The following is a 461373-nucleotide window of genomic DNA, read 5'->3' as shown; positions in this document are numbered from 1 at the left end:
CCGGGTGCCGCGTTCATCTGTATCGAGCCGTGGCACGGCATCGCCGACCCGACGGGCTTCGCGGGCGACATCCGCGAGAAACCGGGCATCGTCGAGATCGCGCCCGGCGCTACGCTGACCTGTGGGTTGCAGGTGACGTTGGAGGGCTGAGGCGCTACAGCGCAGCGATGAATCACACGTCCGACCGCCGCACTTTTGCGATCATCTCCCACCCTGACGCCGGCAAGACCACGCTGACCGAAAAGCTGCTGCTGTTCGGCGGCGCGATCCATCTTGCCGGCGAGGTCAAGGCACGCGGGCAGAACCGCCGCGCGCGCTCGGACTGGATGAAGATCGAGCAGCAGCGCGGGATCTCGGTGACGTCGTCGGTGATGACGTTCGAACGCAACGGGCTCACCTTCAACCTGCTCGACACGCCGGGCCACGAGGACTTTTCCGAAGACACCTATCGCACGCTGACCGCAGTCGACTCGGCGGTCATGGTGATCGACGCTGCGCGCGGGATCGAGGCGCAGACGCGCAAGCTGTTCGAAGTCTGCCGGTTGCGCTCGGTGCCGATTATCACCTTCGTCAACAAGGTCGACCGCGAGGGGCGCCCCCCGTTCGAACTGCTCGACGAGATCGCCGAGATGCTCCAGCTCGACGTCACGCCGATGAGCTGGCCGGTCGGCATGGGGAGCGATTTCGAGGGGGTGTACGATCTCCACGCCAATAGCTTGAGCCAGCCCGAGGGGCCGAGCCGCGAGTTCCTCGGCAAGGCGCTGAGCTTCACCGGGCTCGACGACCCCGCGCTCGCCACCACGCTGAGCCCGGCGGGGCTGCAGTTGCTCCAGGACGAATCCGAGCTCGCACTCGGCGGTTACGGCGCGTTCGATGTCGAGGCGTATCGCGGCGGCGACCAGACTCCGGTCTATTTCGGCTCGGCGCTGAAGGAGTTCGGCGTCGCCGAGTTGATCGACGCACTCGGCCGCCATGCGCCGGGTCCGCGCCCGCAGCCCGCGGAGCCCGAGCAGGTGCTGCCCGAACGTGCCGACGTCACCGGCTTCGTGTTCAAGGTCCAGGCGAACATGGATCCCAACCACCGCGATCGCATCGCGTTCATGCGGCTGTGTTCGGGGACGTTCAAGCGCGGCATGAAGCTGACGCCGACCGGCCACGGCAAGCCGATCGCGATTCACTCGCCGATCCTGTTCTTCGCGCGCGAGCGCGAGCTGGCGGACGAGGCGTTTCCGGGTGACATCATCGGCATCCCCAACCACGGCACGCTGCGGGTGGGGGATACTTTGTCCGAGCGCGCGGACGTGCGCTTTACCGGGCTGCCCAATTTCGCGCCCGAAATCCTGCGCCGCGTCGCATTGAAGGACCCGACCAAAACCAAGCAGTTGCGCAAGGCGCTCGACGACATGGCCGAAGAGGGCGTGACGCAGGTGTTCTATCCCGAGATCGGGTCGAACTGGATCATCGGCGTGGTCGGGCAGCTTCAGCTCGAAGTGCTGCTATCGCGGCTCGAGGCGGAGTATAAGGTCGATGCGGGGCTCGAAATGGCGCCGTATGACACCGCGCGCTGGGTCTCGGCGGCGGATCCGGCGGATCTCAAGGCGTTCATGGACTTGAACCGCACGTCGATGGCGAAGGATCGCGACAACAACCCGGTCTATATGGCGAAGACCGCGTGGGACGTCGGTTATGTCGCGGATCGCTACCCCAAGGTGACGTTCGCGGCGACGCGCGAACGCTGAGCGAGAGCGAGGGCGAAGGATTTTAGCCTGAGTCCCGTCCCCCGTTCGGGCTGAGCGCAGTCGAAGCCCCACACACACCGCAGGGGCCTTCGACTTCGCTCAGGCCGAACGGATGGGTGGGTGCTCCGACGTACCCACTCAGGACAAAGCGTCCTGTTCCAGCGCCTGACTATGCTTGAGACGAACAGGGGGTATTTGAGCTTGCGTCCCGCCCCCCCGTTCGGGCTGAGCGAAGTCGAAGCCGCCAGCGCAACGCAAGGGCCGTCGACTTCGCTCAGCCGAACGGATGGGGTTTAGCCGCGCCAAGTCCTAGGCCGCAGCGTCCTGCTCCAACGCCTCTACCAGCGCCTCGCGCACGGCGAGGATCGTGCCGTAGCTTGCGGCTGGCAACGGCGCGCTGGCGACGGGGCGCTTGCGCTCCGCCATCAACGCCTGCTGCACCCCGCGGATGGTATAGCCATCCTCGTTGAGCATCTTGGCGATGCGCTGCACCAGCGCCACGTCGGCCGGTCGGTAATAACGCCGGTTACCGGCGCGTTGCAGCGGCCGCAGTTGCGGGAAACGCGTTTCCCAATAGCGCAGGATGTGCTGCGGCAATCCCGTATCGCGCGACAGTTCCCCGATCGTGCGATAGGCGCCTTCCGCCTTGACGGGCGGTGTCGGTAGTGTTGCCATGGTGCTGCTCAGTCGGCTTCGACGATGCGGTCACGCATCATCTGGCTTGCCCGGAACGTGAGCACACGGCGCGGCGCGATCGGAACCTCGATTCCGGTCTTGGGGTTGCGCCCGACACGCTCTCCCTTGTCGCGAAGAACGAATGTGCCGAACCCCGAAATCTTCACATTGTCGCCCTTCGCGAGCGAGCCGCACATGTGCGACAAAATCTGTTCGACCAGTCGCGACGAGTCCGCGCGGGACAGTCCGACCTGATGATGTAGTGCTTCGGCAAGATCTGCCCGTGTCAACGTTCCTGCAGGTGCCATTCCGGTATCCCTCCCCAAGCGGCAAGACGTTGGTCTAACACACAGAAGGCGATAACGGAAAGTGCTAGTTACAGAAGCGTAACAATGGTTGCCCTAAAAGCGGACAACTGCGGCGCCCCAAGTGAAACCACCACCCATTGCTTCGAGCACGATGAGGTCGCCGCGCTTGATCCGGCCGTCCTTTACTGCGGTGTCGAGCGCGAGTGGAACCGACGCCGCGGAAGTATTGGCGTGTTGATCGACGGTCACGACGACCTTGTCCGGGGACAGGCCCAACTTGCGCGCGGTCGCATCGAGGATACGGGCATTGGCCTGATGCGGGACGACCCAATCGACGTCTTCTGCCGACAGCCCGCTGGCCGCGAGTGTCTCGGTCATCACACCCGCCAAATTGACGACGGCGTGGCGGAACACCTCGCGGCCCTTCATGCGAACCTTGCCCACCGTGCCCGTGGTGGAGGGGCCGCCATCGACATACAGCAGCTCGTTGTGGCGACCGTCGGCGTGCAGGCGAGTCGACAGGATCCCCCGCCCCTCCGCGCCGGTGTCGTTGTTTTCCTGGCCTTCCAGAACGATGGCACCGGCACCGTCGCCGAACAGAACACAGGTGGTGCGGTCTTCCCAATCGAGAATGCGGCTGAACGTCTCCGACCCGATCACCAGCGCACGGCGCGCCGACCCTGCGCGGATCATGCTGTCGGCGACCTGCAAGGCATAGAGGAAGCCCGAGCATACCGCGGCCACATCGAACGCGACGCAGTCGTTGATCCCGAGGCTCGCCTGGACCTTGGTCGCGCTCGACGGGAAGGTCTGGTCAGGCGTCGCGGTCGCGAGCACGATCAGGTCGATGTCCTGCGCCGACAGGCCCGCCGATCCCAGCGCAGCGCGGCACGCGTCGGCCGCAAGCGTCGCGGTCGTCTCGTCGGGGGCTGCGATGTGGCGGAAGCGGATACCGGTGCGTTCGACGATCCATTCGTCCGTCGTATCGACGGTCTCGGCCAGTTCGGCATTCGATACGCGTCGCGCGGGGAGTGCCGACCCGGTGCCGACGATTACCGAACGAATCATGCTGCCTTCGCCTCGAATTCACGCAGATCCTCGGCGATTCGCCGAGTCAGGTCATCCCGCACCATCTTCGCAGCGGCAGCGATCGCAGTCGCCACGCCGATCGCATTGGCACTGCCGTGGCTTTTGACCACCAGCCCGTTGAGGCCGAGGAAGACCGCGCCGTTATGATTGTTGGGGTCGAGATGATGCCGCAACAGATCGGTCGCGGGCTTTGAAATGAGGAAGCCGATCTTCGAGCGCGTCGAGGATCGGAATGCGCGCTTGAGCAGATCCGCGACGAACCGTGCGGTGCCCTCGGCGGTCTTGAGCGCGATGTTGCCCGAGAAGCCGTCGCAGACGATCACGTCGACATCGCCGCGCGACAATTTGTCGCCTTCGATGAAGCCGGTAAACTGCAGCGGCAGATGCGACGCGTGACGCAACGCCGCGGCTGCGTCGCGAATCACATCGGTGCCCTTCTGGTCTTCGCTGCCGATGTTGAGCAGCGCGACTCGCGGGCGCGCAAGCTCGAGCGTGGTGCGCGCGTAGGCAGCGCCCATCACCGCGAACTGGATCAGGTTGCGCGCATCGCACTCGGTATTGGCACCGAGGTCGAGCACGACTGTATCGTTGTCCCCGAGCGTCGGCATCAAGCCGGCGAGCGCGGGACGATCGATTCCGGGGATCATCCGCAGCGACAGCTTTGCCATCGCCATCATCGCGCCGGTATTCCCGGCGGAGACGCACGCGGCAGCGCGACCCTGCTTCACCATATCGATCGCGATGCCCATCGACGTCTTCTTGGATCGGCGAATCGCCTGGGTAGGCTTTTCGCTCGATCCGACGACTTCGGGGGCATGAACGATCTCGGCGTGCGGGATCAGGTCCGGATGCCGCTTGAGTTCGGCAGCGATTGCATCCTCGTCGCCGACGAGGATGAACTGCATGTCCGTGAATCGTTGCCGCGCACGGGCGACTCCGGCCAGCACTACTGCCAGCCCTTCATCGCCACCCATCGCGTCGACCGCGATACGGGAGCTGTTCGTCACGCTGGCCGCTCCCTGTACACGCCCGATGGCACGATCCGCTGCCGATCCCTTGGGGATCAGCCTTCGACCGAGACGATCTCGCGGCCGTTATAGTGGCCGCACGACGTGCAGAGGTTGTGCGGACGCTTCAGTTCGCCACAGTTCGGGCATTCCTGGAACGACGCAACAGTCAGCGAGTCGTGCGCACGACGCATGCCGCGCTTGGAAGGCGTGGTTTTTCTTTTTGGGACGGCCATTTCGGCGAAACCTTATACTTGTCTAAACCGGTGCGATAAGCCCGAACCAGTTACGACGCAATCGACACAAGGTCGACCGCGCAAGCGGCACCGGCAGCCAGACATCTCGCGAAGATGGCGGGCTATAGCGATTCTGCGCGGCGTTGCAAGCATTGCGCGCCCGTGCGACGGGGTCGATCAACGAATAAAGGGACGATTTTCGATGATAACCGGTTCTGACATGGCAATCTCGCTTGCAACCGCGGGTGCGGCGGCGATCATCAATCTGTGGCTGGCAATTCGCATCGGCGCCGTTCGAACCAAGGCCAAGATTCTGGTCGGCGACGGCGGCAATGAAATGCTGATTCGCCGGATGCGCGCGCATGCCAATTTCGTCGAATATGCCCCCTTCATCCTGATCCTGATCGCGCTGATAGAATTCACGAGCGGAAGCTCGTGGTGGCTGTGGGGCGCGAGCGCCGCGTTTGTCGTCGCGCGCATCCTGCACGCCCTGGGGATGGACGGCTTCAAGATCGGGCGAATGGTCGGCACGATCCTGACCTTCGTGCTACTGCTCGGGCTTGGCGGTTACGCCATTGTGGTGCCGTTGCTCGGGCATTCCACGGCAGGCGTCGTCGCGCCGAGCGTTGCGCCAGCGGGCTGATGAGGTTCTGCCCGATCCAATTACCGCACTGTTCGGGCTGAGCGAAGTCGAAGCCCCGTCTCACCGTCGACGATGATCGGTGAGACGGGCTGGCCTCAGCGCCGCTTACGCAGCCAGCGCCGAGTCGCTGACGAACATGTTGGTCGCGCGCTCGTGCGCGAAGGTGCTTGCCGGACCGTGCCCGGGGAGGAAGGTCGTGTCGTCGCCCAACGGCCATAATTTGGTGACGATCGAGTCGATCAGTTGCGGGTGGTTACCCCGCGGAAAATCAGTCCGGCCAACCGACCCGGCGAACAGCACGTCGCCGACGATCGCCAGTTTCGACGGCGCATGGTGGAAGATGACATGCCCGGGCGTGTGCCCCGGGGTTTCATAGACGTCGAGCACGAGATCGCCGACGGTCACAGTGTCGCCCTCGACCAGCCAGCGGTCCGGTTCGAAATTGATCCCCGGAATGCCATATTGCGCGCCGCTCTCGGACAGGGTGGAGGTGAGGAAGCGGTCCTCCTCGTGCGGCCCCTCGATCTGCACGCCATAGTCGTCGGCAAGCGGCTTCGCCTCGCCGCAATGGTCGATATGGCCGTGCGTGAGGATGATCTTCTCGATCGTCACGCCGTGCTGCGCCGCCGCCGCGCGCAATTGGGGAAGGTCGCCACCGGGATCGACGAACGCACCGCGCATCGTCGCGGTACACCATAGCAAGGTGCAATTCTGTTGCAGCGGCGTCACCGGGATAATTGCGGCGCGAAGGGGCGGTATGCTCATACGCCTTGGATAGAATGCCACGGCGGGTCGGGCAAGGATCGGGTTTCGCGGTGCAAACGGACACTGCGGGGTTGCCCCGGGGGCCTCAAGCGGGGCATCTGACCGCCAGTGATGCTCAGCAACCAGACCAAGCCGTTCGTCCTGCTGGACGATGCCCGCGCGGACGGAGCGTCCGCACGCTTGTATCTCGATCCGGTCTGCATCCTGACCGCGCATACGATCGGCGAGATCGATGTGGTGCTGGCAGCGGTGCGCGCCGCGCGCGATGCCGGGCACGATGTGGTCGGCTATCTTGCGTACGATGCCGCCGCCGCGTTCGAGCCTGCACTTGGGCACGCCGCTCCAGACATCGACGAACACGCACAGCCGGATGCAGCTCCTTCGCTACCGCTGGCTTGGTTCGGCGTGTTTGCGGGCTATCGCACAATCGCGCCGGGCGATGTTCCCGCCCTGCTGCCCAGTCCCGCAGGTGCGTGGAACGCCGCGCCCGAACCCGATATCGCGCTCTCGACCTACGACACGCAATTCGCCGCCGTGCAGGCGGAGATCGTCGCAGGCGGACTGTATCAGGCAAACCTGACCTATCGCGCGCAGATGAAGGTGCACGGCGATCCGCTGTCGCTTTATGCCCGACTGCGCACCCAGGCGGACGCAGGATTTGGCGCGCTGATCGATACGGGCGACGCGACGATCCTGTCGCTGTCCCCCGAATTGTTCTTCGCGCTGGACGGCGATCGGCTGACCTGTCGCCCGATGAAGGGCACCGCGCGCCGAGACCCCGATCCGGTGGCGGATGCGGCCGCGGTTGCCACACTTGCGCAGGACCCAAAGCAGCGCGCCGAGAATCTGATGATCGTCGACCTGATGCGGAACGACCTTGCACGCGTCGCCCGCGCCGGGTCGGTCGCGGTGCCGAGGCTGTTCGCGGTCGAAAGCTATCCGACGGTGCATCAGATGGTATCCACCGTCACCGCCGACCTCGCCCCCGGACTGGACGCGATCGACGTGCTCACCGCGCTGTTTCCGTGCGGGTCGATCACAGGCGCACCCAAGATCGCCGCGATGCAGGCGATCGCACGGATCGAAGCCAGCCCGCGCGCACTCTATACCGGCACAATCGCGCGGTTCGATGCGAACGGCGACGCGATGGCGAATGTCGCGATCCGCACGCTGGTCTGGCCGAAGGACACCGAGACGGCGTGGCTCGGCGCAGGCGGCGGGATCGTTGCGGATTCGGACCCGGCGGCGGAATGGGACGAGGCGAAGGCCAAGCTTGCGTTCCTGACGCATGACGTGCGTCGCTTCGATCTGATCGAGACGATGGCGTTCGACCCCCACCACGGCCTCCTGCTGCTCGAGACACACATTGCGCGCTTGTCCGCCAGCGCACAGGCGTTCGACTTCGTGTTCGACCGCCACACCGTCCGCAACGAACTCCAGGCCGCGACCTTCCGCTTGCGGACTGCGGCGCGCGTGCGGCTGTTGCTTGCACCCAGCGGGGCGGTCGCGGTCGAAATTGGGGAAATGCCCGCGCCTGCCACTGAACCGGTAGAGGTGGGGATCGTGCCACTGCCGGTCACCGCTGCCGACATCCGGCTGCGCCACAAGACGAGCGACCGGACCTTTTACGATACCGCGCGACAGGGATCGGGATGTTTCGAGGTCGTGTTCGAACGCCCTGACGGCCGGTTGACCGAAGGCAGCTTCACGTCGCTGTTCGTACCGCGCGGCGATATGCTGATAACACCCCCGATAACCGACGGATTGTTGCCCGGCGTGTTGCGCGCAGACCTGCTGGCAAGCGGGCGCGCAGTCGAAGGACATCTCACCGAAGCGGACCTTGCGCACGAATTTTTCATCGGCAATGCGCTTCGCGGATTGATTCGTGCGCGACGGGCGGTTGCGGCGTCGCCCGTCGCACGATAAGCGCTCGCGCGTCCATTCGTCATCCGACCAAGGCTCTTCACTATGAACCCCTCCGCCGCGCTCAACCGTATCAAGCCGTCGCCGACGCTTGCCATCACGTCGCGGGTCCAGGAGCTGAAGCGCGCGGGCGTCGACGTGATCGGCCTAGGCGCGGGCGAACCCGATTTCGATACGCCCGATTTCGTCAAGGAAGCCGCGATCAAGGCGATCCGCGACGGCCAGACCAAATATACCAACGTCGACGGCACGCCCGAACTGAAGGCGGCGATCGCCGCGAAGTTCACGCGCGACAACGGCCTGACCTATACGCCCGACCAGATCAGCGTGAACGTCGGCGGGAAGCACACCCTGTTCAACGCAATCGTCGCGACGGTCGAGGCGGGCGATGAAGTCATCGTCCCTGCGCCTTATTGGGTGAGCTATCCGGACGTCGTGCTGTTCGCGGGCGGCACGCCCGTGTTCGTTGCGGCCGGCCCTGAGCAGGGCTACAAGCTGCTCCCCGAGCAGCTCGAGGCGGCGATCACGCCCCGGACCAAGTGGGTGATCCTCAATTCGCCGTCCAACCCGACTGGTGCTGCCTATACCGCCGCCGAGCTCAAGGCATTGGGCGACGTCCTCGAACGGCATCCGCACGTGTGGATCTTCTCGGACGATATGTACGAGCACATCCTGTACGACGGCTTCAAATTCGCGACGATCGCGCAGGTCTGCCCGTCGCTCTACGAGCGCACGCTGACCGTCAACGGCTGCTCCAAGGCCTATGCGATGACCGGCTGGCGAATCGGTTTCGCGGGCGGCGCATCGTGGCTGATCAAGGCGATGGCCAAGCTCCAGTCGCAATCGACCAGCAACCCCTGCTCGATCGCGCAGGCGGCGTCGGTCGCGGCGCTCAACGGTGACCAGTCGTTCCTCAAGGATCGCGCGGCGGCGTTCCAGGTGCGGCGCGACCTGGTGGTCGGGATGCTCAACGCGGCGGAGGGCATCACCTGCCCCAAGCCCGACGGCGCATTCTACGTCTATCCGGAGTTTTCCGCGCTGATCGGCACGTCGACCCCGTCGGGCAAGCTGATCGACTCGGACGAGGCGATGGTCGCCTATCTGCTCGACGACGCAAAGGTCGCGGCGGTCCAGGGCGCGGCGTTCGGCCTGTCGCCGGCGATGCGCATCTCCTATGCGACGTCGGATGCTTTGCTGACGTCGGCGTGCACGCGGATCCAAGAGGCGTGCGCCGCGCTTCGCTGAACCGGAGCCGAAACGATCGTTCAGCTTTTGGCAACGCAGAGTTTGCGAAATGTCTCTTGCCGCAGCGCACAATCAGGACGATTGGCGCTACGGCATTTGGCATTCCTGCCAGGGCAAAGAGGTATCGTGATGCGTCGCATCTTCAAATCGGATTTCGTCTGGCAGTTCGTTGGCGGCTTCGCGCTGGGCGCGATTGCACTGGTGACGCTGCATCCGGTCGAAGGCGCGCATGCGGCTACCCGCCCACAGATCGAGGCGACGCGCTGAGGCGGCACTCTGCCCGCTAACTGCTAACCGCTTCCCCGGCGAAGGCCGGGCCCAGTCGTGATGGCAGAGGTAACAGCGCGTAGCGGCTTGCCGCGATCCGGTGCGCCCCTGGGCCCCGGCCTTCGCCGGGGAAGCGCAGCAGCCCGCCTTCCCTACCCTTCCAAACTCCGCGACGCCTGTTCGAACATGTCCTTCGACAGCCCCGGCGTCGCCACGATCCGCTCCAGTTCAGCGCGCATCAACCCCGCCCGCACCGAATCGAATCGCCGCCAGCGCCCGAGCGGCGGGATCAGCTTCGCCGCGGTCTGCGGGTTGAGCTTGTCGAGTGCGATCAGCTGGTCCGCAAGGAAGCGATACCCCGCCCCCGACACCGCATTGAACGCGCGCTGGTTGACCCCGAACGCGCCGACCAGCGCGCGTGCGCGGTTGGGGTTGGACAAGGTGAAATCGCGGTGCCGCGACAGCGCCTCGACCGCGGCACCGGTATCGTCGCGCGGGGCCATCGCCTGGACCGAGAACCATTTGTCGAGCACCAGCGCATTGTCGCTGTAGCGCTTGTAGAACATGTCGAGCGCGGGCTCGCGCTGCGGCGCGTCCCCGCCGACCAGCGTCGCCAGCGCGCTTTGCCGGTCGGTCATATTGTCCGCCGCCTCGAATTGCGCAAACGCGAGGTCGCCCGCGTCCGACGCGCCCGATGCCGCGATATAGCCCAAAGCGACCGCCTTGAGCCGCCGCTGGCCCTTGGCGTCGGGCGAATAGACATAGCCGCCGTCGGTATTCGCGCGCGCGCGATCATAAGCCGAACGCCATTCGCTTTCGAGCGCCTGCCCGATGTCGCGGCGGAGCGACTCGCGTGCGCGAAAGATCGCCTCGGGGTCGACGATCGCGAGCTGGTCGCCGATGAAGCTCTCCGACGGGAGCAGCACGGCTTCCGCGATGAACGCCGCGTCGAGCGTGGCATCGGCAAGCGTGCCCTGTATCGCGGCGACCACCGCCGCATGATCGGCGCGGCCCTGCGACGCGCCCTGGACGAGCGTGTCGAGCATCAGCTGCTGGAGCGCTTCGTACCGCGCGAACGGATCGTCGTCCTGCGCGCCGAGGAAGGCGAGGTCCTCCGCGGTCCGGTCGGTCGCGATGATCGCGGGCGAGGAGAAGCCGCGGTTGATCGACAGGATGGGCCGCTCGGTGACGGTCTCGAATACGATCGTCTGCTCGGCATCGGTCAGCAGGATCGTCTGTTCGTCGGTCAGCGCATGGCCGGTTTCCGCGCCGAACAGCTTGATCTTGAGCGGGAGCACCACCGGAAGCTTGTCCGGCTGCCCCGGCGTCGGCGGCGTGCGCTGCGTCAGCACCAGTTCCGCACGCGCCGACCCCAGATGATGCGTCAGCGATGCCGTTACGCGCGGCGTCCCCGCCTGACCGTACCAGCGACGGAACTGCTTGAGATCGACGCCGCTCGCCTCCTCGAGGCTTGCGACGAAATCCTCGCATGTTGCCGCCGTCCCATCGAACCGGTCGAAATACAGATCGGTGCCCGAACGGAACCGCTCCGCGCCCAGCATCGTCGCGAGCATGCGGATGATCTCGGCGCCCTTGTTGTAGATGGTGGCGGTGTAGAAGTTCGAGATTTCCTGATAGGCGTCAGGCCGGATCGGGTGTGCGAGCGGCCCGGCATCCTCCGGAAACTGCGCCGCGCGAAGCCCACGCACGTCCTCGATCCGCTTGACCGCGGCTGAACCCTGGTCGGCGGAGAAGGTCTGGTCGCGATAGACCGTGAACCCTTCCTTCAGCGACAGCTGGAACCAGTCGCGGCAGGTGACCCGGTTGCCCGACCAGTTGTGGAAATATTCGTGCGCAACCACCGCTGCGATCGCGTCATAATCATAATCGGTCGCGGTGTCGGGGTCCGCCAGGATATAGCGGCTGTTGAAGATGTTGAGCCCCTTGTTCTCCATCGCGCCGAAGTTGAAATCGTCGACCGCGACGATGTTGAACACGTCGAGGTCATATTCGCGGCCATAGACCCGCTCGTCCCACGCCATCGACGTCTTGAGCGCGTCGAGCGCATGATGCGTGCGCTCCAGATCGCCCTCGCGAACCCAGATGCCGAGTTCGACCGTCCGGCCCGAGGCAGTGACGAACGTGCCGCGGTTGACCGACAGATCACCCGCGACCAGCGCAAACAGATAGCTCGGCTTGGGGAACGGATCGTTCCATTCCGCCCAATGCCGCCCGTCGCCCGCATCGCCCTGCGCAACCGGATCGCCGTTCGCGAGCAGCACCGGATAGCGCGCCTTGTCCGCAGTCATTCGCACGCTGTAGCGGCTCAGCACGTCGGGCCGGTCAGGGAAGAAGGTGATGCGACGAAACCCTTCCGCCTCGCACTGGGTGCAGAGGTTTCCGCCCGAAGCGTACAGCCCCATCAACTGCGTGTTGCGGTCGGGCGCGATCTCGACGACCGTCTCGACGACATGCGACGATCCGGTGAGCGGCAGCACCAGCGCGCCGTCCTCGATCACCCATTCGTTGATCGCCACGCCATCGACCTTGAGCGAAACCAGCGTCTGCCCTTCACCGTCCAGCCGCAGCGGGCGATGATGGGCATCCCCGCGCACGACCTGCAAGCGCGCGCTGACGCGGGTGCACGCCGGGTCCAGATCGAAATCGAGTGCGATCTCCGGCACCTGCCAGTCCGGAGCGGTGTAATCCGCACGACGGGTGACGTGCGGCTGGGCGAGGCTGGTCTGGATATCGAGCATGACGAAGATGTAGGCAGCGTGGTGCCGCCATGCCACCGAAATCGCCGCGGAGCGTGCAACCGACTTGCCTCGCGTAGCCTCGCTGCTACCCGGGGTGAATGATGCACAAAGCCCTTCTCGCGGTCCTCGCCACGCTGGCCCTCGCTCCCGCCACGCACGCACAAACCGCACCCGCCGCCTTGCCCGACGATCAGGCACAGATGAAGGCGCACGTCCTGTTTCTCGCGTCCGATGCGATGCGCGGGCGCGAGGCGGCGAGCCCCGAATATGCAATCGCTGCGGAATATGTCGCGGCGCAGTTCTTTGCGGCGGGCCTTGTCCCCGCCGGGCAGGACGGCGGCTATCTCCAGAAGGTCCCGCTCGTCGCCTATCGCGCCGCCGACCACGGCGACGTCGTGCTGACGCGCAAGGGCTCCGGCCCGCAACCGCTGCTGTTCGGCGAGGATTTTACCCCCGGTGCGGTCGCGGGCGCGGCGCGGACCACGCTGGACGCGCCGATCGTGTTCGTCGGGCACGGGATCGTCGCGCCGCGCTACAAACGCGACGATTATGCGGGCGTCGACGTACGCGGCAAGATCGTCGCCTTCTTCGCCGGAGCGCCCGCAAGCTTCCAGAGCGAGGAACGCGCGCATTTCCAGAGCGGCGCGACAAAGGCCGCGATTGCCGCTGCACACGGGGCGGTCGGCACGATCCTGCTGACGCGCGGCGTGCTGCCACCCGAGGGCGGCGCGTGGGATCGTGCGCGAACGACCTGGGCCAAGGCGGACGGCACCGGTGACATTGCGGGGGTTCCGCAACTGGCGACGCTCAGCGCGACCGGCGCGGCCAAGCTGTTCGCTGGCGCGAAGGTGCCGTGGAAGGCGATCCTCGCCAAAGGCACCGACGCCGAAGCACGCTTCGCCGCCGAACCGCTCGGGGCGCGCCTCGCGGTTGCGCTGCGGACCAGCTTCGAGCCCGGCACCAGCGCTAACGTCGCGGGCATGATTCAGGGCAGCGACCCTGTGCTCGGTAAGGAAGTCGTCGTCTTGTCGGCACATCTCGACCATCTCGGGGTCAAGGCCGAGGGCAAGGGCGACCTGATCTACAATGGCGCGGAGGACAATGCGGTCGGGATCGCCGCACTGATCGAGGAAGCCAAACGCTTCAAGGCCTCGCGCAAGCCGCCGCGCCGCTCGATCCTGTTCCTCGCGGTCACCGCGGAGGAAAAGGGCCTGGTCGGCTCGGACTATTTCGCGCGGCACCCGACCGTGCCGATCGAGAGCATCGTTGCGGACGTCAATCTCGACATGCCGATCCTGTCCTATCCGTTCGAGGACATGACCGTGTTCGGCGCGGATCGCTCGACGCTGGGGCCGATCGTCGCGAAGGCGGTGGGCACGCTCGGGGTGACGATGTCGCCCGACCCCGACCCGGCGCAGGGGATCTTCGTCCGGTCGGACCATTATCGCTTCGTACAGCAGGGGGTGCCCTCGGTGTTCCTGTGGCCGGGGCAAAAGGGACCGGGCAAGGCGGCGACGGCAGAGTTCTTCGCGCACCGCTACCACCAGCCATCCGACGACCTGTCGCAGCCGATCGACTGGGCGCAGGGCATCCGCTTCGTGAATGCCAATTACGCGATTGCGCGCGAGATCGCCGATGGCGAAGCGCGGCCACGGTGGAACAAGGGCGACTTCTTCGGGCTGCTGTACAACGGATACGGCGCGAAGTGACGCGCCGCACCAGGCCAGCCGCTAGCTGTTGATGCCCTGCCCCCTGCCCGCTCGAGCCGAACGGGACGGGACGACGGGAATTAGCTCCCCGACGCGGCGCTAGCCCGCGCGATCCTGCAACAACGCATCCGCGCTGCTTGTCGGCGCGAGCGCGCTGCGCGCGGAGACCGTGAGCGTCACCGCCAGGTCCATCACGACATTGCCCATCGTGCGGAAGATATCGGGGATCGTCTCAACTGCGACGAGCAAGCCGAGCGGCGCGACCGGCACCCCCAGCGTGACCGCGATCGGCGCGATCGCGCCGATGAAGCTGATCTGTCCGGGCAGGCTGACCGACCCGAGCGAGGTCAGCACCGCAATCGCGGTGGCCGCGCACAGCGTGGCGAAGCTGACGTGCACCCCGAACCAGTTCGCCACATAGATCGCAACCGCAAGGTTCATCGCCGGGCCGGTCGCGCGCAACATCGCCACCGCGATCGGCAGGACGACGCCAGACGTTGCCACCGGCACGCCCATGTCCTCGGAACTCCGCAACATCGCGGGCAGGCTGGCGAGGGAGGATTGCGTGCTCATCGCCACCGCCAGCACCGGCGCCGCACCGCGCACGAACCGGGTCAGCGCGATGCGTCCGCCCAATACCGCGAGCGGAAAAGCGAACAGCGACACCACCACGCCGACGCTCGACACCGTGACGATGTAGTGCAGCAGCGCGCCGACCGCAGCGGTCCCGGTCTTGGCGGCAACCGTGATCGCCAGCGCGAACACTCCGATCGGCGCGATCCAGATGATCCAGCCGATCACCACCAGCATCGTGTCGCGGATCGCGGAGAAGAAAGTGATTAGCAACGCGCGTGGTTCGGGTGCGATTTGCGCAAGCGCGAAGGCGAATACCAGCGCGAACAGGATTAGCGACAGGAACCCGCCGTTCGCCGCCGCCGCGACGACGTTGCTCGGCACCATGCCGACCAGGAATTCACCAAGCGGCTGGACCGGCCCCGCCGGGGCAGCCCCCGCCAACGCGGCCCGCAGCGCGATGCCCGAAGCCGCAGGCATCGGTGCGAGACTGAGGAACAGCGGCGTCAGGATTGCGGCCATCACCGCGCTGAACACCATCACCGACACGATCATCGCAATCGCGCGGGCCGCCACCGCACCGCTGCGCGCGGCCTCGGCGGTCGCTGCGATCCCGGTGACGAGCAGCGAGAAGACCAGCGGCAACACCGTCATCTGCAACGCGTTGAGCCACGCAGTCCCGATCGGTCCGGCAATCTCGACCGTCACCGGCACCGCCCCCGGCGCCCAGCCCGCCAAGGCGGCACCGACGGCAAGCCCGAGGACGAGCGACAACAGGATACGACTGGATTGCGACATGCAGGCCCTTTTGCAGATGCACGGCCCGTTTTGGCCGCTTATGAGTGCAACGCACATAACCGAACGGATGCGCGCGTAATGGCAAGAAAATATTTCGGTACCGACGGGATTCGCGGCCTGACCAATACCGCACCGATGACCGCGGCGATGGCAATGCAGGTCGGCATGGCGGCAGGCGCGCACTTCCATCGCGGCGAACACCGCCACCGCGTCGTGATCGGCAAGGACACGCGACTGTCGGGCTACATGCTTGAATCCGCGATGGTTGCCGGCTTCACCAGCGTCGGCATGGACGTGGTGCTGCTCGGCCCGATGCCGACGCCTGCGGTCGCGATGCTGACTCAGTCGATGCGCGCCGACCTCGGCGTGATGATTTCCGCGAGCCACAACCCCTACGCCGACAACGGCATCAAACTGTTCGGCCCCGACGGCTACAAGCTCTCGGACGCCGACGAGGCTGCAATCGAGGCGTTGATCGACGGCGACATCGCGCTCAGCCCCGCCCCCGAAATCGGGCGCGCGCGGCGAGTCGACGATGCGCAGGGGCGCTACATCCATTTCGCCAAGTCGACCTTCCCGGAGAACCTGCGGCTCGACGGGATGAAGATCGTGGTCGATTGCGCGAACGGGGCGGCCTACCGCGTTGCGCCCACCGCACTGTGGGAACTCGGCGCGAACGTGGTGACGATCGGCGTCAACCCCGACGGCAAGAACATCAACGACGGCGTCGGGTCGACCGCACCCAAGGCGCTGTGCGAGACAGTGGTCGAGACCGGCGCGCAGCTCGGCATCGCGCTCGATGGCGACGCGGACCGGCTGATCGTGGTCGATGAAAAGGGCCATGTCGTCGACGGCGACCAGTTGATGGCGACGATCGCGAGCAGCTGGGCGCGCGCCGGACGTCTGAAAGGCGGCGGGCTGGTCGCGACGGTCATGTCCAACCTCGGGCTGGAACGCCATCTCGCGACGCAGGGAATCGGGCTGATCCGCACCAAGGTCGGCGACCGGCATGTGCTCGAGGCGATGCGCGCGCAGGGCTATAATGTCGGCGGCGAGCAGTCCGGGCACATCATCCTGTCGGATTACGCCACGACCGGCGACGGATTGGTCGCGGCGCTCCAGATCCTCGCCGAGCTCGCGCGCTCGGGGGTGCCGGCGAGCGAATTGCTCCACCGTTTCGAGCCGCTCCCGCAATTGCTCAAGAACGTGCGGTTCGCGGGCGGCAAGCCGCTCGAGGCGGAGTCGGTCAAGGCGGTGATCGCCGAGGCCGAGGCCGAATTGAAGGGCAAGGGCCGCCTCGTCATCCGCCCCTCGGGCACCGAACCCGTCATCCGCGTGATGGCCGAGGGCGACGATGCTGCGCAAGTCGAGGCGGTGGTCGACCGCATCTGCGACGCGGTGCGGACGGCTGCGGGGTAATCTGCTATACCCTGCCCGCCGGGCTCGGCCCCGAGTCCGCCTGGGGGGGCAGGGATATGGACACGATCGATCCGCGGGCGGGCTCGCGCGGTGGAAATACGCGCGAGTTGGTCGGCGAAGCGCTGGACACGGCGATCGCGGCGCATCCCGCTCTGGCGGCGGTGCTGGCCGCTTCCGATGCGGTCGATCGGGCGATCGTGACCGGCGACAAGGCGACGTTCCTCGCGACACTGGCGGACGATTGCGTCGTCAACACCCCCGGCAACCGGGTCGCGGGCAAGGCGCAGATCGCCGACTTCTTCGAGCGCGGGCAGATCGATTACGCGTATTACCACAAGCGCATCGAGCATCTCGAACCCTATGGCCCGAATGTGCTCGTGATGGGCGAGGAGACCTATGTCCCCCGCGACGGAACGTCCTCGCCGCCGACCGTCTCACGGCGTTTCACCGATCTGTGGCGCACCGACGGCGACCGCTGGGTGATCGCGATCCGCCAGGCGACAATCTTCCACATCTCGCCCGGCGGAGCGGACTGACGGCGTGCCAATCCCCGTCTTCCTACAAAGGCATGGCCGCGAAACCACAACTGTTCTCCCGCGAAGGCGGGAGTCCAAGAGTCGCGAGAACCGTAAGTCGTTGTTCTGTTTGGCTCTGGACTCTGGCCTTCGCGGGAGAACGAGGGCTCCTGCCCCCCATTGATCATGCCACGACCCCACATCCTCGGGGTGACGTCCTACCAAACCCCCGCTAAACCGGCGTCATGCTTGAAATGCGCCCCGACTGCGAACGCTGCGGTACCGACCTCCCTGCCGACGAAGCAGGGGCGTTCATCTGTTCGTTCGAATGCACCTTTTGCGCACCCTGCGCCGAAGCGCTCGACGACCGCTGCCCCAATTGCAGCGGCGAGCTGATGGACCGCCCCGCGCGGGTGGACGACGCGCTTGCGCGGCATCCGGCGGGGACGGTGCGCTATCATCGCCCGGCGGCGGCACGCGGAAAGGGCTGAGCCACGGCGCGCCAGAGCGGATGCGGAGGACCTGTCCTACCGGCGTAGTTTCGTGCGATGATCGTCGAACCATGCCGTCGATCCGCTTCTCTCTCCCGCTCCCCGCGCAAAATCCGCGATCGGGCGGCGGGATGCAGGATTGCAAACCGATTCCGCCTAACTTTCCCCTAACCTTCCGATTGCACCACCAGCCATGACCCCGCGCATTCTCATCATCGCAGGCTCGGATTCGGGCGGCGGTGCGGGCATCCAGGCGGACATCAAGACCGTCACGATGCTCGGCGGCCACGCGATGACCGCGATCACCGCGATCACCGCGCAGAATACGCTCGGCGTCCAGGCGGTGCTGCCCGTGCCCGTGGAGATGGTGCTCGCGCAGATCGATTCCTGCCTGTCCGACATCGGCGCGGATGCGGTGAAGATCGGGATGATCGGGTCGGCCGAGACGGCTGACGCGGTCGCCGACCGGCTCGAAACGCTCGACGTGCCGGTGGTGTTCGATCCGGTGATGGTCGCGACCAGCGGCGCGACGCTCGCCGACCCGGCGACGATTTCGGCGTTCGCGCGGCTGATGCGGATCGCCACGGTGGTCACGCCCAACACGCCCGAACTCGCGGCGCTGGGTGGCGAAACCGCGATCCTCGCGCATGGCTGCCGATTGCTCGCCAAGGGCGGCCACGTCGAAGGGGCCGACGTTGTCGACCGCCTGATCGGACCGGACGGAGAGATCGCGCACTGGTCCGCCCCCCGGATCGAGACGACGAGCACGCATGGCACCGGCTGCACGCTCGCCTCGGCGATCGCCACCCTGCTCGGGCAAGGACGATCGCTACCACAAGCGGTCGGGGCGGCGCGCACCTTCGTGCGGCTGGCGTTGCGCGATGCGCCGGGGCTCGGGCGCGGGCACGGTCCGATGGGACATCAGGCGGTCCGGCTCGACCTCGGCGCGGATCTGCGGCTCAACCAGGTTACCGTGGGCAGCACCGATCACGCAGCATCGCGCGCTTTCTATGCGGCTCTCGGGCTTCGCCAGATCGTGGACAGCGCCAACCATTATGCTCGGTTCGAGACGGCGGGCGGCGCGACGGTGTCGATCGAGCGAGCAGCGAAAACAACGCTGTTCTTCGAATGCGACGACCTCGATGCCACCGTCGCGCGATTGGAGGCGACCGGAATCGTGTTCGATCAGCTCCCGACCTACCAACGCTGGCTCTGGCGCGAGGCGCGGCTGCGGGATCCTGCGGGCAATAGGGTCTGTCTCTACCATGCTGGCGAGAACCGCCGCTATCCGCCATGGCGGTTGCCTGATGCCTAGTCTCAAACATGAAAAGCTCTGCCTCGCCCCCGTCGCCGGTGTCGACGAAGCCGGCCGCGGTCCGCTTGCCGGGCCGGTCGTCGCGGTCGCGGTGATCCTGCCGCCCAAGGGCATCCCGCGCGGGATCAACGATTCGAAGAAGCTTTCCGCCGCCGAGCGGTTGCGGCTGCACGACCGGCTGCAAGACTGCGCGACAGTCGGGATCGGGATCGTCGAAGCGGACGAGATCGACGTGCTCAACATCTACTGGGCGACGATGAAGGCGATGACGCTCGCGGTCGAGGCTTTGGGCGTCGCGCCGGGGCATGTGCTGGTCGATGGCAACCGCTTGCCGCGCTGGACGCACGCCGCGACACCGCTCGTTTCGGGCGACGCGATCAGCACGTCGATCGCCGCCGCGTCGATCATCGCCAAGCACACCCGCGACACGATCATGCTCGCCCATGCCGAATCGTATCCGCAGTACGGATGGCACTCGAACAAGGGCTATGGATGCGCTGCGCATCTGGCGGCTTTGCGCGAACATGGGCCAACCCCGCTCCACCGGCGCACATTTCGTCCCGTCGCCGACGCGTATCTTCTGCTCTGAGTCTTTTGCGTCACACACTATCGCTTGAGTCCGCCGATCACGACGGACTCAACATCTAGCTCGCGTCCCGGGAATGTTCCGGACGGCTAACGAATCTGCGACGAATCCGGTTAACGCATCGCCCCTTGACGCGAGTCCCCAGATTCGCAGGGATGCGCGCGACAGTGAATCAGGGGCGGCGGTTATGGGCGTTTTGGAAAAGATAAAGGTCGGCAAGCGCCCGACCATCACGCCGATGGCGGAGCTTCCGCTCGACCAGATCCTGCGCTCGGACTGCATCGCGGCGATGCGCGCGCTTCCGGCCAAGTCGGTCGACATGATCTTCGCCGACCCGCCCTACAACCTACAGCTCGGCGGCGACCTTGCGCGCCCCGACGGCAGCCACGTCGACGCAGTAACCGACGCGTGGGACAAGTTCGACAGCCTCGACGCCTATGACGCGTTCACCCGCGCGTGGCTGGCGGAAGCCAAGCGGATCCTCAAGGACAATGGCGCGATCTGGGTGATCGGCAGCTATCACAACATCTTCAAGGTCGGCGCCGCAATCCAGGATCTCGGCTACTGGATCCTCAACGACATCGTGTGGCGCAAGTCGAACCCGATGCCCAATTTCAAGGGCACGCGCTTCACCAACGCGCATGAGACGCTGATCTGGGCGTCGATGGGCGAGAAGGCACGCTACACCTTCAATTACCGCAGCATGAAGACGCTCAACGACGAGCTTCAGATGCGCAGCGACTGGGAATTCCCGGTATGCGGCGGGCCCGAGCGACTCAAGAAGGACGGGATCAAGGTCCACCCGACGCAGAAGCCCGAGGCGTTGCTGTACCGCATCCTGCTGGCGTGCACCAAGCCCGGCGACGTGGTGCTCGACCCGTTCTTCGGGACCGGCACCACGGGTGCGGTCGCCAAGCGGCTCGGCCGACGCTGGATCGGGATCGAGCGCGAGCCCGATTACATCGCCGCCGCCGAGGAGCGCATTGCCGCCGCACTCCCGCTCGATGAAAGCCTGCTCAAGACGATGCAGAGCCCCAAGGCCGCGCCCAAGGTCGCGTTCGGCGTGCTGGTCGAGAACGGCTTCCTCACCCCTGGTCGGATGGTGGTCGACGCCAGGCGCAAGCACCGTGCGATGATCCGTGCGGATGGCAGCCTCGAGAGCCCGTGCGGCGCGACGGGGTCGATCCACAAGCTCGGCGCGACGCTGCAGAACGCGCCGTCGTGCAACGGCTGGACCTATTGGCATTTCGAGACCGGCGAAGGGTTGAAGCCGATCGATTCGCTGCGCCAGGAGTATCTGCTCGCGACGCAGCCGTAAGGGCAAACAGCCCGCAATCTGGACGTCACGCGACCTTGCCTGCCCGACAAAGGCCGCTACGGTCGCAACGATGCACAAGCCGTTCGTCACCTTAGCTCTCCTCCTGCTCACCCCCACCGCGCTCGACGCGCGGAGGACCGATCCGAAGCCTGCCGCCGCCCAGGTCGGCACCGGCATGGTCAGCGCCGCCGACCCGCGCGCCGCCGCGGCGGGCGTCGAGATCCTCAAAGCCGGCGGCAGCGCGACCGATGCCGCGATCGCGACGATGCTCGCGCTCAACGTGGTCGAGCCGCAGAATTCGGGGATCGGCGGCGGCAGCTTCATGATCCACCACGATGTCGCCGCCAACGCGACGACCAGCTTCGACGGTCGCGAAGCCGCCCCCGCCGCCGCCGATGCGCGCTGGTTCTATGGCAAGGACGGCCAGCCCCTCCCCTTCACGCAAGCCGTGCCGGGCGGGCGCAGCGTCGGCGTGCCGGGCAACTTGCGGATGATGGCGCTTGCGCACAAGCGTTACGGGGTGCTCCCCTGGGCACGATTGTTCGCGCCCGCGATCAAACTCGCGCAGCTCGGCTTCACGGTCACGCCGCGGCTCCACAACGGGCTCGCCAATTTCGGCGACCGGCTCGACCCCGCTGCGCACGCGCGCTTCTTCCCCGTCGGCAACCAGCCCGTCGCGGTCGGCACGATCTTCCGCAACCCCGCGCAAGCCGCGCTGTTCGCCAAGATCGCAAAGCAGGGTCCCGACGCCTTCTACAAAGGTCCGGTCGCGCAGCGGATCGTGAAGGCGGTCAACACTTCGCCGCGCAACCCCTCGAAAATGACGCTCGCCGACCTCGCCGGTTACCGCGCGAAGGAACGTGCGCCGATTTGCGGGACGTACCGTGTCTACAAGATTTGCGGCATGGGTCCGCCGGGATCAGGCGGGATCGGCGTGCTGATGATCCTCAAGCAGCTCGAACGCTTCGACATGGCGGGCCTCGGCAAGACCAGCCCGGTCGCGTGGCATCTGTTGGCCGAGTCCGAACGCCTCGCTTATGCCGATCGCGACATGTATCTCGGCGATCCCGAGAAGGTCGACGTTCCCGCGAAGGGCCTGCTCGATCCGGCCTATCTCGCAGAGCGCTCTGCGCTGATTGCGGCCGACCGCACGATGCAGAGCGTCAGCGCGGGCACGCCCCCCGGCGCCCCGCCGCGCCAGCTCGCGCCCAATGCCGACGTCCCCGGCACAAGCGATCTCGTCACGGTCGACCGGCGCGGCAACGTCGCCGAAGTCACCACCACGATCGAAAGCTATTTTGGCTCGGGACTCTCGGTCGATGGCGTGCAGCTCAATAACGAGCTGACCGACTTCGATTTCGTGCCGGAAAAGAACGGCAACCTCGTCGCCAACCGCGTCGCCGGGGGCAAGCGCCCGCGCAGCTCGATGTCGCCGACGATCGTCTACAACCCCGACGGTTCGGTCCGCATCGCGATCGGCGCGGCGGGCGGCTCGACGATCATCGCGCAGGTGTCCAAGGCACTGATCGCGGTGCTCGACTGGAAGATGTCGGCACAGGATGCGATCGGGCTCGGTTTGCTCTATGCTCCGGGCCAGACCGCGGCGGCGGAAAAGGGCACGCAGCTCGACGCGATGATCCCGGCGCTCCGCGCGCTCGGTGAACGCGTGGTGAGCACGCCGCTCGGGCTGAAGGCGAATGCGATCGAACGCGTGGATGGCCGCTGGGTCGGTGCGGCCGATCCGCGCAGCGAAGGCGTCGCGATCGGCGAGGACGGGCGGATGACCGAGATCGTCCGGGTCGGCGCGCTCGCCAACCGTCCGCCCGAATAAGCCGCCCGAAGACTCACGCGCAGTCGAACACGACGCGCTAAAGGGAGAGACCGATGCGTACTCTGGAAACCTTCCCCAACCTCGTTGCGATGTTCCTTGCGCGTGTGAGCGAGCAAGGCGACGCGCCGTTCCTGTGGCACAAAGCGGGCGGTGCCTGGCGCTCGCGCAGCTGGACCCAGACCGCGCGTGAAGTCGCCAGCCTGTCGGCGGCGCTGAAGGCGATCGGGCTGGTGCCGGGCGACCGCGTCATGCTGGTCAGCGAGAACCGCCCCGAATGGTGCATCGCCGATCTCGCGATCATGGCGGCGGGGTGCATCACCGTGCCGACCTACACGACCAATACCGAGCGCGACCACACCCACATCATCGAGAATTCGGGCGCGAAGGCGGTGATCGTCTCGACCGCGAAACTTGCCAAAACGCTTCTCCCGGCCGCGATCCGCGCATCCACCGCCAAGATCGTGATCAGCATCGAGGATCTGCGCAGCGGCCAGCAGGGCGCGCTCGAATTCCACCATTGGGACACGTTGCTCGCGGACCATGCCGCCGAACCGTCGACGATCCGCACCACCGCGACGCGCGACGATACCGCGTGCATCATCTACACCAGCGGCACCGGCGGTGCGCCGCGCGGGGTGATGCAGCATCACGGCGCGATCCTCCACAATGTGTTCGGCTGCTGCACGATCATCTCGGAGGATTTCGGCTGGGACGACGAGATCTTCCTGTCGTTCCTGCCGCTGAGCCACGCCTATGAGCATAGCGGCGGGCAGTTCTTCCCGATCGCGCTGGGGTCGCAGATCTATTATTCGGAAGGCCTCGACAAGCTCGCCTCGAATATCGAGGAAGTTCGCCCGACGATGATGGTGGTCGTGCCGCGGCTGTTCGAACTGCTCCGCGCGCGCATCTCCAAGGCGGTCGAGAAACAGGGCAAGCTCTCGACCTATCTGCTCGGGCGGGCCGAGGCACTCGGGAGCAAGCGGGCGGCGGGCAACGCCGGGCTGCTCGACAAGCCGATGGACTTGCTGCTGGCGGCGACGCTCCGGCCCAAGATCCAGAAGCGCTTCGGCGGGCGGATCAAGGCGATGGTCTCGGGCGGCGCGCCGCTGACGCCCGAGGTGGGCACCTTCTTCGACGCGATCGGGATCACGGTACTGCAGGGCTATGGCCAGACCGAGTCCGCGCCGGTCATTTCGTGCAACCGCCCCAAGGTCGGGATCAAGATGGACACGGTCGGCCCGCCGCTCCCCAACACCGAGGTGCGCATTGCCGAAGACGGCGAGATCCTCGTGCGCGGCGAGCTGGTGATGAAGGGCTATTGGCGCAACGACGCCGAGACCGCGCGGGTGCTGAAGGCCAACGGGCGCGAGCCCGACGACAAGGGACTCTGGTTGCACACCGGCGACATCGGGGTGATCGACGCCAAGGGGCGGATCCAGATCACCGATCGCAAGAAGGACATCATCGTCAACGATAAGGGCGAGAATGTCGCCCCGCAGAAGGTCGAGGGGATGCTGACGCTGCAACCCGAGATTTCGCAGGCGATGCTGTTCGGGGACCGGCGGCCGTATATGGTCGCGGTGATCGTCCCCGATCCCGAATGGACCCAGCAATGGTGCGCGCGGAACGGTGATGCGTGCAACTTCGCGCGGCTGGCCGAAAACAGCGAATATCGCACAGCGCTCGGTCACGCGGTCGAACGCGTCAATGCCGAACTGTCGCTGACCGAGCGGATCCGGCGCTTCGTGCTGGCGGACGAACCGTTCGGGATCGAGAACGAGCAGCTGACCCCGTCGCTCAAGATCCGGCGGCACGTGTTGAAACAGGTATATGGCGCGCGGCTCGAGGGACTGTACAAGTCCTAGAATACTGAGATGTAGGTGTTTTCGTCTGAGCACCGGTGACGGCTGGACGCAAGGCGAGGTGGATGCGAGGATGCCGCCACCATCCGCTATATCCGGACATCGCCCATCGTGTCGTATCAGCCTTCCCTGCCCGACCCTGCCGAACACGCGCCGACGCACCCCACCCGCCGCACGATGATCGGCGGCATGGCCGCGCTAGCCACGACCCCCGTCTGGTCGGGCACAGCGGCGGCCGCGAGCACCGAACCGACACTCGAACGGCTGTCCCCGCTGGCGGACCGCTTCCTTGCGCCGGGCACCAGGATCGAGACGATTGCGAGCGGGATCCGCTGGGCCGAAGGTCCGGTGTGGATTCCCGCGAGCAACGCGCTGTTGTTCTCCGATCCTCCCGCCAACCTGATCCGTTGCTGGACTCGCGCAGGCGGCGTTACGCCGTTCCTGACGCCATCGGGCCTCGCCAATCCCGACCCGAAGCTGTTCCGCGAGGCGGGATCGAACGGCCTCGCGCTCGGCCGCGACGGCGCGCTGGTCATCGCCGACAGCGGCAACCGCGCGGTGATGCGCTACGACTTCGTAGCCAAGAAACGCGCGGCGCTGGTCGATCGCTATCAGGGCAAACGGTTCAACAGCCCCAACGACCTCCACATCGCGCGGAACGGCGCGATCTTTTTCACCGATCCACCCTATGGCCTCGTCGACGGCGCGACCTCGCCGCTGCGCGAACTGCCGCACAACGGGGTGTATCGCTGGACGCCGGGGGGAGAGGTGGTGCTGATCGACGGCACGCTGAGCTATCCCAACGGAATCGCGCTCTCGCCCGATGAGCGCAAGCTTTATGTCTCGGTGTCGGATGACAAGGCACCGCGGATCATGGTGTATGATCTCGATACGCGCGGACTGCCGCTCAAGCGGCGGGTGTTCCTCGATGCGTCGACCCTCAAGGGACCCGGCCTGCCCGACGGAATGAAGGTCGCCGCGGACGGGACCCTGTTCTGCAGCGCACCCGGCGGCTTCTACCTGATGACCCCCGAGGCCGAGCCGATCGCCCGCTTCGCGCACGGCGGCCCGATCGCCAACGGGGCATTCGGCGAGGGCGGAAAGACGTTGTTCCTGACCGGGAACGACCGCGTAATGCGGGTGCCGCTGGTGAAATCGGCGACCGCACGGGGGTAGCGGCCCGCTCCGCGAAGGTTGAACTTGTTGCCAGCGTCACCCTGAACTCGTTTCAGGGTCCACCGCGTCACGAGTCTGGTCCGTGCCCGTCGCGCGGTGGATGCTGAAACCAGTTCAGCATGACGGAAGGGGGCGGGTGAACGCCCCAAGCTTACTTCCCCTTGGGCACCACCTGCATCGTCCAGTCACGCTCCGGCCGCAGATATTTCGCCGCGGTTTCCTGCAACTGCGCAGCGGTCATCGACGAAATGTCGCTGTACAAATGCGTCAACGCGATGATCCGCGCCGGATCGTAGGTCGCGCCGTCGAGCTGGTTCATCCAGAACTGGTTGCCCGTCGACTGACGCATGATCGATTGCTGCATCGGCCCGATCGTGCGCTTCAGCTCGTCCTCGTCGATCGGCTTGGACACCAGTTCGGCGGCGATTTCGCGCGACAGCTTGAAGAACAACGGGACGTTCGACGGTGCGACCTGCCCGATCGCGAGAATGCGCCCGCCGCCCGGCTGACCCACCGGCCAGCTGCTCGACACGTTCGGGCTGTAGCTTGCGCCTGCCTGTGAGCGCAGCCGGTCGAACAGACGGTCGCTGAAGATCGCGGCGAGCACGTCGAGCCGCCGCGCATCGGTCAACCCGGCGACCCCGCTGCCGGTCGGCCAAGCGATCACCGCCGCCGCCTGGTTTTCCGGGCCGTCATGGGTGCGGACCACCGGAGTCTGGTTGTGCGCGGGGAAGCGGACCGGCGGCGCGACGAAATTGGGCGTGGCGGGACGCGGCGGGAGCGATCCCAGCGTCTTCTGCACCGCTGCGACCGCGACGTCGGCCTTGATGTCGCCGAACACCATCACCTCGACCGGCCCGGTCTTGAGCAACGGCTCCCACAAGGCGCGGAAGTTGGCAGGAGTCGTTCCCTGAATCGCGGCGAGGCTCGGGGTTCCCCAGCGAGGGTCGCCATCGTGGAGCAGCCGTTCCAGATCGCGCTGCAAAACGCCGTCGGGGGACGAACTGTATCCGGGATAGGCGGAGACCGCGACGCTGCGCGCGCGCGCGACAGGTGCGGGGTCCCAGCCCGGTGCGGAGATCGCGGCCGCCATGATCCGCAACTGATCGGGCAAATCGGTCGGTGAGGTCAGCGCATTGTAGGTGAAGGCATCCTCGTCGACCCCGAAATCGAGGCCGATCCGCCGCCCCGTCGTCAACGCATCGAGATCACCCTGGTTGAGCTTGCCGATACCCCCCGCGGTCAGCGCGAGGTCGGCGGCCCAGGCGGGCGATTCCTTGTCCACCGGCAACGCATTGTAGCCATTGCCGAAGCGCACGCGGACATAGACGCGGCTATCCTCGGACGTGGTCGGATACACCAGCACGCGCACCCCGTTCGACAGCGTATATTCCTGCATGTCGAACGGCTTGATCGGCGTTGTCGAGGCGATCGTAGCGGGCGCGCCGAGCTTGGGCAGCTTGTCGAACGATACCGCGCCCTGGCGACGGCGCGTGCTGGGGAGCGCCTTGACGTTGGCCTTCAACGCATTGGCGAGCGAGGTCTCGATCCCCTGCTCCGCGGTCGGCGTCGAGATGAGCGCGCGCGGCGGTGTGCCTTCGAACAGACGGCGGGTCGATTCGAGAATCTTGGCGGGCGCGAAGAAGCCCTTTGCCACCGCATCCTCGAACACCTTCTGGATCACCGCCGGCGAGGTCGTCGTTTCGCGGATATCGACCGCCTGGACCATGTCGTCGGCTTCCTTGGCGCCAGCTTCGGCGCGATAGGTGTCGACTTGGGTGCGGAACTGGACGCGCTGCTCGGCGAGCTCGCGTTCGATCTCGGCCTTGGTCGGGGGCGACTTCTGCGCATCGGCGATCACCGCGCGGACGTCCTTCAACGCAGGCTCCCACGCATTGCCGACCGGCAGGATCGTGACGAAGGTGCCGTTCGCCGAACGCGACGGATCGTCGAGGCGCACCGCTGCAGCAATGAAGCTGCCGCCCGAGCGCGCGAGCGTTTCCAGACGGCGGTTGACGATCGCGAGCCCGAGGAAGTCCACGAGGCGCTTCTGGTTGAAGATCACCGTATCGTCATTGTACTGCCACGGCCGCAGGATCGCCATTTCGATCCGCGATGCGATGCCCGGTTCGACGACCGCCTTGGCGGTCGACTGCTTGGGGTCGGGCTTGCCGAAATCGGGGTCCTTGGGCGCTTCGCCACTTCCGCGCCAGTCGCCGAAATTCTTGGCGACCATCGCCTCGAGTTGCGCAGGATCGTAATCGCCCGCGACGACGACGACCGCGCGTTCGGGGCGATACCAGCGATCGTGGAAGGCCTTCACGCTTTCAGCCGTCGCGGCCTCGAGTTCCTTCACATGCCCGATCGGCGAGCGATCGGCGAGCGGCTGGCCCGCGAAGAAGGTCGCGTTGAGGGCGTTGATGAAACGCACCTGCGGCCCCGGCGCTTCGCGCTGTTCGGCAAGCACCGCGGGACGCTCCGCGCCGAGCGCGGCCTGCGTGATGTTGGGGCGCGACACCATGCCCGACAGGATCTTGAGGCTTTCGTCGATCCCGGCGGGCGTCGCGCTCGGCAAATCGAGCTTGTAGACGGTCTGCGTCGTGGTGGTCTGCGCATTGGTGTCGGACCCGAAGGTCGTCCCCATCCGCTGCCAGATGCGCTTCGCCTCACCGTCGGGGACATATTGCGATCCACGGAACGACAGATGTTCGATCATGTGCGCATAGCCGCGTTCGGAATCGGTTTCGTACAGCGAACCGACGTCCATCCGCACGCGCACTGCGATCTGGCCGGGGGGCACGCCGTTCTTGCGGACCGCATAGCGCAGGCCGTTCTTGAGCGTCCCGAACTTCCACTCCGCGTCGGGGGTGATGTCGCTGCCCTTGTACAGCCACGCGTCGCGGTTCGCGATCGCCGCGTCCCCTGCCTGCGCGATCGCCGCCGCGGATACGGGTTGGGTCGCCGAAGGAGTCGTGGCGGGCGGCGGGGCGGTCCCCGCAGGAGGATTCTGCTGGGGCGCGGCACCGATGATGAGGGACGACAATAGGGCGAGGCGCATCTTGCGCTGGAGCGAAGTCATGTCCTGACAATAGCGGGGAAATCCCGCGACCGCCAGCATTGGGGCTTGGTAGCCGCTACGCGGCATCCCGGCGATGATCCCTTGCGATCCCCGCCCCTGCGCGCCACATGACGGTTATGCTTATCGAAACCGAACTGACGCCCAACCCGGCGACCCTCAAATTCCTGCCCAACCGCACGGTCATGGCAGCCGGCACGCGGGACTTTGCAACGCCCGAGGACGCCGAAGCTTCGCCGCTGGCGGACGCGCTGTTTGGCCTGGGCGACGTGACCGGCGTGTTTTTCGGCAGCGATTTCGTGTCGGTGACGGCGGCGGCGGGCACCGACTGGGCCTCGCTCAAACCCGACGTGCTCGGCATCCTGCTCGACCATTTCAGCGCGGACATGCCGCTGTTCCGTCCCGGCAGCGCTGGCGAGATCAGCGTCGCGAGCGACACCGGTTTTGCTGATGATCCCGAGGACGCGGACATCGTTGCGCAGATCAAGGACTTGATCGAGACGCGGATCCGACCGGCGGTCGCGAATGACGGTGGCGACATCGTTTATCGCGGGTTCGAGAAGGGCAAGGTTTACCTCGCCATGCAGGGTGCCTGCGCAGGCTGCCCATCGTCGAGCGCGACGCTCAAGAACGGGATCGAGCAGTTGCTGCGCTATTACGTTCCAGAAGTCACCGAAGTACGGGCGATCTGATGGACAGGCTCGATGATGCCGCGCTCGACCGGATCTTCCGCACCGCGCGCACCTATAACGGCTATACCGACACACCGGTTGGCGAAGACGAACTGCGCGCGATCTGGGACCTGATGAAATGGGGTCCGACCTCGGCCAATCAGCTTCCTGCGCGGCTGCTGTGGTGCACGACAGATGAATCCAAGGCGAAGCTCGCGGAATGCGTTTCCGCGCAGAATGCGCCCAAGATCCTCAAGGCCCCAGTCAGCGTCATCATCGGGATGGATCGCGAATTTCACGAGCATCTCCCGATGCTGTTCCCGCATGTCGATGCGAAAGCCTGGTTCGATGGTAACGCCGAACTGCGCGCGGCTTCGGCGTTTCGCAATTCGTCATTGCAGGGGGCGTATTTCATCATCGCGGCGCGTGCGCTCGGGCTCGATACCGGGCCAATGTCGGGTTTCGACGGCGGCAAGATCGACAAGGCGTTCTTTACGGATACGCCATCGGTGAGCGTCAATTTCATTTCCACACTCGGCCACGGCGACCCCGCGACGATCCATGATCGTTCGCCCCGGCCGGACTTCGAGATGTTCAATACGATCGTCTGAGCAGATGCGCACGCTCGTCATCGAAACCGCGACCGCCGCGTGCTCGGTTGCGCTGATCGACCATGATCGCGTGATCGCGCGTCGGCACGAAGTCGTCGGGCGTGGCCATGCCGAACGCCTGATCGCGATGATCGCCGAACTGCCCGATGGCGGGCGGGCCGGGCGCATCCTTGTGGATTGCGGCCCGGGCAGTTTCACCGGCATCCGCGTCGGGATCGCCGCTGCGCGTGGCCTCGCGCTCGGCTGGGGCGCGGCGTTGTCGGGCTATTCCTCGCTTGCGTTGCTTGCGGCGGCCGCATTCGGCAGAAATCCGGCATGTTCCGATCTTGCGGTGGTGCTGGAAGGCGGGCATGGCGAAGTCTTCATGCAAGGTTTCGCCGCCCCGCTCCGCGCGACCGCTCCCTTTGCTTCGCTTCGACCGGAAGCGGCGCTCGACGCCTTGTTGCCGGAGCTTGCACTGGTCGGCAACGGAGTCCGCTTCATCACCGCGCTCGATCCCCTACGTACCGCTGACGACGTTCTGCCCGATGCCGCGGATGCGGTACTGCTTCCGCCCGAATTCGCTGCATTGCCCCCGGTGCCGATCTACGGTCGTGCGCCGGATGCCAAGCCCGCCGTGCCAAAGGCGGGCATCGCCGGATCCATCGCATGAGCACGATGGTGCGGGTCGACCTGCGCAACGGCGCAGCAAGCGACCTGAAAATCGTCGACCAGATGATGCAGGCCGCGTTCGAACCCCGCTTCGGAGAAGCGTGGACGCACAATCAGGTGCTGGGACTGCTCGCCATGCCGGGCGTCTGGCTGACGATCGCGACGATCGACGGGGACGCGGCGGGATTTGCGCTGTCGCGGCGTATTCTGGATGAAGCGGAACTGTTGTTGTTGGCGACCGTCCCGACGTTTCGTCGTCGCGGCGTAGCGGGAGCGTTGCTGCGCTCGGTCATTACGGACTCGGCAAGTCAGGGCGCACTAACGCTGCACCTGGAAGTGCGAAGTGGTAACGATGCGATCAGTTTGTACCGATCAGTAGGGTTCGAAAAGGTCGGCGAACGTCATCAATACTATCGAGGCCGGGACGGTCAGGCATTCGATGCCCTGACATATCGACGCAATCTATAATACCGATTACGTTAACTTCGTAATTGATCCTTGCATTCGATTGAGTGCAGGACGATAGCCCGCCACTGCCACGGACTGTAATCGTGTGCAATTGAGTTGAAAGGATTCCAATGGACATCAACAGCGAGCTTCAGGACACCCTGATCACGCTTACCGCTGACATCGTCGCGGCCCACGTCAGCAATAATAGCGTCGCGGTTTCTGACCTGCCTGTGCTCATCGCCAATGTGCATGGCGCCTTGACGACGCTTGGTGGCCCTGCCCCCGTCGCCGAAGTGCGCCAGGAGCCGGCGGTGTCGGTCCGTTCGTCGATCAAGCCCGATTTCATCGTGTGCCTCGAGGACGGCAAGAAGCTCAAGATGCTCAAGCGTCACCTGATGACCCATTATCAGATGACCCCCGAACAGTATCGCGCCAAGTGGAACCTTCCGGCTGACTATCCGATGGTTGCTCCCAACTATGCGGAACAGCGCCGGACTCTTGCCAAGAAGATCGGGCTCGGCACCAAGCGCCGCAAGCCGGTCGGTCGCTGACTTTCGGCGACAGGCCCTTCCCCGCTGCGGGGAAGGGCTTGTTGCGAGTCACTATCCTCTTTCGCAATAAATCGAAGACGCCTACATCGGCGTCATGCCGCGTCATATCGATCTAGAAGCCCTGTGTGCCGAAAAGGGCCTGCGCATCACCGACCAGCGTCGGGTCATTGCGCGCGTCCTGTCCGATGCCGAAGACCATCCGGATGTCGAGAAGGTGTACGAACGCGCATCTGCGATCGACCCGGGTATTTCGATCGCCACCGTGTACCGCACCGTCCGCCTGTTCGAAGAAGCGGGTATCCTCGATCGTCATGATTTCGGCGACGGCCGCGCACGCTACGAGCCTGCGCCCGAAGCGCATCACGATCACCTGATCGATGTCGAGAGCGGCAAGGTCATCGAGTTCGTCGATCCCGAATTGGAACAGTTGCAGAAGGCGATCGCCGAGCGGCTGGGGTTCCGGCTGGTCGACCACCGCATGGAACTGTACGGCGTCGCGCTTGACCGCAAGGGCTGAAGCCGCTGCCGCGCGCGTGGCTGCGCGCGCCGATGCGGCGGCCGGACGGCCACCCCCGATCAATCGGCTCGGCTGGATGCGGCTGTGGACGCGCGTGGCGTTGCTCGCGGTTTCTCTCCTGTTCGCGATCCCGCTGCATTATCTGTGGCGTTTCGTTCGCCTTTCGTCGCCGTGGCCGCGCCTGTTTCTTGGGACGGCGGCGCGCATCTGTGGCGCGCGGGTCCGTGTGGTCGGCGTTCCGCTCAAGCGCGACGTCTTCTATGTTTCCAACCATGTCAGCTGGGTCGACATCTGCGCGATTGCCGGCGCCAGCGGCACGGCATTCGTCGCCAAGGCGGAAATCCGCGAAGCCCCGGTGGTCGGCTGGCTGGCGACGCTCAACCGTACCGTGTTCGTCGCGCGCGAGGACCGGCTTGGGGTCGCGGAACAGATCAACGCATTGCGCGAGACGCTGGCGGAGAATTGGTCGGTGACCGTGTTTCCCGAAGGCACGACCACCGACGGGCGGTCGCTGCTGCCGTTCAAGACATCGATGCTCAAGGTGCTCGAGCCGCCGCCGCCGGGGGTGATGGTCCAGCCGGTGTTGCTCGATTATGGCCCGGTCGGCGCGGACATCGCTTGGATCGGGGAGGAGAGCGGCAAGGCCAATGCGATGCGCCTGCTCGCACGCAAGGACGGGTTCCGCGTCGCGGTGCACTTCCTTGAACCGTTTTACCCGCGCGACTTTCCGGGCCGCAAGGCGATTGCGGCGGAGAGCAAGCGTCGTATCGAGGCAGCCCTGTCGGTCGTGATGTGCGGCCCGGTGCCGCCGTTCATCGGGCATGACGTATGGGCCGGCAAAGGCCCGACCCTTCCCGCCGCGATCGACATCAAGGATCATGTGCGCGCGCCCAACGGCTAGGGGTTCAGTCGCAGCGCAATTACGCCTATAGCCGCGCCGATCATGACACCGGACCCAAAACTTCCCCACAAGGCGCCGCGGACCTTCGCGGTCAAATCGTTCGGCTGCCAGATGAACGTCTATGACGGCGATCGCATGGCTGAACTGATGGCGGCGCAAGGGCTGACCCAGGCCGATCCCGCCGAAGCCGACCTGGTCGTGCTCAACACCTGCCACATCCGCGAACGCGCGACCGAAAAAGTCTATTCGGACATCGGTCGCCTGCGCAAACACGGCAACGACCCGATGATCGCGGTCGCCGGGTGCGTCGCGCAGGCTGAGGGGGCGGAGATCGTCCGCCGGGCGAAGGTCGATGTCGTGGTCGGGCCGCAAGCCTATCACAATCTGCCGGAGTTGGTCGCGAAGGCGGCGCGGGGGGAATCCGCGCTCGACACCGACATGCCGGTCGACATGAAGTTCGGGCATTTGCCGGCGCGCCGTCGGGTCCCACCAAGTGCGTTTCTGACCGTGCAGGAAGGGTGCGACAAGTTCTGCACCTATTGCGTCGTGCCCTATACGCGCGGTGCAGAAGTCAGCCGCGGGTTCACGCAGATCGTCGACGAAGCCAAGTCGCTGGTTGATGCGGGCGCCCGCGAGATCACGTTGCTGGGGCAGAACGTCAACGCGTGGACCGACGATACGCGCGGGTTGCAGCATCTGGTAGCAACGCTTGCCGAAATCCCGGACCTCGCGCGGATCCGCTACACCACCAGCCATCCCAACGACATGACGCAGGGGCTGATCGACGCGCACCGCGACATCGACAAGTTGATGCCGTTCCTCCACCTGCCGGTGCAGGCGGGCAGCGACCGCATCCTCAAGGCGATGAACCGCAGTCACAGTCGCGATTCCTACCTGCGCATTCTCGATCGCGTTCGTGCTGCGCGTCCTGATATCGCGCTGTCGGGCGATTTCATCGTCGGGTTTCCGGGCGAGACCGAAGCAGACTTCGCGGAAACGCTGAGCCTGGTCGATGCGGTTGGCTATGCACAGGCGTTCAGCTTCAAGTATTCGCCGCGTCCCGGCACGCCTGCCGCGACGATGGGCGATCAGGTGCCCGCCGAGGTGATGGACGAACGGCTGCAGCGGCTGCAAGCGGCGCTTAATCGCGATCAGGCGGCGTTCAACGCGGCAAGCGTCGGGCGGCGGTGTGCGGTGCTGATCGAGCGCAAGGGCAAGTTGCCCGGCCAGATGCTCGGCAAGTCGCCGTGGTTGCAGTCGGTCCACTTGGTCACGGATGCCGCGATCGGCGATCTCGTGACGGTGGACATCACACAGGCCGGACCCAATTCGGTTTCGGGTGCCGAACCCGTGCTGACCGACGTCAGCTAAGCGCGGCAGCCGCGGCGACGACGCCGGTCACGACCACGCCCCACAAGGCGAGCGACGCGCCGACGATGACGAGCGCACGTGTGCGCAGCGGCAGGCGCTGGAATTCGGGAAGCGTTTCGGTCATGTCGGCGCCAGTGGGAAGCGGGTCGGCGGAGGTTGCGAAGGGTACAACGGTTTCGACCGCGCGTGCCGCAAGGATCGCGGCATCGCTCAGCCGCTCATCGAACGCACACCCGTAGCGCGAGCCGTTACGGCGCACGATCTGTGCGGAAACCCTGCCGATCCCGGCGATCCCGATGCTGATGTTCGACGGCACCGCGATCACGCCGTCTACGACGATCAGGCAGCCGGTGGCCGACATGTCGAGGACCTTGGCGTCGATCGGCCGGGCGCTTTCGTCGCGCACCGTGGCACCCGCCACGATCGGCTGACGCGGCGCCTGACGACCGCTGGGACCCTGCGCTTGCTGGGCATCATCTTCCTGCAGAAACAGTTGTGCAGTCATAACCATATGCCGTTCTCCGAGAGCGGCATCTTTGACAGCGGAGTCCTAAGATTTCGTAACGCGGGTTGGTCGGTAGTGGAGGTAACACCCCGCAGCCGGCAGCCTGCAGGCTGTATCCGCATCGGCCTGGGCCGGCGACGACGCGACGCCTGCGACGACAGCCGCGTACACATTTCCTCGACAAACATGCCGATTTCTAGCAGCATGCGAACAATGTTCCCCGACCCCGCCCCCCTGGAACTTGCACCCGGCCAGTGGAAGCCGAATCCACCGGCGCTGTGGGCCTACATCCTGCTGGGTGTCGGGCGAATCCTCCTGTCCGGAGCAGAAGTCGTGCTGATCCGCCTCGGCCTGCGGCGCTGAAACTGCAGCGGCGTCCCACCCGCGCGCCGATAGGTCCGCGCTCCGTTGTGCCGCGACTCGATCGGCGATGGCAAAGACATCTTCAGGATACCGCCATGCAGCGTGCCGCCGTCCTTGCCGGGATCGCCATCGCTCCCCATGTTCGCGTTCCGTTCAGCGCCCATTCTCGTGGCGTCCACCGTCTGCGCTGTCCCAGCAAAGGAATTGCATGAGCCGCAAGCCAGTCCCCGCGCAATCCGGCGATCGTAGCCGCACCGAAGTCCTGTTCGACCGTCCGCAACTGATGGCGCAGCTGTTCGGTGAATTCGACCAGAACCTGCTCGCGCTCGAGAACAAGCTCGGTGTCTATATTACCGCGCGGGGCAACAAGGTCGGGCTTGAGGGGACCGCGGAGGCGGTCGCGCAGGCGCGCGACGTCCTGCACGGTCTGTACAACCGCATCGCGCGCGGCGAAGTGGTCGACACAGGGCTGATCGACGCGGTGATTGCGATGTCGAGCGAGCCGACGCTCGCGGGGATCCTCCAGGCGGATTCGGGCGGCGGCGCGGTGCCACAGATCATGATCCGCACGCGCAAGAAGACGATCGTCCCGCGTACGATCGCCCAGGCGCATTACATGCGCCAACTTCTCAACAACGACATAATCTTCGCGCTCGGGCCAGCGGGCACCGGCAAGACCTATATCGCGGTCGCGCAAGCCGTCGCACAGCTCATCACCGGCAGCGTCCAGCGGCTGATCCTGTCGCGCCCCGCGGTTGAAGCGGGCGAGAAATTGGGCTTCCTCCCCGGCGACATGAAGGAGAAGGTCGATCCCTATCTCCGCCCGCTGTACGATGCGCTCAACGACTGCCTCCCCGCCGAGCAGGTCGAGCGGCGCATCGCGAGCGGCGAAATCGAGATCGCACCGATCGCGTTCATGCGCGGGCGGACGCTGGCGGACGCGTTCATCATCCTCGACGAGGCGCAGAACACCACGCCGGCGCAGATGAAGATGTTCCTGACCCGCTTCGGCGAGAACAGCCGGATGGTGATCTGCGGCGATCCAAAGCAGACCGATCTTCCCGGAGGCATGAACGCTTCGGGCTTGAACGATGCGGTCGGGCGGTTGGAGGGGGTCGAAGGGCTGTCGATCTGTCGCTTCGGGTCGGGCGACGTGGTGCGCCATCCGATCGTCGGGCGGATCGTCGAGGCGTATGAAGGCAAGTCGGATTGACGGTGGGGAAATCCCGAACGTATATTTGGGATATCCCGGAGGCTGCGATGGCATCGCTCTATATCAAGAACCAGGACACCGCAGACCTGGCGCGAGAGGTCGCCGCGTTGCTGGGGACCAGCAAGACGGCGGCCGTCCACGACGCGCTTGAACATCGCAAACGGGCCCTGCAGGCCGAACGGAGCGGCAGCATCCACGATCGGCTCGAAGCGTGGCGTGCAGCCCATCCGCTCGGCGAACCGACCGGTCTCGACGCCGACAAGGCGTTTTACGATTCGCTGAATGACGAGGACGAGGATTGATCCTCTTTCTCGATGCATCCGCGATGGTCGCGATGATGACCGGGGAGCCGGGGTCACCTGCACTGGAGGAACGATCGGCGCGGCTGACGAGATATTATGTTCGGCGATCGCGCTGTGGGCGACGGCGCGCGCCGTCGCCAAGGTTCGAACCGTTCCCATCCCGCTCGCGTCTTCCGAAATTGAGAGCTTCGTCGCCGACTTCGCGATCCGTCTGGTTCCGATCGCCGCCGCCGAGAGCCGCGTCGCGGTCGAAGCGTATCATCGTTACGACAAGGGCACCGGTCATCCCGCCAAACTCAACATGGGCGACTGTTTTGCGTACGCCTGCGCCAAGACCAACGCCGCGACCCTGCTCTACAAGGGCGACGACTTCCTCCATACGGATCTTGCCTGATGCTTGAAATTGCCCTCTCCCACGAAGACATCTGGCCCGAGCACGACTGGGAGGCACTTGCCACCCGCGCCGCCGCCGCTGCGATCGAGCGCACCCCGCACGGTCAGCTCGCTACCGGCGCGGCGACGGTCGAGATTTCGGTGCGTCTCACCGACGATGCCGAAGTCCAGACGCTCAACGCGCAATATCGCCACAAGGACAAGCCGACCAACGTCCTGTCCTTCCCGATGGTGCAGGCCGATCTGCTCGACACGATCACGCAGAATTCGGACGATGGCGAGGTGCTGCTCGGCGATATCGTCCTCGCCTATGAGACATGCGCGCGTGAGGCGGCGGAAAAAGGCGTGACCGTCGAAACCCACACGACGCATTTGATCGTGCATGGCACGCTGCATTTGCTAGGGTATGACCACATGGACGATGACGAGGCGGGGGCGATGGAAGCGATCGAGATCGCGGCCCTCTCCGCACTTGGCATCGCCGACCCGTATATGATCGCTGAGGACTGACGTAACCCCATGCCCGACGGCCAAAGTACCACCGGCACCGCCAACCATAACGGCGGTGTCACCCATGCTCCCGCGGGGCATGAAAACAGTATCTGGCGGTCGTTCCGCAGCTGGATCTCGGGCCATTCTGGCGACGAATCACTCCGCGCGACGCTTGAAGAAGCGATCGATGCGCATGAGGACGATCCCGGCCCCGACGCCAAGGGCGACCTTTCCCCGCTCGAACGGACGATGGTTCGCAACCTGCTCCACTTCGGTGAGCGTGATGCCGGCGACGTCGGCGTGCCGCGCGCGGACATCATCGCGGTCGAGGAAGCGACCAGCTTCGCCAACCTCGTCGCGCTGTTCGCGGAAGCGGGGCACAGCCGCCTGCCGGTGTACCGCGAGAAGCTCGATACGATCATCGGCATGGTCCACATCAAGGACGTGTTCCAGATCCTCGCGACCGGCGCGGAACATCCGACAAGCATCGCGCCGCTGATTCGCGAACCGCTATACGTGCCGATGTCGCGCGGCGCGCTCGATCTGCTTGCCGATATGCGGCAGAAACGCGTTCATCTCGCGATCGTGCTCGATGAATATTTCGGGACCGAGGGCCTCGTCACGATCGAGGATCTGATCGAGGAAATCGTCGGCGATATCGAGGACGAGCATGACGACGCACCCACCGCGCTGCTCGTCCCGCTCGATGGCGGTGCGTGGGATGTCGATGCGCGCGCCGAGCTCGAGGATGTCGGCGAGACGATCGACGAGCGGCTGGCCGAGGTCGATGGCGATATCGACACGATCGGCGGCTTGGCCGCGGTGCTGGCGGGGCATGTTCCCAAGGTTGGCGATTGCATCGTGCATGACAGCGGCTGGACACTAGAGGTGGTCGCAGCGGATACGCGCCGCGTGCTGAGCCTGCGGCTGCATCCGCCACGCCCGGAGCCTGAGGGGCGGGACGACTAAGCGGGCTCCCCTTCCCCAGTCGTCGCTTCCCCGGCGAAGGCCGGGGCCCAGGAGCGGAACGCTAAAGGTGAGGACAGCGCTTTGTTACTTCGGCCATTGCTACTGGGCCCCGGCCTTCGCCGGGGAAGCGTATGGTTTCAACGAGCTCCAACGGTTTCCGGATGCCGTCATCACACTTCGCGCACCACCGCACTCCAAATATCACCCAACCGATCACTATCTTCGGATTAATGCATTTCATCGATCGCCCGGATCATGGCAAACTCCCGACTGAGTTTAGAAGAGTCGAATGGAGAGACCCATGGACGCAATTACATCCGGCAGCCCGCTGAGCGATCCGAGCAAGGAACCCGCCGCAATGCGCACGCTGCTCGGCCGCACCAACCGCGATTGGTGGCCGAACCAGCTGAGCCTCGAAATCCTCCAGCAGAACGGCTTGTCGGCAAACCCGATGGGCGACGACTTCGATTATGCCGAAGCGTTCAACGCACTCGATTACGCCGCCGTAAAGCGCGACCTGACCGCGCTGATGACTGACAGCCAGCCGTGGTGGCCGGCCGATTACGGGCATTATGGCCCGTTCTTCATCCGCATGGCGTGGCATTCCGCCGGCACCTATCGCACCGGTGACGGGCGCGGTGGCTCATCGTCGGGCTCGCAGCGGTTTGCGCCGCTGAACTCCTGGCCGGACAACGGCAACCTCGACAAGGCGCGTCGCCTGTTGTGGCCGATCAAGTCCAAGTACGGCAAGCAGCTGAGCTGGGCCGATCTGTTCATCATGGCGGGCAACGTCGCGATCGAATCGATGGGCGGCCCTGTGTTCGGCTTCGGTGGCGGGCGCGAGGACGTGTTCGAGCCGATGAAGGACATTTACTGGGGCACCGAGGAAGAGTGGCTCGGCCAGACCCGCATCGACGAGGAATCGGGCAAGGCGCTCGAGAACCCGCTCGCCGCGATCCAGCTCGGCCTCATCTACGTCAACCCGGAAGGCCCCGGCGGCTGCCCGAACCCGATGGGCTCGGCGCGCGATATGCGCGAGACGTTCGCGCGCATGGGGATGAACGACGAGGAAACCGTTGCGCTGACCGCGGGTGGCCATACCTTCGGCAAGGCGCACGGCGCGGGTGACGCATCGCTCGTCGGCGTCGAGCCGGAAGGCGCAGACATCGCAACGCAGGGCATGGGCTGGGTGTCGACGCACGGTACCGGCATGGGCGACGACACGATCACCTCGGGGATCGAAGGCGCCTGGACGCCGACGCCGATCACCTGGGACCAGACCTATTGGGACATGCTGCTCGATCACGAGTATGAACTCGTGAAGAGCCCGGCGGGCGCACACCAGTGGCAGCCGATCGGCAACCCCGAGGAAACGCTCGCCCCGAAGGCGCATACGCCGGGCGTCAAGGTCCCGACGATGATGACGACCGCCGACATGGCGCTCAAGAAGGACCCGGCCTACCTCGAGATCAGCAAGCGCTTCCAGAAGGATCCGGCGGCGTTCGCCGATGCCTTCGCGCGCGCCTGGTTCAAGCTGACCCACCGCGACATGGGGCCGAAGGTCCGCTATCTCGGACCCGACGTTCCGGCCGAGGACCTGATCTGGCAGGACCCGATCCCCAAGGCGGACTATCCGCAGATCGACGCGGGGGATGTCGGTGGCCTCAAGCAGGCGATCGCCAATTCGGGGCTTACGGTAGCCGAGCTGGTGACGACCGCCTGGGCGTCGGCCTCGACCTATCGTCAGTCGGACCACCGTGGTGGTGCGAATGGCGGCCGTATCCGCTTGGCCCCGCAGAAGGACTGGGAGGTCAACCAGCCCGAGCAGCTCGCCAAGGTGCTTGGCGTCTATGAAGGCATCAAGGCCGAGTTCGACGGTCACGGTAGCAAGAAGGTCTCGATCGCGGATCTGATCGTGCTCGGCGGTTCGGTCGGGATCGAGGCGGCGGCGAAGGCGGCCGGCAAGACGATCGAAGTGCCGTTCCTGCCGGGTCGGACCGATGCGTCGGCCGAGCAGACCGATGCCGAGAGCTTCGACGTGCTCGAGCCCAAGGCGGACGGCTTCCGAAACTATCTGTCGGTCAAGTTCAGCGTTCCGACCGAGGAACTGCTGGTCGACAAGGCGCAGTTGCTGGGGCTTAGCGGCCCGCAGATGGCGGTGCTGCTCGGCGGGCTTCGTGTCCTCGGCGCGAACCACCCCAAGGCCGAGAACCACGGCGTGTTCACCGACCGCAAGGGTCAGCTGACCAACGACTATTTCGTCAACCTGCTCGACATGCAGACGGCGTGGAAGCAGATCAGCGACGAAAGCGACGAGGAATATCTCGGCACGTTGCGCGAGACTGGGGAGCAGAAGTGGACCGCCTCGCGCACCGATCTGGTGTTCGGCGCCAACTCGCAGCTTCGCACGATTGCGGAAGTTTATGCCTCGGCGGATGCGGGCGACAAGTTCGTCAAGGACTTCGTCGATGCGTGGGTCAAGGTGATGAACGCGGACCGGTTCGACGTCGCGTCGGGCCATGTCGAAGGCGAGCCTGCGGTCGCGTAACGTCGACCGTGCTCCTGCGCAGGCAGGAGCCCAGTGTTACGGGCAACGCCGGTAACCCTGGGCTCCCGCTTTCGCGGGAGAACCTGCTGTATACGAAATGGCGGTGGCGCTAGCGCCACCGCCATTTTTGTACATCGGAGGATTCCCCCTCCCCCGGCTGCGAGGATGACGCACCGCCAACTCTAGCCCTTCCACCAAGCGCCGCTGCGCCCTATCAAGCAGCTATGCGCAAACACATTCTCATCATCCTCGGCATCTTCGCGATCGTCGGGGTCGCGGTCCTCTGGTGGATGTTCCAGCCCGAGCCCGCCCGGCTCCCGATTGCTCAGGTCGAAGGCGAGCGCCCGACCATCTCGGCGCCGCGCGAACAGACGATCCCGACGACCAAGGTGGCCAAGGCGGTCGGCTGGCCCGCAGGCGCGACTCCGGTCGCCGCAGCGGGGCTCAAGGTTGCCGCGTTTGCGCAAGGACTCGAGCATCCACGCTGGCTCTATCGCCTCCCCAATGGCGACGTGCTGGTTGCCGAAACCAATTCGCCGCCACGCAAGGGCCGCAGCATCACCGACACGGTGATGCGCTACCTGCTCGGACGCGCTGGCGCTGGCGTTCCCTCGGCCAATCGCATCACGCTGCTGCGCGACGCCAACGGCGACGGGGTGGCGGAACAGAAGACCGTGCTGATCGGCGGACTCAACTCGCCGACCGGCATGGCGCTGCTCGGCGACTATCTTTACATCGCCAACACCGACGCGCTCGTCCGCGTGCCGTTCAAGCCCGGCCAGACCAAGATCGACGCCAAGCCCGAGCGGATCATACCGCTCAACGGCGGCGGCAACCATTGGGCGCGCACGCTGATCGCGGACCCGAACGGCAAGTATCTGTATGTTGGTGTCGGTTCGTCGTCGAATATCGCCGAGAACGGCATGGGTGCGGAACGCTACCGCGCGAACATCCTTCAGGTCGATCCGCAGGCCAAGAACTATCGCGTGTTCGGCGCGGGCCTGCGCAATCCGCAAGGCATGGCGTTCGAGCCGAAGTCGAACGCGCTGTGGGTCGCGGTCAACGAGCGCGACATGCTGGGGTCGGATATCGTCCCCGATTACATCACGCGCGTCGGGCTGGGGGATAACTTCGGCTGGCCTTGGTATTATTGGGGTGGCTATCCCGACACGCGCGTGAAGCCCGAGAACCCGGCCTTGCAGGAATATTCCAAGCGCCCCGACTTCGCGATGGGGCCACACGTGGCGGCACTGGGGCTGGCCTTCGCGTCCGACGCGAAGCTGGGGGCGACCTACAGCAATGGCGCGTTCGTCGGCGAGCATGGCTCGTGGAACCGCGTGCCGGTGTCGGGCTATAAGGTAGCGTTCGTGCCGTTCGGGGATCTCGGTTTCCCCAAGAAGGGTGCCAAGCCGGTCGACGTGCTGACCGGCTTCCTCAACGCCAAGGGCGAGGCGCAGGGACGACCGGTCGGGGTGACATTCGATCGCGCGGGTGCACTTCTGGTCGCGGATGACGTTGGTAACACGGTGTGGCGAGTGAGCGCGAAGTAGCGCGCGCCGCCCTGCCCCTGAACCGCCGTCATGCTGAACTCGTTTCAGCATCCACCGTGGTCCTGCCCAGCCAGTGCTGGATGCGCTCACCAGTGGATGCTGAAACGAGTTCAGCATGACGCCAGTAATAGGCGTTATTCCAGCATCTTGGGCGCTTCCTTCGCCAGCTTCGCACGGATCTTGTCGGCAAACAGCGCGAGGAACGGTGGCAGGTCGACCTCGGCACGGACCAAGCTTTCCGCAACCGTCAGCTTGCTCGCTACACGCTGCCCCATCGCCGCGACGGTGAAGAACATCGTGTCGCCTTCCCAGCGATGATCGACCGCAGCGCCGCCCGGAAACATCCCTGCAAGCTTGCCGATCCCGCCATCGACGCGCGCACGCGCCCCCGCGAGCCCGAGCTTGTGGGGAATTTCGACGACGATCGGTTCACTCATGTCAGGTCCTTCACGCCTCGGCGTATCATTGCGCGAAGATCATCGCGTCGTCGGCAAACGCCTTGAACTCGAGCGCGTTGCCGCTCGGGTCATAAAAGAACATCGTTGCCTGCTCGCCCGGCTGCCCGACGAAGCGCGTGTGCGGTTCGATCCCGAAGCGCGTTCCGGCCGCAGTCAGCCGTTCGGCGAGCGCCTGCCAGTCGGGCATCGTCAGCACGACGCCGAAATGCGGCACCGGCACCGCGTGGCCGTCAACCGCGTTCGACACCGCGACGGGCTTTGCGGCGGGGTCGAGATGCGCGACAATCTGATGGCCGTAGAGATCGAAATCGATCCACTGGTCCGAACTCCGCCCCTCGGTGCACCCGAGCGTCTCGCCGTAGAAGGCGCGCGCGGCGGCGAGGTCGTGGACGGGGAAGGCGAGATGGAAGGGGCGGGTCATGCCGGCATGATAACCGCGACGTGGGAGCGCGTCACCTTCAACCTGTTGGGCGCCACCTCCAAACCACTGGCGCTTCCCCGGCGCAGGCGGGGCCCCAGAGAGGAACAGAAGATTGCGGCTGCTGCGCTTCGTTACGTCGGCCATCGCTCCTGGGCCCCGGCCTTCGCCGGGGAAGCGCAAAGAGGGGAAGCAGCACAAAGAGGTAAGATCGCTCCGCCGTTGCGTCCCCTCCTCGATCACGCGATAGCCACCCGATGACCCAGCGCCCTGCCCTTTTCTCCTTCCTGCTCGGCGGGATCGCCGCGGTCGGTTTCGCGCCGCTCGCGCTGTGGCCCGTCACGCTCGGCTGTTTCGCCGCCTGGATATGGCTGGTACACCAGGCCCCGACACGACGCGCGACGCTGTGGCGCGGGTGGCTGTTCGGCTTTGCGCATTTCACGATCGGCAACAACTGGATCGCCAAGGCCTTCAGTTTCCAGGACGCAATGCCGCATGCGCTCGGTTGGTTCGCGCCTGCGTTGCTGTCGCTGTATCTCGCAATCTTCCCGATGCTCGCGGCAGGGGTCGCATGGAAGCTCCGGCGCCCGGTGCTGGACGCGAGCTATGTCCTGATCTTTGCCACAGCGTGGATCGCGACCGAATATCTGCGCGGGACGCTGCTGACCGGCTATCCATGGAATCCGCTGTCCGAACTGTGGCTGCCGACCCCGGTCGCGGCAAGCGGGCGCTTCCTCGGCACCTATGCGCTATCGGGGATCGCGGTGCTGTCGGCGGGTGCGATCCTGCTCGCGGCCCGGCGGGCGTGGCGGTTTCCCGTCGCGGTGGCCGGCGTGGTCGCGGTGCTCGCGTTGACCGCGATCGACACGACTCCCGCCGCACCCTTCGCAGCCGATGCCCCCCGCGTCCGCGTCGTCCAGCCCGATCTCGACCAGGAGCAACGCCCGCGCGACGATTATGCCGAGACGAACCTGCGCACGCTGGCGGGCCTCAGCGGCACGCCGCATAGCGCGCCCCGCCTGATCGTCTGGCCCGAGGGCGCGCTGCGCTTTCTGCCCGAGGATGGCTATCCGCCCGGATATTACGGCGACTCCGCCCCGTTCCTGACCCGCGCGCGGATCGCGGCGCTGCTCGGCTCGCGCGATGTCGTGCTGACCGGGGGCAACGCGCTGCTGTTCGACTCCGCGGGGGACGTCACCGCCGCGACCAACGCGATCTTCGCGATCGACGCGCAGAAGCGGATCGTCACCCGCTACGACAAGGCGCATTTGGTGCCGTTCGGCGAGTATCTCCCACTGCGACCGCTGCTGTCCGCGATCGGGCTGTCGCGACTCGTCCCCGGTGACTTCGACTTTGCCCCCGGCAAGGGGCCGGACGGCGTCGACCTGCCCGGCATCGGGCGTGTCGGGTTCGCGATCTGCTACGAGATGATCTTCTCGGGCTCGATCGTCGACCACCGCCACCGTCCTGCCCTAATCTTCAATCCATCCAACGACAGTTGGTACGGCAGTTGGGGCCCTGCGCAACATCTGGCGCAGGCGCGGATGCGCGCGATCGAGGAAGGCCTGCCGATCATCCGCGCGACCCCGACCGGCATCTCCGCGATCATCGATGCGCGCGGGCGAGTGCTTGCGGCGATCCCATGGGAGACCCGCGGGGCGATCGAACTTCCGATCCCGCGCGCGGCACCGCCAACCCTGTTCGCGCGTATGGGCAACCTGATGGCGCTCCTGTGCGGGGTCGTGCTGGCGTTAACGGCAATTGCCATCCGCCGGTTGGCACGATAGGAGCACATATAAGGAAAGCTTTATATGCGTGTTCCGGTCATCCCGGTTCGCGCCCAGACGAGGGTTTCATCAATGCGCGCTTCGTTTCTCTTCACCTCCGAGTCCGTCTCGGAAGGTCATCCCGACAAGGTTGCCGACCAGATTTCGGACACTGTCGTCGATCTGTTCCTGAGCAAGGATTCCCAGGCGCGCATCGCGTGCGAGACGCTGACCACGACCAACCTCGTCGTCCTCGCGGGCGAGATCCGCTGCAAGGGCGTGTACGAGAACGGCGCATGGGCCGATGGCGCGCTCGCCGAGATCGAGGCTGCGGTGCGCAACACCGTTCGCGAGATCGGCTATGAGCAGTCGGGCTTCCACTGGGAAAACTTCCGTTTCGAGAACAACCTCCACGGCCAGTCCGCCGAAATCGCAATGGGCGTCGACGAAGGCGCGAACAAGGACGAGGGTGCCGGCGACCAGGGCATCATGTTCGGCTACGCGACCGATGAGACCCCGGGCCTGATGCCCGCGACGCTCTACTACAGCCACAAGATCCTCGAGCGGATGGCCGCAGACCGTCATTCGGGCGCCGCCCCGTTCCTCGAGCCCGACGCCAAGAGCCAGGTCACGCTTGAATATCGCGACGAGAAGCCGGTCCGCGCGACCGCGCTGGTCGTCTCGACCCAGCACAAGGCGGGTTATTGCCTCCAGGGCGACAACGCCAACCCGGCGCTGTACGAAGAACTGCGCAGCTACGTCGCCGGCGTGATGAAGGACACGTTGCCTGAGGGCTTCGTGACCGACGCGACCAAAATCTACATCAACCCGACCGGCGCGTTCGAAATCGGCGGTCCGGACGGCGACGCTGGCGTCACCGGGCGCAAGATCATCGTCGACACCTACGGCGGTGCGGCCCCGCATGGCGGCGGCGCGTTCTCGGGCAAGGATCCGACGAAGGTCGATCGCTCGGCGGCGTATGTTTCGCGCTATCTCGCGAAGAACGTCGTCGCGGCGGGCCTCGCGCGCCGTTGCACGATCCAGCTGAGCTATGCGATCGGCATTGCCGAGCCGCTGTCGCTTTATGTCGACCTGCATGGCACCGGGACCGTTTCTGAGGCGAAGATCGAGGAAGTGCTCCCGCAGCTCGTCCGCCTGACGCCAAAGGGCATCCGCGAGCACCTCAAGCTCAACGCGCCGATCTACAAGCGCACTGCAGCCTACGGACACTTCGGGCGCGAGCCCGATGCGGATGGCTTCACTTGGGAAAAGACCGATCTGGTCGACGCGCTCAAGGCTGCCGTCGCCTGATCCTGCACCGGGCGCGGCTTATGCCGCGCCCGGGATACCCGCTACCTTGAAACGCTGAGCACCCTACCCAGTCAGCATCTCATGCGCGAGAATTGGCACCGCAAAAACGGCGCCGTCGTCAGCGCCGTCGTTCGAGCGCGCGCACGATGACTCGTTCCGTCACGCGGACGGCAGCGCTCGCCGCGCGTTGCGCGACGAAGCCGATCGCGGCTCCGGCGACGGTATCGAGCAGATAGTGTTTCCCGCGCGGCAACTGCATCGCCGCGACCCCGCCGGCCAAGGCATAGGCCGCAGCTCCCCTTACCGGGGCACCCTGCGCCAGAGCCCCCGCCACGGCGACTGCGCCCGCGGTATGCCCCGACGGGAAGGAGCTCTGGTCATGCTCCTTGCTGTCGCCTGCTTCGAACTTGTGCTTGCCTGTCTCGATCGCCTTCTTGGGGCGCGTGCGATCGACCGAACGCTTGATCACCGTCTTCATGCCGGTCGCGACGATCTCGCTTGCGAGCATCCGGGCGCCGGTGCGCAGGATCGTCGGCTGGCGCAACAACGCACCGACCACGAGCGTCCCCGCCCCCAGCAGCAGCAACGGCGGTTGATCCGCACCCTCACTGAGCTTTCCAAGCAGTTTGACGCTGGGCTTGTCGCGGTGCTTGGCAGCGTCGTGCGCCACCTTGCGGTCCATCCGCACCAATTCCTTCGCTGCCTTGGTCACTTTGCTCATCGTCCGCGTCTCCCAATGTGTAGCGCCGAACGGGCGAACCGGGGAAATCGGTCCATTGCGGACATGATCATTCCCCGTCCTCCTGTACCTGCCCGTGCGCGAGCACCGCAAACAGCCCTGCCCCGCCCAGCAGATTGCCGAGTACCGCGGGAACAAGGAAGCCGAGCACGCCGCCGATCCCGATCTTGCCCGTCCACAACAGCAGGAAGGCTTCGCTCGATCCAACGATCGAATGGCTGAACCCGCCGATCGCGACGACATAGACGATGCCGAAGATCACCAGCAAAGCATGTTCGCGCGCGTTGGGCAGCGACCAGGCTACAATTGCGATGAGGAACCCCGCCGGCACCGCGTTGAAGAAGGTTTCGATCGCGCCGTGGTGGGTAATCGCCATTGACACTTCGATCATCCCAGCGTCGAGCGTGGAATCGCCCAGTGCCATTCCCGCGAAGGCGCCCGCTGCCATGGCGGTCCCGATGCAATTCGCGCAGAGCACGACCGCCCACAACCGCAGCGTCCGCCCCAGCGCGTCCCACGACGGCGTGGTGACAAGCGGCAGCATCGCGGTCACCGTGCTTTCGGTGAACAGCTGCATCCGCCCTAGGATCACCATCACGAAACCGATCGGATAGCCGAGCGCGATGATCAGCGCGCGGGATGGCCCGGCGGGTACATGCGCCGCGATCGCCCCCTCCGCGACTAGGGACGCGGTCACTGCCAGGCCCGCCGCCAGACCCGACCAGAACAGCGCGGAAACCGGGCGTTCGAGTTCTTCCGCGCCGGACTCGCGCACCGCGCGGTGAAGTTCCTGCGCATTGGCGGCCTTGATCGCCTCCACGTCGCCGTTCCCTGCCATATCCCCCGGCCGGTCGCCAGCCTCGTCCGCGCGGCCTCGCTCGATCATTCCCATCATCCCGTCGTTGTAGCAGTGTAACGACCGCTGGGGCCCTTTGCTCCGCCACGATCCCGCGCTACACGCCCGCGGGATGACCGATCCGATGACGACACGCCGCCTCTATGGCCGGCGACAGGGGCACAAATTGCGGCTGGGCCAGGCCGATCTGGTAGAAACGCTGCTCCCGCAGATCAGCGTGCCGACCGATGGCCCGCTGGATGCGACGACGCTGTTCGGCGCGGACCGCCCGCTCGAGGTCGAGATCGGGTTCGGCGCAGGCGAGCATCTCGCAGGACAGGCAGCGATGCGCCCTGATACCGGCTTCATCGGGTGCGAGCCGTTCCTCAACGGCGTGGTCGGCGCGCTCGCGCACATCCGCGACGACGCGCTCGACAATGTCCGCATCCACATGGGCGACGCGCTCGACGTGGTCGAACGGCTCCCCGATGCGTCGCTGTCGCGGCTGTATCTTCTGCATCCCGATCCGTGGCGCAAGGCGCGCCACGCCAAGCGGCGGATGGTCAACCACGGCCCGCTCGATCTGATCGCGGCGAAGCTCAAGCCCGGCTGCGAATTCCGGCTCGGCACCGACGACCCGACCTATTGCCGCTGGGCGATGATGGTGATGGGGCAACGCCGCGATTTCGAATGGACCGCGCGTGGCCCTGCCGATTTCTTCACCCGGCCGGACGACTGGCCGGAGACGCGCTACGAACGCAAGGCACGGCGGCAGGGCCGCGAGGTGTGGTACTTCCGCTACCTGCGCGTGTAACGCTTATCGCTTGCGCGATCTGCCGCGCGTCATCGGGTTGGGCTTGCGCGGTGGGGTCCAGCCGGCGGGCGGGGTCATCCGTTGCTGGCTCGACCCAAGCCCCATCGCGCCGGGCTGTTGCCGCACCAGACCAGCCGTGTCGGCCGCCGCCGCGTCGTCGGCTTCGGCTCCACCACGCAACAGGCTGATGCGGTCGCGCAGCCGCCGCGCCTCCTCAAAATCCAGAGCGGAAGCAGCAGCTTCCATTTGTTCCTGAAGACGATCGAGTTCGGTCATCACGCGTCAACGCGGAACTGCGGCGTCGGCTCCGTGCGGCTTGCGTCGGCCCGGCGCATTGCGCACAACACCCGGGATGAATCCCTATCCCGCCGTTACGACGATCGCACAGACGATCCAGCTGTCCCTGTCGCCCGTCTTCATGCTGGCGGGAATCGGGGCACTGCTCAATGTGCTCGCTGGGCGGCTGTCGCGCGTCGTGGATCGCGCGCGTGCGCTTGAGGCGCTGCATCCTGCGTCGCAGGGGCCCGAACATGACCGCCACGTGTGGGAATTGCGCCTGCTCGACAAGCGGATGACCGTCATCAACGCATCGCTCGTCCTCGCCGTGTCGAGCGCGGTGATGACGTGCCTCGTTGTCGCGCTGCTGTTCGTTGCCGAACTGGTCAAGCTGCACATCGGCACCGTCGTCGCGCTGTCGTTCATTCTCGCGATGGGGCTGCTGATCGCCTCGCTCATCTCCTTCCTGATCGAAGTGCGCATGTCGCTGATCGCGATCCACATCCGACCGGAATTGCTCGAATAAGCGTCGGGACGCGCGTTACCGCGCGCCCCCGAGCCCCGGTCCGGCGTCGTTGGTCGGCAGATATTTCGGGACGACGCGCGCCTTGGCCGCCTGCTCGAACACATAACCCGCATTGAGCACCGCCTGGTCCGCCCAGCGAGTCGCGATGAACGACAGGCCGACCGGCACGCCGCGCACCAGCCCCATCGGCACGGTCAGATGCGGATAGCCTGAAATGGCGGGCAGTTCACTCGCGCTCGGCCCGTTGAAATTGTCCCCGTAGACCGTGTCCGACAACCACGGCATCCCGTAGGTCGGCGCGACAATCAGCGTCGCCTGTGCCTTGGTCAGCACCGCATCGATCCCTTCGGCACGCGCGAGCCGCAGCGACTTGGCGCGCGCGCCGAGATATTCCGGATCGGCAAGGCCGCGCGTCTTCGCGGCGGCGACGAAGGTCTCCTGCTCGAAGAACGGCATTTCGGTGGCGGCATTGGCGGCGTTGAACGCAATGACCTGATCGAGCGTCCGGGTGGTCACGGTCTTGGGCGTCGTCGCAAGATAGGTGTCGAGGTCCGCCTTGAGTTCGGTTTGCAGGACGAGCAGTTCCGCCTCGCCGATCCCGTCGAGCTTGGGCATGTCCGCATCGACCAGGATCGCGCCCTGCGCCTTGAGCACCTCAAGCGTCGTTTCATAGTGACGCTTGAGGGCATCGGGCATGTCGGGGCGCAACACCGCAACCCGCACGCCCTTCAGCGATGCCGCCGCCAGCGGGGCGGCGAAATCGTGGATATGCCCCTGGCTCTCGCGGGTCGCGGGGTCCGCGGGATCGACGCCGACCATTGCGTTGAACAGCAGGGCGGCGTCGCGCACGCTCCGCGCCATCGGGCCCGGCGTGTCCTGGCTGTGGCTGATCGGGACGACATGCGTGCGGCTGACCATGCCCAGTGTCGGCTTCAGTCCGACCAGTCCGTTCATCGACGACGGACAGACGACCGATCCGTCAGTCTCGGTCCCGATCGCGACCGCAGCATAGCTCGCCGCGACCGCCGCCCCCGACCCGCTCGACGATCCGCACGAGGTCCGGTCGAGCGCATAGGGATTGCGCACCAGCCCGCCGACCGCGCTCCACCCGCTGATCGAATGGGTCGAGCGGATGTTGGCCCATTCGCTGAGGTTGGTCTTGCCGAGGATCACCGCGCCCTGCTTGCGCAACGCCGCCACCACGGGTGCATCGCGCCGCGTGACATTGTCCTTGAGCGCGAGGCTGCCCGCGGTCGTGGCGATCGGATCCCTGGTCTCGATATTGTCCTTGATCAGAACCGGGATCCCGTCGAGCGCGCCGAGCGGCTTGCCCGCCTTGCGGCGCGCGTCGCTTGCCTTGGCCTGTGCGACCGCATCGGGATTGGTCGCGATGACCGCACGCAGCGTCGGCCCGGTGCGATCCATCGCCGCGATCCGCGCGAGATAGGCCTGGGTGATCGCGACGCTGCTCGTCCCCTGCGCCATCTGCGCGCGCAACGCGTCGATCGATTGTTCCTCGACCTGCACCGGAACGTTGGAAGCATCCTGCGCCGCCAGCGCGGTCGGCAACATCAGCAAGGCCGCCGCTGCAGTTCGGATCATCATCCCATATTCTCCCCGGTCATACCCTGCCCGGATCATGCGGCGATCGCGTCGGAACGACAAGCATTCCCAGTGCGATACCCCCAAATGAAAAGAGGCTGCCGGGGGTCTTCACGACACCCCGGCAACCTCCTGACATGGTCAGCGGCCGGAAGCTCCAGCTTGGGAGACCATGCGAACCGCCAGTGCCTCGATCCGGTTACGGCGTTGACTGAGGGACCATACCCTCCGCCCTGCGGATCGAACGGGTTTCCCCGAAGGCCTAGCGGTGCGTCCCCCGAACGAACTGAACCGACCCCATTGCTGAACCATGAGACATCGGATCACCTCCTTTCGCTAGTTGAAACGGCGTGACCTGCGGTGGTCACGACACCTGTGTGAATCAGATATTCACGCGAAACAAGTCTTGTAATGTTGGTCGGAATCCACGATTCTCTTTCGCCTGCGCAAAGCCGGTCGAAGTGGCGTTCAGCGCCGACAATCCTCGGTTACACGCGCGATCTCGGCCCAGGCGGGCACCACCAGCGTCGCCGCCCCGGCCTGTTCCACGATAAAGCGTCCGCGGCTGTACACGATCGCATCGAGCAACGGATCCCGCGCCGCGAGACGCGTCGCGACATAGGTCGGCGATCCGGCTGGCCCGGGACTGGTCGGCTGGACCGGAAGGCTCCGCGCTACCGTCGATGTACGGATCATGAGCGGTGTTGCCGCACTCCCCTGGCGAGACAGATACAGCGTCGCGCTGGCGGCGTCGCAGCGTAGTGTCAGCACCGCATTGCCACCGCCCGCACCGAACAACGCGGTCGATCCGCCCTGATCCTGCCGATATGCCCAGTCCCCTGCGGTAACGGGCCAATCCCGCCAGTCACTACCCTTCGGCGGAACAGGTCGCGGAACCACCGCGGGACGCGCAGCCGGTGCGGCTGCGGGCGCGCGGGCCGGTGCAACCGGCTTTCCCACGCACCCCGCCAGAACGGCCCCGGTGAGAACGACCATAGCAAACAAGGGGATAGTGTTACGCATCCAGCGTCTATGCGCGAAGCCGTCCGAGCGCTCAACCGCAGTGGCCACGTCGCCGCGCGTTTTTCCACCGATCCAGCCGGTAAGCGTGCGGAACCGGGAACCCCCCATCGCCGTTACGATCGCGAACCGAAGGAAGTGTGCCATGTCCCAGACCGAACCCACCCAGTTGCTGCTCCAGTCGAACAAGAGCGACGCGATGCAGGTCCGAAGCCGCGACGGCGACAAGATCGGCTCAGTGCTGTCGTTGATGGTCAACAAGCGGACCGGTCAGACGATCTACGCGGTGCTGACGATCGGCGGGTTCCTCGGCATGGGCAAGGCCTATTACCCGATCCCCTTCTCGCTGCTCCAGTTCGACCCCGTCAACGACACCTACATCGTGACGATCGACCGCCGTGTCCTTGAAGGCGGCCCGAGCTGGGCAAGCAACGCGCCGACCTTCGACCAGGCCTACGCGGACCGCGTATCGAAATATTACGATGTGGCGGTTGAGGATCTTTCGCTCGATTAAGCCGCGCGGGGGACGATCCGGTCAAGCGCGCCATTGAGGGCGCGCTTAGCCTCGACGATTTCATAATCGCTTTGCAGACCCAGGAAAAAGCCCGGGGTCATTCGGAAGTAGCGGGCGAGCCGCAAATCGAGATCTCCGGTCATTCGCGTCGCGCCGGCGATCGTATCTCGCAGCGTAGTCTCGCTTACCTCGATTTTCTTCGCGAGGTCGTGCGCAGACAACCCCAAAGGTTGCATGAACTCAAGCGCTAGCATCTCGCCGGCATGCGGGTTGGGCAACCACTCGCCATGGGTATCCCCATCTGGCTCAATGATAGTCGGTAATTTCGACATCTGTCATCATTCCGTCGATCGGGGTAAACGCGATGCGCCATTGCTGGTTGATCCATATAGCATATTGCCCGGCGCGATTTCCAGCGAGCGCGTGAAGCTTGTTTCCCGGCGGGTAGCGCAAGTCGTTCCAGTCATCGATGCGCGCCATGATGCGAAGCAATCGGTATGCTTTGGCCTGTATCTCTATTGGTCGCTTACGACTGCGCTCGCCGTTCGCGATTTTAGCAGTCTCTTCGTCCTTGAAGTTACGTATCACAACGACCTCCATCAGAAGTGGCGTCGGATACGCTCCCGTCTCAGTCGGAGGTCACTGGGTTCGACGTAGGATCGAGATACCAGATAGAGCCATCATTTCAATTTTGCGTTCCCCAATCATCGCGCCCGCCGCGAACTCCCCGCCATTCCAGCTCGCATCTTCTGACTCTTGCCATAGCGCGTCTTGCGCGTGCCTGGTTTGCCCTCGTTCGAGCGTCCCATGATCGGCGCCTTCTGCTGCTCGACCGGAAGCCCAAGCTCCTCCTGCTCGAGCTGCCGGATCTCGTCGCGCAAACGGCCCGCAGTCTCGAACTCGAGATCCGACGCCGCCGCGCGCATCTTTTTCTCGAGATCCTCGATGTAGGCGCGCAGGTTGTGGCCGACCATGTGCGGTCGATCCTCGTCGATCTCGACCGTAACCTGATCGCGGCTCGACACGTCCTGGATGATGTCGCCGATGTTGCGCTTGATCGTGGTCGGCGTGATGCCGTGTTCTTCGTTATACGCGCGCTGCTTTTCGCGACGGCGCTCGGTCTCGTTCATCGCGCGCTCCATCGAGCCCGTGATGCGGTCGGCATAGAGGATCACGCGCCCGTCGACGTTACGCGCCGCGCGACCGATCGTCTGGATCAGCGAGGTTTCGGAGCGCAGGAAGCCTTCCTTGTCCGCGTCCAGAATCGCGACCAGCCCGCACTCCGGAATATCGAGCCCCTCGCGCAACAGGTTGATCCCGATCAGCACGTCGTACACGCCAAGCCGCAAGTCGCGGATCAGCTCGATACGCTCCAGCGTCTCGACGTCGCTGTGCATGTAGCGAACGCGCAGGCCCGCCTCGTGCATGAACTCGGTCAGATCCTCCGCCATCCGCTTGGTCAGCGTCGTCACCAGCGTGCGATAGCCGAGCTCGGCGGTCTTGCGCGCCTCGACGATCAGGTCCTGCACCTGCTCCTCGACCGGCTTGATCTCAATGGGAGGATCGATCAGCCCGGTCGGGCGAATGACCTGCTCGGCGAACACGCCGCCGGTCTGCTCCATTTCCCATGCACCCGGCGTCGCCGAGACATAGGTCGTCTGCGGGCGCATCGCCTCCCATTCGTTGAAGCGCAGCGGTCGGTTGTCGATCGCCGACGGCAGGCGGAAGCCATATTCTGCGAGCGTCAGCTTACGGCGGTGATCGCCGCGCGACATGCCGTTGATCTGGCCGATCGTCTGGTGGCTCTCGTCGACGAACAGCAGCGAATTCTCGGGAAGATATTCGAACAAAGTGGGCGGCGGCTCGCCGGGCATCCGCCCGGTGAGGAAGCGCGAGTAATTCTCGATCCCCGCGCAACTGCCGGTCGCCGCGATCATCTCGAGATCGAAATTTGTCCGCTGCTCCAGCCGCTGCGCCTCGAGCAACTTGCCCTCGGGCACCAGCTCCTTGAGCCGCTCCTGCAACTCGAACTTGATCGCTTCCATCGCCTGCTTGAGCGTCGGCCCCGGCGTCACGTAGTGCGAATTGGCGTAGATGCGGATATAGCCGAGGCTCGCGACCTTCTTGCCGGTCAGCGGATCGAACTCGACGATATCCTCGATCTCGTCGCCGAAGAACGACACGCGCCACGCGGTGTCGTCATAATGCGACGGGAAGATCTCGAGCGCATCGCCGCGCACACGGAAATTGCCGCGCTGGAACGCCGCGTCGTTGCGCTTGTACTGGAGCGCTACGAGCTTGCGCACGATCTCGCGCTGATCGACGGTCTGGCCCTTCTTGAGGTCGAAGATCATCGCCGAATAGGTCTCGACCGAGCCGATGCCGTACAGGCACGACACCGACGCGACGATGATCACGTCGTCGCGTTCGAGCAGCGATCGGGTCGCGGCGTGGCGCATCCGGTCGATCGCCTCGTTGGTCGAGCTTTCCTTCTCGATGTACGTGTCCGACCGCGCGACATAGGCCTCGGGCTGGTAGTAATCATAGTAACTGACGAAATACTCGACCGCATTCTCGGGGAAGAACGACTTCATTTCCCCATAAAGCTGCGCCGCGAGGATTTTGTTGGGGGCGAGGATCAAAGCAGGCCGCTGCACCGCCTCGATCACCTTGGCCATGGTGAAGGTCTTGCCCGAACCCGTGACGCCCAGCAGCACCTGGTCGCGCTCGCCCGCCTCGGTCTGCGCGACGAGCTCGGCGATCGCGGTCGGCTGGTCGCCCGCCGCGGTATAGTCCGAGACGAGCTTGAACCTTTTGCCCCCTTCCGCCTTGGGCGGACGCGCCGGGCGGTGGGGGACGAAGCTGACCCCGGTTTCGGGTTCATCGAGCGTGGTGCGAATCTGGATTGCCATCACGCAGCAATATGGGAAGGGATGCGGCAACAGACAATCGTGCCCGACGCCTCGGTTGCGGGTCAATCGGGGTTAAAGATCATGGCGTTTCATCGCATCGCGCAGCTTGGCCTGGCCCTGCCGTTACTGACGATCGTCGCTTGCTCCCCCGAGCAAGTCATCAAACGCGAGCCGGGCAGCTGGACGCAGAAGGTCGAAATCCTGCAACTGGAGGGCAAGGGCGCGACGCCGCAGGTCAAGGCGCAGATGCAGGCGATGTTCGATGCGATGGCAGGCATGTCGATGTGCCTGACGCCAGACGCCGCCGCGAAAGAAAATCTGGCCGAAACGATGCAGCAGATCGGCACGCGCGGGCAGAATTGCACGGTCGACAAGCATGACGACACCGGTCCGACCATCGGCCTCAGTGCGGCTTGCCCGCAACCCGGTGGCGGCGTGGTCAAACTCAACGTGACCGGCACCAACGCGACCGGGGACCGCAACCTGACAATGAAGTCGGAAGGTTTCACCGCGAAGGGCGCCAAGGAAGGCGTCATGGAAATGCGCGTCCATGCGATCCGAAGCGGGCCATGCAAGCCCGGCGACATCACCCCGCCCGCAACCCCCGCGACAACGCCAGCGGCGAAGCGCTAGCGCCGGACGGGTTGGGGCACGGCTTCTCACGCCGGGACGACATCCCGTTAGGGCAATGTGCGCGCCGCAGCAGGCAACCGTCCGACGATCTCGATCCGGTCAATCGGTGCGGGACGCGTGCGTGCGACATAGAGCGGGATGACACTCGGTTTTCCCAACGCGACAGTCCCGAACCCACGGAGCCCTGCAACGCGATTGACTGCCGCCAGTAACCGCGGCGGCGTGTCGTACGCTTCCGCCGACAGATGGAACGTCCCCCAGTGGATGCCAATCCCGGCCGATGCGCCCAGCCGGCGATAGACCTCTGCGGCATCGATCGGTCCGATATGGCTTCCCGACACCATCTGGCCGGGCACAAAGCGGAACGCGCCGATCGGGATCAGCGCCAGCCGGACAGGACCATAACTCGCCGCCGAATCCGCCCAGGTCAGATCGCCCGGCCCGGTATCGCCCGCAAAGAAGACGTTGCCGCCCGGCAGCCGCACGACGAAGCTCGACCACAAGGCCCGGTTGCGGTCGGTGAACCAGCGGCTGCCCCAATGGTGGTTGCGCGTGACGACGACCTCGACGTTCGGCTTGACCGCGATCCGCCCACCCCAGTCGAGCGCATGCGACGGAACCCCGGCTTGCGCGATGACGCTGTCATTGCCCAAACTGGTGACGATCAACGGATGATCGCGCTTCCACAGCCGCTGCAACGTTTCCAGGTCGAGATGATCGTAATGGTTGTGGCTGATCAGCACGACATCGATCTTCGGAAGCTTCTCGAACGCGATACCTGGCTCCGCAACGCGGGCAGGCCCAACCCCAAGCGGCCCGGAAGTCCGGCTCCACACCGGATCGGTCAGGATATTGAGCCCCTGCGTCTGCACAAGCACCGTGGCGTGCCCGACCCAGGTCGCCGTCATCGATCGACCGTCCACCCGCGCGGGCGGAGCAATGGCGTGGACCGGGACGTGATCGGGCCATGCCGGACGCCCGTCGCTGCGGGTGAGATAGCGCAACAGGAAGCTGCCGCGATTGCCGGCCGTGCCCGCCAGATCATCCTGTTCGCCGTCAGGATTGAAGAACCGTTGCCCGTCGAAATGGCCGCCGGGTGGCCCACTGTAGTAGCGTGCGTCGAAAAAGCGCGGGACGATCGTGATCAGCAGGCACAGGACGATCACCACCCAAAGCAGCGCCGTGCCGATCCCCTTCGCGATACTTCGGACGCTCAATGGCCTGACTTTCTCTGCGACCCGCCGAAGCGACCGTTACGGGATCCCGCGACGGGGTTCCGCCTTCATGACGGACCCCGACACGTTCTCGCTATCGTAAGGCCCAACTCCTGCAAGACCGGGTCGATCCCCGGTGCAGAACAGTCCGCGCACAGGCGCCGTTCACGCACCTGCACGACGGCGTTTCAGGCGGCGCGACGCTGTGTCGCGCGCAGCCAGGCGCGGGCCGCACCCTGAGCCGTCGCGATCTCGCGCGCGGTCATGTCCTCGGCGATCTCGCCACGGCTGACCATACCAGCCTCGCTACCGGCCACCGCCGCCAGATTGAACCATTTGTGCGCCTCGATCAGATCGACGGCGATCCCCGCCGCGCCGCTCGAATACACCATGCCGAGTTCGTAGCAGGCATCGGCATCGCCGCACGCCGCTTCCGCCAAACGACTGTCGATCAGAAATTGCGCATTTTTCAGGCTCGTGCCCATGTCGATCCGTCCCGGTTAACCATTCTCTGCGGCCGACATTGCGTCGGACCGAGTCAAATAAAGGTTAACGGCGGCATTGAACTTTAGGCGTACGACCAATGGGTTAGACGGTAGCCGGTACGTCGAGATTGTCGATCAGACGCGTGGTCCCGAGCCGCGCCGCCGCAAGCAACCGGCGTGGGCGGGACGGATCCGTATCCGCGGCCAACGTCGCTGCATCGACCAGCTCGACATAATCAACCACAAAACCTGCGGTCGTCAGCGAGTCCCGTGCCGATGCCAGGACATCGTCCGGCGCGTCGCCGCGCAGAATGGCCCGCGCGGCCTCTCCCAAGGCGCGGGGTAGCGCCACTGCCGCTGCGCGCTGTTCGTCGTCGAGATAGACGTTGCGCGATGACAGCGCGAGGCCGTCATCATCGCGCTGGGTCGGCACACCTTCGATTTCGATCCCGAAATCCAAGTCCGCGACCATCCGACGAATCACCGCAAGTTGCTGGAAATCCTTCTCGCCGAACAGCGCGATGTCCGGACGCACCTGGTTGAACAACTTCGCCACCACCGTCGCGACGCCGTCGAAATGGCCTGGTCGAGCCGCCCCATCGAGTCCTTCGCTGACCCCTGCCACCGAAATGTTGGTTGCGAAGCCCGCGGGATACATCACGTCCACCGGGGGCAACCACAGCAGGTCGCACCCCGCCTCGGTCAGCATCCGCGCGTCCGCCGCCTCACGCCGGGGGTAGCGCGCGAGATCCTCAGTGGGGCCGAACTGCTTGGGATTGACGAAGATCGACGCGACGACTTTCCGCCCCTGCCGCCGCGCGGTCTCGATCAACGCGATGTGGCCGGAGTGCAGCGCCCCCATCGTGGGGACCAGCGCGATGTCTGACCCGGCACTGCGGAAGTCGGCGATCGCGGCGCGAAGCGCTTCGAGTGTACGGATGGTTTGCACGCGGGTTGGGCCTTCGGTAAGGACGGAACGGCCTTCTATGGGGGCGGGCCCGACCGAACAAGACGTAGGATACCATCCCGTTGGCAAGTGCTGCGCGAAAACCACACATTATCGTTTTCGCCAACGAAAAGGGCGGCACCGGCAAATCGACGACCGCGGTGCATGTCGCGATCGCATTGGCGGCGCGTGGGGCCAAGGTTGCCGCTTTCGATCTCGACCATCGCCAGCGGACCATGGGGCGCTATTTCGACAATCGCGCCGCCACGGTTCAGCGCACCGGGCGCGCCTTGCCGATCCCGCGCCACGCGACGCACGACGGGGAGACGGACGCACGGTTCGAGGAGCTGTTCGCCGATCTCGCACACGATACCGATTTTCTGGTGATCGACACGCCGGGCCGTGACGATCGGTTCGGGCGTCTGTCGGCCGCACGCGCGGACACGCTGGTGACGCCGATGAACGACAGTTTCGTCGACTTCGACCTTATCGGTCAAGTCCATCCCGAAACCTACAAGGTCACACGCCCGAGCTTTTATGCCGAGATGATCTGGGACGCCCGCAAGGCGCGCGCGCGCGCGGATGGATCGACGATCGACTGGGTCGTGCTGCGCAACCGCGTCCAGCATATCGAGGCACGCAACATGCGTCGCGTGTCCGACGCACTCGACCAGCTTGCCAAGCGCGTCGGTTTCCGCATCGTGCCGGGACTGGGCGAGCGCGTGATCTACCGTGAGCTGTTCCCCGCCGGACTCACGATGCTCGACGCAGGCGAATTCGGCGCGATGGGGCTGGCGCATGTCGCCGCGCGCCAGGAACTGCGCGAGATGATGGGCGCGCTCGCGCTGCCCGACACCGTGTTGCCGCAGGTCGCTTGATGACCAAGGTCCTCCTCTTCGTCGCGCTGATCGTAGGTGTGTGGTTGCTGCTGCGCCCCAAACCCAAGGCCACGCGGATCCAGCCCCCGGAGGAGACCGAGGCGCGCGCGGTGCTGGGGGTTGGCCCACGCGCGAATGCCGCGGATATCCGCGCGGCACATCGCCGTCTTGTCACTGCGCTGCATCCCGATAAGGGCGGATCTGCCGAACTTACCCGCCGTATCAACGCGGCGCGCGACACATTGCTCAAACCATAGTCTTTGAACTTTCGCACGTTTGGTCGATTGACCCGTGCACAGACCCCAGGAGGACAAACATGACCCATCGTTTCGACCCGACTTCGCTCCGCGAGTATGACATCCGCGGCATCGTCGGCAAAACGCTTGGCACCGCCGATGCGGACGCGATCGGTCGCGGCTTCGGCACGCGCGTTCGCCGCGCTGGCGGCACGCGGGTTGCGGTCGGCTATGACGGCCGCCTGTCCTCGCCCGAGCTGGAGGCGGCCCTGATCGGCGGTCTCATCGCATCGGGCGTCGACGTCGTGCGGATCGGCATGGGGCCGACCCCGATGCTCTATTACGCCGAAGCCACGCTAGAAGTGGATGGCGGCATCGAGATAACCGGCAGCCATAATCCCTCCGACTACAACGGCTTCAAGATGGTGCTCCAGCACAAGCCGTTCTTTGGCGCGGACATTCAGGAGCTCGGCCGGATGGCCGCCGAGGGCGATTGGGAAACCGGCGAGGGTACCGTCTCGACCGCCGATATCGAGGACGAATATGTCGGTCGTCTGGTCGCGGGTTTCGCGGGCGGCACCTACAAGATCGGTTGGGACGCCGGTAACGGCGTCTCGGGCCCGATCATCGAGAAGCTCGTCAAGTTCCTGCCAGGTGAGCATCACCTGCTGTTCACCGATGTCGACGGCAATTTTCCCAACCATCATCCCGATCCTACCGATGAAGCCAATCTGGTCGATCTCAAGCGGCTCGTCGCGGAGAAGAACCTCGATTTCGGTTTGGCCTTCGATGGCGACGGCGACCGGATCGGCGCGATCGACGGCGAAGGTCGCGTGATCTGGGGTGACCAGATCCTCTCCATTCTGGCCGAACCTGTCCTCAAGGAGCTTCCGGGCGCGACGATCATCGCCGACGTCAAGGCGTCGCAGATGCTTTACGACCGGGTCGAGGAACTGGGTGGCAAGCCGCTGATGTGGAAGACCGGGCACAGCCTGATCAAGATGAAGATGAAGGAAACCAACAGCCCGCTCGCGGGCGAGATGAGCGGCCACATCTTCTTCGCGCATGAATATTACGGGTTCGACGACGCGCAATACGCCGCCGTCCGTTTCATCCGTGCGGCGCACATGATCGGCAAGTCGGTCACCGAACTGCGCGGTGCGATGCCCGCGCTGGTCAACACGCCGGAAATGCGGTTCCAGGTCGACGAGAGCCGGAAGTTCGCGGTGGTCGAGGAAGTGCTCGCACGGCTCGAGGCCGACGGTGCCGAAGTCGACCGCACCGACGGCGCGCGCGTCAACACGCCCGACGGCTGGTGGCTGCTCCGTGCATCGAACACGCAGGACGTGCTCGTTGCCCGCGCCGAGGCCAAGGACCAGCCTGCGCTCGACCGCCTGCTCGCGATGATTGACGACCAGCTCGAGAAGAGCGGCCTGCAGCGCGGCCCGCAGGCAGCGCACTAAGCGTTGGACCGTCACCCCGGGTTCGTCCCGGGGTGACGGATACGCCCCTCGCAATCCTCGGCTAAACACGCCACTTAGGCGCAATGCCTCCCCCCGCTCCCCAGATCATCCGCGTCATCGACCTAGAGACCACCGGCGAAGGCCCGCCGATCCACGGCGTGTGCGAAATCGGCTGGCAGGACGTCGCGCTCCAGAAGGACGGCCGCTGGGAGATCGAAGGCGAAGGCGGCGCGCGCCTCGTCAACCCCGGTCGCCCGATCCCGCCGCTCACCCAGGCGATCCACCACATCCTCGACGAACAGGTCGCCGACGCACCGTTCTGGCATGACGTCGCACGCGGGGTACTCGACCCCTATCCGCGCCGGATCGCGCTCGCGGCGCACCGCGCGGATTACGAACAGAAGTTCTGCACGACCCCGCTGACGCGCGGCGCGCCGTGGATCTGCACTTGGAAATGCGCGCTGCGGTTGTGGCCCGACACGCCGAGCTTCTCTAACCAGATGCTACGCTACTGGCGCAAACCCGAAGGGATGATCCATGAACGCGGCCTGCCCGCGCATCGTGCCTTCCCCGACGCATATGTCACCGCGTTCCACCTTCGCGACATGCTCAACGAGGTCGGCCCAGAGCAACTGCTCGCCTGGTCGGCGGTCCCTGGCCTGCTACCGCGCGTGATTCGTCCCGGGCCGGATCGCGGCAAGAGCTGGCAGGAGATCAGCGACGATTCGCTTTCGATCATGCTGGGCGACCGCGACATGGACGTTCGCTTCACCGCCGAGACCGAGCTAGCCCGGCGGCGTGGCGGTGGTGTCGTGGGTCGACCTTCGCCGCAAGGGAAGTTGCTCTAAAGCCGCAAGTTGCTTGATCGGCGTTAGTGCGGCGGTACTGGTGTTTATCGTTGCCGATGCGTAAGGACGACCGCATGTACAGGCGGTTGCTTCCCGGTTTCAGCGTCAGTGAAGGGCGCATGGGCCGTTTCCTGGTGACCTGTATGGCACTGGGGTTCTTCGCATTGATTGTCGCCGGAGTCGCCGCGGCATGGTCAACCGCGCAGAATGAGCAGCACACCGCCGATGTCGGCCACACCTATCAGGTCGAGATCGCGATCAACCGTGCGCGCGTACTGATCGAGCAAAGCGAAACGGCCCGACGCGGGTTCCTGCTGACCGGCGACACGGCGTATCTGCAATCCTATCGCACCGTCATGGCCGCCCTCCCCGGCGCGATCGGGCGGATCGCTGCGCTTACCGCAGACAACCCGGGACAACAGTCCAAGGTCGCCACGCTGCGCCGGCAGATCGCCGATCTTGAGCAGCACCGCGAGCGCACGATCAGCCTGTCGGTGCGCGGCGACCAGTCGGCAGCGCTCGTCCAATTTCAGCAGGAGACGAGTATCCGCCGGATGCGCGCGGTACGGACGCTCGCAGACGGGATGATCGCGGAAGAACAGCGCTTGCTGGCGATCCGCGACGCCGCACAGCAGGCGAGCGTCCGGGTCTTCTACATCACGTTGATCTGTGCCGGCCTGCTGCTGGTCCTGGTCGCGATCATCACGCTCGTGACGCTGTTGCGCTACACACGAGAGCTGGCCACGTCGCGCGACGCGATCCGCGATTTTGCCGATACGCTTGAGGATCTGGTCGAGGAACGCACCGCCGACCTGAGCCGTGCGAACGAGGAGATCCAGCGTTTCGCCTATATCGTCAGCCACGACCTCCGGAGCCCGCTGGTCAACGTCATGGGGTTCACGGCTGAACTCGAGGCGGCGACGGGCACGATCGGCGAACTGATCGATCGCGCCGAGGAACGCGCCCCCGAGCTTGTGACCGAGGACGTCCGCTTTGCCGCCCGCGAGGATCTGCCCGAGGCGATTCGTTTCATCCGCACCTCAACGCAGAAGATGGACCGTCTCATCAACGCGATCCTCAAGCTGTCGCGCCAGGGCCGCCGCGTGATTGCCGCCGAACAGCTCGACATGACAACGCTGATCGACGGGATCGGCGCGAGCCTGACTCAGCAGATGGAACAACGCGACACCATCCTGACGATCGAGCAACCGCTGCCGGATCTGGTCAGCGACCGATTGGCGGTAGAGCAGATCTTCTCCAACCTGATCGAAAATGCGGTGAAATATCTCGATCCCAAGCGCCCGGGCCGGATCGTCGTGCGCGGGAAGCGTGACGGCAAGCGCATCCACTATGAGATCGAGGACAATGGCCGCGGCATTGCCCCGTCGGACCACAGCCGCGTCTTCGACCTGTTCCGCCGCTCCGGGACGCAGGACCAGCCCGGTGAAGGGATCGGACTCGCGCATGTCCGTGCGTTGGCGTATCGCCTCGGCGGGGTGATCGACGTCGCGTCCGAATTGGGACGTGGTGCAACCTTCCGCCTGATACTGCCGGCAACCTATGCCGAACCCAAGACCGACACCCGAGGACGTTGACATGACCGACCACCAGACCGTCAGCATCATCATGATCGAGGATGACGAAGGTCACGCCCGGTTGATCGAGAAGAACATCCGCCGTGCAGGCATCCTGAACGAAATCCAGCATTTCACCGACGGCACCAGCGCGCTCGAATATCTGTTCAACGCCGACAACGGCCCGGGGCGCGGTGGCCCGGCGCTGGTGCTGCTCGATCTCAACCTGCCCGACATGGGCGGGATCGACATTCTCGCGCGGATCAAGGGGTCGGACGGTCCGCTCAAGCGCACCCCCGTCGTGGTGCTCACCACCACCGACGACAAGGTCGAGATCCAGCGCTGCTATGATCTGGGCTGTAACGTCTACATCACCAAGCCGGTCAATTACGAAAGCTTCGCCCAGGCGATCCGCCAGCTCGGCCTGTTCCTGTCGGTGATCCAGGTTCCCGACGCCGAGGGCCACGGGTGATCGCAACCGCCGAACCTGGCACCGGACCGGCGGTCCTTTACATCGATGACGACGCGGGCCTGCGCCGGCTCGCGGCGCGTTCCTTGTCGCGACATGGCTTCATCGTCACCGTTGCCGAGGGCGGTGCCGAAGGGCTTGCCCTCGCGCAGCAACACGCCTTTGATCTGATCGCGGTTGACCATTACATGCCGGGCATGGACGGGATCGAGACGCTGGAGGCGATCCGCAAACTCCCGGTCTCGCCGCCGGTCGTCTACGTCACCGGGTCGGAGGAAGGTCGCATCGCGGTCGCCGCGCTCAAGGCAGGCGCGTCCGACTATGTCGTCAAGACGATCGGCAGCGACTTCTTCGACCTGCTGGCCAGCGCGTTCGAACAGGTGCTCGAACGCGCTGCGCTCGAGCGTGACAAGGCCGCGGCCGAGGACCAGTTGCGCGCGAGCAACGCGCGGCTCGAGGCGCTGCTGCGCGAGGTCAACCACCGCGTCGCCAACAGTCTGCAGATCGTGTCTGCGATGGTGCGGATGCAATCCGCTGCCTTGCAGGATGACGGTGCGCGTCTCGCGTTGGAGGATACGCAGCGCCGGATCGCCGCGATCGCGCAGGTCCACCGCCGTCTCTATACCAGCAACGATGTCGAACAGGTCGACATGCGCGAATATCTGAAGGCGCTGGTCGACGAACTCGGGGAAACCTGGTCAACGCCGACCGCACCGCGCGTGCTGTCGCTGTTTGCGGAACCGATCCGGCTTGCCACCGATCGTGCGGTGTCACTTGGGGTGATCGTCACCGAACTCGTCAGCAATGCGTGCAAATATGCCTATCCGACCGGCGGCGGCGAAGTCCGGGTATCTCTCCGGGGGGATGGCGAGGCGCATTTCTGGCTCGCCGTGGAAGACGACGGGGTTGGCATGGGGCCAGACGCCACGCCGCAAGGCACGGGCGTCGGGACAAAGCTGATCCGCGCGATGGCGCAGAGCCTGCAAACGATCGTCGAATATGACAGCATCGGCACAGGCGTCCGCGCGACCTTGCGCGCGACGCGCGACTGACAAATCGAAGATATCGGCGGCGCTCCAACTAAAGTCTCAGGCGATGTTGCCGCCTGACTTACCTGCTATTAACCGCGACACCGTAATTCGGTCGGATGCGCCATTCCTCGACCGCCATTGTCCTTTCGCTTCACGTGACGGCGATTAGCGCATCGCTGCTCGGCATGGCGTTGTGGCCGCCTCGATCGGGTGCGATGATGCTGGTGCCGCTTCATCAAAACGTCGCGTCGGTCGCAACGCTTGCGCGCGCGGGTGGCGCAATGCTGCTGGGCAAGGGGCCGTTTCCCGGCTCGCTCGTGGTGGTCGGCAATCGCGCGCAAATTGCCCGTCACATTCCGACCGGCGACGTGCTGATCCTCGCCAGCCTGCCGACAGGGTGTGGTGACGCGAGCGTTCTGGAGACCTTGGCATGAACCGCTTGTCCACGATGATGACCAGGCTCTCGACCTTCACCGGCGATGCCATCCCCGGCAATCCGCTCGATACCATGCGGCGCCGTGGCGTACGGATCTGGGCCTTGATCGGGTGGCTCTCGCTTGCCCTGCTGCTGATCGGCAATAGCGCGCTCGGCGCGGGAGCCGGGTTGCCGCTGATCGTCATCGGCGTGGCGATCAATATCGCCCCGACACTGGTCGCTCTGCGGGGGCGATATGATGCACCGGCGCGGACACTGATGGGGTCGACCGCGGCGATCCTTCCCGCGATGCTCGTCTTCCTGCTGAAGGGCCATGCCTGGCAGATGGACGCGCACATGTATTTCTTCGTCGGCATGGCGGCGTTGGTTATTCTGGCCGACTGGCGCCCGATTGCACTCGCGACGGTGCTGGCCGCGCTGCACCACGTGTCGCTGGAATGGCTTGCGCCGCAATATGTGTTTTCGGGGACGGGCAATATCGGGCGGATCCTGTTTCACGTCGTTGCGGTCGGCCTGCAATTCGGCGTTCTCGCCGCGCTGACGATCCAGCTTGAGCGACTGATCCTTGGGCAACAAGCCGCGCTCCAGCGCGCGCGCGAGCTGACCAGGACTGCCGAGGATGGCCAGCGCCAGACCGAACACGCGATGCAGCAAGCGCGCTTCGCCGCCGCCGATGCCGCCCGCGAACGCCAGCACCGCGAAGAAGAGGCGCGCCGCACCGCGCAGGAACGCCGCGCCGAACTCGTCACCATCGCGAACGAATTCGAACGGTCGGTAACGTCCGTCATCAAAATGATCGGCGATTCGACCCAGCGGCTCGAACAGTCGGCGGTAAAGCTCGAGGATCTGACCGACAGCACGACGCACGATGCGGACGAAGCCGCGGCGGGGGCCGGGCGCGCGGCGGTGGACATCGCACAGGTCGCGGCGTCGATCCGCACGCTGTCGCAATCCGTCCAGACCATTGCGATTGCCGCGGATCGTCAGTCGGTCCTGACCGAGACCGCCAGCGCGGAGGCCAAGCGAAGCGTCGAGACCGTCGCGATGCTGGAGGGGCACGCGGTCCAGATCGAAGGCTTCCTCGACGACATTCGCAAAATCGCCGCGAAGACCAATTTGCTCGCGCTCAACGCGACGATCGAGGCCGCACGCGCTGGTGACGCAGGCCGCGGCTTCGCGGTTGTCGCGGGCGAGGTGAAGGCGCTGTCCGCCGATACGACGCGTGCGAGCGACCGCATCGGCAACCTCATTTCCGGCATTCGCGAGGGCGTCGCGGATACCAGCACCAAGCTCAACAGCGTCAACGGCGCGATCCGGCAGGTCTCGCTGGCGGCATCCGGGATCGCGACGGCGGTCGCCGAACAGCGCTCCACGGCAGAAGACGTCGACGCCGGCGCGGACCGCGCGGCATCGACCGCGGACGAGGTGGAACGGCGGATCACCGACGTCGCCCGCGCCGGGGGCACCGCATCGTCGCTCTCTGCCGACGTCAGCAAAAGCGCGGGCGAACTCGCCGTCAGCGCGCGCGACCTGCTGCGGTCGACCGATCGGTTCGTATCGTTTCTGCAGGACGACCACGCCGTCGCCGCCTGACGGCCACGGCGGGATCGCGCAGTCCGGACCGACTTAGCGCGGTTTACGGAAACGATAAACGAACTGGTCGGTCTTTCCGCGGATCGCCGGATCGAACACCGCCGCATTATGGTCATCGGCCGGGTTGCGCAGCGCATCACTTTCGCCGTCGAACACGAAGCCCGCCTTGACGACCTCCGCCTTGACCGCGGCGGGATCGATCCGGTGTTTGGTCGACGTGCCCGCGAGCCCGCTGCCGGGCGCGTCGGCATGGTCGATCACGACATAGGTGCCGCCGGGCTTCAGCGCCGCGAACACCTGCTTGTTGAACGCGTCAATCGCCGCTTCGCCCGCAGGCGTGTTGGCGACGTCGTGGTAGTTCTGCACGGTCCAGAACAGGTCGACCGGCTCGGACGCGCGGATGCTCGGTCCCGACATGACCGTCAGCGAAGTGTTCGAGAGATGCCGTGCCTCCAGCGCGGGAAGCGTTTTCTCGGCATATTTGGCGCCCGCCGCGGGCCAGATCGCATAGACGTGCCCGGCCTTGCCCACCGTGCCCGACAGGATCCGCGTCCAATATCCGGCACCCGGGAAGAAATCGACCACCTCGTCCCCCGGCCCGACACCCGCGAACGCAAGCACGTCCGCCGCCTTGCGCCGCGCATCGTCGCCCTGCGCATCGGCGCGCGCCGGATCGGCCAGGGCCTTGGCGACTGCGCGTTGCGTCTCCTTGGGATTGTGCTTGGAGGCGACCGCCACCGACGCGGCATTGGCGTTAACCGATACCACGGCCCCCGCGATCAATCCGGTTGCAACAAGACCCGTCCACATCGTCCGCATCGTCTTCTCCCCCGGCCATGACGGCCTGTCTCGATTGTATCCCATTTCGGGCGCGGCTGCATCGCCCATCCTGCCGGAGTGTTGCACGGGGCGTACGGATCGATAAGCAGGCAGCGGTGTTCCCTTGAGACCGGACGTCTCGGCGCCCGTCTCGTCCAATCGAAAGCCTTCACATGCCCTCTGGTCTGGTCGCCCTGCTCGACGACGTCGCCGCGATCGCGCGCCTTGCCGCCGCGTCGGTCGACGATGTCGCGGCCGCTTCATTCAAGGCATCGTCCAAGGCAGTCGGCGTGGTGGTGGACGATGCCGCGGTCACGCCGAAATACGTCTCCGGGCTGACCCCGGCGCGCGAGCTTCCGATCATCTGGCGGATCGCCAAGGGGTCGCTGCGCAACAAATTGCTGTTCCTGTTGCCGGCTGCGCTGTTGTTCAGCGCGTTCCTGCCGTGGATCATCACGCCGATCCTGATGGTCGGCGGCCTGTATCTCGCCTTCGAAGGCGCGGAGAAGATCCTCGGTGCGCTGCTCGGCCACGATGCGCATGCCGAAGACGCCGCGCTGGAAGGGCAGGACGCCACCGCGATCGAGAACACCAAGGTCGCGGGCGCGGTCCGCACCGACCTGATCCTGTCCGCCGAGATCATGGCGATCGCCTTGTCCGAAGTGTCGGACCAGCCGATCCTGACGCAGGCGGCCGCGCTCATCGCGGTGTCGTTGCTGATCACCGCCGGTGTTTACGGCGTGGTTGGGCTGATCGTGAAGATGGACGATATCGGCCTTCATCTGGCGCAGCGCTCGAACGCCACTTCGCGCGCGATCGGCCGCGGGATGGTTGCGGCGATGCCGGTCGTGCTCGGCGCGCTGGCGAAGATCGGGACGGTGGCGATGCTGTGGGTCGGCGGGGGAATCCTGGTGCACGGACTGGAAGAGTTCCACCTCGTCACGATCCCGCACGTCGCCGAGGGTATTGCAGCGTTCTTTGCCCGCCTGCTGCCCTTTGCCCCCGGTGTCGGCCACTGGTTCGGCTTCGCGCTCGCATCAGCCTTGGTCGGGCTCGTCGCAGGCAGCGTTCTCGCGCTGATCGTGCCGCGCGTGATGGCAGTGTTCGGCAAGAAAGCGCCCGCCCACTGAGCAACCGACGCCGCTGCTAGACGCCCCGCCCGACCTGCATCAGGGCTGCGTCCGAGGGCAGCAACTGGTCGAGGAAGGGCAACAGGGCGGCGCCGATGACCGGCGCGTCACCGCCCAGCGCAGCCCGTACGATCGGGGCCATCGTCGGCAAGGGCATCTCGCCGAGCAGTATGTGGAGCCGCTCGATCAGCGCATCCACCAGCGGCTCGGACAGGCGCCCGCCGATGATGATGGTATGCGGGTCGATCAGGCAATTGATGCTGACGAGCGGCGCGATCAACGCACGCGATGCCGCATCGACCCAGCGATCCAGAACGTCGCGTACCGCCGGGTCGCTCGCATCGATGTCCGCCGGGCTGGCAACCCGGATGCCTGCCGTTTCCAGCGCCTGCATCAACGCTGACAGCGAGACGATATCCTGGACCACCGCGCCAGCGACCGCGCTGGTCGGATCGGGAAGCAGCCCTAGTTCCGCGCTGCGCCGGTTCGCGCCCTCGACATAATGGCGATCGATCATCAATCCGCCGCCGAGCCCGGAATTGATCAGGATGTAGAAGAAGCTCGGCTCCGAACGGCCCATGCCCGACTGCGCCTCCCCGATCGCCGCCGCCGCCGCGTCGTTGTCGACGAGCACCGGCCACGGCAGCACGGGGGACAACAGATCCGGGATCGATAGGTTGACCCAGTCGCTATACCGCTCCGGGCGGCCGGGGAGCGCGATGTTCCCCAGATCGTCCGGTACCGCGACCCCGACGCCAAGCACGCGGTCGCGTCCGACCTTCGCCTCGGCCAGCAACGGATCGAGCGACGCGGTTACGAAGGCGACCACATCCGCGGGAAGCGCGAACGGGATATCGTTGGCGATCCGCGCACGGACCTGCCCGGCCAGATCCAGCGCGACCAGTGTCAAATGATCGCGATCGATGTTGAGGCCGATCGCGACACACCCCAGCGGCTCGATCGTAAGGCGGATCGCGGGTTGCCCGCGCGGCCCCTGCAGACGACCGATCTCCTTGACCAGTCCCGCATCCATCAACCGGCGCGTGATGTTGGCGATCGTCGGCGCGGTCAGCCCGGTGGTGCGGCACAGGTCGACCCGCGTGGTTTCCTCGCTGTTGCGGATGACCTGAAGAACGACGCGCTGGTTATAATCGCTGGCACGCGCGAGATTGGTGCCCGACAAGGACACGGCCAACCGCGCACCGCGCGGCTCTCGAACGGGTTCAACGGTCATCATCCTGCCTTTCAACGATGGGCATAAGGATCATGGGTAACCCGTCATCCGCCCCGTTCGCAATCTCGTACCCGCGGGCATGGGGCGGTGTCACGCGCGACCGTACCGCTGGGAAGTAACAAAATTAAATTTATTAAATTGCTTGCTCGGGCCGCGCCCCTGCCTTAGCTTTCGGTTGCTTCAACGGCAGGCGACTGACCTGCCCGCCATAACAACAAGATACGCCGCATTGGTCGCAGGAATGCGCCAGGTGGATCGGGAGAAAGATCGTGGCGGTTCGCACGCCAATTCCATCAGGCCTGACAGCATCGGTATTGATGCCCTCGGCACGTCGGCATGACTGATCGTCCGTCCGCTTCGCTCGGTCGCCGCGATCTGCTGATCGCCGGGGCAAGCAGTGCTTCGCTCCTTGCCTTCCCCGGAACCGCTTTTGCCGCCACCCTCGCGCCGGGCGAAGCGACGGCCAGCCGACGTCCCCCGCGCAACCAGCGACGTTTCGTCAGCCCCGCGGTCGAACGCGAGATCAGCCGGGTCAAGGCGCGCATCGCGGACCCCGGCCTCGCGCAACTGTTCGAGAATTGCTACCCGAACACGCTCGACACCACCGTCTTCACCAGCACCATCGACGGCAAGCCCGACACGTTCGTCATCACCGGCGACATCGAGGCGATGTGGCTGCGCGACAGTTCGGCGCAACTCCAGACCTACGTCCATCTGTGCCGCCAGGACCCTGCCCTGCGCCGGTTGTTCCAGGGCGTGATCCAGCGGCAGGCGCGCTGCATCCTGATCGACTCCTACGCCAACGCGTTCATGGCGGACCCCACCGCCAAGTCGAACCTCGGCGCGATCACCGACATGACCGAGATGCGGCCGGGCGTCGCCGAGCGAAAGTGGGAACTCGACTCCCTCTGCTATCCGATGCGGCTGGCGCACGCCTATTGGAGCGAGACGAAGGACACCGTTCCGTTCGATGGCTTGTGGGCAAAGGCGATGGCGCGCGCCGTTGCGACGATGCGCGAACAGCAGCGCAAGACGAACGACGGACCGTATAAGTTCGAGCGCGTCAATCGCCATGCGACCGAGACGCTGATGCTGAAGGGCATCGGCGCGCCGACGAGCAAGGTCGGGTTGATCCATTCGATGTTCCGGCCGTCCGACGATGCCTGCACGCTGCCGTTCCTGATCCCGTCCAACCTGTTCGCGGTCGCCGCGCTGCGGATGCTGGCGAAGATCCACGCCGAGGCGCGCCACGATACCGCCGCCGCCGCAGATTGCATCGCGCTGGCGGACGAAGTCGATGCCGCGCTCAAGGCGCATGGCCAGATGGACGACGGCAAGGGCAGCAAGGTCTGGGCGTTCGAGGTCGACGGGTTCGGCAATGCGATCTTCATGGACGACGCGAATGTACCGAGCCTGTCCGCGCTGCCGTTGCTGGGCGCCGCCCCGCGGACCGATCCGCTGTATCGCCGCACCCGCGCGCTTGCCTGGAGCACGCGCAATCCGTATTTCTTCACCGGCACCGCCGCCGACGGGATCGGCGGCCCGCACAAGGGCCTCGGCATGATCTGGCCGATGTCGATCATCGTCCGCGCGATGACCAGTGATGACGATACCGAGATCCGCCAGTGCCTCAAGTGGCTGAAGACGACCGATGCGGGCACCGGCTTCATCCATGAATCGTTCGACAAGGACGATCCGGCGCGCTTCTCGCGCCCGTGGTTCGCCTGGGCGAACGGTCTGTTCGGCGACCTGATCCTCGATCTCGAGCGGCGTCGCCCCGCTTTGCTGGCCGAACGTTTCTGACCTGCTTCCCCGCACCGTCCCCGATTCAGGAGAGTATCGCTTGATCCGCGCCAACCGTCGCCAGTTGCTCGCAGGCTCTGCCCTTGCCGCACTCGGCACCGCCTTGCCGTCCATCGCTTCGGCGCAATCGTCCAGGGCGGCGGTCCAGAACACAGCCCCCAATCTGTTCGTCGGCACCGGCGGGCACGGCCACACCTTCCCCGGCGCGACCATGCCGTTCGGGATGGTGCAGCTGTCCCCCGACACCAACAATTTCGGCTGGGATGCCTGCTCGGGCTATCACCAGTCGGATCGCTCGATCATGGGCTTCTCGCATACCCATCTGTCGGGAACCGGGATCGGCGACATGCTCGATGTGCTGGTCGTGCCGACGCGCGCACCGTTGAAGCTCGTCCCCGGATCGCGCGAGAACCCGTCCTTGGGCTATCGCCAACGCTATAGCGAGGAACATGCCGAGCCCGGCTATTACCGCGTGAAGCTTGAATCGGGTGTCGTCGCGGAATTGACCGTGACCGAACGGACCGGATTGCACCGCTACACCTTCGCCAAGGGGCCGGGACACATCCTGATCGACTTCACGCATTGCAAGCAGGAGACCGAGGCAGAGCTGATCCGGATCGAGGATGCCTCGCTAGCCCTCAGCGACGATGGGACGCTGACCGGCAGCCGGCAGGTCTTCCGCTGGGCCGAAGGACGCCGGATCCACTTCGCAATGCAGCTTTCGCGCAAGCCGGACCGCGTGCAATTCTATGGCGACGACGATCGCCCCGTGGCGCCGGGTGCGAAGGGCGTGACCGGCCACCGGCTCAAGGTCGCGCTGTTCTACGACGATGCGGGCGCTGCACCGATCCTCGTCAAGACCGGGATCTCGGGGGTCGACGTCGCTGGCGCGCACGGTGCGCTGGCGGAAGCGCCGGGCTGGGCATTCGATCGCGCCAGCACCGCCGCACGCCGGACCTGGGCAAAGGAACTCGACATCCTGCGCGTGTCCGGCGGCACGCCTGCGCAGCGCACGATCCTGTCGAGCGCACTGTACCATACGCTGATGGGGCCGACGTTGTTCAGCGACCGTGACGGGCGCTACATGGGGCTCGATCAGCAAGTCCATACGCTCGCCGCCAGCGAGCGTGCGTACAGCGCCTATTCGCTGTGGGACACCTATCGCGCGCTGCATCCGCTGATGACGCTGGTGCGCCCCGACATGGCCGAACGCTTCGTCCACGACCTGATCCGCCAGACGCAGCAAAGCCCGTACGGCCCGCCGACCTGGCCGCTTCAGGGGTACGAGACGGGCTGCATGAACGGCTGGCATTCGGTCGTCGTGCTCGCCGAAGCGCACGCCAAGGGGATCAAGGCCGATTACGCGGCGGCATGGCCCAACATCCGCAAGCGCGCATTCGATGCAAGCTACAAGGACAGCCTCGCGACGCTCGGGCGCGACCATTACATGAAGCTCGGCTATATTCCGGCGGACAAGATCAAGGAGTCGGTCAGCCGTACGCAGGAATATGCGTATGACGATCACGCCATGGCGGCACTGGCGGACGCAATCGGCGAACGCAGCGATGCGGCCGCCCTGCGCAAGCGCAGCGGCAACTGGCGCAACGTGATCGACCCCAAGATCGGTTTCGCGCGCCCGCGCTTTGCCGACGGAAGCTGGTGGGCGACGTACGATCCGGTCACGCTCGGTCACATGCCGCAGCCGCGCTGGCGCGATTATACCGAGGCGAACGGCTGGCAGGCGACGTTCCTCAACCAGCATGACATCTACGGCATGATCGCGCACATGGGCGGCGACACGGCGTATGAGGCGAAGGTCGATTCCTTCTTCAACGCGCCGTCCACCCTTCCCGACAATGCGCCACCCGATATTGCCGGGCTGGTCGGGCAATATGCGCACGGGAACGAACCCGGGCACCACGTCGCCTATCTCTATGCCTATGTCGGCGCGCCGTGGAAGACGCAGGCGATGGTTCGGCGGCTGTGCGCCGAGATGTACAAGAACGATCCGGACGGCGTGATCGGCAACGACGATTGCGGGCAGATGAGCGCGTGGTTCATCCTGTCGTCGCTCGGCTTCTATCCGGTCGATCCCACGACGGGGATCTACGTGCTGGGATCACCGCTGTTCGACACCGCGGAACTGCGCGTCGGTGCGGGCAAGACCTTGCGCGTCCGCGCGATCAACAACGCGCCCGACCGGCCCTACGTCCAGTCGGTACGCTGGAATGGCAAGCCGTGGACGAAGAACTGGATCGCCCACGCCGACATCATCGGCGGCGGGGAGCTCGAGTTCACGATGGGCGCGAAGCCGTCGCGCTTTGGCGCAGGGGTCGCGGATCGTCCGCCGTCCGCACCACGCGCCTGACGAAACCGGGCGGGGGTCGCCCCCCGCCCGCGTTCAGAAGAATGTCTCCACGACGTCGATCACCGTGAAATCGTCATCGACCACAAGAATCTTGCGCCATTTGTCGAAGGTCAGGCACGGGTGCGATATGTCGAACGCGATCACGTCGCCGACCGCGATGTCGTCGCCCGGCGCGATCGTCAGATACGCATGCTGGTCCATCAGACCGGTGACTTCCCAATGGACCGGTGCTTCGGCGGGACGATCGTCGCGGTCGGGGCGGAACAGCGTCGCAGGGCGCGGCAGCCCCGCATCGAACGCGACGTCGCGCTTCCCCATCGCGATGATCGCACGCGTCAGGTCGGGGATCGACTGCACCACCGCCCAGATCCGCAGCGCGGGCAACAACGCCTCGCCGAACGTCGGGGCGACGGCATTGCGCTTAAGGATCGCTTCCTGCGCGACGCGGTACAGTCCGTCGTCATGGCTGATGTAGCAGCCCGGACGCAGCACGACCTCGACCTCGCCCGCCTTCGCCATCGATGCGGTTTCGTCGGCGACGATGTCATACCAGGCGGACCCCGCCCCCGACAGGATCGCAGGCGTCCGGTCGATCCGATCGTCCGCGATCAGCCGTTTCGTCACCTCGACCGCGCGGCGAACGAACCGCCGGACATGGGCTTCGTCGGGAAGCACGCCTTCGTAGAATTCCACACCGCCGAGCCTAAGATGATCGCGCCATGCATCGAGCGCGGCGAGAACGTCCGCAAGCCCCGCTTCGTCACGAACCCCGGCACGATACCCGGGCTGATCGGGCTCCGGCGCCAGTTCGATCAGCACATCGAGCACCACGCCCGCCGACCGGCATCCCTCGCCCAGCAACGCCACGCCCGCTGCGGAATCGACGATGCAGATCACGTGCTGGTCGGGGATCGCCAGCAGACCGACGACCGCCGCGACATTCGCCTTTCCGACGATCTGGTTCGCGATCAGGATCCGACGGACTCCGTGCGCGGCGGCGACCTGTGCCTGCTGGCTTGTGGCGACCGTGATGCCCCACGCGCCGTGCGCGATCTGCCGCTGGAACAGCTTGGGGGCCATCGTCGTCTTGCCGTGCGGCGCGAGCGAGACGCCATAGGCGTGGATGAACGACCGCATCCAGTCGAGATTATGCTGCATCCGCCGCTCGTTGAGCACGGCCGCCGGGAAGCTGACATCGCCCCTCAGCAGGTTCCACGGATCTGCGTCCACGACGCCTATCCCCTTGTGAAGCTCCAGCTTCTGATCGTCCACGCGCCTGCTCCTCGTTAAAGAAAATTGTTTACATTATTACCCGCCAAGGTGACAACGCCGTTGTGACCGGAAGCGTCGGGGATAGTGGAATGACACGGACGATCATCGCCGGGGTGAGCGTGTACGACGGTACCGGCACCCCAGCTTACGGCGCGGATGTCGAAATTCGCGACGATATCATCGCGAGCATCCGCCCGGCCGCCAGCCATCCCCCGACCGATTCCATCGATGGACGTGGGCTGGTGCTCGCGCCGGGCTTCATCGATGCGCACACCCATGACGATTTCGCAGTAATCGCCGCGCCCGCCATGACCGCCAAGGTGACGCAAGGCGTGACCACCGTCGTCGTCGGCAATTGCGGCATCAGCGGCGGCATGAACGTCACGGCGCACGGTGATCTCCCCGATCCGCTCGTGCTGTTGGGTGGTGCGGACGCATTCCGGTACGACGATTTTGCCGCTTATGCCCAGGCGGTGGATCGCGCAGGCCCGGCGACCAATGTGGTCGCGCTGGTGGGACATACCGCGCTGCGCGCGCGGCATATGGACGCGCTCGACCGCGATGCGACGGGAGCTGAGCGCACGGCGATGCGCGCCGATCTGACGACCGCGCTCGATGCCGGCGCGTTCGGGTTTTCCACGGGACTCGCTTATGCCAACGCCAACGCGGCATCGACCGAAGAGGTGATGACGCTCGCAGAGGCGCTGCGCGACACCAATGCACTCTATTGCACGCACTTGCGGAGCGAAGCGGGCGAGATCGTCGCCGCGCTCGACGAGGCGTTCGCGATCGGTCGACACGCCGCCGCGCCGGTGGTGGTCTCGCATCTCAAATGCGCGGGCGCGCCGCAATATGGCCGCAGCGGCGAAATCCTCGCGATGCTGGAAACGGCCGCGTTGGCGCAGCCGGTCGGGTGTGACTGCTACCCGTACACCGCCAGCTCCTCGATGCTCGACCTGAAGCAGGTCGTCCCCGAAACCCCGATCAAGATCACCTGGTCCGAAGCCGAGCCTGCGCAAGCCGGCCGGATGCTCGCCGACATCGCGGCGGACTGGGGCACCGATCTTCGGACGGCCGCCGAGCGGCTGCAACCGGCGGGCGCCGTCTACCACTGCATGACCGACAGCGACGTCGACCGGATCCTCGCACACGACCTGACGATGGTCGGGTCGGACGGCCTGCCGTGCGATCCGCGCCCGCATCCCCGCCTGTGGGGCAGCTTCCCGCGCGTAATCGGCCATTATGCACGCGACCGCGGGCTGTTTTCGATGGCAACCGCGATCCGCAAGATGACCGGCCTTCCCGCCGACCGCTTCGGCCTGAGCGACCGCGGCTATGTGCGCGAAGGGCTGGCAGCGGATCTCGTGCTGTTCGATCCCGGGCAAATCGGCGACCGCGCCACCTACGACGATCCGACCGTTCCCGCCGCCGGGATCGTCGGCGTGTGGGTCAACGGCATCGCGACCCTGACGCTTGCGGGCCCGACCGGCGCACGCGGCGGCCGGATGCTGCGGCGTCCAACCCATCCCACCACCAAAGGACTTTGAAGACATGACCGACGAACTCAAGCGCTACGGCGTCGAAGGCGGCAGCGGCACCGGTGGCCAGCATCTCCCGTTCGCGCGCGCGGTGCAGGCCGATGGCTGGCTCTACGTGTCGGGCCAGGTCCCGATGGTCGATGGCGAAGTGATCGACGGCGGGATCATCCCGCAGACCCACCAGGCGATCCGCAACGTTCTGAAGATCCTGGAAGAAGCCGGCTACGGCCCCGAACATGTCGTCCGTTGCGGCGTGTGGATCGACGACGCGCGCGACTTCATGTCGTTCAATCGCGTATTCAAGGAATATTTCGGGGCAAACCCGCCGGCGCGCGCCTGCGTCGTTTCGCAGATGGTCGTCGACTGCAAGGTCGAGGTCGACTGCATCGCCTGGAAGAAGCCCTAAGATGGCGCCGGGCGGCCTGCTCCTGATCGAGGCGGGGGTCGCGGTCGCCCTGCTCATCGTGCTGATTGTCCGGGTTCGACTGAGCCCGTTCATCGCGCTTACCCTCGTCTCGCTCGGGCTGGCGCTGGTCGTCGGGATCCCGCTCGGCGGGATCGTCAAGAGTTTCGAGGCAGGGGTCGGCGGCGCGCTCGGCCATATCGCGCTCGTCGTCGGGCTCGGCACCATCCTCGGCAAGATGATGGTCGAATCGGGCGGGGCCGAGCGGATCGCGGATACCGTCATCGGTTTCTTCGGGCCCGCGCGCGCTGACTGGGCGATGATGACGGTCGCGCTGATCGTAGGCTTGCCCGTCTTCTTCGAGGTCGGGTTCGTCCTGCTCGTGCCGATCGTCTTCACACTCGCGCGGCGGCTTGGGCAGCATCCGATGCGGATGGGGTTACCGATGGCGGCTGGCCTGTCGGTGGTTCATGCGATGGTCCCGCCGCATCCCGCCGCTTTGCTCGCGACACAGGCGTATAATGCCGACGTCGGCCTGACCGTGCTGTTCGCGCTGATCGTCGGAATCCCGACGGCGGCGATTGCCGGACCGCTCTACGGGCGGCTGATCGTCCCACGGCTGGCGCCCTTGCCGATCGCGCCTGTCCCGGTTGCGGACGAACATGACGACCGGGTGCTCCCCGGCTTCGGGATAACGCTCGCGACCTTGCTGCTTCCAGTCGTGCTGATGATGGCTGGCAGCCTGGCAACCGCAGTGGCAGTGCCGGGATCGACCCTTGATGGCATCTTGCGCTTCATCGGAACCCCCGTGGTCGCGCTGCTCGCCGCAGTGCTGGTGAGCTATTGGACGCTTGGCCTCGCGCGCGGGATGAACCTCGGGACGATCCAGAAATTCACCAACGACTGCCTCGCGCCCACCGCAATGATCACGCTGGTGGTCGGCGTCGGCGCGGGGTTCGGGCGGGTGCTGATCGACAGCGGCGTGTCCGACGCGATCGTCGCCGCCGCGACCAGCGTCCATCTGCCGATCGTCCTGCTTGCCTGGCTGATCGCGGCCCTGATGCGCGTGGCGACCGGATCGGCGACGGTATCGATGGCCACCGCCGCCGGAATCATCGCGCCGCTCGCCGCCGCCAATCCGGGGATTCGCCCCGAATTGCTTGTGCTAGCGACGGGTGCGGGATCGGTGATCCTGAGCCACGTCAACGACGGCGGCTTCTGGCTGGTGAAGGAATACTTTGGGCTCAGCGTCGCCGACACAATCCGCAGCTGGACGGTGTGCGAGACGCTGATCTCGGTCATCGGGCTGGTTCTGACGCTGGCCCTGTCGCTGGTGGTCTGACGAGCCCATACCGCCTGCGGTTATCGCGTGCCCCTCACGCTTGCTTCCACCACGTTCCACCCGCGCAGCCGCACCGTGGTGGCACCGCGATTGCCCGGATAGCGCACCGTCACCGTGCGCGATTCACCCGGCAGTAACGACACGTAATTGTCGCTGAAATAGGCGGGCAGAACCTGCACCCCCTTCGCATCGAATAGCGTGAGCTTGGCCTGGAGCGCAGGTGTCTTGCTCGGGTTGGACAGCGCAACCGTGACGGTCCGCTCCCCATTCGCAGCGCTCCCCGCCTGTGCATCGGCCTTGAGGGCCACCTTGGGCATCGCTTCCATCGCCCGCAGGTCCGCCGGCTTTGCCGCCTGCCAGTAGAAGTTCTCCGACAACCGCCCGCCGTCGGCACCCATCGCCTCGACCCGCACCAGCACCGGTCCCTTGGCCAGAGCCGGATCGAGCGCGAGCTGGAAGGTCGAAACGGGCTGGTTCGCAGGCACGTCGATGGTCTGCTCGCGCGTCGCAACGAGTGTCCCCGCCAGATCGGTCACCCGCGCGCGGACCGTCACGCCGCGCAGCATCGCCTGCGTCGTGTTCGCCATCACCACCGTCCGGTCGGGCTGGTTCATCTGGACGTGGACCGGTTCTGCCCCCTTCTTGGTCCCGTAGAAGGCCGCGTGGGTGTCATAGTCCGACGAGTAAATCTGGAAATCGCTCGACGGCCACGCCGGGTGCGTCATCCACAGCATCCGCGCGCTGTTGGTGGTCCACAGCCCCGCGGTGAACCCCTCGAAGATCGCCCGATACGATTCGTAGTTGAGCATCTGGGCCTTGCGCTCGAAATCGGCGAGATCGCGCGGTGCGCCGAATTCGGTCTCCAACGCCTTCATAAAGCTCGCCATCGATACGCCGCGCTCCTGATGCCAGTCGTGGTAGACCCAAGTGTCGCTGATCGGCCAGCGATCCGCCGCGGGCACCGTGCGCTGCCAGGATTCGAGCGTCGGAAAACTAGACGTGCCGACTTCGATCGCGAAGCCGTGCGGATAGCTGGTGAAATAATCCTCTGGCGGATGCCATTCATACGGACCCGATCCGCCGAGGTTGATCACGCGCGAATTGCCCTTGTAGATCCGCGTGCCGTCTTCCTGCCACACCATGTCCTGCAACGCGGTCTGGAGCACCGGCTGCGGCACGCCTTCGTTGCGCCCGAACCAAAGCACGATCGAGGGATGCGTACGATACCGCCGCACGACATCGCGCGCATTGGCGACGAACAACGGCACGTCCTGTGCCTCGGCGTCATTGTCCTGCGTCGATTCCCAGAAATCGTTGAGCACCATCAATCCGTTGCGATCGGCGAGCGCATAGAACGCCTCCTCCGTGCTCTGCCCCATCCAGTTGCGGATGATGTTCATCCCCGCCTCGCGGTGCAGCCGGAAATAGGGCGCGAGCCGGTCGGTGCCGACACGCTTCATCATGTCATCCATCCCCCAATTGCCGCCGCGCGCCGCGATCCGCACGCCGTTGACGCGAAGTACCATCTGCGGTGACAGCGGGTCCTCGGGCAGGCTTTGCACCGCAGGCGACGTCTCCGCCCCCGGCATCAGCGAATTCGCCCAGCCGCCGCGCACCTTGCGCAGCGCAGGATGGCGTTCATCGATGACGGGCTTGCCCAGATCATGCGCCAGCGCACTGTCGACCAGCACGCGTCGCAGCGCACCCGCGGTATCGAGCGACGACAGTTCGTAGGTCACGCTGCGCATCCCGAAATCGAGGCTGCGACGGTCCGATACCGCTTGATCACTCGCGACCGACAGGTTCAGCGTGTGGAGCGCAGGGTCGCCATAGCCGTTGGGCCACCACAATTTCGGCTTCTGCAACGCAAGTTGCGGGAAACTGGCTGGGGTAAAGCGGACGACCTGCGTCGCGCCCGCCGGGAGCGTGACGCTCTGTTCCACCGCGACGTCGTCGAACGCGGCGCGCACCGTCGCTGTGGTCGGGGTGCTGCCGTGGTTGGTGACGGGCACGTCGATCGAGACGTCAGCGACCGAATTGTCGGGGCGCGGCAGGCGCGTCGAGACCGCCGGATCACCGATCGTGACGATCCCCGTCGCCGCCAGGTCGACGCCTTGCCACAACCCCATGTTGCGGTCACGCACGCCCGGAATCCAGTCCCATCCCTCGCTTGCGCCGAAGGTCGGGCCATCGCTCATCAATGCGCCGCCATTGTCGCCGCGTCCGCCCGCAAGCGACTGTTCGTGCGCGATCCCGGGATGCGGCGGCGGCGAAATCAGCACCGCGACGCTGTTGCGCTGGCCGGGCCGCAGCCGATCGGTCACGTCGAACGTGCCGCGGATGAACGCACCCTTCACGTCGCCGACCGGACTGCCGTTGACCCACACCTGCGCGGCGTAGTTGATCCCGTCAAAGGTCAGCGTCAGCCGTTTCGCAGGCGTCTCCGGAAGCGTGAATTCGGTGCGATACCAATAGGCTTGCCGCGACAGGCTTTCCGGGATCGCCATGTTGTTGAGCCCGATCATCGGATCGGGATAGACCCCGCGATCGACCAGCGTCGTCAGCACGGTCCCCGGAACCGTCGCCGCATGCCAGCGCACCGCATCGAACCCGGGCTGCGAGATCGTCGCACCGCCCGCCTGAACCGCGGGCGCATCGATCAGCCGCCACGCGTTGACCGCATAATGGCCTTCGCGCGTCGGTTGCAGCGCGGGCAGGGTCGACACCGGCTTGGCGCGCGACTGCGGGAACGGCGCCTTGCTCGTCGGCAATTCCCACGTCGGTTGCGGCGTGGTCAGCCCATATTGCGTTTTGACCTGCAACGGCCAGGACGGGCTCGCGTCCTCGAACCGGGTCAACGCTTCGTCCGGCGCGGTCTTGCCGAGCGCCGCGATCTGCGACGCCGGCAGCATTTTCGGTTCGAGCGTCACGCCAGCGATCCGCCCCGCAAAACCGGGCAACCCCGCCAGCCGCGGCCCAAGCGCGACGATCGCGGCGGGGGGTGCGGCCTCCGCCTGCATCGTCCCCGCCGCACGTCCGTCGACATAGAACCGCACGGTTGCGCCATCACCGGTTGCGACGAGCAGGTGCCAGCGATCCGGGGTGATCGCGCCACCGGCCTTGACCGTCTTGCCCGCCAACGTGAACCGGGGCCGGCCATCCTCCAGCGCGAAAGTGCGCGCGGTTGCACTGCCGGGCTTGCCGATCGCGGCAACGGGCACGAGGCCGGTTGGTATTGCCGAAGGCTTGATCCAGGCACGAAGCGTCCATTGCGGCATCGCAGGCATCGTTTCGCCCGCGGCATAGCCCTGCGCCGGACGCTCGATCCCGTCCGATCCCGACAGGAACACGGCATTGTACGGCCCGATGACCGGCTGCTTCGGATGCGCGATGCGCGTCGATGGCCAATCGACCTGTTGCGCCGAAACCTGCGCCACCGCGGCACCGGTCAACAACAGCGCTGCGTAGCTCGTGACTTTGCGCATGTGCGGGGCCTTTCGTTCAAATCGGGTGATCGTCATTTCGGCAGGACGATGCGGTCGCCCGTGATCGTCACGTCGGTCCACACCCCTTGGTCTGCTGCCGCGGGATCCCCGGGTTGCCCGCCTGCCACGAACAGCCGGTAATGCCCTGGAACGATCGCGCGCGTACCGTCACGCTCGACCAGGCTGAGGCTGCGCGGTTCGATCGTGAGCGCCACCGTGCGGCGTTCGCCGGCGCGCAGCGTCGTCCGGCTGAACCCGACGAGTTGCCGCTGCAGCACGGGCGTAGTGCGGCCCTGTTCCTGCGGTGCGGTCGGCGCGAGATAGGCCTGTACGACCTCGTCGCCCGCGACCTTACCGACATTGCGAAGACCGACCGTGACGACCAGCGGCTGCCCCGCCACGATGCTGATCGTCGCGGGCGAGACCGCGTCATACGCAAAGCGCGTGTAGCTGAGCCCGTGGCCGAACGGATACAGCGGCGTGCCGGCAAAGAAGCGGTAGGTCCGGTTCTTCATGCTATAGTCGATGTACGCAGGCATATCGCGCGTCTGCGCATAGACCGTCACCGGCAGCCGCCCACCGGGATTGATATCCCCCGCCAGCATCCGCGCGATCGCCGTCCCGCCCGACTGGCCGGGATACCAGGCCGCGACCACCGCATCGGCGTTCTGCTTGCTCCATGCGTCGGCAATCGCCGAGCCGGTCATCTGCACCACGACCAGCGGTTTCCCCGCGGTCGCAAGCGTTTCCAGCAGCGCACGTTGCGGCTGCGGGAGTTCGATCGCGGTGCGATCGCCACCGATGAACCCGGGCACGTCGAGCCGCAATGCCTCGCCCTCCAGCGTCGGGGAGAGCCCCGCGAACACCACCACCACGTCCGCCGCGCGCGCGACGGCCAGCGCTTCCTCGCGTTGCGCGGCATCGGGCGCGACCCAGCGCAATCCGATCCCGCCGTCTTCGCTGACATGGCGATATTCGATGCGGATCGCGTGCGGCCTCGCGTCGTCGAGGTCGACGCTCGCCTCGACCGCGCTGTCATCGCCGACATCGGTGATGATCGCCTTGTCGTCGAGCCATAGCTGCACCGGATCATGGCCGTCGCAATCGAAGCAGCGCGCGACGTCCAGCCGTAGGCGATAGCGTCCCGGCGCGGGCGGCGTGAGCTGCCCGGTCCAGCGGACTCCGTAGCCCTTTTCCGCCAACCCCGGTGCAGGCGGCGCGCGGTCCCAGTCGAAGTCGATCTTGCGGTCCTGCCGGGTGACCGAGGCCGCCCCGGTCATCGCGCTGGTCCGGAAATACTCGCCTTTCAGCCCGGGCTTGCCGCCTGCCGACAAAGCGGTCTCGGGCACGGGCAACGGCACACCTTCGGCAAGGCCGCTACCCTGCGCATAGCGGACCTGCGCCGCGCCGAAACGCGTGCGGATCCCCTCCAGCGGGGTGACCGGGGCAGCAGCGGTGCCATGATAATTCGCCTCGAGCACGTCGAGCGAGTCCGCATTCGGCCCGATCACAGCGATCTTGAGACCGGGCTTGAGCGGAAGACGGTCCTCGTTGGTGAGCAGCACCAGCGACTTTTCCGCCGCGGTTTGTGCCAACGCGCGGTGCGCCTTCGTATCGACCTGCGACGGCTTGATCCGATCCCACGGACTGCGTTGTCCGAAAGCGATCCCGAGCGCCGCGCGCGACGACAGCACCCGGTGCAAGGCGGCATCGACGGTGGCTTCGGGAACGAGGCCCTGGCGGACCGCTGGGGGCAGCGCATCGTAGCTCGGCCCGCAATCGAGATCGGTGCCCGCCGACAGCGCCGCTGCGGCAGCGCCGGGCAGGTCGGGCTTGTAGTAATGGAAGGTGGTGATGTAGCCGACCGCGTCGCAGTCCGACACGACCATCCCGCGGAAATTCCAGTCACCGCGCGCGCGGTTGTTGAGCAGCGCGGCTGACGCGCACGCCGGCGTGCCGTGCAACGAATTGTACGCGCACATGATCGATCGTGCGCCGCCCTCGATCACCGTGCGGCGGAAGGCGGGGGTATAGGTTTCCGCCATGTCGCGCGGCGACACGTCCGCATCGAAGCTGTTGCGCCCGGCCTCCGGCCCTGAATGCGCGGCATAATGTTTGGGGGTGGCGATCGCCTTGGGGTGGTCGGGGTCCGGCCCCTGAACCCCTCGCACGAACGCGACGCCGAGCGTGCCGGTCAGATACGGATCCTCGCCATACGTCTCCTGCCCCCGCCCCCAGCGCGGATCGCGGAAAATGTTGACGTTGGGCGACCAGATATGGAGCCCCGAGAAGCGACGCCGGTCGCTGGTCTTTGGCCTGGCATTGTATTTCGCGCGTGCCTCGGTCGAGACGACGTCCCCGACCTGATGGAGCAGGTCGGTGTCCCAAGTGGCGGCAAGCCCGATCGCCTGGGGGAAGACGGTCGCGATCCCGTCGCGTGCGAAGCCGTGGAGCCCCTCGCTCCAGTAATCGTAACCCGGCAAACCCGCCTTGGGCAGCGCGGGCGCGCTGCTGCCAAGCTGCGCGGCTTTCTCCTCGAGTGTCATCGTGGCGATCGTACGATCGATGGTCTCGGAGGCGGGTGGCACATCGGCGGCCATCAACAGGAATGGCAGCATCAGCGTTCCCCGAAATAGTGCAGGATAAGGTGGAGCCGGTCACGCCATATGGCGCGCCGGCTCCATGCGCTTAGAAGTTCGCGCGCATACCGACCCGGAAGACGCGCCCGGAAACGTCGTAAAGGCTCGGCGTCGTGCTATCCGCGGGAACGTTCGCCGCGTCCTTGTTGAACGCATTGTCGATCTTGATGTAGCCCTGCACCGCCTTGGTGAACTTATACGCGGCACCGAAATCGACGTACAACGCACCGGCGATCCGGTTGTGATCGACCGTCGGATTGTTGACGGTCGAAACCGGGCAGTTGGTCTGACAGACGATGAACTCGTTCGAGATCACCCCCGCGCTGATCCACCGCTCCTGCGCGGTGACGGTCAGGTTACCGAGGCTGTAGTCCTGTCCGGCAAGCACCTTCCACTTCGGCGTCGCATTGCCGCCGATGTTCACGCCCGCACCCTGCACCGGGATGGTGTTGGGCAGGCCGCGATCCGAGATGTAGTTCTTGATATGCGTCGCGAACGACCGCAGCGCGAGCTTGCCGGGCAGACCGACGCCATCGAGGTTGGTCTGGTAGCTGGCTTCGATGTCGAACCCGTCGGTGAAGATCGACGCGAAGTTGAACGGCTGGACCGTAACAAACGCGCTGTTCACGTTGCTCAGGTCGAAGCTGCCGCAGGTGAACTGGACGCCCGAGAAGCACAGGTTGATCTGCTGCTGCGCATCCAGCGCCGAGATCGCGCTGTTGATCTTGATCCGGTAGTAATCGAACGAGATGTTGAGGCCCGGGGCCCAGCTCGGCCGCGACAGGACGATGCCCGCCTCGGTGTTGCGGGCGATTTCCGGACGCAGATTGGGGTTGCCGGTGGTCGTCTGCAACACGGTCAGCGACGTGTTGGTGAACGGATCGATCGTGCCGGTGCGGTTGCTGGTGACGGGGGCCGCGAACAGCTCGCTCAGGTTCGGCGCGCGAATGTCACGCGAGGTGACGGCACGCAGGCGGATACCGTCGAACGGCGTATCCCAGGTCCCGCCAACCTTCCAGGTGTAGACCGTACCCGACGTGCTGTAATGCGTGCCACGGCCAGCGACGTTCAGGTTCGCCTTGCCGATCGCGTCGGAGTTGAACAGCGGGGCGTTGAGTTCGAGGAACCCTTCGTACACGCTATAGGCGCCCGTACCGTTCCGGTAATTGCCCGCATACCAGTTGCCGCCGTTGGTGTTGAGCAGCGGGTCCGCGGGATAATCGGCGGTATTCGCGCTGGTAACGTTGCCATTACCGTACGGATCGGCGTTCACCTGGTAGAATTCGTGACGATATTCGCCGCCGAATGCGATCGCGAGCGGCCCTGCGGGCAGGCTGAACGGCTCGCCGCTGACCGAGAAGCTCGCCACGTCCTGCGTCTGGCGCGTGTGCTGATAGGGTCCGTTTTCCGGCAAGACATAAGCGAGCGCCGCGGCGCTCGGCGTCTGGCCACCGAAGATGTTGATCGGCTGACACCCACTCGCGACCGCCGCCGGGTTCGCGCAGGTTATCGTGCCGTCCGGCTGCCGCACCGCCTGGATCGCCGCATTATACCGCGGCATCAACGGGATGTTGCTGACGTTGATGTCGGTCAGTTCGAGGCCATGCTCGTAATAGCCGTCATAGCGCCATGCCGTGCCGAACACGTTGACCTTGCCCTTGGCGCCGGCGACGAAGCGATACTGCTTGCGCTCGGTATCGACGTCGATGAAATCCGGGAACAGCGCGTTGTCGACACCGTAGCGAAAGCTCGTGATCCCGTTGGCGGTGCAGGCCGCCTGGACCGATGCCGGCACATACGGGTTTGAGCACTGCATCGTCAGGTTGCCGAACTGCGCCGAACCTGGGTTTGGCGTGTTGCTCGAGCGGACCCGCGCGATGTTGGCGGTGGCATAGATCTCGTTGTCTGGATCGATATCGAAGCCGACCCGGCCATAGCCGTTGAGCCGCTGGAGCGACGACTTCAGGCTGTTGCCATTGGTGACGTTGCCCGACCGGTCGCCGCCTTCGCAAACGCCGTTGAAGCACCCAATGACCGCGCCCGACGCATCCCGCGCCGGAACACCGTTCGAGCCATATTGGAACGGGAACGGATTGCCGTTGTAATCGAACGCGGTGCCCTGCAGCGGGCCAGCGGTGATCAGGCCGTACAGGCTGCTCTGGTTGGACTGGGTGAAGCTGCGGTCGAGATATTGCGGCAGACCGTCGTTGGTGATGCCGCGGTTGATCAGATTGCGCGAGATCATCCACGTGCGCCCACCAGGGCCGCTGCCGTTCGGGTCGTTGCCAACACCGAACCCGGCCGATCCGATCCCGTCTTCCTGGCTGTATTCACCGCTGCCGATGACGTGCAGCCGATCGTTGAGGAACGCCTTACCGAACGCGGCTTGCGCCGTGTAATTGGCGTCGTCGCCGTAGGTGCTGATGCCCGACTGGATGTTCGCGCGGAAACCCTGGAACTTGGTGTTGGTGATGAAGTTGACGACACCGCCGACCGCATCCGAGCCGTAGGACGCGGACGCACCGCCGGTCACCACGTCGACTCGCTCGATCAGCAACTGCGGGAACAGGCTGACGTCCGCGACGCCGGTCACGTTCGCACCGACGACGCGCTGGCCGTCAAGCAGCGTCAGCGTGCGGATCGGCTGCAGGCCGCGCAAGCTGAGGGTGCTGAGCCCCTGGACGCCTGTCGATGTGCCGTTCGACCCGACCGACGAGCCGGTGCTGCCCTGCAGCGAAGGCAACTGCTGCACGGTCTGGAAGATGTTCGGCTGCGCGTTCTTGGTGATCGCGTCGTAGCTCAGGACCTGCGTCGGCGTCGGTGCCGAGAAGCCCGACGAGGTGATGCGCGATCCGGTAACGACGATGTCGCTCTGGACGGGGGCCGGTGCGGCATCCGGGGCGGGTGCTGCCGTTTCAACGGGGGGAGCTTCCGCAGCAGGGGAGGTTGTCGCAGGCGCAACCGGTGCCGGCGCAGGGACGGTTGGCGCAACCTGTGCGAACGCGGGCGTCGCCAGCATGGTCGATGCCGCGAGCGTCGTGCGCAGGATCCGAATGTTGAAAAGTCGCCGCATGAGTATCTCCCCTTTATGCGGTCGGGCGCTCAATCCGCCTTAACTACCGCTTTTGGCGAGCATAAATCGAAACGGTTCCGTGGTGCAACATAAGTTTCGTAAAATTTCTTAATAAATTACATGGGCTGTTTGGCGATGGGGTTTGCTTCAAAGGGGCAAGTGGGCGCGCTTCGGCGGCGCCTGCGATCGATCGGAAGCGCGAGAATCTCGCAGTGCTTTTGCAAAACGGGCTGGCACATTGTTCGCGGATGCGAGACAAACGCGGCATTGCCGCCACCACGAGGGATTGTGTGATGCCTGGACTCGCTACCTTCAAATCATTCTCCCTTGGGGCGTTTGTCCTTTCGGCAACCGTCCTGACGGGTTCGATCGCGGCGAATGCTGCCCCAACCGCTGATGCGGTCATCGCGACGCGGGTCGCGGGCTTCAAGAAGATGGGCGGCGCGATGAAAGCGCTCGGCGATCAGCTTAAGAGCGGCGCGCCGGCAAAGGCCACGATGGTGGCGGCGGCGCAAACGATCGCGACGACCGCTCGCGGACAGGGCAAGCTGTTCCCCGCGGGCAGCGGCCCCGCCCCCGGGGTCAAGACCGACGCCTTGCCCAACATCTGGACCGATCGCGCCACCTTCGATGCGCAGATGGCCAAGCTGGTGGTCGAAGCCGACAAGCTCGTCGCCGTCACCAATAGTGGCGACGCGGCGGCCATCGGCGCGCAAGCGAAGGCGACCGGAGCGGTCTGCGGCGGATGCCATCGCAAGTTCCGCGCGGAAGACTGATCGGCATGGCATCTTCCCCGACCAGCCGGGGCGCAAGCCTGTGGGATCTCCCAATACGGATGTTCCACTGGCTTCTCGTCGCGTTGCTTGGTTTCTCCTGGTGGAGCGGGGAAGAGCATCTGATCGACTGGCATCGGCTTTCGGGGCTGACGATCCTCGCGCTATTGCTGTTCCGGCTGTACTGGGGGCTGGTGGGTAGCCCCACTGCCCGTTTTGCGCGGTTCGTGCGCGGTCCGGGTGCGGTGCTGGCGTATGTGCGGGGCAAGGACAGCACGCCTGCGCCGGGCCACAATCCGCTCGGCGGGTGGAGCGTCGTCGCGATGCTCGTGGTGCTGTTCACGATGGTCACGGCGGGGTTGTTCGCAGTCGACGTGGATGGGCTCGAATCCGGGCCGCTGGCGGATTACGTCAGCTTCGAGCAGGGACGGGTTGCCGCCGAAATCCACGGGTTTGTCTTCAACGTGCTGCTCGGGCTGGTCGCTTTGCATCTGCTGGCGATCGTCTTCTACCTGGTCCGCGGCAAGAACCTGACCGCCCAGATGATCACCGGCCGCAGCCGTACGCCCGATGCCGCGGCACAGGCTTCGGACCAAGCCCGGCCGTGGCTGTGGAAAGCCGTGCTCGGCGCGGGCGGCGCCGCGCTGATCGCGGTCGCCTTCGCGCGCGGCTTCCGCTTCTAGGCGTCGTCGCTCACCCCTGCCCCTCGACCATTTCCGCCAGTTCGAGCCAGCGCAACTCGGCCGCGTCCTTGTCCGCTTGCGCCTGGCCGATCGCTTCCATCAGCTTCTCGAACCGGTCGGGATCGCGGATGTACAGCTCGGGATCGGACAGCAATTCCTGATCACGCATGATCGCCGCGTCGAGCGTCTCGATCCGCTTGGGCAGCATCTCGTAATCGCGCTGGTCCTTATAGGTCAGCTTGATCTTGCCGGGTGCCGCCCCGCCAGTAACCGGCGGAGCGGAGGTCGCATTCTTGGCGATCGCGCCGCGCTTGGTTGGGGCGGCGGCCTTGCGGCGGCGTTCCCAATCCTCGTAGCCGCCCGCGACGACATCGACCGTGCCCGACCCGTCGAGGCCGAGCGTGATCGTCACGGTGCGGTCCAGAAAGTCGCGATCGTGGCTTACGATGAGCACGGTGCCGTCATAGTCGCCGATCACATCCTGGAGCAGATCGAGCGTCTCCAGATCGAGGTCGTTGGTCGGCTCGTCCAGGACTAACAGATTGGAAGGCTTGGCGAATTCCCGCGCAAGCAACAGCCGCGAGCGTTCCCCGCCCGACAGCGTGCCGATCTTCGCGTCCAACACGCCGGGCTCGAACAGGAACTCCTTGAGATAGCCGACAACATGCTTGCGGATGCCCTGCACCTCAATCCAGTCGCCGCCGTCCGCGAGCACGTCGCGGATCGTCTTGTCGGGTTCCATCTTGCTGCGTTGCTGGTCGATTACGATCCGTTCTATGGTCTTTGCGAACCGGATTTGGCCAGAGTCGGGCTGTAATTCGCCCGTTAATAGCTTGAGCAGCGTCGATTTGCCCGCACCATTCGCGCCGACGATGCCGATCCGGTCCTTGCGCGTCACGCGCAGCGACAGGTCGCCGATGATCGTGCGATCCCCGAACGCCTTGGAAATGTGCTTGGCATCGATCACCACCTTCGAGCGCGCATCGTCGGTGCCGATCGTCAGATTGGCGGAGCCCTGCGGCCCGACCATCGACGCGCGTTCGGCACGCATCTCGACCAGCTTGGTCAGACGGCCCTGGTTGCGCTTGCGCCGCCCGGTGACCCCGCGCAGCAGCCAATGCTCCTCGAGCTTCAGTTTGGCGTCGAGCTTCTCCGCATTACGCTGCTCGTCGGCATAGACCTGCTCGGTCCACGCATCGAACCCGCCGAAACCGATCTCGGCACGCCGCAAATTGCCGCGGTCCATCCACAGCGTCTGCTTGGTCAGCTTGGTCAGGAAGGTGCGGTCATGGCTGATGACGACGAACGCGCCACGGAACCGCTGGAGCCACTCCTCGATCCATTCGATCGCGCCGATGTCGAGATGGTTGGTCGGCTCGTCGAGCAGCAATACGTCGGGGTTCTGCGCGAACGCACGCACGATCGCGGCACGACGGCGCTCGCCGCCCGACGCCTTGGCGGCTTCGCGCGTGAGGTCGATCCCGAGCTTGTCGGCGATCGCCTCGGCTTCATATTGCTGCGGCGCATCGTCGCCGCCGAGGACATAGTCCGCGAGCGTATGGCAGCCGGTCATCGCGGGTTCTTGCTCGAGCTGGATCACACGCGTGCCGGGGACGATCGTACGACGCCCTTCGTCAGAATCGATCTTGCCACCGAGCAATTTCAACAGCGTGGTCTTGCCGGCACCATTGCGCCCGATCAGCGCGAGCCGGTCGCGCGGGCCGACGTGGATGTCGAGCCCCCGAAAGAGCCAACCCGAGCCCTGGATGATGCCGAGATTTTCATATGCTAGGATAGGTGCAGCCATGACGGGCGCGTTAGGCTGCGGGGGCGTTGCAAGCAAGCGGTGTGGCGCGAAGGCAACCCGTTGCGGCGGAATCGCAATGGCTTCGATTCATCCCGTAAGCCGCACCATTCACAGGCTGTTCAACGCACCATAGCTATGCCAAGCCCATGACGATGCTCGCCGCCATTCTCATGGGACTTGCCGTGGCCCCTGCCCCCGCGCTGCCGCCGGTCGCGGGCCTGCTGCAGCATAGCGACCAGCGCGAGGCGCTGCGCGGTCGGCGTGAAGGGCGGTTGCTGTCGGCCAGGGATATCGAGGCGCGCGTCGTGCCGACCATGCGCGGCGCACAGTATCTCGGCTTCGACTTCGATCCGGAGGGCGGGATTTACATACTTAAGTTCCTGCGCAATGGATCGGTCATCTGGGTCGAGGTCGATGGCCGCTCAGGCCAGATCCTCGGTCGCACCGGCAACTGAGCCACCGACCGGCGCCTTCAAGGAGAATTTCGATGCGCGTTCTGATCGTCGAGGACGAACCCAATCTCGGCCAGCAGCTGAAGAGCACGCTCGAGGGCGCAGGCTATGCGATCGACCTCGCGACCGACGGCGAGGAAGGCCATTTCCTCGGCTCGACCGAGAATTACGACGCGATCATCCTCGATCTCGGCTTGCCCGAGATCGACGGACTGACCGTGCTCGACCGCTGGCGGAAGGAAGGCCGCACCGCCCCGGTGCTGGTGCTGACAGCGCGCGACAGCTGGTCGGACAAGGTCGCCGGGCTCGACGCGGGCGCGGACGATTATGTCGCCAAGCCGTTCCAGTCGGAGGAACTGATCGCGCGGCTGCGCGCGCTGATCCGCCGCGCCTCGGGTAATGCCTCGTCCGAACTGACCGCAGGGGGTGTCCGGCTCGACACGCGCAGCGGCAAGGTCACGCTCAACGGCGAATCGGTAAAGATGACCGCGCAGGAATATAAGCTGCTGAGCTACCTGCTCCACCACAAGGGCAAGGTGGTTAGCCGCACCGAGCTGATCGAACATATCTACGACCAGGATTTCGACCGCGATTCGAACACGATCGAAGTGTTCGTCACGCGCATCCGCAAGAAGCTGGGCCAGGACGTCATCACCACGATCCGCGGTCTCGGCTATAGCCTCGAGGATCCCGATGCCTGAGCCGCATCGGGCCGGAGCCCATGACTGAGACGACCTCGCCCGCAACGCTCCCGCCGATCGAGGCGGAGCCGCGCATCAATCCGCGCGTGAAGACGACGGGATCGCTCAGCCGTCGGATGATCCTGATCGCGGCGGGGTGGATCCTGCTGTTGCTGACCGGCGGCGGCTATGCGCTCGACAGCATCCTCGTCACCGCGGTCACGCGCAATTTCGACGACCAGCTGGAATATGTGCTGACCGCGCTGATCGTCTCGGCCGAGATCGGCCCCGAAGGCGAAGTGCTCAACAGCCGCGAGCCTGCCGACCAGCGTTTCCTCGAACCCAATTCGGGGCTGTATTATCAGGTCAGTGCGCCGGGGCAGGAAATCTATGCGTCGCGCTCGCTCTGGGATCGCAAGCTGGCCTATGGCGCGCGTCATAACGATCTGACCGTCCACGCGTATGACAGCGATCAGTTCGTCGATCCCAAGGCGGATCCTCCCGAGCGACTGCGCATCGTCGAGCGTGACGTAACGCTCCCCGGGTCGAAGCTGCAGTGGCGTTTCCAGGTCGCACAGGTGCGCGATGGGCTCGACGCGCAGATCCGGGTGTTGCGCAAGACACTGCTGCGCAGCTTTCTGCTGCTCGCCTTCGGGCTGATCGTGATGGCGGCGTTGCAGACCTTCTACGGACTGTGGCCGCTGCGCCGGGTCCGCGATGAGATCGCCCGAATGCGCGCGGGCAAGGCGCGGCAGGTCGAGCGGCCGATGCCGATCGAGGTGGCACCGCTGGTCGAGGAACTCAACGCGCTGATCGAACACAATGAACGTCAGGCGGAGGAAGCGCGGCGGCATGCCGGCAACCTCGCGCATGCGCTCAAGACGCCGCTGACCGTCATCATGAACGCCGCGACTGCCAAGGCGGACGATCTGGGCGATACGGTGGTGCGCGAGGCGCGGACAATGCGGCGACAGGTCGACCATCACCTCGCGCGGGCGCGCGCGGTCGGGCGGCGCGGGTCGGCGCACAGCCGCGCGGACGTCTGGCCAAGCCTGGAATCGGTCGAGCGTGCGGTCGGCGTGCTGTATCGCCACGTCCGCATCGACACGTCCGGCCCGCGCGACCTGCAGGTCCATGTCGAACGGCAGGACCTCGATGAAATGCTCGGAAACCTGATCGAGAATGCCGCCAAATATGGCGGGGGCAGCGTGTTCGTCACGGTGTCCAAGCATTCAGGCTTCGTCGAATTCCTAATCGAGGACGACGGCGTCGGCATTCCGGAGGAGGAACGCATCCGCATCTTCGATCGCGGCGTACGGCTCGACTCCGGCAAGCCGGGGACCGGGCTGGGCATGGCGATCGTCCGCGATGTCGCGGAGATCTACGAAGGCACCGTATCGCTCGAGGAGAGCGAGGACCTCGGCGGCCTGCTGGTGCGACTGCGGTTGCCCGCCGCGAACTGACCTCTCCCTGTGGTGGGACCCGAACGACCCGTCGGTCTGCCCCCGCCCTGCACAAAAGAAAAACCGCCGGTCCGGGTGGACCGACGGCTTTTCCCGTCAACGGTGAACGCGGTTGCGTTCAGGCGTAAGTCACGCTCGTGCGGACCTTGCCGCGCGAACGGAGGCCGGCACCGATCATGCCGAAGCCAGCAAGCATCATCAGCCACGTGGTGGGCTCAGGAACTGCGCCGGACACGGTGAACGAGAACAGACCGCTATAGTCGTTCAGGTCGCCGCCGGGACGAGCGAACTTCTGGCTGACGACGTTCGACGGAACCGCGCGCGCCCAGCTGAAGCCGCCCATCGCGTAGGTCGTGCCGCCGACGGTGTCGGACGTGCTGATCAGCGTGCCAAGCGGGTCAGCGGTGCTGAAGATCGCGCCGATGGTCGCGCCGTCTGCGAAGTTCAGGACGATCTGGTAAGCCGATGCGGCTTCGCCGGTCAAACCGAAGGGCTGGCCGTCGCCGAGCGTGGAGAAGCTGTTGAGGCCTTCGCTGGTCGCGATGTTGATCGCTTCGCTGCGCGGATTGACGATGCCGGCGAAGTCTTCGGTGAACTGCTGGACGAAGACCGTGTTGTTGGCGCCGTTCAGCGTGTCCCACGAAAAGCTGCTGCCGAGACCATTGATCGTCACGTTGGTCAGGTTGGCGGCCGCATAGGCGTTCGAGGAAACCAGAGCCATCGTCGTTGCGGCGGCTGCCGCCAGAAACTTCGTACGCATTCCATACTCCTAAAACTACTTGTTCGGAGTTATGCAACGCCCGTGCCAACTGCATTCGCGAGGGGGAACGGTCGGCGGTGACGCTTAACTGTAAGGTTCAGCGACAGCTGTGGGAAATCAGCAACTTATCGTTAATGCAGCGCGCTCGGGCGTGGCATCGGGACGATCGGCCGATCCTGCAAAACGGCGCAAATGCGTGCCATTCATGCTGCGTTCAGCCAATTCTGCAGTGTAAGCGGTAGCGACACTCCGGGTAATCCGGTTGTATCCGGCACGGTGTCTATCCCTTTGGGAAGACACGCTTAGCCGCCACCGCGCACCGTCGGGTCAGGCCGCGATCGCCAGTTCCTGCAGCGCTTGCGCCGTGATCGTCAGGCTCCGCTTGCGTGCTTCGTGATCATAGATCGAACTGGCGATCATCAGTTCATCGACCCCGGTCCGCGCGACGAACGCGGCGATCTCGCGCGCGACCTTGGCCGGGCCACCGACCGCCGAGCAGGACAGCACATGATCGAGGATCGCACCGCCCTGCGCGCCGAGGCTTTCGCGATAGCCCTCGACGGGCGGCGGCAGCTGGCGCGGGTTGCCGGTGCGCAAGGCGACGAATGCCTGTTCCTGCGAACTCGCGATCAGCGCACCCTCGGCATCGGTGTCGGCCGCGAACACGTTGAACCCCGCCATGACATGCGGCTTGGCCAGCACCGCCGACGGACGGAAGGTGCGGCGGTAGATCTCGATCGCACTCATCAGCGCGTCGGGCGCGAAGTGCGAGGCGAAGGCATAGGGCAGCCCGAGCATTGCCGCGAGTTGCGCGCCGTACGTGCTCGACCCGAGGATCCACAGCGACACGTCCGCTCCCGCCCCCGGGGTCGCGTGGACGCCGGTCTGGCCATCGCCCGCGAAATAGCTTTGCAGCTCGAGCACGTCGTTGGGGAAGGCGTTGGGATCGGTGTTGAGGCTGCGCCGCATCGCGCGCGCGACGATCTGGTCCGAGCCCGGCGCACGTCCGAGCCCGAGATCGATCCGCCCGGGGAACAAGGCGTCGAGCGTCCCGAACTGCTCGGCGATCGCGAGCGGCGCGTGGTTGGGGAGCATGATCCCGCCCGCCCCGATCCGGATCGTCGAGGTCGCCTGCCCGATATGCGCGAGCACGACCGAGGTCGCGGCACTCGCGATGCCGGTCATGCCGTGATGTTCGGCGGTCCAGTAGCGCGAGAAGCCGAGGCTTTCGGCGTGAGCGGCGAGATCGCCGGCGTTGCGGAGCGCCTGGGCGACGCTGCCGCCTTCGACGACGGGGACGAGATCGAGCAGGGAATAAGCAGTCATGGACCCGATATGGGAAGCCCGTTTCAGAATGCTACCGACCACCGCGTGGCTGCGCCAAGATCCTGCCCCAGCGCGACGAAATTCCCCGGCTGGCGGCGGAGGAACAGATTGGTCTGGAGCATTCCCGTCCCAAGCGGCACCGCATAGCGCGCCTCCAGATCGATCTCGCGCCCGGTTGGCGCGAGGTTCATCCGCTGTGCCGTCCACTGCGTGACGGCGAGCGTGTCGTAATCATAGGCCGTCGGCAGCGTCAGATCGATTCCGCCGCGCGCGACCCGCAATGGCTGTGCGACGCGCAAGCCGATACTGTCACGCGGGCCAAACAGCCGGTCCTTGCCCACATCCGCGGCGAAGGCATTGGTGCGGAGGGTTCCGCGCCCGTTCAACCCGCCGCGCACGTCCGCGTTGGTCCAGCCCTGGCGCAGCGATCCGCCGATGCTCCACCCGTCCTCATTCTCGAAACGGGCCGCGCCGTCGAGGAACCAGCTCGTCGCGCGCGTACCGCCAAGCGCATCACCGAACCGTGCGCCCAGCACGGTCGCGCGTTCCGCCAGCCGTGTGCCGGTCAGCGCGACGCTGAGGCCGCCGAACGCGCGGTCGAGCGTAATCGCGCTGCGGTCATAGCCATAGCGGCGATAGCGGTTGCGCAGCGCGACGAGTGCGTCGGGATCGCGCGCCAGGGCGTCGCCGCTTTCGACCGCCGCGGTCAGCCCGAACGCGCCGACTTGCTGGCGAACCGCGCTTGCCCCGCGCGCACGGCTGTCGAAGCCAGCGCCTTGCAGCGGATCGCGCGCGACGAGGAACGCCGGGTCGCTGCGCCCGACGAGGCGCGCGGTCAGCACCGCGCCGCCCTCCGCGAACCCCATCGCGAAGCTGGCGTGCGGGCCGATCCAGCTGGTCACCGTCCCCGCAATGGCGCGCGCCTGGTCGGCATTGCCGCGCGACAGCATCAGCCGCGACACGCTCGCCCCGCCGCCCGCGACCGGCGCGACCGTCAGCGCGACGCTCATCGTGCCGCCGACGCTGGTGGTGATGTTGCGCGTGGTCGATTGCAGCTGGCCGAGCAGCGTCGGTGCGGGGCCATCACGGTGGATCGTCCGCGCGAGGTCGACTGCGAACGCGCGGCTGAACCCGTCGAGGATCACCGCGCCGAGCGCGCCTTGCGCCGCATCTCCCATCGGCGCGGACAAGACGGCATTCGATCCGAGCGATGCCGCGGATGTCGTCCCCGCCACCGACGTCCCGCCGATCGGCTGGAACGCGCGAGTCAGGTCCAGCACGCCCTTGCCGTACACCGCATCTTCGCCCGCCGCGCCCGCGTCGCGCGCGGAGGCGTAGAGGATCGCGACGATCTGCGCGCCGGTCAGATTGGGAAACGCCTGCGCGAGCAACGCCGCCGCGCCCGCGATCTGCGGCGCGGAGAAGGACGTGCCCGACCACAGGAAGGGCGTGCCCGTGGCATCGGGGGCGCGGACGCCTTCGCCGACCGCCGCCAGATAATGCGCGGCGGAATTGCCCGCACGATTGCTGAAGCTGGAGATCGTGTCGCCGCCCGCGGTCCGGCTGGCGTTCGCCCCCACCGACCCTGCGATGATGACGAGCCCGCGCGCAGCGGCGGTGTTGGCGACTTGCGCGAAACCGTCGGGGTTGACCGCATTCGTCGGGTCGGTCGCGAAATCGTTGCCCGCAGCGATTACGATCACGATCCCCGCAGCGGTCGCGCGGTTGACCGCGGTGATCACGGAGTTTCCGGCAGTCCCGCCGCCGAGCGAGATGTTGATGACCCGCGCCCCGTTATTGACCGCAAGGTCGATCCCGCGCGCGATCGCGCTGTCGGCGAAGGTGCAATTGTCGGTCCCGCCTCCTGCCGTCGCGCACGATCCGGGCGCGTCCGCGCGCGCGGCGAGGATCGTCGCCTCGAACGCGATGCCGTGAGTCCCGGTATCGTTGCGCCGTCCGGCGAGCGTGAAGGCGACCGCGGTGCCATGCCCGTCCTCGTCCGCCGCACTCGTCCCGCCCGCGACATTGGCGGATGCCGAGGAGATGCGCCCGGTGAACTCTTCGCTGGCGAGCGCCACGCCGCTGTCGACGATCCCGACCGTGATGTTCCGGCCCGTCGCCCCCGCCTGATACAAAGCGAGCGCATTGGCCGACACCGCCCCCACCGTCGCGCGATATTCGGCGGTATCGTAATTCGTCGCGGTAGGGGTGGGCGTGGGGGTCGGCGCAGGCGTCGGGGCCGGTGCGGGGACCGGCGTAGGAGTCGGAGTGGTCGCGGGCGGGGGCGCAGGAATGCCCCCCACGCCGCCCCCGCCCCCGCCACACGCGCCGAGCAGGCTCACCCCCGCAAACGCCGTGGTCCGGGCCAGAAGTCTCTTCGTCTGCGGTCGCATCGTCGTTCGCCCCCACTCTCGTCCCGCGAGGCGCGCGTCGTGTCCCGACCGCGTCGCCCTCGCGTCATCCCTGCCTTGCCCCCCGCGTGACCTGCGCGTAGGACCCGCCCGCAATGCTCGCGCGCCTCGCCCTTATCCGCAATTGGGTTTTCGATTTGGATAACACGCTGTATCCGGCGTCGGCGCGGCTGTTCGACCAGATGGACGTCAAGATGACCGCCTATGTCGCGAACGCGCTGGGCGTCGACCTGGTCGAGGCGCGGCGGATCCAGAAGGCCTATTTCTTCGATCACGGCACCACGCTTGCCGGGCTGATGGCCGAGCACGGGATCGACCCGCATCATTTCCTCGCCGACGTTCACGATATCGAGATGGACGTACTCGAACAGAACGCCCCCCTCGCCGCCGCGATCGCGCGACTGCCGGGGCGCAAGATCATCTTTACCAACGCCGACACGCCGTATGCGACGCGCGTGCTCGACCGGCTCGGCCTCGGCGAGAGTTTCGAGGCGATCCACGACATCCACGCGATGGACCTCAAACCCAAGCCCAACGCCTCGGCCTATGCCGGGCTGTGCGCGGCGTTCGACATCGACCCGACCGAATCGCTGTTCGTCGAGGACATGGCGCGCAACCTCGCGCCCGCCAAGGCGATCGGCATGACGACGGTGTGGATTGACAATGGCTCCGAGCAGGCCGCCGCCGAGCAGGACCGCAGTTTCATCGACTTCACCACGCCCGATCTGACCGCGTGGCTTCACGACATCATGGGGGATTTATGAGCGACTTGCAGACGACGATCGACGCAGCCTGGGATGCGCGCGACACGGTAAGCTTCGAGACCAAGGGCGATATCCGCGACGCGGTCGAAAACGCGCTCAACCAGCTCGATTCAGGCGCGGTGCGCGTCGCCGAGCCCGATGGCGCGGGCGGCTGGCGCGTCAACCAGTGGCTCAAGAAGGCGGTGCTACTGTCTTTCCGCCTCAACGACATGGCCGAGATCGCCGGCGGCCCGGACGGCGCGAACTGGTGGGACAAGGTGCCCTCCAAGTTCCACGGCTGGGGTTCGGCCGAATTCCGCCAGGCGGGGTTCCGCAGCGTTCCCGGCGCGATCGTCCGGCGTGGTGCATTCATCGGCAAGGGCGCGGTGCTGATGCCGAGCTTCGTCAACCTCGGTGCCTATGTCGGCGAGAATTCGATGATCGACACCTGGGCGACGGTCGGCAGCTGCGCGCAGATCGGCAAGGGCGTTCACATCTCGGGCGGCGCCGGGATCGGCGGCGTGCTCGAGCCGCTGCAGGCGGATCCGGTCATCATCGGTGACGGCGCGTTCATCGGCGCGCGTAGCGAAGTCGCCGAGGGCGTTCGCGTTGGTGAAGGCGCTGTGCTCTCGATGGGGGTCTATCTCGGCGCGTCGACCAAGATCGTCGACCGCGCGACCGGCGAAGTGTTTCGCGGCGAAGTGCCGCCGTACGCGGTGGTCGTCCCCGGCAGCATGGGCGGCGGCGACGGCAAGCCAAGCTTGTACTGCGCGGTGATCGTGAAACGTGTCGACGCACAGACGCGGTCGAAGACGAGCATCAACGAATTGCTGCGCGACTGACCTATTAGCCCCTCCCCCTCGGGGGAGGGGTTGGGGTGGGGCAGTCCAGCAGAACCAACGCTGGGTCGTCTGCACAGCCCCACCCCCAACCCCTCCCCTGAAGGGGAGGGGAGAAAGAAGGTTACCCCTCCCCTAAAGGGGAGGGGAGCAACAAGCTCCCAAACTCGACATCCTTTGCCTCCCCGCTTAGTCCACTCGACAAACGACAAAGAGGATCCCAGATGACCACCACCCGCTCCCAGACGCTCGACCGCGTTCTCGTGCTCGAAATGGTCCGCGTGACCGAGGCAGCGGCGGTTGCCGCATCGACCCTTACCGGTCGCGGTGACGAGAAGGCGGCCGATGCCGCCGCGGTCGAGGCGATGCGCGCCGCGCTCAACGAACTCTACATGGACGGCACCGTCGTGATCGGCGAAGGCGAGCGCGACGAAGCGCCGATGCTGTTCATCGGCGAGAAGGTCGGCTCGGCGATCGGCAAGGGCCCGAAGATCGACATCGCGCTCGACCCATTGGAAGGCACGACGATCTGCGCGACCGCGGGTCCCAACAGCCTCGCCGTGCTCGCGATCGCCGAGGAAGGCGGGCTGCTCAACGCCCCCGACGTCTATATGGACAAGATCGCCTGCGGCCCGGGCTATCCCGAGGGGATCATCGATCTCGACAAGTCGCCGAGCGAGAACGTCCGCGCGCTGGCGGCGGCGAAGGGTGTCGACCCCAAGGACATCATCGCCTGCGTGCTCGATCGTCCGCGCCACCAGAAACTGATCGCGGAACTGCGCGATCTCGGCTGCGGGATCATGCTGATCGGTGACGGCGACGTCGCGGGCGTGATCGCCACGACCAACCCCGACACGACGATCGACATCTACATGGGGGCCGGTGGCGCTCCGGAAGGCGTGCTCGCCGCGGCGGCGCTGCGCTGCGTCGGTGGGCAGTTCAAGGGGCGGCTCTTGTTCCGCAACGACGACGAGCGCGCGCGCGCGGCCAAGTGGGGCGTGACCGATCTCGACAAGCAATATGACCTGACCGAACTCGCGCGCGGCGACTGCATCTTCGCGGCGACGGGCGTCACCGACGGCTCGCTGCTCGCGGGGGTGAAGCGGAAGGGCAAGATCATGACGACCGAAAGCGTCGTGATGCGCGCGAGCTCTGGCACGGTGCGCTGGGTCAAGGGCGAACACCGGATTTGATCTAAAAGCCTAAAGCCCCTCCCCCTCGGGGGAGGGGTTGGGGTGGGGCAGTCCAGCAGAACCAACGTCGGTAATCTGGACTGCCCCACCCCCAGCCCCTCCCCTGAAGGGGAGGGGAGCTACCAGCGCCCTACCTACCGCGTAGGCACAGGCTCCGCGCTGGAATAATCATAAAACCCGCGCTTGGTCTTACGCCCGAACCACCCCGCCTCGACATACTTCACCAACAATGGCGCAGGCCGGAACTTGGGATCCCCCGTCCCCTCGAACAACACGCGGGTAATCTCCAGGCACGTATCGAGCCCGATGAAATCGGCGAGCGTCAGCGGCCCCATCGGATGGTTGAGCCCGAGCTGGCACGCGACGTCGATATCGCGCACCGTCGCGACGCCCTCCCCCAACGCGAAACACGCTTCGTTGAGCATCGGCATCAGCACGCGGTTGACGATGAACCCCGGCGCATCATTGGCATGGACGATCTCCTTGCCAAGCTTGCGCCCGAACGCCTCGACCGCCGCCACCGTCGCGTCCGATGTCGCCAGCCCGCGGATCAGCTCGATCAGTCCCATTACGGGCACGGGGTTGAAGAAATGCACCCCCATGAACCGCGCCGCATCGGGCGATGCCTGCGCCAGCCGCGTGATCGGGATCGACGAGGTGTTCGACGCGAGGATCGCGTCCGAGGCGAGCACCTTGCCGACCTCAGCGAAGATCGCGCGCTTGATCTCCTCGCGTTCGGTCGCCGCCTCGATCACGAGGAACGCGGGCGCCATCGCGGACAGGCCCTCGACCGGCTCGATCAGCGCGAGCGCCGCATCGCGCGCCTCCGCAGTAATTTTCTCTTTGGTGACGAGCCGGTCGAGCGCCTTGGCGATCCCCGCCTTGCCTGCATCCGCACGGTCCTTCGACACGTCGCTGAGCAGGACGTGGAACCCCGCCTGTGCCGAAACCTGTGCGATCCCCGCGCCCATCTGACCTGCGCCGATGACACCTACCGTCTGCATATCCTGTCCTTCACTGCGTTTTGCCGCCGCTTTAGGGATCAGGCGATGCGGCGGCAATCACCGCGCGTCGGTTACGGCGCGAGGCGCGCGGGCTGTGCCTCCGCGAGGATCACCGCAAACCGTCCTTCCGGGTCGGTCCATTCGCCGACCGGCCTCCACCCGCCCGCGCGAAGCAGGATCCGCGCGTCGCGTGGCCCAAACTTGTGGCTGTTCTCGGTGTGGATCGTCTCGCCCGCCGCCATCTCGAACGGCCGCCCCTCGATCGTGAAGCGCACGTCGCGGGTCGCTTCGAGATGCATCTCGATCCGGGCGCGCGGATCGTTCCAAATCGCGCGGTGGCGGAACGCATCGACCGGGATCGTCGCGCCCAGTTCGCGGTTGATCCGCTCGAGCAGATTGAGATTGAACGCCGCCGTCACCCCCTGCGCATCGTCATACGCAGCTTCGAGCGTCGCCTGATCCTTGATCCGGTCCATCCCGATCAACAGCATCGCGCCTTCGCCAAGCGACATCTTCATCGCGCGGAGCAGATCGACGCTGGCGTGCGGGATCATGTTGCCGATCGTCGATCCGGGGAAGAACCCGAGCTTCGGCGTGTCGATCACTTGCCCCGGCAGATCGATCGGCTTGAGGAAGTCTGCCTCGACCGGCAGCACCGGCAATCCGGGGAACGCGGCGGAGAGATCCGCCGAGGATTCGCGGAGGAAGTCGCCCGAGATGTCGATCGGCACATAGGCCGCAGGGTTGACCGCGTTGAGCAGGATCGGCGTCTTGGTCGAGGACCCCGAGCCGAATTCGACCACCGCGCGTCCGGTGCCTGCGATCCGCGCGACGTCGGCGCAGCAATCGCGCAGGATCGCGGTCTCGGTCCGGGTCGGATAATATTCGGGCAAGTCGGTGATCGCCTCGAACAGCTCGGACCCGCGCCGGTCGTAGAACCACCGCGCCGGGATCGCGCGTGGGCGGATGGTGAAGCCCTGCAACACGTCATGACGGAACGCCGGATCGGCCAGGCTCGCCTGACCGTCCTCGATTTCTGGCTTAAGCATTAGAGATCCTTGGCAAGCCGAACGCCGGTGAACTGCCAGCGCTGATGCGGATAGAAGAAGTTGCGGTAGGAGGCGCGCGCATGGCCACGCGGGGTCGCGCAGGATCCGCCGCGCAGGACGCACTGTCCGCTCATGAACTTGCCGTTATATTCGCCGACCGCACCCTCGACCGCGCGGAAGCCCGGATAGGGGCGGTAGGCGCTCCCGGTCCATTCCCAAACATCACCGAAGAAGGCCGGACCGCCAGTCGACGGGCGCGGCTCGACCGGCCCTGCGGTGTCGAGCTGGTTGCCGCCGAGCGGATCGTACGTCGCCGCTGCGGCTTCCCATTCGGCCTCGGTCGGCAGCCGCACGCCCGCCCAGCTGGCATAGGCGTCCGCTTCAAAGAAGCTGACATGCGTCACCGGTGCCGCCGGGTCGATCGCACGACGTCCGTCGAGCCCGAAGCGAGTCCACGCGCCGTCGCGCTGCTCCCAATACAGGGGAGCTGTAATCTGCTCGCGCTTGACCCACGCCCAGCCATCGGACAGCCAGTGGCGTGGCTCGGCATAGCCGCCGTCGGCAATAAACGCGGCCCATTCGCCGTTGGTCACGGTGCGGTCAGCGATCGCGTGCGGGCTCAACAGCGTTTGATGACGCGGACCTTCGCAATCGAACGAGAAGCCGTCGCCGTCGTGGCCGATTTCGACAATTCCGGCGGCGTGTTCGATCCAGCCGACCGGGGGCGGCATTTCCACCGGCACCTTGCGCGCAGCCGGCCAGATCGCGGGTTCGACCGGATTCTGCGCCATCAGATGCAGGATGTCGGTGACGAGCAACTCCTGATGCTGCTCCTCATGATGGCAGCCGAGCGCGATCAGTTCCTGCGCAGCCTCGGGCAAGTCAGGCATCGCCGCGAGCACCTGCGCATCGACATGCGCGCGATACGCCAGGATCTCGTCGAGCGCCGGGCGCGTGATCATCCCACGCCGGTTGCGCGCATGGCGCTGTCCCTCGGCTTCGTAATAGCTGTTGAACAGGAACGGGAAGCGGTCGTCGTACAGCCGGTACCCGCTGACGAAATCGCGCAGGATGAAGGTCTCGAGAAACCAGCTCGTGTGCGCGAGATGCCATTTGGCGGGCGAGGCATCGTCCATCGATTGTGCGGTCGCATCCGCATCCGACAAGGGTGCGACCAACGCGACGGTCAGGTCGCGGACCGCCCGAAAGCGTTCGGCGAGCGCGGAGGCGTCAGTCCTTGGGGCAGTCCGTGTCGCCATCGCCTCGTCCGTTCTGGAAATCCTGCCCCCAGCCGGGGCGATTCAGCGGGCCATCCCCCCGCTGAGTCGCATCAGCGGGTTGCACCCGGTCGCCAAAGAACGTCGCCACCCGCATTTTGGTTCACCACCCGCGCGGCAACGAACAGATAATCAGACAATCTATTGAGATAGGCGAGCGCGAGCGGATTGAGCGCGACCTGCCGCGCCGCCCCGACCGCGGTCCGCTCCGCGCGCCGGATCGTGGCGCGGGCGACGTGGAGCGCTGCCGCACCGCGCGTACCGCCGGGCAGGATGAAACTGGTGAGCGGCGCGAGCTCGCTGTTCATGCGATCGATTTCGGTTTCGAGCCGCTCGACCTGCGCCGCGACGATCCGCAGCACCATCTCGGACGGCGCAAAGTCCTCCCCCGGGGTCGCCAGATCCGCACCCAGATCGAACAGGTCGTTCTGCACCCGCTCCAGCAGCGCAACCAGCCAGATATTGTCGATGCCGGTTTCGCGGAGAGCAACCGCCGCCACGCCGATCAGGCTGTTCGCCTCGTCGACATCGCCGATCGCGGCCATCCGGGCATCGTCTTTGGCCACACGCGACCCGTCGACGAGCCCGGTCGAGCCGTCATCCCCGGTGCGCGTGTAGATGCGATTGAGCTTTACCAAACCCTGTCCCCCGATCCGGTCCCGTCAAGGACCGGTGCTTTCTGCGCGGTCAGCTCTTGCCCGCGAGCCACATGATCAGCACGACCAGGAAGATCGCGACTGCCTGGAACATGATGCGATATTGCATCATCTTGTTCGACTTGACCGCCGACGGGCTGATCCCGTCCGCACTTCCCGTCCCGTCGCGCGCCTGCTGGCTTGCACCAAGCAGGAAGACGACCAGGCCTCGGACCAGAACGACGACCGTGGCGATCATCGCCGCGATCAGCAGGATTGTCAGGAAAGTGCTCATGCCATCAACTTAGGCGTTCGGGACGAGAAAGCCAGTGGTCACAATGTCCGAGGGCACCCGCCCGGCGCGCAGCGTCCGCGCGAGCGCAATGCCGTCTTCCCCCGCCAGCCGCAACCGTTCGAGCGTGGGCGCATGCGTCCGTTTCGCCAGCCGCACGCCGTCCACATCGTGGAGCAATGCATGATGATGATAGACCGGCGTCGGCAGGTCGAGCAGCGCCTGGAGCAACCGATGGACGTCGGTCGCGCCGAACAGGTCGAGCCCGCGCACGACATGCGTGACGCGCTGCGCCGCATCGTCGACTGTCACGGCGAGATGATAGCTCGCGGGCGCATCCTTGCGCGCAAGGACGACGTCGCCGTGCGTTTCCGGCCGCGCGACGACACGGCCCGCGCGCTCGTCGTGCCAGTCGAGCGGGCCCGTGCGAGCGACTGCGGCGGCCATGTCGATCCGCCACGCATGCTGCGCGCCCGCCGCGATCCGCGCGGCGCGCACCGCATCGTCGAGGTAACGACACGTCCCGGGATAGACCGCGCCCGGTCCGTGTGGCGCGGACAAGCTCGCGGCGATCTCGGCGCGCGTGCAGAAACAGGGGTAGAGCAGGCCTTCGCCCCGCAATTGATCGAGTGCGACGGCGTAAGCGGGGAGCCGCGTCGACTGGAACAGCACTGCGCCGTCCCACTCCAGCCCCAGCCAGCGCAAGTCTGCCTCGATACCCGCGACATGTTCGGGACGGCTGCGCGTCCCGTCGATATCCTCGATCCGCAACAGGAACCGCCCCCCGTCAGACCGGGCGCGATCGTGCGCCTGGATCGCGGAAAAAGCGTGGCCGAGGTGGAGCTTACCGGTCGGGCTCGGCGCGAACCGACTGACGATCTGCGCGGTCATCGTGCCGTCGCGATCGGGGCGCGGTGCGCCGCTCCGGGAGCGTACCCTACGATCGTTCCCCTTGACCCCGAGTCGCGCCCTGTGCTGTGTTCGTTCAAGATTGGCGCAGCTGTCATGACAGCGTCATCCTAACCGGCAAGAAGCCGCGCAGGAAGCGTCACGCGACCGAGGAAAAGGGGGGCTTGAATGTACCATCCCGATCTCATCCGCCACCCCGATGGCTGTCCTGCGCTTGTGCTCAACGCAGACTACACCCCGCTGAGCTATTATCCCTTGTCGGTCTGGCCGTGGCAGACCGCGATCAAGGCGGTGTTCCTCGACCGAGTCGACATCGTCGCGGAATATGAACGCGAAGTGCGCAGTCCGACGCAGCGGATCAAATTGCCATCGGTGATCGCGCTCAAGCAATATGTGCGACCAAGCGCGTTTCCCGCCTTCACGCGGTTCAACCTGTTCCTGCGCGACAAGTTCACCTGCCAATACTGCGGATCGGGCAACGACCTCACCTTCGACCATATCGTCCCGCGCGCGCAGGGTGGACGAACGACGTGGGAGAATGTCGCGACCGCCTGTTCGCCGTGCAACCTCAAGAAGGGCGGGCGTACGCCGAAACAGGCGGGGATGCCGCTTCATATCGACGCAATCCGGCCTACAAGTTGGCACTTACAGGAGCATGGCCGACGCTATCCGCCCAATTTCCTGCACGAAACGTGGCACGACTGGCTGTATTGGGACGTTGAGCTGGAAGCTTGACGCCGATACACGCGCGTCGACCTGTTCGGTCCGGGAGACGAAGATGCTGCGTATGGGGATTGTGGGTCTGGCGGCCCTGGTATTGGTAACGTCCGGCTGCGGCCGCTCCGCACCCAGCGACGACGCCCTGAACGACTTCGTACCGCCGACGCTCGCCAAGCGCGATGAGGTCCGGCAACTGCTTGAAAAGCGCTTCGACGAACGCGACGCCGACGGTGACGGTCGACTGAGCAGGCTGGAACTCGGCAACACCCGCGCGGACCGCATTGCGCGCGCGGATACCGATCAGGACGGCGCGATCAGCAAGAGCGAATTCGTCGCGCGCGGGCTTGAGCGGTTCGACCAGGCCGATGCCAACAAGGACGGCATGGTGACCAACAAGGAGCAAGCCGCTGCCCGCGCCGCGCAAGGCGCCAAGGCAACGCCCGCCACCCCGGCGGCGACTCCAGCAACACAGTGATGGTTGACCCCGGGGGTGTTGCGATGCAGCATCCCCGGATGGCTGACCTCCCCTCGATCACCAACAATCCCGACATCCGTTTCCTGGGCAAGCTGCTCGGCGACGTGATCCGCGCCTATGGCGGCGAAGCGCTCTATGAACGCACCGAATCGATCCGTGCGGCCTCGGTCGAGCGCCACCGCGGGGCGACCGACGACAAGAGCGTCGACCTTGCGCTCGACCAGCTCGACCTCGACGAGACGGTGGATTTTGTTCGGGGATTCATGCTCTTCTCGATGCTCGCCAATCTTGCCGAGGACCGGCAGGGCGTGACCGCCGAACAGGGCGCGGACCTTGCCTCCGCGCTCGACCGCTTGGCGGAAGAAGGGATCGACAAGGCCAAGGCGATCGCGCTGCTGCAGCACGCCTTGCTTGCCCCGGTGCTGACCGCGCACCCGACCGAAGTGCGCCGCAAGTCAATGATCGACCACCGCAATCGGATCGCCGCGCTGATGCTGCTGCGCGACACCGGCGCGACCGACACGCCCGAAGGCGACGACGTAGAGCAGGCGATCCTTCGCCAGATCGCGCTGCTGTGGCAGACGCGCGTGCTGCGGCGCGAGCGCCTGTACGTCACTGACGAGGTCGAGACCGCGCTCAGCTATCTGCGCGATGTGTTCCTCCCCGCGCTCCCCGCACTGTACCAGCGCTGGGATCGCGCACTTGGCGAACGCACGCCGGGGTTCCTCAAGCCCGGCAGCTGGATCGGCGGCGATCGTGACGGCAATCCGTTTGTCACGGCCGACAGCCTGCGCGCCGCCCTCGCCAAGGCGAGCGAAGCGGTGCTGGTCTATTATCTCGATGCGGTCCACGCGCTCGGGGCCGAGCTGTCGATCTCGACCAATCTCGCGCCCGCCGACACAGCGGTCACCGCGCTCGCCGACGCAAGCGGCGACAACGCCGAAAGCCGCAGCGACGAACCGTACCGGCGCGCGCTGTCGGGCGTTTACGCCAGACTCGCCGCGACGCATCTGGCGCTGACCGGCAAGGCCGCCCCGCGGCCAGGACCGCTCACGGGCGAGCGCTATGCCGATCCGCAGGCGTTCCGCGCCGATCTCGTCATCATCGCCCGCGCGCTCGCGGCGGGTGGCGGAGGGACCTTGTCATCGGGGGGCGCGCTCGGACGGCTGATCCGCGCGGTCGAAACGTTCGGCTTCCATCTCGCCACGCTCGACCTGCGGCAGAACAGCGCGGTGCTGGAGCGCGTCGTCGCCGAGCTGCTCAAGGTCGCCGGAGTCGAGGACGATTATCTGGCGATGAATGAATCGCAGCGCGTGTCGCTGCTGCGCCACGAACTGTCCAACGCGCGGCCATTGGGCAGCGCATTCGCGGAGTATTCGGACGAGACCAAGTCCGAACTCGCGATCCTGCGCGCCGCCGCGACCGCGCATGCCACCTATGGCACGGCGTGCATCGTCCAGCATATCGTGTCGATGGCGCAATCGGTGTCGGACCTGCTCGAACTCAACGTGTTGTTGAAGGAAGTCGGTCTGTACCGGCCGCAGGGGACCGACGGGCAAACCCCGATCGCCGCGATCATGGCGGTGCCGCTGTTCGAGACGATTGGCGATCTGGAAGCCGCACCCGAGATCATGACCGAATGGTTCGCGCTGCCCGAGGTTCGTGCAGTGACCGCCGCGCGCGGTTATCAGGAAGTAATGATCGGCTATTCCGATTCGAACAAGGACGGGGGGTATCTCACCTCGACCTGGAGCCTGTCCAAGGGGTCGACCGCGCTGCGCAGCGTGTTCGCCGACGCAGGCGTCGGGATGCAGCTGTTCCACGGACGCGGTGGCGCGGTCGGGCGTGGGGGTGGCTCGGCCTTCGCCGCGATTCGAGCGCAGCCGTTCGGCACGGTGCAGGGCCGGATCCGCATTACCGAACAGGGCGAGGTGATCGCGGGCAAATATGGCACGCGCGACAGTGCGATGACCAATCTGGAGGCGATGGCCTCGGCGACGTTGCTTGCCAGCCTCGAGCCCGAGCAATTGTCCGCCGCCGACACGCAGCGTTTCTCCGAGGCGATGGACCAGCTCTCTGCAAGTGCGTTCAAGGCGTATCGCGACCTCGTCTATGGCACCGAGGGTTTTCGCACCTTCTTCCGCGAAATGACACCGATCGCGGAAATTTCGGGGCTCAAGATCGGCTCGCGCCCCGCCAGCCGGACCAAGAGCGACCGGATCGAGGATCTGCGCGCGATACCCTGGGTATTCAGCTGGGCGCAGGCGCGCGTGATGCTGCCGGGTTGGTACGGCGTGGGCCAGGCGATCGACGCGTTCGAGGATAAGGCACTGTTGCGCGACATGGCGCAGGGCTGGCCGTTCTTCGCGGCGACGCTCGCCAATATGGAACAGGTGATCGCCAAGTCCGACATGGGGATCGCCGCCCGCTATGCCGCGCTGGTCGAGGATCGCAGCCTTGCCGACGCGATCTTCCCGCGGATCGAAGCGGGGTGGCGGCAGGCGCATGACGGGCTGCTGGACGTGACCGGCCAGTCGCGCCTGCTTGAAGCGCATCCGGCGCTCGAAACGTCGATCCGGTTGCGCCTGCCCTATATCGAACCGCTCAACTTGCTGCAGATCGAACTGATCAAGCGCCGCCGCGCGGGCGACGAGGACGAGCGGATCGGCGAGGGCATCCTGCTGTCGATCAACGCGATCGCGACTGCGTTGCGCAACAGCGGGTAAGGGTTGCGTCGGTGGCCTGAGTTCATAACTGCTTCCCCGGCGAAGGCCGGGGCCCAGTTGAGGAACAGAAGATTGCGAGCGGGTGCGCGCCGTTACTCGGCCATCGCGACTGGGCCCCGGCCTTCGCCGGGGAAGAAAGTTAGGGGAACGCGACCCGACGTCAGCGCCCGCGTGAGGCGTCAGGCAACCACAGGAGCGCCATCGTCCGGCACCACGCCAGCAGGTTCGCCGCGCGAATACAGCCCGACCAGCAACCCTGCGCCGATCACATGGCCCGCCATTGCATTGAGCACCGCACCGCGCCCCGGTGCTTCACCGATGTCCTCTGCCGCGCAATCCAGCGCAAAGACTTGAAACGCATAGCGATGGTCACCGTGGCCGGTCGGCGGATCCGGCGCGAGCCACCCCTCGGACAGATACGAGTTACGCCCGACATCGCCACCATCGGGCTGCGCGTTCGCCCTGATCGCACCTTCCGCGATCCGCCCGGCATCCGCTGGCAAGCCCCAGAGGATCGCGTGTACCAGCGGTGCCGGTGTCGGTGAATCGGCATCCTCGACGACCAGCGCAACGCTCAGCGTCCCCGGCGGGACCGCACCCCAGGTCAGTGGCGGCGAAACGCCCTCGCCGTCCGCGGTGAAGCGTGGCGGGATGCGGCCTTCCTGCGCGAAGGCAGGGCTCGTCACCTCGATCGTCGTATAATTATTGCCGAGCACCGGCTGGGTGATCGTCAACTTGTCGGCACCGGCACGCACACTGCGCAACGCGGCACCCAACCAATGGGGAAGATGTTCCAGCATCGCGGGCCTTTCCTTGGCGGGATTCCTCCATTCAAGCCCCCGAGGCGCCAAGCGGTTCCGTCAGCTGGACAAAAACGGCGCCGCAATCTCGTCCCGCACGCGCAGCAGCCGCCCGCTCGCGCGGTCGATCAGTGCCCAGGTCGTGACGGCCTGCACCTTTACCTTTCCGTCCGGCCCGAGAAACCGGACATGGCGGTCGAAGCGCGCGCCGGTGGGCGGTTCGGGGACCCAGGTCTCGCCAGTGACGGTCTCGCCAGCCGCGACATTGCCGCGATAGTCGATCTCGTGCCGCGTCACGACCCAGACATAGGCGACCTGTTGTTCGGGCGGCGCGAGTGCTTCCCAATGCGCGACCGCGATCTGCTGGATCCAGCGCACCCACACCGCATTGTTGACATGGCCGAGCTCGTCGATGTCGTCGGGCGTCGCGGTGATCGAAAGCGTGAAGCGCGTCATGCCGCCTGTGTGCGCCGCCCGCGCCACCAATGCCAGAGGCCCAGCAGCACCGCGACCACGACGATCACGCACCCGACGATCAGGATCGCGTGCTTGTCGGGGAGGAAGCGTTCGATCAGTTTCTCGAAACTGTGCCCGAACAGATAGCCGATCCCAGTGAATACGATCCCCCAGACGATCGCCGCGACCAGGTTGATCACGACGAACAGCTTGGTCGAGACCTTGGTCGTCCCGATCGCAATCGGGCTGATCGTGCGGAAGCCGTAGATGAACCGGAACGCGAAGATGAACCCGATCGGATAGCGTTCGAGCAGCCCCAGCGCGCGCTCGAAGATCGGCTTCGCGCGCGCACGGCGGACCCATGGCTTGTCGCGGAAATACCGCCCGAGCGAGAAGAAGATCTGGTCCGCGACGAACGACCCCGCCGCCGCCGCCGCCATCGCGCCGGGGAGCGGGAACAGCCCCTTGTGCGCGAGCAGCCCACCCGCGACGACGACGGTCTCGCCCTCGATCCCGGCACCCGCGAACAACGCGATGAGGCCGTAGTGCTGGATGATGGATTCGATCGTCATAGGCGGCTCAAATCCGCGCGCGCGCCGATGTTCCCCCGCGACGGCGGGGGCCGGAGCAAAGCGCCACGGTCGTTTCGCCTACCCCTCGATGCCGAGCTGCCACAACACGAACGCATGTTCCTCCGCGCCCTCGCGCAGCGATTCGAACCGCCCCGACTTGCCGCCATGCCCCGCGCCCATGTTGGTCTTGAGCAGCAGGATATTGTCGTCGGTCTTGGTCGCGCGCAGTTTGGCCGCCCATTTCGCGGGCTCCCAATAGGTTACGCGCGGATCGTTGAGCCCGCCGCTGATGAACATCGGCGGATAGGCCTGCGCCTTGACCTGATCGTACGGCGAATAGCCGCGGATCAGTTCGAACGCCGCCTTGTCCTCGATCGGATTGCCCCATTCGGGCCATTCGCCCGGGGTCAGTGGCAGCTCGGCGTCGAGCATCGTGTTGAGTACGTCGACGAACGGGACGTCGGCGATCACCGCGCCCCACAGTTCGGGGTCGGAATTGACGACCGCGCCCATCAGCTCGCCGCCCGCAGACCGCCCCGCGATCGCGATCTTGCCCGCGGAGGTCCAGCCACCCGCGACCAGCCCCTTGGCGACATCGACGAAGTCGTTGAATGTATTGGCGCGTTTCTCGAGCTTGCCGTCGAGATACCATTGCTGACCGAGATCGTCCCCGCCGCGGATATGCGCGATCGCATAGGCAAAGCCGCGATCGAGCAGCGACAACCGCCCGGTCGAGAAGCCCGGCGGGATCGCGTAACCATATGCGCCGTAAGCATAAAGGAATAACGGGCGCGACCCGTCCCTGGGGAAGTCGGCGGGATAAACGATCGAGACCGGCACCTCGGTCCCGTCGCGTGCGGTGATCTTGAGGCGCTCGGTGCGATACTTGGCGGCCTGATAGCCCGAGGGGATTTCCTGGACTTTCAGCGTCGTCAGCTCTCCGGTCGCGACGTCGTAATCATATTCGGTGCCCGGCGTGACCATCGATTCATAGCCGACGCGCAGCACGTCCATCGCATATTCAGGGTTGTTGCCGAGCCCCGCGTCATAGCTTGCCTCGGGAAACCGTATCCGTTGTGGCACGATTGTGTCGTCGTAGCGGTGGATTTCAATCTGATCGAGCCCGTCTTCACGCCCATCTACGATGAAAAAGTCCCGGAAACAGTCGATTCCAGTCATGTAAAAATGCGCCGACGGCGCGATCTTCTCGACCCATTCACCCGGCGAGGAGATATGCGCGGTGCACAGCCGGAAATTGGGGTCGGTGTCGTTGGTGTGGATGAACAGTGTGTCGCCATGCATGTCGACGTCATACTCGCGCCCCACTTGCCTTGCTGACACCAGCAACGGCGTCGCAAGCGGATCGGTCGCGGGGAGCAGGTAGATTTCGCTCGTCACATGGTCGCCGCTCGACAGCACGATCCACTTGCGGTCGCTCGTCTCGCTGACGCCCACGCGGAAGCCCTCGTCGGCTTCCTTCAACAGTTCAATATCGTCCGCGATCGGCGTGCCGAGCCAGTGGAGCCGGGCATTGTCGGTGCGCCACTGGTCGTTGGCGAGACCGTAAAGGAAACCCTTGTCGTCCGCGGTCCAGACGATTTCGGACAGCATCCCCGGAATGACATCGGGGAGATGCTCGCCGGTGGTCAAATCCTTGACGCGGATCTCGAACCGTTCCGAGCCATTGTCGTCGATCGCATAGGCGAGCAGCCGCCCGTCATTGCTGATCGAGAACGCGCCCAAGCGGAAATATTCCTTGCCCTCCGCCAGCACGGGCTCGTCGAGGATCAGTTCGTCCTTGCTCGTGTCAGTGCCCGCGGCGACCGGGCGACGCCACCATTTGCGATACTGGCCGCCGGTCTCGAACGCGGTCCAGTACAGCCAGTCGCCGTCCTTCTGCGGGACCGAGGAATCGTCTTCCTTGATACGCCCCTTCATCTCTTCGTACAGCCGGTCGATCAGCGGACGATGCGGCGCCATCACGCTTTCGAAATACGCGTTTTCCGCCGCCAGATAGGCGAGCACGTCGGGATCGGTCACCTCGGGATAGCCCGGATCCTTGATCCAGGCGTAGGGATCCTCGATCGTGACCCCGTGCGTCGTGAAGCTGTGCGGGCGGAGCGCGGCGACGGGCGCAACGGGGAGATTGGCAGCGGGGGGCGTGGAGTCGGTCATCCGCGACCCCTACCCCGCCACCGCCGCCCAAGTCGAGCCGCGCCTATGCGGGGAGCAATTCCCTCGCCCGCGCGGTGTTCGCTAGACCGCGCCGGTCGGCACGGCTGCCCGCGGACGCGCCGGTGCGGGGTTTACGCCGTTCGACCGTCACGGGAACGTCGCTTGCGCGCAAGTCATACTGGAACGCTGCCGCATGGCCGGCCAGCCTCTGCACGTCCCGCGCGAGGCCTCCCGCGGCGGCGGACGTCTGGTCTACCATTGCGGCATTCTGCTGGACGATCTGGTCGAGCTGCGACACCGCGCTGTTGATCTCGCCGATCGCGATGGACTGTGCGACATTGTCGTCGGCGATCCCCTGCGTCAGCGCGGCGGCTTCGGTGCAACGCGTCAGGATCGTCTGGAGCGCGCCGTCGACCAGACCGACCGCCTCGACCGCGACGGTGACGTCCTCCTGCGTCGCGCTGAGCTGGGTGCGGGCGCGCTTGGCCTCCTCCTCGGCGCGCATCGCCAGCGTCGAGACGAGATCCGCGACCACCGCAAACCCGCGGCCGGCATCCCCCGCCCGTCCCGCTTCGACCGCAGCGTTCATCGCCAGCACGCGGGTCTGGAACGCGATCTTGTCGAGCCCCTCGATCACATCGTCGATCCCGCTGGTGCTCTTGGACACGCGGTGCATTGCTTCCATCGCGCCATCGGTACGGGTGCGGACTTCGCTCGCTGCGTCCAGCGTCTGCTGCGATCCGTCGGACGTCTTGCGCGCCGCCTCGGCGGTGCTGCGCAGCCGCTCGTCCATGCGATTGACCGCGGCTGACGTCTGCTCGATCGCCGCGGCACTGCTCTCGGTGCGTCGCGCGAGTTCCTCGGTCGCACCTGCAATCGATCGGGACGCGCCGTCGATCTCGTTGGTCGTCTCGACCACCGCGCAGACCATCTTGCGCAGCGTCTCGACCGCGCCGTTCAAATCGCTGTTGACGCCGGTGTACCCTGCGGGGAATTCGATTGCAGTGCCATGCCGCAAGTCGCCCGCGGCCATCCGGCGCAGGACCTGCCCCACGCCGTCCGCGACTATTGCGGTATCCGCGGCGGCGCGTGCATCCTGCGCCGCGCGTTCCTTCGCGCTGCGCCGGAAGAAGTCGACCGCTTCCGCCATCGCACCGAGTTCGTCGGTGCGCCCGAGATGCGGCACCGTACAGTCCTGCCCACCCGCGAGCGTAGTGGTCGATTGGATCAGTTCATCGAGCGGCGCCATTACCTTGCGCGTCAGGTAAACGCCTGCACCGATCGCAAGCGCGAGGATCGTCAATGCCAGCACCAGCAACGCGCTCGACGCCGTGGTCAGGCTGCGGTGGGCGTCCTGCTTGAGATTGGCCTGATAGTCGGTCGCCAGCGTGACCGCGCGGTCGATCTGGGTCCGGTGCTCGGCATAGGCACTGGCGATCGCGGCGTAGCTGTCGCGCATCGCGGCGGTATCACCCTTGCGCGCCGCGGTTTCCAGCCGCGCGACCTGCTGCCAGAAACGCTGTGCGGGGACGTCCGCATCCTGGGTGAGCGCTGCGGCGAGTTCGGGACTGATGTTGCCGGTTTTCCAATAGGCCTGACGCTCGTCATACGCCTTGCGCAAGGCCGCGAGGTGCGCGGCACGCTGCTCCACCTGTTCGGGGTGATCGACCAGCAACGTGGCTTCCAGGAACGGTTCCAGCACATAGGCGGGCGGCGGGAGGATGTCCGCGACGTAATCCGATGCGGACTGGATCCGCTCGGCGACCGGACCACCGATCCTGACGAGGTTGATGCTGTACGCGGCGATCGCAATCGCCAACAGGACGATCATGGCGATCAGCCCCGAACCGAGCTGTAGACGCTTTGCAATTGACATGACGATCCGGCCTTCACCGCTGCTGTACCGTTGCCCATTGTAGAGCGGATCACCGCTGCCGGGCGGCAGGCTCGCCGGGATTTTCCACGGGAGCGTGCGGACCCACCGCGTTGCCAAAACCAATCGCCCGCGTAACAACTATTCTTGCAGCGTAAGGCGAGCGTGTGCGATAGGAACGCCTGCGCACTGTTGTTCGATTTGTGCTGGAAGGATTCGACCGATCGCTCTCCTTCCCCGCCAGCAACGTGCAAACGCGGTGATGTCGTAATGCCTAGCAGGCCCGTCACCTTTCTCGAGAAGTTGCCACTGCTGTCCAGTCGGCCAGTGTTGCGCCATGTGCTTGCTGCGGCCTTGTCGGTCGGTGCGTGCCTGTTGCGCAGCGGGCTCGACCCGTGGTTCCCACCCGGTTTTCCGTTCCTGACCTTCTTCCCCGCAGTCATCGTGTCGGTGTTCCTGCTGGGGCGCGGCCCGGGCACGCTTGCCGCCGTGCTGTGCGGGTTGATGGCGTGGTATTACTTCATCCCGCCGGCGCGCAGTTTCGCAATCGGACCCGGCACGGCACTGGCGCTGGGCTTCTATGTGGCGGTGGTGGTGGTCGACATCACGCTGGTCGAATGGATGCAGCAAGCCAACCACCGCCTGCGCCGCGAACGCGAACGCAGCCACGACCTAGCCGAACAGAGCGCGCGGCTGGCTGAACGCAACGAATTGCTGTTCCGCGAGCTCCAGCACCGCGTCTCCAACAATATCCAGATGGTAGGCGCGATGCTGACATTGCACCGGCGCGGGGTCGACCATGCGCTTGCCAAGAAGGCGCTCGACGATGCCGCCGCGCGTGTCGGGCTGATCGGGCGGATTCAGCGGCAGCTCTACGACATCGACGGCAAGAACACCGATCTGGCGGCGTTCCTGCAGGGACTCGTCAACGATCTGGCTGAATCGGACGGGCGCGTCGGCATTCGTTACGACATCGCGGTCGAACCCGGGATCACGCTGCACGGCGATTCGCTCATCCCGTTCGCGCTGATCCTCGCGGAAGCGGTCGCCAATGCCAACGAACACGGCTTTGCCGACCGTACGACGGGCGTGATCCATATTGCGCTTCACCGCGCGCAGGGCGGCGTCACGCTGCGGGTGACCGACGACGGCGTGGGGCTGCCCGAGGGCTTTGCCGTCGCCGGGGCGACCAGTCTCGGCCTCAAGATCGCACTCGCGCTGGCGCGCCAGTTGAACGCGCAGTTCGAAGTCCATCCCGGTCCCGGTGGGGGCACCGCGAGCGTCCTGACGATCCCCGATCGTCCGACGGTTCAACCCGCCTGATCGCTCGCAATGGCGCATGACGGATCGTCTCGCGTCGCTTGATGCTCGCAACGCGGGAGCGGCTGGCCTAATCCGGCGTTCAGATCCTTGCTGCAACCATCCGGAAAGACCCTTGCCGATGTCTACCCACGCCGACCGCCTTGCTGCCCTGCGCGACCAGCTCCAGCGCGACCGGCTCGACGGTTTCGTCGTTCCGCTGACCGATGAGCACATGTCCGAATATGTCGGCGGCTATGCGCAGCGCCTTGCCTGGCTGACCGGATTCCAGGGATCGGCGGGGAGCGCGGTCGTGCTTCCGCAAGCTGCCGCGATCTTCACCGACGGACGCTACACGTTGCAGGTGCGCGAGCAGGTCTCGGGCGACGACTGGCAGTTCGTCGCGGTACCGCAGACGAGCGTCGCTTCATGGCTGGGCGACAATGCCGCCAACGGGGCACGGATCGGCTATGACCCGTGGCTCCACACGCGCGCCTGGGTCGAGGAAGCGCGCGCGAAGCTGGCGGCGCGCGGTGCCGAGCTGGTCGCGGTCGACACCAACCCGGTCGATACGGTGTGGCCCGACCGCCCCGCCCCCTCTACCGCGCCGCTCGGCGTACAGGACGACGATCGCGCCGGCGCGACGTCCGCCGCGAAGCGGGCGTTGATCGCGGACTGGCTGGCGACCGAACAGGCCGACGCGGTCGTGCTCACCGCGCTCGATTCGATCGCGTGGGTGCTCAACGTCCGTGGCCGCGATGTCGCGCACACCCCGGTCGCGCTGGCCTATGCGATCGTCGACGCGGACGGCACCGCCGATCTGTACGTCGCGTCCGACAAACTGACCGACGCCGTGCGCCAGCATCTCGGCAACGCGATCCGCCTGCATCCGCGTGATGCGTTTGCCGACGGACTCGCGCGTTATGCCGGCAAGACGATCGCAGCCGATCCCGCAGGCGCCGTCGCGGCGATCTTCGATGCGCTCGAAGCCGGTGGCGCGACCGTCATCGCACGCCGCGATCCGGTGCTGCTCGCCAAGGCGACCAAGAACTCGGTCGAGATCGCAGGGCACCGTGCGGCGTCGGTTCGCGACGGGGCCGCGCTCGCGCGTTTCCTGCGCTGGGTCGAGGCCGAGGCGCCCAAGGGCGGGCTGACCGAGCTCGATTGCGTCGCGCGGCTGCAACAGTTTCGCGAAGCGACCGGCGTGTTGCTCGACACGTCGTTCGACACGATTTCGGCGACCGGGGCGCATGGCGCGAGCCCGCATTATCACGCGACCCCCGAATCGAACGCGCGGCTAGAGTTGGGGCAGCTCTATCTGGTCGATTCGGGTGGGCAATATGCCGACGGCACGACCGACGTGACGCGCGTGCTGCCGATCGGCACGCCGACCGCGGAGATGCGCGATCGCTTCACCCGCGTGTTGCAGGGCCATATCGCGCTCGCCACCGCGGTGTTCCCGGCGGGGACGACCGGCGGGCAACTCGATGGCTTCGCGCGGCGGCCATTGTGGCAGGTCGGGCTGGATTACGCGCACGGGACCGGCCACGGCGTCGGCGCCTATCTTTCGGTACACGAAGGACCGCAGCGAATCGCACAGCCTTTCTACCCCGGCGGCGGCCCGGCCGAGCCGCTCCGCGCCGGAATGATTCTCTCAAACGAGCCCGGCTATTACAAGGCGGGCGAATATGGCATCCGAATCGAGAATCTGCTGCTGGTCGAGGATCGCAATTTTTCGGACGGTGCGCCGTTCCTGGGGTTCGAGACGCTGACGTTCTGCCCGATCGAGCGGAGCATGATTCTTCCCGAACTTCTCAGCACCGCCGAACGTGCGTGGCTCGACGCCTATCACGCCGAGGTGTTCGCAGTGCTGAGCCCGGCGTACGACGCCGAGGAACGCGCATGGCTTGCGGAGAAATGCGCGCCTATCGCGTGACGTCGTCGGGGAGCGGCGCGGGGGCCGATCCGGGTTCCGCGGCGCGCGCCTGTGCCTTGCGCCGCTTCAGATTTTCGCGAAGCGCCGCTGCCAATCGGTCGGCCTTTTCGTTTTTTGTGTCGGCCATTGTGCATGTGCTCCTTGACATTCCCTGCTCATCCGTCTCTTACGCCGCTTCCGCTGCAAAGTGGAGTTGCTGCCGTAGCTCAGTGGTAGAGCGCATCCTTGGTAAGGCTGAGGTCGTGAGTTCAATCCTCACCGGCAGCACCAGTTTCCCCGATCGTCGTCGAGATCATTTCCCCGCCGGGGGAACCATCCTTTAATCCGATCCTGCTAGCCTCGGGCGCGCCGAGCCGGTATCGGTACATTTCAAGCGGTTGTATTCCGCGTGTTTGAAAGGTTGCGTATCAGTGGCATGGGCTCAGCCGAGGTCGATCGACCCGCTCTCCTCCACGTTCGACATGGTTCGGATCATCAATCTTCCGCATCGGTCTGATCGCCGCAAGGGTGCCATCGCCACGCTGCGGAACCTCGGCGCCGAAATCGACGGTCGCACGATCGCGTTCCACGACGCCACGCGACCCGACAGCCCGGGCGGATTTCCCACGATCGGTACGCGGGGATGTTTCCTGAGCCACCTCGGTGCCCTGCAGGCGGCAAAGCGCGCCGGGGTGAAATCGCTGCTGATCCTCGAAGACGATGTCGCCATCTCGCGCAGTGAGATGGCGCAGCTGCCCGTGACGCTGGCCGCGCTGGCGCGCGAGCCGTGGGATGTCTTCTATGGCGGCTCGCCTGCGACCCGGAATGCGAGTCCGTTGTCCGTCGTCGCGCCCGACGAGGAATTGCTGCTGGCGCACTTCATTGCGTTTTCACAGCGAGCGATCGACGCGCTTGTCCCGTATCTCGAAGCCATTCTGACGCGCGAACCCGGTAGCCCCGAAGGCGGACCGATGCACGTCGACGGCGCCTATTCCTGGTTCCGCGCGGCACGCCCGGACCTGCGCGCCTTCGCCGCGACCCCGCACATCGCGCATCAGCAATCGTCGCGCACTGACATCCATGCGCTGGGTGCGAGCGATACGACCACGGTGCTGCAACCGTTCCTGCAGGTCGCCCGCACGATCAAGAACGCGATCCGCAACCGTAACTAGGCCGGTTCGTCACGGCGCGATTGCCCGTTGATGTCGTACGATTGCTGAACGTTGGAATGCGCCCGCAGCCGGTCTGTTCCACGAATTAACCCGATCACCAACTGCGGAAATCCCGCCTTTGCGCGAATGCCTCGGTCGCATAACGCCGTCTTATCCGGGCGTGTGCGCATGCCCGCCCCTACCCCCATCGCCGCGACTTCGGGTCGCGCTGGAGAAACAACCGTGGCAACCAAACGTCCCGACGGAATCAAGGATTACACCGGCCCCGCAGGCGGATGGGGCGCACTGAAGGCGGTCGCCATTTCGCTGAAGGCGCAGCAGATCGTCACCAGCGGCGCGCAGACGCTGCTCAAGTCGAACCAGCCTGACGGCTTCGACTGCCCGAGCTGCGCGTGGCCCGACCCCAAGCACACCAGCTCGTTCGAATTCTGCGAGAATGGCGCGAAGGCCGTCGCGTGGGAATCGACCGCGAAGAAGATCGGGGCGAAGTTCTTCGCCGAGCACAGCGTTTCGGACATCTGGAAAGAGAGCGATCACTGGATCGAGGATCAGGGCCGCGTCACCGAGCCGCTGCGGTACAATGCCGCGACCGATCATTATGAAGTCGTCGGCTGGGACGAAGCGATCGCCGAGATCGGCGCAGGGCTCGCCGCCGTGCCCGATGCCGATCAGGCCGAATTCTACACCTCGGGCCGCTGCTCGAACGAAGCCGCGTTCCTGTTCCAGCTGTTCGTGCGGCTGTACGGCACCAACAACTTCCCCGATTGCTCGAATATGTGCCACGAGGCGACGTCGGTCGGCCTCCCCAAGTCGATCGGGATCGGCAAGGGCACGGTCAGCCTCGAGGATTTCGATCATACCGATCTGATCCTGTCGTTCGGCCACAACCCCGGCACCAACCATCCGCGAATGATGGCGACGCTGCGCGAAGTGTCGAAGCGCGGGGGCAAGATCATCGTCTTCAACCCGCTCAAGGAACGTTCGCTCGAGCGTTTCGAATCGCCGCAATCGGTGGTTGAGATGGCGACGGGCAACTCGACGCCGATCGCGTCGACCTACCTGCAGGTGAAGGTCGGCGGCGATGCCGCGGCGATCAAGGGAATCGCGAAGGCGCTCGTCGCGCTCGACGATGCCGCGCGCTCGTCGAACGCAGCAGGTGCTGCAGCGGCGGCGCCGACGCTCGACCATGACTTCATCGCCGAGCATACCGCCGGGATCGAGGCGTATATCGCGGACCTGCGCGAAACCACCTGGGAGGCGATCGAGCGCGGCAGCGGCCTGTCGCGCACGGATCTAGAGGGCGTCGCACAAATCTATGCCGTCTCGAAGGCGACGATCGTCTGCTACGGCATGGGGATCACGCAGCAGCGCACCGGCACGAGCAACGTCCAGCAGATCGCCAATTTGCTGCTGCTCCGCGGCAACATGGGGCGGCCGGGCGCGGGCATCTGTCCGCTTCGCGGGCACAGCAACGTCCAGGGCGACCGCACCGTCGGGATCACCGAGCGGCCCAAGCCCGCCTTCCTCGACCGGATGCGCGACGTGTTCGGGTTCGAACCGCCGCGCAAGGACGGCCATTCGGTCGTCGAGAGCATCGCCGCGATGCGTGACGGCAAGGCCAAGGCGATCGTCTGCCTCGGTGGCAATCTTGCGATCGCCTCATCGGATCCGCAGGCGTGCGCCGAGGGGTTCCGCAATATGGATCTGGCGGTCCACATCACCACCAAGCTCAACCGCACCCATCTGCTGATGGCGAAGGCGACCTATGTCCTGCCGTGCCTCGGCCGGACCGAGGCGGACGAGCAGGCGGGTGTTCCGCAGTCGGTGACGGTCGAGGATTCGATGTCGATGGTCCACGCCTCGCGCGGTTTCCTCAAGCCACCGGGCGCGAACGTGAAGTCCGAGATCTGGATCGTCGGGCAGATCGCCAAGGCGACGCTCAAGGGCAAGGGCGCGATCGACTGGGACGCGTTCATCGGCAATTACGACCTGATCCGCGACAAGATCGAGGCGGTGTTCCCCGATTTTGCGGACTACAACCGTCGCGTCCGGGAGCCGGGCGGGTTCCATCTGACCAACAGCGCTGCGCTGCGGGTGTGGAACACCGACACCAAGAAAGCGAACTTCCTTTGCACGCCAACGCTCGAGGACGATTCGACCAACGGTGACCCCGATGTCCTGCGGCTGACGACACTCCGCGCGCATGACCAGTACAACACCACGGTCTACAGCCTCGACGACCGCTATCGCGGCGTGTTCGGACGACGCGACATCCTGTTCATGAACGAACGCGATATCGCCCGGATGGGGTTCGTCGAAGGCGATCTGGTCGACATTGCGACCGCGCTCGACTTCGCTCGCGCAGATCGTGTGGTACAAAAACTTACAATCGTGCGTTACGCGCTGCCTGAGGGATGTTGTGCATCCTATTATCCGGAGACCCAGCCGTTGATCGCGCTTGAAGACCATGATCCCCAAAGCTTCACCCCGTCGTACAAATCGGTGCCGGTGACGATCCGCCCGACCGGGGCCGATCTAGGGTCCGAATTCGCCGTCGCCCGCGCGGGTGTCGTCGGTCGATCGAAACACGTACCGGCGTGAGCAGCTACGCGCCAACGATCGATATCTACGCCAAGCTCGCTGCCACCAAGGCAGCGGCGCTGCGGCGATCACCAGCAGGGTTCTTTGCCGGTGCGATGCTGGCGGGCACGTACATCGGGATCGCGATGATCCTCGCGCTCAGCACGGGATCGGGGTTGCCCGCGGGCGTCCGCCCGCTGGTGATGGGCGCGACCTTCGGGATCGGGCTGATCCTGACGGCCTTTGCGGGTGCCGAGCTGTTCACCGGATACGTCATGTATCTCGGGTTCGGCCTCGCCCGGCGGACCATCACCCTGTGGGACGCGTTCCTGCTGATCGTGGTGGTGTGGGTCGGCAATCTCGTCGGCGGGGTCATCCTGTCGCTGGTGTTCGCCGCGGGCGGCGGTGGGGCGATCTTCGCCAATGCCGACACGATGTTCCACGCCTATGCCGCGCACAAGGTGGAGGCGAGCGCGCTTGCCCTGCTGTGCCGCGCGATCCTGTGCAACTGGCTGGTCTGTCTTGCGATCTGGACTGCGGCACGAATGCAGGGCGACGCCGCCAAGTGCATCGCGATGGCGTGGATCCTGCTCGCTTTCGTTGCGGCCGGGTTCGAGCATTCGGTCGCCAACATGACCGGGCTGACGCTGGGGCTATTGGTCGATCACCCGTCGATCACCATTGCGGGCATGGTCCGCAATCTCGCGATCGTCTCGGTCGGCAATGCGATCGGCGCGCTGGTGTTCGTCTGTGGCGGCTACCTCGCCGCCTCGCGGACCGACGTCGTCGCGGTCGCCAAGTAAAGGAACGCATATGCCCGGTCCCCGCCTCTTCGAACCGTTGACGATCGACGGGCTGACGCTCGCCAACCGCATCGTCATCGCGCCGATGTGCCAATATTCCGCGGTCGATGGCTGCATGACCGATTGGCACCTTATTCATCTCGGTCAGCTTGCGCTGTCGGGCGCGGGGTTGCTGACAATCGAGGCGGCGGCGGTGGTGCCCGAGGGGCGGATCACTTACGCTGATGTCGGACTGTATGACGATGCGACGCAGGCGGCGATGGGCAAGACGCTCGACAGCATCCGGCGGCATTCGGACATGCCAATCGGCATCCAGCTCGCGCATGCCGGGCGCAAGGCGTCGACCGACCTGCCGTGGCGCGGTGGTGCGCACATTGCGCCGGGTTCGGACAAGAGCTGGCAGACGGTCGCGCCGTCGGCGCTCGCGTTCGGGATAGACGATACGCCGCCGCTGGCGCTGGACCGCGACGGGCTTGCGCGCGTGCGCGATGCTTTCGTAGCTTCTGCCAAGCGCGCGGCGGATCTCGAGCTTGACCTTGTTCAACTTCACGGCGCGCACGGGTATCTGCTGCACCAGTTCCTCTCGCCACTCTCCAACCGGCGCGACGACGATTATGGCGGCAGCCTCGAGAACCGGATGCGCTTCCCGCTCGAGGTGTTCGATGCGGTGCGGTCGGCGTTTCCCGCGGGCAAGCCGGTCACGATGCGGCTGTCGGGGACCGATTGGGTCGACGGCGGCTGGGGAGTCGAGGACAGCGTTGCTTTCTCGCAGGCGCTCGAAGCGCGCGGCTGTTCGGCGATCCATGTGTCGAGCGGCGGGCTCGACGCCGGGCAGCAGATCCCGGTCGGGCCGAGCTATCAGGTGCCGCTCGCGCGCGCGGTGAAGCGGGCGGTCGGGATCCCGGTCGTCGCGGTCGGGCTGATCACCGAGCCCGAACAGGCGGAAGCGATCGTTGGTACGGGCGACGCGGACATGATCGCGCTCGCGCGCACGATCCTCTACGAACCGCACTGGCCGTGGCGTGCCGCGGCGGCGCTCGGCGGGACGGTGGTTGCCCCCAACCAGTATCTCCGCTCGCAGCCGCGCCAGTATAAGGATCTGCTGCAGCCGCCTGCGAAGCGATAGCGATTAAAGCAGAAACCTTCTTCCCCGGCGAAGGCCGGGGCCCAGTCGCGCTGCCGGAGGTAACGAAGCGCATCCGCCAGCAATCTGCCGTTTCTCTCCTGGGCCCCGGCCTTCGCCGGGGAAGAAGACGTTGCGGGCGAGCGACCGTTACTTCCGTGGCAACAGCTGCCACACCTTGACCCGCCCGGTCGGATGCGGTGTCCCGTCCAGCCGGACCGCCCGCACGATCGACACCGGGCGGCGCAGCGTCTCCCCCTTCATCGGGCCCTCGCCGCCCTGGCTCGTCGGCATAGCGAGGATGCGTTTGACGACGTCCATCCCCGTCACGACCTTGCCGAACACCGCATAGCCGGGCGACCCGGGGCGTGCGTCCATGTTCGGAAAAGGCCCCGACATCAGCGAAAAGTTGGCGGTCCCTGAATCCAGCGCGTCATAGCGCGCCATCGAAATCACCCCGTCGACATGCCGCAACCCGGTCTTGCTGGTCGGTTCGAGCGGCAAGGTGCCAAGCCGGCGGCGCGCATCGGTGCCGATCCCGCCCTCGATGAACCCCAGTCCCGGCTTGCCCGGCCGCCGCGACGCGCGGAAGAAAGCGGTGCCGTCGAGCCGCTGATCATCGACATAGGCGAGAAAATTGGCTGCGGTTTTCGGCGCGTGGCGCGTGTCGAGTGCGATCACGATCGGTCCCGCCGACGTTTCGAGCCGCACGCGGACCATCGGTGGCTCGACCGGTGCCGCCGCCGTCAGCAGCGCAAGCGCCATCATCCCCACTACAAACCGCATGCATTCGTCTCCGCCAATCCGTGTCTCCCTAGGGACGAAGCCCACGGAACGGTATCCCAGACCGTTCAGCCGGGGACGCCGCAGGATGAACCGAAGGGTCGCGCCACGGTTCCGGCGACGCATACGGGTCTGCGGCCCCTCCGGGGTGCACGCTTTTTTGCAACGGTCCATGCCGGTCATTATGTTGGATCGTGCAGGTAAAGCGCGCCATGACGGCCCCATGCCGCCCGCCGCCAGAACGCCCCCTTCAATCGATCGCGTCCTGTCGTGGCTGGCCGGTTCCGCTGTCATCGCTGCGGTCGTGCTTGGCTGGCGATACTCTCGGCGCACATCGGTCTCACCCACGGCGGTGCCCCGCACGCGCGCAGAGATCGCGACCGCGGCGGCGCAGCGCGGGTTTGCCGTGCCCGAAGCATGTCTTCCCGGCGTCATCGAGACACTGGCGGTGCTGGACGACCACGCCGCGCGCTTGCTCGGCGATGCCCCACGGGTCGCCTGGTGAAACATGCGACCGAGATCGCCGCCGCGGTTCACGCGCGGCGGACCACCGCGACGGCGGTCGTCGATCGTTGCCTTGCGGCGCTTGCGGCGGACGGCAACCGGCTGGTCGCGGTGACGCGCGTGCTCGCTGAGCGCGCACGGCGGGAGGCGGCGCTGGTCGATGCCGCGATTGCCGCGGGGCGCGATCCGGGGCCGCTCGCGGGGGTACCGTATGGCGTCAAGGATCTGTTCGACGTGGCCGGTTTGCCGACGACGGCTGGGTCCGCGCTCTATGCCGGAGCCGTGCCCGCGACGACGGATGCCGTGGCGATTCAGCGGCTTGGCGCGGCGGGAGCGGTGCTGGTCGCGACGCTCAACATGGATGAGTTCGCTTACGGCTTTGCGACGATCAACGCGGTTCACGGCACCACGCGCAATCCACATGATCTCAAACGGATCGCAGGCGGATCGTCGGGCGGATCGGCGGCAGTCGTTGCGGCGGGGCTGCTCCCCTTCACGCTCGGATCGGACACCAACGGGTCGATCCGCGTGCCCGCCAGCCTGACGGGGATCTATGGCCTGAAGCCGACGCATGACGCGTTGCCGATGGCGGGGGTGTTCCCGTTCGCCAAAAGCTTCGACGATATCGGTCCGTTTGCGACATCGCCGCGCGATCTTGCGCTGCTTTGGGACGTGTTGCGCGCCGGTTCTGGTCGATCTGACACCGGAACCGACCCGGTTCGCGTCGCCCGATTGGGCGGCCGCTTCGCAGTGAACCTCGATCCTGCGCAACAGGCGGCGATCGACACGATCGCGCCCGATGCACCGATGGTCGACCTGGGCGATGTCGCGCGGGCGCGCTCGGCGGCGTTCCTGATCACCGCCTTTGAGGGGGGCGCCGTCCACCGCGCGGCGTTCGCGCGCGGGGATGCTATGCGGTTCGACCCGGCGACGCGCGACCGGTTGCTCGCGGGCGCGTTGCTGCCGGATGGCTTGTACGACCGGGCGCAAGCGTTCCGCACCGCGTTCAAGGACACGCTCGCTTCCGTGTTCGCCGAGCATGACATTTTGATCGCCCCCGCCACCCCGTGCGTTGCACCAACGATCGCAGATCCGTGGATCGTCATCGATGGCGAACGCACCCCGGCGCGGCGCGATCTGGGGGTGCATAGCCAGCCGATCAGCTTCGCCGGACTGCCCGCGCTCGCGGTCCCGCTCAGGCGGCCGGGGCAATTGCCGCTGGGGTTGCAGCTAATCGGACGACCGGGGGGCGAACGAATGCTGTTCCGTTTCGCCGAGATGCTGGAAGAACGGGGACTGACCGGCGTCTGCGCACCCGGCGAAGCATTTCAGGGGGACAGCCGATGACGCAAACGACCAGACCGATCGATCCCGGAACCGGCGTATCCGCCCCAAGCGGGCTCGACCGCTATTTCCGCCTGAGCGAGCGCGGCACGTCGACCCGGACCGAGGTGCTGGCGGGGTTCACCACCTTCCTGACGATGGCGTATATCGTGCTGGTCAACCCGGCGATCCTCGGCCAGGCGGGGATGCCCGTCGCCGCGGTTGCTGCGGCCACGTGCTTTGCGGCGGCGTTCGGGTCGATCCTGATGGGGATGGTCGCCAACACCCCGCTCGCGCTTGCGCCCGGCATGGGGCTCAACGCCTATTTCAGCTTCACCGTCGTCCAGCAGATGGGCGTGCCGTGGCCGGTCGCGCTGGGGTGCGTGCTGATTTCGGGCGTGGCGTTCCTGATCCTGACGCTGACGGGGGTCCGCCAGATGATCGTCGCGGTGATCCCGGCGCATCTGTTCGCGGCAGTCGCGGGCGGGATCGGGCTGTTCATCGGCTTCATCGGGCTGAAGAACGCGGGCATCATCGTCGCCAATCCCGCGACCTTCGTGGCGCTCGGCGACCTCAAGGCCCCCGGCGCGGCGGTCGCGCTGTTCGGGCTGCTCGCGATCGGCGCGCTCAGCGTATGGAACGTGCGCGGCGCGATGCTGATCGGGATCGTCGCGACGACGCTGGTCGGCTGGTTCGCCGGGCTGGTCGTCGTCAGCCCGGAGCCGTACAGCCTCACCGCGCTGACCGGGACCGCGTTCCAGCTCGATCTTGCCGGGGTCTTCGGGGTCGGCGGCAAGCACGGGCTCGGGCTGCTCGAAATCCTGTTCGTCTTCCTGTTCGTCGACCTGTTCGACAATATCGGCACGCTGGTCGCGGTGACCAAGCGCGCCGGGCTGATGGATGCCGCGGGGCGCATTCCCGGCCTCAACCGCATCCTGATGACCGATGCGGTCGCGACGATCGTCGGCGCGCTGGCGGGGACGAGCACCGTCACCTCCTATGTCGAGAGCGCTGCCGGCGTGCAGGCGGGCGGGCGCACCGGGCTGACCGCGGTGGTGACGGGGGTGTTGTTCCTGCTCACGATGTTCGTCGCCCCCTATGCGCAGATCGTCCCGCTCGCGGCGACCGCGCCCGCGCTGATCATCGTCGGCGGGCTGATGCTGCTGCCGATTACCGAAGTCGCGTGGGAGGATCCTTATTCCGCGATCCCCGCCTTCCTGACGGTCGCGATGATCCCGCTGACCTTCTCGATCGCGAACGGGCTTGCCTTCGGGATCACCGCGCACGCGGTGCTCAAGCTGGTGCGCGGACGGATCACGACCGCGGACTGGTTCCTGCTGCTGCTCGCCGCGCTCTTCGTCGTTCGCTTCTTCTGGATGAGTGCTGCCGCATGACTCGCATGATCCGCCGCCTCTTCCTCTTGCTGCTGTTCGCAGGGTCCGTGCCTGCGACGGCGCAAACCCGCGACACGACGCCGCGCACCGTCGTGATGACCGCCTTCCTGCCCGAATGGAATGCGTTGATCCGCTCGATCGACTCCCCGGCCGAGCAGAAGATCAACGGGCTCGTCTTCGTGACCGGCACGATGGCGGGCAAGCCCGTGCTGCTGATGCAAAGCGGCGTCAGCATGGTCAATGCGGCGATGAACACACAGCTCGTGCTCGATCGCTTCACCGTCAAGCGGATCGTGTTCTCGGGGATCGCGGGCGGGGTCGACCCGTCGCTCGCGATCGGCGACGTGATCGTGCCCGAGCAATGGGGCCAGTATCTCGAGGTCTCCTTCGCCCGCAAGGGACCGCAGGGCTGGATTCCGCCCGAGGCGATCGACCCCGAAGCCCCCGCGGCGTGGGACATGATGTTCCCGCGCGGCGTCCGCGTCGGCAATGCGAAGGAAGCGTGGCAGCGGCATTATCTGCTCGCCGCCGATCCCGCGCTGCTCGCGCTCGCGCGCAAGGTGGCGGGGTCGATCACGCTGCGCCGCTGCGTCGAGGATGGCGCGGCGACGGCGGCACGTCCTGCCGCATGCCTGGCACACCAGCCCAAGATCGTGATCGGTGGCACGGGGGTCAGTGCGGGCGTCTATGCCGACAATGCCGCCTTCCGCGATTATCTGTTCGGGGCGTGGAAGGCGCGCGTGCTCGACATGGAAAGCGGCGCGGTGACGCAGGTCGCCTTTGCCAATGGCGTGCCGGTGATCGTGTTCCGCAGCCTGTCCGATCTGGCGGGCGGCGATGCCGGGTCGAACCAGATGACGACCTTCATGACGCTCGCCTCGATCAATTCGGCGGATGTCGTGCGGCATTTCGTCGCGGCGTTGCCCGACTGATGCGCCATACCGTCCGCTCCTATCGCGGCATGGTGACCGCGCCGCATCACCTGGCCGCGCAAGCCGGCCTCGGGGTGCTGCAGGACGGCGGCACTGCGGTCGAGGCAAGCGTTGCGGTCGCGGCAACGCTCGCGGTGGCCTATCCGCACATGACCGGGATCGGCGGCGACGGTTTCTGGCTGGTCGCCGAGCCCGACGGGCGAGTCGATGCGGTGCATGGTTGCGGTTGTGCGGCGGCAAATGCCAATCTGGCGCTCTATGCGGGCCATGCGGGCGTGCCGACGCGCGGGCCGCTCGCGGCGAATACGGTGGCGGGGACGATCTCCGCCTGGGCCGCCGTGCTCGATCAGGGCGGCGGATCGTTGCCGCTCGATCGGTTGCTGCGCGACGCGATCTTCCATGCCGACAATGGCGTCGCGGTGACTCGCGGCGGGGCGGCTATTGCTGCGGCGAAGGGTGCCGAACTGCGCGGGCAGCCCGGTGCCTATGCCGCGATTTTCGAACCCGCGGGACGGCCGTTGCGCGAAGGCGAGCGGCTGTACCAGCCTGCGCTTGCCGCCACGTTGCGGATGCTGGCGCGGGATGGAGCGGAGGGTTTCTATCGCGGCGCGCTTGGGGCGTTGCTCGCCGAGGATCTGGCCACGCTCGGCAGCCCGGTTTCGGCGGCGGATCTCGCCGCGCACGAAGCGACCCGCCCCACGCCGCTCCACACCCGCATCACCGACGCTGATCTCTATAACAGCGCCCCCCCGACGCAGGGCTTCGCCTCGCTGCTGATCCTTGCGCTGTTCGACCGGCTGAAGGTCGCGCGCGGGGAGGATTTCGATCATGTCCACGGACTGGTCGAGGCGACCAAACAGGCGTTCCTGCTGCGCGACCGGCATATCGGCGATCCGGCGTTCCATGATTTCGACGTGCAGGGCCTGCTCGACGATCCCTCTGCGCTCGACCGGCTGGCGGCGCAGATCGACCCTGCCACCGCGCTGCCGTGGCCACGCCCTTCGACGTTGGGCGATACGTGCTGGTTCGGCGCGGCGGATGCGGACGGTCGTGTGGTCAGCGCGATCCAGTCGACCTATTTCGAGTTCGGATCGGGACTGGTGCTGCCGCAGACCGGCGTAACCTGGCAGAATCGCGGCAGTTCGTTCCTGCTCGCGAGCGACGGATGGAATGCGCTCAGTCCCGGCCGCAAGCCGTTCCACACGCTCAACCCTGCCCTCGCGCGCTTCGATGACGGGCGCGTGATGGCGTACGGGACGATGGGTGGCGAGGGCCAGCCGCAGACGCAGGCGGCGCTGTTCACGCGCTATGCGCGCTCCGGCACGGGGTTGCAGGACGCGATCAGCGCGCCGCGCTGGCTGCTCGGACGGACCTGGGGCGAGGCGAGCACGACGCTCAAGATCGAGGACGGCTTCGCGCCCGAACTTTACACAGCACTCGCCGCCGCGGGGCACGACGTCGAACGGATCGGCCCGCCCAGCGCGATGATGGGCCATGCCGGCGCGATCGTCCGCTCGGGCGACGGCCTGCTCGAAGGCGCGACCGATCCGCGCAGCGACGGCCAGGTGGCGGCATGGTGAGCGCCCCCCTCCCCGGCGGCGCGCGCGCGGTGGCGCGGTGCGATATGCTCGGCGTCGCGCCCTATAGCGACACGGCGGAGGGGCTGTATCGCGGCTATCTGACGCCGGCACATCGCGCCACCGTCGATCAGGTGGGCCGATGGATGGTCGAGGCCGGAATGACCGTTGCGCTCGATCACGCCGCCAATCTGGTCGGCCGCTATCCCGGCACTGACGCTGACGCACCCGCTTTGGTGATCGGCAGCCATCTCGACAGCGTCCGTAACGGCGGATGCTACGACGGCCCGCTCGGCGTGATGCTCGCGATCGAATGCGTCGCAGCGCTGAACGCACAAGGCCGCCGCTTGCCGTTTCCTATCGAAGTCTATGGTTTCGGCGACGAGGAAGGCTCGCGATTTCCGGCGGCGATGCTCACCAGCCGAGCGGTCGCCGGCACGCTGGAGGCGGACTTGCTGGCCATCGGCGATGCCGACGGCGTTCCGCTTGCCTCGGCGCTTCGCCTTTTCAATGCTGACTATGCTTCGCTGCGCGCGGGCCTGACGTTCGACGTCGATGACCGATCCGCGCTCGGTATTGCGGCGTTCGATCTGGCGAGACGCCCCGCGGGCACGACGCTCGCCTATCTCGAGGCGCATATCGAGCAGGGACCGGTGCTTGAGGCCGAGGGGCTTGCGGTCGGGACGGTGACCGGGATTGCCGCACAACTGCGCTACCGGGTCGAGGTGATCGGGAAGGGGGGGCATGCGGGGACGTGCGCGATGCCGCTCCGGCGCGATGCGCTGGCGGGCGCGGCGGAGATGGTGCTTGCGGTCGAGGCGATCGCGCGCGCCGCTGCGTCGGATCTGGTCGCCACGGTCGGCACGATCGAGGCGCTGCCGGGTGCTGCCAATGTCATCGCCGGGCACGTGCGCTTCACGCTCGACGTGCGCGCAGGCAACGCCGTCCGGCGCGATACGGCGGCGGAAGTGATGCTGGAGCGGATTCACGCCATTGCTGACGTTCGCGGTCTCGATTTTGCGATCGAGCGAATCCACGACCTCCCCGCCAGTCCATGCGATCCCGTGCTGATGGACCTGCTCGACTCGGCGACGGTCGCGGCGGGGCAGCCGGTGCGCAGGCTCGTATCGGGGGCGGGGCATGATGCGATGGTGATGGCCGCTTTGTGCCCGACCGCGATGCTGTTCGTCCGCTGCAAGGGCGGGATCAGCCATAATCCGGCCGAGCATGTCGACCCCGCCGATGCGGAGATCGCCTTGCGCGTCATGCTCGGCTTCATCGAACGACTGGGAGCGGCGCATGCCGAATGAGTACGGGATCGACCTGTTCGGCGAGATCGATCCGCCGCAGCGGTTGCTGATGGGGCCCGGCCCGGTCAACGCGCATCCGCGTGTGCTGCGCGCGATGTCGGCGGATCTGCTCGGGCAGTTCGACCCGGAAATGACCGGCTACATGAACCAGGTGATGGCGCTGTACCGCCCGGTGTTCGGCACAAACAACCCGTGGACGATGCTGATCGACGGCACCGCACGCGCCGCGATCGAGGCGTCGCTGGTGTCTTTGGTGGTGCCGGGCGACCGCGTGCTGGTGGTCAATTTCGGGCGGTTCGGGCTGTTGCTGACCGAAATCCTCGCGCGGATCGGCGCGGTGGTCGAGACGGTCGATGCACCATGGGGTGAGACCGTGCCGCTCGACGCGATCGCCGCCGCGATCGAAGCCTTCGCGCCCAAGGTCGTCGCGACCGTCCACGGAGACACCTCGACAACGATGGCGCAGCCGCTCGAAGGTTTCGGGGCGCTGTGCCGCGCTGCGGGGGCGCTGTCCTATGTCGATGCGACCGCGACGCTCGGCGGGATGGAGATCGCGACCGACCGCTGGGGGATCGACGTGGTGACGGGCGGCCTGCAGAAATGCTTGGGCGGCCCTTCCGGCTCTGCACCGATCACGCTGTCCGACGCCGCCGCTGCGCATATCGCTGCGCGCCGCCATGTCGAACAGGGTATCCGCCGCGCCGACATCGCCGATGGCGCGGGGCCGCGGATCGGGTCGAACTATTTCGATCTCGCGATGATCATGGATTATTGGTCGGAGAAGCGGCTCAACCACCATACCGAGGCGACCTCGATGCTCTATGCGGCGCGTGAATGCGCGCGCGTGGCGCTGGGCGAAGGGCTCGAGCCACGCTTTGCCCGCCATGCCGCCGCGGGTCGCGCGATGACCGCGGGGCTGCGCGCGATGGGCTTGCGCGTGTTCGGCGACGATGCGCACCGCATGACCAACGTCACCGGCGTGTACATCCCCGACGGCGTCGATGGCGAGCGTGTCCGCACCGCGATGCGCGACCAGTTCGAGATCGAGATCGGCACCGCGTTCGGCCCGTTGCAGGGGCGGATCTGGCGGCTCGGCGCGATGGGCTATAACGCGATGAAGCATAAGGTGCTGATCACGCTCGGCGCGCTCGAGGCGTGCCTGCGCCGCGAGGGGGTCGTGCTCCCCGCGGGGACCGCGGTCGAGGCGGCGATCGCCGCGTGGGACGCATGACGCCGCCGCGCGACCTGATCGGCTATGGCGCCACCCCGCCCGATCCGCGCTGGCCCGGCGGCGCGCGCGTCGCGGTGCAGTTCGTCGTCAATTACGAGGAAGGTGCCGAGAATTCGGTGCTCAACGGCGATGCCGGGTCCGAAGCCTTCCTGTCCGAGATGGTCGGCGCAGGCAGCCATCCGGATCGCGCGATGGCGATGGAAAGCCTCTATGAATATGGCGCGCGCGCAGGGTTCTGGCGGCTCCACCGGCTGTTCGTGGCGCGCGGCGTCCCCGTGACGGCGTTCGCGGTCGCGAAGGCGATGGAGGCCAACCCCGCGGTCGTCGCCGCGATGCAGGATGCCGGGTGGGAGATCGCCAGCCACGGGCTGCGCTGGATCGATTACCAGACCGTCCCCGAAGCGACCGAACGCGCGCATATCGCCGAGGCGATCGCGCTTCACAAGCGGCTCACCGGGAGCCGCCCGCTCGGCTGGTATCAGGGGCGGACCTCGCCCAACACCGTGCGGCTCGTCGCCGAGGAGGGCGGGTTCCTGTACGATGCCGACAGCTATGCCGACGACCTGCCTTATTGGGACCGTCGCTTCGGCCACGCGCAGCTGATCGTGCCCTATACGCTCGACGCCAACGACATGAAGATGGTTGCGCTTAACGGCTTTACCGAGGGCGATCAGTTCTTCCGCTACCTGCGCGACAACTTCGACCAGCTGCGCGAGGAAGGCGGGCGTATGCTGTCGATCGGCCTGCACGGGCGGATCGCGGGTCGCCCGGCGCGGGCGCGCGCGCTCGCGTGCTTCGTCGATCACGTGCTCGCTTCTGGCGACGCGTGGATCGCGCGGCGCATCGACATCGCGCGCCACTGGCGGGAGGTTCACCCGGCATGACCGATATCCCGATCGACGATCCGGTGCTGCTCGCGGAAATGACGCAAGCGTTCCACGCCTATGAGCGCGCATTGATGGCCGACGACGTCGCCGCGATGGACGCGCTGTTCCACGCCGCGCCGACGACCAACCGCTACGGCGTCGGCGAAGTCCTCTACGGCATCGACGCGATCCGCGCCTTCCGCAAAGGCCGCGGCGGATCGCCGCAGCGCAGCCTCGGGCGCGTTGCGATCACCGTCTATGCCGCGGGGTTCGCCACCGCCGACGCCGAATTCTTCCGCGCGGGGAGCGACCGGCGCGGACGCCAGAGCCAGGCCTGGGTCAAGTTCGCCGATGGCTGGAAGGTCGTTTCGGCGCATGTCAGCCTCGAAGGGGACAGTCATTGAGCGCGCTGTTCGAGCATAGCCCGTGGGTCGAGCAACGCGCCGATGCGAACCCCTCGTCGGGCGATCGCCATGCCGATCTGATCGCGGTGGTCGCCGCTGCGACGCGCGACGAACAGCTCGCGCTGATCCGCGCGCATCCCGAACTCGCGGGCAAGGCGGCGATCGACCGCACGCTGACCGATGCATCGGCAGCGGAACAGGCATCCGCCGGGCTCGATCGGCTGACGCCCGAAGACTATGCGCACTTCCACGCGCTCAACGCGGCGTACACGGCGCGGTTCGACTTCCCTTTCATCATCTGCGTGCGGCGGACCGACAAGGCCGGGATCCTCGCCGCGATGGAACGCCGCCTCGCGCACGACCGCGACAGCGAGATCGCGACCGCGCTTGGCGAAATCGGCGAGATCGTCAGACTGCGACTGGAGGACATGCGATGAGCGACGCAATCGGCCTGCCCGCGCTCGAGGCGGAACTGCGGCGGCATTTGATGCTGATCGGCCACGGCGGGGCGGACTGGACCCGGCCACGCAGCGTGGAGGGCACGCATGTCCATGACGTCGTGATCGTCGGCGGCGGGCAAAGCGGATTGGCGGCGGCGTTCGGGCTGTTGCGCGAGCGCGTCTCGAACATCCTGGTGATCGACGAAAACCCGGCGGGCTTCGAGGGCCCGTGGGAAACCTATGCGCGGATGATCACGCTGCGCACACCCAAGCATCTCAACCCGATCGACTTCGGCATCCCCGCGCTCAGCTACCGCGCCTTCTGGGAGGCGCAGCATGGCCGCGCGGGCTGGGAGGCGGTCGACAAGATCGCGCGCGGCGACTGGATGGCGTATCTGCGCTGGTATCGCCGCGTGCTCGCGCTGCCCGTGCGCAACGACACGCGGCTGACGCTGATCGAACCGTTCGCGGACGGTATCCACCGGCTGCATCTCGACGGACAGCCGGCGCTGCTCGCGCGCAAGGTCGTGCTCGCGACGGGGATCCAGGGCGGCGGCGAATGGCATGTGCCCGCGATGATCAAGGATGCGCTGCCGCCGACGCTGTACGCCCATACCAGCGCCGCGATCGACTATGCCGCGCTCGCGGGCAAGCGGATCAGCATCCTCGGCGGCGGCGCTTCGGCGTTCGACAACGCCAATTGCGCGTTGCAGGCGGGGGTCGCCGAAGCGCACGTCTTCATCCGGCGCAGCGTGCTCCCGCGGATCAACCCGATCCGCTTCATGGAACGCGTCGGCTTCACCGGGCGCTATCCGGCGCTGTCGGACGGCGAGAAATATGCGGTGATGGCGGCGTTCCTCGGCCACAACCAGCCGCCCACCAACGACACGTTCGCGCGCGCCGCGGCATGGCCGGGGTTCACGCTCCACCTCGGCGCACCGTGGCTCTCGGTCGCCGCGACGGCAGATGGCGCGCGCGTGACGACGCCGCAGGGCGGCCATGACTTCGACTTCCTCGTCCTGTCGACCGGGCTCGTCAGCGATCCCGCACTGCGCCCCGAATTGCGGCTGGTGGCGGACGCAGTGGCACGCTGGGGGGATCGCTTTACGCCGCCTGAGGGCAGCGCCAACGCGCTGATCGACGCGCACCCCTATCTCGGGCCGGGGTTCGAGCTTCTCCCGCGCACCGAGGGCGATGCGGCGCGGATGCACGGGCTGTTCGCGTTCCATTACGGCGCGCTGATCAGCCTCGGCCTGTCGGCATCGGCGCTGTCGGGGTTGCAGGCGGCGTTGCCACGGCTGGTGCGCGGGATTTCAGATCAGCTCTTTCTCGACGATCGCGCTGCGCTGATCGCCGACCTGCTTGCGTATGACGAGGCGGAGTTTGTCGGCGCATGGCCGCTCCCCGTCCCCACCCCACAGACAGCGGCAGCCGCATGACCAGCCTTTCGACGCATGTGCTCGACACGACGCACGGCCGCCCCGCAGGCGGGATCGCGGTGCGGCTGACCACGGGCGATGGTGCAACGCTATTCGAGGGCATCACCAACGCTGATGGCCGTTGCGCGACGTTGCCGACGCTTGCGACCGGCCGCTATCGCCTCGTCTTCGCGGTCGCCGCCTATTTCCGTGCGGCGGGTGTCGCCCTGCCCGATCCGCCGTTTCTCGACGTGGTGGCGATCGACTTCGGCATCGCCGACGACGGCCATTATCATGTTCCCCTGCTCGTCTCGCCGTTCGGCTATTCGACCTATCGGGGAAGCTGAGATGGACGTGCGCTTCCTTCTCGACGGCGAAACCGTCGCGCTGACGGGCGTCGACCCGACCGCGACGCTGCTCGATCACCTGCGCTACACCGCGCGCCGGACGGGCACCAAGCAAGGCTGTGCCGAGGGCGATTGCGGGGCGTGCACCGTGCTGGTCGGCGAACCCGATGCGGCGGGGACGGCGCTTTCCTGGCGCGCGGTGAACGCCTGCATCCAGTTCCTGCCGATGCTCGACGGCAAGGCGTTGCTGACGGTCGAAAGCCTCGCCGACGCAGACGGTGCGCTGACGCCGATCCAGACGTGCATGGCCGAAAACGGCAGCGCGCAATGCGGCTTCTGCACGCCGGGGTTCGTCATGTCGCTCTATGCGCGCTGCATCGGCGCGGCGGGATCGACACTGCCCGTCGCGGACGTTCTGTCGGGCAATCTGTGTCGCTGCACCGGCTACGGCCCGATCCTCGCTGCGGGCGACGCAGCCGAACCGGTGACACGCGACGATGCCGCGTTGCTGGCGCAGCTCTACGCGCTCGGCGACGCGCGCGCCGACGCCCCGCGCACGCCCGAAGCGCTGGCGGATCTGCTCGCCGAGCATCCCGACGCATGCCTCGTCGCAGGCGCGACGGATGTCGGCCTGTGGGTGACCAAGCAGTTGCGCGAGATCAGCAACCCGATCTTCATCGGCGACATCCCCGCCTTGCGCCAGATCGACGAGGACACGGACGGCATCCGGCTCGGCGCGGCGGTGCGCTATGCCGAGGCACATGCGGCGTTCGCGCGGCTCCACCCCGATCTGGGCGAACTGACACGGCGCTTTGCCGGATTGCAGGTGCGCAACGCCGCGACGATCGGCGGCAACATCGCCAATGGCTCGCCGATCGGCGACGGTCCCCCGGCGTTCATCGCGCTGGGCGCAGAACTGACGCTGCGCAGCAAGGCGGGCCGCCGCACGATCGCGCTCGAAGACTATTTCATCGCTTATCGCGAGCAGGATTTGCGGCCGGGCGAGTTCGTCGAAAGCCTGTGGCTTCCACGCCCCGGCCCCGATGATCTCGTGCATATCTCGAAGCTCACCCGCCGCTTCGACAGCGACATTTCGGCGGTGTGCGGCGCGTTCAGGCTGACGATCCGCGAGGGGCGCATCACGGCGGCGCGCGTCGCCTTCGGCGGCATGGCCGCGACGCCGAAGCGCGCGGCGGCATGCGCGGCCGTACTGACGGGCGCGGACTTCACGCGCGCGACGATCGAGCGCGCGGCGGATGCGCTGCGCAGCGACTTCACCCCGCTCGACGACGTCCGCGGGTCGAGCGCGTATCGCCTGGAGGCGGCGGGCAATCTGCTCCGCCGATTGTGGCACAAGGCGCAGGGGGAGACCGTCTCGGTGCTCGATCTGGAGACGATCGATGGCTGAGCGCGACCTTGCCCAGCCAGTCCGCGCGCCAACCCGCGACACGCGCGCCCCGCCGCACGACAGCGCGCGACTGCATGTCAGCGGGGCGGCGAGCTATGCCGACGACGGGACCGAGCCGCCGGGGATGCTCCACCTCGCCTTCGGGCAAAGCACCCAGGCGCATGCCGCGATCTCTGCCATCGACCTGTCGGCAGTGCGCGCCGCGCCCGGCGTCGTCGCGGTGTACACCGCCGCCGACATTCCCGGCGCGAACGATGTCAGCCCGGTCGCGCATGACGACCGGCTGCTCGCAGACGGCGAAGTGCTGTGCGTCGGGCAGGCTGTATTCCTCGTCGCCGCAACCAGCCGCACCGCGGCGCGCAAGGCTGCCCGGCTCGGACGGATCGATTACGAACCGCGCCCCGCCCTGCTGACGATCACGGATGCCCGCGCGGCGGAGTCGCTGATCGAGCCGACCCAGCGGATGGCGCGCGGCGATGCGGCGGCGGCGCTGGCGACCGCGCCGCATACGCTGTCGGGCGGGTTCGATCTCGGCGGGCAGGATCATTTCTACCTTGAGGGGCAAGTCGCGGTCGCGACGCCGGGCGAGGACGGCCAGATCCATCTGCTGAGCTCGACCCAGCATCCAAGCGAAGTCCAGCATCTCGTCGCACATATGCTCGGGCTCAGCTCGGCCGATGTCACGGTCGAGGTGCGCCGGATGGGCGGCGCGTTCGGCGGCAAGGAGACGCAGGCCGCGTTGTTCGCCGCCGCCGCCGCGCTGGTCGCGGCCAAGACCGGGCGTCCCGCCAAATTCTGCTGCGACCGCGACGACGACATGGCGATGACCGGCAAGCGGCACGATTTCCGGATCGATTACGACGTCGGATTCGACGCCGAGGGGCATATCCTCGCGCTGCAGTTGCGGCTCGCGTCGCGGTGTGGCGCGACGGTCGATCTCTCCCCCGCGATCAACGACCGCGCGATGTTCCATGCCGACAATTGCTACTGGCTGCCCGCGGTCGAGATCGTGTCCGAACGGCTCAAGACGCACACCGTCTCGGCGACGGCGTTCCGCGGTTTCGGCGGGCCGCAGGGGATGATCGCGATCGAGCGCGTGCTCGATGCGGTCGCGCGCGCGCTGGGTCGTGATCCGCTCGATGTGCGGATCGCCAACCTTTACGGTCCGGGGCGCGACGTCACGCCCTACGGCATGACCGTCGCGGACAATATCGCGCCCGACATCGTCGCCCGGCTGCGGCAGACGGCGCGCTACGATATGCGGCGCGCTGCGGTCGATGCGTTCAACGCGGCGAACACCGTGCTCAAGAAGGGGATCGCGCTGACGCCCGTCAAGTTCGGGATCAGCTTCACCAGCACGCATCTCAACCAGGCGGGCGCGCTGGTGCTCGTCTATGCCGATGGCAGCATCCAGATCAATCACGGCGGGACCGAGATGGGCCAGGGCCTCTACGTCAAGGTCGCGCAGATCGTCGCGGACGTGTTCGCGGTGCCGCTGTCGCAAGTGCGGATCACCGCGACGCGGACCGACAAGGTGCCCAATACCTCCGCGACCGCGGCGTCGTCGGGGGCCGATCTCAACGGCATGGCGGCGTACCATGCCGCGATGACGATCCGTGACCGGCTCACCGCCTTTCTTGCGCGGAGCTGCGGCTGCGCCGCGGCGGCGGTCGCGTTCACGCCTGACGGCGTCGTCGCGGGCGGCAAGCGGATCAGCTTCGGCCAGGCGTGCCGCAAGGCGCATATCGGGCGGATCTCGCTCGCAGCGACCGGTTATTACGCCACCCCCGACATCGCTTATGATCGCGCCGCGCATCACGGGCGGCCCTTCTATTACTTCGCTTATGGCGCGGCGGTGGCGGAGGTCGCGATCGACACGCTGACCGGCGAGCATAAGGTGCTGGCGGTCGACATCCTCCACGACGTCGGGCGCTCGCTCAATCCCGCGATCGATCTCGGGCAGATCGAGGGCGGTTTCCTGCAGGGCCAGGGCTGGCTGACGACCGAGGAGCTGGTGTTCGACGACGCCGGACGGCTGCTCACCCATTCGCCGGCGACCTACAAGATCCCGACCGCGTCGGACCGCCCGCGCCGTTTCGCGATCGACCTGTGGGACGGCGAGAATGTCGAACCGACGATCCATCGATCGAAAGCGGTCGGCGAGCCGCCGTTCATGCTCGCGATCTCGGTGTTTTCCGCGCTGACTGCGGCGGTCGCCGCGACCGCGCCCGATCGACGGACGCTGCCGCCGCTCGACGCCCCCGCCACGCCCGAGGCGATCCTGCGCGCGATCGCGGGCCATGTGGCGGCTGGGCCGGCATGACCGCGTGGCTCGGCTGGTTGCGCGACATTGACCGCTGCGACCCCGCCGCATTGGTGTCGGTGCTCGCCACCGAAGGCTCCGCGCCGCGCGGGGCGGGGACGCGGATGCTCGTGACCGCGGATGGCCTGAGCGGGACGATCGGCGGCGGGCAGCTCGAATTTCGCGCGATCGAGCAGGCGCGCGCGCTGCTGGCGCTGCCCCCCGGCGGCTGGCGGATCCAGGATTATCCGCTCGGACCGTTGCTCGGGCAATGTTGTGGCGGGCGGGTGCGGCTGCTGATCGAGCATGTCGATCCCGCGCGGCTGGCGTGGGTCGCGGACGCGGGGGAACGGTGCGTACTCGTCTCGACGCTGCTGCCCGACCGGATCGAACGCCACGTCAGCGCAGCCGCGCTGCCGGTGGCGCTGTCCGCGCGCGGCGACCGGCCCCGCGCGGGGACCGACCTGATCGAGACGATCGGTCACTATCGCCGGCCGCTCTATCTGTTCGGGGCCGGGCATGTCGGCCAGGCGATCGCGCGGCATGGTGCGCCGCTCCCGTTCCGGCTCGCGTGGTTCGACACACGCCCGGTGTTCGACTCGATCGACGGGGTTGCGGTCGTGCCCGAGGGCGCGATCGAGCAATGCGTCGCCGAGGCGCCCGACGATGCCGCGATGCTGATCCTTACGCACGACCATGCGCTCGATTACCGGCTCACCCGCGCGGCGCTTGCGCGCGAACGGGTCGCGTTCGTGGGGCTGATCGGATCGGCGACCAAGAAGGCACGCTTCCGCGCGCGGCTAGCCGACGACGGGATCGGGGCGGAAGCGCTCGCACGACTCATTTCGCCGATCGGGATCGCCGGGGTGACGGGCAAGGAACCCGACGTCATCGCGATCGCGGCGCTCGCGCAATTGCTCCAGTTGCGAGAAACGGCATGACGCTCCTCGGCTTTCGCGGCGCGCTGCTGTCGGTCCCGCACGATCCGCGTGAGCATCCGCAGGCGATCCGGCACGAAGCGGACGGACTGCTGGTGGTCGAGGACGGCATCGTCGTCGCGCACGGCGACCACGCCGATGTCGCACCGCGCTTCCCCGGGCTCACGATCGAGCCGTTGCCCGGCCTGATCGTCCCGGGCTTCGTCGACGCGCATATCCATTATCCGCAAATGGACCGGATCGCCTCGCACGGCGCGCAACTGCTCGACTGGCTCGACCGGCATATCTTCCCCGCCGAAATGGCGTTCGCCGACCGTGCCCATGCGGACGGCGTCGCGGCGGCGTTCCTTAGCGAGCTGCTCCGCAACGGCACGACCAGCGCGCTGGTGTTTGCGACGGTGCATCCGCAGTCGGTCGATGCGCTGTTCGAGGCGGCGGCGCTGCGCAACATGCGGATCATCGCCGGCAAGGTGCTGATGGACCAGGGGCCGGCGGGGCTTGCCGATACCGTGGACACGGGGCGCGCCGATAGCGCGGCGCTGATCCGCCGCTGGCACGGCCATGGACGGCTCGGTTATGCGGTGACACCGCGGTTCGCGCTCACGTCTTCCGATGCACAGTTGCACGACACCGGCGCGCTGCTTGCGGCGCATCCGGGGGTATTGCTCCACACGCATCTTGCCGAGAACCTAGGCGAATGCGCTGCCGTCGCCGCGCGCTTTCCCGACGCGGCGGACTATCTCGACGTCTATGACCGGTTCGGGCTGGTTGGCTCGCGCTCGGTCTTCGCGCACGGCGTGCATCTGTCCGATCGTGCGTGCGCGCGGTTGCACGACAGCGGCGCGGGGGTCGCGGTCTGCCCGAGCTCCAACCTGTTCCTCGGGTCGGGCTTCTTCGATTTCGGACAGGCCGATCGCCATGCGCTCCGGCTTGGTCTCGGCACCGATGTCGGCGCGGGGACGTCCTTCTCGATGCTGTCGACCGCGGGACTCGCCTATCAGGCGGCACTCGCGCGGGGCGATCCGCTCAATCCGTTCCGTGCGCTGTATCTCGCCACCGCGGGAAGCGCGGACCTGCTCCATATCGGCGACCGCGTCGGCAGCCTCGAACCCGGGCAGGAAGCCGATTTCGTCGTGCTCGATCCCGCCGCCACGCCGCTGCTTACGCGGCGGACGCAGGGCGCGACGCTGGCCGAGCACCTGTTCGCGTTGCAGATCCTCGGCGACGATCGCGCGATCCGGCGCACCTATGTGATGGGAGACTGCGTGTGGGACCGGGACGCTGCGGCATGACGCCCGCGCGTGCTCGTGCGAAAATTGCATGACCCCGTCGTGTTCATTGCGTTTGATGGTGCGACGCAGCATCCCTAGATTATGCGCATGACCGATCTCGACTCCTTCATCGCCGGCTTGCCCAAGGCCGAACTCCACCTGCACATCGAGGGCAGCCTCGAGCCCGAACAGATGTTCGCCTTCGCGCAGCGCAACGGGGTCGCCATCCCCTATGCCTCGGTCGACGAAGTCCGCGCGGCCTATGCCTTCGGAAATCTGCAGGATTTCCTCGACATCTATTATGCCGGCGCGGACGTGTTGCGGACGCAAGCCGACTTCCACGATCTCGCCACCGCCTATTTCGACCGCGCGGCTGCGGACGGGGTGGTCCATGCCGAAATTATGTTCGATCCGCAGACACATACCGATCGCGGCGTGCCGTTCGGCGTGGTGATCGAAGGGCTGTTGTCCGCGATGGCGGCGGCAGAGGAGCGTCATGGGCTGACCAGCGCGCTGATCCTCAGCTTCCTGCGCCACCTGAGCGAAGACGCCGCGTTCGAGACGCTCGCCGCAGCCGAGCCGTGGCTCGACCGGATCGCCGCGGTCGGGCTCGATTCGTCCGAACTCGGCCATCCCCCGGAAAAGTTCGCGCGCGTGTTCGCCGCCGCGGCGGCCAAGGGACTGAAGCTGGTCGCGCACGCCGGCGAAGAAGGCCCGCCCGACTATGTCTGGCAGGCGCTCGACACGCTAAAGGTCGACCGGATCGACCACGGTAATCGTGCGCTCGAGGATGAGACGCTGGTCGCCCGGCTCGCGCGCGACGCGATGACGTTGACGGTGTGCCCGCTGTCCAACCTCAAGCTGTGCGTGGTCGGCGATCTGGCGGAGCATCCGCTCGACCGGATGCTCGCTTTGGGGTTGCGCGCTACGATCAATTCGGACGATCCCGCTTATTTCGGCGGCTATATCGGCGACAATTACCGCGCGGTCACTGCCGGGCGCGGGCTCGATCGCGCCGCACTCGTCACGCTGGCGCGCAACAGCTTCACCGGCTCGTTTCTCCCCGACACTGCGGTTGCCGCCAATCTCGACCGACTCGACCGCTACGTCGCGGCGCACGCGTGAGCGGCGCGCGGCGGTTCCTCGCAATCCTGATGGGAATCGTCGCGCTGACCGCGTCGGCGGCGACAGCGGCACCGCCGGAGCGGCGCAAGATCATCATCGACGACGAAGGCTTCGCGTTGATGCACGTGATGCTGCTTCAGGCACCCGACGTCGAAGTGCTCGGGCTGACGACGGTGTCGGGCAACGTCTGGGTCAACCGCGCGACTGCACAGGCGCTGCGCGGTCTCGAGATTCTGGAGCGCGAGGACGTGCCCGTCGCGGCAGGGGCGACCTATCCGCTGGTCAATAGCGAGCGCCAGACCGAACGCTGGGAAGCGCTCTACGGCAAGCTGACGTGGAAGGGCGCGTGGATGAAGCAATGGGTCGAGCCGACCCAGCAAAGCACCCCGCCCTATCATGGCCCCGACGATCCGGTCGATTTGCCCGACGGCAACCCGCATACCAAAGCCTCACCCGAGATCGCCGCCAACTTCCTGATCCGGATGGTGCATCGCTATCCCGGGCAGATCACGATTATGGCGACCGGGCCGATGACCAACCTCGCGCTCGCGCAGCGGCTCGATCCGAGCTTCGCGGGACTGGCCAAGGAGCTGGTCTATATGGGCGGCAGCTTCAATCCGCGGCAGATGCTCGACACGGTTTCGTCTGCGCAATTCGCACGCGAGTTCGTCAACACCCCGCGCCGCGAATTCAACATCCGCTTCGACCCCGAGGCCGCGAGCATCATGTCGCGCAGCCCGTGGCGCAAGATCACGGTGGTTCCGGTCGACCCATCCGCCGCGACCGAACTCACGCAGGATCTGCTCGACCGGCTCAAGCGCGCCGCAACCCCCGCGCTCGCCGCATTCATCGCGACGATCGAACCGGGCTTTCCGTTATGGGACGAAATCGCCGCCGGGGTGTGGCTCGATCCGAGCCTCGTGACCGAGCGCGAGACGCTGTTCGTCGATTACGACACGCAGTTCGGGGCGGGCTATGGCGACCAGCTGTCGTGGCGCCCGGGCTATCAGCCTGGCCTCGGCGAGCAGTCCGCCGAGGTTGTCCGCCGGATCGACCCGGCACGGCTGGAGGCACTGATACTGCGGCTGATCGCCAACCGGCCGACCGGTGCGCGCCGCGCCGATCAGGCGAAGCGTTCGGGCACCGACAGGGATTCCTCGACGATCGTCTCGTCCATCCCGACCGCTTCCCACGGGAAGACGAACCAGCGCTTGTCGTCGGTACGGTCGATCCGCTCGGCGCGGTAATCGACCTGTACTTTCGAGCGGATGTTGTCGAGCAACACCGCGAAACGCACCTTGCCGGTGTCGCAGCCATTCTCGACCAACAGACGCCGGATATCCGCGATCGTCCCGCCGCTGTCGTTGATATCGTCGACGAACAGCAACCGCACCCCGTCAGCGCTTTTCGCCGCCACCTTGCCGAGCAATTCGTCAGCGAAGCCCGGCACCTTGGACGAATGGTCGATCGACAGCATGTGGACGTTGAGCGCGTGCGACAGATAGACCGCGGGGACAAGGCCGCCGCGACCGATGCCGATGACGAAATCGGGCATCCATCCGCCCTCCCGTACCGCCTGTGCGACCGCCTGTGTATCGGCGACGAACGTATCGTGCGGGATGTGATAGAGTTCGGGGTTGGCGGCGGTGCTCATAGCGCGGCGATCCATGTGGCGGCCCGGTGGGCGGCGGCGGGGAAAAGGCGGGGTATCCGGTCCGACCGCATTGGGCAACCGGAACGGCGGATCATGTCTCCGCCTCCGGGACGGCAAGCCCCGCGGTGGGCGTGATCGCGGCGGGATAGCTCAGTTGCGCAAAGCCGTGCTCGATCTCGGTCAGCACCAGCCCCGCGGCATGCGACGGCGTCCGCGCGGATGCGGTGCACAGCGCAAGCGTCATCGGGCGCAGGATCGGGTCCGAGATTCGCGTGAAGGACAACAGCCCGCGCTGGATCTCGGTGATGATGTCGAGCGACGTCAGGATTCCGATCCCGACGCCTTGCAGCACGAGCGAGGTGATCATCTGGATATTGTCGGACGTCACCTTCTTGTCGAGCGCCACGCCGAGCGTCCCTTCCAGCACCGCGATCTGCTGGCACACCGCAAGCGGTTCGGCGGGCACGATCAGCGCCGATCCGACGCACGCCGAGAACCGCGCCTCGCGCCGCGCGCCGAACGGATGGCCCGCAGGCGTGACGAACCCGAGCACGACATCGACGAACGCACGCACCGTGATGTCGCGGAAGGTCTGCGGTTCGAAGAAGATCCCGAAGTCGACCTTGCCGCTCGCGATCGTGAGCCGCACCGCATCGTTCTCCAACACCTTCACGCCGATCGAAATGCCGGGATAGCGGCTCTGGATCGACTGGATCATGCCGGGGATATAGCCCTTGGCCAGCGCGTCGATGATCGCGATGTCGACATGCCCGCGCTTCAATCCCTGCAGATCCTCGATCTGCGCGCGGACGTCGGCCATGTTCTTCTGCCACCGCCCCCCCGCCGCCATCATGATCTCGCCCGCGGCGGTCAGCCGCAGCCCGGTCGGCAGCCGCTCGAACAGCGGCATGCCGATGTCGGCCTCGACGTTGAGGATCTGCCGATCGATCGCCGAGGCGGAGACGTTGAGCTCGTCCGCGGCCTTGCGGATCGACCCGAGCCGTCCGACGGCGATGAAGTAGCGCAAGAAACGGGAAAAGGCGGGCATACCACTCTAACTTTTGCAACGGTCCGTCGAATTCATTGCATTTGCTCACTGCACGTCAAGCGATTACCCATCGTGTAGCAAATTATCGCGCAAGCAGTAGCGTCAGAAAACCAAACAAACAGGTTTCGGCGCTGCCAATAGTAAGCATCTCAGCGGGTATCTCGCTGGGATTTCCAGGCTCGCCTTGCGTAGTTCTTGCTGCTTTCGGACATACATACCTTTGCACAAGACGCTCCGTTGCGTCTCGTTATTGCCACACCAGCTACATCCATTTCTACGATGGGCAGGATTACCAGTTTACAGAACAAACATTGTCGTTTTAGTTTGTGCAGCGCAGCATTACCGCGGCAAAGACCAGCGGATCGCAATAAAGTTTCGTCAGCCGAGGGGGGATCGTTCGGCTGGAGCATCATCAAGGGGGTCAACGTTATGACGGATTTGAGCTTGGATAATATCGCCACACCCGTCGTTACGCGGAGCCGGCGGACGCGCCGCGCGCTGCTCGGGGCCACGATCCTGTGTTGCGCTGCGCTCGGCACGCCAGCGATCGCGCAGACCGCCGTTGCCGAGCCCGACGGCACCGACACCGGGCAGGACATCGTCGTCACCGGCAGCCTTAACGCGCTGCCCAACAAGGACGTCGGCTCGATCTTTGGGTTCAACAAGACGCTGGTCGAAACCCCGCGCTCGGCATCGACGATCAGCAGCGAACAGATCGAACGCTTCGGCGTCACCGACATCTACGATCTCGTCGCGCAGGCGCCGGGCACGTTCACCAACTCGTTCTTCGGGGTCGGTGGTGCGCTCGATATTCGCGGCACACCGGGCGAAGTCTATTTCCGCGGCGTCCGCCGGCTCGACAACCCCGGCAACTACCCCACGCCGATCGCCGCCTCTGCGCGGATCGACATCGTGCGCGGGCCGGCCTCGCCGATTTACGGGCCGTCCAAGACCGGCGGCTACATGAACTTCGTGCCCAAATCCGCGCGCGTGAAAGGCGGCGCGTTGCTCGATCATGCCGAGGGCCAGGTCAGCTACACCGGCGGCAGCTGGGACTATAATGTCATCAAGGCCGAGCTGCGCGGGCCACTCCGGGTGGGGGGGACCGAATTCGGTTACAGCCTATATGGCGAGATCGAGGATTCGGGCAGCTATTACCGCAACATGTCGACGCGCAACGTCGTGCTGCAGGCGGCCTTCGACGATCAGATCACCGACAGCCTTCGGGTCGAGTTCGGCGGCATGTACCAGAAATACGACGGCCAGCAGAACGGCGGCTGGAACCGCCTGACGCAGGATCTGGTCGACAACGGCACGTACATCACGGGCAGCGCGAAGCCGCTCGACACCAATGGCGACGGGCAGATCTCCCCGGGCGAATTCACCAGTGTCGGCACCTTTTCGCCGTTCGGCGGCTTTTCGTGCGGCGGCAACGTGCTCGCCGCGTCGATCACCAACGCGTGCTTCAACAACCTGAAGGCTGCGAACGGCAATCCCGCGCTCAACAACTATCTCGCGCTGACCAACACCGGCACCGCGACGCTCAGCCGCAAGAACGTGCTGACCGGCCCCAATGATTTCCTGCGCAACAAGCAGACGACCGGCTATTTCGACATCATCTGGGATGGCGGCAACAGCCTGGAGATCAAGAACCAGTTCTTCTACGACAGCACCGACAACCGCAACAACAACGCCTACGGCTTTTCACAATTCCACGATTCCTACGCGATCGAGGACAAGATCGTCGCCGCCAAGACGTTCAAGACCGATTACGCGACCCTCGCGGTGCAGCTGTCGCCGTCGATCCGCTATACCAAGTTCGATCACGGCGATGATTTCAACTTCGAATATTTCCACCGGGTCGATCTGACCAAGGGCTATGACGCGCTGTCGGACCGGTTGCTCTCGAACGAGTGCAACTGCGAATATGCGAACAACATGAAGGGCCATTATACCGATTACGGTTTTGCGGGCCTGATCGATGCCGATTTCGCGTTCGGGCTGGATGTGATCCTGGGGGGCCGGTACGACCAGGTCGACGTGTCGTCGACCAACCGGATCGAAACGCTGGTTTCGCCCGCGGGCGTGCTGCCCTCGGGGTCGGGCAGCAAGGGTGGCTGGTCGTACAATGCGAGCGTCTCGTACAAGCTGCCGTTCGGGCTGATCCCCTACGGCACGATCTCGCGCCAGACGACGATCATCGCGGGGCAAGGCTCCGAAGTTGCGGCGGCGGATGCGGCGGGCGGCACTTTCCTGACCGCATCCAAATTGTTCGAAGGCGGGATCAAGGGCCAGTGGCTCAACGGCAAGCTGTACGCCGCGCTGTCGGTCTACAAGCAGGAACGCGTCGACCGGAACATCCAGTCCTCGACCGTCAACCAGTCGGTCGAGACGCAGGGGGTCGAGGCCGAGGCACGCTGGTCGGTCGACAAGCATCTGTTGCTCACCGCGGCCTATACGCGGACCAAGGTGTACAACCTGACGTTCCTCGATGCCGGGTCGACGTTCAGCTTCTTCGGGATCGAGGACCTCGTCAACGTGACCGATCCGACGCTGTTCCTCGGCGGGCAGCCAGGCGGGCTGGTGCTGATCCCCGACAAGGAAGCGTCACGCCGCCAGGGCATCCCGACCAATCTCGTCTCGGGCACCGCGACCTATGCGTTCGACAATGGCTTCGCGCTCAGCGGCAGCATCGTCCATGTCGACTCGGTCTTCTCGGGCCAGTCGCGCGTGGTCAAGCTTCCAGCGTACACGCTGGTCGATCTCGGCGTGTCCTATACGCATGACGACTGGCTGTTCCGCCTGGTCGTCAAGAATGCGACCGACGCGACCTACTTCCGCGCGAACTTCACCGAGCTGTTCGGCAGCACGATCGTGCTCCCCGAAAAGCCCCGCAGCTTTCAGGCGGGCGTGACCTACAAGTTCTGATCCGCGCGCGGGCACCGGTTCGCCGGTGCCCGCGCAGCTGTTTCCCCCGGTATCTCTCTAAGCGTTGCCGACCGACGAAAGTCCGACCCCCATGCGTTTTCCGTTCCGTCTTCGGCTTGCAGCATTCCTCGCGCTGATCGGTGTGGTGAGCGTCCCGCTCCCCGCGCAACCGTCGAGGCCCGCCACCACCGCGACGCCCTGCAAGCCGGGCGGGCCGTGTGCGAAGCCCCTGCCGGTGCGGATCGTCATCGTCACGCTGTTCGAGATCGGCGAGGACAGCGGCGACGTCGCGGGCGAGTTCCAATTGTGGAAGCAACGCCGTCATCTCGACGTGCGCATCCCCTTCCCGCAAGGATCGCACGACCTCTACTACAACCCCGACAGCCAGATCCTCGGCGTGGTGACGGGGGTCGGCAATATCCGCTCGGCCAACACGACGATGGCGCTCGGGCTCGATCCGCGCTTCGATTTGCGCCACGCCTATTTCCTCGTCGCCGGGATCGCGGGGATCGATCCGCACCATGCCTCGATCGGGTCGGCAGCATGGGCGCGCTTCCTCGTCGATGGCGATCTCGCGCATGAAATCGACGCCCGCGAAATCCCCAAGGACTGGAAGACCGGCTATTTCGCGCGCGGCAAGCAGGGCCCGAACGACCGCAGCCCGCCCAAACCAACGGGCGAAGTGTTCGAGATCAACCCGCGCCTGCGCGACTGGGCGTATCGCCTGACGCGCGACGTGGTGCTGCCCGATGATCCGAACATCGCCGCCGAACGCGCGCGCTATGTCGGTTTCCCGATGGCGCAGCGTCCGCCGTTCGTGCTGACCGGCGACAATCTCGCCGCGCTGACCTTCTGGCACGGCGCGCGGATGACCGACTGGGCGGGCGACTGGGTCGATTACTGGACGCAAGGGAAAGGCACGTTCGTCACCTCGGCGATGGAGGAGACCGGCACCTATCAGGCGATCCTGGGGCTCGACCGGATCGGGCGAGTCGACAAGGACCGCTTCATGGTGCTCCGCGCAGGCAGCAATTACACGATGCCGCCCCCCGGCGTCGATGCGGCATCCTATCTGCTGCGCGAGAACGAAGGCTATGCCGGGCTCGAGGCATCGGTGGAATCGCTCTACCGGGTCGGCTCGAAGGTGGTCGACGAACTGTCCGCGCATTGGGACCGGTATGAAAAGACGGTCCCGCAATGATTGCGGTCCCGTGCGCCTGACCGTCGTCGTCCATGCCGACATGCTGGTCTGCATGGACAATCCGCGCCGCGAGATCGCCGATGGCGCGGTGGCGTTCCGGGGCGGCGAGATCGTCGCGGTCGGGACAACCACCGACCTCGCGCGGCTGATCGGAACCGCGGACGAGGTCGTCCAGGCGCGAGGGTGCGTGGTGACGCCGGGACTGGTCAACACGCATCATCACCTGTTCCAGTCGCTTACCCGCGCGGTGCCGGGCGCGATCGACGCGCCGTTGTTCGGCTGGCTCAAGCGGCTCTATCCGATCTGGGCACGCTATCGCCCCGAGGACGTGTTCGCCGCGACGCAATTGGGGCTGGCCGAACTGGCGATGTCCGGGTGTACGCTCAGTACCGATCACCTCTATCTGTTCCCCGACGGCGTGACGCTCGACGACACGATCGCCGCGGCGGATGGCATCGGCATCCGCTTCCACCCGACGCGCGGCGCGATGAGCGTCGGCACGAGCGCGGGCGGCCTGCCCCCCGACAGCCTGATCGAGAACGAGGCCGCGATCCTCGCCGACACGATCCGCGTGATCGATCGCTTCCACGATCCCGTCCCCGGCGCGATGGTGCGCGTCGGCGTCGCGCCCTGTTCGCCCTTCTCGGTCAGCCAGGGACTGATGCGCGATTCCGCACTGCTCGCGCGCGACAAGCGGGTGATGCTCCATACGCATCTGGCGGAAGACGCGGACGACGTCGCCTTTTCGCTCGAACGCTTCAGCTGCCGCCCGGGTGCCTATGCCGAAAGCCTAGGCTGGACCGGGCCGGACGTCTGGCTCGCACATTGCGTGCAACTGGACCAGGACGAGATCGAGCTGTTCGCGCGCACTGGCACTGGGGTCGCGCATTGCCCGTGCTCCAACTGCCGGCTCGGTTCGGGGATCGCCCCGTTGCGCGCGATGGTCGCGGCCGGCGTTCCGGTCGGCCTCGGGGTCGACGGATCGGCGTCGAGCGACAGCGGCAATCTGCTGCAGGAGGCGCGACAGGCGATGCTGCTCCAGCGCGCGGTCGGCGGCGCTGCTGCGTTCGACCCGCGCGCCGCGCTGTTCCTTGCCACGCGCGGCGGGGCCGAAATGCTCGGGCGCGACGATTGCGGATCGCTCGAAGTCGGCAAGCGCGCCGATATCGCGGTCTGGGACATGGCCGACCTTTCCTCCACCGGGGCATGGGATCTGGTCGCGGGGCTGATCCTCTGCCCGCCATCGGGCGCACGCGACGTGTTCGTCGAAGGCCGTGCGGTGGTGCGCGACGGCACGCTCGCACGGGCCGATCGTGGCGGGATCGTGCGCGCGGCGGAACGGTCGATCGCCCGCCTCAAGGAGCTTGCCTGATGCGCGGCGCGATGACCCCGGCGCAGGCGCGCGACCCCGACTATTTCCCCGGCTTCGCGGTCGCGATCCCGCTCGGCATCCAGCATGTGCTGGCGATGTTCGTCAGCAACATGACGCCCGCGATCATCGTCGCTGGCGCAGCGGGCTTCGGCTACGGATCGAAGGATCCGAGCGCGATGATTTATCTGATTCAGATGTCGATGCTGTTCGCAGGGGTCGCCACGCTGATCCAGACCGTCGGGGTCGGCCGCGCGGGCGCACGCCTGCCACTGGTGCAGGGGACGAGCTTCGCCTTCCTGCCAATCATGATCCCGATCGTCGCAGGTCAGGGCCCCGCCGCGATCGGGGCGCTGATGACCGCGGCGCTGTGCGGCGGGCTGGTCCATGCCGGGCTGAGCGCGTTCGTCGGGCGAATTCGCTTCGCGCTGCCGCCGATCGTCACCGGTCTGGTCGTGCTGATGATCGGCATCTCGCTGATGCGGATCGGGGTGCAATATGCCGCGGGCGGCGTCGCCGCGCAGGGCAGCGCAGCGTATGGCGCGGGCAGTAGCTGGCTGCTGGCGGGCGTGGTCGTTGCGGTGACGCTCGGCCTGAGCTTTTACGGGCGCGGGATTTGGTCATCGGCGGCGGTGCTGATCGGGCTGGGCGCGGGGTACGGTGTTGCCGCCGCGCTGGGCAAGGTGTCGCTCGCGCCGATCGGCGCGGCGGGATGGGTGATGCTCCCCTCGCCGTTCCACTTTGGCTATGCGGTGTCGGCATCGGCGATCGCGGGGTTCGTGCTGATGGGATTCATCTCCGCGATCGAATCGATCGGTGCGGTTTCGGCGATCTGCGAAGGCACCGCCAAGCGCCCCGCCACCGATCGCGAGCTGATCGGCGCGACCTGCGCGGACGGGGTCGGCACCGCGATCGGCGCGGTGTTCGGCGCGATGCCCAACACGTCGTTCAGCCAGAATGTCGGGTTGATCGCGATCACCGGGGTGATGAGCCGCCATATCGTCACGATCGGCGCGGTGTTCCTGCTGCTGTGCGGGCTCGCGCCCAAGGTCGGCGCGGCGATCATCACGATCCCGATCGAAGTGCTCGGCGGCGGCGTGATCGTGATGTTCGGGATGGTCGCTTCGGCGGCACTGGCGATCCTGTCCGACGTCGCCTGGACTCAGCGCAACATGCTGATCTTCGGCGTCGCGCTATCGGTCGCTGTCGGGCTTCAGCTTGAACCGGCGACGGTCGCGCATCTGCCCGATACGCTGCGCATTCTGGCGACGTCGGGCGTGCTGCCCGCGGCGGTGATCGCGATCGTGCTCAATCTCCTGGTGCCCGCCGACCCGGTCGCGCACCCCGCCACCGCCTAGCGCCGGACCGCCTCGAACGCCGCGAGATCGCGTTCAAGCTGCGCCTGCTTGGCGGCCTTGGGATTGGCGGCGAGGAACGTCGCGCATCCAGGCGCGGTCAGCACGCCGCATGCCGTGACACGCGCACCGCCCGCCCGGTCGGCCCACAGGCTCGCCCCCGGCAGGAAGCTGTAGTGCAGCCCGTCGCGCACGATCTGCTTGAGATCGGCGTAGCGCAGATGCTGTTCGGTGACAGCGCGGACATATTCGTTGGTCATGTCTGAGCGCGATACGCCCTCGTCATCGGTCGACAGCACCACCGGCACGCCAGCCTGACGGTACACCGACAGCGGATGATCGCGTCCCTTGACGCCAAGGATCACCGCATTGCTCGTGAGGTTGATCTCCACCGCGACCCGCTCGCGCGCCATCCGCGCCAGCAACGCGGTGGCTTCGGTCTCATAGGCCACGTCGATCCCGTGCCCGATCCGGCGCGCACCCGCGACCGCGACCGCATCGCGGATGTGGAACGCGAGATCGCGCGGCGGGACCAGCCCCATCGTCAGCTCGCCCGCGTGGAGCGACAGATTGACCCGCGGATGCCGTGCCTTGAGGAAGGCGATCATCCGCATGTGCAGCGCATAGTCGCGGATCGCCACCGGATCGTGTTCGGGCGCCGCGATGTTGATCCCGACGAAGCGCGGATCGGCCTCGGCGACCGCAAAGCCCAGCGCAAGCTGCGCGAACACCGCCGCCGGGGGCAAGGTGCGGATCGCGGTGTAGAGGTAGCGCGCCTCCACGCCGCAAGCGGGCGCGGGCGTCGCACTGCCGCAGCGGTCGATCTCCGCGGCCTTCGCCTCGATCGCATCATATTCGGCGCGCACCTTGGCCACCGCGTCGGGTAGCATCGGGGCCATCTGCGTCGCCATCGCCGCAAAGTCCGTGGCGTCGGCAACCTTCGCGAGCGCCGCCACGGCGGTGGCGGACACGGGCGATCCCGAGCCGAGTTCGAGATAGGCCACGTGATCGGCGGCGGCCTGTTCGCGAGTCAAGGCAAGCGATGCGCCGCCATTGCCGCGCGCAGCGCCCGAAAAGGCGTCGAACGTCGCGAAGAAGCGGTCGTAGCCCGAGACCTTGGGGTCGCCGACGCCGGTTTCGAACCCACGCGTCGAGAACGCGTCGATCGCGCGGCTGTAGCGCGCATAATCGCGCTCCAGCCCCGCGGCGGGCACGCGGTTGGGCGCATCGCACGGCGGATCGACGACGCGCCAGCTATCGGTCGCAATGCACAGCCCGCTCGCCGCCGCCCAGCGCAAGAAATCCTCGGCGTAGATCGACCCGCCATTGTGGTTGTGCAGGTCGCCCCCCTTGGGCAGCGTCGCGAGGAAGATCCGCAGCCGCGGTGGACTGTCCGCGATCTTGTCGAGATAGGCGGCGGTGCGTGCTGCATCCGATGACGGCGGTGCCCCCTTGGCAGAAGCCGACGGCGCGCCCGCGGCGATGCCGACCGCGCATGCGGCGACCGCGACCAGAACCGACCTGTGCATTCTTCTACCCCCCGCCCGCGCATCGACCCGGCGGTTCTGGCCAGCGCATCCCCCCAGTTCAATGAGCATATTGCGCACGAGACGTTGCGCAAATGAGGGCTGCACGGATCGCGGATGGGGCTCGCTCATTTTGCGGGCTGCGTGTCGCGTTAACGGCAATGGACGCGACCCCGGCACCCGGATAGCCCGCTTCGGGACAGGGGTGCGGTGATGAGCGTACGGCGGCGTCCAACTCTCGGCGGCAGTGTGTTTGCGGCAAGCGTCGTGCTCGCCGCGACCGCGGTGTTCGCACATTCGGCCCCGGCCCCGCAGACGATCACGCCTGCTGCCCCCGCGATGTCCGATGGTGCGCCCGCGCTGTTCGCCAAACATTGCGCCAGTTGTCACAACGACATCGACCAGATCGCGCAGCTTTCGCTCGACGACCTGCGCAGCGCCGATCTCGGCAATGGCGATCACGGCGATGCGTGGGAAAAGATCCTGCGCCGAGTCCGCATCGGCGAAATGCCGCCCTCGACCAAGCCGCAGCCCGATCCCGTCTCGCGCGCGGCGTTCGTCGCATGGCTCGAGCGGTCGCTCGATGCCTATGCCGCCGCGCATCCCGATCCCGGCCGCGCAACGATCCGGCGGCTCAACCGCGTCGAATATGCCAATGCGGTGCGCGACCTGCTCGCGCTCGACGTCGACGTCACGCGCGAACTGCCGCAGGACAATTCAGGCTACGGCTTCGACAATATCGCCGACGTGCTGAGCGTGTCGCCGACGCTGATGGATCGCTATGTCGCGGTCGCGGGCAAGGTCGGGCGGATGGCGACCGGGCTGACGTCGAAGCGCAGCTTCGTCACCACGGTCGAGCTGCCCAAGGACGGATCGATCGCGAACGGCGGTCGTCCGGCCTATAACGAACGCGCGAGCGACGCGCTGCCGCTCGGGTCGCGCGGCGGCGGGACGGTCGATTATTTCGCGCGCTATGACGCGACCTACGAGATCAGCGGCTGGCTCAACGCCAATACCAACAACGAAACCGACCATCTGAACGAGGACAAGGTCAGTGTCCGCGTATCGCTCCGCGCGGGCGCGCATGTCATCGGCCTGTCGTTCCGCCGCGCGATTGCGCCCGACGAGACCGTGCAGACGCTGCGCAACGATCTCGACAAGGTGCCGCTGCCGACCGATCCGCCGGTGATGCTGCCGCTCGACGTGTCGGTCGACGGCGTGCGCGTGTCGCAGATCCCGGTCCCGTCCTACCGGCTGTCGCCACGCTATGCGCAGCAGAATTACCCGCGCGACGTACTCCAGATCGACGTGGCGGGTCCGTTCGGCCCGACCGGCATCGCCAGCACGCCGAGCCGGAAGCGCATCTTCACCTGCACCCCTACCCGCGCCGCCGCCGAATTGCCGTGCGCGCGGCGGATCATCACCGCGCTCGCGCGCCGCGCATATCGGCGTCCGGTCGGCGACGCCGATCTCGCCCCGCTGCTCCGGCTCTACGCCGCCGAGCGTGCCGGGTCCGATTTCGACCATGGCGTCGAGGCGATGGTCGAGGCGTTGCTCGTGTCGCCCAACTTCCTGTTCCTGGTCGAACCCGACCCCCGGGACAGCACGCCCGGCAGCGTGCATCCGGTCAGCGACGTCGAGCTCGCGTCGCGCCTGTCGTTCTTCCTGTGGAGCAGCATTCCGGACGACACCCTGCTCTCGCTCGCCGAACGCGGTCGGCTGCACCAGCCCAAGGTGATCGAGGCACAGGTTGCGCGGATGCTCGACGATCCCCGCGCGGCGGCGCTGACCCGCAACTTTGCGGGGCAATGGCTGTATCTGCGCAATCTCGATCAGCAACGCCCCGACATCGCGGTCTACCCCAAGTTCGACACGCGGCTGCGCGCAGCGATGGCGCAGGAAACCGGCATGTTCTTCGACCATGTCGTGCGCACCAACCGCAGCGTGCTCGATTTCATCGCGGCGGATTACACCTTCCTCAACCAGCGGCTCGCCGAACATTACGGGATTGCAGGCGTGCGCGGCACCGCGATGCGGCGGGTGGCGCTGGACCCGGCGGACCACCGCGGCGGGCTGCTCGGTCAGGCCAGCGTGCTGACCGTGACCTCCTATGGCAACCATACGTCGGTGGTGAAGCGCGGCAAATGGATCCTCGAGAATCTGCTCGCCGCCGCCCCGCCGCCGCCGCCGCCAGACGTCCCCGCGCTGATCGCGGTGCACGGCGGTCGCGCGCTCAACGCACGGCAGCAGCTCGAACTCCACCGCACCAACCCCGCCTGCGCCGGGTGCCACGTCAAGATGGACCCGCTCGGTTTCGCGCTCGAGAATCTCGATGCGATCGGCGGCTACCGGATGACGGATGCGGGGCAACCGATCGATGTCGCCGCGAAGATGCCCGACGGCACCACCTTCTCGGGTCTCGCCGGGCTCCAGCGGATCCTGCTCGACCGCAAGGACGAATTCACCAGCGCGTTCACCGAGCGGCTGCTGACCTATGCGCTCGCCCGCGGCCTGACGCAGCGCGACATGCCCGCGGTGCGCAAGGTCGCCAAGCGCGCGGCGGCGGACGACTATCGTATCCGGACGATCGTCCAGAGCATCGTCGCGAGCGATCCGTTCCGACTGCGCAAGACACCGTTATGAGGAACCCGGCATGATCGTCCTGCGCGCCCCGCTCGCCCGTCGCACGATGTTGCGCGGGCTCGGCACGATCGTCGCCTTGCCGTTCCTTGAGGCGATGATGCCGTCCGCCCGCGCCGCCGACATCGCTTCGCGCCCCAAGCGGTTGCAGATCTTCTACTCCCCCAACGGGATGATGATGGACGGGTTCGCCCCGGTGGCACAGCCGCGCGCACCGCTCGCACCGGGCACGCGACCGCTGGTGTTGCCCGCCACGCTCGAACCGCTCGCGCCGCACCGCGACTATGTCACCGTCGTCAGCGGGCTCGGCCATCCCAGCGCTGCCGCGATGGGCGACCGCCCCGCGGGACATGGCCGCTCATGCCCCGCCTTCCTGACCGGGGTGCATGTCAAACAGACCGAGGGGACCGACATCCGCTGCGGCATTTCGGCGGACCAGGTCTATGCCAATCATCTCGGCGGCGCGACTCAGCTCAGTTCGCTCGAACTCGGAATCGACCAGCCGAGCCTGCTCGGCAGTTGCGACATCAACTATAGCTGCGCCTACACCAACGGCATTTCGTGGCGCAACGCGACGGTGCCGATGCCCGTTACCGCAAACCCGCGCGATGCGTTCGAACGGCTGTTCGGCGACGGCGAGGCACTCGATCCGCAAAGCCGTCTCGCGCAGCTCCGGCGGCAGACCAGCATGCTCGATTTCGTCCGCGACGATACCGCGCGCCTGTCGAACCGCCTTGGTGCGCAGGACCGGCACAAGCTCGCCGAATATCTCGACGCCACGCGCGACATCGAACGCCGGATCCAGCAGGCGGGCCAATCGCCCGCGCGCGCGTCCGCCGACACAATGGACCGTCCGGCCGGTATTCCGGAATCGTTCGACACGCATGTCCGGATGATGATCGACCTGCAGGTGCTCGCGATGCAGGCGGACATCACCCGCGTCGGCAGCTTCATGATCGGGCGCGAACTCAGCAATCGCACCTATCCCGAGATCGGCGTGCCGGATTCGCACCACATGCTCAGCCACCACGGGCACGACCCCGACAAGATTGCCAAGCTGTCGCGCATCAACCGCTATCATATGGACTATTTCGCTTATTATCTCAGCCGGATGCGCGCGGTGCAGGACGGCGACGGCACCTTGCTCGATCGCACGCTGGTATTGCGCGGGTCGGCGTTCGGCGATCCCAACGAGCATGACTTCATGGACTTGCCGATCATCGTCGCGGGCGGACTGGTGCCGGGCAACCGGCATCTGATCGCGGACAAGAACACCAGCGCCTCCAACCTGTTGCTCGCCGCGCTCCATGTCCTCGACGTGCCGGTCACGGCGTTCGGAGACAGCAGTGGGCCATTGACGGCACTCGCGCATGGCTGAGCGGGCGCGCCGTCTCGCGATCGTCGCGCTGAGCCTGCTCGCGTGCGGCAGTGCCGCCGCGCAGGACGACGCGAACGCTGCGCTCGCGCGTGCGATCCGCGCCAACGACGTCGCCGCCGCGCGCGCCGCGCTCGCACGCCATGCCGACCCCAACCGACGGCTGGCGTTCCAGGCGACCCCGCTCGGCTGGGCGGTCGACACGCAGAATCCGGAGATGGTCGCCGCGTTGATCGCAGGCGGCGCGCGCCCTAACACTGCGGACATCGATGGCGTCTCCCCGCTCGGGCTCGCGTGCGAACTCGGCGAGCCCGCGATCGTCACCGCCTTGCTCCGTGCAGGCGCCGACGCCCGCACCGCCCGCCCCGATGGCGTCACCCCGCTCGCGATCTGCGCCCGCTATGGCCCGGCGGATGCGGTGGCGTGGCTGCTCGCGCACGGAGCGGTCGCGGATGCGGTCGATTCGCGCGGGCAGACCCCGCTGATGTGGGCGGCGGCAGGCGCGCGCAGCGCGGCGATTGCGCTGTTGCTCAAGGCGGGGGCAGACGTGAACCGTGTCTCGAAGGGCGGGTTCCCGCCCTTGTTCTTCGCGATCAAGGGCGGCGGGGCGGCGGCGACCGAGCAGCTGCTGGCGGCAGGCGCACGCGCCGATGACCGCGGCCCCGAACGGAGCAGCGCGCTCCAGCTCGCAACCTACCAGAAGAATTATGCCGCCGCCGTGGTGCTGGTCGCGCATGGCGGCGACGTGACCGAGCGCGACCGCGAGGGCTATCAGCCGCTCCACCGCGCCGCCGCAGCAGGCGACACAGCGCTGATCGCCGCGCTGCTGGCCAGGCGCGCCGATCCCAATGCCACGACCGGCGCGTCGCGGATCACCTGGGTGACCGAGGCCAATTTCGGCGTGCCCCCGCCCCCCGTGCCGCCGACCCCGCCGCTGCTGATCGCCGCCGCCAATGGCCATGCGGAAGCAATGGCGGTGTTGCGCACGGGCGGTGCCAACCCGTCGTTCGTCGCGGCCGACGGCACCAACGTCGTGCTCGCCGCCGCGCGGGGTCGGAACGCGGCGACGCTTGCGCTCGCGCTTAGCCTCGCGCCCGACGCCAATGTCGCCGACGCGCAGGGCAACACTGCGTTGCACCTGCTGCTCGGCGGCGGGATGCAGCCCGATTTGCCGGCGATGATCGGGCTGCTCGCCGATCATGGCGCACGGATCGACATCGCCAACAAACGCGGTTCGACCGTGGCCGAGGTCGCCGACACCGGCCTGTCTGACGTAAAGGCCGTGTTCCGCGCGCGCTTTCCGGATCGGCCCAACCGCGTGGTGGCGCAAGCGAACCCACGCCCGGCTCCGCGGATCGCCGATCCGCGCTGACGCGACCGGGGGACCATTGGTCCCTCTATGATGAGGCAACGCCAGGCCGATGGGAGAAGCGCGTGCCGCCGGTTGCCGCCGTATCGATCCTGCCATCCGCCCTCACCGTCCAGAGCCCCGTGCCGACGGACGATGGCGCATCCGCCCCCGGATTCCAGCAGGCAGTCACCGCAAGTGCCGATGCATCGCCCGACCTTGCCGTACCCCCGACCAACGCGGTGCCCCGCGACAGCGGGCTGACCCTTGCGGCCACGCTGGCAACCGCCGCATTGCCTGCAAACGCCGGGATCACCGCCGCCCCGACCGTGAGCGCACCCGTGGATACGCCCGTACCGAACGCCAAGGTGCCCGATCCCGCACCCGCACCCGATGCCGAACCGACGGCGCCCCCGCTCGCACCCGCGCCCCGGCCATCGGCTTCCCCCAAGCCACCGGTCGCAAACGCCAGGACCGCCAACCGTCCGGTCGACGCGGCCATGCCGGAAACTGCTGTTTGCCCAGACAGCGGAACGGACGCGCCCCCCACTGCACCGGACGCGCCCACCACCACACGCAAACCGGCTGCCCGTGACGAAGCGGCGGCGAAAGCGGGCGATCCCGCTGCATGCGACACCGATGACCACGTATCGGCGGCACCCCCGCTCGATATGATCGGAACCACGACGCTTCCGGTCGCAGTTCCAGCGGCGCAGCAAATCGCCGGTCAGGAACCAGCGACAGCAGGCACGCAGATCCACGGCAGCGCACCCGCCCTCGTCGGCAATACGGCATCGGCACCCATGCCGGACCGCGTCGAAACCGCCGCCCCGCCCGAAGCCGCGACGGACACCGGTACGACGGCACCGGCATTCGCACCGCCGCCGCACAGGTCGCAGGACGCCCCAGCACAATCGTCCGCTCCGACCGAGCATCAAACCACCGCGACGGCCGCACCGCCCGGATCCACCACCGTACCTGCCGCGCAACCCCCAGCCGTGCAGCCGAGCGCCCCGGTCCCGCTCCCCGCGTCCCCGCTCCCGCCACGCCGTCCCGTCGACGCGGGCATCGCGCGTGCGGTATCGATCGGGCGGGACGTGGGCGTGGCGATCACGCGCCACGCCACCCGCGATGGCGCCAGCACGCTGACGATCCGGCTCGATCCGGTCGAACTTGGCCGGGTCGAGGTGCGGATGCAGATCGATCCGGCGGGCAAGATGCTCGCGACGATCTCGGCGGAACATGCGAGTGCGCTCGACCTGTTGCGCCGCGATGCGACGATGCTTGCGCAGACCCTGTCACAGGCAGGCCTACAAGCCGACGCCGCCAGCTTCCGCTTCGACACGCAAGCCGGCCCGGGGAATGGCGCGAACACCGCGCGCACCGGGAACACGGGCGGCGGCAACGCTGGCAGCAATGCTGGCGGGGGCACTGGCGAGCGCGGCTGGGCGTTCGCGGCCCCGTCGCGCCGCCCCGGCGACGACGCGACCGACCCGCGGAACGCCCCCGCACCAACCCGCGCCGCCCTGCTCGCCAGCGGCCGGATCAATCTCGTAGCTTGAGGACGACCGCATGACCACGACCACCGCCGCCGCCAGCGGCCTGTCCGCCACGACGAAAACCGCGGCACCCCCATCCGCTCCATCCTCGGCACTGACCAAGCTGACCAACGATTCGAACACGTTTCTCAAATTGCTGACCACGCAAATGCAGAACCAGGACCCGCTCAAGCCGATGGATACGTCCGAATACACGCAGCAACTCGTGCAATTCTCGCAAGTCGAGCAATCGATCCAGCAGAATCAGTCGCTGAAGGACATCCTGGCCAAGCTGTCATCGAACGACCTGTCGAACGCCGCCGCGCTGATCGGCCACGTCGCGAGCTTCGACAGCAGCATTGCCGGCCTGGCGTCAACGGGCGGGACGACGTGGCGCTTCACCGCCGACCGGATGCCGCAATCGCTCGTCGCGACGATCAGCGACGCCGATGGCAACACGATCGCCACGCAGCCGGTCGATCCGGCGAGCGGACAGGTCACGTGGGACGGCCTGGACAGCCACGGTACGCGTGCGCCGAGTGGAACATACACGCTCGCGCTGTCCGCCAGCGATGCCGCAGGATCGAATATCCCGGTAACGATCGCCGCAGAAGGCGTGGTCAGCGAGGTGTCGGTCGAAAAGGGCCAGATCACGCTACTAGCGAACGGGCAGCATTATGCCGCAACCAGCCTCGCGCGTCTTTCAGCTTCGCATTAATACTACGGGTCTGCCCGTATCTCTACACCGATCGTATTATAGCCAGGCAAGATGGTCTTACTTATATCGCGAATACAGTCATCGGCCACCATGCGCTCCATCATGTACTGGCCGGGCTCGATCGTCATGTGAGTAGTAGCGTATTACGGATGAACGCCCTGCCCATCAGTTCAACGTTGCTCTGCGGCAACTTTGTCCGCCCGTTCGATCGTCTCGCCGGATGGTCCCGGTCGAGGATGCGCCGTCGTGACCGTTTGCAGCAAGGCGCAGCATCGCCATTCCTGCGGCTTGAGAACCAGGTGTTAACGCCGTTCGTCTAACGGGATACGTGTTGGGGGTATCGTGTAATGCCGTTTTCCAAATCGCACCTGCCGCCCGGCGAGCAACCGTTGGTGGTTGCCACATTGCTGCACTTCCGGCGCCAGGTGCCGTGGATGTACGGGCTGCTGATCATCAACGCGGTCGCGCTCGCCTATACGCACACCGGTCTCGCCCCGCGGCTGCTGAGCCACGCGATCCCCGCGATGATGGTGCTGCTGATCGGTTGGCGCATGTTCCGCTGGCTGATGCCGCCGACCCCCGACATGCTGACCGAGGCAGGCGCGCAGCGCGCGATCCGCAAGGCGACGTGGCTGGGGTCGTTCTTCGCGGTCGCTTTCGTCGCCTGGGCGCTGAGCCTGGGCAGCTACGGTGGCCCGTACGAACAGGGCCATGTCGTCGTGTTCGTCGGGACGACCGTGCTCGGCTGCCTGTTCTGCCTGACGCACTTGCCCGGCGCTGCAACCGCGGTGGGCATTCTCGTCAGCCTGCCATTGGTGGCCTATTGCCTGACCAGCGGCAATTCGGTGTTCGTGGCGGTCGGCATCAACGTCGCGCTGGTGACGATCGTCTTTCTCGTCATCCTCAAGGATGCGCATAAGGTGTTCCAGGGGCTCGTCACCTCGCGCAATGCGCTGATCGCCGAGCGGCAGCAGGCACAGCGGTTAAGCGATGAGAACCGGCAGCTCGCGCATACCGATCCGCTGACCAGCCTGCCCAACCGCCGCTTCTTCTTCAAGGCACTGGAGACATTGCTGCTTGCCCGCCAGCACGACACATCCGGCGCGGTTGCACCGTTTTGCGTCGGCGTTCTTGACCTCGACCGGTTCAAGGCGATCAACGACACCTATGGCCATGTCTATGGCGACCGGCTGCTCGAAGCGATCGGCCGCCGATTGTCGTTGCGCGCCGGTGGCGCGGTGACGATCGCGCGGCTCGGCGGCGATGAATTCGGCGTGCTGTTCGACGGGCCACCCGAACAGGCCGAGCCTACGATCGCCGCCCTGTGCGCCGCGATCCACGCGCCCGTTGCGATCGATGGGATGGAAGTGACGCTCGGTTGCTCCGCCGGGATCGCGGTCTATCCGGACGCGGGGACGACCGCACACGCGCTGTTCGACCGGTCCGATTACGCGCTGTACCACGTCAAGGCGCACCACCGCGGCGGATGCGCGGTATTCTCCCCCGAACAGGAGGCGCTGATCCGGGTCGAGCAACGCGTCGAGGCCGCGCTGCAGGTGGCCTGTCTCGAGCGCGAACTCGAGGTGCATTACCAGCCGATCTTCGACACGCGCTCGATGGCGATCAGCAGCGTCGAGGCACTGGCACGGTGGAAGTCGCCGACGCTGGGCGAAATCGCGCCCGCTACCTTCATCGCCGCGGCGGAGCGGATGGGGATCATCAACCGCGTCACGCTGATCCTGTTCGAGCGCGCGCTGGAGGGTCTGGCGGCGCTGCCCGATCCGATCGCCCTGTCGTTCAACCTGTCTGCGCAGGACATCATGTCGCCGGCGACGATGCGCGAGATCGTCCGGATGATCGTCGCCACCAACATCGCGCCTCGGCGGATCGTGTTCGAAGTCACCGAAACGTCGCTCGTCACCGACATGGCCACCGCGCGCGAGGCGTTGCAACGGCTGCGCAGCTTCGGCGTGCGGACCGCGCTCGACGATTTCGGAACAGGCTATTCCAGCCTGTGCTCGCTGCACGAACTCCCGCTCGATATCCTCAAGGTCGACCGCACCTTCGTCAGCGGCATGGCGACGGGGCCGGGACGCAGCATGGTCTCCGCGATCCGCAACCTGGCGCAGTCGCTGTCGCTCGAATGCACGATGGAGGGGATCGAGACCGAGACCCAGCTGATCGAGATTTCGCTGGCGGGGTATCGCTACGCGCAGGGGTTCCTGCTCGGCCGCCCGATGCCGATCGACGCATTGTTGATGACGATGCGCGAGCATGCGTTGCAACTGCCCGAGGCAACGCTTCTGGGGATGCGGGGCGCCGCCTAGCCATCCCACGAGGCGCGCAATCGCGCGACGTGCCGCGCGATCTGCCGGTTTTCCTGTGCGGCGATCACGCGGACCGGGATCGCCCCCGCCCAGTCGAGATCGGCCCGGATCGACTGGCGCACCGCCGCATCATGCTCGCCAATGCCCCCGGTAAAGACGATCAGGTCCACGCCCCCCAACGCAACCGCCATCCCCGCGATCTGCTTGGCGACCGAGCGACAGAAGATCGCGATCGCAAGCCGCGTCGCGGCGGTATCGGTTGCATGCAGCACGCGCAGGTCCGCCGACACGCCGGACAGGCCGAGCAGCCCGGAGCGTCGGTCGAGCAGCTCCTCGAGCGAATCCGCGTCCAGCCCGTGTTCGCGCAGCAGGAACAGCAGCAAGCCCGGATCGATATCGCCCGCGCGCGTCCCCATCACCACGCCGCCCGACGGGGTAAGCCCCATGCTGGTGTCGACCGAACGCCCGCCGCGCACCGCGGTCACGCTCGCGCCATTGCCGAGATGCGCGATGATCAGCCGTTCGGGCACCGACTCGCCCAGCTCCGCCAGGATCGATTCGCACGACAGGCCGTGGAAGCCGTACCGCCGCACCCCCTGCGCGCGGAGGTCGGCGGGGATCGGCAACGTCGCCGCGATTGCGGGCATATGCGCGTGGAACCCCGTATCGAAACACGCGACCTGCGGCACGCCGGGGTAGCGCGCCTGCGCCAGCGCGATCATCGCGAGCGCGGCGGGGCCGTGGAGCGGCGCGAAGGCGGACGCGCGCTCGAGGCGTTCGACGATCCCCGCATCGATCACCACCGGCGCGAACAAATCGGTCCCGCCGTGGACGATGCGGTGCCCGATCGCGACCACGTCATAGTCACCGATCCGGTCGAACAGCGCAGTGTCCGCCCCGGCGTGCTCCACATCCCCTGCGGCAATCTCGCGCGCGGGGTCGTCGGCGGCATGGACCCCGAACTTGACCGAGGACGACCCCCCGTTGAGCGTCAGGATCACGCGCGTCACGGCACCCAGCGCCAGTCGCGAATCTCGGGCAAGTCCTCGCCATGTTCGGCGATGTACAATTTGTGCCGTTCCATCGTCGCCCAATAGCGCTGCGTCTCCGCCGCGACGCGGTCGTGCAGCCGTGGGATGCGCGTGATCGCATCGAGCGCGAGCCGGTAGCGGTCGAGATCGTTGAGCACGACCATGTCGAACGGCGTGGTCGTCGTCCCCTCCTCCTTGAACCCGCGGACATGGAAATTGGCGTGGTTGGGCTGCCGGTAAGCCAGCCGGTGGATCAGCGCGGGATAGCCGTGGAACGCGAAAATCACCGGCGCATCGGCGGTGAACAAGGCGGTGAACGCACGCGCGTCGAGCCCGTGCGGATGCTCCGATTGCGGTTGCAGCACCATCAGGTCGACCACGTTGACGACCCGGATGCGGATGTCGGGGACATACTCCCGCAGCAATTGTACCGCGGCGAGCGTCTCCAGCGTCGGCACGTCGCCCGCGCACGCCATTACCACGTCGGGCGTCTCGTCCGGGTCGCTCGCCCAGTCCCAGACCCCCGCGCCTGCGGTGCAATGCCGCACCGCATCGTCGATCCCGAGCCATTGCGCCTCGGGCTGTTTCCCCGCGACGATCACGTTCACATAATGCCGACTGCGCAGGCAGTGATCGGCCACCGACAGCAGGCAATTGGCATCGGGCGGAAGATAGATCCGCGCGACGCTCGCGGTCTTGGTCGCGACATGGTCGAGGAAGCCCGGATCCTGGTGCGACAGGCCATTATGGTCCTGCCGCCAGACATGCGACGTCAGCAGGTAATTGAGCGACGCGATCGGCCGCCGCCACGCGATCCCGGCCGACACCTTGAGCCACTTGGCATGCTGGTTGACCATCGAATCGACGATGTGGACGAACGCCTCGTAACAGCTGAACAACCCGTGCCGCCCGGTCAGCAGATACCCCTCGAGCCAGCCTTGGCAGAGATGCTCGCTCAGCACCTCCATCACCCGCCCGTCGCGGTCGAGATGCTCGTCGACCGCCTCGGTCTCCGCCATCCACGCCTTGCCCGTGACGTCATACACCGCCTGCAACCGGTTCGAGGCGGTTTCGTCGGGCCCGAACAGGCGGAAATTGGCGGCGTCGCGGTTGAGCGCCATCACGTCGCGCAGATAGCCGCCGAGCACCGCGGTCGCCGCCGCCGTCACCGCGCCGGGCGCGGGCACCGTCACCGCCGATGCGCGGAAATCGGGGAGCGCGAGCGGGACGAGCAGCTCGCCGCCATTGGCGTGCGGGTTCGACCCCATCCGGCGATGCCCGGTGGGGGCAAGCGACGCATAGTCCTCGCGGAACTTGCCCGTCTCGTCGAACAGTTCGTGCGCATCGTAGCTGTGCAGCCAAGCCTCGAGCTGGACGAGATGTTCGGGATTTTTGAAGTCCGCGATCGGCACCTGATGCGCGCGCCATGTCCCCTCGACCGGCTTGCCGTCGACCGTCTTGGGTCCGGTCCAGCCCTTGGGCGTCTGGAGCACGATCATCGGCCAGCGCGGGCGCGCGCCGCCATCCGACCCGTTTCGCGCGGCATGCTGGATCTCGGCGATCCGCGTGCAGACCGCGTCGAGCGTCGCGGCGAGCAACTGGTGGACCGCCTCGGGATCGTCGCCTTCGACGAACCACGGTTCGTGGCCATAGCCGTGCAACAGGTCGGTCAACTCTTCGCGCCCGATCCGCGCGAGCACGGTCGGGTTGGCGATCTTAAAGCCGTTGAGGTGGAGGATCGGCAGCACCGCGCCGTCGCGCACGGGGTTGAGAAACTTGTTGCTGTGCCAGCTCGCCGCGAGCGCGCCCGTCTCCGCCTCGCCGTCGCCGATCACGCACGCGACGACCAGATCGGGATTGTCGAACGCCGCACCATACGCATGGGCGAGCGAATAGCCGAGCTCGCCGCCTTCGTGGATCGACCCCGGCGTCTCGGGCGCGACATGGCTGGGGATGCCGCCCGGCCAGGAGAATTGGCGGAACAGCCGGTCCATCCCGCCGCGGCTCCGCTCGATCGCGGGATAGCGTTCGGTGTACGAGCCTTCGAGATAGGTGTTGGCGACGATCCCCGGCCCGCCATGCCCGGGGCCGACGATCAGGATCATGTCGAGATCGCGCTTCACGATCACGCGGTTGAGATGAACGTAGAGCAGGTTGAGCCCCGGCGTCGTCCCCCAATGGCCGAGCAGCCGGGTCTTGACGTCGGCGATCGTAAGCGGCGTCTCGAGCAGTGGATTGGCGCGCAGATAGATTTGCCCGACCGACAGGTAATTGGCGGCGCGCCAATAGCCGTGGATTCGGCGCAACAGTTCCGGTGACAGCGGTGCGTCCGCGGTTGTGGCCCCTCGCGGTGTTGCCAGGCGAGTCGGCAAGATCGGATCTGTCATGTGGCTTCCCCGAAAACACCGGCTTTGGAAGGTCTTGCCATGCTGGCTCCGCCCACCGCCGTCTCTTCAGGAAACTACGTAGTCCCCCGCAGACACGCGCCTTTTCTGTCGCTCCACGGTCACAACGCGCAGCAATCCTTCATTTCGCATATGTGATATCGTATAATATATTTGACATACGATGATGAAGGTGTTGGGTTGGTCATAGAACATTCACCAAGGGGAAACGGAAAATGACGAGCAGCATCGCAAGGGCAAGTCGGCGGGGTTGTGCGGGTGCCTTCGTGGCGATGCTGCTGTCCTCCGCCGCTTATGCGCAGACCGCCCCTTCGGATGCGCCCGTCGTCGGCGGGATCGACCCGACCACCCAGCCAAGCCAGGAATCGTCGGATTCGATCGTCGTCACCGGCACGCGCATCAAGCGCCCCGATCTCGAGAGCAACAGCCCGATCACCTCGGTCGGCAGCCAGGAACTCAAATATCAGGGCGCGGTCAACGTCGAAAACGTCCTCAACCGCCTGCCGCAATTCACCGCCGATACCAACGACAGCGTCTCGAACGGGTCGGACGGCACCTCCAACATCAACTTGCGCAATCTCGGCTCGAACCGCGTGCTCGTGCTGGTCAACGGCCAGCGGCTGATGCCGCAGCAAGCGGTCGATCTCAACGCGATCCCCTCGACGCTGGTCGACCGGGTCGACGTGCTGACCGGCGGTGCCTCCGCAGTCTACGGGTCGGACGCGGTCTCGGGCGTTGTCAATTTCGTCCTCAAGGACCATTTCGACGGGCTTCGGCTCGACGTGCAGAGCAGCATCGCGCAGCACAGCAACGGCAACAGCTACGTCCGCGGGCTCATCTCCAAACAGGGCTATAGCAACGCCGACCGCAACGTCGCGGACGGCGGCAAGCAGGATCTCAACGCCGCCTTCGGCAAGAACTTCGCCGACGGGCGCGGCAACATCACGGTCTATGGCGGCTATCGCCATGCCGATCCGGTCGTCCAGTCGAGCCGCGACGTTTCGGCCTGCGCGCTCAACCAGGCGGACGATGCGGGGACCGGCCTCACCTGCGGCGGATCGAGCAACACGACCTTCGGGACGTTCGCGCCGCTCGGCGGGCCGAACCAGGGCAAGACGCTGACCAACAACCGCAACGGATCACGCACCTGGGTGCCCTACGACAACAGCTACGCGTATAATTACACGCCGACCAACTACATCCAGCGCTCGGACGAACGCTATACCGCAGGCGCCTTCGCCAAGTTCAAAATCGCACCCGCCGCCGAAATCTACGGCAGCTTCATGTACATGAACGACCGGACGTTCTCGCAGGCGGCCCCCTCGGCGCTGTTCCTCGGCACCACCTTTACGATCCCGTGCAACAACCCGCTGATGAGCGCGGCGCAGCAGCAATCGCTGTGCGGCGCGGCGGCGGGGACGGCGGCGACGCAGGACACACTGATCGGCTACCGCCTCGGCGACGAGCAATCGCGCCGCGACAATCTGCGGCATGAGGATTTTCGCTACACCGCGGGCGTCCGCGGCGATATCGGCCACGGCTTCAATTATGACGTCAACTATCTGCGCTCGCTCGTGCGGTTCGACGAGACGTACATGAACAACATCGACAATGTGAAGGCGCAGCGCGGGCTCGACGTGGTCAGCGTCAATGGCGTCGCGACGTGCCGCTCGGTCGTCAACGGGACCGATCCCTCGTGCGTGCCGATCAACGTGTTCAGCCCCAACAGCATCAGCGCAACGCAAGCGGAGTCGCTCTTCTCCGAAAGCAACACCGCCTCGCGCAACCTGTTGTCGGTCTTCACTGCCAACCTTTCGGGCGACCTCGGCACCTTCGGGATCGCAAGCCCGTGGGCGACGCGCGGCGTCAGCATCGCGCTGGGCGCGGAACACCGGGTGGAGACGCTCAACTTCACCGCCGACGCAATTGCGCAGCAGGGCGGGACGATGAATGCGGACGGCAAGATCTCGGTCAACGAAGGGTTCGGCGAAATCGAGATCCCGATCCTCCAGAACATCCCCTTCGCGCACGCACTGACGATCAACGGCGCGCTGCGCTATTCGGCCTATACCAACGAGCAGGGGTCGACCGGGATCAAGTCCAACTTCAACGTCTGGACCTACAAGGGCGAGGCGAGCTGGGCGCCGGTGCGCGATGCACGGCTGCGGCTGAGCTACAACCGCGCGATCCGCGCGCCCAATGTCGCCGAGCTGTTCGGGGCGCAAAGCGTCGGCAACGTGGCGGCACAGGATCCCTGCTCGGGCGCGTCGCCCACCGCCTCGCTCACCGCGTGTCAGCTGACCGGCGTCACCGCCGCGCAATATGGCAGCATCATCCAATGCCCGTCGGATACCTGCTCGTCGCAATATGGCGGCAACAGCGCAGTCAAGCCCGAGACCGCCGACACCTATACCGCCGGGATCGTGCTGACCCCGCGGATGATCAACAACTTCACGCTGTCGCTCGATTATTTCAACATCAAGGTGAAGGATTACATCAGCTCGGTCAGCCCGAACCTGGTGATCAGCCAGTGCGTCGCGACCGGCGACCCTTATTATTGCGGGCTGTTCCGCCGCGATCCGCGCTCGGGCGCGCTGTTCGGCAGCAACGGCTATATCGTCGCGACGACCTACAACACCGGCTCGCTCAAGACCTCGGGACTCGATCTCACCGCGGATTACACGGTGCGCGCAGGCGGGCTCGGCAAGATCAACCTCAACTTCGTTGGCACGCGGCTGCTCGACCAGTCGCTGGAGCCGTTGCCGGGGCTGGGGTCGTACGATTGCAAGGGCCTGTACGGCTATACCTGCGGCCAGCCCAACCCGACCTGGCGGCACGTGATGCGCACGACCTTGCTGACGAAGCAGGGATCGTCGCTGTCGCTGTCGTGGCGTCACCTTGCGGGGACGCGCCTGTCGTCGCTGTCGGACAATGCGTTCCTCACCGGCACGCCGAGCGTCATCAACGCGCGCATCCCGGCGTACGACTATCTCGATCTCGCGGTGACGGTCGTGGTCGACAAGGCGTTCCAGCTCCGCGCGGGCGTCAACAACCTGCTCGACAAGGATCCCCCCGCGATCGCGGCGGGCGCGCTGGCGGCGTTCGGCAATGGCAACACCTATCCGGGCGTGTACGATACGCTTGGGCGCTATCTGTTCGTTGGCGCAACGGTGACGTTCTAAACAACTACTAGCCCTTCCCCGGCGAAGGCCGGGGCCCAGTAGAGAGACAGGAGATTGCAGGCGACTGTGCTCCGTTTCCTCCACCTTCACTACTGGGCCCCGGCCTTCGCCGGGGAAGGGCAGTGATACAAGGCTGACCCATCCGCCGATGGGTAGATAGAAGGATCATCCCATGCTCGGTCGCCGCGATCTGTTGAAGACGAGCGGAGCGACCGCGCTTGCCGCGGTGCTCCCCCACACCGCCGGAGTCGCGACCCCGGACACCTCGAAGCCCACCGGCCCGCGCCAGATCGTCCCGCTCAACGAAGGGTGGCGCTTCCACCTCGGCCACGCCTCCGACCCCGCAAAGGATTTCGGCTTCGGCCGCTCGCATGACACCTTCGCCAAGTCGGGCGATGCCGGAACGCCGGTCGCAGACGCAAAGTTCGACGCAACGGGCTGGGAAACGGTCTCCCTCCCGCACGACTGGGCGGTCGACCTGCCGTTCGAACGCTTCGGCCCCGCCGGGAGCGACGCCGACAAAACGGGATCGTTCCAGGGGTTCAAGCCGCTCGGCCGGATGTGGCCCGCAAGCAGCGTCGGCTGGTATCGCATCGTCCTCCCGCTCCCCAAGGGCGATGCCGGGCGGCGCTTGCTGCTCCAGTTCGACGGCGTCTCGCGCGATTGCCGCGTGATCCTCAACGGCTTCTTCGTCGGCGCGAACGACAGCGGCTACGCACCGTTTGAGCTCGACATCACCGATTTCGCAAAGCCCGGCAAGGACAATGTGCTCGTCGTCCGCTGCGACGTCAGCCTCGGCGAGGCGTGGTCGTATGAAGGCGCAGGGCTCTACCGCGCAGTCCGGCTGGTCAGAACCGCGCCCGTCCACGTCCGCCAATATGGCGCGACGGTGCGGACAACCGTGGGCGCAGACGGCGCGACCACGCAGATCCTGACCGAGATCGTCAACGACGGACCCGCCACCACCGCGCACATCCGCTCCATCGTGTCGGACGCCACCGGACGCGCGGTTGCGACGCTGCTGTCGGATCTCACGCTCCCCGAATGGGCGACGCTGACGACGACCCAGCAGACGCTGATCGAACGCCCCACCCTGTGGTCGCTCGACACCCCGCACCTCTACACGCTCACGACCGAGATCCTCGTCGGCGGCGTGGCAGTCGATAACGACCAGACGCATTTCGGCATCCGCACGCTCCGCTTCGACGCGGACAACGGCTTTTTCCTCAACGGCCAGCCGGTCAAGATCAAGGGCACGTGCAACCACCAGGACCACGCCGGAGTCGGCTTCGCGGTGCCCGACAGCCTCCACGTCTGGCGGCTCGAGCAATTGAAGGCGATGGGTGCCAACGCCTATCGCTCGACGCATCACCCCGCCGCCCCCGCGATCCTCGCGGCGTGCGACCGGATGGGGATCCTCGTGCTCGAGGAAACCCGCCAGATGTCGAGCAACGCGGAAGCGATGAGCCAGCTCGACCGGATGGTGCGGCGCGGCCGCAACCATCCGAGCATTTTCCTGTGGAGCATCGGCAACGAGGAAATCCACCGCGGCACCGAAACCGGCGCAAGGATCGCCGAGACGATGAAGCGGCGGATCTACCAGCTCGACGGCACGCGGCTGGTGACCGAGGCGTTCAACGGCAAGTTCGGCGAGGGTGCCTCGCGCGTGCTCGACGTGATGGGGTGCAATTACTATCTCGACGCGATCGACGGCTATCATGCCAGCCACCCGACCGTCCCGATGATCGGCACCGAGACCGGCAGCACGGTGATGACGCGCGGCGAATATGCCCGCAACGACGCCGAAGGGTTCGTCCCCGCCTATGACAAGGACTACCCGCGCTGGGCGACCACCGCCGAAAAATGGTGGAGCTTCTATGACGAGCGCGCCTTCCTGAGCGGCGGGTTCGTCTGGACCGGGTTCGACTATCGCGGCGAGCCGACGCCGTTCGAACGCTGGCCCGAAAACGTCTCCAACTTCGGCCAGATGGACCTGTGCGGCTTCCCCAAGGATAATTATCATTATTACCGCGCGTGGTGGGGCAGCGCGCCAGTGCTCCACCTGTTCCCGCACTGGAACTGGCCGGGGCGCGAGGGCAAGCCGGTGTCGGTGTGGGTCCACAGCAATTGCGCCGAGGTCGAGCTGTTGCTCAACGGGCGCAGCCTCGGGCGGAAACCCGTGGTCCGCAACCGCCATCTCGAATGGGACGTGCCCTATGCGCCGGGCAGGATCACCGCGCGGGGTTTCCGCGACGGTCGCCAGATCCTCACCGCCGAACGCACGACCACCGGCGCGGCGGCACGGATCGGCCTGAGCAGCGACCGCCGCCGCCTCGCGCCGGGCGAAGTCGCGGTGGTGCGTGCAGCGGTGCTCGATGCGCAGCGGCGCGAAGTGCCGACCGCGTCCAACATGGTCCACTTCGCGCTGTCGGGGGATGCGCGGCTGCTCGGCGTCGGCAATGGCGACCCGCGCAGTCTCGAGCCCGATCATGCGCCGCAGCGGTCCGCGTTCAACGGCCTGTGCATGGCGCTGATCCAGGCGGGGCCGCGCGGCGGACCGATCCGGCTGGAAGCGCGCGGCGACGGGCTCGCGCCTGCGATGCTGCCGCTGATCGGCGCGCGCGCGTGATCGCGTCGCGCGCGGTTCTCGCGCTGCTGCTGGTCGCGGTGCCGGGTGCGGCGCTGGCTGCCCCCGACGAAGCTGCGTTCCGGCGCTCGATCGGGCTTCGGCGCGCTTGGCAGGATCTGACGCGCGAGGTCGCGGGGCCGGCGCACTGGACGGCGGACAGCCGGGCGTTCTCGTATCGCAAGACCGTGGAAGGCGGGTTTGCGTTCGAGACGGTCGATGCGCGCACGTTGGCGAAAAGGCCGTCGTTCGATGCGGTGCGGCTTGCCGCAGCGCTGGGGGCCGCGCGGAAGGAGGCGCTCGATCCGCTGCACTTGCCGTTCGCGGAGTTCGACCATGGCGCGGATGCCGGGACGATCCGCTTCGCGCTCGACGACGGGGGATGGCAGTGCGACGTCGTCGCATACCGCTGCGCCGCCGATGCCCCCTCTTCGCTGCGCCCGCGCGGGTTCGGCGTGGTGCGCGATCTGTCAGTTCCGGCGGAGAACAGCCCGAAGACGTCGCCGGACGGGCGCTTCACGGCGTTCGTCGAGGGCGACAATCTGGTGCTGCGCAAACGTGCAACTCTTAGCCCCTCCCCTTCAGGGGAGGGGTTGGGGGTGGGGCGTGTCTCACCGAGAGCCAGTTCTGCTGAACTCCCCCACCCCAACCCCTCCCCTGAAGGGGAGGGGCTTCAGAAACTCAGCACCGACGGCTCCGCCGGAGACTTTTACGACCCGGAAACCCTCCGCTGGTCCCCCGACAGCCGCCACATCATGATCTACCGCGTCCGCCCCGGCTACCAGCGCCACGTCCTCCGCGTAGAATCCGCCCCCGCCAGCCAGCTCCAGCCAGCCGTCCGCACCCAGCTCTACCCAAAGCCCGGCGACGCGATCGACCAGGAGCAACCCGTGCTGTTCGACGTAACCACCGGCAAGCAAACCGTGATCGACCCCGCACTCTTCCCCAACCCCTATCAGCTCTCCCCCCCGCGCTGGCGCAGCGACGGCAAGAGCGTCGCCTTCGATTACATCCGCCGCGGCTTCGGCCAGGCGCGGATCATCGCAATAGATGCCGCGACCGGCACGCCGCACGCCGCCGTCACCGAGGATGCGAAAACCTTCGTCTACGCCGACCGCCGCTTCGCCTATGAGGTCGGCGGCAAGGGCGACGAGATCGTCTGGGCGTCCGAACGCGACGGCTGGAACCACCTCTATCTGATCGACGGACGTACCGGCCGGGTACGCAACCGCATCACCACCGGCGCATGGGTGGTGCGCGACGTGCTCAAGGTCGACGACGCCAAACGCCAGATCTGGTTCACCGCCAGCGGCATGACGCCAGGCGAAGACCCGTATTTCCGCCACGCCTACCGGATCGACTTCGACGGCAAACACCTCACCGCCCTCACCACCGCAAGAGCCGACCACGACGTCCGCTTCTCTCCCGACATGACGCATTATGTCGACACCTGGTCACGCGTCGATCTCCCCAACATCAGCACGCTCAACCGCGCGAGCGACGGCACGGTGGTCGCGACGATCACGCGCGGCGACGACAGCAAGCTACGCGCCGCCGGTTTCCGCCCTCCGCAAGTGTTCGGCGCCAAAGGCCGCGACGGCGTGACCGACATCTGGGGCGTCGTCGTCCGCCCGCGCGACTACGATCCGACCAAGAAATATCCCGTGATCGAGGACATCTACGCCGGCCCGCACGACAGTTTCGTCCCCAAGGGCTATTGGCCGTTCGGCTTCCATTCGGGCGGCGACAAGGTCATCGGGATGCAGGAGCAAGCCGATCTCGGCTTCATCGTCGTCCAGATCGACGGGATGGGCACCGCCAACCGCTCCAAGGCGTTCCAGGACGTCGCGTGGAAGAACCTCGCCGACAGCGGCTTCCCCGACAGAATCCTGTGGCACAAGGCGCTCGCGAAGCGCGATCCGTCTTATGACATCAGCCGGGTTGGCATCTACGGTGCCTCGGCGGGCGGGCAAAGCACGCTCAACGCACTCCTCTTCCACGGCGATTTCTACAAGGCCGGGGTCGCTTATGCGGGCTGTTACGACAACCGGATGGACAAGATCAGCTGGAACGAACAGTGGCTCGGCTGGCCGGTCGACGCGAGCTATGCCGCCGCCTCAGGGGTGGACCATGCCGCGCAGCTGACCGGCAAGCTGCTGATGATCGTCGGCGAGCAGGACAGCAACGTCGACCCCGCCTCGACGATGCAGGTCGCCAACGCGCTGATCAAGGCGGACAAGGATTTCGAACTGCTGGTGGTCCCCGGCGGCGAGCATAGCGTCGGCCGCTCGACCGGCCCGATCGATTATGTCGCGCGGCGGCAGTTCGATTTCTTCGTGCGCAATCTGGCGGGGGAAGCGGTGCCGGGGTGGAATGCCACGCCATCGTCATCGCGGTGACAATCCGTCGTAAAGAGACCGTTCGGAGGGCCCCTAACCCCCGTTCGGGCTGAGCGAAGTCGAAGCCCCCCGCGCGACGCGAGCCCTTCGACTTCGCTCAGGGCGAACGGGGGACGTGCTATGCCCGAGGAAAGCTCAGCGCGGCGCCAGCGTCACCTCCACCGGCGCTGCACCAAGCGGACGGAATGCCACGCTATCGTCATCGCGGTGCCAGCCCCCTACCCCCGTTCGGGCTGAGCGAAGTCGAAGCCCCCCGCGCAACGCAAGCCCTTCGACTGCGCTCAGGGCGAACGGAGGATGCGCTATGCCGAAACAGGTTCAGCGCGGCACCAGCCGCACCTCCAGCGGCGCAGCGCCAAGCGGAACCGTATAGTCGCCCCGTTCCACCACCCCGCCAACCGGCGCATACCCCCGCCCGCCCGCAACCGTCGTCTCGACGAACACCCGCGCCACCGGCGTCCCCGCCACCGCCGGATCGAGCGTCAGCATCACCACCCCGGTGGTAGACGCGTACGAAGCGCGCGCGATCTTCCCCGCCTCCAGCGTGATCCACACCCCGGCAGGCGCGATAAACACCCGGCTCCGCGCCCCGTCGCGCGGCACGATCGTCACCACCCCGCCGCGCTCGGTCACATTCCCGCCGAACCCGAGCCACCCGAACGTCGGGTCGCGCACCAGATAGCTCGCCGCCGTAATCGCATGGCCGTACAGCCCCATGCCGTAATCCCCGCTATACGGGTCCCACCGCATCATATCGGGCGCGGAGTGGAACGCGGCGGAGGAAAACCCGTCACGGTCGATATTGGTGATCCCGCCCATCATCCCGCCATACGCCACGCGCAGGAGCCGCAGATCATTAGGGTCCGCGCGATACGCATCGAACAACGGCACCGCGTTGAGTGCCGAGCCGTAATGATGGATCTGCCGCTCGATCCGCGGATATTTGCCGCCGTACAAAAAGTCCCAATAGCGCCGCGCGTTGCCATTATACCCCCACGACGGGATCGTCGGATCATAGCCGAGGATCACCCGCCGCGTCGCATCCGCCTGCGGCTGATATCCGAAATAGCGCATCCACGCATAGACTTCGGGCTGGCCGGTCGAATCCCACGCCATCTCGCTCCCGAACGGGAATGTGAGCGTGCGCCAATGATCCGCCCGCCCCTTCATCAGCCGCTCGAATTCGGTCGCCTCGGCGGTCAGCCCTTCGCGCTTCAGGTCCTTGAGGATGTCGACGAACACGTCGCCCTCCATCAGCCCGAACTGCGTGTAATAGGGCGCATCGCGCATCATCGCGACGGTCGTCAGATAGGCATGGTCGAGATACCAGCGCCACGGATGCCGCAGCACCACCCCCGGATGATTGCGCGCGACGCGGTACAGCACCCAATGCGCGATCGCGACATGCGGATAATTATACGCCCGCCCGAGATCGCCCGCGTCCTTCTTCGACCAGGACGTCCAGGTCGTCCAGTTGGTCGCCGGATCGTAATAGCCGGGGTGAAGCTTGGGATCGTAATAGAACAAGCTCTTGCGCACTGCGCCTGCGTGTTCGCCCGAGGGAACCTGCAATTGCCCCTCGATCGTCTCGTCGATCAGCCGTTCGAGCTTGGCGATCTCGCCCGCATCGGGAGAATCGAGCTGCTTGACCATCGCCGCGACCCAGCTTCCAGCGCCCCCCTCGTCGCTCATCCCCGAGATCCACACGCGCGGATCCTGCGTGACGACCTTCCGAGCCTCGCGGTCGAAGGTCAGGATCGCCGGGTTGCGACCAAACGGATCGGCCTTGTCTTCATACCATTGCCGCGTCGTCGCGAAATGGCCGAGGTCGGCCATCACCTTGTCCAGAGGCTTGGTGATGAAATAGCTGACCGTCTGCACGCTCCCGTCGGCATAATGCACCAGCAGGCTAGCCCGCCCCCAGCCGCTCGCGCGCACAGCATAGCGCGCCCAGCCCTTCGCCCCCGCGACCGGCGTCGCGGTCAGCGCGCCTGCGGGGAGGCTTTCGACGCGCACCACGCGCTGCGGGGATTTGAGGAACAGCGTCGCATCCTGATCGGTCGGGACGACATAGCCGGGAATCCCCACCGCGACCGGCCGCCGGTTCGCGACCAGCGTATTCTCGATCGCGCCGATCGCAGGCGCGGTGACGAAGCGCACGCCGATCTCGCGCCGCGCACCAGGCGCGAGCGTAAAGCTGGTAGGCGGGTTCCACTGCGCATCCGCCTTCGCCCATTCGCGCTCGGCGAACCCCTTGCTCGCGACCGTCCAGTCGTAAAAGCCTTCGGACGTCTGCCCACGCTTGCTGCGATCGGTGAAGATGTCACCCGCGGGGGCCTTGCCCGCCTCGAGGATCGGGCGATACGCCTCGAGCGGCGTGCCCCGCTCGGGCAGGACGAGCAGCGCGGGCCCCGCCCCGTTCAGCCGCGTCACCTGCAGATACCCCGCATCGCGCCCGATATAGGGGTCGACGAAGCTCGCCTGCGCATGCGCCTGCTCCAGCGAACGATCGGTGATGATGTTGTCGAACACCATCGGCAACCCGAGCCCGCCGACCTCGACCGGCGTCGCGCTGGTGTTGACCAGCGTGAAGCGCAGCGCGAGCACGCCGCGATCGTCCACCCACCGCCGCTCGACCCTGAGCGGGCTTCCCGCCCCTAGCGACGCGCTGATGTCGGCGGCGGCGAGCACCCCGCCCCCGCTCCGCAGGAGACGGATCGGCTGGCGATGCTGCGCAGACGCGAAGTCCCTCCACGCCCCGCCGGGCGTGCGGACGCGCAAGTGAATGTCGCCGACATGGACATAGCCGTCGCCCGCGCGCTCCGCCTCGCGCCCCCCGGGGACGAAATCGAACCCGGGCAGCGTGGCAGGCGACAGCCGGGCGAGCGTTTGCGTGTCGCTGCGCAGCGCCAGCTGAAACGCGCGCGTCGTCATGCCGGTCAGCGCGACGGGCGGATAAGAGGGTTTCGCCGCCGCGGGTTTGGCGTCCTCGGCCCGCCCAACTGCCGACAAGCACAAAGCACCGCCGATCACGGATGCAAGAAGAACGGTCCGCAACGGCAACATGGCAAGGCTCGCAATCGATCAGGGTCGGTGGCAACCTGAAACGACGCGCCGCGATCGTCAACGCATATTATACCGTATATTATTTGTTGGCAAAACGGAGCCGCGCATGGCAGACCCCGTCGCGCCGATATTCGGATGGGAGATCGATATGCGCGCGAACCGGCGGGAATGGATGTGGGGCATGGCTGCGGTCACACTGGCAAGCGCACCTGCGCGCGGAATGGCGGCGGTCGCGACCACCGCGCTTCCCCCGAAGGCCAAGCCGCTGCCGCTGTCGTCGGTCCGGCTGCTTCCCTCCGCCTACGCCACCGCGGTTGAGGCCAACCGCACCTATCTGTTGCGGCTGAGCGCGGACCGGTTGCTCCATAATTTCATGGCCTATGCCGGGCTTCCCCCCAAGGCGCCCATCTACGGCGGCTGGGAAAGCGACACGATCGCGGGCCACACGCTCGGCCATTATCTCACCGCGCTCGTGCTGATGCATCAGCAGACCGGCGACGAAGCGTGCCGCACCCGCGCGGATTATGTCGTCGCCGAACTCGCCCGCGCACAGGCCAAGCGCGGCACCGGCTATGTCGGGGCGCTCGGGCGCAAGCGGAAGGACGGCACGATCGTCGACGGGGAGGAGATCTTCCCCGAAGTGATGAAGGGCGACATCCGCTCGGGCGGGTTCGATCTCAACGGGTCATGGTCGCCGCTCTACACCGTCCACAAGGTGTTCGCGGGGCTGCTCGACGTCCACGCCGGCTGGGGCAATACCCAGGCATTGCAGGTCGCGACCGGGCTCGCGGAGTATTTCGCCAAGGTCTTCGCCGCACTCGACGATGCGCAGATGCAGACGTTGCTGGGGTGCGAATATGGCGGGCTCAACGAAAGCTATGCCGAACTCTCCGCGCGCACCGGCGAGTCGCGCTGGCTCGCGGTGGCAGAGCGGCTGTACGACCGCCGCGTGCTCGACCCGCTCGTCGCGGGCGAGGACAAGCTCGCCAATTTCCACGCCAACACGCAGGTCCCCAAGCTCGTCGGCCTCGCGAGAATCCACGAGCTCAACGGCAAGCCCGCCCCCGCCAATGCCGCGAAATTCTTCTGGCAGGCCGTCACGCAGCACCACAGCTACGTCATCGGCGGCAATGCCGACCGCGAATATTTCACCGGCCCCGACACGATCGCGACGCACATCACCGAACAGACGTGCGAGCATTGCAACAGCTACAACATGCTCAAGCTGACCCGGCATCTCTATGGCTGGCAGCCCGATGGCGCGCTGTTCGATTATTACGAGCGCGCGCACCTCAACCACGTGATGGCGGCGCAGAACCCGCGGAATGCTGGCTTCAGCTACATGACCCCGCTGATGTCGGGCGTCGCGCGCGACTATTCGACGCCTGCCGACGACGTTTTCTGGTGCTGCGTCGGCAGCGGGATGGAAAGCCACGCCAAGCACGGCGAATCGATCTTCTGGGAAGGCGGCAACACGCTGCTCGTCAACCTCTACATCCCGGCGGAGGCACAGTGGCGCACGCGCGGTGCGACGCTCCGGCTCGACACGCGCTACCCCTATGAACCCGAATCGCGCCTGACGCTGACGACGCTCAGCAAACCCGGCCGCTTCGCGATCGCGCTGCGCGTGCCTAGCTGGGCCGCGGGCAAGGCGACCGTTCAGGTCAATGGTGCGGCGGTCGAACCCGTCTTCGCGCAAGGCTATGCGCTGGTCGAGCGTCGCTGGAAGAAGGGCGACACCGTCTCGATCGCGATCCCGCTCGATCTGCGGATCGAAAGTGCGCCGGGCGATGCGGACACCGTCGCGGTGCTGCGCGGGCCGATGGTGCTCGCCGCCGATCTCGGCCCCGTGGCGGACAAGTGGGACAAGGCCGATCCGGCGCTGGTCGGCACCGACTTGCTTGCCGCCTTCACGCCGGTCGTGGGAAGCGCGGGCAGCTATGCCACGCGCGGCATCGTCCGCCCCGGCGACCTCAGCTTCGTGCCCTTCTACAGCCAGTATGAACGCCGCAGCGCAGTCTATTTCAAACGCTTCACCGATGCCGCCTGGAAACGCGAGGAAGCCGCCTTCCTCACCGAACAGGCGCGCGCGCGCGATCTCGCGGCACGTTCGGTCGACACGATGCATCTCGGCGAAATGCAGCCCGAACGCGATCACGGCCTGACCTCGGAAATCTCCTATCCGGTCAGCTATCGCGGGCGTAACGGGCGCGATGCGCGCTCGGGCGGCTATTTCGAATTCGCGATGAAGACGCGCCCCGGTCCGCTGATCCTCCAGGCAAGCTATTGGGGGGACGAGCGCGCACGCGACTTCGACATCCTCGTCGACAACGTCAAGATCGCGACCCAGCATCTCGAGGCCGACCAGCCGGGCAAGTTCTTCGACGTCGATTATCCGATCCCGCTCGCGCTCACCAAGGGCAAGGCGAGCGTCAAGATCCGCTTCCTCCCGCACGACAAATCCGCCGCCGGACCGGTGTTCGGCGCGCGCCTGATGACCGCCGCCACCGCCACCGCCCCCGCCACCAGATCGGCCCCGACTACATGACCGCATCCCGCACCGCTTCCCGCCCCGCCGCCGACCTCGACGCTCCCGAACTCCGCCCCGACGTCCACCTCTCGCTCGACGCGCTCCACGATCTGGCGAATGCCAAGCTGATCGGCGCGGGCCTGTCGCGCGCGCATGCCGCCGCCGTTGCCGAGACCATGGTCGCGGGCGAGCGCGACGGCTGCGCGAGCCACGGGATCTACCGATTGCTGGTCGCGGCCAACAGCATCGCGCGCGGCGCGGTGGTGGTCGACGCCGAACCGGTGGTGAGCGAACCCGCAGTCGGGCTCGTCCGCGTCGATGGCGCGGGCGGGTTCGCGCAACTCGCGTTCGAACGCGGCCGGCCATTGCTCGTCGAGAAAGCACGACGCTGCGGGATCGCGGCGCTCGCGCTCAACAATGTCGTCCATTTCGCGGCCTTGTGGCCCGAGGTCGAACTGCTCGCCGGTGCCGGTCTGGTCGCGCTCGCGTTCACCCCGAGCCACGCCTGGGTCGCGCCCGAGGGCGGCACGCGCCCGGTGTTCGGGACCAACCCGATCGCCTTCGCCTGGCCGCGCCCCGGGCAGGAGCCGTTCGTGTTCGATTTCGCGACCAGCGCGGTCGCGCGCGGTGAAATCGAGCTGCATCGCCGCGCGGGCAAACCCGTCCCCGACGATTGGGGCTATGATGCCGCCGGGCAACCGACGACCGATCCCGCGGCGGTGCTCGCGGGCGCGATGCGGACCTTCGGCGGGCACAAGGGGTCGGCACTCGCCGCCATGGTGGAACTGCTCGCGGGTCCGCTGATCGGGGACATGACCAGCCAGGAATCGCTCGCCGCCGATGCGCAGCGTGGCGGATCGCCGATCGGGGGCGAGCTGATCATCGCGATCGACCCGGCGGGGTTCGTCGGCACCGCGGTGACGCATCACCTGCTGCGCGCGGAATCGCTGTTCGCGGGGATCGAGGATCAGGGCGCGCGCCTGCCATCGCAGCGCCGCTATGCCGCGCGTCGGCGAAGTCTTGCCGACGGGGTGGCCATTCCCGCGACATTGTACGACGACATCATGAAACTGCCTTCGGGAGAATGACGATGCGAACGATCCTCCTGACGCTTGCCCTCGGTGGCACGATGCTTAGTGGTATGGCGGCGCAGGCCGCACCGCGCGCGACCAGGGCGGCGGCGCAATCCGCCGACGCGCGGTTCGAGGCGCTCTACACGGCCGAATATGCCTGGCGGCAACGCCAGATGGAGCAGGACGAGGACACCCCCAAGGGCAAGAGCGCGAAGCTCCCCGATGTCGGCCCGGCCGCGCAGGCCGAGCGCCTCGCGCGCTGGAGTGCGACCGAAACCGCGCTCAAAGGCATCGCCCCCGCCAGCCTGTCGCCCGCCAACCGCGTCAATTACGTGGTCTACAAGCAGCAGATCGACGCGCTGCTCGCCGAACAACGCTACCGCGAATATGAAAAGCCGCTCAACGCCGACACCAGTTTCTGGGGCAACATCGCAGGCTCCGCACGCGGCAGCTTCCGCACCGCGCAGGACTATCGCAACTACATCGCGATGCTGCGTGACATCCCGCGCTATTACGACCAACAGATCGCCAACATGCGTGCCGGGCTCGCGCGTGGCTTCACCCCGCCGCAGGTGACGCTCCAGGGCCGCGATTCCGGCGTGGCGCAAGTCGTCGAAGCGAAAAGCGTAACCGCCTCGCCCTTCTACGCGCCGTTCGAAACCTTCCCCAAGACGATCCCCGCCGCCGAACAAGCAGCCCTCCGCGCCGAGGGCAGCGCCGCGATCACCCAGGCGGTGGTGCCAGCGCACGCGAAACTGCTCGCCTTCCTGCGCACCGACTATATCCCGCACGCCCGCGTCGCGCTCGCCGCCTACGACCTGCCCGACGGAAAGGCGTATTACCAAAGCAAGATCCGCGAATATACGACGCAGGACCTCACCCCCGATCAAGTTCACGCGGTCGGCCTCGCCGAGATCGCCAAGATCCGTGCGCGGATGGACACGGTGATGCAGCAGGTCGCGTTCAAGGGCGATTTGCAGGCATTCTTCAACCATCTGCGCACCGATCCGCAATTCTACCCCAAGACCCCCAACGAACTGCTGTACCGCGCGGCGTGGATCGCCAAGACGTTCGACGGCAAGGCGTCGCAATATTTCGGGCACCTTCCGCGCAGCCGGTTCGCGATCAAGCCGGTCCCCGCTGACATCGCGCCCTTCTACACCGGCGGGCGCGGCGGACCGGGGATCTACCTCGTCAACACCTACGACCTGAAGTCGCGCCCCTTTTATTCGCAAGTTGCCCTGACGCTCCACGAAAGCGCGCCCGGCCACGCCTTCCAGATGCCGCTCGCTGCCGAGAACACCGCGCTGCCCGCGTTCCGGCGCGATACCTATCTATCGGTCTATGGCGAAGGCTGGGCGCTCTATTGCGAGGCGCTCGGCGAGGATATGGGGATGTACGAGACACCGTACGACACGTTCGGCTTCCTGAGCTATCAGGCGTGGCGCGCGGCGCGGCTGGTGGTCGATACCGGCATCCACGCCAAGGGCTGGACCCGCAAGCAGGCGCAGGCCTATCTCCACGACAATACCGCGCTGTCGGATCACGAGATCGAGACCGAAGTCGACCGCTACATCGCCTGGCCGGGGCAGGCGGTATCCTATTACATGGGCGAACTCGCCTTCCTCGCCGCGCGCGAGAAGGCGCAGAAGGCGCTCGGCCCGAAGTTCAACATCCGCGCGTTCCACGATGCGATGCTCGAGCTGGGGTCGGTCCCGGTCCCGGTGATCGAGCAACGCACCGACCAGCTGATCGCCGCGGGCGGCAAGGGGCCGTATCCCGACGAGGAGTGAGCCGAGCGGGGATGCCCTTCGTCATTCCCGCGCAGGCGATCCTTCTGCGTGAAGGCAATCGGAGGTTTGCCCGCCACCCCGCGTCCCAAAAAGCTGCCGTCATGCTGAACTCGTTTCAGCATCCACCGCGCAACAGGCATAGTCCGGACTCGCGGAGGGCTGGATCCTGAAACACGTTCAGGATGACAGACGGTTTAAAAACGCGCGTCTGCTCCGGGATCTATACTGGCTGGCCCCGCTCGTCCTACCGAACCGTCCTTTGCTGTTTTCCCGTGAAAGCGGGAATCCAGAGTCAGGCAGAACAACGGCTTACAGTTCTCGCGACTCCTGGACTCCCGCCTTCGCGGGATAACAGCGATGGTTGCGCAAAGGCCATGCCTTCGTGCTAATGACGGTAGGAAGAGAACCTCAGCGCGCGCCCTCGACCATTTCCGCCTCGATCAACGCGACCGGAATAATCCCCGGCGCCCACATCGCCTGCAACGCGCGCGCCGCATCGAACGGCTTGCCGTCGCGCTCCGCCCGGTCGGACAGGTCCGACAGCAGCCGGTCATATTGCAGCTTCCCTGTCACGTAGCTCGTTCCGTACCCAGGCTGGCGCAGGTACAGCAGCTGCTCGAACCCGACGAGATCGCTCGCGGCGTCGGAAAACCCGCGCGGGGTCCAGCGTGCGTGATATTGCCCCGCCTCCGCCAGCGTCATCTCGTTCGCCTGCACCTTGAGCGACGCGAGCCCGCGCGCCGCGCGGTTCGCCAGCATGATCCACACCAGCTCGCGCCCGCGCGGCAGATCATCGTACAGCCCGGTGTGGAGCGCGATCTCCTCCATCGCGGTCGCGAACCCCTCGGAGCGTTCCTCCCAGATGTTGTAGAGCAGCGGCCCCTGCCGGATCGGATCGGCCTGTGGCTCGTGCTTCAACCGTGCAAGGTCGATCCAGTGATAATCGTGGCTGTACAGCGGCAACGGATCCCGCGCGGTGACGTGCGAGAAGAAGTTACGCTCGGCGAGCGGCGTGAACGGCACTTGCTGCGCGGCGATCGCGGCGCGGTAATAGGGTTTGTCGGGCACCATCCCCGTGGTGATCAGGAAATCCGCAAACCGCCGCGCCTTCTCGGCGGCCAGTTTGGTGTAAGCGGCAGAATCCTCGATCGGATCGAGCGGCGGCAGCGCGCGGTTGCGCACTTCCTCCAGCCGCATCGATGCGCGCGATCGGTCGAGCTCGCGCTGGAGCAACGCGACCTGTTCGTCATAGCCGTACGGCAGCAAATGAACATTGCGCATCGCCCAATCATAGTCGGCCTTGCCGACCCCCGAAGGCCCGGTCTTTTTCGGTGCTTCCGCCGCGATCCACGCCGCGAACGCATCCGTCGCCGCGCGCGCCGCGCGAACCGCGGGCAGTGCCGAGCGCCCCGCACCCGACAGATCGGCGTGCTTCGCGCCTTCCAGCGTACGCATCGTCAGCGTCCCCGCCTCGAGCTTCGCCAGGACCGCGGATTGTTCGCGAAACGCGCGCGCGCCATACAGCCACAGGTCGCGCGCATTGCTTGCCGCCAGCGTGCCGCGCGCCTGTGTCAGCAACGCCGGCACGGTCTGGAGCATCGTGGTCAGCTGCCGCGCATCCTTCGCCGACAGCGGATAGTCGAACGCGAACAGGTCGATCGCGGGGGCATTGGGGCCTTCGTGTGCGGGAACGTCGCTCTCTTCACCCCACACCGTCTGGTAGAAACCGGGGTCACGCGCCCACGGCCGCAACACGCGCAGGTTGAAATCGAGCCCGTTCATCTCGGCCTCGATCAGTTGCGCGTCGATCCCGTCCGCCTTGCTCCACCCCGTCCGGTCGAGCGCGGCCAATCGTTGGCGGAAAGTCGCGAGCCCGGCGGCCTGTCGCGCCATCGCCGCGGGGGAATAATCGGGCACGCCGGCGACGCGCGGCGCGTCCGCGAACCGCCGCCACTCCGTAAACAGCGCGACGAGCGCAGGCCGCCCCGGCGTCGCGGTCGTCCGCGCGGGCGGTTCCTGTGCCTGAAGCGGCACGGCGGTCGTTGTCGTCAGCAGTGCCAGCAGCAGTGCAAATCGTGTCGAATGTCGCATCATCGTTCCCCCTGTGATTGAAGAGCTGCCCCCGCCCCTCATTACCCGAACGGCCGGTCGATCGACGGCTGCGGCGCGGTGAACCACGCCGCGCTCGTCTCGGTGACGTGGAAGTGATCTTCCAGCCGCACCCCGAAGCGATCGGGCACCACGATCATCGGTTCGTTCGAAAAACACATCCCCGGCGCAAGCGGCGTCCGGTCGCCGCGCACCAGATAGGCGGGCTCATGGATCGACAGCCCGATCCCGTGCCCGGTGCGATGCGGCAGCCCCGGCAGGCGATAGTCCGGCCCCAGCCCCGCGCGCTCCAGCACCGCACGCGCCGCGGCATCGACGCTTTCGCACGAAACCCCCGGCCGCACCGCCTCGAACGCCGCACGCTGCGCCGCCTGCTCGGTCTCGAAGATCGCGTGGACCTCGGCATCGACCGTCCCGAACGCATAGGTCCGCGTGATGTCCGAATGATAGCCCTCGACCTGACACCCGGTGTCGATCAGCACGAGCTGGTCCTCCTCGAGCAGCTGGTCCCCCGGCAAGCCATGCGGAAACGCGGTCGCGCGCCCGAACTGCACCGCGCAGAAATACGACCCCGCCGACCCCAAGGCCCGATGCGCGGAATCGATGAAGCGGATCACCGCACTCGCCGCTATGCCGGGTTCGAGGATCGCCGCCGCGCGCCGCTGCACTTCCAGCGTCATCGCCTTGGCCTGCGTGAGCAACGCGAGTTCCGCCGGGCTCTTGAGCATCCGGCCTGCATCGACGACCCTCGACGCATCGCGCAACACCAGCCCGCACGCCCCCAGCGCGGTCGCCATCCCGAACGGCAATTGCGGATCGACCAGCAGCGTCGCGCCACCCCGCAACCCGGCGGCCACCAGCGCGGACGGGCTCTCATCCTCTTCCCACAACCGCACGTCGGCGGGGATCTCAAGCGCCGCGAGCAGCGATCCCTCCTCGAACCGCGGGCAGACGATCACCGGATCGCCCTCCACCGGCAGCACCAGCGCAACCAGCCGCTCGCTCGCCCCCCACGGCACGCCCGCGAAATAGCGCAGGCTCGCCCCCGCGCCGATCAGCAGCGCATCCGCCCCCGCTTCCGCCGTCAGCGCCCGCGCGCGATCGAGCCGGGCTGCGCGTTCGGCGGCGGTGATGCGCGGTGCCGGGTCGCCCCACGGCGCGAGCGCTGCGAGTTCAGCGTCTGCGGTCGATCCACCGATGGTCATGTACGCGGTCCTTGCCGAGAGAAACGGTCGAGCGAAAAGCGCGCGATCGCGACCGACGGCTGGTCCGCCACCGCGAGCGCACCGACAAGCTGCGCGGTCACGGGCGCTAGCGTCAAGCCGAGATGCTGATGCCCGAAGGCATAGAGCAGATTGGGATGCCGCGCCGACCGCCCGATCGCAGGGAGATAGTCGGGCAGCGTCGGCCGCGCGCCCATCCAGCGCCGATACGGCCCGGTGATCGGCAGCCCGAGCTGCGCGACATGCCGCTCCAGCCGCTCCCATTTGCGCGGATCGGCGGGCGCATCGGGCTTGCCCAGTTCGACGAAGCTCGCCGCCTGGACGCAATCGGCATAGCGCGTAACGATCATCGAGCGGTCCTCGAACACGATCGGTGGCAAATCCGCCGGCCAGCCCGCCGCATCGGCACGGATATGATAGCCGCGCTCGGCGATCATCGGCACGCGGTACCCGAGCGGTTCGAGCAGCGCGCGCGACCGGACGCCTGCGCAGACCAATACGAGGTCGCTCGGATGGCCCTCGATCGCCACGCCATCGCCGGTCTCGACCAGTCGTGCCGCGTCACGCACGATCGTCCCGCCACGCGCGACGACCGCCGCCTCCAGCACCGCCGCGAGCCGCGCAAGATCGCTGATCTGCCCGCTGCCGGCGAACCGCACACCGTCCACCACGCTCTTGCTCAACCCGCGAACGCGACTGAACATGGTCGAATCGACTTCGCCGATCGTCGCGGTGCCGATCGCCGCGCGATGCCATTTCAACCGCCCGCGCCGCGCCGTCGCATCGGATTCCCACGTCACGATATGTCCGTCCTGCCGCAACAGTTCGGGCGTATCGAGCGCGTCGACCAATGCGCACCAGCCCGGCATCGCCGCCGCGAGCAACGGCGTCAGCGCCGCGGTCCCCGCCGAGAAGCGCGCCGGTGTCGACGCCGCCGCCAGCTTCAGACCGAACGGCAGCCAGCTCGCCGCCATCGACAGTGGCAAGGCGAGCGCCCCGCCGCGCGAGAACAACCGCCCCGGCACCGAGCGCATCGCCCCCGGCGACGCGAGCGGTTCGACCTGTTCGACTGCGATATGCCCGGCATTCCCCCAGGAGGCCGCACCCTTGGCGACATCCGGGTCGAACAGCGTCACCGCCAACCCGCGGTCGAGCAACGCAAGCGCTGCGGTCAGCCCGACGACCCCGCCGCCGATGATCCCGATAGAGCGCAAGCGATTCTCCTGTTGCACTGTCACTTCCCATTTCGTATACGGTATATACAACGAGATTGAGGAAGGTCGATACGCAATGTCTGTCGCATGGAAGGGTGTTTTCCCCGCAGTCACCACGCAGATCCGTGAAGACCTTACGGTCGATCTGGCGGACACGCAGCGCGTTGTCGATGATCTGATCAAGGATGGCGTCACCGGCGTCATCGCGCTCGGCACGGTCGGCGAGAACAACTCGTTCGAATATGACGAGAAGGTCGAGGTCCTGAGCGCGATCGTCGAGGCGGTTGCGGGGCGCGTGCCCGTCATCACCGGCGTTTCGGAATATGATACGCGCCGTGCGGTGCGCTATGCCAAGGCCGCCGAGACCGCGGGCGCGGACGGGCTGATGCTGCTCCCGCCGATGGTCTATGTCCCCAAGCCGCACGAACTCGTCGCGCATTTCAAGGGCGTTGCCGAGTCGGTCGGCCTGCCGATCATGCTCTACAACAACCCGCCCGCCTATCGCACGCTGATCGACAATGACGTGCTCGCCGCTTTGGTCGATGTCGCCAACATCGTCGCGGTCAAGGAATCCGCCCCCGACACGCGCCGCTTCACCGATGTGAAGACCGCGTTCGGCGATCGTTACGTGCTGTTCGCCGGGCTCGACGACGTCGCGCTCGAGGGGCTGTATCTCGGCGCACAGGGCTGGGTCTCGGGCCTCACCAACGCCTTCCCGCGCGAATCGGTCGAGCTGGTCAATGCCTTCGCGCGCGGCGATCATGCCAAGGCGATGGAAATCTACCGCTGGTTCATGCCGCTCCTCCACCTCGATGCCGAGCATGACCTCGTCCAGTCGATCAAGCTCGCCGAGCAAGTTATGGGCCGCGGGTCCGAGCGCGTCCTCCCGCCGCGCTACCCATTGGTCGGCGCACGCCGCGCCGAAGTGATCGCGATGGTCGAAAAGGCCGCCGCCACCCGTCCCACGCTTGCCCCCCCGGCACCCCTCGCCTCCGCTCAAGCTGCCTGATAGCCTCCGCCGATGCGCCATACCTTCTTCTGCATCGACGGCCACACCGCCGGAAACCCCGTCCGCCTCGTCGCGGGCGGGGCCCCGCTCCTGAAGGGCGCTTCCATGTCGGAGCGGCGGCAGGATTTCATGACTCGGTTCGACTGGATCCGCACCGGGCTGTGCTTCGAACCGCGCGGGCATGACATGATGTCGGGCGGGTTCCTCTATCCCCCGACGCGCGCAGATACCGATGTCGGCATCCTGTTCATCGAAACGAGCGGCTGCCTGCCGATGTGCGGCCACGGCACGATCGGGATGGTCACCTTCGGGCTCGAACACGGGCTGATCCAGCCCGCCGAGCCGGGCCGGTTGCGGATCGAAGTCCCCGCGGGCGTGATCGACGTCGCTTATGAGACTGAAGGCGACAAGGTGACGGCGGTGCGGATTACCAACGTCCCCGCTTATGTCGCGGCGAAGGGCATAAAGGTCGACGTCGACGGCATCGGCCCGCTGACGATCGACGTCGCTTACGGCGGAAATTATTACGCGATCATCGAGCCGCAGGGCGCCTACACCGGGCTCGACGATCTCGGCGCGGCGCGACTGATCGACCTCAGCGGCAGGATCCGCGACGCGGTGCGCGCGGTATACGAACCCGTCCACCCGCTCGACCCGACGATCCGCGGCGTCAGCCACATTCTCTGGGCGGACGTGCCGCGTGGAGACGGCGCGGACGGGCGCAACGCGGTGTTCTACGGCGACAAGGCGATCGACCGCTCGCCGTGCGGGACCGGCACCTCCGCCCGGCTCGCGCATCTTGCCGACAGCGGGCGGCTCGCCCCCGGCGACCGTTTCGTCCACGAAAGCTACATCGGCAGCCGCTTCATCGGTCGGGTCGAGGCCGCGACCACGCTCGGCGACCAGGCGGCGATCATTCCCTCAATCGAGGGGTCGGCGATCGCGACCGGGTTCAACACGATCTGGATTGATCGCAGCGACTCGTTCTGGGAAGGTTTCCAGGTTACGTGAGTTGCCGCCCGTCTTGCGGCCACGTCCCTCGCATCGGAGCCGCCCGTCCATGAGCATCGTCGTCCGCACCCTGTCCGAACAGGTGTTCGAGATCGTCCGCGAGCAGATCGTCACCGGCAAGCTCCCCGGCCACACCCCGATCCGCCAGGATGCGCTCGCGAGCGAACTCGGCGTGAGCAAGATCCCGCTGCGCGAGGCGCTCGCAAGGCTCGAGCAGGAAGGGTTGCTCACCAGCCACGCCAACCGCGGTTATGCGGTCCAGCCGATGTCCGCGGCGGAAGCCGACGACATCTTCGCGCTGCGGCTGAGCATCGAGCCCGCCGCCGCCGCTTATGCCGCGACCGTCGCCAATGACGCGGACCGCGCGATCGCGCAGCTCGCGTTCGAGGAACTCGATAGCGCGGCGGGGGATCGCCTGTCCGAAGTCGCGATCCGCAACCGCGTGTTTCACACAGCGCTCGTCCGCCCGGGACGTCGCTTGCTCACCACGCAACTGGTCGAGCGCCTCACGATCCTGGCGGAACGCTATGTCGTCGCACATCTCCAGCCCGCCGGACGCGAAGATCGCGCACATATCGAGCATCGCGGCCTGCTCGACGCATGGCTCACGCGCGACGAGGCGCTGATGACGACCTTGCTCGCAAGCCACATTCAATCGACGCTGACCGATCTCCGCGGCCAGCTCGGCACGAACACGAACTGACGGAGCCTTAGGGGATGGGGACTATGTTTGGACCGCGCAAATCGTTCGAGACCCCCGTTTCCGATCACCACAGCCTCGCCAAGACGCTGAGCTGGCCGCATTTGATCGCGCTGGGCGTGGGCGCGATCGTCGGCACCGGAATCTATACGCTGGTCGGTGTCGGCGCGGAACGCGCCGGGCCCGCGGTGATCCTCGCCTTCGTCATCTGCGGAATCGTCTGCGGCTGCGCGGCGCTCGCCTATACCGAACTCGCCACCCTGATCCCGGCGGCGGGGAGCGCCTATACGTTCAGCTATACAGCCCTCGGCGAGACCGTCGCCTGGGTCGTCGGGTGGAGCCTGATCCTCGAATATTCGCTCGCTTGCTCGACCGTCGCGGTCGGCTGGTCGGGCTATCTGGTCGGCTGGATCGAGGCGGCGGGGGTGCATTTGCCGCACGCCCTGCTGGTCGGTCCGCATGGCGGGGGACTGATCAACTTGCCCGCGGTCGGGGTCGCGCTTGCGGTGATGGGGATGCTGATCCTCGGCACGCGGCAGAGCGCGACGCTCAACATCATCCTCGTCGTCATCAAGCTCGTCGCGCTGACGCTGTTCGTGATCTACGCGCTGCCCGCGTTCAACAGCGCCAACCTCCACCCGTTCATGCCCTACGGCTTCGGCTCGGTCGAAAGCGGCGGGCACAAGCGCGGGGTGATGGCGGCAGCGGCGATCGTGTTCTTCGCTTTCTACGGCTTCGATGCGGTCGCGACCTCGGCGGAGGAAACCAAGAACCCCAAGCGCGACCTGACGATCGGCATCGTCGGGTCGATGCTGGTCTGCACGGTGATCTACATGGCGGTCGCGATCACCGCGATCGGCGCGCTTCCCTTCACCGCGCTCGCCAATTCGCCCGAGCCGCTTGCGCTGGTGTTGCGCCAGCTGGGCGAGCCGTTCGCCGCGCAATTGATCGCGCTGGCGGCGGTGATCGCGCTGCCGTCGGTGATCCTGGTGATGATGTACGGGCAGAGCCGGATCTTCTTCGTCATGGCGCGCGACGGGCTGCTCCCGCGCGGGCTGGCCACGGTGAGCAAGCGCACCGGGTCGCCGACGCTGATCACGCTGCTGACCGGCCTGTCGATCGCCGCGGTCGCCGGGTTCTTCCGGCTCGACGAGATCGCCGAACTGGCGAACGCGGGGACGCTGATCGCGTTTATCTCGGTGGGGGTGTGCCTGATCGTCCTCCGCCGCACCGCGCCGCTGATGCCGCGCGTGTTCCGCTGCCCGGCGGCCTATGTCGTCGGGACGCTGACGGTGCTGGGGTGCCTGTATCTGCTCACGAGCCTGCCGACGTCGACACTGGTGCGTTTCGTCGGGTGGAACGTGATCGGACTGGCGCTGTATTTCATCTACGGGCGGCGGCAGAGCACCATCGCGCAGGGGAAGCGAGTGGCGGCCTGACGGGTTTCCCCGCGCGCGTCTCCTACCCCGCCGTCATCCTGAACTCGTTTCAGGATCCAGCCCTCTACACATCCGGACCGAGCCCGTTGCGCGGTGGATGCTGAAACAAGTTCAGCATGACGGCAGGGGGGGCATGAGAACGATTCCGCTCGCCCCCAATACCCGCTAGGCCAGTCCCATGCCCGCGCAATTCCCCTGGCAATTCGGCTCCGTCCTGCCGTGGCTCGACCTGTTCGGGATCGCCGTTTTCGCGATCACCGGCGCGCTCGCCGCGATCCGGCACCGCCAGACGCTTGTCACCGCGACCTTCTTCGCGCTGATCACCGGCACCGGCGGCGGATCGGTGCGCGATCTGCTGATCGGCGCGCCGGTCTTCTGGGTGCACGACCGGCTCGTCGCGGGGACGTGCCTAGCGGTCGCGGTGCTGGTGTGGACCACCCCGCAACGCTGGTGGAAAGGCACCGCGCTCGACTGGCTCGATGCGGTGGGCCTGGCGGCGTACGCGGTATTCGGCGCAGCCAAGGCGCTCGCGTTCGGCATCCCCCCCGTCCCCGCCGCGCTGATGGGCGTGGTGACCGCGTGCATCGGCGGCGTCATCCGCGACGTGCTCGCAGGCGAACCGTCGATCTTGATGCGGCCAGAGCTGTACGTGACCGCGGCGGCGCTGGCGGCGGGGTTGTATGTGGTGCTGGTGACGGTGGGTGTTTCGCCCAACATCGCCGCACCCGTGGCGGCGGCCTGTGGCTTTGCGCTCCGAGCGGCGGCGATCCGGTTCAAGCTGGCGCTCCCCGCCTATGGCGACCGCTAGCGTGTTTCCTGCGGAACCCTCGTAACCGGCCGCGCGCTTTCCTATTTCCCTATCTGGCGCTCCCATCAGAACAGAAGTAGAACTCGCCCCATGCTGACTCATATTTCCGTGCGCGGCGCGCGCGAGCACAATCTCAAGGACGTGTCGGTCGATATCCCGCGCGATACGCTGACGGTCATCACCGGCCTGTCGGGGAGCGGCAAGTCGAGCCTCGCGTTCGACACGATCTACGCCGAGGGCCAGCGCCGCTACGTCGAATCGCTCAGCGCCTACGCGCGCCAGTTCCTCGAACTGATGCAGAAGCCCGACGTCGACCATATCGAGGGCCTGTCGCCTGCGATCAGCATCGAGCAGAAGACCACCAGCCGCAACCCGCGCTCGACCGTCGCGACCGTCACCGAGATCTACGATTACATGCGCCTGCTGTGGGCGCGCGTCGGCATCCCCTACTCCCCCGCGACCGGCGAGCCGATCGCCGCGCAGACCGTCAGCCAGATGGTCGACCGCGTGATGGCGCTCCCCGAGGGCACGCGGCTCTACCTGCTCGCGCCGGTCGTGCGCGGGCGCAAGGGCGAGTATAAGAAGGAGCTGCTCGAATGGCAGAAAGCGGGGTTCACCCGCGTCCGCATCGACGGCGAGATCCATGAGATCGACGAAGCCCCCGCGATCGACAAGAAGTTCAAGCACGACCTCGAGGTCGTCGTCGACCGCCTCGTCATCGGTCCCGACATCGCGACGCGCCTTGCGGAAAGCTTCGAGGCCGCGCTGAAACTCGCCGACGGGCTCGCCTATGTCGACCCCGCCGACCCGGTCGAGGTCCATACCCCCAAGCAGGAAGTGCTCGGCGACAACGCGCCCCCCGGCCGCATCGTGTTCAGCGAGAAGTTCGCCTGCCCGATCTCGGGCTTCACCATCGCCGAAATCGAACCACGGCTGTTCTCGTTCAACGCCCCCCAGGGCGCGTGCCCCGCGTGCGATGGCCTCGGCGAGAAACTGCTGTTCGACGAGGATCTCGTCGTCCCCAACCATGCGCTCAGCATCAAGAAGGGCGCGGTCGTGCCGTGGGCCAAGTCCAACCCGCCGTCGCCCTATTACATGCAGGTCCTCGGCAGCCTCGCGCGCGAATTCGACTTCAGCCTCGAAACCCCATGGGAAGACCTGCCGGACGAGGCGCAGCGCACGATCCTGCACGGCACCAAGGGCAAGCCCGTCACGCTGACCTTCATCGACGGCAAGAAGTCGTATGACGTCAAGAAGCCGTTCGAAGGCGTGATCGGCAACCTCAACCGCCGCATGCTCTCGACCGAGAGCGCGTGGATGCGCGAGGAACTCAACAAATATCAAAGCGCCGCCCCGTGCGAGGTGTGCCACGGCGGCCGCCTCAAGCCCGAGGCGCTCGCGGTCAAGATCGGGATGCGCGACATTTCGAGCGTCACGCGCCTGTCGGTCGTCGACGCGCTCAAATGGTTCGAACAAGTCCCCGCCGACCTCAGCGACCAGCAACGCGCGATCGCCGAGCGGATCCTCAAGGAAATCCTCGAACGCCTCGGCTTCCTCAACAACGTCGGGCTCGACTATCTCAACCTCGATCGCACCTCGGGCACGCTGTCGGGCGGGGAATCGCAACGCATCCGGCTCGCGTCGCAGATCGGCAGCGGGCTGTCGGGCGTGCTCTACGTGCTCGACGAGCCGTCGATCGGGCTGCACCAGCGCGACAACGACATGCTGCTCAAGACGCTGCGCCGCCTGCGCGACCTCGGCAACACCGTGCTGGTGGTCGAGCATGACGAGGATGCGATCCGGACCGCCGATTATGTTATCGACATGGGGCCGGGCGCGGGCGTGCGCGGCGGGCATATCGTCGCGCAAGGCACGTTCGAGGAAGTCCTCGCCAACGAGAACAGCATCACCGCGGATTATCTGTCGGGCCGGCGCGAGGTCGCGGTGCCCAAGACCCGGCGCAAGGGCAATGGCAAGAAGATCACCGTCCACAACGCCACCGCCAACAACCTCAAGGGCGTGACCGCGAGCCTCCCGCTCGGCACCTTCACCTGCATCACTGGGGTCAGCGGCAGCGGCAAGTCGAGCTTCACGATCGACACGTTGTTCGCCGCCGCGTCGCGCACCTTGAACGGCGCGCGGATAGTCCAGGGCAAGCACGACAAGATCACCGGCCTGCAATATCTCGACAAGGTCATCGACATCGACCAGTCGCCGATCGGCCGCACCCCGCGCTCCAACCCCGCGACCTACACCGGCAGCTTCACCCAGATCCGCGATTGGTTCGCCGGGCTCCCGGAATCGCAGGCGCGCGGCTACAAGCCCGGGCGGTTCAGCTTCAACGTCAAGGGCGGGCGCTGCGAGGCGTGCCAGGGCGACGGGCTGCTCAAGATCGAAATGCACTTCCTCCCCGACGTCTATGTGACGTGCGACGTGTGCCACGGCGAACGCTACAATCGCGAGACGCTCGAGGTGAAGTTCAAGGGCAAGAGCATCGCCGACGTGCTCGACATGACGGTCGAGGATGCGGTCGACTTCTTCAAGGCGGTCCCGCCGATCCGCGACAAGATGGCGATGCTGCAGGAAGTGGGCCTCGGCTACGTCAAGGTCGGCCAGCAGGCGACGACGCTCTCGGGCGGCGAGGCGCAGCGCGTCAAGCTCGCCAAGGAGCTTTCCCGCAGGGCGACGGGGCAGACGCTGTACATCCTCGACGAACCGACGACGGGGCTGCATTTCGAGGACGTGCGCAAGCTGCTCGAAGTGCTCCACCAGTTGGTCGAGCAGGGGAATACGGTGGTCGTGATCGAGCACAATCTCGACGTGATCAAGACTGCGGACTGGGTGCTGGATCTCGGGCCTGAGGGTGGTGTGAAGGGCGGCGAGATCGTCGCGCAGGGGACGCCTGAGGTTGTGGCTAAGGCCAAGGGGAGCTTTACGGGGAAGTATTTGGCGCCGTTGCTGAAGGGGACGACGGAGCAAAAGCGGCGTGGGGTCGAATAGACCACCGCCTGTGAGAGTTTAAGGCTACCTCTAGCCGACAACGCGTTCCAATGAAGCCTTTATGGTCATTTCGTTGAGAGTAAGAGAAAGCGACTTCGCGATCTCACGGAACAGATCAATGTCGTTCAAAAGCTCCGTTGGACCACTTGAGCTACCTAGTTGGATTGCATGGGCTACATCGTTTCGACGACGGAAAAAGTCGTCGATCCGTGCCTCTATCTCGGCATTAGCCTTTCCAGGCCCGTCGCAACCAAGAAATCCAACAATTGTTCCTCTCTGACAAAGTTCCGAGATGATACTATTGAGACCTAGTTGATTGAAAAGCCGATTTAGCTCACCTGCCTTCATATTGTTTTCATTGTGAGATAACGCGGCACCTACGTCGGCCGTAATGTCCTTCCGGAGGCAAAAGTCCAAGGTTGCCGAGACCGTAGCGTCTGCCTGACGAATGTCGGACTCGATCTCACCAAACGGCCTTCTAGCGAGCAGCTCTAAAGATCGCTTCCAAACAACGGACGCAATCTTTTTAGGGAACCCACTCATTTCGCCAGCAATGCATGCTTTTGCAGTGAATGCAGAACGAACTTGTTGGCGAATATGCTCCTCAAACGTTGCAGCCAAAAGAAGCACTGCGCCATTGCCGGCAGCGATGCGTGCCCGGGCGGATAATTCGCTGCCCCTACCCCCACCTGATCCGCCCGCCATTTCGGCTAACGCGGTCAACTCGGCATCAAAGTCTTCGAATGATAGATCAAACTCGGTGGCCATTTAAGCCAAACCCGAACCTTGCAACAGAATCTTTTCTAATAATTCTATTCTATCCTTGACGGCTTGTGCAGTATTCCCCTGTCCCGTTAGTATAGGACCACTGTCCGTATTCTTAAATTCTTTCGCAAGCCGCTCTTTGATAGAAGATGCTTTTGCAGAAAATATCGAAGAGTTCTTGGACTGTCGCTGAATTGCTACAAGCGTGGCGTCGTAAAGGGCCGCAGATATTCTAACCCGTCCCTTTTCATCCGGGGGCAGGTAAAATGGTTTAGGGCCGAATATATCTCGCGCCTTTGTCAAGTTATCGACAAACTCGCGCTTTAAATCCGCCACAGTGTCTATTGATAGCTGCATCCGATCCTCCATTGCTCGGTCCAACATAGATTTCATGGAACTTCGGATGTTTCTACTGTCGCGAAGAGCAAAATATCGAAGAACTAACTGACAATCACCCATCGAAGCGTAAAGAGCGTTCTTTTGCCGAGCTGGATTCTCATAGTAGTCATTGGGATTAGTTTCAACGTATGGAGGTATATTGAATATATCTGTGAAAACCTCGTTTCTTGCGAGTTCGACAATAGCCTTATTAAAAGGACTAGGATAAATTGCGTTCCTAATTTCCTGAGCGTTTAGCTTTGTCCCGCCCGTATTCAGGCGGTCAAATATAAACCTGCTGATATCGACTATCGTAAATTTGTTTTCAGGGTCTCTTTCGCTGTCGCTTTCAAGGAGCAATACGATTGCCGAAAGCGATGCTCTATCAAGAGCTCTTTTTATTCGGGGCGGCGCCTTAGAATACCTAAGCCCGTTCAAGGGTGATAATACGGTCAAACCACTAAGCGCAAAATCTCCCTCTAAATATTCTTTAATTGCGTTAAGTCGTTGCTGGCCGTCCATAACCTCATAGCGAGCCTCCGCCGTTTCATATAAAAATATTGGAGGAACAGGAATGTTGAGTAGAAGCGACTCAATGAGCCGTGATTTTTGCGGCGTAAGCCATCTCAGTCGTCGCTGATACTCTGGGCGTACATTCAAAATATCCCCATCAACAACTAGCGATCTTAGTTATGGGAGGAGAAAGTTGTTCGTCTGATACACAACGCGAAACGCATGCTTAGCGAAGAACTCCTCAGGTCCGATCTTGTTAGATGCTCGCGGCGTTGGAGCCTCTTCGGCCTCTTCGATGCCCGTAACCGCGACCTCGTTAAGATCGTCCAAGTCGGCCATTATCATTACCTCAGTTTTATAGATTGCAGGTGTTACGATGAAGGCCTTCTCACTGGAAGTCCAACCGCCCCACATATCAAGTCAGAATCCATTGTCTCCTCGGGGACCGTACCTCTGCACGTGCAAAACCACTAGGCCTAACTCAACTCCGTCGCTTTCCGCAAAGCCGCATTCATCCGCCCCTGCCACCCCGGCCCATCGGCACGGAAGCGTTCGCTCCCGTCGGGGTCGAGCCGCAGTGTCCCTTGCTGCTTGGCGACGGCGCGCTGCGGCAGGCGGCCGCGCACGACGCCGTTCGGGCCCAGATACCCCGTCGCCGGGCGGATCACCGCCCCACCGACCGACACTTCCGCCACGCCGAACAGATCGTCCGTCAGCTCGGGCGCGTCGTCCGCGGGGTCAAGACCGCGGACTGGGCGCTGGATCTTGGGCCTGAGGGTGGTGTGAAGGGCGGTGAAATCGTGGCGCAGGGTGTCCCGGAAAAGGTGGTCGAGGTGGAAGGGAGTTTCACCGGCCGCTATCTGAAACCGTTGTTAGGAAGGAGATCAGCGACAAACCTATCCTGAGCGAAGCCGGAGCGTAAGCGCAGGCGTAGTCGAAGGGCCCGAGGTTGTGGCTAAGGCCAAGGGGAGCTTTACGGGGAAGTTATTGGCGCCGTTGTTGGGGAAGTAGACCCGACGCAAGCCAACTCTGAACGACGCTGCAGCGTCAGCGCCGATAGGGTGCCGCATCCTGAACCGCGACCGGGCATTACGTGTCGCGGTTCCAAGACATGTGTCATGACCGGTTGCCCCATACGAGGCGTAGCAACGGACCGAGCCGAACCAGGGGCGCTTCGTCAGACGGTCACGGCAGTTTTTGGCGCTTTCCGCTCCAGTTCGGCCGCACAAATTCGCGTCCCTTCTGCCGGACAAAAGCGTACAGATACTGAGTCCTACGACCGAAACAGGACATTAAGGAATGTCTTGTGCAACGTCTTGCCGTCATGCTGCAACGACGTGATGAACAATATGAAAATCGCCCATCCCGACAAAACGGGGAAGCTATCTGGCTTTTCTTGGGTAATGCATGTAGCCCCTCATTCGTAAGACTATTGTCTCGGGGGGGACATATCCATGACATTAGACCACATAGTACCACTTGATGGATTCAGGGCGCTTGCGATTCTGATTGTGTTTGTCGCGCATTGTGGTCTTGAAAGACTGATTCCCGGTGGCTTTGGTGTAACGATTTTCTTTTTTCTGAGCGGTTACTTGATCACCACACTTCTGCGTTCGGAATATGCACAGACCGGACGCATTGATATCAAGGCCTTTTACATCAGACGCAGCGTACGCATTCTGCCATCGCTCTACATTACGCTCCTGCTCATCCTTGGGATCAGCCAATGGCTTCCCGCCGAGCATCCTGCCGAGTTCTGGGGCGTATTCTCGCAACTGGTCTTTTTGACAAACTACCCCTGGATTACGGGCTACGCACAGGGGGTCACCGGACCGCCGCTGTGGAGCCTCGCGGTCGAAGAGCATTTCTACCTGATATTTCCGGTGGTATTTTCTGCCATATTGGCGGCTCTTTCGCCGCGAAAAGCCGCTGGTCTGTGCCTGGGGGCGTGCATCGCGGTTCTCGGGATCCGCCTTGCAACGGTTGCGACCATATCCGACATCGGCCAGGTCTATTATTGGACGCACACGCGGATCGACAGCATTCTCTTCGGATGCTGCCTCGCCTTGTGGCAGAATCCGGTTCTCGACAAAGGCGCGTGGCGGCCACGTCTTGTCCATGTGCTGTTCGCCTTGGCCATTCTCCTGGGATGTTTTGCCATCCGGGACGAGCTTTTTCGCCAGACGGTTCGCTACACCCTGCAAGGCGGCGCGCTCTTTGTAATCTTCAGCTATGCCATCCAGGATCGCGGCTGGGTGTCGATCGCGCTCTCCACCCGACCGCTGCGCGTGATCGCGCTCTACTCCTACACGTTGTACTTGATCCATGTGCCCGTCATCGCCGGGGTACATGCCCTGTTTCCAACGTTGGGGCTGCTTGGCATCATCGGCATCAGCGGTGCGCTCTCGATGCTGTATGCGGCAGGCATGTATGCGCTGGTCGAGCAACCCGCGGCAAACTGGCGCAGACGCCTCCGTTCGTCCAGCAGGACGGCAGCCCTCGCGATCTGACGCGATACCACCCCCAAACACTGGCCGACACACTGCTTCGGCGCTCCTCGATTGGACAGGGCGACCCGGATAGCTCTACAAGGAAGCGTGCCGCCCCCTGGGACGACACCTTCCCGATGTCGGGCGCACCCGAGGACGCGCTCGACCGAGACAAGCCGTTCCCCGCTGTCCTACATGCCCCCGAAAGCCTAAGCTCCCGCCCGCTCTTTGACAGTACCGCACCCCAGGGTTTCGCCCGACCTACCGGGCGATCCGCAAACCGCTTCCGCCTGACTTTCCCTAACCTTCCAAAGCACCCGCCCCCGTCGCCAGCACCGACCGCCGCCGCGAATAGCCGAAGTACAGCGCCGCCGCCCCGCCCAGCCACACCGCGAACAGCAGGTACGTGTCCTTTGGCAACCCCGCGATCAGGTACAGGCAGAAGGCGGCGCTCGCGATCGGCAGAACAGGGTAGAAGGGCACGCGGTAGCCGCGCGGCAGGTCCGGGCGGCTGCGGCGGAGCAGGATCACGCCGACCGACACCGAGGCGAACGCGATCAGCGTCCCCATGCTCGTCAGGTTGACGAGCACGTCGAGCGGCACTAGCGCGGCGAGCAGCGCGACCCCGCCCGCGACCACCCAGGTGTTCTGCCTAGGCACCTGTCGCACCGGGTCGACCCGGCGGAAGAAGGCGGGGAGCAGCCCGTCGCGGCTCATCGCATACAGGATCCGCGTCTGGCCGTAGAGCACCACCAGCGTCACGCTGAAGATCGACGCGATCGCACCGAGCGACAGCGCGAGCGCAGGCCACGCCGCCCCGGTCAGATTGTGGAGGATCACCGCGAGCCCCGCCTCCTGCCCCTTGAACGCGGTCCACGGCTGCGCGCCGACCGCGGCGACCGCGACGAGGATATAGGCGGCGGTGACGATCAGCAGCGACAGGATGATCGCGAGCGGCAGGTTGCGGCGCGGATTGTCGACCTCCTCGCCCGCGGTCGAGACCGCGTCGATCCCGATGTAGGAGAAAAAGATCGACGACGCCGCCGATCCGATCCCGATCAGCCCGCGTGGCGCGAAGGGGTGGTAATTATCGACTGAAAAGTGTGCAAAAGCGACGCAAACGAACAGCAAAAGCACCGCAATCTTGAGCAAAACGAGCACGGAATTGACTGTTGTCGACTCTTTCGCGCCACGCAGCAGCAGCGTCAGGCACAGCCCGACCAGCACGACCGCGGGCAGATTGACCACCCCGCCCGCCCCCGGCGGCCGCGCGATCGCATCGGGAATTCTCCAGCCGGTGGTGAGGCTTAGCGCCTCGTTGAGGTATTGCCCCCACCCCACCGCGATCGCCGAGGCCGACACGCCATATTCGAGGAGCAGGCAAGCGCCGATCAGGAAGGCGGCCAATTCTCCCATGGTTGCATAGGCATAGGAGTAAGACGACCCCGCCACCGGCACCGCCGACGCGAGCTCGGCATAGCACAGCGCGGTCAGCGCGGCGGTGATCCCGGCGATGACGAACGACACGCTCACCGCCGGCCCCGCCTCAGGCACCGCGGTGTTGAGCGCGACGAAGATCCCCGTCCCGATCGTCGCGCCGACGCCCAGCATGGTCAGCTGGAACAGCCCGAACTTGCGCCCGAGGCCGTGGCTATGCCCTTCTCCGGCCACGATAAAATCGGCGACGGGCTTGCAGCGGAACAGCGTCGTCCACAGCGTCGGTCTGGTCGTCACGGCAGTCGCGTCCCCTGTCCTCGGCGCGGATCGTCCCGCCGCCGCTTCGCCTAGGTCGCCGTCCCCCGCGTGGCAATCGCGCACCCCCAATTCGAACATCCCGGTTGACGCGGCGACGATCAGCGCCGATGCCGCTGCCCCTCGCGCACCGGCCCCGCCTGCGCCGCCCTCCCCAGACGAAAATAGAAACCACGTAGAATCACCCGGTAACTGGCTGTGTAACCTTAGCGTTTGCGCAACACCGTTCAGCTAGGACCGACCCGAAGGGGCGAAACGCCGTCACTAGTTCTTCAGAGACTAGGGCGTTTCACAAACAGACTTCGGGCGCACCCCGCGAGTCTCCGTCTTGGGAATTTGCCAATGAACACGAATATCTTTCGCTCGTCCTACGCGCTGGCCGCAACCTTTGGCTTGGTCGCGCTCGTCGCACAGCCCGCAACCGCGCAGACCACCGGCACAATGGCTGCAACTGCCGACGTCACGCCGGACTGCCAGGTGAATTCCACCGGAATCACGTTCGGCGGTACAAACGTGATCGACGGCGCGGCCCATACCATGACGGGCGCAGTGAACGTTAAGTGCACCTTCGACACGGCATGGACCGCCAGCGCCAACGCCGGTCTTGGTACCGACGCGACCATCACGACCCGGAAAATGCAGTCGGGTACCGACAGCTTGAACTATTCGCTGTTTACCGACACCGCCGGAACAACCCTCTGGGGCGATGGCACGACCGGCAGTACGATTGGCGGAACCGGCACGGGTCAGTTCGTCGCCACCAACATCACGGGCGTGATTCCCGCCAATCAGACCACCCTGCGCGCCGGTTCCTATGCCGACACCGTCACCGTCACCGTCAACTACTGAGCGAGATGCACGCGATCCCCTGGATCGATGCCGTACGGACCGGTCGCCTTGGGGCGGCCGGTCTTTCGGTGATCGGCACCCTCTCGCTACTGCTACCCGGCGCAGCGCATGCATCCAATTTTCGCGTCAGCCCGGTCACGCTGACCGTGCCCGCCAACCGCCCGATCGGATCGGTGACGATCACCAACAGCGACAGCGCGCCGGTTTCGATCAAGGTCGCAACCTATCGCTGGACGCAGGTCGACGGGAAGGACGTCTATACCCCGACCGACGATCTGATCGCATCGCCGCCGATCTTCACCACCTCAGCCGGCGCGGTCCAGTTGATCCGGGTCGGGCTCCGCCGCAAGGTCTCTACCGCCGTCGCCTACCGTGTCGTGCTGGAGGAGATCTCTGCCCCCGTCACCACGGGCGTTGCCATCGCGGTCAACCTCAACATGCCGCTATACGTCGTCGCCGGCCCAGCCGCCAAAGCGTCGGTGCAATGGAGCGCGCGACGGACCGCCGACGCCACTGTCTTGCTCGAAGGGCGCAATAGCGGGGATGCCCCGCAACAGGTGCTTGCGATCGGCCGGGCCGATCCCGGCGCTGCCACGCCCACCGTCCTGTCCTCGACAATGGGCGTCGTTCTGCCTGCGAGCATGCGGCAGTGGAACATCGGCAAACACGCCGACTGGACCCCCGGCGTCCCGCTGCGCCTGACCATCCGCACCGCCACTGGCGTCGACGAAATCACTGCCAATCTATCGGCGGGTTAATCTCGTCGCCGCCGTTCTGGCGGTAGGCATTGCCAGTCCAGCAGCCGCCATGTCCGATCCGGTGCCCGCCGGTGCGCGACTGGTGCTGCTGGCCGTCCAGCTCAACGGTCGCGCGCAGCCCGACCCGGTCTGGGTGTTGCGCGATGGCGACGCCCTCGCGGTCACGGTCGCCACCGCCCACGCGTGGCGGATCGAAACCAGCGACATGCCGACCCGCGTGTTCGACGGTGACTCCTACGTAACGCTCTCGGCGCTTCCCGAAGTCGTGACGGTGCTGCAGGACGCGACGCAAACGCTGGATCTCACGGTGCCGGCCGCACGCTTCATGGCGTCTGCGCTCCTCCTGTCGCGCCAGCCCTATGGCCCGATGACGCGCAGCAGCCTCGGCGGCTTTTTCGGGTATGACGTCTCGGCCCAGATCGCCGACGGGGCGACTGCGGTGAACGGCCTGTTCAATCTGGGGCTCTTTCGGGGCACGGGAACGGCCGGCACCAGTTTCATCGCGGGCACCGGCGGCAACGGGCGGGACCGGCGCAGCCTGGTGCGGCTCGACAGCAATTACACAATCGACGATCCGGCCCGGATGCGGTCGCTGCGGATCGGCGACGGCGTGACCCGGGGCAGTACCGGCACGTCTGCACTCCGCTTCGCGGGGGTTCAGCTCGCCACCAATTTCGCGACCCAACCCGGCTATGTGACGATGGCGCTGCCAACCCTCAACGGCAGCGCGGCGGTCCCGTCCGTAATCGACATCCTGGTCAACAACGTGTTGCAACGGCAGCAGCAGGTCGGCTCCGGGCCGTTCACGCTGACCGACGTCCCGGTCATTACTGGTGGCGGCGACGTACAGCTCGTCGTTCGCGACGCCTTGGGACGCGAAACGCTGGTCACACAATCCTATTATTCCGCCCCCCGGATCATCCGGCGCGGGTTGCATGACGTCTCATACGAAGCGGGATTCCTGCGCCGCGATTACACGCAGCGCAGCAATGCCTATGGGGCGGCGATCCTGTCGGGAACGCATCGCTACGGGTTGACCGACCGCATGACGGTGGAAGGGCATGGCGAGCTATCGCGCACCACCCAGACCACCAGCATGGTCGTCAGCATGTTATGGCCAACGGTAGGTATCTTCTCTCTCTCGGCAGCAGGCAGCCAGTCCGGGCGCGGTCAAGGCGGACTGATCGGGTTTGGCTTCGAACGCCAGACGCGCAGTGTCTCGATCGGCGGCAGCACCGAATTCACGACGACGGGCTATGCCACGATCGGCGACACCAGAACGTATCGACGCCCCAAAAGCCTGGTCAGTGGCTTCATCGGCGTGCCGACCACGTTCGGTTCGATCAGTGGCTCGCTCCTTTGGCGTCGCGGGCGGTTCGAACCGGACGTTTTATATGCCAGCGCGAACAGTTCGGTGCGGATCCGCGGGATCGGGGCGTTCGGCCTCAGCGCGCGCCGCAGTTTCACGGCGAACCGCGAGAGCGCGGTCCGCGCCTTCCTCAGCGTCCCGATCGGCCACCGGAGCAGCGCTGCGGTCGGCACCGAGCTCCGCAACGGGCAGGTCGGGGCCAACGCAATGCTCCAGCGCAACCTGCCGTACGGGAATGGCCTTGGCTATCGCCTGCAGGCCGAAACCGGCGCGTTTGAACGGCTCGACGCCGAAGTCAACGTTCAGGCCGATATCGGGCGACTAGATGCGCAGGTGACGCGCCTGGACGGTAACACCGGTGCGCGGGTGGGAGTAAGCGGATCGATCGCGACCATTGACGGGCGGGTGTTCGCGGCACGGCGGCTCGACCAGAGTTTCGCCTCGGTTCAGGTGGGCGACTACGACAATGTCCGGGTGTATGTCGACAACCAGCTGGTTGGACGGACCAACCGCGGAGGCACGCTGATCGTCCCCCGGCTGCTGCCGTACCAGGACAATCATCTGCGGATCGAAGCCGAGGATCTGCCGCTCGACGCCTCGATCGACGAGACCACCCGGACCATACGCCCATTCGATCGCAGCGGTGTCGCCGTCCGCTTCGGCGCACGCGATGCGCGTGCGGGCCTCGTGACCGTCCATCTGGCGGACGGTACGCCCCTTCCCGCGGGAACGGTTCTGTACGTCAACGGCGGTGCCGAACCGTTCGTGGTCGCACCCGGCGGCACCGCCTATCTCGCCGGTCTCGCCGTGCGCAATCGCATATCCACGGCACGAGACGGCACCGGATGCCATTTCGCCTTGCCCTTCGCTTCCGGCCAGGGACCTCAACCAAACCTCGGGACATTCATATGCAATTGACCCCCGCCGCCGTCCTGCTGCTGGCTGCCGTGCTTGTGCCGGCGCAGGGCGCGCATGCCCAGGCCGATGGCTGCACCATGACCGCGCAGGATCTCACGCTCGGCCGCTATGATCCGCTCAGCAACCTGCCACAGGATGCCGTGAGCAGTATCTCCGTGCGTTGCGCCGTGGCGACCCCTTTTGTCATCACGCTCGGACCCGGTAATGGCACTTATGCCGGACGCACGATGATCGGGGGGAACCAAGCGCTCCTCTATAATCTGTTCCTGGATCCGACCCGCACGACGGTCTGGGGGGACGGCAGCAATGGCAGCAGCAGCTTCTCGCAGGATACTACCGGGGGGGTCTTTCCGGTCTATGCGCGTGCCCCCGGCGGGCAGATTCGGCTGAAACCAGGCACATATGTCGATATCGTCACGGTCACTATAACCTACTGATTATACTCCCGTTACGCTCTTATATTTCGTTTCGTCCAAAATCAGTGCCAAGCCTCCGATCAGGCGAATACTGCTCCGCATCGGGCACGACTGATATAAGTTTAAATAGTAGTTGCGCATTATTTCAAAGACTTCGACACAATGTCTTTGTATTGGCCCGTGATCGAATACGCATTATTGGCCGGAGCGGGCATGATCGTTTACATCATTGCGCAAGATCCGGCAGCACGTCGCGCGCTCCACGGCCAGCTCAGTCGCGCAGGAATTACGGCTTGGCCGTTTGCGCATTCCCAGGACTTTCTGGACCAGCTTGCGGACCTCCAGCCGGCACCGATCATGACCGATCTGGACATGCCGAAAATCGGTGGACTTGCCGTGCTGGCGGCGCTTTTGGAGCACGAGATCTATTGGCCTGTCATCATGATGGCGGTCACCGCAGACACGCCGGTCACTGTGGAGGCGATGCAGTGCGGTGCTATTGAAGTCCTGGAGCATCCCCTTCGTGCCGATCTGCTGACGGCCGCACTCGACCGTGCGTTTTCGAGCCTTCGAACTGCCACCCACAAGTCCGAGCAACGGCAGTCCGCCCGCGCGCACATGGCGTCGCTCACCGGGCGTGAACGCAGCGTCGTGCGCGCGCTGATCGAAGGCAAGACCAATAAGGCAATCGCCACCGCTCTCGCGATCAGCCCCCGTACGGTCGAAGGGCACCGCGCGCATGCCCTTCAGAAGCTCAACGTCCGAAGCATTGCCGAGATCGTCTATCTCGCCGTCGACGGCGACCTCGACTTACGCGCGCACCCGGTCGACCCCGCATAAAAGACGGCATCACACGCCTCTACCCGGCGCATTTGCAGCTACCCCCGCTTCGCCGCGATATAGCGGTTCACCTGCTCGTCGAGCACGTCGAGCGGCAATGCCCCCTGGCTCAGCACCGCTTCATGGAAGTCCCGGATATCGAAGCGCGACCCGAGCGCCTTCTCCGCGCGCTGGCGCAATTCGGTGATCTTGAGCTGCCCGACCATGTAGCTCGTCGCCTGCCCCGGCCAGTTGAAATAGCGATCGACCTCGCGCGCGATGTCCTTGTCCGACACCGAGCTGTTCGCCTTGAAGTACGCGATCGCCTGTTCGCGGGTCCAGCGCTTGGAATGGATCCCGGTATCGAGCACCAGCCGGATTGCACGCCACACCTGCAGCGACAGCATTCCGAAGCGTGCATACGGATCCTTATAGACCCCCATCTCATTCGCGAGCCGCTCCGAATACAGCCCCCAACCCTCGGTATAGGCGCCGTAACCGCCGAACTTGCGGAACTTGGGGATGCCGGTCAGCTCCTGCTGCCGCGCGATCTGGAAGTGATGCCCCGGCGCGCCCTCATGCGCGGCGATCCCGGCGACCTGCACCTTCTGCGTCTGGTTCATGTCGACCAGGTTGACGTAATAGATCCCCGGCCGCGATCCGTCCGCCGAGGGCGGGTTGTAGAAAGCGGTCGACGCGGTCCCCTCGCGCCACTTCTCGACCGCGCGCACTTCGAGCGGGGTCTTGGGTAACACGCTGAAAAAGCGCGGCGCTGCGGTCATGACCGAGGCGATCACCGCGCGCGCGTCGGCGAGATAGGTTTCGCGGCCAGCGACGGTGTTGGGATATTTGAACTGCGGGTCGGTGCGGATGTGGTCGAAGAACTGTTCGAGCGTCCCCTTGAAGCCGACCTCGCGCTGGACCGCCTCCATCTCCTGCCGGATCGCGGCGACCTGGCGCAGGCCGAGCGCGTGGATCTGGTCCGCAGTCAGGTTGGTCGTGGTCGAGCTCTTCAACCGGTCGGCATAATAGGCTGCGCCATTCGGCAGGCTCCACGCGCCGAAATTGCCCTTGGACAGCGGCTCGATCGCATCGAGCGTTGCAAACAGCGTGTCATAGCCCTTGCGGAACGGCCCGGTCAGCGCCGCACTTGCGTCGGCGATCAGCTTCGCCTTGGTTTCGGCCGGCGCATCGAGCGCGGTGACCTTCTTGCGGAAGTCCGCCAGCAGCGTCGAATCCGGCCCGCTGTCGAACGGCGCCCCGGTGATGACCGCACGCGCATCGGCACGGGCTGGCGCAAAATTGACCTTGTTGGGGATGATCCCGGCAGCCGCCTGCGCGCGCATCGTCGCGGACACTTCGCGCATCACACGCTCGGTCTCGCGCAGCCGCGCGATATAGGCCTGCGCATCGGCGACCGTGTTGACCTTATGGTTGTTGATCAGCAACACCGGGATCTCGCCGGCCGGGCTACCGTTAGTCGAGACGGGAAAGCGCAGCTTGCGGAACTGGAACGATTCCCGCCCGCGCGCGACTTCATATTCGAACAGACGATAGCTGACCCGCGCGCTCTCGCCGAGCTGTTCGGGGCGGAAGCGCGCGTGCAGATCCTTCAACTGCTGTTCGGACAGCGCCTGGGCACGGACGGCGGCGGCATCGGTATAATCGTCGAGCCGGTCGTACTGCGTCTTCAGCCCCAATTGCGTCTGCGATTCCGGGCTCAAAGCGAGTTGTGCGTCATAGGCCTGATCGAGGAACTGGAGCAGCGCGGCATCCTGCGCCTGGGTCGAGGATGCCGCCCCCTTGGCGGGCGTCTGGACCGCGACCGGGGCGGGTGCGTTCGCCTGGATCAGCGAAACGGTCGGCAACAGCATGACGGCAAGGGCAAGACGCATTGAATGTTCTCCTGGAGAACGCCCTTGTCGCGCGCCGCCCCGCCCGGCGCAATCGCCGATGTGCCCCTCCCTAAAGCATCGTGCGCTCGACCGCCTTGCGCCAGCCGGCGATCAGATCGGTCCGCAGACCGTCGTCCATCGTCGGCACGAAGCGGCGCTCGCACGACCAGGTCGCCGCGATCGCATCGAGATTTTCCCACACGCCGGTGGCAAGCCCGGCAAGGAACGCGGCCCCCAGCGCGGTGGTTTCGACGCCGACCGGTCGCTCGACCGGGGCGACGAGCACGTCCGAGAGGAACTGGCACAGCCAGTCGTTGACCGCCATGCCGCCATCGACGCGGAGCGCGGGGGAATCGGGGTGCGCGTCCGCGCGCATCGCCTCGATCAGGTCACGCGTCTGGTAGGCGACCGATTCAAGTGCGGCGCGCGCCAGATGCGCCTCGGTCGCGTCGAGCGTCAGCCCGCAGATCAGACCGCGCGCGTCAGGGTCCCAATGCGGTGCCCCCATGCCGACGAACGCCGGCACCATGTAGACGCCGTGGTTGTTCTGCACGCGCAGCGCCATATCGTGCGTGTCCGACGCGCGCGTGATGATCCTCAGCCCGTCGCGCAGCCATTTGACCGCGGCCCCGGCAACGAAGATCGCCCCCTCCAGCGCATAGGTTGGCACGCCGTCGAGCCGGTACGCCGTGGTCGTCAGCATCCGGCTCTTCGACCGGATCGGCTCGGTGCCAATGTTCATCAGCGCGAAGCAGCCGGTGCCATAGGTCGATTTGGTCATCCCCGGCTCGAAACACGCCTGGCCGAACAGCGCCGCCTGCTGGTCGCCTGCCATCCCGCCGATCGGGATCGCACGCCCGAGGATCGACGGGTCGATTTCGCCGAAGATGTGCGCATTGTCGAACACGTCGGGCAACAGCGGTGCGGGGATGCGGAACAGCCGGAGCAATTCCTCGTCCCAGCGTTGTGCGGCGATGTCGAACAGCAAGGTGCGCGACGCATTTGTCGGGTCGGTCGCATGAACCTTACCGCGCGTCAGCCGCGAGAGCAGGAAGGTGTCGATCGTCCCGAACGCCAGATCCCCACGCTCCGCCGCATCCCGAGCCCCCGAGACATTGTCGAGGATCCACGCGAGCTTGGTCGCGGAAAAATACGGATCGATCAGCAACCCGGTCTTTTCGGTCACCATTGCCTCGGCCCCGTCGGCCTTCAGCTTCGCGCACACGTCCGACGTGCGGCGATCCTGCCACACGATCGCGCGGTGGACCGGCTTGCCCGTCTTGCGATCCCACAGTGCGACCGTCTCGCGCTGGTTGGTGATGCCGAGCGCAGCGATGTCGGCGACATCGATCCCCGCCTTGGCGACCGCATCGCGCAGCATCGCGACCGCATCGCGCCAGATATCCTCGAGGTCATGCTCGACCCAGCCAAGCGCCGGATAATGCTGGGCGAACTCGCATTGCGAGACGGCAATGGGGGTCGCGGTCGAATCGAACACGATGCAGCGGGTCGATGTCGTGCCCTGGTCGAGCGCGACGATATAGGGGGCGGTCATGCGATGCTCTCCTGGGACGCAGTCGGTTTAGCGCGAGCGGTCCGCCGTATCCCAGCCCGGGTCGGGCAGCGGGGTAGCGGCGATCTGGCGCGACGGGAGGAACGGGCGGATCAGCGCCTGATAGACGGTGGCCCCTGCCACGCCGCCGCAGAACGGCCCGGCGATCGGCACCCACCAGTAATCGAGGGGTGCGGGAAAGGCCGCCGACCCCCACCCTGCAAAATAGCAGAACAAGCGCGGGCCGAAGTCGCGCGCAGGGTTGATCGGCCACGCTTCGAGATACCCTCCCGCCCCGCCGATCATCGCGACCAGCAGCCCGATGATAAGCGCGCTCGAATCCGCGCGGGGGGCCTGGGTGTTATATTCGTCGGTCACCGCGAAGATGCCGAGCACAAGGATTCCGGTCAGCACGATCTCGTTGAAAAAGGCACGGACCGGGGTGATGCCGTCGCCGGGATGCGTGAAGAACACCCCCGCGGCGCCCCCCGCCTCCCGCGTCAGGGCATGGCTTTGGTTGAAGCTGTCGATCACCGGCCCGTACATCATGTACACCAGAGCCGCGCCGATGATCGCGCCGATCACTTGCGCCACCCAATAGGGGACGATCTTGCGCTTGGGAAAATCGCGGTAGATCGCGAGCGCCAGCGTGACGGCTGGGTTGGCATGGGTGCCGGACACCGCGCCGGTCACATAGATCGCGATCGTAACCGCCAGACCCCAGGTAATGCACACGCCCCAATAGGCGGTCTTGTAGGGACTGGGGTCGTACAGCGTGTACATCGCGGCGGCCGAATTGCCGATCGTGATGATGATCGCAACCGCGATGCATTCGGATATGAGTTCGCCGATGAAGGCCTTATTAGCAGCCATTGTCCCCTCCAGGACCTGCTGTTTCGGCGTATAATTCCGCGCCGTCAATCGCATCCGATCGATCGAGCGGGCACCCCGGGACGCTTTTCGCCGCATGCCGGAAACGCGCTGTGCGAGGGTGCGCCGGGTAACGCGGCGTTACTTGCCGATGGCTGCCGGGTCCTTCCACCACGACAGAGTGTGTTGGTCGTGCGCGGTCGTCCACACCCCCGTCGGGGTGTAGCGCAAGGCACCGCTGCCCGATGCCCCGCCGACCCGCGCGCGGATCGCGAGCGTCAGCGGGTCGATCACGACGAACGTCTGCCTCGCCGTGGTGCGCAGCCAGATCTTGCCGCCGCCCGCGTCGATATCGCCATATTTGAGCGTTTCATCCACCTTGACGCGCCCCACGACGTCGCCGGTCGTCGGATCGACCTTGGCGACGGTCCCATCGCCTTGCTCCTGCACCCACACGGCCCCTTCGCCCGCGACGAGGAAGCCGGGCGTGCGCCCGAGCGCCGTGCGTTTGACGACCGTGTTGCTCGTCGGGTCGATCTTCTGAAGCGTCTGGCTGGTTCCGCTTGCGGCCCATAACGCCCCCATGCCGAACGACAAATAATGGCTGTCCCGATCGACCTGGACCGTCGCGATCATGCGGTTGCTGGCGGGGTCGACCCGCGTGATTATGCCCTTGGCGTCGCTGCTGACCCAGATCGATCCTGCCCCCGCGACGACGTTCAATTCCCCTTCGGGGTTGCCGATCCCGGTTGCGATCGTCGCGGTGATCTTCGCGGTTCGGATATCGATCCGGTTGAGCGTCTTGTCCTTGCAGTCCGCGACCCACAGCGATCCGTCGAGGATCGTCATCGCGCCGCAGGGATGCGCCAGCGCGACCGTCGCCAGCTTCTCGCGCGTTGACCAGCGTTCGACCCGTCCGGCGTTGGTGACCCAGATCGTCTTGCCGTCGATCGCGATGAAATCGGCAAATCCCGGAACGGGCACGACCTGCTCCTGCGGCGCCTTTGCCAAAGTCTGCGTGGACGCGATGCAGCCCCCCAGCAACGCAACGACTGCCCAACAGTTTTTCAGATACGCCTCCTGGAGATACGGAACTACTGAATTGCCCGGTGCTGTACCGCCGGGCTGGATCAGTTCACGACGGTCGTCGACTCAGGCCGTTTGGCCGTGAGCTTCGCGATCACGGGGCGCGCAGGAAAGATCCACTGCTCCCAGATCGTCAGCCGCTTGCGGTCATCCTGCCCCACCACAGCGGATTCCCCGTCGCGGTAGGTCCCGAACAGCCGGTCGAGCAGGATCAGCGAATTGCCGTAGTTGCAGCGCGTGTCCTCGTAACTGAGCGCGGTGTGGTGGAGGCTGTGGTTGCGGATCGTCGTGAAGAAGAAGGCGTACCAGCGCGGCGGATCGGCGCGGACGTTGGCGTGCGCGAATGTCGATACCGCGGTCAGCACGTTGAACCCGCAGAACACGGCGGCCTGCGGCAAGTCGAAGATCGCCACCACGCTGAGGCTGATCAGGAACAACTCGATCGGATTGCCGACCGCGCCCTTCATCGCGTTCAACTGCGTGATGTGGTGATGCGGTGCATGGGTCGACCAGAGGAACGCATTGTTGTGCATCAGCCGATGCATCCAATATTGGCCGATCTCGACCAGCACCACCACCAGTGCGACCTGCACCACGAACGGCAGGTGCATCGCCCAGTCAGTCTGGATTCCCAGCGCCTGTTTGGCCGCTATGAGCGGGGCTTCGGCGAACGTGTTGGTCGCCCAGGCGATCGCGGTCGAGCCGAGCACCATGTAGAACAGATCGGTGCAGAATTCGCGCAGGTCCATGCGCCACGCTTTATGCCGTTCGTGTACCTGTTCGAGCAGGAGGACGAACGCGGTCGTCACGGCGACCGCAGCGATGATCGACCAGGGGCGACTGATGAAGTCCGCCGGTCCATAAGCCCAGAACAGCACCACAGCGGCGACCGTCGCGGGCGGAAGCAGGTTGAACACGGTTTGCTTCATCACAATCGAGCCCCGTCCTATGCCGAAAAGCGGCCCCCCGCTCCGCGGGATGCGTCGTCGAGAAGCACGTTCATCCTAAGCGCTGGCTACCCGCGGGTCAGGTGGGCAAATGACGTATCGAGACGACGTCAGCGCGCCACATAAGCGCGCCAACCGCCAAGCGCGGTAATGTCCTCCGCTCCCACCGTCGCGCGCGGTTCGGCGACGAACCCCTTGACCGTGCTGCCGTCCGCCAGCGTCACCGACCCGATCGCGAGCGGCGGCGGCACGTCGACGACGAAGCTGCCGAAGGCGGCGACGTCCAGTTCATAGACTTCGACCGCAATCGCTGCCCCGTCCTCAGCCCCGACATTAACCAGCGCAGGCTTGGGCGGCACGCTGTCCGCCATCGCGTACAGGGTATAGGTCGGCGCGGTATGGGTCGCCTCGACGAACACCGCATCGCGCGAGGTGAGCTGCCAGTGCAGCGGCATGTCCTTCAGATGCGCGCCGACGACGGCGAGTTTCACGGTCTGCATTCGACCCTCCAGGTCCAGGGGTGGCGGCGGCGCGAGTGCCGCCGCATCGAGATAGGCTTCGCTCGCGGCCATCAGCGCTTGATCGGTTCCGGCGGGACCGATCAGCGTAATGCCGAACCCGGTGCCATTGTCGCGCGCGCCGGCGGGCACCGCGATCGCCGCCATGTCGAGCAGATTGACGAAGTTGGTATACGCCCCGAGGTTGCTGTTGAGCGCGATCGGTGCGGCGCGCATCTCAGCAACGCGGTAGGTCGTCCCCGTTGTCGGGAGGACGAGCACGTCGATGCTTTCCCACATAATCTCGGCGGCACGGCGGAGCGCCGCCAACCGGTAAATGCCGTTGAACAGATCGACCGCGCGGAGATCGAGTCCGCCCGCCACGACTTCGCGCACGACCGGATCCAGATCGGCCGGGTCCGCCGCCAGCACAGCCTTAAGCGCGGCGGTGCGTTCGGCGACCCACGGACCGCCGTAGAGCAGTTGCGCCGCCTCGTTGAGCGGGGTCATGTCGATCTCGACCAGTTCCGCGCCATTCGCGGCGAGGCACGCGATCGCTTTATCGTACAGGCGCTCGGCCTCGAGATCGCCGAACCATTTGCGCTGATCGGGCCGTGGCACGCCGATCCGTCGCGCTGCGCGATCCTGCTTGGGCACGCGGACCGAGAACGGGTCGGTCGCATCGAACCCGGCGACCACCGTATCGACCAGACGCGTATCCGCGACGGTGGACGCCAGCACCGTGATGCAATCGAGCGTGCGGCACGCCGGAACCAGCCCGGTCGAGCTCCAGCGTCCCCGCGACGGCTTCAATCCGATCAGATGCTGGAAGGCGGCAGGCACGCGGCCCGATCCCGCGGTATCCGTCCCGAGCGCGAAAGCGACCAGCCCTGCGGCCACGACCACCGCCGACCCCGAACTCGATCCGCCGCTGACATAGGCGCGGTTATAGGCGTTGACCGGCGCGCCATAGGGGCTGCGCGTGCCGTTCAATCCGGTCGCGAACTGGTCGAGATTGGTCTTGCCGATGCAGATCGCCCCCGCCGCGACGAGGCGATCGACGACGGTGGCGGAGGCGGCCGGACGGTAGCCGAAACTCGGGCACCCCGCGGTGGTGTCGATCCCCGCGACGTCGATATTGTCCTTGACCGCGAACGGCACTCCGGCGAGCAGGAGCTCCTCCCCCGCTGCGACCCGCGCGTCGATCGCCTCCGCCTGCGCGAGCAGCGTGTGTGCATCGAACCGCGCGATCCACGCCTGCGGCTGGATCAGATCATACACCGCGATCCGCGCGATCACGTCCTGCACGACCGCCACCGCCGAGACGCGTCCCGCCGAAACATCCGCCGCGATCCCGCAGGCGTCGAGCCGCGCCAAACTCATGCGGCGGGCCGGAAGGCGAACATCGGTGCGCCGGGCTGGATCGCCTGCCGCTCGGTGACGTACACCGCCTCGATCGTGCCAGCACCCGGGGCTTCCACCGGAAACTCCATCTTCATCGCCTCCATCACCGCAAGCTGCGTCGTCGGGCCGACCACGTCGCCGGGTGCGACGAGCATCTTCCACACGACCCCGCCAAACGGTGCCTCGATACATTCCGTCCCTTCGGGCAACGCGATCGCGGCATCTACGCCGCGATCCGCATCGCCGTCGGTGAGCGCAGCGACCCGGTCGAACTCGCCGCGGCGGGCCCAATCGGCGCGCTCTTCGTCGAACGCCGCCTGACGATGCTGCTGGAAGCTGTCGATCTCCGCGGCATTGTCCGCGAGGAACGCGCGATAATCGGCCAGGCGGAATTCGGTTTCCTCGACCTCGATCGCACGCCGCCCGAGCGGGAAGTCGCGCCGCCAGTCGACCAGCGCGTCATGGCTGACCGGGAAGAAGCGGATCTGATCGAAGAAGCGCAGCAGCCACGGCTTGCCATCGATGAACGCGTCGGTCTGGCGGTGCGTGTTCCACACCTGGATCGTGCGCCCGAACAGCTGATAGCCGCCCGGTCCCTCCATCCCGTAGATGCACATATACGCGCCCCCGATGCCGACGACATTGGGCGGGGTCCAGGTGCGCGCCGGGTTGTACTTGGTCGTCACCAGCCGGTGGCGCGGGTCGATCGGCGTGGCGACGGGCGCGCCGAGATAGACGTCGCCCAGACCCATCACCAGATAGGTCGCGTCGAACACGATCCGCTCGACCGCGTCGACGTCGGTGAGGCCGTTGATGCGGCGGATGAACTCGATATTGTCGGGGCACCACGGCGCATCGTCGCGCACCGCTTCCTCATATTTGGCGATCGTCTCGTAGATCGCCGGATCCTTCCAGCTGAGCGGAAGGTGGATGATCCGCGACGGGATGGTGAAATCGTCGAGGTCGCCGAGCCGCTCCTCCGCCGCCACCAACGCATCCAGCGCCGCCGCTTGGTCGAGCGCGATCCCGTCGAAATGGAGCTGGAGCGAGCGGATGCCGGGAACGATGTCGATCACGCCCGGCAGCGCGATCCGTTCGAGCTCGATCATCAACGCATGGATTCGGATCCGCAGCTCCAGGTCGAGCACGATCGGGCCATATTCGACCAGGATGTTGCGGTCGCCCTGCTGCCGATAGACGACACGCGGACGCCCGTTGGCCGTTGGCAGGTCGGCGAGGATCGGGGAAAGCGCGCCGACGTCTCCGTCTGCGGCGACCGCCGGTTCCTCGGCAAGCGGGCCAGTGCCCGACAGCCATGCGGTCTGCGTCACCGCCGCCGTGCTCGCGACATCAGGCGTCACCACCGCGAAGCGCACGCTGTCACCCGCGGCAAGCTGCCCGATCTTCCACAGGTCCGCCGCGATCACGACGAACGGGCAGACGAACCCGCCGAGCGACGGGCCGTCCGGGCCGAGGATGATCGGCATATCCCCGGTGAAATCGATCGCGCCGATCGCATAGGGATTGTCGTGGATGTTGGAGGGATGCAGCCCCGCCTCGCCGCCATCCTGCCGCGCCCAATGCGGCTTGGGGCCGATCAGGCGGACGCCGGTGCGGTTCGAATTGTAATGGACCTTCCACAGCGACGCGGTGAACGTCGCGATGTCGTCGGGCGTGAAGAAATCGGGCGCGCCGTGCGGGCCGTAGAGCACGCGGATCGTCCAGTCGGTGCCGATCGCGGGGATCTGTGCGACCGTCGGTGCCGCATCCGTGGACGCATCGCCGAGATGCAGCGTATCGCCTGCCACCACGCGCCGCGCGGCATTGCCGCCGAATTCGCCAAGGTCGAAGGTGCTGCGGCTGCCGAGATACGCCGGAATATCGAGCCCGCCTGCGACCAGCAGATACCCGCGCACGCCGCCGCCCCGGACTCGGCCCAGCGCGAGCGTCTGCCCGGCGGCGATCGGGATGGGCGCATTGCGCGCGACTGCCGTGCCGTCCAGCGTCGCCCCGAAATCCGCGCCGGTCAGGCACACCGTCGCAGCAGTGTTGAACAGGATCGTCGGGCCGGTCGCGGTGATCTCCAGCCCCGCCAGTCCCTCGGCATTGCCGAGCAGCCGGTTGCCGAGCCGGAAAGACAGCGCATCCATCGGCCCCGACGGCGGCACCCCGATCGCCCAATAGCCCTCGCGTCCCGGATAATCCTGAACGCTGGTGGCGGTCCCGCCCGACAGCACGCGCAGGCTGCGCGGCTGGTAGACCACGGTATCGAGCGCGCGCGTCGACACGTCGCCGGAAACGAACGCCGCGGTCCGCACGACATCGCGCAACCAGCGGACATTGGTCTCGATCCCCGCGATCCGTGTCTCGTCGAGCGCCGCCTGCATCGCCAACACCGCTTGCGCCCGGTCGGGGGCGGTCACGATCAGCTTGGCGAGCATCGGATCGTAGAAGCTGCTGACCTCGGTGCCGCTCGCGACCCACGTCTCGACGCGGACGTCGGGGAACGCCACGTCGGTCAGCTTGCCCGAGGTCGGGCGATAGTCGAGCGCGGGGTCCTCGGCGTACAGCCGGACCTGGATCGAAGCCCCTTCGGGCGCGCGCAGCGGTGCGTCGAGAAACGCAAGGTCGCCGGCCGCCGCGCGGATCATCCACTCGACCAGATCGATCCCGAACACTTGCTCGGTCACGCCATGCTCGACCTGGAGCCGCGTGTTGACCTCGAGAAAGAAGAAGTCGCCGCGCACCGCATCGTACAGGAACTCGACCGTCCCGGCCGACCGATAGGCTGCCGCTTCGCCGAGGCGCACCGCCGCCGCGATCAGCCCGGCGCGAACTTCGGGGGGCAGGTTGGGGGCGGGGGCTTCCTCGACGACCTTCTGGTTGCGCCGTTGCAGCGAGCAATCGCGCTCGCCGAGCGCCACGACCTTGCCCTTGCCGTCACCGAAGATCTGCACCTCGATATGGCGTGCGCGCTCGACATAGCGTTCCAGAAACACACCGGAATCGCCGAAATTGGCGGACCCCAGCCGCGCGACCGCGGCGAACCCGTCGCGGATCTCGGCATCATCGCGGCAAATCCGCATTCCGATCCCGCCGCCGCCAGCGGTCGCCTTGAGCATGACGGGAAAGCCGATCTCCGCCGCCGCGACCGAGGCCGCCTCGACATCGACCAGCAAATCGGACCCGGGCGCCAGCGGCACGCCATGCGCCACCGCCAGCGCACGCGCGCTGTGCTTGAGGCCGAACGCGCGGATATTGTCGGTCGTCGGCCCGATGAAGACGATCCCCGCCGCCGCGCAGGCTTCAGCAAATCCCGAATTTTCGGCCAGGAAACCATAGCCTGGATGGATCGCCCCCGCGCCTGCTTCCCGCGCCGCTGCAAGGATCTTTGCCACGTCGAGATAGCTTTCGCCCGGCGGTCCTGCGCCGATCCGGATCGCGAGATCCGCCTCGGCGACGTGGAGCGACCCCGCATCCGCATCCGAATAGACCGCGACCGAGCGCAACCCCATCTGCCGCAGGGTCCGGATGATACGGCAGGCGATCGCGCCGCGGTTGGCGATCAGAACCGTGTCGAAGCTCATGCCGTCACGATCATGCGGACGGGGGTCGGGTTGAAGCCGTTGCACGGGTTGTTGATCTGCGGGCAGTTGGACACGACCACCACCACGTCCATCTCCGCGCGCAGATCGACCGTCAGGCCGGGCGCCGAAATCCCGTCGACGATCCCGAGCGCGCCATCCGCTTCGACCGGCACGTTCATGAAGAAATTGATGTTCGACACCATGTCGCGCTTGCCGCGCCCGGCGCGGACGTTGGCGTCGAGGAAATTGTCGACACAGGCGTGTTGCGCCTTGGTGTGATGGCCGTAGCGCAGCGTGTTGGACTCGCACGAGCAGGCCCCGCCGATCGTGTCGTGATAATCGACCGACGTGGCCGTGATCGTCATCATCGTGCGGCCCTCGTTCGACAGCAGCGCGGCCCCCGTGCGCAGGAAGATATTGCGCTGCGCCGCGATCGTGTCCTGCGCGCTGTAGCGTTCGGCATCGTCGGCGGCGGCGTAGAGCAGGAAGTCGACCGCCTGATTGCCTTCCAGATCGACGATCCGAAGCGACTGGCCCGCGCGGACGGTGTGGAGCCAGGGTGCGCGCGCGGCGACGACTTCGTCGTGCACCACCGCGCCGTCCAGGCCTTTGAGCGAAAGATCGGCCACTCTATCGTCTCCTTAGCGGCGGTAATAATCGTCGACGTTGAGGAAGGCGCGGCGGCCCTCCGGCGTCGCATTGCGGATCGGATCGTCTTCCCCCGCGATGGCCCCGCGCCACGCGGTCGCGCGCAGCGGCGTGATGCTCCACGGGCGCGTGTCGAGCACGTGCGGGCAATTGGCGACGACGAGGATCAGGTCCATTTCGGCACGGAGCGTCACCGCCCGCCCCGGCGCGAACGGCCCGAGCTCGGGAACGGTCGCCCCGTCGGCGGCGACCGTCACGCCCTTGAACAGAGTGAGGCAGGGATGGACGTCGCGGCGGCCGAGACCGTGCTTCGCGACACCCAGCATCAGCCGGTCGCGCGCGTTGGGGAACGGCCCGGCGTTGCTCCCGTCGCCATAAGCGCGCGTATTGGATGCGGCATTGGACGCGCCACACAAAGCGTCATGCGTCTGCGCATCGTCCGCGACGATGCTCATCAGCACCCGGCCCATGTCGGACAGGAGGAATTTGCCCGCGCCAAGGTACGCATTCCACTGGATCTTGAGCGTATCCGCGACATTCAGCCGCTCGGTCGGCATTTCAGCGTTGAACAGTTGCAGCGATGCGCAGGCATCGCCTTCCAGATCGATCAGCCGGACGCGCGACCCGCGAGCGAGCCGCCGCGAGGCATAACCACCCGCCGCGATCCGCTCCTCCCACAGCAGATCACCCGCCGCGACGCCGTCCGGCAGATCGTCCGCGACCGGTGGCAGGATCGGCATCGCGTCGGCGACGGTGCCTTCCATCGCACGGGCATGCGCGCGCGCGGCGAGCGGATCGTTGAGCGCGACCATCAGGCGTTTTTCCTCGACTTGGCACCCTTGAAGCTGACCTGCTCGTGGAGCGGCGGCAGCAAGGCGGTGGTGGTGAACAGGCTGATCTGCTGGACGCCGCGCACCTTGCGCAACGCGTCGCACAGGTCGCGCAGCCGCGTCGCGGGGCCCTGCACCAGCAGCACTTCGAGCGACTGGTCGTCCTCCAGGAAGACGTGCTGCGCGGAAATGACTTCCTTCAGAAACGCATGCTGCGTCTGCGCGAGCAATTCGCGGACCCGCCCCATGTTGGAGCGATAGACCAGCGTGATCGTCCCCGCGAGCAGCGCATCGGGATGCGTCGCCTCGCCATGTTCGGCGAGCGCGTGGCGGATCAGTTCGGCGATCATCTGCGACCGGGAGGGCAGGCCACGCTCCTGCACCATCACGTCGAGTTGATGGTACAGTTCCGTCGGCAAGCTCATGCTCAGTCTGGAAAGCCCGGTTCCGGGGGTCTCTTCGCTCATGCCCAACACGTCTCAGTTATTATCATTATCGTCAATCGTAATACTGTCAGCTGCGAGTTTTTCTGCGGCGACCCGTCGATCGAGCGCGAGATCGTAGACCGCAGTCGCGCCGTAGCGGTGCGGCGCGTGCGGATCGTGGCGGCGCTTGTCGAGCGTCAGCACGCGGGTCGCGAGCGCGAATGCCTCGCTGATGTCATGCGTCACCATGGCGATCGTGAGCCCCTGTTCGCGCCACAGCCGCGTGATCAGCCGGTGCATGTCCGCGCGAATCCCCGGATCGAGCGCGCCCAATGGCTCGTCGAGCAGCAGGAGGCGCGGGCGCTTCACCAGCGCCTGCGCGATCGCGAGCCGTTGCTGCATCCCGCCCGACATTTGCGCCGGGAAGACATGCCCGCTGTCGCCGAGCCCAACCGCGCCGAGCATCGCATCGGCCTCGTCCATCGCCACGCGCCGCGCGCGCCCGAACAGCCGCCCGGTCAGCGGTGCCCCTGCGCATTCCAGCCCGAACAACACGTTGCGGCGCGCGTCGAGGTGCGGGAAGACCGAATAGCGCTGGAACACCACGCCGCGATCGGGGCCGCATTCGGGGCGGAGCGGCACGCCGTCGAGCAGGATCTGCCCGCGCGTCGGCGTTTCCTGCCCGAGCAACAGCCGCAGGAACGTGCTCTTCCCGGCCCCCGAAGGACCGACGATCGAGACGAACGAGTGCTCGGCGATGTCCAGATTGACGCGTTCGAGTACGACCTTGTCGCCATATTCGACCCATATGTTGCGCAGAGACAGCATGCTCATCGCGCCCCATGCGCCCAGGGAAACCCGCGCGTGCTGATCTGCCGCAGCACCCAGTCCATCGCTATCGCGAGCAAAGCGATCCACGCGACATAGGGGAGAATGATGTCCATCGACAGATAGCGCCGGACGAGGAAGATGCGGTAGCCGAGCCCGACATCCGACGCGATCGCCTCCGCCGAGATGAGGAACACCCACGCCGGCCCGAGCGACAGCCGGATCGCATGGATCAGCCGCGGCATCGCCTGCGGCAAGGCGACACGCAGCGCGAGTTGCCAGCTACTCGCCCCCAACGTCTGCGCCTTGATCATCTGCTCGACCGGCAGCGCTTCGACGTGCGACGCGATATCGCGCAGCATCAGCGGCAGGATGCCGATCACGATCAGCGCGACCTTGGCGGTCTCGCCGAGACCGAGTGCGATGAACAGGATCGGCAGCAGCGCGATCGGCGGAATCACCGCGATCGTCGTGACGAGCGGGCTGAGCGTCGCGCGCACCGCCGGGAGCAGCCCCAGCATCAACCCCGCCAGCAACGCCGACAGCGTCGAGATCGCGAGACCGATCCCCAGCCGCTGGAGGCTGGCGAAGGTATCCGACCAGAACAGCAGTTGCCCCGTCATCGCATCGGGCAGCAACACCAGCGACCGCATCGCCGCGATCATCGCGTCGGGGGTGGGCAGGATCTTGTCGGCTGGATTGAGCGCGTGGCGGCTGGCCGAGGCGAGCAGATAGGCCAGCACGAGCAACACCAGCGGGGCGGCGCCGAGCATCGCCGCGATTCGTCGGCTCGGGCGGATGTTGACCAGTCGCACCATCAGCGCGCCCTTACAGCTTGCCGTCGGCGGCGAGCTTCATGAACGTCGGATCGAACCGCAGCGTCACGCGGGCCGGATCACCGAGCGTTTTCCCTGCGGGAAACGCGATCCCGACCGCATCCTTGGATGTCGCGCCCGGGCCGAACAACCCCTTGGAAAAACTGAAGTCGCGCACCCGCGTCATCGTCGTGATCAGATCCGGCGCGGTTGCCGCCGCAACGCCCTCGCCCGGCGTTGCATACAGATGCGTGGTCGAAAGCTGCGCATCGAAGGAGGCGGGCGTCGATCCGGCGAGCTTCGCCATCGCCGCGCGCGCCGCCTTGCCCTGCGCGTCCTGCCGCTGCATCAGCGCGATCGTCTCGTACCAGATCCCGACGAGCGCCTTGCCGAGATTGGGGTTGGCGGCGAGCGTCGCCTTGTCGACGACGAGCAGATCGAGGATCTCGCCCGGGATCTTCGACGAATCGAACGCGAGCGTCGCACCGGGCGCGCCCTTCATCTCGTTGAGCTGCGGGTTCCACGCGACCGCGGCGGTGACGCCCTGCGACGCGAATGCGCCGACGATGTCGGCATCGGTCGTGTTGACGGTCTTCACGTCGGTCAGCGCGAGATTGGCGGTGCTCAGCGCACGCGCGAGCAGATAATGCGAGACCGACAGCTCGACCAGATTGACGCTGCGCCCCTTGATGTCCGCGATCGACTTCGCATTCTTCAGCACGATGCCGTCATTGCCGTTCGAATAATCGCCGATGATGACCGCGCTGGTGTCCTTGCCGCCCGCGGCGGGGATGGTGAGCGCGTCCATGTTGGTCACGGTCACGCCGTCGAGCTTGCCCGCGGTATATTGGTTCACCGATTCGACATAGTCGTTGACCTGCACGATGTTGATCTTGAGGCCGTATTTGTCGGCCCATTTCTTCACGATCCCGGCGCGCTGCGCATAGGGCCAGGGCATCCATCCGGCATAGATCGACCAGCCGATGGTGAACTCGGTGCGCGCCCTGGGCGCGGCGGCCTGCTGCCCGCACGACGTCACCAACACCGACAACCCGACCAGGGCAGCGATTCGTGCTTTGTGGAACCAGTGAGGCATTATCAAGTCTCCACAGTAGGTTAGCGCAAAACACCCGGCCTATCTTTGCTGCCGGCAATATTACGTTTGATCCGATCCGTAATAAACCATAGTTATGTCGCACACGGAGCGCCATCCCTTTCGTGCATCTCGTCGACACAGAGGGTCGACACGGGGGCGCGACACAGGGGCAGGAGATCGAAGCATGCCGGTTGGTTATCGCATCACTGCCCTGCTCGCCGCGCCGATGCTCGCTGCCACGATCGCGCTCGCCTCTGCTCCCGCGGCGTCGAACGCGCACCGGTTCGCGCACTGGATCGACGGCACGACGCAGTCCGAACCCAAGATGCAGGTCCAGCGGTACGATGCGGACACGTTCGTCATCCGCCAGTCGGTCCACACCAATTTCGAGGCACCGTTCCTGTATCTGCTGTTCGGTCGCGACCGCGCACTGCTGCTCGACACGGGCGCGGGCGGTCTGGCGATTCGGCCGACGGTGGATGCGGTGATCGCGCGCTGGCTTGCCGATCATAAGCGAACGTCGATCCCGTTGGTCGTCGCGCATTCGCACGGCCACGGCGACCATCATCAGGGGGACGGCGAGTTCGTTGGCCGGCCCTACACCGTCGTCGTCGGTCTAAAACCCGAAGCCGTCGCCAGCTTCTTCGGCGTGGCGCATTGGCCGGACGATATCGCGACCTTCGACCTCGGCGGACGCGCGCTGTCGATCCTTCCCACGCCGGGACACGAGCCCGCCCACATAATGGTGTACGACCCGCGCACCCGTCTGCTTTTCTCGGGCGACATGCTATATGCGGGCAGGCTGTATGTACCCGTCGACCAATTCCCGACTTTCGTGGCAAGCGCCGACCGCGTCGTCGCCTTCGCCCGCACCCATCCGGTCGCGATGCTGCTGGGGACGCACATCGAAATGACCAATGTCGCGGGCAAGGACTATCCGATGGAAGCCGCCACGCATCCCGACGAACATCCGCTGGAACTCCCGGCATCCGCCATCACGCGGTTGCAAGCGGCGGTCCACGGCATGGCGAAATCCCCGGCGATCGCCAGCCAAGGCGATTTCATCGTCTATCCGCGCCCCGCGAAACCCGCGCCATGATCCCATCGCCCGGATCTGCTATGTTCAGCGAGCGATGCGCTTGACCGTCTCGGGCATCTCCTGGTGGACGATCGCGCTTGTCGCGATCGTCGTGCTGACGGGGCTGACCGCCATGCTGTTCGTCCGCGTGCGGACGCAGCGGCGCGACGCGGACCATCGCGACGCGCAGATCCGGCACCTGACTGGCGAAGTCGCCCGTCTCCACGACACGGAGGCCGCGTTGCAAAAAGCTAGGGACGCCGCCGAAGCCGCGAACCTCGCCAAGACGCGCTATCTAGTCGGGGTCAGCCACGAAATCCGCGCACCGCTCAATGCCATCTACGGCTACGGCCAGTTGCTCGAACGAGCCGGTGCGATCGATCCCGCCGAGGCGGCCCGCGTCATCCGGCGCTCGGCCGAACATCTGACCAACATCGTCGACGGGCTGCTCGATATCTCGCGGATCGAAAGCGGGGTGATGACGCTTGCCCGCGATGTCGTGCCGCTTCCCGAATTCCTCGACGCGATCGTCGCGATGTTCCGCGTGCAGGCGGAAGCCAAGGCACTGCGGCTCGATTATGCGGCACCCCGCAATCTCCCCGCTTACGTCCGCGCCGACGAGAAGCGGCTGCGCCAGATCCTCGTCAACCTGCTGTCCAACGCGATCAAATATACGCCTGTGGGGACGATCACCTTGTCGGTCCGCTATAGCGGCATGATCGCGACGTTCGAGATCGCGGATACCGGGATCGGCATTCCGCCCGCCGACCTCGAGCGCATTTTCGAACCGTTCGACCGTGGCAGTTCGGACGTTGCGCACGGGCAGCCCGGAACCGGGCTCGGCCTCGCCATCACGCGCGTGCTCGCGCAGTTGATGGGGGGCGACGTATCGGTAACGAGCACCGCCGACGTCGGAAGCCGGTTCCGGTTGCGCGTGATGCTCAGCGAGGCGCGCGACGTCTCGGTGGCGACCGCGCGGCGGCGGTCGATCACGGGCTATAGCGGTGCCCCCCGCACGATCCTCGCGATCGACGACGACCCCGCCCAGTTGGCGGTGCTGCAAGGCTTGCTTCGGCCGCTCGGTTTCAGCGTCTATGCCGCGTCGGGCGGTGCCGAGGGGATCGATCTCGCGCTGCGCTGTCAGCCCGATCTGGTCTTGCTCGATATCCAGATGCGCGACCTGAGCGGGTGGGACGTCGCACGTCGGCTCCGCGCGATCGAGGATGGCGGGATACCGCTTGCGGCCGTGGGCCGGCTCAAGATTCTGCTGGTGTCGGCCAACGCACACGAATTCGCCGCCGGTGGCGACGGGGCGGCGGCGCATGACGGGTTTATCCTCAAGCCGGTCGAGCTGGAAGCGCTGCTCGACGCAATCGCCGCACAACTCGGGATCGACTGGCAATCGGGTGAGCCATCCGGCCTCGCGCCGCCCCCTGCCCCCATCGCAGTGCCCGACCTCAGCGCCGCCAGTGTGACCATCGCGCGGTTGCGCTATCTCGGGCAGATCGGGCATGTCCGCGACAGCGAGGTTGCGCTCGACTCGCTTGCATCCGACCATCCCGAAAGCGCCGTGGTGGTCGATCAACTGCGCGACCATCTCCGCCGGTTCGATCTCAAATCCTATCTCGGGCTGTTGAACTCCCTTGGCTGAGCCGGTCCCCTGCCAGACGGGTGCAACCGTCCTCGTGGTCGACGATACGCTCGAGTCGTTGAGCTTCGTCACAGCTACGCTTGAGGCGGGGGGGATGACCGTGCTCGTCGCGGGCGATGGGGCCGCCGCGCTGCAGACGCTCGCACTGGTCGTGCCGGATCTGATCCTGATGGATGCGATGATGCCCGGAATGGACGGATTCGCCACGACGCAGCGGATCAAGGCCGACCCACGGCTCGCAGGCGTGCCCGTGATCTTCATGACCGGGCTGACCGAAACCAAGGACGTGCTGCGCGGGCTGGCCGCGGGCGGGGTCGATTATGTCCAGAAACCGGTGGTGGTCGAGGAACTGCTCGCCCGCATCCAGGTCCATCTCGGCAATGCGCGGATCACCCAGCGCAGCCAGGCCGCGCTCGACCAAAGCGGGCGCTCGCTGCTCGCGCTGGACGGGGCGGGCCGAATCCTGTGGTCGACGCCGCGAACGATCACGATCCTGATGGCGCATCTCGAGGACGAGGCGCTGCCGCCGGTCGTGGTCGCGGCGCTGTTACGGCTGATGGAGAGCGAAGACCTCCGCCCGTTCCGTCACGCGATCCCGGGGGGCGAACTCGAATTCACCTTGCTCACGCGCAGCGGACCGGACGAATGGCTGTTCCGTCTCGCCGAAACGCTCGACGGTGCCGAGGAACGCTTGCTCGCCACGCGCCACGGCCTGACCGACCGCGAGGCCGAGGTGCTGTTGTGGATCAGCCGCGGCAAGGCGAACCGCGAGATCAGCGAAATTCTCGGAATAAGCCCACGCACGGTCAACAAGCATCTCGAACAGGTGTTCGAGAAGATGGGGATCGAGAACCGCGCCTCCGCCGCCGCCGCGGCGGTCAAGACGCTGGCGAGCTGACCGGTAGATCGGACGACGGTATGAAAGACCCCAGAAGCGCCGCTGCGCGCCAGGCGATCGGCACGGGAAATGCCGACCGCGCGCGGCAGATTGCCGCAGGAATCGCGGACCCGGCCGAAGTGGCGTTCCTGCTCGGGCTTGCGGATGCGGTTCAAGGGCGCGTGAGCGCGGGGATCGCGCGGCTGGAGGCGGCGATCGCCGCCGCGCCGCGTGCGGAATATCTGGCGCAGCAGGCGCGGTTGCTGATCCTCGTGCGGCGCGATGGCGATGCGCGCGCAGCGGCAGAAGCGGCGCTCGCCGCGGGGCCGGAAGATGCGCTGACCTATGACACGATCGGCTGCATCCATGCACGGTTGGGGGATCATCACGCGGCGCTGCGCTGCTTCGAACCCGCGGTCGCGCTGGACGGCGGCAGTTTCGACTATCGCTACAATCTGGCGCTGGCGCTGGGGTTTCTCGGGCGCGCAGTCGACGCGGCGGCGCAATATGAGCTCCTGTTGCGCCAGGCTCCGCGCGACGGGCGCGCGCATTATGCGCTGTCCGGCCTTGCCAAGGCGACCCCGGAGGCGAACCATATCGACCGATTGGAGGCGGTGCTCGCAGGTGGACCGCCCGCCGACGACACGCTGCGCATCCGCTATGCGCTGGCCAAGGAATATGACGATATCGGCGCGGCGGAACCCGCCTTCCGGCATCTGTCCGTCGCCAATGCCGCGCACAAGACGCGGATCGCGTATGATTTCGCGAACGATGCGGCGATCTTCGACGCGATCGAGACGAGTTTCCGCAAACCCGGCTTCTTCGCAGGCGCCAGCACGGTCAAGGACGCGCCGATCTTCATCACCGGCATGCCGCGGACCGGCACCACGCTGGTCGACCGGATCCTGTCGTCCCACCCGGACATCCACAGCGCGGGCGAACTCCAGGCGATGCCACTCGCCGTCAAGCAACTCGGCGGCACGCGGTCGCGGCTGATCACCGATCCCGCGACGATCGCCGCGTCGGGCACGCTCTCCCCCGATGCGGTCGGTCGCGCTTATATGGCGCATGCGGCGCAGCATCGCCGGCGCAGCGACGGGCGCTTCATCGACAAGCTGCCCGCGAACTTCCTCTACATCGGCCACATCGCACGTGCGCTGCCGAGCGCGCGGATCGTGTGCCTGCGCCGCAATCCGATGGACACAGTGTGGAGCAACTACAAGAACCTGTTCGCGACGACCTCGAGCTATTACGCCTACAGCCACGACCTGCTCGACACCGCGCGCTATTTCGCGCGGTTCGACCGGTTGATGGCGTTCTGGGAAACACTGGTGCCCGGGCGGATCCTGCAGCTCGGCTATGAGGATCTTGTCGCGGACCAGGAAGGCGAGAGCCGCCGCCTGTTTGCGCATTGCGGGATCGACTGGACCGATTCCGCGCTCGCCTTCCACACCAACACCGCCGCGGTCGCCACCCCCAGCGCCGCGCAGGTGCGCCGCCCGATCTACCGCGATTCGGTCGAACGCTGGCGCGCGCACGAAACCGCGCTAGCGCCGGTGCGGCGCTTCTTCGACGAAGGCGGAATTGCCGTCTGAGGCGTGTCGCCGACACGCCTCGCAACGTCGCTTGCGCGCTACAGGTGCAGCCTTGCCTCGACCCCGACCGTCCGCGGCGTGACGACCGAATAGCTGTAGAACCGCCGTGAAATCCCGTAATCCTGGTTGAGCGCGCCGATCTTGCTGAAATCGTTGCCGACCGAGCTCACTGCATACACGTCGAACATGTTGAGCGCGTAGAGGCTGAAATCATACCGCTTGGTGCGATAGGTGAGCGACGCCCGGTTGAGCACGTAATCGGGGATGACCTCGCCGAACCCGCGGTTGCCGGTCTTGGTGAACACGTCGCCATGATAGGTGAGCGCCCAGTTGAGCGCGATGTCCGCATCGTTCGCCAGCGGGATCGTATAGGTCGCCGCGACACTCCCCGCATGTTTCTGCGATCCGGGCAGGCGATCTCCCTTGAGCGCGTCGAACGTGTCGTTGTTGACGACGATCAGGCCGGGCGCGTCCTGCGTCAGATGCGCATCGGTATAGGCATAGGTCGCACTCAGCTTGAGCCGATCGCTCAGGCTCGCAGTACCATTGAACTCGACGCCTTTCGAGACTGCCGCCCCTGCGTTGGTGGTGATTCCGACCGCGCCGTTGATCGTCTGGCTACCGACCTGCAGCCCGCGCCATGCAATATGATAGGCGTCGAGGTTGAGCACCAGCCGCCCGTCGAAGAAGGTCCCGCGGACGCCGATTTCCTTATTGTACGTCTTGTCCGGTCCGTAGAACTGCTCGTTGGCGAGCGCGCAGACATTCTGGCCGGGTTGCAGCGGCAAGATGCACGGCGCGACCGTGTTCGGCCCCCCGATGCGGTAGCCGGTCGAGTAAGTGCCATAGACCATCAGCCCCGGGCGGAACTTGTACGAGGCGTTGGCCTTGTACACCACGCCGTCCGAACTCGATTTGCCCGAACCGATCCGCGACGGCGCGAACTGGATCAGCGGATAGGGCGTCCGCGTCAGCCCGCCGCCGAACAGCGGCAAGTCGGTTCCGCCCCGCGCGGTCGCGTCATATTTGTAATAGCGCACGCCGCCGGTGACCTGGAACGCCGGAGTCAGCTTGAGCGTCGCTTCACCGAAGACCGCCTTCTCCTTGTTCGAATTGTCGAAGAAGGAAATATATTCGAGATCGTCGACGCGCGGCGAATCGATGAAATTGGCGAAGCCCGGGGTATATTCCTGGCGATCCCCGGCGTTCTTCAAATGATTGTAGAACCCCCCCAGCGTCCAGCTGAACGGCCCGCCATGCGTCGACACCAGCCGCAGTTCCTGGGTGAACTGCTCATTGCGGGTCGAGTTGTTGGCGTAGGACGAGAACGCCGGGAACGACTCGTAGCTGTAGTTCAGATCGAGCAGCAGATCGGTGTTGTCCGACACACCGTTGGTCCGCTGCAACGTGTACGCGGTCGAGGAGACGAGCTGCGCGATATGGCCGAGATTGGCCTGAAGCTCGAACGCATAGAGATAGGCGCGCCGATCCGACGGCTCGAGATAGCGCCACGGCCCCTCATATTTGCCCGTGTTGAAGGTGAAGGCACCGTTCGACTGGCGGCCATTGGTCTTGGTCTGCTGGAAACCGAAGGTCAGATAGCCTTTGAGATTCTCGTTCGCCTCGAGCAGCAGCGTGTTGCGCGTCGTCCAGGTCCGCTCGAAATTGACGTCCTTCGCGCGTTTGAAATTGTCCTGATATTGTTGCTGCGTCACCGTCTCGTCGAACGCGCCGCTTGGCTGCGGCAGCGAGGTGCCGGGATTCTGCAACAGGAACGGGTAATCGATGAATCCGGGCTCGTAATAATAGCCCGCGGTACTGCGCAGCGCGACATGATCGCGAATGATCGGCAAGTTGACGGTGAAGTCGCCCTGGAACCCGAACTGGCTGCCCTGCGCGACGGTCGATCCGCGAACGTGCGCATCGACGCTGAAATTATTGGTATCGGGGCGTCGCGGAATATAGCGGATCGCCCCGGCGAGCGTCCCCGCGCCGTACAGCGTCCCCTGCGGCCCGAGCAGCACTTCGACCCGCTCGAGATCGAGCAGCTTGAAATCCTGATACAGCGGCACTTCGCCGAGATAGATCGCGACGGCATTGTCGCGGTTGTTGCCGAAATCGCTGGTGTCGTTGGCGGAAAGCCCGCGCAGCACGACCGTGCCCGTGGCGCGCGGCCCGGTCTGGTTGATCGTCACGCCGGGGGTGAAATCGGCAAGCCCGCGAATGTCGTAGATCCGCTGGGTATCAAGCTGCGCACTGCCGACCGCAATGATGTTGATCGGCACGTCCGACAGCGACGTCGCGCGCCGCGTTCCGGTGACGATGATCGAATCGGTGTCGTCGCCGACGGGTTCGGGGGCAGGCGCTGGCGTTTCGGTCTGGGCGAATGCAGGAACAACACCGAACACGCCACCAAGCGTGCTCGCGGTAAGCAATAGTGCCTTGATCTTGAACGTAGCGGACATCGTTCCCCCTTTTGGCCTCAGAAATGCTAGAAATTCTGATCCCCTCCCAAGCGCATGCCGGCTTCGGTTTTTATCACCCCAATCAGGACGACCTATGGGGGCGGGGCAAAACTGGCCAATGGGGTGTTTGACGTAGGTCTTTCGGGGGGAGGATCTGGGTCTGCGCGGCGCGCATCTGGTCACACGTTCGGGACGAATGGCGCTGATCGCGCGGCTCCCTGGTACCGACGACGGGAGCGATCACAATCCGATCGGTTCAGCACGCCCGCAGTGGGAATGCCGAAGCGTCAGGGTGTCGGTTTCGGAGCAATCGCGGACTGGCGGAGACGGAGAGATTCGAACTCTCGGTACGGTTTCCCGTACGACGCTTTAGCAAAGCGTTGGTTTCAGCCACTCACCCACGTCTCCAGGTCACGGCGAGGTGGCTCTATAGCCGCGCTGTTCGCAGGGATCAACAGGCGGTTTGCACGACATCCGACGTGAAATCGACTCAGCCCGTCGTGGCGTTCATTGTCGCGTCATGTCATGGCGCGCTACGGTCGGTGATGCTGTTGGGGAGAATGACGATGCGCGTGGGTTGGTTTGCGGTCCCGAAGGTCGGGACGATGCTGGCACTTGTGCTCGCGACAGTCCCGCTGGGTGCACAGGTGCGGACGATCGATCCCAACCAGCCGATCGATTCGGACCTTTCCCGGTCCAGCACCGCCACCGGCACCACCGCGCGTACGCGGGCACCGGCCACGACGACGGCGATCGATACGCCGCAAAATGCCTATCCGTCGGACAGCGGCGCACCCCCGCCCTACCCCCAGGCGGCCTATCCGCAGCAGCAGCCCGGCACACCGTCCTCCCCGCGCTACCCCGATCCGCCTACAAACGGCTCGGGCGCACCGCAGCCGAACCCGGCCGATGTCGCGGCACAGGATGGCGCTCGCGCGGGTGCCGATGCGTCCGCCGCGCAAAGCCAGACCTTCCAGCAAGGCGAACTGCTCGCCGCGGCCGAGGGCACGTTCGGCAAGGGCGCGTCAGGGCTTGCCGGGATCCTGGAGCGCACGCTCAAGGAACAGGGACAGCCCAACGCCTATATCTCCGGGCGCGAGGCCTCGGGCGCGTTTGTCGTAGGCCTGCGCTATGGCAAGGGCACGATGTTCCACAAGGTCGAGGGCGAGCAGCCGGTGTATTGGACGGGACCGTCGGTCGGTTTCGATCTGGGTGGCGATGCCAACAAGGTGTTCGTGCTGGTCTACAATCTGTATGATTCGGCCGAGCTGTTCCACCGCTTCCCGGCGGCGGAAGGGCGCGTCTATTTCGTCGGCGGGTTTGCCGCCACCTATCTGCGCCGGGGCAATACCGTGCTGATCCCGATCCGGCTCGGGGTCGGCTGGCGGCAGGGCGTCAACATCGGCTATATGAAGTTCAGCAAGACGTCGAAGTGGTTCCCGTTCTGATCACGCAGCGCGCCGCAGCAACGACGCGGACCGCATGATCCGGAACATCCTGCGCGCGCTGCTCGCACTTGCCTATCTGGCAGCGGGAATCCTCCACGTGTTCGTTCCAGCACCCTTCCTCGGCATCACCCCCGCCTGGGTACCCTTTGCCCCGTTCGTCATCATGGCGACGGGGCTGTGCGAGATCGCCGGCGCGATCGGCCTGTATGTGCCGCGGCTGCGCTGGTGGGCGGGCGCGATGCTCGCCGCCTATGCGGTGTGCGTCTATCCCGCCAACGTCAAACATGCGGTGGATTACATCGCCCACGGCACCGGCGGGCTCAGCCTGTGGTACCATATCCCGCGTCTGGCGTTTCAGCCGGTGATCGTCTGGTGGGCGCTGTTCGCCGGACGCGTCATCGACTGGCCCTTTGCCAACCGGGAGACCCGCGCATGACCGAACCGACCGACGAGATCCTGATCGATACCCCCGATGGCCCGATGACCTTCGCCGAGTGGAAAAAGAAGCATCCGGTGCAGGTTCCCTCGCGCCGTACCAAGGGAAAGGATCTCCCCGTCAAAGTGAAGCGATTTACCGATAAGTAGCAAAGCGGTCGTTTTTCGATGGCACCAGCACGCGTTTCAACCGTTGCGCTCCCGAACCATGCCTCGTCGGCATGGCCGTGTATGAAAGGAACCAACGATGAACGAGAACACCTTCAAGGGCGAAGCCCAGAACGTCACCGGCTCGCTCAAGGAAGCAGCAGGCAATCTGACCGGCAGCTCGAAGCTGCAGGGTGAAGGCGTTGCGGATCAGGTTACCGGCGGCGTCAACAAGGCGATCGGCGCAGCGCAGGACGCGATTGCGACGGGCCCGGGCCCGCTGATCAATCAGGCACGCGAGTTCGCGCGCGCGAAGCCGTGGGCGACTGCAGCACTGGTCGGCACGATCGGTCTCGCGCTCATCAACACGCTGCGCGGCAAGAAGTAAGACGGATACGGGGGGACCGGTTTTCCGGTCCCCCTATTCTTTGGTGGTCAGCTCTTTGGCGGTCAGCCGAAGTCGATCGCCTCGAACCGGATCGGCTCGCCGATCGCAGCGTTCGCAAGCGCGCCATCCCACATCACGCGGTTGCCGCGCACGATCGTCCCCACCGGGCGGCCCGTCACCGACATTCCCGTGAACGGCGACCATCCGCACCGCGACGCGAGCCAGTCCTGCTCGATCGTCCAGCGCGCCTTCAAATCGACGACCGAGAAATCCGCGTCGTATCCGACCGCGATCCGTCCCTTGCCGACGATCCCGAACACCCGCTGCGGCCCCGCGCTCGTCAGGTCGATCACGCGTTGCAGTGTCGTCCGCCCTTCCGCCACATGGTTGAGCATCAGCGGCAACAACGTCTGCACCCCGGGCATCCCGCTCGGGCTGTCGGGATAGGGCTTGGATTTCTCCTCGAGCGTATGCGGCGCGTGGTCCGACCCGAGGATATCGACGACCCCCTGCTGCAACCACTTCCACAACCCGTCGCGATGCTCGCCCGACCGGATCGGCGGGTTCATCTGCGCCAGCGTCCCCAACCGCGGATAGGCTTCCTCGCCCGCCAGCGTCAGATGCTGCGGCGTCACTTCGCAGCTCGCGATGTCCTTGTTCTGCCCGAGCAGTGCCAGCTCGGCCGGCGTGGTGACGTGCAGCACATGGATCCGCCGCCGGGCCGCCCGCGCCAGCCCCAGGATCCGCTTCGTCGCGAGCAGCGCGCTCTCGTCGTCGCGCCATACCGGATGCGACGCGGCATCGCCCGCGATCCGCTCACCCGCGCGCGCGTTCATCCGCGCTTCGTCCTCGGCGTGGATCGCGACACGGCGATGTCCCGACGCCAGCACTTCCGCCAGCCGCGCATCCTCGGACACGAGCAGATCGCCGGTCGACGCGCCCATGAAGATCTTGACGCCGGCGGTCCCCGGCAGACGTTCGAGTTCGGCCAGGTCCGCGGCATTGTGGTTGGTCGCGCCGACGTAGAACGCATGGTCGCACCACATCCGGTGATGCGCGCGCGCGAGCTTGTCGCCGATCGCGTCCGCCGAATCGGTATTGGGCTTGGTGTTGGGCATTTCGAACACCGCGGTCACCCCGCCCAGCACCGCCGCGCGTGCGCCGCTCTCCAGGTCTTCTTTGTGGACCAGCCCGGGCTCGCGGAAATGGACCTGCGTGTCGATCACGCCCGGCAGAACGTCGAGCCCGGTGCAATCGATCGTCTCGCCCGCATCGCCGCGCAGCGACCCGAGCGCGACAATCCGCCCCGCCACCACGCCCACGTCGATTTCCGCCGGGCCGCTCGGCAAATGCACCGTGCCATTCTTCAGGATCAGATCGTACGCTGCCATAACTGCCTCTTATGCAAAGCCTCACGGCGTCCTATCTCGTCAGCATGACCGAAACCACCCTTCCCGCACGATCCGACAGCATCTCGTCCGGCACCATGCTGGCCGATCGTGCGCTGCTGCGCGTCGCGGGCGATGATCCCCGCGGCTTCCTGCAGGGCCTGATCACGCAGGACGTCGCCACGCTCGACGCGGCGGCACCGCGCTGGGGCGGGTTGCTGACCCCGCAGGGCAAGGCGCTGTTCGATTTTCTGCTTTGGGCGGACGGCGACGCGATCCTGATCGATTGCGAAGCGACCGTTGCCGAAGCGCTGGCGAGACGGCTGTCGATGTACCGTCTGCGGCGCGCGATCACGATCGACCCCGCCCCCGGGGCCGTTCACTGGTCACCGGACGGGGATACGGGCGTCAGCGACCCGCGGCTTGCCGAGCTTGGACGGCGCTGGCTCGGTGCGCCTGCCGAGCCCGCCACGGGATGGCTCGAACATCGCCTGTCGTTCGGCGTTACCGAAGGCCAGGCCGAACTCGGCAGCGACCAGACACTGTGGCTGGAAACCAATGCGCGCGAACTCAGCGGGGTCAGTTTCACCAAGGGGTGTTACACTGGCCAGGAAAACACCGCCCGGATGCACCACCGTGCAAAGGTCAACCGCCGCCTCGTGGTCGCGCCGCTCACCGAACCGGGCGACCGGACGCGCGCAACCTATCCCGAGCTCGGGCTGATGGTCGAATTGCGCCGGGTCGAAGCCCTCGGTGATGCGCTGGTCCCGGCGTGGCTGGGCGCTGCCCTCGCCACGCCGGACCCCGCCTGAGCGTCAGCGCCCGACCGCGCTGTAGGCGAAGCCCGCGCGCTCGACGTCGGCCGAGGGATAGACGTTGCGCAGGTCGACCATGACCTTGGACGTCATGATCGTCGAAAGCCGCTTGAGATCGAGCGCGCGATAGATGTCCCACTCGGTGACGATCACGATCGCGTCGGCACCGGTCGCCGCTTCATAGGCATCGCCGCAATAGGTGATGCCAGGAAGGACCGTCTTGGCGATGTCCATGCCTTCGGGGTCGTGCGCCCGCACGGTCGCACCTGCGTCGAGCAGGCTCTGGATGATCGCGAGGCTGGGCGCGTCGCGCATATCGTCGGTGTTGGGCTTGAAGGTCAGCCCGAGGATCGCGACCGTCTTGCCCTTGGCCTCGTTGCCGAGCGCCTTGATGACCTTGCGGCCCATCGCGCGTTTGCGGTTGTCGTTCACCTGGACGACCGCCTCGACGATCCGGACCGGGGTTTCGTAATCCTCCGCGGTCTTGAGCAGTGCGAGCGTATCCTTGGGGAAGCACGACCCGCCATAGCCCGGGCCTGCGTGCAGGAACTTGGACCCGATCCGCTTGTCGAGGCCGATCCCGCGCGACACGTCCTGGACGTTCGCCCCCACCGCTTCGCACAGGTCGGCGATCTCGTTGATGAAGGTGATCTTTGTCGCGAGGAACGCATTCGCCGCATATTTGATCAGCTCGGACGTGCGACGCCCGACGAACAGGATCGGGCTCTCGTTGAGATACAGCGGGCGATAGACCTCGCGCATCACGTCCTTGGCCCGCTCGTCCTCGGTGCCGATCACGATCCGGTCGGGCCGCTTGAAGTCGCCGATCGCGGCGCCTTCGCGCAGGAATTCCGGGTTGGAAACGACCGCGATCGGGAAATCACCGGCCAGCTCAAGCAGGATCTCCTCGACCTTGTCACCCGTCCCGACCGGAACCGTCGATTTGGTCACGACCACGACAGGCCCGTCGATCGCCTCAGCGATCTCGCGGGTCGCGGCGAACACATAGGTAAGATCGGCATGGCCATCGCCGCGGCGTGACGGCGTTCCGACAGCGATGAACACGGCATCCGCGCCGCGGACCGCCGCGTGCAGGTCGGTGGTGAATTTGAGACGACCCGCGGCAACATTGGTCGCGACCAGCGTATCGAGGCCCGGCTCGAAGATCGGCATTCGCCCCGCTTCGAGCGCCTCGATCTTGGATGCATCCTTGTCGACGCAGATCACGTCATGGCCGAAGTCCGAGAAACAGGCTCCGGATACCAGGCCGACATAGCCCGAACCAATCATCGTAATCCGCATAGCGTGTCCCCTGAATGCCGCGAGCAATGGCGACGGGTGAGCGCATGGTACGCGTGCAATGGCATTCAATCGCCACATCGCAACCATTTGACGCATGCCCGCCCGACATGTGCCCCGTTAGCCGTCCGCACGGCAAATTGCCAGCGGCGGCGATATCGCGCTGCACCGAAATAGTCCCGCCCGCGCAACGTCCCGTCTTTCGAGGACAAAGAAAAAGGGGACCGGCCGTAGCCGATCCCCTCGATCTTTTCGCCGTAAGGCTTCGAGCTTAGTTGCCCGAACCCGGACCGTACGTGACTTCCACGCGACGGTTCTGCACTTCGCGAACACCGTCTGCGGTCTCGACGCGCGGGCGGCTCTCGCCGAACGCTTCCGAGGTGATCACGCCAGCAGGGATCGAATGCGCGGACAGGTAAGCCTGAACCGAGTCATTGCGACGCTGCGACAGGCCGACGTTGTACGATGCCGCGCCCGAACGGTCGGTGTGACCTGCGAGCATGACACGTGCGCTACCGCAGTTCTGGTACTGGGCGATCGCGTTGTCGAGAATGCCGGCTGCCTCAGGCGTAACGTCCGACTTGTCCCATTCGAAGAACACGATGAACGGACCAGGCGAGCAAACCGGTGCCGGCGGGGGCGGCGGAGCTGCGGGTTCCGGCGGCGGCGGCGGAGCTGCTGGCTCCGGCGGCGGCGGGGGAGCTGCAGGCTCGCCGAAGTTGTACGTCAGACCTGCGAGCAGGCTGTGCGTACGGAACTTGCTGTCGAACTGGCGACCCGAAACGTCGATCAGGCGGACCTTGTCGGCGGTGAAGAAGCGATACTTCAGCGACGCGTCGACGTGGTTGCTGATCGGCGCGCGAACACCGGCGATGCCCTGGTAGGCGAAGGTCGTGTCGCTGTCGTTCAGGAACTGCGTGTTGCCCGAGATGTCGTAGCGACCCTTGACGCGAGCTGCACCGACACCGCCGCCGACGAAGCCCTGGATGCCGTCATCGTCACCGAAGTCGAGCAGGCCATTGACCATGAAGCTGAGTGCCGAGGTACGGCCGTTTGCACCGTTGTAGGTGCCCGGAACGAACGTCGTGCCGCCAACCGTGGTTGCGGTCGTCGAACGGTAGCCATCGACTGCTGCCGACTTGTAGCCGACTTCGGCTTCAACGCGGAACATGCCGAGATCGTAACCGATCACACCATCGACGTCGTAGCCGTAGTGATGATCGACGTTGCCTGCGTTGTTAGCGCCTGCGATGTTGAACTTGATATCCTCGACGATCATGCCACCACCGTCGACACCGACGTACCACGACTTGTCGCGGGCGAGGGCTGGTGTGGCAAGAACGGTGGTCGCAAGCGCCATGGTAACGGCTAGCTTCCGCATAAAAAAACCCCTTCTTCTGGTTGTCACTCGGACAGCGCAAACTCCCTACCCAATGGAAGGTTTCCGCGCAAGCGAACAAATGCCAGGATCTGTTGCTGAAATGCCACAGCAATTGGCAGTTATGCGGGGCTTAATATCAGTCCATGATGCTGCAATACGGCGATAATCTCGCAGATCGTCTGGCGTGCAGAAAGGTCACTAACGGTGCCGCCGGACGGTGCCGCGATCGCTGCTTGAGGTACGCCCAGCGCCTGTACGCCGTCCATCAGAAGCCGTCGCGCCCGCACGGTTCCCACCTCCCATTGCCCTGCGACATGACGGGCGACGCATAGGTCGTTGATACTCCACGCGGACATGCCGTCGGCGGCGGCAAGAAAACGCCATCCGCCTGCGGTCCACCCCGCCAGTGCCCCACCCCGCCCCGTCCACGCGCCGCTCGGCGCGACTCCGACGATTCAGCATTGTCCGGGGAGCGGGGCGGACGGTGGAACGCTCAATCCAACCGCCTCGACGATCGGTTGCACTGCAATATCGAGCAGCGCGAGCGATTCGTTGTGGGTGAGTTCCTTCTGACCCTGCCCCGCTTGCAGAAACGGCAAGGCCAGCCGTGGCGTCGTGTCGTTGCTCATGATCGCGTTCCTTCATCCTGCCCATCCGGGAACCCACAGTCGCGCCGGTGGAGATTCGCCGTTGGTGCCTGCCTGCCGGACCGCGATCATCCGGCCGCTCCCCCGGTCTGCAGCGGTCAACGTCCATCGCGGGGACACCGTGACCGCGCTCAAAGCGCCGGCTTCATCGCCGAACGTGACCCGATATTCTTCGCGTTCCTCCGCCAATGGCGCATCGATCCCATCGCGCCACTGCCACCCGTTTCTGCTGCGGCGCACCCAAGCCAGAACGGCATTACCGTTACCGACTTCGCTGCACTGCAACAGAACCGGCGCAAGCGGCACGACCGAAACTCCGTTCACCGCCAGCACGGCGCTGGCTGGCCCCGTCAGATCGCCGACCCCGGTGGCAAGAATGCGCACCGTTCCGCCGATCGCGGTCATCGGAAGATCGAGCGTCATCGCGCTTTGCGGCGTCAGCAGCGCGAAACGATCCCCCACGGCCTGCGTACCGATGACGCGTTCGCTCCCGCGACGTCCGCGCAACAGCGTCGCAAGCTGCCACCGCGTCGCGCCGATCTGTTCCGCCGTGCCGAACTGCACGATCTCATCCCCCGCCAGCGCGAGGTTCGCCCCCGCTGCCAGGGCAGCGTCGGTTGCGCTCTCCAACGTCATGTCACCATGCGCGAGCTCGACCACGAACCGCCCGGCGCGATCGACCAACGCCGCTCCGCCGGTCCCCGGCACCGTCACGAGCCGCCCGATCACGCCCGCCGCAGCGGTCGTCCCGGCGCTGATCCAACGTACGCCGTCGTCCACGCTGTACAGCAGCGCCGCGCGCCGCCAGCCCGGCTGCGTTCCCGCCGCGACGATCGTCACGCGCGGCGCGGTCAGCAGGCTGTCGTCGAACGGCAATGTCTCGACCACGGCGAGCAGCGTAGTCCCCGCCGCCAGGTCCGGTGCGGACAGCACCCGCCCCGGGCTCGCGCGCGCCGCGGCGGTCCTTGCGGCCAGCCGGACGCACTCGAGCGTCACGACGTGCCGCTCGAACCCCCAGCGCGCGACGCGCCACACACCCGCTACCCCGCGGATCGTGACGCACGCGCCGGGGGATAATGCGAGCCCGTCCCACCCCAGCGTCACGCTGCGCCGTTCGCGCCCCGCTTCGCCGCGCGCGATCGTCCGTTCCGCGATCGTCTTGGCGGCCCCGGCATCGACCGCGGCGACCAGTTCGAGCCGATCCTCGCGTGTGCCCGGTCCGGGCCGCCACGCGCGCTGCAACCCGATCTGGAAATCGCGTGCCGGATCGTAATGCGACACGGTTACGGCACGCGCCACCGTCTCCAGCGCCGCAATGCTACGACCCCGCGCGGATTGCGATCCTGAGACGGTCACGTCGCCATCGTCGATCGCGCGCTCGGGAACGATCCCGCCCTTCAGCACCAGACGCGCATCGTTCAGGCCAGGCGCTGGCGCAAACCAAGCGCCACTCGCCTGCGTAAGTGGTTCGATCGCACTGCGCACGCTGTCGCCGTAAGCCGCGAACCCGGTGAGATCAGGCGCATCGACGGAACCGGTCACCGCCCCCCCGCCAGTTCCCGGATGATCGTCCCGATCGGCACGGCCGCGTCATCCGCCACGACCTCGAACGTCAGCGACGGAATACGATTGCCATAGTCCGCAAGCTGCAGATGCTCGAACACCGCATAGGCCAGCCCGCGGTGCGCAGGCGTCAGCGTGCCCCCCTCTGCCGCCGCCAGCAACGGGTCGGCCGCCTGATCCTCATCGCCCGGATACAGCCGGAACCCGGTCGCGCTCTTGAACACGCCGTCGGCCCCGCGCAACAGCTTGCCGTCCGCCCAGATCCGCCCCACCCGCTGGATCGGCCGCGCCGACAAGGCGACCGCGAACGACACCGAATAGCTGTACGCGGTCAGGCTCGCTTGCCCCTTTCCGCTGCTGCTGGTCGCCGCGCTTTCGATCAATTCGGTCGACCAGATCACGCATCCGCCGACCCGCATCGTCCCGAAGATTTGCTGGAGCGGCGTGCCATAGCTCGACGTCTGGACCTGCAAGGCGGACAAGCGCGGCCCGCTGCGCCCCTGGGGCGGGAACAGCACAGTGTGATCGATCACGCTCCCCACGGCAGCGCCGATCGCACCGCCGATCGGTCCCCCGATCACCGTCCCCACGACCGTCAAAACGAGCGTCGCCATCGGTCACTCTCCCCGATCGTCTTGAAGATGCCAGCAGCCGATCAGCGTCCACGGCGGCGGCCCCGGTCGCTCGACCACGCGGCGGAGCATCGCATCGGCATGAACGATCCCGCCCGGAACGATCACCGCCAAATGCCATTGCCGGCATCCGGCGTCGAAAAGCGCGATGCCGCCGGGCATCGCGGTCGTGCCCCGTTCAAGCCCCGCCGCATTGAACCGCGCGACGATCTCGGTGACGCATCCCCCGCGCAGCGCATAATCGCCGGGGATCGCCCCCGCATATCCCGCACCCCGCAACGAGACCGCGACGACGCCCACGCAGTCCAGCCCGAACGCCGGGTCGCGCCCCTGCACGCGGAACCGCGCGCCGATTACACCCCGCGCCGCCGCAACTACGGCGCGATCCCTGGGCGTCATGCGCCGGGATAGCGCGTCAGAAGATCGATCCCGGGCAGATACGGCTCGCCGCGAAAGTTCGCCGCATTGCCGAACCGCGCGGCGCAGGTCGCCAGGCTCTTGTCACACCCCTCGATCAGCTCGACCAGATCACCCGCCTCGACCGGCAACGCCGGATCGCTCCGCAACGTGACGTGCGCACCGTCGGACGCGGCGATCGCGGCGTGCAAGCCGCTGTTCGCCCCGCCGATCCAGCGCAGCAGGCCGCCGCCATACGCATCCCCGCTCGGTTCGACCGCGTCGAGCGTCACGGTCTGCCCGTCGACCCCGATCACGCGCTGCATCCGCCGTCGTCCGGCAAGCGGCACGCGGCAGCGCACATCGCCAAGCTCGGCACGACATTCGGGCGACGTCAGCTCCACGACCGGTCGCTCCAGCGCGGCACTCGCCCCCCGCAGTTCGGCGGTGAAACCCTGTTGCTGCGTTTCCACCGCACCGATCGTCCCGATCCCGAGCGGCACGCGAGTCGGATCCGCCCCGCTCCAGTCGACCGCGAACAGCGTCACCCGCGCGCCGTCCCACCGCCCCGCGAGCAGATCGGCCTCGGTGATCGCCGCGCTCGTCAGCGCGCCGGTAATGTCCATCGTATCCGCATCCAGCCCATCGCTGCGCCGGATCGCCGAGGGCGTCATCCCCGGCGCAGCGCAATGCATCAGACCGTCGATCAGCAAGTCGCGATCGTGATCGGTCAGCCCCAGCGCGATCCCGTCGCACCGCTCGATCCGCCAGCACAATGCGATCGTCGTGAGCGTGCCTTCGAGGAAACTCACGCTGCATCCTCGCGCACTTCGATCAGCGGGACGCTCGTCGCCGTGCCCGCCAGAAAGGTCGCGCGCGTCACGCTCAGCCGGTCTTCGGCGAAGCGTACGGCCACGTCGAACTGAAACCCCACGCTGACCGCGACCCCCGCTGCGGGCGCGGAGTCGAGGTCGATCCAGCCCCCCGCGACGACGCTGAACGCGGTCGTCTCGCCCGTCCCCACCGCGACCCGCACGCTTCCCGCGACCGGGCGCGTGATCCGCCGCAGCGCCGCCCCATACGCCTTGGTCAGCGCGAACCGCACCGTGATCCCGTCGCCCGTCCCGATCCGCTGGTCGAACGGCGTCGGCACGCCCCCATTCGAACTGGCATCGAACGGATCGCGCAACCGGAACCCGCGCGCCGGCCCCATCCGCGCGCGGAAGAAGCCAAGCAACGCCGCGATATCCGCTTCGGATCGCACCCCCGGCCCGACATCGTAACGCGTCCGCGCCTCCGCCCAGCTCGCGTTGCGCGCCTCGTGCCCGCCGCCGCTCGTCACGATCGCGGTCGAGAATTCGGGGCTGACCTCCGCCTCCTTGCCCAGCGCGATCGGAAACAGCACGTCGTCGAACGCGTCCATATCGTCCTCCCCCTGATCGAAATGCACGAACCCGTCGCGCACCACCTGCGGCAGCGCCCAGACGAACGTCGCCGCCACACCGCGCCCACGCGCAGCCTCGGCGGCGGCTTCGATGTCGCGCCAATCCGCGGTCTGGTCGGGCCGCAGCACAAAGCCCGAGAGATAGTGCGTCTGCGCGACGGCATAGCCCAGCCGCGCCTGCATCGCCGCCACCCCCCGCGCGGTCGCCGCGACATCACCCGCGACGACGAAATCATAATCCTCGAGTTGCAGCACATCGAACGCAGGGCTTGCCCAGCCGAGCGGCACGTTGGCGCGCTTCGCCTCGGGCGTCGTGCCGGCGAGCACGGTCGGCAGATACACCAGCAAATGCGTCTGCGTCCCCGGTGCAACCCCGCGCACCGCCCCCACCAGCGCCGCGGTCGACGCCGCCAGCACCACCCCCGCCGCATCGAGCAACGCGCGCTCCGCCGCACTCGTCACGCTCGCCAGATCCGCGATCTGCACTGGATTGCCGCCGAACGCCGCGCGCGCCGCCGCGTCGTACAGGCACGGGCGGCCATCGGGCAGCACCCACCACCACGGCTCGCCGACCTGGAACTTGGGCGCCAGTCCCGCCGCCAGCGCAATCCCGATAAACGCCCCCGCCACGCTCCGCAGATACGCCATCGCCCCGCCATGCGCAGGCGACAGCAGCGTCGAGGGCGGCGACCAGCCGGTCAGCGCGGGCGATCCGTCCCACGCGCGTTGCTTCCAGTCGCCCCAGCAATAGGCATCGAACAGTTCGTAACTGAGCGACCAGATCACGTCATAGCCAAGCGCCTTCGCCTTCACCGCGAAATCCCGGTGCCACGCCGCCGCGGCTATGTTGAGCACGCCCCCCGCCAGACTGACGTAATAGCCCCCCGAATTGGCCTCGAGCCGCATGTAATGGCTCATCCCGACATAATGCGTAATTTGCCCGCGATAGCCGAGCAGCAAAGCATTGCGGAGCAACCGCGCGGGCGTCAGATGATAGCTGTCATCATAACCGCTCGCGATCGACAGGCCGTGTTCGGGAACGACGACATCGCCGATCGCAAGCACCGCACCCGATCCCTCGCAGGCGATCGCGCTCAGTTCGACCCAAGCCTCGACCGGCACCGCCAGCGGTACGGCGGACCCCGCGCCATAGCCAGGCGGCACCAGCGATACGAACATCCGGTCGACATCCCCCGCCCACACCGGATCCGCCTCGCCCGGCAACACGAACCCGCCGTCGAGATCGCCGAAATCGAGCGTGATCGTCGCATCGGCGGGCGTGCCCACCGCATAATTCCACAACCGCACATACCAGGCGCGCGCCGCCCCACTCGCGTCGCGCCCCTCGATCGTCAGCACCGGGCCGTTGACCGCATCCAGCGCCACCACCCCCGCCGCCCGCCACCGGAAGACGAGCTGGCAGGTCCGGAAATCGCGCGCGGTCGCATAGCGCAACAGCGGATGATCGTGCGTGTCCTCCGCTTCCCAGATCAGCCCCGCGAGATCGCCACGCGAGTAGAACACCGTATCGACGCGCAGCCCATCGGGCGCGGTCGTCGTCACCGCCGCCATCATCGGGCGCGGGAAATTGACCGTCCAGAACCGCGGATCGAACCGCGAGATGACTCCTGCCTCCTGCACCGTCCGTTCGGTCGCGAGCCAATAAGCCATCGTGCTTTCTCCCCTTACGGCGTGTTGCCCAACCCGAGCGGCCCAGGCAGAAGCGGCACCCCCCTACTCCGCGCCCAACGCCGCCTTCACCGCACGCGCCACTTGTCGGCTCGACGCCGCGAGCGCCTGCGGCGCGTCACTGCCGCCCTGCACCGTGATCGACACCCGCACGTCGCGCGTCCCGCCGCCGCCGCCGCCGGCAGCGACGATGCTCCCGCTCGCGGTCGGCACGAACAGTTCCGGCCCGCGCTCGCCGACCCAATAGGGCCGCATCGGTGAGACCGGCCCGCCCGTCGCACGCCCCGGTGCGCCACCGAGCGCGCTCGTCAGCGCCCCGACCAACCCGCTCGTACCACTCGCCGTCGTCTTCCCGCCGAACAGCGCGTTCAACCCGCCCCGCAACGCCGCCGACGCGATGTCGTCGAGCGCCGCCAGCCCGCTCTTGCGCAGCTCCTCGAACCCGAATGATCCCGTCCGCACCGCCTTGGCCAGCGCGCCCTCGATCGTCCGCGCCGCACGGTCGACGCCCGTCGCGAGCGGCCCTTCCAGCGACGCGCGCATCGCATCGACATCGCGCGTGAACCCCGCGGTATCCGCGCGCACGCCGACCAGCAGCGTATCGATTTGCTCACTCATCCGGAAAAGCCTCCTGCATCCGAGCGATCGTCGCGGCATCGGGGGGCGCGACCGAATCGCCGCCGCCCCTCAGCACCGCGACCACCGCGCCCAGTTCGGCGGGAGTCGCGCGCCAGAACACCTCCGGCCCCCACCCCAGCACCGCTCCCGCCAGCCCGGCGAGCCGCACGCTGGCGTCCGCAAACCGCTCCATCACCGCCCCGCCAGGATCTGCCCGAGCAGCACGCGGAGTACCGGCGTCGCCGCTGCCAACCCCGCCCGCACCACGCTGTCCCCCAGCGCCTCACGCGTCATCGCCTCGGGCGGATCGACCCGGCAATGCCAGAACAAGGCGACCATCTCGCCCAGCGCGAGCGACCCCGCCGCCGCGCGCTCGACCAAAGCGAACAACGGCCCGAGCTCGCGCTCCGCCGCGCACAGCGCCGTAAAGCTCGGCCGCAGCACCAGCCGCTCCCCCGCGACGCGGAGTTCCGCCTCGCCGCGCTCCGGGTTGGCGCTCATGCCGCCACCACCACGCCCGAACTCTCCAGGCTCAGCGTGTAACTGCGCTCGCCATTGTAATCCCCGGCATAATCGAGCCGCGCGACGAGGAACCTGCCGGTCAGCGTATCCCCGCCCTCGAAGCTCAGCCGGTAATCGTCGAGCACCCCCGACAGCGCGCTCGCCTTGATCCGCAGCTCCGCCGCCGACCCGACGAACACCCCCGCCGCCGATACGCTGACGCTGCGCACGCCTGCGCCCGACAGCAAGTCACGCCACCCGCCCGAATCCTTCGACGTCACCGTGACCATCGCGCCGTTGACGCTCAACTGCGTCGTGCGCAGCCCCGCGACCGTCTGATAGACGACCGGCGTCGCCCCGTTCCCGACCTTCAGCAAGAAGGCACTGCCCCGTTCCACGCTCATAAAGCCTCCATCATGCGAATCCGGTAATCCACGCTCGCGCTCCACTGGCCTGGGCTCGTCGCCCAGCTCCGACCGCGCACGAGCAGCACGCTCGCGATTTGCCAACCGGTCAGGTCACGCGGCAAAGCCTCGATCGCCGCGCCGACGCTCGCGGTCAGCGCACCCAGCCGCACCGCCGTCTCGCTCGCGTCGCGCAGCGTCACCAGCACGCGCAACTCGCGCCCGGCGCGATCCTTCGCGCCCCAGTCGACCGCGATCGTCTCGCCCAGCTCGGCAAAGGGCGGCGTCGCGCGCACCGGGGGACCAAGGTAAACCCCGTTCAGCCCCGCGACCGCGCGCAGCCGCGCCAGCACCGCCGCCTGCAGCACACTTTCCGCGCTCATCGCAGCAGACTCCCGATCCAGCGCAGCCGCGGGTCATCGGGCGCGATCCGCCCGGTCAGCACGACGTCGTCGCCGACCACCTCCACCGCCACCCCGGGCAGCGTTTCGCGCAAGGCGGCAGCAACCTGCCCCCGTACCCGCTCCGCTGCCGCCTCGCCGATCAGGCGCGCTCGTTCCTCCAGCGCGTCCATCATCGATGCTCTCCCGCCAGCAACGCGATCCGCCGGAACGGTCGCCACAATGCGGTCACCGCGAGCGGCGGCGGGGTCGCGTGCTCGCGCGCGTCGAACAGATGCGCGGCAAGCAACACCACCCCCTGCCGGATCGGCCCCGGCACCCCGGTCCAGTCGCTCGCCATCCCGGCGTCGAACACGACGATGCGCGTGCCGCTCCCGCCATCGGTCCCGCGGACCCAGCCTTCGCCCTGCGGATCGATGTCGATCGCATAGGTCGTCGTCGCGAGTGCGACCCCCGCGACCGTCTCCACCCGCGTGATCGCGCGAACCGGTGCCGCGCCGATCCGCTGCCACCTGCCCGTAACCACAAGGCTCTCGCGCATCGTCCGCGCGATCGTCACTTGCCCGAGGAACCGTTCGGCCAGCCCCAATGCCGTCTCGACGAACGCGGCGATCAGATCGTCCTCGTCCGCACTCGCCACGCGGATCACCGCCTTGACCGCCGCCACCGCGAGCGCACGATCCCCCGTACCGAGCGTCACCACGCCCGGTCCATTACCCTCGATCATGTCGATCCCTCCGCCAGACAATCGCGGCGGCCGGCGCGCGATCTAATCCCACCCTACCCCGGCCGCCGCTTCCGCTCAGGACACCGCGAACTTCATCAGCTTGATCGCCTCGCTGTTCGACACGCACCCGCCGATCCGCTTGGTCGCGTAGAAATTGACGAACGGCTTGTTGGTGTAGGGATCGCGCAGGATCGCGGTCTCGCGCCGCTCCGCGATCAGATACCCCGCCTTGAAGTTGCCGAACGCGATCGACAGGCTGTTCGCGGCGATATCGGGCATGTCCTCGCTCTCGATCACCGGATAGCCGAGCAGCGTCCCCGGCGTCGCACCGGTGAGGCTCGGGCTCCACAGGAACTGCCCGTCGCTCGTCTTGAACTTGCGGATCCGCGCGAGCGTGGTCGCGTTCATCAGGAACACCGCGCCTTGCCGATACGGCGCGCGGAGTGCCTGGACGAGATCGATCAGCCGGTCCTGCGGCGTCGTCGGAAAGTCGCCCGCCGCCCCGCTCGCCAGATATTGCAGCGTCCCGAACGCGCGCGTCGCATCCGTGGTCGCCGCGATGGTCGCCTGCAGGAACCCCTTGGGGCGGCTCACCCCGCTCCCGGTGATGAACGCGCTCCCCTCCGCCTTGGCGAATTCGAGCGCGATCTCGTTGGCAAGCCACGCCTCGACATCGAACGCGGCATCGTCGAGCATCGCCTGGCTCGCGCTCGGGTTGGCGTAAAGCTCGCCCATCGGCGGTGCGATCTCGGTGAACACAGGGGTAGCGGTCCCCGGCCGCGCATCGGTCTCCGCCGCCCAGCCCGACGGCGTGCCCCCGGTCGTCACCAACTTGCGATAGCCCGCGCTCCCGACCCGCACGACGTTGCAGATCGCACGCATCGGCGAGATCGCCTTGAGCGTCGCGTCGATCACGCTGTCGATCTCCTGGGGGATCGCATAGCCGCCAGCGTCGCCGGTCACCCCGGTGAACGCCTTCATCTCGACGCTCGCCCCGCTGCGCAGGAACCCCTCGAACCCACCGCCCGCCGAAACGCCGCCACCGCCGCCCGCCAGCATCGGCCGGACCACCGGCCCGCCCAGAGCCTGCGTCTCGAAACTCACTTCCAGTGCATCCATCGTGTGATCGGTCATGTCATTCTCCCACGCCAAGACACCCGGACGACACCGCCGCCGGGCAAAGAAACCTGTGATTTTCGGAAATTCCCGTGTTCCTTCGAAGGCAGGAACCCAGAGCCAAGCGTCAGAACGCCCGAAGGCTTGTGCGCACCTGGACTCCCGCCTTCGCGAGCGTTCTGCCAAACAGGCCGTCATCCTGAACTCGTTTCAGGATCCAGCCCTCAGCGAGTCCGGACCGTCCTTGTCGCCCGGTGGATGCTGGAACGAGTTCAGCATGACGGCAGCTTGCAGTTCTTGCGCTTCCGGGCCCCTCGCCTTCGCGAGAGTTCTCCAAAACCGTCCGTCATCCTGAACTTGTTTCAGGATCCAGCCCTCGGCGAGTCCGGACTGTGCCTGTTGCACGGTGGATGCTGAAACAAGTTCAGCATGACGGCAGCTTTTGGGGCCAAGGGTGACGGCACGTGGGTGAATCCTTACCCCGAAATCGCGTGCACCCGCGCCAGCGGCTGCATCGGCTGCGCCACCAGGCTCACCTCGACCAGATCGAGCGCGGTCAGCTCCCGCACCGCGCCCCCCGTCCGCACCCCGGCCCGCACGCGATACCCGATCGAAAGCCCCGAAATGCCCCCGCCGCGCACCATCCCGGCGAGCGCCGGATCGTCGATCCGCCCGATCACGCGCAACCCGCGCGCATCGGGCTCGACCCGCTCGACCACCCCGACCGGCGCCCCCCGGTGATGGAACAACAACGGCACGGGAGCGGAAACATCGAACGCCCCCGCCCGGATCACGTCGCCCCCACGATCCACCCGGTCGAATACCGCGGCGTACCCCGCAAAGCGCAGGCTCACTTGACCCAGTCCCAGAACCCCGTCTTCACCGCGATCCCGGTCAGCAGCAGCGCGCCCGCGATCCGCACGACCCACCCCAAAGCCGCCTTCCACACGCGCTTCTTCGCGTCGCGCCATGCGCCCAGCAACTCGCGCAGCTCGGCCATGTCCTTGGGCGCCGCGCCATCGTCGAGCCCCAGCCGTGCGAGCGCGCGCGTCGCCGCGACTTCGCCCGCTTCCTCCGCGATCGCGCGCAGCGTCGTCAGGTCCGCGCCCTCGCTCGATCCTTGCGCGATCAATTGCGCCAGCAATGCACCACTCATTACGCATCTCCCACACCAACCGGCGCGATGCCGAGCATCGCGCGTTTTTCTTGCCCACTCAGGAAGTCCGCCGCGCCGACCTGCGCCCACAGCCGCTCGCGATCCTCCGCCAGCGCGGTGATCCGGTCGAGATCGACCGACAGCGCCGCCCCCTCGAACCACCCGGAAAGCGCCTGCGCCAATGCGGTCAGGATCGACCCCGCCAGCGGCAGGATCGCGAGCCGCCACAAGGCACGGTTCGCCTCGCGGTAATTGGCGTAGGTCGCGTCGCCGGGCAGCCCGAGCAGCATCGGCGGCACGCCGAAGGCGGTCGCGATCTCGCGCGCCGCGGTCGCCTTCATTGCCGCGAAATCCATGTCGGCAGGCGTCAGGCTGAGCGGTTGCCACTTCAGCCCGCCCTCGAGCAGCATCGGCCGCCCCGCATTGCGCGCGCCGGCAAAGCCTGCGTCCATCTCGGCGCGCAACCGCTCGAACTGTTCGCGCGACAGGCTCGACCCGTCGCCCGGATCGTATACCAGCGCGCCTGAGGGCCGCGCGGCATTGTCGAGCAACGCGGTGTTCCACGCCGACGCCGCATTGTGCAGCGCCATCGCGCCCGCCGCCGACGCGAGGCTCCCGAGCCCGTAATGATCGTCGAGCGGATGGAACGCCTTGATATGCACCACCTGCGGCCGCCCGCCGGGGTCTTCCGCCACCAGCCGCACAGTCCGCTCGCCAACACCATAGCGATAGGCGACCGGCCACCCCGCCGCATCGGGCTCGACCGTCACCCGCTCGGGCCGCAGCGCGAACAGCTCGACCACGTCGCCGCGCGCATCGGTCAGCAATTGCACATAGGCGTTGCCGTGGAGCAGCAACTGCGCCGCCACGCTCGCGCACAACGCCTGCCCGCCCGAGCGCGCCTGCACCAGCGCGACGATCTCGGGCGGCCCCAGCAGCGGTGCATCCCCGATCCCGTCCGCGATCAACCGCACCGCCCGCTGCGCGATCGCGTTGCCGAGATACAGCGACCGCACCTGCGCCTCATAGGACAGCGGTGCGGTCCCCACGAAACCGCTCGCGAACCGCGATCGCACGCCCCCGAGCGCCGGACGCGATTCCTCGCGCCCGGCAGCTTTCCAGCCGAACCATTTCATGATGTTCTCCTGTGGAGCTGCGGGCGTTGACGCCGCACGCCATGATTGGCGCGCGGTATTTAACGCCGCCGATGCCTGTTCAATCCGTCATCCGGTACGCGCCCTGGCGGGACCAGTCTCCACATCCCCCCACCCGTTCGGGCTGAGCGAAGTCGAAGCCCCACGCGCAGCGCTAGCCCTTCGACTGCGCTCAGGGCGAACGGAGGATGAAATGCGAACGCAGCCGGCGCGAGGGAATCCCCGGCGTTACCCCCGCCCCCTCACCCCCGCGTCGCGAACCAGATCACATGCCGCGGCCGCTTGCCGTTCTGCCACACCATGATTGGCGCGCGGCGATCAACGCCACCGATGCCTGTTCAATCCGTCATTCGGTACGCGCACTGTGGGGACCAGTCTCCACATCCCCCACCCGTTCGGGCTGAGCGAAGTCGAAGCCCCACGCGCAACGCCGGCCCTTCGACTGCGCTCAGGGCGAACGGAGGATGAAGTGCGAACTGAGACGCCGCGGGGGCAATCCCCAGCGTTACCCCCGCCCCCTCACCCCCGAGTCGCGAACCAGATCACGTGCCGCGGCCCCTTGCCGTTCTGCCGCGCCTTGACCGCGACCTCGTCGACCAGGAACCCCGCCGCCTTCAGCCGCGTGACGAAGCGCGCATCGGGCGCCGCCGACCAGATCGCCAGCACGCCCCCCGGCCGCAACGCCATCCGCGCCGCCGACAACCCGCGCGGCGCATACAGCCGGTTGTTTTCCGCGCGGACCAACCCGTCCGGCCCATTGTCGACGTCGAGCAGGATCGCATCATAGCCACCCGCGGGGGCCAGAATCGCCTCCGCGACATCGCCCTCGAACACCCGCACCCGAGGATCGTCGAGACACCCGTCCGCCACCGCCGCCATCGGCCCGCGCGCCCACGCCAGGATCTGCGGCACCAGCTCCGCCACCACCACTTCCGCGCGCGCGCCAACCACGCCGAGCACCGCGCGCAAGGTAAACCCCATCCCGTACCCGCCGATCAGCACGCGCGGTGCGGCAACCTTGGCGACACGCGCGCACGCCATCGTGCCCAGCGCCTCTTCGGAGCCGTTCATCCGCGTGCTCATCAATTCGTTGCGATCGACCACGATCATGAAATCGGCACCGCGCCGGTACAGCGTCATTTCGTCCCCGCCGGGGATCTGCGCCGTGTCGATCAATTCGCGCGGTACCATGGGGACGCCCTATCCTGCCGTCATCCGCACACCGGGACGGCTGCGCGAGGGCTGCGTCCCTACCGAGCGGCGCAGCGAAAAGCCACGCCGCTTGGCAGCCGCGATCAACGCGAAGCGAGCACCGGTGCGCGCGCCAGCATGTGCCGTGCGACCTGATGCGACCAGATCGCATCCCCGGTCCGCGTCTCGAGCATCACATTGTCGAGCGTCAGCGCGCGGCGATAGACCGCCGCCGCATCCCCGCTGCGCCCGGCAAGGACGTAGGCGTTGGCCAGTTCGATTTGCGCGCCGCCGTCGCGCGGGTCGACCTGCGCGCTCGCCTCGACCGAGCGCACCGCGTCGGTCGATCGGGGTGCCGCGACCGCAAGGCTCGAGAAACCCGCCACCGCAACCAAACCCATCGCCAAGGTCCTGATCATCGCTCCGTCTCCCGTTTTCGGTCTGTTGCAGTTTGATGACACATATACGTCACTTTTGTGAAACGGTTTTTGCACCCAAACGCTCCACAAACGAACGTGCTTGAATCGATGGATGATTTGACGAAATCACGCGATGTGGCAGTATCGGTCCAGTCGAGATCAAGACCCGGACACTAAAGGAGAAAATCATGCTCCCGATCCTGCTTGCCGCTGCCGCCGCCGCGACCACGCCAACCGTCGTTCCGAGCCGTGGAATCGACGCGCCCTACCCCAATGTCGCCCAGGGCATCCTCTACATCCCGACTCCGACCAGCGTCTCGGCGGACATCACGCATCGCAATCGCCTGATCGCGCTCCGCACCGAGGCGCTCGCGCAGCAGGCGCGCGACGGTGGCACGCTGACCGCCGACCACAAGGCGCAGCTGCAGCAGAAGCTCGATCGGATCCAGCTGCGCTTTGCCGAGATGCGCCGTCGCGCGGATATCTTCTCGGTCGATGGCTGGGGCCGCGCGATGTACACCGCCTATACCCGCCCGAAGGTCGTCTTTCCGCCCAACACCGGGCGAACCGGCGTCGCGAACTGACCCCAGGCCTCAGGTCGGCCGGACGCGGGCGGTACGGCGCTTCGCGATCATCAGCTCGCCCAGCGCCCACACCAGAGCATCCGCCCGGTCGGGCGACCGCCCCGGCCCCTGATACCCGCCGCCGACGACCAGCCCGCACAGCTCGGTCTCCAGTTCGGGAAACGCCCCGACATGCGAGACCCGGCCGCGCTCGTACAGGATCGACACCGGCTCGGCGCGCGCGACCTTGCCCGTGCCGGCATGGACCAGCCGCAACGGCAGCCCCGCATCCGCCGCGAGCAGCACGCTCTCGACCATCTTGCCGCCCTGGTTCTTCTCCGCGATCACCCGGTCTGCACCGTGCCGCGCCGCGCACGCCGCCACCGCCTGCGCCCAGCCTTCCGGCGACAAGCCCGAAACGCTCGCATCCTCCAGCACATAGCCGCGCCCGTCGCGCCCCAGCCCAACCGCGACGATTCCGCACGCATCCCCCCGCCCCGAATCGGTCCCCGCAGGCGGATCGACCGCGACGATCGTCCGCGTAAGCGCAGGCGCCGCCGCCACCCGGCACGCATCGAATTGCGCGCGCCGCCACAGCGCCCCTTCCGCTTCCTCGATCAGCTCGCCCGCGATCTCCTGTCGCGCGAGCCGCGTGCCGCCATAGGCTTCCTCCAGCGCCGCGAGGAACGTGTCGGGCAAATGCGGATTGTCCTGCGTCCGCCCGACCGTCTGGACCAGCCCGCCCAGCGCCATCACCCGCCGCATCAGCGCGATCGGCCGGGGCGTCGTCGTCACCAGCACGCGCGGATTGTCCCCCAGCCGCATCCCCAGCATCAGATTGTCCCACGCCGCATCGCCGTAGCGCCATTTCGCCAGCTCGTCGCACCACGCCGCATGATGCTCCGGCCCGCGCAGCACCTCCGGGTTTGCCGCCGAGAAGATCGCCGCGCGCGCACCCGAGGCGAAGACGATCTCGCCCGCCGCACGGCGATAATCGACCGGCTCGTCCACCCGCGCGACCGAGACCAGTCCGCTTTCCCCCTCGACCATCACGCGCCGCACGTCGTCGATCGTCGCGCCGACCAGCGCGATCCGCGCGCCGGGCATCGACCGCGCGATCTCGCTCACCCATTCCGCCCCCGCACGCGTCTTGCCGAACCCGCGCCCCGCCCGGATCAGCCACACGCGCCAGTCGCCGGGCGGCGCGAGTTGCCCCGGATGCGCCCACAGGAACCACGCGTCGTTGAGCGCCCGGCGCTGCGGCGCGCTCAGCCCGCGCAACAGGTCCGCGCGCTCCTCCGCCGACAAGGCAAGGATCCGTTCGACATAAGCGGCGGTCGAGGCTTCCGCGGTGCCCCCCGCCGGGCGTTTCGCCGGGCGTTTTGCCCGGCGGGGAGGAGCGCCGCTCATGCCGCACCCCGGCGCTTCTCGATCGCGCTGAGCTTCTTGAGGATCGCCGCATCGGTCTCGGCCATGTCCGAGCGACGGCGCGGCGGACCTGCCGTGTCGGAAGGTTTCCCCGCGGCGTTGCGATGCGCGCTCAGCAGGCGCAGCGCCGTATCCATGTCGAGCGTCCCGGCATTGTGCGGCGTCTCGATCCCGGCGTCGCGCGACGCCCCGGACAGGACATGCCCGAGCACCAGCGTCTCGAGCAACTGATAGCCGCTGGCGAGCGCGATCTGCCAGTTGAGCGCGAATTCGGCGTCGCGTCGGCGCAACGCATAGACCGAAATCACATTGACCCCGATCGCCTCGGCCGATGCCTTGACGTTGCAGCTGCCCGCCAGGTTATCGAGAAACTCGGCCTTCATGCGTTGAGTCCAGCGGACCCATTTGCGGCCCGTGAAGGCGGTCGGGCGAGTCGCCGTCAGCGTCGCCGTCGCGGCTGCATTTCTTGGTCGAAGCCCCATCACCCTCTCCTCCCGGTTCGCGCGCACACAAAAGGGCCGGAAAGCGTCTCCGCCCCGGCCCGTTTCCGCCACCCCCCGGTTTGACCCGCGGCGGCAGTGCGCAATTCTTCATCGTTCCTGTTATGTACCAAAGCAGCGTCGCGATGTCAAGCTGATTGTACCAGATAGGTGATGACCCGATTGCCCTTGCGGGAATGCGGTTGATTCAGCGCAAGGTCGGCGGAGCGTTCCGACGCTCCGGGCGTTCGGCGGCTGGTATCTACAGGAGAGCGACGATGGCGAAGACATTGGCAGGGTTCACGGTCAGCCGTTCCGGCGAGGATTATGTGATCACGATCGAGGAAGAGGGCGGCGAGACGCAGGAATATAGCGCGACGTACGACCAGCTCGACCTAATCGCCGACACCGTCGGCGAGACGCTCGACGCAGACGAGGAAGACGCGCTCGCGGTCGACGGGGACGTCGAAGACAAGGACTGAGACTCGTCTCGCTGGCAGGGCCAGCATATTTCAATTCACGAAGGCCGCCCGGAGCAATCCTGGCGGCCTTTTTGACGTTAGCAACTGAGCCGTCTCCCGTCCCACCCCTGCCGTCATGCTGAACTCGTTTCAGCATCCACTGTGCAACCACAGCCGCAAACCGCGGACCACACTCATCGTGCGGTGGACATTAAAACAGACTGACTACTTTCGCCTTCGCATCGGCAATACTTGACTGGATTTGCACGCGGCTTACCGCAGTATTTTCCTGGGGCGGGGCATCTGTGATATGGTCGAGCAGAGCATTCTAATTAGTTACGACGGTGGCGATGCAGTTCGGAATTCAATAGATGCGAAGCTTTATGGCCAATCTTTGCAGGGGATCGATCGTTTAGTTTCCGATTGCTTGATTATATTTTCTGAAGAGAGATTGCCAAAAAGAGGTGAGCGGGCTCCGGTCATTCTCAAAGTTAAAGAGCCAGAACGTGGTTCATACAACTCGCCTGCTTTTTATCAGGAAATTTCAGATACGCTTGCGCTCGGAATTCCTCTTATTTCTTCGATCGGCCCCGATATTGTATCGCATTACGTGTCAGTCGTTTTGGATAAGTTCCGCGGCAAGGACTCTGCTGTGGAAGTAGCCATACAGAAAATGGCCCAAATGCATCAGCAGACCGTCCAGGGGCTAACTGACATGCACCGAGAGTCGATAGCTGCGCTGGATCGGAAAGATGTTCGTCAACATGAGGAACGGATGGATATTCATGACGAACATATGGGTATACAGGACCTTTTGCGGCGTGCGATCGGTGGAAGTGGTTCTGCCGCAGTGGACTATGTCGCGCCTGTCGGGCGCAGCGTAGATACTGCCTCGTTTATCTCTGGAAGTCTTCCACCTGTTGTCGTGAACAAGACCGATGCAGAAGCAATCAGGGATTCACAGAAATTGGACTGGCTTCCTCCCGCAAATCTGGCGCTACGTACCGATGGCTTTAAGTTTCATTCAAACGGTCTCAGCGTTGAGAATCCGGAGCACGACGGTTTTATGATGGCAGAAGTTGCCGACCCCGAGTTTGATAACGAAGACAACGATTACACGAAAGCGGCGGGCAAACGCGCAACGATTGAGGTTCTTGGACGTAAGGGGTACAAAAACGGGGTTCTTGCTAAGCTTCAGATTCTAGCGTTTTTAAGGGAAATAGCTGACCAGGGTTAAGCACGCCAGGTAGCAGCCTTCAATCAGTGAGTTTGCAAAGGATCGGAACCCGTTGGTAGCTCGGAGTATGGGCGACCAAGCTGCTTTAAACGCGAATTGACCTCAATGGCTGGAACGTCGGGCGCAACCCGACAGCATCGTAGAGCCATCATTCCGATGGGCAAAGCGAGGGCTTGAATCAACGGTTTGGCTTTTCGGCAAAGATAGCCTCAAATCCGGTCGCTGGGCCGAAGACTTCTTACGCAGCCTTCCCCATAGAATTTTCCTAGGCCAAGCCTGCTCAACCTGCCTACGGTTGAGCATTACATTCCTGTAAAGTCCGCCAGCATTTCCATTTCTCGACATGTGGGTCGGGGGATCAGCCGTTACCATGCGATCCTAACACAACTTTGCGGTGACCGACGATGCGACCTTATCCACGCATTTCCCCACAGTGTAGGGCCATTTTTCACTGACAATCCGCTGCAGACTGTCCCGCGCGGTACGGCATTCGTCCTTTAGTACATACTTGAAATGCTACGCCTGCAAAACCAGGCGCGGACTATTCTACGTCATCTTTGCGCCATTAAGCGCTGCGCAGCCATACCCTGTTACGCTAGTTGTAAATGCCACTGTGGGGTAGGCAAGACTTTCGCACGCTCCGTTCGAGCGCGACGCCGCTCTCCAAGCCTGACTGCTCGCTCAAAACCTTCGCCGTAAATCTCCAATAACCGATGGGCAGATTCGAATGAGGCAACTTTAGCAAGCACATCTATTCCTTGAGAACTACATTCATAGAGAAAATACCCGTCATCTCCAAGATGATTAGCGGCGCTGTCTGTAATCGCGTTCTTAGACAGAGATGATATGTAAAGGTATCGATCACCATCGATTCTGCGATAAGCAAGGAAGTCGTCCATGGCTACTCGGCCTCATATACGCATCAGAGAGCAACCCGGCATTTCAGCAAACGAACTATCTCGTTACCTGCTCTCCGGCGATCATGCCCGGGAAGGAATCATACGCCGAGCAAAAGAAATCGCAACAGCGCCAGTGATCCGCTATCGTGATTTGCGCAACGGAATATCCGCTTATCTCGCTGACGCGGCACGGCCATCATGCGCGCTAGCTTCACTAGAATCCTTGCTACGACACAAAGCCGACGATGGAAGCAACTCAGCGTTCATGCGCGAAGATGCAGAAGCTTCTCTTGAAGCACTTGAGACGTTTCGCCGTTTTCAAAACCAACTCGGGGGGTTCGATTTCAAACAACCGGGCAAATGGGCTGGCGCACTGCTGATCGAGGGCGTCGCCGTATCGGTATATCCAGACCTCGTACTCACGCAGCAAGCGCGATCCAATCATCGCTACGGCGTAGCGCTGTTTCGCCTCGCTAAAGGCGACGAACAAGAAAGCACGACAGCGGCTGGAAAGCGTGCCGACATAGCAAAATACGTCGCAACACTGGCATACATGCAAGCCAACGCGCACTGTGCGCCCAGCCATGTTGCTCACCCTGCCTTGTGCTTGTCGATTGATGTCCAAAACCAAGAAATCGTTGCTGCTTCGAGCAGCCAAACCATTCGGGTGAACAACATTAAAGCCGCCTGCCGCCAAATTTCGCGGGCATGGAACACCTTGTAGGGCCTAAGGTGCGATGCTTTGCTCGCTAGTTCGTTTTATCAACGTATATGCCTTTGACTCAGTGCTATTCCATTCATCCATCAAATGCCCGCAAACAGTGCAATTAAACGAGTCCTTATCCCGCATCGGATAGCGGGTGACAGTGACCCGGTAACCTGCCGTGCATTTCTCGCACGTTTCGTCAGCGCGTTCTTCGCTCGACCAAGTCTTCACCATTCGCCTACTCCTCTACACAGATGGCTAGCATCGTCTGCGCTTGGGGCAATCATGTATTTCGGCCCAGTGATTTTTTAAGGTGCTCACGTTAGGCGTTACTAGGTTCGGCGCGCGTTTAGAAGACGACAGCGCGAGTACCCCCGCGCCGCCATACTCAGCACACTGACGACGTATTGCTCAGCGGCAGCGCACCTCCGCGTTGTTCTGGTCGACCGACTTGCCGACGACGCCGCCCGCGATCGCGCCGAGGATCGTGCCGACGCCGCGCGAATGGCCGCCGTCGATCACATTGCCGAGCACGCCCCCGCCGACCGCCCCCGCGATCAGCCCGGTCGTCCCGTCGTTGCGCTTGCAATAATAGCGCCCGTCATTGCCCGCATAGACCCGGTCGTCCGGCGCGAGCACGCGCTCCTGATAGCGCGAGTCGTTGCGATAGTATCGCGCCGGGTCGTAATTGCCCTCGTCGCGCTGGTCATACTCGGGGTCGGCATAGCGCTGGTCGTCATAGTCGCCCGGGCGCGGCCCGCGGACGCCGCGCGTGCGCGCTTGCTGATACCGGTCATATTCGGCGCGAAAGTTGCGCCATTCAGTGTCGAAACGCTGCTGCGCCTGCTGGAAACGCGCTTCGTCCGCCTGGCTTTGCGCCATTGCGGGCGCCGCAACGGCAAGGCTCGAGCCGGCCAGCAGCATCGCGACACGAACGAAAGGATTCATCGGGGTCTTCTCCATTCCACCAAGGAAACACCACTAGGCGCGCGGATCGATGAACCGGACATTTCCGGAGGGGACCGCTCAGCGCAGGCTTGCGCGCAAGGCTTCCCACGCCGCGATTTCGTCGTCATGCCGGTGCGTTACCGTGACGGGGCCGGCGGTCGCGCTGGCCAGGTCGACGTCGACCGTCCCGCGCCACTCGAACGTCGCATTGCCCGACAGCCGCACCATCCCCGCCGCGCTCGCTTCCGCGCGCACCATTCCGCCGCGGTTCAGGACCGTGATTTCCGTATCATAGCTGCACCGCGCGGTCAGGCACGCGGCGAAGGTCGATGCCGCCATCGCGCTCCCGCAACTGTCGGTCAGCCCGATCCCGCGCTCGAACGTGCGGACGAACAGCGTCGTCGTGTCGCGCACCTCGACGAACGAGACGTTGGCGCGGTTGGGCAGCCAGTCGGGCGCGGCTTCACAAAGCGTCCCCAAAGCAACGAGTTCGGCCTCGTCGATCATGCCGACGAACGTCACCAGATGCGGGTTGGGCATCGCCACCGCGGTAAACCGCCGTTCGCTGCCGAGCAGGGGGACCTGCGCATCGACGATCCGGTCGGTTCCGGCCTGCAGCGGCCAGCGCGTCACGTCGAGCTCCGCCGGCCCCGCGACCTCGCGCACGGTCTGCACCCCCGGGGCCAGCGCCGGATCCCGCGACACCTCCGCCGCCGATTGCTTGAGCCCAACCCGCGCCGCATCGATCCCGAGCGCCTCGAACCCCGCCCGCGCGACACAGCGCAACCCGTTCAGACACGTCTCGGATTCGCTGCCATCCGAATTAAACATTCGCATCTCAAAGGGATAGCCATCCTGCCGGTTCGCCAGCAGCAGAATTCCGTCGCCACCGACCGTCCCCGCGCGGTCTGCCAAAGCGATTGCAACCTGCGCCCAATCGGCGTCGTCCAGGTCGATCGCGCGCGCGTCGATCAGCGGAAAATCATTGCCCGAACCGTGGCATTTGAGAATGTCGAACTGCATGGCCGCGCCATAGTCGTTTCCGCTGTGCACGTCACCCCAGCCCATAATGGTCCGCCAGCCGATCGAGCGCGATCGTCAGCACCACCCGCCCGCTGCGCTGCGGCCAACCGAGGCCGCGTTCGGCATCCGGCAACCCTTCCCCCGCACAGATCACCCGCCACAGCACGTCGCTCAGCCCCCGCCCCGCCCCGTCGAGCGCCGCGTCGAACCGACGTTTCGCCGCGATCTGCGCGGTCGCCGGGTCGAGCGCATCGCCGCCGCCGCCGCCGACTCGCGCCTCCCAGCGCATCGTCACCGACGGCGAGAGCGCGGCACGCTCGTAATCCGCGCGCAGTCTTTCTCCCGCCTCGAACTGCCGCGCATCGACCAACCCGCGCGACCGCAACCAACCGAGCGGGGATTCGGCTAGGTTGACCGTCACGGTCCGTCCACGCCCCCTTCCACGCTCTTGCCCGCTCGCCACGATCCCGCGCGCATCGAACCCACGCTCCACCAATTCCCGCATCGTGCACCTCCCGTCCGCGTCGTCGCGGGATTGCCACGAAGGCGCGTTTGTAGGACAGTGACAAACCCATCTGGTTTATCGAGCTGACAGGGAACGCGTATGATCACCGCCATCCGCGAAGTTCGCCGCGCCAAGGGCATGACATTGGACGACGTCGCGCGCGCATGCGTCCCGCCAACCACCGCGCAGACGATCGGGCGGCTCGAAACGGGGACGCGCACGGTATCGGTTGGCTGGCTCAACCGCATCGCCGATGCGCTCGGGGTGCGCGCTGCCGATCTGGTACGCCTGCCCGACCAGCCCAACATTCCCGTCGCCGTGTTACTCGACCCCGACGGTGCCTATGCCCCGCGCCGGTCCGCGACGATCGCGCCCCCCGTCGCGACTCCCGACCATATCGCGGTCAGCGTCGTCGCGAGCATCGGCGATTACCGTGCGGGCGACGAGATCTGGTGCGAACGCCTGTCGCCCGATCATTTCGCGCGCGCGCTCAACCGCGACGTGCTCGTACCGCGTCCGGCCGGACGGTTCGCGTTCGGGCGGCTGATCGACCGCGACGGCACCCGGCTGCATCTGCTACCGCTCGGCTCCGGCAGCCGCCAGCAAATCGTCACCGATCCGCCGTGGATCGCAACCGCCGTCCGATTGGTTCGTCCCTTATGATAGCCTCCCTGTTCCTCGCCGCTGCCTGGTCGTGGCAAGCCGTCCCCGCGCCCGCGCAACCCGCACCGCTGCCCGTCGCCCAGGCGGAGATCGTCGCGACCTACCCGCACGATCCGCGCGCCTTCACCGAAGGACTGCTGATCGACCGCGGCACGCTCTACGAAAGCACGGGCCGTGAGGGGCAGTCCGACATCCGCCGCGTCGATCTCAAGACCGGACGCGTGCTGGCCAGCGTCAAGCTCGCGCCTCAACTGTTCGGCGAGGGGATCGTCGCGTGGCGCAACCAGTTGCTCAGCGTGACCTGGCACGGCGGCCAGGGGTTCAAATGGAGCCTCCCCGGCCTCAAGCAGACCGGCAAGTTCACCTACACCGGCGAAGGCTGGGCGATGACCGACGACGGGCGCAACATCATCCTGTCGGACGGGACGCCGGTGCTGCGCTTCCTCGACCCGACCACGCAGAAGGTCGTGCGTCGCCTCACCGTCACCGCCAACGGCCGCCCGGTCGAGCAACTTAACGAACTCGAATATGTCGAGGGGCAGATCTACGCCAACATCTGGATGACGCCGTACATCGCGCGGATCGACCCCGCGAACGGCCGCGTCGTCGGGGTGATCGACGTATCCCCGCTGATCGCCAAGGTCGCGCTGGCGGATCGTGATTCGGTCCCCAACGGGATCGCCTACGATCGCGCCGCGCACCGGCTGTACGTGACGGGCAAGAACTGGCCGAACCTGTTCGAGATCAAGCGTCCGAGGTGATCCGCGCGGTGTCAGTGCGCCGCACGTCTCTCTCTACTGCGCTTCCCCGGCGAAGGCCGGGGCCCAGGAGCGAAGGCCAAGGTAACGGCGCGCAGTCGCCAGCAATCTTCTGTTCCGCAACTGGGCCCCGGCCTTCGCCGGGGAAGCGCTAATCTTGAGGTCCGCGGAGCTTGGGATCCCCCACACGCAAAAAACCCCGGCAGTCGCGCACGACCACCGGGGTAATCTGAGACCGCCCCCCGCGCGGTGCTGCCCAATAAAGGAAAGGCGGGGGATGGCCCGGTCGGCCCCGCCACCCAGGATAGGGGGACGGGCGACGGGACCGGTTGGTTTAGCCGAGCAGCTTCAGCACGCCCTGCTGCGACTGGTTCGCCTGCGCGAGCATCGCGGTCGATGCCTGGCTGAGAATCTGCGACTTGGCGAGGTTGGTCGTTTCGGTCGAGAAGTCGACATCTTCGATCCGACTCTTCGCGTCGGTCAGGTTGGCGACGCTCGAGGTTAGCGTGTTGACGACCGACGAGAGACGGCTCTGGCCGGCACCGAGCGATGCACGAGTCGTGTTGACTTGCTTCAACGCAGCATCGAGCGCGTCCAGGGCACCGAGCGCTCCCTCGCCGTTCGAAGCGTCCCCAGCAGCTGCAGTGTTTGCCTTACCTACCTTCGAGATATCGACGCCAGTGCTGTCGTTGGAAATCGCGTCGAGGTTCAGCGCCTTGATCGATAGATCAACCTGATCGGAAGAATCCGAACCCGTCTGAATCTTGACGCTCACGCCATCTGTCGCATCGAACAATTTGACGCCATTGAACGTGCTTCCGGCGATGCTGACCAGCTGCTTCTTCAATTCTACGACTTCTGCCTGCAAATTGCCGCGGTCGCCTTCTTTACCTTCGGTGCCGTCCCCGCTGTACGTGCCCGAAGCCGACTGCACTGCCAACTCACGGATACGCTGCAGAATGTTGGTGGCTTCACCGAGCGCGCTGTCGGCCGACTGCGCCAGCGCGATACCGTCGTTGGCGTTGCGGATCGCCTGGTTCTGGCCCTTGATCTGCGAGGTGAACGAGGTGGCAATCGCCAGACCGGCGGCGTCGTCCTTGGCCGAGTTGATGCGCTTGCCGGTCGACAGGCGTTCGATGCTGGTCTGCAGCGCGCTGTTGGCTGCGTTCGATGCGTTGCTCGACTTGAGCGCGGCGACGTTGGTTCCGATAACGGTCATTGAAGGTCTCCAAATGGGTCCGGCAATCCCGCCGCCCCCTATCGGAGAGCCGAGCCGCCAAGCATGGTAACGACCGTTTCCGGCGGGCTTTAAGCGCCTCCCGACTCTTTTTCGCATTTGTGTCGGTGCCGCCAAACATCGGGCGGCAAAGCGGAAAATAATTGCCGGTTTGGCGACCGGTTTAACGCCGAATTTACTAGCGACACCGCATTCCCCGAATCAACCAGAGGGGGCTCCATGCGATCCATCGTTCCATCCGCCGCGATTCTTCGGCAGCATTATGCACTCGTGTCGTGCCTGCGCGCGCAGGGCTTCACGATCGGTTCGTATGAAGACGGCAAGCGCACGCCCGGCGAGTTCTACCTCATCGCCGCGGGCGAGACCCCGCCGGTGTCGGCGCGCACCGTCATCCTCGGCCATGAAGGCCGCGTGATCATGCCGTCGCGCGACGGCAGCCCGGCCTATGTCTCCTATGACGAAACCGACGCCGCAGTCGGCGCAGGCTTCGTCCGCGCATTGCTCGCCGATTCGGACATGCCGACCGCCGCCGATCCCGAAAGCCTCGCGCTCCACACGCTCGCCGAGCGCGTCGCGACCGCCGATATCACGGTGTTGATCAACGGCCCGACCGGCACCGGCAAGGAAGTCCTCGCGCGCTCGATCCACCTGAAATCCAACCGCGCCGCCAAACCCTTCATCGCGATCAACTGTGCAGCTCTGCCCGAGACGATGCTCGAGGCGTTGCTGTTCGGCCACCAGAAGGGCTCCTTCACCGGCGCCTCGTCGGGCGGCGAAGGCTTCTTCCGTGCGGCGGACGGCGGCACGCTGCTGCTCGACGAAATCGCCGAAATGCCGCTGCTGCTCCAGTCGAAGCTGCTCCGCGCGTTGCAGGAGCGCGAGATCATCCCGATCGGCGCGACCACGCCGCAGCCGATCGACGTCCGCATCATCGCCAGCGCCAACCGCGACTTGCAGGACGAAGTCGTCGCAGGCCGCTTCCGCGCCGATCTCTATTACCGCCTGTCGGTCTTCCCGCTGACCACCAAGCCGCTCGCCGACCGCGTGCAGGACATCCCCGCGCTCGTCGCGACGCTGATCCTGCGCCACGCGGGCAACCGCACGATGATCCCCTGGCCGTGCGCCGAGGCAATCGAGCTGCTGTCGCAGCACGACTGGCCCGGCAACGTCCGCGAGCTCGAGAACGTGCTCCAGCGCGCGCTGCTGTTCGCGGGCGGCGACACGATCCTGCCCGAGCATATCGTGTTCGACCGCCCCAGCGCGCGCACGACGATCGCGGTCAACGAAGTGCAGGCCCCCGCGACGCTCGGCAACATCGTCCAGATGCACGAATTCCAGGCGATCCGTGAAACCCTCGCCGCGTGCAACGGCAGCCGGATCGAGACCGCCAAGCGGCTCGGCATTTCGGAGCGCACCTTGCGCTACCGATTGGCCAAGGCGCGCGAACAAGGCGACGACATCATCCGCGCGCATGACCGCACCGCGGTGTCGGCATGAGCGGCGTGGGTGGCATCGGCGGCGCGGGCGGGATCGACCGCGTCATGGCGCTCCGCGCGCAGATTCTCGAACGCAACCAGGCCCTCGCGCGCGCCAGCGCGACGCCTGCGGCAACCCCGGTCGCCGACACGAAGCCCGCCAGCTTCGCCCAGTCGATGCAAACCGCGCTCGAGAACGTCAACCAGGGCCAGTCGCAGGCCGCCAAGCTCAGCGAAAGCTACGAGCGCGGCGAAACGGTCGACATCGCCAAGGTGATGCTCGCGCGCCAGCAGGCGTCGGTCGGGTTCGAGGCGACGCTGCAAGTCCGCAACAAATTACTGTCCGCCTACAAGGACATCATGAGCATGCCGGTCTGACATGAGCAACGCCCTCACCCCCTCGCCCCAGCCGCAGCTGCCCGCCAGCGTCGCGTCGCTCGTGCCAGAGCGGTTCGCCAATCCGCTCGCGCAGATGCAGGGCCTGCTCGCGCAGCCTGCGGTCCGCCGCAGCTTGCCGATGGTCCTGCTCGTCGGTCTGCTCGCCACCGCGGCTGCCGCGTGGATGATGCTCGCGACCCCGACGCAGAAGACGCTGTTCTCCGGGCTGTCGGATGCCGACAAGGGCTCGGTCACCACCGCGCTGACCACCGCCAACATCAAGTCGCACATCGATGATTCGACCGGCGCGGTGACCGTCAACGAGGAAGACTTCTCGCGCGCCCGCATCCTGCTGGCGGGTCAGGGCCTGCCCAAGGCGGCCCCCGGCGGCTACCAGATCCTCGACAATCTCCCGATGGGCGTCTCGCGCGCGGTCGAGGGCGAACGCTTGCGCCAGGCGCGCGAGACCGAACTCGCCCGCTCGATCCAGGAAATCGACGCGATCGCCGAGGCGCGCGTCCATCTCGCCACCCCCGAAGCCTCGGTGTTCGTCCGCGACAATGCCGCACCGTCCGCCTCGGTGATCGTCAAGCTCCAGCCCGGCCGCAGTCTCGGCGACGCGCAGGTCTCCTCGATCATCAACCTCGTCGCCTCGTCGGTGCCGGGGATGAAGCCCGAGAACGTCACGATCGTCGACCAGATGGGCGGTCTGCTCACCAAGGGCGCGAACGAAAGCGCGATCAGCGCCGCGACCGACGAGCGCATCGCGTTCCAGCGCCGCGTCGAGGAAAAGTACCGCGCCCAGATCAACCAGTTGCTGACCCCGCTGGTCGGTGCGGGCAATTTCACCGCCGAAGTCCAGGCCGACGTCGACCTCAACGAGACGCAGGCGACCAAGGAAAGCTACGACAAGACCGGTGCTCTTCGCGTCGAACAGGGCCAGTGGACCAGCAACGGCAAGGACGGCGGGCAAGCGCCCGGCGGCATCCCCGGCGCGCTCTCGAACACCCCGCCGCCAGCCTCGACCCTCACCGCACCCCAGCCTGCGGCACCCGCCGGTGCCCCCGGGACACCCGGTGCCACCACCCCTGGCGTCGCGACCGGCCCCGCCGCCGCGGCAGCAGGTGCTGTCAGCGATGCGCTGAAAGCGAGCGACCAATATTCGCGCGCCTATGATCTCGGCAAGGAAGTGTCGGTCAGCCGCACCGCCCCCGGCGCGATTACGCATCTGTCGGTCGCGGTCTTGCTGCGCGATCCCGAGACCGGCAAGCCGCGCGGTACGATGGAAATCCAGCAGATCACGCAGCTGGTGCAAAGCGCGGTCGGCTACAACCAGCCACGCGGCGACGTCGTCACCGTCATCAGCCGCAAGTTCGCAGGCGCATCGGCGCTCGACGACAAGCAGCCGTGGTACGAAGCCGGCTGGCTCCCGGTCGTCGCGCGCAACCTCACCGCGATCATCGTCGCGCTGCTGGTGCTGCTGCTCGGTGTCCGGCCGCTCGTGAAGGCGATCGGCAAGAAGAAGGAGGCCTCCGCCGAGGGCACGGTCCTGCCGCGCGAAATGCTCGGCGAGGAAGTTGGCGGCGGGCCCGCCGCGCCGCAGACCGGCGAGCCCGTCACGATCGACGCGCTGGAAGGCGCGCGCAGCTATGACGAGCGGATCGGGATGGTCCGTGGCTTCACCCGCGACAATCCCGCACGCGCCGCGCTCGCGGTCCGCGACATGATCAAGTCATGACGCCTGCGGTCCGCAGCTACACCGGCGTCGAGCGCGCCGCGGTGTTGATGATGCTCGTTGGCGAGGAAGAAGCCGCGTCGATCCTGCAGAAGCTCGATCCCGAGGAAGTCCGCCAGCTCGGCAAGGCGATGTTCGCGGTGGCGGACGTGAGCGAAGCCGAAGTGGCCGACGTGCTCGACGATTTCGTCGGCCATGCGCGCGAGCGGACCGCGATCGGCTTCGACCCGCGCCCGCGGATCGAGGCGGTGATGACGCGCGCCTTGGGCCAGGAAAAGGCCGACAGCGTCCTCGCGCGCATCGTCCCCGCGGAAGACGCGTGCCAGCTCGACCTGCTCGACTGGCTCGACGCGGGCGAGATCGCGTCGATGATCGAGAAGGAACACCCGCAGATCGCCGCCGTCCTGATCGCCAACCTCGACCCCACGATCGGCGCGCAGGTGCTCGAACTGATGCCCGATGCGGTCCAGCCCGACATCCTCCACCGGCTCGCACGGCTCGGGCCGATCACGCCCGAGGCGGTCGAAACGCTCAAGACCATGCTCGCCAACCGCACCAGCACCGGCAAGGCGCAGGCGGGCGTCACGCTCGGCGGCACCAAGGACGCCGCCAAGATCCTGTCGAGCGGGCGCAAGGCGACCGAACTCCGCGTCATGCCCAAGTTGTTCAAGATCGACCGCGACGTCGCCAAGGCGATCGAGGAAGCGATGTTCGTGTTCGACAATCTGCTCGAGCTCGACGACAAGAATCTGGGCACGCTGATCCGCAACATCGACAGCGACGTGCTGACGCGCGCCCTGAAGGGCGTCGACGAAAGCATCCGCGCACGCTTCCTCGGCTGCATGTCGAGCCGCGCCGCCGACGGCATTCGCGACGAGATGGAATCGCGCGGGCCGATGAAGCTCTCCGAAGTGCTCGATGCGCAGAAGATCATCATCCAGATCGCGCGCAACCTTGCCAAGGACGGCACGATCCAGATGGGTGCAGGCGAGGACGATTATGTCTGAGTTCGTCGCCGGTTTCTCGCCGCGCAGTCAGGGCATCGCCGATGCGCTCAAGGCCGCGTTCGCGCCACGCGTGGCGGGCGGGTTCGCCGCCGCCGACCTGCGCGAACGAGCGGGCGGCAGCAGCGCCCCAGTCGTTTTCGCGCCCAAACCCGAAGGCCCGCGGCACTTTTCCCCCGCTGACCGCGATACCAACCCGACCGAAGGCTGGGACCCGTTCGATGCGGAGGCCACGCCCACGACGCCGTTCGTCGATCCGGTGCTCGCGGCGCACGCGGCGGGCTATGCCGAGGGGATGGACGCCGCGCTCGCCGAAGTCGCCGCGAACGTCGAACGCGACCACCGCCTGCTCACCGAACTCGCCGCCGCGCTCCAGGCGGGCGAACGCTTCGACCGCGAAGCGACCGCGCGCCGGTTGCGCCAGACCGTGATGTTCCTCGTCACGCAGATCGTCGGCGAAGTCGGGATTTCGCCCGAACTGCTCGCGCGCCGGATCGATTCCGCCGCGGATCTGCTCAGTGACGGGACCGAATCCGCAATGCTGCGAGTAAATCCGGCCGACGTCGCGCTGCTCGAGGGCAAATTGCCCAAGCAGGTCTTCGCGATCGGCGATGCCGCGATCACGCGCGGATCGTTCCTGTTGGAGAGCGCGTCGACGATCGTCGAGGACGGCCCCGAATTGTGGATCGAACAACTCGGCGCGGCGATCGACCGCGTCGCGGTACCGACGCACTGATGGCACCCCTTCGTCCGACATCCGGGGTGCAGTCCCGCATAGGCTTCGAGGGGATTCCTCCCAATCCGTTCGGGCTGAGCGCAGTCGAAGCTCCGCCCGCACCGCACACCTCGTTCTCTGCTGCAAGGTGCCCTTCAACTGCGCTCAGGGCGAACGGGAATGCGGAAGGGCATAGCAATAGGCAGGGCCTTATCCCGGCACTTCGTCCTGCTCCGTATGAGAGCACCCTCTCCAACCCGTTCGGGCTGAGCGCAGTCGAAGCCCCGCCCGCCCAAGGTCCCGCCGCATGCTGAACCGTTTCACCGGCGACTATCTCGATGCGCTCGTCGTCCCCGATTTCACGCCGCGCCCCAAGGTCTCGGGCCGCCTCGCCTCGTTCGACGGCCTGCTGATGGAAGCGGTCGGCCTCACCGTTCCCGTCGGCACCGTCTGCCAGGTCGGTGACCGCACCGCCGCGGTCGAGGCCGAGGTGATCGGCTTCCGCAACGGGCGCACGCTGCTGATGAACCTCGGCGGCCCCGCCGCTCTGCTCCCGCAAGCCCCGGTCCGCCCGCTCGGCGCGCCGGGCGAGGCGGAGGTCGGCGCGGCGTTGCTCGGGCGCGTGGTCGATGGCACGGGCAAGCCGATCGACGGGCTCGGCCCGATCCGCGGTGCCGGGCGCTGGCCGCTCGCGGGGAAGATGCAGTCGCCGCTCGATCGCGGGCGCGTGCTCGAGCCGCTCGACGTCGGCGTCCGCGCGATCAACGGGTTGCTCACCGTCGGTCAGGGCCAGCGGATCGGGATCATGGCGGGGTCGGGCGTCGGCAAGTCGGTGCTGCTCGGGATGATCGTCCGCGCCGCCGAAGCAGATGTCGTCGTCATCGGCCTGATCGGCGAACGCAGCCGCGAAGTCGCCGACTTCCTCGAAACCAAGGTCGCGGGTGCGGCGCGCGCGCGCTCGGTCGTCGTCGCGGTCCCCGCCAACCATTCGCCGGTGCTGCGCATCCGGGGTGCCTTGCGCACCCACGCGATTGCCGAGGCGTTCCGCGCCGAGGGCAAGAAGGTCCTGCTCATCATGGACTCGCTCACCCGCGTCGCGCACGCCGGGCGCGAGATCGGCCTGGCGCTGGGCGAGCCAGCCTCGGCGCGCGGCTATCCGCCGTCCGCGATCGCGATGCTCCCCAATCTGATCGAACGCGCGGGCGTCGACGTCCACAGCGGCGGGTCGATCACCGCGATCTACACCGTGCTCGCGGATGGCGACGACGGCAACGACCCGGTCGTCGACAGCGCGCGCTCGATCCTCGACGGGCATATCGTGCTGTCGCGGCAGCTCGCCGAACGCGGCGTCTATCCCGCGATCGACCTCGGCCCGTCGGTCAGCCGCGTGATGACCGACATCGTCGACAAACCGCATCAGCGCGCCGCGCGCGTGCTGCGCCGCCACCTCGCGACCTATGAGGAAAATCGCGATCTCGTGCTGATGGGCGCGTATCGCTCGGGCGCTGATCCGGCGATCGACGCCGCGATTGCATGCCATCCGGCGGTGCTCGAATATATCAAGCAGGATCCTGACGAGACCGTCTCGCTCGGCGATTCCGCGATCGAACTGATTGGCGTGTTCGGCGATGCCTAAGTCCAAGCTCGACCGGCTGCTGCGCGTCCGCACCTTGCAGCTCGGGCTCGTCCAGGCCGACGAAGCGCGCGCGCGCGACAAGGCGCACGCGGAGACGACGCTCCACGGCCGCATCGTCCAGCTGTCCGAGAACGTCGCGCCGACCGTCGCACCCATCGGCGCGTCCGCGCTGGGCGCCGCCGCGCATTTCCGCGAACGCCTCCACCGCTCCGCCGAAGCCGCCGAGGGCCGCCTGCGCGCCGCGCAAGCGGTCGCGACCCGCGCCGCCGAAGCCACGCGCGAGGCGCGCCGTGACCAGAGCGCGATCGAGAAGCTGATCGCGCGCGCCGATGCCGAGGCCGCGCTCAAGGAATTGCGCGAAATGGAGGCCATGCCACCGTCTCGCGTGATCCGGCACGATCCTTGCTGAACCGCTGACGGGTGCCGCTTCCGGCCCCGCTGGATGCCTGCATGACCGACCTGATCACCTTGCAGTTCCCAACCGCCACGGCGGCGTCTTCGCCAGCGCCCGCTACGCCGGCGTCGGTGACGGGCGTGCCCGGGATGGCGGGGCAGTTCGCGCAAACGCTCGGGGACCTGCTGGCAGGGACACCATCGATCGCCGCGCCCTCGCCCGCCGCCGTCACCGCCACCGTCGCCGTGCCGCCCGCCACGGCGCTACCCCTCCCCATCCTGGGTTTGGTGGGACCGCTGCCCAACGGCAGGCTGCTGGCAGCCGGCACGCTCGACCGGCAACCGCTTGCCGACGACGGCAACGCAGTGCCTGCCGAACCCGCGTTCCAGCTTCTCGCCAACCCGGCATGGCGCGCGACCGTCGCCACGCCAGCCGCCCCGCCCCGCACGCCCGTATCGTTGCGCACCGCGCTCGAGCGCGCCGCCGCCCAGCTTGCGATGCCGGTCGCCGCCAAAGCCGCACGCGGATCGGTTGCGGTGCCGCTCCCGGGGTCAGCCGACGAGGGTGCGGACGCCACCCTGGCCGCACCCGACGCAGCAAAGCCCGAGGGGATAGCCGCACGGTCGACGCCCACCCTGCCTGCCAGCGCCCCGATCCCGCTTCCTGCCGCCGTGCCGGTCGCCACCCCCCGCCCCGATCCCGCGACCGACGCGGAGCCGTCGCAGGACACGTCTGCCATGGTCACGGCGTCTCCCGTCGGGCAGCGTCGGGACAATCCGACCCCCGCCGCGACGCCGGTTGCTACGGCAGCCGATCAGTCGGTCGTCATTCCGGGCACTACCCCGACAGCGTCGACGCACTCGTCACTGGTGACGACCTCCCCCGCCAAACCGGACGTTGCCACGTCGGACGTGCGGCAAGAGCCCACCCCATCGATCAAACTGCCCACGCCCGCTTCGGCACCATCGGACGCGCTGGCTTCCCGCTTCCCCGCCTCGCGCGCGCAGCTCGCTCCCGCACCCGCCAGCACCACGGCTCCGTCCTTGGCTCGCGCCCCGGTCACGCCGGTCGCGCCGGATAATATGCCCCCAGCGCCAACCGCCCCGGCGCGCGTGCGCCGCGTATTGTCGTCCGACCACGCGTTCCTCGCTGCCCTCGGGGCGCTGCCCACGACCAATCGCGACACGGGCTCGGCGCCCGCCGTATCCGCACCTGTCGTCGCGGCGCTGCCCCCCGCAACATCTACGCCCGCCACGCCGATCCCGGCGATTGCCGCGCCTGCACCCGGCAGCACCTTTGCAACACCGCCAGCACCGACGCCGATGGCGCTGCCGACCGGAATCATCCCTGCCGATCCAGCGGCAACCGCAACACTCGTGCCGAGCCCCACCGCAACCACCGCCGCCGTGACGCCCGACGCCCCCGGGCGCGCCGACGCCGTACCGGTCCGCCTGGAGCATAGCAGCGGACCCGTGATCGCCGTCTCCACCACCCCGCAACCCGCCGGGCAGGTCTTTGCCGCCGCACTGGCCTCCGCGACGACCTGGCGCGACCGCCCCGCCGCCGAGCGCACCGACCCCACAGCGCCCACGCCCCCGCTCGGCTTCACCACCGCAGTTGACCTCGGCAGCACGACGTCCGTCCAGCCGACCGGCACAGCGCAGCGCGCGCCGCTCGACCTAACGCAGGACAGCGGCGTGCAGCGGATGATTGACCATATCGAAGTGCTGCGCGACGACGCCGATTCGCGCGACACGCGGATCCGGCTTGTCCCCGACGCGCTCGGCAGCGTGGGCGTTGCGGTGCGACAGGTGGGCGAGCGAATCCATGTCAGCTTCACCGCCGAGCATGAGGCCACGCGCGCGCTGATCGCCGACGCGCAACCGCGCCTGACCGAACTCGCCGCCGAGCGTGGCGTGCGGATCGCGGGAACCAGCGTCGCGACCGACGCCAACCCGGGGTCGTCGCAATCGCCAGCACAGGGACAGGGCCAGCCCCAATCCCAGTCGCAACCGCAATCCCAGAACCCATCCCAGTCGCGCCCCAATGCCCCGCAGCAGCCGCCCCGCGCGGCCGCGCGGGCGCAGCGCGATCAAGAAACCCCCGAGGACCAGCGCCTCGCGTAACCCCCAAGGAAGCAGAGCATGAGTGAGATCGTCGAAGAGAAAGCGAAAAAGAAGAAGGGCGGGATGATGAAGATCATCCTGATCGTCGTCGGCCTGCTCGCGCTGGTCGGCGGTGGCATCGGCGGCACGTTGTTCGCGGTCAACGCCGGATTCATCGGCGGTGGCGGCAAGCATTCGGAGCCCGAAGGCCCGCGTCTCGTCCCCAAGAGCGAGCAGAAGCGCGTCGGTGAGGGTGGTGAAGGCGGCGAAGGCCATGCGACCGCGGCCAACAAGCCCCCGATCGGCACCGGCGGCGACAAATACGCCTCCAATTACTACGCGATGGAGAAGGAATTCACCTCCAACCTGCAGGACAGCGTCCACTTCGTCCAGGTCGGGGTCGCCGTGTCGACGCCTTACGACGATTCGGTGATCGAGAACATCAAGACCAACGAGATCGCGGTGCGCTCGTCGATCCTGATGGCGCTCGGCGACACCACCGAGGATCAGGTCTTCACCAGCGAGGGCAAGCGCCAGCTGGAGCGTCGCGTCGCCAAGGCGATCAACGATACTCTCAAGGAAAAGGAAGGATTTGGGGGGGTCGGTAACGTTTACTTTACCAGTTTTGTTGTTCAGTGACGCATGGTTAACGAGGCATCAGCAACGGCGGACGAACGCCGCGGACGGGCGCGAGGCACGGGCGCGGGCACTGCCAAGGGCGGGGGCGCGCAGCACGTCGCGCTCGGGGCCACCAACCTCAACCCGTTCGGCGACCTGCACACCGTCCAGCATCTGTCGGCGCGGCTCGCGCGCGGGGTGCGCGGGGTGTTCGAGCCGTTGCTGCGCCGCGAATGCCGCACCTGGGCCGAGCCGCTCGTCGTCCAGCGGCTCGCCGACTACCGCGCGGAACGCCCCGACGGGCTGACCGCGTGGCTGCCGATGGCGATGACGCTTGGCAGCCAGCCATCGGGGCAGCCCGCCGGCCAGGCGCTCGCCGTGCTCGACGGGCGGTTCGTGCTCGAATTGCTCGACCTGTTCTTCGGCGGCACCGGCCACGCCCCTGCGCAACTTCCGACCGAGTTCACCCCCGCCGCCGAGGTGATGGTGACTCAGCTCGGCAAGCTGCTCGCCGAACCGATGCGCGCCGCCTGGGAACCGCTCGCGCGGCTCAGCTTCACCCCCGGGCATGTCGAACTCAATCCGGCGATGCTCGCGAATCTCGACGCGGACGATGCGCTCGTCATCACGCGCTTCGGCATCGCGGTCGATACCGCCAAGCCGGTGTTCCTCGACCTGCTCTACCCCGTTTCCGCGTTGAAGCCGCACGGCCCATCGCTGACCGGCAAGGTCCACGGCAAGACCGCCGAACCCGATCCGAGCTGGCGCAACGGCCTGACCCGCGCGGTGATGGACGTGCGCTTCCCGATCCGCTCGGTCCTCGCCGAGCCGATGGTCTCGCTCAGCCTGCTGATGGGGCTCAAGGAAGGCGACGTGATCCCGATCAACGTCGGCTCGGACGTGCCCGTGATGGTCGGCGGCGACCGGCTCGCGCTCGGCACCGTCGGCACGTCGAATGGCAAGGCCGCGATCAAGCTCAACACGATTTGTTACGACATCGACAGCGACTTCAGGGGCGATTTGCAATGAGCGACATGAGTTCAACCCCGTCGAGCGGCTTCCCGCTCGATGCCAGCCTGGCGGCGAACTTCCGCCTGTTGCAGGATGTCGACGTCAAGCTGACGGTCGAGATCGGCTCGACCTCGCTGACGCTCCGCGAACTGCTCGCTTTGGGCGAAACCAGCGTGATCGAGCTCGACCGCCAGGCGAACGAGCTGCTCGACGTGCTCGTCAACGGCACGCTGATCGGCCGCGGCGAAGTCGTGATGGTCGGCGATCGCTTCGGCGTCCGCATGACCGAGCTCGTTTCCCCTGAGAAGCGGGCCTGACGCGCCATGATGTGGTCCTATGTCCTCAAGCTCGTCATCCTGCTCCCGCTGGTCTGCGGGTTGATGATCGGTTGCCTGTATCTGTGGCGTCGGTTCGAGGCGCGGATGCCCGGGCAGCCCGCCAACCGTCTGCTCAAGGTCACCGAGACGATGATGATCTCGCCGACCGTGCGGCTCGCGGTGCTCGATTTCGAAGGGCGTCGGCTACTGGTCTCGGTCAGCCGCACCGGGATCACGCTGGTCGATCGCGGAGGTCCGTCGGCGTGATCACGAGCGTTCGTTTCGACTGGCGCAAGCTGCTGCTCGTGGCGCTCGCGATCCTGTTCGCAGTCGTCCTGGCGCATCCCGCGCTCGCCCAGACCGCCGCCGCTGCGGCCGCACCCGTTGCCCCCGCCCCCGGCGTGGGTGACGCGGCGGATCGTGCGCTTAAGGATCTCGGCGGCGGCAACGCGCCGCTGTCGCTCAGCCTTCAGTTGCTGATCGTCATGGGGCTGCTGACGATCCTCCCCGGCATCCTGCTAATGATGACGAGCTTCACGCGGATCATCATCGTGCTGTCGATCCTGCGCCAGGCGCTGGGGCTCCAGCAGACCCCGCCCAATCAGGTGCTGGTCGGCCTGTCGTTGTTCCTGTCGTTCTTTATCATGGCGCCCGTCATCAGCCAGATCAACGCAGTCGCGATCCAGCCCTATTCCGAGAGCCGGATCGGCGCGACCGACATGATCAAGGCGGGCGGCGTCCCCCTGCACGCCTTCATGGCGAAGCAAACGCGCAAGAAGGACATCACGATGTTCGCCGGGATCGCCAAGAGCGGCCCGTACCAGAACGCCGCGGACATCCCCTTCTCGGTGCTGCTCCCCGCGTATGTGACGAGTGAGCTCAAGACCGCGTTCCAGATCGGCTTCCTCGTGTTTCTGCCCTTCATCGTGATCGATCTCGTCGTCGCGACCGTGCTGATGTCGCTCGGCATGATGATGCTGTCGCCGACGATCATCTCGCTGCCGTTCAAGCTGCTGCTGTTCGTCCTCGTCGACGGCTGGGCGCTGACGATGGGGTCGCTCGCCAATTCGTTCGTGAGTTGATCCGATGGACGCACAATATTTCCTGACGGTCGCGCATCAGACGATGTGGGTGCTCGCGCTCGCCTCCGCGCCGATCCTGATCCCCGCGCTGCTCGCGGGGTTGCTGACCGGCATGATCCAGGCGGCAACGTCGATCAACGAGCAGACCTTGTCGTTCGTCCCCAAGCTGATCGTGGTGGGGATTTCGCTGCTGGTGTTCGGCTCGCTGATCATCGGGTTGCTGAGCGACTTCACGATCGGCATTTTCGAACGGATTCCGGATCTGGTGCGATGATCGCCCGTGTCCGACCTCCGTTCGCCCTGAACGAAGTCGAAGGGCTTGCACGCGCCCACCATCCGTTCGCCCTGAGCGAAGTCGAAGGGCCTGCGCAGCGCATGAGGCTTCGACTTCGCTCAGCCCGAACGGAAGGTAAGGGCACTTTCGCCAGCCCGGAGTGCCAATGGGCCCGCTAGGCCTCGGCCTCTCGATCGAGCCCCAGATGTGGGCGCTGATCTTCGTCATGGTCCGCATCAGCGCGGCGTTCATCGCGGCACCCGTGTTCAGTGCGGTGTCGATCCCGCTGGTCGTGCGCGTCTCGCTGTCGGGGGCGATCGGCGTGCTCGTGCTGGGGTCGCGGACCATCACCCCGCCCGAGCACATCTTCGCGCTCGCAACGATCCTTGCGGTCGCAGCCGAGGCGCTCGTCGGCCTCGCGATCGGCTTCATCCTGCAGATCGCCTTCGCCGCGCCTGCGCTGGCCAGCGAATTGATCGGCACCTCGATGGGGATCGGCTTCGCCTCTGCGATCGACCCGCAGAACGGCAAGTCGACCCCGGCGCTCGGCCAGTTCTTCACGATGATGCTCACGCTGCTGTTTCTCAGCGTCAACGGGCACCTCGTGCTGGTCGAGATGATCGTCAGATCCTACGACGCGCTGCCCCCCGGCGCCGCCTGGCTCAAACCCGCGCAGCTCGAGAATATCGCCTTGTTCGGCGGCTATACGTTCCTTGCAGGACTCCTGCTCGCGCTGCCGGTCGGGTTCCTGCTGTTGTGCCTCAATCTGATCGTGGGGATGATCTCGCGCTCGGCCCCGTCGCTCAACCTGTTCGCGGTCGGCATGCCCGCCAGCCTCGCGGTCGGCGTTATCGCGCTCGCAATGGCCTTCCCGACGATGGGCGATTACATGCTGGTGATCGTCCAGGAAGGCCTCGCCGCCGCCCAGAGCCTGGTGCTCGGCTGATGTCGGAGGAAGGCGGCGAGCGGACCGAAGCCCCGACCGCGAAGCGCAAGCGCGACGCGGTCGAGAAGGGCGACATCCTCAAATCCCGCGAATTCGCGACCGCGCTGATGATGCTCGCGGGCATGGCGTGGCTCGCGGTGATGGGGCCGTCGCTGGTGGGCGCGTGCAAGGAGATCATGGCGGCGAGCTTCTCGTTCGATCACCGCGACATCGAGGATTTCGAACCCTTCCGCCCGCTCGCGCAAAGCGGGTGGAAGGTCGCGCCCGCGCTCATATCGCTGTTCGCGATCAGCTTCGTCGCGGCGATCCTCAGCCAGGCGGGGCTCGGCCACATCGGGTTCAACGGCAGCCTGCTCGCGCCCAAGGCGTCGCGGATCAACCCCGCGTCGGGACTGAAGCGGATCTTCGGCCCGCAGGGGTGGATCGAACTCGGCAAGGCGTTGCTCAAGGTCGCGCTGCTCGGCAGCATCGGCTGGTATCTGCTCGGCCAGGTCGCGCACATGTCGATGGGCCTGTCGTCGAGCAGCTTCAGCACCGCGGTGGCGGCGCTCACGGGAACGTTCCTCACCGTGCTGTTCACGATGGCGTTCGGCATGGTCGCGATCGCCGGGATCGACGTTCCGCTCCAGCTGTTCCAGCGCCTCAGCAAGCTGCGCATGTCCAAACAGGCGATCCGCGACGAGAATAAGGAAACCGAAGGCTCGCCCGAAGCCAAGGGCGCTTTGCGCCAGCGGCAGCGCGAGATGTCGATGCGCAGCATGCGCAAGAGTGTTGGCGAAGCACATGTCATCCTCACCAACCCGACCCATTTCGCGGTCGCCCTGCGCTACGACCGCATGAACGACCAGGTCCCGGTGGTCGTCGCCAAGGGCCGCGGCGTGGTCGCGCTCGCAATCCGCGAACTGGGTGCGGAAACACAGATCCCGGTGCTCGAATATCCCGCGCTCGCCCGCGCGGTCTATTACACCAGCCGCGAAGGGCAGGAGGTCCGCGACGACCTGTATGTCGCGCTGGCGACCGTGCTCGCGTTCGTGTTCGGCCTCAACGCCGAGGCGGGTGGTCTGCCGCCGCCGATCTTCGTCCCCGAAACCGCGCGCTACGACGAGAATGGTGTTCAGGCGGCGTAAGGGGGCAGAAAAAGCGGAAAACCCCTAAAGTTTCCGCCGCCCCCGCCGTTCTACCTTGAGAGCAGAGCGATGGGACCGACCACATGACGACCACGACCAGCGCCACCTCCACGACCGGCTCGACCACGATCGGCCAGTCGCTGCTCAACTCGCTCAACGCAGGCTCGGGCGTCGATACCGCAAGCCTCGTCGCCTCGCTCACCCAGGCGCAGTTCGCGTCCAAGAACCTGCAGCTCACCAAGCAGGACACCACGCTCACCGCGCAGATTTCCTCGGTCGCCAAGGTGCAGAGCGGCATCACCAGCTTCGCCACGGCCCTCACCACGCTGGTCAAGGGCGGCAGCCTCCAGACCCAGCCGACCAGCAGCGACACCAGTGTCCTCACCGCCAGCGCGCTGTCGGGTGCCAAACTGTCGGGCCTGTCGGCATTCGTTGAGGTAACCCAGCTCGCCACCGCACAGACGTCGACGAACACGACCAAATTCGCCAGCCGCTCCGCCGAGGTCGGCACCGGCACGCTGACGCTGACGCTCGGCACCGCACAGGACGCGGCCGTCTCCGGCCTGACCGGCGACACCAAGAGCTTCGCGATCACGATCGATTCCACCAACAACACGCTCGACGGAATCGCCAAGGCGATCAACGCCGCGAACAGCGGGACGACCGCGACGATCGTCACCGATACCGACGGCAAGGCGCGGCTCTCGCTGAAAGGGCCCACCGGCACCGACAAGGCGTTCACGCTCAGCGGCGATTCGACCGGACTGGCGCAGCTCAACGTCGGTGGCAGTGCGCCTGCCAGCACGATCACCGGATCCGCCGCCAACGCCAAGCTGTCGATCAACGGCACTCCGGTCGAACGCTCGAGCAACACGATCTCGGATCTGGTCGACGGGGTGAAGCTCACGCTCACGAGCGTCACCGCCGCGGGCAAACCGGTCGTGCTCGGCAGCGCGACGCCGACCGCGGGACTGACCCAGGCGGTCAACGATTTCGTCGAAACCTACAATCAGCTGCTCGCTGAACTAAAGACCGAGACCGACGCCGCATCGGGCCCGCTGCGCAACGATTTCAGCGCGACCAACCTGCTGCGCTCGCTGCGCGGGATGACGCTGACCCCGCTTACCACCGGTGGTGCCGCAGGTGCGCCCAACACGCTGTCCGGCATCGGGGTCAAGACCAACAAGGACGGGACGCTGAGCGTCGACGCAGCGCAGCTCACCGCTGCGCTCACCAAGACCCCCGACGCGGTCGAGGCGATGTTCGCGGATGGCACCGGCGCGACCGGCGGCGGCATTTCCGCCGCGCTCAACGCCATCTCGACTGCCGCAGTCAGCAGGAAGACGGTCATCAACGGCCGCACCGAGGTCACCGGCCTCGTCGCCAGCACCGCGCTCTACACCGCCGCCAAGACCAAGGTTTCGGTCGCCGAGGAGAAGGTCACGTCCGACGCTGCGGTCTACAAGGAGCGGCTGACCAAGCAATATGCCGCCTCCGACGCGAAGGTCGCGGCGTATAAGGCGACCCAGACGCAGTTGCAGAACCAGATCGATCAGTGGAACAAGTCCTCATGACGCTCGCCTACGCGTCGCCCTTCGGCCGCAACCCGGAAGCGACCTATCGCCAGATCGAAGTCGCGGGCCAGACCGCCGAGGCGGATGGCCCGGCGCTCGTCCAGTTGCTCTACGACCAGGCGATCCGGGCGCTCCGCGGCGCCGCCTGGGCGGCGGAGAACAACAATTACAAGATGAAGAGCGACAAGGTGACGCGCGCGACCGCGATCCTGTTCGCGCTTGAAGCCGGGCTCGATTTCGACAATGGCGGCACGGTCGCCCCTGCGCTCGCCCGGCTGTATGCGGGCACGCGGATGACGGTCGTCAACGCCGCGGTCGGCAACGATCCAACGCCGTTCCGCGACGTCGCGGACACGCTCGACGAGATCGGCCAGGCCTGGCGCACCGCGCGCGCGGCGTAACGGTTGGCTTCAGGGGACTCCACCACCCCCCTAGTCCCTTCATTCCCGCGAAGGCATGGCCTTTGCAAAACCATAGCTGTTCTCCCGCGAAGGCGGGAGTCCAGGAGTCGCGAAAGCTGTCAGCCGTTGTTCTGCTTGGCGCTGGATTCCCGCCTTCGCGGGAAAACGGTAATGCCGGGTCCGCAACTCAATGTTCGCAGAGGTCTCCCGAAGGAAGCCCTGCTACCCGAACCACCGCTTCGCGCTGAAATAGCCGATGATCCCCACCGTGATCGCGATGCAAATGCCCCCGATCACATCGAACGCCCACGGCTCCTTGGCGAAGGGCAACCCCTCGATGTTCATCCCGTAGAGCCCGGTCAGGAACGTCAGCGGCAGGAAAATCAGCGCAACGATCGAAATCAGCAGCGAGCGCGAATCGATCTGTTCCGCGCGCAGATCGGTCAGCGCCTCGTGCATCAGCGCGGAGCGTTCGCGGATCGCCTCCAATTCCTCCGCCATCCGCGCCGCACGATCGGCGGCGGAGTTCAGATGCAGCCGGTCATCGTCGTGCAACCAGTCGCACGGCAGCGCCGCCAGCTTCTCGAGCGCGGCGCGCTGCGGCTGGACGAAGCGGCGATAGCCGATCGCGGTGCTCCGCACCTTGGTCACCTTGCGGCGCAGTTCGAACACCTTGTCGGCATCCAGATCCGCCTCGCAATCGTCGAGCTCATCCCCCAACTGGCCGACTTCAGGATCGAGTTCCTCGGTAATCGCGCTGGCAAATTCGGCGATCAGATCGCCCGGGTCCGCGATCGTCCCGCCCTCGACCGACTTCACCACGTCGTCGACCGCGGTCAGCGTCCGCCGAGTCACCGAGAACACCCGGCCCGCGACGGCATAGATCCGCACCGAAGCGAGCGGGTCCGACGCCGTCATTTCCTCGTTCGAGCGGCCGCGCAAATTGAGGAACGCGCCCTCGCCCAGCGCATCGCAGCGCGGGCGCGATTCGGTCGTGGTCAGCACGTCGACGACATAGTCGGGCAAGCCCGCGGTCTCGCCGAGCCAGCTTTGCGCCTGCTCGTCGTTGCTGGTCAGGTGAATCCAGATCAGCTCGCCGGTCGCCTCCATCGCCGCGGCGATGTCGAGCCGCTCGGCCTTCCCTTCCGCGACCCGGTACGCAAATCCGCTCATGCCGGCGTGATCCAGATCGTCAGCCCCGCTTCGCCTTCGACCGGGGGCACCTCGGATACGATCCGCACCGCATCCGCGCGCGACCGGTCGAGGATCGCGGACGGCGTCGCCGCAGGCGCATAGATCCGGTCGGCCAGCGCCAGCGCACGCGCCTGCCCCAGCGTCAGGTCGTCCGGGTCGTCCGACGTCAGCCGGATCGTCACCAGCCGGTCAGGTGAGGCGGTCGCATCGACCAGCCACCCCGGCACCGCCTCGGGTGCCGCCGTCAGTGGGTCGAGCGGCCCGCCTTGCGCGAACGCCCGACCCAGCGCGCGCCGACGATCGTCGAGCGCGGGCAGCACCAGCCGGATCGCGCCCCGCATCGCGTTCAACCGGTCGGCGAGCGGCCCCAAAGTCGCGGGCAGCATCGCCTCCAGCCGCTGGCGCAACGCCGCCGCCAGCCCCGCCGATGCACCGCCCGTCCCGATCGCGATCAGCACCGGGCTGCGGTCGATGATCGCAGGCAGCGTAAAGTCGCAATCGTCGGGCCGGTCGACCGCATTGACCAGCACGCCGCGTGCCTTCAGCCGATCGATCGCGCCGCGCGCTTCAAGATCATCCTCGATCGCCACGATCGCAAGCGAAGCGGTCGCCGCCTCGCCGACGATCACCGCGCCCGCACGCTCGAGCAACCGCCGTTTGGCATCCGCGGGTTCGCCCTCGCCGAGCAGCATCACCGGTCGCCCCGCCAGCCGGACGAACAGCGGAAGACTGTGGAGCGTCATGCCGAGGGCTTGAGCCATTCGGGCAGGCGTTCCGCGGCAAGGATCGTCTCGGGGTTGATCCGGTCCGCGACCACCGCGAAGCGATCGCCATCGACCAGCACCTCGGGCACCAACGCCCGACTGTTGTACGTGCTCGCCATCGTCGCACCGTAAGCGCCCGCGGTCCGGAACACCGCGAGGTCGCCGCTCACCACTTCGTCGATGTCGCGCCCCATCGCGAAGGTATCACCGCTCTCGCACACCGGACCCGCGATATTCGCCATCATCCGCCGCCCGTTCGGGCGCACCGCCGCGAAGTCATGCCACGCATCGTACAGGGCAGGCCGCGCGAGATCGTTCATCGCCGCGTCGACTATGACATAGGGGTTGGTGACACCCGGCTTGACCCAGATGACCTTGGTCAGCAGCACACCCGCATTCCCCGCGATCACGCGCCCGGGCTCGAACATTAGCGTGACGCCCCAGTCGCGCGTCACCCGCGCGACCATCGCGCCGAAGTCGGCGGGGCTCGGGAATACCTCGCCCTCGCGGTACGGCACGCCGAGCCCGCCACCGAGATCGATCCGGTCGATCATATGCCCTGCACCGCGCAACTCGGCCATCAACGCGCCGACCCGGCGATACGCCGCTTCCATCGGCGCGAGATCGCCCAGCTGGCTGCCGATATGCACCGCGATCCCGCGCAGGTTGAGCCCGGGCAACCCCGCCAGCCGCCCGAAGATCGCCGGCGCTTGGTCGATCGGCACGCCGAACTTGTTCTCGCGCTTGCCGGTCGAGATCTTGGCGTGCGTACCCGCATCCACGTCCGGATTGACGCGGAGCGTCGCGTTCGCGGTTACGCCACGCTCGGTCGCGAGTTGCGCGAGGACGACGCCCTCTTCCTCGAGCTCGAGGTTGAACTGGCCGAGCCCGCAATCGAGCGCGCGGACCAGTTCCTCGCGCGTCTTGCCAACGCCCGAGAACACCACGTCCGCCGCCGGAATCCCCGCCGCCAGCGCGCGCGCGAGTTCGCCGCCCGAGACGACGTCCGCGCCGTACCCCGCATTGGCGAGCAGGCGGAGCACCGCGAGGTTGGGGTTGGCCTTGATCGCATAGGCGAGGTGGACGTCGCCCGCCGCCGCCAGCCCCTCGCGGAACACGCGCGCATGCCGCTGGAAGGTCGCGGACGAATAGACATAGACAGGCGAGCCGACTGCTTCGGCGATCGCCGGCAGCGGCACGCCCTCGCAGTGCATCACGCCGTCGACGAGAGCAAAATGATCCATGAAATCAGCCGATCAATTGGGCGGGGGCAAGTCGAATTCGTCGCCGCGCCGTTCCTGGGAATTCTTCAGCAGTTCATCGCTGCGTTCGGGTCGGGCCTGGTTGCTGGGGGTCAGCAACTGCGTGGGTGTCGGTGTCGCCTTGGCCCCATAAGGCGCGACCGGGAGCGGCTGCCCCTCCGCCGGTTTGAGCGCAGAGGACGCGCCACAACCCGACAGCAGGAGCGCAGCTCCGAACCCGCCCACTGCAAACCCGAGAGCCAAGCGTTTCATCGATGCGATCCTTCCCGCGCCGCCGCCACCGCGGCGCGCACGTTGCTGGGGGCGGTCCCGCCAAAGCTCGTCCGGCTCGCGACCGAGGCATCGACGCTCAGCACGTCGAACACGCGCGCGTCGATCCGCGTATCGATCGCCTGCAGATCGTCGAGCGACAGTGCATCGAGCATCACGCCCAGCGTTTCCGCGCGGCGCACCGCTTGCCCCGTTATGTGATGCGCCTCGCGGAACGGCACGCCCGCTTCGCGCACCAGCCAGTCGGCCAGATCGGTCGCGGTCGCGAAGCCCGATTCCGCGACTTGCCGCATCCGCTCGGTCTTGAACGTCGCGCTCGCGACCATCCCGGTCATCGCCGCGATCGACAGTTCGAGCAGGTCGTGCGCCTCGAACACCGGCGGTTTGTCGTCCTGCATGTCCTTGGAATAGGCGAGCGGCAGGCCCTTCATCGTCACCATCAGCGCGGTCATGCAGCCGAGGATGCGGCCTGCGTGCCCACGCACCAGTTCGGCGGCGTCCGGGTTGCGCTTCTGCGGCATGATCGAGCTGCCGGTCGACCATTGGTCCGACAGCGAGACGAAGCCGAACGGCTGCGACGCCCACAGCACGAATTCCTCGGCCAGCCGGCTAAGATGCAGCGAGCATTGCGTCGCGGCGGTAAGGTAATCGAGCGCGAAGTCGCGGTCGGACACACCGTCGAGCGAATTGCGCGTCGGCCCGTCGAACCCGAGCGCCTGCGCGGTCATTTCGCGGTCGATCGGGAAGCCCGTCCCCGCCAACGCCGCCGACCCGAGCGGGCACAGATTGCCACGCGCGCGCGCATCGGCGAAGCGGCTGCGGTCGCGCGCGATCATCTCGTGATACGCCATCAGGTGATGGCCGAGCGTCACCGGCTGCGCGCTTTGCAGATGCGTGAAACCGGGCATCACGCTCGCGGCATGTTCCGCGGCGCGAGTCAGCAGCGCATCCTGGAACTGACCGAGCGCCGCGTCGACCTGGTCGATCGCGTCCCGCACCCACAGTTTGAAGTCGGTCGCGACTTGATCGTTGCGCGAGCGTGCGGTGTGGAGCCGCCCCGCGACCGGCCCGATCACCTCGGCAAGCCGCGCCTCGGTCTGCATGTGGATGTCCTCGAGGACCATGTCCTCGGTCACGCCATGCGCGGCATAATGCGCCGCGACCGTGTCGAGCCCTGCCGAAATCGTCGCGGCGTCGTCCGCGGAGACGATGCCCTGCTGCCCGAGCATCGCGACGTGCGCCTTGGATCCCGCGACATCCTGTTGCCACAGCCGCTTGTCGAACGGGATCGAGGCATTTATCGATCGCATGACCGCAGCCGGACCCTCGGCAAAGCGTCCGCCCCACATCGCATTGGATGTTTCGTTCATGTCTGCATCGACCATCTCTTCGTTCCGCTCGGCGATCGTCCCGGTCCTGCTGCTAGGGCTTATTGCGGGTTGCGATAAGCAAGTCTCGGGCAACCGGCAAGCGGAGGCGACGCCGACGGCATCCGCGCCGGTCGCAGCAGCCCCCAAAGCCGACAAGATCGACCGCACCCACAAGGGCGATCCCGCGCCGTCGGTCAGCTTCGAAGGCCCCGACGGCAAGCCGATGACGCTCGCGCGGTTCAAGGGCAAGCCGGTGCTGGTCAATTTGTGGGCGACGTGGTGCGGACCCTGCGTCAAGGAAATGCCAACGCTGGATGCGGCCGCCGCCGACATCACCGTCGCCGCGATCAGCCAAGACAAGGATCGCCCGACGATTGACGCGTATTTCGCGAAGAACGGGTTCAAGCGGCTCAAACCCTATCTCGACAAGAACGTCGCGCTCAGCGTCACCTATGAAGCGAGCCTGCCGATGAGCATCCTGTTCGATTCGACCGGCCACGAAGTATGGCGCTCGACCGGCGGGATGGACTGGACGAGTGCGGAAGCCAAGGCGCTGCTGGCGGAGGCGAAGTAACACCGCGCCGATCCCTCCCGGAAGTAGCAGCGCGCTCCGCCCCCCCCCCCCGTTCGCCCTGAGCGAAGTCGAAGGGCCTTGCGCTACGCAGGGGGCTTCGACTTCGCTCAGCCCGAACGGGAGGGTTTGATCGTTTGGACTATATTAAAGGCAGCGCGAATCCCGCTCCGGAGCACCCGCCCCACGCGTCTTCCACGCGCCGCCCGGCGCGCGATACTTGTCCCCCGGCGACGTCTTCGCGATCAGGTTGCACCCCGACGTGAACGCAAAGTCCTCGACCGTCGCATTGTTCGCCGCCGCCTCGCGCGTGTAGACCGACTTGCGCTGGATGTTGACGTGCGCGACCAGCGCCGCCAGCGCCGGCGTCGACGCACCGACCACGCCCAGATAGCCGTCGGGCTGCTCGCCGATCTGCCCGGCGGCGCGCGCGGCCTTCCAGTCGTCCTGCGCCAGCGCGACGCCGGCGGTTCCAAGCAAAACTGCCGCGGCGAGCATCGCCGCCATCTTCCACGTACGCATCAGAAAATCCCTGGGTTTGACTGGATCACCGTCTTGGCCTGATTGTCGAGCCGGTAGACGACCTCCTGCTTCACGTTGATGTTCAGGTTGATCTCGATCGGCTTGTCCGGCGCATTGATGCTGACACAACCCGTCAGCGCCATCGTCAGGCCCGTCATCGATATCGTCCATTTCATGCGTGTCGTGGTCGGTCGTCCCATGTCCGTCGTCAATCCTGTTTCGCTCATGGCACGATCCTGCTTTCCGGAGGCTGAATAACAGGCGGCCCCACCGTGGGGGCTTTCGCCTGCTTGTCCTGTTCGAGCAGCAAGCTCGGGAGGTTGCGCTCGATCAGGCGTTTGGGGTCGTAGAAACTCTGTGCCGAATCAATCAGCTGGCGGAACGGCGCGCTGATCCTGACATTGAACACCAGCGGCAGCTTCTGGAGCCGGTCGAACAGGAAGTTGCGCTTCGCCCCCTCCCCCTGGCTGATCCCCGAGAATTTGACCTGCGTCAGCATCTCGCCCGCCAGCGGCCCGTTCATCACCAGCGACAGATTGCGGTAGCGCAGCGCCTTCAAGGACTGGAACGCATAATTCCCCCAGAATCCTAGGTCCTTCTGCGAAAGCTCGCCGACATAAGCGATCGACCCGCCGCCAGCCCGCACCACGAGTCGCCCGTCGGTGATTCGTCCCCCGGTCGCATCGAACACCATCGGCAACACCCCGTCGAACACACCGGTCGCATCGAGGTTCTTGAAGTCGAACTGCTGGAGGAATTGCGCCGCTTCCATGCCGGTCACGTGGAAAGTCATCCGCCGCTCCTGCGCCGATCCGAAATCGAGCACGGTCGGGTCGAGTCGCAGCGATCCCCCCGCAAACGGCCAGCGCCCGTCCTCGACCGCGATTCGCGTGCCCGGCAGCAACTGATAGCGGATCGTCCCGTCGGTCACCGCGACGCCGGGGTTGATGCTCTTGATCGTCACCACCTGCCCCGGCGCGGTCGCCAGCGCGAGCAGGTCGGTGAAGCGCACCTCCCCCGCAACCCCCGTCACCGGGCCGAAGGCGGCGGCGAGATCGGTGTTGGCGGTGCGGAACACGCCGTCGCTGGTCAGGTCCTTCGGGCTCCAGCGGATATGCCCTTCGCCCGTCACCGTCCCCACGACATCGGCCACCACGCCCAGCGTCAGCGGGGTGAGCAGCTCGGGCTGGAACTTCGGCCCGAATGTGAGTCCGGGCACGGTCAGATCGGCATGGCCGGTGCCGGGCGTCAGATCATGGACGATCGCGACATCCGCGACCCGCACGTTCCGCGTCGGCTCGTACAGCGCACCACCCGCGGTGATCCGGCCCGCCTTCAACGCCAGCGTAACCTCGCGCGCCGCCATCGGCCGGAACCGCGCGACCGCCGCCGCATCCGCCACCGCCATCGCGCCGTCGAGCGACAGCACGCCGCCCCCAAACCGCCAGCCGCCCGCAGCCCCCGACAGCACCAGCGGCACCGCCCCGATCTGCCCGCCCGCCCCCGTAAAGCGCCCGCCAAGCCCGCCAGCCGCAAAGCTCCCGCCGAGGTCGGCGATATCGAGCCTGGTCACGCGCTCGGGCGCGCCCAGCCGCAACGCGACGCCGCTGACGCCGAACCGCCCGTCCGCAAGCGTCCATCCGGCATGGGCAAGCGCGAGCGACACCGGCGACGTGCCAAGGCTTCCCGCCAACCGCGCGCTCCCGATCCGCCCGCCGCCGCCCAGCTTCCCACCCGCAAGGCGCACCAGCGCCCCGTCCTGCGGGCACACCGTCACCGCCGAGCGCGGCAGATCGAGCCCGTTGGTCCGCAGCCGCGCGAACCCGATGGCCGCACAGGCCGGATTGACCGTCACCGTGCCCCGACCGTCCCACCGCGCATCGATCGGCAGCCCGAGCGCATCGACTCGCCCGTCGCCGATCGGTCCGCTCAGCGCGACCCGTGTCTCGATATGGCTCGCACCATTGCCCCCGACCGAGAAGGTCACCGGTGCCAATTCCAGCAGCGCACTCCCCGCCGCATACGGCGCGACCACCGCACGTCCGACGATCGGCGCGCCCAGTCCGGCTTGCGCGATCGTCGCGCGCAGCGATGGAAGCCCGCCCCCGGAAACGACCGCATCGCCCTGGATCCGCAAGCCGCCCGGCCAGCGATAGACGACCCCGCTGTCGCCCGACACCGTTGCCTGCGCGCCCGACGCACTCGCCACATCGAGCCGCGACACGACGATCTGCCCGCGCTTGCCGTTGACGATCGCGGAGATCGCCGCCGTCGCGTCGATCGATCGCCCGGCGGCTTGCAACGCGTCCCCCAAGCGCGCGGCCAGCGGCGCGATCGGCGTTCCCGCCCCGACAGACCGCAACGGCGCGGCACGGGCGAGCAATGCGGCGGGCACCGCAGCCCGGTTCGTGCGCACGCGCCCGTCGAACGCGAACCCGTCGTCGGCATAGCGATACCGCCCCGCGACGCCCGCCCCCGCCGCGCGGACTTCGGACGCCGCGATTTCGCCCGATGCGAGATCGACCGAACCAGACACGTCGTCCATCGATCCGGCGAACACGACCGGCCCGGTAACGCGATCGGCATGCACGCCACTGCCGGTGATCTCCCCCAGCGCCAGGCCCGCCTTGCCCTTAAAATGATCGAGCGTCAGCCCGAGCGCGAGCGTCAGGTCGACGCGTGCCTTGGCAACGCGCACATCACCGCACGTCCCACGCTCCATCGCGAGCGGCCCCGTCACGCTCGGCCGCGCCGCATCGATCCGCAGCGCGAGCGCCGCATCGAGCCCCGCGATCGTGCATCGCCCGAGGTCGAGCGCCGCAGCCCGCGCGCCAAGCGTGCCCTGGAACCCGTCGTTCAGCCGCCCGCGCCCCGCAACGCGCAGCGCCACCGGACCATAAGGCGTCGCCAGCGCGATCCGCCCGTCGGCGATTTCCCCGCGGATCGCGGGTAGCGCGAACGGCTTGCCCGAGGGTGCCGGCAGCAGCCGATCAATCGCCCCGAACGAGACCTTCGCGTCCTTCAGCGTGGCGCGCAATACGACATGCCCGGCGCGGATCGCCCCGACCCCGACGCCCGTAAGCCCGAGGGTGGTATCGACCTCGACCCAGTCCGCGACCAGATCGGGCCGCGCAAGGTCACCGATCCGCACATTGGTCAGCCGCTGCGTATGCAAGCCGATCTGCGCGATCTCGTAGCGCGCGGGCACCTTCGCGGCGCGCAGCGCATCGTCGATGAAATGCTCGGCGACGCGCTTGCGCTCGACCCACAGCACCGCCAGCAGCACGACGATCAGCAGCAGCACGCCAAGCAGGACCCGGCGCGCCACAGGACGACGCCGCGCCGTCGCCACGGGCAAGACCGATTCCTCGGGGATATCGTCCGTCACGCCGTCATCGTCACCCGCAGTGCCTGCGCGGCGACCTTAGCCGGACGCGCCGGTTGTTCAACCGCCGTTGCGCACGCATTCCTTTCTCCCGCGCAGGCGGGAGTCCAGGGTTGCAGGCGCGACGCCCGTTGCCCTGCATCCCCGCCTCGGGGTCGACTCTGCGAAAGTTGAGGTACGGACCAGACATTTACCGTTTTCCCGCGAAGGCGGGAATCCAGAGCGAGGCAGAACAACGGCTTACTGCTCTCGCGACTCTTGGACTCCCGCCTTCGCGGGAGAACAGCTACGGTTTCGCAGAGACCATGCCTCCGCGAGGAAACGTCCAAACGGAGTCCTGAACCCTATTTCGACCAGCGCACGAAGATCGCGGTCGGCAACAGCAGCCCGCGCGCTTCCTCGCGCACCGCCATCTCGCCGACCTCGACCGTCCCGCCGAGATCGCCAAGCGCCTGCCGCACCAGCTCCCCGATCGCGAGCGCGGACATCCGCACCGCATAGACCGTCAGCACCAGGAACTTGCTCTCCGCATCGAGCAAAGCGCGGCAATCCGCGATCAGCGCCGGCAGATTCTCCTCCAGCCGCCACACCTCGCCCTCCGGCCCGCGCCCGAACTTGGGCGGATCGAGGAAGATCCCGTCGTAGCGCCGCCCGCGCCGCACTTCGCGCGCAGCGAACTTGGCCGCATCGTCGACCATCCAGCGGATCGGGCGATCCGCCATGTCGGACAGGAAGGCATTGGACTTGCCCGCCTCGACCGATTTCTTCGACGCATCGACATGCGTCATCCGCGCGCCCTTCGCCGCGAGCGCGAGCGTGCCGACCCCGGTATAGCCGAACAGGTTGAGTACCTCGTCGCCCTCGGCCACGCGTCCGCGCATCCACGCCCATTGCGCGGCCATGTCGGGGAAGAAGGCGAGATGCCGGAACGGCGTGTTCTGCGCGAGGAACAGCAGTTCCTCCCAGCGCACATGCCATCCCCCGCGCGGGACGTCCTTCGACAGATGCCACTTTCCGCCGCCATCCTCGTCGGACGCGCCGATAAAGTCGCCATCGGCTTCCCAGCGATCGGACGCAGGGGCCCACATCGCCTGCGGCTCGGGCCGGATGAAGCGGAAGCGGCCATAGCGTTCGAGCTTGCGGCCGTGGCCGGAGTCGACCAGCCCGTAATCGGCCCAGGGTTCGGTAATGAGTGTGATCAGCGTCATGCGAAGTTCCTCCCCTCCCTGAAAGGGAGGGGTTGGGGGTGGGTCGGTGTGAAGAGGGGGCAGGCTCCGCCACGAGCCGACCCACCCCCGGCCCCTCCCTTCCAGGGAGGGGAGACAGCGGCGTTGTGCCCTGCCGATACCGCCCGGCCAGACCGTTCAGCAAGAAGAGAGACAAGCGTCATGCGAAGCTCCTCCCCTCCCTGGAAGGGAGGGGCTGGGGGTGGGTCGGCATGAAGAGCGTACCGACATCAACGCCCGTCATCACCGCGCCGTCGCCCGCTCGGCGATATACGCGGTCACCGCCTCGAATGTCCCCGGCAACGTGTCATAGCGTTCCTCGCGGTCGAACAGGTCGCCGATCCGCGGCGGCAAGCCCGGGCGCTGCCCGGTCGCACGCTCGACCGCGTCGCGGAACTTGGCGGGATGCGCGGTCGCGAGCGTGACGATCGGCACGTCCGCAGGCAAATCGGCGCGGCGCGCGGCGGCAAGGCCGATCGCGGTATGCGGGTCCATCACCTGCCCGCTGCGCTCCCACGTCCGCCGCATCGCCAGCGCCATGTCGTCGAGATCCACGCTGTCGCTCGCAAACAGCGAGGCCGCACCGTTGCGTTGCGCATTGGTCAGCTGCATCGTGCGCGACGCCTCGAACCCCTGCATCTGCGCGGCCAGCGCATGCCCGTCGCGCCCGCCGAGATCGAACAGCAGCCGCTCGAAGTTGCTCGACACCTGAATGTCCATCGACGGGCTCGGCGTCGGGATGACGCTGCGGCTCGAATAGTCCCCGGTCGAAAGCGCGCGTGCGAGGATGTCGTTGACGTTGGTCGCGACGATCAGCTTGGCGACCGGCAACCCCATCTTCGCCGCGACATAGCCTGCGAACACATCGCCGAAATTGCCCGTCGGGACCGAGAAGGCGACCGGCCGCTCGGGCGCGCCCAACCGGACCGCCGAGTAGAAATAATAGACCACCTGCGCCATCAGCCGCGCCCAGTTGATCGAATTGACCGCCGACAGCGCGAACTTTCCCGAGAAGGCATCGTCGTTGAACATCGCCTTCACCAGCGCCTGCGCATCGTCGAAGCTCGAATCCTCGAGCGCGATATTATAGATGTTGGGCGCGATCACCGTGGTCATCTGGCGCCGCTGGACGTCCGACACGCGCCCCTTTGGGTGGAGCATGAACACATCGACCCCGGCGCGCCCCGCGAGTGCATCGATCGCCGCCGACCCGGTATCGCCCGACGTCGCGCCAATCACGGTCAATTGCTGGTTGGTTCCGGTTAAAAAGCGCTCAAACAGCAACCCGAGCAGCTGCAAAGCGACGTCTTTGAACGCCAGCGTCGGCCCGTGGAACAGCTCGAGCAACCAGTGCTGCGCGTCCAGCTGCACCAGCGGCACGACCGCGGCATGCGAGAAGCGGCCATAGGCCTCGGTGCACAGACCGCGCAGATCCTCCTCGGTCAGCGCATCGCCGACGAACGGGAGCATCACCTGCACCGCAGTCTCGACATAGGAAAGCCCCCGCATTTCCGCAATTTGCTCGGGGCTGAACGTCGGCCAGCTGTCGGGGAGGTACAGTCCGCCGTCGCTCGCCAGCCCGGCGAGGGTTACGTCACGGAAATCGAGTGCCGGCGCAGTGCCGCGCGTGCTGATGTAGCGCATGGGAACTGCGGTTAGCGGGATGCGTCCGACTCGGCAACCGTGCGCCGCCTTAGCGCAAGCGCATAGATTATTGCGGCAATCGCCGCGAAGACGAACCATTGTACCGCATAAGCGAGATGGTTGTTGGGCACTGCTGACAGATCGGGCTGCGGATTGGGGTCGAGTCCGGCCAGCGGCGGGTCTGCCACGAGCATCAATGTCCGGGGTGCGGCACGCCCGAACAACCCCGCGATCAACGGCTGATGATCGGGGGCGTGGCTGATATAGCCGGTAACCGGTCCGCCCTTCCACGACGGCTTGGCGTGCGGATCCTTGCCGAACCCGAGCTGGACCGTGAAGCCCGGGCCTTCCGCGCCGGTGCTGCACCGCGCGATCTGACGCCAGCCGGTGCCGCCACGCGCATTGCGCCCGCCCTCGACCGAGAAACTGGTCGGCGACAGGCACAAGGCACTGGAACGACGAAATAATAAACTGTCGTGGAGTGGGATCGCCGGGAAGGCGACCGGCGGCAACACCGTGTTACGTGCATAATGCACCAGCATCGCGGCCTTCTCGGTACGGCGCTGGAGCTGCCACACGCCAAGTGCAACCATAGCCACGATTGCCAGCGCAACGAGGATCGTCGGAACGACAGGCACACGCTTCATGGTGGGGTGATTCGCCCTTCATGCGCCGCGTTGCGATATTCCGCTCCCAGCAACGCCGCCTTGGCGACCCGCAGCGACCCGACCACGCCGAACACCGTGATCGGCAACCAGATGATCAGTTGCAGCCAGATCGGCGGCCCCCACGCGAGCTGGATCCAGATCGCTAAGCCGACGATCAGCGCCCCCAGCACCAGCGTCAGGATCGCAGCCGGCCCATCGCCGACATTGAACGCGCTATAATCCAGCCCACAGCGCGGGCATTTCGCGGCAAAGTCGAGCCAGCCGCGGAACAGCCCCGGCGCGCCGCAGCGCGGGCAAAGCCCCTTCACCGCGGCGGCAATCTGGTCCGGCGCGACGAAGGTCTCGGCCCGCTTGGGCGGCATCACCCGCTATGGACCGGCGCGCCCCAGCCGCCCCAGACATAGACGGTGACGAACAGGAACAGCCAAACCACGTCAACGAAGTGCCAGTACCACGCCGCCGCCTCGAAACCGAAATGCTGCTTGGGGGTGAAGTCGCCGCGATACACGCGCACCAGGCAGACGATCAGGAAGATCGTCCCGATCATCACGTGGAAGCCGTGAAACCCGGTCGACATGAAGAAGGCTGCGCCATAGTTCAGCCCCTTGAACGGGAACGGCGCTTCCGAATATTCGAACGCCTGGATCGAGCTGAAGATCAGCCCCAGGATGATCGTCGCCCATAGCCCCTTCTTGAGCCCGTCGCGATCGCCATGGATCAACGCGTGATGCGCCCAGGTGACGGTGGTGCCGCTGGTCAGCAGGATCAGCGTGTTGAGCAGCGGGAACTTGAAGGCGTCGATAACCTCGAGCCCCTTGGGCGGCCATTGGCCAACGCCATTGGCGACATCCGCGATCAGGCTGACCTTGCCGTCGAGCACCTGGATTCCCGCCGGAAACAGGGAGAAGTCGAAGAACGCCCAGAACCAGCCAACGAAGAACATGACCTCGGACGCGATGAACAGGATCATCCCGTAGCGGAGATGGAGCTGAACGACCGGAGTGTGATCACCCGCGTTCGCCTCGATCACGACCTGCCGCCACCAGCCATACATCACCGCGAGCACGCCTGCGAGCCCGGCATAGAACAGCAGCCCACCACCGACCGCGGAATGCATCCACATGATTCCGCCCGCCGCCATCGCCAGAGCCGCCATCGATCCGGCCAGCGGCCAGATGCTCGGTGGCAGGATGTGATAATCGTGGTTCTTGGCACCGGCCATGTTGCATCCCCGTCGTGTGATCGTTGGATCGATCGGATTTTTCGTACCCTAGCTTTTGGCTTTCGCCGAATCCACCGGGTAAAACGTGTAGCTTAGTGTAATCGTCTCGACGTCGCTCGCATCCGGATCCTGCAGGATCTTGGGATCGACGAAGAAGATCACCGGCATCCGCGCGGTCTCGCCCGGTTGCAGCGTCTGCTGGGTGAAGCAGAAGCACTGGATCTTGGTGAAGTACTTGCCCGCCTGTGCGGGTGTCACGTTGAACGTCGCGGTTCCCGTGATCGGCTTGTTCGACGTGTTGGTCGCGGTGAAGAACGCCATGTCGCGCGCGCCGACGTCGACCGTGTCATACGGGTTTTCGGGCAGGAACTTCCACGGCATGTGCGGCGCGACGTTGGTGTCGAAGTCGACCCGGATCTGGTGGTTCTTGATCGCCCCCGGCGCGACCGTCCCGCGCTGCGTCGTGCCGTTCAGGCCGGTCGCTTGGCAGAACATCCGGTACAGCGGGATGCTCGCCCAGCCGAGCCCGCTCATGAAGCAGATCCCCAGCACCGCGAGCAGCGCGGTACGCAGCTTGCGATCCATCCGGGCGATCCGACTGATCATTGGTGCGGCATCCCCGGCATCCCCGGCATCCCCGCCTTGATCTTGGCGATGCTGATCGCGAACACGAGGATCACGAATGCGAAGAGGATAATCGCCAGCGCCGTCGCGCGTGCACGCTGCCGCTTGCGGACGAGGGCTGCTTGCGTGGTCGGGTCGGGAAGCTCGTTCATGCCAGGCACCGATCGGTCGCAAGGGTCGCGAAGATCGCGAGGATATAGCCGATCGAATAAACGAACAGCCAGCGTTCGGCCTTCATCGTCGCCGGCGTTTCGGCGCGCTGGACGACGACCCAAACGGTGAGGCCCAGGAAAATCACCGACAAGACCGAGGCGACGATGCCGTAAAGCGACCCCGCCAGCCCGAGCGGCCAGGGCGAGATCGCGGCGGCGGTCATCAGCACCGCGTAGAACAGCATTTGCGCGCGCGTCGTCTTTGCGCTCGCGACGACCGGAAGCATCGGCACGCCGCCCTTGGCGTAATCGTCACGGATCAGCAGCGCGAGCGCCCAGCTGTGCGGCGGGGTCCACAGGAAGATGATCGCGAACATCAGCAGCGGCAGCGCCGAGACCGAGCCCGTCGCCGCGACCCAGCCGATCAGCGGCGGAAACGCGCCCGCCGCGCCGCCGATCACGATGTTCTGCGGGGTCAGCCGTTTGAGACCGACGGTATAGACGAGCACGTAGAACAGGATCGACACCGCGAGCAGCACGGCAGCGGGGATGTTGATCGCAAGCCCCATCAGCAGCACCGAGAAAACCCCGAGCGCCACGCCGAACTGAAGCGCGGTCTCGCGCTCCATCTTGCCCGCGGGGAGCGGACGTTTGGCGGTGCGCTTCATCAGCGCATCGATGTCGGACTCATACCATTGGTTCAGCGCACCGGCAGCGCCCGCTGCGAGCGCGATCGCAAGGATCGCGGTGAAGGCAAGCACGGGCGGCAGCGAAGCTGGCGCGGCAAGCATCCCGCACAGCGCCGTAAACACGACCGAACGCATCACGCGCGGCTTGGTCAGCGCAAAGAAGTCGCGCCAGTCGGCAGGAAGGCTTGGGTTCGAAACGGTCACAACAGTCATTTACAAAGATCCTCCCCTCCCGCTCACGGGAGGGGCTGGGGGTGGGCTCGCGCTATCCCCTGGCGGAGTCGTTCGGAGCAGCACGCGAGCTCACCCCTACCCCTCCCGCACGCGAGAGGGGAGAGAAAAGGTCAGTCGATCCGCGGGAGCGTTTCGAACTGGTGATATGGCGGTGGGCTCGACAACGTCCATTCGAGCGTCGTCGCGCCTTCGCCCCACGGGCTGTCGCCGGCCTTCTTGCCCGACATCAGCGACATGATGACGTTGACGAAGAACACCACCATTGATGCAGCCATGATCATGTAGCCGATGCTCGCGACCCAGTTCCACTGCGCGAGCGCATCGGCATAGTCCGGCACGCGGCGCTGCATGTTCTGGAGGCCCAGGAAATGCATCGGGAAGAACATCACGTTCACACCCAGGAAGAACACCCAATAGTGCACCTGACCAAGGAACTCGTTGTACATCTTCCCCGACATCTTCGGGAACCAGTAATAAAAGCCGCAGAACAGCGAGAACACCGCACCCAGCGACAGCACGTAGTGGAAATGCGCCACCACATAATAGCTGTCCTGCATGTAGTCATCGATGCCGCCGTTGGCGAGCACGACGCCGGTCACGCCGCCGACGGTGAACATGAAGATGAACCCGATCGCCCACAGCATCGGCGTCTTGAAGGTGAGCGAGCCACCCCACATCGTTGCGATCCACGAGAAGATCTTAATGCCGGTCGGCACCGCGATCACCATCGTCGCCGCGGTGAAGTACATCTTGGTGTTCACGCTGAGGCCCGTCGTGAACATGTGATGCGCCCACACGACGAAGCCGACCACGCCGATCGCGACCATGGCGTATGCCATGCCAAGATAGCCGAAGACGGGCTTCTTCGAGAAGGTCGAGATCACCTGGCTGACGATGCCGAAGCCCGGCAGAATCATGATGTAGACTTCGGGGTGGCCAAAGAACCAGAACAGATGCTGGTACAACACCGGATCACCACCACCGGCGGGATCGAAGAAGGTCGTGCCGAAGTTACGGTCGGTCAGCAGCATCGTGATTGCAGCCGCGAGCACCGGAAGTGCCAGCAGCAGCAGGAAGGCGGTAACCAGCACCGACCACACGAACAGCGGCATCTTGTGGAGCGTCATGCCCGGCGCGCGCATGTTGAAGATCGTCGTGATGAAATTGATCGCGCCGAGGATCGACGATGCGCCGGCCAAGTGAAGCGCGAGAATCGCCATGTCGGTCGACGGCCCCGGCTCGCCGTAGGTCGAGAGCGGCGCGTAGAGCGTCCAGCCATTGCCTGCACCGCCGAAGAACGGCGACGCCAGCAGCAGCGTGAAGGCCGGGATGAGCAGCCAGAACGACACGTTGTTCATCCGCGGGAACGCCATGTCGGGCGCGCCGATCATGATCGGCACGAACCAGTTGCCGAACCCGCCGATCATCGCGGGCATCACCATGAAGAACACCATAATCAACCCGTGCGCGGTAATCAGCACGTTCCACAGGTGAAGCGAATGATCGAGACCCTGCTCCCCACCGGGCAGGAAGCTCGCCCAGTACCCGAGATACTGGATGCCCGGATGCGCCAGTTCGGCGCGCATCAGGCCCGAAATGCCACCACCGATGATCCCCGCGACGATCGCGAAGATCAGGTACAGCGTCCCGATGTCCTTGTGGTTGGTCGACATGAACCAGCGCGCAAAGAACGACATCTCGTGCGTGTCATGCGCGTGGGCATCGTCATGATGCGCCTCGAAGGCGCTCGGGGTGAGAGCGGTGTCGGTCATGACTCAGTTCCCTGCGGAAGTGTTGGCGGGGATGGCACCGGCGACGGGGGCCTCGGCGGGCAGCGCCTCGGCCGCGGCATTGCCCATTTCGGTCGGCTCGCCAGTTTCTACGGCGGAAGGCGTTTTGGCGACTTCGGCGGCGGCTGCGCCGTTACCCGGCATCGTGCCACCCTTGGCCTTGACCCACTGCGCGAACACGGCCGGCTTCACCGCCTGCACGGTGATAGGCATATAGCCATGCCGCGCGCCGCACAGTTCGGAACAGACGCCGAAATAGACGCCCTCTTTCTCGATCGTGAAGCTGGTCTCGTTGAGGCGACCCGGGATCGCATCGAGCTTGATCCAGAACGCCGGGATTTCCCAGCTGTGGATCACGTCGTTCGAGGTGGTGATCAGCCGGATCGGCACGCCGACCGGCAGCACGACGCGCGTATCGGTCGCGAGCAGGCGCGGCCCGTCGATCGCAGTGCGAGCGCGCTCGCCCTTGCCGACTTCATTGGCTTCTTTCAGCATGTTCGACGTGATCGAGAAGCCCCCGTTGCCGGGATATTCGTAAGACCAGTACCATTGGTTACCGATCGCCTTGAGCACGACCGCATCCTTCGGCGCGGGCTTGTACTGCGCCTGGAGCAGACCGATCGACGGCAAGGCAAGCCCGAGCAGGATCAGCACCGGAATGCCGGTCCACGCCACTTCGAGGATCGTATTGTGCGAGGTCTTGGACGCGACCGGGTTCTTGGCCCGGCGGAACCGCACGATCACCAGCCCGAGCAGGGCGAGCACGAACAGCGAGATGACGGTGATGACCGGCATCAGCAGCGCATTGTGGAACCACGCCGCCTGACGGCCGGTCTTGGTCACCTGCGGCTGGAGCGAGATATGGCCGGGGACGGGCTGGCCGATCGTCGGATCGATCGCCATCGCCGGTGCGCCATCGACCGCGAGCATCGGGTCGGTCGCTTCGGCGGCAACCGGCGCGGCAGGGGCTGCCGCGGGAGCCGCGACGACCTCGGGTTTGGTGACGGTCACGACCGGAGCAGCTTGCGGCGCCGCCTGTACTGCGCCTGTACCAATCATCGCGAGGCCCGCCGCCATCACGATCGATTTCATCCCGATCATACGCATCCTCTGCATCTACCCTTTGCGACTCTGTCGGCTTTTCCGGACGACGACCAGGCGGGGATACGCCCTTTTCTTTTAGGGCTATAAGCGGACTAGGCCGATGCCTCAACCCGCGCGTGTCCTTTTTATGGCGCGATCGTTGCCTCCGTCTATCCGGGCGTCTATCCGCGCTCGTAATCAGGCCCGAAAATCACGCGCGCAATCACTGGACCGCATGCCATGACCGAAGACGATGTTCTCGCCGAATTCCGCGCTGCCGAGGCATTGCTGGAGGGCCATTTCATCCTGTCATCGGGTTTGCGCTCGTCGCGCTATCTGCAATGCGCGCGGGTCCTGATGGACCCGGCTCGCGGCGCACGGCTGGCCGAGGCCCTCGTCGCGCGGCTTCCGGCGCATGTGCGCGCGCAGATCGCCGCGGTCGTTTCGCCCGCGATGGGCGGCGTGATCGCCGGGCATGAGATGGGCCGTGCGCTCGGTGTCCCGGCGATGTTCCTCGAACGCCCCGAGGGCACGTTCGAGCTGCGCCGCGGTTTCCGCCTCGATCCGGGCACTAAGGTCTTCATGATGGAAGACGTCGTCACCACGGGCCTGTCCTCGCGAGAGGCGATCGCGGCGATCGCGCGTGCGGGCGGCGAGACGGTCGCGGCGGGCGCGCTGGTCGACCGCTCGAACGGCACCGCCGATCTCGGCGTCCCTTTCTATCCCTTGATCCGGCTCGACGTGCCGACCTACAGCGCCGAGGCGCTCCCACCCGAGCTCGCCGCGATCCCCGCGATCAAGCCCGGCAGCCGCGCGGCATGACGCAGGTGCTCCGCCTGGGGGTCAACATCGATCACGTCGCGACCGTGCGCAACGCGCGCGGGTCGGGCTATCCCGATCCGGTCCGCGCTGCCTTGCTCGCGGCCGAATCGGGGGCTGACGGCATCACCGCGCACCTGCGCGAGGACCGCCGCCACATCACCGACGACGATATCGCGCGCCTCTCATCCGAATTGACGATCCCGCTCAATCTCGAAATGGCGGCGACCGACGAGATGCTCGCGATCGCGCTGCGGCACCGTCCGCACGCCGCGTGCATCGTCCCCGAAAAGCGCGAGGAACGCACCACCGAGGGTGGGCTCGATGCGGCGGGACAGTTCGCGATGCTGGCGCCGCTCGTCTCGCAATTAGGTGCCGCTGGGATCCGCGTCTCGCTGTTCGTCGAACCCAGTGCAGCGCAGATCGATGCCGCACTCCGGCTCGGCGCGCCGGTCGTCGAACTCCACACCGGGCGCTATTGCGACCTGGAAGGCGCGGCGCAGGCCGAGGAACTCCGCCGCATTGCGGATGCCGCCGCGCTTGCCGTCAAGAACGGGATCGAGGTCCATGCCGGCCACGGCCTGACGCTCGCCAATGTCGCGCCGATCGCCGCGATCCCTCAGATTCGCGAGCTCAACATCGGCCACAGCCTGATCGCCGATGCAATCTTCGTCGGCTTGGGCGACGCGGTCCGCGCGATGCGCGATGCGATGGATTCGGCACGGTGAGTGGCACCACATTCTCCCTCTCCCCCCCGGGGAGAGGGTCGGGGAGAGGGGCAGCCGCGAGTGCAGCGCTGCTGGCCTGCCCCCCTCCCCGGTCCTCTCCCCGCAAGCGGGAAGAGGGAGAGCCATGATCATCGGTTTAGGCTCGGACCTGTGCAACATCGAGCGGATCCAGGCGTCGCTAGACCGCTTCGGCGCCCGTTTCGAGAACCGCGTATTCACCCCCATCGAACGCACCAAGGGCGACAGCCGACCGTTCACCAAGGCGGGTACGCTCGCCAAGCGGTTCGCGGCGAAGGAGGCCTTTTCCAAGGCGGTCGGAACCGGCTTCAAGCGCGGGGTGTTCATGCGGGACATCGGCGTCGTCAATGCTCCGTCCGGCGCGCCGACCTTGCATCTGCAGGGCGGGGCGCAGGCAATACTTGACGCGTTGACGCCTGACGGTCACGTCGCGCGAATTCATTTGACGATGACCGACGATCATCCCTGGGCGCAAGCTTTCGTGATCATCGAAGCGGTTCCGAGGGACAAGACATGAGCGAGGAGCTGGCCCTGAGCGCAGACGAGACCAAGGCGCGCGCAGACGCCAGGGATGCATCCGCCACCCCCGGCGGACCGCAGACCAAGAAACCCGGCACCGACTGGGCGTCGGAAATCCGCGGCATCTTCTGGTTAGTCCTGGCGGTCCTCGGTTTCCACAGCTTCATCGCCAAGCCGTTCTACATCCCGTCCGAATCGATGCTCCCGGGCCTGTTGGTCGGCGATCAGCTCGTCGTCAGCAAGTTTCCGTACGGCTTTTCGTTCGTTTCGCCGACCTTCCACTTGCTGCCGTTCATCCCCGGCCGCCTGTTCGGGCATTTGCCCGAGCGCGGCGACGTGGTGATCGTCACGCCCCCTGGGACCAAGACCGATTACATCAAGCGCTTGATCGGGCTCCCCGGCGATCGTCTGGAAGTGCGCGACGGCACCGTCATCCTCAACGGCGTGCCGGTGAAGCGCGGCCCGCTGCACTATGTCGACATCCCTAATTACGGGAATACGCCACTCCCCTCGCCCGAAAGCGGCGTGACGTGCGATTCGAGCCAATATGACGATGCGCTTCAGACCGGCGCGAACGGCAAGAGCACCTGCCGCCTTCCCCTGGTCACCGAGACGCTGCCCAACGGGCGGCATTACGACACGGTCGATCTCGGCGCGTATCCCGGCGACAACTACCCCGCCGTCACGATCCCGGCGAACCACGTCTTTCTGATGGGCGACAACCGCGATCGTAGCGCCGACAGTCGTTTCCCCCTGTCCGAACAGGGACTCGGCGGACCGGTGCCGTGGGAATATCTCGGCGGTCGTGCCGAGTTCATCACCTTTTCGAAGACCGGGCTTGGCTCCTGGAACCCCCTGACCTGGGGTCAGTCGTTCCGGGGCGGACGCGCTGGCACCTCCTTGCATGCGAGCCGTAGTGAATGAGTGAATCCCCGAGTGCTGGCATGGTCAGCGAACCGGCGCCCAACGAACTGCGCGATCCGTTCGTCCGCAAGGAACTGACCCGCGCGACCGTATGGCTCGGCACGGCAGGGGCGATCGCGCTCGTTGTGCTGCTGGTCCATCCGCTGCTGATCATCTTCGGCGGGCTGGTCTTCGCCTCGATGCTCGACGGCGGCGTCCGGCTGCTCGGACGCGTGTTGCCGATCGGGCGGTCGTGGCGGCTCTTGATCGTCGTGCTGCTGACCGTGGCGTTCCTGGTCGGACTGGTGTGGCTGACCGGGGTTCAGGTCACCGCGCAGTTCGCTCAGCTGCAGCAGACGCTGATCACCCAGGCGACACGGACCGTGAGCTGGGCGACCGCCAAGGGAATCATGCCCAAACAGGTCGACATCAACGGAATGATGCAACAGGTGCTCGGGTCGTTCGGGCAACTGACGTCGTACCTTGGCATCGCGTTCGGCGCGCTGGCCAGCCTGGTGATGGTGCTCGTGATCGGCCTGTTCGTCGCGATCGAGCCACGGCTGTACGGGCGCGGCGTCGAGTGGATGATCCCGACCGACATGCGCCCACGCTTTGCGGGCACGATCACGGAAATGGCCAAGACGATGCGCCGTCTGCTGGCCGGACGCCTGTTCGGCATGGCGTTGGAAGGCGTGATGACCGGGGTTGCACTGGCGATCGCCGGCGTGCCGATGGCACTGGTGCTCGGCATCCTGACCGGCCTGCTTGCCTTCATTCCCAATCTCGGCGCGATCGTCAGCGGCATCCTGATGGTTGCGGTCGGCTTCAGCGCGGGGATGAACACCGGGCTCTACGCGATCGGCATCTACGTCTTTATCCAGGCGCTGGACGGCTATGTCATCATCCCGATGGTCGCCAAGAAGACCGTCGACCTGCCGCCAGCGCTGACACTGTCGTCGCAGATCCTGGCCGGCACGCTGTTCGGGCTGCTCGGGCTGACGCTCGCCGATCCGATGACCGCGATGATCAAGGTCGCGCTCGAGCGGAGTTCGGAAGCCGAAGAGCAGGCCGACGCGGCATGACGCCGGTCCTGTACGATTACTGGCGCTCGTCGGCGGCATATCGTGTCAGGATCGTCCTCAACCTCAAGCAGGTCGCCTATGACAGTGTCGCGATCGACCTGACCACGGGTGCACAGCGTGACCCCGCCTATGTCGCGCGTAATCCGCAGGGGCTCGTTCCCGCGCTCAATATCGGCGGTGCCATGCTGACGCAGAGCCTCGCGATCATCGACTATCTTGATACCGCTTATCCGGCCACGCCGATGCTGCCGCGCGAACCGCTCGCGCGGGCCCGTGTTTTCGCGCAGGCGTTGTCGGTCGTCGCGGATCTCCATCCGATCGACAATCTGCGCGTGCTGAACCGCCTGACCGATCAGTTCGGCGCGGATCAGGCGGCACGCGAGGCCTGGTACGTCCATTGGATCGAAATTGGCCTGACGGCGCTCGAAGCGATGACCGCGGATGGAACGGGACCGTTCCTGGGCGGAGACACGCCCAATCTGGCGGATGTCTGTCTCGTTCCGCAAATCTACAATGCCCGACGTTTCGGCGTTTCGCTCGATCCCTTCCCCCGACTGCTCGCCGCCGACACCGCCGCCGCTGCGGTCACCGAGATTGCCGCCGCACACCCGGATCGGGTCAAGCCGGTCGGCTGAGCCCCTGTTCTATCCGGCGCTCGAACCGGCGTTCGAGCACCGCTTGATCGAACAGATCGAGATACGCCGCCGCGGCGTTCTCGCCCGGTTGCGGCACCGGGTTCGGGCGCGACCGCCCCGGTTCCAGCCAATGTTCCAGCGCGGCAACCAGCCCCGCGGCATCGCCCGGCTGGACGACACTGCCGACCGCCGCGCTCGTCACGATCTCGCGAACCGCCACGCTCGAATCGGTCGCGACCACTGGCGTCCCCACCGCAAGCGATTCGCGCAGGACCCCGGGCACGCCCTCGAAATCCGACACCAGCGCGAGTGCGGTCGCCCGCGCGATCGTCGGGGTCGGGTCCGCGACATGACCGGGCAGGATCACCCGGCGATCGAGGCCGTGCGCAGCGACTCGCGCTTCGATCGTCGCGCGTTCGCTGCCTTCGCCAAGGATCATCAGCGACACGTCCCGTTGGTCGATATGCGCAAACGCATCGATCAATCGGTCCCAGCGCTTCTGCGGGGCAAGCCGCCCTACCCCCAGCAGAAAACGCCCCGATGGAATCGCGGGGACAGCACCCGGTATAGCACCGTGCGTAGCGGCGTGTGGCGGCGGATTCGGGATCACGCTGATCCGGTCGCGCGCGATCCTCATCATCACGCTCGCCTCGTCCGCCATCGCGGGGCTCATCGCGACCAGCCGGTCGACGAAGCTCGGATGCCATTTCAGCCATGTGCGATATGCCGCCGCGACCGGCGCGTTGTGATCGCGCCGCACCAGCGCATTGGAAACCTTCGCGACGATCGGCGGACAGTGCGTCCCGAGCCGCAACCGCGTCCACGCCGCCAGCGCGGTATAATGATTGCCCGGACAGAATAGCACGTCGGGATCGATCTCCTGCGTCAACGCAGCGATCGCGGACATGCCGATCATCGTCTTCGTACCGACCATGCGCACTTCGACGCCTGCAGGGATATCGCGCGCAAGCGGGCCTGCGACATCGCCGACCACCAGCGTCACCCGACGCCCCTGCTGCGTCCACGCGCCCGCCAGGCGCAACAACGTCTTCTCGACGCCACCGCCGTCGAGCGTCTGCGCAAAAGCAAGGATATGTGCAGCGGGCGCAGGCGGGGACAACATGACAGGATGTTTAAAACACCGCTGTGTCGCAAATGTTTCCCTGCTGATCCTCATTAATGCACGGCCGGTAAACCATCATACGTTATGACGGTCCCGTCGCAGCCGATTTGCCGCGCCGCATGGTTCGGGGTAAGGGCGCGCATCGATCGCCCTGATCCCCTGATCGGCGTACAAGCGGACACTTTCGCCACGTGAACAAATTGACGACCGGGCCGGGCATAGAGGTAGCGACGGGAACACCTGCCGCTCCCCTCTCCATACCGACGCTGCCGGGGATCGCCGGTGCCCCCGATCTTGCCGGCCTCGAGCCGATGACGCGCAAGCGGCGGCGCTGGCCAGCGTATCTCGGGGCAGCGGCGACGCTGTTCATGATCGGGTGGCTCGGGCTCAAGCTGCATGCGATGGGGGTCGACAACCTGTGGTCGGCCATGCCGCGCAACCCGTTGTTCTATCTATTCTTCGCGCTCCTCTACGTGGCGCCGGTGACGGGCGATTTCATCATCTTCCGCCATCTGTGGGGCATCCCCGCATCGGGCTATGTCGCGCTCGCCAAGAAGCGGATCGCCAATGACGTGCTCAATTATTCGGGTGAGGCGTATTTCTACGCCTGGGCGCGACAGCGTTCGTCGATGGTCGCGGCACCGTTCGGCGCGGTCAAGGACGTCAGCATCCTGTCCGCGATCGCGGGCAACATGGTGACGCTCGCGATCATCGCGCTCGCGCTGCCGCTCGGCGTCGGACTGATGACCGAATCGCAACTCCACACCGCGATCTGGTCGGTCGTCGGCGTGTTCGCGATGTCGCTGCCGTTCCTGATCTTCTCCAAACGCGTCTTTTCGCTGCCGCGCCGGACATTGTGGTGGATCTTCGGGGTACATTGCCTGCGGTTGATCGCGGGATCGGTGCTGACCGCCTTTGCCTGGCATTACGGCCTGCCGATCGTGCCGGTCGGCATGTGGCTGCTGCTGTCGGCGGCGCGGATGATCGTCGGGCGGTTGCCGCTCGTGCCGAATAAGGACCTTCTTTTTGCCACCTTCGCCACCCTATTGATCGGGCAGGACGCGCAGCTGTCCGTGTTGATCGCGGTGACGGCGGCGCTGCCCCTGCTGGTTCACGTCGCACTGGTCGCGGTGTTCGGGCTGGTCGATCTGATTAGGAAATCCTGACGATGGTGCTGAGGCTGGTGATGACGACGGTTCTCGCGGGCATGTCGCTCGCGGCGGCCCCGGCGTTTGCGGCGCAAGCGGCGATCGGCAGCGACGCGGCGGCCTGCGCCGGCGGCGGCCCCGCGATCCGCGTCACGGTCGACGGGCTCAAGGACCGCACGGGCGAGCTCAAGCTCGAACTCTATCCCGCGACCGAGGCCGATTTCCTCAAGGACGATCGCGACTTGATCAAGGAAGGCAAATTCTTCCGTCGCGTGCGTCTGCCCACGCCCGCCACCGGGCCGGTCGTGCTGTGCATCCGCGTCCCCACCCCCGGACCCTATGCGCTGCTGTTCACGCACAATCGCGACGGCCGCAACAAGTTCAACTTCTGGGCCGATGGCGCAGGCTTCCCGAGCAACACCAAACTCGGCCGGTCGCGGCCGAAGGTGACGCAGGGGCGGATCGTCGTTCCGGAGGGTGTTGTATCCATCGATATTCACGCGCAATATCTGCGCGGCCTCGGCGGTTTCGGGCCGATCCAGGGCGACTGATCCGATGCGCATCGTCGACGTCAACGAATTCTACTCCCCCACCGGCGGGGGCGTGCGGACCTATATCGACCGCAAGATGGGGATCATGGCCGATCTCGGGCATGAACTTATCGTCATCGCGCCGGGCCGGGTGCCGAGCATTGAAGAACGTCCGGGCGGCGGGCAGGTCATCACGGTGCAGACCGGACATTTGCCGCTTGATGCCAATTACGGCATCTTCTGGGAGGGCGCACCCGTCACGCGCCTGCTCGACCAGTTGCAACCCGACGTGGTCGAGACCTCATCGCCATGGCGCCTCCCCTGGGTGGTCGGCCAATGGCAGGGGAATGCGGTCAAGTCGTTCTTCATGCACAACGACAATATGGCGGCCTATGCGCTGCGCTGGCTGGAGGGGCTTGCGCCGCAGGAACGGATCGAACGCGCGTTCAACTGGTACAGCCGCTACATGGACAGTTTCCTCGTCCATTTCGACGCGGTCGTCACCAACGGCCCCGCGCTCGAGAAGCGGCTGAAGAACCGCGGCGTGCGGATCGATGCGTCGATGCCGCTGGGGATCGAGCGCGGGCATTTCTCGCCCGAGCTACGCGACGACCGGCTGCGCGCGGCGCTGCTCGCGCAATGCGATCTGCCGCCCAATGGGCATCTGTTGCTCGGGCTCGGACGGCATCATCCCGAGAAGCGCTGGCGGCTGGTGATCGACGCGGTCGAGCGCGCCGGCGCGGACTTGCCGGTCGGGCTGATGCTGCTGGGCACCGGCGTGGAGAGCGCCAAGATCGAGGCGCGGATTGCGGGGTCGCCGCATATCCGGATGTTCCGCCCGGTCTATGACCGCGAACGGCTCGCGCGGATCGTCGCGAGCTGCGACGCGCTGATCCACGGGTCGGAAGCCGAGCCGTTCGGGCTGGTCGCGTCCGAAGCGATGGCGGGCGGATTGCCGCTGATTGTGCCCGACACCGGCGGCTGCGCCGAAGTCGCCGATCCGCTGTCGTCCGAATTCTACACCGCGCGTGACGCGCAAAGCGCGGCGAGCGCGATCCACCGGCTGTTCGCGCGCGACCAGCGCGTGTTGCGCCGCGCGGCGCTGGTCGCGGCGACCAAGGTGCGCAGCGACCGCGAACATACGATCGAGCTGATGGACTATTACCAGGGGCTGGTCGACGCGAAGCGCGCGGGGAAGCTGCTCAGGGCCGCCTGACGTAGAGCCGGAGGCGCGGGGACGCGACCGGAACCGCGCGATAATCATGTGCGATCGCCCAGTTTTCGAGCCGTGCGTCGAGGTCGGGGTTGCCGCTGCTCCATTTGGCCTCACCCCCGACGAGGATCGCGGCGGGCAAGCGTGAACCATTTCCTACCCCATCCTTTGAACGCTTCCCCGGCGAAGGCCGGGGCCCAGTAGCGTAGGTCAAGATGGGTGAGCGCAACGCCCGATACCCCTCCGGTCGCAACTGGGCCCCGGCCTTCGCCGGGGAAGCGCTGACTGGAGGCATCGCCAGCGCCCCCAGCCGATCCTCGGACACGAGGTGCAACCCCGCCTCCGCCCCCGGCGCAACCAGCGCATGGCTCCGAAAATAGAACGGCCCGGTGGCAAAGCGCACGTCCGGCAACCGCCCCGTCGCGGCCAGAAACTGCGGCGACAGCGTCGCGACCGGCCCCGCCACCCCCGCCCGGTCGAGCGCATCCCGAACCGCACGCCCATCCCGCAACGCCGCCAGCATCGGCACCCGCCCCGTTCCACCGCCCCCACCAACGATCAGCCCCGCGACAGTCGGCGCAAGCCCCGCGCAGACGAACACCACCGTCACGATCCGCACCCACCACACCGGCGGTCGCTGTGCCCAAGCCAGCGCGAGCAGCACGAATAGCGGCGGCAGGAGCGGGAGCAGATATTGCCGCCACGTCGGAAACGGCAGCACCGCGGCAACCAGCCCCGCGCCTACAAGAACGGCAAAAACCGGCACCCGCCGCCATCCCCCGCGCACCGCCAGCACCAGCGCGATCAACGCCGGCCCAAGCGCAAGGAACTTCAGCACATCGACCGCTTTCGCCGTCCACGTCAGCTTCCACGGTGTAAGACGGTAATATTCGGCGGGAGCACGCGCCGGAAACGTGAGCGTACCGAACACGAAACCCGCAGGCGCCTGCGCCCAGGTCCAGCCGACCAGCGCCACGATCGGCAGCGCGCCCGCCAGAACCGCCAACGGGCGATGCCGCCGATCGATCAGCGCATACAGCCCATAGCCAACCGCAGGCAGCGCATAGGACACCTTCGCCGCCGCCGCCGCGGCCAGCAGCAAGCCCGTCAGAACCGCCCCGATCGCACTGCCCCGCCCGTCGCGCGCCCGCACGATCAGCACCATCGCGACCCCCAGCAGCGAGGCGGGCAAAGCATCGTTGCGCGCAGTCGCAATGCTGAACAGAAAACAGTCGCACGTCGCGAACAGCACCGCGCCGATCAGCGCAGCGCGCGGCGTCGCCCCCGCTTCGCGGCTCGCGCGCCAGACGCATCCGACCAGCAGCGCGCCTAGCACCACGTTCGCCAACCGCAGCATTGGCCACGCAAGCGCCCCCGCAAACCACGCCAGCGGCGCAAACAGTAACGGTTGCAGCGGTGTCTGGAGATAGGCGTAATCGCGGTACGGCAGGTCGCCGTGCGCGCTCAGCACCGCTGCCGCGACATATTGGCTTTCGTCGTGATCGATCGGGCGCAACAACGCGAGCAGCGCAAACAGCACCACCACCGCGGCCAGAAGCCGGACGGGCAGACCGATACGCACGGGAACGGTTGGCTCCATCGCGGCGCCGGGTAGCACGCACCCCCGATAGTGTCACGCGCACGCCATATCTTCAGGGCAGGAGCGGCTTTCCGGGACAAGCATAGAGACTCACCATGACCGTTCAAATCGATCGTCGCTCGCTGTTGCTCACCGGCTCGCTGGGATTGGGCGCGTTCGCGGTGCCCGGCTTCGCACAGAGCCCCAATGTCACGCAGGCACGCGGCTTCACCCATTCGGTCGCGAGCGGCGAACCCGGCAGCGATACGATGCTGCTATGGACGCGCTACGTCCCCGCGACCGGCGACACGGCAGAACTCCGTGTCGAAATCGCCGAGACGCCCGATTTCGCGCGGATCGTCTCGGGCGGCGCGCAGATCACCGGGGTGTGGCGCGACTTCACCGCGAAGATCACGGTCGACAATCTCAAGCCCGGCACGCGCTATCACTACCGCTTCGTCGCCCCCGACGGCAGCTTCTCGCCCGTCGGCACGACCAAGACGCTCCCGGTCGGCCCGGTCGATCGCTTCCGCACCGTCATCTTTTCCTGCTCGAACATGCCGTACGGCTTTTTCAACGCTTATGCGCACGCCGCCGCACGCGACGATGTCGATCTCGCGATCCATCTCGGCGACTATTTCTACGAATATGAGACCGGCGATTATCCCGCGGTGAAGGATCAGGTCGCCGGCCGCGTGCCGCTTCCCGCGGGTGAGCTGCTCCATCTCGCGGATTACCGGCTACGCTACGGCAGCTATCGCAGCGATCCCGATCTGATGGCATTCCACGCCAAGCATCCGATGATCGTCCAGTGGGACGACCATGAATCGTCCAACGACAGTTGGGAAGGCGGCGCGCAGAACCACCAGGCGAACGAAGGCGACTGGAATGCCCGCCGCGCCGCGTCGATCCAGGCGTATCGCGAATGGATGCCGGTCTCGGACGAGCCGTGGAAATCCTATGAGATCGGCACGCTTGCTCCGCTGTTCCGCACCGAGACGCGGCTGCTCGCGCGCACCAGGCAACCCGATGTCGCGCCGCTGTTCGAGGCGAGCGATCCCGGCAGCGCGCTGAAGGCGTTCCGCGACGGCGCGTGGATGGACCCCGCGGTCACGATGATGGGGTCGCAGCAGGAAAGCTGGCTCGCCCATGCGATGGCGCAATCGGTGCGGCAGGGACAACAATGGCAGATCGTCGGCTTCGGCACGATCATGGGTCAGACCGTGATGCCTGCGCAGGCGATGAGCTGGCTCTCCCCTGACTCCCCCGAACGCGCGCGTGGCTACCTGCTCTCGGGCGTCGCCGCGGCCAAGGTCGGGTTGCCGTTCAATTACGACAATTGGGGCGGCTATCCCGCTGCTCGTGCGCGTTTCCTGCGCAAGGCGCAGAGCCTCGGCGCGAACCTCGTCGTGCTGTCGGGCGACAGCCACAATGCCTGGGCCTATGATCTCGGGCAGGACGGCAAGCCCGCCGGGGTCGAGTTCGCCGGCCACGCAGTCACGTCGCCGGGCTATGAAGCCGCGAGCAAGACCGACCCCAAGGTGATCGCCGCCGCGCTGGTCAAGGCCAACCCCGAACTCAAATGGTGCGACACCAGCCGCCGCGGGTACATGACGATGACGCTGACCCCCGCGACCGTCAGCAACGACTGGATCATGGTCGACACGATCAAGACGAAGAACCCCGCCGGCCGGATCGGCCATACGGCGACTGTCGCCCGCGGGCGCAATATCATGGCGTGACTGTTGCCGTCGTGCGCGCCCTGCGGCACACCGGGGTCAGGCCCGGGGGGCGGCCGCGGGGGGCACACGGATTGCGCGTAACGATCAAGGATGTGTCGCGACTGTCGGGCGTGTCGATCAAGACCGTCTCGCGCGTGCTTAACAACGAACGCTATGTCGGCGCGGAAACCCGCGCGCGCGTCCAGGCGGCGGTGGCGGAGTTGAAGTTCCGTCCGAGCACCGCCGCACGCTCGCTCGCCGGGCGGCGCAGTTTCCAGATCGCGCTGATCTGCGACAATCCCAGCCCTTATTATGTCTATGAGATGCAGTCGGGCATCCGCGACCGCTGCGTGCTCGACGGGGTGCGGATGATCGCGCAGCCTTATGATCGCAACGCCACCACCTTGCTCGACGAACTCGAAAGTCTGGTCGACGCGACGCATGTCGACGGGCTGATCCTCACTCCGCCAGTGTCAGACAATCCCGATGTACTCGACTTGCTCGCGCGCAGGGGCGTGCGGTTCGTGCGCGTCTCGCCGGGGAGCGACCCTGCGCTCGGGCCGGCGACCTTCATCGACAATGCGGCGGCGGCGGCGGTGATGACCACGCATCTGCTGTCGCTCGGGCATCGCCGGATCGGCTTTATCGCCGGGCATCCCAGCTATGCGACGAGCGCACAGCGGTTGCGCGGATACATGCACGCGCTGGAGGCGGCGGACGTGGCGTTCGATCCCACGCTGGTGCGCGAGGGCAGCTACGACTTCGCCTCGGGCGCGGCGGCGGCGGCGGTGTTGCTCGACTTGCCCCAGCCGCCGACCGCGATCTTCGCGTCGAGCGACGACATGGCGGCGGGTGCACTGACCACCGCGCATCGCCGCGGGCTGAAGGTGCCCGAACAGCTGTCGGTCGCAGGGTTCGACGATACCGAAATGGCCGGGTTCGTCTGGCCCCCGCTCACCACGATCCGCCAGCCGACGCGGCAGATGGCGTATCAGGCGGCGGACTTGCTGCTCGCGCCGGTCGATGCGGAGGCTCCGGCGGAGCAGCGCGAGTTGCCGTTCGAGCTGGTGGTGCGGGAGTCGACCGGCGTGGTGGCTGGCTAAAGTTGCTGAACGGCCAACAGAACGACCCCGCACAGGTCCATCTTCCGTTCGGACTGAGCGCAGTCAAAGCCCCAAGCGCAGCGCAAGTCCTTCGACTTCGCTCAGGATGAACGGGGCGGGGTTAGGGCGTGCCCCCTCCCCACCGCTCGGGCTGAGCGCAGTCGAAGCCCCGCGCACCGCGCGAGCCCCCTCACCCGATCAGAAAAACCGCCGCCCCCAGCGCAAACGCAAATGCCGCCACCGTTGCGATCAGGATCACCAACAACGGCTTCGGCCCCGCCTCGAGCAATTGCGCGAGCGGCGAGCGGATCGCTGTCGCGGTCACCGCCGCCGCCAGCATCGCCGCCGCCGCCTTTTCCGCGCCCGTCGCGACGATCGGCGGGATCACTCCGAACGAATTGATCCCCGCCAGCACGAAGAACCCGACCACGAACCACGGCACGCCGGGCCCCTTGGCCTTGCCCGCCCCACCCTTCGGATCGAAGCGCGAAAGCCCCACCGCCACCACCGCCAGCACCGGCGCGAGCAACGCCACCCGCGTCAGCTTGACGATCGCGGCAATCCCGCCCGCACCATCCGAGTAAGAATAGCCCGCGCCCAAAGCCTGCGCGACGTCGTGAATCGCAGCACCAAGCAGGAACCCCGCCTTGAGGTCACTCATCTGGAGTGCGTGCGCGACCAGCGGGTACAGCATCATCGCCGACGCGCTCATTGCCGAGATGCCGACCAGCACCAATGTCAGCTGCGCCTGAGTCGTGCGCTTCTCGCCGAGCGTCGTCGCCAGCGCCATCGCCGCGCTTGCACCGCAGATCGCGACCGACCCGCCCGCAAGCAACCCGAATGCGGTATCGAACCCGAAGCGCCGCGCCGCGAACACCCCCACCGCCATCGTCAGCACGACGATCCCGACGACGCACAGCAACGCGACCGGCCCGAGCGCGACGATCTGCCCGAAGGTAATCCGGACACCAACGAGCACGATCCCCCAGCGCAGCAACGAGCGCGACGCGAACGCCAATCCAGGCGTCAGCCGCGAATCCGCGCTCAGAAAATTGAGCGCGAGCCCGATCAGCAACGCCATCAACGTCAGCGGCACGCCGTAATGATCCGACAGGAACCCCGCGGCGAGCGTCCCCATCACCACCACCACCAGCCCCGGCAGATATCCCCGCCAGTCGCGCTTGGGGCTCGCCGAAGCGTCGCCGTACAGGTCGCCGTAGAGATCGGCCGCCATCGGCAGCGGACGGTTCGGTTGCCTGGATGCCATTGCGCTTCACCGCCCCTTTTGCGTTCCCCCGGGCTTGTCCCGGGGTTCCCCGTGCCGCACACCGCACCGTCGTGTCTTGCGGCGCAGTGACCCCAGGGACAAGCTCCGGGGTGACGGAATGCGATCGGTCTAGCCGAACCCGGCGATATCTGACACCGTTGTCGCACCAAAAGATCAGGAGGGAACGCTCATGGCAATGCGAGGCGGGTCGGCCCGGTGGATCATCGTCGCGATGGTGTTCGTCGCGGTGATGCTCAATTACGTCGACCGGCAGATCCTCGCGCTGCTCAAGCCCACGTTGGAGGCGCAGTTCCGCTGGTCCGACCAGGACTATGCCAATATGGGCACCGCCTTCCAGGTCGCGACCGCATTCGCGTTCCTCGGCACCGGCTGGTTCCTCGACCGGGTGGGCTTGCGGATCGGCTTCGCGCTCGGGGTGCTGGTGTGGAGCCTCGCGGGCATGGCGCATGCCTTTGCCACCACGGTCCCCGCCTTCTTCGCTGCGCGCATCCTGCTCGGGATCGCGGAGTCGGTCGGCACCCCCGCCGCGGTCAAGTCGGCGGCGACCTATTTCAACCACAAGGACCGCCAGATCGCTTTGGGGATCGGCAATACCGCGCCCAATATCGGCGCGATCGTCACGCCTTTGTTCATTCCGGCCCTCGCGCTCGCCTTCGGGTGGCAGGCGGCGTTCCTCGTCGCGGGTGGACTCGGGCTGATCTGGGTCGTCGTGTGGTTCTCGATCAGAATCCAGCCGGTCGCACTCGATGCGGTCGCGCCCGCCCCCGTTCCGTGGCTCAAGGTGCTGTGGACGCGCGGGACTCTGGCGATCGCGATCGCCAAGGTGCTGTCGGATCAGGTGTGGTTCTTCATGCTGCTGTGGCTGCCCGACCTGTTCCACCGTCTGTTCGGGATGGAACAAGGCAAGCTCGGGCTGCCGGTGGCGCTGGTCTATCTGCTTGCAGCATGCGGCGCGCTGACCGGTGGGTTCCTGCCCTCACGGCTGATGGCGGCAGGGTGGAGCGTCGATCGCGCGCGCAAGCTTACGATGCTGGGCTATGCGCTGCTCGTGCTGCCGGTGGTGTTCGTCCAGAGCGTGTCGAGCCCGTGGTCGGCCGCGTTGTTGCTTGGGCTCGTGCTGTTCGCGCACCAGGGGTTCTCGACCAACGTGTTCGGCGTGGTGACCGACATCACCCCCGCGCGCTCGGTCGGCTCGCGCATCGGGATCGCGGCGTTCTGCGGGAATTTGTGCTCGATCGGAATGATCCAGTTCCAGGCTTATGCTTTGGCGCAAGGCTGGGGCTATGCGCCCGCGCTGGCGATCTGCGCGGGGTCGTATCTGGCGGCGCTGCTCGCGATCCACCTGCTGATCCCGCGGATCGTGCCGATCGACGAGTGCGAACGCGGCGATGGGCTGGTGGTGGCGCATTGAGGGGCTTTCATATGCCCCTCTCCGTTCGCCCTGAGCGCAGTCGAAGGGCTTGCGCTGCGCAAGAGGCTTCGACGTCGCTCAGCCCGAACGGCTAGACACTTCGGGTGCCCCCCTTCCGTTCGCCCTGAGCGCAGTCGAAGGGCTTGCGCTACGCAAGGGGCTTCGACTTCGCTCAGCCCGAACGGCTAGATACTTCGGGTGCCCCCCTTCCGTTCGCCCTGAGCGCAGTCGAAGGGCTTGCGCTATGCAAGGGGCTTCGACTTCGCTCAGCCCGAACGGTTTGTGGGAGCGCCCGCACCAAACCCCACCGTTCTCCCGCGAAGGCGGGAGCCTAGAACCCACGCGCCCCGCCTGTAACCCTAGGCTCCCGCCTCCGCGGGAGAACAAGGCGCAGAACCACTAATCCTCCCCGGCACGGGGAGGGGGACCATGAGCATTCAGCGAATGGTGGAGGGGTGCCCGCCACACGCGTTCCGCTTGCGGAAGGCCCCCTCCACCACCAGCCGGAAGGAGGCCGGCGGTCCCCCTCCCCGTGCCGGGAAGGATCAAGAATTCAGAACGTAACCCGCCCGGTCACCCCAAAATACCGATCCGCATCGACGGAATCTGGTCGCGCCGATCGACGAGTGCGAACGCGGCGATGGGCTGGTGGTGGCGCATTGAGGGGGACCGGTTGCACTTTGGGCGCGCCACCGCGTCCCAACCTTACCCTCACCGTTCGTCCTGAGTAGCGACCGAGTAGCCCCTCTCCGGGGCGTATCGAGGGCGCGTATCGAAGGACAGGTTACCGCGTGTGACGGTCCTTCGATACGCGCCCTCGATACGGCTTCGCCTACTCGGTCGCTACTCAGGACGAACGGTGGGAGGTGAGACGCCGCCGTGTTCCGGGCGTCACGTCCGCAACCCTGAACTCCCGCCCGCGCGGCAGAACAAGGCGCAGAACCACCAATCCTCCCCGGCACGGGGAGGGGAACCATGAGCATTCAGCGAATGGTGGAGGGGTGCCCGCCACACGCGTTCCGCTCGCGGAGAGCCCCCCCTCCACCACCAACCTGAAGGCTGGCGGTCCCCCTCCCCGTACCGGGGAGGATCAAGAAATCAGAACGTCACCCGCCCGGTTACCCCGAAATACCGGTCCGCGTCGCGCGGGATCTGGTAGCGATACGCTTGCCCCGGCCCGCCGTTGATGATCGACGCGGCGAAGCTCTGGTCGAACAGGTTCCGCACCTGGAAGGTCAGCTTGTACCGGTCGTCCGGCGTCGCCAGCCCGACGCTCAGATTGACCAGCCCATACGCCCCGATCGTCCCCAGCCGCCGCTGCACCGCATCCGCCGAGAACAGCGACAATTGGCTGCTTTGGTACGACCCCTGCGCGCCGAGGAAGATGTCCGCGAACCCGCCGGTCCGCACACGGTAATCCGCGCTGAGATTGCCCTTCCATTTGGGTGCAAACCCCAGTGGCGTTCCCGACGGCACCACCGCCGCCCCCGGGGGCGCCCGGAACTGATCGACATGCGCATCGGTATACGCGACGCCGCCGGTAAAGCTCAGGTCGCGGAACGGGCGGAACGTCGCGTCGAGCTCGCCGCCACGCGTCGACACGTCGCCCGCATTGGTGAAGCGCGTGACCACCACGCCCGCCACCAGATCCGGGTTGTTCGCCTGGAAGTTGCGGTACTTGGCGTAATAGGCTGCAAGGTTGAGCGTCAGCTTGCCGTCGAAGAAGGTGTTCTTGAGGCCCAGCTCATAGGAATCCGACGTCTCGGGTGCGATCGTGTTCGTGCCCGTAGCGGTCAGATTGTAGAAGACGTTGAACGCCGGCCCCTTATAGCCGCGCGCAAAGGTCGCATAGGCGGTCGAGCCGCGGTTGATGTCGAACTGGACGCCCGCCTTGCCCGACAGATTCTCGTTGGTCGCCTTGGCGCGGAACGGGATGCCGTTGGAGACGCCGCCGCCCCGACCGCCGTTGAACACACCCTGATCGAAGTTCGGGTTGATCCCCGGCCCGGCCAGTGCAGTCACGCGCGAATGGAACACGTCGAGCTGGTCGATCGTGTAGCGCAAGCCCCCGATCAGCCGGAACCGCTCCGCCAGATTGATCGTGCCCTGGCCAAACAAGGCCATGTTCTTGAACACCGACCCGAAATCGGCAGTGCCGCTTGGCCGGGTGGTGGCGGGCGCCCCCGCGCTGCCGCACGGCACCAGCGGGTTCGGCGTCGTCCCCGGCGTCGTGTTGCAGACCACGTCGTTGCGCGTGAAGATCCGCTCGCTCGCCGCGCGCGAATAATAGGCACCCAGCACATAGGTCAGGAACTGGTTGCCGGGCGAGGTCAGCCGCAGTTCCTGGCTGAACGTGTCGCCGGTCTGCGGCCCGAAATCGTGCAGCTGGTTGAACCCGACATAGGCCCCCGGCAGGAAATCGCCGTCGCGGATCTCGGTGTTCTTGTAATTACGATAGGCGGTGATCGAAGTGACGGTCTGCGTCCCCGCGGTCAGATCCGCCTGAAGCGAGAAGCCGTAACCCGTTTCCTTGGTCCGCGTGACGAGATCCTGCGCGATCGAGCGCGTGTTGGTGCCACGCGGGGTCGGCAGCGCGCCAGACGATGCATTGGTGACAACCGCGCCGGTCGCAGTGTTGATCGGCCCGGTCGCGATCACCTCGCCGCAGCAATCGTCGTCATTGCGGTGATAATCCGCGATGAACGCGAGCTTCACGTTCGGCCCGGCATCCGCATCCACTTGCAACCGGCCGCCATAATGTTCGAACCCGTTGACGATCCTGTTGACCGCGGTGTTGCGGATGTTGCCGTCGTAATTGGTGTAATACCCCGTCAACCGCGACCGCACGCTGTCGCCCAGCGGCACGTTGATCGCCGCGCGCCCGCGATATTCGCTGTCGGTGAAGAACCCCGCCTCAAGATAGCCGCCGAAGGTCTGTGTCGGTTTCTTGGAAATGATGTTGATGACGCCCGCGCTCGCGTTCTTGCCGAACAGCGTGCCCTGCGGCCCGCGCAGCACTTCGATCTGGTCGACGTCGACCAGATCCCCGAACGCCTCGCCCGCGCGCGCGAACACGACGCCGTCGACGACGGTGGAGATCGACGGCTCGCCCGCGATCGAGAAGGTCGATGTGCCGACCCCGCGCAGGAACAGCGACTGGTTGAGCGTCGTCCCCGATTTGAGGAAGTTAAGCGTGGGAACGAGATATTGCGCGCCCTCAAGGCTAACCTTGCCCTGGCTCGCGAGCGCATCGCCCGAGATGACGCTGACCGCTACGGGAACGTCCTGCAACCGTTCGGAGCGTTTCTGCGCGGTCACGATGATGTCGCCGGGGGGTGCCTCGTCGGGGGCATTCGGCACCGGCGCGGTCGGCTCAGCAACCGGCGCGGGTGCTGCGGTCTGGGCCCAGAGCGGAGTCGCGGCGAACAGCGCGAAGCCTGCGGCCCCCGCCAGATAGCGTCCCTTGGTCATCATCATTCCCTCCCTGTACAGTAATCCCACTTCTTTGGTGGGTATTGCTCTTTTGCGGTCCCGGACACCGCTGTCAGTCTTGCCCGGCGTAAAGCTGTGCTTGTCGCGTCCTGACCGTTCGACTTCGCTCGAAACGAACGGGAGGGGGAGTGGGCTTAAAGTATCAGAACCCCAGCTCCTTCATCTCCACCACGCGCTTCTCGCGCGCGCTGATCTCCGCCGCGGTGCCGATCGCGACCGCGAGCATCCCGTCGCGCGCGGTCACCTCGACCGGCCCTGCCCCGCGCACCGCTGCGTTGAACCGCTGATGCTCGTAGAAGGTCGAGCCGTGATGGCTCCCCGCATCGAGTGCGGCCTGATCGACCTCGACGACACGCCGCGTCGCCTGCTTGGGATTGCGGAACCCCACGCGCGGCGAATGGACCAACGCGCCCTCGGGAATCAGCACGTCGAGCCGCGCCTGATCGCCGACCGCGGTGATCTCTTCCTGGTTCTCCGCCCCGTCCGCGAACATCGACAGGTCGAGCATCGCGCGGACGCCGTTCGCGAAATCCACCGTGGTGTAGCTGTTGTCGATGATGTCGGGCCGCTCGCCGCCGTAGGTCTCGTCGAGATGGTTCACGTCCATCGCACCCGAACAATAGACCCGCACCGCCTCGCTTTGCGTGATCAGCCGCATCAGATCGAAGAAATGGCAACATTTCTCGACCATCGTGCCGCCGGTGTTGCGATTGAAGCGGTTCCAGTCGGCGACTTTCACGAGGAACGGGAAGCGATGCTCGCGGATCGACAGCATCTGCAACCGGCCGATCGCACCGCTCCGGATTTCCTCGATAAAGGCCGCGGCGGGCGGCATGTAGCGATATTCCATCGCGGTCCAGAACACGCGATCGCTGCGTTCCGCGCGGTCCACGATCCAGCGGCAATCGTCCAGCGTCGTCGCCAGCGGCTTCTCACACAGGATGTGCAGGCCCGCATCGAACAGTGGTTCGAGCACGCTGCGATGCGTGAAATTGGGGCTTGAGACGATCACCGCATCGCACAGCCCGCTCGCCGCCAGCGCCTCGACCGAATCGAACGCAGTCGCCGCCCCCGCCCGGTCGCCAAGCGCGTCGCGCGCCCAGCCGAGCGACCCTTCGGCAGGATCGGCGAGCGCCGTCACCACCGCACCCGGCGTGATGGCGAGGTTGGTGATATGCTCCACCCCCATCATCCCGGTGCCGACCAGTCCGTATCGCACTTGCTCGACCAAGGCGTTCACCTCTATATGACAACGATGTCTGAGATCATCCTTACACCCGAATTGCGTCCCCTCGGCAAGAGCGGATTGCTGGTCAGTCCGATAGCCTGGGGGATGTGGCGCTTCGGCCAATCGACCGTGGCGGAAGGCCGCGCGCTGATCGACGCAGCGTTCGCGGCGGGCGTGACGCTGTTCGACACGGCAGACATCTATGGATTCAACGGGGTGGACGGATTCGGCGACGCCGAGACGCTGCTCGGCAAGGTGTCCGCCGAGGACGCGGCCCTGCGCGATCGCATGATGCTCGCGACCAAGGGCGGCATCCGCCCGCCGCTCCCCTATGACCAGAGCACCGCCTATCTGACCGAGGCGCTCGACGCGTCGCTGACGCGACTCGGAGTGGAGAGCGTCGATCTCTACCAGATCCACCGCCCCGATATCCTGACCCACCCGCAGGAAGTCGCGCGCGCACTCGAAAATATGGTGTCCTCCGGCAAGGTCCGCGCGATCGGCGTGTCCAACTTCACGATCCCGCAGATCCGCGCGCTCGAAGCGTTCCTCACGATCCCGCTCGCGAGCCTCCAGCCGGAATTGTCGCCGCTCGAACTCGGGCCGATCGAGAACGGCCTGCTCGATCTGGCGATGGAACGCGATCATGCGGTGCTCGCCTGGTCACCACTCGGCGGCGGACGGATCGGGTCGCCCGAGGATGACCGCTCCAAGGCGGTCGCCGCCGCGCTCGACGTCGTTGCTGAACAGGCCGGCGTTTCCCGCGCCGCCGCTGCCTATGCCTGGATCATGGCGCATCCGGCCCGCGCGATCCCTATCGTCGGGACGCAGAACGCTAGCCGCATCGCGGAGATTGCCGACGTCTACAAGGTCCGCTTCACGCGGCAGAGCTGGTACGACGTGCTGATCGCCTCGCGCGGGGAACGCTTGCCATGAGCGCGCCCTGCTTGCCTTGCGAAGTTAGCTGGTTCTCCGCGCTGTGCGATGATGACTATGAATTCCTTGGCGTCCCCGATGCCAAGCTCAAGTCGAGCTGGGAGCATTGCCGCGACATCGTGCTGCAGGCGGAAAGCGGCGGGTTCGACAATATCCTGCTCCCCTCGGGCTATGCGCTCGGGATCGACACCACCGCCTTCGCCGCCGCGATCGCGCCGATGCTCAAGCGGATGGCGCTGCTGATGGCGGTCCGCGTCGGCGAAAGCTGGCCACCGCAACTCGCACGCCAGATTGCGACGATCGACCGGTTGCTCGGTGGACGGCTGACGGTCAACATCATCTCGTCCGACATGCCCGGCGAGACGCTCGGCTCCGCCCCGCGCTATGCGCGCACGGTCGAATTGATGCGGATCCTCAAGACAATGCTCAACGGCGAGCCGCTCGACCATGACGGCGAATTCTGGAAGCTCAAGCTCGACCCGCCCCGGATCGGCACCGTCTCGGGCAAGGCACCGTTGCTCTATTTTGGCGGCCTCTCGCCAGACGCCCGCGATGCCGCCGCACGCGAAGCCGACGTCTTCCTGATGTGGCCCGACCGGCAGGAAGCGGTCGCCGCGATCATCGCCGACATGACCACGCGCGCCGCCGCTTATGGCCGCACGCTCAAATTCGGCTACCGCGCACACGTCATCGTCCGCGACACCGAAACCGAGGCACGCACCGCCGCCGACAGGCTATTGTCCAAGCTCGACGCAGCAGAAGGTGCCGCGATCCGCGCGAAATCGCTCGACTCGACCTCCGCCGGGGTCGCCGCGCAGGCGGCCCTGCGCGAGACCGCCGCGGACGACGGCTATGCCGAGGCGAACCTGTGGACCGGGGTCGGGCGCGCGCGCTCGGGCTGTGGCGCGGCGATCGTCGGGGATCCCGATCAGGTCCTCGCCAAGATCAACGCGTACCGCGACATGGGGATCGAGGCGTTCATCCTCTCGGGCTATCCGCACGCCGCGGAAGCCGACCTGTTCGCGCGGCATGTCCTGCCCAACATCGACCACGGGCTGCTGTCGGCGCGCTGATCCCCCGAGCGTAAAGCCCGCATTCGTTACGGATCCGGTCATGCTACGGTCCCCGCACATTCGCGGGGGGCGACTCGACATGGCGGTCAAAGGCATCGGCGGGATCTTCTTCCGCACAGGCGATCCGGACGGCGTGGCGGCGTGGTATCGCACGCATCTCGGCATCGGTGCGGGATGCTCCGCTGATCCGGCGGCGACCCCCGATCCATGGTCCTGGACCACGCTGGGCGGCCCAGTGGTGTTCGCGCCCTTTGCCGCGGATACCGAGTATTTCCCGGCGGACCAGCCGTGGATGCTCAACCTGCGGGTCGACGCCCTCGATACGATGATCGCCATGCTCGAAGCCGCCGGGATCGCGGTGGAGACGCGCCCCGAATGGGACCAGTCCGGGGCGGGTCGGTTCGCGCGAATCCATGATCCCGTAGGGACTCCGATCGAACTGTGGGAGCCACCGGCGTAACCCCGCAAAAGCGCGGTTGCCGTCGCGCCTGTCCTACATCACGCGCTTTCGCCAAGCGTAGCGCCGCTCTGTCGCATAGTCGTCTCTTGCCCCCTCCGCCGCGCATAGAACGCGGCGCAACAAGAAACGATTCCGCCTAACCTTCCGCGCGTAGCGGAACCGCGAAGCGACGCCCTTCCAACGCGCTGCGCCGCACCAGCGCGATCAGCTCCATCACCGCAAGTGCCTGATCCGCCGTCACATTCGGCGCGGCCGCACCGCGGATCGCGTCCGCCACATCGGCGTAATAGCCCCGCCAGTCGCCACGCTCGCTCGGTACGCGCCGCGCGGTCCCGTCCGCCAGCGTCAAAGTCCCGTAATCCGCTTCGGCATCGACGCCATAGCCCGCGTCCAGCGGCGATCCCCCGCCGCGCAGCACTGCTTCCTGCGGGTCGATCCCGTATTTGACGAAACTTCCGCCGGTCCCGTGCAGCGCAAAGCGCGGACGCGGCGCCGCGACCAGCGATGCGGTCGACACGATCACCCGCCGCGCAGCATAATAAAGCGTCGCCTCGACATAATCCTCGGTCGGCGCGCCGTCGCGCTGCACCGCGAGATCGCCGCTAACCGCGTCGGGCATGCCAAACAGCTGCACCGCCTGATCGATCAGATGCGGTCCGAGATCGTTGAGCAACCCAGCCCCCGCGGTCTCGCGCCAGCCTTGCTTGATCGTCGGCCGAAACCGGTCCCAGCGTAGTTCGGCGAGCGCCATCTCGCCCAGCGTGCCTGTATCGAGCAAGCGACGAACCGTCAGGAAATCCCCGTCCCACCGGCGGTTGTGGAACACCGACAGCATTCGCCCGCGATCCCGCGCCAGCGCGATCAAGGCGGCCCCGTCGGCAGGGTCGGTCACGAACGGCTTGTCCACCACGACATGCTTGCCCGCCAGCAACGCCGCACGTGCGATCGACGCGTGCTGCGCATCGGGCGCAGCGATCACGACCAGGTCGATCGTCGCGTCGTCGAGCATTGCCGCCACCGTGGGGTACACCGCTGCCCCCGGACACGCCTGCGCCACCGCATCCGTCTGCGACGAGACGACCGCGACCAGTACGAGCCCCTCGACCGCGGCGATCAACGGCGCATGGAAACACCGCCCCGCCAGCCCGAAGCCGACCAGCCCGACGCGGATCGGCGCTTCGATCCGATCAGCGTCGGACATCGAGCCCGCCGGCAAGATACGCATCGATATCCGCCTGACGGAACAGCGACGCATCTCCCGGCAACGAATGCTTGAGCGCAGCAAGCGCAAGCCCCGTTCGCGCCGCCGCCGCAGCATCCTCGCCGCGCCGCATGGCGTGCAGCACGCCTGCAGCATAAGCATCCCCGCCGCCGATCCGGTCGACGATCCCGGCGAGCACGACCTCGTCGGTCTGCGCTGAATCGGTCCGGGTATCGACCCGCGCCGACAGCCGGTTGAGGTCGACATGCTCGACATGCCGCGCGGTCGAGGCAATCGTCTGCAACCTGGGGAAAGCCGCGAACGCCGCGTCGACCGCCTCGCGCCGCCGGTCCTCGCCGTCGCTTTCGAACGTGCGGCCAAGCAGCAGCGCGATGTCGCGGTGGTTGCCGAACAGCAGGTCGGCCTGTTCCACCAACCGCGTCAGGATCGCGCGCGGATCACTGTCCCACCGCTCCCACAATTTGCCACGCCAATTGCCGTCGAACGAGACGGGAATACCCCGCGCCGTGGCAGCCTCGGCCGCGGCGATCGCGCTTTCGGCGGGCACGGGGCCGAGCGCCGGGGTGATCCCCGACAGATGCAGCCGGTCGACCCCGTCGAGCAAGCGGTCCCAATCCCACGCCGCGCTCGGCGTTTCGGCGAAGGACGAATAGGCGCGGTCGTAGATCACCTCGGTCGCGCGCAACCCGGCGCCGGACGACACGAAATACAGCCCCATCCGCTCGCCGCGCAGTTGGATGCCGCGCGTATCGACCCCGGCCCCGCGCAAGGTCGTGATCGCCGCCCGCCCGAGATCATTGTCGGGCACCGCCGAGACGATTGCGACGTCATGCCCGAGCCGCGCCAGCGCGCTCGCGACATTGGCTTCGGCGCCGGCGAGCCACACGTCGAGCTTGGGCGTCTGCATCAGCATTTCGCGCCCGGGGGGCGACAGGCGCAGCATGATTTCGCCGAAGGCCAGGAAGGTCATGATGTCGTCCTTTGTTCAATTGCGGTTCGCGACGCGCCTATCCGTCATCCCCGCGGAGGCATGGCCTCTGCGATACCGTAGGTGTTCTCCCGCGCAGGCGGGAGTCAAGGAGTGGCAAGAACTGCAAGCCATTGTTCTGCTTGGCTCTGGATTCCCGCCTTCGCGGGAATGACGGCGTCAGGATCGGGAGCCACCCCCTCACCCCGCCGCATCGATCCGATACGCCCGCCGCACCAGCCCGCTCGTCAGCTCCTGCGCCAGATCGGCCGCTTCCCAATCCGCGATCCGGTGTTCCGCGACCAGACGCGCGAGGAACCCGCAATCGACGCGCCGCGCGACGTCATGCCGCGCCGGGATCGACAGGAATGCGCGCGTATCGTCGTTGAAACCGACGGTATTGTAGAAGCCCGCGGTCTCGGTGGTCATCTCGCGGAAACGGCGCATTCCCTCGGGGCTGTCGTGGAACCACCACGCCGGGCCGAGCTTGAGGCACGGATAATGCCCCGCCAGCGGCGCCAGTTCGCGCGCATAGACGCTCTCGTCGAGCGTGAAGAGGATGATCGACAGCTCGGTCGAGGTGCCGAACCGGTCGAGCAAGGGCTTGAGCGCGTGGACATATTCGGTCCGCACCGGAATATCCGCCCCCTTGTCGCGCCCGTGGGTGGCGAACAGCCCCGCATTGTGGTTGCGGAACGATCCGGGATGGATCTGCATCACCATCCCGTCCTCGACCGACATCCCCGCCATTTCGGTCAGCATCTGCGCGCGGAACAGCTCGGCATCGGCAGGCGTCCAGCTGCCGCCCACGATCTTGCCGAACAACGCCTCGGCCTCCGCCGGGGTCAGGTTCGCGGTCGCCGCGGTCGCATGGCCGTGGTCGGTCGCGGTCGCCCCCGCCGCGCGGAAGTCGGCGCGGCGCTTGCGATGCGCGGCGAGATAGCCCGACCAGCTATAGACGTCCTCGCCGGTCAGCTCGGCGAAGCGCGCCATCGCGGGGGCGAATTGCTCATGCTCGACGTCGATCACGCCATCGGGACGATAGGTGGTGACGACGCGACCGTTCCAGCCCGACTCCTGGATCCGGTGGTGCGCGCCGAGATCGTCCTGCGGCCCCTCGGTGGTCGCGAGAAACGCGATGTCGAACCGGTCGAACAGCGCGCGCGGGCGGAACGCCGGGGTCGCCAGCTTCTCGGCGATCGTATCGAAATACAGGTCGGCGGTTGCGCCCTCGAGCGCGACGTCGAACCCGAACACTTCGGCGAAGACGTGGTCGAGCCACATCTGCGACGGCGTGCCGCGGAACAGCGCGATGTGATCCGCAAAAACGCGCCACGCCGCGCGCGGTTCGGTCGCGGGAACGCCCGAACGGCTCGGGATCGCCAGCGCATCGAGCGGGATTCCCTGGCTGTAAAGCATGCGGAAGATATAGTGATCGGGTGCGAGCAGCAGGCCGGTCGCGTCGGTCCAAGGCGCATCGTCCGCGAACCAGCGCGCGTCGGTGTGACCATGCGGGCTGACGATCGGCAAGTCGGCGATCCCGGCATACAGCGCCCGCGCGATCGCGCGGGTGGTCGGGTCGGCGGGAAACAATCGGTCGGGGTGCAGTTCCAGGCGCCGCGTCATCGTCTTCCTTCCGAACCAGGGTCGTACGGAGTCTGGTAAGCGCTGGTGCCGCCACGAACAAGTTGCGAGAGATTGCTGCTGGCATTGCGCAGGGTGGCGGGGGTAACGCTATCGCTACCCGCCTTGAGCACCACGGAAGCGAGACGACGATGCAGCATGACCGCCCGCGACTGAGCTACGCCGCGCTGGACCAGCTGCCGTCCTCGATCGCGCGACCCGCGCGGCGCAGTCCTGCGCCGGTCGGGATCGTCCATTTCGGCCCCGGCGCGTTTCACCGCGCGCATCAGGCGAGCTATGTCGACACGCTGCTCGCGACCGATCCGACCTGGGGCATTGCTGCAGTCTCGCTGCGCAGCAAAGGCACCGTTGCCGACCTCGCCGCGCAGGAGGGGCTGTATACGCTGGCCGTGCGCGACGCCAAGTCCGGACACCGCGTGATCGGCGCGCACAGCGCGTTTCTCGGCCCCGACGATGCCGCGCAGATCCGGACGCTGCTCGCGGCCCCCACGACGCGGCTCGTCACCACCACCGTGACCGAGAAGGGCTATTGCCTCGCCGCCGACGGCAGCCTCGATTTCAACCATCCCGACATCGCGCACGATCTTGCCGGGGCTGAAGTTCCGCGTAGCGTGATCGGCTGGATCGTCGCGGGGCTTGAGGCGCGCCATGCCGCGGGGACCGATGCGTTCGTCGTCATGCCGTGCGACAATCTCGCCAGTAACGGCGCGAAGCTCCACGCCGCGCTGATCGCTTATGCCGGCGCGCTCGACCCGTATTTCGCGGAATGGATCGCGGGCGAAGTGCGCGTGCCCGGCACGATGGTCGATTCGATCACCCCGGCCTCGGACGCGGCGCTGTACGACGATGTTGCGGAAGCGTTAGGCGTAGAGGATCGCGCCGCGGTCCAGCGCGAGGCGTTCACGCAATGGGTGATCGAGGATCTCGGCGACCCCGCCGGGGCCGCGCTCGCCAGCGCGGGCGCGACGCTGACCGACAATGTCGCGGGCTATGAACAGGCGAAATTGCGCGTGCTCAACGGGTCGCATTCGACGCTCGCTTATGCGGGCTTGCTGCGCGGCGCGACCAGCGTTGCAGACGCAATGCGCGATACAGCCCTCGCCGCATTCGTCGATGCGATGATCCGCGATGAGATCCTGCCGACGCTGCCGCAGGTCGCCGGGTTCGATCATGACGCCTATCGCCAGCAGATCCTGGCGCGCTTCCGCAACCCCGCGATCGTCCACCGGCTCGACCAGATCGCAGGGGATGGCAGCCAGAAGATCCCGTACCGACTGGGCGATACGCTCGCCTGGCACCGCGCGCGCGGGGAGATGCCGCGGCGCGTGGTCGTCGCGCTCGGGTGCTGGATCGCGTTCCTGATGCAGCGGTCGCGTGGTGGCGTCACGATCGTCGATCCGGCGGGCGCCGCGCTGGCGGCAGCAGCGGCGGATGGCGATGCTGCGGCGGTGCTCGCCCGGCTGGTGTCGGGCGGGCTTGGGTTCGATCCGGCGCTGGCAGGCGATGATGCGGCGATGGCGGCGATTGCCGATGCGGCGGATGCGGCCTTCGGCGGCGCGTGGGACGGGCTGCTCGGGTAAGCGGTTAGCGCGTTCCCCGCCGCTTGAAACTCGCTCGCGCGAGCCATGCGCCGAGCGCGAGCAGCACCAGTGGCGTGATCCACAAGGGCGCGGTCACCGCGCTGAACGGCGGATCGTAGCTGATATAGTCGCCATAGCGTGCGATCAGCCAGTCGCGGATCTGCGCGGGGCTCTGGCCCCCTTGGATTCGCGTGCGCACGAGCGAGCGCATGTCGCCCGCCATTTCGGCGTCGCTGTCGGCGATCGACTGGCCCTGGCACACCACGCAGCGCAGCGTCGCCATCAACGCCTGCGCCTGCGCTTCCTTCGCCGGGTCCTTGAGCTGGACGTTGGCGAGCGGTGCGGGCGGCAGCGTGCTGTCGGCGTAAACAGGCACGGCGAGAAGAAGCATCCCCAACGCAGCGCTTCCCCGGCGAAGGCCGGGGCCCAGGAGAGGGCGGCCAGACATCGGGCGCAGTCCGCGATAAAACCCGCCAGCGCTACTGGGCCCCGGCCTCCGCCGGGGAAGAAAGAAACGCAGGCTGATCACTTCAGCCCCCGCACCAGCGCGATCAGCCCCGGCACTTCGTCCTCGCGGATATCGCCGACATGTTGCTGGACGATCCGCCCGCGCCCGTCGATCACGAAGGTCTCGGGCACCCCCGACGACCCCAAAGCCAGTTGCAGCGAACTCGTCCTGTCATCGCCGATCGCGGCATAGGGATCGCCGTTGCGCGCAAGGAAATCGCGGATCGCCGCGGGGGTATCACGGATCGCGACCGCGTCGATCACCACGCCTGCCTGCTTCAGCCGAAGCAATTGCGGCGCCTCCGCCACGCACGGAATGCACCAGCTGGCGAAGACGTTGAGCAACCGCGGCTTGCCCGTCGCGAACTGCGCGGTGGCAAGGCCCGGCTTGGTCGGGACGATCGGCGGCAGATCGAACGCGGGCAAGGTCTGCCCGACCAGCGCCGAGCGCACCGTCCGGTCCGCCGGCTTGTACAGCCCCCAGGCAATCAGCGCGAGCAACCCCAGCGCCAACGCAAACGGGATCCAGATCAACCGAGCGCTCATGCGTAGGCCTCGCCCCGCACGCGCTCCCGCCGCCCGCGCGTCAGCCGCCCAACCAGCGACAACGCCCCGCCCAGCGCGACCAAAGCACCGCCAAGCCAGATCAGCGTCACGAACGGCTTCCACCACAGTCGCATCTGCCAGCGCCCCTGCGCATCGGGTTCGCCGAGCACGGTATAAAGCTGCCCGTCCCACCGCGTCGCGATCGCCGATTCGCTCGTCACGGTGACCGGGTTGGAGAAGAAGCGCGATTGCGGCCGCAGATAGAACACGCCCCCATCCGTCCCCCGCCGCGCACTCAGCCGCGCCTCGATCGCGGACCAATTCGGGCCGATCACTGGCTTCACCCCGTCGAGCGTCACGGTGTACGGTCCAACGCGCTGCGGCTCGCCGACGCGGGCCGCGACCAGGGTCGCCTGGGTGAACGCGGTGTCACACGCCATCCCCGCAAGGCTCACCGCGATCCCGAGATGCGCGATCACCATGCCGTAGGTGAACAGCGGCGTGCGGCGCAAATTGCGCTTCCACAAGGGTGCGACGCTCGCCGCCGCCAGCCCCGCCGCAAGCGCCAAGCCCAGCAACGGGAGCAACGCGATCCCGCCGGTCGTGGCGGCAACAAGGATCAGCACCACGCCCGTCACCGCGATCGGGATCGTCACCCGCGCGATCGCCGCCTGCGCACTGTCGCGCCGCCAGCGGAGCAACGGCCCGACCGCCATCACCGCGATCAGCACCAGCGCGACCGGCCCCGCCGCCTTGTCGAAGAACGGCGGCCCGACCGACAATTGCGTTCCGAACCCCGCTGCGACGATCGGATACAACGTCCCGATCAGCACCACGCCGAGGATCACCGTCAGCAACAGATTGTTGGCGACCAAGGCGCCTTCGCGGCTGACGAAATCGAACGTCGTCCCCGCGCGCACCGTCCCCACGCGCAACGCGAACAGCAACAACGCGCCCCCGATATAGATCGCCAGCAGCGCAAGGATGAAACTCCCGCGCGTCGGATCGACCGCGAAGGCATGGACGCTGGTCAGGATGCCCGAGCGGACCAGGAACGTCCCGATCATCGACATCGAGAACGCCACCACCGCGAGCATCAACGTCCAGGCGCGCAGGCCATCGCGCGTCGCCAGCACCGTCACCGAATGGAGCAACGCGGTCGCCGCGAGCCACGGCATCAGCGACGCATTCTCGACCGGGTCCCAGAACCACCAGCCGCCCCAGCCAAGCTCGTAATAGGCCCAGTAGGAGCCCGCGGTGATCCCGAGCGTCAGGAAGATCCACGCGCCCAGCACCCACGGCCGCATCGCGCGCGCAAAGGCGGGGCCGACGTCGCGCGTGATCATCGCGCCGACCGCGAAGGAAAAGGCGATCGAGATGCCGACATAGCCGATGTACAGCGTCGGCGGATGGAACGCCAAGCCGGGGTCCTGCAGCAACGGGTTAAGCCCGTTTCCGTCCGCGGGCGCGGGATCGATCCGCGCGAACGGATTGGAGGAGAACAGCAGGAACGCGTAGAATCCGAGCGCGATCGCCGCCTGCGCGCCGAGCGTCGCGATCAGCGTCGGGCGTGCAAGCCCGCGCTCGAGCAGCGCCACCGCCGCGCCCGCCACCCCGAGGATCGTCACCCACAGCAGCATCGAGCCCTCGTGGTTCCCCCACGCGCCTGCGATCTTGTACATCAGCGGTTTTGCGGAGTGGCTGTTCTCCGCGACGAGCAGCACCGACATGTCGCTGCGCACGAACAGCTGCACCAGCAATAGCATCGCCACCAGCGCGAGAACGCCCTGCACCACCGCGACCGGACGCACCGCGCGCATCAGATCCTCGGTCATGCTCGCCTCCGCCAGCGCCGGCTTCGCCGAGCGCCAGACGCCGAGTGCCGCGAGCAGAAGCTGCAACGCCGCCAGCGCAGCGGCGAACCACAGCGCGGCAAGGCCTGCCTCAGCGATCATGTGTTCCCACCCCGGTGGTCGCCGAAGTCTCGTCGTTCTCCCGCGAAAGCGGGAGCCCAGGAGTCCCGAATACCGACAGGCGTTGCGCTACTCAGCCCTGGGTTCCTACCTACGCAGGAACACGGCGGAAAACCCAAGGATGCAACCGTCAAACCAACCCTCATTGCACCAGCGTCTTCGTCTCGTGCATCTTGCCCGCCATTTCGGGGGGCATGTATTTCTCGTCGTGCTTCGCCAGCAGGTTGCTCGCGGTGAAGCTGCCGTCGGGGTTGAACTTGCCTTCCGCCACGACGCCCGAATTTTCCTTGAACAGATCGGGCGCGATCCCGCGGAACGCGACCGGCACGCGCGCGACGCCGTCGGTGACGACGAACTGCATCGTCACGCCGTCCGCCATCCGGTGGAGCGACCCACCCGCGACCATCCCGCCAAGCCGCACCGCGCGCCCGAGCGGCAAGGCGTCCCGCTTCACGTCGCCCGGCGCATAGAAAAACGCCGCCTGGTCCTTGAGTGCGGAGAGCGCAAGCGCACTCGACCCGCCGACCGCGGCGACCGCGAGCGCCGCGAGCGTCAGCCGCTGGTGTTTGGCCTTCACTTTTCCGCCTTTCGCATCGCCAGATAGCTCGAAACCGCCAAAGCAACCGATCCGACTGCGGTCAGGCCGTAGGCGGCGATGATGAAGGGCCAGTGGTTCACGCGGTCACCTCGACATGATGCGCGCGGCGGCGCAGGCGCGCCTCGGCCTTGCTCCGCGCAAGGATCGTCCGCATCCGCATCAGCACGATCCCTGCGAAGAACAGGGTGAAGCCGCTGAGCGTGAACCACAAGGGCCACAGGATCGCCGGATCGATCGTCGACTTGGTCAACCCGATGCTCTGCCCCTGGTGGAGCGTGTTCCACCACACCACCGAATAACGGATGATCGGCAACAGCACCGATCCCGCGACGCCGTAGAGCGCGGCGATCCGCCCACCGCCGCCGAAACCCGCGCGCTCGTCCTCCGCGCGGACCAGCGCGATGAAGCCGAGATAGACGAAGAACAGCAGCAGCATCGAGGTCAGCCGGCCGTCCCACTGCCACCACGTCCCCCATGTCGGACGGCCCCAGATCGACCCCGTCGCAAGGCATATCGCGGCAAAGGTCGCCCCCGGCAGCGCGATCGCCCGCGCCGCGATCATCGCCAGCGGATGCCGCCATACCAGGAACACCAGCGACGATATCGCGATCCCGCTCCACCCGCCCATGCCGAGCCATGCGGTGGGCACGTGGATATAAAGGATTCGGACGCTTTCCTTCTGGAGATAGTCGGGTGGGGTCTGGGTCAGCCCGGCCCAGCATCCGAACAGGAGAAGCGCAACGCCCGCCCAGAACAGCACCGGCGTCAACGGCCGTGCGATCGCCAGAAAGCGCGCCGGATTGGCGAGGGCATGAAGGCTAGGCACGTGACAGGGATACGCAAGATTGCGGCGCGAATCCATCGGTCATTGCGGGGTCACCGCGTCATTCCGCCGCGCGCATGGCGGATGCCAGGCCGTCGCCATCCGGTGCATCCCCGACCACCTGATCGCCGCTGTCATCGACATCCTCGGGCAATGCCCACAGCAGATCGCGTTTGGTCAGCACCCGCCCGTCCCACGATCGCACCTCGATCGGGCCGATCGGACGTCGGTCGCGCGCGTCGACCAGCACGGGCGACGCGCGGAAGCCGGTTTCCCAACGCTCCCCCCATTGCCGCAGCGCGAGCATCGCCGGCAACAGCGCGGCACCCTTTTCGGTCAGTTGATACTGGATCTTGCGCCGGTCCTTGATCATCGCGTCCCGCGTCAGGATCCCGTGCTCGACCAGCCGACCGAGCCGGTTGGCGAGGATATTGCGCGCGATCCCCAGCTCGGACTGGAATTCCTCGAAGTGATGCAGCCCGTTGAACGCAGCGCGCAGGATCATGAAGCTCCACCGCTCGCCCATCACTTCCAGCGCGGCGGGCAGGCCGCAATTGACCAGCTGTTCGCGCAACGGTTCTCGCAGTTTTTCGTCCATCGTCCGGTATCGTATCCCATTTTGGCGGCACAAGGAACCGATCCGATCCGCCCTTGTATTTTCAGTTGCAACTCGCAACCTACCTTGGTAATTGCTGCATCGCAACGTTCTCAACGGAGTCGTCCCTCATGTCCTCGATCCTCCGCGCCGCGGCGCCATTCCTGCTGTCTGCCCTTCTTGCGGTGCCGACGATCGGTCACGCCGCCGACGGCGGCCCTTATTATGTCGCCACCCCCAGTGCTGCACCTGCACAGGAAACGCTGATCACCAGCGGCACGATCTGGAAATGGCATGAGCCCGCCTTCACCGCCAACAAGGGCCCCCAGCGCGAGGCGATCATGTGCGAGATGGTCGTGCGGCACACCGGCAAGCTGACCGCCTTCAGCGCGGGCGGGAAGGCGTTCGAGCCCGATGCGCTCGCCAAGTGCAATACCCGCGCAAAGTGATCGCCACCTGACGCGTTTATCCTCCGCTTTGGTGGTGTTTCCCCTCCCGCTCTTATGCCGCGGGAGGGGTTTTTTCGGCTTATTGCGCAAACAGGTTGCAAAACAAGCCGTCGCAACGCCATCTTGATGCGGATGTTGCGTCAGTATGAACTTGTCGATCGGGTCCTGGACTACGATCCCACGGCGAACGAAGCGCTGCTCAATCGCGCTTATGTCTTTTCGATGCAGGCGCATGGCAGCCAGAAACGGGCGAACGGCGACCCGTATTTCAGCCATCCGATCGAAGTCGCGGGGATCCTGACCGACCTTCATCTCGACGACGAGACGATCGCGACCGCGATTCTCCACGATACGATCGAGGATACGGTCGCGACGCCGGAAGAAATTACACGGCTGTTCGGGGCGAACGTCGCGCGGCTGGTCGACGGCGTCACCAAACTCTCCAAGATCGAGGCGCAGACCGAAAACGAACGCGCCGCCGAGAATTTGCGCAAGTTCCTGCTCGCGATGTCGGACGACATCCGCGTGCTGCTGGTCAAGCTCGCCGACCGGCTGCACAACATGCGCACGCTGCATTTCATCAAGAACCCCGACAAGCGCAAACGCATCGCGCGCGAGACGATGGACATCTACGCGCCGCTCGCCGAGCGGATCGGCATGTACGAGTTCATGAAGGAGATGCAGACGCTCGCCTTCGAACAGCTCGAACCCGAAGCGTATGAATCGATCGTGCGACGCCTGGCGCAGCTCAAGGAAGGTGGCGGCGACCGGATCGCCAAGATCGGATCGGGGCTGAAGCTGCTGCTCTCGCGCCACGGGCTCGAGGCAGAGTTATCGGGGCGCGAGAAACACCCCTTCTCGATCTGGAAGAAGATGGCCGAACGGCACATCAGCTTCGAGCAGCTGAGCGACATCATGGCGTTCCGCGCGATCGTGCCGAGCGAGGAAGCCTGTTACGAAGCGCTGGGCGTGATCCACCGCCGCTGGCCGATGGTACCGGGACGGTTCAAGGATTACATCTCGACCCCCAAGCGCAACGGCTATCGCTCGCTCCACACGACGGTGATCCACGCCGACAACACCCGCGTCGAGATCCAGATCCGCACGCACGAGATGCACGAGGAAGCCGAACTCGGCCTCGCCGCGCACTGGGCGTACAAGCAGGACAAGGTCCGCCCCGATACGCAGCACAGCTGGATCACCGACCTGGTCGAGATCCTCGACAACGCCGAGAGCCCGGAAGAGCTGCTCGAACATACTCGCATGGCGATGTACCAGGACCGGATCTTCGCCTTCACCCCCAAGGGCGAGCTGCACCAGCTCCCCAAGGGCGCGACGCCGATCGATTTCGCCTATGCGGTCCATACCGATCTCGGCGACCAGGCGGTCGGCGCGAAGATCAACGGGCGCGTGGTGCCGCTGCGCACCACGATCGACAATGGCGATCAGGTGCAAATCCTGCGGTCAAAGGCGCAGGAACCGCAGCCAAACTGGCTTAATTTCGCTATAACCGGCAAGGCGCGTGCTGCAATCCGGCGTCATTTGCGTCAAAAAGAACGCATCGAAACGCAGGCGCTGGGTCGCAAGATGTACGACGAACTCGTCTCGCGCCTCCCCGCGCCGCTGTCGAGCGAGGCGCAGGCGGTCGCGCTCCAGCGGCTGAAGGTGGTTGACGAACCCGCGTTGCTCGAAGCGATCGCGCGGCGCCGGATCACCGATGCGGCTGTAATGGAAGCACTTATGCCGGGGTCGGCCGGCACCGAGGCGATGCGCGACCTGCCCCCGCAATCGAGCGCGATTTCGATCCTTGGGCTGACGCCGGGCGTCGCATTCGATCTCGCCGAATGCTGCCATCCGGTCCCCGGCGACCGCATCGTGGGCCTGCGCCGCCCCGAAGCCGGGATCGAAGTCCATGCAATTGATTGCGAAATTCTGAGCGACGCGGACGACGCAGATTGGGTCGATCTGTCGTGGGGCGACGAATCCGAAGGCGCGACCGGCCGAATCTCGGTCGAGGTCAAGAACGAACCCGGTGCGCTTGGCACGATCGCGACGATCATCGGCGCGCAAAAGGCGAATATCGTCAACCTGCGGCTCGACAATCGCGATACCGGTTTTCACACCAATACGATCGACGTCGAGGTCCACGACGTCCATCACCTGATGCGCGTGATCGGTGCCTTGCGCGCGGCGGACGCGGTCAACGGGGTCGCGCGGGTCTGAGGTTCCCGCGCTGAACCAAAGGGTTCATGGCTCGTTCCCCACCCGACGACGGCGACGGGACACTGGCAATGGACAACGGAACTTCACGACGCGGCGTGCTTGGCGCGGCGGCACTCGGCATCGGCGGGCTGGCGGCAACGCAAGGTGTGAGCGCACAGGGCGCTGCGGCAACCCCGGGCACCCCGCCACTCCGCGACCCGCGCACCAAATATACCAGCACACCCTTCCCCGAGCAGCGCCAGCAATGGCCAGGTCTTCAGTCCAAGATGACCCCCAAACCCGATTGCGGCGAGCGCAGCTATCGCGGGTCGGGCAAGCTCGCCGGACGCAAGGCGTTGCTGACGGGTGCGGATTCGGGGATCGGCCGCGCCGCCGCGATCGCGTTCGCCCGGGAAGGTGCAGACGTCGCGATCAACTATCATCCCGACGAGGAGCCCGACGCGCGCGAAGTGGTCGACCTGATCCGCCAGGCCGGTCGCAAGGCGGTCGCGATTCCACGCGACTTGCGCACGCTCGAAGGCTGCGAGGCGATCGTCGCGGCGGCGCGGAAAGGACTCGGCGGGATCGACCTGCTGGTCAACAACGCCGCCTATCAGCAGTCGAAGGAGGACATTTTCGCGATTAGCGACGAGCAGATGGTCCGCACCTTCGAAACCAACATCTTCGCCTATTTCCGCATCGCCAAGGCGGTGGCGAAGGACATGCCGCCGGGGTCAGTGATCCTCAACACGGGGTCGGTCAATTCCTACGATCCGGGGGTCGAACTGCTCGATTACGCTTCGACCAAGGGCGCGATCCTGATCTTTACCAAGGGGCTGGCGAAGCAACTCGCCAAACGCGGGATCCGCGTCAACATGATCGCGCCGGGCCCGATCTGGACCCCGCTGCAAGTCGCGGGTGGGCAGTTACCGGGGCAGATGGGCGAATTTGGGCAGGACACGCCGCTCGGTCGCGCGGGCCAGCCGGCCGAACTCGCGTCGCTGTTCGTGATGCTCGCGGCGGACGACGCGAGCTTCTCGACCGGCACCTCGGTTGGTGCCCATGGCGGCAAGGGGAGTCCGTAACCCCTTCCGCCCGGTTTACCCGTCGCTCAGGCGGCCTGCGCCGCGAGCCGTGCGGCAAGCTTCTCTTCCTCGGTCCACACCTTGCGCTCGCGCGGTGGCTTTGGCGGCTTGACCTGCTTGACCGGGCCGCCGCCGAGGACGGGCGCCCGCTTGGTCGAGTGGCGCGCGACTTCGCAATGCCATTCGTGATCGTCATGGACCGCAAGCGTCCGCCCGATTTCGCGCTCGACATCGTGCAGCCAGGCACGCTGCTCGGCATCGCACAGCGTGATCGCAAAGCCGCTGCGCCCGGCACGCCCGGTCCGGCCGATGCGGTGGACGTAGCTTTCGGGCAGGCTCGGCAGATCGTGATTGAACACGTGCGTTACCGTGTCGACGTCGATCCCGCGCGCGGCGATATCGGTCGCGACCAGCACCTGCACGGTGCCAGCCCGGAAGGCATCGAGCGCGCGCTCCCGCTGGCCCTGCGACTTGTTGCCGTGAAGCGCCTGGGCGGTGATCCCCGCCTCGGTGATGAACGCGCAGACTTCGTTGGCGATGTTCTTCTGCAGCGTGAAGACGACCGCCTGGCCGATCTCGGGCGTCCGGAGCAATTCCAGCAGCGCGGCTTTCTTGTGCGCGGCATCGAGGAACATCACCGACTGCGCGATCCGGTCGACGGTCGTCGAAGGGCGCGCGATCTCGACGCTGGCGGGATCGGTGAGCAGGCTTTCGGCAAGCGCCGCGATCGCCTTGGGCATCGTTGCCGAGAACAGCAGTGTGTGCCGGTCCTTGGGCAGCGTCGCGACGAGCCGCTCGATCGGCTTGGCGAAGCCCATGTCGAGCATCTGGTCCGCCTCGTCGAGCACCAGCGCCTCGAGCGCGGACAGGTCGCACAGCCCCTGGTCGACCAGGTCGAGCAACCGCCCGGGGGCAGCGACGAGGATGTCGACGCCCGCGTTCAGCGCCGCAACCTGATGAAACTGGCTGACGCCGCCGAAGATGGTGGTGACGCTGAGCGACAGGTTACGCCCGAAACTCTCGAACCCTGCGGCGATCTGCGACACCAGTTCGCGCGTCGGCGCGAGCACCAGGATGCGTGCGCCGCCCTTGGGCGCGGGGCGGGGGTTGGCGGCGAGACGATGGAGCAGCGGCAGCGCGAAGGCGGCGGTCTTGCCGGTGCCGGTCTGTGCCATCCCCAGAATGTCGCGGCCCTCGATCAGCAGCGGGATCGACTGCGCCTGGATTGGCGTCGGCGTAGTATAGCCTTCTTCGGCCAGCGCATCGAGGATACGCGGCGACAAGGCGAGATCGGCGAAGGTCATTGTCGAAGTCATGGTCACGGGGCGCCTCCAGCGCTGGGCAAGGCTGCGCCTGGACGGGCTTAGCGTAGGAGCGCGGGCTGGTAGGTTTTATGCTGCACTGCGTCAATGTGGAAAGCTCGGGGTCGGTCCGGGCTCCGTAGTGGCATGCGATTTCAAACCGTTGGAATGAAGCGACGGTGGACCCAGCATCAGGCAAAACCGCTGCGAAACCCTGTTTGTGTTCCTGCGACGGCAGGAGCCCAGGAGTCGCAAGACCTGTAAGCGCTTGTTTTGCTTGGCACTGGATTCCCGCCTTCGCGGCAAAACAGCGACTGAAAGGTCGGTGAGCGGACTTTCGCAGAGATCTCGCACGCGCTACCGGGCGAATGCGCAGCCGGTCTCGCGTCGGCGGCTGGCCCCCAACCCCTTGTCGATCCGGTCTGCACTGGTACGATCCCATCGAAGATCGTCACCGGAAGGACCGAACCCTTGGAACGCCGTACATTTCTGAGCGCGGGCAGCGCCGCTGCAGCGCTAGCGCTTACCCCCCGTATTGCCGGTGCCGCCGCGCCCGCGGGCGATGCCGCCCTGAATGCCACGTTCCAGACCATCTTCGAGCAGAACGTCCAGGAATCGCCCGAACAGGCGAGCAGCCTCGGGCTCGACAAGGGCGCGAACGCCGCGCTCAAGAGCCGCCTCGACGATCGCACCGCTGCGGATCGCGCAGAAGCGCTCGCGCGGACGAAGAAGGCGATCGCCGCGGTGCAAGCGGTCCCCGTCGCCGGCCTGTCCCGCAGCGGCAAGCTCAACCGCGAGGTCGTGCTCTATTCGCTGACGCAGCGGACGGTCGGCCCCGAGAAGTTCGGGCTTGGCTCGCCCAACCGGCCCTATGTGCTGTCGCAGCAGTCGGGCGCGTATTTCGAGATCCCCGATTTCCTCAACAGCACGCACACGATCGTCACCGCCGCCGATGCCGACGCTTACTGTTCACGCGTCGAGGCGTTCGCGACCGCGCTCGACCAGGACAGCGCGATGCAGCAAAGCGAAGCCGCGCGCGGGATCGTCGCGCCGGACTTCCTGCTCGACCTGACGCTGGGCCAGCTTGCCAAGCTGCGTGCGCCCGCCGCGGCCGATAGCTCGATCGTCTCCTCGGTCGCGACCCGCGCCAAGGCGCGGGGGCTTTCCGGCAACTGGGACAAGCGCACAGCGGCGAGCCTTGCCGACAAGGTCTACCCGGCGCTCGATCGCCAGATCGCGCTCGTGAAGAAGCTCCGCGCGAACGCGCGCAACACCGCGGGGATCGCCCCGCTCCCGCGCGGACGCGAAATCTACGCCGCCGCGCTCGCTGCCGCGACCACGACAAGCTTCACGCCGGACGAGGTCCACAAGATCGGGCTCGACCAGGTCGCCGACCTCAGTGCGCAGCTCGATGCGCTGCTCAAGACGCAGGGACTGACCCAAGGGTCGACCGGGGCGCGATTGACCGCGCTCAACGAGCGTCCGGAACAGCTTTATCCCGACAGTGCGGTGGGTCGTGCCGAACTGATCGCGGGGCTCAACACCGGGGTCGCGGCGATGCAGGAGAAGCTTGGGCAAGCGTTCCTCAACCCGCCGTCCGCGCCGCTCGACATCCGCGCGGTCCCGGTCGAGATCCAGGACGGCGCGCCGAACGGCTATTACAAGCGCGCCGCGCTCGACGGGTCGCGCCCCGCGATCTACTTCATCAACCTCAAGAGCATCGAGAACTGGCCGAAATATACGCTGCCGTCGCTGAGCTATCATGAGGGTGTGCCGGGGCATCATCTCCAGCTTAGCTTGGTGGCGGCACTCGACATGCCGGTGCTGCGCAAGCTCGGCTTCTTCAGCGCCTATGGCGAAGGGTGGGCGCATTATGCCGAGCAGCTCGCCGAACCGCTCGGCGGCTATGCGACGCCGATCGAGCGCGCGGGCTATCTCCAGTCGTTCCTGTTCCGCGCGGCGCGGCTCGTGGTCGATACCGGGATCCATGCCAAGGGGTGGAGCCGCGACAAGGCGACCGACTATTTCGTTGAGGTCGTCGGCTTCACGCGCGGGCGCTCACAAAGCGAGATCGAGCGATACTGTGCGATGCCGGGGCAGGCGTGCAGCTACAAGCTCGGGCATTTGAGCTGGATGCGTGCGCGGGAGAAGGCGCAAAAGATCCTCGGCGCGAAGTTCGACCAGAAGCAGTTCCACGAAGTGCTGCGCGACGGCCCGGTCCCGCTGACGATCCTCGAGCGGCTGAGCGAGGAACGCGCGCGCGCGCAACTGGCGGGGACGCCGATCGTCTAACCTCCAACTAATCCGCTTCCCCGGCGAAGGCCGGGGCCCAGGAGCGAAGGTTTTTGCAACTGTGCGCAGCCTGCGACCATTCAGGTTGCGCTCCTGGGCCCCGGCCTTCGCCGGGGAAGCGAGAAGGAGGCGAAGCGGGAAAGATGGCAAGCGAAGGCCGCCGCACCGTCCCGGGGGAAGCATCGAACCGATCGCTTCCCCTCAAACCGAAACAATTCTAGACCGGCGCGCATGACCCGTCCTGTTTCGGCCCCCGCTCTTTCCGTCGTCATCCCCTGCTACAATGAAGCGGCGTGCCTGGACGTGCTCCACGCCCGCGTTGCAGCGGCGGCGCGGAGCGCTGTCGGGAACGATTACGAGATCCTCCTCATCAATGACGGCTCGCGCGACGACAGCTGGCCGGTGATGCAGCGCCTCGCCGCCGAAGACCCGCAGCTGGTCGTCATCAACCTATCGCGCAACCACGGGCACCAGCTCGCGCTGACCGCGGGGCTCGACCTGTGCAGCGGTGCGCAGATCCTGATCATCGATGCCGATCTGCAGGATCCCCCGGAGTTACTAAACGACATGCGCGCCGCGATGGCATCGCAGGGCGCGGACGTGGTCTATGCGGTGCGGCGCAAGCGCGACGGCGAGACGCTGTTCAAGAAAGCCACCGCCGCCGCTTTCTATCGCTTGCTCGACCGAGTCACCGACACCGCGATCCCGCTCGATACCGGCGACTTCCGGCTGATGAGCCGGCGGGCGCTCGATGCGTTCCTGTCGATGCCAGAGCAGGCGCGCTTCATTCGCGGGATGGTCGCGTGGGTGGGATTCAAGCAGATCCCCTTCCCGTATGATCGCGCCGAGCGGCATGCGGGGGAGACCAATTACCCCTTGAGCAAGATGATCCGGCTCGCTTTCGACGCGGTCACCGGCTTCTCGACCGCGCCGCTGCGCTTCGCAAGCCACCTCGGGCTCGCGCTGACGGCGGCGTCGCTGCTGCTGTTCCTCTATATCGCGGTCGGCTTCTTCAGCGGCAGCGCGGTCGCGGGCTGGACCTCGACGATGCTCGTCGTGGTGCTGCTCGGCGCGTTCCAGATGTTCGTGCTCGGGATGATCGGCGAATATCTCGGGCGGCTCTACGTCGAATCGAAGCGCCGCCCGCTGTACATCGTCGGTGACGTCGTCGGCCCGATCCAGGGCCGTGCGACGCTCGGTTATCGCGCCGAGGACCCCGCCGCCGACAGCAACGTGACGATCGAGACCCCCGGCGACAGCGGCACCCTGCCGACCAGGTGACGCTCGAACCGGAAGATCGTCTCGAACAGGCGGTTGAGCACGGGCGGCGGGGGTGAATCGTCGCTGTCGTCGCGCCCGGTCATCCGCCCCGCGACGCGCGCCGCGGCGGCGAGCGGGAACAGCAGCGAATTGAAATAGCGCAACCCGTTCGAGCGCAACCCGGCATCGCTGATCGCCGTGGCGAGCGTCGCCTTGGAATAGCGCCGGTGATGATGGTTGACCACGTCGTGCGCGCTCCACATCCAGCGATGCGCGGGCACGGTGACGAGGATCTTGCCGCCGGGCTTGAGGCATGCCGCCATTGCGCGCAGCGCGGCGACGTCGTCCTCGATATGCTCGACCACGTCGAGCACCGCGATCAGGTCATACGCCCCGCGCTCGATCCCCGGCAGGGCGGGGAGCGGCGCATTGCTGACCGGGCGCCCCAGCCGTTCGGCCGCGATCTCGCCCGCGGCCGGGTCGATCTCGATCGCCTCGACCGTGCCGAACGCCGCGAGCATGGGGAGATTGTGCCCGGTGCCGCAACCGATCTCGAGAATGCGCGCATGCTTGGGCAAACCGCCCTCACGCGTCAGGTAATCCGCCAGGATGTCGCGGCGTGCGCGATACCACCAGTGCGTCGAATCATGCGCCGCCATGCGGTCGTAGACGATTCTATCCACGGTCGGCCCTATTCTCGGTTGGAGCGCTTTCGCTCATTTGAACACCAATTGGCGGTTGAGCAAGAAGGTCAGCACGGTCGCCATCAGGATCGCGGGCAACAGCGGTGCCCAGGCGGGATAGCCGAGGACCGCGGTCCCGAACCAGGTGATCGCCGCGTTGAGCGCCATGCCTGACGCCTGCACCATCACGAACTGTACTTGCTGCTTCGCGCCGGGATCGCGCGTGCCGTGCCCCTTGAAGCTCCACCGGCTGTGCAGGAAATACCCTGCCGCCACCGCCACCAGGAATGCGAACGGCACCGCATACACCGCGTGCTTCCGATCGAACACGTACAGCGACAGCGGTAGATAGACCGCGCTGTAGATGACGGTCGAAAGCCCGCCCGCAACACCAAAGCGGATGATCTGCCCGAGCAGTCCGCTCTCGCGTAAGTTCTGGATCTGTCTGTTGAGTGCCGTCACGGTCGCTTGCCCTTTACGCGTGCCGCACTAGAGGGCGTTCTCGTTCTAGGAAAGCGTTTTGGATGAATGACGGTTCGCTGGCGCGCACGATTGAGCGCGATTGGGTTCGGCTGAGCCTGCTCGCCTGGGGGCTGATCGCGCTCTATTACGTCATCAACCGCTGGACCGGAATCCACTTCCTCCAGCTCGGCGACACCGACGACAACATGCGGCTGATGCAGGTCCGTGCGTGGCTCGGTGGGCAGGGCTGGTACGATCTGCGGCAATATCGCCTCAATCCTCCAGTCGGCTTCGACATTCACTGGAGCCGCATCGTAGATTTGCCGATCGCGGCACTGATCGTGCTGTTGCGCCCATTCGTGGGGGTGCGCGAGGCGGAAATGCTCGCATGCGGAATCGCGCCGTTGCTGCCGCTCGGGATCACCATCCTCGGGCTCGGCGCGACCGTGCGACGGCTGGTCAGCCCGGTCGCCTGGCCGCTTGCGATCGCGCTGCTTGCCTTCTGCTGTGTCGCGACGATGCTGATGTATATGCCGGAGCGGATCGACCACCACGGCTGGCAGCTTGCGATGCTCAGCCTGACGGTGGCGGGCCTGTGCGACCCGCGGGGGCCCCGCGGTGGCGCGATCGTCGGGTTGGCGAGTGCGGTCTCGCTCACGATCGGGCTCGAGATGTTGCCCTATGCGGCGATGGCGGGTGCGATCCTCGCTTTGCGCTGGATCTGGGATCGCGACGGCGCGCAGCGGCTCAGCGTCTACGCGCTGTCGCTCGGCGGGGGCTGCGCGATCGGTTATGCGGCGTTCGCGTCTTATGCTAATGCGGCGCTGCGCTGCGACGCGCTGACCCCGGTGTGGCTGAGCGTGATGGTCGTGGCGGGGGCCTTGCTGTTCGCGATGGCGTGGACGAACCCGGCGAACCGCTGGGTCCGGCTCGGCCTTGCGGTGGTGGCGGGCGGCGTGATCGTCGCCGGGTTTGCAATGGTCTTCCCGCAATGCCTCGGGCGGCCCGAGCAGGTCTCTCCCGAACTCGCGGCCAACTGGCTCAACAACGTCCGCGAAGCCAAGCCGATCTACCAGCATCCGTTCCGCACCGCTTTCCCGATCGTGGTCCTGCCGATCGTCGGCGTGATCGGCGCGGCGATCGCGACATGGCGCGCGCGCGGCACCGCGCGGGGCGGATTGTGGGCTCCCGTGCTGCTGTTCGTCACCTTCGCCGCGCTGATGCTGTTGTGGCAGGCGCGCGCCGGGCCGGCGGCGCAAATGCTCGCGGTGCCGGGGTCGGTCGCGCTGATCTGGTGGCTCGCGCCGGTGATGCTCGCAAGCAGCAACATCTTCGTCCGCGTGTTCGGGACGGCGGCGGTCGTGCTGATTGCCTCGGGCAGCTTCGCGGGCGCGGTGATGACCCCGGTCGACTTGCGCTGGACCGGGCTCAACCTGCACTACAGCCCGCCCGATCGCCCGACCAAGCGCGTCCAGACGATCAACCGCGCGAGCGCTTCCTGCCCGACGATGACCGCGATGACGCCGCTCAACCGTATTTCGGCGCAAACGGTGTTCACCTTCACCGATCTCGGGCCACGGCTGATCACGCTGACGCACCACAATGCGATCGCGGGGCCGTATCATCGCAACGGCGACGCGATCCTCGACGTGCAGCACGCCTTCAAGGGGACGCCTGAGAATTTCCGCGCGATTGCCAAGCGGCACGGCGCGACACTGTTGCTGGTGTGCCCGAACATGTCGGAATCGACCAATTACCGCGTGCGCGCGCCGAACGGCTTCTATGCGCAGCTCGCGCATCGCAAGACGTTCGACTGGCTCGAGCCGATCGACCTGCCGCGCGGGTCGCCCTTGCGCTTGTTCCGGATCAAGCCGGAGCAAACGGTACGGCACCCGATACGGCTGCGGTATTAGAGCGTTCTGATCGGAGGCCATTGCCGCGCGGCGTGGATCAACCCGAGGATCCAGACGGTCTCCTCGACGATCTCGTAGATCAGGCGATAGCTTCGGTGCGGGGTCAGTTCGCGGGTGCCGACGACTTCGCCCGGATGCCCGAGCATCGGAAAGTCGGCCAGGCCCGAAACCGCTTCGCCAAACAGGCGATCGATCCTGAGCGCCGCGGCGGTATCACGGGCTACGAGATACTCCCAGATCGCCGTGCGGTCCTGTTCTGCTTCCGGCGTCCAGCGGACGTTCACGTCCGGTCGGTCACCCGTGCCCGGCGTTCCGCGAACGCGGCCTCGACCACCGCGTCGGGTCGCCCGTCATCGTTTCGAACCGAGCTGCGGGCCGTATCAACCTTCTGCTGTACAAAGACGCGGTAGTCGGTCTCGCCTTGCTGGCGCTGCACGAATTCGCGCATCAGTTCGCGGACGACCTGCGACGCGGGACGGTGGCTTGCCTCAGCGGCAGCCATGAACTCGTCCCGCAGTTCGGGCTCCAGCTTCATCGTGAAGATAGCGGCTTTCGGCATGATATCCTCGCTGGGTACTGACGGAGTATATACCAGTGCCAGACCTCAGGCCAGACTCACCCGCACCCCGTCGATCACGAACTGCACCGCCAGCGCCGCGAGCAGCACGCCCAGCAGCCGCGTGATCACCGCCTCGATCTTCGCGCCGAGCACGCGCATGATCGGCCCTGCCGCGAGCAACGCGACCAGCGTCAGCAGCAGGATCGTGATCAGCGCAGCCAGCACGACCGCGGAGCGCTCGATCCCCTCGTTGCGGCTCATCAGCAGCATCACCGACGCGATCGACCCCGGCCCTGCGATCATCGGCATCGCCATCGGGAAGATCGACACGTCCTCAACCTCGGGATCGTTGGCGACCTTGGCGGCGCGGTCCTCGCGGCGTTCGGTGCGCTTTTCGAACACCATTTCCAAAGCGATCAGGAACAGCATGATCCCGCCTGCGATGCGGAACGAGGCGAGGCTGATCCCAAGCCCGTGGAGCAAGGCCTCCCCGAACAACGCGAACACCAGCAGGATGCCCGAGGCAACGAGCACCGCGCGAAAAGCCATCGCGCGCGAATGGGTGGGTGATGCACCCGCGGTCAGCCCTGCATAGATCGGCGCGCAGCCGGGGGGATCGATCACCACGAAGAAGGTGATCAGCGAGGAAATATAGAGTTCGATCATTGGCCGCCCCCCGCCTGCGCGGGCGTCACAACGCCGCCTCGTCGAGCACCACGCCTTCGCGCCGCGCGGCCGACACCAAGGTATTGCGCAGCAGGCACGCGATCGTCATCGGCCCGACCCCGCCCGGGACCGGCGTCACCGCGCCCGCGACGCTCATCGCGCCCGCGAAATCCACGTCGCCGACGAGGCCCGCCTCGGTCCGGTTGATCCCGACGTCGATCACGGTCGCGCCGGGCTTGAGCCATTCGCCCTTGACCATCTCGGGCCGGCCGACTGCCGCGATCACGATGTCCGCGCGCTTGACCACGCTCGACAGGTCGCGCGTGCGCGAATGCGCGACGGTGACGGTGCAGCTTTCGGCAATCAGCAATTGCGCCATCGGCTTACCGACGATGTTCGAGCGGCCAATGACCACGGCGTCGAGCCCGGTCAGGTCGCCGAGCGTATCTTTCAGAAGCATCACGCAGCCGAGCGGGGTGCACGGCACGAACCCGGTGATCCCCGTCGCTAGCCGTCCGGCGTTGACCGGGTGGAAGCCGTCGACGTCCTTGTCGGGGTCGATCCGCGTCGTCACCGCGCGCTCGTCGATATGGCCGGGGAGCGGGAGCTGGACGAGGATCCCGTCGATCGCGGGATCGGCGTTGAGCACGTCGACCAGCGCGAGCAGATCATCCTGCGCAACATCGGCGGGCATGCGGTGCTCGACGCTGATCATCCCGGCGCCGCGCGTCGCCTTGCCCTTGTTGCGGACATAGACCGCGGAGGCGGCGTCCTCGCCCACCAGCACGACTGCGAGCCCCGGCGCGCGACCCGCAGCCTCCGCAAAGGTCGCGACTTGCGCCGCGATGCGCGTGCGTAAGGCAGCGGCGAACGCCTTGCCGTCGATGATCATAGCGGTCATGCCGTCAGGCTCCAGCTCAGAGCGGCGCGCCGACGAGCAGGTGCGCGTCGTAGTTGGTCAGAATGATGCTGATGATCTTGAGCGTCAGCAGCAGCGCGAATGGCGCAAGGTCGATCTGCCCGAAATCTGGGAGGATCCGACGGAACGGGCGATACAGCGGCTCGGTGCCGCGCTCGAGCCCGTTGTAGATCGACCGCACCAGCTCGTTATGCGTGTTGATGATGTTGAACGACACGAGCAGCGACAGGACCACCTGGATCAATACGATCGTCGTGATCGCGCTGATCAGGACCTGCAATATCTGGATGATCGTATGCAAAATGGCGTCTCCGGGCGTTGAGCTGTGCGATCCTAGCGGTATCTCGCAAATGCGAACACCCCCTTAGCGTCTGGCCCGAAGCGTTCGTTTCGTGGTGCGCGGGACGCCACCCACCCCCCCCGTCATGCTGAACTCGTTTCAGCATCCACCGTGCAACGGGCACGGACCAGAAGTGCGGCACGGTGGACCCTGAAACAAGTTCAGGGTGACGGCGGAAATAAAAGCGAACGTCAGCGCCGGACCAGCGTCCCCGCCCCGCGATCGGTGAAGATCTCGAGCAGCATCGCATGCGGCACACGCCCGTCGAGAATGACCGCAGCCCCGACCCCGCCCTCGACCGCATGGACGCACGTCTCGAGCTTGGGAATCATCCCCCCCGAAATCGTCCCGTCGGCGCGCAGTCGCGCGACCCCTGCGGGGTCGAGATCGGTGACGAGCTGCTTGTCCTTGTCGAGCACGCCAACCACGTCGGTCAGCATGAACAGCCGTTCCGCGCCCAGCGCTGCGGCGATGGCGCCCGCCATCGTGTCGGCGTTGATGTTATAGGTGTGCCCGTCGGTCCCGATCGCGATCGGCGCGATCACCGGGATGATCCCCGCCGCCGACATCGTGTCGATGATCCGGCGATCGACCCCGACCGGCGTGCCGACGAAGCCGAGGTCAACGTGCCGCTCGATCCCCTGCAGCGTATCCGGCGTCTCGCGCCCGACCTTGGTCGCGGTGACTAAGTTGGCGTCCTTCCCCGAAATCCCGACCGCGCGGCCGCCCGCCTGCCCGATCCAGCCGACGATTTCCTTGTTGATCGACCCTGCGAGGACCATTTCGGCGATCCGGGCGGTTTCGGCGTCGGTCACGCGCAGGCCATCGACGAAGCGCGATTCGACGCCCAGTCGCTTGAGCATAGCGCCGATCTGCGGGCCGCCGCCGTGGACGACGACCGGATTGATCCCGACCGCCTTCATCAACACGACGTCCTCGGCGAAGTCACGCGCCGCCTCGGGATCGCCCATCGCGTGCCCGCCATATTTCACGACGAACGTCGCACCGGCATAGCGCTGCATGTAAGGTAGCGCCTCGACCAGCGTTTCGGCCTTGGCAAGCAAGGCGGGGGCGGGGGAATAATCGGTCATGCCCGCGCCCTTATCGTGTAAGTCAGCCGCGATCCAGTCGCCGCCCGATCCCAACCACCAGATAGATCAACGGCGGCACCAGCACAGCCGACAGCGTCACCTTCGCGAGCATCTGCCCGGCGAGCAGCGCCCCGATCGGGAACACGCCGTAGAAGGCGATCGTCACGAACAGCAAAGTATCGACGATCTGGCTGAGGATGCTCGCGATGCCGGCGCGCAGCCACAACAGCCCACCGCGCTCGTTGCGCTTGAGCCAGCTGAAGATCGTCACGTTGAGCGTCTGCGAAATCCCGTAGGCGACGATCCCGCCGAGCCAGATCCGCGGCGTACCGCCCATCATCAGCGCGAACGCATCACGCCGCGCAGGTTCCATCTCCGGGGCGGCGGGCGCGGCGAGCACAACGACCGACAGCAGGATCGACGCGACCAGCGGCACGAACCCCACCTGCACAAGCCGGTTCGCGGTGGTCCGCCCGTGCAACTCGGCAACCGCGCTCGAAACGACGACGAGGAGCAGGAACGCGAAGATTCCTGCCTCGACCGCGAGCGGACCGATCCCCACCAGCGGCCCGAGCAGCGAGATCGGCCCGAGCGAGACCTGCTTGTTGCCGAGCACGCCCGCGATGCAGACCATCCCGCCGTAGAAAATCGAAAAAGCGAAAAGCGAACGCGGGATCGCGGGAACAGGTGTCGTCATCGTGCGCGACGCTAGCGGAATGTTGCGGGGAAGGGAATCGCTTCTCGGGCGGCCCGACGCATCCAAAAAGCTGCCGTCATGCTGAACGTGTTTCAGCATCCACTGCGCAACAGGTATAGTCCGGACTCGCGGAGCGCTGGATCCTGAAACGCGTTCAGGATGACGCAGGTTTTACAAAGCCCGCCCACACCCCACACCCACCACTTTCTCCCCCGCCCCCTAGCCCTATCCGCGTCTGCGTGTATGGTCCGCTCCCGTTGCGCGCCAAAACTGGAGTGCGCGCGAAACTGCGGGGAATACGTGGACAAATTTCCGATCGGCATTCTGGGTATCGTCGTGATCCTGGGGCTTGCCGTCCTGCTGTCGACCAATCGCCGTGCGATCCGCCTGCGCGTCGTGGGGGCGGCGTTCGCGTTGCAGGTGATCATCGCTGTCCTTGTGCTCCACAGCACGATCGGCCGCCAGATGATCGAAGGCATGTCGCGCGGGGTGTGGAACCTGCTCGGCTATGCCAAGGCCGGCACCACGACGATCTTCGGCGGGCTTGCGAGCGACCCGACGTTCGGGACGGCGTTCGCCTTCTCGGCGCTCCCCGTCATCATCTTTTTCGCAGCGCTCGTGTCGATCCTCTACCATCTCGGGATCATGCAGTTCGTGATCCGCTGGGTCGGCGGCGCGATCGAGAAGGTGATCGGCGTGTCCAAGGTGGAAGCCTTGTGCGCCGCCGCCAACATCTTCGTCGGGCAAAGCGAATCGCCGCTGGTGATCCGCCCCTATCTCGCCGGGCTGACCCCGCCGCAATTGTTTGCGGTGATGACGGTCGGCATGTCGGGCGTCGCGGGCACGATTCTGCTCGCCTACGCTACCTTCCTCGGCCAGGGCGCTTTGCCGTATCTGCTCGCCGCGTCGTTCATGTCGGCGCCGGGCGGATTGCTGATGGCCAAGATCATCATGCCCGACGAGACGACAGCGCCTGCGGGCGAACTCGCGCTCGGTGACGACCCCGAGGAAGCGGTGCTCCACGTCGCCGAAAAGGCGCTCGAGGAAGAACGCGCCGCCAACATCATCATGGCCGCCGCCAACGGCGCGCAGACCGGCGTGCGGATCGCGGTCGCGGTCGGCGCGATGGTGCTCGCGTTCGTTGGGCTGGTCGCGCTGGCGAACGGGATTCTCGGCGGGATCGGCGGATGGTTCGGCTATCCCGATCTGAGCTTCCAGGGCATCCTTGGCTTCGTATTCGCGCCGGTGATGTTCCTGCTCGACATTCCGTGGACCGAAGCGCGGGCAGCGGGCGAATTGTTCGGGCAGAAGATCGTGCTCAACGAATTCGTCGCGTTCATCGATCTCGGCAAGATGCAGAACCTCTCGCCGCACACCACCGCGGTGGTGACGTTCGCGCTGTGCGGCTTTGCCAATTTCTCGTCGATCGCGATCCAGATGGCGTCGGCGGGGAGCCTCGCGCCCAACCAGCGCCCGATGATCGCCAAGCTCGGGCTGCGGGCATTGGCGGCGGGGAGCCTTGCAAACCTGATGTCGGCGGCGCTCGCGGGCCTGCTGATCGGGTAACGGTTCTGGTGTCGCGTTAACGATCGCCCCCCGACATCCGTTCGCCCTGAGCGGAGTCGAGGGGCCGGCATGTCGCGAAGGGCTCCGACTGCGCTCAGCCGGAACGGATGGCAGGAGTGCAACCGGGTCGGGTGCGGCTAAGCCGGCACCGCATCCCCCTCGCCCCCCTCCGGCCGCCGCGCGTAGCGGCGCGCGAGGATCGCGCAGGCGAACAGTTGCGCCTGATGGAACAGCATCAGCGGCAGCACGATCAGGCTAACCGAATGCCCCGCGAACAGGATCGTCGCCATCGGCAGCCCGCTCGCCATGCTCTTCTTCGACCCGCAGAAGACGAGCGCGATCTCATCCTCGGTGGTGAACCCGAGCCACCGGCCAAGTGCGGTCGTCACGCACAGGATCACCGCCAGGATCGCAAGGTCGATCGCCAGCACCACCGCAAGGTCGATCGGCGACAGGCTGGTCCACACCCCCGCCACCACCCCGGCGCTGAACGCGGTATAGACCACCAGCAGGATCGATCCGCGATCGACCACCGAGGTCAGCGTGCGATGTGCGACTAGCCACTTCCCGATCACTGGGCGGGCGACCTGGCCGACAACGAACGGCAACAGGATCTGGAGCGCAATGCTTTCGATCGCGCGCAGCGAGAAGCCGCCCCCCGCCGACTGGAGCAATGCCGCAACCAGCAGCGGGGTCAGCACCACGCCCAGCAGATTCGACACCGATGCGCTGCACAAGGCGGCGGGCACGTTGCCGCGCGCGATCGAGGTGAAGGCGATCGAGGACTGCACCGTCGAGGGCAACAGGCACAGATACAGCAGCCCGATCGCAATCCCCTCGGGTAACCACCCGCGCGTCCCCCAATAAGCCGCAAGCCCGATGATCGGGAAAATCACGAAGGTGCTCGCCAGAACGAGCGACTGGAGCCGCCAGTGCGTGATCCCCGCCCATACCGCCGCAGGCGAAAGCCGCGCGCCATACAGGAAGAACAACAGCCCGACCGCGACCAGCACGCTGTCCTCGGCAATGTCCTGCCCGATCCCGCGCGCCGGCAGGACGAACGCGAACGCCACCGTCCCGATCAGCAACAGCATGTAGGCATCGATCGGCAGGCGGCCGAGCAGCGATCGGATAGCGGTCATAGGGTAGGTTGCTACGCTACGCGTACGTCATCCACAATTGCGATGGGACCGATAACGGTTATCATGATCCGTGATGGACATCACGCGGATCACCCCGGAGCTCTTGGGCGCCTTCCTTGCAGTGGTCGAAGCAGGAACGTTCACCCGCGCAGCACGGACGCTCGGGACCGGCCAGTCGACCGTCAGCCAGCAGATCAAGCGGCTCGAGACAATCACCGGGCGCCGCCTGCTCGCGCGCGATACGCACCGGGTTGCACTCACGGTCGACGGCGAAGTGCTGGTCGATCATGCGCGCCGGATCCTCGAAAGCTATGCCGCGCTCGATCGGCAGTTGTCGGGCGTCCCGTTGCGGGGGCGGTTGCGCTTCGGTGCTTCCGAAGATTTCGTCCTGTCCGCGCTCCCCGACGTGTTGGCCAATTTCGCGCGCCGTCATCCCGAAGTAGACATGGTCGTGACCGCGCGGCTGAGCCAGGACCTGTACGACGCTTATGATGCGGGACAGCTTGACATCATCCTTGCCAAGCGTCGCACGGGCGACCCGCGCGGGGTGACCGCATGGGGCGAGCAAGCCGTGTGGATCGCCCGGCCCGACTATCTCCACGATGCCGACGCGCCCGTACCGCTGCTGCTCTACCCCCCGCCAAGCGTTACGCGTGCGATGGCGATTGCCACGCTCGACGCCAGCCGCCGGGCGTGGCGTGTCGCCTTCACAAGCGCGAGCCTAAGCGGCCTTACCGCGGCTGCGCGGGCTGGGCTCGGAGTCCTGCCGCATTCGCTTCGCCTGCTCCCAACCGGCCTCGCAAGAGTCGCTGCGGACAACACGCTCCCCGACCTGCCGCACATGGAGTTCGTCATCATCGGCCCGGGCGGGGGAACCCCTGTGTCAGACGCGCTGACCAAGGCGATCCTGCAATGGGCAAGTGTCGGCTGAACCGCCGCATCGGATCGTTGCGGTCCCGCACGACATCATGATCCCGCAGCTTGCTCTAGCCCTGCGTGGCTCTGGGATCTGGTCCCTCCACGCATCGCTATCTCACCCGGCCGGCCATTGCCTCAACCGTACCCAACACCGCCTTGAAACGATTGGGAACAGGGCGTGGATTACCATCCGTGCCGAGTCGCTAAAGTTCCGCGTCATTATATTATCTTTGATGAAAACCGGACCTTTCTGCAGCCCGGGCTATTGATCCGGCACCGATACTCGGACTGCATTACAAGGAATTTTCATGGTCATCGAAGTCGCGCCGGACCCGATCGTGTGCGCGGATGGCGCGATGCCCGATCGGCTGGCGCTGCCGTTATGGACCCTCGTCGCGCCAGTGCTGGGCCTGCTTGCAGCCTTGTTCGGCGTCGCCAAGATGGGATCGGGCGGAACTGTCGTCGCGGTCGTCGTGTTGATCGCGAGCATACTCGCGGCGGTGCATCATGCCGAGGTCATCGCGCACAAGGTCGGCGAACCTTTCGGCACGCTGGTGCTGGCGATCGCGGTGACGGTGATCGAAGTCTCGCTGATCGTGTCGCTCATGCTGTCGGATGCCGGCGGCGCGACCGAACTGGCACGCGACACGGTCTTTGCCGCTATCATGATCATCCTCAATTTCATCATCGGGCTGTGCCTCGTCGCAGGTGCCGCGCGGCATGTCGAACAGCGCTTCACACTGACCGGCATGAGCGCGGCGCTCGGGGTGTTGACCGCGATGGCAGTGCTGTCGCTAATCCTCCCCAATTACACGTCCTCGACCAGCGGGCCGACCTACGCGACGTCGCAACTGGTGTTCGTCGCGGTGGTGTCGCTGATTCTCTACGGCACCTTCATCCTCGTGCAGACGGTGCGGCACCGCGACTACTTCCTCCCCGCCAGCGACGATCACGACGACCACGCCGCCCCGCCATCGACGCGCGCGACGGGGATCGCGTTCGGCGTCCTGCTGGTTGCGTTGGCTTCGGTCGTGCTGCTTGCCAAGACGCTGTCGCCGACGATCGAGGCCGCGGTGCTTGGCGCAGGGTTGCCGCTTGCGGTGGTCGGCGTCGTCATTGCGGCGCTGGTCCTCGCGCCGGAAAGCCTCGCCGCGTACAAGGCCGCAAAACGCAACCGACTGCAGACCAGCCTGAACCTCGCGCTCGGCTCCGCGCTTGCGACGATCGGACTCACGATCCCGAGCGTGGCGATCGTCTCACTCGTGCTCGGCCTTCCGCTTTCGCTGGGGATCGACCCCAAGAGCATGACGCTGCTCGCGCTGTCGCTGTTCGTTGCGACGCTGTCGCTTGGCACTGGGCGAACGACGGTGTTGCAGGGGGTCGTCCACCTGGTGATCTTCGCGGCCTATCTGTTCACCACGATCGTGCCATAGATCCGGCGCGTTCCGGGCACCCGTCGCACGATTGCGCGGAACGTTTTGCCGCCTCCGGCCTTCCTCCCCTTGCTATTGGGAGAGACGGACATGGACGACAACCGCTTGTGGAGCTTCGAGGAAAGCCTCTGGACCGAAGGGCCCGACAATTACCGCGAGAAAGTCGATCCGGAAGTGGTGATGGTGCTCCCGCGCCCGCCGTTCGTGCTGCAGGGGACCGAGGCTATCGACGCGGTCGCGGATACGCCGGTGTGGGACAGCGCGGAATTGTCCGAACGCACCGTCTCGCGCCCGCAGGAGGGGCTGATCGTGATCGGCTATCACGTCCATGCGCAGTGCGGCGACGAGGCGTATGAAGCGCATTGCACGTCGGTGATCCGCCGTCTGGAACATGAAGTGTGGCGCGTCGTCCAGCATCAGCAGACGCCGATGCTGACCAAATCGGTCGAACGGTAAGACGGGAGGCGATGATGAGCGACGACACCACAGTCCGGGTCCGCCAGCGCGAGATCGCGACCGAGCATCTCCTGTTCAAGCTGATGGAATATGTCGAGGACAAGCATCCGGGGCTGCTCGACTATCTTGAGGGGAGTCTGGATCACCTAGGGGATCCGGCGAGCGACGGGACGCAGGACGACGATGCGGTGCGTGGTATCGCACGGAAGATGATCGTCGGCGCGCGCAAGCAGGGAATGGCTTCCGCCGATTAATTGCGCGCGAACGTCCTCTGCGCTTCCCCGGCGGAGGCCGGGGCCCAGTCGAAATGGTCGAGGTGACGAAGCGCAATGCTTCGAATTCCGCCGTTTCGCTTCTGGGCCACGACCTTCGCCGGGGAAGAGCGAAGAGGGGGACTGACGGGCGCTACCCTAGCATCGCCTTCTTGAGCTTGGCATGCGCCGACGCCTTGATCTGGCACACCCGCGCAGACCCGACACCGATCACCAGCCCGATCTCCTCGAGGTTCATTTCCTCGACATAATAAAGCTGGATCACCAGCGCCTCGCGCTCGGGCAGCGAGGTAATCGCAGCGATCAGCGTGTCGCGCTCCTCGCTCTCGGAAAGCTGCGCAAAAGCGTCGGGCTCGTCGCTCGCGAACCACGGGCCTTCGTCCGAATAGAGATCCTCGATTGGTTCGAGCCGCACCGGCTGCGCGCTCGCATAATCGATCCGCAGCTTGTCGCGCGATACACCGAGCCGCTCTGCGACCGCCGCTTCCTCCGGCGCACGGCCCAGTTCGGTCGTCATCGCCGCCACCGTCTGCGCATACTGCCGCTTGCGCTGCATCGCGCCGCGCGTGAGCGTCGCCGAACGCCGCAGCGCGTCGATCATCGCGCCGCGCACGCGTGTCATGAGATATTGCTCGAACGTCACCTGCCCGCGCTCCTCGAACGCACCCGCCGCCTCGACCAAAGCGACCAGCCCGATCTGGACGAGATCCTCGACCTCGACCGAGGAGGACATGCTGCCATGGACGTGCCACGCGATCCGCCGGACCAGCGGCAGATGCTTCTTCGCGAGCAGCTTGAGGTCGGGCGCGGCGGCGGTGCGGCCATAGACGAGCGGCTGCGCGTCGCTGAAGGCGGTGGGCGAAAGCTGCATCATGCTGGGAGAGCTCCGGGAGCGCCGATCACGGCGACGACTTCGACGGCTTTTTCTTCCGGCACTTCGAAGAAGCTCATCACCGGAATGTCGGGCAGGCAGGTCTTGACCAGCTTGCGGATCGCGACGCGGATCGCGGGCTGGACGACAAGTGCGAACGGCTTGGCCTCGTCGACCAGCGGCTGCGCCGCGCGTTGCAGCGCATCGACGATGCGACGGCCAAGATCGGGCTCGATCGTGTGGCGGCGCGACGGATCGGCGCGCATCGCCTGGCCGAGCAGCCCCTCGAGCCCGCCCTCCAGCGTCATCACGCGCAGCGGCTCGCGCACGCCGCAGATCTTGCCGATGATCAGCCCGCCGAGATCGGGGCGGATCGCCTCGATGATTTCCTCGGCGTCGGCAGTCCGCTGTGCGGCGACCGCGATCGCCGCGGCGATCCGGCGGAATTCCTTGAGCGGGATATTCTCCGCGAGCAGCCCCTTGAGCACCTGCGTCAGCGTCGTCAGCGGCAGCGGGTTGGGCGACAGCGATGCGACGAGGCTGGCGGCGCGGTCCTTCAACCCGTCGAGCAGCGACTGGACTTCGTCCGGGCCGAGCAACTCGGCAGAATGCTGGGTGAGCTGGTGGTTGAGATGCGTCGCCATCACGGTGCCCGGATCGACCACGAGATAGCCCGCGCCGGTCGCGGCATCGGCGTCCCCCGCCGCGATCCATACCGCGTCGAGCCCGAAGGTCGGGTCCTTGGCGGGCTTGCCCATCAGCCCGCCAATCGCCTGGCCGGTATCGAGCGCGAGCATCTCGTCGGGCGAGACGCTGTCCTCGCCGACCACGACGCCACCGACGATGATGCGGTAGGTGTAGGGCGGCAAATTGATGTCGTCGCGGACGCGGACTTGCGGGATGACGAAGCCCATGTCCTTCGACAATTGGCGGCGGACCCCGGTGATCCGGCCCATCAAAGGCGCACCGCGGCGTTCGTCGACCAGCGGCACGAGGCCGTAGCCGATATCGAGATTGACCTGCATGAGGTCCGAGACTTCGTCCCAGCCGATCTTCGAGTGATCGACCGGCTCGGGCGCAATCACGTCGACCGGAACGGGGCGAAGCGACGCCTGGCGCATCTTCCACGCGGCGAACCCGGCAAGCCCGGCGGCGGGGAGGATGATCAGATGCGGCATCCCCGGCATCACCCCGAGCAGCGCAAGGATGATCGCGACCGGCGTCCACGTCCGCGCCGAGCCGAACTGGCTGCCGATCTGGCCCGCGAGATCCATGCTCGAGGTAACGCGAGTCACGATCGCGGCGGCGGCGATCGACAGCATCAGCGACGGGATCTGCGCGACCAGCGCATCGCCGATCGCGAGCAGCACGTAATTATGCGCCGCGTCCGCGATCGTCATGCCGTGGCTGACGGGGCCGAGGATCAGCCCGCCGACGATGTTCGCCGCGAGGATCAACAGGCCGGCGACCGCATCGCCCTTCACGAACTTGGACGAGCCGTCCATCGAGCCGTAGAAATCGGCCTCGGTCGAGACCTCGATCCGGCGCGCCTTGGCTTCGTCCGGCGTGATCAGCCCGGCGTTGAGATCCGCGTCGATCGCCATCTGCTTGCCCGGCAACGCATCGAGCGTGAAGCGCGCGGACACTTCGGACACGCGGCCCGCGCCCTTGGTGACGACGATCATGTTGATGATCACGAGGATCGCGAAGACGAACAGGCCGACGACATAATCGCCGCCGATCAGGAACGTGCCGAACGCCTCGATCACATGGCCCGCCGCGCTCTCGCCCTCATGCCCGTGGACCAGCACGACGCGGGTGGACGCGACGTTGAGGCTCAGGCGGAACAGCGTGGCGAACAGCAGCACGGTCGGGAAGGCGGAGAAATCGAGCGGCTTCTGCGCGTTGAGGCTGACCATCAGCACCGCGAGGCTGATCGTGATGTTCATGATGAAGAACACGTCGAGCATCGCCGCCGGAATCGGCACGACCATCAGCACGACCAGCAACAGGATCGCGACCGGCAGCGCGGCGGAGCGCAGCAGCGGCATCACGCCACCGGTCTTGGGGGACAAGGCCACTGGATCAGGCTCCCATCGTCGCGAGCATCATGTATGCGAGTCGCGCGGTATTCGGGGTCGGGCGGAGCAGGCTCGCGGTTTCGGTGCGGGTACCCGCCAAACTGCTGGTGCCGCTGAGCTGCGCGAGCGTGTTCTGCGCCCAGACCGCGGCGTTGGAGGTCGATTGCTCGCCATTGCCGGGAATGACGTCCGCGCCCCATTCGCCGAGCCGCGTCGCTGACAGGCCCGAGGTTGCATCGATCGTCTGCGGCGCGCCCGCCGCATCGAGCTTGGCGGCGAAACGGTTGTAGATTTGCGAGAGCGAGCGCGGCGCGCCGGTCGAATCGTAGAAGACGCCGCGATTGGCGTTGGCGGCGGCGGGGAACATCGCGGCGCCGCTGCGGTCGGGGTTTGCCTGCATCGCGGTGAGGAACTGCCGCGCGCCGCCCAAGCCCAGGAAATGCGCCATATAGAGATCGGTGCTGGTCGCGCTGCGCCCGAGCGTTCCCTCGATCGCGCCCTTATTGTCGCTGGCGTGCTCGGCGGCCATCAGCGACGCGGCGGTGGGGTCGTTGCGGAGCGATAGGATCGCTTGGCGCGTCGCGGGATCGTTGACGACCGCCTTGCCGCTCGCGCTGGTCGAGATCGCGTTCGCCGCCCAGCCGAGGCCGTGTTCCGCGCCATGCGCCTTGACCACGCGCAGCCAGCTCTGGTCGACGAACTGATACAGCCCGCTCGCGCTCGACGTGCCCGAATGCGCGTTGCTGCGCATCCCGCTCTCCAGCTTGGCCTGGCCCATCAGATAATTAAAGTCGATGCCGGTCTTCTGGCTGGCATTGGCGATCGCGCTGCGAATCGACCCGCCCGCGCCGCTCGCGTCGACGGCACCGTTCAGAATGGAAAGCGGATTGAAAGGCATTGGTCCCCTGTTCGCCCGCGTTCAGACGGACGAGGGGGGATCAGCAAGAGACGTGCCAGTTTTTGCCTATGCGCCGCTTCCCCCAACTTGCCGCTTCCCCGGCGAAGGCCGGGGCCCAGGAGAGAGGCAGCAGTGGCGGAGGTCAGTGCTTCGTTAGAAAAACCTGCGCGACTGGGCCCCGGCCTTCGCCGGGGAAGCGGTTATGAAAAGGGCGTCACATCGCCCCTCAGGCGAACGCCGCCAGCCCCATCCCGGCACGATACACGCTCCCCGGTGCCGCCCCCATTGCCGCTCCGGCCGAACCGGTCAGATTTTGCAGGCGGCGGCGGACATTTGCCGCCATCAGGTTGACGTAGATCCGGCACGTGTCGTTGAGCCGTTGCGCTTCCTCGGCAAGCGCGCGAGTTTCCGTTTCCGGAGGTGTATCCCCAAACGCCGCAACCGCCTCGATCCGCATCAGCTTGTCGGTGGTCGCCTGTTCCAACGCACGCACATCGTTGGTCTTGAGCGCCGCGATTTCGGCGTGCAGCGCCTCGATCACCGCGATCAGGGCATCACGGCGCGTTGCGGGAGGCGTCATTTCGCAGGGCTCCAGTTAAGCTTCAGCGCGAGCATGCGATCGGCGATCGTGTCGGGAGTGATCGGGTACGTCCCGTTGCGGACCGCACGGCGGACATCCTCGACATGCTGGGTGTCGACCGGCACGCCCTTGCCGGTTTCGGACGCGATTGCCGACAATTCCAGTTGCTGGATTGCCGTCGTTGCCGGCTTGTTCGCGGCGCTGGCCGTCGACGCGACCGATCCGGTCGACGCGACGGCGGACACGGCCAGCCGCTCGGGCATTGAAACAGTCTTGGGTCCGATCGCGTCTACCACATCAGCACCTTTGGGAAGAGATGACGAAAGGTATAACGACCGGCTTCGGCAAAGCTTAAATCATTCTGTCCAACCCGGCAGCGTGGCGCTTCCGGCGGCGACCGCGACCGCCTGGACCGGGTTCTTCTGGTCATCCACCTTGACCATGAACCGCCCGCCGACGACTGCATCGCCAGCCGCGACGCCCTCGCGCGTGATCGAGAAGCCCGACGAGCCTGCACTGATCGTCACCGGATCGCCACGCTTGATGACATAGACCGGCCTGACCGCGGCGGCCTGCACACCGGGGGTGATCACAAGCGGGGCAGCCCCCCTGGGCGCTGCGGCGGCCAGCTTGACCGGCACGAACAACCGCCATTCGGGGCCAGTGCAGGTCACGACCACCGCATCGTGGTTCTCGGTGCGCCACGCCATCGATACCATCGGACAAGCAGCGAGCTTGAGCCGCCCGTCGACCGGGGTGCGCGCGCCGCCTTCGTTGCCGACTCCGTGGCCGGTAAACGCAGCCACCGCGCGGTCGATTGCCCCGGTATCCTGGAACGAGGCGGCAGACAGCGGGCTGGCGACGAGCCCGAGGATGAGCAACGGCAGACGGCGCATCGGCAATCAGATCCTTGTGGGTTGTGTTGTGGAAGCGGCAGCCGGAACGGCAGGCGTTTGCCGGTTGCCGGCAAATCCCGTCGTCACGCTGACGCCGCGTCGGCCGGCGCGACCCGCGGCGGTGATGGTGATGCGATCGGATGCGATCCCGTGGGCGATCAACACCCCGACGATCGTCCGCGCGCGATCGGCGGCAAGCACGGCGGCGTTTTGGGTGACCGGATCGACGTCGTCGCTCGATCCGTCGACCATCCCCGTCACCGCAAGCATTGCGCGCGGATCGCCCAAGGCTTCGCGCGCCCACGCGACCAGTGGAGCGACCGGACCCGGCAACGCGGCAGATCCAACCGCAAAACCGTGCAGTCCGCTTGCGGAAACCGGCATCGGCGCGGGCGGCACGATCGCGGGCGTATCGACCGCGCCGAACCCGGCGCGGATCCCGCGCGCGAGGGTGTCGCCATCCAGTTGCTGATTGGCCTGGATGAACACGAAGAACGCGACCAGCAATAGCGCGAGGTCGGCAAGCGTCATCAGCCACGCCGGGCGTGCCGGTGTGATCTCGGGCAGGACGTCCTCGGACGCGATCATGCCGATGCCGCCACGGCAAGCGGACGACGCGGCTGTTCGCGCAGCGCAAGCGCGATCAATGGGGGTTCGAGCCGCAGCCGCTCGACCGCTTCATCGCGCGCGATCCGCCGCAACCGCGCGGCAATTGGTGCCAGGACGAGATTGGCGATCAGCGCACCATAAAGCGTCGCCAGCAACGCCACTGCCATCGACGCCCCGATCGCGCGCGGATCCTGCATTTTGACGAACATGCCGACCAGACCGATCAGCGTCCCGACCATGCCCATCGCGGGCGCGGTATCCGCCGCGGTCGACCACAGTTCAGCGGTCGCAACGGCGCGTTCGGCGCGCGTACGGCGACGCTGACGGAGCAGTTCGGCAATATCCTCGGGCGAATCCCCGTCGACAATCGCCGAGACCGCCGCAGCGATATCCGGGTCCGCGATCACCGAGCGGTCCAGCGTCAGCACACCGTGGCGCTTGGCGATCCGGCCGAACGCTGCGATCTGGTCGAGTAACGGATCTGCGGCGAAGCGTGGCGCGCCCAGCATCCGCAATGCCGCCACCCCCCGCCCAAGGTCCCGCGCGGGGGTGCGGAGGACCGCGGCGGCCAGCGTCCCGCCAACAACGATGGCAAAGGCAAGCGGATCAAGGAAAGGCGCAAGGGTAAAGGGCATCCTGGCCAGCTCTGCAAGCGGTGGGCCAATTTGGTAAACGGACCGATCCCGATCCCTGCGTCCCATCCACCCGGCCCGCCATACCCGGCGACGGCGCGATCGGCGGCAAAGCCAGCGACCGCCCGGCCAGACGACCGGCTGCCGACTTGCCGCCGCCCGGCAAGCGTTTGCCGCTTTGTGTGCCCCGGACTGCCAGGCCAAGCCCGCACCGCAATTGGCACGACCTTTGCTGATCGACCGGCGCGCAATCATGCGCTGGAGACGGGCGATGCCCAGCGACAGTTTGTTCGGGGTACACGGTGCGGCACTCGAAGTGCGCTCGCAGCGCATGGGTGTGCTCGCGTCGAACATCGCGAACGCCTCGACCCCGGGGTTCAAGGCGCAGGACATCGATTTCCAGAGCGCACTGTCGACCGCCGAGACCGCAATGGACACGGGCGGGAACGCCAGCATCAGCGGGGCAATGCGCTATCGCACCGCGTCGCAGCCCTCGCTCGACGGCAACACGGTCGAACTGTCTACCGAGCAGACCGCCTTCGCTGAAAACGCCGTCGCCTATCAGACGACGCTCTCGTTCCTCAACGGGCGGATCGGCCAGATCACCCGTGCCTTGAAGGGCGAATAAGAAATGGCCGACCAGCCGCTTTCCATCTTCCAGGTCGCCGGGCGCGCGATGTCCGCACAACTCGTGCGGATGAACACGACTGCGTCCAACCTCGCCAATGCGGGCGCGGTGACGAGCAGCGAAGAGACCGCGTACAAGACGATCAAGCCGATCTTCCGCACACAATATGACAAGGCGTCGGGTCTCGCGACGGTCAACGTCGAGAGCATCGTCACCGCCGGCGAAGGTGCCACCAAGGTCTACGATCCGTCGCATCCGCTCGCCGACAAGGATGGCAACATCTGGCAGTCGGGCGTCGATGAGACGCGCGAGCTGGTCGACATGATGGAGACCGCGCGCAGCTACCAGAACAACGTCGAGGTCATGCAGACCGCGAAGTCGCTCATCCTCGACACCCTCAAACTGGGACGCTGATCATGGCCTCCACTTTCGACTCTACGCTGACCAGCCTCGGCATCAACGCCAGCTCCACCGCTGCGGCAAATGCGGCAAAGACATCGTCCACGTCGTCGTCGCTCGGTGCATCGGACTTCCTCAAGTTGATGACCGCGCAGCTCAACAACCAGGATCCGTTCTCCCCGACCGACAATACCCAGATGGTCGCGCAGCTCGCGCAGATCTCCAGCACGTCGGGGATCGCGGAAATGGGAACGACGCTGAAGGCGATCCAGGACAAGCTCGGCGCGACCAGCGCCAGCGACGCGCTCGCCTATGTCGGGCGGACCGTACTGACCGAAGGGTCGAGCGCCTACGGGCGTTCGGCAGGCGGCCTCGCCGGTGCGGTCGAGCTCGACAAGGATGCGACCGACGTGACCGTGTCGATCAGGGACGCCAACGGGCAGACGCTCAACACGCTGTCGCTCGGCACGCAGAAGGCGGGCACGGCGAGCTATGACTGGAACGGCAAGACCGCGAGCGGCGACGATGCCGGCACCGGCCCGTTCACGGTTTCGGTCGATGCTGCCAACGGCGGCGAAGCGGTCACCTCGCGCAATCTCGTCTGGGCACCCGTCGCCGCCGTTTCGGTGCCCGCATCGGGCAGCCCCGTCCTCACCGTCCCCGGCATCGGGCAGGTCGCCGTCAGCGCCGTCCGCCAGGTCGGCTGATCCCATCACCGCGTAATTCTCTTCGTCCAGGAGCAAATTCATGTCCTTCTACACTTCGCTCAGCGGCCTGCAGGCAGCCCAGACCGAACTCTCGACCGTGTCGCACAACCTCGCCAACGTCGGCACCAACGGCTTCAAGAAGAGCCGCACCGACTTCGCCGACGTCATCGCGTCGAGCATCACAACCGACCCCACCAAGCTGGTCGGATCGGGTGCGGTGGTGAAGTCGAACCGCCAGCAGTTCACCGTCGGCAACCTGAAGACGACGGGCTCGTCGCTCGACCTCGCGATTACCGGGGACGGCTTCTTCGCGGTCAAGACCAGCGGCGTGAACTCGGCGACCGCTTATACCCGCAACGGCGCATTCCAGATCGATCCGGCGACCCACAACGTCGTCGATGCACAGGGTTCCGCGCTGCTCGGCTATCCGGTCGACGCGAAGGGCAATACGACGGCAACCGGCGCCGACGGGCTGATCCCGCTCAACCTGCCGGAAACCAACGGGACGCCGGCAGCAACCGGCAACGTCTCGCTCAAGCTGAACCTGTATGCAGCAGCATCGGTGCCGACTGCGGCGTTCTCGCCCACCAATGCGTCGAGCTACAACAGCTCGACCCCGACGACGATCTACGATTCGGCAGGCAAGGCGAGCACGCTCACCAATTACTACGTTCATTCGGGCAACAACGAATGGACCGTGCACAGCTTCGTGGGCGATCAGGAACTTAAGGTCGGTGGATCGACCACGGGCACACCAGTGAAGTTCGATGCGTCGGGCAACATCACCGCGCCGGCCGCACCGATCACGTATGACGCGTTCAATCCGATCAGCGGCGGTGTCGCACAGACGCTCAAGCTCGACCTCGCGGGCACGACGCAGCAGTCGAGCCCGTTCTCGGTCAACGCACGTGTGGCCGACGGTGCATCGGTCGGCGAACTTGCCGGCGTGTCGATCGACAAGCAGGGCATCGTTTCGGCAAACTATTCGAACGGCGACACGGTCGCGCTCGGCAAGGTGGCGCTCGCGAACTTCTCCAACCCGACGGGCCTTCGCCAGACCGGCAACAGCTATTGGTCGGCAACCGGCATTTCGGGTGGTGCGGCCCTCGGTGCGGCGAATGAGAACGGCTTCGGCTCGCTCAGCGCGGGGATCCTCGAGGGCTCGAACGTCGATATCACCGAGGAACTGGTCGACCTGATCGCCGCGCAGCGCAACTTCCAGGCGAATGCCAAGGCGCTCGATATCAACGGCCAGATCTCGCAGACCATCTTCAACATCCGCAACTGATCTGAACGGAGCGGGAGCGGCATATGGACAAGCTGGTCTACACGGCAGCAACGGGGCTCAAGGCGCATCTCGCGTCGCAGGCCGCGATCGCCAACAACATGGCGAACGCCTCGACGATCGGGTTTCGTGCCGATCGCGTCGTGTTCGACCGGCTGTCGCTCAAGGGATCGCCGCTCGAAACGCGCGAGCCGACCTCGGCGGACGTGCTCGACGCGGATCGTACGACGGGCGCGATCCAGCAGACCGGTCGCTCGCTCGACGTAGCGATGACCGGCGACAGCTGGCTCGCGGTGCAGTCGCCCGACGGAAAGGAAGCCTATACCCGGCGCGGCGACTTGCAGGTCGCAGCGTCGGGAGTGCTCCAGACCGGTGACGGGTTTCCGGTGATCGGGTCGGGTGGCCCGATCACGGTGCCGCCCGCGCAAAGCATCTCGATCTCCGCGGACGGAACGGTCTCGATCGTCCCGATGGGCGGCGACGCGCGCAACCCGGAAGTGCTCGATCAACTCAAGCTCACCAACCCCAAGGGCACGACCACGGTCAAGGGGCTCGACAATCTGCTCTACGTCAAGGGCGGCGGAACGCTGCCGCAGGACATGAACGCGAAGGTCGAGAGCGGTGCGCTCGAGGGATCGAACGTCAACATGACTCAAGCGCTGGTCGACATGATCGAGAACCAGCGCAGCTACGAGGTCCAGGCCAATTTGATGAAATCGGCCAAGGACATGGACGAAAGCGCCGCATCCGTGATGCGGCTTCCAGGCTGAAGGAATAGACGATGGGCAGTGCAGCCATGCATATCGCGCGGACCGGGCTTGATGCTCAGGACATGCGCATGCGAGTCATCTCGAATAACCTCGCGAACGTCAACACGACCGCGTACAAGAAGGATCGCGCCGCGTTCGAGACGCTGGCGTACCAGACGGTGACCGCACCGGGCGCGCCAAGCACGTCCGAGACGAAATACGCGACCGGGCTCAACCTCGGCACCGGCGTCAAGATCCAGGGCACCGCGCGGATCGACACGCAGGGGTCGTTCCAGTCGACCAACAACAGCCTCGACCTCGCGCTCGACGGCGACGGCTACTTCCAGGTCCAGATGCCCGGCGGCACGCTTGGCTATACCCGCGCGGGCAATTTCTCGCGCTCGCCTGAGGGCCTGATGATCACGAGCGAAGGCTATCAGGTCCAGCCCGGCATCACCGTACCCGAGGGCGCCACCGCGATCACGATCGGGACTGATGGCACGGTCTCCGCGACCATTCCCGGCCAGACCACGCCGAGCGAACTCGGCCAGATCCAGGTCGCGAGCTTTCCTAATGCTTCGGGGTTGCTGAGCAAGGGCGACAATTACCTCGTCGAGACCGCCGCGAGCGGTGCCGCCAACCTCGGCGTTGCCGGGCAGGACGGGCGTGGCAACGTCCGTCAGGGGCAGCTCGAAGGGTCGAACGTCAACGTCGTTGAGGAGCTGGTCGACATGATCGAAACCCAGCGCGCGTATGAGGTTAATTCAAAAATGATCTCCGCGACCGACGAAATGCTCAAATATGTTAATCAAAATATCTGATGGCTAAGGTCATGAAGCCGTTCGCCATCCAGCTGATCGTCGGAATTGCGTTGTTTTTGCCCAGCGCGGCCGAGTCGCGCGTGTTCGGCAACAAGGCGCCACCGGTCGATTTCTCGTCGGCGATGCCCCAACCGGCCCTCACACCGGTCGTGGCGACCGGATCGATCTTCCAGGTCGATGAGGGCTATGCCGGCCTGTACGAAGGCACGCGCGCGCGCCGGGTCGGCGATCCGCTGACGATCGTGCTGGTCGAGCGCACCGCCGCGTCCAAGTCGGCAAGCTCGAAGCTCGATTCGTCGGGCAACCTTGCGTTCACACCACCCACGACCGGGCGGCTCGCGCTGTTCCAGGGCACCGACATTGCCACCAGCGGCAACCGCGGGTTCAAGGGCAGCGGCGGGGCCGACCAGTCGAACACGCTGTCGGGCGAGATCAGCGTCACCGTCAGCCGCGTTCTTCCCAACGGCACGATGCTGGTACAGGGGCAGAAGCGCGTCACGCTCAACCGTGGCGACGAGTTCGTCCAGATCAAGGGCCTGATCCGCACCGCCGACATCGACGCCAATAATCGCGTCCCCTCCACGCGCGTCGCCGACGCCCAGATCGCCTACACCGGCAAGGGCGACGTCGCGCGTGCGAGCCGCCAGGGCTGGCTCGGCCGCTTCTTCTCCGTCGTGAGCCCGTTCTGAGGATGCGCCCGATGCTTCGCCTTATGCTCGCAGCGTTCGTCTCGCTGCTGATCGCGGCCCCTGCCTCCGCCGATCGGATCAAGGATCTCGGCGGGTTCCAGGGTATCCGGACCAACCAGCTGACCGGCTACGGCGTCGTCGTCGGGCTGCCGGGCACGGGTGACGACAATCTGGAATATACCATCCAGTCGATGAAGGCGGTGACGTCACGCTTCGGGCTGCAGCTCCCCGCGAACATCAATCCCGGCCTCAAGAACACGGCGGTCGTGATGATCACCGCCGAATTGCCCGCCTTCGCCAAGCCCGGCCAGAAGCTCGACATCACCGTTGCATCGATGGGCAAGGCCAAGAGTCTGCGCGGCGGCGCGCTGATCCTGACGCCGCTGCAAGGCGCGGACGGACAGATCTATGCGATGGCGCAGGGCAATCTCGCGGTCGGCGGTCTCGGCGCCGAGGGCAAGGACGGATCCCAGATTGTCATCAACATCCCCTCGACCGGCCGCATTCCTGAAGGCGCGACGGTCGAGCGCGCGGTCAAGACCGGGTTCGAAAACACGCCCGCGCTGACCTTCAACCTCGCGCGCGCCGATTTCACCACCGCGCAGAACGTCGCCGGGTCGATCAACGCGCGCTTCGGCAACGGTGTGGCGCAAGCGGTCGACGCGGTGTCGGTATCGGTCCGCGCACCGATGGGTGGCGACGTGCGCGCAACGTTGATGAGCGAGATCGAGAACCTCAGCGTCGTCTCGGCCGAGCCATCCGCCAAGGTCATCGTCAACGCGCGCACCGGCACCGTCGTGATCAATTCCGCGGTCCGCGTCAGCACCGCTGCAATCACCCACGGCAAGCTCACCGTCCGCATCGACGAGAACGAACGGATCAGCCAGCCAGCGCCGTTCAGCCAGGGCCAGACCGCCAAGGCACAGAAGTCGGGCGTCTCGGTCGATGAAGAAAAGCGCCCGATGTTCCTGATCTCGCCCGGTCCGAAGCTGTCCGACGTGGTCAAGGCGATCAACGCGATCGGCGCATCGCCGGCCGATCTGGTCGCGATCCTCGAGGCGCTCAAGGAAGCGGGATCGCTGAAAGCGGAGTTGATCGTCTTGTGAGTGACGTTCCTGCCCTCCCCCCGGTCAACGCCCCCTCGGCCGTCGGTGGTATCGCGACCGATACCAGCCGGCTGTCGAACCGTGCCAATTTGGAAGCGGCGGGCAAGAAGTTCGAAGCGGTGTTCACCGGCATGATGGTCAAGGCGATGCGCTCGACGCATCTTGCCGAGGACGGCCTGTTCGCGTCCAAGGGCATGAATACGTTCAAGGAAATGCAAGACACGCAAGTCGCGCAGAACATGGCCGCACACGCCCCGCTCGGCATCGGCAAGGCGATGACGGAGTTTCTGGCAAAGTCTCAGGCAGGCGTTGAAGCCGGACTGGCGAAGTCGACTACCCCTGCCCCCGCCGCAGCAGATGAGGGCAAGACGCCATGAGCGACATGCTGAGCATCGGCGCGAGTGGCGTCCGCGCGTATCAGACCGCGTTGAGCACCGTCTCGGACAACATCGCGAACGTAGCGACGCCGGGCTATGCCAAGCGTACGTCGACCCTGTCGGAGATCGAGCCCGCCACCGGGTTGCATTCCGGTGGCGTTGCGGCGACCGGACAGGGTGCCGTTGTTTCGGGGCTTACGCGCTCCGCAGACGTGTTGCGCGATGCCGATGTCCGCACTGCCGGATCGGATCTGGCACGCAGCGAAACCAGCGTTGCCTGGCTCGGTCGGATCGAGACCGCGCTGACCGGCAATCAGCTGGGGGACCGGCTGACCGGCTTTTTCAACGCATCCAAGACGGTGGCCGCCGACCCGACCGCGACCACGCCGCGCAGCGCGATGCTCGAACAGGCAAAGGCGGTTGCGGGCGCATTCCGTGCGACGGGCAAGGCGCTCGACCTGCTGGATACCAATCTCGATGCGACCGCGTCGGCTGCCGTGACGACGCTCAACGCACTCGGCAGCACGCTTGCCAAGGTCAACGAGGGGATCGCGCGAACCAAGGGCGGATCGGCTGCAGCGGCGTCGCTGGCCGACCAGCGCGATTCGATCCTTGAGCAGATGAGCGCGATCAGCAACGTCTCGGTCTCGATCGACGACTATGGCCGTGCCACGGTCAAGCTCGGCGATGCGGGCGGGCCGACGTTCGTCTCCGGTCCGCAATCCGATTCCTTGCAGGTCGCACGGGGCACCGACGGGATGATCGCGTTCACGCTCCAGCGATCGCAGTCGACCGTCAGCCCGTCGGGGGGCGCGCTTGCGGGCGTGGTCGAGGCTGGCCAGCGAATTTCGGACACGCGCATCAATCTCAACACGATCGCAACCGCCTTCGCCAACGACGTCAACGCGGTTCAGACCGGCGGAGAGGATCTCGATTCCAAGGCCGGGACCGCGCTGTTCGAGATCGGCACCAGTCCGACCGACATCACCGTCAAGCTAACCGACCCGCGTGGCATCGCCGCCGCAGACGCCGGCAAGGGCCCGCGCGACAACGGCAACCTCGGCAAGCTCGATGCGCTGCGCACCAGCGGTGCGTTTGAGGGCAAGACCACCGCGCTCGTGTCGAGCAATGCCTCGGCCCTTGCTGCACGCAAGCAGGTAGCGCTGGCGCAGGGCGCGATGCGCGACAACGCCGTCTCGGCGCGCGATGCCGTCTCCGGCATCAACCTCGACAGCGAGGCGGTCGATCTGCTGCGCTTTCAACAAGCCTATCAAGCCTCGAGCCGCGTGATCCAGGTCGCCAAGGACACGCTCCAGTCGATCCTCGACATCCGCTAGCCCCGAGACGGACCCGCTCATGCAAATCGGCACCAGCCTGTTCTTTGATCGCACCTCGTCGCAGATGACCAATCTGTCGGCACAGACGAGCACGCTCAACACACAGATCGCGACCGGCAAGAAGCTGAGCGCCCCGTCGCAGGATGTGGTCGCCTACAACCGGCTAGCGTCGATCAAGCAGGCCACTGCAGACCAAGCGGCCTATGCGGGCAACACCAGTCTCGCCAAATCCCTGTTGCAGCAATCCGATTCGACGCTGACGCAGGTTTCGACGCAATTGCAGCGCGCGTCCGAACTGACGCTCCGCGCCAATACCGGCACGCTCAACGACGGCGATCGCAAGACGATCGCCGTCGAGCTCAAGAGCATCCTCGACGACCTCGTCAATCTCGCCAATACCAGCGATGCACGCGGCCAGCCGCTGTTCGGCGCAGCAACCGGAACCAAGGCGGTGGTGCAGGGCGCGGACGGACGCGTGACGCTGGGCGGCACCGGCGAGTTGCCGGCGATTCCGGTCGGCGACGGCACGACCGTCGCAGCGACCGACAGCGCGGAGCGCGTATTTGGCAACATCCCGACGAAGGCAGGCGGCAAGACGGACGTCTTTGCCATATTGTCCGATTACATCACCGCGCTCGACGCGGGCGGGGACATCTCGGATGCCTCGGCCACCGCGATCGACGGATTGAACGCATCGCAATCGCAGGTCAGCAACGTCCAGGGGTCGGTTGGCGCACGCGCTGCCCGACTTGACATCGTTTCGTCGCAGGCAACCGACGCCGCCGCCGCGCGCGAGAGCGATCGTACCGAGCTGGAGGACACCGATCTGTCCGCAGCGATCACCGAATTGCAGAAGCAGATGACGATCCTGTCCGCGACTCAGGCGAGCTTCAGCAAGCTGAGCAGCCTGTCGCTGTTCACCTATCTGCGCTGATACTTGCCGGTGCGACGCTGTCTTGCGGCGTATGATTCCAGGTTCTCCTCTTGTTGCGGCAGATCGATTAACGCCAACGCCTCGCTGGTTAACCGTTTTGCTACGGAATCGCCCTAAACCGAAAGTATAGCGGCCGATGCGGGTCGCGAGCGTCGTGCAGCAACGTTAATCGCAGCGTTTACAGGGGCATATCGCCACTCATGTTTCCCGCAATCGGCCTTGTCGTCCTGCTCGTGATGATCTTCGGGGGTTTCGCCATTACCGGCGGCGCGCTCGGCCCGGTGATGGAAGCCATTCCGCACGAAATGCTGATCATTGGCGGCGCCGCGGTCGGCGCGCTCATCATCGGCAATTCGATGAAGGAGCTGAAGGCGCTCGGCGGCGGCTTCATGAAGGTCTTCAAGGGGCCGAAGTACAAGAAGCAGGACTATCTCGACGTCATCTTCCTCGTCTCGAAGCTGATGAAGATGCTCCGCACCGAAGGGCCGATCGCGCTCGAGCCGCATGTCGAGGATCCCAAGTCGTCGGCGGTCTTCGCTGAATATCCCCGGCTGCTGTCGGATCACACGCTCATCAACCTGATCGCGGACACGTTGCGGCTGGTGGTCGTGTCGTCGGGCACGCTCGACGTCCATGCGGTCGAGGACGTGATGGACAATATGATCAAGACCCACCACCACGAGGTCGAAGGCCCGCACGGGACGATCTCGAGCCTTGCCGACGCTTTGCCCGCGCTCGGCATCGTCGCCGCGGTGCTTGGCGTGGTGAAGACGATGGGCTCGATCGACAAGCCGCCTGCGATCCTCGGCGCGATGATCGGGTCGGCGCTGGTCGGCACGTTCATGGGCGTGCTGCTCGCCTACGGCATCGTCGCCCCGCTCGCCAACCGCCTGAAGCAGGTGATCGACGCGGATGGCGCCATCTATCACGTCGTGAAGCAGATCATCATCGCCTCGCTCCACGGCCACCCACAGCCGCTGGTGATCGAAGCGGCGCGTTCGGGGATCGCACATTCAAACCAGCCGGGCTTCGCCGAAGTCTTCGACGGCCTGCGGGCGCGGTGAGGTGATGCTTTACCGACATAACTTCGGCGCGACATGCTCCAAGGCAGGCAAACTCGCACAAAGCCACAAAGTCACGAAGTGGCGCACACCAATGACCCGCTCCATCCAGACGCCGAATAACAACGGGAAGCCCTTCTCTCTTTGTGGCTTTGTGGCTTTGTGCGAGACAAGTCTCCTGCGTTCTACGCGTCCGATCGGTGGCGCTGCGCTTCACGCGATGACGACGCTCGGTAACCTGCCTTCGATGGCGGCCCACTGATGGCCGCGCGTGCGCCGCATGGTGCCAATCAGCCACCCAAGATCATCTACAAGAAGATCTATATCGAGGGCCACGGCGGCCATCACGGCGGTGCGTGGAAGGTCGCCTACGCCGACTTCGTCACCGCGATGATGGCGTTCTTTCTGCTGATGTGGCTGCTCGGCGCGACCAACGAGAAACAGCGCAAGGCGCTTGCCGACTATTTCTCGCCCACCCTGGTCCAGCTGAAGCAGAACAGCGCGGGATCAATGGGGCTGTTCGGTGGATCGTCGATCACCGACAAGGACAGTTACCAGCACAAGGCATCGCAGACCGGCACGCGCGCGATGACCGTTCCGATCGACGCGACCGGGGGAACGCAGGTCGGCTCGGGGCAACGCGGCACGCTCAAGGATCGCGCCGCGATGTCGGCGGAAGACCGGAAGAACTTCGAGAAAATGCGGCGGCAGGTGGCGGCCGCGATGGCGTCGAGTCCGCAACTCAAGAAGCTATCGTCGCATGTCCGGTTCGTCCGTACGCAAAGCGGGCTGCGGATCGATCTGCTTGATGATGCGGATTATTCGATGTTCGATCTCGGCACGACGCAGCTCGAACCACGCGCATCCGCGCTGCTCGGGCTAATCGCCGAATCGATCAAGGGGACCGCCAATCCGATCATGATCCGCGGGCACACCGATAGCCTCGGCTATGGCAATCCGCTCGCAATGAACAACTGGATGCTGTCCAGTGCGCGGGCCGAGGCGACGCGGCGACGGCTGGCGGCGGGGGGGACGCCCGAAAACCGCTTCAACAGGATCGAAGGCGTCGCCGATCGCGAGCCGATCATCCCCAATGCCCCGTCCGATCCGCGGAACCGCCGTGTTGCGATCACGCTGCTGTACCGTGCGACTGCCTTCGGGGAGTGAAGCGACGCTTGCTTGCCCGCTTATCCCGCGGGATCGGTACTCCACCGGTTGAGAAGCGCCCCACGAACCCCTAGCTTGAGGCGGTGAACACCACCGCCGTCACCGCCCGCATCGCCGACGGCATCGCCGCCATTCCCGCGGCCGACTGGGATGCCTGCGCGGGCATCACAAATCCGTTCGTCGGCCATGCCTTCCTGTCGATCCTTGAAGCCTCCGGCAGCGCGACTGCGCGCGCCGGATGGCAGCCGATCCCGATCATCGTCGACGACGCCGACGGCCACCCTGCCGCGATCGCCCCGGCCTATGCCAAGAGTCACAGCCAGGGCGAATATGTCTTCGACCATGCCTGGGCGGACGCGTGGGAGCGCGCCGGGGGCAGCTATTACCCGAAGCTACAGATCGCAGTGCCCTTCTCGCCCGTTCCCGGGCCGCGGCTGCTGCTGCGCGATCCGGCGCAGGCACCCGCGCTGATCGCGGCGATTGAGGCGGTCACCGACCAGCACCAACTGTCCTCCGCGCACGCGACCTTCGTCTCACCCGAGCAACTGCCGGCGTTCGAGGCGGCGGGGTGGTTGCTGCGCGAGGGGACGCAATTCCACTGGCAGAATGACGGCTATGCCCGGTTCGACGATTTCTTCGACGCGCTCGCCAGCCGCAAGCGCAAGGCGATCCGCAAGGAACGTGCCGCCGCGGTCGAGGGGCTGACGATCCGCCACGTCACCGGCGCGGACATCAGCGAAGCCGATTGGGACGCGTTCTGGCGCTTCTACCAGGACACGGGCGCGCGCAAATGGGGCCAGCCGTATCTGACTCGGCGCTTCTTCACGCTGCTCGGGCAAGCGATGGCGGACAAGGTGCTGCTGATCTTCGCCGAGCGCGACGGTCGCCCGATCGCGGGGGCGCTCAACCTGATCGGGGAAGAAACGCTCTACGGTCGCTATTGGGGCTGTACCGAGGAGGTGCCGTTCCTCCATTTCGAGCTCTGCTATTACCAGGCGATCGACGCCGCGATCGCGCGCGGATTGCGGACGGTCGAGGCGGGCGCGCAAGGGGAACACAAGCTCGCGCGCGGCTATGTCCCCGTGCCGACCTGGTCCGCGCATTACATTCCCGACCGCAACTTCCGCCGCGCGATCGCGGACTTCCTCGCGCGCGAACGCGAGTCGGTCGAGGCGGATCAGGAGTATCTCGGCGAACTGACCCCGTTCCGCCGCGGCTGACTCAGAACGCGGGGCTCAGAACGGGGCGGGCATCGGGCGCGAACGCAGGCGGAGCGACTCGTCGCTGACCTTGATCCCGGGTGCTCCGTGATCGACGCGGAACAGCACGCTCGTCCCGTCGCGCCAGATCGGCACCAGCCCTTCGTTGAAGCGCTGGTCATAGGGCGGCGGGCGAATCAACCAGACGTAATCGAACGCATCGCGTGGGAATCGCGCCATCGCCATGTTGATCGGGCGCCACCATTCGCGCGGGCATTGCACGCTCGTCACGATCTGCGACGGATCGTGCGCGAAGCGGCGCGCGGGCAGATAGCGCGTGGTCAGCAACTGCGCGCCCGCCATCGACCATTGGTCGTTGGTATAAGCGAGCCGCCGCTCCAGCGCGATCGCGGGGAGATGCTCGAGCCGGCTCATCACCCACGGATTCCCGCATTGCTCGCCGACGAACGAGATCAGCCGCGCGCCGATCGGGACGCGGTCGAGCGCCTTCAGTTCGCGGTCGTAATCGTTGGCGAACATCCAGAAGCTGACCGTCGTCGCGCCGGTCCGCGCGAGCACGAAGGCAAGCCCCAAGGCAGCCAAGGTTGCACTGCCGCGCATCGACAGGCCGGGCTTGGGACGGAGCGCGATTACCGCAACCCCCAGCATGAACGGCGCAAGCCGCATGTCGGCATAAGCCGAACCGAACACGATGCGCGGCAGCAAAATGTAGACGAGCAGCAGAAAGAGAGCCGATAACAACAGATTACGCGAATACTGGATGCTCGGGTCGCGAATGCCCTTGAACAGGATCAGCAGCACGACCGCCATCGACGCGATGTCGAAGGTCATCCAGCGATCCTTGAACGTCATCGTCAGCCAGCGCAGCTTGGCGCGCCAGTCGAACCAGTCCGCGGTCTGCCCGGTGACATGGTCACCGCTACGCCACACCACCATCGCAACCAGCGGCAGCGCGAGTGGAAGGCAGCCAAGTCCAGCGTAAAACACCGCCTTTACCCAGCTTTTTACGCCACGTTCACCGCGCGTGTCGTGCTGGCGGATCAGTTCGCCCGAGAAGGCCAAGACACCGAGCACACCCCAGCCGAACGTGTGACACACCCACAAGGCGCAGGAAAACGGCACGAAGATCGCCGTGCGCAACCGCAACCGCCCGAGCCGCCCGAGCCTGAGCCACAACGCATAAGCGTTGAGCGCGATCGCCATCGACAGTGCGAAGTTCACGAAGCCGAACTGGATCGGATAGCTGTAGGCAATCGGGAGCGCGAACAAGGCGGTCGGCGGGATCCGCCCGTGGACTTCGCGCGCGATCCACAGATAGCCCGTCACGATCAGCAACGGGATCATCATGACAATCAGCTTGACCGCGAGTTCGAGCCCGAACAGCTTGGACAAGGGGATGACGAGGATGTCGATCCCGAGATTGCCGATCAACTGCCAGCTGAAATTGTACCAGTTTCCGAGCCACGGATGGTCGCCGATCGAGAGCTGAACGCGGTAGCGGCCCATGTGCCCGGGCAGATCGACCAGCGGCGCAATTTCCGGACGCAGCAACGGGATCAGCGCGACGAGCGCCATCACGGCCACGAACGTGCGCGTCTGCCACCAGTGAAGCGGTCCGGTATCCCCCTGCATCCCGGGCCCTTACCGCGCCCGTCCGGGTCGAGACAAGCCGCGTTCGTCGCGGTTGCCCCGGTCCTTGGCCGTAGTCGAATGCCGTGGCATCAATACATGTGCTGCCCGCCGTTGATGCTCAGCGTCGATCCGGTGACGAAACCGCCCTCTTCCGAACACAGGAACGCCACGCCGCGCGCGATTTCGCTCGCTTGCCCGAGCCGGCCGACCGGGATTTTGGCGACGATCTTCTCGAGCACATCGGCGGGGACCGCGGCAACCATGTCGGTGTCGATATAGCCCGGCGCGATTGCGTTGACCGTCACCCCGGCGCGGGCACCTTCCTGTGCGAGCGCCTTGGTAAAGCCGTGGATGCCCGATTTGGCGGCGGCATAATTGACCTGGCCATATTGCCCGGCCTGCCCGTTGATCGACCCGATGTTGACGATCCGCCCCCATTTGCGGTCACGCATCTCCGGGAACACGCCCTTCGCCATGTTGAAGCAACCGCCCAGATTGGTGTCGATCACCTCTTTCCACGCCTGGTAGCTGAGCTTCATGATCGTGCCGTCGCGCGTGATGCCCGCGTTGTTGACGAGCACGTCGATCGGCCCGAGCTGCTCGGCGACCTGCGCGCAGCCCGCCTGGCATGCGTCGTAATCCGACACGTCCCATTTGAACGCCGCGATCCCCGTGCGTTCGGTGAAGGCACGCGCGCGATCGTCATTCCCCGCATAATTGGCGGCGACGGTCATCCCGGCATCTTTCAATGCGAGGCTGATAGCCTCGCCGATACCGCGGGTGCCGCCGGTTACGATCGCGACGCGTGCCATGCATACTCTCCTGGTGGATCTTTTAGTCCCACGCCCTTGCTATGCCGGGTTGGCCCAGCCTTCAAGTTCGCGTGAGAGTAAAGTGCGCAACATTTTGATACCGATATCACCGGCGTTAAGGCACGGAATATAGGCAAAATGCGTACCGCCCTTCTCCTCGAAGCTCTCGCGTCCGCGGATCGCGAGTTCTTCGAGCGTTTCCAGGCAGTCCGCCGAAAAGCCCGGCGCGAAAATCGCGACCTTCTTCACACCCTTCGCGGGTAGCTCCTCAAGCGTCATGTCGGTCGCGGGTTCGAGCCATTTGGCCGGGCCGAAGCGCGACTGGAACGACACGATCAGCGGCTTGCCGAGCCGTTCGCCGAGCAACCGCCCGGTTTTCTGGCAATGGCAATGATAGGGGTCGCCGAGTTCCAGCGTGCGCTTGGGCATGCCGTGGAAACTGGCGATCAGCGCGTCGGGCTCGAAATCGAGTGCCGCGACGCCCGCTTCGATCGATTGCGCGAGCGCCTCGATATAGGCGGGCTCGTCATGATAGGGCGGGAGCGTGCGCAGCGCCGGCTGCCAGCGCATCTTTGCCAGTTCGGCAAACGCCTTGTCATTGGCGGTCGCGGTCGTCGCGGCGCAATATTGTGGATAGAGCGGCGCGATCAAAATGCGGTCGCAGCCTGCGTCCTTCATCGCCTGCAGCCGATCACCGATCGCGGGCTTGCCGTAGCGCATCGCCCAGTCGACCATCACGTTCGGCCCGAATGCGCCCTGGAGCGCGTTGCTCTGCGCCTTGGTGATCGCGGCGAGCGGCGAGCCGTCCTCGGTCCACACCATCGAATAGGCATGCGCCGACTTCTTGGGGCGGGTATTGAGGATGATCCCGCGCAGGATCGGCTGCCACAGCAACGGCGGGATCTCGACCACACGCCGATCCGACAGGAATTCGCCGAGATAGCGTTTGACCGAGCGGACGTCGGACCCGTCGGGCGTGCCGAGATTGGTCAGCAACACGCCGATCCGGCGTGGCTTTACCGGCGGATGACCGGCGGGGAGAACAGCTTGCATCACTTGGATCCCGGAACGAGCGGCAGACCGCGCAGACGATAGCCCGTAGCGGCTTGCAGCGCATTGGCAATCGCAGGCGCAACCGGCGGGACCGCGAGTTCGCTGACGCCGCCCGGATCGGCCTCGCTGGAGATGAGTTCGACCGTGATGTCGGGCGTATCCGCGAGCCGCGGCAGACCGAGTGCCCCCAGCCGGCGCGCATCGGGCATTCCGCGCGTGATGCCGATCGAGTCGCCGATCGCCGCGGCCATGCCGAACAGCAATCCGCCCTCGATCTGCTGGCGCACCAGATCGGGGTTGATCTGCCGCCCGCAATCAACCGCGGCGACGATCCGGTCGACGCTGACCGCGCCGCCCTCCCCGACATGTGCTTCGACCAGCACCGCGATATGGCTGCCGCGGAAGCTATGGCAGGCGATCCCCTGCCCGCTCCCGGCGATCCCGCCTTCCCAGCCGCCGAGCGACGCCGCGGTCGACAGGCAGCGCGCAAGCCGCGGATTGCCGCCGAGCATCCCGATCCGGAACGACAGCGCCTCGGTCCCGCTGAGATGCGCGAGCTCGTCGAGGAAACATTCGGTGAAGAAGGCGGTGTAGCTGTGCGCGCCCGAGCGCCAATGCCCGGTCGGTACGCCGATATCGGCGGGGTGATGGTCGATCGCATAAGCGGGTATGCGATAGGGGGGTGCGGCACCCGCCACCGCATAGCGGTCTCCAGCGGGCGCAAGCGCCTGGGTGGCGCGGAACCCCGCGTCGTGCGCGAACAGACGGGCGACGATCTCCTGCCCAGTCGCGGGCGCAGCGATCCGTGCGCGCCAGCCGAGGATCCGGCCATCGGGACCGAGCCGCGCCGCCATCCGTGCCATCGCGGGCGGGCGGAAGCGATCATGAAGCAAATCCTCAACGCGCGACCAGGTGAGTTGCACCGGACGCTTGAGCATCACCGCGAGCACCGCCGCCTGCTCCGCGCAAAGGTGATAGAGGTTCGCGCCGAACGATCCGCCGATCAGCATCGGATGGATGATGACCTTTTCGGCGGCGAGCCCGGTTGCCGCCGCTGCCGCATCTCGAGCCATCGCGGGGGCGAGCGTCGGCAGCCACAGTTCGAGCCGTCCGTTGGTAAAGCGCGCGGTAGCACTCATCGTCTCGATCGCGGCGTGGGCGGCGAGGCTGGCGCGATAGTCGGCGGTGATCGGGCGGGCGTCCTTGAGCACCGCCTCCACGTCGCCGACCGTTTCGATCCGCTTGCCCGGCGCATCGAGCGCGGCGCGGAGCGCGGCGTCGATCGTCGCGCTGGTGACGACGGTCCCGCGCGTCTCGAACCGCGGGGCGAGCGCGTCGAGCGCACGGTTGGCGGCCCACCAATTGTTGCCGATCGCCGCGACCCAGCGATCGTTGGTGACGACCTGCAGCACGCCTGGAATGCGGTCGGCCGCGGCACGATCGACCCGCAGCAGTTTCGACTCGCCGATCGGCCCCTGCCGGATGCTTGCAAAGACCATGTCGGGCAACCGCACGTCGCCCGCGAAATTGGCCGAGCCATCGACCTTGGACGGCGCATCGAGCCGCGGCAGCGACTGGCCAGACAGGCGGCTGTCATCCTGGTTGATCCGCATCGGCAGCGCATCGGGGAGTGTCCCGCTGGCGGCTTCGGCGGCGAGGTCGGCAAAACGGAGCCGGTCGGTGCCGTGGACGACGAAACCCGCCTTGGTATCGCACGCCTGCCAGTCGACGCCCCAGCGCGCGGCGGCGACCTTGCACAACAGCACGCGCGCGGCGGCGCCCGCCTGGCGCAGATCGTCCTCGAAGCCGCGGACCGAACTCGACCCGGCGGTGAGCATCATCCCGATCCGCACCGCATGCGCATCGCGCCAGCGCGCCGCGAGCGTGGTGGTGGTGGTCTCGAACAGCTCGTTCGCGCCGAGCGGATTGGCGTAGAGCGAGTTGAGCGGCGCGGGCTCGACCGCGACGGTGCGCCAGTCCGCGCCGAGCTCGTCCGCGACGATCTGCGGCAGGGCTGTGTAGACACCCTGGCCATGCTCGGCCTGCGGCACAGCGACCGTGACGTGCCCGTCGTCGCCGATCTTGATCCACGCGCCGAAGACGGTCTCGCCCTTGTCTGCAGTGAGGTTGGGGAGATAGCGCCGCGGCCACACCGCCCACGCCAGCACCAGGCCGACGCCCGCGCCGCCACCGATCAGCAACCCGCGGCGGGTGACTCCGCCGGACGATTGGGACGGGGGAAGACGGTTGCGCATCGCGGTTGCTGTATCGTGCCGATCCGACGGGGGAAAGCGCGCGGCGCACGGGGCGGGGGTTGCGGCGTCGTTGCCCCCTCCCGTCATCCCCGCGCAGGCGCGAGTTCTGCAAACCGTCCGTCATCCTGAACTCGTTTCAGGATCCAGCCCTCCACGAGTTCGGACTATGCCTGTTGCGCGGTGGATGCTGGAACAAGTTCAGCATGACGGCAGCTTTTGGAGCGAGGGGTGACCATCACGCCCCCGCACCGTTTCGCGTTATGCCACCACTCCCGTCTGCGCCCCGGCCTGCTCCCCCTCCACCAGCGCCCGATAGGTCGTACGCAAACTGACCTTGTCGATCTTCTCGGTCCCCAGCCGCGGCAACGGCGAATCGACGATCCAGATCCGTTGCGGCACCTTGAACGCGGCGACGTGCGCGAACAGGAAGGCGCTCAGTTCGTCGGTACTGACGCGCGAATCCGCGCGCACCTGGACGACTGCGCCCGGGACTTCGCCCAGGCGTTCGTCGGGCAGGCCGAACACCGCCGCCTCCGCCACCGCGGGATGCTGGTAGATCGCCGCCTCGACTTCCTGACACGAGATGTTCTCGCCGCCGCGGATGATGATGTCCTTCTTGCGATCGACGATGAACAGATAGCCGTCCGCGTCGAGATAGCCGACGTCGCCGGTCAGGAAATAACGGTCGGCGGTGAAGGCGGCGGCGGTCGCATCGGGGCGGCCATAATATTCGCGGAAGTTGCAGATCGAGCGAATGCCGACCTCACCGCGCTGCCCCTGCGCAACCGGCCGCCCGAAATCGTCGAGGATCGCCAGGTCGACTAGCGGCGCGGACGGACGCCCGGTGGAGTTGGGCTTGTCGAGATAATTGTCGCGAAAGTTGCCGCACCCGATCCCGTTGGTCTCGGTCAGGCCGTAGCCGAGCAACGGCTTTGGCCCGCCCATCTCGTCCGCGATCCGGCGGACATGCTCGACCGGGCGCGGGGCACCGCCCGCTGCAAAATCGGTAACGCTCGACAGGTCGTAGTCGGCGCGGTTGGGGTGCGTCAGGATCTCGAAACTCATCAGCGGGACACCGACGAAATAGGTGACATGCTCGGCCGCGATCAACCGCATTGCCTCCTCGGCGTCCCATTTGGGCATCAGCACCAGTTTGCGCCCCATCGCGAAGCTCTGGAGGAACACCGGAACTTCCGCCGTGACGTGGAACAGCGGCACGTTGAGCAGAGTCGCGGGCTGGCCGTCGGGTGGGCTGCCGTCCTGCGTCGCGATGCTGAGCATCATCAGCGCCTGTGCCAGATAATTGTACACGCCCTGCGTCACCGCGCGATGATCACTGATCGCGCCCTTCGACTGGCCAGTCGAGCCCGAGGTGAAGAGGATCGTCGCGGGGTCCGTCGGGCTGACGACGGGCAGCTCGACCGCCGCGGGATCCAGCCCGGCGAGCGCCTGCTTGAGCGGCAGACTGTCGTTGATCGTGACCGTGGGAACGCTGAGCGCGCCGATCGCGCACATGCGGCGGCCGCGCGCGGGATCGGCGAAGACGAGGCTGCATTCGACATCCGCCATCGCGGCGCCAAGCTCCTCGGCCTGCCACCAGCCATTGAGCAGCGTTGCCACGCCCCCCGCCATCACGATCCCCATGTACAGCACGATCCACGAAGGCGAGTTGCGCATCGCGATACCGACACGCTTGCCAGGAACAATGCGATACCGTGCGACCAGCGCCTGCGCGACGCACTGCGCGGCGGCATGGACCTGCGCGAAGGTCAGCCGTTCCTCGCCCGCGACGAGAAAGATCTTGTCGGCGTGTTCGGCACAGTAATGTGCAAAATAGGGAGGCAGTGTCTGGGGCACACCGGTAATGATCGGCAGCTCCTGCCCATCCACCGAAACGCGCCCCACCGCCAACGGCCCCTCCGGTCCGGTCAACGCAGCAAGGGTCGCATCCATGCGGCCGTCCAATATGCTCGGCATCTCATCCTCCGTTATGTCTTGTCGCTTGGTCTTGTCGCCAGACGCCAGTATGGAGGCGCAAATCCCGGGGGAAAAGCCTTGATCCTGACTGCCGCCCTGCCCCTGCTCGCCGATGCGACGAATGCCGCCACCGCCGCCGTATCGGGCGGTCACCTGCGGTTCGAGGACCTGCATCTAGACCCGGTCGCGCTCGACCTGGGGTTCTTCCAGATCAAATGGTATTCGCTGGCGTATATCACCGGGATTCTGGTCGGCTGGTGGTATCTGCTCAAGCTGATCGCGCAGCCCGGCAGCCCGATGGCGCGGCGGCATGTCGACGATCTGGTGTTCTATGCGACGCTCGGGATCATCCTCGGTGGGCGGCTCGGCTATGCCATCTTCTATTCGCCCGACATGCTGCTCAGCCCGTGGCGGCTGATCCGGCTGTGGGACGGGGGCATGTCGTTCCACGGCGGGATGATCGGCACGTCGATCGGGATCATCCTGTTCGCGCGCAAGGAAAAGTTCGATTGGCTGCGGATCCACGATTATCTGGCGTGCGCGGTGCCGTTCGGGCTGTTCTTCGGGCGGATGGCGAACTTCATCAACGGCGAGCTGTGGGGCAAGCCGTCCAACGTCACCTGGGCGATCATCTTCCCGCGTACCGGCAATGATGTGCCACGCCATCCGAGCCAGCTGTACGAGGCGGGGCTTGAAGGGATCGCGCTGTTTGCGATCCTGTGGTTCGCCTTCTGGCGGACCAAGGCGCGCTACGAACCGGGCAAGCTCGTCGGGCTGTTCCTGCTTGGCTATGGCCTCGCGCGCTTCACGGTCGAGTTCTTCCGCGAACCCGATTCGCAGTTCAGCGGCACTTTCTTTGCGACGACGATCCACATGGGGCAGCTGCTGACGCTGCCGATGATCATCGGCGGGCTGTACCTGATCGCGACCGCAAAGGGCCGTCGCCAGCGCGTCGTGCCGATCGCGGGGGATGTGAGCGTCGCCTGACGCCTCCGACATCCCCGCCTGCGTGGGGATGACGAGCATGGGAGGGTCGTCCCCCCTCCACCACGCTTGCGGCCCGCGCCGTAGCGAGGCATGGCGCGCCGACGATGACCGACGATACCCCGAATACCCCCGAAGCCCCGCTCGCCGACCGGCTCGCCCGCGCGATCACGCTCGCCGGGCCGATCTCGATCGCGCAGTTCATGGCGGCGGCGAACCAGCATTATTATGCGACGCGCGATCCGCTCGGCGTGGGTGGCGACTTCACCACATCGCCCGAAATCAGCCAGATGTACGGAGAGCTGATCGGGCTGTGGAGCGCCGACCTATGGGATCGCGCCGGACGCCCGGCGGCGGCGTGGGTCGAGCTCGGCCCGGGGCGAGGCACCCTCACGCAGGACGCGCTGCGCGCAAGCGGCAAGGCGGGGTTCGCGCCGCCGGTGCATTTCGTCGAGACCAGCCCCGTACTCCGCGCCGCGCAAGCCGAGCGTGTGCCCAGCGCGGATTGGCATGATTCGATCGACACGCTGCCGACCGACCGGCCGCTGATCGTCATCGCCAACGAATTCTTCGATGCGCTCCCGATCCGTCAGCTCGTCAAGGGCGCGGGCGGCTGGTTCGAGCGCCTGGTCGCGTGCCAGGACACGCTGTTCCTCCCGATTGCGGGCAAGCAGGTGCCCGAAGGCGTCATTCCGGAAGCGCTCCGCGACACCGCCAATGGCGCGGTGATCGAAACCTCGCCGGCGAGCGTCGCGATCCTGCGCGGTCTTGCGCAGCGGATCGTCGCACAAGGCGGCGCGCTGCTGATCGTCGATTACGGTTATAACGGCCCCGCGATCGGCGATACGCTGCAGGCGGTGCGTGGCCACGCCTTCGCCAATCCGTTCGATGCGCCCGGCGAGCAGGACCTGACCGCGCATGTCGACTTCGGCACGCTCGGCGCGGCGGCGCTGGTCGAGGGCGCTCGCGTCGAAGGCCCGATCGACCAGGGCGCGTTCCTGACCGCGCTCGGGATCGACGCCCGCGCGACCGCGCTGGCGAAGGCATCGCCAGAGCGGGCGGACGGCATCGCCGCGGACAAGGCGCGACTGACCGAAGCGATGGGGACGCTATTCCAGGTCCTCGCGGTCAGCGCACCCGACTGGCCCGAACCGGCGGGGTTCGCATGATCCAGTATCGCGACGCTCGCACGATCGATGGTCCTGCGCTGGCCGCGATGGCGCGGGAATCGTTCACCGAGACGTTCGGCACGCTGTACGATCCGAAGGATCTCGGCGCGTTCCTCGACGAGGCGTTCGGCCCCAACGGACTGCCATCGCAACTGTCCGACCCCGATTTCGCGATCCGGCTCGCGCTCGACGACGGCAAGATCGTCGGCTTCGTCAAGATGGGCCCGGTCACCTTCCCTGGCGAATGGCGCCCGGATGCGATCGAACTGTATCAATTCTATGTGCTGAGCCCGTGGCATGGCACCGGCGTCGCGCAGGAAATGATGGCGTGGGCGCTCGACCATGCGCGCAGCCACGGCGCGCGCGAGGTGATCCTTAGCGTCTATGTCGACAACCATCGCGCGCATCGTTTCTACGAACGCTATGGTTTCCGCGACATCGGGCGGATCGCGTTTCGCGTGGGCACAACGGTCGACGACGACAATCTGATGCGGCTGGTGTTGTGAACGACGTTCCAGTGATCCGAGCGAGAACGCTGGTAGGCGTCGCACACGGCTTCCTCGGGCGCGAGGGCGGCGTGTCGACCGGGATCCACGCCGGGCTCAACGTCGGAACTGGGTCGGACGACGATACAGTCGTGGTCGCCGAGAACCGCGCACGCGCGACCACAGCAGTGCTGCCGGGCGCGAAGCTTGTGACGCTGTATCAGGTGCATTCGGGCGACTGTATCACGGTGACCGCCCCGTTCGACGCCGATCGGCCACGCGCGGATGCGCTGGTGACCGATCGTCCGGGCCTCGCGCTTGGCATCCTGACCGCGGATTGCGCCCCCGTTCTGTTCGCCGATGTCGAAGCAGGCGTGGTCGGCGCGGCGCATGCGGGGTGGAAGGGCGCGATCGGGGGCGTGACTGATTCGACGATCCTCGCGATGGAATCGCTCGGTGCGCGCCGCGACCGAATTGCTGCTGCGATCGGCCCGTGCATCGCGCGTGCCAGCTACGAAGTGGACGATGCCTTCGCGCAGCGTTTCGAGCAGGACGACCCTGCCAACGAACGCTTTTTCGCGCCCGCCCGTGCAGGGCATCATCAGTTCGACCTGGAGGCCTATGTCGTCCAGCGGATCGCCAGCGCGGGCGTGACGCGGATCGCCGCGCTTGGGCTCGATACCTATGCCGACGAAACGCGTTTCTTCAGCTTCCGTCGCGCGACGCATCGCGGCGAGCCCGGCTATGGGCGGCAGATTGCATTGATCGGTCTTGGCGCGGAGGCAAACCGCGGCTGATGGGGAGGACGACTTTCTCCACCCGTGCGTTTCGAGCGTCGTCGAGAGAAGGTCGAGGAAACGGGGCGCAATCGCCCGCAATCTTCTGTCTCTCTACTGGGCCCCGGCCTGCGCCGGGGAAGCGCAAGGGAGACGCGGCCGCGCTTGCCAGAACTGCTTCCCCGGCGAAGGCCGGAGCCCAGCAGCGAAGGTGGAGGAAAACGAGGCGCAATCGCCTGCAATCTTCTGTCTCTCTCCTGGGCCCCGGCCTGCGCGGGGGAAGCGCAAACGCGGCGAGCCCGAGTTCGACTTCGCTCGAAACGAACGGATTACAGGGTGGAATCCCGTCACGGACGCGTGGCATGGTATCAAATGACACTATCCCGCGTTACGGAAGAGCATAATTCAGTAAGGCAGGATGTTTTCATGGCGCAGACCCCCATCACCCCGACCGACGCGATCGGCGAGGACGAAGCCGACCTGACCGGCGTTGCCCCGCGTACCAAGCCCAAGCCCTCGGTCGAAAAGATCGGGGATCGCAAGCTCAAGCCGTCGACGCTGATGATGGGCCACGGCTATGATCCGATGCTGTCGGAAGGGTCGCTGAAGCCCCCGATCTTCGCGACCTCGACCTACGTGTTCCCGAACGCCGCCGCGGGCAAGCGCCATTTCGAAGGCGTGACCGGCAAGCGCCCCGGCGGATCGCAGGGCCTCGTCTATTCGCGCTTCAACGGCCCGAACCAGGAAATTCTGGAGGATCGTCTTGGCGTGTGGGAAGAAGCGGAGGACGCGCTTGTCTTCTCGAGCGGCATGTCGGCGATCGCAACGCTATTCCTGTCGATGGTCAAGCCCGGCGACACGATCGTGCATTCCGGCCCGCTCTATGCCGCGACCGAGACGCTGATCGCGCGCATCCTGGGGCGCTTTGGGGTGAACTGGCTCGATTTCCCGGCGGGTGCGACCCGCGAGGAAATCGACGCAGTGATGACCAAGGCCGCCACCGGTAACGTCGCCTTGATCTATCTCGAAAGCCCCGCCAACCCGACCAACGCGCTGGTCGACATCCAGGCCGTCGCGGCGAGCCGCGATGCGATCTTCACCGGCGACACCAAGCCGCCGATCGCGATCGACAACACGTTCCTGGGGCCGTTGTGGCTCAAGCCGCTCGAGCATGGCGCGGACATCGTCGTCTACTCGCTTACCAAATATGCCGGCGGGCATAGCGATCTGGTCGCGGGCGGCGTGCTTGGTTCGAAGGAGCACATCAACACGATCCGACTGATGCGCAACACGATCGGCACGATCTGCGACCCCAACACGGCATGGATGCTGATGCGCAGCCTCGAGACGCTCGAACTGCGCATGAGCCGTGCGGGTGAGAATGCGGTCAAGGTCTGCGGCTTCCTGCGCAGCCATCCCAAGGTCGAACGCGTCGGCTATCTCGGCTTCCTGGCGGATTCGCCGGGGATGGAGCGTCAGGCCGATATCTATGCGCGGCATTGCACTGGCGCGGGCTCGACCTTCTCGCTGATCGTCAAGGGCGGCGAGAAGGAAGCATTCGCCTTCCTCGACGCGCTCAAGATCGCCAAGCTCGCGGTCAGCCTCGGCGGGACCGAGACGCTCGCGTCGCACCCTGCGGCGATGACGCATCTGTCGGTGTCGGACGAACGCAAGCAGGCGCTGGGGATCACCGACAATCTCGTCCGCATCTCGATCGGGGTCGAGGATCCGGACGATCTGATCGCGGATTTCGCCCAGGCACTCGATTCGATCTGACGCGTTGTTCAGCCATTACTCAGGCGGGTGCGGATGACCGCATCCGCCTGATCTTGGTGGAAGGCCAACCGACATGCGACCTATTCTGATGGCAGCGGCGACGATCGCCGCGCTTCTCCCGATCGCGGCGAGCGCCGCCGCGCCCAAGGGCGTATGGACCAACCCGCGCAAGACCGTGCGCGTCCAGTTCCAGCCGTGCGGGGATGCGATTTGCGGCAAGGTGATCGCGGCGACCCCGCAAGCAGAAGCCGACGCGCAACGTGGCGGCGGCGCGCCGCTGGTCGGTGCGATGCTGTTCCAGGACTTCCGCCAGAACGAGACGGGCCTGTGGAACGGCTCGGTGCTGGTCCCCGATCTGGGACAGACGATCACGGGGACGATCCGGCAGGTTGATGCGAATACGCTAGTCGGCGAAGGCTGCGTCTTCGCCAACATCGGGTGCCGTACGCAGACTTGGACGCGCGTGAAATAACGCCCGATCTGGCGCGCTATGGCACCAGGATCGTGTCGCGCGCCTCGGGCAGCATCTCGGGATAATCGAGCGTGTAGTGCAGCCCGCGGGATTCCTTGCGTGCCAGCGCCGAGCGTACGATCAGTTCCGCGGTCTGGAGCAGGTTGCGCAGTTCGATCAGGTCGGGCGTGACGCGGAAGTGGCCGTAATAGTCGTTGACCTCCTCGGTCAGCATCCGGATCCGGTTCTGCGCGCGCTGGAGCCGCTTGGTCGTGCGCACGATCCCCACGTAATTCCACATGAAGCGGCGGATTTCGGTCCAGTTCTGCTTGATGACGACCTCTTCGTCCGAATCCTCGACCCGGCTTTCATCCCAGGCGCGGATTGGCGGGGGCACTGGAAGCTCGTCCCAATGGTCGCTGATATGCTGCGCACACGCCTCGCCGAACACGAAGCATTCGAGCAGCGAGTTGGACGCGAGCCGGTTCGCCCCGTGTAGCCCGCTCTCGCTGCATTCGCCCGCTGCATAGAGACCGGGCAAGTCGGTGCGCCCGTCAAGATCGACGACGATGCCGCCGCACGTATAATGCTGCGCCGGGACGACCGGAATCGGGTCGGTCGTCATGTCGATCCCGAGCCCGAGCAGCTTCTCGTGGATGTTGGGGAAATGCTCGCGGATGAAGTCCGGCCCCTTGTGGCTGATATCGAGGTGGACGTAATCGAGCCCGAGCCGCTTGATCTCATGATCGATCGCGCGCGCGACGACGTCGCGCGGCGCGAGTTCGGCGCGGGGGTCGAAATCGGGCATGAAGCGATAGCCGTTTTCCGGAAGCAGCAATTGCCCGCCCTCACCGCGCACCGCTTCGGTGATCAGGAAATTCTTGACGTCGAGATTGTAGAGGCAGGTCGGGTGGAACTGCATCATCTCCATGTTGGAGACGCGGCACCCCGCGCGCCACGCCATCGCGATCCCATCCCCGGTCGCACCACGCGGCGCGGTCGAGAACAGATAGGTCCGCCCCGCGCCGCCGGTGGCGAGGATCGTCGCGCGCGCGGTATGAAGCTCGACCCGCCCGGTCGCGCGGTTGACCGCATAGACACCCCACACGTTGCCCGCGCCCGAATAGCGTTCCTCGTGCCGGCTGGTCGCAAGGTCGATCGCGACCATGTCGGGGACGAGCGTGATATTGGGGTGTTCGGTCGCGGCGCGCTGCAGCGCTTCCTGGACCGCCCAGCCGGTCGCATCGGCGACATGGACGATCCGGCGATGCGAATGCCCGCCCTCGCGCGTCAGGTGCAGCCCGCCGCCATTGTCGGCGGTTTCGGTCGCGAAGGGTACGCCCAGCTCGACCAGCCGCGCGATCGCGGCGGGGGCGCGTTCGACCACCATCTCGACCGTCGCGCGATCGTTGAGCCCTGCGCCCGCGATCATCGTGTCCTCGACATGGCTTTCGAACGTGTCGCCCGCTTCGTGCACCGCGGCGATCCCGCCCTGTGCCCAGGCGGTCGATCCTTCGTTGAGCTGTCCTTTGGCGAGCACGGTGACCTTGAAGCGATCCGCCAGATTGAGCGCGGCGGTCAGTCCGGCCGCGCCGGATCCGATGATGAGGACGTCGGACTGCATCGCTTCTCCACTTCCTGCCCCGGCCATTGCCGTGGCGGACCGGCGTCACCCGCCTGTTGGACGTGCTGGTATCGTGGTTTGACCGCCTTGCCTAGCAGGGCGCGCGGCACCGCGCCGATACCGTTGCGCGCCGGGTCGGTCGATTGGATTTGCTACGGTACCGCCTGCCGTATAGCTGCGAAATTACCTTTGGCCGTGGCGAATGACGATGACCCTTCACACCTGGTGGCTGTTCACCGGCGCGGTTTTCCTGCTGTGCGGGACGCCGGGGCCGAACATGCTCCACATCCTGTCGCGCAGCGTCGAACTGGGGATGAAGCGCAGCGTCGCCGCGATGGCGGGGTGCCTGCTTGCGCTGGTGCTGGTGCTGACCGCGTCGGCGGCGGGGGTCACGACGGTGCTGCTCGCGGTCCCGGGGGCGTTCGATGTGCTGCGCTATGCGGGGGTGGCGTATCTGCTCTACCTCGGCGTCAAGGCGTGGCGCAGCAACGTGACTCCGATCGACGTCAGCGACGGCGAATTGCCCCGCACGCTATCGCTTCGCGCGCTGTTCCGCGGCGGGTTCGCGATCGGGATCAGCAATCCCAAGCTGATCCTGTTTGCCGCCGCCTTCTTCCCGCAATTCGTTGATCCCGCTTTCCCCAAGCCGCCACAATTCGCGATCCTCGTCGCGACCTTCGCGGTGCTGGAGAGCTTCTGGTACGGGGTCTATGCGCTCGGCGGGCGGTCGTTGGCGGGGTATCTCGAGCGGCCGGCGGTCAAGCGGCTGTTCAACCGCGTGACGGGGGTGATCTTCATCGGCTTCGGACTGGCGCTGCTGCGGACGCGGCATTCGTGACCGGCGTGCGCAGCCCCCGCTGACCGCGTCAGGCGTTCGCTGCCCTCGTCAAATTCAGGAACACGTCCTCCAGATCAGCCTCGCGCGTCGACACGTCGACGATGCCGTAGCCGTCCGCCTGCACCGCCGCGAGCACTTCGCCCGCGTTGACCTTGTCCTTGGCGTAGGTGATCGCGAGTGTCCGATTGCCCTTCAGCTCGATCTTCTGGAAACAGGCGTTGGCGGGCGGGACCGCGACGTCGCGGTCGACCGTCACCTCGACCATCTTCTCGGTCGCCTTCGCCAGCAGGTCGCGCGTCGGTTCGTTGGCGATCACCTTGCCGTGGTTGATGATCGCGATCCGGTCGCACAATTCCTCGGCTTCCTCGAGGTAATGCGTCGTCAGCACCACCGTCACCCCCGCCTCGTTGAGCGAGCGGACATAGGCCCAGAGTTGCTGGCGCAGTTCGATGTCGACGCCCGCAGTCGGCTCGTCGAGCACCAGCACGGGGGGCGAATGGACCATCGCCTTGGCCACCATCAGGCGGCGCTTCATGCCCCCCGACAGCGTGCGCGCATAGGCATTGGCCTTGTCCTCCAGATGCACCGCGCGGAGCAATTCCATCGAGCGGCGCTTCGCCTTGGGGACGCCGTACAGCCCGCCCTGGATCTCGAGCGTCTCGAACGGGGAGAAGAACGGGTCGAACAGGATCTCCTGGTTGACGATCCCGATCGACACCTTGGCGTTGCGCGGGTGCTGGTCGATGTCGAAGCCCCAGATCGACGCGGTCCCGCCGGTCTTGTTGACCAGCCCTGCGAGGATGTTGATCAGCGTGGATTTTCCCGCGCCATTGGGGCCGAGCAACCCGAAGATCTGGCCGCGCGGCACGTCGAACGACACGTCGTCGAGCGCCTGTTTGCCGCCTTTGTAGGTCTTGCTCAAATTGGCGATGGAGATGGCCGCTTCCGTCATGCCGGTTGCTGTACGGGGGCGGGGGGCTGGCGGAAAGGGGGAAACCGTATGTCAGGCGCGCGTTTCCCCTTCTCCGTTCGCGCTGAGTAGCGACCGAGTAGCCCCCGCTTGGGGGCGTATCGAGGGCGCGTATCGAAGCACGGTTGCGCGCGATGTCCTTCGATACGCGCCCTCGATACGGCTTCGCCTACTCGGTCGCTACTCAGGACGAACGGGAGGTGGGTAGGAAGATCATCCCCCCACCCAAACACCCGTTGAAGCTTCCCCCCCGGCTTGCTATCGCGACCGCATGATCGCCCCGCCCGAAATCCTCCGCGTCACCCACGCCCGCAACCTCTGCGACGGCGCGACCGACATTCCTGGCGGCGCGAGCCTCGGGCATCCGCGCGTCTTTCTCGAGATCGACGAGACCGGCTATGTCGATTGCGGCTATTGCGACCGCCGCTTCATCCTGATCGGCGGACCCGCCGACGGAGTCGATCAGGCGGGCTTGCACGATCATGGGGATGGCGCAGGCCGCTGAGCCTCCTATATTCGGGGGTATGACGAGTCCCGCAGACCCCCGCGCTTTCCTCTATCATGACGGACAGCTGTCCCCCGACGAGGCCCAGGCCCTTACCGCTGCCGCGCTCGGCAAGGCCGATGACGGCGAGCTTTACCTGCAATATCGCAAGTCCGAGGCGTTCGGCTTCGACGATGGTCGGCTGAAGACCGCGAGCTACGACACGCATTCGGGTTTCGGTCTCCGCGCGGTGTCGGGCGAGATGACCGCCTTCGCGCACGCCAACGAACTGAGCGCCGCGGCGATCAAGCGCGCGTCCGAGACGATGGCGCTGATCGATCCGTCCGCCAGCCCCAAGGCAGCACCACCGCGCGCGACCAACCGGCATCTCTACACCGACGCCGATCCGCTCGACCTCATCCCCTTCGCCGACAAGGTGAATCTGTGCCAGACGATCGACGCCGCCGCACGCGCGCGCGATCCGCGCGTGGCGCAGGTGTCGGTATCGCTGATGGGCAATTGGAACGTGGTCGAGATCGTCCGCGCCGATGGCTTCATGGCGACCGACATCCGGCCGCTGGTGCGGCTCAACGTGTCGATCGTGGTCGAGCAGAACGGCCGTCGCGAGACCGGCAGCTTCGGGATCGGCGGGCGCTATCTCTACACCGACCTGATGGAGTCCGCGACGTGGAACCGCGCGATCGACGAGGCGCTGGCGCAAGCCGTTGTGAATCTTGACTCGGTCGCCGCGCCCGCGGGTGAAATGACCGTGCTGCTCGGGCCGGGCTGGCCGGGGATTTTGCTGCACGAGGCGATCGGCCACGGGCTCGAGGGCGATTTCAACCGCAAGGGCACCAGCGCCTTCTCCGGGCGGATCGGCGAGCGTGTCGCCGCGCCGGGCGTGACGGTGGTCGACGACGGGTCGATCGCGGATCGCCGCGGGTCGCTGTCGATCGACGACGAGGGCACGCCGACGCAGGAGAACGTGCTGATCGAGGACGGGATTCTCAAGGGCTATATCCAGGACCGGCTCAACGCGCGGCTGATGGGCGTCGCGCCGACCGGCAACGGGCGTCGCGAGAGCTTCGCCCACGCGCCGATGCCGCGGATGACCAACACCTTCATGCGCGGCGGGAATGACGATCCCGCCGAGCTGCTCAGCCGAGTCAAGTCGGGCATCTTCGCCAAGGCGTTCGGCGGCGGGCAGGTCGACATCGTGTCGGGCAAGTTCGTTTTTTCGTGCACCGAGGCGTATCGCATTGAAAACGGGAAGATCGGCGCGCCGATCAAGGGCGCGACGCTGATTGGCGACGGGCCGTCGTGCCTGACCAAGGTCGAGGGGATCGGTAACGATTTCGCGCTCGACGAAGGCATCGGCATGTGCGGCAAGGGCGGGCAGAGCGTGCCGGCCGGCGTCGGGCAGCCGACCTTGCTGGTTGGCGGGCTGACCGTTGGCGGGACGGCGATGTAACGGACAACGGGCGGTTTTTCCGTCACCCCGGCGCTGGCCGGGGTGACGCCGGGGTAGGATGATGACGATGCCGACAGTGTCCCCCTGGCCCGAACTCGACTGGACCGCATGGCGCGAGACCGCGATCGGGCTTCAGCTTCGCACGCAGATCATCGGCAAGGTCCGGCTCGCGCTGACGCCGTGGCTCAACCATAGCTGGCATGTGCCGTTTTATGTTTCCGTACGGGGGCTTACGACCTCGGCGATCCCTGTCGGCGAACGGATTCTCGAGATCGAGTTCGACCTGCTCCACGATCGGCTGATCTTCATGACCAGCGACGGGCGCAGCCGCGGGATCGAGCTTCGCGCCGGCAGCATCGCGGATTTTCATAAGACGGTGGTCGCCTGCCTGACCGAGCTCGACATCCCCGCGACCTTCGATGGCACCCCGAGCGAGATGGCCGACGTGCCTCCCTTTGCGCAGGATGACGCCGAAAGGCCCTATAATGCAGACGCCGTGCGCGCGTTCTGGCGCGTTCTGATCCAGGTTTCGCGCATTTTCGGTCAGTTTCGAACAGGTTTTACCGGCAAGGCGAGCCCGGTGCACTTTTTCTGGGGCAGCTTCGATCTGGCGGTCACGCGTTTCTCGGGTCGCGATGCACCGACCCACCCGGGCGGCTTCCCCGGCCTCCCCGATGCGGTGACGCGCGATGCCTACAGCCATGAGGAAGCGAGCGTCGGCTTCTGGCCGGGGAGCGATGCCTATCCGCATGCCGCCTTCTACGCCTACGCCTATCCGGCGCCCGACCAATATGCCGAAGCGAAGGTCAGCCCGCCAGCGGCGGAATGGAACGCGGGGCTGGGCGAATTCCTGCTCCCTTATGACGCGGTCCGTACCGCGCCCGATCCGGATGCGGCGCTGCTCGCCTTCTGCCAGTCGACCTATGATGCCGCCGCCGATCTTGCGGGGTGGGATCGCGCCGCGCTCGACTGCGCACCGGGTCGTGCAAGCATCCCTCGCGCCGTCTGATCGCTTGCGTCGGGATCCACCGCCTGTAACCATGCGGCTGGATCAGAGGGTGTGTTTGATGAAGAAATTCCTGCCTGTTTTGATGGCTATGGCGGTTGTCGTCAGTCCGGTTGCGGCACAATCGGGCGACCGCACGCAACGTTTGCTCGGCGAGCTGGCCGATGCGCCCGGCCCGCCCGGGTTCGAGGAAGCGGTCCGCGCGGTGATGGTGCGCGAACTCAAGCCGCTGGCGGACAAGGTCAGCTATGACGGCGTTGGCTCGGTGATCGCGCAGCACGGGTCGAGCGGGCCCAAGGTGATGCTCGACGCGCATATGGACGAACTCGGCGGGGTGGTGCGGCGCGTGACGCCGACCGGCTATCTGTCAATGCAGATGCTCGGCGGCTGGCTTGACCAGGCGCTCCCCGATCAGCGCTGGATCATCATCGGCAAGAAGGGGCCGGTCCATGCGGTCACCGGGATCCGCGATATCCACGTCGTCCCCGCCGACGAACGCAGCAAGGTCTATCCGCGCGACACGCTCTTTCTCGATGTCGGCGCGAAGACCCCAGCGGAGGTGGCGGCGCTCGGGCTGTCGCCGGGCGACCCGGTCGTGCCGGATTCACCCTTCACGGTGATGGGCAAGGGCGATCGCTATCTGGGCAAGGCGTGGGATGACCGGGTCGGGCTCGCGGTGATTATCGAGGCGCTGCGGCGGCTTCGCAGCACCGGCCACCCCAACCAGTTGTTCGTCGTCGCGACGGTCCAGGAGGAAGTGGGCCTGCGCGGCGCGCGGACGTCGGCGGATCTGATCAAGCCCGACGTGGGCATCGCGATCGAAGGCGGCATCACGGGCGACAGCCCGGGGCGCAACCCGGAGGAGACGCAGGCGGTGCTCGGCGGTGGGCCGGGCATCTTCCTGTATGATTCGAGCACCCTGCCCAACCGCAAGTTCGTCCGGCTGGTCGACGAGACCGCGCAAGGCGCGCGCATCCCGCTCCAGCACGATCTGGTTCAGGGTTACGGTGACGACAGCGCGGCGATCCAGGCGACCAACGGCGGCGTGCCGACGGTCAACCTCGTCGTTCCCGCGCGCTATACGCATGCGCATAACGGGATCATCGATCGCGCGGATTTCGACCGGATGGTCGACCTCGTCGTCGCGCTGATCGGCAAGCTGGATGCGAAGACGGTCGCGGATCTGCGCGACTTCACCCCGGGGAAGGAATGACGGCATGAGCCTGGTCGAAGTCGGGCGCTTCGGGCGCAACGAGGCGTATATCGTGATCGGACGGTTCGAATCCGAGGGGATCATGGCGATTGCGCTCGACGGGAATGCGAGCATCGCGGACGGGAGCCAGTATCTGATTCCGGTCCGGGTGATGGTGGATGATGAGGATTTCGAGGTCGCGCGGGAGATTTTGGGGGCGGACGCGGGGTGAGGTTGTTGCGTCTGCGTTTGGTACCGTGCGTACGCCTTTTGCGGGGTGCTCTGCGAGGCTCCCCCCACCCCCTACCCCTCCCCTGAAGGGGAGGGGCAAGAAGAGATAAGAAGCACGGGCAAGCCTCTCCCCTTTAGGGGAGGGGTTGGGGTGGGGCCGTGCAGCGCGCCCGGCGTGGGAGGCTTCGTGACGCACCGCCGCACACATGGTTCTCGACTGCACTAGAAATCATAGCTTCCCTCAAACCCCAACCTGCCTCATTTTCAGGCATCCGTTCGCACGTGCACATAAAATTTACGCAATCGTAACCCTATCGTCACGCCGCAACCGCGAAATCGCGTCGTTAACGATTTGGCACGTCGATTGCACAGCAGAACCCCAGGACCAATAAACAGGGGGGTTCGCGCATGAAGCTCGTCATAGGCATCATCAAGCCGTTCAAGCTCGACGACGTGCGCGAGGCGCTGACCGAGATCGGCGTGGCGGGCATGACCGTCACCGAGGTCAAGGGTTTCGGTCGCCAGAAAGGCCAGACCGAAATCTACCGCGGTGCCGAATACAGCACCAACATGGTCCCCAAGATCAAGGTCGAGGTCGTCTGCGGCAGCGATATCGCGTCGCGCGTGGTCGAGGCGATCCAGGCGTCCGCCAACACCGGCGCGATCGGTGACGGCAAGATTTTCGTGCTCGATGTCGGTCAGGCGGTTCGGATCCGCACCGGCGAAACCGACGAGACCGCGCTGTGAAGGGGGTAGAGATGAAGCCAGGAATCAAGACGGGTTTGGCGGTTCTGGCGGGGGCTAGCGTCTTCGCGGCACTGCCCGCCTGGGCGCAGGCTGCGGCCGGCCCGATAAAAGCCCCCGATGCCGCGCAGATGGCGACGATGGTCAACAAGGGCGACACCAGCTGGATGCTGATCTCGGCGGCCCTCGTGCTGATGATGTCGGTGCCCGGCCTCGCGCTGTTCTACGGCGGCCTGGTGCGCACCAAGAACATGCTGTCGGTGCTGATGCAGGTGATGATGATCGTCTGCGTCGCGGCGCTGCTGTGGGTCTCCTACGGCTATTCGATCGCGTTTACGTCGGGCGGCGAGAACCACTTCTTCGGCGGTCTTTCCAAGGCGTTCCTCAAGGGCGTTGACGGCACCACGCTGGCGGCGACCTTCTCGAACAACGTCTACATTCCCGAACTCGCCTATGTCTGCTTCCAGATGACCTTCGCGTGCATCACGCCCGCGCTGATCGTCGGCGCGTTCGCCGAGCGGGTGAAGTTCACCCCGCTGATTATCTTCGTGGTCGCATGGCTGACGCTGGTCTATTTCCCGATCGCGCACATGGTCTGGTACTGGGCTGGCCCGGATTTCCTTCCCGATGCGCAGACCGATGGCGGCTGGCTGTTCAACCTCGGCGCGCTCGACTTTGCGGGCGGCACGGTGGTCCACATCAACGCCGGCATCGCCGGGCTGGTCGGCTGCCTCGTGATCGGTCCGCGGCTTGGCTTCGGTCGTGAACCGATGCCGCCGCACTCGCTGACGATGACGATGATCGGCGCCAGCCTGCTGTGGGTCGGCTGGTTCGGCTTCAACGCTGGGTCCAACCTCGAGGCGAACGGCGTGACCGCGGTCGCGTTCATCAACACCTTCGTCGCCACCGCCGCCGCTGCCGTCTCCTGGGCAGTGATCGACCAGATCGTCCACAAGAAGCCGTCGCTGCTCGGCGCGGTGACGGGCGCGGTTGCGGGGCTCGTGGCGATCACCCCGGCTTCCGGGTTCGCTGCACCGATGACCTCGATCGTCCTCGGCCTCATCGTGTCGCCGATCTGCTTCATCTTCGTCACCTATGTGAAGGCGTGGCTGAAGTATGACGACTCGCTCGACGTGTTCGGGGTCCACTGCGTCGGCGGGATCGTCGGGGCGCTGGCCACCGCGATCGTCGCCGCACCGTCGCTCGGCGGCCAGGGCTATTTCGATTACACCAAGTTCCCCGCGGTCGCGGTTGCGGCGGCCGACTACAGCATGTCGGCGCAGATGATGAAGCAGCTGACCGCGGTCGGGATCACTTTGGTGTGGTCTGGCGGCGTCTCCGCCGTGCTGTTCCTTGCGCTTAAGTACACGATCGGCCTGCGTCCGACCGAAGAGGTCGAGCACAACGGGCTCGACATCACCGAACACGGCGAGCGCGCCTACAATTATTGACGAGATTGGCCGCCGGGTCGGTGACCCGGTTGGCCCCACGATGTTCCTCCTGCGGACAACCTTAGGCCGGTGCGGCAACGCACCGGCCCTTTTTTATGCGCGCGGGATCAGTGGAAATCGCGGGATTTGGGGACGATCCGAGCGTCGCGCGGATGCCGCGGCGGGACCGGACGGACCATTTCGTCCGCGCGCGCGAGCGGGACGCGGACCGCGGTGTCTTCCCCCAGCGTATCGAGCAGCGCGCTGCGGTCATGCACTCGGTTCGCCATCAGGTGGACAACGCCTTCGGGACTTCGCTGGACTTCGCCCTCGATCAGCATCAGCCGCGATCCCATCACCTGCGCGCGCACCGTCTCGAACAGTCGTGCCCAGATCACGACATTGGTCACGCCGGTCTCGTCCTCGATCGTGACGAAGATCGCATTGCCGTTCCCAGGGCGTTGCCGGATCAGTACGATCCCCGCTGTGTGCACGCGCGACCCGGCCTTGACCGCGCTGGTGCGCGCGCAACTGCTGATCCCTTCGTCGGTGAGCGTCGCGCGCAGGAAGCTCATCGGATGATCCTTGAGCGACAGCCGCAGCGTCTTGTAATCGACCACCACCTGCTCCGCCGCGCTCATCAGCGGGAGTGCCATGTCGGGCTCCTCCCCCAGTTCGCGCGCGCTGGCGGCGGCGAACAGCGGAAGCGCGGCATCGGGGGTGCGGCGGACTTCCCACAGGGCCTGCCGCCGATCGAGCGCGATCGACCCGAACGCATCGACATCCGCGAGCAGCCTGAGCGCGCGTTGCGGGAGCGCCGCGCGCCTGGCGAGCGCCTCGACCGAGGCGAACGGCCCACGCGCGCGCGCCGCGACCAGCGCGTCTGCCCAGGCGCGGCGGAACCCGTCCATCTGGCGGAACCCGAGCCGCAGCCCGAGCACGCCCGCCGCATCGGGTTCGAGGCTGTTGTCCCAGTCGCTCGCGTTGATATCGACCGGATGGACCGCGATGCCATGTTCGCGCGCATCGCGGACGATCTGTGCGGGGGCATAGAACCCCATCGGCTGCGCATTGAGCAGCGCGCAGGCGAACACCGCGGGCTGGTGGCATTTGATCCACGACGACACGTACACCAGCCGTGCGAACGACAGCGCGTGGCTTTCGGGGAAGCCGTAGCTGCCGAACCCCTCGATCTGCTGGAAACAGCGTTCGGCGAAGTCGCGATCGTAACCACGTGCCGCCATCCCCTCGACCATCTTGACGCGGAAGTCGTCCATTCCGCCGGTATGGCGAAAGGTCGCCATCGCGCGGCGCAGCTTGTTCGCTTCGACCGGGGTGAACGCCGCCGCGACGATCGCGAGCTTCATCGCCTGTTCCTGGAACAAGGGCACGCCGAAGGTCTTGCCGAGCAGGTCCTTCAGTTCGTTGGGATTGTGCGGCGGCGCGGGTGAGGGATAGTCGACCTTCTCGATCCCGCTGCGGCGGCGCAGATAGGGGTGGACCATCTCGCCCTGAATCGGCCCGGGCCGGACGATCGCGACCTGCACGGTCAGGTCGTAGAGCGAGCGCGGCTTGAGCCGGGGCAGCATGTTGATCTGCGCGCGGCTTTCGACCTGGAACACGCCGATGCTGTCGCCCTTGCACAGCATGTCATAGACTGCGGGATCATCCGCGGCGATGTCGACCTCGAGATCATGGTCGCCGAGCCCGTGCTGCCGCATCAGGTCGAAGCTCTTGCGGATGCACGTCAGCATGCCGAGCGCGAGCACGTCGACCTTCATCAGCCCGAGTGCGTCGATATCGTCCTTGTCCCATTCGATAAAGGTGCGGTCGGGCATCGCGCCATTGTGGATCGGGACGGTCTCGTCGAGCCGGTCCTGCGTCAGCACGAACCCGCCGACATGCTGCGACAGATGCCGCGGGAATTCGAGGATCTGTTCGACCAGCCCCTTCAATCGCGCGATCGCGGGGTTGGTGGGGTCGAGCCCGGCATCGGCATAACGCCGGTCCTCGAGCTTGCTCGCGAAACTGCCCCAGACGGTGCTGCCGAGCCGCGCGGTGACGTCCTCGGTAAAGCCGAGCACCTTGCCGACTTCGCGCACCGCGCTGCGCGGGCGATAATGGATGACGGTCGCGGCGATCCCGGCGCGGTGGCGGCCGTAGCGGCGATAGACGTACTGCATCACCTCCTCACGGCGTTCGTGCTCGAAATCGACGTCGATATCGGGCGGCTCGCTGCGTTCCTCGGACACGAAGCGCGAGAACAGCAGGTCGTGCTGGACCGGATCGACCGAGGTCACGCCGAGCAGGAAGCACACGATCGAATTCGCCGCCGACCCGCGCCCCTGGCACAGGATCGGCGGGGTCTGCGCGCGCGCGAAGCGGACGAGATCGTGGACGGTGAGGAAGTAGAAGGCGTATTTCTGCGACCGGATCAGGCGGAATTCCTCCGCGAGCAGCGCCTCGACCTTGGGGGACAGCGTTTCGCCGTAGCGCTGGTGCGCCGCCTCGAGCACGATATGCTCGAGCCAGTCCTGCGGTTCCCAGCCGTAGGGGATCGGTTCGTGCGGATATTCGTAGCTGAGATCGCGCAGCGTGAAGGTGATCCGGTCGAGGATCACGCGGCTCTGCGCGACCGCATCGGGGCAATCGCGGAACAGCCGCACCATCTCGTCGGCGGCTTTGAGATGCCGTTCGGCATTGGCGGCGAGGATCCGCCCGGCGGTGGTGATCGTCGTGCCGTGGAGGATGCAGGTCAGCACATCGTGCAACGGGCGTTGCGCCGGCCCAGCATAGAGCGCGTCATTGGTCGCGAGCAGCGGGACATGTGCCGCCTGCGCGACCGCCTGCATCCGCGCGAGCATCCGCCGGTCGCGCCCCTGCCGCAGCATCGTCACGCCGAGCCACACCCGATCCCCGCACGCGGCGCGGAGCCGTTGCAGAACGTGGAGATCCTGCTCCTTACCGAGCACGACCAGCAGCAGATCTTTGTGGTGATCGAGCAAATCGGCGAAATGCAGCTCGCAATCGCCCTTTTCGGCGCGCAGATTGCCCAGCGTCAGCAGCCGCGTCAGCCGCCCCCAGCCGAACCGCGTCGCCGGATAGGCGACGATGTCGGGCGTATCGTCCGAAAACACCAGCCGCGCGCCGACGACCAGCCGGAACGGCAAATCGGGCAGCCCCGCCGCCGCCGCCTCCTTGACCGCCGATTCGAGCGCGACATGCGCGCGGACGACGCCCGCAACCGTATTGCGATCGGCCAGACCGATCCCGTCGAGCCCGAGCCGAAGTGCTTCGGCAACCATTTCATGCGGATGCGCGGCACCGCGCAGGAACGAATAATTGCTCGCCGCGACCAGTTCGGCAAAACCCGTCATGCGAACAGGCCGTGGACATACCAGTCGGGATCGGGCTTCTCGCGATCGTACAGGCCGTGGCGGAAGATCCAGAAGCGCCGTCCGCGCGTATCCTCGACGCGGTAATAATCGCGCGTCAGCCCGGCGGCATCGATCCGCTTCCACCATTCGGCGGCGATCCGTTCGGGGCCTTCGAAGCGCGTCACGTCATGCAGCGTCCGCCGCCAGCGGAAGCGGTGCGGCGGGCCGTCGGGGACTTCGGCCATCACCTCGATCCGCTGCGGCGGATCGAACAGATGGATCGGGCGCAGCGGCGGCTCGCCCGGGTCGAGCGGTTGCCATGCAGGCACGGGCGCGGTCGGCGCGTCGAGCGCGGGGATGCTGAGCACGCCCTGTTCGGGAATATGGCTGTCGCGCGCGACGAAGCGCCGGATCCGCGTGCGCCCGACCCGCGTACTGAGCCGATCGACCAGCGCCGCCATCGCATCGTCGCCGATCGCACCGCCCTCGAGCTGCAATTGCGTCGGTGCGAGCGGCTCGATCCGCGGCACGACGAAGCGCAGCATGTCGAACCCGAAGCCGGGGTCGAGCGGATCGGCGAGCGCATCGATCCGCTCGCGGAACAGCCGCATCAGCGTCGGCGGGTCGCGTGCGGGGAGCCCCGTCTCGATTGCGAGGTCGCGCACTTGCCCGTCGCTGCGGAACAAGCGAACCGCAAAGCGCCGCCCGCCCTTGTGGCGCTCCGCCAGCGCCTGCGACGCCTCGGTCGCGAGATCCTCGATCACGTCGAGGACATGTTCGGTCCGCGCGATCGGTTCGGCAAAGCGGCGTTCGAAGAACATCGCTGGCAAGCGACGGCGCGGCTGGATCCGGCTGTCGAGATCGCCGAGCAGCCGTGCGAGCGTCTCGGTGGTTTCCTCGCCGAAACGCGCAGAGATCGGCGCGGACGGACGTCCCGCGAGATCGCCGAGCGTCTTCAATCCGGCGCGACGGAGCGCGACCAGCGTTTCGTCGGGCAACCGCAGCGCTGCGACATCGAGCCGGCGCAGCGCTGCCGTCTCGCTCGCGGCGGGCATCGTCTGGAACCGCGCGAGCGCCTGCGCGCCATCGGGGCTGCCCGCGACCGCATGGCGAAGCTGCGCGCCCCAGCTGGCGAGGCGCTGCTCGAGATCGGCGACCAGGCCGTCCTCGCCACCGAACAGATGCGCGCAGCCGGTGATGTCGAGCGTGATGCCGTCGGCTTCGTCGAGCGCCACCATCGGGGTGTAGCGTTCGCACAGATCCGCGATCCGCTCGATCCAGTCCTGGTCGGCGGCGGGCGCGGCATCGTGCGCCGCAAGATCGGGCAGGATCGCGCGTGCGTCCGCCAGCGCCATCCCCGGCGACAGGCCAAGCGCGTGCGCACGCGGATCGACCGCGGTGATCCGCATCGCGCCACGCTGCTTTTCGACGAAGACGAACGGTGCGTCGTCCCCCGTATCGACCCTGGCATTAGCCGACGCGGCGGAACCCCGGGTGCGGGATTGCCGGTCGCTCGACAGGAAGGGAAACCACAGTGCCAGATGCCGCCGGGCGGACTGTGGCGGCGATGATGCCAGAGTCTCGGCGAGGGTCTCGGGCGCCGTCATGGTCGGATCGACGCGGCGCACCCGCTGCGCGGAAGCTTGCTTGGTCACGGTCCCACTCCACCAGCCAGCGCCCGTCGCCGGGACGACCACGCTGGCGCAAAAGCGTTACATCGAGCACCGGATACCCCGGCGCGTTCGCCTCGAGCGGCGCGGACGCCGCGGCGCTGGCGGACCAGCGCGTATCCGCCGCACTGGGCGAAGGCTGCGCATCGATCCGCAGCAGCAACACCGTGACGCCGGAATTTTCCGCCGCCAGCGCAAGCCTGCGCCCCGCGGTCAGATCGAGCATGGCCGGGTTGCGGCGCATTTCGATCACCGCCACTCCAACCGCCGGACACCGCACCACATCCGCCGCCGCGCGGAGCACCGCGAGCGGATCGGGCAACACGCCCAGGATCAGGTGCGATGGGTCGATCCCGAGTTCGACCAGGCCACCCACATGAAGGACGCCCTGCTTTTCGGCCGCATCCTCGCGCAACCAGACGAGCGCCCCCCCCAGCCGAACCGCGAGCATCCCGACGAACCCCGCCGCGCACCCTGCATCCGCAGCGTCGTGCGCAAACACCTCATGCAACCGTCCGCGGGCCAATCCGCCGCCGATCGCCTGATCGATTCCGTCATGTCCCGTTCCCACGCGAACCGTGTCGACCGCGGATTCGCACAGCCCCTCGCGCTGCTCTATGGCGGCGATCTGGCGCTTCAAATGGCGCAACGAGGCGATCGACTCGGTCATATTTGTTCATCTTATGTTCCGTATCGCGCGGATCATGCGAGCGAGTCAACATGCTACGCGGGATGCCCCGGCGGATGGCCCTTCGCGCCGTGCTCCGCCCGACACCGCCGCCATGAAGTGTTGCTGCGATGCAACAGGTTCCGGGAAACGCCTCATACCAAAGGATCACTTCGATCCGTCGCGTGTTTGGGCGTCGTCAATGGAGAACACACATGCGTAAAATTTTGATGGTTGCAGCCGCTGTCGCAGCACTCACCACGGGTGCAGCATCGGCTCAGGAAGTCACCACCACCGCCGCCAGCGAAGGCACGAGCAACACCTCGTTCCGCGGTTTCCGCCTCGAGGGTAACCTCGGCGGCGATCGTTTCCAGTCGCAGGGTCGTCATAACGACAAGTTCGGCTACGGTGCCACGATCGGTTTCGACGGCGTGATCGCTGACCGTATCGTCGTCGGTCCGGAAGCAACCTACTGGCGTGCAAACGACTGGACCGAGAATTGCGGCGCATCCAACGGCGGTTCGGTTTGCCACAAGTCGTTCGAGGAATTCGGCGTCGGCGTCCGCGCAGGCTATCTGGTCACGCCGCGTGCGATGGTCTTCGCCAAGGGTGGTTATGTCACCAACGAGCAGCGCAAGCGGTTCGATGCCAACACGCCCACGCAGACCTCGTTCTACGACCATGTCAACACGACCGGCTACCAGGTCGGCGGCGGTGCCGAGTACACGGTCACCGAGGGTCGTCTGCCGGTCTATGTCAACGCGCAGTATGTGTTCTCGCAGTATAACGACAACACCTCGCGTCACCGCATCATGGGCGGCATCGGCGTTCGCTTCAAGTAAGCGCAACTCCTACCGTTCGAGAGAGGCGCGCCCAGCGATGGGCGCGCCTTTTTTCGTTTTCCGGGGTCCGATCAGTGCCGCGAACCCAATCGTTCAGGACGGGCGTTCAGGACGGGCGTTCAGGACGGTCGGATGTCGCTCGCTTCGAATGCCGCGACGATCGGCGATGGGTCGGTGAACTCGGTTTCATAGCTGAACGCCGTCGCAAGCCGTGCCCACGGCAACGCGGATCGCGTAAAGATCTCTGCGATCGGGCGGACCCACGCCGCGTCGTCGAGCGAACTCGGCCGCACGATCACGCTGTCGGGCGAGCCTGTCGTCGTCGTATGTGTCCATCCGGCGCAATCGGGGCAAAGATAGCGCGTCGAGGTCGCCCCCGAATCCGCGGTCTTGTCGATCGTGCGCGGGGCAACGTCGGACAGCAGGCTGAACCCCGCCTTGGGTATCGCCAGGCCCAGCGAAAAGGCGGATGCGGTCATCTGCTGGCAATCGCTGCAGTGGCACGCCATCGTGAACAGCGGTGGCTGGTCGATCCGGTAGCGGATCTTGCCGCAGAAGCAGCCACCATCGAGCGGAAGGGTAAAATCGGTCATCCCCCCCGAAACGCGCCAGTGCCGGATCGGTCGCAAGCGGGGGGTGACGGTTTGTCCAAGTGACAGCGCACGCGCGCGCCGCTACCACGCCGCAATGGCTGCCCTCCGGCCCTTCCTGCAAAGCAACACGGCGCTGGTCTGGGCGGTGATCGTCTGTGCGTTGCTGATGCGCGCGATCGTTCCCGCAGGGTTCATGCCGATGGCGACCGCAAACGGCATCGAACTGGTGTTGTGCTCCGGCATGGCGCAGCCCTCCGATCCCACGACCGCGCCTGCCGCCGCCGGGATGATGCCCGGGATGCAGCATCATGCGATGCCGGATCACGCGATGCCGGATCACGCATTGCCGGGGCGTGGCGATGGCGGGCACCAGATTCCGGCCAAGCCCGAAGCACCCTGCGCCTTCGCCGGGCTGACCGCGCCGAGTCTCGGCGGGGCCGATATCGTCCTGCTGGCGATCGCCTTTGCTTCCGTCGTGGCGGCTGCGCTGTTCCAGCGACCGGACGCGCCGATCCGCCCGCGTCCCTTCCTGCGCCCACCGCTGCGCGGACCACCCGCACACGCCTGACGGTGTCCGCGCGCTCGGTTCGCCGAGTCTTGCCATGACTTGATCCGTGCCGCCGCATCGCGGCGGACCGGACAGTCTCGCGCACGCGACCCTGAAAGACCGATCGCACGCCCGACGGCGTGCCCCCGTGTGAACGGCCAAGGCCGTTATCGAACAGGAATTCCATGATCGACCGCATTCGCCTGCGCGGTGCCGTGTCGGGGCTGGCCGTGCTGGCCAGCACCGCACCCGCCCCTGTCGCAGCCCTCGACGCGCGCCGTACCGACGACATTCTCGTCATAGCGGAGCGCCAGACCCGAACCATCGAAGCCGCCCCCAATAGCCACGCGAGCGTCACCGCCGCCGAGATCGCGACGACGATCAACGCGGTCAACGTGGAGGATACGCTCAAATACCTCCCCAGCCTCGTCGTCCGCAAACGCCATATCGGCGACACGCAGGCCCCGCTTGCGACGCGCACCTCGGGGCTCGGGTCGAGCGCGCGGAGCCTGATCTATGCCGATGGCGCGTTGCTGTCGGCGCTGATCGGGAACAACAACACCTCCGCCAGCCCGCGCTGGGGGATGGTCAGCCCCGAGGAGATCGCGCGGATCGACGTGCTCTACGGTCCGTTCTCGGCGGCCTATGCGGGAAACTCGATCGGCGCGGTCGTCAACATCACGACGCGCCTGCCCGACCGGCTCGAGGGGACGCTGAGCGCGGGCACCAGCCTCCAGACGTTCGACCTGTACGGCGTCAAGGCGACGCTCCCCGCACGGCAGATCGCGGCGACGTTGGGGGACCGGTTCGGACGGCTGTCGCTGTTCGGCAGCGTGACGCATACCGACAGCCGAAGCCAGCCAACGACCTATGTCACCGCAGCCACCAACCCGGCGGGGACGACCGGCGGGGTCGCCGACCGCAACCGCACCGGCGCCGCGATCCGCGTGCTCGGGAGCGGCGGGATCGAGCAGCAGGCGCAGGACAACATCAAGCTCAAGGCGGCGTTCGACGTCTCGCCGGCACTGCGGCTGAGTTATGTCGGCGGGCTGTTCCGCAACGATACCGACTCGTCCGCCGAGACCTACCTCAGCGCGACCGCGAGTGGCGCCCCCGTCTATACCGGCGCGTTCTCGAGTGGCGTCTATCGCTATGACCAGCGCCACTGGTCGCACGCGTTGTCCGCGACCGGAAAGGACGGGCGGTTCGACTGGCAAGTGATCGGGACGCTGTACGACTTCGCCAAGGATACGCAGCGTAGCCCCACCGGGGCGCTGCCCGCAGCGTTTGCCGGGGGGGCGGGGAACATCACGCGGCTGGATGGCACGGGGTGGGAAACGTTCGACGCCAAGGGCGCGTGGCGCTCCGATGCTGCGGCGACGCATACGGTGAGCGCGGGGGTGCATTGGGATCGCTACACCGTGAACAGCAACCGCTATGCCACCACCGACTGGATCGCCGGGCCGCAGGGCGCGCTCAACCAGGCGTCGCGGGGGAAGACACGGACCGCTGCGGTGTGGGCGCAGGATGCGGTGCGGATCGCCGATCCGCTGACGCTGACGGTGGGTGGGCGCTATGAGGACTGGCGTGCGTATGACGGGTTCAATTTCTCAAGCACGCCTGCGCTGTCGGTTGCCCAGCCGGTCCGCACCGCGACGGGCTTCTCGCCCAAGGCGTCGCTCGCTTTTGTCCCGGCGCAGCATTGGACGGTGCGTGCGTCGTTCGGCAAGGCGTATCGCTTCCCGACGGTCGGCGAACTCTACCAGGCGGTGACGACGGCGGCGGTGCTGACCGTGCCCGATCCTACGCTCCGCCCGGAGCGCGCGCTGTCCGAGGAACTTGCGATCGAGCGGCGCGATGCGGGGGGCGAGATCCGGCTGGCGCTGTTCAACGAATCGATCGAGGATGCGTTGATCTCGCAGTCCGCGCCGTTGGTGGCGGGGTCGGCGGTTGCCTATACCTATGTCCAGAACGTCGACCGGACCCGCGCACGCGGGGTCGAGCTGGCGGGGACGCGGTCCGACTTTCCGGTACGCGGCGTCGATCTGTCGGGGAGCGTGACCTATACCGAGGCGACGACACGCGCGAACCGCGCCTTCCCCGCCGCGGTCGGCAAGCTGCTCCCGTCGGTGCCCCGCTGGAAGGCGAGCGCGGTGGCGACGTGGCGACCGACTCCCGGCGTCGCGTTGACCACCGCGGCGCGCTACGCCAGCCGCAATTATGCGACGCTCGACAATAGCGACACGGTCGGGAACACCTACATGGGCTTCTACCGCTACTTCGTGGTCGATGCCCGCGCGCGGTTCGACGTGACGCCACGCTACGCCTTCGCGGTCGGCGTGGATAACCTCAACAACGCGAGATACTTCCTCTTCCACCCCTTCCCGCAGCGCACGATCAGCGCGGAAGTGACGGCACGGCTATGAGCGTCCAGGCATCCGGAACCCGGTGGTACAACAGCGTCTGGCGCTGGCATTTCTATGCCGGGCTGGTGTGCATCCCGTTCGTGCTGTGGCTCGCGCTGACCGGATCGCTCTATCTGTGGCGACCGCAGGTGGAGGCGTGGATCGACCAGCGGTTCGACCATCTCGCGACCGCCGCGCCCGCACAGTCGCCGGACGCGCAGGTCGCTGCCGCCTTGCGCGCGGTGCCGGGGTCGGCGTTGCGCAAGTACGTGCTGCCCGACGCGCCGGGTCACGCGGTGCGCGTCATCGTCGGGCGCGCGGGCGTGGACAGCCGGGTCTATGTCGATCCGGCGACGCTGCGGGTGCTTCAGGTCGTGCGTGAGGATGCGCGGCTGTTCCCGCTGCTGTCGCGGTTGCACGGGACGCTGCTGGCGGGGACCATCGGCAGCTATATCGTCGAGATTGCCGCGTGCTGGGCGGTGACGATGCTGCTGACCGGGCTGTATCTGTGGTGGCCGCGGGGCGCGCGCGGGCTTGGCGGGGTGCTGTATCCGCGGCTCGGGGGCGGCAAGCGGCGGTTCTGGCGCGACCTGCATGCGACGACCGGGGTGTGGGTCTCGGTGTTCGCGCTCGGGCTGATCCTGACCGGACTGCCGTGGGCGAAGGGTTGGGGGAGCTATCTGGTCGAGGTCCGCGCGCTGACGGGGACGAGCAAGGGGCCGGTCGACTGGACGATCGGGGGCAAGCCGCCGATCGCACCGCCCAGCGCGGACCCGCACGCCGGGCACGCCGGAATGGCCGGGATGCCGATGCAGGCGGGTGCCCCTGCCCCGCTGCCGGCGGGCGCGTTGTCGCGGGTCGTGGCGGCGGCGCGGCCGCTCGGGATCGCGGCGCCGGTGCTGGTCGCGCCGCCCAAGACGCCGGGGGGCGCGTGGTCGGTGAGTTCGGACTCGGCGAACCGACCGCAGCGCTCGGACGCGCAAGTCGACGGCGCGACGGGGCGGGTGATCGGGCGGAGCGGCTTTGCGCAGCGGCACTGGATCGACCGGGTGATCGGGTACGGCATCGCGGTCCATGAAGGCGCGCTGTTCGGGCTCGCCAACCAGATCGCGGGGACGCTGGTGGCGGCAATGCTCGCGCTGCTCGCGGGATCGGGCGCGGTGCTGTGGTGGCGCAGGCGACCGGTCGGGCTGCTCGGCGCGCCGCTCCCGCTGACGCGGCCGCGGTTCGGGCCGGTGCTGGTCGCCGCGATCGTGGTGCTGGCGATCTATATGCCGCTGTTCGGGGGGACCTTGCTGTTGGTGCTGGCGGTGGAACGGCTGGTGTTGCGACGGATCGGCGGATCACGGCGCTGGTTGGGGCTGGCGCGCGCGTAACGCGCGAAGATCGTCAAGGTCGCACAGGACGGCCACGCGCGGGCGCTGCCGCAGGGCAGCTCAGGCGCGCCGCAGCCGCAGCCCGCGCCACGCGGCATAGCCGACGAGCAGCACCACCAGCGCTTGCGCCGCGAGGACCGACGGCTCCCCGCCGGTTGGCGCAAGCCCATGTAATATCGGTATTTTCTGGAACGACTGCACCACCAGCACGACCATGTCGAGCCATTGTGCGAGCAGCGCGGGGATGAGATACGCCCACTGCCACCGTCCGGCCAGACGCCGACCGTACAACGCATAGACTGCGACCGCGAGCAGCAGCAGCGAGACGACGCCGAAGACGAACGGTGGCCCGATCGGCTTGGGCGGAAAGAGGAAGCCGGTCACGCTGGTCAGGATCGTGAAGACGAGGAAGACGGTGTTGGCGGTCTTCCACCAGCGTCCGGTCGTCAACGCGCCGAAGAACACCAGTCCCGCGGCGATCGCGACGAGGCTGATCGCGGTGTGGAGCGCGGTGAAGGCTGTTAGCGACAGACCCAACATCATGGTGATTCCCCCCGGAACTGGGCGGAGCATAGCATGGGACGCACCGCCGGGAGAGTCGTTTCGGCAACGGATCGTTTTGGGGGACGAGGTGCCTTTTTGGCTGAAGGTTCCGTAGTTTGCCGCTCCCTCAGCGGGTGGATTTGACGGCCTTGGGGTTGCTCCACGTCACGTTGATGGCGCGTAACCGGTAGCGCCCCGGCGGCAGCATCAGGGCGACGTCTTCCTTGGGTCTGATCGCCACACGATCCATCGGAACCGACGTGGCCGGCTCGTCCAGCGGGCGGGCCTCGATCACCCGCCAGCCGACCGACGGACGCAAGGCGGCGGGTACGCTGACCGGCCGGTCTCCCGCCTTCTCGCGCCATACGGGACGCCCTCGGTCGAAGCGGGCCGGCGGGTGGTCGACGACCAGATCGAACGACCCGGGCGGCTGATCGGCCGGAAGGACAGCGAGACGGTCTGCCTCGCCGCCGCCGCGACAGTCGGTCTGGCTGATCGTCAACGGATCGATGCCCGTCTTTTGCTTGAGGAGCGCCGCCATCCACTTCGAACCGTCGGCGCGTGGAACCTCAAGTACGTGCTGATATCCGACATGGACCAGAAGCTTCGTGCCGGGGTGCTCCTTCAGGAACGCCGCCAGGTTGGCGGCTTGTTCCTCCTCTCGTACGGCGATTCGTTGCGCAAGCGTCGCGCCTGACGGCAACCCGTCGTTGGGATTGGCCTCGTAGGAAACGAGCCGGTAGCCCAACGCCTTGGCGCGTCGGCCCATTCTGCCGAATGCCGCTTCGCCGAGGTAGAAACCATCATCATCGTCGAAATACGGCAGGTCCGGCTGCCGGACAAACGGGGAGCGATACTGTTTCGGCGTGGTTGGCGGATCGTTTTGCAGTGCTTCCAGCGCGAGCGCATCATACCCGAGCGGTCGCAGTCGCGCCGCCAGCATTGTCGTGAATCCACGCCCCTCCGACCGTTCGTGACTTTCGTTGACGATGACGATCGATGTCTGCCGCGCACGTCGCGCGATTTCATCGAGGACATCGGCCGTCGGCATCAGCGCTGCGCAGTGCGTTGCCGCGTAGTTCTTGCTGCTCGACGCGATGAGATCTTCGCGCCCGAACATGCTCAGGGTCTGCGTCGCACGGTTCGAGGCGAGCGGATGATCCGGATCGATTTCTGCAAGGTTGGCTAGCTTCATCGCCAACAGGCCCGACAGGCTTTCAGCAGATCTGGTCTCATATGCGTTATCGAATGCGATGCCTTTGTCGGGACCGTTCGCGGCAGCGCCAGCGGACACCACGAGCGCGGCAGAAGTGGCCAAGGCAAATGCGGGACGGATGACGGCAATACGCCGAACTGTGAGCATTCGGAAAGATACCAGACCCTTCCCCCGCGTTACAGCGCTTCTGTCCGGTCTCCGTCACCAGCGCGACTTCGTTCGGCAGACGCGGGGGACGGTGCTATGCCGCTGACGACATAGGCTGGTCGGCGATCAGTTTTGCCAGCACTGCCTCCAGATCCGCGCGCGCATAGGGCTTCCGGAGCATCGGCCGATCGTACAGGTCCGTGCGATCTCCAAGATCACCATAGCCGGTCGAGAACGCGAACGGGATGCTGCGCCGGATCAGCATATCGGCGACCGGGTAACTCTTTTCTCCGCCCAGGTTGACGTCGAGCATGGCTGCATCGAAGCTTTCTCCAACGAGGATTGCGGCGGCCTCGGCAACGCTGGCTGCGGCGCAGACCGCGGAACAGCCGAGATCCTCCAGCGCCATCTCGATTTGCATCAGGACGAGCATCTCATCCTCGACCACGAGGATCCTGCGACCGGCGAGAAGGCCGGTCATTCTTCCGTCTCTGTCGAAACCGGTATCTCGATCGTGCACGTCACGCCGGCGGGCAGATAGTCGAGCGTCACCGCGCCGCCGAGCTCGTGCGCCAGGCCGCGCTCGATGACCCATGATCCGAACCCCTTGTGCGTCGGCGGCGGCACCGGTGGTCCGTCGCTCTCCCGCCATTGCAGTACGACCCGATCCTTCGCCGCCGACGACATGGTCCAGTCGATCGCGATCTTGCCCGCATCGTTCGAGAAGGCACCGTATTTGACGGCGTTGGTGGCAAGCTCGTGGAGGGCGATCGCTACCGAGAGCGCGGTCTTGGGCGACAGATGCACATTGTCGCCGACGATCGTGAACCGCTCGGTGCGGCCCGTGACGACCTTGAACGGGTGCAGGGTCGTATCGACCAGCTCGTGAAGACCAGCGCCCTCCCAATTGGTGTTGGTCAGCAGGTCGTGCGACCGCGACAGGGCAAGGATGCGCGACTCGATCGCTTCACGGATCGCGGCGGGTTCGGCCGGCCGGCGGAGCGCCTGAGTGACGATCGACTGGACCGTCGACAAGGTGTTCTTGACCCGATGATTGAGCTCGTCGATCAGCATCTTGCACCGAGCGTTGTCTTGGCGGTGGTTCGTTAGATCGACCAGCGACACGAAATGCTGAACGACCGTACCGCCGTCGTCGCAAACCGGGCTGACGAACATCGACGCCCAGAACTCGCTGCCGTCCTTGCGCCTGTAGTGTATCTCCGGCTCGTGATCGCACTCTCCGCGGAATGCCGATTCGACGGTCGTCATCGTTTCCGGGTCGACTCCCACGGCGAGCAAGGACTGAAAGCTTTTGGCGAGCACTTCCTCCAGCGCATAGCCCGTCAGCTTCAGGAAGGCGTCATTTGCGAAGATGACCGGGTGGCCGGGCTCCACATCCGTAAAGACCATCGGCATTCGGGTCTTCTGGGCAGCCACGACGAACGGGCCAAGTTCCCGGCGGAACGTGTCGACTTCTGCCTCACCCTCTTTCTGGGCGGCTGACTTTGCCGTTATATCCACCGCGATTTTCCTTGTTCTGGCGCAGCTTACTCGATTTTCCTCGTTCCTCCTAAGGATAGTTTCAAGGGTGTAACGATGCCGTTATTGGCGCTTCCTTTGTGTCGGTCGCGCTTTTGGAAGGTTTGATTGCCATGAGGCCAAATGGTCTTGTCGCGGGAGCGTCAGAGCCGGACGCTGCCTACCCTTGCGTTGCCGCGCAGAGCAACGGCCTATCGCGCCTGGGACTCCGGGGCTCCTGCTTTCACAGGAGCCCGCAGAAGTCTTGTACAAGGCCGGGGCGACGGACGGGCGCGCTTACTCCGCCGGCAGGTAAATCTCCCCGCCCTTCTCCCGGAAGGTTTCACTCATCGCTGCCATGCCGGCCTCGGCATCGGCATGCGTCGTGCCCTTGGCGAACGCCGCGCGCTCAGCGTCGACCGCCTGCCCCGCGCCCGCCGCGAGAAAGCCGTCCGCCGGGCCGTTCTGCTTCGCCGCGAAGTCGCGCACTTCCTGCGTGATCTTCATCGAGCAGAATTTCGGTCCGCACATCGAGCAGAAATGCGCGGTCTTGGCGCCTTCTGCGGGGAGCGTCTGGTCGTGATACTGCTCGGCGGTGTCCGGATCGAGCGACAGGTTGAACTGGTCGCGCCAGCGGAAGTCGAAGCGCGCACGCGACAAGGCGTCGTCGCGCATCTTGGCCGCCGGGTGGCCCTTCGCGAGATCGGCAGCGTGCGCGGCGAGCTTGTAGGTCACCACGCCGACCTTGACGTCGTCGCGATCCGGCAAGCCGAGATGCTCCTTGGGCGTGACGTAACAAAGCATCGCGGTGCCGTACCAGCCGATCATCGCCGCGCCGATCCCGCTGGTGATATGGTCATAGCCCGGCGCAATATCGGTGGTGAGCGGCCCCAAGGTGTAGAACGGCGCCTCGCCGCACACTTCGAGCTGCTTTTCCATATTCTCCTTGATCTTGTGCATCGGCACATGGCCGGGGCCCTCGATCATCACCTGGACGTCGCTCTTCCACGCGCGGTGGGTGAGTTCGCCCAAGGTGTAGAGCTCGCTGAACTGCGCTTCGTCATTGGCGTCGGCGATCGAGCCGGGGCGGAGACCATCACCGAGCGAATACGCGATGTCATACGCCTGCATGATCTCGGTGATCTCGTCGAAGCGTTCGTAGAGGAAGCTCTCCTTGTGGTGCGCGAGGCACCATTTCGCCATGATCGAGCCGCCGCGCGAGACGATCCCGGTGACGCGCTTCGCGGTCATCGGGATATAGGCGAGCCGCACGCCCGCGTGGATCGTGAAATAATCGACGCCCTGCTCGGCCTGTTCGATCAGCGTGTCGCGGAAGATCTCCCACGTCAGGTCCTCGGCGACGCCGCCGACCTTTTCGAGCGCCTGGTAGATCGGCACGGTGCCGATCGGGACGGGGCTGTTGCGCAGGATCCATTCGCGCGTGTCGTGGATGTTGCGGCCCGTCGACAAGTCCATCACCGTGTCCGCGCCCCAGCGGATCGACCAGACCATCTTGTCGACTTCCGCCGCGACGTTCGATGCGACCGCGGAGTTGCCGATGTTGGCGTTGATCTTGACGAGGAAGTTGCGCCCGATCGCCATCGGCTCGGATTCGGGGTGGTTGACGTTGTTGGGGATGATCGCACGGCCGCGCGCGATTTCGTCGCGGACGAATTCTGGGGTGACGTAATCGGGGATCGACGCGCCGAACGATTCACCGTCGCGGATCAGTTTCTCCTTCGCCGCCGCGCGACCGAGATTCTCGCGGATCGCGACATATTCCATCTCGGGGGTGATGATGCCGCGGCGTGCGTAATGCATCTGGCTGACGTTCGCGCCTGCCTTGGCGCGCAAGGGGCGCTTGATGACGTTGGGGTACTGCGGAACGCCCGCCGAGCGATCGGGGCCGGTGAGGCCATTGTCCTCGGGGCGGATCTCGCGTGCGTCATAGGATTCGACGTCGCCGCGCGCGAGAATCCAGTCGCGGCGGAGCTGCGGGAGCCCCATGTTGATGTCGATCTGCGCGCGGGGGTCGGTGTAGGGGCCGGACGTGTCGTAGACCCGGAGCGGTGGTTCCAACGCGGACGGATCGAGCATGATCTCGCGCATCGCGACGCCCGCGCCGGGGATGTTGGCGCTGGGGACATGGATCTTGCGGCTGCCACGGATTGCTCCAGTGGTGACGCCAATTTCGGTGCGGGCAAGTATGTCGGCCATTGTGTCGCTCCTCAAATCGGACGAGCGACAACGGAACCCGGGCGTGGACACCGCTCCCTCCCTCCGCCCGTGCTAACGGGATCAGGTTCAAACGGGTCGTAGCTTCAGCTACCTCTCAGCTGCTCTGGCGCAGCCCCCCGGGGAATATTGGTATGTGTACGCGCTCGTTCGCGCGTTGAAAAGAGGCCTCAGCTGGCGGCGCTGGTCTTGATCGTGCCGTTGATGCCCGCCGGGAAGAAGCCCCCGCCGACGACCGCGTTGCGGTTGAGATAGACCACGTTGAGCACCTGCCCCGGCGTGCGGCTGAAGGTGATGCCATTGGCGTCGGTCGGCACCAGGTTGGCGGTGGTGCCATCGCCAATCCCCTGATCGAGATCGCTCGACCCGTCGAGGCTGTCGCGCGCGTCGCTGATCGCGTTCGCGCTGGCGCGCAAGGACGGCGTCGCGATCCCCTTGCTGTACAGGACGGTGCGGATCAGTCCGGCGTGATATGCCTCGGTTGCGAGGATGCCGGCGGCGGCGTCGATCAGCAGGCTCTGCGCGATCAGCGGCGCGGCCCCCTTATAGGCGGTGACGCCGACGTCTTCGAAGATGAACGCCGCGAGCAGGAAATTCTCGTCGCTGGCATAGGGGTCGAACGTGCCGGTCGCGCCGACGAGGCCCGCCGCGCGCGCCGCCGCGGTGAACGCGCCGTTCGCGCCGCCGTCGATGTTGATCGCAGGTTGCGCGACGACCGACGTGCCCAGGACCGAGCGCAGGAAGGCGACGTGCGCGACTTCGTCCGCGGCGATCTCACGCGCATATTCGCGCACGATCGGATCGGTGAAGGTGACAGCGCGCCCGCCGGTTACCGACCCTGGTGTACCCGTGCCGGTCAGCAGTGCAGCGGGAAGCCCCGCGCCCGTCACTGCGAAGCTGTAGAATTGCGCCTCGAGATATTCGAGGTTGAGCGCGAAGTTGAACGTGTCCTGGTCTTTCAGCACGTCGGTCGACGCGGGACTGGGGGTCGCGGTCGCGGTTCCGGTCGGCGTGGGGGTCGGGGTGATCGTGCTGTCCTGGTTGGTCGCCCCGCAGGCGGCAAGCAACGCGCCGCCGCCGACCGCGACCGAGGCGGCCCCGGCGCTGCGGAGGAACTGGCGACGGGCGTCGCGGCGGCGATCGCTCGCGTCGATCGCTTGCAGGAGAAGGTCGCTATCGATCACTGGAAACACTCCGGTACGGGCGCGAAAAAGGAAGAAAGCATCGTGCGGGCGTCAGTTGGTGGCGCTGGTGGCGATCGAGCCGTTGACGCCATTGGGGAAGAAGCCCCCCTTCGCGACCGGCAAGGTGCTGAGATACAGGATGTTGAGCACGTTGCCCGTGGCGCGGCCGAACGCGAGGCCATCCTGCGCGGTCGGCACGATGTTGGACGCGGTCAGACCGTTGAGCGCGGGCGCCTGGCTGTTCGCGATCGTCACCGGGGAAATGCCCTGGTCGAAGTCGCTGACCCCGTCGAGCGCGTCGCGCGTGTTCGAGATCGCATCCGCATTGGTGCGCAGGCTCGGGGTCGTCAGACCCTTGGTGTAGAGCACCGTGCGGATGATCGACGCATGATACGCCTCCGCCGCGAGGATGCCGGCGGCTGCCTCGAGATAGACCTTGCTGGTCAGCAGCGACGATGCGCCGCGATAGGCGGTCACGCCGACGTCCTCGAACAGGAACGCCGCCTGGAGGAACGCCTCGTCGCTCGCATAGGGGTCGAAGGCTGCCCCCGCCGCGACGATCTTGGCGGCCTGCGCGGCGACGCTGAACGCGCTGGTCGCGGTCGAGCCGATGTCGATCGCGGGCTGCGCGACCGCTGCGGTGCCGAGCTGTGCGCGGAGGAAGGTGACGTGCGCAATCTCGTCCTGCGCGATCTCACGCGCATATTGCGCGACGACCGGATCGGTGAAGGTGACTTGCCGCCCGCCGCTGACCGCGCCCTGCGTGGTCGTGCTCGCGCTGCCCGGGGTGAGCAGCGCGTTGGGGAGGCCGGTGCCGAAGGCGGCGAAGGAATAGAATTGCGCCTCGAGATATTCGAGGTTGAGCGCGAAGTTGAGGATCGCGGCGTCGTTGTTGCTCGCCTGCGCAAACGCGTTGCTGCCGACCGCCACTGCGGTCGCGCCGACGGCGGCGATCGCACCCGCGCCCAGCGCGGTGCGGAAGAACTCGCGGCGTTCGCTGCGGCGTTCTGCTCGCGAATCAAGCCGTTCGATCAGCTGTTGGTCGGTATCGGTCATCGCAGCGAAGCCTTCATCCTGGAAACACGCCAAGCGTTCGGGCTTGCGTGGCACCGTGCGGCGCGCGACGCAAGCCACGAATGGCGCTCCGGCGCGACGGTTGGTCGCGCCGGAGGAGTCGCTGCGGGGATCGTCGGCTTAGAAGGTGTAGGCGACGCCGGCTGCGCCGACCCACTGATTGCGCGAGCCCGCGATCCGCACGATCGGGGCATCCGCGAAGCTGCCGAGCGTGCGCGAATAGGTGCCGCCCGCGACGACCTTGAAGCCGTGGAGCAAGTCGCCGGTCAGCGAATAGGTCGCCAGACCGCCGACCGAATAGTTCTTCCAGCCCTTGCCGGTGCTGTAGGTCGGCAGGCCACTGGCGAGGCTCTGCGCCGGCGTGATGCTGAAGTAGGTCGCACCATAACCGCTCTCGACATATTGCGCGGTGCCGAACAGCGCGACCGCGGCCTTGCGGCTGAGCGGGGTCAGATAGTTGATCGACGGCTGCAGGATGCTCGACTTGTGGACGTTGTTGACGTCGTGGCGCATGCTCAGCGAGACCGAGAGCTTGTCGTACGGGCTGGTGATGACGCCGGTCTTGCCCAGGCCGACATAGCCGCCGAGTTCGATCGCGGTGCCGGTCTTGCCGAGCGCGCGAACACGGCGGTCATCGATGACGCTCGGGGCCTGGCGATCGAAGTTGACCACGCCGATCGGGCCGAACTGGATGTCCCAGCGCTGGCCGGGCTGGTTGCGCGCGAGATCGAGGCTGGCGCGGTTGCCGATGACCGAGAAGTTGAAACCCTTGACCGTACCGATCACGACGGGTGCCGGAACGACGCGATAGTCGTTCGACCCGTCATAATCCGGCAGATATGCCGCGCCGATGCCGACCGTGACCGTGTCCTTGTTGAAATCGTCCGCGATCTGGTTGTTGTCGGCGGGGATCGGTGCCGCATCCTGCGCGAAAGCGGGCGCTGCGGTGGCGAGCAACAGGACGGTTGCAGCGGCGAAGATGGAACGATGAGTCACGGGCGGCTCCGGAATACTGGAAGTGGGGCAAGACGAGGATCGGATACGAAACGCGTATTGTGTCGGGCGCGTAACGCGATGCCTTATGTTTGTTTCCGTGCGATCGGGGTCAGAGCAGATATCGCATCCGCACCTGTTGCCGATCTGCATCACTCGACAGCGTGAAGCGGGCGGCGGCGAAGCGCGGCGGACCGAAAGTCACCGACGGATTGCGCGAGAAACCAAAGCCTTCGCGCGGAATTCCGGCGAATGTGTCGAGCTTGTGATTGTTGTTCTCGTCATGGATCACCGCGACCGCATAATTACCGTGCGGCAGGCCGTCGAAATGGATGCTGGTCATGGTGGCGGGGATCGAGCGGGTGGTCGCGCGGGCATCGTCGACGCAGGCGGGGAAATTGTCGGGGTCGGCGGTCAGGCAGACGCGGACCATCCCCTTGGCCGAGCGCATGTGCGAGACATCGACCGCGAGCTCACTGGTCCCGACCGCCCCCGGCAAGACCGTGAGCAGCACTGCCCCGGCGACCGCGGTCGACGCCAGCTTTCGCATGTTCGCGCGCAAAATTCCCGACGCCGCGGTCGGTGCCGCAGACGCGGTCCCAGAAACGGAAGTAGAGGCCATAATTCCCTCGGTACAGTTCATGGTGTCGCTGATGATGGCTCGCAGTGATGAGCCACTGCCCCAATGGACCCCGCCACATGAACGCAGGAAACATTTCCCACCCCATGTGGTTGGTGACCCCCATAACCGTCATGATCGTGAGCACCAACCCAAGTGCGCCGACATGAATTGGAATCACGAAGACCAGTAGCGGAATTATCACAGCGCCGCTGATCGCCTCGATCGGATGGAACGCCATCGCCGCCCAGGCGGTCGGCGGGCGGCTTTCGTGATGCGTCGCATGCGCCAGCTTGAACGCGCGCGGCTCGTGCATCCAGCGATGCGTCCAGTAGAACCACGTGTCGTGCGCGACGAGGTAGAGCAGCACCGATAGCGGGAGATACCAGAGCGGATAGGCGTGGAGGTCCTGATAGACCAATGTCCAGCCGTGGTTCTGCCAGCCCCAGGCGATCACGCCCGCAGGAATGCCGTAGATCGCGGCGGAGACGATGCTCCACCAGATCTCGCGGCGAATCTGCGGGTTCATGCCGCGATAGAGGCCGGGATAGCGCAACCGTGTCGCCGCCGCGAACGCGCCTGACACGATCAGGTAGCGCACCGCGACGATCAACGACATGACCAGCGCGGACGCGAGAATGGCTAGAACGATCGACATGGCGGCTTCTATAGCGGTCGTGGGGGCTTCGACCTAGCCAAGATCGTTCGATCCCGAATCCCAACCTCTTCCCCGGCGAAGGCCGGGGCCCAGGGGTGGAACACCGGGATGCAAGCCGCTGCCCTCTCTACCGCGACCTCCGCGACTGGGCCCCGGCCTTCGCCGGGGAAGCGCGAGAGAGAGAGAGAGAGAGAGAGAGAGAGAGAGAGAGAGAGAGAGAAAGAAGTGGCGGTGCCATTCCCGGCCGCCGTTTCAGCAAGCGGGCACCCGGCCGGACGGAAGCCCCCTCAACGTTACGCTTCCCCGGCGAAGGCCGGGGCCCAGGAGTGGAACGCCGGGTTGCAAGCGACTGCCCTCGCTACCGCGGCCATCTCTACTGGGCCCCGGCCTTCGCCGGGGAAGCGCGGGAGTGGCTGTGCCCGCACCCGTTCCTTCGATGCGATCCCCGCTTGCGCGCGGTACAGGATCGGTTACCCGCTGATGTATGGCGACCACATTCCACTGCGACATTGCGATCGTCGGCGCTGGCCTTGCGGGCGGTCTGATCGCGCTCGCGCTCAAGCGGCGGCATCCGGCGCTCGACGTCCGGCTGATCGATTCAGCGGCCACGGTCGGGGGGAATCATCTCTGGTCGTTCTTCGCGAGCGATATCGACGAAGCGGATCGCTGGATCGTCGCGCCGCTGATCAGTTACGGCTGGCGCAGTTACGACGTCGCCTTTCCCGGGCATGAGCGCCACATCACCGCGCCTTATTATTCGATCGAGTCGGAACGGCTGGATACGCTGGTCCGCGTCGCCCTGCCCGATGCCGGGTTGATGCTGGGGCGCGCCGTCCAGGACGTCAGCGCGATCACCGTCGAGTTCGTCGACGGCGACCGGATCGAGGCCAAGGGCGTGATCGATGCGCGCGGTGCGGGCGACCTGTCGCAGCTCGATTGCGGCTGGCAGAAATTCGTCGGGCGCGAACTGCGGTTGAGCGAGCCGCATGACGACCCGCGCCCGATGGTGATGGACGCGCGCGTGCCGCAATTCGACGGGTATCGCTTCGTCTATTGCCTGCCGTTTGCTGCAACGCGGATGTTCGTCGAGGATACCTATTACAGCGACACCCCCGATCTCGACCAGGCACTGGTGGCGGATCGGCTGCACGAGTACGTCGCCGCGCGCGGATGGCAGGTCGAACAGGCCGCGCGCGAGGAAGCGGGCGTGCTGCCCGTGACGATGGGGGGCGATTTCGAGGGATACTGGCGCTCGACCGGGACCGGCAATGCCAAGGCGGGGATGCGCGCGGGGCTGTTCCACCCGACGACGGGCTATTCGCTGCCCGATGCGGTGCGCACCGCATCGCTGATCGCGCGGACTCGCGACCTCTCGGGCGCGGGGCTGCGCGACCTGACCCACGGGTTCGCGCGCGCGACGTGGCAGCACCGCGGCTTCTATCGTATGCTCGACAAGATGCTGTTCCGCGCCGCCGAGCCCGAGGAACGCTACCGTGTGCTCGAACGCTTCTACCGGCTCGATCCACAATTGGTGCGCCGTTTCTATGCAGGACAATCGACGATGATGGACAAGGCCCGGATCCTGACCGGCAAGCCGCCGGTGCCGATCGGCCGCGCGTTGCAGGCGATCGGGGTGTTGCCCGCCGCGCGAACGGAGCGACCGGCATGAGCACCAGTCCCGCCGCCAACAGCGCGCCTGCGCGCACGACGGATGCGCGGACCGCGATCGTCATCGGTGCCGGGTTCGGCGGGCTCGCGCTCGCGATCCGGCTGCAATCGGCAGGCGTCGAGACGACGATCGTCGAGGCGCGCGACAAGCCGGGCGGGCGCGCATACGTATGGGAGAAGGACGGCTTCACCTTCGACGCGGGGCCGACCGTGATCACCGATCCGCCGTGTTTGCAGGAACTGTGGGCGCTGACCGGGCGCGACATGGCGGACGACGTGACGCTTGCGCCGGTGTCGCCCTTCTACCGGCTCAACTGGCCCGACGGGGTCAATTTCGATTATTCGAACGACGAGCCGTCGCTCAATGCCGAGATCGCCAAGCTCAATCCCGAAGACGTCGCGGGTTACGCCAAGTTCCTGGAATATGCGGCGGGTGTGTATGAGGAGGGCTATCGCAAGCTCGGCCATGTCGCGTTCCTCGACTTCGCGTCGATGATCAAGGCGGCACCTGCGCTGGCGAAGTATCAGGCGTGGCGGTCGGTCTATTCGATCGTGTCGTCTTATGTGAAGGACGAGCATCTCCGCCAGGCGCTGTCGTTCCACACGCTGCTGGTCGGCGGCAACCCGATGAACACCAGCGCAATCTATGCGCTGATCCACAAGCTCGAGAAGGACGGCGGCGTCTGGTTCGCGATGGGCGGGACCAACCAGCTGATCACCGGCATGGTGCGCCATTTCGAGCGACTGGGCGGAGTGTTGCGGCTGAACGATCCCGCGGTCGACATCGCGACGCTCGGCGACCGCGCGACCGGGGTGACGACCGCGAGCGGCTGGCACGGCGATGCGGACATGGTCGCGTGCAACAGCGACGTGATGCACAGCTACCGCGACCTTCTGAAATCCTCGCGCAGTGCGCAGCGGACCAAGAACGGGCTCGCGCGCAAGAAATACTCGCCGTCGCTGTTCGTCGTGCATTTCGGGATCAAGGGGACGTGGCCGGGGATCCCGCACCACATGATCCTGTTCGGGCCGCGCTATCAGGGGCTGCTCGCCGACATCTACGATCACGGCGTCCTGCCCGAGGATTTCTCGCTGTATCTCCACCACCCGACCGTGACCGATCCGTCGCTCGCGCCGGAGGGGCATTCGACCTTTTATGTGCTCGCGCCGGTGCCGCATCTCGGCAAGTTCCCGGTCGACTGGAAGGAGATCGGCCCGATCCTCGAGAAGCGCATCCTCGACGAGGTCGGGCGGCGGCTGATCCCGGATATCCACGAGCGGATCGTGACCAAATTCCATTATGCGCCGAACGACTTTGCGGCTGACCTGAACGCGCATCTGGGAAGCGCCTTCTCGCTCGAGCCGTTGCTGACGCAGAGCGCGTGGTTCCGGGTGCACAATCGCGACGACCATATTCCCAATCTGTATTTCGTGGGCGCTGGCACACATCCGGGCGCTGGGATTCCCGGCGTGGTGGGGAGTGCGAAGGCGACCGCGGCGTTGATGCTGGAGAGTGAACGATGACTTTTGATCCAAAGCCCCTCCCCTTCAGGGGAGGGGTTGGGGTGGGGCAGTCCAGCATGCCAACCTCTCTGCGAGGCACTTCCCCACCCCCAACCCAGTGTCGGGTGAAGGATGCCCCGCATCCTTCAGGCCATGCCGGGGGCATGGCCGACCCGACACTCCTGAAGGGGAGGGGCTTATGAAGCGGCTTGCTGTGTACTGCGGGTCCGCTTCGCCAAGCGACCCCGTCTACATCGAATCCGCCCGCCAGGTTGGCCGAACCCTCGCCGAGCGCGGAATCGGTGTCGTCTACGGCGGCGGACGTCTCGGCCTGATGGGCGCAGTCGCGGACAGCGCGCTGGAAGCAGGCGGCGAAGTGATCGGGATCATCCCGCAAGCCCTCGTCAGCGCCGAGGTCGCGCACCGTGGCCTCAGCGAACTCCACGTCGTCGAGACGATGCACCAGCGCAAGCAGGCGTTCACCGACCTGTCGGACGGGTTCATCAACCTGCCCGGCGGCACCGGCACGATGGACGAATTGTGGGAGGCGCTGAGCTGGGCGCAGATCGGCTATCACGCAAAGCCGGTCGGTCTGCTCAATGTCGCGGGCTATTATGACGGGCTCGTCGGCTTTTATCACAAGATGGCCGACGTCGGTTTCCTGCGCCCGCAGCACCGCGACATCCTGCTGATCGATACCGCGCTCGACCGATTGCTTGCGCAGATGGCGGACCATGCGCCGGTCGAGACGATCACCAAGATGCGCGCCAGCGACCTGTGAGCGATCCATCTTCGCGCGCCGCGACGGTTGATGCCGCGCGCGAGTCGATCGCGCGCGGGTCCAAGAGCTTTGCTGCGGCGAGCAAGCTGTTCGCGCCCAAGGTGCGCGAGCGCGCGTGGCTGCTCTATGCCTGGTGCCGCGCCTGCGACGACATCGCCGACGGGCAGGATCACGGCCACGGCATGACGGGCGTCGCGGACGGCCCCGAACGGCTTGCGGCGATGACCGCGAAGACCGAGGCGGCGCTCGCGGGCGTTCCCGTCGGCGAGCCTGCGTTCGATGCATTGCGGCTGTTCGCGGCTGAGACCGCCCTGCCCCCGGCGCTTCCGCGCGACCTGATCGCTGGCTTCGCGCTCGATGCAGAAGGGTGGCGGCCGCAGACCGAACAGGATCTGTACCGCTATTGCTATCATGTCGCGGGCGTCGTCGGGAGCATGATGGCGATCGCGATGGGGGTGTCGCCCGACGATCACGCGACGCTCGACCGCGCATGCGACCTCGGCCTTGCGTTCCAGCTCGCCAACATCGCGCGCGACGTGGCGGAGGACGCGCGCGCGGGGCGGTGTTACCTGCCGCAGGACTGGCTTGACGAATTCGGCATCCCGGCGGATGCGCTGCTCGCGCCCGAATATCGCGACCGGCTGGGGTTGCTGGGCGAGCGGCTCGGGTTGCTGGCGGCGCGTTATGAGGAAAGCGCGCGCTATGGGACGCCTGCGCTCGCGTTCCGCTCGGCTTGGGCGGTGCTGGCGGCGGCGGGGATCTATGGTGCGATCGGGCGGAGCGTCGCGACGCTCGGGCCGCGTGCGTGGGATGCACGGGTGACGACCTCGCGACAAGCGAAGCTGGGGTTCATGCGGCGCGCGTTCGACGAGGCGCGACGGCGGCGGGTGTTGTATCCGGCGTCGACGCGCGATGCGACGTTGTGGACTCGGCCGCGCTAACCGTTCGCCCTGAGCGCAGTCGAAGGACCGCTCTCCAAGCCAAGCGACGGGCGCGGTGAGAGCAAGGCTTCGACTTCGCTCAGCCCGAACGGAATGAGCGGGGGCTACCGCCCCTGCGCGCGCCATTTCTTGAGCGTGCGGGTGATGATCTCCTCCTCGCCGCCGGCATCGCGCCACAGTTCCGAGAAGACCGGGTCGTCCGACGCCGGCCGACGCGAATCCTCGAGTGAATCGAACGACACGCGCACCGGCACCGACACGCCCTCGCCGCAGACGATGCATTCGCGGTTGCGCAAGGCGGGGATCGAATCGAGGAACCCGCGCGCGCCCTCGGGCATCGCCGCGCGGACGAACGCCTGGTCGCGATCGTTGTTGAGCCGCATCGCGATGATCGTCCCGCACTGCGACAGCACGCCTTCCGCCAGATCCGACGGCCGCTGCGTGATCAGACCGAGCGACACGCCGTATTTGCGGCCTTCCTTGGCGATCCGGCTGAGGATCCGCCCGACGCTCGAATCGATCTTGTCGCCATTGGGAATGTAGCGATGCGCCTCCTCGCAGACGAGCAGGATCGGGCGCTTGGGCTCGCCGCGCGACCAAATCGCGAAGTCGAACACCATCCGGCTGAGCACCGCGACCACCACGGACGTAATCTCGCTCGGCACGCCCGACACGTCGATGATCGAGATCGGCTTGCCGTCGCCCGGCAGGCGGAACACGCGCTGGAGGAACGCCGCCATCGTATCCGCGACGAGCATCCCTGAGAACATGAAGCCATAGCGCGGATCGGCCTTGATCTCGTCGATCTTGGTCTTGAGCCGCAGATAGGGCGCGGTGTCCCCCGCACGGTCCATCTTGCCCATTTCGAGGCTGATCAGATTGGTCAGGTCGCTCAGCAGATACGGCACCGGCGCATCGACCGTCAGCTTGGCGATCTCCTGCCCCAGCCGCCCCTTGGCGCGCGCCATCAACAGGCATTTGGCGAGGATGTCCGCGTCGATCTGACGCTCGGAACCCGAACTGGTGACGAACACCTCGCAATGCTCGTCGAAGTTCATCAGCCAGTACGGCATCTGCAGGTTGGACACGTCGTAGATCGCGCCATTGTCGCGGAATGCCGACGCATATTCGCCGTGCGGATCGATCATCACGACATGGCCGTGCGGCGCGATATCGCAGATCCGGTGGAGGATCAGTGCGGTCGCGGTCGACTTGCCCGTGCCGGTGCTGCCGAGCAGCGCGAAATGCCGCCCGAGCAGCGCATCCACGTACAGCGCGGCGCGCACGTCGCGGGTCGGATAGACCGTACCGATCTCGATATGCGCGCGATCATCCGCGGCGTAGATCTGCTTCATGTCGGGGGAGGAGACCGGATAGACCATGCAACCGGGTGTGGGATAGCGCGTCACGCCACGGCGGAAATTGTAGATCTTGCCGGTCAGTTGCTCCTCGTTGGCTTCACCGAGGAAGTCGATCTGCGCGGCGATCCGGTCGGCATGGCCGTCGAGCAGCTTGAGCGAGCGGACGTTGGCGATCAGCCAGGTCGCGCCGACCCGCATCTTGATCTGGCTGCCGATCGAGCCCGCGCTCGCGACGACCGGATCTTCGTGCGCGCCCGTCTCCGCCAGCGCAACCGCGTCGAGCACGACCATCCCGCTCGACCCCGCGATGTCGAACACGATGCCGATTTCCGTTGGGGTCGCCAGCGGGGCGGCATTGGTGAAGACCACGTTGCGGGGCATTTCGGTCATGTGCTGGACGGTCCTGGGGTTCTCGATTGACTCAGACCTTGGCGCGGCAGGGGTAAAGATTGCGTGGACACGCGGGGCGATGGCGGCTGTGCGCGACGACGACCCACTCTCGTCCCGTTCGCCCTGAGCGAAGTCGAAGGGCCGCGCACAGAACGGGCCAGAGCGTAGGGGTCAGGGGCGGCTTCGACTTCGCTCAGCCCGAACGGGGGTGGTGGGTTGAACCAGGAACGCCTCGCCTCGAGCGGGATGATTCCTGCCAAACCTTCGGACAAGCTGACGCCAGCCTTAGAAGCGCCGTGCGATCCACCCCGCCGCCCAGCCGAACAGCACCGACAGCGCGACCGCGACCAGCCCGTAGGCGATCGACCAACGCTCGGCCGAGTAGGCGACGAAGCGCTCGAACCCCGATTTGCGGATCTCGATGTCACGGGTCGCCGCCGCCAGCACGCGGCCGTCGCGGATCAGGAAGGTCTCTGCGGTAAATCGCCCAACCGGCACGCGTGCGGGGATCGAGACGCGCGCGCGGTACAGCACGCCGTCGGTGATCTCGACCGCACGCGGCGATTCGACATACAGCGCCGACCGCCCCTTGAGATCGACCAGCCCGCGCGCGAAGCGGTCCTGCTCGGACGGCGGCGCACTCGATGCGGGCGACAATTGCAAGCTGCCGAGCCCGAGTTCGTAGATCGCGCGAGTCCGCGCGTTCATCAGTTGCTCGATCGGCCGCGACGAGGCGATCGCATAATAGCTTGGCGCCGAGCGATACCGCAGCCGCGCCGCATTGACCCACATCACGCCCCCGAGCTTAGCCTTCTCGCGCACGAGGATCGACTGGGTCGGGCCCTTGACCACGACGACGATGTCGGTCGGCTTCGTGTCGTCGGGCAGCCGTCCGCCCGGATAGAGGATCGCGCCGAACAGTAGCAGGTCCGCGCCGGTGAAGCTGTAGCGGATCTCGATGTCGCGCTGCGACACGTCGGGGACGAGCACCGGCTTGGACGCGGTCTGCGCCATCAGCAGCGGCGCCGCCAGCGCGGCGAGCAGCCACCGCTTCACGACAGCTCGACCGAATAGATCTCGTCCGGACGCCAGCCCAGCCCGAGCGCGATCCGCCCCGCGACGAGCAGCACGATCACCGCGAGCGCAAGCCGGAGATATTCGGGCTTTACCTTGCTCGCGAACCGCGCGCCGACCTGCGCGCCCGCGACCGAGCCGACCAGCAGGAGCACCGCGAGCACGATATCGACCGCCTTGGTCGTCGTCGCGTGGACCATCGTCGCGGTCGCGGTAACGAACAGCGTCTGGAACAGCGACGTGCCGACGACCACCTGCGTCGTCATACCGAGCAGATACAGCATCGCGGGCACCAGGATGAACCCGCCGCCGACGCCCAGCAGGATCGTCAGGATCCCCACGCCGAAGCCGAGCAGCAGCGGCGCGAGCGGCGAGATGTAGAGCCCCGAGCGATAGAAGCGCGTGCGCAGCGGAAGGGCCGCGACGAGCGGATGATGCCGTCGCTTGCGCGGCCGCGCCGCCGCGCCCGAACGCATCGCGCGGATCGCACCGAACGCCTCGACCGCCATCATGCTGCCGATCGACCCCAGTAGCAGGACGTAGACGATCGCGATCACCGTATCGATCTGCCCGGTTGCCTGGAGCAGCCGGAAGATCCAGCCGCCTGCGACCGACCCGATCATCCCGCCCGCAACGAGCACCCCGCCCATCTTGAAATCGACCCCCTGCCGCCGGACATGCGCGAACACCCCCGACACGCTTGCGCCGGTCACCTGGCTTGCGGCGGAGGCGGCGGCGACGGTCGGGGGGATGCCGTAGACGATCAGCAACGGCGTGATCAGGAACCCGCCGCCGACGCCGAACATCCCCGAAATGAAGCCGACCCCGCCGCCCAGCAGGATGATCACCAGCGCGTTGACGGAAAGATTCGCGATGGGCAGGTAAATGTCCATGGTTCCGTAGCGATAGCGCGGTGCGGGGAAAGCCGCGACTCAGAAATGGGGGACGTCGGGTTGGGTGGGACGAAGACCATCTCCCCCTGATCCGCTTCCCCGGCGAAGGCCGGGGCCCAGTCGAGGAACAGAGGATTGCTGGCGACAACGCTTCGTTACCTCGGCCATCGCGACTGGGCCCCGGCCTTCGCCGGGGAAGCGTAGAAGAAGAGAAGACGGGCTGCCCTCCCCGCTCAGAAATCCGTGCCCACCGTCAGCGCCGGACCAGACCCGGGCCGGGCCCGCCCCGCGACCCGCTCGCGCCAGTCGAGCGTCAGCCGCAGCGTCTTGCCCGCGACCGGCACCGCGACCGCGAGTGTCGGTCCGATATCCAGCCGCGCCGCACCGCGTTGCGCGCCGCCCCATGTCCCCGCCCCGAGCTCGATCCGCGTGCCGCCGATGCGGGCGACGGGGTGGGTCAGCCGCAGCGCGGCGTCGGCATAGGGTTCGGTTCGCGTACGCCGAAGCACACCCGCCTGTGCGTAGCTTTCCGCGCGGAGGCCGCGGAACACCGGAACCGGGCCGAACCCGCCGACCATCCCGATGCCAGGGCCACCTGTCCCTGCGCCCAAGGCGAAACGGTGTTCCGCGACCAGCCGCAGCGGCAGCCGCGTCGGTTGCCATTCGAGCCCGAGCGATGCCTCGCGCAGGCCGGCCCCGAGCGGCGTGGTCAGCCGCCCCGCCAGCGCCACGCGCCCCCGCCGGTCGAGCGAGCGAACGATGCGGATCCCCGCTTGCGAGCCGCCCAATTGGCCTCCGGTCCCGTCGCCCTGCGCGGTGAGCCCCGCGCGCGTTACCGCCCAGGCACTTCCCGACCAGCGTGGCGCGCGGGATCGCGTGCCGGGAATCCGGTCCGGCGTGTCCGGGGGCATGGCGACGAACGGCGGCACGCCGGGGAGCGGCGCGCGGGGGCGTGGCGATTCGGGGGCTGCGGGCGGGGGCCGCACATCGGTGGAGGCGTTCATCTCCGGAACGCGCGTGGCGCGTTCGAACGTCGGTGGCCGGGGTGCGGCAACGGCCTGGACCCCCCGTCGGACGACTCTGCTGGGCGAAGGTCCTTGTATGGCCTCGGCAGGGGCTGCGGCGCGCGCGGGCGCGATCAGCAGGCGGATCGGGCCGACCGGCACCACGCCGTCGGGCCACAGCAGCGTGGCGCGAACCCCGATCCAGCCGACGCCGACAGCCGCGAGAAATCGCAGCGGTCGACCCCGACCCGACCGCTGCACATCGATCACGGGTGTGGACCGGGCAGATCCGGAAAGACGTGCGCGGTCTTGTCCCACCGCAGCGCGACCCCGTTGAGCGAGCGGACATAGACCCATACCGCGCGGCGCGCGGCGAGCAGCGCGATGAGATTGCCGACGAACAAGCGCGGAAACGACCAGCACGCCTCGCGCCAGCCATAGGCTTGCCCGGTGAACATCGCGCGCGTGACGATCCGCCACAGCAACAGCAACGCGGTGACCGACAGCAACCATTCCGACGCGACCGGCATTGCGGGTGGCGCCGTGCCGGCGATCCAGTGCAGGCCGTGCATCGCCGGCCACGCGAGCAGCGCCACATAGGCCACCGCCATCACCACCACTGCGAGCGGTGCGCGACGGTCGCGCATCCGCATCCAGTGGTCGCGCCAGTCGCGTGCCGGACCCCAGCCGAGCCGATCCCAGCCGGCAAGCGCGATTCCGGTCATCCAGCGCGCCTTCTGGCGCACCGCACTGCGGATTGTCGCGGGGAAATAGGCGCGCACCGCGACCGGCGGACCGTGCGGCGATTCACTGACCCAGGCGAACGTCCCGCGCCCGCCGAGCGCCGCTACCTGTAGCCCGAGTTCGTAATCCTCGGTCAGCGAGGCTTCGTCGAACGGATTGCCACCCCGCGCCGCGGCGATCCGCCCGAGCATCGTCCGCTCGATCGCACAGCCCACCCCGGCGAGCGGGATGCCAACACCGAGCGTCTGGCGGACGACCATCTGCTTGCCGTGCGCCTCGGCGAATTCGTCGGCATAATGGCCGGAGATCAGCCGCGCACCCCGGTCGACCAGCGGCAGCACGGGCAATTGCACGACGCTGAACCGCCCGATCAGCGCATCGAACACGCGCAATTCGCCCGCGTGGACCAGATCCTCGGCATCGTGCAGAATGATCGCCGCGGCGAGCACGCCGTCGCGTACCTCGTCGCGACCCAGCGCGCGCCACAGCGCGTTGAGGCAGTCGGCCTTGGTCGTCGGCCCCGCGCGCTCCCCGACCACCAGCCGGACGCGGGGATCGCCTTGCGCGACCGCCGCCACTGCGGCGATCGTTGCGCGATCGTTGGGATAGGTGCCGACGTACAGCCGGTAATCGCCATGATCGAAGCGCGCGAGTGCAGTGCGCAGCATCGCGCCGATGACACGCGATTCGTCCCACGCGGCGATAAAGATCGCGAGTCGTCGCTTGGGCCCGGCGCAATAAGCGGCAAGCGTCGGTGGTACCGGAGGCGTGCGCCGCGACAAGCGCAGGACGATCCACAGGATGTCGACGGCAAGGTCATCCAGCCCGCCGATGAGGAACCCGATCGCGGAGAACAGCAACGTCTCGCGCGCGATCGCGTCGGCCACCCCCGCCGCCCAATCGATCCCCATGCCAAGCCCCCCGACTCAGTAGGCAGCATCTAACCACAGAACGCAGCAACATCGTTACGGAATGGTAACGGTCTGGCGTATTATCTACTCGATTTGGCGTACTATGCCCGGAGCGCGTATTGCGCCGTCGGGCTTTGTCGGTTGCCGAACGCAAACCGGCCGCCCCCTGTTGCCAGGGGACGGCCGGTCCGGCGCGACGAAAAGGTTTAGCGGTAGAAGCCGCGGTTGACGTCGACGACATAGCCACGACGGGTGTCGACCAGGATCACGTCATCGTAATGCCGCACCCACTGCTGGCCGGGGCGGGCGCGCGGGAGGTGGTAGCGCCACGGATCGGCGATGACGTAGCGGCTGCTGTAATAAGGCTGGCCGATCCGCAGGCCGGGACGGAAGGCGGTGTAGCGGAACGGAGCGTTCCAGCCGCCACGCGCATAGGCATTGGGGTTGCGGTCGCGAAACCCGCGCCAGTCGTCACGGCCCCATGCGCGGTCGCGATCGCGCAGATCTTCGCGGAATTCCTGGCGGGCTTCGCGGACGTCGTTGCGCTGGTCGCGGATCGCGCGCGGATCGCCGCTGCGATAGGCCTGGCGCAGATCGCGCTGCTCGGCGCGAATGTCCTGGCGGTCGCGGCGCAGTTCCTGGTTCGACTGGGCTTGGGCGGCAACCGGGGTCAGGGTCGCAGCGAGCACCAAAGAAGCGATAAGAGTACGCATGGTCATCTCCTCCAATACGGTCCGGTGCATCATGGAAGCACCGGACGATGAGGAGGATATGCCCCCCGCCGACTGAACGATCCGCGAACGGCGGCGTCAGACTTTCGACAGGGTTGTATCAGAATGTAACCGCGCGTTACGCTGTGCCGAGGTTACGGGGCGCCGCTGCCGTTCGGACCGCTCGATCCGCCGCCGCCGCCGCCACCACCGCCGCCGATCGCGCCGACCGTGCCGATATTGCCGAACAGCTCGTCGAAGAAGTTGCGCTTCTTGCCGAGCGTCGGGGTGATCTTGCTCGACGGGCTGATGCTCGCGACCTGCTCGGCGCCCGACCTGCGCACGGCGGAGACGACGCCCTTCTGGTCGAAGCTAATGCGGACGGTAACCTGATCGCGCACCTTCGGGTTGTTGAACGCATAATTGCGCGCCTCGCGGCTGATATAATACCAGTCGCCTTCGTTGAACTGGCTGGTGAAGCTCGGCTTGCCGAGCACCGCGAGGACCGACTGCCGGTTGTCGGTGCCGGTCTGGACCGAGTTGACCAGATCGGGATCGATCACATAGCCCTGGTGCGATTTCAGCGGAACGCAGGCGCTCCCCCCCACGATCACGGTGGCGGCGAGGACGGCGGCCGTCAGCTGGCGGACGGTCTTGAGGCTCATCGACTTCTCCACACGGGCGCGGACACCCCACGGCAGGGCACGCCATTCCATTGCATCCCGGACGCGATGCCTCAATATGCCGGGAAACGCGGCCAAACAAGGGCAGGCCTTGGGCAACCGCGAGAGGATATGCGTTTGAGCTTCTTATCGAGACTGTTCGGGCGCGGCGAGGACGATGTCGCGCTGGCCTTGTATGATTCCGTCGTCGCCCAGGCGCGGTTGCCGCACTGGTATGAAACGGGGGGCGTCCCCGACACGATCGACGGGCGCTTCGACATGATCGCGGCAGTGCTGTCGCTCGTGCTGCTGCGGCTGGAGCGCGATCCGAGTGCGGCCACCGCAAGCGCGCGGCTGACCGAGCGATTCGTCAGCGACATGGACGGGCAACTCCGCGAATCGGGGGTCGGCGACATCGGCGTGGGCAAGCATATCGGCAAGATGATGGGGATGCTCGGCGGACGGCTGGGCGCGTATCGCGACGGTCTTGCCGCGCGCGCTCTGGGTAGCGCGCTGGAACGCAACCTGTACCGGGCGGGGCCCCCTGCCCCCGCCGCACTGGCGCATACAGAGGACGCGCTGTTCGCGTTCGATGCCCGCCTCGCCGCCTTGCCCACGCCAACCATCCTTGCGGGAGACATCGCATGACCGCCCCCGAATTTTCGCGCACCGAACGCATCGACACGATCGGCGAGGGCGAACGCACGATCGCCATCACCGCCAACGACGCCGAGCGTGCGGCGCTGGCAAAGCGGTTCGACCTGATTTCGGTCGACCGGCTCGAGGCGAAGTTCGCGGTGCGGCGCGACGCCGCTGGGGTCGTCGCGCGCGGGACGGTCAGCGCGGCGGTGGTGCAGGCGTGCTCGGTCACCGACGATCCGCTGCCCGTGACGGTCGAGGAGCCGATCGCCTTGCGCTTCGTCGACCACGAGCCGGATTCGGAGGAAATCGAGCTCGATCCCGATGCGCTGGACACGATGGTGTTCGACGGCGCGGCGGTCGATCTCGGCGAGGCGGCGGCGGAGACGATGGCGCTGTCGCTCGATCCCTTCCCGCGTGGTCCCAATGCGGCGGCGGCGTTGAAGGCGGCGGGCGTGATCAGCGAGGAAGAGGCCAAGCCCGCAGGCGCGCTGGCGGGGTTGAAGGCAGCGCTGGAGAAGCGGTTGGATCGGTCGTGAACGGTCGTGAGCGGTCGATGACGCTCTAACTTTCTGTTTTGGCGCTGCTTTTCGGTTTTTTGTGACGCTTCCCCGGCGAAGGCCGGGGCCCAGGAGCGAAGGTCGCGGCAATGGCGGGCAGCGGCCTGCAATCTGCTGGCCCGCTGCTGGGCCCCGGCCTTCGCCGGGGAAGCGCGGGTAGAAAAGGGTGCACATCCCGCCCTCGGATCTGTGAAACATCCGCTACTCCCCCTTGGCGCTTCCCCGGCGAAGGCCGGGGCCCAGGAGCGAAGGTCGCGGTAATGGCGGGCAGCGGCCTGCAATCTGCCGGCCCGCTGCTGGGCCCCGGCCTTCGCCGGGGAAGCAGTCGTCAGAAAAGCGGTGAGCGAAACATTACCAGCGATAAGCGCGACGCGCTCAGTCCTCGTCCGGCCCCAGACTGGGGTCCAGGTCGCGCGGGCGGGTGAACCGGGTCAGCCGCGCGGAGCCGGGGGTCAGCGCGGACCATTCCCCCTCGAACGTCAGTTCGGCGACGCTTGCGGTCGGGTATTTCGCTTCGAGCGTCGCGCGCAGCGGGTCGTCGCTTTTGGGCACCAGCCATAGCGCGAGATCTTCCAGCCCCGGATTGTGCCCCACGAGCAGCAGGCGTTCAGTAGCGGCGGGCATTTCGTGGACCATGTCGAGCAGCGTCACCGCCGACGCGAGATAGATCCGCCGGTCCCACACCGGTCCGAGCGTACGGCCATAGCCGCTTTCCACGCCCTCCAGCGTCTCGACCACGCGAAGCGCGGGCGAGGCAACGACGTGATCGAAGGTCCGTTCCTGCGCGCGCAGATGCTCGCCGACCATCCGGGCCGCGCGTTTGCCCTTAGCGTTGAGGGACCGATCGTAATCGCGCAAGGCCGGGTCGTCCCAGCCGGACTTGGCGTGGCGCAGCAGCGTCAGCGTCTTCACGGGACTTCTCCGTTGGCGGTTGCGCGAGCCCCTTGCCCCGTTTGCGCGGGCGAGGGAAGCGCCGCCGCGCGTGCAACCGCTTCATCCAGCGTCACACGCGTGATCGAAACGCCGGGCGGAAACGCGCTGAGCAGCCGCGACGGCATCGCGGACGACAGGAGCACGAACATCCCGTGGTCGTCCGCGCGGCGGATCAACCGCCCGAACGCCTGCGCCATGCGCGCGCGAACGATCCGGTCGTCATAGCCCTTGCCGCCCCCCTCACCCGTCGCCGCCATCCGGCGCGCGGCGTGGAGCACGGTCGGCTTGGGCCACGGCACGCCTTCCAGCACGACCATCCGCAGCGAGCGCCCCGGCACGTCCACCCCGTCGCGCAAAGCGTCGGTGCCGAGCAGCGACGCCGCCGGATCGTCGCGGAAGATGTCGACCAGCGTGCCCGTGTCGATCGGGTCGACATGCTGCGCGTACAGCGGCAGCCCTTCACGCGCCAATCGGTCCGCGATCCGCGCATGAACCCCGCGCAACCGCCGGATCGCGGTGAACAGCCCGAGCATTCCGCCACCGCTCGCCAGCCCCAGCCGCGCATAGGCGTTGGCGAGCGCCGCCATGTCACCGCGCTTGACGTCGGTGACGATCAGCACCTCGGCCTGGTTTGCATAATCGAACGGCGACAGCGCCGCGAACCGGCTCGCGCCGCGCAGCAGGTGGTTCGCGCCGGTGCGCGCCTCGGCGACGTCCCAGCCTTCGTCGGAGCCTGCGTCACCACCGCGCAACGTCGCGGACGTCACCAGCACGCCGTGCGCCTGCTTAAGCACCGTCTCGGCAAACGGCCGGGTCGGATCGAGCCAGTGGCGATGCAGCCCGACGTCGTAATCGCGCCCCTCGACTCGATCGACCGCCATCCAGTCGACGAAATCGGGCGACGCCGGCCCACCGATCCGCGTCAGCAGCGACAACCACGCCGCGACCGTATCCGCGCGCCACGCGACTGACGCCACCGCGCCCTCGATTCGCGCGCGCGCAGGGCCATCCATCCAGTCGGGGCCCTCTTCGAGCACCGCTTCGAGCCGCCGCCCAAGCGCGACCAGCGGGCGCACCAACGCATCGAGCGCTTCGGCGGCGGGCGCGGCGGCTTCGATCAGCGTCGAGTCGGGTTCGGCGAGTTCGGTCTCCAGGCCATAGCCCGCATCGCCCTCCGTTTCGGCGCGCGCATAGGTCAGCCCGCGTACCGCCGCGAGCAATGCCTCGACCGGCCCGAACGGCGCACCCTCGCCCAGCCGTTGCAGCCAGCCGTCGCTCGCCAGCGCATGCGCCGCGACCACCGCATCGGTGATCGCGCGCCCGCCTGCCTCGTCATAACTCGCCACGTCCGACAGCCGCGCGGCAAGCCCACGCCGCCGCCCGCGCCCGCCCGATTCGGGGCCGATCACCCAGCGGCGCAGCTCGATCGTCTCGGCGCCGGTCAGCGCGGTCGAGAACATCGCATCGGCTGCATCGAAAATGTGATGCCCCTCGTCGAACACGTAGCGCGTCGGGCGGGTCGTCTGTTCGCGGCCGCGGGCGGCGTTGACCATCACCAGCGCGTGGTTGGCGATCACCAGATCGGCGTCGGCACTCGCGCGCGCGGCGCGTTCGATGAAGCATTTCCGGTAATGCGGGCAGCCGGCATAGACGCACTCGCCGCGTCGGTCGGTCAAGGCAGTCGATCCGTTGCGGCGGAACAATGTGGTCAGCCAGCCGGGCAGGTCGCCCCCGACCATGTCGCCGTCCGCAGTGAAGGCCGCCCAGCGCGCGACCAGTTGCGCGAGGATCGCCGCGCGCCCGGCGAATCCGCCCTGCAGCGCGTCTTCCAGATTGAGCAGGCAGAGGTAATTCTCGCGCCCCTTGCGCGTGACGACCTTGGCCTTGCGGACGGTGGCGTCGGGGAACAGCCGCGCGCTCTCCTGCCCCAATTGCCGTTGCAGCGCCTTGGTGAAGGTCGACACCCACACCGCCCCGCCCGCCTGCTCCGCCCAGAGCGATGCAGGCGCGAGATAGCCGAGCGTCTTGCCGATCCCGGTGCCTGCCTCCGCGAGCACCATGTTGGGCGCGCCTTGCGTCATCCGCGGCCCGAACGCCTCGCGCGCGGCCTGCGCATAGGCACGCTGCCCGGGGCGCTGCTCCGCAGTGCTGCCGGTCAGCGCGGCAAGCCGTTCCTGTGTGCGGTCAGCGTCGAGCGAGACGGTGCGCGGCGCCGGGCGGGGCGCGCCCTCGGACCATTCGGGCAGCTTGGTGTAGAGCCAGCGTTCGGCGACGCTGGGCTTGGGCAGCCGGTCGACCAGCAACGGGGCCCAGGTCCAGCGCAGCCGGAACAGCGATTGCGCGGCGGTCCACGCGCCCTCGCGCTCGGGCCAATCGTCGCCCTCGATCATGCCGAGCAAGGCGTCGGTCGCGTCGCGCAGGAACGGGGCGATCGCGCTGTCCTCCTCGGGTGCGTCGATCCCCGCGACCCGCGCCAACCCGCGCGGCGTCGGCACCATGAAGCGCGCGGGGCACAGGAAGGCGAACAGTTCGAGCAGGTCGAGCCCGGACAGATCGGCATAGCCGAGGCGCTGACCGATCAGGGCTGCGTTAAGCAGGATGACGGGGGTATCCGCCGCGATCCGGATAGCCTCGCCGCGTCCGATCGGGCGCGTGCCATTGGCATCGGCAATCCAGATGCCGCTGTGGCTCGCGTGGAGCGCGGGATAGGGGAGAGCGGTCACACACCCGATATCGCGGGAACGGAACGGAATGGCAACGCCGGAACCGGAATTGCCATGCTATCCGGCGGGCCTAGTCGTTTTTGCGCACCTATTATTCGCGTGGCAATCAGCCGTTCTGCGGGCGGGCGGTCTTGGCCTGCGCCAGTCGTGCACCAGTTGCGCGGCACGACGCACTCACCACAGGATAGTCGATATCCGAATTGCGCGCGAGCGCTGCGGGCATCGCGGCCTGGCATTGTGCGATCGAGCGATACTGCACTTGCTCGACGCGCGCCTGTTGGCAAGCCATGCTGCCATCGCCGCATCCCATGATCGCCATGACGTAGAAAAGCGAGTCCATCATCTTCTCCGTTCGCCGATAAAACAGATGAAGCGCTCTGCTTGTTCCACCAGCCGCTTTCGGTCCGGCTTGACTAGGACTACATGCCCTTTCGATGCCACCTGATCTCGCAACCACTTCGACCGCGCCCGAGCGCCCGATGCTCCCGACGCTGCGCCGTTTCCTGCCCTATCTATGGCCCGCCGATGCGCCCGCATTGCGCCTGCGGATCGTCGGCGCGATGCTGCTCGTCGTCGCGTCCAAGCTGGTGCAAGTGTATGGCGCGCCGTTCGCGCTGCAGGGCGCGATCGACGGAATGGCGGGCGGGCCGACGACGCCCTCGGTCGTGTCGCTGATCTTCCTGCTGGTGATCGGCTATGCCGCGGCGCGGTTCGGGTCGGTGGTGTTCGACAATCTGCGCAACGCAGTGTTCGAACGCGTTGGGCAGGATGCAACGCGCCGTCTTGCCGCGGGGGTGTTCCGCCATCTCCACCAATTGTCGCTGCGCTTCCATCTCGAACGCCGCACGGGCGCGGTCACCAAGGTGGTCGAGCGCGGGACCAAGAGCATCGACACGATGCTGTATTTCCTGCTGTTCAACATCGCGCCGACGGTGCTCGAACTCGCGCTGGTGCTCGGGATCTTCTGGACCAAGTTCGGATTCGGGCTGGTCGCGGGCACGCTGGTGATGGTGGCGGTGTATATCGTCTTCACGCGCTGGGTGACCGACTGGCGCGCCGCGCTCCGCACACGGATGAACGATCTCGACACGGGTGCTGTCAGCCATGCGGTCGATTCGCTGCTCAATTTCGAGACGGTCAAATATTTCGGCGCGGAGGAGCGCGAGGGGAAGCGGTATGACGCGGCGATGGCGGCCTATGCCAATGCCGCGGTCGTCTCCGAGAATTCGCTCGCCTGGCTCAATATCGGGCAAGCGCTGATCACCAATTTGATGATGGGCGGCGGAATGGCGCTGGTCGTCTATGGCTGGAGCCAGGGTCGTTTTACCGCGGGCAACGTCGTGCTGGTGTCGACGCTGCTCGCGCAGCTGTTCCGTCCGCTCGACCTGCTCGGCATGGTGTATCGTACGATTCGGCAGGGCGTGATCGACATGGGCGCGATGTTCGACCTGATCGATACGCCGTCCGAAGTGGTGGACATCCCCGGTGCCAAGCCGCTTGCGATCGCACGCGGGCATGTCCGGTTCGAGGGCGTGCGCTTCGGTTACGATGATGGCATGCCGATCCTCAAGGGGATCGACCTCGATATCCCCGCGGGCAAGACGCTCGCGGTGGTGGGGCCATCGGGTGCGGGCAAGTCGACGCTCGCGCGGTTGCTGTATCGTTTCTACGATCTCACCGGCGGGCGGATCACGGTCGACGGGCAGGACATCGCGCAAGTCACGCAAGCGAGCCTGCGTTCGTCGATCGGGATCGTGCCGCAGGACACGGTGCTGTTCAACGACACGATCGGCTACAACATCGCTTATGGCCGCGAGGGTGCGGGCGAGTCCGAGATCGAGAACGCTGCGCGCGGGGCCGCGATCGCGGGGTTCATCGAGCGCCAGCCCGACGGCTATGCCACCCGTGTGGGTGAGCGCGGGCTGAAACTGTCGGGGGGCGAGAAGCAGCGCGTCGCGATTGCGCGGACCTTACTCAAGAACCCGCCAATCCTGATCCTCGACGAAGCGACCAGCGCGCTCGACAGCCGGACCGAGGGCGAGATCCTCGATACGTTGCAAGCGATCGAGCGCGGGCGCACCACGATCGTGATCGCGCACCGCTTGTCGACCGTGGTCCATGCCGACGAGATCGTCGTGCTCGAGGCGGGACAAGTGGTCGAGCGTGGCAGCCATGCGGTGCTGTTGCGCAAGAACGGGCTCTATGCGGAAATGTGGAACCGGCAGGCGCAGGAGCGCGCGGAAGAGACGCTGGCGGCGGAGTAAGCGGGTGCCGCTTTCGGTTTCCCCCGTCGCTCCCACGCGGTAGGCGGAGCAATGGCCCACCTTCCGAAGCCGCCCCGCGTCGTGCGGAAAATCCGCTCGGCGGCGCGGACGTTCCTGGCGCATGAGGCGACGAGCGGGATCATCCTGATGGCGGCGGCGGCGCTTGCGCTGATCGTCGCCAACTCGCCGCTCGCCGAGACGTATTTCCACGCGCTGCATTTCGCGACCGGCCCGGTGCTCGCGCCCGCGATCGGGCCGATGACCGTGCATCTGTGGATCAACGACGGCCTGATGGCGATTTTCTTCCTGTTCGTCGGGCTGGAGATCAAGCGCGAGATCGTCGACGGACGGCTTTCCTCGCCCGAGCGGCGCCGGCTCCCGGTGATCGCGGCTGCGGCGGGGATGATCGTTCCGGCGCTCGTCTTCCTCGCGATCGCCGGGGGCAACCCCGCCTATCGCTCCGGCTGGGCGATCCCGGCGGCCACCGACATCGCCTTTGCGATCGGCGTGCTTGCGCTGCTCGGGGCCCGCGCGAGTCCGGCGCTAAAGCTGTTCCTCGCGACGGTCGCGATCGTCGACGATTGCGGCGCGGTCGCGATCATCGCGGTCGCCTATACCAGCCAATTGGACCTGATCGCGCTGGCGGGGGCGGTGGGCGTGGTGCTGCTGCTGCTGGCGCTCAAGCAGCGGCGAGTCATGGCGATCTGGCCGTATCTGGTCGGGTTCGTCGCCTTGTGGTGGCTGGTGTTGCTGTCGGGCGTGCACGCCACGGTCGCGGGCGTCGTCACCGCCGCGCTGATCCCCGTGACCAAGTCGCCCGGACTGCCCGAAGCCGCCGAATCGCCGCTCCACCAGCTCGAACACGCCCTGTCGCCGTGGGTGGCATTCGGGATCGTGCCGCTGTTCGCCTTCGCCAATGCGGGCGTGTCGTTCGCAGGCATATCCCCCGCAGTGGCGCTCGACCCGCTGGTGCTGGGCATCACCGGTGGTCTGTTCCTCGGCAAGCAGGCGGGGATCTTCGGCGGCGTCGCGCTCGCCGAACGCCTCGGCATCGCGAGCCGCCCGGCCGGCATGACGTGGATGCAATTGTACGGCGTCGCGTTGCTGGCGGGGATCGGTTTCACGATGAGCCTGTTTATCGGAGGACTCGCTTTCCCCGGCAACGCGGCGTTGCAGGACGAGGTCAAAATCGGCGTGCTTGCCGGATCGACGCTGGCGGCGATCGCCGGCTATGCGGTCCTGCGGCTGAGCCCAACGAAGGTCCGTGATGCGTAAGTTCTTTTCTCCCCGGCAATTGGCGCATGCGCCCGCGCGCGAACTCCACAATGGCGGGTTCACCGCTTATGCCGAGACGCCCGCCCGCGCCGAGACGATCCTGCGGGCGATCGGGGGCGCGGAAACGCCCGAGGATCGTGGCGATGCGGCGATCCGCGCGGTCCATACCGACGACTATCTCGATTTCCTCCGAGAAGGTCCGGCGCGCTGGGCCGCAGCGGGACGGCCGGGGGATGCGATGGGCTATGTCTGGCCGGTGGTCGGGCGCAGGTCGCTCAAGCTCGACCGGATCGACGGGCAGATCGGTCGCTACAGTTTCGACGCCTCCACCCCCCTGACCGCGCAAAGCTGGGAGTCGGCCCATGCCAGCGCGCAAAGCGTGCTCGCGGCCACCCATGCCGTGCTCGATGGCGAGCGCGCCGCCTTCGCCTTGTGCCGCCCGCCCGGCCATCATGCGGGCGCGGACTATTATGGCGGCTATTGCTACCTCAACACCGCCGCGATCGCCGCGCAGGCCGCCCGCGACGCCGGACGGCAGCGCGTCGCGATCCTCGACATCGACTATCACCACGGCAACGGGACGCAGGACATCTTCTGGGATCGCGGTGACGTGTTCTACGCAAGCATCCACGCCGACCCGGCAAGCGATTACCCGTTCTACTGGGGCCATGCCGACGAGACCGGCACAGGCGACGGGGAAGGTGCCACGCTCAACCTGCCATTGCCCCAAGGGTCGCAGCTCGCCCCGTTCCGCCGTGCGCAGGACCAGGCGCTGGAGGCAATCGCCCGGTTCGCGCCCGATCTGCTCGTCGTCAGCTTCGGTGCCGACACGTGGGAAAGCGACCCGATCGCGCATTTCAAGCTGACGACCGACGATTACGCCGTGCTCGCCCGCGACATCGCCGCCTGCGGCTGGCCGAGCGTAATCGCGATGGAAGGCGGCTATGCGGTCGACGCGCTCGGGGCGAACGTCGCCAGCCTGTTGTCCGGGTTCTGATGGAGCCCCACGCCAAGGGGACGGCAGGCTATCGACGACTGACGCTGGCGATGCTGTTCGCAGGCTTCTCGACCTTCTCGCTGCTCTATTCGGTCCAGCCGTTGCTGCCCGTCTTCGCGCAGCAATTCGCGGTGAATGCGGAGGGCGCGAGCCTCGCGGTGTCGCTCGCCACCGGCCCGCTTGCGATCGGCATCCTATTCGCGGGCGCTTTGTCGGACCGGATCGGGCGCAGGCCGATGATGGTCGCCGCGATGTTCCTGGCCGGCCTGTTCAGCCTCGCCACCGCGGTCGCGCCCGACTGGACGACGCTGCTCGCGCTGCGGTTTGCGACCGGCGTTGCACTGGCGGGAGTCCCCGCGGTGGCGATGGCCTATGTCGCGGAGGAGGTCGATGCGGGATCGGTCGGCTCGGCGATGGGGCTGTATATCGCGGGCAGCGCGATCGGCGGGATGGCGGGACGGCTGGGGGTCAGCCTGATCGCGGACATCGCAGACTGGCGCTGGGCGCTCGGGATCGTCGGGCTGGCCGGGCTGGCGATGGCAGAGGCGTTTCGGCGGCTTGCCCCCGAATCGCGCGGCTTTATCCGGCGGTCCCGGCAGCGCGGGGGCGCGTGGCAGATCACGCGCGCGCTGTTTGCGGACCGTGCGCTTCCGCTGCTCTATGCCGAGGCGTTCCTGCTGATGGGATGCTTCGTCACCATCTATAATTACGTCGGGTTCCGGCTGATGGCCCCGCCCTACCAGCTTGGGCACGCGGCCGTCGGTGCGATCTTCCTGCTATACCTGCTCGGATCGGCGAGTTCTGCCTGGTTCGGCGGACTGGCCGGGCGGCGCGGGCGGCGGCTGATCTTTTGGATGCCGGTGCTGCTGCTGATCCTCGGCATCGGGCTGACCGCCACGACCCCGTTATGGAGTGTGATCGGCGGAATCGCCGCGGCGACGATCGGCTTCTTCGGCGCGCATTCGATCGCGAGCGCGTGGGTCGGTCGCCGGTCGGCCGAAAACCGGGGCGCGGGCGCGGCGCTATACCTGTTCTTTTATTATGCGGGGTCGAGCGTGCTGGGCTCGGCCGGGGGAATCGCCTGGACTCGCGCTGGCTGGCCCGGCGTGACGCTGTTCTGTCTGGTGCTGGCGGGGGCTGCGCTCGTGATCGCGCTGACGCTGCGGAGCGTGCCGCCGCTCGAGCCGCAACCGACTGCGTGATACCGCTCTCATGCCGGACGGACCCGTGGCCGGCGTGGAACGAGACGAGGTTCAGCGGACCGATGCGCTGCTCAACCGCGAGCCCCCACGCGTGGCGCGCGAGCGATTCGCTGAACCTGCCGACTCGAACACGCTGCCCCCCCGAGCAACATGTGGTTCATGCAGAGTAATCGGGCAGCCGACAATTAACAATGTTGCGTTACCAAAACAAAACGGGCGACCCGCGGGCCGCCCGTTCCTATGTCGCACTGACCGGATCGTGCGTCAGAGCTTCTCGGTCAATTCCGGAATGATCTTGAACAAATCTCCGACCAGCCCGATGTCCGCGACCTGGAAGATCGGCGCGTCCTCGTCCTTGTTGATCGCGATGATGACCTTCGAGTCCTTCATCCCCGCGAGATGCTGGATCGCCCCCGAAATGCCGACCGCGACATAGACTTCGGGCGCGACGATCTTGCCGGTCTGGCCGACCTGATAGTCGTTCGGGGCATAGCCCGCATCGACCGCGGCGCGGCTCGCACCGACGCCCGCGCCGAGCTTGTCCGCCAGCGGATCGATCAGTTCATGGAACTTCTCGCCCGAACCGAGCGCGCGGCCACCCGAGACGATGATCTTCGCGCTGGTCAGTTCCGGACGCGTATTCGCCGCGATTTCCGATCCCGCGAAGGTCGACAGACCCTTGTCGCCGGTCGACGCAACCGCTTCGATCTCGCCGCTGCCGCCCTCGGTCGCGGCCTTGTCGAAGGCTGTGCCGCGGACAGTAATGACCTTCTTGGCATCCGACGACTGGACCGTCGCGATCGCATTGCCCGCATAGATCGGGCGCGTGAACGTGTCCTCGCTCTCGACCGACAGGATGTCGCTGATCTGCATGACGTCGAGCAACGCGGCGACGCGCGGCGCGATGTTCTTGCCGTGGGTGGTGGACGGCGCGACGAACGCGTCGTGCGTGCCCATCAGTTCGACGATCAGCGGCGCGACGTTCTCGGCGAGCGCATGCGCGAATGCCGCGTCGTCCGCGACATGGACCTTGCCGACGCCCGCGATCTTCGCCGCCGCCGCAGCGACCGCGTCGAGCCCCTGCCCGACGACGAGCAGATGGACTTCACCGAGCTTGCTTGCCGCGGTTACCGCGGAAAGCGTGGCATCCTTGACGGCGCTGCCGTCATGTTCGACCCAAACGAGCGTCTTCACTTCGAAATCCCCATCGCTGCGAGTTTCATCACCAGTTCGTCGACATCGGCGACCTTGACCCCGGCCGACCGCTTGGACGGCTCGACCACCTTGAGCGTCGTGATCCGCGGCGTGACGTCCACACCGAAATCGGCGGGCGTCTTGTTCGCCATCGGCTTGGACTTGGCCTTCATGATGTTGGGCAAGGACGCATAGCGCGGCTCATTGAGGCGCAGATCGGTGGTGATGATCGCGGGCAGCTTGAGCGTGTCGGTCTCCGACCCGCCATCGACTTCGCGCGTCACGTTGACCGACCCGTCGGCGATCTCGACCTTGGACGCGAACGTACCCTGGCCCCAGCCGAGCAGGCCTGCGAGCATCTGGCCGGTCTGGTTGTTGTCGTCGTCGATCGCCTGCTTGCCGAGGATGACGAGGTCGGGCTGTTCCTCCTCGACGATCTTGGCGAGGATCTTGGCAACGCCGAGCGGCTCGACGCGGGTGTCGCTGACAACGAGGATCGCACGGTCCGCGCCCATCGCGAGTGCGGTGCGCAGCGTTTCCTGCGACTTCTGCTCGCCGATCGAGACGACGACGATCTCGGTCACGCCCTGCGCCTTCAGGCGGATCGCTTCTTCGACCGCGATTTCGTCGAACGGGTTCATGCTCATCTTGACGTTCGCCAGATCGACGCCCGTCCCGTCCGCTTTCACGCGGGGTTTCACGTTGTAATCAAGCACCCGCTTGACCGGTACCAGCACCTTCATCGGCTATCCCTTCCAAGGTCGATTGCGTTCGCCGCCCGGCTTTGAGGCGGTGCATCTGGCGATCAGATGGCTATTTTCCGTGCTTTTCGCAAGTCCGGTATGGAAATCCCGCATTGCCGTAACGGCATCTGCCCGGCTGCGCCGAAGCCAACTCTGTCTCAACGAAAAAGGGGGCCGGACGTTTCCGCCCAGCCCCCCTGTTTTCGAGACGTGAAGCCGAATCAGGCGGCCTTCTGAACCTCGGCAACGATCTTCTTGGCGGCATCGCCAAGGTCGTTCGCTGGAACGATCGCGAGACCCGAGGAAGCGAGAATTTCCTTGCCCTTCTCGACGTTGGTACCCTCGAGGCGGACGACCAGCGGCACCGAGAGGTTCACTTCCTTCGCCGCGGCAACAATGCCCTCGGCGATGATGTCGCAGCGCATGATCCCGCCGAAGATGTTGACGAGAATGCCCTTCACCGCAGGATCGCTCAGGATGATCTTGAACGCCGCGGTCACCTTCTCCTTGTTCGCGCCGCCGCCGACGTCGAGGAAGTTGGCCGGGAACATGCCGTTGAGCTTGATGATGTCCATCGTCGCCATCGCAAGACCGGCGCCGTTGACCATGCAGCCGATGTCGCCGTCGAGCTTGATGTAGGCGAGGTCGTACTTCGACGCCTCTAGCTCTGCGGGATCTTCCTCGGTCTCGTCGCGCAGCGCGAGCAGATCCTTGTGGCGGAACAGCGCGTTGCCGTCGAATGCGACCTTCGCGTCGAGCACGAGGAGCTTGTTGTCCTCGGTCACTGCGAGCGGGTTGATCTCGATCTGCTCGGCATCGGTGCCCATGAACGCGTCATACAGCTTGGACGCGACGTTCGCGGCCTGCTTGGCAAGATCGCCCTTGAGCTCGAGCGCTGCTGCAACGGCACGGCCGTGATGCGGCTGGAAACCGGTCGCCTGGTCGATGTCGATCGCGTGGATTTTCTCGGGCGTGTCGTGCGCGACGGTTTCGATGTCCATCCCGCCCTCGGTCGAGGCAACCATCGACACGCGGCCAGTGGCGCGGTTGACGAGCAGCGCGAGGTAGAATTCCCTGGCGATGTCGACGCCGTCGGTGACGTACAGGCGGTTGACCTGCTTGCCCGCATCGCCGGTCTGGATCGTCACCAGCGTGTTGCCGAGCATGTCGGTCGCAGCCGCACGAACGTCGTCAGCGGTCTTGGCGAGGCGAACGCCACCCTTTGCGTCGGGGCCAAGTTCCTTGAACTTGCCCTTGCCGCGGCCACCCGCGTGGATCTGGGCCTTGACGACGTAGAGCGGTCCGGGGAGCTTTTCCGATGCCGCGACGGCTTCCTCGACCGACATGGCCGAGAAGCCCGCGGGAACCGGCACGCCGAATTTCGCCAGGAGTTCCTTGGCCTGATATTCGTGGATGTTCATGGGTTCGTGCCTTTCCGGGGTCGGGTTTGTGAGTGCCTAAAGCACAGCGGGCGCGACGAATCCACCCCTTGTGGGTTCGCCTCCCCGCCATCCTGCGCCGGGAATGACGGACGTTGGGCCGGGAGCGGCCCAGTCCTCAGTCAAACAGCGACGACACCGAGCTTTCGTCCGCGATCCGGCGGATCGCTTCCGCCAGCAGCGGGGCAATAGTGAGGTTGCGGATCCGCTTGGCCCCGTTGATCACTTCATGTGTCCCGATCGAATCGGTGATCACCAGTTCCTCGAGCGCCGAGCCCTCGACCCGCGCGACCGCGCCGCCCGAAAGAACGCCGTGGGTCACGTAAGCCGCGACACCCTCCGCGCCCGCTTCCTTGAGCGCGGCGGCCGCGTTGCACAGTGTGCCCGCCGAATCGACGATATCGTCGATCAGGATGCAGAAGCGCCCCTCGACCTCGCCAATGATGTTCATCACTTCGGATTCACCTGCGCGCTCGCGACGCTTGTCGACGATCGCGAGCGGCGCGTTGTTGAGCCGCTTGGCGAGCGACCGCGCACGCACCACGCCGCCGACGTCGGGGGAGACGACCATCAAATTGCGGTCCCCGTAACGCGTCAGGATATCCGCGGACATCACGGGGGCGGCAAACAGATTGTCGGTCGGGATGTCGAAGAACCCCTGGATCTGCCCGGCATGGAGATCGACCGACAGCACACGGTCCGCGCCCGCGACGGTGATGATGTTGGCGACCAGCTTGGCCGAGATCGGCGTGCGCGGCCCCGGTTTACGGTCCTGTCGGGCATAGCCGAAATAGGGCACCACCGCGGTGATCCGCTTCGCCGACGCACGTTTCAGCGCATCGATGCAGATCAGCAATTCCATCAGATTGTCGTTGGCAGGGTATCCGGTCGACTGGATCACGAAGACGTCCTCGCCGCGGACATTCTCGTGGATTTCGACGAACACTTCCTCATCGGCGAAGCGCCGGACGCTCGCCTGCGTCAGCGGAATCTCGAGATAGGCGGCGATGTCGCGCGCCAGGGGCAAGTTGGCGTTCCCGGTCAAAAGCTTCATGTGCGGGTGCCCCTGTGTTCGACCAAGCGTTACGAAAAAAGTCGCCCCTCCCTTAGAAGCGGCTTTCGCATCGCGAAAGGGGTTGATCGGATCGGCACGTCGCGTTCGCCGACGCTTGCCCCGCCGCGTGCCCGTGCGTAGGCCGATGGAATGACCGTTCGCACGCGTTTCGCACCCTCCCCTACCGGGCACCTTCACGTCGGCAACATCCGCGCTGCCCTCCATAACTGGCTGTGGGCGCGCGCGCAGGGCGGCGAGTTCTGGCTGCGGATCGACGATACCGATGCGGAACGCAGCGAGGAACGCTTCGTCGAGGCGATTCGCGCGGATCTCGCGTGGCTCGGCCTCGTCCCCGATGGCGAGGAACGGCAGTCCGCCCGCTTCGCGCTATATGAGGCGCGGTTCGCGGCCTTGCGCGATGCGGGCCGGATCTATCCTGCCTACGAAACGTCGCAGGAACTCGACCTCAAGCGCAAGATCGCCGCGGGGCGCGGACTGCCGCCGATCTACGACCGCGCCGCGCTCGCGCTGTCGGACGCGGACCGGGCCGCTCTGGAAGCGGAGGGCGTCCAGCCGCACTGGCGCTTCAAGCTCGACCACGACGCGCCGATCGTTTGGGACGACCTGATCCGCGGGCCCCAGAAATTCGATGCAGCGACGATGAGCGACCCGGTCATCCGCCGTGCCGACGGATCGTGGCTATATATGCTCCCCTCCGCGATCGACGATGCCGAGATGGGAATCACCCATGTCGTGCGCGGCGAGGATCACGTGTCCAACACTGCGCTCCAGTTGCAGATGTTCGCGGCGATGGGTGTTGCGCCGCCCGCCTTCGCGCATGAGGCGCTGCTGACCGGCGCAGAAGGCAAATTGTCCAAGCGGCTGGGGTCGCTCGGCGTCGCGCATTTCCGCGAGATCGGAATCGAGCCCGAAGCGGTACGCGCGCTGCTCGCGCGGATCGGGACGAGCCTGCCGGTCGAGCCGCTGGTCGACGTGGCGGCACTGGTCGAAAGCTTCGACTTCGCCAAATTCGGCCGCGCGCCCGCACGCTTCGACGAAGCGGAACTGGCGGGGCTCAACGCCAAGATCGTCCACCAGCTCGATTTTGCGCAGGTCGCGGATCGCTTGCCCGCGGGCATGGGCGAAGCGGAATGGGCGGCGGTGCGCCCCAATCTCGCGACGGTTGCGGAGGCTGCCGACTGGTGGCGCGTGATCGAGGGGCCGATCACCACCGAGCGTGACCCGGCCGATGCCGAGTTCCTCGCGTCCGCCGCACGGCTGACCAACGTGGTCGCCTGGGATGGCGACCCGTGGCACGCCCTTACCACCGCGCTCAAAGCCGAGACCGGGCGCAGCGGCAAGGCGCTGTTCCTTCCGCTCCGCCGCGCCTTGACCGGGCTCGACCACGGACCGGACATGAAGGCGCTGCTGCCGCTGATCGGACAGGATCGCGCACGCGATCGGCTGGCGGGGTAGCGTCCGACAGCGCCGATCGCGCAGCGTCAGCGCATCCGCGGTCGTCAGAGGAACCGGTGCGCCGCGATGCGGCCCACGGTTACCAGGCGCGCGGTGGAGACCCGACGCGCTGTGCCACCGCTTGCTCGACTTCGTTGAGCTGCGCCTTGGTCATGACGCCCGATGCGAGCATCGCCCGCATCAGTTCATCGACCAAAGCCGCCAGGAAGTGGACTTCCCCACGTTCGGAAGCAGTGTCTTGACCCTCGCCGTTCACGTCCATCACAAGTCTTCCACGCCAGTTAATCCGATTGCGACGGGTAACCGATAGCTGCTGTTGACCGGTTATGTCACAGAAAATACGACCTTCTGATGATGGGGCATGCCCTTCTGCGACGGCCAGACCCCGCTGTCTGTGACCACAAACCGCCGTGGACCGCCCCATGCGTTGGCCCCCGATGCGGAAAGCCGCTGCCCGGGCGGCATGCTTTGGGTGCCAAGCGCATTCGGGTGCACGTCCTACCGGTAATGGTCCAGGCAGATCACCAGCGACAGTGTCTAATTCACCGTCGAAAATATGGCATGCAGCAAAACCGGAACTCCAACCAGGACAATCAATACAAGCAGATTCTGCTGACGGACCCATTGCAGCCAAGTCTCCGCTCTTGCATCATTTTCGATCGATACCGCTTCTGCGAATTCATCGGCACGGTTTCCGCCGAGCTCTGCGCGAAGATCTTTCGCGCGGTGCGGATGGTGTGGCCGAGACGATGGAGCATCGCATTTCTGCTTGTGTCCCAGCGGACGAAGATCGGCGGTTTTCGAGATGATGTCGGTCACTGTACGGTTTCCGTTTATTCGAGATCAAGGTCGCGCGAAGCACGTCCCAAAGGTCAGATCGAATAAAGCCCGAACTCAAACGGCGGATTGCCGTGAGCCCGGGCTAACCGCGTGCGGCGAGTTGGCCGGCGTGGTCGCAAAACCGCTTATGTGTCGGGGGAACGGACATAAGATATACATCGTATGCCGCCCCCGTGATGTCAACGTGCCGCAAATTCCATCGCAATCATATTGACCCGGAGCAGCGATCCACTAGTTTGACTGGGCGGGCCGGGCCCCTCTGGCGCTTGTCTTTTGACGAGCGTGATGTCGGACCGCATCGAGGTAGCTCGATGTATAGGCCTGGCCTGCTTGCCTGCTTCTATCTCGGCTGAATCGATTGTTCGATCGTTGGTTGGAGAGCGGCTTTGACGATATTTTCCTACAAACTGACCCAGCTGCACAGGCGTCTGGATGATCAGATTCGCGCCGAGATGAAACGACGCATGCCAGATACTTGGCGGATACTGCGGCTTAAATGGCTGCGCCTGACCGTGAAGGAACGCCTGCGGACATCCCCCTGGCAACCGCAATCGCGGTAAACCGAAAGGCGGCGACCGCGCAGACGGATCGCCCGCAAGAATCCGCGTGACCGGTCAGGATGGATCGGAACTGCAAGAGGAGAACGGATATGGCTTATTTTCTAACCGCCGGATTGGTGCTCGCCGCCACTGGCGCGGCGCTCGGCATGACCGTCGATCATCACAACAAGATGGATCATCACAGCGGTCCGGTCGCGGTCAAATATCGCGGCGACGTGGTCATCACGCATAAACAGGTTGGCGCGGTGACGCCCACCGGAGCAGCATCCTCGCTCCGCTGCGATTGGGCCGCAACCATGGCCGTCACCCGCCACGCGGTCGCCGCATCAGGTACCAGGCTGGTCCGCACGATCGACACCGACCCCGTAGCCACGGGCACCAGAGCCGGCTGGTGCATGACCAGCCACCGGGCGATCACCAGGGAAGTCGCTGGCAAGGCAGCGCACATGCAGCGTCACCTGATCGTCCTGGCCCAGGACGACGAGCAGATGCTGCGGGTCGAACTCGACAGGATTCACGGTTCGCAGGGCGCCGGATGATCCGTCACCTTCGAATGCGTGGTGTGCTCGCCGCCGCGACCTGCGGCCTGATCCCGCCAGCCGTTGCCCAGGAAACCCGATCGGCAACGCTCGAGGCGATGAGCGAGGAGGAACGCCGCGGCCTGAGCTGGAGCGAGGGCCGCGCCGCACTGGGAGGCGATTTGCACGTCTCGACAGGCGGGCTGGTTGCTTCGGCGCGTGCGGTGACGATCCGCAACAGCATCCGGCACGGCGGGGCGGATGCCGTGGTCGACCTTGCGCTGGGGACCGGGTGGGATGTTGGTGCCGTGAAGCTGCGAACCGAAGTCGTCGGGCATGCGTTCGTCGGCGCGCGCGGACGGATGGACTATGTCGAGGCCGGCGGATCGGCAAGCTATGCCTATGGTCCGCTTTACGCCACCGTCGGGGTGATCGCCGCGCCGTCGCAGCGCGCGATTGGTGGCAGCAACGTGCATGTCTATGCGGACCTCAACGCCGGCATTCCCGGCACCCCGCTGACCGTTCTCGCTGGAGTGGGCCATTCCTCCGGCAAAAGCAGCGATTCGGTCCGAGCGGATCGCCTCCGGCCGGGCGGAACGTACAGCAACTGGCGGCTTGGCCTCGAACACCGTCGCGATCGCGTGACGATCGGCGTCGATTATATCGGCACCGATGTATCCGCCGCCGGTGCGGTTGATACCTTTGCCGACCGGCGCAATGCGACGGACCGGATCATCGGCCGGCTTCAAGTCTCGTTCTGACGATTGCGACCGTTGGTGGAGGCGCAGCGGGGCCTGACGGTCTTTTCAGGCAGCGGTCGTCCACCGCGATCATCATCGAACCCATGAACTTTCGAAAGGTCGGGGGTGAAAGCCCCCGCACCAATGGTCGAGCGATCAACTCCAATGCGCGTCAAACGCACGACCGCCGCCCTCCCCTGTCAGGGAGGTCCGGATCTACGGTCGGAGGAGAATGGCTGGATGCCCCGTGAGGATTCGAACCTCAATAGGCGGTATCAGAAACCGCAGTCTTACCATTAGACGACGGGGCAACGCCGGGCCGCGATCTAGGCGGCGCGCGCGCGGGTGTCAACCGGTCTGCGCATCTCCCTTTGCGACAGGTGTTTCGCATCGCTTGCTGCAACGCCATGCCTGCGCTAGCGTTACCCCCAAGCACCGAACGGCGCGCGTATCCCCGCGTAGCCGCGACGGTAAAACAGAATAAGCGAGTTTTAACGGCATGGGGGACGTTCCGCCCGATATGCCGGTCCGGCAGGCCCGCCCTGCCCGTTCGGCGCCGATCCACGGCCGCGAGGTCCGTGGCAAACCAGCCAACGGCAAGAAGCCGGGCGTCGGCAGACCTGTGGGCCAGGCACCGCGCGGTCGGGACAGCCGACATTTCGCGGCGCTCGACCTCGGCACCAACAATTGCCGGCTGCTGATTGCCCGGCCGCAAGGCGACGGTTTTGCCGTGGTCGACGCCTTTTCGCGAATCGTGCGGTTGGGCGAGGGATTGGCCAAGTCGGGCCGGTTGAGCGACGCGGCGATCGAACGGACGATCGTCGCGCTCAAGATCTGCGCCGAGAAGCTCAAGCGCCGCAACGTGACGCTGTCGCGCGCGGTGGCGACCGAGGCGTGTCGCCGCGCGGAGAATGGCGCCGAGTTCATCGCACGCGCCTATGCCGAGACCGGCATCCTGCTCGACATCATCACCGCGGAGGAAGAGGCGCGGCTGGCGGTGCTCGGGTGCCATGCGCTGATCGAACCGGGCGACGACCCGGCGCTGGTGTTCGACATCGGCGGCGGATCGACCGAACTGGTGCTGGTCGACACGGCTGGCGAGGCGCCGCGCGTGCTCGACTGGCATAGCGCGCCCTGGGGGGTCGTGTCGCTGACCGAGAGCGCGGGCCATGGTCCTCCAGGGGCCGATGGTGGCGCGGACGGGCGTGCTGCGGCCTATGCGCGGATGCGATCGCTGGTTGCGGAGAGCATGGCGGTGTTCGCGGCGCGGTTGCCGCGCGGGATCGCGGTACCGCGGCTGCTGGGCACGTCTGGCACCGTCACCACGCTCGCCAGCGTGCATCTTGGCCTGTCGCATTACGATCGTTCGCAGGTCGACGGACTGATCGTTCCCGCCGCGGCGATGCGGCGGATCAGTCTCGACCTCGCAGGACGGGATCTGAACCAGCGCGCGCAATTGCCGTGCATCGGCACCGAACGTGCCGATCTGGTCGTGGCAGGCTGTGCGATCCTCGAGACGATCCTCGATTTATGGCCCGCCGAACGGCTGGGCATCGCCGACCGCGGCATCCGCGAGGGCATCTTGCGCCGATTGATGGAGAGTTCTTCGTGAGCAGAGACGGCGGCGGACTTCGCGTCCGCGTAAAGACCGCGCGCAAGCGCACCGCACAATCGACGCGCTGGTTGGAGCGCCAGCTCAACGACCCCTATGTGAAGCGCGCCAAGGCGGACGGGTTTCGCAGTCGCGCCGCATACAAATTGTCCGAGCTCGACGAGCGGTTCGATTTCCTCAAGGGCAAGCGCCACGTCGTCGATCTCGGGATCGCGCCGGGCGGCTGGGCACAGGTGGTGCGGCGGCAGGTGCCCAAGGCGGCGATCGTCGGGATCGATCTGCTCCCGGTCGATCCGATCGACGGGGTCGAGATCCTCCAGCTCGATTTCATGGACGACGTCGCGCCCGAGCGGCTGATGGCAGCGCTGGGCGGCGCGCCCGACCTCGTGCTGTCGGACATGGCGGCGAACACCGTCGGACACCCGCAGACCGATGCCTTGCGCACGATGGGACTGGTCGAAGCGGCGCTCGATTTCGCGATCGACGTGTTGCAGCCGGGCGGTGCGTTCGTGGGGAAGGTGTTCGCGGGCGGCGCGGATACTGCGCTGGTCGCGGAAATGAAGCGCAACTTCACCAGCGTGAAGCACGCCAAGCCACCGGCGAGCCGCAAGGCGTCGTCGGAATGGTATGTCGTGGCGCAGGGGTTCAAGGGGCGGAAGGTCGAGGAGTAGCCTCGGCCGCATGGCTGCGGCGTCGATGCTCACCCGGAATGGCGCATCCGGGGCAAAGGCCCTTCGACTTCGCTCAGGGCGAACGGTTGGTGGTGGTAGGCGCCAATTCCACCATGACGCTGACACGGATGTGCAGTGGTCACCACCACATCCGTTCGGGCTGAGCGAAGTCGAAGCCCCCGGCGCAAACGCCGGGGTCAAACTCCGCTCAGAAAGGCCTCAGCCCTCGTAGTCAGCACCCAAATTCTGGTTGCGCGGCGGGGCGGCGGCGGTGAGGCGGAGTGCCTCGGCCGATGCCGACAGGCTGCCGACCGCATCCGCTTCGTCCTCGTCGTCGACCTGGACGCGCTGGAGACCGTTGATGACCGACTCCTTCAGATGCGCCGGGCGCACGCGCTCTTCCGCAATTTCGCGCAAGGCAACGACCGGGTTCTTGTCGCGGTCGCGATCGACGGTGAGGTCGGCACCACCCGAAATCGCCCGTGCGCGCTGGGCAGCGAACAGGACGAGATCGAACCGGTTGGGGATCTTGTCGACGCAATCTTCGACAGTGACGCGCGCCATGAATGGCTTCCTTCGCAAACGACGGTATTCGGAAAGATGATCCCCTAGGGGCAGGGGCCGGGAGAGTCAAGAAAATCGGGGCTTGCCCCTCCCCCCGCACCTTGCGGCGGCCCGCGGTTGGCGGCATCACCCGCCGCAATGACCGCGCCCGCCCCCCAGCCGACCTTCACCGTGGCGGGCAACCGGCTGACCATGCTCGATACCGGGCCGCGCCGGCTGGAGGCGCTGATCGGCCTGATCGACGGCGCGAAACAGTCGCTGCGGGTGATCTTCTACATCTATGTCGATGATTCGGCGGGCGAAGCGGTGGCCGCAGCCTTGCTCCGCGCCGCTGCGCGCGGCGTGACGGTGAAGCTGATCGTCGACGGACTCGGCAGCGAAGCCGCCGCGGCGAACGACTTCTTCACCCCTTTGCGCGACGGCGGGGTCGAGGTCTGCCGCTTCGTGCCGCGCTGGGGTCGACGCTATCTGCTGCGCAACCATCAGAAGCTCGCGCTCGCCGATGGCGAGACCGACACCCCGCGCGCAATCATCGGCGGGTTCAACGTCGAGGACAGCTACTTCGGCACCCCCGCCGAACAAGCGTGGCGCGATCTCGGGCTGGTCGTCGAAGGCCCGGCGGCGCAGCGCATCACCGGCTATTTCGACGTGCTCGCGCGCTGGGCGGGCCAGCCCAAACCGCCGCTGCGCACATTGCGGCGCGCGCTGTCGCGGTGGAGCGAGCCGCAAGGGACGGTCCGCTGGCTGTTCGGCGGGCCCACGCGGCGGCTGTCCCCCTGGGCGCGCGCGGTGAAGCACGATCTGCGCACAGCAACGCAGGTCGATCTGATCACCGCCTATTTCGCGCCCAATCCGGGGATGCTGCGCAAGCTCGACCGGGCGGGGATGCGCGGGCGGGTGCGGATCGTGCTGGCGTCAAAGAACGATCACGGTGCCGCGATCTGGGCGTCGCGCTTCACCTATGCGGGGCTGCTGCGCAAGCGCGTCCACATCTACGAATATCAGCCGACCAAATTGCATACCAAGCTCTTCCTGATCGGCGACGTCGTCTATATCGGCTCGGCCAATTACGATATCCGTAGCCTGTATCTCAACCTGGAGATGATGTTGCGGATCGAGGACCCCGTGTTTGCCGCGCATGTCCGCCGCTATGTCGACGGCGAGGTCGCAAATTCGGAGGCGATCACGCAGGACCTCTACAAGGCGCGCACCAGTCCGTGGATGCGAGTGAAACAGGCCGCCGCCTTCTTCGTGATGACCGTGCTCGACTATAACATCACCAAACGCCTCAACTTCGGACCCGAGCGGTGAAGACGTCCGCACGCGTCGATCGTGATTTCGCGTTGCTGTTCGTCGTGATGCTGACGATCGCGGGGGGCAACACCGCGCTGCAATCGGTCCTGCCCGCGCTCGGTCGGTCGCTGCGCGTGCCGGACAGTGCAGTCGCCGCCGCCTTCTCGGTGTCCGCGCTGCTGTGGGTGATCGCGGCGCCGTTCTGGGCACGCCGGTCGGACCGGCATGGGCGCCGCGCGATGATCCTGCTCGGGATGGGTGGGTTCTGCGTGTCGTTGCTGGTGTGCGGAATCTTCCTCACCGCCGGCATCAACGGCTGGATCGGCGGGACGACCGCGTTCGTCTGCTTTATCCTCGGGCGGTTGATCTACGGCAGCTTCGGCTGCGCCGCGCCGCCTGCGGTCCAGGCGCTCGTCGCGGGCAACACCACCCGCGCCGAACGGACCAAGGCGCTGACGCTGCTCGGCTCGGCCTTCGGGCTGGGGACGATCCTGGGGCCGACGATCGCACCGTTCCTCGTGCTCGGGACGATCGCGGGCGTGGAAATCGGGCTGGCGGGGCCGGCGTTCCTGTTCGCTTTGTTCGGGCTGTGCGTATTGATCGCGGTGCGGCAACTGCTGCCCAACGATCTTACGCCCGACACCGCGACGCACGGTGCCGCCAACGCCTATCCCTCGATCGGCGGCCAGAGCAGCGGCGCGAGCATCGTCGCTGCGACCGAATCCGACACCGAACAGCTGGCCGAACAGGTCGCCTACCGTGACCCGCGGATCCGCCCGTGGCTGATCGCCGGGCTCGTGTCTGGGCACGGGCAGGCGATGACCGGGCAGGCGATCGGCTTCCTCGTCATCGACCGGCTGAACCTCGCGCCCGCGGAAGCGCTGCAGCCTACCGGAATCGTGCTGATGATCGGCGCGCTCGCTGCCTTGCTGGTGCAATGGGGGATCATCCCCAATCTCGACCTGCGCCCGCGCGCGATGATGCTGGTCGGGCTCGCGGTCGCCGCGGTCGGCTGTGCGCTCACCGGGCTAGCGACGTCGCTCTATACGATCGCCTGCGCCTATGCGCTCGCTTCGGTCGGGTTCGGCTTCACCCGCCCCGCCTTTACCGCAGGCGCGTCGCTCGCGGTCGGGCACCATGCTCAAGGTTCGGTCGCGGGCAAGGTTACCTCGGTCAACGGCGCGGCGTTCGTGCTCGGGCCGTCGATCGGCGTCGGCCTGTACGAAGCGCAGCACGCGCTGCCCTACCTGATGGCAGGGGCAGCGATGCTGGTGCTGTTCGGTTATGCCTGGGTGCGGTTGCGCGAGCGATGATCCTCCCCTCCCTGGAAGGGAGGGGATCGAGGGGTGGGTCGGCCCGTTATCAAACGCTCCGCCCGACGACGGGCCGCCCCACCCCCAGCCCCTCCCCTTCGGGGAGGGGAGCAGAAGGGTCAGCGCGCGTCTTCCTTCGCACGCGGCGGGAAGGCGAAGCCGATCGGCTGTAGCGCGGTCGCATCCTGCTTGAGCCGGGCCGACATCGCTTCATATTCACGCTCGAGCTCGGGCGTCACCGACGCCCGCGAATCGCCCAGCGCGGTTTCGAAATGCGCCATCGTGACGTGGTTGACCGTCATCGATTCGCGCAACGCGGCAAGCCCCGCGCGCCGCACCACGTCTTCAAGATCGGCGCCGGTAAAGCGATCGGTCTTGCCCGCGATCACGTCGAGATCGACATCCTCGGCAAGCGGCATCTTGCCCGTCTGGATCGTCAGGATGCGCTTGCGCCCCCCGCGATCCGGCACGCCGACATAGACCAGTTCGTCGAACCGGCCCGGACGGAGCAGCGCCGGATCGATCAGATTGGGCCGGTTGGTCGCGCCGATCACGACGACCGACTGAAGTTCCTCCAGCCCGTCCATCTCCGCGAGGATCGTGTTGACCACCCGCTCGGTCACCTGCGGCTCACCCCCGCCGCTGCCGCGCGCGGGCACCAGCGAATCGAGTTCGTCGATGAAGATGACGCATGGCGCCACCTGCCGCGCACGCGCGAACAGCTTGGCGATCTGCTGCTCGCTCTCGCCATACCATTTGCTCAGCAGGTCGGACGATTTGGTCGCGATGAAATTGGCTTGCGCCTCGCGTGCGACCGCCTTGGCGAGCAACGTCTTGCCGGTGCCCGGCGGGCCATACAGCAGGAAACCCTTCGCGGGCCGAATCCCCAGACGCCGGAAAGCCTCGGGGTTCTTGAGCGGCAGCTCGACGCCTTCCTTGAGCCGCATCTGCGCAGAGTCGAGCCCGCCGACATCGTCCCAGCGGACGCGCGGAGCCTCGACCATCACTTCGCGCATCGCGCTCGGCTGGACGCGCTTCAACGCATCGAGGAAATCCTCGCGCGTCACCGCCAGCGTATCGAGCACCTCGGGCGGGATCGTGCCTTCGGACAGGTTGAGCCGCGGCATCAGCTTGCGCACCGCTTCGATTGCCGCCTCGCGCGCGAGTGCCGCAAGGTCGGCGCCGACGAAGCCATAAGTCGTCCGCGCAAGTTCGCCGAGGTCGACCTTGTCGCCGAGCGGCATGCCGCGCGTGTGGATCCCGAGGATCTCGCGCCGTCCACGCTCGTCGGGAACGCCGACGACGATCTCGCGGTCGAACCGCCCGGGACGCCGCAGCGCCTCGTCGATCGCCTCGGGGCGGTTGGTTGCGGCGATGACGACGACATTGGCGCGCGCTTCCAGCCCGTCCATCAGCGTCAGCAACTGCGCGACGAGGCGCTTCTCCGCCTCCCCCGACACTTGCCCGCGCTTGGGCGCGATCGAATCGATCTCGTCGATGAAGACGATCGACGGCGCGGCCTTGGCGGCTTCCTCGAACACCTGCCGCAGCTTGCCCTCCGATTCGCCGTACGCCGAGCCCATGATCTCGGGCCCGTTGATCAGGAAGAATTCAGCCGCGGATTCGTTGGCGACCGCACGCGCAAGGCGAGTCTTGCCGGTTCCGGGTGGCCCGTGCAGCAGCACGCCCTTGGGTGGATCGACGCCAAGACGCTGGAACAGTTCGGGATAGCGCAAGGGCAGCTCGACCATCTCGCGGAGCTGGTCGATCGTCGGGCCCATTCCGCCGATATCGTCATAGGTGACGTCGGCGCGGCGCGCTTCCTTGGGCTCCTCATATTCAGGGCGAAGCTCGATCTCGGTCGTCTCGTCGACATGCACCACGCCCTTGGGCACGGTCGAGATCACCGCGAGACGGATCTCCTGCAGCGCATAAGCGGGCGCGCGCAGCATGTTTTGGACACCCGGCGGCATGTTGTCGACGCGTTGCTGCCCTGCGGTAGCGACGACGTCGCCCTGGCACAAAGGCCGCCCGAAGAAGGTCCGCTTGAGCGCGTTGGACGATCCCTGCAACCGCAGGTTCTGTTGTGCGGGCGCGAACACGACGCGGGTCGCCGCCTTCGACTCGATCTTGCGAACCTCGACGAAGTCGCCCGAGCCGACCCCGGCGTTGGCACGCTGGAGCCCATCAATCCGAATGATCTCGAGTCCCTCGTCCTCGACGTAGGGCGCGACCGCGCGCGCAGGGGTGGTCGACTTGCCGACGATCTCGATCACGTCGCCCTCGCCGAT

Annotated in this window: 418 protein-coding genes, 3 tRNA genes, 1 pseudogene and 1 riboswitch (2 of these 423 cut by a window edge); of the genes and pseudogenes, 228 read left to right on the top strand and 194 right to left on the bottom strand. The window is 66.3% G+C overall.

Annotation, left to right across the window (positions count from 1 at the left end; translation table 11 throughout):
* Both ABIC17_RS02985 and ABIC17_RS02980 read left to right on the top strand, forming a co-directional pair.
* A protein-coding gene (locus tag ABIC17_RS02985; RefSeq protein WP_354279157.1) for an aldose 1-epimerase family protein crosses the window boundary here: on the top strand, positions 1-150 show its 3' portion. Its footprint begins 729 nt before the window's first position; the window shows 150 of its 879 coding nt (coding positions 730-879); the start codon falls outside the window, past its left edge; the stop codon is at positions 148-150.
* 17 nt (positions 151-167) lie between these two features.
* Positions 168-1739: a peptide chain release factor 3 gene (locus tag ABIC17_RS02980; protein WP_354279156.1), complete on the top strand. Its 1572-nt coding sequence runs from the start codon at positions 168-170 to the stop codon at positions 1737-1739.
* Positions 1740-2048: 309 nt separating this feature from the next.
* Here the strand turns inward: ABIC17_RS02980 and ABIC17_RS02975 are convergent, their stop codons facing one another.
* The 5 genes from ABIC17_RS02975 to rpmF all read right to left on the bottom strand — a co-directional run bounded on the left by ABIC17_RS02975 (position 2049) and on the right by rpmF (position 5054).
* A complete protein-coding gene (locus tag ABIC17_RS02975; protein ID WP_354279155.1) occupies positions 2049-2414 on the bottom strand; it encodes a MerR family transcriptional regulator in 366 nt (121 codons plus the stop codon).
* 8 nt (positions 2415-2422) lie between these two features.
* Positions 2423-2722: an integration host factor subunit alpha gene (locus tag ABIC17_RS02970; protein WP_131530498.1), complete on the bottom strand. Its 300-nt coding sequence runs from the start codon at positions 2720-2722 to the stop codon at positions 2423-2425.
* Positions 2723-2815: 93 nt separating this feature from the next.
* Entirely contained in the window at positions 2816-3790 is a 975-nt protein-coding gene (locus tag ABIC17_RS02965; RefSeq protein WP_354279154.1) for a beta-ketoacyl-ACP synthase III, read from the bottom strand.
* A complete protein-coding gene (gene plsX / locus ABIC17_RS02960) occupies positions 3787-4818 on the bottom strand; it encodes a phosphate acyltransferase PlsX (protein WP_354279153.1) in 1032 nt (343 codons plus the stop codon). Before plsX ends, ABIC17_RS02965 begins: the two co-directional genes overlap by 4 nt.
* 56 nt (positions 4819-4874) lie before the next feature.
* Entirely contained in the window at positions 4875-5054 is a 180-nt protein-coding gene (rpmF, locus tag ABIC17_RS02955; RefSeq protein ID WP_131530505.1) for a 50S ribosomal protein L32, read from the bottom strand.
* A gap of 220 nt (positions 5055-5274) precedes the next feature.
* On the opposite strand from rpmF, the gene ABIC17_RS02950 reads away from it, so the two are divergent.
* The gene (locus ABIC17_RS02950; RefSeq protein WP_492726143.1) at positions 5275-5697 is read left to right on the top strand and encodes an MAPEG family protein; all 423 of its coding nucleotides are present in this window, start codon (positions 5275-5277) and stop codon (positions 5695-5697) included.
* 105 nt (positions 5698-5802) lie between these two features.
* Here ABIC17_RS02950 and ABIC17_RS02945 read toward each other — a convergent pair whose 3' ends face one another.
* A complete protein-coding gene (locus ABIC17_RS02945) occupies positions 5803-6462 on the bottom strand; it encodes an MBL fold metallo-hydrolase (RefSeq protein ID WP_354279151.1) in 660 nt (219 codons plus the stop codon).
* Between the two features lie 111 nt (positions 6463-6573).
* Here ABIC17_RS02945 and pabB point away from each other — a divergent pair, with 111 nt between their 5' ends.
* From pabB to ABIC17_RS02930, 3 genes are all read left to right on the top strand, one after another.
* Complete coding sequence (gene pabB, locus ABIC17_RS02940; RefSeq protein ID WP_354279465.1) at positions 6574-8388, top strand: aminodeoxychorismate synthase component I; 1815 nt, start codon at positions 6574-6576, stop codon at positions 8386-8388.
* A 42-nt stretch (positions 8389-8430) separates the two neighbouring features.
* Positions 8431-9630, top strand: a complete 1200-nt coding sequence (locus ABIC17_RS02935; protein ID WP_354279150.1) for a pyridoxal phosphate-dependent aminotransferase — start codon at positions 8431-8433, stop codon at positions 9628-9630.
* Positions 9631-9756: 126 nt separating this feature from the next.
* On the top strand, positions 9757-9897 hold the full coding sequence (locus ABIC17_RS02930; protein ID WP_354279482.1) for a hypothetical protein: 141 nt from the start codon (positions 9757-9759) through the stop codon (positions 9895-9897).
* A 152-nt stretch (positions 9898-10049) separates the two neighbouring features.
* Here ABIC17_RS02930 and pepN read toward each other — a convergent pair whose 3' ends face one another.
* A complete protein-coding gene (pepN, locus tag ABIC17_RS02925; RefSeq protein WP_354279463.1) occupies positions 10050-12656 on the bottom strand; it encodes an aminopeptidase N in 2607 nt (868 codons plus the stop codon).
* 101 nt (positions 12657-12757) lie between these two features.
* Between pepN and ABIC17_RS02920 the strand changes: the two genes are divergently transcribed.
* Positions 12758-14365 carry a M28 family peptidase gene (locus ABIC17_RS02920; protein WP_354279149.1) on the top strand — a complete coding sequence of 536 codons (1608 nt, stop codon included), beginning with the start codon at positions 12758-12760 and terminating at the stop codon, positions 14363-14365.
* 99 nt (positions 14366-14464) lie between these two features.
* Here ABIC17_RS02920 and ABIC17_RS02915 read toward each other — a convergent pair whose 3' ends face one another.
* The gene (locus ABIC17_RS02915; protein ID WP_354279148.1) at positions 14465-15736 is read right to left on the bottom strand and encodes a dicarboxylate/amino acid:cation symporter; all 1272 of its coding nucleotides are present in this window, start codon (positions 15734-15736) and stop codon (positions 14465-14467) included.
* Between the two features lie 78 nt (positions 15737-15814).
* Between ABIC17_RS02915 and glmM the strand changes: the two genes are divergently transcribed.
* The 9 genes from glmM (at position 15815) to ABIC17_RS02870 (ending at position 26249) form a co-directional block, all read left to right on the top strand.
* On the top strand, positions 15815-17155 hold the full coding sequence (glmM, locus tag ABIC17_RS02910; protein ID WP_354279147.1) for a phosphoglucosamine mutase: 1341 nt from the start codon (positions 15815-15817) through the stop codon (positions 17153-17155).
* Positions 17156-17211: 56 nt separating this feature from the next.
* Positions 17212-17691: a nuclear transport factor 2 family protein gene (locus tag ABIC17_RS02905; protein WP_354279146.1), complete on the top strand. Its 480-nt coding sequence runs from the start codon at positions 17212-17214 to the stop codon at positions 17689-17691.
* Between the two features lie 224 nt (positions 17692-17915).
* Positions 17916-18161, top strand: coding sequence for a DUF1272 domain-containing protein (locus ABIC17_RS02900; protein ID WP_354279145.1), 246 nt, complete (start codon positions 17916-17918; stop codon positions 18159-18161).
* Between the two features lie 193 nt (positions 18162-18354).
* Complete coding sequence (gene thiD / locus ABIC17_RS02895) at positions 18355-19476, top strand: bifunctional hydroxymethylpyrimidine kinase/phosphomethylpyrimidine kinase (protein WP_354279144.1); 1122 nt, start codon at positions 18355-18357, stop codon at positions 19474-19476.
* On the top strand, positions 19469-20065 hold the full coding sequence (gene rnhB / locus ABIC17_RS02890; RefSeq protein WP_354279143.1) for a ribonuclease HII: 597 nt from the start codon (positions 19469-19471) through the stop codon (positions 20063-20065). Before thiD ends, rnhB begins: the two co-directional genes overlap by 8 nt.
* Before the next feature lie 184 nt (positions 20066-20249).
* Positions 20250-21380 (top strand): site-specific DNA-methyltransferase, encoded by a 1131-nt coding sequence (locus tag ABIC17_RS02885; RefSeq protein WP_354279142.1) that lies wholly within the window; start codon positions 20250-20252, stop codon positions 21378-21380.
* Positions 21381-21450: 70 nt separating this feature from the next.
* Entirely contained in the window at positions 21451-23211 is a 1761-nt protein-coding gene (ggt, locus tag ABIC17_RS02880; protein ID WP_354279141.1) for a gamma-glutamyltransferase, read from the top strand.
* Positions 23212-23264: 53 nt separating this feature from the next.
* The gene (locus ABIC17_RS02875; protein ID WP_354279140.1) at positions 23265-25076 is read left to right on the top strand and encodes an AMP-dependent synthetase/ligase; all 1812 of its coding nucleotides are present in this window, start codon (positions 23265-23267) and stop codon (positions 25074-25076) included.
* A gap of 174 nt (positions 25077-25250) precedes the next feature.
* A complete protein-coding gene (locus tag ABIC17_RS02870; RefSeq protein WP_502958406.1) occupies positions 25251-26249 on the top strand; it encodes an SMP-30/gluconolactonase/LRE family protein in 999 nt (332 codons plus the stop codon).
* A 151-nt stretch (positions 26250-26400) separates the two neighbouring features.
* On the opposite strand, the gene ABIC17_RS02865 is transcribed toward ABIC17_RS02870, so the two are convergent.
* A complete protein-coding gene (locus tag ABIC17_RS02865; RefSeq protein ID WP_354279139.1) occupies positions 26401-29328 on the bottom strand; it encodes a M16 family metallopeptidase in 2928 nt (975 codons plus the stop codon).
* Positions 29329-29444: 116 nt separating this feature from the next.
* Between ABIC17_RS02865 and ABIC17_RS02860 the strand changes: the two genes are divergently transcribed.
* From ABIC17_RS02860 to miaB, 8 genes are all read left to right on the top strand, one after another.
* The gene (locus ABIC17_RS02860; RefSeq protein WP_354279459.1) at positions 29445-30017 is read left to right on the top strand and encodes a NifU family protein; all 573 of its coding nucleotides are present in this window, start codon (positions 29445-29447) and stop codon (positions 30015-30017) included.
* Positions 30017-30607 (top strand): malonic semialdehyde reductase, encoded by a 591-nt coding sequence (locus tag ABIC17_RS02855; protein WP_354279138.1) that lies wholly within the window; start codon positions 30017-30019, stop codon positions 30605-30607. Before ABIC17_RS02860 ends, ABIC17_RS02855 begins: the two co-directional genes overlap by 1 nt.
* 4 nt (positions 30608-30611) lie before the next feature.
* On the top strand, positions 30612-31259 hold the full coding sequence (gene tsaB / locus ABIC17_RS02850; RefSeq protein WP_354279137.1) for a tRNA (adenosine(37)-N6)-threonylcarbamoyltransferase complex dimerization subunit type 1 TsaB: 648 nt from the start codon (positions 30612-30614) through the stop codon (positions 31257-31259).
* A complete protein-coding gene (locus ABIC17_RS02845; protein WP_354279136.1) occupies positions 31256-31726 on the top strand; it encodes a GNAT family N-acetyltransferase in 471 nt (156 codons plus the stop codon). Before tsaB ends, ABIC17_RS02845 begins: the two co-directional genes overlap by 4 nt.
* Before the next feature lie 110 nt (positions 31727-31836).
* The gene (locus ABIC17_RS02840) at positions 31837-32259 is read left to right on the top strand and encodes a Ros/MucR family transcriptional regulator (protein ID WP_354279135.1); all 423 of its coding nucleotides are present in this window, start codon (positions 31837-31839) and stop codon (positions 32257-32259) included.
* A gap of 94 nt (positions 32260-32353) precedes the next feature.
* Positions 32354-32776 (top strand): Fur family transcriptional regulator, encoded by a 423-nt coding sequence (locus ABIC17_RS02835; protein WP_010162106.1) that lies wholly within the window; start codon positions 32354-32356, stop codon positions 32774-32776.
* On the top strand, positions 32760-33677 hold the full coding sequence (locus ABIC17_RS02830; protein WP_354279134.1) for a lysophospholipid acyltransferase family protein: 918 nt from the start codon (positions 32760-32762) through the stop codon (positions 33675-33677). Before ABIC17_RS02835 ends, ABIC17_RS02830 begins: the two co-directional genes overlap by 17 nt.
* A 42-nt stretch (positions 33678-33719) precedes the next feature.
* Positions 33720-35048: a tRNA (N6-isopentenyl adenosine(37)-C2)-methylthiotransferase MiaB gene (miaB, locus tag ABIC17_RS02825; protein WP_354279133.1), complete on the top strand. Its 1329-nt coding sequence runs from the start codon at positions 33720-33722 to the stop codon at positions 35046-35048.
* Here miaB and ABIC17_RS02820 read toward each other — a convergent pair.
* Complete coding sequence (locus ABIC17_RS02820) at positions 35041-35559, bottom strand: PilZ domain-containing protein (RefSeq protein WP_354279132.1); 519 nt, start codon at positions 35557-35559, stop codon at positions 35041-35043. The genes miaB and ABIC17_RS02820 overlap by 8 nt on opposite strands.
* 198 nt (positions 35560-35757) lie before the next feature.
* Between ABIC17_RS02820 and ABIC17_RS02815 the strand changes: the two genes are divergently transcribed.
* From ABIC17_RS02815 to ABIC17_RS02780, 8 genes are all read left to right on the top strand, one after another.
* Positions 35758-35916 carry a hypothetical protein gene (locus ABIC17_RS02815; protein WP_354279131.1) on the top strand — a complete coding sequence of 53 codons (159 nt, stop codon included), beginning with the start codon at positions 35758-35760 and terminating at the stop codon, positions 35914-35916.
* A gap of 208 nt (positions 35917-36124) precedes the next feature.
* Positions 36125-37129, top strand: a complete 1005-nt coding sequence (locus tag ABIC17_RS02810; protein ID WP_354279130.1) for a PhoH family protein — start codon at positions 36125-36127, stop codon at positions 37127-37129.
* A gap of 47 nt (positions 37130-37176) precedes the next feature.
* Positions 37177-37431: a type II toxin-antitoxin system VapB family antitoxin gene (locus ABIC17_RS02805; RefSeq protein WP_354279129.1), complete on the top strand. Its 255-nt coding sequence runs from the start codon at positions 37177-37179 to the stop codon at positions 37429-37431.
* The gene (locus ABIC17_RS02800) at positions 37412-37825 is read left to right on the top strand and encodes a PIN domain-containing protein (protein WP_354279128.1); all 414 of its coding nucleotides are present in this window, start codon (positions 37412-37414) and stop codon (positions 37823-37825) included. The genes ABIC17_RS02805 and ABIC17_RS02800 overlap by 20 nt, the downstream gene beginning before the upstream one ends.
* A complete protein-coding gene (gene ybeY, locus ABIC17_RS02795) occupies positions 37825-38334 on the top strand; it encodes an rRNA maturation RNase YbeY (protein WP_354279127.1) in 510 nt (169 codons plus the stop codon). The genes ABIC17_RS02800 and ybeY overlap by 1 nt, the downstream gene beginning before the upstream one ends.
* 9 nt (positions 38335-38343) lie before the next feature.
* On the top strand, positions 38344-39285 hold the full coding sequence (locus tag ABIC17_RS02790) for a hemolysin family protein (RefSeq protein WP_354279126.1): 942 nt from the start codon (positions 38344-38346) through the stop codon (positions 39283-39285).
* Positions 39286-39586: 301 nt separating this feature from the next.
* A complete protein-coding gene (gene katG, locus ABIC17_RS02785) occupies positions 39587-41833 on the top strand; it encodes a catalase/peroxidase HPI (protein WP_354279125.1) in 2247 nt (748 codons plus the stop codon).
* A gap of 224 nt (positions 41834-42057) precedes the next feature.
* The gene (locus ABIC17_RS02780; RefSeq protein ID WP_354279124.1) at positions 42058-43383 is read left to right on the top strand and encodes a PQQ-dependent sugar dehydrogenase; all 1326 of its coding nucleotides are present in this window, start codon (positions 42058-42060) and stop codon (positions 43381-43383) included.
* Between the two features lie 134 nt (positions 43384-43517).
* Here the strand turns inward: ABIC17_RS02780 and ABIC17_RS02775 are convergent, their stop codons facing one another.
* Entirely contained in the window at positions 43518-43820 is a 303-nt protein-coding gene (locus ABIC17_RS02775) for a polyhydroxyalkanoic acid system family protein (protein WP_354279123.1), read from the bottom strand.
* Between the two features lie 25 nt (positions 43821-43845).
* The gene (locus ABIC17_RS02770) at positions 43846-44262 is read right to left on the bottom strand and encodes a VOC family protein (RefSeq protein WP_354279122.1); all 417 of its coding nucleotides are present in this window, start codon (positions 44260-44262) and stop codon (positions 43846-43848) included.
* A 254-nt stretch (positions 44263-44516) separates the two neighbouring features.
* On the opposite strand from ABIC17_RS02770, the gene lnt reads away from it, so the two are divergent.
* Together lnt and metK are read left to right on the top strand one after the other, a co-directional pair.
* Positions 44517-46046, top strand: a complete 1530-nt coding sequence (gene lnt / locus ABIC17_RS02765; protein ID WP_354279121.1) for an apolipoprotein N-acyltransferase — start codon at positions 44517-44519, stop codon at positions 46044-46046.
* Between the two features lie 72 nt (positions 46047-46118).
* A complete protein-coding gene (gene metK / locus ABIC17_RS02760) occupies positions 46119-47336 on the top strand; it encodes a methionine adenosyltransferase (RefSeq protein ID WP_354279120.1) in 1218 nt (405 codons plus the stop codon).
* Between the two features lie 118 nt (positions 47337-47454).
* Here the strand turns inward: metK and ABIC17_RS02755 are convergent, their stop codons facing one another.
* Entirely contained in the window at positions 47455-48057 is a 603-nt protein-coding gene (locus ABIC17_RS02755; RefSeq protein WP_354279119.1) for a phosphatase PAP2 family protein, read from the bottom strand.
* A 67-nt stretch (positions 48058-48124) separates the two neighbouring features.
* On the bottom strand, positions 48125-48961 hold the full coding sequence (locus ABIC17_RS02750; protein WP_354279118.1) for a formate/nitrite transporter family protein: 837 nt from the start codon (positions 48959-48961) through the stop codon (positions 48125-48127).
* Between the two features lie 82 nt (positions 48962-49043).
* Here ABIC17_RS02750 and trmB point away from each other — a divergent pair, with 82 nt between their 5' ends.
* The gene (gene trmB / locus ABIC17_RS02745) at positions 49044-49724 is read left to right on the top strand and encodes a tRNA (guanine(46)-N(7))-methyltransferase TrmB (RefSeq protein WP_354279117.1); all 681 of its coding nucleotides are present in this window, start codon (positions 49044-49046) and stop codon (positions 49722-49724) included.
* Positions 49725-49727: 3 nt separating this feature from the next.
* Here the strand turns inward: trmB and ABIC17_RS02740 are convergent, their stop codons facing one another.
* Positions 49728-50000 carry a UvrB/UvrC motif-containing protein gene (locus ABIC17_RS02740; protein ID WP_354279116.1) on the bottom strand — a complete coding sequence of 91 codons (273 nt, stop codon included), beginning with the start codon at positions 49998-50000 and terminating at the stop codon, positions 49728-49730.
* A gap of 76 nt (positions 50001-50076) precedes the next feature.
* Here ABIC17_RS02740 and ABIC17_RS02735 point away from each other — a divergent pair, with 76 nt between their 5' ends.
* Entirely contained in the window at positions 50077-50526 is a 450-nt protein-coding gene (locus ABIC17_RS02735) for a DUF2721 domain-containing protein (protein WP_354279115.1), read from the top strand.
* Between the two features lie 15 nt (positions 50527-50541).
* Here the strand turns inward: ABIC17_RS02735 and ABIC17_RS02730 are convergent, their stop codons facing one another.
* Positions 50542-52131, bottom strand: coding sequence for an amidase (locus ABIC17_RS02730; RefSeq protein WP_502958395.1), 1590 nt, complete (start codon positions 52129-52131; stop codon positions 50542-50544).
* A gap of 465 nt (positions 52132-52596) precedes the next feature.
* Positions 52597-53151 carry a hypothetical protein gene (locus ABIC17_RS02725; protein WP_354279114.1) on the bottom strand — a complete coding sequence of 185 codons (555 nt, stop codon included), beginning with the start codon at positions 53149-53151 and terminating at the stop codon, positions 52597-52599.
* A 142-nt stretch (positions 53152-53293) separates the two neighbouring features.
* Here ABIC17_RS02725 and ABIC17_RS02720 point away from each other — a divergent pair, with 142 nt between their 5' ends.
* Entirely contained in the window at positions 53294-53662 is a 369-nt protein-coding gene (locus tag ABIC17_RS02720) for a PRC-barrel domain-containing protein (protein WP_354279113.1), read from the top strand.
* On the opposite strand, the gene ABIC17_RS02715 is transcribed toward ABIC17_RS02720, so the two are convergent.
* The 3 genes from ABIC17_RS02715 to uvrB all read right to left on the bottom strand — a co-directional run bounded on the left by ABIC17_RS02715 (position 53659) and on the right by uvrB (position 56574).
* Complete coding sequence (locus ABIC17_RS02715; protein WP_354279112.1) at positions 53659-53994, bottom strand: HigA family addiction module antitoxin; 336 nt, start codon at positions 53992-53994, stop codon at positions 53659-53661. The two genes, ABIC17_RS02720 and ABIC17_RS02715, sit on opposite strands and share 4 nt — an antisense overlap.
* Entirely contained in the window at positions 53969-54250 is a 282-nt protein-coding gene (locus ABIC17_RS02710; protein WP_354279111.1) for a type II toxin-antitoxin system RelE/ParE family toxin, read from the bottom strand. Before ABIC17_RS02710 ends, ABIC17_RS02715 begins: the two co-directional genes overlap by 26 nt.
* A 116-nt stretch (positions 54251-54366) precedes the next feature.
* Positions 54367-56574, bottom strand: a complete 2208-nt coding sequence (gene uvrB / locus ABIC17_RS02705) for an excinuclease ABC subunit UvrB (protein ID WP_354279110.1) — start codon at positions 56572-56574, stop codon at positions 54367-54369.
* A gap of 81 nt (positions 56575-56655) precedes the next feature.
* Between uvrB and ABIC17_RS02700 the strand changes: the two genes are divergently transcribed.
* On the top strand, positions 56656-57207 hold the full coding sequence (locus ABIC17_RS02700; protein WP_354279109.1) for a DUF3617 domain-containing protein: 552 nt from the start codon (positions 56656-56658) through the stop codon (positions 57205-57207).
* Between the two features lie 47 nt (positions 57208-57254).
* Here ABIC17_RS02700 and ABIC17_RS02695 read toward each other — a convergent pair whose 3' ends face one another.
* The 3 genes from ABIC17_RS02695 to panC all read right to left on the bottom strand — a co-directional run bounded on the left by ABIC17_RS02695 (position 57255) and on the right by panC (position 59855).
* Complete coding sequence (locus ABIC17_RS02695; RefSeq protein WP_354279456.1) at positions 57255-58409, bottom strand: MBL fold metallo-hydrolase; 1155 nt, start codon at positions 58407-58409, stop codon at positions 57255-57257.
* 200 nt (positions 58410-58609) lie between these two features.
* Positions 58610-58906: an SEL1-like repeat protein gene (locus tag ABIC17_RS02690; protein WP_354279108.1), complete on the bottom strand. Its 297-nt coding sequence runs from the start codon at positions 58904-58906 to the stop codon at positions 58610-58612.
* Positions 58907-59009: 103 nt separating this feature from the next.
* On the bottom strand, positions 59010-59855 hold the full coding sequence (gene panC / locus ABIC17_RS02685; RefSeq protein ID WP_354279107.1) for a pantoate--beta-alanine ligase: 846 nt from the start codon (positions 59853-59855) through the stop codon (positions 59010-59012).
* A gap of 80 nt (positions 59856-59935) precedes the next feature.
* On the opposite strand from panC, the gene ABIC17_RS02680 reads away from it, so the two are divergent.
* The 9 genes from ABIC17_RS02680 (at position 59936) to ABIC17_RS02640 (ending at position 68380) form a co-directional block, all read left to right on the top strand.
* On the top strand, positions 59936-60730 hold the full coding sequence (locus tag ABIC17_RS02680; protein WP_354279106.1) for a division plane positioning ATPase MipZ: 795 nt from the start codon (positions 59936-59938) through the stop codon (positions 60728-60730).
* A complete protein-coding gene (locus tag ABIC17_RS02675; RefSeq protein ID WP_354279105.1) occupies positions 60730-60987 on the top strand; it encodes a J domain-containing protein in 258 nt (85 codons plus the stop codon). The genes ABIC17_RS02680 and ABIC17_RS02675 overlap by 1 nt, the downstream gene beginning before the upstream one ends.
* Before the next feature lie 59 nt (positions 60988-61046).
* A complete protein-coding gene (pgmG, locus tag ABIC17_RS02670; protein WP_354279104.1) occupies positions 61047-62429 on the top strand; it encodes a phosphoglucomutase/phosphomannomutase PgmG in 1383 nt (460 codons plus the stop codon).
* Positions 62430-62512: 83 nt separating this feature from the next.
* Positions 62513-63277, top strand: coding sequence for a 3'-5' exonuclease (locus tag ABIC17_RS02665; RefSeq protein WP_354279103.1), 765 nt, complete (start codon positions 62513-62515; stop codon positions 63275-63277).
* A 74-nt stretch (positions 63278-63351) separates the two neighbouring features.
* A complete protein-coding gene (locus ABIC17_RS02660) occupies positions 63352-64872 on the top strand; it encodes a sensor histidine kinase (protein WP_354279102.1) in 1521 nt (506 codons plus the stop codon).
* A 1-nt stretch (position 64873) separates the two neighbouring features.
* The gene (locus tag ABIC17_RS02655) at positions 64874-65323 is read left to right on the top strand and encodes a response regulator (protein ID WP_354279101.1); all 450 of its coding nucleotides are present in this window, start codon (positions 64874-64876) and stop codon (positions 65321-65323) included.
* Complete coding sequence (locus tag ABIC17_RS02650) at positions 65320-66372, top strand: sensor histidine kinase (protein ID WP_354279100.1); 1053 nt, start codon at positions 65320-65322, stop codon at positions 66370-66372. The genes ABIC17_RS02655 and ABIC17_RS02650 overlap by 4 nt, the downstream gene beginning before the upstream one ends.
* A 134-nt stretch (positions 66373-66506) precedes the next feature.
* Positions 66507-66785 carry a hypothetical protein gene (locus tag ABIC17_RS02645; RefSeq protein WP_354279099.1) on the top strand — a complete coding sequence of 93 codons (279 nt, stop codon included), beginning with the start codon at positions 66507-66509 and terminating at the stop codon, positions 66783-66785.
* Positions 66782-68380, top strand: coding sequence for a methyl-accepting chemotaxis protein (locus ABIC17_RS02640; protein WP_354279098.1), 1599 nt, complete (start codon positions 66782-66784; stop codon positions 68378-68380). Before ABIC17_RS02645 ends, ABIC17_RS02640 begins: the two co-directional genes overlap by 4 nt.
* Positions 68381-68413: 33 nt before the next feature.
* On the opposite strand, the gene ABIC17_RS02635 is transcribed toward ABIC17_RS02640, so the two are convergent.
* Positions 68414-69199 carry a class I SAM-dependent methyltransferase gene (locus ABIC17_RS02635; protein WP_354279097.1) on the bottom strand — a complete coding sequence of 262 codons (786 nt, stop codon included), beginning with the start codon at positions 69197-69199 and terminating at the stop codon, positions 68414-68416.
* A 173-nt stretch (positions 69200-69372) separates the two neighbouring features.
* Here ABIC17_RS02635 and ABIC17_RS02630 point away from each other — a divergent pair, with 173 nt between their 5' ends.
* On the top strand, positions 69373-70329 hold the full coding sequence (locus tag ABIC17_RS02630; RefSeq protein WP_354279096.1) for a DUF808 domain-containing protein: 957 nt from the start codon (positions 69373-69375) through the stop codon (positions 70327-70329).
* A 16-nt stretch (positions 70330-70345) separates the two neighbouring features.
* Here the strand turns inward: ABIC17_RS02630 and ABIC17_RS02625 are convergent, their stop codons facing one another.
* On the bottom strand, positions 70346-71563 hold the full coding sequence (locus ABIC17_RS02625; RefSeq protein WP_354279095.1) for an ROK family transcriptional regulator: 1218 nt from the start codon (positions 71561-71563) through the stop codon (positions 70346-70348).
* Between the two features lie 336 nt (positions 71564-71899).
* Here ABIC17_RS02625 and ABIC17_RS02620 point away from each other — a divergent pair, with 336 nt between their 5' ends.
* On the top strand, positions 71900-73366 hold the full coding sequence (locus tag ABIC17_RS02620) for a glycoside hydrolase family 125 protein (RefSeq protein ID WP_354279094.1): 1467 nt from the start codon (positions 71900-71902) through the stop codon (positions 73364-73366).
* Between the two features lie 40 nt (positions 73367-73406).
* A complete protein-coding gene (locus ABIC17_RS02615; protein WP_354279093.1) occupies positions 73407-75734 on the top strand; it encodes a GH92 family glycosyl hydrolase in 2328 nt (775 codons plus the stop codon).
* Between the two features lie 33 nt (positions 75735-75767).
* Here the strand turns inward: ABIC17_RS02615 and ABIC17_RS02610 are convergent, their stop codons facing one another.
* Complete coding sequence (locus ABIC17_RS02610; RefSeq protein ID WP_354279092.1) at positions 75768-77006, bottom strand: amino acid deaminase; 1239 nt, start codon at positions 77004-77006, stop codon at positions 75768-75770.
* 89 nt (positions 77007-77095) lie between these two features.
* Here ABIC17_RS02610 and ABIC17_RS02605 point away from each other — a divergent pair, with 89 nt between their 5' ends.
* The 3 genes from ABIC17_RS02605 to ABIC17_RS02595 are packed head-to-tail and all read left to right on the top strand — an operon-like array spanning position 77096 to position 80289.
* Complete coding sequence (locus ABIC17_RS02605) at positions 77096-78553, top strand: N-acyl-D-amino-acid deacylase family protein (protein WP_354279091.1); 1458 nt, start codon at positions 77096-77098, stop codon at positions 78551-78553.
* 4 nt (positions 78554-78557) lie between these two features.
* Entirely contained in the window at positions 78558-78950 is a 393-nt protein-coding gene (locus ABIC17_RS02600; protein ID WP_333996803.1) for a RidA family protein, read from the top strand.
* A gap of 1 nt (position 78951) precedes the next feature.
* A complete protein-coding gene (locus ABIC17_RS02595; RefSeq protein ID WP_354279090.1) occupies positions 78952-80289 on the top strand; it encodes a GntT/GntP/DsdX family permease in 1338 nt (445 codons plus the stop codon).
* 20 nt (positions 80290-80309) lie between these two features.
* On the opposite strand, the gene ABIC17_RS02590 is transcribed toward ABIC17_RS02595, so the two are convergent.
* The 3 genes from ABIC17_RS02590 to ABIC17_RS02580 all read right to left on the bottom strand — a co-directional run bounded on the left by ABIC17_RS02590 (position 80310) and on the right by ABIC17_RS02580 (position 89432).
* Positions 80310-83774, bottom strand: a complete 3465-nt coding sequence (locus ABIC17_RS02590; protein ID WP_354279089.1) for a glycosyl hydrolase 2 galactose-binding domain-containing protein — start codon at positions 83772-83774, stop codon at positions 80310-80312.
* 32 nt (positions 83775-83806) lie between these two features.
* Positions 83807-86392 carry a glycoside hydrolase family 3 C-terminal domain-containing protein gene (locus ABIC17_RS02585; RefSeq protein WP_354279088.1) on the bottom strand — a complete coding sequence of 862 codons (2586 nt, stop codon included), beginning with the start codon at positions 86390-86392 and terminating at the stop codon, positions 83807-83809.
* Between the two features lie 70 nt (positions 86393-86462).
* Positions 86463-89432, bottom strand: a complete 2970-nt coding sequence (locus ABIC17_RS02580; protein WP_502958405.1) for a TonB-dependent receptor plug domain-containing protein — start codon at positions 89430-89432, stop codon at positions 86463-86465.
* A 347-nt stretch (positions 89433-89779) separates the two neighbouring features.
* On the opposite strand from ABIC17_RS02580, the gene ABIC17_RS02575 reads away from it, so the two are divergent.
* Both ABIC17_RS02575 and ABIC17_RS02570 read left to right on the top strand, forming a co-directional pair.
* Entirely contained in the window at positions 89780-90262 is a 483-nt protein-coding gene (locus ABIC17_RS02575; RefSeq protein ID WP_354279085.1) for a c-type cytochrome, read from the top strand.
* Positions 90263-90267: 5 nt separating this feature from the next.
* Positions 90268-90942 carry a cytochrome b/b6 domain-containing protein gene (locus ABIC17_RS02570; RefSeq protein WP_354279083.1) on the top strand — a complete coding sequence of 225 codons (675 nt, stop codon included), beginning with the start codon at positions 90268-90270 and terminating at the stop codon, positions 90940-90942.
* 10 nt (positions 90943-90952) lie between these two features.
* Here the strand turns inward: ABIC17_RS02570 and ABIC17_RS02565 are convergent, their stop codons facing one another.
* Positions 90953-92749 (bottom strand): ABC-F family ATP-binding cassette domain-containing protein, encoded by a 1797-nt coding sequence (locus tag ABIC17_RS02565; protein ID WP_354279082.1) that lies wholly within the window; start codon positions 92747-92749, stop codon positions 90953-90955.
* 146 nt (positions 92750-92895) lie between these two features.
* On the opposite strand from ABIC17_RS02565, the gene ABIC17_RS02560 reads away from it, so the two are divergent.
* From ABIC17_RS02560 to ABIC17_RS02550, 3 genes are all read left to right on the top strand, one after another.
* Entirely contained in the window at positions 92896-93204 is a 309-nt protein-coding gene (locus ABIC17_RS02560) for a hypothetical protein (protein WP_354279080.1), read from the top strand.
* A gap of 32 nt (positions 93205-93236) precedes the next feature.
* The gene (locus tag ABIC17_RS02555; protein WP_010162021.1) at positions 93237-93902 is read left to right on the top strand and encodes a response regulator transcription factor; all 666 of its coding nucleotides are present in this window, start codon (positions 93237-93239) and stop codon (positions 93900-93902) included.
* Positions 93903-94018: 116 nt separating this feature from the next.
* Positions 94019-95344, top strand: a complete 1326-nt coding sequence (locus tag ABIC17_RS02550) for a sensor histidine kinase (protein ID WP_354279454.1) — start codon at positions 94019-94021, stop codon at positions 95342-95344.
* Between the two features lie 118 nt (positions 95345-95462).
* Here the strand turns inward: ABIC17_RS02550 and ABIC17_RS02545 are convergent, their stop codons facing one another.
* The 3 genes from ABIC17_RS02545 to ABIC17_RS02535 all read right to left on the bottom strand — a co-directional run bounded on the left by ABIC17_RS02545 (position 95463) and on the right by ABIC17_RS02535 (position 99823).
* Positions 95463-96104 (bottom strand): PEPxxWA-CTERM sorting domain-containing protein, encoded by a 642-nt coding sequence (locus tag ABIC17_RS02545; protein WP_354279079.1) that lies wholly within the window; start codon positions 96102-96104, stop codon positions 95463-95465.
* Between the two features lie 327 nt (positions 96105-96431).
* Positions 96432-97430: an LLM class flavin-dependent oxidoreductase gene (locus tag ABIC17_RS02540; RefSeq protein ID WP_354279078.1), complete on the bottom strand. Its 999-nt coding sequence runs from the start codon at positions 97428-97430 to the stop codon at positions 96432-96434.
* Positions 97431-97453: 23 nt separating this feature from the next.
* Positions 97454-99823 carry a S8 family serine peptidase gene (locus tag ABIC17_RS02535; protein WP_354279077.1) on the bottom strand — a complete coding sequence of 790 codons (2370 nt, stop codon included), beginning with the start codon at positions 99821-99823 and terminating at the stop codon, positions 97454-97456.
* A 113-nt stretch (positions 99824-99936) separates the two neighbouring features.
* Between ABIC17_RS02535 and ABIC17_RS02530 the strand changes: the two genes are divergently transcribed.
* The 3 genes from ABIC17_RS02530 to glpX all read left to right on the top strand — a co-directional run bounded on the left by ABIC17_RS02530 (position 99937) and on the right by glpX (position 102616).
* Entirely contained in the window at positions 99937-100605 is a 669-nt protein-coding gene (locus ABIC17_RS02530) for a pyrimidine 5'-nucleotidase (protein ID WP_354279076.1), read from the top strand.
* Complete coding sequence (dapD, locus tag ABIC17_RS02525; protein ID WP_354279075.1) at positions 100602-101426, top strand: 2,3,4,5-tetrahydropyridine-2,6-dicarboxylate N-succinyltransferase; 825 nt, start codon at positions 100602-100604, stop codon at positions 101424-101426. The genes ABIC17_RS02530 and dapD overlap by 4 nt, the downstream gene beginning before the upstream one ends.
* Before the next feature lie 221 nt (positions 101427-101647).
* A complete protein-coding gene (glpX, locus tag ABIC17_RS02520) occupies positions 101648-102616 on the top strand; it encodes a class II fructose-bisphosphatase (protein WP_354279074.1) in 969 nt (322 codons plus the stop codon).
* 134 nt (positions 102617-102750) lie between these two features.
* Here the strand turns inward: glpX and ABIC17_RS02515 are convergent, their stop codons facing one another.
* From ABIC17_RS02515 to gluQRS, 6 genes are all read right to left on the bottom strand, one after another.
* Complete coding sequence (locus tag ABIC17_RS02515) at positions 102751-103620, bottom strand: 3-hydroxyacyl-CoA dehydrogenase NAD-binding domain-containing protein (RefSeq protein ID WP_354279073.1); 870 nt, start codon at positions 103618-103620, stop codon at positions 102751-102753.
* Positions 103621-103691: 71 nt separating this feature from the next.
* Positions 103692-104669, bottom strand: coding sequence for an L-histidine N(alpha)-methyltransferase (gene egtD / locus ABIC17_RS02510; protein WP_354279072.1), 978 nt, complete (start codon positions 104667-104669; stop codon positions 103692-103694).
* Complete coding sequence (egtB, locus tag ABIC17_RS02505; RefSeq protein WP_354279071.1) at positions 104669-105928, bottom strand: ergothioneine biosynthesis protein EgtB; 1260 nt, start codon at positions 105926-105928, stop codon at positions 104669-104671. Before egtB ends, egtD begins: the two co-directional genes overlap by 1 nt.
* A gap of 71 nt (positions 105929-105999) precedes the next feature.
* The gene (locus ABIC17_RS02500) at positions 106000-106584 is read right to left on the bottom strand and encodes a cob(I)yrinic acid a,c-diamide adenosyltransferase (protein WP_354279069.1); all 585 of its coding nucleotides are present in this window, start codon (positions 106582-106584) and stop codon (positions 106000-106002) included.
* A gap of 49 nt (positions 106585-106633) precedes the next feature.
* On the bottom strand, positions 106634-106876 hold the full coding sequence (locus ABIC17_RS02495) for a twin transmembrane helix small protein (RefSeq protein ID WP_354279068.1): 243 nt from the start codon (positions 106874-106876) through the stop codon (positions 106634-106636).
* A 9-nt stretch (positions 106877-106885) separates the two neighbouring features.
* Positions 106886-107764: a tRNA glutamyl-Q(34) synthetase GluQRS gene (gluQRS, locus tag ABIC17_RS02490; RefSeq protein ID WP_354279067.1), complete on the bottom strand. Its 879-nt coding sequence runs from the start codon at positions 107762-107764 to the stop codon at positions 106886-106888.
* Between the two features lie 186 nt (positions 107765-107950).
* On the opposite strand from gluQRS, the gene ABIC17_RS02485 reads away from it, so the two are divergent.
* From ABIC17_RS02485 to ppc, 3 genes are read left to right on the top strand one after another with little or no spacing between them, the layout of a single operon-like run.
* On the top strand, positions 107951-108517 hold the full coding sequence (locus tag ABIC17_RS02485) for an HNH endonuclease (RefSeq protein WP_354279066.1): 567 nt from the start codon (positions 107951-107953) through the stop codon (positions 108515-108517).
* A gap of 43 nt (positions 108518-108560) precedes the next feature.
* Positions 108561-108977: an EF-hand domain-containing protein gene (locus tag ABIC17_RS02480; RefSeq protein ID WP_354279065.1), complete on the top strand. Its 417-nt coding sequence runs from the start codon at positions 108561-108563 to the stop codon at positions 108975-108977.
* A gap of 38 nt (positions 108978-109015) precedes the next feature.
* Positions 109016-111703 carry a phosphoenolpyruvate carboxylase gene (gene ppc / locus ABIC17_RS02475; protein ID WP_354279064.1) on the top strand — a complete coding sequence of 896 codons (2688 nt, stop codon included), beginning with the start codon at positions 109016-109018 and terminating at the stop codon, positions 111701-111703.
* 179 nt (positions 111704-111882) lie between these two features.
* Here the strand turns inward: ppc and ABIC17_RS02470 are convergent, their stop codons facing one another.
* The 5 genes from ABIC17_RS02470 to ABIC17_RS02450 all read right to left on the bottom strand — a co-directional run bounded on the left by ABIC17_RS02470 (position 111883) and on the right by ABIC17_RS02450 (position 117699).
* Entirely contained in the window at positions 111883-112503 is a 621-nt protein-coding gene (locus ABIC17_RS02470) for a YbhB/YbcL family Raf kinase inhibitor-like protein (RefSeq protein ID WP_354279063.1), read from the bottom strand.
* Positions 112504-112563: 60 nt separating this feature from the next.
* Positions 112564-112959, bottom strand: coding sequence for an acyl-CoA thioesterase (locus ABIC17_RS02465; protein WP_354279062.1), 396 nt, complete (start codon positions 112957-112959; stop codon positions 112564-112566).
* Complete coding sequence (locus ABIC17_RS02460) at positions 112956-113531, bottom strand: DedA family protein (RefSeq protein WP_354279061.1); 576 nt, start codon at positions 113529-113531, stop codon at positions 112956-112958. Before ABIC17_RS02460 ends, ABIC17_RS02465 begins: the two co-directional genes overlap by 4 nt.
* A gap of 78 nt (positions 113532-113609) precedes the next feature.
* Positions 113610-115706 (bottom strand): S9 family peptidase, encoded by a 2097-nt coding sequence (locus ABIC17_RS02455; protein WP_354279060.1) that lies wholly within the window; start codon positions 115704-115706, stop codon positions 113610-113612.
* A gap of 43 nt (positions 115707-115749) precedes the next feature.
* A complete protein-coding gene (locus tag ABIC17_RS02450; RefSeq protein ID WP_354279059.1) occupies positions 115750-117699 on the bottom strand; it encodes a methyl-accepting chemotaxis protein in 1950 nt (649 codons plus the stop codon).
* Between the two features lie 150 nt (positions 117700-117849).
* Between ABIC17_RS02450 and ABIC17_RS02445 the strand changes: the two genes are divergently transcribed.
* Both ABIC17_RS02445 and ABIC17_RS02440 read left to right on the top strand, forming a co-directional pair.
* The gene (locus ABIC17_RS02445) at positions 117850-118902 is read left to right on the top strand and encodes a sensor histidine kinase (protein ID WP_354279058.1); all 1053 of its coding nucleotides are present in this window, start codon (positions 117850-117852) and stop codon (positions 118900-118902) included.
* Between the two features lie 118 nt (positions 118903-119020).
* Positions 119021-120814 carry an aminopeptidase P family protein gene (locus ABIC17_RS02440; RefSeq protein WP_354279057.1) on the top strand — a complete coding sequence of 598 codons (1794 nt, stop codon included), beginning with the start codon at positions 119021-119023 and terminating at the stop codon, positions 120812-120814.
* Here ABIC17_RS02440 and ABIC17_RS02435 read toward each other — a convergent pair.
* On the bottom strand, positions 120804-120941 hold the full coding sequence (locus ABIC17_RS02435; protein WP_354279056.1) for a hypothetical protein: 138 nt from the start codon (positions 120939-120941) through the stop codon (positions 120804-120806). The genes ABIC17_RS02440 and ABIC17_RS02435 overlap by 11 nt on opposite strands.
* A gap of 68 nt (positions 120942-121009) precedes the next feature.
* Here ABIC17_RS02435 and ABIC17_RS02430 point away from each other — a divergent pair.
* The 5 genes from ABIC17_RS02430 to ABIC17_RS02410 all read left to right on the top strand — a co-directional run bounded on the left by ABIC17_RS02430 (position 121010) and on the right by ABIC17_RS02410 (position 126474).
* A tRNA-Thr gene (locus tag ABIC17_RS02430) sits at positions 121010-121084 on the top strand.
* Between the two features lie 191 nt (positions 121085-121275).
* A complete protein-coding gene (locus tag ABIC17_RS02425) occupies positions 121276-121965 on the top strand; it encodes a glycosyltransferase family protein (protein WP_354279055.1) in 690 nt (229 codons plus the stop codon).
* Between the two features lie 222 nt (positions 121966-122187).
* A complete protein-coding gene (locus ABIC17_RS02420; RefSeq protein WP_354279054.1) occupies positions 122188-124566 on the top strand; it encodes an FdhF/YdeP family oxidoreductase in 2379 nt (792 codons plus the stop codon).
* Complete coding sequence (locus tag ABIC17_RS02415) at positions 124563-125348, top strand: formate/nitrite transporter family protein (protein ID WP_354279053.1); 786 nt, start codon at positions 124563-124565, stop codon at positions 125346-125348. The genes ABIC17_RS02420 and ABIC17_RS02415 overlap by 4 nt, the downstream gene beginning before the upstream one ends.
* Before the next feature lie 10 nt (positions 125349-125358).
* Entirely contained in the window at positions 125359-126474 is a 1116-nt protein-coding gene (locus ABIC17_RS02410) for an NADH:flavin oxidoreductase/NADH oxidase (RefSeq protein ID WP_354279052.1), read from the top strand.
* 147 nt (positions 126475-126621) lie between these two features.
* Here ABIC17_RS02410 and ABIC17_RS02405 read toward each other — a convergent pair whose 3' ends face one another.
* Positions 126622-127236 carry a peptidylprolyl isomerase gene (locus ABIC17_RS02405; RefSeq protein WP_502958404.1) on the bottom strand — a complete coding sequence of 205 codons (615 nt, stop codon included), beginning with the start codon at positions 127234-127236 and terminating at the stop codon, positions 126622-126624.
* A 370-nt stretch (positions 127237-127606) separates the two neighbouring features.
* Here ABIC17_RS02405 and ABIC17_RS02400 point away from each other — a divergent pair, with 370 nt between their 5' ends.
* The 18 genes and pseudogenes from ABIC17_RS02400 to ABIC17_RS02315 all read left to right on the top strand — a co-directional run.
* Complete coding sequence (locus ABIC17_RS02400) at positions 127607-127759, top strand: hypothetical protein (RefSeq protein ID WP_354279049.1); 153 nt, start codon at positions 127607-127609, stop codon at positions 127757-127759.
* On the top strand, positions 127756-129105 hold the full coding sequence (locus ABIC17_RS02395; protein ID WP_354279048.1) for an AtzE family amidohydrolase: 1350 nt from the start codon (positions 127756-127758) through the stop codon (positions 129103-129105). The genes ABIC17_RS02400 and ABIC17_RS02395 overlap by 4 nt, the downstream gene beginning before the upstream one ends.
* Positions 129102-130475: an NCS2 family permease gene (locus tag ABIC17_RS02390; protein WP_354279047.1), complete on the top strand. Its 1374-nt coding sequence runs from the start codon at positions 129102-129104 to the stop codon at positions 130473-130475. The genes ABIC17_RS02395 and ABIC17_RS02390 overlap by 4 nt, the downstream gene beginning before the upstream one ends.
* Positions 130476-130480: 5 nt before the next feature.
* Entirely contained in the window at positions 130481-131407 is a 927-nt protein-coding gene (locus ABIC17_RS02385; RefSeq protein ID WP_354279046.1) for a 5'-methylthioadenosine/S-adenosylhomocysteine nucleosidase family protein, read from the top strand.
* The gene (locus tag ABIC17_RS02380) at positions 131407-132987 is read left to right on the top strand and encodes a gamma-glutamyltransferase family protein (protein WP_354279045.1); all 1581 of its coding nucleotides are present in this window, start codon (positions 131407-131409) and stop codon (positions 132985-132987) included. The genes ABIC17_RS02385 and ABIC17_RS02380 overlap by 1 nt, the downstream gene beginning before the upstream one ends.
* Complete coding sequence (locus ABIC17_RS02375; RefSeq protein WP_354279044.1) at positions 132981-134294, top strand: allantoate amidohydrolase; 1314 nt, start codon at positions 132981-132983, stop codon at positions 134292-134294. The genes ABIC17_RS02380 and ABIC17_RS02375 overlap by 7 nt, the downstream gene beginning before the upstream one ends.
* Positions 134284-135525, top strand: coding sequence for a pyridoxal-phosphate-dependent aminotransferase family protein (locus tag ABIC17_RS02370; protein WP_354279043.1), 1242 nt, complete (start codon positions 134284-134286; stop codon positions 135523-135525). Before ABIC17_RS02375 ends, ABIC17_RS02370 begins: the two co-directional genes overlap by 11 nt.
* Positions 135522-136409, top strand: coding sequence for an allantoinase PuuE (gene puuE / locus ABIC17_RS02365; protein ID WP_354279042.1), 888 nt, complete (start codon positions 135522-135524; stop codon positions 136407-136409). The genes ABIC17_RS02370 and puuE overlap by 4 nt, the downstream gene beginning before the upstream one ends.
* A gap of 5 nt (positions 136410-136414) precedes the next feature.
* Positions 136415-136795, top strand: a complete 381-nt coding sequence (gene hpxZ, locus ABIC17_RS02360; RefSeq protein WP_354279452.1) for an oxalurate catabolism protein HpxZ — start codon at positions 136415-136417, stop codon at positions 136793-136795.
* Positions 136792-137232 (top strand): 2-oxo-4-hydroxy-4-carboxy-5-ureidoimidazoline decarboxylase, encoded by a 441-nt coding sequence (gene uraD, locus ABIC17_RS02355; protein ID WP_354279041.1) that lies wholly within the window; start codon positions 136792-136794, stop codon positions 137230-137232. Before hpxZ ends, uraD begins: the two co-directional genes overlap by 4 nt.
* Entirely contained in the window at positions 137229-138674 is a 1446-nt protein-coding gene (locus ABIC17_RS02350) for an FAD/NAD(P)-binding protein (RefSeq protein WP_354279040.1), read from the top strand. The genes uraD and ABIC17_RS02350 overlap by 4 nt, the downstream gene beginning before the upstream one ends.
* Positions 138671-139000 (top strand): hydroxyisourate hydrolase, encoded by a 330-nt coding sequence (uraH, locus tag ABIC17_RS02345; RefSeq protein ID WP_354279038.1) that lies wholly within the window; start codon positions 138671-138673, stop codon positions 138998-139000. The genes ABIC17_RS02350 and uraH overlap by 4 nt, the downstream gene beginning before the upstream one ends.
* A gap of 1 nt (position 139001) precedes the next feature.
* On the top strand, positions 139002-140408 hold the full coding sequence (gene xdhA / locus ABIC17_RS02340) for a xanthine dehydrogenase small subunit (RefSeq protein WP_354279037.1): 1407 nt from the start codon (positions 139002-139004) through the stop codon (positions 140406-140408).
* Positions 140401-142731: a xanthine dehydrogenase molybdopterin binding subunit gene (xdhB, locus tag ABIC17_RS02335; RefSeq protein WP_354279036.1), complete on the top strand. Its 2331-nt coding sequence runs from the start codon at positions 140401-140403 to the stop codon at positions 142729-142731. The genes xdhA and xdhB overlap by 8 nt, the downstream gene beginning before the upstream one ends.
* Positions 142728-143651 (top strand): xanthine dehydrogenase accessory protein XdhC, encoded by a 924-nt coding sequence (gene xdhC, locus ABIC17_RS02330; RefSeq protein WP_354279035.1) that lies wholly within the window; start codon positions 142728-142730, stop codon positions 143649-143651. The genes xdhB and xdhC overlap by 4 nt, the downstream gene beginning before the upstream one ends.
* Positions 143648-144940 (top strand): guanine deaminase, encoded by a 1293-nt coding sequence (gene guaD / locus ABIC17_RS02325; protein WP_354279034.1) that lies wholly within the window; start codon positions 143648-143650, stop codon positions 144938-144940. The genes xdhC and guaD overlap by 4 nt, the downstream gene beginning before the upstream one ends.
* Positions 144941-145027: 87 nt before the next feature.
* Positions 145028-146044, top strand: a complete 1017-nt coding sequence (locus ABIC17_RS02320) for an adenosine deaminase (protein ID WP_354279033.1) — start codon at positions 145028-145030, stop codon at positions 146042-146044.
* Positions 146045-146073: 29 nt separating this feature from the next.
* Positions 146074-147141 (top strand): annotated as a pseudogene (locus ABIC17_RS02315) (nucleoside hydrolase); the annotation flags it as partial.
* Between the two features lie 26 nt (positions 147142-147167).
* Here ABIC17_RS02315 and ABIC17_RS02310 read toward each other — a convergent pair.
* Positions 147168-147698: a phosphoribosyltransferase gene (locus ABIC17_RS02310; protein ID WP_354279032.1), complete on the bottom strand. Its 531-nt coding sequence runs from the start codon at positions 147696-147698 to the stop codon at positions 147168-147170.
* A 91-nt stretch (positions 147699-147789) separates the two neighbouring features.
* Positions 147790-148746: a LysR family transcriptional regulator gene (locus tag ABIC17_RS02305; RefSeq protein WP_354279031.1), complete on the bottom strand. Its 957-nt coding sequence runs from the start codon at positions 148744-148746 to the stop codon at positions 147790-147792.
* Positions 148747-149262: 516 nt separating this feature from the next.
* Between ABIC17_RS02305 and ABIC17_RS02300 the strand changes: the two genes are divergently transcribed.
* The 4 genes from ABIC17_RS02300 to ABIC17_RS02285 all read left to right on the top strand — a co-directional run bounded on the left by ABIC17_RS02300 (position 149263) and on the right by ABIC17_RS02285 (position 155602).
* Positions 149263-151674: a TonB-dependent siderophore receptor gene (locus tag ABIC17_RS02300; RefSeq protein WP_502958403.1), complete on the top strand. Its 2412-nt coding sequence runs from the start codon at positions 149263-149265 to the stop codon at positions 151672-151674.
* 91 nt (positions 151675-151765) lie between these two features.
* A complete protein-coding gene (locus ABIC17_RS02295) occupies positions 151766-152875 on the top strand; it encodes a purine nucleoside permease (RefSeq protein WP_354279029.1) in 1110 nt (369 codons plus the stop codon).
* Between the two features lie 10 nt (positions 152876-152885).
* The gene (locus ABIC17_RS02290) at positions 152886-154247 is read left to right on the top strand and encodes an 8-oxoguanine deaminase (protein ID WP_354279028.1); all 1362 of its coding nucleotides are present in this window, start codon (positions 152886-152888) and stop codon (positions 154245-154247) included.
* A complete protein-coding gene (locus ABIC17_RS02285; RefSeq protein ID WP_354279027.1) occupies positions 154247-155602 on the top strand; it encodes a uracil-xanthine permease family protein in 1356 nt (451 codons plus the stop codon). The genes ABIC17_RS02290 and ABIC17_RS02285 overlap by 1 nt, the downstream gene beginning before the upstream one ends.
* Here ABIC17_RS02285 and ABIC17_RS02280 read toward each other — a convergent pair.
* A complete protein-coding gene (locus ABIC17_RS02280) occupies positions 155599-157128 on the bottom strand; it encodes an adenosine deaminase family protein (RefSeq protein ID WP_354279025.1) in 1530 nt (509 codons plus the stop codon). The genes ABIC17_RS02285 and ABIC17_RS02280 overlap by 4 nt on opposite strands.
* A gap of 210 nt (positions 157129-157338) precedes the next feature.
* On the opposite strand from ABIC17_RS02280, the gene ABIC17_RS02275 reads away from it, so the two are divergent.
* From ABIC17_RS02275 to ABIC17_RS02250, 6 genes are all read left to right on the top strand, one after another.
* A complete protein-coding gene (locus ABIC17_RS02275; RefSeq protein WP_354279024.1) occupies positions 157339-159768 on the top strand; it encodes a DUF1592 domain-containing protein in 2430 nt (809 codons plus the stop codon).
* Positions 159769-159778: 10 nt separating this feature from the next.
* Positions 159779-161143, top strand: coding sequence for a DUF1552 domain-containing protein (locus ABIC17_RS02270; protein WP_354279023.1), 1365 nt, complete (start codon positions 159779-159781; stop codon positions 161141-161143).
* A complete protein-coding gene (locus ABIC17_RS02265) occupies positions 161136-162512 on the top strand; it encodes an ankyrin repeat domain-containing protein (RefSeq protein ID WP_354279022.1) in 1377 nt (458 codons plus the stop codon). The genes ABIC17_RS02270 and ABIC17_RS02265 overlap by 8 nt, the downstream gene beginning before the upstream one ends.
* Before the next feature lie 62 nt (positions 162513-162574).
* A complete protein-coding gene (locus tag ABIC17_RS02260) occupies positions 162575-164050 on the top strand; it encodes a flagellar hook-length control protein FliK (protein WP_354279021.1) in 1476 nt (491 codons plus the stop codon).
* A 10-nt stretch (positions 164051-164060) separates the two neighbouring features.
* A complete protein-coding gene (locus ABIC17_RS02255; RefSeq protein ID WP_354279020.1) occupies positions 164061-164744 on the top strand; it encodes a flagellar hook assembly protein FlgD in 684 nt (227 codons plus the stop codon).
* Between the two features lie 347 nt (positions 164745-165091).
* Positions 165092-167071 carry a putative bifunctional diguanylate cyclase/phosphodiesterase gene (locus tag ABIC17_RS02250; protein WP_354279018.1) on the top strand — a complete coding sequence of 660 codons (1980 nt, stop codon included), beginning with the start codon at positions 165092-165094 and terminating at the stop codon, positions 167069-167071.
* Here ABIC17_RS02250 and ABIC17_RS02245 read toward each other — a convergent pair.
* Together ABIC17_RS02245 and ABIC17_RS02240 are read right to left on the bottom strand one after the other, a co-directional pair.
* On the bottom strand, positions 167068-168081 hold the full coding sequence (locus tag ABIC17_RS02245) for an acetate/propionate family kinase (protein WP_354279017.1): 1014 nt from the start codon (positions 168079-168081) through the stop codon (positions 167068-167070). The two genes, ABIC17_RS02250 and ABIC17_RS02245, sit on opposite strands and share 4 nt — an antisense overlap.
* Complete coding sequence (locus ABIC17_RS02240; RefSeq protein WP_354279016.1) at positions 168078-170489, bottom strand: phosphoketolase family protein; 2412 nt, start codon at positions 170487-170489, stop codon at positions 168078-168080. Before ABIC17_RS02240 ends, ABIC17_RS02245 begins: the two co-directional genes overlap by 4 nt.
* 290 nt (positions 170490-170779) lie before the next feature.
* Between ABIC17_RS02240 and ABIC17_RS02235 the strand changes: the two genes are divergently transcribed.
* From ABIC17_RS02235 to ABIC17_RS02225, 3 genes are all read left to right on the top strand, one after another.
* Complete coding sequence (locus ABIC17_RS02235; protein WP_354279450.1) at positions 170780-173689, top strand: TonB-dependent receptor domain-containing protein; 2910 nt, start codon at positions 170780-170782, stop codon at positions 173687-173689.
* Between the two features lie 172 nt (positions 173690-173861).
* Positions 173862-176318 carry a beta-galactosidase GalA gene (gene galA / locus ABIC17_RS02230; protein ID WP_354279015.1) on the top strand — a complete coding sequence of 819 codons (2457 nt, stop codon included), beginning with the start codon at positions 173862-173864 and terminating at the stop codon, positions 176316-176318.
* Positions 176315-178714 carry a DPP IV N-terminal domain-containing protein gene (locus ABIC17_RS02225; RefSeq protein WP_354279014.1) on the top strand — a complete coding sequence of 800 codons (2400 nt, stop codon included), beginning with the start codon at positions 176315-176317 and terminating at the stop codon, positions 178712-178714. Before galA ends, ABIC17_RS02225 begins: the two co-directional genes overlap by 4 nt.
* Before the next feature lie 318 nt (positions 178715-179032).
* Here the strand turns inward: ABIC17_RS02225 and ABIC17_RS02220 are convergent, their stop codons facing one another.
* A complete protein-coding gene (locus tag ABIC17_RS02220) occupies positions 179033-181780 on the bottom strand; it encodes a DUF5695 domain-containing protein (protein ID WP_502958393.1) in 2748 nt (915 codons plus the stop codon).
* Between the two features lie 106 nt (positions 181781-181886).
* On the opposite strand from ABIC17_RS02220, the gene ABIC17_RS02215 reads away from it, so the two are divergent.
* Genes ABIC17_RS02215 through ABIC17_RS02205 form a run of 3 tightly spaced genes read left to right on the top strand, consistent with a single transcriptional unit; the run spans position 181887 to position 187176 of the window.
* The gene (locus tag ABIC17_RS02215) at positions 181887-184328 is read left to right on the top strand and encodes a beta-L-arabinofuranosidase domain-containing protein (protein WP_354279012.1); all 2442 of its coding nucleotides are present in this window, start codon (positions 181887-181889) and stop codon (positions 184326-184328) included.
* Entirely contained in the window at positions 184325-185398 is a 1074-nt protein-coding gene (locus tag ABIC17_RS02210; protein WP_354279011.1) for an Ldh family oxidoreductase, read from the top strand. The genes ABIC17_RS02215 and ABIC17_RS02210 overlap by 4 nt, the downstream gene beginning before the upstream one ends.
* Positions 185395-187176, top strand: a complete 1782-nt coding sequence (locus ABIC17_RS02205; RefSeq protein ID WP_502958392.1) for a DUF885 domain-containing protein — start codon at positions 185395-185397, stop codon at positions 187174-187176. Before ABIC17_RS02210 ends, ABIC17_RS02205 begins: the two co-directional genes overlap by 4 nt.
* A 408-nt stretch (positions 187177-187584) precedes the next feature.
* Here the strand turns inward: ABIC17_RS02205 and ABIC17_RS02200 are convergent, their stop codons facing one another.
* From ABIC17_RS02200 to ABIC17_RS02190, 3 genes are read right to left on the bottom strand one after another with little or no spacing between them, the layout of a single operon-like run.
* On the bottom strand, positions 187585-189270 hold the full coding sequence (locus tag ABIC17_RS02200; RefSeq protein ID WP_354279009.1) for a DUF885 family protein: 1686 nt from the start codon (positions 189268-189270) through the stop codon (positions 187585-187587).
* 38 nt (positions 189271-189308) lie between these two features.
* Positions 189309-190490, bottom strand: coding sequence for a M24 family metallopeptidase (locus tag ABIC17_RS02195; RefSeq protein ID WP_354279008.1), 1182 nt, complete (start codon positions 190488-190490; stop codon positions 189309-189311).
* Positions 190487-191722 (bottom strand): NAD(P)/FAD-dependent oxidoreductase, encoded by a 1236-nt coding sequence (locus tag ABIC17_RS02190; RefSeq protein ID WP_354279007.1) that lies wholly within the window; start codon positions 191720-191722, stop codon positions 190487-190489. Before ABIC17_RS02190 ends, ABIC17_RS02195 begins: the two co-directional genes overlap by 4 nt.
* A gap of 76 nt (positions 191723-191798) precedes the next feature.
* Here ABIC17_RS02190 and ABIC17_RS02185 point away from each other — a divergent pair, with 76 nt between their 5' ends.
* From ABIC17_RS02185 to uvrA, 6 genes are all read left to right on the top strand, one after another.
* Positions 191799-192731, top strand: coding sequence for a dihydrodipicolinate synthase family protein (locus tag ABIC17_RS02185; protein ID WP_354279006.1), 933 nt, complete (start codon positions 191799-191801; stop codon positions 192729-192731).
* Positions 192732-192743: 12 nt separating this feature from the next.
* Positions 192744-193742, top strand: coding sequence for a 4-hydroxyproline epimerase (locus tag ABIC17_RS02180; protein WP_354279005.1), 999 nt, complete (start codon positions 192744-192746; stop codon positions 193740-193742).
* A gap of 49 nt (positions 193743-193791) precedes the next feature.
* A complete protein-coding gene (locus tag ABIC17_RS02175) occupies positions 193792-194445 on the top strand; it encodes a GntR family transcriptional regulator (RefSeq protein WP_354279004.1) in 654 nt (217 codons plus the stop codon).
* Positions 194446-194459: 14 nt separating this feature from the next.
* The gene (locus ABIC17_RS02170; protein WP_502958391.1) at positions 194460-195881 is read left to right on the top strand and encodes an amino acid permease; all 1422 of its coding nucleotides are present in this window, start codon (positions 194460-194462) and stop codon (positions 195879-195881) included.
* 178 nt (positions 195882-196059) lie between these two features.
* Positions 196060-196689, top strand: coding sequence for a trimeric intracellular cation channel family protein (locus ABIC17_RS02165; protein WP_354279003.1), 630 nt, complete (start codon positions 196060-196062; stop codon positions 196687-196689).
* 90 nt (positions 196690-196779) lie between these two features.
* On the top strand, positions 196780-199689 hold the full coding sequence (gene uvrA, locus ABIC17_RS02160; RefSeq protein WP_354279002.1) for an excinuclease ABC subunit UvrA: 2910 nt from the start codon (positions 196780-196782) through the stop codon (positions 199687-199689).
* Positions 199690-199719: 30 nt separating this feature from the next.
* On the opposite strand, the gene ABIC17_RS02155 is transcribed toward uvrA, so the two are convergent.
* From ABIC17_RS02155 to ABIC17_RS02145, 3 genes are all read right to left on the bottom strand, one after another.
* Positions 199720-200457: a HEPN domain-containing protein gene (locus tag ABIC17_RS02155; protein ID WP_354279001.1), complete on the bottom strand. Its 738-nt coding sequence runs from the start codon at positions 200455-200457 to the stop codon at positions 199720-199722.
* Positions 200458-201492 carry a GmrSD restriction endonuclease domain-containing protein gene (locus ABIC17_RS02150; protein ID WP_354279000.1) on the bottom strand — a complete coding sequence of 345 codons (1035 nt, stop codon included), beginning with the start codon at positions 201490-201492 and terminating at the stop codon, positions 200458-200460.
* A 329-nt stretch (positions 201493-201821) separates the two neighbouring features.
* A complete protein-coding gene (locus ABIC17_RS02145) occupies positions 201822-202040 on the bottom strand; it encodes a BrnA antitoxin family protein (protein WP_502958390.1) in 219 nt (72 codons plus the stop codon).
* Between the two features lie 759 nt (positions 202041-202799).
* Here ABIC17_RS02145 and ABIC17_RS02140 point away from each other — a divergent pair.
* Positions 202800-203855 (top strand): acyltransferase family protein, encoded by a 1056-nt coding sequence (locus tag ABIC17_RS02140; protein ID WP_354278999.1) that lies wholly within the window; start codon positions 202800-202802, stop codon positions 203853-203855.
* A gap of 279 nt (positions 203856-204134) precedes the next feature.
* Here the strand turns inward: ABIC17_RS02140 and ABIC17_RS02135 are convergent, their stop codons facing one another.
* Complete coding sequence (locus tag ABIC17_RS02135) at positions 204135-205568, bottom strand: APC family permease (protein ID WP_354278998.1); 1434 nt, start codon at positions 205566-205568, stop codon at positions 204135-204137.
* 360 nt (positions 205569-205928) lie between these two features.
* Between ABIC17_RS02135 and ABIC17_RS02130 the strand changes: the two genes are divergently transcribed.
* The 5 genes from ABIC17_RS02130 (at position 205929) to ABIC17_RS02110 (ending at position 210736) form a co-directional block, all read left to right on the top strand.
* Positions 205929-206435, top strand: coding sequence for a Csu type fimbrial protein (locus tag ABIC17_RS02130; protein ID WP_354278997.1), 507 nt, complete (start codon positions 205929-205931; stop codon positions 206433-206435).
* Positions 206436-206440: 5 nt separating this feature from the next.
* Positions 206441-207193, top strand: coding sequence for a fimbrial biogenesis chaperone (locus tag ABIC17_RS02125; RefSeq protein WP_354278996.1), 753 nt, complete (start codon positions 206441-206443; stop codon positions 207191-207193).
* A 49-nt stretch (positions 207194-207242) separates the two neighbouring features.
* Complete coding sequence (locus ABIC17_RS02120; protein ID WP_354278995.1) at positions 207243-209480, top strand: fimbria/pilus outer membrane usher protein; 2238 nt, start codon at positions 207243-207245, stop codon at positions 209478-209480.
* On the top strand, positions 209471-209917 hold the full coding sequence (locus tag ABIC17_RS02115) for a Csu type fimbrial protein (protein WP_354278994.1): 447 nt from the start codon (positions 209471-209473) through the stop codon (positions 209915-209917). The genes ABIC17_RS02120 and ABIC17_RS02115 overlap by 10 nt, the downstream gene beginning before the upstream one ends.
* Positions 209918-210076: 159 nt before the next feature.
* Positions 210077-210736, top strand: a complete 660-nt coding sequence (locus ABIC17_RS02110; protein WP_354278993.1) for a response regulator transcription factor — start codon at positions 210077-210079, stop codon at positions 210734-210736.
* Positions 210737-210774: 38 nt separating this feature from the next.
* Here ABIC17_RS02110 and ABIC17_RS02105 read toward each other — a convergent pair whose 3' ends face one another.
* From ABIC17_RS02105 to ABIC17_RS02045, 13 genes are all read right to left on the bottom strand, one after another.
* Positions 210775-212610, bottom strand: coding sequence for a DUF885 domain-containing protein (locus tag ABIC17_RS02105; RefSeq protein WP_354278992.1), 1836 nt, complete (start codon positions 212608-212610; stop codon positions 210775-210777).
* Positions 212611-212680: 70 nt separating this feature from the next.
* Positions 212681-214165 carry a glycerol kinase GlpK gene (gene glpK, locus ABIC17_RS02100; protein WP_354278991.1) on the bottom strand — a complete coding sequence of 495 codons (1485 nt, stop codon included), beginning with the start codon at positions 214163-214165 and terminating at the stop codon, positions 212681-212683.
* A gap of 27 nt (positions 214166-214192) precedes the next feature.
* Positions 214193-215035: an MIP/aquaporin family protein gene (locus ABIC17_RS02095; protein ID WP_354278990.1), complete on the bottom strand. Its 843-nt coding sequence runs from the start codon at positions 215033-215035 to the stop codon at positions 214193-214195.
* A gap of 138 nt (positions 215036-215173) precedes the next feature.
* Positions 215174-216043: a Vgb family protein gene (locus ABIC17_RS02090; RefSeq protein ID WP_354278989.1), complete on the bottom strand. Its 870-nt coding sequence runs from the start codon at positions 216041-216043 to the stop codon at positions 215174-215176.
* A 119-nt stretch (positions 216044-216162) separates the two neighbouring features.
* A complete protein-coding gene (locus ABIC17_RS02085; protein WP_354279445.1) occupies positions 216163-217047 on the bottom strand; it encodes a sterol desaturase family protein in 885 nt (294 codons plus the stop codon).
* Positions 217048-217175: 128 nt separating this feature from the next.
* Entirely contained in the window at positions 217176-218945 is a 1770-nt protein-coding gene (gene atzF, locus ABIC17_RS02080; protein ID WP_354278988.1) for an allophanate hydrolase, read from the bottom strand.
* Complete coding sequence (gene uca, locus ABIC17_RS02075; protein WP_354278987.1) at positions 218942-222553, bottom strand: urea carboxylase; 3612 nt, start codon at positions 222551-222553, stop codon at positions 218942-218944. Before uca ends, atzF begins: the two co-directional genes overlap by 4 nt.
* A complete protein-coding gene (locus tag ABIC17_RS02070) occupies positions 222550-223182 on the bottom strand; it encodes an urea amidolyase associated protein UAAP2 (RefSeq protein WP_354278986.1) in 633 nt (210 codons plus the stop codon). The genes uca and ABIC17_RS02070 overlap by 4 nt, the downstream gene beginning before the upstream one ends.
* A 12-nt stretch (positions 223183-223194) precedes the next feature.
* On the bottom strand, positions 223195-224013 hold the full coding sequence (locus ABIC17_RS02065; protein ID WP_354278985.1) for an urea amidolyase associated protein UAAP1: 819 nt from the start codon (positions 224011-224013) through the stop codon (positions 223195-223197).
* Positions 224013-224498 carry a CopG family ribbon-helix-helix protein gene (locus ABIC17_RS02060; protein ID WP_354278984.1) on the bottom strand — a complete coding sequence of 162 codons (486 nt, stop codon included), beginning with the start codon at positions 224496-224498 and terminating at the stop codon, positions 224013-224015. Before ABIC17_RS02060 ends, ABIC17_RS02065 begins: the two co-directional genes overlap by 1 nt.
* A gap of 12 nt (positions 224499-224510) precedes the next feature.
* The gene (locus ABIC17_RS02055; RefSeq protein ID WP_354278983.1) at positions 224511-225290 is read right to left on the bottom strand and encodes an ATP-binding cassette domain-containing protein; all 780 of its coding nucleotides are present in this window, start codon (positions 225288-225290) and stop codon (positions 224511-224513) included.
* On the bottom strand, positions 225287-226102 hold the full coding sequence (locus ABIC17_RS02050) for an ABC transporter permease (protein ID WP_354278982.1): 816 nt from the start codon (positions 226100-226102) through the stop codon (positions 225287-225289). Before ABIC17_RS02050 ends, ABIC17_RS02055 begins: the two co-directional genes overlap by 4 nt.
* A gap of 10 nt (positions 226103-226112) precedes the next feature.
* Positions 226113-227195, bottom strand: a complete 1083-nt coding sequence (locus tag ABIC17_RS02045; protein WP_354278981.1) for a putative urea ABC transporter substrate-binding protein — start codon at positions 227193-227195, stop codon at positions 226113-226115.
* A 184-nt stretch (positions 227196-227379) separates the two neighbouring features.
* Between ABIC17_RS02045 and ABIC17_RS02040 the strand changes: the two genes are divergently transcribed.
* Genes ABIC17_RS02040 through ABIC17_RS02025 form a run of 4 tightly spaced genes read left to right on the top strand, consistent with a single transcriptional unit; the run spans position 227380 to position 232396 of the window.
* The gene (locus tag ABIC17_RS02040) at positions 227380-228294 is read left to right on the top strand and encodes an MBL fold metallo-hydrolase (RefSeq protein WP_354278980.1); all 915 of its coding nucleotides are present in this window, start codon (positions 227380-227382) and stop codon (positions 228292-228294) included.
* Between the two features lie 34 nt (positions 228295-228328).
* Positions 228329-229924 carry a hybrid sensor histidine kinase/response regulator gene (locus ABIC17_RS02035; protein ID WP_354278979.1) on the top strand — a complete coding sequence of 532 codons (1596 nt, stop codon included), beginning with the start codon at positions 228329-228331 and terminating at the stop codon, positions 229922-229924.
* Complete coding sequence (locus ABIC17_RS02030; protein ID WP_354278978.1) at positions 229917-230822, top strand: response regulator transcription factor; 906 nt, start codon at positions 229917-229919, stop codon at positions 230820-230822. Before ABIC17_RS02035 ends, ABIC17_RS02030 begins: the two co-directional genes overlap by 8 nt.
* Before the next feature lie 20 nt (positions 230823-230842).
* A complete protein-coding gene (locus ABIC17_RS02025; RefSeq protein WP_354278977.1) occupies positions 230843-232396 on the top strand; it encodes a tetratricopeptide repeat-containing sulfotransferase family protein in 1554 nt (517 codons plus the stop codon).
* Positions 232397-232434: 38 nt separating this feature from the next.
* On the opposite strand, the gene ABIC17_RS02020 is transcribed toward ABIC17_RS02025, so the two are convergent.
* Complete coding sequence (locus tag ABIC17_RS02020) at positions 232435-234861, bottom strand: TonB-dependent receptor (RefSeq protein ID WP_354278976.1); 2427 nt, start codon at positions 234859-234861, stop codon at positions 232435-232437.
* A gap of 318 nt (positions 234862-235179) precedes the next feature.
* A tRNA-Ser gene (locus ABIC17_RS02015) sits at positions 235180-235269 on the bottom strand.
* A gap of 152 nt (positions 235270-235421) precedes the next feature.
* Here ABIC17_RS02015 and ABIC17_RS02010 point away from each other — a divergent pair.
* The 4 genes from ABIC17_RS02010 to ABIC17_RS01995 all read left to right on the top strand — a co-directional run bounded on the left by ABIC17_RS02010 (position 235422) and on the right by ABIC17_RS01995 (position 237279).
* Entirely contained in the window at positions 235422-236309 is an 888-nt protein-coding gene (locus tag ABIC17_RS02010) for a DUF1134 domain-containing protein (RefSeq protein ID WP_354279443.1), read from the top strand.
* A 34-nt stretch (positions 236310-236343) separates the two neighbouring features.
* On the top strand, positions 236344-236745 hold the full coding sequence (locus ABIC17_RS02005) for a DoxX family protein (protein WP_354278975.1): 402 nt from the start codon (positions 236344-236346) through the stop codon (positions 236743-236745).
* Complete coding sequence (locus ABIC17_RS02000; RefSeq protein WP_170318329.1) at positions 236742-236894, top strand: hypothetical protein; 153 nt, start codon at positions 236742-236744, stop codon at positions 236892-236894. Before ABIC17_RS02005 ends, ABIC17_RS02000 begins: the two co-directional genes overlap by 4 nt.
* Positions 236895-236991: 97 nt before the next feature.
* On the top strand, positions 236992-237279 hold the full coding sequence (locus ABIC17_RS01995) for a CsbD family protein (RefSeq protein WP_354278974.1): 288 nt from the start codon (positions 236992-236994) through the stop codon (positions 237277-237279).
* Positions 237280-237341: 62 nt separating this feature from the next.
* Here the strand turns inward: ABIC17_RS01995 and ABIC17_RS01990 are convergent, their stop codons facing one another.
* Positions 237342-238670, bottom strand: a complete 1329-nt coding sequence (locus ABIC17_RS01990) for a dihydroorotase (protein ID WP_354278973.1) — start codon at positions 238668-238670, stop codon at positions 237342-237344.
* A gap of 11 nt (positions 238671-238681) precedes the next feature.
* Here ABIC17_RS01990 and ygfZ point away from each other — a divergent pair, with 11 nt between their 5' ends.
* Entirely contained in the window at positions 238682-239479 is a 798-nt protein-coding gene (gene ygfZ, locus ABIC17_RS01985; protein WP_502958389.1) for a CAF17-like 4Fe-4S cluster assembly/insertion protein YgfZ, read from the top strand.
* Between the two features lie 3 nt (positions 239480-239482).
* Here ygfZ and ABIC17_RS01980 read toward each other — a convergent pair whose 3' ends face one another.
* The 22 genes from ABIC17_RS01980 to ABIC17_RS01875 form a co-directional block, all read right to left on the bottom strand.
* Positions 239483-240784 (bottom strand): UDP-glucose dehydrogenase family protein, encoded by a 1302-nt coding sequence (locus ABIC17_RS01980; protein ID WP_354278972.1) that lies wholly within the window; start codon positions 240782-240784, stop codon positions 239483-239485.
* Between the two features lie 268 nt (positions 240785-241052).
* Positions 241053-242162, bottom strand: a complete 1110-nt coding sequence (locus ABIC17_RS01975; protein WP_354278971.1) for an OmpA family protein — start codon at positions 242160-242162, stop codon at positions 241053-241055.
* Positions 242163-242281: 119 nt separating this feature from the next.
* Positions 242282-242617 (bottom strand): DUF2793 domain-containing protein, encoded by a 336-nt coding sequence (locus tag ABIC17_RS01970; protein ID WP_354279439.1) that lies wholly within the window; start codon positions 242615-242617, stop codon positions 242282-242284.
* Positions 242618-242791, bottom strand: a complete 174-nt coding sequence (locus ABIC17_RS01965) for a hypothetical protein (RefSeq protein ID WP_354278970.1) — start codon at positions 242789-242791, stop codon at positions 242618-242620.
* Positions 242792-242803: 12 nt separating this feature from the next.
* A complete protein-coding gene (locus tag ABIC17_RS01960) occupies positions 242804-244351 on the bottom strand; it encodes a phage tail protein (protein ID WP_354278969.1) in 1548 nt (515 codons plus the stop codon).
* On the bottom strand, positions 244348-244986 hold the full coding sequence (locus ABIC17_RS01955) for a hypothetical protein (protein WP_354278968.1): 639 nt from the start codon (positions 244984-244986) through the stop codon (positions 244348-244350). Before ABIC17_RS01955 ends, ABIC17_RS01960 begins: the two co-directional genes overlap by 4 nt.
* 3 nt (positions 244987-244989) lie before the next feature.
* Positions 244990-245403 (bottom strand): peptidoglycan endopeptidase, encoded by a 414-nt coding sequence (locus ABIC17_RS01950; RefSeq protein WP_354278967.1) that lies wholly within the window; start codon positions 245401-245403, stop codon positions 244990-244992.
* Positions 245400-246212, bottom strand: coding sequence for a phage/gene transfer agent baseplate hub protein (locus ABIC17_RS01945; RefSeq protein ID WP_354278966.1), 813 nt, complete (start codon positions 246210-246212; stop codon positions 245400-245402). Before ABIC17_RS01945 ends, ABIC17_RS01950 begins: the two co-directional genes overlap by 4 nt.
* Entirely contained in the window at positions 246209-248515 is a 2307-nt protein-coding gene (locus ABIC17_RS01940) for a DUF2460 domain-containing protein (RefSeq protein WP_354278965.1), read from the bottom strand. The genes ABIC17_RS01945 and ABIC17_RS01940 overlap by 4 nt, the downstream gene beginning before the upstream one ends.
* Before the next feature lie 63 nt (positions 248516-248578).
* Positions 248579-249151 (bottom strand): tail tape measure protein, encoded by a 573-nt coding sequence (locus tag ABIC17_RS01935; RefSeq protein ID WP_354278964.1) that lies wholly within the window; start codon positions 249149-249151, stop codon positions 248579-248581.
* Positions 249144-249344 (bottom strand): phage tail assembly chaperone, encoded by a 201-nt coding sequence (locus tag ABIC17_RS01930; RefSeq protein ID WP_354278963.1) that lies wholly within the window; start codon positions 249342-249344, stop codon positions 249144-249146. The genes ABIC17_RS01935 and ABIC17_RS01930 overlap by 8 nt, the downstream gene beginning before the upstream one ends.
* Positions 249344-249652 carry a gene transfer agent family protein gene (locus ABIC17_RS01925; protein ID WP_354278962.1) on the bottom strand — a complete coding sequence of 103 codons (309 nt, stop codon included), beginning with the start codon at positions 249650-249652 and terminating at the stop codon, positions 249344-249346. Before ABIC17_RS01925 ends, ABIC17_RS01930 begins: the two co-directional genes overlap by 1 nt.
* The gene (locus tag ABIC17_RS01920; protein WP_354278961.1) at positions 249649-250056 is read right to left on the bottom strand and encodes a phage tail tube protein; all 408 of its coding nucleotides are present in this window, start codon (positions 250054-250056) and stop codon (positions 249649-249651) included. Before ABIC17_RS01920 ends, ABIC17_RS01925 begins: the two co-directional genes overlap by 4 nt.
* Positions 250053-250439, bottom strand: coding sequence for a tail completion protein gp17 (gene gp17, locus ABIC17_RS01915; protein ID WP_354278960.1), 387 nt, complete (start codon positions 250437-250439; stop codon positions 250053-250055). The genes ABIC17_RS01920 and gp17 overlap by 4 nt, the downstream gene beginning before the upstream one ends.
* Positions 250436-250633, bottom strand: a complete 198-nt coding sequence (locus tag ABIC17_RS01910; RefSeq protein WP_354278959.1) for a hypothetical protein — start codon at positions 250631-250633, stop codon at positions 250436-250438. The genes gp17 and ABIC17_RS01910 overlap by 4 nt, the downstream gene beginning before the upstream one ends.
* Positions 250630-251184 carry a head-tail connector protein gene (locus ABIC17_RS01905; RefSeq protein WP_354278958.1) on the bottom strand — a complete coding sequence of 185 codons (555 nt, stop codon included), beginning with the start codon at positions 251182-251184 and terminating at the stop codon, positions 250630-250632. The genes ABIC17_RS01910 and ABIC17_RS01905 overlap by 4 nt, the downstream gene beginning before the upstream one ends.
* 75 nt (positions 251185-251259) lie before the next feature.
* Positions 251260-252318, bottom strand: a complete 1059-nt coding sequence (locus tag ABIC17_RS01900) for a phage major capsid protein (protein ID WP_354278957.1) — start codon at positions 252316-252318, stop codon at positions 251260-251262.
* 458 nt (positions 252319-252776) lie between these two features.
* On the bottom strand, positions 252777-253154 hold the full coding sequence (locus ABIC17_RS01895) for an HK97 family phage prohead protease (RefSeq protein ID WP_354278956.1): 378 nt from the start codon (positions 253152-253154) through the stop codon (positions 252777-252779).
* Positions 253151-253456, bottom strand: a complete 306-nt coding sequence (locus ABIC17_RS01890; RefSeq protein WP_354278955.1) for a DUF6127 family protein — start codon at positions 253454-253456, stop codon at positions 253151-253153. The genes ABIC17_RS01895 and ABIC17_RS01890 overlap by 4 nt, the downstream gene beginning before the upstream one ends.
* On the bottom strand, positions 253456-254592 hold the full coding sequence (locus ABIC17_RS01885; RefSeq protein ID WP_354278954.1) for a phage portal protein: 1137 nt from the start codon (positions 254590-254592) through the stop codon (positions 253456-253458). The genes ABIC17_RS01890 and ABIC17_RS01885 overlap by 1 nt, the downstream gene beginning before the upstream one ends.
* Positions 254593-255129: 537 nt before the next feature.
* The gene (locus ABIC17_RS01880) at positions 255130-255801 is read right to left on the bottom strand and encodes a spermidine synthase (protein WP_354278953.1); all 672 of its coding nucleotides are present in this window, start codon (positions 255799-255801) and stop codon (positions 255130-255132) included.
* Positions 255802-255905: 104 nt separating this feature from the next.
* The gene (locus ABIC17_RS01875; protein ID WP_354278952.1) at positions 255906-256220 is read right to left on the bottom strand and encodes a hypothetical protein; all 315 of its coding nucleotides are present in this window, start codon (positions 256218-256220) and stop codon (positions 255906-255908) included.
* 188 nt (positions 256221-256408) lie between these two features.
* On the opposite strand from ABIC17_RS01875, the gene ABIC17_RS01870 reads away from it, so the two are divergent.
* Entirely contained in the window at positions 256409-256804 is a 396-nt protein-coding gene (locus ABIC17_RS01870) for a hypothetical protein (protein ID WP_354278951.1), read from the top strand.
* A gap of 9 nt (positions 256805-256813) precedes the next feature.
* On the opposite strand, the gene ABIC17_RS01865 is transcribed toward ABIC17_RS01870, so the two are convergent.
* Entirely contained in the window at positions 256814-258193 is a 1380-nt protein-coding gene (locus ABIC17_RS01865) for a DNA-packaging protein (protein ID WP_354278950.1), read from the bottom strand.
* Positions 258190-258693: a hypothetical protein gene (locus ABIC17_RS01860; RefSeq protein ID WP_354278949.1), complete on the bottom strand. Its 504-nt coding sequence runs from the start codon at positions 258691-258693 to the stop codon at positions 258190-258192. Before ABIC17_RS01860 ends, ABIC17_RS01865 begins: the two co-directional genes overlap by 4 nt.
* Before the next feature lie 275 nt (positions 258694-258968).
* On the opposite strand from ABIC17_RS01860, the gene ABIC17_RS01855 reads away from it, so the two are divergent.
* From ABIC17_RS01855 to ABIC17_RS01845, 3 genes are all read left to right on the top strand, one after another.
* Positions 258969-259172, top strand: coding sequence for a hypothetical protein (locus ABIC17_RS01855; RefSeq protein ID WP_354278948.1), 204 nt, complete (start codon positions 258969-258971; stop codon positions 259170-259172).
* Between the two features lie 289 nt (positions 259173-259461).
* Positions 259462-260388 carry a DUF7946 domain-containing protein gene (locus ABIC17_RS01850; protein ID WP_354278947.1) on the top strand — a complete coding sequence of 309 codons (927 nt, stop codon included), beginning with the start codon at positions 259462-259464 and terminating at the stop codon, positions 260386-260388.
* Between the two features lie 897 nt (positions 260389-261285).
* Positions 261286-262011 carry a hypothetical protein gene (locus ABIC17_RS01845; protein WP_354278946.1) on the top strand — a complete coding sequence of 242 codons (726 nt, stop codon included), beginning with the start codon at positions 261286-261288 and terminating at the stop codon, positions 262009-262011.
* 393 nt (positions 262012-262404) lie between these two features.
* Here the strand turns inward: ABIC17_RS01845 and ABIC17_RS01840 are convergent, their stop codons facing one another.
* From ABIC17_RS01840 to ABIC17_RS01830, 3 genes are all read right to left on the bottom strand, one after another.
* The gene (locus ABIC17_RS01840; RefSeq protein ID WP_354279437.1) at positions 262405-262917 is read right to left on the bottom strand and encodes a glycine zipper 2TM domain-containing protein; all 513 of its coding nucleotides are present in this window, start codon (positions 262915-262917) and stop codon (positions 262405-262407) included.
* A gap of 102 nt (positions 262918-263019) precedes the next feature.
* Positions 263020-263964: a diaminopimelate epimerase gene (gene dapF, locus ABIC17_RS01835; RefSeq protein WP_354279435.1), complete on the bottom strand. Its 945-nt coding sequence runs from the start codon at positions 263962-263964 to the stop codon at positions 263020-263022.
* Between the two features lie 31 nt (positions 263965-263995).
* Positions 263996-264469 (bottom strand): DUF6456 domain-containing protein, encoded by a 474-nt coding sequence (locus ABIC17_RS01830; RefSeq protein WP_354278945.1) that lies wholly within the window; start codon positions 264467-264469, stop codon positions 263996-263998.
* A gap of 99 nt (positions 264470-264568) precedes the next feature.
* On the opposite strand from ABIC17_RS01830, the gene ABIC17_RS01825 reads away from it, so the two are divergent.
* Both ABIC17_RS01825 and ABIC17_RS01820 read left to right on the top strand, forming a co-directional pair.
* Positions 264569-265132 (top strand): helix-turn-helix domain-containing protein, encoded by a 564-nt coding sequence (locus ABIC17_RS01825; RefSeq protein ID WP_354278944.1) that lies wholly within the window; start codon positions 264569-264571, stop codon positions 265130-265132.
* The gene (locus ABIC17_RS01820) at positions 265129-265893 is read left to right on the top strand and encodes a glutaminyl-peptide cyclotransferase (protein WP_354278943.1); all 765 of its coding nucleotides are present in this window, start codon (positions 265129-265131) and stop codon (positions 265891-265893) included. The genes ABIC17_RS01825 and ABIC17_RS01820 overlap by 4 nt, the downstream gene beginning before the upstream one ends.
* Before the next feature lie 331 nt (positions 265894-266224).
* Here ABIC17_RS01820 and ABIC17_RS01815 read toward each other — a convergent pair whose 3' ends face one another.
* Complete coding sequence (locus ABIC17_RS01815) at positions 266225-267109, bottom strand: flagellin N-terminal helical domain-containing protein (RefSeq protein WP_354278942.1); 885 nt, start codon at positions 267107-267109, stop codon at positions 266225-266227.
* Between the two features lie 237 nt (positions 267110-267346).
* Here ABIC17_RS01815 and ABIC17_RS01810 point away from each other — a divergent pair, with 237 nt between their 5' ends.
* The 18 genes from ABIC17_RS01810 (at position 267347) to ABIC17_RS01725 (ending at position 283919) form a co-directional block, all read left to right on the top strand.
* Entirely contained in the window at positions 267347-268624 is a 1278-nt protein-coding gene (locus ABIC17_RS01810) for a sigma-54 interaction domain-containing protein (RefSeq protein WP_354278941.1), read from the top strand.
* Positions 268621-268980, top strand: coding sequence for a flagellar hook-basal body complex protein FliE (gene fliE / locus ABIC17_RS01805; protein WP_354278940.1), 360 nt, complete (start codon positions 268621-268623; stop codon positions 268978-268980). The genes ABIC17_RS01810 and fliE overlap by 4 nt, the downstream gene beginning before the upstream one ends.
* A gap of 1 nt (position 268981) precedes the next feature.
* Positions 268982-270718 (top strand): flagellar basal-body MS-ring/collar protein FliF, encoded by a 1737-nt coding sequence (gene fliF, locus ABIC17_RS01800; RefSeq protein ID WP_354278939.1) that lies wholly within the window; start codon positions 268982-268984, stop codon positions 270716-270718.
* Entirely contained in the window at positions 270715-271722 is a 1008-nt protein-coding gene (fliG, locus tag ABIC17_RS01795; RefSeq protein WP_354278938.1) for a flagellar motor switch protein FliG, read from the top strand. The genes fliF and fliG overlap by 4 nt, the downstream gene beginning before the upstream one ends.
* Positions 271715-272455 carry a FliH/SctL family protein gene (locus ABIC17_RS01790; protein ID WP_354278937.1) on the top strand — a complete coding sequence of 247 codons (741 nt, stop codon included), beginning with the start codon at positions 271715-271717 and terminating at the stop codon, positions 272453-272455. Before fliG ends, ABIC17_RS01790 begins: the two co-directional genes overlap by 8 nt.
* A 286-nt stretch (positions 272456-272741) precedes the next feature.
* Entirely contained in the window at positions 272742-274070 is a 1329-nt protein-coding gene (locus ABIC17_RS01785) for a FliI/YscN family ATPase (RefSeq protein WP_354278936.1), read from the top strand.
* Positions 274063-274479, top strand: coding sequence for a hypothetical protein (locus ABIC17_RS01780; RefSeq protein WP_354278935.1), 417 nt, complete (start codon positions 274063-274065; stop codon positions 274477-274479). The genes ABIC17_RS01785 and ABIC17_RS01780 overlap by 8 nt, the downstream gene beginning before the upstream one ends.
* Before the next feature lie 41 nt (positions 274480-274520).
* On the top strand, positions 274521-276590 hold the full coding sequence (locus tag ABIC17_RS01775; protein ID WP_354278934.1) for a flagellar hook-length control protein FliK: 2070 nt from the start codon (positions 274521-274523) through the stop codon (positions 276588-276590).
* A gap of 18 nt (positions 276591-276608) precedes the next feature.
* The gene (locus ABIC17_RS01770; protein ID WP_354278933.1) at positions 276609-277208 is read left to right on the top strand and encodes a flagellar basal body-associated FliL family protein; all 600 of its coding nucleotides are present in this window, start codon (positions 276609-276611) and stop codon (positions 277206-277208) included.
* Between the two features lie 3 nt (positions 277209-277211).
* Positions 277212-278216, top strand: coding sequence for a flagellar motor switch protein FliM (locus ABIC17_RS01765; protein ID WP_354278932.1), 1005 nt, complete (start codon positions 277212-277214; stop codon positions 278214-278216).
* A complete protein-coding gene (gene fliN, locus ABIC17_RS01760) occupies positions 278213-278515 on the top strand; it encodes a flagellar motor switch protein FliN (protein WP_010161280.1) in 303 nt (100 codons plus the stop codon). Before ABIC17_RS01765 ends, fliN begins: the two co-directional genes overlap by 4 nt.
* Before the next feature lie 6 nt (positions 278516-278521).
* Positions 278522-278782, top strand: coding sequence for a FliO/MopB family protein (locus ABIC17_RS01755; RefSeq protein ID WP_277970522.1), 261 nt, complete (start codon positions 278522-278524; stop codon positions 278780-278782).
* Positions 278779-279597, top strand: coding sequence for a flagellar type III secretion system pore protein FliP (fliP, locus tag ABIC17_RS01750; RefSeq protein ID WP_354278931.1), 819 nt, complete (start codon positions 278779-278781; stop codon positions 279595-279597). The genes ABIC17_RS01755 and fliP overlap by 4 nt, the downstream gene beginning before the upstream one ends.
* A gap of 4 nt (positions 279598-279601) precedes the next feature.
* Positions 279602-279871 (top strand): flagellar biosynthetic protein FliQ, encoded by a 270-nt coding sequence (locus ABIC17_RS01745; protein ID WP_354278930.1) that lies wholly within the window; start codon positions 279602-279604, stop codon positions 279869-279871.
* 166 nt (positions 279872-280037) lie between these two features.
* Positions 280038-280817 carry a flagellar biosynthetic protein FliR gene (gene fliR, locus ABIC17_RS01740; RefSeq protein WP_354278929.1) on the top strand — a complete coding sequence of 260 codons (780 nt, stop codon included), beginning with the start codon at positions 280038-280040 and terminating at the stop codon, positions 280815-280817.
* The gene (locus ABIC17_RS01735; protein ID WP_354278928.1) at positions 280817-281944 is read left to right on the top strand and encodes an EscU/YscU/HrcU family type III secretion system export apparatus switch protein; all 1128 of its coding nucleotides are present in this window, start codon (positions 280817-280819) and stop codon (positions 281942-281944) included. Before fliR ends, ABIC17_RS01735 begins: the two co-directional genes overlap by 1 nt.
* 83 nt (positions 281945-282027) lie before the next feature.
* Positions 282028-283518 carry a flagellar filament capping protein FliD gene (gene fliD, locus ABIC17_RS01730; protein WP_354278927.1) on the top strand — a complete coding sequence of 497 codons (1491 nt, stop codon included), beginning with the start codon at positions 282028-282030 and terminating at the stop codon, positions 283516-283518.
* A complete protein-coding gene (locus ABIC17_RS01725) occupies positions 283515-283919 on the top strand; it encodes a flagellar export chaperone FliS (protein WP_354278926.1) in 405 nt (134 codons plus the stop codon). The genes fliD and ABIC17_RS01725 overlap by 4 nt, the downstream gene beginning before the upstream one ends.
* 222 nt (positions 283920-284141) lie before the next feature.
* On the opposite strand, the gene ABIC17_RS01720 is transcribed toward ABIC17_RS01725, so the two are convergent.
* Genes ABIC17_RS01720 through argH form a run of 5 tightly spaced genes read right to left on the bottom strand, consistent with a single transcriptional unit; the run spans position 284142 to position 288758 of the window.
* Positions 284142-285092 (bottom strand): zinc transporter ZntB, encoded by a 951-nt coding sequence (locus ABIC17_RS01720; RefSeq protein ID WP_354278925.1) that lies wholly within the window; start codon positions 285090-285092, stop codon positions 284142-284144.
* Complete coding sequence (locus tag ABIC17_RS01715) at positions 285089-285856, bottom strand: precorrin-2 dehydrogenase/sirohydrochlorin ferrochelatase family protein (protein ID WP_354279433.1); 768 nt, start codon at positions 285854-285856, stop codon at positions 285089-285091. The genes ABIC17_RS01720 and ABIC17_RS01715 overlap by 4 nt, the downstream gene beginning before the upstream one ends.
* Positions 285853-287121: a diaminopimelate decarboxylase gene (gene lysA, locus ABIC17_RS01710; RefSeq protein ID WP_354278924.1), complete on the bottom strand. Its 1269-nt coding sequence runs from the start codon at positions 287119-287121 to the stop codon at positions 285853-285855. Before lysA ends, ABIC17_RS01715 begins: the two co-directional genes overlap by 4 nt.
* A gap of 12 nt (positions 287122-287133) precedes the next feature.
* Entirely contained in the window at positions 287134-287391 is a 258-nt protein-coding gene (locus ABIC17_RS01705) for a hypothetical protein (protein WP_131532770.1), read from the bottom strand.
* The gene (gene argH, locus ABIC17_RS01700) at positions 287388-288758 is read right to left on the bottom strand and encodes an argininosuccinate lyase (protein WP_354279432.1); all 1371 of its coding nucleotides are present in this window, start codon (positions 288756-288758) and stop codon (positions 287388-287390) included. Before argH ends, ABIC17_RS01705 begins: the two co-directional genes overlap by 4 nt.
* A 19-nt stretch (positions 288759-288777) precedes the next feature.
* On the opposite strand from argH, the gene ABIC17_RS01695 reads away from it, so the two are divergent.
* Positions 288778-289353 (top strand): TlpA family protein disulfide reductase, encoded by a 576-nt coding sequence (locus tag ABIC17_RS01695; protein WP_354278923.1) that lies wholly within the window; start codon positions 288778-288780, stop codon positions 289351-289353.
* A gap of 144 nt (positions 289354-289497) precedes the next feature.
* Here the strand turns inward: ABIC17_RS01695 and ABIC17_RS01690 are convergent, their stop codons facing one another.
* The 13 genes from ABIC17_RS01690 to coxB form a co-directional block, all read right to left on the bottom strand.
* Complete coding sequence (locus ABIC17_RS01690) at positions 289498-289872, bottom strand: YdbL family probable chaperone protein (protein WP_354278922.1); 375 nt, start codon at positions 289870-289872, stop codon at positions 289498-289500.
* Positions 289872-290048, bottom strand: a complete 177-nt coding sequence (locus ABIC17_RS01685; protein WP_354278921.1) for a YnbE family lipoprotein — start codon at positions 290046-290048, stop codon at positions 289872-289874. The genes ABIC17_RS01690 and ABIC17_RS01685 overlap by 1 nt, the downstream gene beginning before the upstream one ends.
* A 47-nt stretch (positions 290049-290095) precedes the next feature.
* Positions 290096-293260, bottom strand: coding sequence for an intermembrane phospholipid transport YdbH family protein (locus ABIC17_RS01680; protein WP_354278920.1), 3165 nt, complete (start codon positions 293258-293260; stop codon positions 290096-290098).
* Positions 293261-293601: 341 nt separating this feature from the next.
* A complete protein-coding gene (locus tag ABIC17_RS01675; protein ID WP_354278919.1) occupies positions 293602-294465 on the bottom strand; it encodes an RsmD family RNA methyltransferase in 864 nt (287 codons plus the stop codon).
* A 261-nt stretch (positions 294466-294726) separates the two neighbouring features.
* Complete coding sequence (gene thrC, locus ABIC17_RS01670; RefSeq protein ID WP_354278918.1) at positions 294727-296127, bottom strand: threonine synthase; 1401 nt, start codon at positions 296125-296127, stop codon at positions 294727-294729.
* An 11-nt stretch (positions 296128-296138) separates the two neighbouring features.
* On the bottom strand, positions 296139-296774 hold the full coding sequence (locus ABIC17_RS01665; protein WP_354278917.1) for an SURF1 family protein: 636 nt from the start codon (positions 296772-296774) through the stop codon (positions 296139-296141).
* Positions 296771-297157, bottom strand: a complete 387-nt coding sequence (locus ABIC17_RS01660; protein WP_354279430.1) for a DUF983 domain-containing protein — start codon at positions 297155-297157, stop codon at positions 296771-296773. Before ABIC17_RS01660 ends, ABIC17_RS01665 begins: the two co-directional genes overlap by 4 nt.
* On the bottom strand, positions 297157-298017 hold the full coding sequence (locus tag ABIC17_RS01655; RefSeq protein ID WP_277970543.1) for a cytochrome c oxidase subunit 3: 861 nt from the start codon (positions 298015-298017) through the stop codon (positions 297157-297159). Before ABIC17_RS01655 ends, ABIC17_RS01660 begins: the two co-directional genes overlap by 1 nt.
* A 48-nt stretch (positions 298018-298065) precedes the next feature.
* Complete coding sequence (locus ABIC17_RS01650) at positions 298066-298623, bottom strand: cytochrome c oxidase assembly protein (protein WP_354278916.1); 558 nt, start codon at positions 298621-298623, stop codon at positions 298066-298068.
* Complete coding sequence (locus ABIC17_RS01645) at positions 298620-298793, bottom strand: cytochrome c oxidase system small membrane protein (protein WP_354278915.1); 174 nt, start codon at positions 298791-298793, stop codon at positions 298620-298622. The genes ABIC17_RS01650 and ABIC17_RS01645 overlap by 4 nt, the downstream gene beginning before the upstream one ends.
* Positions 298790-299695 carry a heme o synthase gene (locus tag ABIC17_RS01640; RefSeq protein ID WP_354278914.1) on the bottom strand — a complete coding sequence of 302 codons (906 nt, stop codon included), beginning with the start codon at positions 299693-299695 and terminating at the stop codon, positions 298790-298792. The genes ABIC17_RS01645 and ABIC17_RS01640 overlap by 4 nt, the downstream gene beginning before the upstream one ends.
* Before the next feature lie 131 nt (positions 299696-299826).
* Positions 299827-301488: a cytochrome c oxidase subunit I gene (ctaD, locus tag ABIC17_RS01635; protein ID WP_277970547.1), complete on the bottom strand. Its 1662-nt coding sequence runs from the start codon at positions 301486-301488 to the stop codon at positions 299827-299829.
* Between the two features lie 3 nt (positions 301489-301491).
* Complete coding sequence (gene coxB / locus ABIC17_RS01630) at positions 301492-302607, bottom strand: cytochrome c oxidase subunit II (protein ID WP_354278913.1); 1116 nt, start codon at positions 302605-302607, stop codon at positions 301492-301494.
* A gap of 222 nt (positions 302608-302829) precedes the next feature.
* On the opposite strand from coxB, the gene pyrE reads away from it, so the two are divergent.
* From pyrE to maiA, 6 genes are all read left to right on the top strand, one after another.
* Entirely contained in the window at positions 302830-303411 is a 582-nt protein-coding gene (gene pyrE, locus ABIC17_RS01625; protein WP_354278912.1) for an orotate phosphoribosyltransferase, read from the top strand.
* Positions 303408-304136, top strand: a complete 729-nt coding sequence (locus ABIC17_RS01620; RefSeq protein WP_354278911.1) for a pyridoxine 5'-phosphate synthase — start codon at positions 303408-303410, stop codon at positions 304134-304136. Before pyrE ends, ABIC17_RS01620 begins: the two co-directional genes overlap by 4 nt.
* A 124-nt stretch (positions 304137-304260) precedes the next feature.
* A complete protein-coding gene (acpS, locus tag ABIC17_RS01615; RefSeq protein ID WP_354278910.1) occupies positions 304261-304671 on the top strand; it encodes a holo-ACP synthase in 411 nt (136 codons plus the stop codon).
* Positions 304668-305597 (top strand): signal peptidase I, encoded by a 930-nt coding sequence (lepB, locus tag ABIC17_RS01610; protein WP_354278909.1) that lies wholly within the window; start codon positions 304668-304670, stop codon positions 305595-305597. Before acpS ends, lepB begins: the two co-directional genes overlap by 4 nt.
* The gene (locus ABIC17_RS01605) at positions 305594-306658 is read left to right on the top strand and encodes an AI-2E family transporter (protein ID WP_354278908.1); all 1065 of its coding nucleotides are present in this window, start codon (positions 305594-305596) and stop codon (positions 306656-306658) included. Before lepB ends, ABIC17_RS01605 begins: the two co-directional genes overlap by 4 nt.
* Positions 306655-307293: a maleylacetoacetate isomerase gene (gene maiA / locus ABIC17_RS01600; RefSeq protein WP_354278907.1), complete on the top strand. Its 639-nt coding sequence runs from the start codon at positions 306655-306657 to the stop codon at positions 307291-307293. The genes ABIC17_RS01605 and maiA overlap by 4 nt, the downstream gene beginning before the upstream one ends.
* Here maiA and ABIC17_RS01595 read toward each other — a convergent pair.
* A complete protein-coding gene (locus tag ABIC17_RS01595) occupies positions 307277-308416 on the bottom strand; it encodes a glycosyltransferase (RefSeq protein WP_354278906.1) in 1140 nt (379 codons plus the stop codon). The two genes, maiA and ABIC17_RS01595, sit on opposite strands and share 17 nt — an antisense overlap.
* Before the next feature lie 191 nt (positions 308417-308607).
* Between ABIC17_RS01595 and ABIC17_RS01590 the strand changes: the two genes are divergently transcribed.
* From ABIC17_RS01590 to ABIC17_RS01580, 3 genes are read left to right on the top strand one after another with little or no spacing between them, the layout of a single operon-like run.
* On the top strand, positions 308608-309582 hold the full coding sequence (locus ABIC17_RS01590) for a hypothetical protein (RefSeq protein ID WP_354278905.1): 975 nt from the start codon (positions 308608-308610) through the stop codon (positions 309580-309582).
* Positions 309579-310115 (top strand): DUF2141 domain-containing protein, encoded by a 537-nt coding sequence (locus tag ABIC17_RS01585; protein WP_354279428.1) that lies wholly within the window; start codon positions 309579-309581, stop codon positions 310113-310115. Before ABIC17_RS01590 ends, ABIC17_RS01585 begins: the two co-directional genes overlap by 4 nt.
* 4 nt (positions 310116-310119) lie before the next feature.
* A complete protein-coding gene (locus tag ABIC17_RS01580; protein WP_354278904.1) occupies positions 310120-311310 on the top strand; it encodes a glycosyltransferase in 1191 nt (396 codons plus the stop codon).
* Here the strand turns inward: ABIC17_RS01580 and ABIC17_RS01575 are convergent.
* Positions 311297-312907 carry a DUF2029 domain-containing protein gene (locus tag ABIC17_RS01575; RefSeq protein ID WP_354278903.1) on the bottom strand — a complete coding sequence of 537 codons (1611 nt, stop codon included), beginning with the start codon at positions 312905-312907 and terminating at the stop codon, positions 311297-311299. The two genes, ABIC17_RS01580 and ABIC17_RS01575, sit on opposite strands and share 14 nt — an antisense overlap.
* 95 nt (positions 312908-313002) lie before the next feature.
* Between ABIC17_RS01575 and ABIC17_RS01570 the strand changes: the two genes are divergently transcribed.
* The gene (locus tag ABIC17_RS01570) at positions 313003-314628 is read left to right on the top strand and encodes an alkaline phosphatase D family protein (protein WP_354278902.1); all 1626 of its coding nucleotides are present in this window, start codon (positions 313003-313005) and stop codon (positions 314626-314628) included.
* Positions 314629-314699: 71 nt separating this feature from the next.
* Entirely contained in the window at positions 314700-315710 is a 1011-nt protein-coding gene (locus ABIC17_RS01565; RefSeq protein ID WP_354278901.1) for a LacI family DNA-binding transcriptional regulator, read from the top strand.
* Between the two features lie 190 nt (positions 315711-315900).
* Here the strand turns inward: ABIC17_RS01565 and ABIC17_RS01560 are convergent, their stop codons facing one another.
* Positions 315901-316944, bottom strand: a complete 1044-nt coding sequence (locus ABIC17_RS01560; protein WP_354279426.1) for a YeiH family protein — start codon at positions 316942-316944, stop codon at positions 315901-315903.
* 223 nt (positions 316945-317167) lie between these two features.
* Between ABIC17_RS01560 and ABIC17_RS01555 the strand changes: the two genes are divergently transcribed.
* Positions 317168-318409, top strand: a complete 1242-nt coding sequence (locus tag ABIC17_RS01555; protein ID WP_354278900.1) for an MFS transporter — start codon at positions 317168-317170, stop codon at positions 318407-318409.
* Between the two features lie 1098 nt (positions 318410-319507).
* On the opposite strand, the gene ABIC17_RS01550 is transcribed toward ABIC17_RS01555, so the two are convergent.
* Positions 319508-321886: a TonB-dependent receptor gene (locus ABIC17_RS01550; RefSeq protein ID WP_354278899.1), complete on the bottom strand. Its 2379-nt coding sequence runs from the start codon at positions 321884-321886 to the stop codon at positions 319508-319510.
* A 157-nt stretch (positions 321887-322043) separates the two neighbouring features.
* A complete protein-coding gene (locus ABIC17_RS01545; RefSeq protein WP_354279425.1) occupies positions 322044-323120 on the bottom strand; it encodes a Gfo/Idh/MocA family protein in 1077 nt (358 codons plus the stop codon).
* 36 nt (positions 323121-323156) lie between these two features.
* Here ABIC17_RS01545 and ABIC17_RS01540 point away from each other — a divergent pair, with 36 nt between their 5' ends.
* Genes ABIC17_RS01540 through ABIC17_RS01530 form a run of 3 tightly spaced genes read left to right on the top strand, consistent with a single transcriptional unit; the run spans position 323157 to position 325598 of the window.
* Complete coding sequence (locus tag ABIC17_RS01540; protein ID WP_354278898.1) at positions 323157-324065, top strand: aldo/keto reductase; 909 nt, start codon at positions 323157-323159, stop codon at positions 324063-324065.
* Entirely contained in the window at positions 324062-325138 is a 1077-nt protein-coding gene (locus ABIC17_RS01535) for an LLM class flavin-dependent oxidoreductase (RefSeq protein ID WP_354278897.1), read from the top strand. Before ABIC17_RS01540 ends, ABIC17_RS01535 begins: the two co-directional genes overlap by 4 nt.
* Before the next feature lie 40 nt (positions 325139-325178).
* Complete coding sequence (locus ABIC17_RS01530) at positions 325179-325598, top strand: VOC family protein (RefSeq protein ID WP_502958388.1); 420 nt, start codon at positions 325179-325181, stop codon at positions 325596-325598.
* Between the two features lie 136 nt (positions 325599-325734).
* On the opposite strand, the gene ABIC17_RS01525 is transcribed toward ABIC17_RS01530, so the two are convergent.
* The 3 genes from ABIC17_RS01525 to uxaC all read right to left on the bottom strand — a co-directional run bounded on the left by ABIC17_RS01525 (position 325735) and on the right by uxaC (position 329413).
* On the bottom strand, positions 325735-326799 hold the full coding sequence (locus ABIC17_RS01525) for an oxidoreductase (protein ID WP_354278896.1): 1065 nt from the start codon (positions 326797-326799) through the stop codon (positions 325735-325737).
* Positions 326786-327790, bottom strand: coding sequence for a sugar kinase (locus ABIC17_RS01520; protein WP_354278895.1), 1005 nt, complete (start codon positions 327788-327790; stop codon positions 326786-326788). The genes ABIC17_RS01525 and ABIC17_RS01520 overlap by 14 nt, the downstream gene beginning before the upstream one ends.
* A 198-nt stretch (positions 327791-327988) precedes the next feature.
* The gene (gene uxaC / locus ABIC17_RS01515) at positions 327989-329413 is read right to left on the bottom strand and encodes a glucuronate isomerase (protein ID WP_354278894.1); all 1425 of its coding nucleotides are present in this window, start codon (positions 329411-329413) and stop codon (positions 327989-327991) included.
* A gap of 149 nt (positions 329414-329562) precedes the next feature.
* On the opposite strand from uxaC, the gene ABIC17_RS01510 reads away from it, so the two are divergent.
* Positions 329563-331011 (top strand): mannitol dehydrogenase family protein, encoded by a 1449-nt coding sequence (locus tag ABIC17_RS01510; RefSeq protein ID WP_354278893.1) that lies wholly within the window; start codon positions 329563-329565, stop codon positions 331009-331011.
* A 4-nt stretch (positions 331012-331015) separates the two neighbouring features.
* Here ABIC17_RS01510 and ABIC17_RS01505 read toward each other — a convergent pair whose 3' ends face one another.
* The 6 genes from ABIC17_RS01505 to ABIC17_RS01480 all read right to left on the bottom strand — a co-directional run bounded on the left by ABIC17_RS01505 (position 331016) and on the right by ABIC17_RS01480 (position 336056).
* Positions 331016-331402, bottom strand: coding sequence for a cytochrome c-type biogenesis protein (locus tag ABIC17_RS01505; RefSeq protein WP_354279422.1), 387 nt, complete (start codon positions 331400-331402; stop codon positions 331016-331018).
* Between the two features lie 134 nt (positions 331403-331536).
* Entirely contained in the window at positions 331537-332064 is a 528-nt protein-coding gene (locus tag ABIC17_RS01500) for a redoxin family protein (protein WP_354278892.1), read from the bottom strand.
* Entirely contained in the window at positions 332061-334019 is a 1959-nt protein-coding gene (locus tag ABIC17_RS01495; RefSeq protein ID WP_354278891.1) for a heme lyase CcmF/NrfE family subunit, read from the bottom strand. Before ABIC17_RS01495 ends, ABIC17_RS01500 begins: the two co-directional genes overlap by 4 nt.
* 160 nt (positions 334020-334179) lie before the next feature.
* Positions 334180-334614 (bottom strand): cytochrome c maturation protein CcmE, encoded by a 435-nt coding sequence (gene ccmE / locus ABIC17_RS01490; RefSeq protein ID WP_354278890.1) that lies wholly within the window; start codon positions 334612-334614, stop codon positions 334180-334182.
* A gap of 97 nt (positions 334615-334711) precedes the next feature.
* Positions 334712-335461, bottom strand: a complete 750-nt coding sequence (gene ccmC, locus ABIC17_RS01485; RefSeq protein ID WP_354278889.1) for a heme ABC transporter permease CcmC — start codon at positions 335459-335461, stop codon at positions 334712-334714.
* Positions 335462-335519: 58 nt separating this feature from the next.
* On the bottom strand, positions 335520-336056 hold the full coding sequence (locus ABIC17_RS01480; protein WP_354278888.1) for a winged helix-turn-helix transcriptional regulator: 537 nt from the start codon (positions 336054-336056) through the stop codon (positions 335520-335522).
* A gap of 128 nt (positions 336057-336184) precedes the next feature.
* Between ABIC17_RS01480 and ABIC17_RS01475 the strand changes: the two genes are divergently transcribed.
* The 3 genes from ABIC17_RS01475 to ABIC17_RS01465 all read left to right on the top strand — a co-directional run bounded on the left by ABIC17_RS01475 (position 336185) and on the right by ABIC17_RS01465 (position 339789).
* The gene (locus ABIC17_RS01475; RefSeq protein WP_354278887.1) at positions 336185-336502 is read left to right on the top strand and encodes a CC_3452 family protein; all 318 of its coding nucleotides are present in this window, start codon (positions 336185-336187) and stop codon (positions 336500-336502) included.
* Positions 336503-336634: 132 nt separating this feature from the next.
* Positions 336635-338725, top strand: a complete 2091-nt coding sequence (locus ABIC17_RS01470; RefSeq protein WP_354278886.1) for a RelA/SpoT family protein — start codon at positions 336635-336637, stop codon at positions 338723-338725.
* 68 nt (positions 338726-338793) lie between these two features.
* Entirely contained in the window at positions 338794-339789 is a 996-nt protein-coding gene (locus ABIC17_RS01465) for an SDR family oxidoreductase (protein ID WP_354279420.1), read from the top strand.
* A 26-nt stretch (positions 339790-339815) separates the two neighbouring features.
* On the opposite strand, the gene ABIC17_RS01460 is transcribed toward ABIC17_RS01465, so the two are convergent.
* Positions 339816-341105 carry a DEAD/DEAH box helicase gene (locus tag ABIC17_RS01460; RefSeq protein ID WP_354279418.1) on the bottom strand — a complete coding sequence of 430 codons (1290 nt, stop codon included), beginning with the start codon at positions 341103-341105 and terminating at the stop codon, positions 339816-339818.
* 456 nt (positions 341106-341561) lie between these two features.
* Between ABIC17_RS01460 and ABIC17_RS01455 the strand changes: the two genes are divergently transcribed.
* Positions 341562-343382, top strand: a complete 1821-nt coding sequence (locus ABIC17_RS01455) for a DUF885 domain-containing protein (RefSeq protein WP_354278885.1) — start codon at positions 341562-341564, stop codon at positions 343380-343382.
* A 231-nt stretch (positions 343383-343613) separates the two neighbouring features.
* Positions 343614-344663: a glycosyltransferase family 2 protein gene (locus ABIC17_RS01450; protein ID WP_354278884.1), complete on the top strand. Its 1050-nt coding sequence runs from the start codon at positions 343614-343616 to the stop codon at positions 344661-344663.
* On the opposite strand, the gene ABIC17_RS01445 is transcribed toward ABIC17_RS01450, so the two are convergent.
* Both ABIC17_RS01445 and ABIC17_RS01440 read right to left on the bottom strand, forming a co-directional pair.
* Positions 344582-345325 carry a class I SAM-dependent methyltransferase gene (locus ABIC17_RS01445; RefSeq protein WP_354278883.1) on the bottom strand — a complete coding sequence of 248 codons (744 nt, stop codon included), beginning with the start codon at positions 345323-345325 and terminating at the stop codon, positions 344582-344584. The genes ABIC17_RS01450 and ABIC17_RS01445 overlap by 82 nt on opposite strands.
* A gap of 33 nt (positions 345326-345358) precedes the next feature.
* Positions 345359-345787 carry a GtrA family protein gene (locus tag ABIC17_RS01440; RefSeq protein WP_354278882.1) on the bottom strand — a complete coding sequence of 143 codons (429 nt, stop codon included), beginning with the start codon at positions 345785-345787 and terminating at the stop codon, positions 345359-345361.
* Between the two features lie 62 nt (positions 345788-345849).
* Between ABIC17_RS01440 and ABIC17_RS01435 the strand changes: the two genes are divergently transcribed.
* Positions 345850-347700, top strand: coding sequence for an AcrB/AcrD/AcrF family protein (locus ABIC17_RS01435; RefSeq protein ID WP_354278881.1), 1851 nt, complete (start codon positions 345850-345852; stop codon positions 347698-347700).
* Here ABIC17_RS01435 and ABIC17_RS01430 read toward each other — a convergent pair.
* The 7 genes from ABIC17_RS01430 to ABIC17_RS01400 form a co-directional block, all read right to left on the bottom strand.
* A complete protein-coding gene (locus ABIC17_RS01430; protein ID WP_354278880.1) occupies positions 347697-347984 on the bottom strand; it encodes a type II toxin-antitoxin system RelE/ParE family toxin in 288 nt (95 codons plus the stop codon). The genes ABIC17_RS01435 and ABIC17_RS01430 overlap by 4 nt on opposite strands.
* Complete coding sequence (locus ABIC17_RS01425) at positions 347981-348259, bottom strand: antitoxin of toxin-antitoxin stability system (protein WP_354278879.1); 279 nt, start codon at positions 348257-348259, stop codon at positions 347981-347983. Before ABIC17_RS01425 ends, ABIC17_RS01430 begins: the two co-directional genes overlap by 4 nt.
* Positions 348260-348304: 45 nt before the next feature.
* Complete coding sequence (locus ABIC17_RS01420; RefSeq protein WP_354278878.1) at positions 348305-348925, bottom strand: MarC family protein; 621 nt, start codon at positions 348923-348925, stop codon at positions 348305-348307.
* Positions 348926-348950: 25 nt separating this feature from the next.
* Positions 348951-349826 carry a bifunctional methylenetetrahydrofolate dehydrogenase/methenyltetrahydrofolate cyclohydrolase FolD gene (folD, locus tag ABIC17_RS01415; RefSeq protein ID WP_354278877.1) on the bottom strand — a complete coding sequence of 292 codons (876 nt, stop codon included), beginning with the start codon at positions 349824-349826 and terminating at the stop codon, positions 348951-348953.
* A 16-nt stretch (positions 349827-349842) separates the two neighbouring features.
* Entirely contained in the window at positions 349843-350145 is a 303-nt protein-coding gene (locus ABIC17_RS01410) for a YggT family protein (RefSeq protein WP_354278876.1), read from the bottom strand.
* Positions 350146-350375: 230 nt separating this feature from the next.
* Positions 350376-351275 carry an acetylglutamate kinase gene (argB, locus tag ABIC17_RS01405; protein ID WP_354278875.1) on the bottom strand — a complete coding sequence of 300 codons (900 nt, stop codon included), beginning with the start codon at positions 351273-351275 and terminating at the stop codon, positions 350376-350378.
* Between the two features lie 22 nt (positions 351276-351297).
* On the bottom strand, positions 351298-351972 hold the full coding sequence (locus ABIC17_RS01400) for a queuosine precursor transporter (protein WP_354278874.1): 675 nt from the start codon (positions 351970-351972) through the stop codon (positions 351298-351300).
* A gap of 300 nt (positions 351973-352272) precedes the next feature.
* On the opposite strand from ABIC17_RS01400, the gene ABIC17_RS01395 reads away from it, so the two are divergent.
* Positions 352273-353538 (top strand): NupC/NupG family nucleoside CNT transporter, encoded by a 1266-nt coding sequence (locus ABIC17_RS01395; protein WP_354278873.1) that lies wholly within the window; start codon positions 352273-352275, stop codon positions 353536-353538.
* 137 nt (positions 353539-353675) lie between these two features.
* Here ABIC17_RS01395 and ABIC17_RS01390 read toward each other — a convergent pair whose 3' ends face one another.
* Complete coding sequence (locus tag ABIC17_RS01390; RefSeq protein ID WP_354278872.1) at positions 353676-354680, bottom strand: bile acid:sodium symporter family protein; 1005 nt, start codon at positions 354678-354680, stop codon at positions 353676-353678.
* A gap of 73 nt (positions 354681-354753) precedes the next feature.
* Between ABIC17_RS01390 and ABIC17_RS01385 the strand changes: the two genes are divergently transcribed.
* The 4 genes from ABIC17_RS01385 (at position 354754) to ABIC17_RS01370 (ending at position 357741) form a co-directional block, all read left to right on the top strand.
* Positions 354754-355611 carry a LysR family transcriptional regulator gene (locus ABIC17_RS01385; protein ID WP_354278871.1) on the top strand — a complete coding sequence of 286 codons (858 nt, stop codon included), beginning with the start codon at positions 354754-354756 and terminating at the stop codon, positions 355609-355611.
* Positions 355612-355906: 295 nt separating this feature from the next.
* Positions 355907-357031 carry a calcium:cation antiporter gene (locus ABIC17_RS01380; RefSeq protein WP_354278870.1) on the top strand — a complete coding sequence of 375 codons (1125 nt, stop codon included), beginning with the start codon at positions 355907-355909 and terminating at the stop codon, positions 357029-357031.
* Between the two features lie 90 nt (positions 357032-357121).
* Positions 357122-357487: a DUF4440 domain-containing protein gene (locus ABIC17_RS01375; RefSeq protein ID WP_354278869.1), complete on the top strand. Its 366-nt coding sequence runs from the start codon at positions 357122-357124 to the stop codon at positions 357485-357487.
* A 14-nt stretch (positions 357488-357501) separates the two neighbouring features.
* Positions 357502-357741: a hypothetical protein gene (locus tag ABIC17_RS01370; RefSeq protein WP_354278868.1), complete on the top strand. Its 240-nt coding sequence runs from the start codon at positions 357502-357504 to the stop codon at positions 357739-357741.
* 151 nt (positions 357742-357892) lie between these two features.
* On the opposite strand, the gene ABIC17_RS01365 is transcribed toward ABIC17_RS01370, so the two are convergent.
* From ABIC17_RS01365 to ABIC17_RS01330, 8 genes are all read right to left on the bottom strand, one after another.
* Complete coding sequence (locus tag ABIC17_RS01365) at positions 357893-358633, bottom strand: sigma-70 family RNA polymerase sigma factor (protein WP_354278867.1); 741 nt, start codon at positions 358631-358633, stop codon at positions 357893-357895.
* Positions 358630-360681 (bottom strand): flagellar biosynthesis protein FlhA, encoded by a 2052-nt coding sequence (flhA, locus tag ABIC17_RS01360; RefSeq protein WP_354279416.1) that lies wholly within the window; start codon positions 360679-360681, stop codon positions 358630-358632. Before flhA ends, ABIC17_RS01365 begins: the two co-directional genes overlap by 4 nt.
* 34 nt (positions 360682-360715) lie before the next feature.
* A complete protein-coding gene (locus ABIC17_RS01355) occupies positions 360716-361609 on the bottom strand; it encodes a lytic transglycosylase domain-containing protein (protein ID WP_354278866.1) in 894 nt (297 codons plus the stop codon).
* Positions 361610-361835: 226 nt separating this feature from the next.
* A complete protein-coding gene (locus ABIC17_RS01350; protein ID WP_354278865.1) occupies positions 361836-362189 on the bottom strand; it encodes a flagellar protein FlgN in 354 nt (117 codons plus the stop codon).
* Positions 362186-362485, bottom strand: a complete 300-nt coding sequence (locus tag ABIC17_RS01345; RefSeq protein ID WP_354278864.1) for a flagellar biosynthesis anti-sigma factor FlgM — start codon at positions 362483-362485, stop codon at positions 362186-362188. The genes ABIC17_RS01350 and ABIC17_RS01345 overlap by 4 nt, the downstream gene beginning before the upstream one ends.
* Positions 362486-362545: 60 nt before the next feature.
* Complete coding sequence (locus ABIC17_RS01340) at positions 362546-363085, bottom strand: flagella basal body P-ring formation protein FlgA (RefSeq protein ID WP_354278863.1); 540 nt, start codon at positions 363083-363085, stop codon at positions 362546-362548.
* Positions 363086-363091: 6 nt separating this feature from the next.
* Positions 363092-363673, bottom strand: coding sequence for an OmpA family protein (locus ABIC17_RS01335; RefSeq protein ID WP_354278862.1), 582 nt, complete (start codon positions 363671-363673; stop codon positions 363092-363094).
* Positions 363670-364329, bottom strand: a complete 660-nt coding sequence (locus ABIC17_RS01330) for a motility protein A (protein WP_354278861.1) — start codon at positions 364327-364329, stop codon at positions 363670-363672. The genes ABIC17_RS01335 and ABIC17_RS01330 overlap by 4 nt, the downstream gene beginning before the upstream one ends.
* 268 nt (positions 364330-364597) lie before the next feature.
* Here ABIC17_RS01330 and flgB point away from each other — a divergent pair, with 268 nt between their 5' ends.
* From flgB to ABIC17_RS01260, 14 genes are all read left to right on the top strand, one after another.
* Positions 364598-364954: a flagellar basal body rod protein FlgB gene (gene flgB, locus ABIC17_RS01325; RefSeq protein ID WP_354278860.1), complete on the top strand. Its 357-nt coding sequence runs from the start codon at positions 364598-364600 to the stop codon at positions 364952-364954.
* A 3-nt stretch (positions 364955-364957) separates the two neighbouring features.
* Entirely contained in the window at positions 364958-365368 is a 411-nt protein-coding gene (gene flgC / locus ABIC17_RS01320) for a flagellar basal body rod protein FlgC (protein WP_354278859.1), read from the top strand.
* Between the two features lie 2 nt (positions 365369-365370).
* A complete protein-coding gene (locus tag ABIC17_RS01315) occupies positions 365371-366060 on the top strand; it encodes a flagellar hook assembly protein FlgD (protein ID WP_354278858.1) in 690 nt (229 codons plus the stop codon).
* Between the two features lie 40 nt (positions 366061-366100).
* Positions 366101-367348, top strand: coding sequence for a flagellar hook protein FlgE (locus ABIC17_RS01310; RefSeq protein ID WP_354278857.1), 1248 nt, complete (start codon positions 366101-366103; stop codon positions 367346-367348).
* A gap of 23 nt (positions 367349-367371) precedes the next feature.
* Positions 367372-368115 (top strand): flagellar basal-body rod protein FlgF, encoded by a 744-nt coding sequence (gene flgF, locus ABIC17_RS01305; protein WP_354278856.1) that lies wholly within the window; start codon positions 367372-367374, stop codon positions 368113-368115.
* 11 nt (positions 368116-368126) lie between these two features.
* Entirely contained in the window at positions 368127-368915 is a 789-nt protein-coding gene (gene flgG, locus ABIC17_RS01300; protein WP_354278855.1) for a flagellar basal-body rod protein FlgG, read from the top strand.
* Complete coding sequence (locus ABIC17_RS01295) at positions 368915-369604, top strand: flagellar basal body L-ring protein FlgH (RefSeq protein WP_502958386.1); 690 nt, start codon at positions 368915-368917, stop codon at positions 369602-369604. The genes flgG and ABIC17_RS01295 overlap by 1 nt, the downstream gene beginning before the upstream one ends.
* A gap of 11 nt (positions 369605-369615) precedes the next feature.
* Positions 369616-370710: a flagellar basal body P-ring protein FlgI gene (locus ABIC17_RS01290; RefSeq protein ID WP_502958385.1), complete on the top strand. Its 1095-nt coding sequence runs from the start codon at positions 369616-369618 to the stop codon at positions 370708-370710.
* Positions 370707-371087 carry a rod-binding protein gene (locus ABIC17_RS01285; protein WP_354278853.1) on the top strand — a complete coding sequence of 127 codons (381 nt, stop codon included), beginning with the start codon at positions 370707-370709 and terminating at the stop codon, positions 371085-371087. Before ABIC17_RS01290 ends, ABIC17_RS01285 begins: the two co-directional genes overlap by 4 nt.
* Positions 371084-372424, top strand: coding sequence for a flagellar hook-associated protein FlgK (flgK, locus tag ABIC17_RS01280; RefSeq protein ID WP_354278852.1), 1341 nt, complete (start codon positions 371084-371086; stop codon positions 372422-372424). The genes ABIC17_RS01285 and flgK overlap by 4 nt, the downstream gene beginning before the upstream one ends.
* 19 nt (positions 372425-372443) lie before the next feature.
* Entirely contained in the window at positions 372444-373358 is a 915-nt protein-coding gene (flgL, locus tag ABIC17_RS01275; RefSeq protein WP_354278851.1) for a flagellar hook-associated protein FlgL, read from the top strand.
* A 200-nt stretch (positions 373359-373558) separates the two neighbouring features.
* Positions 373559-374422, top strand: coding sequence for a flagellar motor stator protein MotA (motA, locus tag ABIC17_RS01270; RefSeq protein WP_354278850.1), 864 nt, complete (start codon positions 373559-373561; stop codon positions 374420-374422).
* Positions 374423-374680: 258 nt separating this feature from the next.
* Entirely contained in the window at positions 374681-375586 is a 906-nt protein-coding gene (locus ABIC17_RS01265) for a flagellar motor protein MotB (RefSeq protein WP_354278849.1), read from the top strand.
* An 83-nt stretch (positions 375587-375669) separates the two neighbouring features.
* Positions 375670-376806 (top strand): GNAT family N-acetyltransferase, encoded by a 1137-nt coding sequence (locus tag ABIC17_RS01260; RefSeq protein ID WP_354278848.1) that lies wholly within the window; start codon positions 375670-375672, stop codon positions 376804-376806.
* A gap of 15 nt (positions 376807-376821) precedes the next feature.
* On the opposite strand, the gene ABIC17_RS01255 is transcribed toward ABIC17_RS01260, so the two are convergent.
* The 5 genes from ABIC17_RS01255 to ABIC17_RS01235 all read right to left on the bottom strand — a co-directional run bounded on the left by ABIC17_RS01255 (position 376822) and on the right by ABIC17_RS01235 (position 384535).
* Positions 376822-378438 carry a hypothetical protein gene (locus tag ABIC17_RS01255; protein ID WP_354278847.1) on the bottom strand — a complete coding sequence of 539 codons (1617 nt, stop codon included), beginning with the start codon at positions 378436-378438 and terminating at the stop codon, positions 376822-376824.
* An 89-nt stretch (positions 378439-378527) separates the two neighbouring features.
* On the bottom strand, positions 378528-379250 hold the full coding sequence (gene phbB, locus ABIC17_RS01250) for an acetoacetyl-CoA reductase (protein WP_354278846.1): 723 nt from the start codon (positions 379248-379250) through the stop codon (positions 378528-378530).
* Between the two features lie 39 nt (positions 379251-379289).
* Positions 379290-380303 (bottom strand): ferrochelatase, encoded by a 1014-nt coding sequence (gene hemH / locus ABIC17_RS01245; RefSeq protein WP_354278845.1) that lies wholly within the window; start codon positions 380301-380303, stop codon positions 379290-379292.
* The gene (locus tag ABIC17_RS01240; protein WP_354278844.1) at positions 380303-382558 is read right to left on the bottom strand and encodes a xanthine dehydrogenase family protein molybdopterin-binding subunit; all 2256 of its coding nucleotides are present in this window, start codon (positions 382556-382558) and stop codon (positions 380303-380305) included. Before ABIC17_RS01240 ends, hemH begins: the two co-directional genes overlap by 1 nt.
* A gap of 258 nt (positions 382559-382816) precedes the next feature.
* Positions 382817-384535 (bottom strand): class I adenylate-forming enzyme family protein, encoded by a 1719-nt coding sequence (locus ABIC17_RS01235; RefSeq protein WP_354278843.1) that lies wholly within the window; start codon positions 384533-384535, stop codon positions 382817-382819.
* Between the two features lie 78 nt (positions 384536-384613).
* Here ABIC17_RS01235 and lgt point away from each other — a divergent pair, with 78 nt between their 5' ends.
* The 6 genes from lgt (at position 384614) to ABIC17_RS01205 (ending at position 390197) form a co-directional block, all read left to right on the top strand.
* Entirely contained in the window at positions 384614-385522 is a 909-nt protein-coding gene (gene lgt / locus ABIC17_RS01230; protein ID WP_354278842.1) for a prolipoprotein diacylglyceryl transferase, read from the top strand.
* 104 nt (positions 385523-385626) lie between these two features.
* Positions 385627-386688: a class I SAM-dependent methyltransferase gene (locus ABIC17_RS01225; protein WP_354278841.1), complete on the top strand. Its 1062-nt coding sequence runs from the start codon at positions 385627-385629 to the stop codon at positions 386686-386688.
* A complete protein-coding gene (locus ABIC17_RS01220; protein ID WP_354278840.1) occupies positions 386685-387194 on the top strand; it encodes a GNAT family N-acetyltransferase in 510 nt (169 codons plus the stop codon). Before ABIC17_RS01225 ends, ABIC17_RS01220 begins: the two co-directional genes overlap by 4 nt.
* Complete coding sequence (gene pgeF / locus ABIC17_RS01215; protein ID WP_354278839.1) at positions 387191-387970, top strand: peptidoglycan editing factor PgeF; 780 nt, start codon at positions 387191-387193, stop codon at positions 387968-387970. Before ABIC17_RS01220 ends, pgeF begins: the two co-directional genes overlap by 4 nt.
* A 405-nt stretch (positions 387971-388375) precedes the next feature.
* Positions 388376-389725, top strand: coding sequence for a cystathionine gamma-synthase family protein (locus ABIC17_RS01210; RefSeq protein ID WP_354278838.1), 1350 nt, complete (start codon positions 388376-388378; stop codon positions 389723-389725).
* A gap of 73 nt (positions 389726-389798) precedes the next feature.
* The gene (locus ABIC17_RS01205) at positions 389799-390197 is read left to right on the top strand and encodes a DUF2147 domain-containing protein (RefSeq protein ID WP_354278837.1); all 399 of its coding nucleotides are present in this window, start codon (positions 389799-389801) and stop codon (positions 390195-390197) included.
* Between the two features lie 16 nt (positions 390198-390213).
* Here ABIC17_RS01205 and nadB read toward each other — a convergent pair whose 3' ends face one another.
* Positions 390214-391800 carry an L-aspartate oxidase gene (gene nadB / locus ABIC17_RS01200; protein WP_354278836.1) on the bottom strand — a complete coding sequence of 529 codons (1587 nt, stop codon included), beginning with the start codon at positions 391798-391800 and terminating at the stop codon, positions 390214-390216.
* Between the two features lie 208 nt (positions 391801-392008).
* On the opposite strand from nadB, the gene ABIC17_RS01195 reads away from it, so the two are divergent.
* Complete coding sequence (locus ABIC17_RS01195) at positions 392009-392638, top strand: LysE family translocator (RefSeq protein ID WP_354278835.1); 630 nt, start codon at positions 392009-392011, stop codon at positions 392636-392638.
* Between the two features lie 28 nt (positions 392639-392666).
* Here the strand turns inward: ABIC17_RS01195 and ABIC17_RS01190 are convergent, their stop codons facing one another.
* On the bottom strand, positions 392667-393590 hold the full coding sequence (locus ABIC17_RS01190) for an ABC transporter ATP-binding protein (RefSeq protein ID WP_354278834.1): 924 nt from the start codon (positions 393588-393590) through the stop codon (positions 392667-392669).
* A gap of 289 nt (positions 393591-393879) precedes the next feature.
* Between ABIC17_RS01190 and ABIC17_RS01185 the strand changes: the two genes are divergently transcribed.
* The 7 genes from ABIC17_RS01185 (at position 393880) to ABIC17_RS01155 (ending at position 400187) form a co-directional block, all read left to right on the top strand.
* Positions 393880-394113 carry a zinc-finger domain-containing protein gene (locus tag ABIC17_RS01185; RefSeq protein WP_354278833.1) on the top strand — a complete coding sequence of 78 codons (234 nt, stop codon included), beginning with the start codon at positions 393880-393882 and terminating at the stop codon, positions 394111-394113.
* 19 nt (positions 394114-394132) lie between these two features.
* Positions 394133-395563 (top strand): metalloprotease TldD, encoded by a 1431-nt coding sequence (tldD, locus tag ABIC17_RS01180; RefSeq protein ID WP_354278832.1) that lies wholly within the window; start codon positions 394133-394135, stop codon positions 395561-395563.
* A gap of 67 nt (positions 395564-395630) precedes the next feature.
* Positions 395631-396572, top strand: a complete 942-nt coding sequence (locus tag ABIC17_RS01175) for a DUF5996 family protein (protein WP_354278831.1) — start codon at positions 395631-395633, stop codon at positions 396570-396572.
* Positions 396573-396630: 58 nt separating this feature from the next.
* Complete coding sequence (locus ABIC17_RS01170) at positions 396631-397782, top strand: M42 family metallopeptidase (protein ID WP_354278830.1); 1152 nt, start codon at positions 396631-396633, stop codon at positions 397780-397782.
* A gap of 4 nt (positions 397783-397786) precedes the next feature.
* Positions 397787-397993: a putative signal transducing protein gene (locus tag ABIC17_RS01165; protein ID WP_354278829.1), complete on the top strand. Its 207-nt coding sequence runs from the start codon at positions 397787-397789 to the stop codon at positions 397991-397993.
* A 407-nt stretch (positions 397994-398400) separates the two neighbouring features.
* A complete protein-coding gene (locus ABIC17_RS01160) occupies positions 398401-398739 on the top strand; it encodes a P-II family nitrogen regulator (protein WP_354278828.1) in 339 nt (112 codons plus the stop codon).
* Between the two features lie 11 nt (positions 398740-398750).
* Positions 398751-400187: an ammonium transporter gene (locus ABIC17_RS01155; protein ID WP_354278827.1), complete on the top strand. Its 1437-nt coding sequence runs from the start codon at positions 398751-398753 to the stop codon at positions 400185-400187.
* Between the two features lie 107 nt (positions 400188-400294).
* On the opposite strand, the gene ABIC17_RS01150 is transcribed toward ABIC17_RS01155, so the two are convergent.
* Genes ABIC17_RS01150 through ABIC17_RS01140 form a run of 3 tightly spaced genes read right to left on the bottom strand, consistent with a single transcriptional unit; the run spans position 400295 to position 405883 of the window.
* Entirely contained in the window at positions 400295-403543 is a 3249-nt protein-coding gene (locus tag ABIC17_RS01150) for an error-prone DNA polymerase (RefSeq protein WP_354278826.1), read from the bottom strand.
* Complete coding sequence (locus tag ABIC17_RS01145) at positions 403540-405120, bottom strand: Y-family DNA polymerase (RefSeq protein ID WP_354279412.1); 1581 nt, start codon at positions 405118-405120, stop codon at positions 403540-403542. The genes ABIC17_RS01150 and ABIC17_RS01145 overlap by 4 nt, the downstream gene beginning before the upstream one ends.
* Positions 405014-405883 carry an ImuA family protein gene (locus ABIC17_RS01140; RefSeq protein WP_354278825.1) on the bottom strand — a complete coding sequence of 290 codons (870 nt, stop codon included), beginning with the start codon at positions 405881-405883 and terminating at the stop codon, positions 405014-405016. Before ABIC17_RS01140 ends, ABIC17_RS01145 begins: the two co-directional genes overlap by 107 nt.
* Before the next feature lie 212 nt (positions 405884-406095).
* On the opposite strand from ABIC17_RS01140, the gene ABIC17_RS01135 reads away from it, so the two are divergent.
* Positions 406096-406722 (top strand): outer membrane protein, encoded by a 627-nt coding sequence (locus tag ABIC17_RS01135; protein WP_354278824.1) that lies wholly within the window; start codon positions 406096-406098, stop codon positions 406720-406722.
* Positions 406723-406841: 119 nt separating this feature from the next.
* On the opposite strand, the gene ABIC17_RS01130 is transcribed toward ABIC17_RS01135, so the two are convergent.
* Positions 406842-407315, bottom strand: a complete 474-nt coding sequence (locus tag ABIC17_RS01130) for a GFA family protein (RefSeq protein WP_354278823.1) — start codon at positions 407313-407315, stop codon at positions 406842-406844.
* Positions 407316-407409: 94 nt separating this feature from the next.
* Between ABIC17_RS01130 and ABIC17_RS01125 the strand changes: the two genes are divergently transcribed.
* The 3 genes from ABIC17_RS01125 to ABIC17_RS01115 all read left to right on the top strand — a co-directional run bounded on the left by ABIC17_RS01125 (position 407410) and on the right by ABIC17_RS01115 (position 411643).
* Positions 407410-407883, top strand: a complete 474-nt coding sequence (locus ABIC17_RS01125) for a hypothetical protein (protein WP_354278822.1) — start codon at positions 407410-407412, stop codon at positions 407881-407883.
* Between the two features lie 164 nt (positions 407884-408047).
* Positions 408048-410288, top strand: a complete 2241-nt coding sequence (locus ABIC17_RS01120) for a TonB-dependent receptor (RefSeq protein ID WP_354278821.1) — start codon at positions 408048-408050, stop codon at positions 410286-410288.
* On the top strand, positions 410285-411643 hold the full coding sequence (locus ABIC17_RS01115; RefSeq protein ID WP_354278820.1) for a PepSY-associated TM helix domain-containing protein: 1359 nt from the start codon (positions 410285-410287) through the stop codon (positions 411641-411643). The genes ABIC17_RS01120 and ABIC17_RS01115 overlap by 4 nt, the downstream gene beginning before the upstream one ends.
* 60 nt (positions 411644-411703) lie before the next feature.
* Here ABIC17_RS01115 and ABIC17_RS01110 read toward each other — a convergent pair whose 3' ends face one another.
* The 10 genes from ABIC17_RS01110 to ABIC17_RS01065 form a co-directional block, all read right to left on the bottom strand.
* A complete protein-coding gene (locus ABIC17_RS01110; RefSeq protein WP_354278819.1) occupies positions 411704-412186 on the bottom strand; it encodes a hypothetical protein in 483 nt (160 codons plus the stop codon).
* A gap of 127 nt (positions 412187-412313) precedes the next feature.
* A complete protein-coding gene (locus tag ABIC17_RS01105) occupies positions 412314-413504 on the bottom strand; it encodes a hypothetical protein (RefSeq protein WP_354278818.1) in 1191 nt (396 codons plus the stop codon).
* A gap of 139 nt (positions 413505-413643) precedes the next feature.
* Complete coding sequence (locus tag ABIC17_RS01100; RefSeq protein ID WP_354278817.1) at positions 413644-414030, bottom strand: response regulator; 387 nt, start codon at positions 414028-414030, stop codon at positions 413644-413646.
* The gene (locus tag ABIC17_RS01095; RefSeq protein WP_354278816.1) at positions 414027-415070 is read right to left on the bottom strand and encodes an HWE histidine kinase domain-containing protein; all 1044 of its coding nucleotides are present in this window, start codon (positions 415068-415070) and stop codon (positions 414027-414029) included. Before ABIC17_RS01095 ends, ABIC17_RS01100 begins: the two co-directional genes overlap by 4 nt.
* A 294-nt stretch (positions 415071-415364) precedes the next feature.
* A complete protein-coding gene (gene thiC / locus ABIC17_RS01090) occupies positions 415365-417284 on the bottom strand; it encodes a phosphomethylpyrimidine synthase ThiC (RefSeq protein ID WP_354278815.1) in 1920 nt (639 codons plus the stop codon).
* Positions 417285-417325: 41 nt separating this feature from the next.
* Positions 417326-417434, bottom strand: a riboswitch (TPP riboswitch).
* A gap of 38 nt (positions 417435-417472) precedes the next feature.
* The gene (locus ABIC17_RS01085) at positions 417473-418486 is read right to left on the bottom strand and encodes a ferritin-like domain-containing protein (protein ID WP_354278814.1); all 1014 of its coding nucleotides are present in this window, start codon (positions 418484-418486) and stop codon (positions 417473-417475) included.
* 51 nt (positions 418487-418537) lie between these two features.
* Positions 418538-419542 (bottom strand): ferritin-like domain-containing protein, encoded by a 1005-nt coding sequence (locus ABIC17_RS01080; RefSeq protein ID WP_354278813.1) that lies wholly within the window; start codon positions 419540-419542, stop codon positions 418538-418540.
* 138 nt (positions 419543-419680) lie between these two features.
* Complete coding sequence (locus ABIC17_RS01075; protein ID WP_354278812.1) at positions 419681-420556, bottom strand: MipA/OmpV family protein; 876 nt, start codon at positions 420554-420556, stop codon at positions 419681-419683.
* Between the two features lie 109 nt (positions 420557-420665).
* A complete protein-coding gene (locus tag ABIC17_RS01070) occupies positions 420666-421103 on the bottom strand; it encodes a DUF2141 domain-containing protein (RefSeq protein ID WP_354278811.1) in 438 nt (145 codons plus the stop codon).
* Positions 421027-421830 (bottom strand): sterol desaturase family protein, encoded by an 804-nt coding sequence (locus tag ABIC17_RS01065; RefSeq protein WP_354278810.1) that lies wholly within the window; start codon positions 421828-421830, stop codon positions 421027-421029. The genes ABIC17_RS01070 and ABIC17_RS01065 overlap by 77 nt, the downstream gene beginning before the upstream one ends.
* A 484-nt stretch (positions 421831-422314) precedes the next feature.
* Here ABIC17_RS01065 and crtY point away from each other — a divergent pair, with 484 nt between their 5' ends.
* From crtY to ABIC17_RS01045, 4 genes are all read left to right on the top strand, one after another.
* Complete coding sequence (crtY, locus tag ABIC17_RS01060) at positions 422315-423499, top strand: lycopene beta-cyclase CrtY (RefSeq protein ID WP_354278809.1); 1185 nt, start codon at positions 422315-422317, stop codon at positions 423497-423499.
* On the top strand, positions 423496-425022 hold the full coding sequence (locus ABIC17_RS01055) for a phytoene desaturase (protein WP_354278808.1): 1527 nt from the start codon (positions 423496-423498) through the stop codon (positions 425020-425022). The genes crtY and ABIC17_RS01055 overlap by 4 nt, the downstream gene beginning before the upstream one ends.
* A 178-nt stretch (positions 425023-425200) precedes the next feature.
* Positions 425201-425782: an LOG family protein gene (locus ABIC17_RS01050; RefSeq protein WP_354278807.1), complete on the top strand. Its 582-nt coding sequence runs from the start codon at positions 425201-425203 to the stop codon at positions 425780-425782.
* On the top strand, positions 425779-426723 hold the full coding sequence (locus ABIC17_RS01045; protein WP_354278806.1) for a phytoene/squalene synthase family protein: 945 nt from the start codon (positions 425779-425781) through the stop codon (positions 426721-426723). The genes ABIC17_RS01050 and ABIC17_RS01045 overlap by 4 nt, the downstream gene beginning before the upstream one ends.
* Positions 426724-426827: 104 nt before the next feature.
* On the opposite strand, the gene ABIC17_RS01040 is transcribed toward ABIC17_RS01045, so the two are convergent.
* The 7 genes from ABIC17_RS01040 to ABIC17_RS01010 all read right to left on the bottom strand — a co-directional run bounded on the left by ABIC17_RS01040 (position 426828) and on the right by ABIC17_RS01010 (position 434475).
* Entirely contained in the window at positions 426828-428474 is a 1647-nt protein-coding gene (locus ABIC17_RS01040; protein ID WP_502958384.1) for an ATP-binding protein, read from the bottom strand.
* Positions 428475-428759: 285 nt separating this feature from the next.
* Positions 428760-429530, bottom strand: coding sequence for a TIGR02186 family protein (locus ABIC17_RS01035; protein WP_354278805.1), 771 nt, complete (start codon positions 429528-429530; stop codon positions 428760-428762).
* The gene (locus tag ABIC17_RS01030) at positions 429527-430441 is read right to left on the bottom strand and encodes a sulfite exporter TauE/SafE family protein (RefSeq protein ID WP_354278804.1); all 915 of its coding nucleotides are present in this window, start codon (positions 430439-430441) and stop codon (positions 429527-429529) included. Before ABIC17_RS01030 ends, ABIC17_RS01035 begins: the two co-directional genes overlap by 4 nt.
* 233 nt (positions 430442-430674) lie before the next feature.
* Positions 430675-431715: a hypothetical protein gene (locus tag ABIC17_RS01025; RefSeq protein ID WP_354278803.1), complete on the bottom strand. Its 1041-nt coding sequence runs from the start codon at positions 431713-431715 to the stop codon at positions 430675-430677.
* Positions 431712-433100 (bottom strand): glycosyl transferase family protein, encoded by a 1389-nt coding sequence (locus ABIC17_RS01020; RefSeq protein ID WP_354278802.1) that lies wholly within the window; start codon positions 433098-433100, stop codon positions 431712-431714. The genes ABIC17_RS01025 and ABIC17_RS01020 overlap by 4 nt, the downstream gene beginning before the upstream one ends.
* 206 nt (positions 433101-433306) lie before the next feature.
* Positions 433307-433813: an RcnB family protein gene (locus ABIC17_RS01015; RefSeq protein WP_354278801.1), complete on the bottom strand. Its 507-nt coding sequence runs from the start codon at positions 433811-433813 to the stop codon at positions 433307-433309.
* Positions 433814-433965: 152 nt separating this feature from the next.
* Positions 433966-434475, bottom strand: coding sequence for an outer membrane protein assembly factor BamE (locus tag ABIC17_RS01010; protein WP_502958402.1), 510 nt, complete (start codon positions 434473-434475; stop codon positions 433966-433968).
* Positions 434476-434604: 129 nt separating this feature from the next.
* Between ABIC17_RS01010 and ABIC17_RS01005 the strand changes: the two genes are divergently transcribed.
* A complete protein-coding gene (locus ABIC17_RS01005) occupies positions 434605-435120 on the top strand; it encodes a ubiquinol-cytochrome C chaperone family protein (RefSeq protein WP_354278799.1) in 516 nt (171 codons plus the stop codon).
* Positions 435117-435650: a YceD family protein gene (locus ABIC17_RS01000; protein ID WP_354278798.1), complete on the top strand. Its 534-nt coding sequence runs from the start codon at positions 435117-435119 to the stop codon at positions 435648-435650. The genes ABIC17_RS01005 and ABIC17_RS01000 overlap by 4 nt, the downstream gene beginning before the upstream one ends.
* Positions 435651-436046: 396 nt before the next feature.
* Here the strand turns inward: ABIC17_RS01000 and ABIC17_RS00995 are convergent, their stop codons facing one another.
* The 3 genes from ABIC17_RS00995 to ABIC17_RS00985 all read right to left on the bottom strand — a co-directional run bounded on the left by ABIC17_RS00995 (position 436047) and on the right by ABIC17_RS00985 (position 439670).
* Positions 436047-436583 carry a SixA phosphatase family protein gene (locus ABIC17_RS00995; RefSeq protein ID WP_354278797.1) on the bottom strand — a complete coding sequence of 179 codons (537 nt, stop codon included), beginning with the start codon at positions 436581-436583 and terminating at the stop codon, positions 436047-436049.
* On the bottom strand, positions 436580-439327 hold the full coding sequence (locus ABIC17_RS00990; protein ID WP_354278796.1) for an ATP-dependent DNA helicase: 2748 nt from the start codon (positions 439325-439327) through the stop codon (positions 436580-436582). The genes ABIC17_RS00995 and ABIC17_RS00990 overlap by 4 nt, the downstream gene beginning before the upstream one ends.
* A gap of 106 nt (positions 439328-439433) precedes the next feature.
* Positions 439434-439670 (bottom strand): hypothetical protein, encoded by a 237-nt coding sequence (locus ABIC17_RS00985; RefSeq protein WP_492725803.1) that lies wholly within the window; start codon positions 439668-439670, stop codon positions 439434-439436.
* Positions 439671-439761: 91 nt separating this feature from the next.
* Here ABIC17_RS00985 and ABIC17_RS00980 point away from each other — a divergent pair, with 91 nt between their 5' ends.
* The 4 genes from ABIC17_RS00980 to ABIC17_RS00965 are packed head-to-tail and all read left to right on the top strand — an operon-like array spanning position 439762 to position 445065.
* Positions 439762-441591 carry an ABCB family ABC transporter ATP-binding protein/permease gene (locus ABIC17_RS00980; protein ID WP_354278795.1) on the top strand — a complete coding sequence of 610 codons (1830 nt, stop codon included), beginning with the start codon at positions 439762-439764 and terminating at the stop codon, positions 441589-441591.
* Positions 441592-441642: 51 nt separating this feature from the next.
* A complete protein-coding gene (gene nhaA, locus ABIC17_RS00975) occupies positions 441643-442866 on the top strand; it encodes a Na+/H+ antiporter NhaA (protein WP_354278794.1) in 1224 nt (407 codons plus the stop codon).
* Positions 442859-443863, top strand: a complete 1005-nt coding sequence (locus tag ABIC17_RS00970; protein WP_354278793.1) for a histone deacetylase family protein — start codon at positions 442859-442861, stop codon at positions 443861-443863. Before nhaA ends, ABIC17_RS00970 begins: the two co-directional genes overlap by 8 nt.
* Complete coding sequence (locus tag ABIC17_RS00965; protein WP_354278792.1) at positions 443863-445065, top strand: MFS transporter; 1203 nt, start codon at positions 443863-443865, stop codon at positions 445063-445065. Before ABIC17_RS00970 ends, ABIC17_RS00965 begins: the two co-directional genes overlap by 1 nt.
* A gap of 264 nt (positions 445066-445329) precedes the next feature.
* Here ABIC17_RS00965 and ABIC17_RS00960 read toward each other — a convergent pair whose 3' ends face one another.
* The 4 genes from ABIC17_RS00960 to ABIC17_RS00945 form a co-directional block, all read right to left on the bottom strand.
* A complete protein-coding gene (locus tag ABIC17_RS00960) occupies positions 445330-446259 on the bottom strand; it encodes an electron transfer flavoprotein subunit alpha/FixB family protein (RefSeq protein ID WP_354278791.1) in 930 nt (309 codons plus the stop codon).
* Positions 446256-447002, bottom strand: coding sequence for an electron transfer flavoprotein subunit beta/FixA family protein (locus ABIC17_RS00955; RefSeq protein ID WP_354278790.1), 747 nt, complete (start codon positions 447000-447002; stop codon positions 446256-446258). Before ABIC17_RS00955 ends, ABIC17_RS00960 begins: the two co-directional genes overlap by 4 nt.
* A gap of 221 nt (positions 447003-447223) precedes the next feature.
* The gene (gene sucC / locus ABIC17_RS00950; protein ID WP_354278789.1) at positions 447224-448423 is read right to left on the bottom strand and encodes an ADP-forming succinate--CoA ligase subunit beta; all 1200 of its coding nucleotides are present in this window, start codon (positions 448421-448423) and stop codon (positions 447224-447226) included.
* A 136-nt stretch (positions 448424-448559) separates the two neighbouring features.
* Positions 448560-449495 carry a ribose-phosphate pyrophosphokinase gene (locus ABIC17_RS00945; protein WP_354278788.1) on the bottom strand — a complete coding sequence of 312 codons (936 nt, stop codon included), beginning with the start codon at positions 449493-449495 and terminating at the stop codon, positions 448560-448562.
* A gap of 150 nt (positions 449496-449645) precedes the next feature.
* Between ABIC17_RS00945 and gltX the strand changes: the two genes are divergently transcribed.
* Complete coding sequence (gene gltX, locus ABIC17_RS00940) at positions 449646-450971, top strand: glutamate--tRNA ligase (RefSeq protein ID WP_354278787.1); 1326 nt, start codon at positions 449646-449648, stop codon at positions 450969-450971.
* 79 nt (positions 450972-451050) lie between these two features.
* Here gltX and ABIC17_RS00935 read toward each other — a convergent pair whose 3' ends face one another.
* Both ABIC17_RS00935 and ABIC17_RS00930 read right to left on the bottom strand, forming a co-directional pair.
* Positions 451051-451233, bottom strand: a complete 183-nt coding sequence (locus ABIC17_RS00935) for a hypothetical protein (protein ID WP_354278786.1) — start codon at positions 451231-451233, stop codon at positions 451051-451053.
* A 275-nt stretch (positions 451234-451508) separates the two neighbouring features.
* A complete protein-coding gene (locus ABIC17_RS00930) occupies positions 451509-451790 on the bottom strand; it encodes a hypothetical protein (RefSeq protein WP_354278785.1) in 282 nt (93 codons plus the stop codon).
* Positions 451791-452197: 407 nt separating this feature from the next.
* Between ABIC17_RS00930 and ABIC17_RS00925 the strand changes: the two genes are divergently transcribed.
* From ABIC17_RS00925 to ABIC17_RS00915, 3 genes are all read left to right on the top strand, one after another.
* Entirely contained in the window at positions 452198-452371 is a 174-nt protein-coding gene (locus ABIC17_RS00925; protein WP_354278784.1) for a DUF465 domain-containing protein, read from the top strand.
* A gap of 89 nt (positions 452372-452460) precedes the next feature.
* Positions 452461-452910, top strand: coding sequence for a hypothetical protein (locus tag ABIC17_RS00920; protein ID WP_354278783.1), 450 nt, complete (start codon positions 452461-452463; stop codon positions 452908-452910).
* The gene (locus tag ABIC17_RS00915; protein WP_354278782.1) at positions 452907-453650 is read left to right on the top strand and encodes a TorF family putative porin; all 744 of its coding nucleotides are present in this window, start codon (positions 452907-452909) and stop codon (positions 453648-453650) included. The genes ABIC17_RS00920 and ABIC17_RS00915 overlap by 4 nt, the downstream gene beginning before the upstream one ends.
* Positions 453651-453866: 216 nt before the next feature.
* Here ABIC17_RS00915 and ABIC17_RS00910 read toward each other — a convergent pair.
* Positions 453867-453940 (bottom strand) — tRNA-Gln (locus ABIC17_RS00910).
* A gap of 188 nt (positions 453941-454128) precedes the next feature.
* On the opposite strand from ABIC17_RS00910, the gene ABIC17_RS00905 reads away from it, so the two are divergent.
* Both ABIC17_RS00905 and ABIC17_RS00900 read left to right on the top strand, forming a co-directional pair.
* Positions 454129-455241: a Ppx/GppA phosphatase family protein gene (locus ABIC17_RS00905; protein ID WP_354278781.1), complete on the top strand. Its 1113-nt coding sequence runs from the start codon at positions 454129-454131 to the stop codon at positions 455239-455241.
* Positions 455238-455912, top strand: a complete 675-nt coding sequence (locus tag ABIC17_RS00900) for an RlmE family RNA methyltransferase (protein WP_354278780.1) — start codon at positions 455238-455240, stop codon at positions 455910-455912. Before ABIC17_RS00905 ends, ABIC17_RS00900 begins: the two co-directional genes overlap by 4 nt.
* A 219-nt stretch (positions 455913-456131) precedes the next feature.
* Here the strand turns inward: ABIC17_RS00900 and rpoZ are convergent, their stop codons facing one another.
* Complete coding sequence (gene rpoZ, locus ABIC17_RS00895) at positions 456132-456476, bottom strand: DNA-directed RNA polymerase subunit omega (protein WP_010161409.1); 345 nt, start codon at positions 456474-456476, stop codon at positions 456132-456134.
* 138 nt (positions 456477-456614) lie between these two features.
* Here rpoZ and ABIC17_RS00890 point away from each other — a divergent pair, with 138 nt between their 5' ends.
* Together ABIC17_RS00890 and ABIC17_RS00885 are read left to right on the top strand one after the other, a co-directional pair.
* The gene (locus ABIC17_RS00890; RefSeq protein ID WP_354278779.1) at positions 456615-457787 is read left to right on the top strand and encodes a phospholipase D-like domain-containing protein; all 1173 of its coding nucleotides are present in this window, start codon (positions 456615-456617) and stop codon (positions 457785-457787) included.
* A gap of 47 nt (positions 457788-457834) precedes the next feature.
* A complete protein-coding gene (locus ABIC17_RS00885; protein ID WP_354279406.1) occupies positions 457835-459082 on the top strand; it encodes an MFS transporter in 1248 nt (415 codons plus the stop codon).
* Positions 459083-459201: 119 nt separating this feature from the next.
* On the opposite strand, the gene ABIC17_RS00880 is transcribed toward ABIC17_RS00885, so the two are convergent.
* On the bottom strand, positions 459202-461373 hold the 3' portion of the coding sequence (locus ABIC17_RS00880; protein ID WP_354278778.1) for a CDC48 family AAA ATPase. 111 nt of this gene lie beyond the right edge of the window; 2172 of the gene's 2283 nt are visible here — the last part of the coding sequence; the start codon falls outside the window, past its right edge; it ends in the stop codon at positions 459202-459204.

It is taken from the genome of Sphingomonas sp. PvP056, from assembly GCF_040549155.1.
Lineage (GTDB): Bacteria > Pseudomonadota > Alphaproteobacteria > Sphingomonadales > Sphingomonadaceae > Sphingomonas.
This window is presented reverse-complemented; position numbering and strand designations above follow the sequence as displayed.

Coding starts and splice junctions, on each gene's coding strand:
- ABIC17_RS00955 (WP_354278790.1), bottom strand. CDS start 447,002: ATGAAGGTGCTGGTACCGGTCAAGCGGGTGCTTGATTACAACGTGAAA.
- ABIC17_RS02810 (WP_354279130.1), top strand. CDS start 36,125: ATGAGCCGCAAGCCAGTCCCCGCGCAATCCGGCGATCGTAGCCGCACC.
- ABIC17_RS01845 (WP_354278946.1), top strand. CDS start 261,286: ATGGCTACTCGGCCTCATATACGCATCAGAGAGCAACCCGGCATTTCA.
- xdhA (WP_354279037.1), top strand. CDS start 139,002: ATGGACGTGCGCTTCCTTCTCGACGGCGAAACCGTCGCGCTGACGGGC.
- ABIC17_RS02055 (WP_354278983.1), bottom strand. CDS start 225,290: ATGAGCATGCTGTCTCTGCGCAACATATGGGTCGAATATGGCGACAAG.
- puuE (WP_354279042.1), top strand. CDS start 135,522: ATGACGCCGCCGCGCGACCTGATCGGCTATGGCGCCACCCCGCCCGAT.
- ABIC17_RS02900 (WP_354279145.1), top strand. CDS start 17,916: ATGCTTGAAATGCGCCCCGACTGCGAACGCTGCGGTACCGACCTCCCT.
- ABIC17_RS02845 (WP_354279136.1), top strand. CDS start 31,256: ATGAGCACGATGGTGCGGGTCGACCTGCGCAACGGCGCAGCAAGCGAC.
- ABIC17_RS02480 (WP_354279065.1), top strand. CDS start 108,561: ATGCTGCGTATGGGGATTGTGGGTCTGGCGGCCCTGGTATTGGTAACG.
- ABIC17_RS01015 (WP_354278801.1), bottom strand. CDS start 433,813: ATGCGTACTCTTATCGCTTCTTTGGTGCTCGCTGCGACCCTGACCCCG.
- ABIC17_RS02835 (WP_010162106.1), top strand. CDS start 32,354: ATGCCGCGTCATATCGATCTAGAAGCCCTGTGTGCCGAAAAGGGCCTG.
- ABIC17_RS02640 (WP_354279098.1), top strand. CDS start 66,782: ATGAACCGCTTGTCCACGATGATGACCAGGCTCTCGACCTTCACCGGC.
- ABIC17_RS01400 (WP_354278874.1), bottom strand. CDS start 351,972: ATGACGACACCTGTTCCCGCGATCCCGCGTTCGCTTTTCGCTTTTTCG.
- ABIC17_RS02350 (WP_354279040.1), top strand. CDS start 137,229: ATGAGCGACGCAATCGGCCTGCCCGCGCTCGAGGCGGAACTGCGGCGG.
- ABIC17_RS02515 (WP_354279073.1), bottom strand. CDS start 103,620: ATGCAGACGGTAGGTGTCATCGGCGCAGGTCAGATGGGCGCGGGGATC.
- ABIC17_RS02485 (WP_354279066.1), top strand. CDS start 107,951: ATGTACCATCCCGATCTCATCCGCCACCCCGATGGCTGTCCTGCGCTT.
- ABIC17_RS02140 (WP_354278999.1), top strand. CDS start 202,800: ATGACATTAGACCACATAGTACCACTTGATGGATTCAGGGCGCTTGCG.
- ABIC17_RS02790 (WP_354279126.1), top strand. CDS start 38,344: ATGCCCGACGGCCAAAGTACCACCGGCACCGCCAACCATAACGGCGGT.
- ABIC17_RS01375 (WP_354278869.1), top strand. CDS start 357,122: ATGGACGACAACCGCTTGTGGAGCTTCGAGGAAAGCCTCTGGACCGAA.
- ABIC17_RS02540 (WP_354279078.1), bottom strand. CDS start 97,430: ATGACTGCTTATTCCCTGCTCGATCTCGTCCCCGTCGTCGAAGGCGGC.
- ABIC17_RS00890 (WP_354278779.1), top strand. CDS start 456,615: ATGACCGCGCCCGCCCCCCAGCCGACCTTCACCGTGGCGGGCAACCGG.
- ABIC17_RS02215 (WP_354279012.1), top strand. CDS start 181,887: ATGGCAGACCCCGTCGCGCCGATATTCGGATGGGAGATCGATATGCGC.
- ABIC17_RS02700 (WP_354279109.1), top strand. CDS start 56,656: ATGGCGTTTCATCGCATCGCGCAGCTTGGCCTGGCCCTGCCGTTACTG.
- ABIC17_RS01850 (WP_354278947.1), top strand. CDS start 259,462: ATGGTCGAGCAGAGCATTCTAATTAGTTACGACGGTGGCGATGCAGTT.
- ABIC17_RS01705 (WP_131532770.1), bottom strand. CDS start 287,391: ATGAAACGCTTGGCTCTCGGGTTTGCAGTGGGCGGGTTCGGAGCTGCG.
- gltX (WP_354278787.1), top strand. CDS start 449,646: ATGACCGTTCGCACGCGTTTCGCACCCTCCCCTACCGGGCACCTTCAC.
- ABIC17_RS02370 (WP_354279043.1), top strand. CDS start 134,284: ATGCCGAATGAGTACGGGATCGACCTGTTCGGCGAGATCGATCCGCCG.
- dapF (WP_354279435.1), bottom strand. CDS start 263,964: ATGCAGTTCGACATTCTCAAATGCCACGGTTCGGGCAATGATTTTCCG.
- ABIC17_RS01460 (WP_354279418.1), bottom strand. CDS start 341,105: ATGACTTCGACAATGACCTTCGCCGATCTCGCCTTGTCGCCGCGTATC.
- ABIC17_RS02265 (WP_354279022.1), top strand. CDS start 161,136: ATGGCTGAGCGGGCGCGCCGTCTCGCGATCGTCGCGCTGAGCCTGCTC.
- ABIC17_RS00920 (WP_354278783.1), top strand. CDS start 452,461: ATGGCTTATTTTCTAACCGCCGGATTGGTGCTCGCCGCCACTGGCGCG.
- ABIC17_RS02035 (WP_354278979.1), top strand. CDS start 228,329: ATGCGCTTGACCGTCTCGGGCATCTCCTGGTGGACGATCGCGCTTGTC.
- ABIC17_RS02545 (WP_354279079.1), bottom strand. CDS start 96,104: ATGCGTACGAAGTTTCTGGCGGCAGCCGCCGCAACGACGATGGCTCTG.
- ABIC17_RS02305 (WP_354279031.1), bottom strand. CDS start 148,746: ATGCCCGCCTTTTCCCGTTTCTTGCGCTACTTCATCGCCGTCGGACGG.
- ABIC17_RS01950 (WP_354278967.1), bottom strand. CDS start 245,403: ATGACGCCCAGGGATCGCGCCGTAGTTGCGGCGGCGCGGGGTGTAATC.
- ABIC17_RS02465 (WP_354279062.1), bottom strand. CDS start 112,959: ATGACGCGCTTCACGCTTTCGATCACCGCGACGCCCGACGACATCGAC.
- ABIC17_RS01210 (WP_354278838.1), top strand. CDS start 388,376: ATGGCGCAGACCCCCATCACCCCGACCGACGCGATCGGCGAGGACGAA.
- ABIC17_RS01920 (WP_354278961.1), bottom strand. CDS start 250,056: ATGAGCGTGGAACGGGGCAGTGCCTTCTTGCTGAAGGTCGGGAACGGG.
- ABIC17_RS02945 (WP_354279151.1), bottom strand. CDS start 6,462: ATGAGCATACCGCCCCTTCGCGCCGCAATTATCCCGGTGACGCCGCTG.
- uvrA (WP_354279002.1), top strand. CDS start 196,780: ATGCTGACTCATATTTCCGTGCGCGGCGCGCGCGAGCACAATCTCAAG.
- ABIC17_RS01725 (WP_354278926.1), top strand. CDS start 283,515: ATGACGCTCGCCTACGCGTCGCCCTTCGGCCGCAACCCGGAAGCGACC.
- pabB (WP_354279465.1), top strand. CDS start 6,574: ATGCTCAGCAACCAGACCAAGCCGTTCGTCCTGCTGGACGATGCCCGC.
- ABIC17_RS02555 (WP_010162021.1), top strand. CDS start 93,237: ATGCGCGTTCTGATCGTCGAGGACGAACCCAATCTCGGCCAGCAGCTG.
- ABIC17_RS01265 (WP_354278849.1), top strand. CDS start 374,681: ATGGCCGCGCGTGCGCCGCATGGTGCCAATCAGCCACCCAAGATCATC.
- ABIC17_RS02875 (WP_354279140.1), top strand. CDS start 23,265: ATGCGTACTCTGGAAACCTTCCCCAACCTCGTTGCGATGTTCCTTGCG.
- fliN (WP_010161280.1), top strand. CDS start 278,213: ATGAGCGACATGAGTTCAACCCCGTCGAGCGGCTTCCCGCTCGATGCC.
- motA (WP_354278850.1), top strand. CDS start 373,559: ATGTTTCCCGCAATCGGCCTTGTCGTCCTGCTCGTGATGATCTTCGGG.
- ABIC17_RS02405 (WP_502958404.1), bottom strand. CDS start 127,236: ATGGCGCTTGCGCTGCTGACGGCGGCGGCACCGGTCGAGCCACCGATG.
- ABIC17_RS02210 (WP_354279011.1), top strand. CDS start 184,325: ATGACCGCATCCCGCACCGCTTCCCGCCCCGCCGCCGACCTCGACGCT.
- thiD (WP_354279144.1), top strand. CDS start 18,355: ATGACCCCGCGCATTCTCATCATCGCAGGCTCGGATTCGGGCGGCGGT.
- ABIC17_RS01120 (WP_354278821.1), top strand. CDS start 408,048: ATGATCGACCGCATTCGCCTGCGCGGTGCCGTGTCGGGGCTGGCCGTG.
- ABIC17_RS01930 (WP_354278963.1), bottom strand. CDS start 249,344: ATGGAGCGGTTTGCGGACGCCAGCGTGCGGCTCGCCGGGCTGGCGGGA.
- ABIC17_RS01840 (WP_354279437.1), bottom strand. CDS start 262,917: ATGCTGCTGGCCGGCTCGAGCCTTGCCGTTGCGGCGCCCGCAATGGCG.
- ABIC17_RS01865 (WP_354278950.1), bottom strand. CDS start 258,193: ATGAGCGGCGCTCCTCCCCGCCGGGCAAAACGCCCGGCGAAACGCCCG.
- ABIC17_RS01350 (WP_354278865.1), bottom strand. CDS start 362,189: ATGACGCCTCCCGCAACGCGCCGTGATGCCCTGATCGCGGTGATCGAG.
- ABIC17_RS02045 (WP_354278981.1), bottom strand. CDS start 227,195: ATGCCTCACTGGTTCCACAAAGCACGAATCGCTGCCCTGGTCGGGTTG.
- ABIC17_RS01660 (WP_354279430.1), bottom strand. CDS start 297,157: ATGCCGCCCAAGCGGGCCGAGACCTTCGTCGCGCCGGACCAGATTGCC.
- ABIC17_RS01955 (WP_354278968.1), bottom strand. CDS start 244,986: ATGGCGACGCTCGTTTTGACGGTCGTGGGGACGGTGATCGGGGGACCG.
- ABIC17_RS02800 (WP_354279128.1), top strand. CDS start 37,412: ATGACGAGGACGAGGATTGATCCTCTTTCTCGATGCATCCGCGATGGT.
- ABIC17_RS02530 (WP_354279076.1), top strand. CDS start 99,937: ATGCTCGCGCGCCTCGCCCTTATCCGCAATTGGGTTTTCGATTTGGAT.
- ABIC17_RS01010 (WP_502958402.1), bottom strand. CDS start 434,475: ATGAGCCTCAAGACCGTCCGCCAGCTGACGGCCGCCGTCCTCGCCGCC.
- ABIC17_RS01500 (WP_354278892.1), bottom strand. CDS start 332,064: ATGAGCGCTCGGTTGATCTGGATCCCGTTTGCGTTGGCGCTGGGGTTG.
- ABIC17_RS02730 (WP_502958395.1), bottom strand. CDS start 52,131: ATGATGATCCGAACTGCAGCGGCGGCCTTGCTGATGTTGCCGACCGCG.
- ABIC17_RS02025 (WP_354278977.1), top strand. CDS start 230,843: ATGAAAGACCCCAGAAGCGCCGCTGCGCGCCAGGCGATCGGCACGGGA.
- ABIC17_RS01100 (WP_354278817.1), bottom strand. CDS start 414,030: ATGACCGGCCTTCTCGCCGGTCGCAGGATCCTCGTGGTCGAGGATGAG.
- ABIC17_RS02885 (WP_354279142.1), top strand. CDS start 20,250: ATGGGCGTTTTGGAAAAGATAAAGGTCGGCAAGCGCCCGACCATCACG.
- ABIC17_RS02065 (WP_354278985.1), bottom strand. CDS start 224,013: ATGGTCGCGCTCAACGATCCGCTCGCCGCGCGCGCGCATGCCCGTGCG.
- ggt (WP_354279141.1), top strand. CDS start 21,451: ATGCACAAGCCGTTCGTCACCTTAGCTCTCCTCCTGCTCACCCCCACC.
- lnt (WP_354279121.1), top strand. CDS start 44,517: ATGACCCAGCGCCCTGCCCTTTTCTCCTTCCTGCTCGGCGGGATCGCC.
- ABIC17_RS02935 (WP_354279150.1), top strand. CDS start 8,431: ATGAACCCCTCCGCCGCGCTCAACCGTATCAAGCCGTCGCCGACGCTT.
- ABIC17_RS01825 (WP_354278944.1), top strand. CDS start 264,569: ATGATCACCGCCATCCGCGAAGTTCGCCGCGCCAAGGGCATGACATTG.
- ABIC17_RS01695 (WP_354278923.1), top strand. CDS start 288,778: ATGTCTGCATCGACCATCTCTTCGTTCCGCTCGGCGATCGTCCCGGTC.
- ybeY (WP_354279127.1), top strand. CDS start 37,825: ATGCTTGAAATTGCCCTCTCCCACGAAGACATCTGGCCCGAGCACGAC.
- ABIC17_RS02115 (WP_354278994.1), top strand. CDS start 209,471: ATGCAATTGACCCCCGCCGCCGTCCTGCTGCTGGCTGCCGTGCTTGTG.
- rnhB (WP_354279143.1), top strand. CDS start 19,469: ATGCCTAGTCTCAAACATGAAAAGCTCTGCCTCGCCCCCGTCGCCGGT.
- uvrB (WP_354279110.1), bottom strand. CDS start 56,574: ATGGCAATCCAGATTCGCACCACGCTCGATGAACCCGAAACCGGGGTC.
- coxB (WP_354278913.1), bottom strand. CDS start 302,607: ATGATCGGGATGAAATCGATCGTGATGGCGGCGGGCCTCGCGATGATT.
- ABIC17_RS01995 (WP_354278974.1), top strand. CDS start 236,992: ATGAACGAGAACACCTTCAAGGGCGAAGCCCAGAACGTCACCGGCTCG.
- ABIC17_RS02600 (WP_333996803.1), top strand. CDS start 78,558: ATGACCGACGAACTCAAGCGCTACGGCGTCGAAGGCGGCAGCGGCACC.
- ABIC17_RS02180 (WP_354279005.1), top strand. CDS start 192,744: ATGCGCCATACCTTCTTCTGCATCGACGGCCACACCGCCGGAAACCCC.
- ABIC17_RS02220 (WP_502958393.1), bottom strand. CDS start 181,780: ATGTTGCCGTTGCGGACCGTTCTTCTTGCATCCGTGATCGGCGGTGCT.
- ABIC17_RS02580 (WP_502958405.1), bottom strand. CDS start 89,432: ATGCTGGCGACGCCCGCGTTCGCACAGGTTGCGCCAACCGTCCCTGCG.
- ABIC17_RS02155 (WP_354279001.1), bottom strand. CDS start 200,457: ATGGCCACCGAGTTTGATCTATCATTCGAAGACTTTGATGCCGAGTTG.
- ABIC17_RS01820 (WP_354278943.1), top strand. CDS start 265,129: ATGATAGCCTCCCTGTTCCTCGCCGCTGCCTGGTCGTGGCAAGCCGTC.
- ABIC17_RS01530 (WP_502958388.1), top strand. CDS start 325,179: ATGCTACGGTCCCCGCACATTCGCGGGGGGCGACTCGACATGGCGGTC.
- ABIC17_RS02950 (WP_492726143.1), top strand. CDS start 5,275: ATGGCAATCTCGCTTGCAACCGCGGGTGCGGCGGCGATCATCAATCTG.
- ABIC17_RS01110 (WP_354278819.1), bottom strand. CDS start 412,186: ATGATGTTGGGTCTGTCGCTAACAGCCTTCACCGCGCTCCACACCGCG.
- ABIC17_RS01310 (WP_354278857.1), top strand. CDS start 366,101: ATGTCCTTCTACACTTCGCTCAGCGGCCTGCAGGCAGCCCAGACCGAA.
- ABIC17_RS01220 (WP_354278840.1), top strand. CDS start 386,685: ATGATCCAGTATCGCGACGCTCGCACGATCGATGGTCCTGCGCTGGCC.
- ABIC17_RS02590 (WP_354279089.1), bottom strand. CDS start 83,774: ATGCGCAAAGTCACGAGCTACGCAGCGCTGTTGTTGACCGGTGCCGCG.
- ppc (WP_354279064.1), top strand. CDS start 109,016: ATGGCTGACCTCCCCTCGATCACCAACAATCCCGACATCCGTTTCCTG.
- ABIC17_RS02535 (WP_354279077.1), bottom strand. CDS start 99,823: ATGCGACCGCAGACGAAGAGACTTCTGGCCCGGACCACGGCGTTTGCG.
- ABIC17_RS00945 (WP_354278788.1), bottom strand. CDS start 449,495: ATGAAGCTTTTGACCGGGAACGCCAACTTGCCCCTGGCGCGCGACATC.
- guaD (WP_354279034.1), top strand. CDS start 143,648: ATGACGCTCCTCGGCTTTCGCGGCGCGCTGCTGTCGGTCCCGCACGAT.
- ABIC17_RS01505 (WP_354279422.1), bottom strand. CDS start 331,402: ATGCTTCTTCTCGCCGTGCCTGTTTACGCCGACAGCACGCTGCCGCCC.
- ABIC17_RS01720 (WP_354278925.1), bottom strand. CDS start 285,092: ATGAGCGGATTTGCGTACCGGGTCGCGGAAGGGAAGGCCGAGCGGCTC.
- ABIC17_RS02915 (WP_354279148.1), bottom strand. CDS start 15,736: ATGTCGCAATCCAGTCGTATCCTGTTGTCGCTCGTCCTCGGGCTTGCC.
- flgB (WP_354278860.1), top strand. CDS start 364,598: ATGCCCAGCGACAGTTTGTTCGGGGTACACGGTGCGGCACTCGAAGTG.
- ABIC17_RS01815 (WP_354278942.1), bottom strand. CDS start 267,109: ATGACCGTTATCGGAACCAACGTCGCCGCGCTCAAGTCGAGCAACGCA.
- ABIC17_RS02375 (WP_354279044.1), top strand. CDS start 132,981: ATGGTGAGCGCCCCCCTCCCCGGCGGCGCGCGCGCGGTGGCGCGGTGC.
- ABIC17_RS02870 (WP_502958406.1), top strand. CDS start 25,251: ATGATCGGCGGCATGGCCGCGCTAGCCACGACCCCCGTCTGGTCGGGC.
- ABIC17_RS01005 (WP_354278799.1), top strand. CDS start 434,605: ATGCGTTTGAGCTTCTTATCGAGACTGTTCGGGCGCGGCGAGGACGAT.
- ABIC17_RS01135 (WP_354278824.1), top strand. CDS start 406,096: ATGCGTAAAATTTTGATGGTTGCAGCCGCTGTCGCAGCACTCACCACG.
- ABIC17_RS02720 (WP_354279113.1), top strand. CDS start 53,294: ATGTCCCAGACCGAACCCACCCAGTTGCTGCTCCAGTCGAACAAGAGC.
- ABIC17_RS01735 (WP_354278928.1), top strand. CDS start 280,817: ATGTCGGAGGAAGGCGGCGAGCGGACCGAAGCCCCGACCGCGAAGCGC.
- ABIC17_RS01595 (WP_354278906.1), bottom strand. CDS start 308,416: ATGTTGTCCCCGCCTGCGCCCGCTGCACATATCCTTGCTTTTGCGCAG.
- ABIC17_RS02195 (WP_354279008.1), bottom strand. CDS start 190,490: ATGACCATCGGTGGATCGACCGCAGACGCTGAACTCGCAGCGCTCGCG.
- ABIC17_RS01205 (WP_354278837.1), top strand. CDS start 389,799: ATGCGACCTATTCTGATGGCAGCGGCGACGATCGCCGCGCTTCTCCCG.
- folD (WP_354278877.1), bottom strand. CDS start 349,826: ATGACCGCTATGATCATCGACGGCAAGGCGTTCGCCGCTGCCTTACGC.
- ABIC17_RS02735 (WP_354279115.1), top strand. CDS start 50,077: ATGAATCCCTATCCCGCCGTTACGACGATCGCACAGACGATCCAGCTG.
- ABIC17_RS02965 (WP_354279154.1), bottom strand. CDS start 3,790: ATGATTCGTTCGGTAATCGTCGGCACCGGGTCGGCACTCCCCGCGCGA.
- ABIC17_RS01160 (WP_354278828.1), top strand. CDS start 398,401: ATGAAGCTCGTCATAGGCATCATCAAGCCGTTCAAGCTCGACGACGTG.
- gp17 (WP_354278960.1), bottom strand. CDS start 250,439: ATGAGCGCGGAAAGTGTGCTGCAGGCGGCGGTGCTGGCGCGGCTGCGC.
- ABIC17_RS02865 (WP_354279139.1), bottom strand. CDS start 29,328: ATGACTTCGCTCCAGCGCAAGATGCGCCTCGCCCTATTGTCGTCCCTC.
- ABIC17_RS01910 (WP_354278959.1), bottom strand. CDS start 250,633: ATGATGGACGCGCTGGAGGAACGAGCGCGCCTGATCGGCGAGGCGGCA.
- ABIC17_RS02455 (WP_354279060.1), bottom strand. CDS start 115,706: ATGACCGACTCCACGCCCCCCGCTGCCAATCTCCCCGTTGCGCCCGTC.
- ABIC17_RS02660 (WP_354279102.1), top strand. CDS start 63,352: ATGTACAGGCGGTTGCTTCCCGGTTTCAGCGTCAGTGAAGGGCGCATG.
- ABIC17_RS01900 (WP_354278957.1), bottom strand. CDS start 252,318: ATGACCGATCACACGATGGATGCACTGGAAGTGAGTTTCGAGACGCAG.
- thrC (WP_354278918.1), bottom strand. CDS start 296,127: ATGCGCTACATCAGCACGCGCGGCACTGCGCCGGCACTCGATTTCCGT.
- ABIC17_RS02255 (WP_354279020.1), top strand. CDS start 164,061: ATGACCACGACCACCGCCGCCGCCAGCGGCCTGTCCGCCACGACGAAA.
- ABIC17_RS02565 (WP_354279082.1), bottom strand. CDS start 92,749: ATGGCTGCACCTATCCTAGCATATGAAAATCTCGGCATCATCCAGGGC.
- ABIC17_RS01225 (WP_354278841.1), top strand. CDS start 385,627: ATGACCGACGATACCCCGAATACCCCCGAAGCCCCGCTCGCCGACCGG.
- ABIC17_RS01810 (WP_354278941.1), top strand. CDS start 267,347: ATGCGATCCATCGTTCCATCCGCCGCGATTCTTCGGCAGCATTATGCA.
- ABIC17_RS01385 (WP_354278871.1), top strand. CDS start 354,754: ATGGACATCACGCGGATCACCCCGGAGCTCTTGGGCGCCTTCCTTGCA.
- ABIC17_RS02390 (WP_354279047.1), top strand. CDS start 129,102: ATGACGCAAACGACCAGACCGATCGATCCCGGAACCGGCGTATCCGCC.
- ABIC17_RS01435 (WP_354278881.1), top strand. CDS start 345,850: ATGAATGACGGTTCGCTGGCGCGCACGATTGAGCGCGATTGGGTTCGG.
- ABIC17_RS00905 (WP_354278781.1), top strand. CDS start 454,129: ATGGGGGACGTTCCGCCCGATATGCCGGTCCGGCAGGCCCGCCCTGCC.
- ABIC17_RS02310 (WP_354279032.1), bottom strand. CDS start 147,698: ATGAGCACCGCCGCCAACCCCGAACTCTATCACATCCCGCACGATACG.
- ABIC17_RS01030 (WP_354278804.1), bottom strand. CDS start 430,441: ATGGACATTTACCTGCCCATCGCGAATCTTTCCGTCAACGCGCTGGTG.
- ABIC17_RS01980 (WP_354278972.1), bottom strand. CDS start 240,784: ATGCGGATTACGATGATTGGTTCGGGCTATGTCGGCCTGGTATCCGGA.
- flgG (WP_354278855.1), top strand. CDS start 368,127: ATGGGCAGTGCAGCCATGCATATCGCGCGGACCGGGCTTGATGCTCAG.
- ABIC17_RS02975 (WP_354279155.1), bottom strand. CDS start 2,414: ATGGCAACACTACCGACACCGCCCGTCAAGGCGGAAGGCGCCTATCGC.
- ABIC17_RS01875 (WP_354278952.1), bottom strand. CDS start 256,220: ATGATCAGGACCTTGGCGATGGGTTTGGTTGCGGTGGCGGGTTTCTCG.
- ABIC17_RS02165 (WP_354279003.1), top strand. CDS start 196,060: ATGCCCGCGCAATTCCCCTGGCAATTCGGCTCCGTCCTGCCGTGGCTC.
- ABIC17_RS01580 (WP_354278904.1), top strand. CDS start 310,120: ATGCGCATCGTCGACGTCAACGAATTCTACTCCCCCACCGGCGGGGGC.
- ABIC17_RS02750 (WP_354279118.1), bottom strand. CDS start 48,961: ATGATCGAGCGAGGCCGCGCGGACGAGGCTGGCGACCGGCCGGGGGAT.
- ABIC17_RS02630 (WP_354279096.1), top strand. CDS start 69,373: ATGCCCTCTGGTCTGGTCGCCCTGCTCGACGACGTCGCCGCGATCGCG.
- ABIC17_RS02855 (WP_354279138.1), top strand. CDS start 30,017: ATGGACAGGCTCGATGATGCCGCGCTCGACCGGATCTTCCGCACCGCG.
- ABIC17_RS01290 (WP_502958385.1), top strand. CDS start 369,616: ATGCTTCGCCTTATGCTCGCAGCGTTCGTCTCGCTGCTGATCGCGGCC.
- uxaC (WP_354278894.1), bottom strand. CDS start 329,413: ATGACGCGGCGCCTGGAACTGCACCCCGACCGATTGTTTCCCGCCGAC.
- ABIC17_RS02715 (WP_354279112.1), bottom strand. CDS start 53,994: ATGTCGAAATTACCGACTATCATTGAGCCAGATGGGGATACCCATGGC.
- ABIC17_RS01390 (WP_354278872.1), bottom strand. CDS start 354,680: ATGACCGCTATCCGATCGCTGCTCGGCCGCCTGCCGATCGATGCCTAC.
- pgmG (WP_354279104.1), top strand. CDS start 61,047: ATGACCCATCGTTTCGACCCGACTTCGCTCCGCGAGTATGACATCCGC.
- ABIC17_RS02470 (WP_354279063.1), bottom strand. CDS start 112,503: ATGCTGGAACATCTTCCCCATTGGTTGGGTGCCGCGTTGCGCAGTGTG.
- ABIC17_RS01190 (WP_354278834.1), bottom strand. CDS start 393,590: ATGACGGAAGCGGCCATCTCCATCGCCAATTTGAGCAAGACCTACAAA.
- ABIC17_RS02905 (WP_354279146.1), top strand. CDS start 17,212: ATGGACACGATCGATCCGCGGGCGGGCTCGCGCGGTGGAAATACGCGC.
- pyrE (WP_354278912.1), top strand. CDS start 302,830: ATGACCGAAGACGATGTTCTCGCCGAATTCCGCGCTGCCGAGGCATTG.
- ABIC17_RS02320 (WP_354279033.1), top strand. CDS start 145,028: ATGACCGATCTCGACTCCTTCATCGCCGGCTTGCCCAAGGCCGAACTC.
- ABIC17_RS01255 (WP_354278847.1), bottom strand. CDS start 378,438: ATGCAGGGGGATACCGGACCGCTTCACTGGTGGCAGACGCGCACGTTC.
- ABIC17_RS02010 (WP_354279443.1), top strand. CDS start 235,422: ATGACGATGCGCGTGGGTTGGTTTGCGGTCCCGAAGGTCGGGACGATG.
- ABIC17_RS02060 (WP_354278984.1), bottom strand. CDS start 224,498: ATGAGCGAAGAGACCCCCGGAACCGGGCTTTCCAGACTGAGCATGAGC.
- ABIC17_RS01520 (WP_354278895.1), bottom strand. CDS start 327,790: ATGACCTTCCTGGCCTTCGGCGAAATCATGCTGCGCCTGTCGCCCCCC.
- acpS (WP_354278910.1), top strand. CDS start 304,261: ATGATCATCGGTTTAGGCTCGGACCTGTGCAACATCGAGCGGATCCAG.
- ABIC17_RS01330 (WP_354278861.1), bottom strand. CDS start 364,329: ATGCCCTTTACCCTTGCGCCTTTCCTTGATCCGCTTGCCTTTGCCATC.
- rpoZ (WP_010161409.1), bottom strand. CDS start 456,476: ATGGCGCGCGTCACTGTCGAAGATTGCGTCGACAAGATCCCCAACCGG.
- ABIC17_RS01715 (WP_354279433.1), bottom strand. CDS start 285,856: ATGACGCTCCACAGTCTTCCGCTGTTCGTCCGGCTGGCGGGGCGACCG.
- ABIC17_RS01370 (WP_354278868.1), top strand. CDS start 357,502: ATGAGCGACGACACCACAGTCCGGGTCCGCCAGCGCGAGATCGCGACC.
- ABIC17_RS01650 (WP_354278916.1), bottom strand. CDS start 298,623: ATGATCAGTCGGATCGCCCGGATGGATCGCAAGCTGCGTACCGCGCTG.
- ABIC17_RS01125 (WP_354278822.1), top strand. CDS start 407,410: ATGGCTGCCCTCCGGCCCTTCCTGCAAAGCAACACGGCGCTGGTCTGG.
- ABIC17_RS02095 (WP_354278990.1), bottom strand. CDS start 215,035: ATGGCTGCTAATAAGGCCTTCATCGGCGAACTCATATCCGAATGCATC.
- maiA (WP_354278907.1), top strand. CDS start 306,655: ATGACGCCGGTCCTGTACGATTACTGGCGCTCGTCGGCGGCATATCGT.
- ABIC17_RS01925 (WP_354278962.1), bottom strand. CDS start 249,652: ATGAGCGCCAACCCGGAGCGCGGCGAGGCGGAACTCCGCGTCGCGGGG.
- ABIC17_RS01880 (WP_354278953.1), bottom strand. CDS start 255,801: ATGGTACCGCGCGAATTGATCGACACGGCGCAGATCCCCGGCGGGGAC.
- ABIC17_RS02595 (WP_354279090.1), top strand. CDS start 78,952: ATGGCGCCGGGCGGCCTGCTCCTGATCGAGGCGGGGGTCGCGGTCGCC.
- ABIC17_RS01690 (WP_354278922.1), bottom strand. CDS start 289,872: ATGCGTACGTGGAAGATGGCGGCGATGCTCGCCGCGGCAGTTTTGCTT.
- ABIC17_RS01655 (WP_277970543.1), bottom strand. CDS start 298,017: ATGGCCGGTGCCAAGAACCACGATTATCACATCCTGCCACCGAGCATC.
- ABIC17_RS01885 (WP_354278954.1), bottom strand. CDS start 254,592: ATGAAATGGTTCGGCTGGAAAGCTGCCGGGCGCGAGGAATCGCGTCCG.
- ABIC17_RS02125 (WP_354278996.1), top strand. CDS start 206,441: ATGCACGCGATCCCCTGGATCGATGCCGTACGGACCGGTCGCCTTGGG.
- ABIC17_RS01575 (WP_354278903.1), bottom strand. CDS start 312,907: ATGGAGCCAACCGTTCCCGTGCGTATCGGTCTGCCCGTCCGGCTTCTG.
- thiC (WP_354278815.1), bottom strand. CDS start 417,284: ATGGCCGACATACTTGCCCGCACCGAAATTGGCGTCACCACTGGAGCA.
- ABIC17_RS01040 (WP_502958384.1), bottom strand. CDS start 428,474: ATGACCGAAATGCCCCGCAACGTGGTCTTCACCAATGCCGCCCCGCTG.
- glmM (WP_354279147.1), top strand. CDS start 15,815: ATGGCAAGAAAATATTTCGGTACCGACGGGATTCGCGGCCTGACCAAT.
- ABIC17_RS02175 (WP_354279004.1), top strand. CDS start 193,792: ATGAGCATCGTCGTCCGCACCCTGTCCGAACAGGTGTTCGAGATCGTC.
- ABIC17_RS01555 (WP_354278900.1), top strand. CDS start 317,168: ATGGCAATGCGAGGCGGGTCGGCCCGGTGGATCATCGTCGCGATGGTG.
- ABIC17_RS02605 (WP_354279091.1), top strand. CDS start 77,096: ATGACACGGACGATCATCGCCGGGGTGAGCGTGTACGACGGTACCGGC.
- ABIC17_RS01640 (WP_354278914.1), bottom strand. CDS start 299,695: ATGACTGTTGTGACCGTTTCGAACCCAAGCCTTCCTGCCGACTGGCGC.
- ABIC17_RS02270 (WP_354279023.1), top strand. CDS start 159,779: ATGATCGTCCTGCGCGCCCCGCTCGCCCGTCGCACGATGTTGCGCGGG.
- ABIC17_RS02105 (WP_354278992.1), bottom strand. CDS start 212,610: ATGCGTCTTGCCCTTGCCGTCATGCTGTTGCCGACCGTTTCGCTGATC.
- ABIC17_RS02170 (WP_502958391.1), top strand. CDS start 194,460: ATGGGGACTATGTTTGGACCGCGCAAATCGTTCGAGACCCCCGTTTCC.
- ABIC17_RS00915 (WP_354278782.1), top strand. CDS start 452,907: ATGATCCGTCACCTTCGAATGCGTGGTGTGCTCGCCGCCGCGACCTGC.
- ABIC17_RS01785 (WP_354278936.1), top strand. CDS start 272,742: ATGCTGAACCGTTTCACCGGCGACTATCTCGATGCGCTCGTCGTCCCC.
- ABIC17_RS02690 (WP_354279108.1), bottom strand. CDS start 58,906: ATGGGCACGAGCCTGAAAAATGCGCAATTTCTGATCGACAGTCGTTTG.
- ABIC17_RS01315 (WP_354278858.1), top strand. CDS start 365,371: ATGGCCTCCACTTTCGACTCTACGCTGACCAGCCTCGGCATCAACGCC.
- crtY (WP_354278809.1), top strand. CDS start 422,315: ATGGCGACCACATTCCACTGCGACATTGCGATCGTCGGCGCTGGCCTT.
- ABIC17_RS02130 (WP_354278997.1), top strand. CDS start 205,929: ATGAACACGAATATCTTTCGCTCGTCCTACGCGCTGGCCGCAACCTTT.
- ABIC17_RS01745 (WP_354278930.1), top strand. CDS start 279,602: ATGGACGCACAATATTTCCTGACGGTCGCGCATCAGACGATGTGGGTG.
- argH (WP_354279432.1), bottom strand. CDS start 288,758: ATGTGGGGCGGACGCTTTGCCGAGGGTCCGGCTGCGGTCATGCGATCG.
- ABIC17_RS01665 (WP_354278917.1), bottom strand. CDS start 296,774: ATGAAGCGTGTGCCTGTCGTTCCGACGATCCTCGTTGCGCTGGCAATC.
- flgK (WP_354278852.1), top strand. CDS start 371,084: ATGAGCGACATGCTGAGCATCGGCGCGAGTGGCGTCCGCGCGTATCAG.
- ABIC17_RS02770 (WP_354279122.1), bottom strand. CDS start 44,262: ATGACCCGCCCCTTCCATCTCGCCTTCCCCGTCCACGACCTCGCCGCC.
- uca (WP_354278987.1), bottom strand. CDS start 222,553: ATGAGCTTCGACACGGTTCTGATCGCCAACCGCGGCGCGATCGCCTGC.
- ABIC17_RS02815 (WP_354279131.1), top strand. CDS start 35,758: ATGCGAACAATGTTCCCCGACCCCGCCCCCCTGGAACTTGCACCCGGC.
- ABIC17_RS01150 (WP_354278826.1), bottom strand. CDS start 403,543: ATGACGGGTTTTGCCGAACTGGTCGCGGCGAGCAATTATTCGTTCCTG.
- ABIC17_RS01475 (WP_354278887.1), top strand. CDS start 336,185: ATGTCCTCGATCCTCCGCGCCGCGGCGCCATTCCTGCTGTCTGCCCTT.
- uraH (WP_354279038.1), top strand. CDS start 138,671: ATGACCAGCCTTTCGACGCATGTGCTCGACACGACGCACGGCCGCCCC.
- ABIC17_RS01050 (WP_354278807.1), top strand. CDS start 425,201: ATGAAGCGGCTTGCTGTGTACTGCGGGTCCGCTTCGCCAAGCGACCCC.
- xdhC (WP_354279035.1), top strand. CDS start 142,728: ATGACCGCGTGGCTCGGCTGGTTGCGCGACATTGACCGCTGCGACCCC.
- ABIC17_RS02435 (WP_354279056.1), bottom strand. CDS start 120,941: ATGGCCGACACAAAAAACGAAAAGGCCGACCGATTGGCAGCGGCGCTT.
- ABIC17_RS02980 (WP_354279156.1), top strand. CDS start 168: ATGAATCACACGTCCGACCGCCGCACTTTTGCGATCATCTCCCACCCT.
- ctaD (WP_277970547.1), bottom strand. CDS start 301,488: ATGACCGACACCGCTCTCACCCCGAGCGCCTTCGAGGCGCATCATGAC.
- ABIC17_RS01855 (WP_354278948.1), top strand. CDS start 258,969: ATGGCGAAGACATTGGCAGGGTTCACGGTCAGCCGTTCCGGCGAGGAT.
- lepB (WP_354278909.1), top strand. CDS start 304,668: ATGAGCGAGGAGCTGGCCCTGAGCGCAGACGAGACCAAGGCGCGCGCA.
- ABIC17_RS02425 (WP_354279055.1), top strand. CDS start 121,276: ATGGTTCGGATCATCAATCTTCCGCATCGGTCTGATCGCCGCAAGGGT.
- ABIC17_RS02200 (WP_354279009.1), bottom strand. CDS start 189,270: ATGATGCGACATTCGACACGATTTGCACTGCTGCTGGCACTGCTGACG.
- ABIC17_RS01000 (WP_354278798.1), top strand. CDS start 435,117: ATGACCGCCCCCGAATTTTCGCGCACCGAACGCATCGACACGATCGGC.
- metK (WP_354279120.1), top strand. CDS start 46,119: ATGCGCGCTTCGTTTCTCTTCACCTCCGAGTCCGTCTCGGAAGGTCAT.
- ABIC17_RS02020 (WP_354278976.1), bottom strand. CDS start 234,861: ATGTCCGCTACGTTCAAGATCAAGGCACTATTGCTTACCGCGAGCACG.
- ABIC17_RS02725 (WP_354279114.1), bottom strand. CDS start 53,151: ATGCGTAACACTATCCCCTTGTTTGCTATGGTCGTTCTCACCGGGGCC.
- ABIC17_RS00970 (WP_354278793.1), top strand. CDS start 442,859: ATGCGTAAGTTCTTTTCTCCCCGGCAATTGGCGCATGCGCCCGCGCGC.
- ABIC17_RS02185 (WP_354279006.1), top strand. CDS start 191,799: ATGTCTGTCGCATGGAAGGGTGTTTTCCCCGCAGTCACCACGCAGATC.
- ABIC17_RS01765 (WP_354278932.1), top strand. CDS start 277,212: ATGGTTAACGAGGCATCAGCAACGGCGGACGAACGCCGCGGACGGGCG.
- ABIC17_RS02005 (WP_354278975.1), top strand. CDS start 236,344: ATGATCCGGAACATCCTGCGCGCGCTGCTCGCACTTGCCTATCTGGCA.
- ABIC17_RS01115 (WP_354278820.1), top strand. CDS start 410,285: ATGAGCGTCCAGGCATCCGGAACCCGGTGGTACAACAGCGTCTGGCGC.
- dapD (WP_354279075.1), top strand. CDS start 100,602: ATGAGCGACTTGCAGACGACGATCGACGCAGCCTGGGATGCGCGCGAC.
- galA (WP_354279015.1), top strand. CDS start 173,862: ATGCTCGGTCGCCGCGATCTGTTGAAGACGAGCGGAGCGACCGCGCTT.
- ABIC17_RS01775 (WP_354278934.1), top strand. CDS start 274,521: ATGACCGACCTGATCACCTTGCAGTTCCCAACCGCCACGGCGGCGTCT.
- sucC (WP_354278789.1), bottom strand. CDS start 448,423: ATGAACATCCACGAATATCAGGCCAAGGAACTCCTGGCGAAATTCGGC.
- ABIC17_RS01495 (WP_354278891.1), bottom strand. CDS start 334,019: ATGATCGCTGAGGCAGGCCTTGCCGCGCTGTGGTTCGCCGCTGCGCTG.
- ABIC17_RS02820 (WP_354279132.1), bottom strand. CDS start 35,559: ATGGTTATGACTGCACAACTGTTTCTGCAGGAAGATGATGCCCAGCAA.
- ABIC17_RS01020 (WP_354278802.1), bottom strand. CDS start 433,100: ATGGGGATCGATTGGGCGGCGGGGGTGGCCGACGCGATCGCGCGCGAG.
- ABIC17_RS02460 (WP_354279061.1), bottom strand. CDS start 113,531: ATGACGATCGAATCCATCATCCAGCACTACGGCCTCATCGCGTTGTTC.
- ABIC17_RS01780 (WP_354278935.1), top strand. CDS start 274,063: ATGCCTAAGTCCAAGCTCGACCGGCTGCTGCGCGTCCGCACCTTGCAG.
- ABIC17_RS00935 (WP_354278786.1), bottom strand. CDS start 451,233: ATGGACGTGAACGGCGAGGGTCAAGACACTGCTTCCGAACGTGGGGAA.
- ABIC17_RS01055 (WP_354278808.1), top strand. CDS start 423,496: ATGAGCACCAGTCCCGCCGCCAACAGCGCGCCTGCGCGCACGACGGAT.
- ABIC17_RS02240 (WP_354279016.1), bottom strand. CDS start 170,489: ATGACAGATCCGATCTTGCCGACTCGCCTGGCAACACCGCGAGGGGCC.
- ABIC17_RS02085 (WP_354279445.1), bottom strand. CDS start 217,047: ATGAAGCAAACCGTGTTCAACCTGCTTCCGCCCGCGACGGTCGCCGCT.
- ABIC17_RS00980 (WP_354278795.1), top strand. CDS start 439,762: ATGCCACCTGATCTCGCAACCACTTCGACCGCGCCCGAGCGCCCGATG.
- ABIC17_RS02585 (WP_354279088.1), bottom strand. CDS start 86,392: ATGCTGCCATTCCTGTTGATGGCCGCCGATGTGCCACCCGCCTCCGAG.
- tsaB (WP_354279137.1), top strand. CDS start 30,612: ATGCGCACGCTCGTCATCGAAACCGCGACCGCCGCGTGCTCGGTTGCG.
- ABIC17_RS02775 (WP_354279123.1), bottom strand. CDS start 43,820: ATGAGTGAACCGATCGTCGTCGAAATTCCCCACAAGCTCGGGCTCGCG.
- ABIC17_RS01165 (WP_354278829.1), top strand. CDS start 397,787: ATGAGCCTGGTCGAAGTCGGGCGCTTCGGGCGCAACGAGGCGTATATC.
- ABIC17_RS01470 (WP_354278886.1), top strand. CDS start 336,635: ATGTTGCGTCAGTATGAACTTGTCGATCGGGTCCTGGACTACGATCCC.
- flgL (WP_354278851.1), top strand. CDS start 372,444: ATGCAAATCGGCACCAGCCTGTTCTTTGATCGCACCTCGTCGCAGATG.
- ABIC17_RS01675 (WP_354278919.1), bottom strand. CDS start 294,465: ATGACGCTGATCACACTCATTACCGAACCCTGGGCCGATTACGGGCTG.
- ABIC17_RS02250 (WP_354279018.1), top strand. CDS start 165,092: ATGCCGTTTTCCAAATCGCACCTGCCGCCCGGCGAGCAACCGTTGGTG.
- ABIC17_RS02445 (WP_354279058.1), top strand. CDS start 117,850: ATGCCTAGCAGGCCCGTCACCTTTCTCGAGAAGTTGCCACTGCTGTCC.
- ABIC17_RS02780 (WP_354279124.1), top strand. CDS start 42,058: ATGCGCAAACACATTCTCATCATCCTCGGCATCTTCGCGATCGTCGGG.
- ABIC17_RS02550 (WP_354279454.1), top strand. CDS start 94,019: ATGATCCTGATCGCGGCGGGGTGGATCCTGCTGTTGCTGACCGGCGGC.
- ABIC17_RS02625 (WP_354279095.1), bottom strand. CDS start 71,563: ATGACCGTTGAACCCGTTCGAGAGCCGCGCGGTGCGCGGTTGGCCGTG.
- ABIC17_RS01790 (WP_354278937.1), top strand. CDS start 271,715: ATGTCTGAGTTCGTCGCCGGTTTCTCGCCGCGCAGTCAGGGCATCGCC.
- ABIC17_RS02970 (WP_131530498.1), bottom strand. CDS start 2,722: ATGGCACCTGCAGGAACGTTGACACGGGCAGATCTTGCCGAAGCACTA.
- ABIC17_RS01645 (WP_354278915.1), bottom strand. CDS start 298,793: ATGAACGAGCTTCCCGACCCGACCACGCAAGCAGCCCTCGTCCGCAAG.
- ABIC17_RS01080 (WP_354278813.1), bottom strand. CDS start 419,542: ATGACCGATACCGACCAACAGCTGATCGAACGGCTTGATTCGCGAGCA.
- fliD (WP_354278927.1), top strand. CDS start 282,028: ATGACGACCACGACCAGCGCCACCTCCACGACCGGCTCGACCACGATC.
- ABIC17_RS01540 (WP_354278898.1), top strand. CDS start 323,157: ATGTCTGAGATCATCCTTACACCCGAATTGCGTCCCCTCGGCAAGAGC.
- fliR (WP_354278929.1), top strand. CDS start 280,038: ATGGGCCCGCTAGGCCTCGGCCTCTCGATCGAGCCCCAGATGTGGGCG.
- ABIC17_RS01355 (WP_354278866.1), bottom strand. CDS start 361,609: ATGCCTTTCAATCCGCTTTCCATTCTGAACGGTGCCGTCGACGCGAGC.
- ABIC17_RS01365 (WP_354278867.1), bottom strand. CDS start 358,633: ATGATGCAGCTTTCGCCCACCGCCTTCAGCGACGCGCAGCCGCTCGTC.
- ABIC17_RS01130 (WP_354278823.1), bottom strand. CDS start 407,315: ATGACCGATTTTACCCTTCCGCTCGATGGTGGCTGCTTCTGCGGCAAG.
- argB (WP_354278875.1), bottom strand. CDS start 351,275: ATGACCGATTATTCCCCCGCCCCCGCCTTGCTTGCCAAGGCCGAAACG.
- ABIC17_RS02920 (WP_354279149.1), top strand. CDS start 12,758: ATGCACAAAGCCCTTCTCGCGGTCCTCGCCACGCTGGCCCTCGCTCCC.
- ABIC17_RS02860 (WP_354279459.1), top strand. CDS start 29,445: ATGCTTATCGAAACCGAACTGACGCCCAACCCGGCGACCCTCAAATTC.
- ABIC17_RS02740 (WP_354279116.1), bottom strand. CDS start 50,000: ATGACCGAACTCGATCGTCTTCAGGAACAAATGGAAGCTGCTGCTTCC.
- ABIC17_RS02620 (WP_354279094.1), top strand. CDS start 71,900: ATGACTGATCGTCCGTCCGCTTCGCTCGGTCGCCGCGATCTGCTGATC.
- ABIC17_RS01905 (WP_354278958.1), bottom strand. CDS start 251,184: ATGATCGAGGGTAATGGACCGGGCGTGGTGACGCTCGGTACGGGGGAT.
- ABIC17_RS01195 (WP_354278835.1), top strand. CDS start 392,009: ATGACCCTTCACACCTGGTGGCTGTTCACCGGCGCGGTTTTCCTGCTG.
- ABIC17_RS01450 (WP_354278884.1), top strand. CDS start 343,614: ATGACCCGTCCTGTTTCGGCCCCCGCTCTTTCCGTCGTCATCCCCTGC.
- ABIC17_RS01560 (WP_354279426.1), bottom strand. CDS start 316,944: ATGGCGGCCGATCTCTACGGCGACCTGTACGGCGACGCTTCGGCGAGC.
- ABIC17_RS01140 (WP_354278825.1), bottom strand. CDS start 405,883: ATGACCGAGTCGATCGCCTCGTTGCGCCATTTGAAGCGCCAGATCGCC.
- ABIC17_RS02570 (WP_354279083.1), top strand. CDS start 90,268: ATGGCATCTTCCCCGACCAGCCGGGGCGCAAGCCTGTGGGATCTCCCA.
- ABIC17_RS01990 (WP_354278973.1), bottom strand. CDS start 238,670: ATGGCAGCGTACGATCTGATCCTGAAGAATGGCACGGTGCATTTGCCG.
- atzF (WP_354278988.1), bottom strand. CDS start 218,945: ATGAGTTTGGCGCGGCTCGACGCCTGCGGGATCGCGGCGGATGTTTCG.
- ygfZ (WP_502958389.1), top strand. CDS start 238,682: ATGCAAAGCCTCACGGCGTCCTATCTCGTCAGCATGACCGAAACCACC.
- ABIC17_RS02280 (WP_354279025.1), bottom strand. CDS start 157,128: ATGCACAGGTCGGTTCTGGTCGCGGTCGCCGCATGCGCGGTCGGCATC.
- glpX (WP_354279074.1), top strand. CDS start 101,648: ATGACCACCACCCGCTCCCAGACGCTCGACCGCGTTCTCGTGCTCGAA.
- ABIC17_RS00885 (WP_354279406.1), top strand. CDS start 457,835: ATGCTGACGATCGCGGGGGGCAACACCGCGCTGCAATCGGTCCTGCCC.
- ABIC17_RS01425 (WP_354278879.1), bottom strand. CDS start 348,259: ATGCCGAAAGCCGCTATCTTCACGATGAAGCTGGAGCCCGAACTGCGG.
- ABIC17_RS02840 (WP_354279135.1), top strand. CDS start 31,837: ATGGACATCAACAGCGAGCTTCAGGACACCCTGATCACGCTTACCGCT.
- ABIC17_RS00985 (WP_492725803.1), bottom strand. CDS start 439,670: ATGATGGACTCGCTTTTCTACGTCATGGCGATCATGGGATGCGGCGAT.
- xdhB (WP_354279036.1), top strand. CDS start 140,401: ATGGCTGAGCGCGACCTTGCCCAGCCAGTCCGCGCGCCAACCCGCGAC.
- fliG (WP_354278938.1), top strand. CDS start 270,715: ATGACGCCTGCGGTCCGCAGCTACACCGGCGTCGAGCGCGCCGCGGTG.
- ABIC17_RS01070 (WP_354278811.1), bottom strand. CDS start 421,103: ATGCGAAAGCTGGCGTCGACCGCGGTCGCCGGGGCAGTGCTGCTCACG.
- pepN (WP_354279463.1), bottom strand. CDS start 12,656: ATGCTCGATATCCAGACCAGCCTCGCCCAGCCGCACGTCACCCGTCGT.
- ABIC17_RS02285 (WP_354279027.1), top strand. CDS start 154,247: ATGCGCGGCGCGATGACCCCGGCGCAGGCGCGCGACCCCGACTATTTC.
- ABIC17_RS01420 (WP_354278878.1), bottom strand. CDS start 348,925: ATGATCGAACTCTATATTTCCTCGCTGATCACCTTCTTCGTGGTGATC.
- ABIC17_RS02755 (WP_354279119.1), bottom strand. CDS start 48,057: ATGAGCAAAGTGACCAAGGCAGCGAAGGAATTGGTGCGGATGGACCGC.
- egtD (WP_354279072.1), bottom strand. CDS start 104,669: ATGCTTAAGCCAGAAATCGAGGACGGTCAGGCGAGCCTGGCCGATCCG.
- flhA (WP_354279416.1), bottom strand. CDS start 360,681: ATGCCGCTGCTGCGCTCCGCCGCGCTGCCGGTCGCGATCCTGTTGCTG.
- ABIC17_RS01935 (WP_354278964.1), bottom strand. CDS start 249,151: ATGAGTGAGCAAATCGATACGCTGCTGGTCGGCGTGCGCGCGGATACC.
- ABIC17_RS01890 (WP_354278955.1), bottom strand. CDS start 253,456: ATGAGTGGTGCATTGCTGGCGCAATTGATCGCGCAAGGATCGAGCGAG.
- ABIC17_RS01340 (WP_354278863.1), bottom strand. CDS start 363,085: ATGCGCCGTCTGCCGTTGCTCATCCTCGGGCTCGTCGCCAGCCCGCTG.
- ABIC17_RS02295 (WP_354279029.1), top strand. CDS start 151,766: ATGCGTTTTCCGTTCCGTCTTCGGCTTGCAGCATTCCTCGCGCTGATC.
- katG (WP_354279125.1), top strand. CDS start 39,587: ATGGACGCAATTACATCCGGCAGCCCGCTGAGCGATCCGAGCAAGGAA.
- ABIC17_RS01755 (WP_277970522.1), top strand. CDS start 278,522: ATGATGTGGTCCTATGTCCTCAAGCTCGTCATCCTGCTCCCGCTGGTC.
- ABIC17_RS02440 (WP_354279057.1), top strand. CDS start 119,021: ATGTCTACCCACGCCGACCGCCTTGCTGCCCTGCGCGACCAGCTCCAG.
- ABIC17_RS01870 (WP_354278951.1), top strand. CDS start 256,409: ATGCTCCCGATCCTGCTTGCCGCTGCCGCCGCCGCGACCACGCCAACC.
- rpmF (WP_131530505.1), bottom strand. CDS start 5,054: ATGGCCGTCCCAAAAAGAAAAACCACGCCTTCCAAGCGCGGCATGCGT.
- fliF (WP_354278939.1), top strand. CDS start 268,982: ATGAGCAACGCCCTCACCCCCTCGCCCCAGCCGCAGCTGCCCGCCAGC.
- nhaA (WP_354278794.1), top strand. CDS start 441,643: ATGGCCCACCTTCCGAAGCCGCCCCGCGTCGTGCGGAAAATCCGCTCG.
- ABIC17_RS02040 (WP_354278980.1), top strand. CDS start 227,380: ATGCCGGTTGGTTATCGCATCACTGCCCTGCTCGCCGCGCCGATGCTC.
- ABIC17_RS02120 (WP_354278995.1), top strand. CDS start 207,243: ATGTCCGATCCGGTGCCCGCCGGTGCGCGACTGGTGCTGCTGGCCGTC.
- flgC (WP_354278859.1), top strand. CDS start 364,958: ATGGCCGACCAGCCGCTTTCCATCTTCCAGGTCGCCGGGCGCGCGATG.
- ABIC17_RS01235 (WP_354278843.1), bottom strand. CDS start 384,535: ATGCCGAGCATATTGGACGGCCGCATGGATGCGACCCTTGCTGCGTTG.
- glpK (WP_354278991.1), bottom strand. CDS start 214,165: ATGACCGCCCCCTATATCGTCGCGCTCGACCAGGGCACGACATCGACC.
- ABIC17_RS01185 (WP_354278833.1), top strand. CDS start 393,880: ATGATCGCCCCGCCCGAAATCCTCCGCGTCACCCACGCCCGCAACCTC.
- ABIC17_RS01170 (WP_354278830.1), top strand. CDS start 396,631: ATGAAGAAATTCCTGCCTGTTTTGATGGCTATGGCGGTTGTCGTCAGT.
- ABIC17_RS02275 (WP_354279024.1), top strand. CDS start 157,339: ATGAGCGTACGGCGGCGTCCAACTCTCGGCGGCAGTGTGTTTGCGGCA.
- hemH (WP_354278845.1), bottom strand. CDS start 380,303: ATGCAAGCTGTTCTCCCCGCCGGTCATCCGCCGGTAAAGCCACGCCGG.
- ABIC17_RS01465 (WP_354279420.1), top strand. CDS start 338,794: ATGGACAACGGAACTTCACGACGCGGCGTGCTTGGCGCGGCGGCACTC.
- ABIC17_RS02575 (WP_354279085.1), top strand. CDS start 89,780: ATGCCTGGACTCGCTACCTTCAAATCATTCTCCCTTGGGGCGTTTGTC.
- ABIC17_RS01510 (WP_354278893.1), top strand. CDS start 329,563: ATGCAGCATGACCGCCCGCGACTGAGCTACGCCGCGCTGGACCAGCTG.
- phbB (WP_354278846.1), bottom strand. CDS start 379,250: ATGGCACGCGTCGCGATCGTAACCGGCGGCACCCGCGGTATCGGCGAG.
- ABIC17_RS01605 (WP_354278908.1), top strand. CDS start 305,594: ATGAGTGAATCCCCGAGTGCTGGCATGGTCAGCGAACCGGCGCCCAAC.
- ABIC17_RS02205 (WP_502958392.1), top strand. CDS start 185,395: ATGACGATGCGAACGATCCTCCTGACGCTTGCCCTCGGTGGCACGATG.
- egtB (WP_354279071.1), bottom strand. CDS start 105,928: ATGGCGACACGGACTGCCCCAAGGACTGACGCCTCCGCGCTCGCCGAA.
- ABIC17_RS01155 (WP_354278827.1), top strand. CDS start 398,751: ATGAAGCCAGGAATCAAGACGGGTTTGGCGGTTCTGGCGGGGGCTAGC.
- ABIC17_RS02665 (WP_354279103.1), top strand. CDS start 62,513: ATGCCTCCCCCCGCTCCCCAGATCATCCGCGTCATCGACCTAGAGACC.
- ABIC17_RS02235 (WP_354279450.1), top strand. CDS start 170,780: ATGCTGCTGTCCTCCGCCGCTTATGCGCAGACCGCCCCTTCGGATGCG.
- ABIC17_RS01550 (WP_354278899.1), bottom strand. CDS start 321,886: ATGATGATGACCAAGGGACGCTATCTGGCGGGGGCCGCAGGCTTCGCG.
- ABIC17_RS01965 (WP_354278970.1), bottom strand. CDS start 242,791: ATGAGCAACGACACGACGCCACGGCTGGCCTTGCCGTTTCTGCAAGCG.
- ABIC17_RS02635 (WP_354279097.1), bottom strand. CDS start 69,199: ATGCGGACGATGTGGACGGGTCTTGTTGCAACCGGATTGATCGCGGGG.
- ABIC17_RS01065 (WP_354278810.1), bottom strand. CDS start 421,830: ATGTCGATCGTTCTAGCCATTCTCGCGTCCGCGCTGGTCATGTCGTTG.
- ABIC17_RS01295 (WP_502958386.1), top strand. CDS start 368,915: ATGGCTAAGGTCATGAAGCCGTTCGCCATCCAGCTGATCGTCGGAATT.
- ABIC17_RS02495 (WP_354279068.1), bottom strand. CDS start 106,876: ATGAGCACTTTCCTGACAATCCTGCTGATCGCGGCGATGATCGCCACG.
- lysA (WP_354278924.1), bottom strand. CDS start 287,121: ATGGATCATTTTGCTCTCGTCGACGGCGTGATGCACTGCGAGGGCGTG.
- ABIC17_RS02805 (WP_354279129.1), top strand. CDS start 37,177: ATGGCATCGCTCTATATCAAGAACCAGGACACCGCAGACCTGGCGCGA.
- ABIC17_RS02050 (WP_354278982.1), bottom strand. CDS start 226,102: ATGGTGCGACTGGTCAACATCCGCCCGAGCCGACGAATCGCGGCGATG.
- ABIC17_RS01480 (WP_354278888.1), bottom strand. CDS start 336,056: ATGGACGAAAAACTGCGAGAACCGTTGCGCGAACAGCTGGTCAATTGC.
- ABIC17_RS00965 (WP_354278792.1), top strand. CDS start 443,863: ATGGAGCCCCACGCCAAGGGGACGGCAGGCTATCGACGACTGACGCTG.
- ABIC17_RS02385 (WP_354279046.1), top strand. CDS start 130,481: ATGATCCGCCGCCTCTTCCTCTTGCTGCTGTTCGCAGGGTCCGTGCCT.
- ABIC17_RS01570 (WP_354278902.1), top strand. CDS start 313,003: ATGACCGTTCAAATCGATCGTCGCTCGCTGTTGCTCACCGGCTCGCTG.
- tldD (WP_354278832.1), top strand. CDS start 394,133: ATGACGAGTCCCGCAGACCCCCGCGCTTTCCTCTATCATGACGGACAG.
- ABIC17_RS02410 (WP_354279052.1), top strand. CDS start 125,359: ATGCCCGGTCCCCGCCTCTTCGAACCGTTGACGATCGACGGGCTGACG.
- fliE (WP_354278940.1), top strand. CDS start 268,621: ATGAGCGGCGTGGGTGGCATCGGCGGCGCGGGCGGGATCGACCGCGTC.
- ABIC17_RS02655 (WP_354279101.1), top strand. CDS start 64,874: ATGACCGACCACCAGACCGTCAGCATCATCATGATCGAGGATGACGAA.
- ABIC17_RS02560 (WP_354279080.1), top strand. CDS start 92,896: ATGACGATGCTCGCCGCCATTCTCATGGGACTTGCCGTGGCCCCTGCC.
- ABIC17_RS01620 (WP_354278911.1), top strand. CDS start 303,408: ATGACGCAGGTGCTCCGCCTGGGGGTCAACATCGATCACGTCGCGACC.
- ABIC17_RS01770 (WP_354278933.1), top strand. CDS start 276,609: ATGAGTGAGATCGTCGAAGAGAAAGCGAAAAAGAAGAAGGGCGGGATG.
- trmB (WP_354279117.1), top strand. CDS start 49,044: ATGACCGATCCGATGACGACACGCCGCCTCTATGGCCGGCGACAGGGG.
- ABIC17_RS02000 (WP_170318329.1), top strand. CDS start 236,742: ATGACCGAACCGACCGACGAGATCCTGATCGATACCCCCGATGGCCCG.
- ABIC17_RS01525 (WP_354278896.1), bottom strand. CDS start 326,799: ATGTCCGACGCTGATCGGATCGAAGCGCCGATCCGCGTCGGGCTGGTC.
- ABIC17_RS01335 (WP_354278862.1), bottom strand. CDS start 363,673: ATGATCGCGTCCGAGGACGTCCTGCCCGAGATCACACCGGCACGCCCG.
- ABIC17_RS02380 (WP_354279045.1), top strand. CDS start 131,407: ATGCGCCATACCGTCCGCTCCTATCGCGGCATGGTGACCGCGCCGCAT.
- ABIC17_RS01240 (WP_354278844.1), bottom strand. CDS start 382,558: ATGCGCAACCGTCTTCCCCCGTCCCAATCGTCCGGCGGAGTCACCCGC.
- ABIC17_RS01940 (WP_354278965.1), bottom strand. CDS start 248,515: ATGGCTTATTGGCTCGCGACCGAACGGACGGTGCAGGAGGCAGGAGTC.
- ABIC17_RS01860 (WP_354278949.1), bottom strand. CDS start 258,693: ATGGGGCTTCGACCAAGAAATGCAGCCGCGACGGCGACGCTGACGGCG.
- ABIC17_RS01830 (WP_354278945.1), bottom strand. CDS start 264,469: ATGCGGGAATTGGTGGAGCGTGGGTTCGATGCGCGCGGGATCGTGGCG.
- ABIC17_RS01975 (WP_354278971.1), bottom strand. CDS start 242,162: ATGCGGAAGCTAGCCGTTACCATGGCGCTTGCGACCACCGTTCTTGCC.
- ABIC17_RS02675 (WP_354279105.1), top strand. CDS start 60,730: ATGACCAAGGTCCTCCTCTTCGTCGCGCTGATCGTAGGTGTGTGGTTG.
- nadB (WP_354278836.1), bottom strand. CDS start 391,800: ATGCAGTCCGACGTCCTCATCATCGGATCCGGCGCGGCCGGACTGACC.
- ABIC17_RS01380 (WP_354278870.1), top strand. CDS start 355,907: ATGGTCATCGAAGTCGCGCCGGACCCGATCGTGTGCGCGGATGGCGCG.
- gluQRS (WP_354279067.1), bottom strand. CDS start 107,764: ATGACCGCGCAGATCGTCAGTCGGTTCGCGCCGAGCCCGACCGGTAAG.
- ABIC17_RS01535 (WP_354278897.1), top strand. CDS start 324,062: ATGAGCGCGCCCTGCTTGCCTTGCGAAGTTAGCTGGTTCTCCGCGCTG.
- ABIC17_RS01175 (WP_354278831.1), top strand. CDS start 395,631: ATGCCGACAGTGTCCCCCTGGCCCGAACTCGACTGGACCGCATGGCGC.
- ABIC17_RS01685 (WP_354278921.1), bottom strand. CDS start 290,048: ATGAAATGGACGATATCGATGACGGGCCTGACGATGGCGCTGACGGGT.
- flgF (WP_354278856.1), top strand. CDS start 367,372: ATGGACAAGCTGGTCTACACGGCAGCAACGGGGCTCAAGGCGCATCTC.
- miaB (WP_354279133.1), top strand. CDS start 33,720: ATGACACCGGACCCAAAACTTCCCCACAAGGCGCCGCGGACCTTCGCG.